At 35.1% G+C, this 461373-nt stretch carries 462 protein-coding genes, 13 tRNA genes, 2 other RNA genes and 1 pseudogene (1 of these 478 cut by a window edge); 196 read left to right on the forward strand and 282 right to left on the reverse strand.

The features are described 5' to 3' along the window. The 3 genes from ABMA70_RS07575 to ABMA70_RS07585 form a co-directional block, all read right to left on the reverse strand. Positions 1-455 carry the 5' portion of a hypothetical protein gene (locus ABMA70_RS07575; protein WP_146037899.1) on the reverse strand. It extends 292 nt beyond the left edge of the window, so only the first 455 of its 747 coding nucleotides appear in the window; it begins with the start codon at positions 453-455; the stop codon falls past the left edge of the window. Between the two features lie 177 nt (positions 456-632). After that, positions 633-1514, reverse strand: a complete 882-nt coding sequence (locus tag ABMA70_RS07580) for a ParB/RepB/Spo0J family partition protein (protein WP_103218828.1) — start codon at positions 1512-1514, stop codon at positions 633-635. Between the two features lie 107 nt (positions 1515-1621). Beyond that, positions 1622-2398, reverse strand: coding sequence for a ParA family protein (locus ABMA70_RS07585; RefSeq protein ID WP_158246927.1), 777 nt, complete (start codon positions 2396-2398; stop codon positions 1622-1624). A 209-nt stretch (positions 2399-2607) separates the two neighbouring features. On the opposite strand from ABMA70_RS07585, the gene ABMA70_RS07590 reads away from it, so the two are divergent. The 4 genes from ABMA70_RS07590 to ABMA70_RS07605 all read left to right on the forward strand — a co-directional run bounded on the left by ABMA70_RS07590 (position 2608) and on the right by ABMA70_RS07605 (position 6307). Next, positions 2608-2925: a rhodanese-like domain-containing protein gene (locus ABMA70_RS07590; RefSeq protein ID WP_103218826.1), complete on the forward strand. Its 318-nt coding sequence runs from the start codon at positions 2608-2610 to the stop codon at positions 2923-2925. Positions 2926-2953: 28 nt separating this feature from the next. Further along, entirely contained in the window at positions 2954-4060 is a 1107-nt protein-coding gene (nadA, locus tag ABMA70_RS07595) for a quinolinate synthase NadA (protein WP_103218825.1), read from the forward strand. Between the two features lie 36 nt (positions 4061-4096). Beyond that, positions 4097-5245 carry a cysteine desulfurase family protein gene (locus ABMA70_RS07600; RefSeq protein WP_103218824.1) on the forward strand — a complete coding sequence of 383 codons (1149 nt, stop codon included), beginning with the start codon at positions 4097-4099 and terminating at the stop codon, positions 5243-5245. A gap of 90 nt (positions 5246-5335) precedes the next feature. Further along, positions 5336-6307, forward strand: coding sequence for a hypothetical protein (locus ABMA70_RS07605; protein ID WP_392990677.1), 972 nt, complete (start codon positions 5336-5338; stop codon positions 6305-6307). Here ABMA70_RS07605 and ABMA70_RS07610 read toward each other — a convergent pair. Together ABMA70_RS07610 and ABMA70_RS07615 are read right to left on the reverse strand one after the other, a co-directional pair. Continuing rightward, positions 6302-7093 (reverse strand): hypothetical protein, encoded by a 792-nt coding sequence (locus ABMA70_RS07610; protein WP_392990675.1) that lies wholly within the window; start codon positions 7091-7093, stop codon positions 6302-6304. The genes ABMA70_RS07605 and ABMA70_RS07610 overlap by 6 nt on opposite strands. Beyond that, on the reverse strand, positions 7093-8262 hold the full coding sequence (locus ABMA70_RS07615; RefSeq protein ID WP_392990673.1) for a hypothetical protein: 1170 nt from the start codon (positions 8260-8262) through the stop codon (positions 7093-7095). Before ABMA70_RS07615 ends, ABMA70_RS07610 begins: the two co-directional genes overlap by 1 nt. An 81-nt stretch (positions 8263-8343) precedes the next feature. Here ABMA70_RS07615 and ABMA70_RS07620 point away from each other — a divergent pair, with 81 nt between their 5' ends. Both ABMA70_RS07620 and ABMA70_RS07625 read left to right on the forward strand, forming a co-directional pair. Beyond that, a complete protein-coding gene (locus ABMA70_RS07620) occupies positions 8344-10542 on the forward strand; it encodes a hypothetical protein (RefSeq protein ID WP_103218820.1) in 2199 nt (732 codons plus the stop codon). Positions 10543-10556: 14 nt separating this feature from the next. Next, positions 10557-11642 (forward strand): RluA family pseudouridine synthase, encoded by a 1086-nt coding sequence (locus ABMA70_RS07625; RefSeq protein ID WP_392990671.1) that lies wholly within the window; start codon positions 10557-10559, stop codon positions 11640-11642. On the opposite strand, the gene ABMA70_RS07630 is transcribed toward ABMA70_RS07625, so the two are convergent. After that, a complete protein-coding gene (locus ABMA70_RS07630; RefSeq protein ID WP_103218818.1) occupies positions 11605-12333 on the reverse strand; it encodes an HAD family hydrolase in 729 nt (242 codons plus the stop codon). The genes ABMA70_RS07625 and ABMA70_RS07630 overlap by 38 nt on opposite strands. A gap of 70 nt (positions 12334-12403) precedes the next feature. Continuing rightward, a complete protein-coding gene (locus ABMA70_RS07635) occupies positions 12404-13006 on the reverse strand; it encodes a hypothetical protein (protein ID WP_103218817.1) in 603 nt (200 codons plus the stop codon). Between the two features lie 162 nt (positions 13007-13168). Here ABMA70_RS07635 and ABMA70_RS07640 point away from each other — a divergent pair. Next, positions 13169-13244: transfer RNA gene (locus tag ABMA70_RS07640), tRNA-His, on the forward strand. Positions 13245-13573: 329 nt separating this feature from the next. Then, a complete protein-coding gene (locus ABMA70_RS07645) occupies positions 13574-14104 on the forward strand; it encodes a hypothetical protein (RefSeq protein WP_392990669.1) in 531 nt (176 codons plus the stop codon). A 335-nt stretch (positions 14105-14439) separates the two neighbouring features. Here ABMA70_RS07645 and ABMA70_RS07650 read toward each other — a convergent pair whose 3' ends face one another. From ABMA70_RS07650 to ABMA70_RS07700, 11 genes are all read right to left on the reverse strand, one after another. Beyond that, entirely contained in the window at positions 14440-15567 is a 1128-nt protein-coding gene (locus ABMA70_RS07650) for a hypothetical protein (RefSeq protein WP_392990667.1), read from the reverse strand. Between the two features lie 40 nt (positions 15568-15607). After that, complete coding sequence (locus ABMA70_RS07655; protein ID WP_392990665.1) at positions 15608-16075, reverse strand: ATP-binding protein; 468 nt, start codon at positions 16073-16075, stop codon at positions 15608-15610. Between the two features lie 31 nt (positions 16076-16106). Continuing rightward, complete coding sequence (locus ABMA70_RS07660) at positions 16107-16391, reverse strand: recombinase family protein (RefSeq protein WP_392990663.1); 285 nt, start codon at positions 16389-16391, stop codon at positions 16107-16109. Between the two features lie 334 nt (positions 16392-16725). After that, a complete protein-coding gene (locus ABMA70_RS07665) occupies positions 16726-18306 on the reverse strand; it encodes a hypothetical protein (protein ID WP_392990660.1) in 1581 nt (526 codons plus the stop codon). Continuing rightward, positions 18299-19045: a TIGR02147 family protein gene (locus tag ABMA70_RS07670; RefSeq protein WP_392990658.1), complete on the reverse strand. Its 747-nt coding sequence runs from the start codon at positions 19043-19045 to the stop codon at positions 18299-18301. The genes ABMA70_RS07665 and ABMA70_RS07670 overlap by 8 nt, the downstream gene beginning before the upstream one ends. Positions 19046-19430: 385 nt before the next feature. Continuing rightward, the gene (gene qatC, locus ABMA70_RS07675) at positions 19431-20714 is read right to left on the reverse strand and encodes a Qat anti-phage system QueC-like protein QatC (RefSeq protein WP_392990656.1); all 1284 of its coding nucleotides are present in this window, start codon (positions 20712-20714) and stop codon (positions 19431-19433) included. Further along, the gene (qatB, locus tag ABMA70_RS07680) at positions 20714-21583 is read right to left on the reverse strand and encodes a Qat anti-phage system associated protein QatB (protein ID WP_392990654.1); all 870 of its coding nucleotides are present in this window, start codon (positions 21581-21583) and stop codon (positions 20714-20716) included. Before qatB ends, qatC begins: the two co-directional genes overlap by 1 nt. 3 nt (positions 21584-21586) lie before the next feature. Further along, entirely contained in the window at positions 21587-23437 is a 1851-nt protein-coding gene (locus ABMA70_RS07685; RefSeq protein ID WP_392990652.1) for a P-loop NTPase fold protein, read from the reverse strand. A gap of 120 nt (positions 23438-23557) precedes the next feature. Further along, complete coding sequence (locus ABMA70_RS07690) at positions 23558-24019, reverse strand: hypothetical protein (protein WP_392990650.1); 462 nt, start codon at positions 24017-24019, stop codon at positions 23558-23560. Between the two features lie 45 nt (positions 24020-24064). Next, positions 24065-25645, reverse strand: a complete 1581-nt coding sequence (locus ABMA70_RS07695; protein ID WP_392990649.1) for a hypothetical protein — start codon at positions 25643-25645, stop codon at positions 24065-24067. A gap of 430 nt (positions 25646-26075) precedes the next feature. Beyond that, positions 26076-26468 carry a GFA family protein gene (locus ABMA70_RS07700; RefSeq protein WP_392990647.1) on the reverse strand — a complete coding sequence of 131 codons (393 nt, stop codon included), beginning with the start codon at positions 26466-26468 and terminating at the stop codon, positions 26076-26078. A gap of 65 nt (positions 26469-26533) precedes the next feature. Here ABMA70_RS07700 and ABMA70_RS07705 point away from each other — a divergent pair, with 65 nt between their 5' ends. The 3 genes from ABMA70_RS07705 (at position 26534) to ABMA70_RS07715 (ending at position 29327) form a co-directional block, all read left to right on the forward strand. Further along, positions 26534-26887, forward strand: a complete 354-nt coding sequence (locus ABMA70_RS07705) for a MerR family transcriptional regulator (RefSeq protein ID WP_392990645.1) — start codon at positions 26534-26536, stop codon at positions 26885-26887. Positions 26888-27175: 288 nt separating this feature from the next. Next, a complete protein-coding gene (locus ABMA70_RS07710; RefSeq protein ID WP_392990644.1) occupies positions 27176-27736 on the forward strand; it encodes a hypothetical protein in 561 nt (186 codons plus the stop codon). Positions 27737-27755: 19 nt separating this feature from the next. Then, positions 27756-29327 (forward strand): flotillin family protein, encoded by a 1572-nt coding sequence (locus ABMA70_RS07715; protein ID WP_392990642.1) that lies wholly within the window; start codon positions 27756-27758, stop codon positions 29325-29327. Positions 29328-29385: 58 nt separating this feature from the next. Here ABMA70_RS07715 and ABMA70_RS07720 read toward each other — a convergent pair whose 3' ends face one another. The 8 genes from ABMA70_RS07720 to ABMA70_RS07755 all read right to left on the reverse strand — a co-directional run bounded on the left by ABMA70_RS07720 (position 29386) and on the right by ABMA70_RS07755 (position 37861). Beyond that, a complete protein-coding gene (locus tag ABMA70_RS07720) occupies positions 29386-30318 on the reverse strand; it encodes a hypothetical protein (protein ID WP_392990640.1) in 933 nt (310 codons plus the stop codon). A gap of 160 nt (positions 30319-30478) precedes the next feature. Continuing rightward, positions 30479-32095, reverse strand: a complete 1617-nt coding sequence (locus tag ABMA70_RS07725; protein ID WP_392990638.1) for a methyl-accepting chemotaxis protein — start codon at positions 32093-32095, stop codon at positions 30479-30481. Between the two features lie 222 nt (positions 32096-32317). Continuing rightward, positions 32318-33277 carry an FAD:protein FMN transferase gene (locus ABMA70_RS07730; protein WP_392990636.1) on the reverse strand — a complete coding sequence of 320 codons (960 nt, stop codon included), beginning with the start codon at positions 33275-33277 and terminating at the stop codon, positions 32318-32320. After that, the gene (locus ABMA70_RS07735; RefSeq protein ID WP_393022166.1) at positions 33274-33717 is read right to left on the reverse strand and encodes a TlpA family protein disulfide reductase; all 444 of its coding nucleotides are present in this window, start codon (positions 33715-33717) and stop codon (positions 33274-33276) included. The genes ABMA70_RS07730 and ABMA70_RS07735 overlap by 4 nt, the downstream gene beginning before the upstream one ends. Before the next feature lie 10 nt (positions 33718-33727). After that, on the reverse strand, positions 33728-34891 hold the full coding sequence (locus ABMA70_RS07740) for a DUF3570 domain-containing protein (RefSeq protein ID WP_392990632.1): 1164 nt from the start codon (positions 34889-34891) through the stop codon (positions 33728-33730). Beyond that, positions 34878-35045, reverse strand: coding sequence for a DUF4266 domain-containing protein (locus tag ABMA70_RS07745; RefSeq protein ID WP_392990630.1), 168 nt, complete (start codon positions 35043-35045; stop codon positions 34878-34880). Before ABMA70_RS07745 ends, ABMA70_RS07740 begins: the two co-directional genes overlap by 14 nt. A gap of 68 nt (positions 35046-35113) precedes the next feature. Beyond that, positions 35114-36463, reverse strand: coding sequence for a hypothetical protein (locus ABMA70_RS07750; protein WP_392990628.1), 1350 nt, complete (start codon positions 36461-36463; stop codon positions 35114-35116). A gap of 3 nt (positions 36464-36466) precedes the next feature. After that, positions 36467-37861: a hypothetical protein gene (locus ABMA70_RS07755; RefSeq protein WP_392990627.1), complete on the reverse strand. Its 1395-nt coding sequence runs from the start codon at positions 37859-37861 to the stop codon at positions 36467-36469. A 131-nt stretch (positions 37862-37992) separates the two neighbouring features. Here ABMA70_RS07755 and ABMA70_RS07760 point away from each other — a divergent pair, with 131 nt between their 5' ends. The 3 genes from ABMA70_RS07760 (at position 37993) to ABMA70_RS07770 (ending at position 39610) form a co-directional block, all read left to right on the forward strand. Continuing rightward, on the forward strand, positions 37993-38367 hold the full coding sequence (locus ABMA70_RS07760) for a VOC family protein (protein ID WP_392990625.1): 375 nt from the start codon (positions 37993-37995) through the stop codon (positions 38365-38367). Between the two features lie 240 nt (positions 38368-38607). Beyond that, on the forward strand, positions 38608-39357 hold the full coding sequence (locus tag ABMA70_RS07765; protein WP_392990623.1) for a hypothetical protein: 750 nt from the start codon (positions 38608-38610) through the stop codon (positions 39355-39357). A gap of 10 nt (positions 39358-39367) precedes the next feature. Then, positions 39368-39610, forward strand: a complete 243-nt coding sequence (locus ABMA70_RS07770; protein ID WP_393022169.1) for a DUF6868 family protein — start codon at positions 39368-39370, stop codon at positions 39608-39610. A 5-nt stretch (positions 39611-39615) separates the two neighbouring features. On the opposite strand, the gene ABMA70_RS07775 is transcribed toward ABMA70_RS07770, so the two are convergent. From ABMA70_RS07775 to ABMA70_RS07805, 7 genes are all read right to left on the reverse strand, one after another. Next, positions 39616-40359: a hypothetical protein gene (locus tag ABMA70_RS07775; RefSeq protein WP_392990619.1), complete on the reverse strand. Its 744-nt coding sequence runs from the start codon at positions 40357-40359 to the stop codon at positions 39616-39618. A gap of 44 nt (positions 40360-40403) precedes the next feature. Continuing rightward, positions 40404-41321: a spore coat protein U domain-containing protein gene (locus ABMA70_RS07780; RefSeq protein WP_392990617.1), complete on the reverse strand. Its 918-nt coding sequence runs from the start codon at positions 41319-41321 to the stop codon at positions 40404-40406. Position 41322: 1 nt separating this feature from the next. Beyond that, positions 41323-43737: a fimbria/pilus outer membrane usher protein gene (locus ABMA70_RS07785; protein WP_392990615.1), complete on the reverse strand. Its 2415-nt coding sequence runs from the start codon at positions 43735-43737 to the stop codon at positions 41323-41325. Beyond that, a complete protein-coding gene (locus ABMA70_RS07790) occupies positions 43727-44416 on the reverse strand; it encodes a fimbria/pilus periplasmic chaperone (protein WP_392990613.1) in 690 nt (229 codons plus the stop codon). The genes ABMA70_RS07785 and ABMA70_RS07790 overlap by 11 nt, the downstream gene beginning before the upstream one ends. A gap of 59 nt (positions 44417-44475) precedes the next feature. Further along, positions 44476-44715 carry a hypothetical protein gene (locus ABMA70_RS07795; RefSeq protein WP_392990611.1) on the reverse strand — a complete coding sequence of 80 codons (240 nt, stop codon included), beginning with the start codon at positions 44713-44715 and terminating at the stop codon, positions 44476-44478. A gap of 39 nt (positions 44716-44754) precedes the next feature. After that, complete coding sequence (locus tag ABMA70_RS07800; protein ID WP_392909874.1) at positions 44755-45225, reverse strand: fimbrial protein; 471 nt, start codon at positions 45223-45225, stop codon at positions 44755-44757. A 241-nt stretch (positions 45226-45466) separates the two neighbouring features. Further along, complete coding sequence (locus ABMA70_RS07805) at positions 45467-45664, reverse strand: hypothetical protein (protein WP_392990609.1); 198 nt, start codon at positions 45662-45664, stop codon at positions 45467-45469. A 176-nt stretch (positions 45665-45840) separates the two neighbouring features. Between ABMA70_RS07805 and ABMA70_RS07810 the strand changes: the two genes are divergently transcribed. From ABMA70_RS07810 to ABMA70_RS07825, 4 genes are all read left to right on the forward strand, one after another. Further along, positions 45841-47430 (forward strand): cache domain-containing protein, encoded by a 1590-nt coding sequence (locus ABMA70_RS07810; protein ID WP_392990607.1) that lies wholly within the window; start codon positions 45841-45843, stop codon positions 47428-47430. A 340-nt stretch (positions 47431-47770) separates the two neighbouring features. Then, positions 47771-48115, forward strand: coding sequence for a hypothetical protein (locus ABMA70_RS07815; protein WP_392990605.1), 345 nt, complete (start codon positions 47771-47773; stop codon positions 48113-48115). Positions 48116-48188: 73 nt separating this feature from the next. Next, on the forward strand, positions 48189-48761 hold the full coding sequence (locus ABMA70_RS07820) for a hypothetical protein (protein WP_392990603.1): 573 nt from the start codon (positions 48189-48191) through the stop codon (positions 48759-48761). A gap of 7 nt (positions 48762-48768) precedes the next feature. Further along, a complete protein-coding gene (locus ABMA70_RS07825; protein ID WP_392990601.1) occupies positions 48769-49341 on the forward strand; it encodes a hypothetical protein in 573 nt (190 codons plus the stop codon). Here ABMA70_RS07825 and ABMA70_RS07830 read toward each other — a convergent pair. Both ABMA70_RS07830 and ABMA70_RS07835 read right to left on the reverse strand, forming a co-directional pair. Further along, positions 49338-49934, reverse strand: coding sequence for a hypothetical protein (locus tag ABMA70_RS07830; protein WP_392990599.1), 597 nt, complete (start codon positions 49932-49934; stop codon positions 49338-49340). The genes ABMA70_RS07825 and ABMA70_RS07830 overlap by 4 nt on opposite strands. Continuing rightward, the gene (locus ABMA70_RS07835) at positions 49924-50718 is read right to left on the reverse strand and encodes a transglycosylase domain-containing protein (protein WP_392990597.1); all 795 of its coding nucleotides are present in this window, start codon (positions 50716-50718) and stop codon (positions 49924-49926) included. Before ABMA70_RS07835 ends, ABMA70_RS07830 begins: the two co-directional genes overlap by 11 nt. 205 nt (positions 50719-50923) lie before the next feature. Here ABMA70_RS07835 and ABMA70_RS07840 point away from each other — a divergent pair, with 205 nt between their 5' ends. Next, on the forward strand, positions 50924-51766 hold the full coding sequence (locus tag ABMA70_RS07840) for a hypothetical protein (RefSeq protein WP_392990595.1): 843 nt from the start codon (positions 50924-50926) through the stop codon (positions 51764-51766). Between the two features lie 16 nt (positions 51767-51782). On the opposite strand, the gene ABMA70_RS07845 is transcribed toward ABMA70_RS07840, so the two are convergent. Genes ABMA70_RS07845 through dapF form a run of 4 tightly spaced genes read right to left on the reverse strand, consistent with a single transcriptional unit; the run spans position 51783 to position 54270 of the window. Continuing rightward, the gene (locus ABMA70_RS07845) at positions 51783-52313 is read right to left on the reverse strand and encodes a TIGR00730 family Rossman fold protein (RefSeq protein WP_103218793.1); all 531 of its coding nucleotides are present in this window, start codon (positions 52311-52313) and stop codon (positions 51783-51785) included. Position 52314: 1 nt separating this feature from the next. Next, positions 52315-53100 carry a TlyA family RNA methyltransferase gene (locus tag ABMA70_RS07850; protein ID WP_103218792.1) on the reverse strand — a complete coding sequence of 262 codons (786 nt, stop codon included), beginning with the start codon at positions 53098-53100 and terminating at the stop codon, positions 52315-52317. Further along, positions 53100-53489, reverse strand: a complete 390-nt coding sequence (locus ABMA70_RS07855) for a hypothetical protein (RefSeq protein ID WP_103218791.1) — start codon at positions 53487-53489, stop codon at positions 53100-53102. Before ABMA70_RS07855 ends, ABMA70_RS07850 begins: the two co-directional genes overlap by 1 nt. Beyond that, positions 53482-54270 (reverse strand): diaminopimelate epimerase, encoded by a 789-nt coding sequence (dapF, locus tag ABMA70_RS07860; protein ID WP_392990592.1) that lies wholly within the window; start codon positions 54268-54270, stop codon positions 53482-53484. Before dapF ends, ABMA70_RS07855 begins: the two co-directional genes overlap by 8 nt. 132 nt (positions 54271-54402) lie before the next feature. Here dapF and ABMA70_RS07865 point away from each other — a divergent pair. Then, positions 54403-54479 (forward strand) — tRNA-Ile (locus ABMA70_RS07865). Positions 54480-54818: 339 nt separating this feature from the next. On the opposite strand, the gene ABMA70_RS07870 is transcribed toward ABMA70_RS07865, so the two are convergent. Then, entirely contained in the window at positions 54819-55478 is a 660-nt protein-coding gene (locus tag ABMA70_RS07870; protein WP_392857761.1) for an FMN-dependent NADH-azoreductase, read from the reverse strand. 96 nt (positions 55479-55574) lie between these two features. Between ABMA70_RS07870 and ABMA70_RS07875 the strand changes: the two genes are divergently transcribed. Continuing rightward, complete coding sequence (locus ABMA70_RS07875; protein ID WP_392990590.1) at positions 55575-56402, forward strand: LysR family transcriptional regulator; 828 nt, start codon at positions 55575-55577, stop codon at positions 56400-56402. Positions 56403-56501: 99 nt separating this feature from the next. Here the strand turns inward: ABMA70_RS07875 and ABMA70_RS07880 are convergent, their stop codons facing one another. The 6 genes from ABMA70_RS07880 to ABMA70_RS07905 form a co-directional block, all read right to left on the reverse strand. Continuing rightward, positions 56502-56777 carry a DUF4242 domain-containing protein gene (locus tag ABMA70_RS07880; protein ID WP_392990588.1) on the reverse strand — a complete coding sequence of 92 codons (276 nt, stop codon included), beginning with the start codon at positions 56775-56777 and terminating at the stop codon, positions 56502-56504. Between the two features lie 124 nt (positions 56778-56901). Beyond that, positions 56902-57330 (reverse strand): hypothetical protein, encoded by a 429-nt coding sequence (locus ABMA70_RS07885; RefSeq protein WP_392990586.1) that lies wholly within the window; start codon positions 57328-57330, stop codon positions 56902-56904. Positions 57331-57364: 34 nt separating this feature from the next. Beyond that, complete coding sequence (locus ABMA70_RS07890) at positions 57365-58162, reverse strand: hypothetical protein (protein ID WP_392990585.1); 798 nt, start codon at positions 58160-58162, stop codon at positions 57365-57367. A 48-nt stretch (positions 58163-58210) separates the two neighbouring features. After that, on the reverse strand, positions 58211-58576 hold the full coding sequence (locus ABMA70_RS07895; RefSeq protein ID WP_103218786.1) for a cupin domain-containing protein: 366 nt from the start codon (positions 58574-58576) through the stop codon (positions 58211-58213). A gap of 40 nt (positions 58577-58616) precedes the next feature. After that, positions 58617-59315 (reverse strand): CPBP family intramembrane glutamic endopeptidase, encoded by a 699-nt coding sequence (locus ABMA70_RS07900; protein WP_103218785.1) that lies wholly within the window; start codon positions 59313-59315, stop codon positions 58617-58619. Positions 59316-59475: 160 nt separating this feature from the next. Further along, a complete protein-coding gene (locus ABMA70_RS07905) occupies positions 59476-59760 on the reverse strand; it encodes a hypothetical protein (protein WP_392990583.1) in 285 nt (94 codons plus the stop codon). A gap of 175 nt (positions 59761-59935) precedes the next feature. Here ABMA70_RS07905 and ABMA70_RS07910 point away from each other — a divergent pair, with 175 nt between their 5' ends. Next, positions 59936-61528, forward strand: coding sequence for a GMC oxidoreductase (locus ABMA70_RS07910; protein WP_392990581.1), 1593 nt, complete (start codon positions 59936-59938; stop codon positions 61526-61528). Between the two features lie 25 nt (positions 61529-61553). On the opposite strand, the gene ABMA70_RS07915 is transcribed toward ABMA70_RS07910, so the two are convergent. Beyond that, entirely contained in the window at positions 61554-63098 is a 1545-nt protein-coding gene (locus ABMA70_RS07915) for a GNAT family N-acetyltransferase (RefSeq protein WP_392990580.1), read from the reverse strand. 124 nt (positions 63099-63222) lie between these two features. Here ABMA70_RS07915 and ABMA70_RS07920 point away from each other — a divergent pair, with 124 nt between their 5' ends. Further along, positions 63223-63825, forward strand: coding sequence for a radical SAM protein (locus ABMA70_RS07920; RefSeq protein WP_103218781.1), 603 nt, complete (start codon positions 63223-63225; stop codon positions 63823-63825). On the opposite strand, the gene ABMA70_RS07925 is transcribed toward ABMA70_RS07920, so the two are convergent. Next, positions 63822-65012: a nucleotide sugar dehydrogenase gene (locus tag ABMA70_RS07925; protein WP_392990578.1), complete on the reverse strand. Its 1191-nt coding sequence runs from the start codon at positions 65010-65012 to the stop codon at positions 63822-63824. The two genes, ABMA70_RS07920 and ABMA70_RS07925, sit on opposite strands and share 4 nt — an antisense overlap. 4 nt (positions 65013-65016) lie before the next feature. Beyond that, positions 65017-66612, reverse strand: a complete 1596-nt coding sequence (locus tag ABMA70_RS07930) for a tail fiber domain-containing protein (RefSeq protein WP_392990576.1) — start codon at positions 66610-66612, stop codon at positions 65017-65019. A 117-nt stretch (positions 66613-66729) separates the two neighbouring features. On the opposite strand from ABMA70_RS07930, the gene ABMA70_RS07935 reads away from it, so the two are divergent. The 4 genes from ABMA70_RS07935 to ABMA70_RS07950 are packed head-to-tail and all read left to right on the forward strand — an operon-like array spanning position 66730 to position 69811. Beyond that, positions 66730-67689: an NAD-dependent epimerase/dehydratase family protein gene (locus ABMA70_RS07935; RefSeq protein WP_392990574.1), complete on the forward strand. Its 960-nt coding sequence runs from the start codon at positions 66730-66732 to the stop codon at positions 67687-67689. Beyond that, a complete protein-coding gene (locus ABMA70_RS07940; RefSeq protein ID WP_392990572.1) occupies positions 67679-68251 on the forward strand; it encodes a polysaccharide deacetylase family protein in 573 nt (190 codons plus the stop codon). The genes ABMA70_RS07935 and ABMA70_RS07940 overlap by 11 nt, the downstream gene beginning before the upstream one ends. Next, the gene (locus ABMA70_RS07945; protein ID WP_392990570.1) at positions 68241-69152 is read left to right on the forward strand and encodes a radical SAM protein; all 912 of its coding nucleotides are present in this window, start codon (positions 68241-68243) and stop codon (positions 69150-69152) included. Before ABMA70_RS07940 ends, ABMA70_RS07945 begins: the two co-directional genes overlap by 11 nt. Further along, positions 69149-69811, forward strand: coding sequence for a PIG-L deacetylase family protein (locus ABMA70_RS07950; protein WP_392990568.1), 663 nt, complete (start codon positions 69149-69151; stop codon positions 69809-69811). The genes ABMA70_RS07945 and ABMA70_RS07950 overlap by 4 nt, the downstream gene beginning before the upstream one ends. On the opposite strand, the gene ABMA70_RS07955 is transcribed toward ABMA70_RS07950, so the two are convergent. The 17 genes from ABMA70_RS07955 to ABMA70_RS08035 all read right to left on the reverse strand — a co-directional run bounded on the left by ABMA70_RS07955 (position 69804) and on the right by ABMA70_RS08035 (position 84214). Continuing rightward, complete coding sequence (locus tag ABMA70_RS07955; protein WP_392990565.1) at positions 69804-70877, reverse strand: DegT/DnrJ/EryC1/StrS family aminotransferase; 1074 nt, start codon at positions 70875-70877, stop codon at positions 69804-69806. The two genes, ABMA70_RS07950 and ABMA70_RS07955, sit on opposite strands and share 8 nt — an antisense overlap. Beyond that, complete coding sequence (locus tag ABMA70_RS07960) at positions 70877-71554, reverse strand: hypothetical protein (RefSeq protein ID WP_103218774.1); 678 nt, start codon at positions 71552-71554, stop codon at positions 70877-70879. Before ABMA70_RS07960 ends, ABMA70_RS07955 begins: the two co-directional genes overlap by 1 nt. Continuing rightward, positions 71555-72394 carry a hypothetical protein gene (locus ABMA70_RS07965; protein ID WP_392990563.1) on the reverse strand — a complete coding sequence of 280 codons (840 nt, stop codon included), beginning with the start codon at positions 72392-72394 and terminating at the stop codon, positions 71555-71557. Positions 72395-72399: 5 nt separating this feature from the next. Then, positions 72400-73494 carry a hypothetical protein gene (locus ABMA70_RS07970; protein ID WP_392990561.1) on the reverse strand — a complete coding sequence of 365 codons (1095 nt, stop codon included), beginning with the start codon at positions 73492-73494 and terminating at the stop codon, positions 72400-72402. Beyond that, positions 73491-74396 (reverse strand): radical SAM protein, encoded by a 906-nt coding sequence (locus tag ABMA70_RS07975; RefSeq protein ID WP_392990559.1) that lies wholly within the window; start codon positions 74394-74396, stop codon positions 73491-73493. The genes ABMA70_RS07970 and ABMA70_RS07975 overlap by 4 nt, the downstream gene beginning before the upstream one ends. Then, positions 74396-75325, reverse strand: coding sequence for a radical SAM protein (locus ABMA70_RS07980; protein WP_392990557.1), 930 nt, complete (start codon positions 75323-75325; stop codon positions 74396-74398). Before ABMA70_RS07980 ends, ABMA70_RS07975 begins: the two co-directional genes overlap by 1 nt. Further along, on the reverse strand, positions 75315-76253 hold the full coding sequence (locus ABMA70_RS07985) for a radical SAM protein (protein ID WP_103218769.1): 939 nt from the start codon (positions 76251-76253) through the stop codon (positions 75315-75317). Before ABMA70_RS07985 ends, ABMA70_RS07980 begins: the two co-directional genes overlap by 11 nt. Further along, on the reverse strand, positions 76253-77194 hold the full coding sequence (locus ABMA70_RS07990) for a radical SAM protein (RefSeq protein ID WP_392990554.1): 942 nt from the start codon (positions 77192-77194) through the stop codon (positions 76253-76255). Before ABMA70_RS07990 ends, ABMA70_RS07985 begins: the two co-directional genes overlap by 1 nt. Positions 77195-77201: 7 nt before the next feature. After that, positions 77202-78233 carry a radical SAM protein gene (locus ABMA70_RS07995; RefSeq protein WP_392990551.1) on the reverse strand — a complete coding sequence of 344 codons (1032 nt, stop codon included), beginning with the start codon at positions 78231-78233 and terminating at the stop codon, positions 77202-77204. Further along, positions 78223-79143: a hypothetical protein gene (locus tag ABMA70_RS08000; RefSeq protein WP_392990550.1), complete on the reverse strand. Its 921-nt coding sequence runs from the start codon at positions 79141-79143 to the stop codon at positions 78223-78225. Before ABMA70_RS08000 ends, ABMA70_RS07995 begins: the two co-directional genes overlap by 11 nt. Before the next feature lies 1 nt (position 79144). Further along, entirely contained in the window at positions 79145-79834 is a 690-nt protein-coding gene (locus tag ABMA70_RS08005; protein ID WP_103218765.1) for a hypothetical protein, read from the reverse strand. 97 nt (positions 79835-79931) lie between these two features. Then, a complete protein-coding gene (locus tag ABMA70_RS08010; protein WP_103218764.1) occupies positions 79932-80540 on the reverse strand; it encodes a hypothetical protein in 609 nt (202 codons plus the stop codon). Between the two features lie 18 nt (positions 80541-80558). After that, on the reverse strand, positions 80559-81122 hold the full coding sequence (locus tag ABMA70_RS08015; protein ID WP_392990547.1) for a hypothetical protein: 564 nt from the start codon (positions 81120-81122) through the stop codon (positions 80559-80561). Continuing rightward, entirely contained in the window at positions 81112-82332 is a 1221-nt protein-coding gene (locus ABMA70_RS08020) for a radical SAM protein (protein ID WP_103218762.1), read from the reverse strand. The genes ABMA70_RS08015 and ABMA70_RS08020 overlap by 11 nt, the downstream gene beginning before the upstream one ends. After that, on the reverse strand, positions 82332-82547 hold the full coding sequence (locus ABMA70_RS08025; RefSeq protein WP_103218761.1) for a hypothetical protein: 216 nt from the start codon (positions 82545-82547) through the stop codon (positions 82332-82334). Before ABMA70_RS08025 ends, ABMA70_RS08020 begins: the two co-directional genes overlap by 1 nt. Continuing rightward, positions 82537-83541 carry a radical SAM protein gene (locus tag ABMA70_RS08030; RefSeq protein ID WP_103218760.1) on the reverse strand — a complete coding sequence of 335 codons (1005 nt, stop codon included), beginning with the start codon at positions 83539-83541 and terminating at the stop codon, positions 82537-82539. The genes ABMA70_RS08025 and ABMA70_RS08030 overlap by 11 nt, the downstream gene beginning before the upstream one ends. 13 nt (positions 83542-83554) lie before the next feature. Continuing rightward, entirely contained in the window at positions 83555-84214 is a 660-nt protein-coding gene (locus ABMA70_RS08035; protein WP_392990544.1) for a hypothetical protein, read from the reverse strand. 60 nt (positions 84215-84274) lie between these two features. On the opposite strand from ABMA70_RS08035, the gene ABMA70_RS08040 reads away from it, so the two are divergent. Continuing rightward, positions 84275-84649, forward strand: a complete 375-nt coding sequence (locus ABMA70_RS08040; protein WP_392990542.1) for a hypothetical protein — start codon at positions 84275-84277, stop codon at positions 84647-84649. On the opposite strand, the gene ABMA70_RS08045 is transcribed toward ABMA70_RS08040, so the two are convergent. The 3 genes from ABMA70_RS08045 to aroC form a co-directional block, all read right to left on the reverse strand. Beyond that, positions 84615-85334: a hypothetical protein gene (locus ABMA70_RS08045; RefSeq protein WP_392990540.1), complete on the reverse strand. Its 720-nt coding sequence runs from the start codon at positions 85332-85334 to the stop codon at positions 84615-84617. The two genes, ABMA70_RS08040 and ABMA70_RS08045, sit on opposite strands and share 35 nt — an antisense overlap. A gap of 164 nt (positions 85335-85498) precedes the next feature. Further along, positions 85499-87685 carry a hypothetical protein gene (locus tag ABMA70_RS08050; RefSeq protein ID WP_392990538.1) on the reverse strand — a complete coding sequence of 729 codons (2187 nt, stop codon included), beginning with the start codon at positions 87683-87685 and terminating at the stop codon, positions 85499-85501. 1 nt (position 87686) lies between these two features. Then, positions 87687-88679, reverse strand: coding sequence for a chorismate synthase (gene aroC, locus ABMA70_RS08055; protein WP_103218755.1), 993 nt, complete (start codon positions 88677-88679; stop codon positions 87687-87689). Positions 88680-88762: 83 nt separating this feature from the next. Between aroC and ABMA70_RS08060 the strand changes: the two genes are divergently transcribed. Beyond that, positions 88763-89476 (forward strand): zinc ribbon domain-containing protein, encoded by a 714-nt coding sequence (locus tag ABMA70_RS08060; protein WP_392990536.1) that lies wholly within the window; start codon positions 88763-88765, stop codon positions 89474-89476. A gap of 4 nt (positions 89477-89480) precedes the next feature. Here ABMA70_RS08060 and ABMA70_RS08065 read toward each other — a convergent pair whose 3' ends face one another. Continuing rightward, positions 89481-90869, reverse strand: a complete 1389-nt coding sequence (locus ABMA70_RS08065; RefSeq protein ID WP_158246923.1) for a TolC family protein — start codon at positions 90867-90869, stop codon at positions 89481-89483. A gap of 134 nt (positions 90870-91003) precedes the next feature. Here ABMA70_RS08065 and rnpB point away from each other — a divergent pair. Both rnpB and ABMA70_RS08075 read left to right on the forward strand, forming a co-directional pair. Next, positions 91004-91366: RNase P RNA component class A (gene rnpB, locus ABMA70_RS08070), an RNA gene on the forward strand. A gap of 58 nt (positions 91367-91424) precedes the next feature. Further along, complete coding sequence (locus ABMA70_RS08075; RefSeq protein ID WP_392990534.1) at positions 91425-93443, forward strand: S9 family peptidase; 2019 nt, start codon at positions 91425-91427, stop codon at positions 93441-93443. Here ABMA70_RS08075 and ABMA70_RS08080 read toward each other — a convergent pair. From ABMA70_RS08080 to ABMA70_RS08095, 4 genes are read right to left on the reverse strand one after another with little or no spacing between them, the layout of a single operon-like run. Beyond that, on the reverse strand, positions 93435-93863 hold the full coding sequence (locus ABMA70_RS08080; RefSeq protein ID WP_392990532.1) for a hypothetical protein: 429 nt from the start codon (positions 93861-93863) through the stop codon (positions 93435-93437). The genes ABMA70_RS08075 and ABMA70_RS08080 overlap by 9 nt on opposite strands. After that, positions 93863-94888, reverse strand: coding sequence for a hypothetical protein (locus ABMA70_RS08085; RefSeq protein ID WP_392990530.1), 1026 nt, complete (start codon positions 94886-94888; stop codon positions 93863-93865). Before ABMA70_RS08085 ends, ABMA70_RS08080 begins: the two co-directional genes overlap by 1 nt. An 18-nt stretch (positions 94889-94906) precedes the next feature. Then, on the reverse strand, positions 94907-95680 hold the full coding sequence (locus ABMA70_RS08090) for a hypothetical protein (RefSeq protein ID WP_392990528.1): 774 nt from the start codon (positions 95678-95680) through the stop codon (positions 94907-94909). After that, complete coding sequence (locus ABMA70_RS08095) at positions 95680-96306, reverse strand: helix-turn-helix transcriptional regulator (RefSeq protein ID WP_103218748.1); 627 nt, start codon at positions 96304-96306, stop codon at positions 95680-95682. Before ABMA70_RS08095 ends, ABMA70_RS08090 begins: the two co-directional genes overlap by 1 nt. Before the next feature lie 221 nt (positions 96307-96527). Between ABMA70_RS08095 and ABMA70_RS08100 the strand changes: the two genes are divergently transcribed. Continuing rightward, a complete protein-coding gene (locus ABMA70_RS08100) occupies positions 96528-97055 on the forward strand; it encodes a pentapeptide repeat-containing protein (protein WP_158246922.1) in 528 nt (175 codons plus the stop codon). 183 nt (positions 97056-97238) lie between these two features. Here the strand turns inward: ABMA70_RS08100 and nadB are convergent, their stop codons facing one another. Further along, positions 97239-98804, reverse strand: a complete 1566-nt coding sequence (nadB, locus tag ABMA70_RS08105; protein ID WP_103218746.1) for an L-aspartate oxidase — start codon at positions 98802-98804, stop codon at positions 97239-97241. A 4-nt stretch (positions 98805-98808) separates the two neighbouring features. Next, positions 98809-99657 carry a carboxylating nicotinate-nucleotide diphosphorylase gene (gene nadC, locus ABMA70_RS08110; protein ID WP_158246921.1) on the reverse strand — a complete coding sequence of 283 codons (849 nt, stop codon included), beginning with the start codon at positions 99655-99657 and terminating at the stop codon, positions 98809-98811. 111 nt (positions 99658-99768) lie between these two features. On the opposite strand from nadC, the gene ABMA70_RS08115 reads away from it, so the two are divergent. Then, a complete protein-coding gene (locus ABMA70_RS08115) occupies positions 99769-100728 on the forward strand; it encodes a ComEC/Rec2 family competence protein (RefSeq protein WP_392990526.1) in 960 nt (319 codons plus the stop codon). Here the strand turns inward: ABMA70_RS08115 and ung are convergent. From ung to ABMA70_RS08135, 4 genes are all read right to left on the reverse strand, one after another. After that, positions 100663-101334, reverse strand: coding sequence for a uracil-DNA glycosylase (gene ung, locus ABMA70_RS08120; RefSeq protein ID WP_392990524.1), 672 nt, complete (start codon positions 101332-101334; stop codon positions 100663-100665). The genes ABMA70_RS08115 and ung overlap by 66 nt on opposite strands. Positions 101335-101351: 17 nt before the next feature. Next, the gene (locus ABMA70_RS08125; RefSeq protein ID WP_103218742.1) at positions 101352-103529 is read right to left on the reverse strand and encodes a thiamine pyrophosphate-dependent enzyme; all 2178 of its coding nucleotides are present in this window, start codon (positions 103527-103529) and stop codon (positions 101352-101354) included. A 116-nt stretch (positions 103530-103645) separates the two neighbouring features. Then, positions 103646-104737 (reverse strand): hypothetical protein, encoded by a 1092-nt coding sequence (locus ABMA70_RS08130; RefSeq protein WP_103218741.1) that lies wholly within the window; start codon positions 104735-104737, stop codon positions 103646-103648. Between the two features lie 112 nt (positions 104738-104849). After that, positions 104850-105956 carry a Glu/Leu/Phe/Val dehydrogenase dimerization domain-containing protein gene (locus ABMA70_RS08135; protein ID WP_021265862.1) on the reverse strand — a complete coding sequence of 369 codons (1107 nt, stop codon included), beginning with the start codon at positions 105954-105956 and terminating at the stop codon, positions 104850-104852. A 117-nt stretch (positions 105957-106073) separates the two neighbouring features. Here ABMA70_RS08135 and ABMA70_RS08140 point away from each other — a divergent pair, with 117 nt between their 5' ends. Beyond that, entirely contained in the window at positions 106074-106382 is a 309-nt protein-coding gene (locus ABMA70_RS08140) for a 2Fe-2S iron-sulfur cluster-binding protein (RefSeq protein WP_103218740.1), read from the forward strand. Here ABMA70_RS08140 and ABMA70_RS08145 read toward each other — a convergent pair. From ABMA70_RS08145 to ABMA70_RS08170, 6 genes are all read right to left on the reverse strand, one after another. Continuing rightward, positions 106360-107100, reverse strand: coding sequence for a hypothetical protein (locus ABMA70_RS08145; protein ID WP_103218739.1), 741 nt, complete (start codon positions 107098-107100; stop codon positions 106360-106362). The genes ABMA70_RS08140 and ABMA70_RS08145 overlap by 23 nt on opposite strands. Positions 107101-107282: 182 nt before the next feature. Then, on the reverse strand, positions 107283-108284 hold the full coding sequence (locus ABMA70_RS08150; RefSeq protein WP_392990522.1) for an NAD(P)/FAD-dependent oxidoreductase: 1002 nt from the start codon (positions 108282-108284) through the stop codon (positions 107283-107285). Positions 108285-108386: 102 nt separating this feature from the next. Beyond that, positions 108387-109733 (reverse strand): hemolysin family protein, encoded by a 1347-nt coding sequence (locus ABMA70_RS08155; RefSeq protein ID WP_103218737.1) that lies wholly within the window; start codon positions 109731-109733, stop codon positions 108387-108389. A 207-nt stretch (positions 109734-109940) separates the two neighbouring features. Continuing rightward, entirely contained in the window at positions 109941-110420 is a 480-nt protein-coding gene (locus ABMA70_RS08160; RefSeq protein ID WP_103218736.1) for a hypothetical protein, read from the reverse strand. Beyond that, on the reverse strand, positions 110417-111193 hold the full coding sequence (locus tag ABMA70_RS08165) for a hypothetical protein (protein ID WP_103218735.1): 777 nt from the start codon (positions 111191-111193) through the stop codon (positions 110417-110419). Before ABMA70_RS08165 ends, ABMA70_RS08160 begins: the two co-directional genes overlap by 4 nt. Continuing rightward, positions 111186-111599, reverse strand: coding sequence for an NUDIX domain-containing protein (locus tag ABMA70_RS08170; protein ID WP_392990519.1), 414 nt, complete (start codon positions 111597-111599; stop codon positions 111186-111188). Before ABMA70_RS08170 ends, ABMA70_RS08165 begins: the two co-directional genes overlap by 8 nt. Positions 111600-111679: 80 nt before the next feature. Here ABMA70_RS08170 and ABMA70_RS08175 point away from each other — a divergent pair, with 80 nt between their 5' ends. After that, positions 111680-112681, forward strand: coding sequence for a tRNA dihydrouridine synthase (locus ABMA70_RS08175; protein ID WP_392990516.1), 1002 nt, complete (start codon positions 111680-111682; stop codon positions 112679-112681). Here the strand turns inward: ABMA70_RS08175 and ABMA70_RS08180 are convergent. The 5 genes from ABMA70_RS08180 to ftsY form a co-directional block, all read right to left on the reverse strand. Beyond that, on the reverse strand, positions 112599-113063 hold the full coding sequence (locus ABMA70_RS08180; protein ID WP_146037893.1) for a hypothetical protein: 465 nt from the start codon (positions 113061-113063) through the stop codon (positions 112599-112601). The genes ABMA70_RS08175 and ABMA70_RS08180 overlap by 83 nt on opposite strands. 72 nt (positions 113064-113135) lie before the next feature. Beyond that, the gene (gene rny, locus ABMA70_RS08185) at positions 113136-114689 is read right to left on the reverse strand and encodes a ribonuclease Y (RefSeq protein WP_368667189.1); all 1554 of its coding nucleotides are present in this window, start codon (positions 114687-114689) and stop codon (positions 113136-113138) included. A gap of 15 nt (positions 114690-114704) precedes the next feature. Then, a complete protein-coding gene (locus tag ABMA70_RS08190) occupies positions 114705-115280 on the reverse strand; it encodes a 5-formyltetrahydrofolate cyclo-ligase (protein WP_392990514.1) in 576 nt (191 codons plus the stop codon). Between the two features lies 1 nt (position 115281). Continuing rightward, positions 115282-115587 carry a cell division protein ZapA gene (gene zapA, locus ABMA70_RS08195; RefSeq protein ID WP_103218729.1) on the reverse strand — a complete coding sequence of 102 codons (306 nt, stop codon included), beginning with the start codon at positions 115585-115587 and terminating at the stop codon, positions 115282-115284. Between the two features lie 42 nt (positions 115588-115629). After that, a complete protein-coding gene (gene ftsY, locus ABMA70_RS08200; RefSeq protein WP_392990511.1) occupies positions 115630-116850 on the reverse strand; it encodes a signal recognition particle-docking protein FtsY in 1221 nt (406 codons plus the stop codon). A 76-nt stretch (positions 116851-116926) separates the two neighbouring features. On the opposite strand from ftsY, the gene epmA reads away from it, so the two are divergent. Then, positions 116927-117895, forward strand: coding sequence for an EF-P lysine aminoacylase EpmA (gene epmA / locus ABMA70_RS08205; protein WP_392990509.1), 969 nt, complete (start codon positions 116927-116929; stop codon positions 117893-117895). Here the strand turns inward: epmA and ABMA70_RS08210 are convergent, their stop codons facing one another. Then, a complete protein-coding gene (locus ABMA70_RS08210; protein ID WP_103218726.1) occupies positions 117896-118672 on the reverse strand; it encodes a hypothetical protein in 777 nt (258 codons plus the stop codon). A 206-nt stretch (positions 118673-118878) separates the two neighbouring features. Between ABMA70_RS08210 and ABMA70_RS08215 the strand changes: the two genes are divergently transcribed. Beyond that, a complete protein-coding gene (locus ABMA70_RS08215; protein ID WP_392990507.1) occupies positions 118879-122721 on the forward strand; it encodes an Ig domain-containing protein in 3843 nt (1280 codons plus the stop codon). Positions 122722-122725: 4 nt separating this feature from the next. On the opposite strand, the gene rimO is transcribed toward ABMA70_RS08215, so the two are convergent. Continuing rightward, positions 122726-124111: a 30S ribosomal protein S12 methylthiotransferase RimO gene (gene rimO / locus ABMA70_RS08220; protein ID WP_158246919.1), complete on the reverse strand. Its 1386-nt coding sequence runs from the start codon at positions 124109-124111 to the stop codon at positions 122726-122728. A 143-nt stretch (positions 124112-124254) separates the two neighbouring features. On the opposite strand from rimO, the gene ABMA70_RS08225 reads away from it, so the two are divergent. Continuing rightward, complete coding sequence (locus tag ABMA70_RS08225) at positions 124255-126210, forward strand: lytic transglycosylase domain-containing protein (protein WP_103218723.1); 1956 nt, start codon at positions 124255-124257, stop codon at positions 126208-126210. On the opposite strand, the gene ABMA70_RS08230 is transcribed toward ABMA70_RS08225, so the two are convergent. Both ABMA70_RS08230 and smc read right to left on the reverse strand, forming a co-directional pair. Further along, positions 126191-126784, reverse strand: a complete 594-nt coding sequence (locus ABMA70_RS08230) for an outer membrane lipoprotein carrier protein LolA (RefSeq protein WP_103218722.1) — start codon at positions 126782-126784, stop codon at positions 126191-126193. The genes ABMA70_RS08225 and ABMA70_RS08230 overlap by 20 nt on opposite strands. Further along, on the reverse strand, positions 126784-130467 hold the full coding sequence (smc, locus tag ABMA70_RS08235) for a chromosome segregation protein SMC (protein WP_392990504.1): 3684 nt from the start codon (positions 130465-130467) through the stop codon (positions 126784-126786). Before smc ends, ABMA70_RS08230 begins: the two co-directional genes overlap by 1 nt. A gap of 229 nt (positions 130468-130696) precedes the next feature. Between smc and ABMA70_RS08240 the strand changes: the two genes are divergently transcribed. Then, a complete protein-coding gene (locus ABMA70_RS08240) occupies positions 130697-131830 on the forward strand; it encodes an HD-GYP domain-containing protein (protein WP_392990502.1) in 1134 nt (377 codons plus the stop codon). A gap of 34 nt (positions 131831-131864) precedes the next feature. Here the strand turns inward: ABMA70_RS08240 and ABMA70_RS08245 are convergent, their stop codons facing one another. Further along, complete coding sequence (locus ABMA70_RS08245) at positions 131865-132458, reverse strand: LysE family translocator (RefSeq protein WP_392990500.1); 594 nt, start codon at positions 132456-132458, stop codon at positions 131865-131867. Positions 132459-132532: 74 nt separating this feature from the next. Here ABMA70_RS08245 and ABMA70_RS08250 point away from each other — a divergent pair, with 74 nt between their 5' ends. Next, positions 132533-132985, forward strand: coding sequence for an Lrp/AsnC family transcriptional regulator (locus ABMA70_RS08250; protein ID WP_392990498.1), 453 nt, complete (start codon positions 132533-132535; stop codon positions 132983-132985). A 16-nt stretch (positions 132986-133001) separates the two neighbouring features. Here ABMA70_RS08250 and ABMA70_RS08255 read toward each other — a convergent pair. From ABMA70_RS08255 to rph, 3 genes are all read right to left on the reverse strand, one after another. Further along, positions 133002-133078: transfer RNA gene (locus ABMA70_RS08255), tRNA-Pro, on the reverse strand. Between the two features lie 70 nt (positions 133079-133148). After that, complete coding sequence (rdgB, locus tag ABMA70_RS08260) at positions 133149-133724, reverse strand: RdgB/HAM1 family non-canonical purine NTP pyrophosphatase (protein ID WP_392990496.1); 576 nt, start codon at positions 133722-133724, stop codon at positions 133149-133151. Further along, a complete protein-coding gene (gene rph, locus ABMA70_RS08265) occupies positions 133724-134431 on the reverse strand; it encodes a ribonuclease PH (RefSeq protein ID WP_103219299.1) in 708 nt (235 codons plus the stop codon). Before rph ends, rdgB begins: the two co-directional genes overlap by 1 nt. Positions 134432-134475: 44 nt before the next feature. Here rph and ABMA70_RS08270 point away from each other — a divergent pair, with 44 nt between their 5' ends. After that, a complete protein-coding gene (locus ABMA70_RS08270; protein WP_393022173.1) occupies positions 134476-135144 on the forward strand; it encodes a biotin--[acetyl-CoA-carboxylase] ligase in 669 nt (222 codons plus the stop codon). On the opposite strand, the gene ABMA70_RS08275 is transcribed toward ABMA70_RS08270, so the two are convergent. The 19 genes from ABMA70_RS08275 to ABMA70_RS08365 form a co-directional block, all read right to left on the reverse strand. Then, the gene (locus ABMA70_RS08275) at positions 135145-136377 is read right to left on the reverse strand and encodes a response regulator (RefSeq protein WP_392990491.1); all 1233 of its coding nucleotides are present in this window, start codon (positions 136375-136377) and stop codon (positions 135145-135147) included. Positions 136378-136450: 73 nt separating this feature from the next. Beyond that, positions 136451-137194 (reverse strand): PP2C family serine/threonine-protein phosphatase, encoded by a 744-nt coding sequence (locus tag ABMA70_RS08280; RefSeq protein WP_103219296.1) that lies wholly within the window; start codon positions 137192-137194, stop codon positions 136451-136453. Further along, positions 137191-139434 (reverse strand): FHA domain-containing protein, encoded by a 2244-nt coding sequence (locus ABMA70_RS08285; RefSeq protein WP_392990488.1) that lies wholly within the window; start codon positions 139432-139434, stop codon positions 137191-137193. The genes ABMA70_RS08280 and ABMA70_RS08285 overlap by 4 nt, the downstream gene beginning before the upstream one ends. Next, positions 139415-140419 (reverse strand): FHA domain-containing protein, encoded by a 1005-nt coding sequence (locus tag ABMA70_RS08290; RefSeq protein ID WP_392990486.1) that lies wholly within the window; start codon positions 140417-140419, stop codon positions 139415-139417. Before ABMA70_RS08290 ends, ABMA70_RS08285 begins: the two co-directional genes overlap by 20 nt. Positions 140420-140425: 6 nt before the next feature. Beyond that, on the reverse strand, positions 140426-141997 hold the full coding sequence (locus ABMA70_RS08295; protein WP_103219293.1) for an FHA domain-containing protein: 1572 nt from the start codon (positions 141995-141997) through the stop codon (positions 140426-140428). Continuing rightward, the gene (locus tag ABMA70_RS08300; protein WP_103219292.1) at positions 141985-142323 is read right to left on the reverse strand and encodes a DUF192 domain-containing protein; all 339 of its coding nucleotides are present in this window, start codon (positions 142321-142323) and stop codon (positions 141985-141987) included. The genes ABMA70_RS08295 and ABMA70_RS08300 overlap by 13 nt, the downstream gene beginning before the upstream one ends. Continuing rightward, positions 142323-143507 (reverse strand): type II secretion system F family protein, encoded by a 1185-nt coding sequence (locus ABMA70_RS08305; protein WP_158246955.1) that lies wholly within the window; start codon positions 143505-143507, stop codon positions 142323-142325. The genes ABMA70_RS08300 and ABMA70_RS08305 overlap by 1 nt, the downstream gene beginning before the upstream one ends. A gap of 97 nt (positions 143508-143604) precedes the next feature. Further along, on the reverse strand, positions 143605-144666 hold the full coding sequence (nagZ, locus tag ABMA70_RS08310) for a beta-N-acetylhexosaminidase (protein ID WP_103219290.1): 1062 nt from the start codon (positions 144664-144666) through the stop codon (positions 143605-143607). Next, positions 144667-145494 (reverse strand): ABC transporter permease, encoded by an 828-nt coding sequence (locus ABMA70_RS08315; protein WP_103219289.1) that lies wholly within the window; start codon positions 145492-145494, stop codon positions 144667-144669. Continuing rightward, positions 145494-146390 (reverse strand): ABC transporter permease, encoded by an 897-nt coding sequence (locus tag ABMA70_RS08320; protein WP_392990483.1) that lies wholly within the window; start codon positions 146388-146390, stop codon positions 145494-145496. Before ABMA70_RS08320 ends, ABMA70_RS08315 begins: the two co-directional genes overlap by 1 nt. Continuing rightward, positions 146387-147142 carry a hypothetical protein gene (locus ABMA70_RS08325; RefSeq protein WP_103219287.1) on the reverse strand — a complete coding sequence of 252 codons (756 nt, stop codon included), beginning with the start codon at positions 147140-147142 and terminating at the stop codon, positions 146387-146389. Before ABMA70_RS08325 ends, ABMA70_RS08320 begins: the two co-directional genes overlap by 4 nt. 3 nt (positions 147143-147145) lie before the next feature. Further along, positions 147146-147937, reverse strand: coding sequence for a hypothetical protein (locus tag ABMA70_RS08330; protein ID WP_103219286.1), 792 nt, complete (start codon positions 147935-147937; stop codon positions 147146-147148). Between the two features lie 19 nt (positions 147938-147956). Continuing rightward, positions 147957-148997, reverse strand: a complete 1041-nt coding sequence (locus tag ABMA70_RS08335; RefSeq protein WP_021266421.1) for a rod shape-determining protein — start codon at positions 148995-148997, stop codon at positions 147957-147959. 21 nt (positions 148998-149018) lie between these two features. Beyond that, positions 149019-150098 (reverse strand): AMP nucleosidase, encoded by a 1080-nt coding sequence (locus tag ABMA70_RS08340; RefSeq protein ID WP_392990480.1) that lies wholly within the window; start codon positions 150096-150098, stop codon positions 149019-149021. 318 nt (positions 150099-150416) lie between these two features. Continuing rightward, complete coding sequence (locus tag ABMA70_RS08345; protein WP_103219284.1) at positions 150417-152420, reverse strand: penicillin-binding protein activator; 2004 nt, start codon at positions 152418-152420, stop codon at positions 150417-150419. 127 nt (positions 152421-152547) lie between these two features. Beyond that, positions 152548-153693 carry a molecular chaperone DnaJ gene (dnaJ, locus tag ABMA70_RS08350; protein WP_103219283.1) on the reverse strand — a complete coding sequence of 382 codons (1146 nt, stop codon included), beginning with the start codon at positions 153691-153693 and terminating at the stop codon, positions 152548-152550. A gap of 63 nt (positions 153694-153756) precedes the next feature. Beyond that, entirely contained in the window at positions 153757-155673 is a 1917-nt protein-coding gene (gene dnaK, locus ABMA70_RS08355; RefSeq protein WP_103219282.1) for a molecular chaperone DnaK, read from the reverse strand. Positions 155674-155692: 19 nt separating this feature from the next. Then, positions 155693-156250, reverse strand: coding sequence for a nucleotide exchange factor GrpE (gene grpE / locus ABMA70_RS08360; RefSeq protein ID WP_103219281.1), 558 nt, complete (start codon positions 156248-156250; stop codon positions 155693-155695). A gap of 107 nt (positions 156251-156357) precedes the next feature. Next, positions 156358-157458 carry a coproporphyrinogen-III oxidase family protein gene (locus ABMA70_RS08365; protein ID WP_392990477.1) on the reverse strand — a complete coding sequence of 367 codons (1101 nt, stop codon included), beginning with the start codon at positions 157456-157458 and terminating at the stop codon, positions 156358-156360. 60 nt (positions 157459-157518) lie between these two features. On the opposite strand from ABMA70_RS08365, the gene ABMA70_RS08370 reads away from it, so the two are divergent. Further along, complete coding sequence (locus ABMA70_RS08370; RefSeq protein WP_103219279.1) at positions 157519-160104, forward strand: pitrilysin family protein; 2586 nt, start codon at positions 157519-157521, stop codon at positions 160102-160104. Here the strand turns inward: ABMA70_RS08370 and ABMA70_RS08375 are convergent. Further along, positions 160088-160618: a hypothetical protein gene (locus ABMA70_RS08375; RefSeq protein WP_103219278.1), complete on the reverse strand. Its 531-nt coding sequence runs from the start codon at positions 160616-160618 to the stop codon at positions 160088-160090. The two genes, ABMA70_RS08370 and ABMA70_RS08375, sit on opposite strands and share 17 nt — an antisense overlap. A gap of 91 nt (positions 160619-160709) precedes the next feature. Here ABMA70_RS08375 and ABMA70_RS08380 point away from each other — a divergent pair, with 91 nt between their 5' ends. From ABMA70_RS08380 to meaB, 3 genes are read left to right on the forward strand one after another with little or no spacing between them, the layout of a single operon-like run. Beyond that, positions 160710-161357 carry an HAD family hydrolase gene (locus ABMA70_RS08380; protein WP_392990475.1) on the forward strand — a complete coding sequence of 216 codons (648 nt, stop codon included), beginning with the start codon at positions 160710-160712 and terminating at the stop codon, positions 161355-161357. After that, entirely contained in the window at positions 161358-163496 is a 2139-nt protein-coding gene (gene scpA, locus ABMA70_RS08385) for a methylmalonyl-CoA mutase (protein WP_103219276.1), read from the forward strand. It begins immediately after the preceding gene. Then, the gene (gene meaB / locus ABMA70_RS08390; RefSeq protein ID WP_103219275.1) at positions 163496-164455 is read left to right on the forward strand and encodes a methylmalonyl Co-A mutase-associated GTPase MeaB; all 960 of its coding nucleotides are present in this window, start codon (positions 163496-163498) and stop codon (positions 164453-164455) included. The genes scpA and meaB overlap by 1 nt, the downstream gene beginning before the upstream one ends. Here the strand turns inward: meaB and ABMA70_RS08395 are convergent. From ABMA70_RS08395 to ABMA70_RS08650, 52 genes are all read right to left on the reverse strand, one after another. Next, on the reverse strand, positions 164441-164743 hold the full coding sequence (locus tag ABMA70_RS08395) for a hypothetical protein (RefSeq protein ID WP_103219274.1): 303 nt from the start codon (positions 164741-164743) through the stop codon (positions 164441-164443). The genes meaB and ABMA70_RS08395 overlap by 15 nt on opposite strands. Before the next feature lie 8 nt (positions 164744-164751). Continuing rightward, positions 164752-166191 (reverse strand): hypothetical protein, encoded by a 1440-nt coding sequence (locus ABMA70_RS08400; RefSeq protein ID WP_392990471.1) that lies wholly within the window; start codon positions 166189-166191, stop codon positions 164752-164754. 108 nt (positions 166192-166299) lie between these two features. Then, positions 166300-166923: an L-threonylcarbamoyladenylate synthase gene (locus ABMA70_RS08405; RefSeq protein WP_103219272.1), complete on the reverse strand. Its 624-nt coding sequence runs from the start codon at positions 166921-166923 to the stop codon at positions 166300-166302. A 3-nt stretch (positions 166924-166926) separates the two neighbouring features. Continuing rightward, positions 166927-167868, reverse strand: coding sequence for a protease modulator HflC (gene hflC / locus ABMA70_RS08410; RefSeq protein WP_392990469.1), 942 nt, complete (start codon positions 167866-167868; stop codon positions 166927-166929). Continuing rightward, a complete protein-coding gene (gene hflK / locus ABMA70_RS08415; RefSeq protein ID WP_103219270.1) occupies positions 167865-168857 on the reverse strand; it encodes an FtsH protease activity modulator HflK in 993 nt (330 codons plus the stop codon). Before hflK ends, hflC begins: the two co-directional genes overlap by 4 nt. Before the next feature lie 21 nt (positions 168858-168878). After that, a complete protein-coding gene (locus ABMA70_RS08420) occupies positions 168879-169385 on the reverse strand; it encodes an acetyl-CoA carboxylase biotin carboxyl carrier protein subunit (RefSeq protein ID WP_199177580.1) in 507 nt (168 codons plus the stop codon). A 1-nt stretch (position 169386) separates the two neighbouring features. Continuing rightward, positions 169387-170838: an acetyl/propionyl/methylcrotonyl-CoA carboxylase subunit alpha gene (locus ABMA70_RS08425; RefSeq protein ID WP_392990466.1), complete on the reverse strand. Its 1452-nt coding sequence runs from the start codon at positions 170836-170838 to the stop codon at positions 169387-169389. After that, positions 170835-172409: an acyl-CoA carboxylase subunit beta gene (locus ABMA70_RS08430; protein ID WP_392990464.1), complete on the reverse strand. Its 1575-nt coding sequence runs from the start codon at positions 172407-172409 to the stop codon at positions 170835-170837. The genes ABMA70_RS08425 and ABMA70_RS08430 overlap by 4 nt, the downstream gene beginning before the upstream one ends. Positions 172410-172607: 198 nt before the next feature. Then, positions 172608-174179 carry a sigma-54-dependent Fis family transcriptional regulator gene (locus ABMA70_RS08435; RefSeq protein ID WP_103219267.1) on the reverse strand — a complete coding sequence of 524 codons (1572 nt, stop codon included), beginning with the start codon at positions 174177-174179 and terminating at the stop codon, positions 172608-172610. 138 nt (positions 174180-174317) lie between these two features. Continuing rightward, positions 174318-174875 (reverse strand): redoxin family protein, encoded by a 558-nt coding sequence (locus ABMA70_RS08440; RefSeq protein ID WP_103219266.1) that lies wholly within the window; start codon positions 174873-174875, stop codon positions 174318-174320. An 81-nt stretch (positions 174876-174956) separates the two neighbouring features. Next, positions 174957-175313, reverse strand: coding sequence for a 50S ribosomal protein L17 (gene rplQ / locus ABMA70_RS08445; protein ID WP_021266273.1), 357 nt, complete (start codon positions 175311-175313; stop codon positions 174957-174959). Positions 175314-175339: 26 nt separating this feature from the next. Continuing rightward, on the reverse strand, positions 175340-176350 hold the full coding sequence (locus ABMA70_RS08450) for a DNA-directed RNA polymerase subunit alpha (RefSeq protein WP_103219265.1): 1011 nt from the start codon (positions 176348-176350) through the stop codon (positions 175340-175342). A gap of 29 nt (positions 176351-176379) precedes the next feature. Next, entirely contained in the window at positions 176380-176766 is a 387-nt protein-coding gene (rpsK, locus tag ABMA70_RS08455; RefSeq protein ID WP_021266246.1) for a 30S ribosomal protein S11, read from the reverse strand. A 16-nt stretch (positions 176767-176782) separates the two neighbouring features. Continuing rightward, entirely contained in the window at positions 176783-177166 is a 384-nt protein-coding gene (gene rpsM, locus ABMA70_RS08460) for a 30S ribosomal protein S13 (RefSeq protein ID WP_103219264.1), read from the reverse strand. Between the two features lie 21 nt (positions 177167-177187). After that, a complete protein-coding gene (rpmJ, locus tag ABMA70_RS08465) occupies positions 177188-177301 on the reverse strand; it encodes a 50S ribosomal protein L36 (protein WP_021266475.1) in 114 nt (37 codons plus the stop codon). A gap of 21 nt (positions 177302-177322) precedes the next feature. After that, positions 177323-177547: a translation initiation factor IF-1 gene (gene infA, locus ABMA70_RS08470; protein WP_021266177.1), complete on the reverse strand. Its 225-nt coding sequence runs from the start codon at positions 177545-177547 to the stop codon at positions 177323-177325. A gap of 75 nt (positions 177548-177622) precedes the next feature. Continuing rightward, positions 177623-178258, reverse strand: coding sequence for an adenylate kinase (locus tag ABMA70_RS08475; RefSeq protein ID WP_103219263.1), 636 nt, complete (start codon positions 178256-178258; stop codon positions 177623-177625). A gap of 3 nt (positions 178259-178261) precedes the next feature. Continuing rightward, complete coding sequence (secY, locus tag ABMA70_RS08480; protein ID WP_103219262.1) at positions 178262-179575, reverse strand: preprotein translocase subunit SecY; 1314 nt, start codon at positions 179573-179575, stop codon at positions 178262-178264. 16 nt (positions 179576-179591) lie between these two features. Further along, the gene (gene rplO / locus ABMA70_RS08485; RefSeq protein ID WP_103219261.1) at positions 179592-180047 is read right to left on the reverse strand and encodes a 50S ribosomal protein L15; all 456 of its coding nucleotides are present in this window, start codon (positions 180045-180047) and stop codon (positions 179592-179594) included. A gap of 27 nt (positions 180048-180074) precedes the next feature. Beyond that, complete coding sequence (rpmD, locus tag ABMA70_RS08490) at positions 180075-180257, reverse strand: 50S ribosomal protein L30 (protein WP_103219260.1); 183 nt, start codon at positions 180255-180257, stop codon at positions 180075-180077. 11 nt (positions 180258-180268) lie between these two features. Further along, on the reverse strand, positions 180269-180757 hold the full coding sequence (rpsE, locus tag ABMA70_RS08495; protein WP_233189739.1) for a 30S ribosomal protein S5: 489 nt from the start codon (positions 180755-180757) through the stop codon (positions 180269-180271). Positions 180758-180868: 111 nt separating this feature from the next. After that, complete coding sequence (gene rplR / locus ABMA70_RS08500; RefSeq protein ID WP_146037929.1) at positions 180869-181246, reverse strand: 50S ribosomal protein L18; 378 nt, start codon at positions 181244-181246, stop codon at positions 180869-180871. A gap of 54 nt (positions 181247-181300) precedes the next feature. Further along, complete coding sequence (rplF, locus tag ABMA70_RS08505; protein WP_103219258.1) at positions 181301-181837, reverse strand: 50S ribosomal protein L6; 537 nt, start codon at positions 181835-181837, stop codon at positions 181301-181303. A 13-nt stretch (positions 181838-181850) separates the two neighbouring features. After that, positions 181851-182231 (reverse strand): 30S ribosomal protein S8, encoded by a 381-nt coding sequence (rpsH, locus tag ABMA70_RS08510; RefSeq protein ID WP_040313878.1) that lies wholly within the window; start codon positions 182229-182231, stop codon positions 181851-181853. A 22-nt stretch (positions 182232-182253) separates the two neighbouring features. Further along, positions 182254-182559: a 30S ribosomal protein S14 gene (gene rpsN, locus ABMA70_RS08515; protein ID WP_103219257.1), complete on the reverse strand. Its 306-nt coding sequence runs from the start codon at positions 182557-182559 to the stop codon at positions 182254-182256. A 14-nt stretch (positions 182560-182573) separates the two neighbouring features. Then, positions 182574-183113, reverse strand: a complete 540-nt coding sequence (gene rplE, locus ABMA70_RS08520; RefSeq protein ID WP_103219256.1) for a 50S ribosomal protein L5 — start codon at positions 183111-183113, stop codon at positions 182574-182576. Between the two features lie 14 nt (positions 183114-183127). Beyond that, on the reverse strand, positions 183128-183439 hold the full coding sequence (gene rplX / locus ABMA70_RS08525) for a 50S ribosomal protein L24 (protein ID WP_103219255.1): 312 nt from the start codon (positions 183437-183439) through the stop codon (positions 183128-183130). Between the two features lie 21 nt (positions 183440-183460). Further along, a complete protein-coding gene (rplN, locus tag ABMA70_RS08530; RefSeq protein WP_103219254.1) occupies positions 183461-183829 on the reverse strand; it encodes a 50S ribosomal protein L14 in 369 nt (122 codons plus the stop codon). A 30-nt stretch (positions 183830-183859) separates the two neighbouring features. Beyond that, the gene (gene rpsQ, locus ABMA70_RS08535) at positions 183860-184108 is read right to left on the reverse strand and encodes a 30S ribosomal protein S17 (protein WP_021266428.1); all 249 of its coding nucleotides are present in this window, start codon (positions 184106-184108) and stop codon (positions 183860-183862) included. Positions 184109-184110: 2 nt separating this feature from the next. Continuing rightward, the gene (gene rpmC, locus ABMA70_RS08540; RefSeq protein ID WP_103219253.1) at positions 184111-184308 is read right to left on the reverse strand and encodes a 50S ribosomal protein L29; all 198 of its coding nucleotides are present in this window, start codon (positions 184306-184308) and stop codon (positions 184111-184113) included. Between the two features lie 17 nt (positions 184309-184325). After that, positions 184326-184745, reverse strand: a complete 420-nt coding sequence (gene rplP, locus ABMA70_RS08545; protein WP_021266311.1) for a 50S ribosomal protein L16 — start codon at positions 184743-184745, stop codon at positions 184326-184328. Positions 184746-184784: 39 nt separating this feature from the next. Further along, positions 184785-185414 (reverse strand): 30S ribosomal protein S3, encoded by a 630-nt coding sequence (rpsC, locus tag ABMA70_RS08550; protein WP_021265986.1) that lies wholly within the window; start codon positions 185412-185414, stop codon positions 184785-184787. 8 nt (positions 185415-185422) lie between these two features. After that, positions 185423-185758: a 50S ribosomal protein L22 gene (gene rplV, locus ABMA70_RS08555; protein WP_103219252.1), complete on the reverse strand. Its 336-nt coding sequence runs from the start codon at positions 185756-185758 to the stop codon at positions 185423-185425. Between the two features lie 30 nt (positions 185759-185788). Then, positions 185789-186073, reverse strand: coding sequence for a 30S ribosomal protein S19 (gene rpsS / locus ABMA70_RS08560; protein WP_021266332.1), 285 nt, complete (start codon positions 186071-186073; stop codon positions 185789-185791). 12 nt (positions 186074-186085) lie between these two features. Next, entirely contained in the window at positions 186086-186910 is an 825-nt protein-coding gene (rplB, locus tag ABMA70_RS08565; RefSeq protein ID WP_103219251.1) for a 50S ribosomal protein L2, read from the reverse strand. Positions 186911-186929: 19 nt separating this feature from the next. Further along, positions 186930-187220, reverse strand: coding sequence for a 50S ribosomal protein L23 (gene rplW, locus ABMA70_RS08570; protein ID WP_103219250.1), 291 nt, complete (start codon positions 187218-187220; stop codon positions 186930-186932). A gap of 3 nt (positions 187221-187223) precedes the next feature. Further along, positions 187224-187841, reverse strand: a complete 618-nt coding sequence (gene rplD / locus ABMA70_RS08575) for a 50S ribosomal protein L4 (protein ID WP_103219249.1) — start codon at positions 187839-187841, stop codon at positions 187224-187226. A gap of 22 nt (positions 187842-187863) precedes the next feature. Then, positions 187864-188538: a 50S ribosomal protein L3 gene (gene rplC, locus ABMA70_RS08580; RefSeq protein ID WP_021265983.1), complete on the reverse strand. Its 675-nt coding sequence runs from the start codon at positions 188536-188538 to the stop codon at positions 187864-187866. 72 nt (positions 188539-188610) lie between these two features. Beyond that, entirely contained in the window at positions 188611-188919 is a 309-nt protein-coding gene (gene rpsJ / locus ABMA70_RS08585; protein ID WP_021265868.1) for a 30S ribosomal protein S10, read from the reverse strand. Between the two features lie 166 nt (positions 188920-189085). After that, entirely contained in the window at positions 189086-190276 is a 1191-nt protein-coding gene (gene tuf / locus ABMA70_RS08590; protein WP_393022178.1) for an elongation factor Tu, read from the reverse strand. Between the two features lie 52 nt (positions 190277-190328). After that, positions 190329-192404, reverse strand: coding sequence for an elongation factor G (gene fusA / locus ABMA70_RS08595; RefSeq protein ID WP_103219303.1), 2076 nt, complete (start codon positions 192402-192404; stop codon positions 190329-190331). A gap of 163 nt (positions 192405-192567) precedes the next feature. After that, entirely contained in the window at positions 192568-193038 is a 471-nt protein-coding gene (gene rpsG, locus ABMA70_RS08600) for a 30S ribosomal protein S7 (RefSeq protein ID WP_103219304.1), read from the reverse strand. A 91-nt stretch (positions 193039-193129) separates the two neighbouring features. Next, entirely contained in the window at positions 193130-193504 is a 375-nt protein-coding gene (rpsL, locus tag ABMA70_RS08605) for a 30S ribosomal protein S12 (RefSeq protein ID WP_021266546.1), read from the reverse strand. A 108-nt stretch (positions 193505-193612) separates the two neighbouring features. Next, positions 193613-197731: a DNA-directed RNA polymerase subunit beta' gene (gene rpoC / locus ABMA70_RS08610; protein ID WP_103219305.1), complete on the reverse strand. Its 4119-nt coding sequence runs from the start codon at positions 197729-197731 to the stop codon at positions 193613-193615. A gap of 46 nt (positions 197732-197777) precedes the next feature. Next, complete coding sequence (gene rpoB, locus ABMA70_RS08615; protein ID WP_103219306.1) at positions 197778-201905, reverse strand: DNA-directed RNA polymerase subunit beta; 4128 nt, start codon at positions 201903-201905, stop codon at positions 197778-197780. 162 nt (positions 201906-202067) lie between these two features. Beyond that, complete coding sequence (gene rplL / locus ABMA70_RS08620; protein WP_103219307.1) at positions 202068-202436, reverse strand: 50S ribosomal protein L7/L12; 369 nt, start codon at positions 202434-202436, stop codon at positions 202068-202070. A 50-nt stretch (positions 202437-202486) separates the two neighbouring features. Next, positions 202487-203017, reverse strand: coding sequence for a 50S ribosomal protein L10 (rplJ, locus tag ABMA70_RS08625; RefSeq protein ID WP_103219308.1), 531 nt, complete (start codon positions 203015-203017; stop codon positions 202487-202489). Positions 203018-203112: 95 nt separating this feature from the next. Next, complete coding sequence (gene rplA, locus ABMA70_RS08630; RefSeq protein ID WP_103219309.1) at positions 203113-203820, reverse strand: 50S ribosomal protein L1; 708 nt, start codon at positions 203818-203820, stop codon at positions 203113-203115. 11 nt (positions 203821-203831) lie between these two features. Next, on the reverse strand, positions 203832-204257 hold the full coding sequence (rplK, locus tag ABMA70_RS08635) for a 50S ribosomal protein L11 (RefSeq protein ID WP_103219310.1): 426 nt from the start codon (positions 204255-204257) through the stop codon (positions 203832-203834). Positions 204258-204294: 37 nt separating this feature from the next. Further along, entirely contained in the window at positions 204295-204864 is a 570-nt protein-coding gene (gene nusG / locus ABMA70_RS08640) for a transcription termination/antitermination protein NusG (RefSeq protein ID WP_368667192.1), read from the reverse strand. Between the two features lie 77 nt (positions 204865-204941). Continuing rightward, complete coding sequence (gene secE / locus ABMA70_RS08645) at positions 204942-205328, reverse strand: preprotein translocase subunit SecE (protein ID WP_103219312.1); 387 nt, start codon at positions 205326-205328, stop codon at positions 204942-204944. 129 nt (positions 205329-205457) lie between these two features. Beyond that, positions 205458-205533: transfer RNA gene (locus ABMA70_RS08650), tRNA-Trp, on the reverse strand. Positions 205534-205684: 151 nt separating this feature from the next. Here ABMA70_RS08650 and ABMA70_RS08655 point away from each other — a divergent pair. Then, positions 205685-206215 carry a M35 family metallo-endopeptidase gene (locus tag ABMA70_RS08655; protein ID WP_392994157.1) on the forward strand — a complete coding sequence of 177 codons (531 nt, stop codon included), beginning with the start codon at positions 205685-205687 and terminating at the stop codon, positions 206213-206215. A gap of 70 nt (positions 206216-206285) precedes the next feature. Here ABMA70_RS08655 and tuf (ABMA70_RS08660) read toward each other — a convergent pair whose 3' ends face one another. The 8 genes from tuf (ABMA70_RS08660) to lpxC form a co-directional block, all read right to left on the reverse strand. Further along, positions 206286-207476, reverse strand: a complete 1191-nt coding sequence (gene tuf / locus ABMA70_RS08660) for an elongation factor Tu (protein ID WP_393022178.1) — start codon at positions 207474-207476, stop codon at positions 206286-206288. Between the two features lie 245 nt (positions 207477-207721). Next, positions 207722-207796, reverse strand: a tRNA-Thr gene (locus ABMA70_RS08665). An 80-nt stretch (positions 207797-207876) separates the two neighbouring features. Beyond that, a tRNA-Gly gene (locus ABMA70_RS08670) sits at positions 207877-207952 on the reverse strand. Positions 207953-208009: 57 nt separating this feature from the next. Then, positions 208010-208095 (reverse strand) — tRNA-Tyr (locus ABMA70_RS08675). Positions 208096-208113: 18 nt separating this feature from the next. Then, a tRNA-Thr gene (locus tag ABMA70_RS08680) sits at positions 208114-208190 on the reverse strand. A 64-nt stretch (positions 208191-208254) separates the two neighbouring features. Beyond that, positions 208255-209016, reverse strand: a complete 762-nt coding sequence (locus ABMA70_RS08685; protein ID WP_392994142.1) for a TrmH family RNA methyltransferase — start codon at positions 209014-209016, stop codon at positions 208255-208257. After that, entirely contained in the window at positions 209016-210734 is a 1719-nt protein-coding gene (locus tag ABMA70_RS08690; protein WP_103218705.1) for a proline--tRNA ligase, read from the reverse strand. The genes ABMA70_RS08685 and ABMA70_RS08690 overlap by 1 nt, the downstream gene beginning before the upstream one ends. Positions 210735-210827: 93 nt before the next feature. Next, positions 210828-211745, reverse strand: coding sequence for a UDP-3-O-acyl-N-acetylglucosamine deacetylase (gene lpxC, locus ABMA70_RS08695; protein WP_103218704.1), 918 nt, complete (start codon positions 211743-211745; stop codon positions 210828-210830). Positions 211746-211970: 225 nt separating this feature from the next. Between lpxC and ABMA70_RS08700 the strand changes: the two genes are divergently transcribed. After that, positions 211971-212393, forward strand: a complete 423-nt coding sequence (locus ABMA70_RS08700; RefSeq protein ID WP_103218703.1) for a hotdog fold thioesterase — start codon at positions 211971-211973, stop codon at positions 212391-212393. A gap of 4 nt (positions 212394-212397) precedes the next feature. Here the strand turns inward: ABMA70_RS08700 and ABMA70_RS08705 are convergent, their stop codons facing one another. From ABMA70_RS08705 to ABMA70_RS08730, 6 genes are read right to left on the reverse strand one after another with little or no spacing between them, the layout of a single operon-like run. Then, positions 212398-213621: an amidohydrolase family protein gene (locus tag ABMA70_RS08705; RefSeq protein ID WP_392994139.1), complete on the reverse strand. Its 1224-nt coding sequence runs from the start codon at positions 213619-213621 to the stop codon at positions 212398-212400. Further along, positions 213621-214370 carry a hypothetical protein gene (locus tag ABMA70_RS08710; RefSeq protein WP_103218701.1) on the reverse strand — a complete coding sequence of 250 codons (750 nt, stop codon included), beginning with the start codon at positions 214368-214370 and terminating at the stop codon, positions 213621-213623. Before ABMA70_RS08710 ends, ABMA70_RS08705 begins: the two co-directional genes overlap by 1 nt. Next, positions 214360-215352 carry a Holliday junction branch migration DNA helicase RuvB gene (gene ruvB, locus ABMA70_RS08715; RefSeq protein WP_103218700.1) on the reverse strand — a complete coding sequence of 331 codons (993 nt, stop codon included), beginning with the start codon at positions 215350-215352 and terminating at the stop codon, positions 214360-214362. Before ruvB ends, ABMA70_RS08710 begins: the two co-directional genes overlap by 11 nt. Continuing rightward, positions 215353-216006 carry a Holliday junction branch migration protein RuvA gene (gene ruvA / locus ABMA70_RS08720; RefSeq protein WP_392994136.1) on the reverse strand — a complete coding sequence of 218 codons (654 nt, stop codon included), beginning with the start codon at positions 216004-216006 and terminating at the stop codon, positions 215353-215355. It abuts the gene before it with no gap. Positions 216007-216011: 5 nt separating this feature from the next. Further along, positions 216012-216557 carry a crossover junction endodeoxyribonuclease RuvC gene (gene ruvC, locus ABMA70_RS08725; RefSeq protein ID WP_392994133.1) on the reverse strand — a complete coding sequence of 182 codons (546 nt, stop codon included), beginning with the start codon at positions 216555-216557 and terminating at the stop codon, positions 216012-216014. A gap of 28 nt (positions 216558-216585) precedes the next feature. Continuing rightward, on the reverse strand, positions 216586-216759 hold the full coding sequence (locus tag ABMA70_RS08730; protein WP_021267658.1) for a hypothetical protein: 174 nt from the start codon (positions 216757-216759) through the stop codon (positions 216586-216588). Positions 216760-216822: 63 nt separating this feature from the next. Here ABMA70_RS08730 and ABMA70_RS08735 point away from each other — a divergent pair, with 63 nt between their 5' ends. The 4 genes from ABMA70_RS08735 to ABMA70_RS08750 all read left to right on the forward strand — a co-directional run bounded on the left by ABMA70_RS08735 (position 216823) and on the right by ABMA70_RS08750 (position 219634). Further along, a complete protein-coding gene (locus ABMA70_RS08735) occupies positions 216823-217686 on the forward strand; it encodes a bifunctional 5,10-methylenetetrahydrofolate dehydrogenase/5,10-methenyltetrahydrofolate cyclohydrolase (RefSeq protein ID WP_392994130.1) in 864 nt (287 codons plus the stop codon). Between the two features lie 16 nt (positions 217687-217702). Beyond that, positions 217703-218773 (forward strand): glycine cleavage system aminomethyltransferase GcvT, encoded by a 1071-nt coding sequence (gcvT, locus tag ABMA70_RS08740; protein ID WP_392994128.1) that lies wholly within the window; start codon positions 217703-217705, stop codon positions 218771-218773. After that, entirely contained in the window at positions 218773-219153 is a 381-nt protein-coding gene (gene gcvH / locus ABMA70_RS08745) for a glycine cleavage system protein GcvH (RefSeq protein ID WP_103218695.1), read from the forward strand. Before gcvT ends, gcvH begins: the two co-directional genes overlap by 1 nt. A gap of 187 nt (positions 219154-219340) precedes the next feature. After that, positions 219341-219634, forward strand: a complete 294-nt coding sequence (locus ABMA70_RS08750; protein ID WP_021267699.1) for a hypothetical protein — start codon at positions 219341-219343, stop codon at positions 219632-219634. 3 nt (positions 219635-219637) lie between these two features. On the opposite strand, the gene ABMA70_RS08755 is transcribed toward ABMA70_RS08750, so the two are convergent. From ABMA70_RS08755 to xseB, 4 genes are all read right to left on the reverse strand, one after another. Continuing rightward, positions 219638-220528 (reverse strand): energy transducer TonB, encoded by an 891-nt coding sequence (locus tag ABMA70_RS08755; protein WP_103218694.1) that lies wholly within the window; start codon positions 220526-220528, stop codon positions 219638-219640. 72 nt (positions 220529-220600) lie between these two features. Further along, a complete protein-coding gene (locus ABMA70_RS08760; RefSeq protein WP_392994124.1) occupies positions 220601-223342 on the reverse strand; it encodes a penicillin-binding protein 1A in 2742 nt (913 codons plus the stop codon). After that, entirely contained in the window at positions 223339-224118 is a 780-nt protein-coding gene (locus ABMA70_RS08765) for a hypothetical protein (protein ID WP_392994121.1), read from the reverse strand. Before ABMA70_RS08765 ends, ABMA70_RS08760 begins: the two co-directional genes overlap by 4 nt. Continuing rightward, positions 224111-224320, reverse strand: a complete 210-nt coding sequence (xseB, locus tag ABMA70_RS08770; protein WP_199177562.1) for an exodeoxyribonuclease VII small subunit — start codon at positions 224318-224320, stop codon at positions 224111-224113. The genes ABMA70_RS08765 and xseB overlap by 8 nt, the downstream gene beginning before the upstream one ends. 182 nt (positions 224321-224502) lie before the next feature. Between xseB and flgF the strand changes: the two genes are divergently transcribed. The 12 genes from flgF to fliW all read left to right on the forward strand — a co-directional run bounded on the left by flgF (position 224503) and on the right by fliW (position 233669). After that, a complete protein-coding gene (flgF, locus tag ABMA70_RS08775) occupies positions 224503-225288 on the forward strand; it encodes a flagellar basal-body rod protein FlgF (protein WP_103218691.1) in 786 nt (261 codons plus the stop codon). A 6-nt stretch (positions 225289-225294) separates the two neighbouring features. Further along, entirely contained in the window at positions 225295-226140 is an 846-nt protein-coding gene (gene flgG, locus ABMA70_RS08780) for a flagellar basal-body rod protein FlgG (RefSeq protein WP_233189729.1), read from the forward strand. Positions 226141-226157: 17 nt separating this feature from the next. After that, the gene (gene flgA / locus ABMA70_RS08785) at positions 226158-227000 is read left to right on the forward strand and encodes a flagellar basal body P-ring formation chaperone FlgA (protein ID WP_103218690.1); all 843 of its coding nucleotides are present in this window, start codon (positions 226158-226160) and stop codon (positions 226998-227000) included. Next, complete coding sequence (locus ABMA70_RS08790) at positions 226997-227746, forward strand: flagellar basal body L-ring protein FlgH (RefSeq protein WP_103218689.1); 750 nt, start codon at positions 226997-226999, stop codon at positions 227744-227746. Before flgA ends, ABMA70_RS08790 begins: the two co-directional genes overlap by 4 nt. A gap of 3 nt (positions 227747-227749) precedes the next feature. Then, positions 227750-228754 carry a flagellar basal body P-ring protein FlgI gene (locus tag ABMA70_RS08795; protein WP_103218688.1) on the forward strand — a complete coding sequence of 335 codons (1005 nt, stop codon included), beginning with the start codon at positions 227750-227752 and terminating at the stop codon, positions 228752-228754. Positions 228755-228883: 129 nt separating this feature from the next. Then, positions 228884-229327: a hypothetical protein gene (locus ABMA70_RS08800; protein WP_103218687.1), complete on the forward strand. Its 444-nt coding sequence runs from the start codon at positions 228884-228886 to the stop codon at positions 229325-229327. After that, positions 229320-229652, forward strand: coding sequence for a flagellar biosynthesis anti-sigma factor FlgM (gene flgM, locus ABMA70_RS08805; RefSeq protein WP_103218686.1), 333 nt, complete (start codon positions 229320-229322; stop codon positions 229650-229652). The genes ABMA70_RS08800 and flgM overlap by 8 nt, the downstream gene beginning before the upstream one ends. Then, complete coding sequence (locus ABMA70_RS08810; protein WP_103218685.1) at positions 229652-230155, forward strand: flagellar protein FlgN; 504 nt, start codon at positions 229652-229654, stop codon at positions 230153-230155. The genes flgM and ABMA70_RS08810 overlap by 1 nt, the downstream gene beginning before the upstream one ends. A gap of 11 nt (positions 230156-230166) precedes the next feature. Further along, on the forward strand, positions 230167-231633 hold the full coding sequence (gene flgK, locus ABMA70_RS08815; RefSeq protein ID WP_158246917.1) for a flagellar hook-associated protein FlgK: 1467 nt from the start codon (positions 230167-230169) through the stop codon (positions 231631-231633). A gap of 16 nt (positions 231634-231649) precedes the next feature. After that, on the forward strand, positions 231650-232687 hold the full coding sequence (flgL, locus tag ABMA70_RS08820; protein WP_103218683.1) for a flagellar hook-associated protein FlgL: 1038 nt from the start codon (positions 231650-231652) through the stop codon (positions 232685-232687). Positions 232688-232803: 116 nt separating this feature from the next. Then, positions 232804-233037: a carbon storage regulator CsrA gene (gene csrA / locus ABMA70_RS08825; protein ID WP_021267493.1), complete on the forward strand. Its 234-nt coding sequence runs from the start codon at positions 232804-232806 to the stop codon at positions 233035-233037. Positions 233038-233114: 77 nt separating this feature from the next. Then, complete coding sequence (fliW, locus tag ABMA70_RS08830) at positions 233115-233669, forward strand: flagellar assembly protein FliW (protein WP_103218682.1); 555 nt, start codon at positions 233115-233117, stop codon at positions 233667-233669. Between the two features lie 79 nt (positions 233670-233748). Here the strand turns inward: fliW and ABMA70_RS08835 are convergent, their stop codons facing one another. Genes ABMA70_RS08835 through ABMA70_RS08855 form a run of 5 tightly spaced genes read right to left on the reverse strand, consistent with a single transcriptional unit; the run spans position 233749 to position 237562 of the window. Next, positions 233749-234480 carry a lipopolysaccharide assembly protein LapB gene (locus tag ABMA70_RS08835; protein WP_103218681.1) on the reverse strand — a complete coding sequence of 244 codons (732 nt, stop codon included), beginning with the start codon at positions 234478-234480 and terminating at the stop codon, positions 233749-233751. Positions 234481-234492: 12 nt separating this feature from the next. Further along, positions 234493-235230 carry an outer membrane protein assembly factor BamD gene (gene bamD / locus ABMA70_RS08840; RefSeq protein ID WP_103218680.1) on the reverse strand — a complete coding sequence of 246 codons (738 nt, stop codon included), beginning with the start codon at positions 235228-235230 and terminating at the stop codon, positions 234493-234495. A 51-nt stretch (positions 235231-235281) separates the two neighbouring features. Beyond that, the gene (locus tag ABMA70_RS08845) at positions 235282-236313 is read right to left on the reverse strand and encodes an AI-2E family transporter (protein ID WP_392994112.1); all 1032 of its coding nucleotides are present in this window, start codon (positions 236311-236313) and stop codon (positions 235282-235284) included. After that, on the reverse strand, positions 236306-236905 hold the full coding sequence (locus ABMA70_RS08850) for a cyclic nucleotide-binding domain-containing protein (protein WP_103218678.1): 600 nt from the start codon (positions 236903-236905) through the stop codon (positions 236306-236308). The genes ABMA70_RS08845 and ABMA70_RS08850 overlap by 8 nt, the downstream gene beginning before the upstream one ends. 9 nt (positions 236906-236914) lie before the next feature. After that, a complete protein-coding gene (locus ABMA70_RS08855; RefSeq protein WP_103218677.1) occupies positions 236915-237562 on the reverse strand; it encodes a tetratricopeptide repeat protein in 648 nt (215 codons plus the stop codon). Between the two features lie 72 nt (positions 237563-237634). On the opposite strand from ABMA70_RS08855, the gene ABMA70_RS08860 reads away from it, so the two are divergent. From ABMA70_RS08860 to ABMA70_RS08870, 3 genes are read left to right on the forward strand one after another with little or no spacing between them, the layout of a single operon-like run. Next, positions 237635-239002 carry an aminotransferase class III-fold pyridoxal phosphate-dependent enzyme gene (locus ABMA70_RS08860; protein WP_392994109.1) on the forward strand — a complete coding sequence of 456 codons (1368 nt, stop codon included), beginning with the start codon at positions 237635-237637 and terminating at the stop codon, positions 239000-239002. A 19-nt stretch (positions 239003-239021) separates the two neighbouring features. Next, a complete protein-coding gene (locus tag ABMA70_RS08865) occupies positions 239022-240023 on the forward strand; it encodes an arginine N-succinyltransferase (RefSeq protein ID WP_392994107.1) in 1002 nt (333 codons plus the stop codon). Positions 240024-240031: 8 nt separating this feature from the next. Then, entirely contained in the window at positions 240032-241543 is a 1512-nt protein-coding gene (locus ABMA70_RS08870) for an aldehyde dehydrogenase family protein (RefSeq protein ID WP_103218674.1), read from the forward strand. Here the strand turns inward: ABMA70_RS08870 and ABMA70_RS08875 are convergent. After that, a complete protein-coding gene (locus ABMA70_RS08875) occupies positions 241540-242058 on the reverse strand; it encodes a hypothetical protein (RefSeq protein ID WP_103218673.1) in 519 nt (172 codons plus the stop codon). The genes ABMA70_RS08870 and ABMA70_RS08875 overlap by 4 nt on opposite strands. A 179-nt stretch (positions 242059-242237) precedes the next feature. Between ABMA70_RS08875 and ABMA70_RS08880 the strand changes: the two genes are divergently transcribed. Together ABMA70_RS08880 and ABMA70_RS08885 are read left to right on the forward strand one after the other, a co-directional pair. Continuing rightward, positions 242238-242312 (forward strand) — tRNA-Asn (locus ABMA70_RS08880). Between the two features lie 120 nt (positions 242313-242432). Then, positions 242433-243737: an aKG-HExxH-type peptide beta-hydroxylase gene (locus ABMA70_RS08885; protein WP_392994105.1), complete on the forward strand. Its 1305-nt coding sequence runs from the start codon at positions 242433-242435 to the stop codon at positions 243735-243737. Here the strand turns inward: ABMA70_RS08885 and ABMA70_RS08890 are convergent, their stop codons facing one another. Both ABMA70_RS08890 and ABMA70_RS08895 read right to left on the reverse strand, forming a co-directional pair. After that, on the reverse strand, positions 243738-245246 hold the full coding sequence (locus ABMA70_RS08890; protein WP_392994102.1) for a CDC27 family protein: 1509 nt from the start codon (positions 245244-245246) through the stop codon (positions 243738-243740). Between the two features lie 3 nt (positions 245247-245249). Further along, the gene (locus ABMA70_RS08895; protein WP_392994099.1) at positions 245250-245585 is read right to left on the reverse strand and encodes a HesB/IscA family protein; all 336 of its coding nucleotides are present in this window, start codon (positions 245583-245585) and stop codon (positions 245250-245252) included. Positions 245586-245672: 87 nt separating this feature from the next. On the opposite strand from ABMA70_RS08895, the gene ABMA70_RS08900 reads away from it, so the two are divergent. Beyond that, complete coding sequence (locus ABMA70_RS08900; RefSeq protein WP_392994097.1) at positions 245673-246227, forward strand: FHA domain-containing protein; 555 nt, start codon at positions 245673-245675, stop codon at positions 246225-246227. Between the two features lie 6 nt (positions 246228-246233). Here the strand turns inward: ABMA70_RS08900 and ABMA70_RS08905 are convergent, their stop codons facing one another. Together ABMA70_RS08905 and icmF are read right to left on the reverse strand one after the other, a co-directional pair. Further along, positions 246234-246788, reverse strand: a complete 555-nt coding sequence (locus ABMA70_RS08905) for a cob(I)yrinic acid a,c-diamide adenosyltransferase (protein WP_103218668.1) — start codon at positions 246786-246788, stop codon at positions 246234-246236. Further along, the gene (icmF, locus tag ABMA70_RS08910) at positions 246788-249937 is read right to left on the reverse strand and encodes a fused isobutyryl-CoA mutase/GTPase IcmF (RefSeq protein WP_392994093.1); all 3150 of its coding nucleotides are present in this window, start codon (positions 249935-249937) and stop codon (positions 246788-246790) included. The genes ABMA70_RS08905 and icmF overlap by 1 nt, the downstream gene beginning before the upstream one ends. A gap of 171 nt (positions 249938-250108) precedes the next feature. Between icmF and ABMA70_RS08915 the strand changes: the two genes are divergently transcribed. Beyond that, complete coding sequence (locus ABMA70_RS08915; protein ID WP_392994091.1) at positions 250109-250549, forward strand: indolepyruvate ferredoxin oxidoreductase subunit alpha; 441 nt, start codon at positions 250109-250111, stop codon at positions 250547-250549. Positions 250550-250551: 2 nt separating this feature from the next. Here the strand turns inward: ABMA70_RS08915 and lspA are convergent, their stop codons facing one another. From lspA to ABMA70_RS08935, 4 genes are read right to left on the reverse strand one after another with little or no spacing between them, the layout of a single operon-like run. Continuing rightward, the gene (lspA, locus tag ABMA70_RS08920; RefSeq protein ID WP_103218666.1) at positions 250552-251052 is read right to left on the reverse strand and encodes a signal peptidase II; all 501 of its coding nucleotides are present in this window, start codon (positions 251050-251052) and stop codon (positions 250552-250554) included. Next, the gene (locus tag ABMA70_RS08925; RefSeq protein WP_103218665.1) at positions 251049-252551 is read right to left on the reverse strand and encodes a sigma-54 dependent transcriptional regulator; all 1503 of its coding nucleotides are present in this window, start codon (positions 252549-252551) and stop codon (positions 251049-251051) included. The genes lspA and ABMA70_RS08925 overlap by 4 nt, the downstream gene beginning before the upstream one ends. Positions 252552-252562: 11 nt before the next feature. Then, entirely contained in the window at positions 252563-254440 is a 1878-nt protein-coding gene (locus ABMA70_RS08930) for an ATP-binding protein (RefSeq protein ID WP_392994087.1), read from the reverse strand. Further along, positions 254437-254925 carry a hypothetical protein gene (locus ABMA70_RS08935; RefSeq protein WP_392994085.1) on the reverse strand — a complete coding sequence of 163 codons (489 nt, stop codon included), beginning with the start codon at positions 254923-254925 and terminating at the stop codon, positions 254437-254439. Before ABMA70_RS08935 ends, ABMA70_RS08930 begins: the two co-directional genes overlap by 4 nt. Before the next feature lie 478 nt (positions 254926-255403). On the opposite strand from ABMA70_RS08935, the gene ABMA70_RS08940 reads away from it, so the two are divergent. Continuing rightward, positions 255404-256237, forward strand: a complete 834-nt coding sequence (locus ABMA70_RS08940; RefSeq protein ID WP_103218662.1) for a TIM barrel protein — start codon at positions 255404-255406, stop codon at positions 256235-256237. Between the two features lie 13 nt (positions 256238-256250). Here ABMA70_RS08940 and ABMA70_RS08945 read toward each other — a convergent pair whose 3' ends face one another. From ABMA70_RS08945 to ABMA70_RS08955, 3 genes are read right to left on the reverse strand one after another with little or no spacing between them, the layout of a single operon-like run. Next, on the reverse strand, positions 256251-256595 hold the full coding sequence (locus ABMA70_RS08945; protein WP_392994082.1) for a hypothetical protein: 345 nt from the start codon (positions 256593-256595) through the stop codon (positions 256251-256253). 30 nt (positions 256596-256625) lie between these two features. Continuing rightward, positions 256626-257063, reverse strand: coding sequence for a hypothetical protein (locus ABMA70_RS08950; RefSeq protein ID WP_103218660.1), 438 nt, complete (start codon positions 257061-257063; stop codon positions 256626-256628). Positions 257064-257081: 18 nt separating this feature from the next. Further along, positions 257082-257738, reverse strand: a complete 657-nt coding sequence (locus tag ABMA70_RS08955; protein ID WP_392994079.1) for a hypothetical protein — start codon at positions 257736-257738, stop codon at positions 257082-257084. Between the two features lie 86 nt (positions 257739-257824). On the opposite strand from ABMA70_RS08955, the gene ABMA70_RS08960 reads away from it, so the two are divergent. Continuing rightward, positions 257825-258013 carry a DUF362 domain-containing protein gene (locus ABMA70_RS08960; RefSeq protein ID WP_103218658.1) on the forward strand — a complete coding sequence of 63 codons (189 nt, stop codon included), beginning with the start codon at positions 257825-257827 and terminating at the stop codon, positions 258011-258013. Here the strand turns inward: ABMA70_RS08960 and ABMA70_RS08965 are convergent. From ABMA70_RS08965 to ABMA70_RS08980, 4 genes are all read right to left on the reverse strand, one after another. Further along, entirely contained in the window at positions 258001-258828 is an 828-nt protein-coding gene (locus ABMA70_RS08965) for a sugar phosphate nucleotidyltransferase (protein WP_392994076.1), read from the reverse strand. The two genes, ABMA70_RS08960 and ABMA70_RS08965, sit on opposite strands and share 13 nt — an antisense overlap. Continuing rightward, a complete protein-coding gene (locus ABMA70_RS08970; RefSeq protein ID WP_392994073.1) occupies positions 258821-259762 on the reverse strand; it encodes a phosphotransferase in 942 nt (313 codons plus the stop codon). Before ABMA70_RS08970 ends, ABMA70_RS08965 begins: the two co-directional genes overlap by 8 nt. A gap of 12 nt (positions 259763-259774) precedes the next feature. Then, entirely contained in the window at positions 259775-260527 is a 753-nt protein-coding gene (locus ABMA70_RS08975) for a hypothetical protein (protein WP_103218655.1), read from the reverse strand. 70 nt (positions 260528-260597) lie between these two features. After that, entirely contained in the window at positions 260598-261257 is a 660-nt protein-coding gene (locus tag ABMA70_RS08980) for a LysM peptidoglycan-binding domain-containing protein (protein WP_103218654.1), read from the reverse strand. A 120-nt stretch (positions 261258-261377) separates the two neighbouring features. Between ABMA70_RS08980 and ABMA70_RS08985 the strand changes: the two genes are divergently transcribed. From ABMA70_RS08985 to ABMA70_RS09010, 6 genes are all read left to right on the forward strand, one after another. Further along, entirely contained in the window at positions 261378-262325 is a 948-nt protein-coding gene (locus tag ABMA70_RS08985) for a hypothetical protein (RefSeq protein ID WP_146037887.1), read from the forward strand. Further along, positions 262315-262512, forward strand: a complete 198-nt coding sequence (locus ABMA70_RS08990) for a hypothetical protein (protein WP_158246916.1) — start codon at positions 262315-262317, stop codon at positions 262510-262512. The genes ABMA70_RS08985 and ABMA70_RS08990 overlap by 11 nt, the downstream gene beginning before the upstream one ends. Further along, complete coding sequence (folK, locus tag ABMA70_RS08995; protein WP_103218651.1) at positions 262512-262979, forward strand: 2-amino-4-hydroxy-6-hydroxymethyldihydropteridine diphosphokinase; 468 nt, start codon at positions 262512-262514, stop codon at positions 262977-262979. Before ABMA70_RS08990 ends, folK begins: the two co-directional genes overlap by 1 nt. Positions 262980-263090: 111 nt before the next feature. Further along, positions 263091-264233 carry an acyl-CoA dehydrogenase family protein gene (locus tag ABMA70_RS09000; RefSeq protein WP_368667188.1) on the forward strand — a complete coding sequence of 381 codons (1143 nt, stop codon included), beginning with the start codon at positions 263091-263093 and terminating at the stop codon, positions 264231-264233. A 2-nt stretch (positions 264234-264235) separates the two neighbouring features. Next, positions 264236-265024 (forward strand): electron transfer flavoprotein subunit beta/FixA family protein, encoded by a 789-nt coding sequence (locus ABMA70_RS09005; RefSeq protein WP_103218649.1) that lies wholly within the window; start codon positions 264236-264238, stop codon positions 265022-265024. A 13-nt stretch (positions 265025-265037) separates the two neighbouring features. After that, positions 265038-265991, forward strand: a complete 954-nt coding sequence (locus tag ABMA70_RS09010) for an electron transfer flavoprotein subunit alpha/FixB family protein (protein WP_103218648.1) — start codon at positions 265038-265040, stop codon at positions 265989-265991. Between the two features lie 325 nt (positions 265992-266316). Here ABMA70_RS09010 and ABMA70_RS09015 read toward each other — a convergent pair whose 3' ends face one another. From ABMA70_RS09015 to ABMA70_RS09030, 4 genes are all read right to left on the reverse strand, one after another. Further along, positions 266317-267498 carry a hypothetical protein gene (locus ABMA70_RS09015; protein WP_392994066.1) on the reverse strand — a complete coding sequence of 394 codons (1182 nt, stop codon included), beginning with the start codon at positions 267496-267498 and terminating at the stop codon, positions 266317-266319. 204 nt (positions 267499-267702) lie between these two features. Continuing rightward, the gene (locus ABMA70_RS09020) at positions 267703-267894 is read right to left on the reverse strand and encodes a hypothetical protein (protein WP_021267727.1); all 192 of its coding nucleotides are present in this window, start codon (positions 267892-267894) and stop codon (positions 267703-267705) included. A 9-nt stretch (positions 267895-267903) separates the two neighbouring features. Next, on the reverse strand, positions 267904-268437 hold the full coding sequence (locus tag ABMA70_RS09025) for a hypothetical protein (protein WP_103218646.1): 534 nt from the start codon (positions 268435-268437) through the stop codon (positions 267904-267906). A 3-nt stretch (positions 268438-268440) separates the two neighbouring features. After that, positions 268441-269586 carry an Mrp/NBP35 family ATP-binding protein gene (locus tag ABMA70_RS09030; RefSeq protein ID WP_103218645.1) on the reverse strand — a complete coding sequence of 382 codons (1146 nt, stop codon included), beginning with the start codon at positions 269584-269586 and terminating at the stop codon, positions 268441-268443. Between the two features lie 149 nt (positions 269587-269735). Between ABMA70_RS09030 and ABMA70_RS09035 the strand changes: the two genes are divergently transcribed. Both ABMA70_RS09035 and ABMA70_RS09040 read left to right on the forward strand, forming a co-directional pair. Further along, a complete protein-coding gene (locus ABMA70_RS09035) occupies positions 269736-270299 on the forward strand; it encodes a hypothetical protein (protein WP_103218644.1) in 564 nt (187 codons plus the stop codon). Further along, positions 270283-272340 (forward strand): lytic transglycosylase domain-containing protein, encoded by a 2058-nt coding sequence (locus tag ABMA70_RS09040; RefSeq protein ID WP_103218643.1) that lies wholly within the window; start codon positions 270283-270285, stop codon positions 272338-272340. Before ABMA70_RS09035 ends, ABMA70_RS09040 begins: the two co-directional genes overlap by 17 nt. A 175-nt stretch (positions 272341-272515) precedes the next feature. Here ABMA70_RS09040 and ychF read toward each other — a convergent pair whose 3' ends face one another. From ychF to ABMA70_RS09065, 5 genes are all read right to left on the reverse strand, one after another. Continuing rightward, the gene (ychF, locus tag ABMA70_RS09045) at positions 272516-273625 is read right to left on the reverse strand and encodes a redox-regulated ATPase YchF (protein ID WP_392994062.1); all 1110 of its coding nucleotides are present in this window, start codon (positions 273623-273625) and stop codon (positions 272516-272518) included. A 16-nt stretch (positions 273626-273641) separates the two neighbouring features. Continuing rightward, positions 273642-274223 carry an aminoacyl-tRNA hydrolase gene (gene pth, locus ABMA70_RS09050; RefSeq protein WP_392994059.1) on the reverse strand — a complete coding sequence of 194 codons (582 nt, stop codon included), beginning with the start codon at positions 274221-274223 and terminating at the stop codon, positions 273642-273644. Between the two features lie 11 nt (positions 274224-274234). Beyond that, entirely contained in the window at positions 274235-275182 is a 948-nt protein-coding gene (locus tag ABMA70_RS09055; protein ID WP_368667187.1) for a ribose-phosphate diphosphokinase, read from the reverse strand. Between the two features lie 29 nt (positions 275183-275211). Then, positions 275212-275287: transfer RNA gene (locus tag ABMA70_RS09060), tRNA-Gln, on the reverse strand. Positions 275288-275358: 71 nt separating this feature from the next. After that, positions 275359-277161 (reverse strand): transglycosylase domain-containing protein, encoded by a 1803-nt coding sequence (locus ABMA70_RS09065; protein WP_392994057.1) that lies wholly within the window; start codon positions 277159-277161, stop codon positions 275359-275361. 127 nt (positions 277162-277288) lie between these two features. Here ABMA70_RS09065 and ABMA70_RS09070 point away from each other — a divergent pair, with 127 nt between their 5' ends. Beyond that, entirely contained in the window at positions 277289-278749 is a 1461-nt protein-coding gene (locus ABMA70_RS09070) for a hypothetical protein (protein ID WP_392994055.1), read from the forward strand. Positions 278750-278785: 36 nt separating this feature from the next. Here the strand turns inward: ABMA70_RS09070 and ABMA70_RS09075 are convergent, their stop codons facing one another. After that, the gene (locus tag ABMA70_RS09075) at positions 278786-280771 is read right to left on the reverse strand and encodes a hypothetical protein (protein WP_392994053.1); all 1986 of its coding nucleotides are present in this window, start codon (positions 280769-280771) and stop codon (positions 278786-278788) included. Positions 280772-280867: 96 nt separating this feature from the next. Then, a complete protein-coding gene (locus ABMA70_RS09080; protein WP_103218636.1) occupies positions 280868-281893 on the reverse strand; it encodes a hypothetical protein in 1026 nt (341 codons plus the stop codon). A gap of 140 nt (positions 281894-282033) precedes the next feature. Here ABMA70_RS09080 and ABMA70_RS09085 point away from each other — a divergent pair, with 140 nt between their 5' ends. From ABMA70_RS09085 to hutI, 8 genes are read left to right on the forward strand one after another with little or no spacing between them, the layout of a single operon-like run. Continuing rightward, the gene (locus tag ABMA70_RS09085) at positions 282034-282912 is read left to right on the forward strand and encodes a hypothetical protein (RefSeq protein WP_103218635.1); all 879 of its coding nucleotides are present in this window, start codon (positions 282034-282036) and stop codon (positions 282910-282912) included. Positions 282913-282922: 10 nt separating this feature from the next. Continuing rightward, a complete protein-coding gene (locus tag ABMA70_RS09090) occupies positions 282923-283630 on the forward strand; it encodes a hypothetical protein (RefSeq protein WP_392994050.1) in 708 nt (235 codons plus the stop codon). Continuing rightward, complete coding sequence (locus ABMA70_RS09095; RefSeq protein WP_103218633.1) at positions 283627-284733, forward strand: LptF/LptG family permease; 1107 nt, start codon at positions 283627-283629, stop codon at positions 284731-284733. Before ABMA70_RS09090 ends, ABMA70_RS09095 begins: the two co-directional genes overlap by 4 nt. 55 nt (positions 284734-284788) lie before the next feature. Beyond that, entirely contained in the window at positions 284789-285379 is a 591-nt protein-coding gene (gene def / locus ABMA70_RS09100; protein ID WP_103218632.1) for a peptide deformylase, read from the forward strand. Continuing rightward, positions 285379-286323: a methionyl-tRNA formyltransferase gene (gene fmt / locus ABMA70_RS09105; protein WP_392994046.1), complete on the forward strand. Its 945-nt coding sequence runs from the start codon at positions 285379-285381 to the stop codon at positions 286321-286323. The genes def and fmt overlap by 1 nt, the downstream gene beginning before the upstream one ends. Before the next feature lie 23 nt (positions 286324-286346). Then, positions 286347-287000 carry a ribulose-phosphate 3-epimerase gene (rpe, locus tag ABMA70_RS09110; RefSeq protein WP_392994044.1) on the forward strand — a complete coding sequence of 218 codons (654 nt, stop codon included), beginning with the start codon at positions 286347-286349 and terminating at the stop codon, positions 286998-287000. A 17-nt stretch (positions 287001-287017) separates the two neighbouring features. Continuing rightward, the gene (hutH, locus tag ABMA70_RS09115; RefSeq protein WP_103218629.1) at positions 287018-288556 is read left to right on the forward strand and encodes a histidine ammonia-lyase; all 1539 of its coding nucleotides are present in this window, start codon (positions 287018-287020) and stop codon (positions 288554-288556) included. Next, positions 288556-289782, forward strand: a complete 1227-nt coding sequence (gene hutI / locus ABMA70_RS09120) for an imidazolonepropionase (protein ID WP_392994042.1) — start codon at positions 288556-288558, stop codon at positions 289780-289782. Before hutH ends, hutI begins: the two co-directional genes overlap by 1 nt. On the opposite strand, the gene ABMA70_RS09125 is transcribed toward hutI, so the two are convergent. Next, a complete protein-coding gene (locus ABMA70_RS09125) occupies positions 289775-290338 on the reverse strand; it encodes a TlpA family protein disulfide reductase (RefSeq protein ID WP_392994039.1) in 564 nt (187 codons plus the stop codon). The genes hutI and ABMA70_RS09125 overlap by 8 nt on opposite strands. 53 nt (positions 290339-290391) lie before the next feature. Between ABMA70_RS09125 and ABMA70_RS09130 the strand changes: the two genes are divergently transcribed. Both ABMA70_RS09130 and glpK read left to right on the forward strand, forming a co-directional pair. After that, positions 290392-290610, forward strand: coding sequence for a hypothetical protein (locus ABMA70_RS09130; protein ID WP_103218626.1), 219 nt, complete (start codon positions 290392-290394; stop codon positions 290608-290610). 38 nt (positions 290611-290648) lie between these two features. Further along, positions 290649-292127, forward strand: a complete 1479-nt coding sequence (gene glpK, locus ABMA70_RS09135) for a glycerol kinase GlpK (protein ID WP_392994036.1) — start codon at positions 290649-290651, stop codon at positions 292125-292127. A gap of 11 nt (positions 292128-292138) precedes the next feature. Here glpK and radA read toward each other — a convergent pair whose 3' ends face one another. From radA to ABMA70_RS09155, 4 genes are read right to left on the reverse strand one after another with little or no spacing between them, the layout of a single operon-like run. Then, the gene (gene radA, locus ABMA70_RS09140; RefSeq protein WP_103218624.1) at positions 292139-293509 is read right to left on the reverse strand and encodes a DNA repair protein RadA; all 1371 of its coding nucleotides are present in this window, start codon (positions 293507-293509) and stop codon (positions 292139-292141) included. Further along, positions 293509-295386, reverse strand: coding sequence for an NAD-dependent DNA ligase LigA (gene ligA / locus ABMA70_RS09145; RefSeq protein WP_392994033.1), 1878 nt, complete (start codon positions 295384-295386; stop codon positions 293509-293511). The genes radA and ligA overlap by 1 nt, the downstream gene beginning before the upstream one ends. A 30-nt stretch (positions 295387-295416) precedes the next feature. Beyond that, on the reverse strand, positions 295417-296904 hold the full coding sequence (locus ABMA70_RS09150) for a hypothetical protein (protein WP_103218622.1): 1488 nt from the start codon (positions 296902-296904) through the stop codon (positions 295417-295419). Then, complete coding sequence (locus ABMA70_RS09155; RefSeq protein WP_146037886.1) at positions 296876-297190, reverse strand: hypothetical protein; 315 nt, start codon at positions 297188-297190, stop codon at positions 296876-296878. Before ABMA70_RS09155 ends, ABMA70_RS09150 begins: the two co-directional genes overlap by 29 nt. Before the next feature lie 78 nt (positions 297191-297268). Here ABMA70_RS09155 and ABMA70_RS09160 point away from each other — a divergent pair, with 78 nt between their 5' ends. Continuing rightward, a complete protein-coding gene (locus tag ABMA70_RS09160) occupies positions 297269-298447 on the forward strand; it encodes a patatin-like phospholipase family protein (protein ID WP_103218621.1) in 1179 nt (392 codons plus the stop codon). A gap of 62 nt (positions 298448-298509) precedes the next feature. Here the strand turns inward: ABMA70_RS09160 and ABMA70_RS09165 are convergent, their stop codons facing one another. The 18 genes from ABMA70_RS09165 to rpmH form a co-directional block, all read right to left on the reverse strand. Then, positions 298510-299013 carry an outer membrane beta-barrel protein gene (locus tag ABMA70_RS09165; RefSeq protein ID WP_392994029.1) on the reverse strand — a complete coding sequence of 168 codons (504 nt, stop codon included), beginning with the start codon at positions 299011-299013 and terminating at the stop codon, positions 298510-298512. Between the two features lie 41 nt (positions 299014-299054). Next, a complete protein-coding gene (locus ABMA70_RS09170) occupies positions 299055-300611 on the reverse strand; it encodes a hypothetical protein (protein WP_103218619.1) in 1557 nt (518 codons plus the stop codon). Positions 300612-300710: 99 nt separating this feature from the next. Beyond that, entirely contained in the window at positions 300711-301121 is a 411-nt protein-coding gene (gene atpC, locus ABMA70_RS09175; protein WP_158246914.1) for an ATP synthase F1 subunit epsilon, read from the reverse strand. Positions 301122-301173: 52 nt separating this feature from the next. Continuing rightward, positions 301174-302592 (reverse strand): F0F1 ATP synthase subunit beta, encoded by a 1419-nt coding sequence (gene atpD / locus ABMA70_RS09180; protein ID WP_103218617.1) that lies wholly within the window; start codon positions 302590-302592, stop codon positions 301174-301176. A 10-nt stretch (positions 302593-302602) separates the two neighbouring features. Further along, positions 302603-303475 (reverse strand): ATP synthase F1 subunit gamma, encoded by an 873-nt coding sequence (gene atpG / locus ABMA70_RS09185; protein WP_103218616.1) that lies wholly within the window; start codon positions 303473-303475, stop codon positions 302603-302605. A 17-nt stretch (positions 303476-303492) separates the two neighbouring features. Beyond that, positions 303493-305001 carry a F0F1 ATP synthase subunit alpha gene (gene atpA / locus ABMA70_RS09190; protein WP_103218615.1) on the reverse strand — a complete coding sequence of 503 codons (1509 nt, stop codon included), beginning with the start codon at positions 304999-305001 and terminating at the stop codon, positions 303493-303495. A 25-nt stretch (positions 305002-305026) separates the two neighbouring features. Beyond that, complete coding sequence (atpH, locus tag ABMA70_RS09195) at positions 305027-305566, reverse strand: ATP synthase F1 subunit delta (protein WP_103218614.1); 540 nt, start codon at positions 305564-305566, stop codon at positions 305027-305029. 16 nt (positions 305567-305582) lie between these two features. Next, positions 305583-306110 (reverse strand): ATP synthase F0 subunit B, encoded by a 528-nt coding sequence (locus ABMA70_RS09200; protein ID WP_103218613.1) that lies wholly within the window; start codon positions 306108-306110, stop codon positions 305583-305585. A 24-nt stretch (positions 306111-306134) separates the two neighbouring features. Further along, positions 306135-306578 carry a hypothetical protein gene (locus tag ABMA70_RS09205; protein WP_103218612.1) on the reverse strand — a complete coding sequence of 148 codons (444 nt, stop codon included), beginning with the start codon at positions 306576-306578 and terminating at the stop codon, positions 306135-306137. 144 nt (positions 306579-306722) lie between these two features. Next, on the reverse strand, positions 306723-307055 hold the full coding sequence (locus ABMA70_RS09210) for a polymer-forming cytoskeletal protein (protein ID WP_103218611.1): 333 nt from the start codon (positions 307053-307055) through the stop codon (positions 306723-306725). A 104-nt stretch (positions 307056-307159) separates the two neighbouring features. Then, positions 307160-308125, reverse strand: a complete 966-nt coding sequence (locus ABMA70_RS09215) for a ParB/RepB/Spo0J family partition protein (RefSeq protein ID WP_103218610.1) — start codon at positions 308123-308125, stop codon at positions 307160-307162. Between the two features lie 16 nt (positions 308126-308141). After that, the gene (locus ABMA70_RS09220; protein ID WP_103218609.1) at positions 308142-308993 is read right to left on the reverse strand and encodes a ParA family protein; all 852 of its coding nucleotides are present in this window, start codon (positions 308991-308993) and stop codon (positions 308142-308144) included. A 36-nt stretch (positions 308994-309029) separates the two neighbouring features. After that, positions 309030-309695 carry a 16S rRNA (guanine(527)-N(7))-methyltransferase RsmG gene (locus ABMA70_RS09225; RefSeq protein WP_103218608.1) on the reverse strand — a complete coding sequence of 222 codons (666 nt, stop codon included), beginning with the start codon at positions 309693-309695 and terminating at the stop codon, positions 309030-309032. Continuing rightward, positions 309692-311533 (reverse strand): tRNA uridine-5-carboxymethylaminomethyl(34) synthesis enzyme MnmG, encoded by a 1842-nt coding sequence (gene mnmG / locus ABMA70_RS09230; protein ID WP_392994019.1) that lies wholly within the window; start codon positions 311531-311533, stop codon positions 309692-309694. Before mnmG ends, ABMA70_RS09225 begins: the two co-directional genes overlap by 4 nt. A gap of 134 nt (positions 311534-311667) precedes the next feature. Then, complete coding sequence (locus tag ABMA70_RS09235; protein WP_392994016.1) at positions 311668-313191, reverse strand: tRNA modification GTPase; 1524 nt, start codon at positions 313189-313191, stop codon at positions 311668-311670. Between the two features lie 6 nt (positions 313192-313197). Continuing rightward, on the reverse strand, positions 313198-314658 hold the full coding sequence (gene yidC / locus ABMA70_RS09240) for a membrane protein insertase YidC (RefSeq protein WP_392994014.1): 1461 nt from the start codon (positions 314656-314658) through the stop codon (positions 313198-313200). Between the two features lie 81 nt (positions 314659-314739). After that, positions 314740-315099, reverse strand: coding sequence for a ribonuclease P protein component (rnpA, locus tag ABMA70_RS09245; RefSeq protein ID WP_103218604.1), 360 nt, complete (start codon positions 315097-315099; stop codon positions 314740-314742). Beyond that, entirely contained in the window at positions 315099-315251 is a 153-nt protein-coding gene (rpmH, locus tag ABMA70_RS09250) for a 50S ribosomal protein L34 (RefSeq protein WP_103218603.1), read from the reverse strand. Before rpmH ends, rnpA begins: the two co-directional genes overlap by 1 nt. 273 nt (positions 315252-315524) lie before the next feature. Here rpmH and dnaA point away from each other — a divergent pair, with 273 nt between their 5' ends. The 11 genes from dnaA to ABMA70_RS09305 all read left to right on the forward strand — a co-directional run bounded on the left by dnaA (position 315525) and on the right by ABMA70_RS09305 (position 328510). After that, positions 315525-317123 carry a chromosomal replication initiator protein DnaA gene (dnaA, locus tag ABMA70_RS09255; RefSeq protein WP_393022183.1) on the forward strand — a complete coding sequence of 533 codons (1599 nt, stop codon included), beginning with the start codon at positions 315525-315527 and terminating at the stop codon, positions 317121-317123. Positions 317124-317902: 779 nt separating this feature from the next. After that, the gene (gene dnaN / locus ABMA70_RS09260) at positions 317903-319015 is read left to right on the forward strand and encodes a DNA polymerase III subunit beta (protein WP_103218601.1); all 1113 of its coding nucleotides are present in this window, start codon (positions 317903-317905) and stop codon (positions 319013-319015) included. A gap of 12 nt (positions 319016-319027) precedes the next feature. Continuing rightward, the gene (gene recF / locus ABMA70_RS09265; protein ID WP_103218600.1) at positions 319028-320110 is read left to right on the forward strand and encodes a DNA replication/repair protein RecF; all 1083 of its coding nucleotides are present in this window, start codon (positions 319028-319030) and stop codon (positions 320108-320110) included. Positions 320111-320174: 64 nt separating this feature from the next. After that, the gene (gyrB, locus tag ABMA70_RS09270) at positions 320175-322637 is read left to right on the forward strand and encodes a DNA topoisomerase (ATP-hydrolyzing) subunit B (RefSeq protein ID WP_103218599.1); all 2463 of its coding nucleotides are present in this window, start codon (positions 320175-320177) and stop codon (positions 322635-322637) included. Between the two features lie 9 nt (positions 322638-322646). Next, positions 322647-325160 (forward strand): DNA gyrase subunit A, encoded by a 2514-nt coding sequence (gene gyrA, locus ABMA70_RS09275; RefSeq protein WP_233189727.1) that lies wholly within the window; start codon positions 322647-322649, stop codon positions 325158-325160. Continuing rightward, a complete protein-coding gene (locus ABMA70_RS09280) occupies positions 325108-325962 on the forward strand; it encodes a tetratricopeptide repeat protein (RefSeq protein ID WP_392994005.1) in 855 nt (284 codons plus the stop codon). Before gyrA ends, ABMA70_RS09280 begins: the two co-directional genes overlap by 53 nt. After that, positions 325963-326169, forward strand: a complete 207-nt coding sequence (locus ABMA70_RS09285) for a hypothetical protein (RefSeq protein ID WP_392994002.1) — start codon at positions 325963-325965, stop codon at positions 326167-326169. Then, positions 326144-327004, forward strand: coding sequence for a polysaccharide biosynthesis protein (locus ABMA70_RS09290; protein ID WP_392994001.1), 861 nt, complete (start codon positions 326144-326146; stop codon positions 327002-327004). The genes ABMA70_RS09285 and ABMA70_RS09290 overlap by 26 nt, the downstream gene beginning before the upstream one ends. 40 nt (positions 327005-327044) lie before the next feature. Then, positions 327045-327413, forward strand: a complete 369-nt coding sequence (locus ABMA70_RS09295; RefSeq protein ID WP_392993998.1) for a hypothetical protein — start codon at positions 327045-327047, stop codon at positions 327411-327413. A gap of 2 nt (positions 327414-327415) precedes the next feature. Beyond that, positions 327416-328219: a F0F1 ATP synthase subunit A gene (gene atpB, locus ABMA70_RS09300; RefSeq protein WP_103218594.1), complete on the forward strand. Its 804-nt coding sequence runs from the start codon at positions 327416-327418 to the stop codon at positions 328217-328219. A 66-nt stretch (positions 328220-328285) separates the two neighbouring features. After that, positions 328286-328510 carry an ATP synthase F0 subunit C gene (locus ABMA70_RS09305; RefSeq protein WP_103218593.1) on the forward strand — a complete coding sequence of 75 codons (225 nt, stop codon included), beginning with the start codon at positions 328286-328288 and terminating at the stop codon, positions 328508-328510. Positions 328511-328564: 54 nt separating this feature from the next. Here the strand turns inward: ABMA70_RS09305 and ABMA70_RS09310 are convergent, their stop codons facing one another. Further along, the gene (locus tag ABMA70_RS09310) at positions 328565-330514 is read right to left on the reverse strand and encodes an acyltransferase family protein (protein WP_392993993.1); all 1950 of its coding nucleotides are present in this window, start codon (positions 330512-330514) and stop codon (positions 328565-328567) included. 70 nt (positions 330515-330584) lie between these two features. On the opposite strand from ABMA70_RS09310, the gene ABMA70_RS09315 reads away from it, so the two are divergent. Next, positions 330585-331631 (forward strand): glycosyltransferase, encoded by a 1047-nt coding sequence (locus tag ABMA70_RS09315; protein WP_392993990.1) that lies wholly within the window; start codon positions 330585-330587, stop codon positions 331629-331631. Here ABMA70_RS09315 and asnB read toward each other — a convergent pair. The 4 genes from asnB to ABMA70_RS09335 are packed head-to-tail and all read right to left on the reverse strand — an operon-like array spanning position 331624 to position 336643. Then, a complete protein-coding gene (asnB, locus tag ABMA70_RS09320) occupies positions 331624-333483 on the reverse strand; it encodes an asparagine synthase (glutamine-hydrolyzing) (RefSeq protein WP_392993987.1) in 1860 nt (619 codons plus the stop codon). The two genes, ABMA70_RS09315 and asnB, sit on opposite strands and share 8 nt — an antisense overlap. A 7-nt stretch (positions 333484-333490) precedes the next feature. After that, positions 333491-334438, reverse strand: a complete 948-nt coding sequence (locus tag ABMA70_RS09325; RefSeq protein ID WP_392993984.1) for a glycosyltransferase — start codon at positions 334436-334438, stop codon at positions 333491-333493. Then, positions 334435-335829, reverse strand: coding sequence for an oligosaccharide flippase family protein (locus tag ABMA70_RS09330; protein WP_392993982.1), 1395 nt, complete (start codon positions 335827-335829; stop codon positions 334435-334437). Before ABMA70_RS09330 ends, ABMA70_RS09325 begins: the two co-directional genes overlap by 4 nt. A 4-nt stretch (positions 335830-335833) precedes the next feature. Beyond that, positions 335834-336643 carry a phytanoyl-CoA dioxygenase family protein gene (locus ABMA70_RS09335; protein ID WP_392993979.1) on the reverse strand — a complete coding sequence of 270 codons (810 nt, stop codon included), beginning with the start codon at positions 336641-336643 and terminating at the stop codon, positions 335834-335836. A gap of 78 nt (positions 336644-336721) precedes the next feature. Between ABMA70_RS09335 and ABMA70_RS09340 the strand changes: the two genes are divergently transcribed. From ABMA70_RS09340 to ABMA70_RS09360, 5 genes are read left to right on the forward strand one after another with little or no spacing between them, the layout of a single operon-like run. Beyond that, positions 336722-337381 carry an acetyltransferase gene (locus tag ABMA70_RS09340; RefSeq protein WP_392993976.1) on the forward strand — a complete coding sequence of 220 codons (660 nt, stop codon included), beginning with the start codon at positions 336722-336724 and terminating at the stop codon, positions 337379-337381. Continuing rightward, on the forward strand, positions 337374-338294 hold the full coding sequence (locus ABMA70_RS09345) for a hypothetical protein (RefSeq protein ID WP_392993974.1): 921 nt from the start codon (positions 337374-337376) through the stop codon (positions 338292-338294). The genes ABMA70_RS09340 and ABMA70_RS09345 overlap by 8 nt, the downstream gene beginning before the upstream one ends. Further along, positions 338287-339357, forward strand: a complete 1071-nt coding sequence (locus ABMA70_RS09350; RefSeq protein WP_392993971.1) for a DegT/DnrJ/EryC1/StrS family aminotransferase — start codon at positions 338287-338289, stop codon at positions 339355-339357. Before ABMA70_RS09345 ends, ABMA70_RS09350 begins: the two co-directional genes overlap by 8 nt. Before the next feature lie 17 nt (positions 339358-339374). Beyond that, positions 339375-340019: a WbqC family protein gene (locus tag ABMA70_RS09355; protein WP_392993968.1), complete on the forward strand. Its 645-nt coding sequence runs from the start codon at positions 339375-339377 to the stop codon at positions 340017-340019. Then, positions 340020-340724, forward strand: coding sequence for a class I SAM-dependent methyltransferase (locus tag ABMA70_RS09360; RefSeq protein WP_392993965.1), 705 nt, complete (start codon positions 340020-340022; stop codon positions 340722-340724). Between the two features lie 2 nt (positions 340725-340726). On the opposite strand, the gene rfbB is transcribed toward ABMA70_RS09360, so the two are convergent. The 4 genes from rfbB to ABMA70_RS09380 are packed head-to-tail and all read right to left on the reverse strand — an operon-like array spanning position 340727 to position 344844. Next, complete coding sequence (rfbB, locus tag ABMA70_RS09365) at positions 340727-341716, reverse strand: dTDP-glucose 4,6-dehydratase (RefSeq protein ID WP_392993962.1); 990 nt, start codon at positions 341714-341716, stop codon at positions 340727-340729. Next, entirely contained in the window at positions 341709-342578 is an 870-nt protein-coding gene (gene rfbA, locus ABMA70_RS09370) for a glucose-1-phosphate thymidylyltransferase RfbA (RefSeq protein ID WP_392993959.1), read from the reverse strand. The genes rfbB and rfbA overlap by 8 nt, the downstream gene beginning before the upstream one ends. Continuing rightward, positions 342575-343585: an NAD-dependent epimerase/dehydratase family protein gene (locus ABMA70_RS09375; RefSeq protein WP_393022186.1), complete on the reverse strand. Its 1011-nt coding sequence runs from the start codon at positions 343583-343585 to the stop codon at positions 342575-342577. Before ABMA70_RS09375 ends, rfbA begins: the two co-directional genes overlap by 4 nt. Further along, entirely contained in the window at positions 343585-344844 is a 1260-nt protein-coding gene (locus tag ABMA70_RS09380) for a nucleotide sugar dehydrogenase (protein WP_392993954.1), read from the reverse strand. The genes ABMA70_RS09375 and ABMA70_RS09380 overlap by 1 nt, the downstream gene beginning before the upstream one ends. 93 nt (positions 344845-344937) lie before the next feature. On the opposite strand from ABMA70_RS09380, the gene ABMA70_RS09385 reads away from it, so the two are divergent. Both ABMA70_RS09385 and ABMA70_RS09390 read left to right on the forward strand, forming a co-directional pair. Next, positions 344938-346113, forward strand: a complete 1176-nt coding sequence (locus ABMA70_RS09385; RefSeq protein WP_392993951.1) for a hypothetical protein — start codon at positions 344938-344940, stop codon at positions 346111-346113. Then, the gene (locus ABMA70_RS09390; RefSeq protein WP_392993948.1) at positions 346103-347206 is read left to right on the forward strand and encodes a glycosyltransferase family 4 protein; all 1104 of its coding nucleotides are present in this window, start codon (positions 346103-346105) and stop codon (positions 347204-347206) included. The genes ABMA70_RS09385 and ABMA70_RS09390 overlap by 11 nt, the downstream gene beginning before the upstream one ends. Here ABMA70_RS09390 and ABMA70_RS09395 read toward each other — a convergent pair. Together ABMA70_RS09395 and ABMA70_RS09400 are read right to left on the reverse strand one after the other, a co-directional pair. Beyond that, positions 347187-348248 carry a glycosyltransferase family 4 protein gene (locus tag ABMA70_RS09395; RefSeq protein ID WP_392993945.1) on the reverse strand — a complete coding sequence of 354 codons (1062 nt, stop codon included), beginning with the start codon at positions 348246-348248 and terminating at the stop codon, positions 347187-347189. The genes ABMA70_RS09390 and ABMA70_RS09395 overlap by 20 nt on opposite strands. Before the next feature lie 71 nt (positions 348249-348319). Continuing rightward, a complete protein-coding gene (locus ABMA70_RS09400) occupies positions 348320-349528 on the reverse strand; it encodes a UTP--glucose-1-phosphate uridylyltransferase (RefSeq protein ID WP_392993942.1) in 1209 nt (402 codons plus the stop codon). A gap of 93 nt (positions 349529-349621) precedes the next feature. On the opposite strand from ABMA70_RS09400, the gene ABMA70_RS09405 reads away from it, so the two are divergent. From ABMA70_RS09405 to ABMA70_RS09435, 7 genes are all read left to right on the forward strand, one after another. Further along, a complete protein-coding gene (locus tag ABMA70_RS09405; RefSeq protein ID WP_392993939.1) occupies positions 349622-350818 on the forward strand; it encodes an O-antigen ligase family protein in 1197 nt (398 codons plus the stop codon). Beyond that, entirely contained in the window at positions 350811-351839 is a 1029-nt protein-coding gene (locus tag ABMA70_RS09410) for a glycosyltransferase family 4 protein (protein ID WP_392993936.1), read from the forward strand. The genes ABMA70_RS09405 and ABMA70_RS09410 overlap by 8 nt, the downstream gene beginning before the upstream one ends. A 276-nt stretch (positions 351840-352115) precedes the next feature. Then, on the forward strand, positions 352116-352385 hold the full coding sequence (locus ABMA70_RS09415) for a helix-turn-helix domain-containing protein (protein ID WP_392993933.1): 270 nt from the start codon (positions 352116-352118) through the stop codon (positions 352383-352385). 46 nt (positions 352386-352431) lie between these two features. After that, positions 352432-353154 (forward strand): polyprenol monophosphomannose synthase, encoded by a 723-nt coding sequence (locus ABMA70_RS09420; RefSeq protein ID WP_392994144.1) that lies wholly within the window; start codon positions 352432-352434, stop codon positions 353152-353154. A 4-nt stretch (positions 353155-353158) separates the two neighbouring features. Then, positions 353159-354097, forward strand: coding sequence for a glycosyl transferase family 90 (locus tag ABMA70_RS09425; RefSeq protein WP_392993930.1), 939 nt, complete (start codon positions 353159-353161; stop codon positions 354095-354097). Between the two features lie 271 nt (positions 354098-354368). Then, complete coding sequence (locus ABMA70_RS09430; protein ID WP_392993927.1) at positions 354369-355130, forward strand: hypothetical protein; 762 nt, start codon at positions 354369-354371, stop codon at positions 355128-355130. A gap of 8 nt (positions 355131-355138) precedes the next feature. Next, on the forward strand, positions 355139-355582 hold the full coding sequence (locus ABMA70_RS09435) for a hypothetical protein (protein WP_392993925.1): 444 nt from the start codon (positions 355139-355141) through the stop codon (positions 355580-355582). A gap of 29 nt (positions 355583-355611) precedes the next feature. Here the strand turns inward: ABMA70_RS09435 and ABMA70_RS09440 are convergent, their stop codons facing one another. Next, positions 355612-356844 carry a hypothetical protein gene (locus ABMA70_RS09440; RefSeq protein WP_392993922.1) on the reverse strand — a complete coding sequence of 411 codons (1233 nt, stop codon included), beginning with the start codon at positions 356842-356844 and terminating at the stop codon, positions 355612-355614. Positions 356845-357045: 201 nt separating this feature from the next. Here ABMA70_RS09440 and ribD point away from each other — a divergent pair, with 201 nt between their 5' ends. From ribD to ribE, 4 genes and pseudogenes are all read left to right on the forward strand, one after another. Continuing rightward, positions 357046-358179: a bifunctional diaminohydroxyphosphoribosylaminopyrimidine deaminase/5-amino-6-(5-phosphoribosylamino)uracil reductase RibD gene (gene ribD / locus ABMA70_RS09445; RefSeq protein WP_392993919.1), complete on the forward strand. Its 1134-nt coding sequence runs from the start codon at positions 357046-357048 to the stop codon at positions 358177-358179. After that, entirely contained in the window at positions 358179-358829 is a 651-nt protein-coding gene (locus ABMA70_RS09450) for a riboflavin synthase (RefSeq protein ID WP_158246913.1), read from the forward strand. The genes ribD and ABMA70_RS09450 overlap by 1 nt, the downstream gene beginning before the upstream one ends. Beyond that, positions 358822-359421: pseudogene (ribB, locus tag ABMA70_RS09455) on the forward strand (3,4-dihydroxy-2-butanone-4-phosphate synthase); the annotation flags it as partial. The gene ABMA70_RS09450 and the pseudogene ribB, both read left to right, overlap by 8 nt. A gap of 40 nt (positions 359422-359461) precedes the next feature. Continuing rightward, positions 359462-359929: a 6,7-dimethyl-8-ribityllumazine synthase gene (gene ribE, locus ABMA70_RS09460; RefSeq protein WP_103218567.1), complete on the forward strand. Its 468-nt coding sequence runs from the start codon at positions 359462-359464 to the stop codon at positions 359927-359929. A gap of 168 nt (positions 359930-360097) precedes the next feature. Here the strand turns inward: ribE and ABMA70_RS09465 are convergent, their stop codons facing one another. The 6 genes from ABMA70_RS09465 to mfd all read right to left on the reverse strand — a co-directional run bounded on the left by ABMA70_RS09465 (position 360098) and on the right by mfd (position 369897). Further along, positions 360098-360841, reverse strand: a complete 744-nt coding sequence (locus ABMA70_RS09465; RefSeq protein ID WP_392993915.1) for a TrmH family RNA methyltransferase — start codon at positions 360839-360841, stop codon at positions 360098-360100. Next, positions 360838-363645, reverse strand: a complete 2808-nt coding sequence (gene uvrA / locus ABMA70_RS09470) for an excinuclease ABC subunit UvrA (protein ID WP_392993912.1) — start codon at positions 363643-363645, stop codon at positions 360838-360840. The genes ABMA70_RS09465 and uvrA overlap by 4 nt, the downstream gene beginning before the upstream one ends. Beyond that, positions 363642-364493 carry a PdxA family protein gene (locus ABMA70_RS09475; protein WP_392993910.1) on the reverse strand — a complete coding sequence of 284 codons (852 nt, stop codon included), beginning with the start codon at positions 364491-364493 and terminating at the stop codon, positions 363642-363644. Before ABMA70_RS09475 ends, uvrA begins: the two co-directional genes overlap by 4 nt. Positions 364494-364499: 6 nt before the next feature. Then, on the reverse strand, positions 364500-365420 hold the full coding sequence (locus tag ABMA70_RS09480) for a hypothetical protein (RefSeq protein ID WP_392993907.1): 921 nt from the start codon (positions 365418-365420) through the stop codon (positions 364500-364502). A 90-nt stretch (positions 365421-365510) separates the two neighbouring features. Next, the gene (locus tag ABMA70_RS09485; protein WP_103218562.1) at positions 365511-366317 is read right to left on the reverse strand and encodes a peptidylprolyl isomerase; all 807 of its coding nucleotides are present in this window, start codon (positions 366315-366317) and stop codon (positions 365511-365513) included. A gap of 85 nt (positions 366318-366402) precedes the next feature. Then, positions 366403-369897: a transcription-repair coupling factor gene (gene mfd, locus ABMA70_RS09490; protein WP_393022189.1), complete on the reverse strand. Its 3495-nt coding sequence runs from the start codon at positions 369895-369897 to the stop codon at positions 366403-366405. Positions 369898-370049: 152 nt separating this feature from the next. Between mfd and ABMA70_RS09495 the strand changes: the two genes are divergently transcribed. The 19 genes from ABMA70_RS09495 to ABMA70_RS09585 all read left to right on the forward strand — a co-directional run bounded on the left by ABMA70_RS09495 (position 370050) and on the right by ABMA70_RS09585 (position 387926). Next, complete coding sequence (locus tag ABMA70_RS09495; RefSeq protein WP_103218560.1) at positions 370050-370466, forward strand: NADH-quinone oxidoreductase subunit A; 417 nt, start codon at positions 370050-370052, stop codon at positions 370464-370466. After that, positions 370466-371674 carry an NADH-quinone oxidoreductase subunit NuoH gene (gene nuoH, locus ABMA70_RS09500; protein ID WP_392993901.1) on the forward strand — a complete coding sequence of 403 codons (1209 nt, stop codon included), beginning with the start codon at positions 370466-370468 and terminating at the stop codon, positions 371672-371674. The genes ABMA70_RS09495 and nuoH overlap by 1 nt, the downstream gene beginning before the upstream one ends. Positions 371675-371692: 18 nt before the next feature. Further along, positions 371693-372226 carry an NADH-quinone oxidoreductase subunit J gene (locus tag ABMA70_RS09505; protein WP_103218559.1) on the forward strand — a complete coding sequence of 178 codons (534 nt, stop codon included), beginning with the start codon at positions 371693-371695 and terminating at the stop codon, positions 372224-372226. Then, the gene (nuoK, locus tag ABMA70_RS09510) at positions 372223-372528 is read left to right on the forward strand and encodes an NADH-quinone oxidoreductase subunit NuoK (RefSeq protein ID WP_103218558.1); all 306 of its coding nucleotides are present in this window, start codon (positions 372223-372225) and stop codon (positions 372526-372528) included. The genes ABMA70_RS09505 and nuoK overlap by 4 nt, the downstream gene beginning before the upstream one ends. 21 nt (positions 372529-372549) lie before the next feature. Next, positions 372550-374733 carry an NADH-quinone oxidoreductase subunit L gene (locus tag ABMA70_RS09515; protein ID WP_103218557.1) on the forward strand — a complete coding sequence of 728 codons (2184 nt, stop codon included), beginning with the start codon at positions 372550-372552 and terminating at the stop codon, positions 374731-374733. Between the two features lie 18 nt (positions 374734-374751). Continuing rightward, positions 374752-376284, forward strand: coding sequence for a NuoM family protein (locus tag ABMA70_RS09520; protein ID WP_233189724.1), 1533 nt, complete (start codon positions 374752-374754; stop codon positions 376282-376284). Between the two features lie 18 nt (positions 376285-376302). Beyond that, the gene (locus ABMA70_RS09525) at positions 376303-377778 is read left to right on the forward strand and encodes an NADH-quinone oxidoreductase subunit N (protein ID WP_103218556.1); all 1476 of its coding nucleotides are present in this window, start codon (positions 376303-376305) and stop codon (positions 377776-377778) included. A 1-nt stretch (position 377779) separates the two neighbouring features. Further along, positions 377780-378079 (forward strand): hypothetical protein, encoded by a 300-nt coding sequence (locus ABMA70_RS09530; protein ID WP_103218555.1) that lies wholly within the window; start codon positions 377780-377782, stop codon positions 378077-378079. 26 nt (positions 378080-378105) lie between these two features. Next, positions 378106-378930: a hypothetical protein gene (locus ABMA70_RS09535; protein WP_103218554.1), complete on the forward strand. Its 825-nt coding sequence runs from the start codon at positions 378106-378108 to the stop codon at positions 378928-378930. Positions 378931-378985: 55 nt separating this feature from the next. Continuing rightward, on the forward strand, positions 378986-379366 hold the full coding sequence (locus tag ABMA70_RS09540; protein WP_146037882.1) for a hypothetical protein: 381 nt from the start codon (positions 378986-378988) through the stop codon (positions 379364-379366). Further along, entirely contained in the window at positions 379359-379619 is a 261-nt protein-coding gene (locus tag ABMA70_RS09545) for a hypothetical protein (RefSeq protein WP_103218552.1), read from the forward strand. The genes ABMA70_RS09540 and ABMA70_RS09545 overlap by 8 nt, the downstream gene beginning before the upstream one ends. After that, on the forward strand, positions 379616-380902 hold the full coding sequence (locus ABMA70_RS09550) for a hypothetical protein (RefSeq protein WP_103218551.1): 1287 nt from the start codon (positions 379616-379618) through the stop codon (positions 380900-380902). Before ABMA70_RS09545 ends, ABMA70_RS09550 begins: the two co-directional genes overlap by 4 nt. Continuing rightward, complete coding sequence (locus tag ABMA70_RS09555; protein WP_392993893.1) at positions 380899-381738, forward strand: hypothetical protein; 840 nt, start codon at positions 380899-380901, stop codon at positions 381736-381738. Before ABMA70_RS09550 ends, ABMA70_RS09555 begins: the two co-directional genes overlap by 4 nt. Next, the gene (locus tag ABMA70_RS09560) at positions 381728-382717 is read left to right on the forward strand and encodes a hypothetical protein (protein WP_103218549.1); all 990 of its coding nucleotides are present in this window, start codon (positions 381728-381730) and stop codon (positions 382715-382717) included. Before ABMA70_RS09555 ends, ABMA70_RS09560 begins: the two co-directional genes overlap by 11 nt. A gap of 31 nt (positions 382718-382748) precedes the next feature. After that, entirely contained in the window at positions 382749-385916 is a 3168-nt protein-coding gene (locus ABMA70_RS09565; protein ID WP_392993890.1) for a hypothetical protein, read from the forward strand. A 59-nt stretch (positions 385917-385975) separates the two neighbouring features. Further along, positions 385976-386061 (forward strand) — tRNA-Ser (locus ABMA70_RS09570). A gap of 14 nt (positions 386062-386075) precedes the next feature. Next, a tRNA-Ser gene (locus tag ABMA70_RS09575) sits at positions 386076-386163 on the forward strand. 120 nt (positions 386164-386283) lie between these two features. Then, entirely contained in the window at positions 386284-386847 is a 564-nt protein-coding gene (locus ABMA70_RS09580; protein ID WP_103218547.1) for an outer membrane beta-barrel protein, read from the forward strand. Positions 386848-386945: 98 nt separating this feature from the next. Further along, the gene (locus tag ABMA70_RS09585) at positions 386946-387926 is read left to right on the forward strand and encodes an alpha/beta fold hydrolase (protein WP_103218546.1); all 981 of its coding nucleotides are present in this window, start codon (positions 386946-386948) and stop codon (positions 387924-387926) included. 6 nt (positions 387927-387932) lie between these two features. Here ABMA70_RS09585 and ABMA70_RS09590 read toward each other — a convergent pair whose 3' ends face one another. From ABMA70_RS09590 to ABMA70_RS09600, 3 genes are all read right to left on the reverse strand, one after another. Further along, positions 387933-389429 (reverse strand): bacteriohemerythrin, encoded by a 1497-nt coding sequence (locus tag ABMA70_RS09590; protein WP_103218545.1) that lies wholly within the window; start codon positions 389427-389429, stop codon positions 387933-387935. Between the two features lie 137 nt (positions 389430-389566). Further along, the gene (locus tag ABMA70_RS09595; protein ID WP_392993886.1) at positions 389567-390853 is read right to left on the reverse strand and encodes a MipA/OmpV family protein; all 1287 of its coding nucleotides are present in this window, start codon (positions 390851-390853) and stop codon (positions 389567-389569) included. Beyond that, complete coding sequence (locus ABMA70_RS09600) at positions 390850-391725, reverse strand: phospholipase A (protein ID WP_392993883.1); 876 nt, start codon at positions 391723-391725, stop codon at positions 390850-390852. Before ABMA70_RS09600 ends, ABMA70_RS09595 begins: the two co-directional genes overlap by 4 nt. A gap of 134 nt (positions 391726-391859) precedes the next feature. Between ABMA70_RS09600 and ABMA70_RS09605 the strand changes: the two genes are divergently transcribed. From ABMA70_RS09605 to ABMA70_RS09675, 15 genes are all read left to right on the forward strand, one after another. Next, positions 391860-391936 (forward strand) — tRNA-Arg (locus ABMA70_RS09605). A gap of 29 nt (positions 391937-391965) precedes the next feature. After that, positions 391966-392721: a ThiF family adenylyltransferase gene (locus ABMA70_RS09610; RefSeq protein WP_158246911.1), complete on the forward strand. Its 756-nt coding sequence runs from the start codon at positions 391966-391968 to the stop codon at positions 392719-392721. An 82-nt stretch (positions 392722-392803) separates the two neighbouring features. Beyond that, positions 392804-393382, forward strand: a complete 579-nt coding sequence (locus ABMA70_RS09615; RefSeq protein ID WP_392993881.1) for a hypothetical protein — start codon at positions 392804-392806, stop codon at positions 393380-393382. Further along, entirely contained in the window at positions 393372-394217 is an 846-nt protein-coding gene (locus ABMA70_RS09620) for an LPP20 family lipoprotein (RefSeq protein ID WP_103218540.1), read from the forward strand. The genes ABMA70_RS09615 and ABMA70_RS09620 overlap by 11 nt, the downstream gene beginning before the upstream one ends. A 10-nt stretch (positions 394218-394227) precedes the next feature. After that, positions 394228-394833: a CsgG/HfaB family protein gene (locus ABMA70_RS09625; RefSeq protein WP_103218539.1), complete on the forward strand. Its 606-nt coding sequence runs from the start codon at positions 394228-394230 to the stop codon at positions 394831-394833. Positions 394834-394837: 4 nt separating this feature from the next. Further along, positions 394838-396301, forward strand: a complete 1464-nt coding sequence (locus tag ABMA70_RS09630) for a hypothetical protein (RefSeq protein ID WP_392993877.1) — start codon at positions 394838-394840, stop codon at positions 396299-396301. 23 nt (positions 396302-396324) lie between these two features. Beyond that, entirely contained in the window at positions 396325-397053 is a 729-nt protein-coding gene (locus ABMA70_RS09635; RefSeq protein WP_392993875.1) for a PilZ domain-containing protein, read from the forward strand. Positions 397054-397076: 23 nt separating this feature from the next. Next, a complete protein-coding gene (locus ABMA70_RS09640) occupies positions 397077-397532 on the forward strand; it encodes a nucleoside deaminase (protein ID WP_199177556.1) in 456 nt (151 codons plus the stop codon). 46 nt (positions 397533-397578) lie between these two features. Beyond that, positions 397579-398847: a hypothetical protein gene (locus tag ABMA70_RS09645; protein ID WP_146037880.1), complete on the forward strand. Its 1269-nt coding sequence runs from the start codon at positions 397579-397581 to the stop codon at positions 398845-398847. Positions 398848-398890: 43 nt separating this feature from the next. Then, positions 398891-398987: signal recognition particle sRNA small type (gene ffs / locus ABMA70_RS09650), an RNA gene on the forward strand. A gap of 71 nt (positions 398988-399058) precedes the next feature. Then, positions 399059-400870 (forward strand): DNA polymerase III subunit gamma/tau, encoded by a 1812-nt coding sequence (gene dnaX / locus ABMA70_RS09655; RefSeq protein ID WP_392993871.1) that lies wholly within the window; start codon positions 399059-399061, stop codon positions 400868-400870. A 14-nt stretch (positions 400871-400884) separates the two neighbouring features. Beyond that, positions 400885-401199 (forward strand): YbaB/EbfC family nucleoid-associated protein, encoded by a 315-nt coding sequence (locus ABMA70_RS09660; RefSeq protein WP_103218533.1) that lies wholly within the window; start codon positions 400885-400887, stop codon positions 401197-401199. Positions 401200-401211: 12 nt separating this feature from the next. Further along, positions 401212-401805, forward strand: coding sequence for a recombination mediator RecR (recR, locus tag ABMA70_RS09665; protein ID WP_392993869.1), 594 nt, complete (start codon positions 401212-401214; stop codon positions 401803-401805). Between the two features lie 9 nt (positions 401806-401814). Next, positions 401815-402306: a hypothetical protein gene (locus ABMA70_RS09670; protein ID WP_103218531.1), complete on the forward strand. Its 492-nt coding sequence runs from the start codon at positions 401815-401817 to the stop codon at positions 402304-402306. 10 nt (positions 402307-402316) lie between these two features. Next, positions 402317-402910: an ATP/GTP-binding protein gene (locus ABMA70_RS09675; RefSeq protein ID WP_103218530.1), complete on the forward strand. Its 594-nt coding sequence runs from the start codon at positions 402317-402319 to the stop codon at positions 402908-402910. Here the strand turns inward: ABMA70_RS09675 and ABMA70_RS09680 are convergent. Further along, on the reverse strand, positions 402899-404125 hold the full coding sequence (locus tag ABMA70_RS09680) for a triacylglycerol lipase (protein WP_103218529.1): 1227 nt from the start codon (positions 404123-404125) through the stop codon (positions 402899-402901). The two genes, ABMA70_RS09675 and ABMA70_RS09680, sit on opposite strands and share 12 nt — an antisense overlap. A gap of 145 nt (positions 404126-404270) precedes the next feature. On the opposite strand from ABMA70_RS09680, the gene rsmH reads away from it, so the two are divergent. The 14 genes from rsmH (at position 404271) to ftsZ (ending at position 420376) form a co-directional block, all read left to right on the forward strand. Then, a complete protein-coding gene (gene rsmH, locus ABMA70_RS09685) occupies positions 404271-405278 on the forward strand; it encodes a 16S rRNA (cytosine(1402)-N(4))-methyltransferase RsmH (RefSeq protein ID WP_103218528.1) in 1008 nt (335 codons plus the stop codon). A gap of 17 nt (positions 405279-405295) precedes the next feature. Then, positions 405296-405628 (forward strand): hypothetical protein, encoded by a 333-nt coding sequence (locus tag ABMA70_RS09690; protein ID WP_103218527.1) that lies wholly within the window; start codon positions 405296-405298, stop codon positions 405626-405628. A 5-nt stretch (positions 405629-405633) separates the two neighbouring features. After that, positions 405634-407556: a penicillin-binding protein gene (locus ABMA70_RS09695; protein WP_392993865.1), complete on the forward strand. Its 1923-nt coding sequence runs from the start codon at positions 405634-405636 to the stop codon at positions 407554-407556. Beyond that, the gene (locus tag ABMA70_RS09700) at positions 407549-408862 is read left to right on the forward strand and encodes a Mur ligase family protein (RefSeq protein ID WP_392993862.1); all 1314 of its coding nucleotides are present in this window, start codon (positions 407549-407551) and stop codon (positions 408860-408862) included. Before ABMA70_RS09695 ends, ABMA70_RS09700 begins: the two co-directional genes overlap by 8 nt. Next, positions 408859-410169, forward strand: a complete 1311-nt coding sequence (gene murF, locus ABMA70_RS09705) for a UDP-N-acetylmuramoyl-tripeptide--D-alanyl-D-alanine ligase (RefSeq protein ID WP_392993860.1) — start codon at positions 408859-408861, stop codon at positions 410167-410169. The genes ABMA70_RS09700 and murF overlap by 4 nt, the downstream gene beginning before the upstream one ends. Before the next feature lie 25 nt (positions 410170-410194). Continuing rightward, complete coding sequence (mraY, locus tag ABMA70_RS09710) at positions 410195-411271, forward strand: phospho-N-acetylmuramoyl-pentapeptide-transferase (RefSeq protein WP_103218523.1); 1077 nt, start codon at positions 410195-410197, stop codon at positions 411269-411271. Positions 411272-411274: 3 nt separating this feature from the next. Continuing rightward, positions 411275-412657: a UDP-N-acetylmuramoyl-L-alanine--D-glutamate ligase gene (gene murD, locus ABMA70_RS09715; RefSeq protein WP_103218522.1), complete on the forward strand. Its 1383-nt coding sequence runs from the start codon at positions 411275-411277 to the stop codon at positions 412655-412657. 93 nt (positions 412658-412750) lie between these two features. Then, the gene (locus ABMA70_RS09720; RefSeq protein ID WP_392993857.1) at positions 412751-413218 is read left to right on the forward strand and encodes a hypothetical protein; all 468 of its coding nucleotides are present in this window, start codon (positions 412751-412753) and stop codon (positions 413216-413218) included. 62 nt (positions 413219-413280) lie between these two features. After that, a complete protein-coding gene (gene ftsW, locus ABMA70_RS09725) occupies positions 413281-414411 on the forward strand; it encodes a putative lipid II flippase FtsW (protein WP_103218520.1) in 1131 nt (376 codons plus the stop codon). 51 nt (positions 414412-414462) lie between these two features. Next, positions 414463-415839 carry a UDP-N-acetylmuramate--L-alanine ligase gene (gene murC / locus ABMA70_RS09730; RefSeq protein WP_103218519.1) on the forward strand — a complete coding sequence of 459 codons (1377 nt, stop codon included), beginning with the start codon at positions 414463-414465 and terminating at the stop codon, positions 415837-415839. Further along, the gene (murB, locus tag ABMA70_RS09735; RefSeq protein WP_392993853.1) at positions 415832-416740 is read left to right on the forward strand and encodes a UDP-N-acetylmuramate dehydrogenase; all 909 of its coding nucleotides are present in this window, start codon (positions 415832-415834) and stop codon (positions 416738-416740) included. Before murC ends, murB begins: the two co-directional genes overlap by 8 nt. Continuing rightward, complete coding sequence (locus tag ABMA70_RS09740) at positions 416740-417477, forward strand: hypothetical protein (RefSeq protein WP_392993851.1); 738 nt, start codon at positions 416740-416742, stop codon at positions 417475-417477. The genes murB and ABMA70_RS09740 overlap by 1 nt, the downstream gene beginning before the upstream one ends. A 92-nt stretch (positions 417478-417569) precedes the next feature. Continuing rightward, positions 417570-418823, forward strand: a complete 1254-nt coding sequence (gene ftsA / locus ABMA70_RS09745; protein WP_103218516.1) for a cell division protein FtsA — start codon at positions 417570-417572, stop codon at positions 418821-418823. A 14-nt stretch (positions 418824-418837) separates the two neighbouring features. Then, positions 418838-420376: a cell division protein FtsZ gene (gene ftsZ, locus ABMA70_RS09750; protein ID WP_392993849.1), complete on the forward strand. Its 1539-nt coding sequence runs from the start codon at positions 418838-418840 to the stop codon at positions 420374-420376. Between the two features lie 62 nt (positions 420377-420438). Here ftsZ and ABMA70_RS09755 read toward each other — a convergent pair whose 3' ends face one another. Genes ABMA70_RS09755 through udk form a run of 4 tightly spaced genes read right to left on the reverse strand, consistent with a single transcriptional unit; the run spans position 420439 to position 423627 of the window. After that, entirely contained in the window at positions 420439-420825 is a 387-nt protein-coding gene (locus ABMA70_RS09755) for a hypothetical protein (protein ID WP_103218514.1), read from the reverse strand. 10 nt (positions 420826-420835) lie between these two features. After that, positions 420836-421351 (reverse strand): hypothetical protein, encoded by a 516-nt coding sequence (locus ABMA70_RS09760; RefSeq protein ID WP_103218513.1) that lies wholly within the window; start codon positions 421349-421351, stop codon positions 420836-420838. 18 nt (positions 421352-421369) lie between these two features. Further along, entirely contained in the window at positions 421370-422977 is a 1608-nt protein-coding gene (locus ABMA70_RS09765) for a ribonuclease J (protein WP_392993845.1), read from the reverse strand. Continuing rightward, on the reverse strand, positions 422977-423627 hold the full coding sequence (udk, locus tag ABMA70_RS09770; protein ID WP_103218511.1) for a uridine kinase: 651 nt from the start codon (positions 423625-423627) through the stop codon (positions 422977-422979). Before udk ends, ABMA70_RS09765 begins: the two co-directional genes overlap by 1 nt. A 114-nt stretch (positions 423628-423741) precedes the next feature. Here udk and ABMA70_RS09775 point away from each other — a divergent pair, with 114 nt between their 5' ends. The 10 genes from ABMA70_RS09775 (at position 423742) to ABMA70_RS09820 (ending at position 432335) form a co-directional block, all read left to right on the forward strand. Beyond that, a complete protein-coding gene (locus ABMA70_RS09775; protein ID WP_392993842.1) occupies positions 423742-425262 on the forward strand; it encodes an ABC transporter substrate-binding protein in 1521 nt (506 codons plus the stop codon). Then, positions 425246-426214 carry a 50S ribosomal protein L11 methyltransferase gene (locus ABMA70_RS09780; RefSeq protein ID WP_103218509.1) on the forward strand — a complete coding sequence of 323 codons (969 nt, stop codon included), beginning with the start codon at positions 425246-425248 and terminating at the stop codon, positions 426212-426214. The genes ABMA70_RS09775 and ABMA70_RS09780 overlap by 17 nt, the downstream gene beginning before the upstream one ends. 3 nt (positions 426215-426217) lie before the next feature. Beyond that, positions 426218-426940: a 16S rRNA (uracil(1498)-N(3))-methyltransferase gene (locus ABMA70_RS09785; protein WP_103218508.1), complete on the forward strand. Its 723-nt coding sequence runs from the start codon at positions 426218-426220 to the stop codon at positions 426938-426940. A 34-nt stretch (positions 426941-426974) separates the two neighbouring features. Next, a complete protein-coding gene (locus ABMA70_RS09790) occupies positions 426975-427688 on the forward strand; it encodes an RDD family protein (RefSeq protein WP_103218507.1) in 714 nt (237 codons plus the stop codon). After that, a complete protein-coding gene (gene rfaE2, locus ABMA70_RS09795) occupies positions 427688-428146 on the forward strand; it encodes a D-glycero-beta-D-manno-heptose 1-phosphate adenylyltransferase (RefSeq protein WP_392993838.1) in 459 nt (152 codons plus the stop codon). Before ABMA70_RS09790 ends, rfaE2 begins: the two co-directional genes overlap by 1 nt. Then, positions 428147-428452: a hypothetical protein gene (locus tag ABMA70_RS09800; protein ID WP_103218505.1), complete on the forward strand. Its 306-nt coding sequence runs from the start codon at positions 428147-428149 to the stop codon at positions 428450-428452. 239 nt (positions 428453-428691) lie between these two features. Next, positions 428692-429525: a flagellin gene (locus ABMA70_RS09805; RefSeq protein WP_103218504.1), complete on the forward strand. Its 834-nt coding sequence runs from the start codon at positions 428692-428694 to the stop codon at positions 429523-429525. A 442-nt stretch (positions 429526-429967) separates the two neighbouring features. Next, positions 429968-430798, forward strand: coding sequence for a flagellin (locus ABMA70_RS09810; protein WP_103218503.1), 831 nt, complete (start codon positions 429968-429970; stop codon positions 430796-430798). 112 nt (positions 430799-430910) lie between these two features. Beyond that, on the forward strand, positions 430911-431582 hold the full coding sequence (locus ABMA70_RS09815) for a PilZ domain-containing protein (RefSeq protein WP_103218502.1): 672 nt from the start codon (positions 430911-430913) through the stop codon (positions 431580-431582). A 30-nt stretch (positions 431583-431612) separates the two neighbouring features. Further along, the gene (locus tag ABMA70_RS09820) at positions 431613-432335 is read left to right on the forward strand and encodes a UDP-2,3-diacylglucosamine diphosphatase (protein ID WP_392993833.1); all 723 of its coding nucleotides are present in this window, start codon (positions 431613-431615) and stop codon (positions 432333-432335) included. A 2-nt stretch (positions 432336-432337) separates the two neighbouring features. On the opposite strand, the gene ABMA70_RS09825 is transcribed toward ABMA70_RS09820, so the two are convergent. The 11 genes from ABMA70_RS09825 to fliD all read right to left on the reverse strand — a co-directional run bounded on the left by ABMA70_RS09825 (position 432338) and on the right by fliD (position 442097). Then, positions 432338-433234, reverse strand: a complete 897-nt coding sequence (locus ABMA70_RS09825; RefSeq protein WP_103218500.1) for an NAD(+)/NADH kinase — start codon at positions 433232-433234, stop codon at positions 432338-432340. Beyond that, entirely contained in the window at positions 433235-433597 is a 363-nt protein-coding gene (locus ABMA70_RS09830) for a response regulator (RefSeq protein ID WP_392993830.1), read from the reverse strand. Further along, positions 433578-435008: a sensor histidine kinase gene (locus tag ABMA70_RS09835; protein ID WP_392993827.1), complete on the reverse strand. Its 1431-nt coding sequence runs from the start codon at positions 435006-435008 to the stop codon at positions 433578-433580. Before ABMA70_RS09835 ends, ABMA70_RS09830 begins: the two co-directional genes overlap by 20 nt. Before the next feature lie 23 nt (positions 435009-435031). Beyond that, complete coding sequence (locus tag ABMA70_RS09840) at positions 435032-435652, reverse strand: hypothetical protein (protein ID WP_103218497.1); 621 nt, start codon at positions 435650-435652, stop codon at positions 435032-435034. Beyond that, positions 435649-437322 carry a glycosyltransferase family 9 protein gene (locus ABMA70_RS09845; RefSeq protein WP_392993824.1) on the reverse strand — a complete coding sequence of 558 codons (1674 nt, stop codon included), beginning with the start codon at positions 437320-437322 and terminating at the stop codon, positions 435649-435651. Before ABMA70_RS09845 ends, ABMA70_RS09840 begins: the two co-directional genes overlap by 4 nt. A 9-nt stretch (positions 437323-437331) precedes the next feature. Further along, positions 437332-437472, reverse strand: a complete 141-nt coding sequence (locus ABMA70_RS09850; RefSeq protein WP_158246910.1) for a hypothetical protein — start codon at positions 437470-437472, stop codon at positions 437332-437334. Continuing rightward, positions 437456-439099, reverse strand: a complete 1644-nt coding sequence (locus ABMA70_RS09855; protein ID WP_392993822.1) for a glycosyltransferase family 9 protein — start codon at positions 439097-439099, stop codon at positions 437456-437458. The genes ABMA70_RS09850 and ABMA70_RS09855 overlap by 17 nt, the downstream gene beginning before the upstream one ends. A 9-nt stretch (positions 439100-439108) precedes the next feature. Beyond that, entirely contained in the window at positions 439109-439807 is a 699-nt protein-coding gene (locus ABMA70_RS09860; protein WP_103218494.1) for a hypothetical protein, read from the reverse strand. A 108-nt stretch (positions 439808-439915) separates the two neighbouring features. Beyond that, positions 439916-440326 (reverse strand): hypothetical protein, encoded by a 411-nt coding sequence (locus ABMA70_RS09865; RefSeq protein WP_103218493.1) that lies wholly within the window; start codon positions 440324-440326, stop codon positions 439916-439918. Beyond that, entirely contained in the window at positions 440326-440715 is a 390-nt protein-coding gene (gene fliS, locus ABMA70_RS09870; RefSeq protein WP_103218492.1) for a flagellar export chaperone FliS, read from the reverse strand. The genes ABMA70_RS09865 and fliS overlap by 1 nt, the downstream gene beginning before the upstream one ends. Positions 440716-440729: 14 nt before the next feature. Beyond that, entirely contained in the window at positions 440730-442097 is a 1368-nt protein-coding gene (gene fliD, locus ABMA70_RS09875) for a flagellar filament capping protein FliD (protein ID WP_392993819.1), read from the reverse strand. A 255-nt stretch (positions 442098-442352) separates the two neighbouring features. On the opposite strand from fliD, the gene ABMA70_RS09880 reads away from it, so the two are divergent. The 5 genes from ABMA70_RS09880 to lepB all read left to right on the forward strand — a co-directional run bounded on the left by ABMA70_RS09880 (position 442353) and on the right by lepB (position 447158). Next, positions 442353-443864, forward strand: a complete 1512-nt coding sequence (locus tag ABMA70_RS09880; RefSeq protein ID WP_103218490.1) for a hypothetical protein — start codon at positions 442353-442355, stop codon at positions 443862-443864. Between the two features lie 138 nt (positions 443865-444002). Further along, entirely contained in the window at positions 444003-444164 is a 162-nt protein-coding gene (locus tag ABMA70_RS09885; RefSeq protein ID WP_158246909.1) for a hypothetical protein, read from the forward strand. A 453-nt stretch (positions 444165-444617) separates the two neighbouring features. After that, positions 444618-445220 (forward strand): RlmE family RNA methyltransferase, encoded by a 603-nt coding sequence (locus ABMA70_RS09890; protein WP_103218488.1) that lies wholly within the window; start codon positions 444618-444620, stop codon positions 445218-445220. A gap of 4 nt (positions 445221-445224) precedes the next feature. Then, the gene (locus ABMA70_RS09895) at positions 445225-446436 is read left to right on the forward strand and encodes a penicillin-binding transpeptidase domain-containing protein (RefSeq protein ID WP_392993814.1); all 1212 of its coding nucleotides are present in this window, start codon (positions 445225-445227) and stop codon (positions 446434-446436) included. Continuing rightward, positions 446433-447158, forward strand: coding sequence for a signal peptidase I (lepB, locus tag ABMA70_RS09900; RefSeq protein WP_392993813.1), 726 nt, complete (start codon positions 446433-446435; stop codon positions 447156-447158). The genes ABMA70_RS09895 and lepB overlap by 4 nt, the downstream gene beginning before the upstream one ends. Here the strand turns inward: lepB and ABMA70_RS09905 are convergent. After that, positions 447142-449472: a Smr/MutS family protein gene (locus ABMA70_RS09905; RefSeq protein WP_392993810.1), complete on the reverse strand. Its 2331-nt coding sequence runs from the start codon at positions 449470-449472 to the stop codon at positions 447142-447144. The genes lepB and ABMA70_RS09905 overlap by 17 nt on opposite strands. Between ABMA70_RS09905 and ABMA70_RS09910 the strand changes: the two genes are divergently transcribed. The 11 genes from ABMA70_RS09910 to ABMA70_RS09960 all read left to right on the forward strand — a co-directional run bounded on the left by ABMA70_RS09910 (position 449471) and on the right by ABMA70_RS09960 (position 461359). Further along, a complete protein-coding gene (locus tag ABMA70_RS09910) occupies positions 449471-450772 on the forward strand; it encodes a hypothetical protein (RefSeq protein ID WP_392993807.1) in 1302 nt (433 codons plus the stop codon). The two genes, ABMA70_RS09905 and ABMA70_RS09910, sit on opposite strands and share 2 nt — an antisense overlap. A gap of 40 nt (positions 450773-450812) precedes the next feature. Next, positions 450813-451592, forward strand: coding sequence for a hypothetical protein (locus tag ABMA70_RS09915; protein WP_392993805.1), 780 nt, complete (start codon positions 450813-450815; stop codon positions 451590-451592). Next, positions 451593-452765, forward strand: coding sequence for a class I SAM-dependent rRNA methyltransferase (locus ABMA70_RS09920; protein ID WP_392993803.1), 1173 nt, complete (start codon positions 451593-451595; stop codon positions 452763-452765). Beyond that, on the forward strand, positions 452758-453705 hold the full coding sequence (locus tag ABMA70_RS09925) for a MoxR family ATPase (protein WP_103218481.1): 948 nt from the start codon (positions 452758-452760) through the stop codon (positions 453703-453705). The genes ABMA70_RS09920 and ABMA70_RS09925 overlap by 8 nt, the downstream gene beginning before the upstream one ends. 1 nt (position 453706) lies before the next feature. Then, the gene (locus tag ABMA70_RS09930; protein ID WP_103218480.1) at positions 453707-454552 is read left to right on the forward strand and encodes a DUF58 domain-containing protein; all 846 of its coding nucleotides are present in this window, start codon (positions 453707-453709) and stop codon (positions 454550-454552) included. Beyond that, positions 454552-455334 carry a hypothetical protein gene (locus tag ABMA70_RS09935; protein ID WP_103218479.1) on the forward strand — a complete coding sequence of 261 codons (783 nt, stop codon included), beginning with the start codon at positions 454552-454554 and terminating at the stop codon, positions 455332-455334. The genes ABMA70_RS09930 and ABMA70_RS09935 overlap by 1 nt, the downstream gene beginning before the upstream one ends. Positions 455335-455494: 160 nt before the next feature. After that, positions 455495-456313, forward strand: a complete 819-nt coding sequence (locus tag ABMA70_RS09940) for a VWA domain-containing protein (protein ID WP_158246908.1) — start codon at positions 455495-455497, stop codon at positions 456311-456313. A gap of 146 nt (positions 456314-456459) precedes the next feature. Further along, positions 456460-458121, forward strand: a complete 1662-nt coding sequence (locus ABMA70_RS09945) for a VWA domain-containing protein (RefSeq protein WP_392993798.1) — start codon at positions 456460-456462, stop codon at positions 458119-458121. Beyond that, positions 458121-459779, forward strand: coding sequence for a BatD family protein (locus tag ABMA70_RS09950; RefSeq protein WP_103218476.1), 1659 nt, complete (start codon positions 458121-458123; stop codon positions 459777-459779). Before ABMA70_RS09945 ends, ABMA70_RS09950 begins: the two co-directional genes overlap by 1 nt. After that, positions 459766-460686 (forward strand): bifunctional riboflavin kinase/FAD synthetase, encoded by a 921-nt coding sequence (locus ABMA70_RS09955; RefSeq protein ID WP_103218475.1) that lies wholly within the window; start codon positions 459766-459768, stop codon positions 460684-460686. The genes ABMA70_RS09950 and ABMA70_RS09955 overlap by 14 nt, the downstream gene beginning before the upstream one ends. Beyond that, positions 460679-461359: a hypothetical protein gene (locus ABMA70_RS09960; RefSeq protein ID WP_103218474.1), complete on the forward strand. Its 681-nt coding sequence runs from the start codon at positions 460679-460681 to the stop codon at positions 461357-461359. The genes ABMA70_RS09955 and ABMA70_RS09960 overlap by 8 nt, the downstream gene beginning before the upstream one ends. The last annotated feature ends 14 nt before the right edge of the window (positions 461360-461373 follow it).

The raw sequence follows: 461373 nt of genomic DNA on the forward strand, positions 1-461373 counted from the left end.
CTAAACTTCACTTTAAAATTTGGTAGAAGCTCAGCTTCAGAACTAGGTGAAAGAGTATCTTTCATATTTCCAACGGCTTCAAGAGTTGAGCCTTTCTTAGCAGATTTAACAGAGCCTGAAATTCTCTTATCAATATATCTTAGAAATTGCTTATTAAAGTAGCGCTTTCTCTCATCAAGAGTCGATAGTCGATAGATCGTCGTCGTAGAAAGATCCCAATTTTTTACGTATTCATCGCGTTCTTGTAGCTGATGGTAGTGATTAGACATACGCTGAAGGACGCCGGCCTTATCGTAAACAAAGACGTAATCAAGAAATGTTTTATACTCTTCAGGCTTTGGCGTGTAGTCAACATCTGCATAGAAGCTTTGCGGAGTACGATCTTGAATCTTCACTCTAGGGTTGAAGTTTTTAAACAAAGTTAGGTCAGAAGCAACTGTCTGAATAGTAAACACTACCAGAGTTAGCTGTATAAACCTTGAACAGTGTGTATAAAATTTCTCTCTCTTGTTTGCCTTGTTTAGCATCGTAAGCCCCTCAAATTACATAAGTAATATGTTTAATTACTAATATAATTTGCAAGGACGATGCCAAAGGTGAACTAGTTAAACTAGCTCACCTAAAAGCAGCGATTACATATCTACGATATTTTGTGTTTCTTTAAGAAGTTGATTTAGAAGCGCTTGCGTGTCTTTATCAAGCTTCTTTGATTTAGCTTGAGATTTAAGCGTCTTGATGAATGCATTAGCAGTAAGTCCCTTTGGAACTGTTGGAGTTTTCTTAACTTTACCAGCTTTTAGGACACCACCATCTTTAATGGCCTTCTTAAGCTCAGCTCTTTTAGTCAACTCACCTTTATAAAGCATTTTTGTAAGTTTAGTCTTAAGAACACCTTTTTCAAGAGCATCAAGTTCAAGAAGAACATACTTCTCAATATTAAATGCTTTTGCTGCTTCCTTAATTTTCTTGCCCATTTTAGCAATCATTAGTGAGCGGTGAACTTCAGACTTTGAGATACCAAGTGCAGCTTGGATCTTTCTTTCACTAGCTTTTGTCGCTTTTTGGTAATTAAGAATACCATCTGCTTTATCAATATAGTGAAGCGCTTCTCTTGAAGAGTTTTCAGAGAACTGAATTGCCATAAGCTCTTGTTCTGTCTTCTTATCAAGAATAAAACAAGGACACTTTTCTTTCTTAATAAGTGTCATGGCACGGTAGCGTCTTTCACCACAAATTAGAACTAGTCTGCCTAATTTATCTTTATGAAGAACAAGTGGTTGAATTAGACCGTTTTGCTTAATGTTTTCAGAAAGCTCTTTAAGAGAGCTATCATTAAACTTCGTTCTAACCTGTTCTTTAACTACGATTTCTTTTAAATAAACTTCATCAAGCTTAGCACCTTGAAGAAGGCGATCACCCGATAGTCTTTCAACTACTTTACTATCTAGACCTTCAGTTAGATCGATTGTCTTTCTTTGTCTTTTAGAAACTCTTGGAGCAAAGTCTTTTGCCATAAATTCCTCTTCCCTATGTTGAGACTGTTTTCCTTTAAAGAGGGCCAGTCACACACACATGGCCCCTTTAAAAGCGAAACACATCCGTGTGTCTCAAAAATTATAGATTATAGATTTAATGATTCCCAAAGTGCCGTGTAATCACCGTGACCACGAGACTTTTTCCCCATCTTACAGATAGGTCTTCTTAACGAAATTGATTCTTGCATTTGAACAAGATTTCTAATTGGTGGCGTAATATTGAAAGATTGAGCAAGTTCTTCAAGTCTCTGCCTTTCAATCTTTCTTCTAGTATTAACCATTGATGGAATAATTGAAAATTCAAGTGATGGATTTTCAGTTTCTTTAATAATTTCGAAAGTATCCATTAACTCTTCTAGACCATCAATTGAGTAGTCCTGTGCCTGAGTTGGGATAAGAATTCTATTTGAAGCAACTAGTGCCATAATAAGCTCATCTCCAAGCATTGGAGGAGTATCGATTACAACGTAATCAAACATTCCTTCAGGAACTTGCTCAAGTCTAAGTCTCATCAACCTTTCCTTACGACCTGCTTCTTTTCTAATCTCACCTTCTGAAAGGATGAGAAGTTTAGAAAGATTGGCCATATGACGGCTTGATGGAATAACTGTGATATTCTTATGAAATTTCCCCTTACCTTCTGATGGAACCATAACGTCTTCAATAGTAACGTCACCAATTAACCACTCAGGGATAAGAGTTCTGTGAATTTGTAAATTAAAAGTTGAACTTAGATTGGCCTGTGAATCTAGGTCAATAACAAGTACTTTGTTCCCTTTATTAGCTAAGTGTGTCGCTAATTGGTAGCACTGCATTGTTTTCCCAACACCACCCTTGTTATTTGCAACCGTAATAACTTCCATGTAAGCTCCCTCGGTCATCCCTTTGACCGTAATAAAAGACTATCTATATAAAATGTTAAGAAAACTATCACGCAACGTCAAATACCTGATAAAACATTTTTTTTAACTTAGCGCAACACGAACTGGAACCAATTTTAAGGATGTTCAGATGACAGCTCGTTTCAAATGTTCTATCTTCCAAAACGTCAATTATATAAGGAGATGACACAATGATTAACTTTATGGAAGTTGGTGAATTAAAAGATTTAATGGACAAGAATACAGACCTAGTTTTAGTTGATTGTCGCGAACAAGATGAGTGGGATGCTGGCCATATTGATGGTGCTATCTTTATTCCTCTTTCTGATTTTGCAAATCAATTTGGTAATCACCTAACTGACAAATCAAAGAAGATCGTTGTTCAATGCCGCAGTGGAAAGAGAAGCTTAACTGCTTGTCAATTTCTACTAGAAGAAGGATTTGAAGACCTTTACAACCTTGAAGGCGGAATTCTTGCTTGGGACGAAAGCGGTTACCCAATCAAATAATTAATCTTAAAATCGAGAAGGAAGAAAAATGTTAGATCTATTCGGTAAAGAAGAAGTTCACCGTCCGATAATTTCTCAAGAAGAGTTATCTGATGAAGAAGTACTAGTTGAGTTAAGAAAGATCAAAGAAGAACTTAAAGATCAAGTTGTGGTTCTTGGACATCACTATCAGCAAGACGACGTTATTGAATTTGCAGACTATAAAGGTGACTCACTAAAGCTAGCACAAGATGCAGCCGTTTTAGACAAGCCTTATATTATTTTCTGTGGTGTTCACTTCATGGCAGAAACAGCAGATATGCTAACGAATGAAGATCAACACGTAATCCTTCCCGACATGCAAGCTGGATGCTCGATGGCCGATATGGCAAATCGTGAAGAGATCGATAAAGCATGGGCATTCATGCAAAGATCAACTAATGATAAGATCATCCCAATTACTTATATCAACTGTGCAGCAACTCTTAAGTCATTTGTTGGCGAGAACGATGGAACAATTTGTACTTCATCAAATGCACACAACATTATCAAGTGGTCCTTTACTCAGGGACAAAAACTACTATTCTTCCCTGACCAACACTTAGGACGCAATACTTGTTTTGATCTAGGGATTCCACTAGAAGATATGGTTGTTTACAACCCAAATATGCTTAATGGTGGATTAACAGCAGAACAAATCGATAATGCAAAAGTAATTCTTTGGTACGGATTCTGCTCTGTTCACCAAGGCTTTACTGCAGCTCAAGTTGAACAAATTAAAAAAGATAAACCTGATACAACTGTTATCGTACACCCTGAGTGTAACTTTGATGTTGTACAAGCAGCTCATGACAATGGATCAACTGCATACATCATTAATAAGATTAAAGATGCACCAGCTGGTTCTAAATTTGCCGTTGGAACAGAAATCAACTTGGTTAACAGACTAGCAAATGATTTTCCAGACAAAGAAATCACTTCCCTGTCACCTTACCAGTGTTTGTGTACAACAATGTATCGAGTAAGACCTCGTTGGCTACTTGCCAGCTTTAGAGCAATTAAGGAAAATAAACCTATAAATATAATTAAAGTAGATGAAAAAACAAAAGAGTACTCATTAAAAGCACTTAATAAGATGCTTGAGCTGAGTAAGTAATAGGTTTAATACACAAGATTAAGGAAGAGGGACAACATGCAAGAAATTTACGCGGATTACAATGGTAGTGCTCCAATTTGTAATGAAGTTAAGGAGTATATTATCAACCGACTTAACAAGGGGCCATTTGCTAACCCAAATGCTACTCACCACGTCGGCGCTCGCGTAAAAGTTGCAATGGAGAATGCTCGTTCAGTATGCGCAAAGCTTTTAGGTGCGCATATGAGCCAACTAGTTTTTAACTCAGGCTCAACTGAAGGTATCTCAACTGTTTTCCAATCTGTTTTGTTAAATAACCCAAAAAAGAAAATCATCATCTCGGGTATTGAGCATTCAGCGGTAAGCAATAATGCTCAATTCTATGCAGATAACTTTGGTTGTGAAGTATACACACTTCAAACGAAACCAAATGGTATCGCAGATATTGAAGACCTCATTAATCATATCGATGACAATACTGCTCTTGTTGCAGTAATGGCCGCTAATAATGAAACTGGTGTTATCCAGCCATATAACGACATTGCAAAAATCTGCCAAGAACAAGGCGTACCTTACCTTTGTGATACAACTCAATTTGTAGGTAAAACTTGTTTTAACTTTGAAGAGTCAGGTATTGATTATGCAGTGATCGCTGGACACAAAATTGGCGGAATGACAGGCTCTGGTATTCTCGTAGCTAAAGATCCTACAACATTAAAGCCTCTTATCATTGGTGGTGGTCAAGAAAAAGGCCTACGTGGTGGAACACAAAACTACTTAGGTAACGAAACTCTTGCAGTAGCGCTTACATATTCAATGAATAACCTACAAAAACACGAAGCTATTAATAGCAAACGTGAAGAATTTGAAAAGAATATTAAAGCTAAGTTTCCACAAGTTGTTATCATTGGTGAAGAAGCTCCAAGACTTTCTTCAACAACATATCTTTCATATCCAGGTATCCACGGACAAGCAGTTCAAATGGAGCTTGAGTCGGAAGGTATTTATGTAACAACTTCATCAGCATGTTCTGACAATAATCCTCAGACATCTAAAGTTCTTAAGGCCATGGGAGTAGCTGACGATATTGGTCGCGGCGTAGTGAGAATTTCTTTAGGGCTATGTAACGATCCGGCCCTCTATGATAGAATTGAAAATGCACTTACAATTGCATATGAAAAACTATCTAAAATTAGAAGCTACTAGAACTTGAAAAAAAACAAATTACTAATACCTATATTGATACTTATCGGAGTTATCACTTCATGTAGTGATAACTCTCGAAAGTATAGTTATATGAAAGCCGACAAAAGCTTTCTCTCAAAAAAAGACTCAGACACAATCTACTTCGCTTACACTTCTAGCTTAAATTCAAAAGTTGAATCACACAGTGACGAGCTAATTGTTTCTTCTAAAATTGAATTTGGTGGGGATGCACTACTTTATAAGTTCATTTCTGCTTTAAAAGAAAAGCTTAGTAACCTTGTCCTAATTGATGGTGGACAGATTCTAGAAAAAGAGTATGACCTTGCTGGCGAATTGATCCTAAATCAATTGTCCAATTTCAATTATGATGCGATTCTCTTATCTGATCATGAATTAATTAATTTCAAAAATAACCTTCTTCCTCGTGAGCTTCCATTTGTAAATTCTAATCTTATTTCACTAGATACAAATTCAGCATTTAATCAATATGGAAATCAAGAGTATATCGTTAAAGAAGTTGGTGGAATTAAGGTTGGAATTATTGGATTGACGCCATATAAGCCAAAGTTAAAAAAAGAAGATGGCCTAGAAGGGATCCTTTTTGATGATGTTGTTGCTCGTGTAATTGAAATCAAAAAGGCACTAAAGGGTAAAACTGACCTTAATATTGCACTTCTTCACTCACATACAGAGTGTAGCGATAAGATCGATTATAAATTTAAGAATTGTTCACTTGATAAGCAAGCAACAGAGACTATTCTTAAACGCTTACCCCCAGATACATTTGACTTAATTTTCACTGGAAATAGTTTTGAACCATATATGCAAGTATCGGGCTATCCAATTATTTCAAATATAGGTCATGGTGAATTTATCACTCTTGTAAGCTTTAACAAAAAGACAAAAGAAGTGAAGGCTGAACAAATTAGGGTATGTTCTCATTTTTATCAAGCCGTAGATAGCTGCTATATTGACCCAGAAGATATTGATAGTATCAAGAAAGTAAGAAAATCTCGTATTAAGCTAAAACCTGCTACAGTTTTTGGTAAAGAGATCTTATAAGCAAATAAGAATCCCCTCATCATTACAGAATGTACTAAGTCCAGGAGAGCAAAAACCTGCCGGAGATCCATTAAAACAAAGAGAAGGAAACTTCGTATCTAAAACCTTATAACCACGAGGGCAAGCTGGTTGATTCTTTGTTCCACACTTATCCTTTCCACAAAATTTACTGCCACCTTGTGCACAATTAAAGTCGACGACTTCGTAACTGCCTTCCTCACAAAGATCACACTTATACTTCACCACATCCTTACACTCGATATTCACACCGTGACAAAGAGTTCCACTTTTTAAAGTTTTAGATTTTAAATAATCCAAACCACCATTTACAAATACATTATCAAAATATGATTTCTTAAGTTGATTGTTAAACGGAGAAAACTTTTTAGAAACAGTATGATTTAGAAGAGGATAGTTTACACTCTCTCCATCAATTATAAGATTAAGCTTTATCTTATCCTGTACATGAAGATTCATCTTAAAATCACTAATTCCTTCTTTAGAAAGAATTGCATCATCATTAAAGCTACATTTCCCCGAGGATCTCTTAGTCACTCGGTACTCTCCTAGAGATTTATTAAATGGTGTTTTATAAAAGTAGCAATAGTCATTAAAGGTAAATAGAAGAAGCCATGTATTCTTCGGTTCATAAACCCCTTTACTTCCCTGATAGAGTTCATTCATTTGAAAGTTATTAGTAAAGGCCAACTCTTCTTCCAAAATGAAATGCTTTTGGTTGCAAGAAATGAAATTTAATAGAAGTAATAAACCCATTATAAACTTCATTATAGTGTCCTCATACAACGAAAAGCGATTTTATAATCTGATCCTATCTCGTTAGAAACAAAAGGATCAAAAGCAATATTATTAATGCCAAATCCCTCTCCATCCCAATATCCACGCATTCCGGTCTGATGAGCTTTTTGATGCCAACTAAAATAAAATGAAGCCAATTTTATATTTTCACTTGGATGAATAATATTTCTTAAGTATTCAAGTGGGCCGCCAAAAATTTCATAAACACCGGCCCATGAAACATTGTGACTATTTTTTTGGATATAATTCTGATCCAGACACTCACTAGAATAATCTTTTTTACAAAGTTTAATTCTTTCTTCTTTAGTTATTTCGTCAATATGAAATTCTTTCATGCGCTGAATTTTATTAATTAGAGTTTTGGTATTCTTTCTTTCCCATGGGTAAAAAGGCGCTCTTAAGTACTTTGTTGTCGTATCATTTAGATCTTCTGGATGAATTGATATAGCATCAAAGACACGGGCACTTAAAATTGATTTCCCTTGAAAAGAACAATAAGCATCCATCTCATCAATTGAAAGCCCGTAAGCATAAGAGTACTTATTTCTATCCTGTATTTTCTTTGCCGCTTCTTGAGCAACTTTATCTTTAGAGATCTTTGCCCAATTTAGAACTTCCCAGTTTTGCACATGGTATTTATCAACAAAAATATTGCGATTGAAGTTATCCCACGAAATAGTTACATCTCTTTTATTGGCCAAGAACGGATAATATCTTTGAGGAACATAGACTTCCTGACAACTGTCGACAAAGCTAAGTTTAAGTTCTTCATCAAAGCCATCGGCCTTAACTGTATAATCATAGTAGCGGTAGCTAGGCATCTGATGGTAGCTGTAGTTACCCTTCAGCGTAATTGGTACTAATTTCTTATTAATATGGACATTGACAAGCTTCTTTTCCAGTAAACAGGCCATATACTCTGGAAAACATTGGTAATACTGGTCATCTACATAGCTAAGCTTCTTACACATTCCCTCTTTATCGAGGTGTGCGTTCTCCCATTCAAACTTTAATGTTTTAACAATTTCGATAATTTCTTCATTTGAAAGCTTAGGGCCAGAGCTTTTCTTCGTGAAAAGCCAATACCCGAGTCCAACACTCAGAATAAGAATGGAAGTAAAGATTATTTTTTTAAACATTTCTCACTTATATGTAACACCCAATCAATGGTAAAATTATAACTAGAAATCCCCTATGTTAAAAGGTTTCAAAGGAAGATTATGGATTGGTTAGATAGTTTAAATGATTTAGAAGTTAACGGAAATGAGACAATGTCATTTTTTGACTACTACGAACTCTTCAAAAAATTTCCAGACCGGGAATTAAGACCAACTTCGGCCTATCTTCAAGACATGGTGGACTATTTTGGACGCGATGATCACGGACACCTCAATGTTTTTCAAAAAGATGATCAAGATGCTCCTGCAGTTTTTGGTCAATATAAAATTGAAGAAAAAATAATTGAGCAGTTAAGAAATTTTGCTGAAGAAGGTTTCAATAATAAATTTATTTTACTAGTAGGGCCAAATGGTTCATCTAAGAGCTCACTTGTAAAACGCCTTATGAAAGGTGCTGAAGATTACTCTAAAACTGATGAAGGCGCTCTTTACACTTTTAGCTGGATATTCCCAATCAATACTGTCATTAAGGGTAACCTTGGACTTAACCAAACTCATTCTTCGGTAAATTTAAATTCTTATGCTTTATTAGAAGATAAAGATATCTCAGCAATTCTCGCTTCGGAGCTTAAGGATCATCCACTTCTTCTCATTCCAAAAGAAGTAAGAAAAGATATTATTCACTCAGCTTTTAACGACCAACCAGAAAAATTAGAAGAAATTGAAAAATCGTACCTTGTGCGCGGTGATCTTTCGAAAAGAAATCGTATGATCTACGATGCACTCTTAAAAAACTACAAGGGTAAACACGAAGAAGTATTAAAACATATCCGTGTTGAGCGCTATACAGTTTCTCGTCGCTATTCTCGTAGTGCCGTTACAATTGAGCCTCAATTACATGTTGATGCAAAGATGCAACAGATTACAATGGATCAAAGACTTGCATCACTGCCACCTTCTCTACAATCACTGAACCTATTTCAAATGTCAGGTGAAACAATTCATGCAAATCGTGGAATCCTAGAATACTCAGATCTTTTAAAGAGACCACTTGATACTTTTAAGTATCTACTTATGACAATGGAATCTGGTTCAATTAATCTTGGTGGAATTCTAACTGAGCTTGATATTTTCTTTATTGGAACATCTAACGAAGTTCATTTAACAGCATTTAAACAACATCCAGATTTTAATTCATTTAAAGGACGTTTTACATTTATTCGCGTTCCTTACCTACTGGACTATAAGTGTGAGATGGATATTTATAAGAAGCAAATTGATAGCATTAAGGATCGTACTCGATTTGAACCTGGCTCACTTTCTGCCATTGCAAAATTCTCAGTTATGACGAGAATTCGCTCTTGTATGAGTAAACACTACGAAGACAACAAAAAATTATCTGCAATTGTGACAACTCTTAATCCACTTGAGAAATGCGCGCTTTACTCAAGTGACCGCCAGCTTCCGGCCCACCTTAATGTTGAAGAAGCACAGCTTCTAAAACACAATATTGGAAAGGTTGAATCTGAGTTTGAATTCGATAATCTCTATGAAGGTAAGTTTGGTATATCTCCTCGTGATATCAAGAATATGATTTATCGCCTTGCGGACTTAAATAAAGATATTACTTTCATTGAAGTCCTTGAGTATTTCAGAAGAATTATCAACAAAAAGTCTGAGTATGACTTCTTAAACATGTCTGCCCATGGTGACTACCATAATCCAGAAAAGTTCATCCAACTTATAAATGAAGACTGTCTAGATCAATTTGATCGTCAGCTAAGAGGATGTCTTGGACTTGTCGATGATCGTTCATACGAAGAGTACCTAAAGAAGTATATTCAAAATATCAACGCACTTATTAAGGGTGAAAAGATAAAGAATGAAGTGACTGGAAAATATGAGGAAGGCGATGCTTACCAAATTAAAGAATTTGAAAACAATATTTCTTTAAAAGAAGACCCTTCAACTTTCCGTTCACACTTAATCTCTAAACTTGGGGCATGGTCGTTAGATAACCCAGGACAGAAAGTTGATTATATAAAGATCTTCCCTGAGGTTGTTGATCGTCTTAAAGAATCTTTTAGACAAGAGCAAGAGAAGGTCATTAAGAATATTTCTAAGAACTTAGTCTTCTTTGAAGCTGAAAAAAGTGGCAAGGATGTTCAAGGCCACATTCCTTTAAAGGAAGATATTAAGAAAGAAATTCAACAAATTATTGATAATCTTAATACAACTTATGGTTATTCACAGAACGGATCATTTGCGCTAATAAAGTATCTAATTAAAGAAAGATATTAGTACTTTATTAGATTATGGCCATTCTCAATAAGAAATTTACAACACAAGTATATGAAGTCACTTACTATGTTGAGGAAACTCAGCATGGTATGAGACTTGATCAATATATGCAAATCTATCTTGAGACTTGGTCACGTCAAGAAGTAAAGAAACGTATCAAGGCAGGCGATGTTCAAATCATTGGCCGCCCTGGAAAACATCGTCCTTCAACAACTCTCCACTACAAAGAAAGAATCTTCTTTAGAATCGAAAGAACAACTCAAGAAGATGAGTACTGGCGTGGTGAATTAATTGAGTTAGACGAGAAACCAGAGATTATCTTTGAAGACAAAGAGCTTATTGTTATGAATAAGCCTCCTTATATGGCCTGCCACCCTACTGGCCGCCACCTCTTCTACTGTGCAACTGTTATGTTTGAAGAGAAGTATGAAAAAACCATTCACTCTATTCACAGGCTTGATCGTGAAACATCAGGGGTCATGATGTTAGGAAAAGAGCCCCAGATAGCCAACTTAATGGGTGAAGAGTTTATCCACGATCGCGTAAAGAAGTGTTACTTCTTTATCGCCAAGGCAAATGAAGACTACAACGGCGAAATCGAGTTCTATTCAGATGAGCGACTTGGCGCTGGTGAAGAAGGTTTAAAGCGTGTCTATATCGACTCTTACCCTGTTGATTCCCATGAAGGTAAACACGCCTACACAGACTTTAAGGTTTTATTTAAGGAAGGCGACTATGTTATTGGCTTGGCCTTCCCTCAAACAGGACGCCAACATCAGATTAGAGTTCACGCTATGCTTAGAGGACTTCCACTAGTTGGCGATAAGCTCTACCTTGGCTCATTTGAAATGTTTCAAAGATTTAAGGACAATTTAGCGAGCCCAGAAGAATATGATCAAATGGAGCACAATCGCCACTGTCTTCATGCCATAGGACTCAAGCTTCACTATAAGGGTGAAGATCGCATGTATATTTCTTCACTGCCAAAAGATTTCATTCCACTTATTAGTGAGAGATTTACAACTCCAGTTGGAGAAATTGAATCAACAGTAAAAGACGCTGCTAGAGATTATTTTTCAGGTAGTTTAAAACCCCGCTAGGCCCTGCATTCTCGCTTCCTTCAAGAATTACGTGAGGCTTAACTGCAAGCTTATCGAGAACTGATTTAATATTTGAAACACCAATTGATGTTTTTACTTTATCAAACATTGATTGATCATTAAGGCTATCTCCAAAATAGATAGCATCTTCGGCCATATTTAAATTTGGATAGAACTTATTAAAGAGTACTTTCGTTGCATTTGCTTTTGAAAGATTTCCACACCAAAAGTTTAAGTGCACATTAGACGTTGAGTAGTTAATCCCCTCTTCATCCATAAGGTGGCAGATTTCATTTTTAAACTTCTCATCTTCAAGATCACAAAGCTCAATTGCACGATCAGCAACTCGTCCTAGAGAGTCACTTGTTAAATAAAGGTTAGGATATTTTTCTTTAAGCTTTATACAAAAGGCTTCAAGTTTTGCTAACTCACTTTCAGGAACAAGAAATTCATTTTGAATAAGTCCTGCTTTATCACGCCAGCTAATTGCTCCCCCACCCTCAGAGATAACAATTGGAAGTGAAGTAAAGTGAGTGATTAAAAAGTGTGCCCAAGAAATTGAGCGGCCAGTAACAATGACAAAAGGGACTTTCTTCTCATCTGCTAATTTTAAAATATCGAAAAGCTCACTACTCATTTCAGTGTGATGAGTAAGTGTTCCGTCGAAATCTGAGAGAATAATTTTTGTCATTGGATAGTCCTCTTAATTAAAAAGGCGGCACTAGGCCGCCTTCTTAGTTATATATAATTTCTGGAAGATATTATAGTGGAAACGATACACCAGCAAGGAATGCTGTGAATGAATCTTTAAGTCCAACTTGAACTTCCATTGTTCCATTAAGGTGTTTAAAACCTTCGATTGGAAGTTGTCCGTTGATACCAGTGTTAAGACTGATTGTTGTATCGTAAGTTTTAGTGTCACCATTTAGTGAAAGCCCTACTGGTAGTGAAGCATATGGATAAGCTTCTTTACCCCAGAAAGAGAATCCCTTAGTGATAGTTGGTGCCATCGAGATTTTTGTAATCCCTTGGTCAAACTCAGTTGAACGCTCTAAAATCCCTTTCACAGAAACTCTTGGTTGTTGCATATAATCTGGATAGATTTCATAGTCAGCACCAACAAATAGTCTTTGTGAACGCTCACCACCTGAGATACCAATCCCACCGTCTACAATTAATTTTTCATCTAGTTTTTGAGTGTAACGAACTTGCATACCCATTCCGCCCTTATCAGACGTAATTCCAGTAAGTTCCGTTGCAATTTGCTTGCTTCCGCTAAGCATTGGCATCGTTGATTGACCAATCCCATAAGCAAAAATTGAAGCTTGTGAAAGCATCATTAATGATAGAAATACCTTTTTCATATATCCTTCCTAGTTTTTTGGTAACTTCACTAATCATTTTAATGCCTTGGAGCATTTATATGCAAGATATTCCTAGGACGCTTCGCACAAACCTTACACATTATGCAATTAACTGTTGACTCATAAGGCCCAAGCATTTATAAATAATTCCACATTCTTATGGTGACCGTAGTTCAGTTGGTAGAGCGCCAGATTGTGATTCTGGTTGTCGTGGGTTCGAGCCCCATCGGTCACCCCATTTAAAAAAGCCTTCCTTTGCGAAGGCTTTTTTTATTCCTGAAATCAAAAGCTATGAAAACGATGGGGCGAGAAGCGAACGAGCGCGCGATAGCGAAGAGCTGGCCCGGACGGCCAGCGGAAGCGAGTGAGTCGGCGACGATTGCTTGAGCGTGATGCGAAAGCATGAGGAGGAGCCCCTCCGCATACAACATCACTTTGCCACGATGGCCGCAAAGCGGGCTCACCAACTCTACAAACCCACCATACATTCAATAACTCTAAAACTAGCTTCACATAGAATATTATTCATTCATTGAAGTAAAACCAGAACCATTACATAATTTATACATGAATGAGAAAACTATCATATTCAATAGAAAGACTATCTATTTTGGCACATTTGTATTTTTTCTAAACATCATCACATTCAGTTTGGTATTAACTGAAGATGGGATAGATCAATCTGTTATTGTATTACCTGTTCTCACACTTTTATTTTTATACATGCTTAAGAAAGCAATAAATGAAAAGCTAATTATGACAGAAGACAAGGTCTACTATACAGACGGAAGCAATGAACAAGAAGTTTTTATCAAGAGGATAAAAAAGATAGAAGTCTCGCACGAGCTTCGCTATCGAAGGCTGGATATTATTTTAAAGGGAAGTGAAGAACCATTTAACTTCAAAATACATGCACTAGAAGATCATTTTTTTGAAATACCAAGATGGATTCATAGAGTATCAAATGGACAGATCGAGATAGATCATCGCCTATTGGATAATACTTCGTTTCTATATTTTACTCGAATTCGTTATAACTTTTTCTCAAATTTATTTTTAATTATTGCGTTGCTAATTCTTTATCAAAGATATCTTTAGAAGTTTCTCAGAGTTGTTTTATTATGCGCAGTCAATGAAAAAGCACCTGGAACCGATGTTGCAAAATCATATCATGCTTTCAAAATGACAAAAGGATATTGATATAGTGACAATTTTTTCACATCACTATAGATGATTGCTGTTTCATAAGTTAACTTTTATACAATCGCTTGCATGAGCCTCTGAAGTGTTCACTCAGGCTCCCATTTTCTACAACTATGGATATTATATAAATACTTTAAATCAATATTTATAACCTATTCTATAGCTTCTCATAGGAATAAATATAAAACTGGACGTAGAAATATTGAATCTCTTTCTAAATCTGAATGTATTTATTTGTAAACAGGCTTTAACCCCTTAATTGAAATACACTCTTTACGAACAAGCCAATCTTCCATAAGCTTATTACTTTCATTTTTATAAACTCTTGCAACAGCGTGCCTCATTCCTATATAAAAGACATCATCAAGAACAACTAGACTATTAGGATAAAGGTCTAGGTAGTTTGATTCCCATACTTTTTCTACAGAACCTTTTCTAAATACAGAAATCCCTTTGTTAGTAACAATATAAACCTTATCTTCAATCACTGTATAAGAATTAGGCTTACTACCTAGCTTATGTTTTTTTACAACTTTCCAGCTATCACCGATCTTTACAACTTCTATTAAAATACCCGAATCCATTCTTAAATGAGCTAAACCACCAAGGGCCAATACCTTTTCACCATATTCAAATACAAATGAAATATTATTATCATACAGTTCCATTTTTTTGACTTTACTTACAAACTTTAGTCCTCCACCCCACTCACCGTGATTTTCTGCTCTAAATTCCCCATTAGAAACCAATAAAGACGAGCTTCGACTAACTTTTCCTTGATATTCATTAATATGTAATTTGTTTGAGTTTATATCAACAGCTAAGGACTTAGAGTAATTAGCACATCTTCTTTGAGAGGAATTTACAAGATAAGGCTTAATAACTTTATAGTCAGAAGGAGCTACCAGAGAAGTTACTTGAACAGCTTTTTCAACTTTCATTTCTGAAGCTTTTGAAAAATAGAACCATTTATTGTTTTGCCCACACTGCCCATAACCTTCTGTCACGACATTAGTTTCAGGTAACTCCTTTAAGGACAATATTAATACTTCATCTTTCTTAAAAACTTTTGTACCGGGTAATCTATTCCAAATCCAAGGGTATTTATAATGTAACTCTTCATACTTCAAATTACCTTTATATACTTTTTCAACTTTAACCTTCATTTCAAAATATGAAGGGAATGATTGCTTATCTCTCAAGGTATAGACATCAGCCATACCCTTATCAGAGTTTGAAGAAATAACCTTTCCCTTAAAGTAGGTTGAGCGCTCACTCTTTACATTATCAATATTTCTAATTACGCACTTAGAGTAAACAGTATTGGCAAACAGTATGCTTATTATAAGTAGTTTCATATAAGTATCTTAACTCATAAATATTATTTACGAAATATAGTCAAATAGACCTAGAAGTTAATTCAATCTTCTTGGTTTCTACACTCTCAAAAAGAAAGTTAGTAATTCTCTGAGAAGTAGCGAGAACCCTGCTTTTTTTATTCTTAGATAATTGCTCCTCAATAGATACTAAAAGACCTTTCTGACTCGTCATTGTCAAATCCGATATATCCTCAATAATAAATAGAATCTCACCTTCAATATTTTTCTCATCCTTGAACTTAGAAATTCTCTTAAATTGACCATAATCCAAATCTAAGCCATCATCCCAGTCATAAACATATACTGAGTCATAGCTTTTAAGAACTTCAACTTCATTTATGACTTTTCTCAGAAGTTCAGTTTTACCAGTACCAGTTGCTCCATATATAGTAATAATCTGATATGAAGCTTCCTTATCAACTAAAAGATTCAGTGTAGTTTCAACGGATTTGTTCCAATTTTCGGACACACTAGATTTAGTATCCATACATATTCCTTTCTTATAAGCAGTTAACAAGTTAAGAGACATTCCTTTTCGCTATAATTTGATAAACGGTCTTCCCATGCCACCCACCTTTTCCTGTCTTTGTAGGAACCTTCATCGTATTCAAAATCTCAGCAATCTTTCGATAGCTATATCCCTTATCTCTTAGTTCAATCATTTTCCTTATGGCCTCTGATTCTCTCTTATGTTCAATGACATTTCGCTTCTCAACCCTTTCACCATATCCAAGGCCTCTCTTTCTTTTTTGATTTGACCCCACTGGTCGTAACTCAATGTCGCATTCTTTTAAACGCTTCATAATAGTGGTTCGAGAGGACGCCACAGACCTCGAAATTTCCGCACAACTAAGGCCTTCTACGACATATTTTTGATAGAGGAAATCCCTTGTTAAGACTTCAGGTTCATGAAAAAAGTCAATGATATTAGACATTTCAGAAGGTGGACGATATTCTTGATTAACGGGATGTTGATGACCCCATTAAAAAAAGCCCCCGTATGAATACGGGGGCTTTTTTTATTTGTGGATGAATGATTGGGTTTTGTAGCTACGGCAATGTCGTGGGTGGCCCTCACGATGAGGGTCCCCCGCGAGGCCACGATGGCCGCAAAGCGGGGTCACCAACTCTACATACCTAGTAACAACCTTCAATAAAATTCTCATTCTCATTAAGACAAAATCTGTAATATGGTTTCCAATTGATTGTTCGGCCATCCACCATCTTGAAGTTAAATGAACCAAAGTTTTCATGGATAGCTGACGCTATTTTACCATTATCATGAAACTTAATTTCACCACTTAAAATAATATCCTTCCCTTGTAGAACAGTTTCCATGCTATCAATGCGTCCACTTATTAAATCACCTAGATCATTGAACTCTATTTGCCCGGTAAACTCAAACGATCTATCTGCTAAACCTACATTTACAGAGGACTCCGTTTTCACTAACTTTGCAATCTCATCCTCGTGAAAAATAACTTCGCTTAAGGTTTCAAATGAAATGCCATTAAGCTCAAGATCTCTAGCTTCTCCAAAATTTATTTTTTTAAAACCAAGGTTTGTCTTTAAGCTAAATGAGTTAACGGGGTTCCATTTGTTTTGAAAAAATAAGAGCCCGCCGGCCCAGTCAGAAGAAGATGAGCAAGTGAAATCAACGACGTTCCCCATAGAGAATTCCAGCTTTATTTTTCTTTTTCCAGAACATATTAGATTCGTTGAGGATAAATTTAAATTTACTTCACCATCTGTATCAATATTTTTTAAGTTACCATTTTCATTAAATACAACTCTCAAAATGTCTCCATTCAGTATTACCAAACCAAGATCATTTAATTTAAACTTCAATGGGTTATTTACAGAAAAGTCTCCCACTTCCTTTATCTGTGAGTTCTTGTAGAATGAGATCGTCTGAGCAGGAAAGTCTATCTCATTACTCCCAATCTTTATTTTTTGATTTTCTTTGTAAGACTCTGCATACCCACTTTTTAACTTGGAATCATTATAAAATGTAAAACCATTTTCTCTTCTAGTACCGTTCCTCCATGAAAAGAGCGAGAAAGTTACCCCATGTGCATCGAAGTGACGAAAGTCAATTGACTTAATTAACTCAACGTAATCTCGCAGTGATTGGGATGAGATACTATTCGTACTCAAACGAGCGTTTAAATACCTCGCAGAAATTGAGTTTGTGTGACCAGAAATGTTTACAGCTTCTCGAAGAATTAGCTCGTGCAAGATTGCTGAAGCCTTAGAGGTATTATCCATTAAGTCCCATAATTTTTTATCTATGGTATACCTTTTTTGTCCTGGAAACCTTGGAGTCCTCTGAACAATAACTTGCTCCAAAGAACAAGAGGGAGGTATTCGGCCATCAATAGTATCTGGAACATCAATTAAGTTATCTGAAGTAAATTCGGTTTCAGAAAAAAATAAATCAAACCAATTTTGATACAACTTTTTTCGACTCGGATTAATATCATTAAGTCGATTTAATGCTAGCTCAACTTTTTTATCAACACTTAATGTCTCGGCTCCAAGATCAATATCTAATCCATAAACAGCTTTAGCTTCATATAGGTCATAGAATTGCACATAGGTCTTTCCATCTGTCTTAGTGCACAGTATTCCATCTCCACCATTTCCTGTCTCATGCCCTGCATACACCGCTCTTGATGTGATAATAGACAAAAATAATAATAAAATCTTTCTATTCATTTTCGATCTCCTTACGCTTCCTACTTAAAGGGAATAATTGAACTGACAATTTATAAACTTCTTTTTTACTTCCAGTTTCGAGTTTCTTAGACAATCGCTTTCTAAACGACTTAATCATCTTTTTTGCTTCATCGATTTTAGAGGGGTCGATGGCCATTGTAACAGTTGAAAAATCCCTCTCTTCAATTGGATCATTGAGAACGGAATTCATAGCGAGTTCTAGAGTTTGAACTGTATGATTCTTTAATGAAACATTTAAGATATCTGTAGGTGTTTTATATTGGATGCCTGATGCTTCAAAGCTTCCATCTTTGTTTTCCACTAACATTTCAAGTTTTATAAGCCTATCTAGAGCGAACTTTGCTTCTCTCCGTGAAATATTTAATCTCTTGGATATCCATTCAGGCTGTGCTTTAAAATTTGGAATTTCGGCCAAAGATAGAATCGCAAAGTAATACCAATCAGAAATGGCCTTAAAATAGTCCAATGATAAATTAGATTCTTCTTTAGCTTTCGAACCTGATAATATTTTCTCCGACTCGATAGGATTAACTCCAAGACCAGACAAAATTTTTTGTCCCATCTTTTTTGTAATGGCTCTTTTTCCATTCAATATCTCAGATAAAGCTGAAACTTGAATGCCTAACCTATTAGCATAAGCCCTCAGCGAATAAGATGGATTCTTTGCCCTTGCATTAGCAAATTCATTTGAAAGTCTTTCTATTATCTCGTTTTGCATAAGAAGATTTTTGCAGATAAAAACTAGAACAACAACAAATTTTAGAACAAAGTGTTCTGTTTTGTTTTTAGAACACAGAAATATTGTTCAATCATTTTCCATTACACATTATTCCTTGCCACAGCCGGATGTGACGCTACGCTCGGGAAGGTTTTGGCCGTAAACGACAAAGTAGTTTAGGTTCCAGGTGTTTTTTCATTGACTACGTGTCGTGAAAAACCACCTGGAACATATTTTAAAAAAAATAATCCACGACTATCAAACAAGGAATACGTAAATCTTCTCTCTTCTTTTATTGCTATAATCTTTAAATTTATCGAATCTACATATTTATAAAACATAGTTTAGTTTATCATCGCTTACATAGAAAGAGAGTTCAATATCTTTAAAGTATCTTATAATATTTCATTAGAAGTTCTAGCTCCTTTATACCTCTTTGTATGATCGATATGTATTTCTTCTTATCTTCTCTAAAAACAGAGTTACTTAGTATAGGTCCAATCCATTTCTCTACGCTTTCAGATGTAACCTTAGATACTGCGATAGAGGCAGACCTGACATCATCAAAACCAGAGTGGTATTTATCTTTCTTTCCTAACTTTTTAAAAAAGTAAGTACTCCTATCAACCTGCCCCCATTTTTTAAAGGAAGATCTTCTAATTAAACAAGGGAAGCATCTTCCACACTGCGTAAATCCATACCTACCGAATCGCCCACAACTTGTAGATAAACGTGCTAACTTTTTTAACTTTACTTGATCTCTACAATCAACGCACATTTCACCTTTTGTCTTAAATTGATAAGGATTAACAACTTCAACGTTTAATCCCAACTCCTCTAACAATTGATTTAAGTAGCTCATATATACAGGATTTGTTGTTCTTGTACTTAAGCTTCCTACTCGAGTTGAGGTTAATGGTGGATTCAGTGAGATTAATCCATTTTCACATATAAACATTTTAACCTTTTTTTCAGATTTAAAATTTTCTAAACATGTTGCCGCCATAATTCCATAAGCTAAAAAGATTATAGACCTTGATCTAGTTGAATTTTCCTTACTTGCTGTAACATTATGATTAAACTGAAGATGTTCTAACCCAGCATTAACCTCTTCGACGAAAAACTGCTGTTTCTCACTGTCCCCTTTAACTATTTGGCTTACAACAATAGGTTTTTTCTTAGAACTTACTAAGTCAATTAAGCCAATTAAGCTATCCATGCCCCCTGATAGTAACGTAACACAGTTGCCATCTAAGCTACGACAGCTTTCGCCTTCATCAAAATCAAAGTTAGCTTGATATTCATAGAAACTGAGATTCCATATATCGGTTGTTAAAAAACGGAGCATTTTTTCAATCGTTATCCGAGAGCTATTCCATTTCTCTAAATTCATTACTGGTACAGATAAATTTATGATTCGTGTCCAACCATCAGGTGATGAATTCCTTGAAACTAATTTATCTGCAGAAAGTACCGAAAGAGCGATTCCCAAGAAATCAATAGAAAGTGGATCTGGATTAACTCTTAACTTCTTTATTTTTTCTATTACTGCAGCTCCACATGAGTTAATACCATCTTCGACAGATCTTCCGAATAATAATATTTTTTCTAAATCTTCTGATTCTTGTAATAAAACTTCTTCTGAAGTTGAAACCAATATATTAGCCATTAACTCTCCTCGAATCCTTCACAAGTTATAATATATGCTTCATTTATAACTTCTGTTACATTATCTGTTGTTAGAGTCTTTCCGCTTTCCCTTAGTTCTTCAAAGCTATTATGCGCAACTGTTCTAATAAAGCTTTTAGCATCTTTACTTCGTTTAACCCCTTCCATATTCGAAGGAGCATTATCAATAATAGTTTGCTCTAAATCCAGTTCAAAACGTCTAATCAATTCCTCAACAGCAAAACATTCTACAGTATGATCAATCTGTTCTACTGTTAAATTTTCAATATCAGCATTAGGGTAAGTTTTATATAGATCTGACAACGCATTATTCATTGACCATTGTCTAGTCTCTGCATCCTGAGTCCCATCTAAAGGAGCAAGAGTGTCCACAATGTAATCTATTATTTCTGCTGGGGACTTTGAAGACAATGCCTCTCTACTTAATAAATCATTTTCATTAAAATCATTAGCCCCTGAAAGACTCGATAAGGCGTGATATAAAGAGCCAGCAGACTTAGTCGCTCCACCTAGCCTTTGTGCAGCCTTACGACTTCCACCGAGACTCTTTTTTACATAATTCTTCATGCCCCTCTGGAGACTATCTCTTGATCCAGTACGAGCATAATCCGAAATCCCTTTCCTTGCTCCCAAGTGCCTACGAGGAGGAGCCTTGTCAAATTCTATGCTCTCTGGTGAGACCGGAAAATCATTTTCAGAAAAAAAGTCTGGCCCTCCTACTGGTGTTCCTGTGTTATGAGGAGCATAAGTAACATTATTCTGACCTCCCCCTTCTAAGGGGTCTGGAGTCCAAGAGGGTGTTGACGGAACGTTAGATGGAGACCCTTTACTTGATTTTGAAGTACCCATATCTTACTTCCCTTTTCTTTTATGTAACACTGAAAGGGGCTTCCTTAAGTGCTCTTCTTCTTTCCAAGAATCTAATAAATCCTCTACGAACTTTACTCTTGTTAACTTTGCAGCAAATGCAGGAGTAATTAAGCTAGGACTTAAACTCTCTAGAAAGTAGTAAATCATATCTTGAATTTGCTTTTTAAAACCTGCTACAACAATAAGGTCTTCCAATACATCCAAATTGTTCCAGTCTGTAATCTTTTTGGCTTTATTTATTAGCTTTTGCGCCAATACAACTTGCTCAGACAAAGGTAGCTTTTGTAACTTTGCTTTATTTGATTTTGCAGACCCTGAAATATTTATTAATGTCTCTAGTAATGCAATCGCTTCTGGAGACAATTGGTCCTCTGGCGTAACAATTGGTGCAAACTCTCTTGCAAGATAAACAATTCCTCTTAAATCAGAGGATGCTAATGAAGGCTCCAGTGTTAACCACTCTAACTCAAAGTCCTTACCCCACTTATTATCCTTCTCACCACTCAACTCTCCTTTTTTAGCATCAACTTCTAAAGTACCTAAAAATTCAGCTTTCCCATCATCTGAATGTATCACAGCTTTCAAGATTTCATCGTAACATTGAGAGTCTCCACATCTTTCAAATAATAACATTTTAATCAACTCTTCTTCGTTAACTTCAATGTTATTTGCTTTTGCAATACTAAGCCTTATGGATAGAGCGTTTAGAAATCTTTTGATTAATCTAGGATTACCATTAATTTTTGAAGCTTTTGTTAAAAGAGGCGACAATCTTTCAGCTAGAACAAACTTACTTGTCAACCCTTTATCACAACCTATTTCATCTATCGAAGATGCAAAGGTACTATCGACTTTCTCCCCTTTCCATGTTGATCTAAGCTTTTCGTTTATCTTTTCAACAAACACGAGCTTATTTTCGTCACTTAAGATATTACTTTGCTCAACAAAAAGAGACATTAAATAAGCACGCACCTCTTGCGTACCTAAATATGGGACTTCAATCGGAACCTGAATTAGCTTGTCAAAATAGTTAGTTACAAGATCATCATCTATATCAGAAAAATGTTTTTTCACGGCATGCTTAATCATTTTTTTATCAGCAGCAACTACAAAAGCTGTATTTGGTAGAAACAGAAAAAGTCTAATCGCCTCTAGGGTTGAAACTGTTGTATCTGGTAAACATCTATCTAAGTCATCGATTAATACAATTAAGGTCTTATCGAGACCCTTTAAAGTCTCTTCAAATTCATTCCTTATTTCTTGTATCTCCTTAGGTGGAGACCTCTCATCTACTGGATTTAAAAAACCTTGTGCTACTTTTACTGATTTTGAAACATTCTCAATAGCACCATCTAAATCTTTCTGAGTCGCATTATCACCAACTAACTTGCTTGCACTATCCAGAACACTTCCTATTAATCCTGTTGGGGGTAAGCCAAATGCAAGTGGAAGAGCATTTTTTAGTGCAAACTGCGAAACTCTTAACCAATTTACTCTTTTTAATAAGCCCTTAGCTTTATCAAGTACATCTGCATTCCCTTCTGCCTCTTCGATTAACTTATTAGCAATGGTATCCATCAACGAAGCTCTCGCATCATCGTAACCTTGATACAACCACGCATTAAACTCAACAAAAATATACTTATCTGAATCAGATTTCGCTTTTAAGGACTTATTAATTAATTTAATTAGGGTAGACTTTCCTATCCCCCAAGACCCATTTACACCAATAGAAATTGGTTTGTTATTAGCTTGTACAATAATCTCTGCTACGGTTTTCGAAATCGTTTCGAAGTTTAAATAATCAACTTCTGCTTCATTATCAGTCCACATACCTACTGACTCCTTTAATCAAAAATATGTTCTAAAATTCTGTTCCATTTCCTTTTTCTTTACGCAAAGTCAAAAACAAACGACCTGAGAATATAATTAAGTTCACTGCTTCAAATACATTTAAAAACAATCCAAATTATTCACAGACATAAACTTGAATCCATAGACTTTCCAGATCTCCGATTCTTGCTTCAAATTTACGTATATATTTGCCTTGCAGGTTTCATAATCTGCAACGTATTTATAACTCGCAGTAACACTTTTTCCTTTATCAAAAATATAATTTACTTTAGCTTCACCAATACCTTCAGTTATACTTGTGGCATCACCAAGGGTAGAAAGCCTTGTCCAAAACTTTTTTAGATCTTCCTCGGACATGGATTCTTTAAACTCGAGACTTAATTGATCATATGGAATGGGTGCCTTCCACCCCTTTACATTGTTCTCTATTATACTATCTGCATATTTTTGAGAGCTGTCATCTAAGCCTGATCCTGTTGAAAACAAATAAACAAGACCAACGGTGACTAATGTGAACATTATTAACGATACGATTCCTACAAATTTTAAAAACTTCCCCATATTATTCCCTCACAGTTTTACTGACTTCACATAATCACAAATATATTACTCATCACCACCACGAAACTTCGGACACTCTTTAAGGATTCGAGACTTCGCAATGGCCCTCTCTTCTTTCTTAAACTCTTTTATATGGAAGTAGTTATAACAAGCTCTAAAGTCTCCATTCTCACAACCAAGTGAGATGAGTTCCTTCTGCTCCAGATATTTATTATTAACGTATGAAATATAAGAAGCTAAACGACAGTAACTAGTATCTTCATTCAAACATGTGTTTTTCCATTTTTGAAAATAAGTATCTAATACAGATTTTTCGTAGAGATTACTAAAAGAGATAATATCAACACTTTTTAAATCTTGGGGCTTAGCGAGGCTTGCAATTAGATCATCAATAGAACGATATTTTAAAATTTCAACTTGTCCAATCCAAGGAGAGCCTAGAGCGCCTTCTTTTAGGGAGAAAGATACTTCATCTCCCTCTTTGATTCTTGGGTAGGTATAAGTACAATATGTAGAACTACCAATTCCGAGGCTCTCACCTGTCTCCCAGTCTGCAATGTAATAACACTTGTGATTTTTATTCTTATGCGGAACAAACATACCAGTTAAATAAGAGTGTTTTTTTACTCCTTCGGTATCATCCATATTAATATTCAAAGCCAATAGTGTTCCAGTGACTACAAAAACGGATAAAATCCCAGACATGGCTATCGTAGCTTTTTTCTCGGTTGGAGATATTGATCCTTTGTCATCAGGAATAAAGTTCAAGTAAATATAGTAGAAAACAAATGTAATAGTGAGAGCGTAGCTAAATAATGGAATAAAATCGATTACCCCATCAATTTGTACATTTACTAGTGCAACCATACCAAAGATAGAAAATACCGTGGGTATATTAACAATTAACGTCCACTTTCTCTTAGCTTTTTTCATTTCGGGCCTAGAAAGTGATTCTCTATTTTCTTTTGCATGCTTGGATGAAGATTTTGCTATTTTACTTTGTATATAGCCACCAAAGTAAATAATAGCGATAAGAGTTAGTACAAGAGACCAATCACCAATCGTTTTTAATTCATCGTTGTAAAGCCTTGGGGCAATAATAAGGAATGGTACAATTGCAGCAATTACGAAGTTGAAAATCTTCTGCTTCGACTTCTTTTTTTCAATAACATCAGGTGTGACATATTCCTTTGGTCTTATTTGAAGTAATCCTTCAAGATAAACTAGGAGGTCATAAAACTCTTTTTCTTTCATTACTGTAGATGGAATTTCAACATTCTTTCCATTGCTAAGGTCTATTCTAATTGACGGAATTCCACTTCCTGTTATCTGAGTAACATTAACAATTTCATTTATTAAAACGACGTGAACCTTTTTAGAAAAGAGAAGTTTTGGGATGATCATCTTGTCTTCGTAGACTTCAATCTTCTTCTTTACCCTAGAACCTATGAATGCAATTAAGACAAATCCAAAAAATACTAAGGATACAAAAATAAGTGAAATATTTGCTTCCGTTGCAGCCCTATATAAAGCAAAGAGTGCAAGTCCTCCAAAAATTAAAACACTAATTACAAGCATGGACTTTTGAATGCCATACTCATAAGTCTTGAGTAACTTTTCTTCCATTACCTCTCTATCCCCATATAAACATCTGATATTAGAGAACTTATCGACATATTAAGTAGAAAATTGGAAAGAAAATTTAAAGTCTTACTTTCAGTGACTTAGTAGAACTAACTTTATATTATCTAAAGATTATTTAAATTAACATCAGGAAGCGGAAAAACCACTTTAGCAAAAAAAGCGAACTAAGAAATTAGATATCTACACTTTCAACTCAAAGGATCGAATATCGAGAAAGTTTACGACAACTTTTCTCCAAAGAAAGTGTGACTTTGTGGGCGATGAAAACTTATAAATCGAATCGTAAGCGCTATATCGATAGGATGCGAGATCAAGAGTATAAGCATCTAATATTTCATCACTTAAAAAGTCGAAAAGAAATAAAAAGTTTTTTGATTGAAAAAAAGTGAACAAATATAGTTATAAAATAAAACTACCGAGGATGCTTAAAAAATTGCTTAGCTTCATCGCAAATTTTAATCCAATCAGGCTTTTCTGAGACAAATTCATGAAAGCTATTTTCGAGATCCATATCATCATCTATAAGGTTTGCAGGAATTGGAAAGGAAGTCTCATAAGAAGTAATTTCACCTAATGCCGACCCACAATTAGCACAGAAGTCCCTTTTGTACTTAAAGCCTTCTTCAGGATGATAGGTCTTAATGAACTCATTACCCTTTGTTACTTCAAGAGAGTCTTTTTTAATAAAGACCATCACACTGGCCCCAAGTTTTCGACATCTCGAACAGTGGCAAGTTCCCATCAACGATGGCGCTTCCTTTAGAGTGAATTTAATTTTTTTACAACAACAACTACCAGTTAACATTAATCCTCCAATACGATATGCTAGACATCATAAACTATGACATTGTGTTAAGGTAAAGGGTTACGATGAAAATTAATGAAATTGTTGAGAAAACGAATGTTTCGGCACGCTCAATTAGATATTATGAAAAGATGGGTTTAATTAAACCTGATAGAGGTACTAATAACTATAGGGAATACACTAAAGAACATGTAAAGATCATTGAAAGGATCAAGCTCTTTATTTCTGCGGGTGTTTCTCTAAGTAAGATTCAGTACATAGTCCCATGTACACTTCACACTGATCGCGTGCCAATGTGTAGGGATCTTGAAGAATTATTCTTTGATGAAGTAAAAGCCATTGAACAAAGAATTAAAGATTTAAATAAAAGTAAGAAGGTACTTCTCAAAATAATTGAGAATCGTGTCGTCGTTGAATAAAAATAGATAAGAGAAATTATTTTTAATATACTTGCTCTCTATTTTTTTAAAAAAAATTTAATCAAAGAAAGTGATAAAAAACAAAAATGATCACTTTTAGTGCTCCAAAACAACTGAAACCTCCACAATATAAAATCGAATACTTACAAAACAAACCTATATTTAAAATAAAGAACAAAAATCACCAATTCCCTCTCCCAGAGCCACTCTAGACATTTTTACCCCCTAACTACTAATTCTTTTTTCCATATACTTAAAAATGAACAATATTTAATTTTTGGAGATTGGATGAAAGAGATATTTTCTCAAAACCCAGTTTATGCAGTCATGGCATTTGCGGGAACACTGCTATTTGTTTTAAAAATGCTTCTTCTTTTTGTAACGGGTGATGGAGACACGGACTTCGATGGTGACGTTGACATTGAACATACAGATGGTGGCGAAGCTTTCACTCTTGTTTCGACTCAATCAATACTTGCTTTCTTTATGGGCGCTGGGTGGATTGGACTTGCAGCAAAACAAGAATGGGAAATGTCAGATATGTATGGAGTAATTGCGGCCGGTGTTTTTGGTTTTGTGATGATGCTTTTCAGTTCTTTTATAACTTTTCAAATTAAAAAATTTAATAATATTCCAAAAGTAAATATCAAAGAAGCAATTGGAAGAACAGGACGTGCATATACAAACATACCTGCAAAAGGTGAAGGTATTGGCCAAGTTGAAATAACAATTGGAAATAAACAACAGATTCTACAAGCAAGTAGCAAGGGTGAAGCGATTAATGCATTTGAGAGCATCAAAGTTCACTATGTTGATGACTCAGGAAACTTAATCGTTAAGAAAGCATAATATTTAAGGGAGATTACTCATGCTATTTAGTACTTTTGGAATTATGGGGATAATTGTTGTTCCTGTTTTAATCCTTCTTTTTGCGGCAATCTTTTTATCAAAACAATACAAGAGATGTCCCTCAAACCAAATCTTAGTTATCTACGGTAGTGTTGGAACAGGACAATCGGCGAAGTGTATTCACGGTGGAGGCTCGTTTGTTATTCCTCTTTTACAAGATTATACATATCTATCACTTGAGCCACTTACAATTGAAATCGATTTAAGAAGTGCACTTTCTAAAAAGAATATTAGAGTAAATGTTCCGTCAACATTTACAGTTGGTATTTCAACGACTTCAAACATCATGACGAATGCAGCAGAACGTCTTCTAGGTCTTTCGACGGGTGAGATATCAAATCAGGCCCAAGATATTATTCTAGGGCAAATGCGTCTTGTTATTGCAACTCTTGCTATTGAAGAGATCAACCAAGATAGAGAGAAATTCTTAGATCTAGTTAATAAGAACGTAAACCTTGAGCTTAATAAAATTGGTCTTGATGTAATTAACGTTAATATTAGAGATATTACAGATGAATCTGGATATATTGAAGCCATTGGTAAGAAAGCTGCCGCAGAAGCAATTAATAAAGCGAAAGTAGAAGTTGCTGAGCAAGATAAAGATGGTGCTATTGGTGAAGCAAACGCTAACAAAGAAAAAGAAGTTCAAGTCGCCAATCAAGTTGCTGAATCAGAAGCAGGACAAAAAGAAGCTGAGAGAAATAAGAGAATTCGTATCGCAAAATATGAAGCAGAAGGTGTTACTGGAGAAGCAGCAGCACTAAGAGAGCAGGAAGTTGCACAAGCAAAGCAAAGAGCGATTACGGAGCAAGGAAAGAAAGAAGCTTTAAAAGAGCAAAGAGTCTTCGTTGCAATCCAAGAAGCAGAGTCTGTAAAGGGTGAGAATGAGTCAAAAGCAAATATTGCAGAATACGATGCTACCCTAAAAGAAAAGCAAGCCGATGCGGCCAAGCGTGGTGAAGTTGCACTCGCTCAAGCACAGAAAGCAGTACTAGAAGCTCAGAAACTAGAAGAGATTGCAAGACTTGAAAAAACAGAACTTGCACAAGAAGAGATTAATAAGAGAAAAGTTGAAATTACAGCAGAAGCAGAAGCCGAAAGACAAAGAAGAATTGCAAAAGGTGAAGCGGATGCAATTTTAGCGAAATATGAAGCTGAAGCTCAAGGTATTCAAAAAGTACTTGAGGCCAAGGCCCAAGGTTACCATAAACTAGTTGAAATTGTTGGTGATGATAAGAGGCTTGTCCCTACCCTACTTATGGTAGAACAACTTCCAGAAATCATCGCACAACAAGTTAAGGCCGTACAAGATCTTAAGATCGATAAAGTTACTGTTTGGGACGGTGGCGGAAATAGTCACAATGGTAAAAGTGCAACATCAAACTTCTTAAGTGGATTGATAAACTCACTTCCAGCAGTACATGAACTTGCAAAACAAGCAGGTGTTGATCTTCCTGAATTTCTCGGACAATTAACACCACCAGAAAATAATGCCATTGAGAGTGTCCCTCCAACAAGTCACAATCAATAAAATATGGGCCCTCTTAAATAAACTAAGAGGGCCATTTTTCAGATATTGATTTTTAAAATTAATTTATACAGACAAAATTCTCATAGCGAACAGGTTTGCGTCCGTTAGACAATGCCGTCCTAAATGAACTTAAATTTGAGTGATCAATTGTTCCCCAAACAAAATCAGTGTCATTTGTATTTTCTACAACAAATTTTCTCTGAATTGCTTTAGCAAGTCCCCTGCCCTTCCAATTTTTATCAATGAAAATTTCATGAAAATAGATACCTTCATGACCTAAGAATGGAGAGCGTTCAGCAGATATTAAACCAATTTGTTCATCTCCTAAGAAGACTAATTGTAGGAGCCCTTGCTTCATAGACACCTCCATCGACTCATGAGTGTTTACACACACTTTCTTAGAAAGCTCTGGAGCATCACGATTAAACTCTTCGTAACCACTTTTATACCAGTTGTAATAAGAGTCATCATTAATAACCTTAAAACTCAACTCTTCCTCTAATGGCCAAGACTTAAGAGATTTCATTTCTCTAGTTGTCGTAACTAAATAAGTTGCAGCGATCATATCTACATCTCTTAACTTCAACGATGAATGAAAACAGATATAAAGTGGTTTAAATTTAACAAACTCATGTTTAACATTCTCGTATAAACTGAGTGCTTCATTTGTCGTTAAATTGAAATTAGCAAGAAATTGGATAAATGGAATATCAACATTACCACCCATATGACGAATTCCATAGATTAGCTTTCTATCATCATCGAACTGAATAACTCTTTCTCTATATTCCTCTGCAAAAACTCCATCAATTGAAAAATAAGAATGCCGTTCTTGCATTACTTCATAAGAATTTAGCTCTTCAAATTCTTCTTTGATTTCAGCGCTAATATGACCAAGTGCTAAACCAGTATCAATTTTAAATTCACTTAGATTAAATGTGTCTAATTGCGCCTGTGCAAAAGAATGCACATCATTTTTATTTAAATTCATTTATTTACCCTTTGTATAATTTGATCATTAAAAGGGCATATTTGAAATCTATTTTTGACTGACTCGCAGAGACAAAACGGTGAGAAATTAATGTCAAGATAGATATATCTCTAAAATACACTTAAGCTTAAATCATAAGCTTAAGTGCATTTGGGGTTATTTAAGCGGCCATCTTGTTAGGAGATGACTCCGAGGAATTTTCTTCACCAAGAATAAGTTTTTGGATATTTACGATTGATCCATTTACAGATCCGACCTGTTGTTGCAATTGTTGTGCAATTCCAGACGTTTCTCTAGCAATACCTGTATTCGACTTAGAAAGTACATCAACTCTAGAAATTGAACTTTGTAGTTGAGAAATACCACTAGACTGTTCTTGAGTCGCTGATGAGATTTCAGCGATAGAAGATGAAACACCTGCAACACTTGTAACAATATTTTCAAGAATATCTTCACACTCTTTTGCGATATTTGTACCACTTGTTACATTGCTTCTTGCTGATTCAACGACACTTGTAATCCTTTCCTGTGATTCACTTACAATATGATTTACTTGATCAACACTTGAAGAGAGCATATCAGTGATCTCAACTGCAGCTACACCACTCATCTGTGCAAGTTTCCCAACTTCCTCAGCTACAACTGCAAATCCTTTACCGGCTTCTCCTGCTCTTGCCGCTTCTACTGAAGCATTAAAAGATAGAAGTTTAGTTTGAAAAACAATGTCATTAATAATTTGAGTCTTTTCATCAATGCTGTTTATTAGTGTAGCAATCTCTTTCATTTTATCATTGTTGATATCGAGTTCTTTAACAATAGTATCAATACTTCCATTAATTGAGTCCATTGAGATATTCATATCTCCTACAATGTCCTTCCCCTTAGAAGCTTTATCTAAACTCTCTGTCGCTAGCTCATTTGATCTCTTTGCATTTTCTGCTGTCATTCTAACCATTGAGCTTATCTCTTCTAGTGAAGCACTAGATTCATGTAATGAAGAGTCTTGATTTTCACTTGAAGCTGAAAGTTTTTGAGATGAAGATGAGATATTATCTGCACTGGCAGTGAGAAAGTTAGAGCTATTTGATAGTATATCTAAAGTATTTCTAATTGATGTTGAGATCTTATTAGCAAAGATAATTCCGATAACAAGACAACTTGAAATACCTGATATTGTTAAGATGATTAGTAGTTTATTAATAAATGCGATTGTTTTAGAAGTTTCTTCAGATAATTTAGCGGCTTTAGTAATTTCATCTCGAATACTCTGATTATATTGATCTAGTGCATATTGAAAGTCTGCTGCTGCTTTTGGGCAATGAACTAAAAATATATCTAATAGTTTTGCACGAGACTGAACATCATATACTTTTGCTAGATTGATTGCTTCAACACCAACTTTCTTAAAGCTGGCCCATTGTGCACCTAACTTATTATATAACTCAAGTTCTTCTTTTGTTTTAATCATAGTTTTAAGTTCAGATGCAGCTTCCTCATATTGGCCGACAACTTTTAGAGCTCCTTCAATGGCCGCAAAACGATCCTCTTTACTCAAATTATCTAATCCAAGAGTTCTAACTTGAATTCTCGTTTTTTGATAATTTACATCCATCCTATTTAATAATGTTGTTCTAGGAATAACACTTTGATTAACTTCATCTGAAACTTCAATAAACTTTTTGAAGCCAAATAAAGCAACACCACCAATAATCAAACTTACTGATGACATGAAAAAACACAATAATAATAATTTCTTTTTAAAACTTGCTCTAAACATTTTTTTACTCTCCGATGAATGCTTAACGCCCCACTCTTTACTCTAGATTCTACACACAGTATTTACGAAGATAATTTATTGAATTCCCTAAATACTTAAGAACACTTCGTCACCTCTTGTATTTTTATTTAGAAAATAAACAAAAAAACTTTCAATCACGCCAAATAAACAAGGCATATTGATCAAGTAAATTACAAATTCAGCTACTTGGGATTTATTGATTTATAGTCCAAAAGAAGAAAGTGCTCTAACCGAAAGATGAGTTTTGCCATTTCTATCAATCACAAAGCCAATAAGTTTCTTATTATCTAAATATCTAATTGCTTCAATGACATCTAAATTCATTAGAATAGTGGCCGTAGTATCGGCCTCAACTGTATTTTCTGCAATAACAGTACAAGCTATTATTTCATCATTACTAAAACCACTTCTTGGATTCACAATATGATGATCACTCATCCCCTCACTGTTAGGATTGAAGTGAATATAACCGCCAGAAGAAGCAATACTTCCTGTCGAAACTTGTAATACTCCGATAGACTTTGATGAATCTGCTGAAAAAGGATTTTTAATACCGATACGCCAGGCTCTTGGTGCGTTTGGTAGTGAGTGTACACGAATATCACCTGAACCATTTATATAGAAGTTTGAAATACCTTCTTTTAATAATAGTTCATAAACCATATCAATCGCATAACCTTTACCAATACCACCAAGCCCAATTCGCATTTGTTTGAAAGGAAGAAAAATGCATTTAGAAAAATAATTCATCTGAATATTGCGATAATCAATAAAAGCTTTCATCTGTGTTCGCTCAGGTAGACTTAGTGTTCTACCATTCTCTTTAGCTTCACGCCATAAATGGCCGATTGTTGCAAATGAAATATCAAAAACACCATTAGATTCTCTTGATATCCTATTTGCGATCTTAATAATATTCCAAATCTCGTCATCAACCTTAACTGGTCTAATTCCTGCATACTTATTTATTTCATTAAATGGACTATCTTCAAAGTCTGTAAATTTTGACTGAATACGAAGGACTTCGTTTTCTGCTTTATGAAAAATTTTTAATACATCCTCACGAGATAGAAAGCTTTGTGGAAAGCAAAGAAGTTGAAATTCCCCGCCCATGGCAGAAAACCTATATTCACAAGTTAGTTGATTTTCGTTATGAATCAAAACGATATTTCCTTTGGTGGCCGATCTGAGCTGTATAAAATATTTCGATTTTTATCGATAATAATAGAGCGTGGCAGCTCAGTTACTCCTAGTTGTTTTGAAACTCTTCGGTCACTATCTTCAAGGATAAGGTAAGAGAATATATTCTTTGTTAAAAATCTTTTTATCTTTTTTCTTTTCTCTCCAGCATTGATTGCAATGAAAAGTATTTTTTTATCTACATATTTAGACTTTAGACCTTCTAGCTCATCGATTTCCTGGATACATGCGCTACACCAAGATGCCCAAAAGTTTAAATAAACTCTTTCATAGTTTTTAGAATAATGAGCTAGATTAAATTCTTCTTTTGTGTCGTAAATAGGAAGTGTAAAATTATCAATTTTGTTCGCAAAAATATTCATTTTTATGAAAAAACATATAATTAAAAGTATGAACTTCATCATTGCCTCCTTAGAATAGAAATCCAACAGAGGATTGAATATATGCATATATTAGGCCATTTGAGCGTTTGGCAAATGTGACCCCATTATTCCAGATAATATCTTCAAATTCGGTACCATAAATATTTTTAGAATCGTATTTACTAGAGAGAAAAGCACTTAGCTCATAGGATGAAAAGTCCGCGAGATCGGAGTCACTTGTCATAAAATCCTTAGCAGTCACGAATGAGTCTTGGTAGTACTTAACACTTGTTTGATTATGATAACGAAGCGCAAGCTCGATAAAATCTTCATCATCATTAATTTCTTTAAGCAAAGCAAGTCTTAAAGTGTGTGCCCTCAAATCCCATTGATCAAAGTAATAACGATATGAGATATTTGTAGCGACTTCATCACTATAACCATGAACCCATTTAGAAGAGATTGCGTAGCGACTTCGAGTTTCAGGTAATTTCTCTACTTGCCTTATACCACCAACAGAGACTGAACTGGCAGTTGACTCTAAATTCTTACTGGCATGTACAAATGTAAAGTCCATTTGCATAATGTCTTGTCTTGTTAATATTTGCGACGCTGTCAAACTCGCTGCAAAGATATCACGTGGCAGGAAATCTGAGATTTTGGCCGTAGGAGGAGAGCTTAAGTCCTCAAATAACATTACCTCATCATTATAGTATTGAAGATTTAACCCTAATGTAAAATTGTCCTTGGCCATTGACCTCTGAACGCCTAAACTTGCATTAAAGGATCGATAGTCGTACTCAGAAGAGAATCCAATTGATGCACTTGTTTCCCAATCACTAACTTCTTTGCGCACACCAATATTACCTGAGAATCGAGATTGCTCTTTACGACCTGCTCCACTGGCCCCTGTCGCTCCATCAAGCTTTGTATCAGAAGCAGCAGTCCAAAAATCAAAAACAAAATGTGCATTAATAGCAGTACTTTCTGTTATTTGATGTTCTATAAAGATCATAGGCTCAATAACATTTGCTTCTTCCTTTCCGGAGTCATCATAAACTTGATTACCTTCATCACCATTTTGATGATAAATATTAAAAAGTAATTTAAATTTGGTTTTTCCACTTTCCATCATTTCAGCAAATGTATTTTTTGTTGCAAGAAATAACAAGATACTTCCAAACAATACTTTGTTGAGATTAGTTACATCCACATCCACCCCCAACAGCATTTGTACCGCCAACAGCACCTTCTCTAAAAGCACGTACTTCATTTTGAAAAATACTTTCTTCAGGATGGGGATCTAGTTGCATAATTTGTTTTGATAATAGTCCACGATCAATTTGATCGACATTAGCGCAAGACATAAATATTAGTAAAAATATAAATATATAGATTTTCATGGGCATCCTTTTTCACACTAACATCACCAAAGCTATTTTGGAGTCAAAGGACAAAGTGCATCTAGAACTAACGATGGTGACTTAGTAAAGCCATCAAACCATTTACACTCTGACAGATCTCTATAATGATTTGAAAGAAATATTTGACCATTTAATTTTTTATTACAGAGTGAAACAGAATTCTCCTCACCACTTTGTAAATTTGATAATTTATCTTTTAAACTCTTTAAAGCTTCTTCTGTAAGAATTTGATAGATAGTTGCAAGTGCAATTCCTGCTCCGTCAGAATCGAGATGATTTACAAATAATTTCTTCTCATTACCACGAAGGGGCCAATCCCTTAGCATTTGATTGCGACAAACTTCAAAACGTTCTACGATACTTGCTTCATATGCAATTGCATCACTCATTAGTCGTGCGACTTCCATATTTTGATAGAAGTTAAACCAATGTGCACGAGATGGCTCAACAGGCATGGGCTGCTTTGAACTACGTACTAGATAATTGTAAAATGAAGTTTGAAATTGATCGTTATAACCCCAAGGAGTGTATTCCATCGCCATATAAAGACCAGCATCTGACGAAAGCATTGTAGATTTTATTTTTGATATGAGAATTCTAAATTCTTCAATATCTCGAAGGTTTTGAATTGGCACAGAAAGTGGATTAACCCCACGAAACTCTGCATAGAGAATAACTGCACGATTAGCTAATTCTCTGTTTAATTGAGCTCTTAGCTTTGGCTCGGCCGTTGAATCAAATAAACGAATATAGGCTTCAAACAAATTTGTAAAGACTGTGTCATCACCATCTGCACTTCGATTGAATACAATTGTGAACCAAGCACCTGCATATTTATTAAAAGAATTCACATAGCCACTACTACATAACTCACTAAAGCCAAAAAAATCACCATTCACAATTAATTGATTATATCGTGTATTTATGTCGACATAATCAGTATCACGCTCCCGTGCATATGTAGTTTTATGTAGTGCGATTTGGAATGCATTCGTTATTTTTTGATCTTGTGCCTTAAGTATTTTATCAACATGACTACTATAAATATTATTATAATATTTACTGAAGAATGGATTAAATAGGTTTGTTCCAATCACTTTTTGATGAAAATCAAGTTGAATGTTAGATTGCTGTGTGCCTTTAAAGTTCTCGAGATTGAAACATGTATTTGATTGTTTAAATAGTTTTCTTGAAAAACCATCCAGTAACTTAAGATGACCATTAATTTGTGTCACGCGAGGATCATCAATGTAGATTGATGAGTGAAAGTTTTCTTCATTTATTGTATTTTGTAGAGGAAGGGCCATTGAACTGGCCCCGCCTAGGAAAATCACTAAAAATATTTCTAATATTCTTTTCATATATTATGCATCATCAGGAATTATCACTCTGGCCAACTCTGGCATACAGTAGTTATCTAAAAGTGGTGAAACAGGAACCCCCGTAAGTCTTGCTTCAACACACGCAGGTATATTTCTAAAATGTACTTGATCAATACCCTGCTCATGGATTGCCTTAATACAGGCCAAGGCTCCAGTTTCTGGCTCAGGTGTAGGCTCAGCTTGACCATAATTGAAAATATAATTTGCGATTAAGTATTCCTCCACCTTATCAGTTGAAAGAACAGCATCAAACGCCTCTAATGAAATTTCGGAACTCTGACTATTCGGTTGAGAAAGATTTGAGAAGAATGTGTTCTCTGGTTCGTACCCTCCTCCAAAGTCGTCATCAATATTCAAATACTCATCTTCTAAAATTCGTCGACAATTACTTGCTTTAAAATATTGATCTACTTGAGCTCTATCAATACGATCTAGCTCGCTTATAATTTCAGCATTTGCTTCTAAATTCTTCTTTTTCTCAAATAGTAACTTATCTTCTTCATCTTCAAGTTCTAAGAGATCTTGAAATTGAGTATTTTCAATCCAAGGTGCTACTTCCATTGTCGTTATACGACCAGCGTTTGGATCTTGCATTGTTTTTACAACATCACGTACAGAATCTTTAAAGCTGTCTATGTCAGTAGGAATAATATCCGCTAGTTCGCCTTTACCAAGCCCATATGCCCAAATATTGATTTCAAGTCGTTTTGTTTGAGTTTCAGTTCTAAACTCAGTTGATATCGTTGTATCAGTGGATCCACCAGAGAAGAACCCTCGCATTTTAGACTTTAACTCTAACTCAAAATTGACATCTCTTTCAACTGAAGTCGTACGGTAGCGTAGAAGACCAAGAAAGCTAGAGTGTCTCCCAATCGAGCGAACATAATATGGCCCACAGGAATCAAAGAAACCAACCACATCCCCTTTAGTTAAGAGACTTGCAGCACTCTCGCTTAAATCACTATTTCCTTCTGATAAAGAATGGTAGTAACTATCAACATCAATGTCTGCAAATATATAGTGGTAGTGATAGGTAGTATTGCCTTCTACTTCTGAAAAGACATTTACGTTATTTTTAAGGAATAAAAATTTAAATGTATTCTTCGTTTCAAATGAACGGCGATATTGTGTTTCCCAATCTTGTTCAATTTCAATGTATCGATATTTTAAGTCATAAGATGGTTGTGTGGTTTCGATCTTACTCAAACAAGTACTTTGATATGTATTTGTAGCTATTGAATATCCCCTGCCAAGTACTGGCGCAATTCCTAAATCTTTTAAACGGTTGTCACGAATTACTCTCGATGAAGCAGAAACAGACGTTGCGACCGTTGAGATAACGGCCAAGGCAACTGCCATATTTGTTAACTTTTTCACATATCCTCCTATGATATTGTTCAGTCCCGAAAAAAATTTGTATATTAAATAAATGCCAGTGAGTAAATCATGTCAAATTAAGCTAAGGTTAAAACAAGACAATTAAAACTAACTCAAAACACGGAGTCTTTATGAGCATGAAAGCAATAGGTATTGCATGTAAAAAAATTGAAAACTCTCTCAGGTTTTACGAACTTCTTGGATTAAAATTTGAAAAGTTTGGTGAAGGACACTATGAAGCGAAAACACAGCAAGGAATTAGAATTATGCTCGATTCGCATGAATTATTAAAAGAAATAAATAACGAATGGAAAGAACCTGTTACTCCAGGAATCACTCTTTGCTTTGAACAAGAGTCATCGAATGATGTTGATCAAATTTTTGATAAAATCATCAAAGCTGGATATCAGAAAGAGAAGAAACCCTGGGATGCTTTCTGGGGTCAAAGATATGCATCAGTAAGAGATCCAGATGGTAATCAAATTGACATATTTGCTCAACTTTAAACAAAAACAAAAAAAAAGGCCCTCGCATAAATGCGAGGACCTCTTTCGTTGCCCACAGACAGTAGCTGCGAGCTGAGCAGTCATCCAGAAAGGATTCCTACCATCTTTATAATAGCAGAAAAACAGGTTCATACATTTAATTTCATCTTAATTTTTCCAAATCATAAGCACGTAAAAACTAACCTATTGTTAAGTATGCTTTGGTCTAATAAAATAGACTTATTTAAATTGGAGGCTTAAATGTTAAAATTCCTAGTACTTTTAAGTACGCTACTGATTACTTCTTGTGCAACTAAGGTACATGGACTTAGAAAAACCGCAGATTTTACATATTCAAATGTACAAAATGGACGCCTCACTATTGCTGGAATAGTTCATACAAGTGAGAATTGGGATTATAAAAAACAGATAACAACAGCAAATCAATTTCGAGTTGAATTACAAGAAAAAAGAAGAGATCTAGTTGTCGATAACGCTGGACCTTTAATTAAAAAGATTGGCCGAGGGTTATATCGAGAACTACTAAGAGAAGTAGAAGAAGATGGAATCCTTAGTGAAAACTCACTTACAATACTTTCTCAAAATGTAACAAATCGTCGCTATATAGTATTTGGAAGAGTAGAAAGTGATATTGTTGAAAATGATAGAACAGAAACGGCACTAACGAATTCAGAGGGAAAAGAAACCGGTGATAAAAGTCTTACGACAACAACAAAAAGAAGCATGGATATCAATTTCTCTGTTTACGATATTAGGAATAAATATCTTGCCTGGAATGGTGTTATAAAAAAAACAGATCGTAATGATTTAGAATATACTATTAGAAAAAGAAACGGTGTTGATCAGATCATTGATCTTGTTGAAGCATTTTCATCAAAAAATGCTGAGAGTATGAATAAGAAGTATCCGTTCCCTAAAGCACCTGTTGATCGAGATATTTTATCTTATGCATTCAAAGGATTTGCTGAAAATCTTCCTCAAAAAGACTAAGGTTATAACAATGAATTTCGAAACATTCACATCATTCCTAGGGTATTGTTCTATTATAAATATGAGCTTCTTACTACTATCAACCTTTATGATTTTAGTATTAAAAAAACAAGTCATTCAGATACATTCAAGTATGTTTGGTATTAAAGAAAAGAAGCTCCCTAAGATGTATTTTAAATATTTAGCAAATTTCAAATTACTAGTGATTGTTTTTAATATTACACCATATCTAGTTCTAAAGTTTATTTTATAAAGCTATTACTGGAAAACTAATTCAATCTCTTCGAGAGGAATTTGCACAACTTCTGTTGCGTCATGAACACTTGTGAGTTCTGCAAATTTCCTATCCTCAGATAGCACGATTACACCATCTTCAACTTCACCATTGTTAAGTCGTACAGATACAAATTCACCTTCATAGGTTTGTACTTCTTTTCTCGCAGCAGCAGAAGGATCAAATGAAGAGAAATGATAAACCTCTTCTAAAGGAATCTGATATTTCACTCCTTGTAAATTTTGAAAACTAATTGTCTCACCATCTGTTTTAAAATTTTGACCTTTTATATCATCAAACTCTAAATTATTTAGAACTCGAACTATTATATGATCTGCACTTGTTTTATTAATTTCTGCAGCAAGAAGTAAACGATATATTTCAACTGAGTTAAGCTCTTTTCCGTTAATTGTTGATATTTCATCATATGAAATTAACTGGTGGCTACCGTAACCTCTAATTTCGATACCACCACGTGCATAAGCAACAATTTTCCCGTTAACCTTTCTTTCATTATCTTTAAGCACAAGATTAACTTTCGCATAAGGCTCAATAACTTTAGGACCTAGGAAAGAGCTAATTGCGCTCATACAATTTTTAACAAGCCCTTCACTTGCGATTGAACGCTGGATTGTTCTTGATTGTTCAATAAAGTTTTCAGTAAAGTAAAAAGTAGATGCACCAATTGCTAGTACGGCCACCCCATACTTTAAGTCTTTTATATTCATAGGGTTCTTATCGACAACCTGAGCATTTTACTTAAGTAATATTTTTACCAAGCTTTAACTGTGACTGTAATGACATCCTCATAATCACCAGTCGATGCATTTATTGGAACATTCCCTAATTTCACATAGATAGGATAGCTCTCAGCATTGATTGAAGTGGCATTATTACGCTGAAACATGAAGGTCTCTTGTCCAGCATTTGAAAGAGATGCGTAATTGTTTGGTCCCACCTTAACTTGATAAGGAACACTACTTGCTGCATTCTTTAACAGAGAGCCATTCTGTGAAGTCATATAAACACCGAAGCCTACATTACCCTTCACATTCAGAGTTGCACTCTTTACATCCTGACTCGTTAAATTTCCAAAATTCATTATATATTGAGTAGAGTTAGGGTCATGAGGAGAACCCAAAGGAACTAAGCTTAGCTCAGCATATCTTGGAACAACTAACTGCAGATAAAAATACGCAGTCGTTTCATACTCAAGCTGGCCGTTGTTTTTAATACTATAGAAACTAATTTGAATATTATCGCCAAAGTAACCAGAGCCACTTGAAAAGACAGTATCGAGATCAACCTGCTTAATATAAAAATTAGACTGATAAGAGTTGTATCTCACTGGTAAATTAATCACACTATACTCACCAGCTTGAGTTGCATCCGACACATCTTTAAGAACTGTAGCCATATTACTGTCACTATATAAGTTATAAGGAATCGAATTATTAGAAGTCGATGCCATACGATTATAGTTCCCAGCTCCACCAGTACTATAGAAGGCTCTAATGACTTCACATTGAGCTGCGTTTCTAGAACGTGAAATTGTAATAGAGTGGGAAACAGCTTGAACGCTTGAAGATATTGTCCCAACAAAATTATTTACGCTAACATTTAAGTCGCATTTTGCCGCTAAAACAGATGAGACACAGAATGTAGCTACTAAAGCTTTAAACAATGTCATATTAATTCCCCTCTATCTCAATCGTACCAATATCAATGATCCCACGGGATTCTTGATTTATCGAAATATTTTTAACTTCCTTACCACTTATTTTAAGTAAACTTGTTTCATTATCAACACCATCCACAAAGAAGTAACCTTCTCGATCAGTGAAGAAGACCTTCTCCCCTAACTGACAGATCTCCAGTGAAACCGGTCTTCCATTACGTGTAATTTTCCCCTTAAGACTTAAAAGGCCATTGTCACTAATATTGATAAGATGTCCTGATTGATAAGTCGGATAAAGAACAAACTTTTCTTTCTCCAGTGTTGTTCCATAATCAAGAGCAGTTGGGTCTAATTGTACTTCACGGTATTGATATGGAACCATATCAGTTATTGCAAGCTCCCCAAAGAGCGGAGTTTGAGTGTCTGCATGAACTGATGTTGATTTAATAATAAGCTTTTGATCTTTTAAAGATTCTTTAGTTTTAAAGAGGGCAAAACTATTTGTATTAGAACGAGATTGAGCGTAAGCAAGGCCATTATCATACGCGAATAATGAAGTCGTCGATATCCCGAATCCTATCTGATTATAATCTTCACCATTCTTTTCATGAGCATAAGATGCCTTGAAAAAGTAATCGGCCATAGGCGTTGGCATACTAGCACTTAAATTTAAGCGACTATTAACTTCATCGTCATCTGCGGAAACTGTATATCTCGGCTTATATAGCTCATTACTATTATCTTTTGTGTAAGATATTCGACTTGATTTATTATCAAAATCTCTAAACATTGAAATATAGCTATTATGAGAAGGAAAAGACCATGTTAAAAAAGCAGAAACAGAGTGATCAGTCGGATTATTTAAATCTTTTGTGCTAGCAGCATAAAGATTTATATTTAGGTTATTAATTGGATTAATATTCAACGAGGTACGGATGAAATTTCGAGAACCATTTCCAGAATCACGATATTCTTCATGGCCGGCCCCTAGATTTATCGAGCTATGAGAGAAAATAGGAAATGATAAATTAAGTTGATAGTTATTTTTAATCGAAGGCCCATTATAGTCGGCCGTAGCCCTAAAGTCTCCACCGAAAACTTCATAGCGCGTTGTAAATGATAGGTTTTTAAGCAAGTATCCTGCGATATCCTGAAATTGCCAAGTCAAAGAAGTTGCATAGCCACTTACATTAAAATTCTTATAATCAGAATAAGCATTCCCCAGAAAGAAATTTCCAAACTCTGTAGCAATACCATTATAAAGACCAGTTAATTGAAATTTGTCATCTTTTTGATAATAGGCACCTGTTGAAAATAGGTCAGTGAATCCATATTGAACAAGGCCACTATAAAACTCATTATTATCGACATAACTACGGGTTCTTCCAGAATCATCAGACTTTCTTCCTGCACTTAATGAATAATCAAACTCACCTCTTTTTAAAATCGATAATGATGTTGGGATATTAAATTCTAATAACTGCTTAACACCACTTCCATCATCAATTTCTACACGTACATTATTAATGCCATTAACAAGTGGAAGATTTGATAAACGATAATTACCAGCAGGTAGGATTTCTTTTTTTACAAGAGTCCCGTTAACATATGTACTAACATTAGATCGTCTAACAATTTGAAACTCTTTCTCACCTTGCGTATAAGGTGTCTCATAAGGATTAATTGAAAACTGTTTCCTTAAATTAAAACCACCTATTGCTTTTGATTGCATAAAGCCTAAGCGGCCCGTTGTAGTATCCCCTAACCTCGTTCGAAGGCGTGAGGATTCAAAATCCTTTGTTAAACTAAAGTCTCTTCGTGTCCAATAAGGATCGTTACTATCTTCATCATCAACATAGAACCCATTCAACTGCAGAACATAGGTTTTTATATTCAAGAAGGAGTTGATATTCAAAGTTAGAGAATCACCACCGAGATACGAATCACCGAAATTCTTATCAAGAAGATAATTAATCGAACCAGCAAATGGGGCAGCCTCAATAGTTTGACCAGCATATTTAATTCTTGGATTTTCTTCTAACGAATAGAAAACAGATTTTAGACTCTCTACAGGTATATCTAATACCACCTGTAATGCCTTAGAGTCATAACTTAGAGTATAAGGAATTGTTGAAGTAGCAAGCCATTTCTTAGAAGTGTCGATTAATTTATATTTTTCATCCTTAACAATGTTTCTAATCTTTTCATTTAGTATGACACTATCAACATACTTTAACTGGCTTCCTTGAAGTTTTACTGGAATATCCCCAAGAGATTTCCCATGAAGAATAAGCTCTAATTGTGCTTCATAATTAACTTCACCAAAGACACTACGAAATAGCTCGGTTTCAGACTGAGCATAAGCAGTTAAAGGACTCAATTGAGACAGGAGTGCAATAAATAGAATTGGCCGATAATTATTTATCAAAAGACGCTCTTAACTCATATCCGTTTTTTAGATTAATTGTATTATGAAACTCAAAGTATCGTGTCGTATTAGCTAAAATATTTTGACCATTAAGCTTAGCAAGCTCTTTAGTAGGGATTGATAACTTCTGATTACCTTTTACAAAATCGAACTTTACGTTCTTTAGGTATTGATGAGAACTTCCTTTATTAGCAATATAAATTCGAATCATTTTCCCAGCGTTATAATGACTCGCTTCGAGCTTAGGTTTAAATTCCTTCTTAGTTACATATAAGACATTCATATATTTGAGCAGCATCTTGATACCACCTCGATTTTTACTATTAGTATTTCCACGTTTCAAAGGAACTTGCTCAGCGACAATACGATAAACTTTTTCAGAAGAGATACTTGCATCCCCCTTCCAATCAACACGAATAGTTTTTCGATCCCCTGGAGAGATTATTAACTGAGGAGGAAAAACACTCACATCATTTGTCTTAGGAAGAGACTCACTTCCATCTTCTTTTTGTATTCGTCCAAAGACATTTACCGTTACGGGAATCATTTCAGATGACGTATTTTCGATTTGAAATTGAGTGGCCTTTTGCCCATTACTTAGATCAATTGTTTGGCTAGTTGGCCTGAAAGTAAAAGACATTAAAAGTGGGAAAAGTGCTAATAAAATAAGTAACTTCAAGCTTCCTCCATGACAGCTTAGACCCTATTTATTATACACAAATTTTACTTGAAGATGAATTAATGAAAGGAAATTTCAATCATTGGATGGCCATTCTTCTCAGACTTTTTAACATCATAAGAATTCTTATCAAGATTAGACTTAATAGCATAATTTGGCTCTTTAGTATCGACCTCATCAACGACTACAACAGATGCTGGAACTCTTCCTCTCAAGTGTAATTCTTTGGCTTCACTCGCGTAAACACTGAGTGAAAGAAGGGAGGTGACAAATAAAAAAGGCAGAGTAACGTATTTCATCACTCTGCCTATCGGATATCTGACTAAAAAACTTAAGTATTAATTAGCTGCAATTGTTAAAGTAACCGTATCAGCGTATTCACCTTGAATAAGGTTTTGGTGATCGACACCAGTATAAGAAATTGCTAAATCCTTATCGACATTCACACTTGCCGCAGACGGGAATGTGAATACATCAGTAGTTGATAAATCAACAGCATTTCCATCATAGCTTAATGCATAGTCGATTGACGAAGAAGCAACTGAATTGTGAACTAGCTTTCCTTGGTTTGCTGAACTAAAAGAAACAGTATAACCACTATTTGAGTTTGAAACCTCGTTTACAGTAGCAACTTTAGAGTCCACTTGAGTAGTGTCTAGAGGAAGAGCAGATGCAACGGCCTCTGGTGTAACACTAATTGACAATAGAGCAGGAACTTGCCCTTTTAAAACAAGAGTTCCAGTTGTTGCCGCGTAAGCAGTTGAAACCATAACGAGTGAAGAGATGAATAAACCTTTAACAATTTTCATAATTTGCTCCTATATATTAATTAGAGATTAACTCTTAAACATACTGAAATTACTGCAACAATCATGCCACCAGTAGTCACAAGATTTCGATTAGATACATCTCCATTATCTGCCTATAAATTAATCAACTGTCATTTTTTGATCAATTTTAGGTACAAAAGTGTAAAGATCTTTGTCTAATTACAAAGATGTTCACATTATAATTTTACCTTTAATTTAAATGATCGAGAAACTAAGAAAATTACTCACTTTCATTTTTTGCGCGAAGTATCTTTAAACAAGATAGGAACAGAATCACGGCACCCGCTTCATCGAGGTTACCGATATAGGGAATATTGTCTGGAATTAATTCAATAATTCCAGCGGTTGGATTTAGAAGATAAATTCCAGAGACAACGAGACCTATGAAAGGAAATATTTTGTTTGAAAGTAACTTCATTTATTTTCTCACTAATATTAGTTTTACTCAGATAAATTGTAACAAATTTAATTTCAAACTTACAAAATTGTTAGCTCTTCGAGCATAAAAACTGATTAACATCACTAACAAATACATTTCTTTTACCGAAGTTATAACAAGAATCTTTAGAAATTGTATAGAAAATCAGGAGTATTATGAAAACGTTTGTGAAAAGTCTAAGTTTAAATACTAAGATAATTTTAATGGCCCTCATACCATTCTTTATCTTTACCTCAATCTTCATTGCCTATTCTTATAGCTCAACAAAAGCTGCTCTCTTACAAGAGAAGAAGAATCAAATTGAAGACGTTACTAAGACTGCTTATCATTTTCTTGAATCAATGGATGAGAAAGTTAAGGCCGGAGAATATTCGCTAAAGGAAGCCCAAGAAATTACTAAGCATTACATAGCATCAATTCGTTATGGACGAGATATGGATGATTATGTTTGGATTAACGACCTTGAGCCAAGAATGATCGTTCACCCGAGTGATGGCCTAAGAGGAAAAAGCGTAAAGACATTTGTTGATAAAGCAGGAAAGCCACTTTTTAATGATGTTGTTGCACTTGTAAAAAAACAAGATAAAGGTTTCGTTAACTATATCTGGAATAGTAAAACAGATAGTAATAAGTATGTTGAAAAGTATTCTTACGTTGAGTTATATAAGCCTTGGGGCTGGGTACTTGGTACAGGAATTTATGTTGATGATGTAAATGATTATATCTTTAGTGTATTTCTCAATCAGGCCATGTTTGGTTTTGTAGGACTACTAATCATCGGTGCACTTTTTACTTACGTATTAAAAACAAGTGTTTCTAACCCTCTTCTTACGATGGCAAATCAACTTAAAGAAACATCTCTTCAAGTTGCTAATGGTTCTAAAATTACTTACAACACTTCAACACAATTATCAGCTGCAACAAATGAACAAGCAGCTTCACTTCAAGAAACTGTTGCCTCAGTTGATGAAATTTCATCAATGATTCGTCGAAACACCGAGTTTGCAGAGGATTCAAAAAAATCGGGTGAGCTTTCAGAAATGGAAGTACAAAATGGTAAACGCACGATTGATGAAATGCTTTATGCAATTGAGAATATTTCTAAAAGTAATACTGATGCTATGAAGAAAATGGAAAGCAGTAACGGACAAGTACAAGAGATATTGAATATCATTAAAGAAATTGAAGATAAAACAAAAGTAATTAATGATATTGTTTTTCAAACAAAGCTACTCTCTTTCAACGCTTCTGTTGAAGCTGCAAGATCGGGAGAAAGTGGAAAAGGATTTGCAGTTGTTGCAGAAGAAATTGGCTCACTCGCTTCAATGTCGGGAGCAGCATCAGATGAAATAAAAGTTTTAATTGATGAATCAATCAAGAATGTAGAAGCAATTGTTTCTGGTACAACAACAATGGTGAATGAAGTTATTCAAAGTAGCTCAAAGACAGTCGAAGCTGGTCGCCAGAAAGCAGGACAATGCAAGGAAGTACTAGATAAGATTGTATTCAATGTACAAAACGTAAATGGAAAAATCACAGAGATTGCAAGTGCATGTAACGAACAAACACAAGGTGTAAATGAAATTACAAATGCAATCAGATTAATTGATGAAACAACAATACAAAACAACAATTCTGCACAAGAAGCCTCACGCTCAGCGGCCAACCTTAAAGGCCAAGCAGACAATCTAGACGACATTGTAAGGCTAGTAATAGATCTCGTCGGTGGTGATAAGGCCGCCTAACCATAAATAACCTAGTGAGTAGGGCCCCTCCCTACTCACTCCCTATTTTCAAGTATTTATAATTTCCAATCCAGCCTGTTTTATATATCAAACTTTTATTTGACATTAACTACCAAGATGTTATTATAGTTACAGATTTAGGATTTATATCGGTTAGATGATGTGTTTCAGTATACTTTAATCACTTCTACTTTCTTTTTTATAGCAATTCATTCTTATATATCTTTTTGAACATTCCCAAATACACATCTGACCGTATAAATTTCCTAATATGATTCTTAACTCAAATATCCCAGTCGTTTTCTTTACTCTTTAGTATTTTCCAACGTAAAATATTTATATGGAAAAAAAATTTGAAACATTATTCTATTTTATGAATGAGAATGTATCGATTATCGAAGTAAAAAAGTTGGGATTAGCTGATGACGCTCCAAAGTCAGAAATCTATCACTGGTTTTTTATTTTGAACGAAGAACTCTCTTTAGATAAACTTAAGTTTGAATCTTCATTTGTAGATCAGGTCAATGGCAATGAAATTAATGTGCGTACTTTTGAAAATGCGGAATTTCGTTTTGATGATAGTTTTGGTAAATTTCAAAACAAAGAAGGTGGCCATATTATTATGAAAGTACCTAACAATATCCTTCCAAAACCGCTCTCAGAGCTTATTTCAAACAACATATAAAGAACTTTTTTCTCTCTTAAATAAATTTTAATAATACTTAACAATGAGTTTAATATTTATTTAAGGGAGAGATATGAAAGTTTTATTTCCAATTTTAATTCTATTCTTATTAACTTCATGTGCAGCAAAATATGGAATAGTTGCTGGTGCACAAATGCCATCATATGAAGAAGAAACAACAATCAACGATATCATGAGTGGAACAAGTACAACTCTTCCTCGTTTTAAAAATAGTGGGTTTGGTTATCATATTGGTATCTCAGAAGAAACAGATATTCTACTTACTAAAATTACTTATTTTGCTAATAGCTATGACAAGAAGTCATATACATATGAAAGCGTAACTGAAGATTATTCAATTGAAGAAAGTGGAATCGAAATTAGTACAGCATTTAAACTTTGGTGGTTTCAACCACTTTTCGGTGTGAAATTTTATAATTCAGAGTATACAGGCGAAACAAATAGCAATGAAGGAACATATGCTTCATTTATTTTTGGACTCGACTTTGAAGTGCCTATCTCTGATCGCTTCTATGTTTATACAGGTTATCATTACGAAAAAGGCTATAAGACTAACATCAAAACAGAAGTTGATTACTATCACTACAATTATGTTGTTGGCCTAAGATACAATTTTTCAAAGTAAGTAATTAATGAAACTAGTATTAATTTCACTTTTATTTATTTTAACATCTTGTGCTGAAAAGTATGGAATTATCGGTGGTGCCCAAAAGTCGACAGTATATTATGAAACGACATCTTGGGATTACTCGATGGGATTTGAATCTTATGAAATTGATTATAAGAATAAATCAGATACATACTTTATCGGCATGTCTTTTGAAAACGATATTTTCATTGGAAAATTTAGTTACTTTAAAAGCTCATATAAAGACAAGTTAATTGACGAAAATGGCACTGACCAGATTGCGAAATACAATGAGAATGGCTTTGAACTCACATATAGCTTTCCTTATAAATGGCTTCAACCACTTGCAGGAGTAAGACTTATAAAAAATGATTTTGAAAGTAGTAATCAAAGTTCATTTGAAAGAACCTTATTCTTTGTTATAGGCCTTGATGTTGAATATAAATTCAACGAACGATTTGCTCTCTATGCTGGATATCATTATGATATAGAAATGATGTTTTTATATTCGAGTGCCAATGATGAAAAAAAATATCATTCAAATATTGTAGCTGGTTTTCGCTTTATCGTATTTTAAGACTTAAACTTATCCCACAACTCTAGGAGCTTTATTGGAATAGGCTCCTTAAGTTGTGATATCTTATATTGCTCATAAAGATACTTATTAGCTCTATCCTCTGCGCTTTCATACAAATCATTGCGTTCTTCTTGAATTGATAGATCACTTTGACAGTTCCCACCATCCTCTTGATTCGCTTCACATGGATTAAATGCAATACATCCGTAAGGTTTATGATCAACACCTAGTCCACAACCAAAACTTGGATAAAAATAGAAAGGGCATGTATATGACTTTCTAAAAAACTCTCCAGGGCCTATTTGAATATACTTATCTAGGCGAAACTCTGAAATACAATCTTCAAGCCTTTTCTTAGTTTCATCATTAAGAAGATTCTTCTCTTCAAGAACGGCCATAGCCTCTAGAGCCTCAATTGAAGTCATTTGCATCGAATTTGCTTCATACGTACAACATCGGCCAGTACACTTAAGACAATCAAGACCAGAAGCTTCATTAGCAAACATTTGCTCGACAAGAAGCTCTCGACGCTTCTTTGCTGGTTTCAATGATGTATTTGAATATACTTGCTCCAAGGCACTTTTAAAGCTCAAAGAATTCCTCTTCTAGTATTTGCTTACTTCCACTTTCTTTAACAGTTACCTGCTCAAATGAAAGGGCTTCCTTTTGATAGGCTAACATCTCTTCTTCCGATATGGCCTTAGTAACTTTCATTTTTCGAAGGATTGAGTTAACTGTTGTCGTTGCATACTCAGTTAGCTTCTTGTCTCTAAACGATTGTGAATAAATTTTTGGATTAGGAAGTAACATTGCTAAAAAAGCAGATTCTTTTGGATTCAAATCAGCAGGGCGCTTTTTAAAATAGTACCAACTTGCGTCTTTTATTCCATACAAGCCTTTTCCAAATTCAATGACATTCAAATAGGTTTCAAGAATTCGATTCTTTGATAACTTTTCTTCTAAATACATTGTCGTAAAAAGTTCAAAGACTTTTCGTTCAAGACTTCTTTCACTCTTAGTATAAAGATTCTTTGCAAGCTGCTGAGAAATTGTACTTGCACCTCTCAACTTCTCACCTTTTAAGTGATCAGTAACAGCATGATAGATTTGTCTAAAATCGACACCTTGGTGTTCATAAAATGACCAATCTTCACTAACAATGAAGGCATAGTAAACATGCTTCGGCATAGTATTGATATAGGCCCAATTGCGAGGTCTCTTACTTGTTACAAGATAAGACACATCTTCATTCTTTACAGTCGTTTTAACATAACCACTGGCCAGTCTATTAATGTTTAGAACGGGCACACGTGATAATACATAGCCTGCTAAGACAAATAGAAAGATGATAAATAGGAACGTAATTTTCTTGAACATTTCTCGCACTTTAACACAAAAACTCGATTCTTGAATAGTCTATCAAAGTGAACAACTACTGTATCAACGAATGTAAATTTAACAACTTAGACTCAACTAAAGCGGCATTATTTACCCTTTTTTCTAAGAGCTCATCAAATTCTACGTAAAGCATGAATTTATCCCGATTTTGTTTGTAACCACACACAATCAAACGGAGTTGTTTATGTTGAAGAAGTCATGTCAAATGATAGCGGCATCCTATTGCCTAATTTTCACCAATATTTCCACGGCCTATGCTAATGATCTTAATGAGAAACCAGCATTTCCTATTGGAAAAATCAACCAGCTGAATGCTAATTATACAAGTCCTAAAGGGACGGGAACAAGTAAAGAAATTTCAATTAAGGGCTTTGGAGACTTTATCAATCCAAATCTAGAAGTTGAAAACTATGGTGGAACATTAATCTTTTCTATTGATAACGAATCTTTTGAGTTAGACCTTTCATCACTTCAAATCAACGATGCCGATAAAATTGGAATCTCAAATATTAATTACAATAACGGCGACACTAATATTGGATTGAACTTAAACCAAGTACAAGCTAGTGGAGAAGGATTTTCAACTCGTCTATCCGGAACAAGCTTAGAGTGTCAAAAGCAAAGCCGTGAAGGTAATGAATACGAGCAGCTTCTACAAAACTGTTTTAATTATCTTAGTCTAAATGTTGGTAGTGCATTTTTTCAAAGTAGCGAGAGAAGTTTCTACAATCTAACAAATGAATATGAAACTCTTGGAAGTGCTGTCGAAATTGATGACTTAAAGCTTAATATTCGTGGTGGAAAGTTTGATGGCCACCTTAAAGGAAATGTTTCTAAAGGTGTAAAAGTTAAGTTTGAAGGACGTGCATCTTACGACCTTGGAAATAAAATTGTTAATATTAGAATTGATAAGGCAAAAGCTGGACTATTTAATGTTCGTCGTACAATTTTCAAAGAATTAGAAAGATTTGAAAATGATAAAATCGAAATCGACGAGCCAAATATTTATATTATTCTACAAGAATAAAATATATGAGAGGATCTTAATTGATCCTCTCCATTAATTCTTCATTTGAATTTAAAATCGTAATCAACTCAAAGTGCTCTTTCGAGATAAATCCCTCAGCAACTGAATTTTCAATATGTTTAATTAAATGATCAAAGTAGCCGTTTACATTAACTAAATAGATTGGCTTCTTGTGATATTGAAGCTGTGCCCATGTTGTAATTTCAAATAATTCATCAAGTGTTCCAAACCCACCAGGATAAGTCACGAAGACATCTGAAAGCTCATACATTCTTTCTTTACGAGTATGCATTGTATCCACTTCTATAAACTCAGTTAGACCTTGATGCCCTACTTCCCAATCAATAAGAGACTTTGGCATAACACCAATAACGTGTCCGTCTTTAGCCAGCATTGTATCTGCAATCTTCCCCATTACACCAATAGAGGCACCACCATAAACGAGGTAGTGGCCGTTACCGACAAGTTTCTCACCTAAGTCCTTGGCATAATTTAGATACGTTTCACCCTTTCCACTTGATGATCCACAAAATACACATACTCTCATTTTATTCTCCAACTTCTTTATTCAAATCTTCTAGCGAAAGAAGAGATTTAGCGTTCTTCTTTAAATATAAAAAGTATTCTTGATTTCCACTCTTACGTCCTTTAATTACACAAGGCTTAAATCCAAGAATCCCAAGTCCCATGGCCTCACATTGAATCTTCATTTCTTCAACGGCCCTTAGAACATAACTATTATCTTTTACAATTCCCTTCTTACCAATACCATCTCTTCCAACTTCAAATTGAGGTTTAAAAAGAACGATCATTTCAGCATCGTCATTACTGATATCAACTAAATTTTTCCAAATCAAGTTCAGGGAAATAAATGAAAGGTCAACAACACAAAGATCAACAGCTTTGTCTAACTTATGAAGCTCCCTTATATTTGTTCCTTCGAGGTTTACCACTCTAGCATCACTAACAAGACTTGGTGCAAGTTGTCCATGCCCAACGTCAATGGCAAAGACTTTAGAGGCTCCATGATTTAGGCAAAATTGCGTAAAACCACCAGTGCTGGCACCAACATCTGCGACTAATTTATTCTCAATAATAACATCAAATGCTTCGAGGGCACCGGCAATTTTATGAAAGCCACGGCCAACTTCTTCGCTACTTTCATTAAGTTGAACGTCATCGCTACTTGAAACTTTATATGACGTTTTAGTGACAACTTTACCCGCAACAGTAACTTTACCATCACCTATTACCTGTTGGGCACGACTGCGAGTAGCAACAAGGCCAAGCTCGACGAGTTTCTTATCTAATCTTTCAAAATTTTCTTCAGACATTAATGAACTACTGGTTTGATTTTAATTTTTGTTTTTTGTCCAAGCTCAGGTTCACTGAAAACAACATCACCTTCAGTTCCTAAATTAAGACTCAGTTCAAAACTCTTTGAGAGCGTTTTGGAAAGAACTCTCCCTTCTATTCTAACCATAGCACCTGGGCCATAGATTTCACCGCTATCAACAAATTGACCACTTAAGAGAAGATCGATCTTACTCTTCATCACAAATCGACTCATCTTTTCTGGCTGAATATTTTCTATGAAGTGAAGTTCACTCATGAGAATCGTTTGCCCTTCGAAGTCCTTTTCATGAGTCATCACAACTTCCACAAAAATTGTGGCATATGTGTTTAGACATAGAAGGAGAAGTAATAAAAACTTTTTAATCATTAAATTCACCAGTATAGACAAGTTTTGTCTGGCCCCCTAGATAGATGAAGCCATCGACTCTTTTAACAAATAGTATACCACCATTTGTGAGAAATTCTATTTCGTCTCTATGTTCATATTCCTTATCCCACAGCATACATGCCGCTGCGACATTCCCCGTCCCACAAGCAAAGGTCTCGGCCTCGACCCCACGTTCATATGTTCGAATACGCCACTCACCTTCATCAATTTGATTAATGAAGTTAGCATTTGAGCCTCGAGGGAAATCTTCATCAAAGCGAATGCGTCTGCCAACAGAATCAACATCAACTTCTTGCGCGTCATAGACCATAAATACACTGTGTTCAACACCAGTATTAATATAGTACGAATCCTGAGCATCTTCATATTTGCTAGAGAGATCGTATAGGTCAGCATCTTTAATGACGGCCATGTGAACCCAGATCACATCACCTTCAATACCCGAAGAGTAGAGCCCACTTCCCGTGGTAAATTTAAAGTCAGTATTCTTTGTTTGCGTCGTACGGCGATAGAAGTCAGTAATGGCGCGAGTTGCATTTCCACACATACTCTCTTCATTGCCATCGGCATTGAGGTAGCGCATATGAAAGTCATACTTGTCACTACTTTCCAGAAAAACCACACCATCGGCACCAATGCCAAAGCAGCGCTGACATAGTTGCTGCCATTTTTGTGTGTTGCCAACGTCTTGCTTCCCATCGCGATTATCAATGAGAATGAAGTCATTTCCATTAGAGCTATACTTACTAAACTTTGTCATAAATTAATCATTTCATTATTTTGCGTATTTGACTACTCCCGCCAATTACACATCGCACCACTGCCACATAGCAAAATTTTGTAGCCAGATTACCAAAACTTGGATAAATTTAAGTTTCAAAATTCCAATTGAGGGCCATTAGCTCAGTTGGTTAGAGCCCCCGGCTCATAACCGGGTGGTCGCAAGTTCAAGTCTTGCATGGCCCACCAAATATAAAAACCACCCTTGCGGTGGTTTTTTTATTTTCCACCAGCGGTACGCGCCACCTTTTGAAGATTACAACGACTTACAAATTTAAAATGACTTTTTTAGCTTCTATTAATGGATTATTTAACATTTTATAAATATCGCTAATACAGCATGACATCAAACATAAGAACGAACTTATACTCCAATCAAATTTTGGGAAAAACAAAAATAATTAACTGCTAAAGAATTGAAATACTCAAAAGGTGGCGCGTACTGATCAGGGAAGAGTTCTCAATCCATTGAAAACTCATAAATTAAAGAAATCAGCAATTTTCTGATTACTAAAAAGAAATAAATATTTATATAGTCTTACCTAATTGAGTAGCATACTCTAAGGCAGACTCAAGAGATTTTTTATGGCGTTTATCGCCAAACTCTTGATACTCAGACTTGATTTCAAAGAAGTAATCAACACCTAAATACTTACTCATTGTTTTCACGTGAGGCCCCAGATGGTTCATCATTTCTCTCATTCCGCCTGGCTCAAATCCAAATTCTCCACTTGAAGTACAAAGAATTAGCTTCTTTCCAGAAAGAATAGGTTCTAAAGGAAAGTCTCCTCTAGAGAGGTCAAAAGTGAAAGTCTCGTTAATTCTAATAATCTGATCAAACCATGCTTTTAGTATGGCCGGTAGCCCATAATTGTACATTGGTGAAGACAGAACAATAATATCGGCATCTCGAACTTCTTTAATATACAAATCAGATTCAGCAAGTAAGTCAATTTGAGATTGAGAGCGTTTATCATTTGGTGTAAATACCGCTGCTATCCAATCATTAGTAATAAAACTCGGTGGGCAATCTGCCAAGTTCCTATAAATGAATATAAACTCATCATCAACTCGTTCTTTAATACTGTCGACAATATTTCTTGCGAGTCTTCTTGAGATAGAGTTCCAACCTGAATTTTCATTATCTAACCGTCTCGGGCTAGAGTCTACATGTAATACTGTCTTCATAAACACTCCTTTATTTGTATTATGAAGAATAAGACTATTTTTACAAATGAAAGTTTATAAGCTATGAATGAATCTAATTCATCCATAAGGTGTAAAATGATTAACAATCTAAATAGTATAAAAGTTTTCTACCACGTTGCTAAAAACTTAAGTTTCAAGGATGCAGCTAACGAGCTATCACTAACACCAACGGCGGTATCTCACCAAATCAAAAACCTAGAAAATGATCTTGGGATAAAACTATTTATTAGAAAAACAAGAATGATAGAACTTACAAAGGAAGGAGAAATTCTTTTTAAAGGAGCGAACAAATCTCTCCAAGCAATCGATCAATCTCTAGGAGAAATAAATAAGAGAAAAAATGTCATTTCAATTTCAACAACAATGGCATTTGCAAGTCACTGCTTAATCCCCTATCTCGACAGTTTTGAAATAGAGAATCCTCAATATGAGATCGAAATTTACTCATCAAATAAATTAGAAAATTTAAATATGAGAGGTGATATTGATCTCTTTATTCGCTTTGGTCCAATTCCAAACAAAGACGTCATTATCCTAAAAAAAGAGAAATTAAGATTTTTCATTTCAAATCACGCATATGAAAAAGCTTTAAAAAGTAAATGTATCTTGCAAGTGGAGTGGGAAAATAAAAGCTTAGAAGTACAACAGACACCATCACTAAAAGGCTTTCATAAAGTTAAGAAGTTTCGCAGCGAGGAACATGCGCTCAAGGCAGCTATTAATGGACAGGGTGTCTTATTTTGTAGTGAAACAATTTGTCAAAATGACTTAGAAAACAACATTTTAAAGTATTTCAATACAAAGAAACATCTCGAAACCGATTATTATTACTATCTCACCACTAAGAAAGAGGGTAAAAAAATTGAAGACTTTAAAGGGTGGATCTCAGGTATATTGAACTAAATTTAGGTTAAGGTACGCGATACAAATCACAAAGTGAAATCAATTCCTCACCATAATAAAAGCCTTCTATTAAGAAGGCCCTTATTTTTAAAAATAAATTTAAGACTCAGCTGTGGTGGGATCAATAATAGTTCCAACCTTAGCAATACTAGTAATAGGAAAATCACCCTTATGTGCGTGTTCCCTAATAAGATCTTCATTAGGAGCAATGTACTCACAATAGATCTTATCATTTGTTACATAGCTTTGTACCCACTGAATACTTGGTCCCATTTCCTCTAAAACATCACAAGATTTCTGAGAGAGACCTTGTAGATCCTTTTGCGATAATTTACCAGCACCAGCAAGCTCCCTTTCAATGATGTATTTTGGCATGATAACTCCTTAGTTTAGATTATGTACGATGACTCTACACCTAAAGTGTTAACCAACTATCAAAATTAATAGTAGAAAGTATAATAGTGTTCAATCCATTTAGATCAACAACACTGAGGAAAAGTTATTTTGAAAAAATACTAATTATTCTCAATTCTGATTTTTTATTGAAATTATTCACCCAAATTTCCCCTCTTCCATACATAAGCCCCGTTGACTTACAGAAAAAGGAATCTTGATCTTGTTTTAGAATTATTCTTTTAATTTTTTTATTAATAATAGAATCGTAATTTTGTATAAATTCACTTTTGCTTTTCACAACTTTTTTCTCAGAAAGCCTCAGAGGATAGTTAATCATACTGGCAAGTTCTGTTTTTTTATCTTCTTTAATATGGCCAACTAACTTGTTGTGAAATTTCAAAAAGTCTTTTTTATCTGCAAGTCCGAGAGAATGCTTAACATTACAACCAGAACTTTCCTTTGTAACTGGAGTCAAAACTGGATCATTTGCAAAAGCACTCATGCTTATTAAAGTTATAATTAAATTTTTCATACATTTATCATCTCTTATTTTAAACAATATTCCCTTACTTAATTTCAGATATTTTCTTATAAGAGGTCTCAAAAGATGAAAATAGTTCTTCGCATCTATCAATAGCGTCATTTTCAGAAATAGTTGTCTCTGAACACTCTTTTCGAACAACATTATAAGAGTCTAAACTTCGAGCAGCAGATCGTCGTAGTTCTTTAAACTCATCACTTGTCGTTCTCTCAAAGAAAGGCTTTAGAGAGAGCATCTCTTTTTGAATCTTAAGTGAAGCAGAAATATTATCGAGTATGCCTCTTTCATGGTCATGAGCAACTTCGATTACAATATCCATAAGCCTAGGAGGCAACATATTTGAAAAGAGAGCTAATCCTAGGACCTTCTCAATTCCAATGGAATCATTTAAGACACTGCTTGGATTTGTATTAAGATATTGTGCAAATAATGTTGGTGAAATTTTCTTATAATTACTTTGAGAGCAAATATTAGAACAGAAAGACTTTATCGAGTTAGCTTTTAAAAGATCATCGACAATAATTCGTGCGCTAGTAGCGGCATTTGTCATCTCTCGCATTTTCTCTACTCGCGAGACCTCTTTATTATCCTTCTCATTATTTTTATCGTTTGATTCTTCAATAGCAGCATTAGGGATCACATTCTCTTCATCAGAATTATGTACTTCTTTATTATCATGCTTATTAGATTTTTTATTATTAACTTTAATTACTTGGGGGTCTGCGACTTTAATGCCCTTAACAACATAGACTGTCGTTCCTAAGAAAATCATATAGCTTACGATGACAATAGCTATGATTGCGATAATAAAAACCTTTATCAATTTTTTGAATAATTTAATAACTCTCTCCACGAATTAGTCTGTCTTTAGTTAATGGTGTGAATCTTCAGGTACCCAATAGGGTGCTGTAATAATCAAATAAATAAATTCGTCATTACCATCATTTATAAAGGCATGCTTTTCATTCGGTTTCGTATAGACCAAACTTCCGGCCTTAATATGATTTTCGACTCCATCAATAATTGCCCTTCCTGTACCGCTAATAACAAAGTATGACTCTTCTCTTTCTTTATGGTAATGCTCGTCTGATTTTGTACCTGCAGGAAGCTTTACAATTGCAACTGTATGGTGCTCGCTTGCACCTGTTGAGTCATGCCTTCCAACAAGTACGCTGAACATATCTCCACCTGGAAAAGTTTTAAAATTAACATCTTTTACTGAGTCGATAATTTTCATCAAATCTCCAATAATTTATAAGGTGGCGCGTACCTTTTTTTTAAACTTTTAGAATCGTATCTAAGACGATATCTGATACTTGATGTGATGACCAAGATGAAACTAAATTAGATGTTCTGATATAGACATAGCTAAAAAAACAAGACCCTAAGAACACAAGACATTTAAACTCAAATGGATATTGAGTATGTGTACTAACCATAATCAATGATGGAATAACTATCGCAATCCATTTATTGCGAAATAGAGCTAGAGTAACACCAACAAGTAGGGCCCTATAACTTATTTCTTCATAATAATTAGAGAAAATATTCCCAAGAATACTTTGAGAGTTAATTAGAAATTGAAAATCATATCCGCGGATTAACCAATAAATAATAAAAAGCACAGATAAAGCAAGAGCACTTACTATACCATATAAGAGGGCCGCCTTTATATTAACTAAATACTTTGGGAGTCTTATTACGCCTAATTTGTAAGCAATAAAAATCATAACATATGAGCAAATCGCGCTAAATATTGATCCATAAATAAGTAAGTGACTAAAAAAAAGCTTTGGTTTTAAAACACCGTTTTTAATATAACCATAGAAAAGATTCATTAAAATATCTTTCCCATAGTACCAACTTACATAATAAATAGTTATGGCCATGATAAATATGGCAACTCTTTTTAATAGTTCGCAATCTTCATAGTATAATTTTTCATTTAAATTAGAATTCATAACCTCTACTTTCATTTATTCTCATATAATCGTCTATTTCACTGGTGCATATATCATTTTCAATATAATGACAGAATTAATAGAATTGAGGTCATAATTGGAATCATTACAGAATACTGTCTGAAAAACATACAAGTCTAACTAAACTATACGGTACGCGCCATAAAAACGATGATTAGCTACAAGTAGGATCGATATCCACGTCGCAAATTCCGCACATCTCTTTCTTATCAGCATACTGTGTGTTTTCACAGTAGCCAGCATAGTCACCGTGGTCTAAGTGATCTTGAACTGCGTTCTTATTGATTGTGATTTCCTTGGCTTTATCTGGATTTCCTGGAGGCACGTGACAGATAATAATCTTGTTACCTTGCTTTGGGCATCTAAGAAGTGGTCTTCCTTTGGCGAAGATAGAAGACGTTGCCATGGCCAATACTAAAAATGTGATTGTTGCTTTCATAATTCCTCCAAAATCTCCTTTATTATAACATCAAATAAGGAAGCTCCTGCTTTTGTTAAACCATTAAAAATACGAGATTTTTCAAGATTACTTTAATCAATAATTAATATTCAAACACTCAACATATTGAAATCCTTATGTATAATTATGAGTGATCGAAAATTTTGAGGGATATATGCCAAATACAAAAATCAGAGAAAGTTACGACTATATTATTATTGGATCAGGTTTCGGCGGTTCGGTTTCAGCACTAAGACTTGCTGAAAAAGGATACAGCGTCTTAGTCGTTGAAAAAGGGAAAGACTTCTCTGATACAACGAAGTTTCCAAAAACTAATTGGAATCTTCCAAGGTGGATGTGGCTTCCTCAGTTGAAGTTCTTTGGTATTCAGCAACTGACCTTCTTTAAGCATATCTCAGTTCTAAGTGGTGTTGGAGTTGGCGGCGGCTCACTTGTCTACGCTAATACTCTACCAAAGCCCAAATCACAGTTCTTTAATCATGGCCCTTGGAAGAATTTGAATAATTGGGAAGAAGAACTATCACCTTACTACGATCTTGCATGGAAGATGCTTGGAGCAGAAAAGACAAGACACTATGGTGATGCAGATCATACGATGCTTGAGCTTGCTAAAAATATTGGACGTGAAGAATATTTTGATTCAACAAAAGTCTCCGTCTATTTTGGAGAAGAAGGTAAAGAAGGTGTTGAAGTAGCAGATCCATACTTTAATGGGAAAGGCCCAAGCCGCTCTGGCTGTATCTCATGCGGTGCCTGCATGACAGGTTGTCGTCATAATGCAAAGAATACTCTTGATAAGAATTACCTCTATCTCGCACGACAGCTTGGTGTTGATATTCTTGCTGAAAATAAAGCAGTAAAAGTTTCACCTCTCGATGGTGCAAGTGGAAAGACTGGCTACGAAGTTGTTTTAAAAGAATCGACAAAGTACTTTGGAAAAAAAAGAAACCTGAAGGCCAATGGGGTTATCTTTAGTGCAGGTGTTCTAGGAACTATTAACTTACTACTTGATTTAAAAAAGACAACGCTTCCAAAATTATCACCAGCTCTCGGTGATACTATCAGAACAAATAATGAAGCGCTTATTCTCAATACGACCTATAGGAAAGATATTGATATGACCAAGGGAGTTGCTATTGGTTCAATTATCGACATTGATGAGCACTCTCATCTTGAGCCAACTCGTTACGGCAAAGGATCGGGATTCTGGCGTGTGCTTATGGTTCCAATGATTTCAGAGCCTAATTTCTTTTTAAGAATGATTAAGCTTGCGATAGAGACATTAAGAGATCCTATTAAGTGGTTTAAAGTTTTAACAGTAAAAGATTTCGCAAAACAAACAAATATCCATCTATTTATGCAGCACCTTGATAGTACTCTAAAATTCACAAAGGGTATTTTTGGAATGAAGTCAGTTCTCTCAAAAGGAGAGGCCCCTACTGCGTTTATTAAAACAGCACATCAAATGGCCAAAGAGTACTGTAAAATCATTGATGGAAAGCCAATGGTTATGTTTACTGAAACCTTAACAGGGATTCCTTCGACGGCACATATTCTGGGAGGAGCATGTATGGGAGAAAGTGAAAAAGAAGGTGTTATCGACAAAGACAATAAAGTATTCAATTACGAAAATATGTATGTCTTTGACGGATCAATGATCTCAGCGAATCCTGGAGTTAATCCTTCATTATCGATTACTGCAATTACTGAATATGGAATGAGTAAAATACCAGCGAAGAGCAATTAAGATACTGGTGGCCACTTAAGGCCACCTACTTCCCATGCCAAACGACAGAATATAAATCATGTCTGCGATCTTTTAAATTTTTCACAGCTCCATTTTGTCTTGCTTCTAAAAGTGTATCAATTCTTAAGTCTGCAATTGCGACCATCTCAACATTTGGCGTTGTATCTGCAGCAATTCCATCTTTTGCAAAAGGAAAGTCACATGGAGTTAGAATACAACTTTGAGCGTATTGGATATCGACATTGTTTACACGAGGAAGGTTTCCAACATTTCCGGCCATGGCCACATAGATTTGATTTTCAATGGCACGGGCCTGACAACAAAACTTCACACGACAATAGGCTTGTCGGTTATCAGTTAAGAATGGAACAAAGAGAATGTTTATCCCTTGATTGGCGAGGTGTCTTGTGAGCTCTGGAAACTCACTATCGTAACAGATTAAAACACCAATCGGGCCACAGTCAGTATCAATAACCTTAACCTCATCTCCCCCTTCAATATTCCACCAATATTGTTCATCAGGCGTTGGGTGGATTTTTGCTTGTTCGTGAATCTGTCCATCACGAAGGCAAATATAGCTAATATTATGGACACGATCCCCGACTTTAGTCGGATGAGAACCAGCGATAATATTGACGTTATACTTTACAGCGAGGCGCTGAAAGAGCGCTTTTACATCTTCTGTGTAAGCAGTCATATGCTCAATTGCAACATTGGCCTCAACTTCTTCATTTTTGATTGAAAGCAGCTGCATCGTAAACAATTCTGGAAATAGAACGAAGTCAGCACGATAGTCTGCCGTTACATCTACATAGTATTCAACAAGATCTTCAAACTCCTTGAAGCTAGAAATACCTCGTTGTTGATACTGAACACTTACGACTCGAACTGAATTTTGCTGAACAGGGCGATCTTTCTTACTCTCTTGCGCTTGATATTCAGGGTTCTCCCAAATCAAGTGAACTCCATATCCCATCGACTCTTTATCAGTAGGAAGATATTTTTCAAGAACACCTAAAACTTCAAAACCATTTCGAAGTTGGAAGCCAAGAGTTGTATCTCTAATTTTTTTCTCTTTTACTTTTTCAATATAATCTTCAACACTTTCAACTTGTTTGATACGTCGATGTAAACTTGGAATACGACCGACAAATACGATACCTTTTAATCGCTCATACTTAACAAGTCTTTTTCTAGCATTATATAATCTTTGACCTATTCGATGACCACGAATTGATGGGTCGACACAAGTTTCATAACCATAGAGATAATCACCATCTTCGTCATGAGTCGAGCCATATCCCCTTCCTGTAATACTGGCCCATGTGTGTTTTTTAAATACTGTTTTTTCAGGAAGTAGAATACTTGCCGAGTAACCAACAATTTTACCATTTAGTGTAGCAACAAAGTTTCCTTCTGGATAATTTGTAATCTGACCGCGAATCATTCCCTTTGTATAATCATCAGGAAACCCAGTATAAGAACGGGCCACTAAATCATGAATTCCATCAATATCTTTTAAATTAGAAAGCCTTACTTCAAGCTTCACATCTTTTGCTTTTATCGTCATTTCATCATCCTTGATAAATCTATTTTATCAATAAAATCGCTGCTTTCAAGGCTCACTTAAGTATTTAAAATCTTTAGAGAAAATAAAGCTTTTTTACAATTTTGGACCATGTTACAATTAACATATGACAGCAAAGCGTGATGAATTCACTATCATTACTACATTCAACTGCAATTGGGATTGTACTTACTGCATTATTGATACTCATGAGCGCAATAAAAAGAATCCAATTAGCAAGGAGATGCTGCTCGACAAAGTTTACTCTGTTACAGAAGGTGCACAAGTAAGCTTAAGCGGGGGTGAGCCTGGCCTTATCGATCCCAAAACAATGGAAAAGGTTTTTGATCATTTAGTAAAACTGAATTGTACTATTGATGTTTTTACAAATGGTCTTTTTATCAAAAGATACGGTGATAAGTATTTAAAACATATTGATGAAGTCCTTTATCACTGTGTTGAGTATCTAGATCACGAAATCGAATTTCCTGACTTAGATGAAGAACAAGTCACCTACGTAATTATTGTAACAAATGATAATCATCATCAAGTTGATGACTTCCTTGATCGCTACCCTCATATTTCATTCAAACTGGCCTGTAACTCGAAACATGGCCAAACCCTGAACCGTGGTGATGCCTTTAAGCTATTTATGAGAAATAAGCATAGAATTAGCGAAGATAGTTTTGAAACTCTCTTCCGCTATCACTGTGATTGTAACCTTATCTAATAATAGACCTTGATCGAACTACTTAACTCGTCTCTTAGAACTTGAGCAAAGTCTAAAATAGCACCGTTTTGATTAACAAGATTTAACCAATCATTCGCAGTCATTTCGACAAATTCATTATGAGCAACGAGTGTTAGAACAAAATCAAAGCCGCTGTTTTTATCTTTTTTATGATCACGATAAGGATCATAAGCTTCGACAACTCGATCACTTATATTCTTGAGTTCTTCATAGACTTGCATCGCTCTAGAGTCTCTAAAGTCATTACAATTCTTTTTATACGTAAGACCTAGTACGAGAATTTTATCATTATTCTTAGTTAAGGAAATAACCCTACTTACAATAGACTCAACCATGGAATCATTTATACGGCGTGAGTGAAGTATTATAGAATCTGAAGAGTTATCTAGGAACTTAGAAAGGTAGTGCGGATCAACACTAATACAGTGTCCACCGACAAGGCCCTTATTAACATTTGGGAAATTCCACTTTGTTCGTGCAAGCCTTAGGGCCTCATTGAAATCGATACCTTTGCTTATTGCACCAAGATAGAATTCATTCATCATAGCGATATTGATATCTCTAGACGTATTTTCTAGAAGCTTAGCAAATTCACTTGCAATGATGTCATAGCTTCTCTCAACTTGCTTAAATATCTTATTATAAATTCCAACAAGTTCTTCAAGCTTCTCACTAGACTCACAGGCTACAACCTTAACAATGTCTTCAAACGCTACAGTATTATCACTGGGACTAATTCTTTCAGGAGAAAAAGCAAAGTTCACATCATCCCTACCAAGATACTCTTTAAGCGCGTTTGTTGTACCAGGTACGACAGTTGATTCGATAACTATCGTATCTCCAGGGTACAGGTAATCTCTAAGCCCCTCTATGGCCTTAATAACAAGATCCTGGTTTGGTTGTTGATTAGAGTCTATAGGAGTTGGAACCGTAATTAGATAGAAATTAACGGCCTTTAAAGCAGATACATCCGAGCTGAAATCACAGCCACATTCAAGGATGTCACTTTTAGAGAATTGATTAGACGGATCGACACCTTCCTTTAGAAGGTTGATCTTTTCTTCATCAATATCATAGGCAATTGTTTCAAAGAATTGTGGGAATCTAACAGCTAAGTTGATTCCCACATATCCGACACCGATAATGGCGATTTTTGTCTTATTCATTTTTTTATTCTAAAGGTGCTATAGGAATAGAGCAAACCTCTTCATACTTATGTGCATCTTCACCATTACAAAGAGCATTCATTAGTAGATTTACTCTAAACTTGAGTTCATCATTTTCACGCTTAAGCTCTTTAATGGCGGCAGTGTTTACTGCTGGCATTTTTGTATATTGAACACTCTTCATTCCCTTCTCATCAGTAGAAACAACTTCAGGAAATACTTTCTCAATCTCTTGAGCGATATATCCTATATCGCGTCTATTATTAGAGTTCCAAACAAATTCGACACCTCTAATCTCACTGATTTTTTCTAAAACGTTTTCAAGCTCAACGATATCGTGCTTAGACCTTCTATCAGATTTGAAGTCAATATAAGAACCATCATACATCTGTAGAACTCTTGTTGCAGTAGTTCCGGAATCATCACCCATAATTACATCTCCATAAATTCTTAAATTTGTAGTACCTGTTGAACGTCCAACATTAACAGTACCTCCTCTTGGGTTAAGATTTAGCTCTCTAGTAATTAGAGTATTTGCAGGAGCAGGGTTTTTGAAAGTTGCTTGTAGTGTATTATCATCTATTGATAAAAATGCCCTTGATTCTCTTTGAATCTTTAAAGGAGCAGTTTCTGTCAAACCATTGAAAACATCACTTGAACCATCAGGGCCACCAACTACAGTTGAACCAAACGGGTTGATGTTTAAAACTGGATTAAGCATTGAGCTTGGATCAGTACTGGCACTGTTTGCTGCCTGAATAGTGTCATCATCAATAACAATCGAATTCACACCACCATTATGAATTCTTAGAGGAGCGTTTGCAATGTTATTAACACTAATTTGTCCTGCTGTAACACTTCCCACTTGAGCAGAGTAATCTAATGGTACTTGAGCTTCTGGAGTACCTGCAGAGCGTGACTTTAAAGTTACTTGTACACACTCCCCATTTGAATCAATCTCACCACCCAGAGCATCACAGACTGCATCTGTATACTGACTAGCACTTCCATAACATGATAGAACTGCACCAGTAGCGGAATTCAGAACAAAACTTAAAGGAAAGTCTCTAGAAACTTCAGTCATACCTACAGAACCTCTTCTAACCGCTTCAATATCTGCATCAAAACGCCCTTTCTGAAAAGTAATTCTAACGCTAGCATCTACCTTTGTTACGTTTACACCATTTTCAAGATAAATTGGTCCTGGTGCAGAAGTTGTTGTTGCAGACATTGCTTCAATATGTACAACACCGTCTGTCCCACCTAGCTCCTGATCTAAAGTATAAATCGTTTCAAAGTCTCCAGCGGCAGGTCCTGTTGAGCGCCTTATTTCGTTGAAGTTTAACGAAGAACCATTGGCCGTTGAACCAAATGATCTTCCATCGAAAGTTTTAAAACAAGAATCTTCATCAGCCAAAATTCCAGAAATTCTTTGGATCTCTTGTTGAATATTAAAAACTTGAGATGCACGCTTAGAAGTACGATTAATATTTCCAATCATATTAACAACTGCCAGAGAAAGGACACCGATAAGACCGGCCGCAACCATTACTTCAGCGAGAGTAAAACCAAATTGATTTGAGTTATTTTTCTTCTTCATTGAGACACCCCAGAAACATGCAATATGCTATAATTATAAATGTAATTAAAATTTGATGCATTATTATTAACTAAATAATTTTACCAATAGATAAAATTACTGCAAGTGGCTGAATTTATGACCAGACGTAAAATGATAGTAAGTGGTGGCCTTGGCTTCCTTGGTAGCGAAATCGCCAAGAATTTCTTTCAAGAATTCGACATCACGATAATCGACAATTTATCGACAAACGTCCTTACAATAGACGATTTAGCACGTATATGTGGTGAAATCTCGTACAAAAATATGGACTTGGCCAATATGTCTGAAGAGGATAAAATCTGGCTTAATACTGAACTAAAAGACACCACAATTTTTTGTCACTTTGCTGCCGCTGTAGGAGTAAAAAAAATTGATCAATCACCCAGAGATGCAATCATTAATGAGAACAAGATAAATCACGATCTACTACCACTTTTGGCCAAATTCAAAACAAGGTTGATCTTTGCATCAAGTTCTGAGGTTTACGGTAACCAAGAGGATTGTAAAGAAGAGCAAAGTCTACAAATAGGCTCTCCCGATACACTTAGATGGGGATATGCCTGCAACAAGCTTATGACAGAGTTCTTAATCAAGAGTCACGAAATTCCACATATTATTTTAAGACTATTTAATGTAACAGGACCAGGACAATCACCTGAGTATGGCATGGTTATTCCTAAAATGGTTAGGGATGCTAAAAGAGATGGAAGAATACAAATATTTGGAGACGGAAAACAAACGAGGGCGTTTTGCCACGTTAAGGACCTTATCAGCGCAATGAAATATCTTATCAACGAAGATCGATTTGATAATCAGACAATTAATATTGGAAATGATAAAAATCGAGTCACGATCGAAGAATTAGCAACTCAAATCAAGCTAACATTAGATAAAAGTATAAAAATAGAAAAGATACCTTTTAACCATGAGTATAGTAAGAATTCAAAAGATATTTTGAAGAGATCTCCAAATATTGAAAAACTAAAAAGCTTCTATACTCCTAAAGTTACACTTCAAGAAATAATTAAAGACATAGTGCAAGGTTATGATGAATAAATTAGATAAACCTATATTAATGATTCATGAAGTATATGAATGGATGCTTAATTTGGATCTTTCAGAATATATCATTACATTTGATGATGGTCTTTATTCTCAGTACAAATACTTAGAGCATTTCTTAAAATTTGACACACCAAAAATCTTTTTTATTTCTACAAATATAATTTCTCCAGAAGACGAAATTCAAAATAAAGAGACAATTCCATGTGCAAAGGCACATGAGCTTTTCTTTAAGAATAAAGTAACAAATAATTATATGAAATGGAGCCAAATTAAAGAAATAGCAAATACAGCAAATTGCTATATAGGTGGCCACTCTCATAAACATAAAGATCTAAGAAAAAATATAAGTTTAAAAGAACTACATAGTCACTTAAAAAATGATACCGACACGATGATAAGTGAATTCGAGAAGAAAGGAATCCAAATCAAAGACTTTTGTTTTCCATATAATTACGAAACGCCATTATATAAAGAAGTCCTAAAACAAAAAGGTATTACTAATATATACGGGAGCGGACGAATCGCAATTGAGGAACTTAAAAATGCAATATAACAATCAAGACATTATTGCTATTGGAGAAGGATCCCCTCTAAACATAAATTGGGAGATGGTATCTCATTGTCAATTTGACTGTAGTTATTGCTATTACAGACCATTTACAAGTGACACTAATTATTCAACATTAAGTAAAATCGTTTTAAAGAAACTCAAAGCAATAGAAGAAGACTTCATCATTAATTTAATTGGTGGTGAACCCACACTACACCCAAATTTCCTAGAAATAATTGAAGAATTAGTTAAGATTGAAAAATTAAGAGAAATTAGAATAGTTACAAATTTTGTAAAACCTGAGAATTTTTGGTCTAAAATACCTAAGAATAACAAAATCAAAATCACTGCAAGTTTTCACCCTGAATACCCAAACAAAGGTTTTGTAAAAAAAGCGGATATTCTATCTGGCCAGTATAAAATTGATATTGCCTTTCTATTCACTAATAAAATAGATGAGTATAATCAATATAAGAATATATTTGATGATTTATACCGACTAGCTTCAAATAAAAAATTAACTTTAAATTGCATAAGACTACACAATGAGACACAACAACAAGTTTCGTATGAAGCATATCAAGAAGTAATCGAATCCTTTATAAAAGAATGTGAAGCTAAAATAACTCTACTAGAAAATAAAGAAACAACCTTAATAAAATTAAAAAACTCGATTCATCACCTTTCTAAATCAGATTTTTTAAATCATGGTTATAACAGACTTAAAGGTTGGAGGTGTGACATTAGGGCATTTATCATTCATTATGATGCTCAAGTATCCTATGCTTGTAAAAACACGAAAAAACACATTCTAACCTGTGACTTTAAAACGACAGCAATCACATGCCCTTTTGAAGTCTGCCAGTGTGATGATTATTGGAGTTTTGAAAAGGTAGCGCCATGAAAAACAAAGTATTAGTAGTAGTTGCCCATGCAGATGATGAAGTACTAGGTTGTGGAGCAACAATTAATAAACATATTAATTGTGGTGATGAAGTATTCATACTAGTTCTAACGGACAGTACTTCTGCACAAGGGAAAGATGTAGAAAACCGTCATCAAGAATTTCTAAAGGCCATGAATATCCTGGGAGTAGAAAGATTTAAAAAGTTAGATTTTAAAGACAATCGCCTAGATGGCCATGAGCTCATCGACATAATACAGAAGATAGAATCTGTTAAAAAAGAATTTTGTCCCAATATTGTCTACACACACTCATCTAATGATTTGAATATTGATCATCAAATCACCAATAAAGCAGTACTAACTGCTTTTAGAGCACTACCAGAGAATTTAACCACCCATATTTTTTCTTTTGATATACCTTCAAGTATTGAATTTCAATCTTCGCAATATCAACAAACAAGAAAAAACTATTTTAATTCAATAGATAGTGAGGACTTGAAAATAAAGATTAAGGCCATGTGCGCTTACGAAAGTGAATTGCATGCCTTCCCTCATCCTCGTTCGATTGAAAATTTAGAAATTCTCGCAAAAACAGAAGGCACAAAGTGCGGGAAATTATTAGCTGAGTCCTTCTACATTGAGCGTATTATTAATTAGAATAAAATTTAGCTATAAGCTCCACGATGTAACTTATTTCATTATCTTCGAGAGTTTCGTAAAAAGGTAAGCTTAAAGATGTAGAGTAATAGCTTTCAGCACCTGAAAACACTAACTCATCTTTTTTCCAATATGAATGTAAATGAAGAGGTTTAAAGTGTATAGATGTTTGGACTCCATTATCAGCCAAATGAATTTGAAGCTCTTTTCTATTTTCAGCATGTATGACAAAAAGAGAGGAAATAATATTTTCACTATGATATAAACAAGAGATTTGTGGAATATCCTTCAGAAGATTCTGATATCGAACAACTCTTGATTGTCGACGTTTTATTTTTTCATCAAGTGCATATATCTGATCTTTCAAAATAACTGCACTAAGATCAGTCATATTTGCTTTTCGGCCAAGACATTCAATATCATATTCTATCGGAGAAATACGCTTAATTCCATGCAAGCGAACCTTACGTAAATCTTCTAATTTACTCTCATCAGATAGAACAAAACCACCTCCATCAGGCGATGATAGTATTTTATTAGGATAAAAACTAAAGAATGCTGCATCAACAAAATGATCGAAACAATCTTTATAAATAAGTTGAGCTAAATCTTCAATAATATCAAATCCATAGCTTTGTTTTAATTCTTTAAGCTTCTCTCTGTCATAAAGATGCCCACCAATTGATACGGGAATAACACAATCAACTTTATGAGAATTTAATATCAATTTTAGAGACGCTATATCAATCATTCCTGTTTTTACATCTACATCACAGAAAATAACCTTATGCCCTAATCTACGAGGTACTTCTGCAGTAGCTGCGAATGTATTCACTGGAACAACGATATTGACCTTTGAATCAGGATAAAATGTATCTATTAAAATTTCAAAGGCTGAAGTAGCGCTACTTGTACAAGTAAAATTGGGAAAATTAAATGTTTCAGCTAATATATTCTCAACCTCGCTAACTTCACGTCCACCAGTCCAGTGACCTGATTCAATCACCCTTTTAATTTCCATTGGTAATGAGCTACTAGAATATGGACGAAAAAGAGGTATTTTCATTATTTATATAGAATTTTCTCTTGGGCTTCATACACAGGGTACTCTCGCGACAAGATATCCTTTAAGTCGTAGAATGGATTGAGATTTTTTTCAAAATAAAATATTGTATTTATATTATAATCGCAGATATACATAAAAATTGGTCGACGTTTTTGAATTTCAACATATTTTAGATCGACAATTTTAATTTCACCGCTGTCTAAATGCTTATACACTTTAGAATAGAGTTGATTATAGAAAGGGAAAAGCACATTTCGATCACTTCCCCATAAATTTCTTGTTAAGGTTACAACTGTTTCACAATCGCTTTTTTTAAGATCATCCATCTTGAACCAACCATCTTCTTCGCGATAATATTCAAAAACAAGAAAACTCTCAGATTCTTCTAGAAGCGTAGGTAGAATTGTTTTTTTATTCATTACTTTACGATATTTATTCAAGAGATCATCAAAAGTAAAATTCAGTTTACGATCGATATCTGGAGCATCAGTAACAAGATACTTAAGCGCCGGCTTAAAAACATATTTACGATTACCTACAGGTATAAAATAAAAGCTTTTACTCTTACCAAATCCTGTACCGACTGGTACATCGATATCAAATTCTTCTTTTAGCTTTTTTTGAGCTGCATAAAGAAATTCAATCTTTTTTTCTCGCATGATATGTTCAATATCCATCTAGATTTCCTTCATCCTTTTGAAGTAGGCAATACGCTCTCTAACTTTATCATACTTTGAGCTAGGATAAAGATGCTCATGCCAAAAGTAGATATTCTTCAATTTTTCTTTAGGGAAAGTAGAAATAGATGCATATCCTTCACCTACTTGATAATACTGAATTGGAAAAACATCTAGTCGGCCTTCATTATAAGCCTTCTCTATTACATACTCTTCCAAGAAGTACTTCTCTACATTTTGACAATTTTTTTGCCAACGTTCATCACCATTAGTTTCATAAAGCTTCATAAGTTCTTCAAAGAAAAATTTATAAAATCCACTTTCGCGGCGAGAAATGATAAATCCAGTATCGAGAGGATTATCCCAATCTTCTCCGATAAAACGCTGGTCTTTCTTAGAAATATCATCGTACTGCCCTACAACAATCTTATTTTCATTGTAAACGACATCAAATAAATTTGGATCAATTGGTTTAATTAAATTCATATCGAGATCAATATGAATTAGAATATCTTCCTCTAATTCCTGTTCAAGAAGCATTCCACAAAAAGGAACATTCACAAAACCTGATTCAAAATGCTTTGTTTCTTCGTGATACTTTTCTATATAGGTAACATCTAGTTCCTTGAATTTCTCTTTAGTCTTTTGCGAAACAGTATTGTGAGTTGGGCAATAAGTATATATTGGAATATCCTTCAATTCACCAGCGTTAGTTCGCCAATTCTCAAAACAAAGAATCGCCTCATCTTCATAATGTCTTTGGTTTTCAAAAGTAATCCCCTTCTCATCGTTAGTGCTTTGGCCATTACTTTCAATCATTGTTATAAGTGCAATCTTCATATGTACTACTTTGTATAATCGATATATTCATCGTCTCTATTTATATCTAGGGTAGAGCAATGTATTCCACCACCAAATATTTCACAATTCTCTAATCTAACAGGATGAGGTTTAAAACCATGCTTATCTAAAAGTTCAATGACATTTACAGCACTTTCACTTACTAAAACATTTTCTTCATCAACACTTACTATATTGATATCCATCCCACGTGTACTTGCAAGTTGAATATCGATATCCGTTTTACCGGATTCAATAACTGGCTCTGCCTTATAGTCATCAGGAAATAAACAATCCCAATTTTTAAATTTATCAGGCAAGAAATCTTTTATATTTCGATACTTAGGATTTACTAAAAATGTACCAGGCTTAAGGCAAACGAGAACTCCATCAATATGATTATCCGCTACATTAACAATATGGAAATCACTCTCGGGAAAAAATGACTTCACCCACTCAAGTCCTAGATAGTGATTATAAGAATTAACATTCACAATGACATCTTTCCCAATACGTAGAAATTGTGCTCCATCAATGGCCATTGTATATTTAGAACGATCAAAATTTTCATAATCTCTTACTGAATCCCAAGGACTTAAATCCATAGTTTCTTCAATTAACTTATTGTGTGGTGAGCGAATCCATTTTCCACCGCGTCCCCCATCAAATAATCCGTTGTACACATTATACAAGAGGGTATTTTCAAAAAATCTATTTCTTACATAAGTTGGAGTTTCAATAATATAGTCACGATATACCAAAGATACATCACGTACATTACTGGCACTTGAAAGCTCTGTTTTATAATCAGGCGTCTTAATTGTTACGACCTGCCCCAATCGCTCAGGACGATATACTTCAATACCAAGTCTTTCAAAAGTGTTTGCCAAATCATCGAGCTGTTCGTTTCGTTTTAATAGAAGATCATGATTCACATAGTATTCTTGACCAGCATGTTCTAGCCTGTCATATACTGCATGTGTTAAATTTTCTCCGTAGAAGTGCTGGAAAGTAAAATCAGCGATACGCTTACTAATCTCAAGTTCTCGTCCAACAATTATAGAGTTTAACTTACCAAATGAGGTATTACTTTTAATCACGAAATATCCTTAATACTTTCTAAATCATCATATTCAAAATCATTCATATAAAAATCACAATTAAGTTTACACTGCGTGGTATTTCCTAGAGCTTGATAGCAGTTACAAAATTCTTTTGAAAATTTTATAAAATCAGAAAAAAACTCAAAAGTACTCTCATATGAATAGATATTTACTGGCTTTACTTCTGTACTTGTATAAATAAAAGAAACGCACGGATAACAACTTCCATCAGAGTTGATATAAATTCTTTTAAACCAGGGCACAACAGGCTTTGAATACTTCTTATCATAAAGAAAATCCATATTCCCTTTAACACTTCTCTTTCTTGGAGGCTTAATTTTTCTCGTAACTAATGTAGTATCTCTAAATAATAAATCCAGGCCAAATTTTTTATTTATTAATTCCGCAGTTTCAATTGCATATTCTTCGTTAAGTTCATGCCTAGAAAAAATTGGTTCAATATTTAAAAAGTTTTTTGTTTGTTCAATATTACTTAAAACTTTAGTAAAACTACTTCCACAACGTGTTAGTTCATGTATCTCTTGTCTTGGTCCGTCAATGGCAACCTGAAAGACCATGTTTTTATATTTTTTTAGTTTATCCACATCGAGACTGAGTAGGTTTTCCCCATTAGTTGCAATAAGGATATCTTGTGAGAAATTTTCCCCCAATGAAATGAGGATATTATTAATATCACTATGCTCTAATGGTTCACCATCATTACCACAGACAAAAACTTCTTTAGGGTTAAATTTTTTGATTATAGGCAGGACTTTTGAAAAATCGAGCTCTCTTCTATTTTTATGACCAGGATTAAGGCTTGGACAACCCTGGCACTGTAAATTACAGCTATTATTTAAACTAAGTTCTATGAATTCAACAAACTTATTATATTGCATTATAGAATCTCAAGCTCCCACATATCCATTAGTCGCTTGCAGTTCTTTTCACAAATTTGACAACATTCATATTCAAAATTCTGTATCTTTTTATAATCAAGATCCCACTTTTCTAAGCGACTTTCTTCAAGCCATACATAACATGGAAAGACTGTACCATGCTGATCAATATGAATACTTTTATTGTGAAATGAGCGACAATCGATATCATAATCTTTACTACCACTAACTTTCTCGCCCCATTTCTTCTTGGCCGAGTTTATAATGACATCATACTTTCTCTTAAGTTCAGGCGTAATGAGCATTTTATCGAGATTAAAAGGGTTCTTATATACCTCTGTTTCTCGGCGATACAGTGTTTGCGTCAAATTGATATTACTAAACTCATTTAAAAGTTCATCCATACTTCCATTTTCAAGATCTTCAGCATTGTAATCGAATAAGATATGTTGGATATAATCAATTCCATAGGGATTTGTTTCACGAAAGGCCTTCGCATTGGCCCTAATATTAGCAAGACTAGTATTAACTCGATAGATTTCGTGAAGCTCTTGTGTTGAACCACAAACTGTAAAGTAGACACTATCATCAGGACCTAATATCGTACCTAACTCGGCCCACCATTCAGGATTGTGAGTGTCACCATTTGTACATATTTCAATTGCGATATCTCTTTTTCTTAAATAACGACAAAGATCAAAAATAGAGCGATATAATGTTGGTTCAGAGAAAGCACCTACCAAATGTACATACTTTGCATTTGGAAACTGATCTAATTGATTAGTAATCTCATTCAAGTGTCTCTCATTATATTTAACTTCAATATGCTTATAGTTACGTGCACACAAAGGACACTTTGCATTACAAGTACCAGTGAGATCAATTTCAATTCTCTCACTACGAATAAGGGCATCATTACTAGCAGACAAAGTCTAACTCCATTACATCAATTAATTTTTGAATTCTTCTTTCACATTTAAAACAGTCTTTAAATTTAAAGCTTAATACTTCACCATAATCAAATACTTCTCCAGAAAAATGTCCTGGTCCCTCGTATTCAGCATGGCCATAACAAGGTGATATTTGTCCAAATTGATCAATATAAATTTTACGATCTCTAAGACTCATGCATTTTATTTCAATATCCTCACTCTCACCTGGTGATGGTTTTATATTAAATAAAGCATCAATCGCTCTTTTTCTTTCATCTTCAGGACGTATTAAATCCTTATCAAAGGATTTTACATACTCATTAAATGTTCGCTGTCCTTCAGTGTCGACATTGAAAGTTTTACTAAAGCGGGCAATTATGTTCTTCATCGCCTCACTTTCATAATCTTCACGATTATATTTGAACATAATATGCTGTATATGATCGATCCCTTCTTTATTTGTCGAAATAAATCCTTGATGGTTATCCAAGATATCTTGAAGCTTACTACCAACACGATATTTTTCGTGTAGCTCTTGTGTTGAGCCACAAATAGTAAAATATATGCGATCATTAGATGAAAGTATCTCTCCTAGTTCGGCCCACCATTCAGGATTATGAGTACTACCATTTGTAAATAGTTCGATAGCAACACCACGTTCGACTAGGTATCGACAAATATCTTTAACTTCAGGATGAAGTGTTGGCTCAGATATATTTCCGGCCATGTAAAAAACTTCAAGATTAGTGAAGGTATCTAATTGTTCTTTTATTTGCTCATAGCTTCGTACATTACGTTTTAATAAATGACCCGCATGTGCGTAGTTTCTTGTACACAGAGGACAGCGTAGATTACAAGTACCCGTTAGATCCATTTCAAGCTCTAGGATTTCACTACGATGTAATGTCGTCTGTTTACAGCTCATTACCCCATCCTCTCTAAACCTATATCTTCTAGCATTTTTGTCGTCATGGCTTCACACTCATAGCAGAAGTCATATTTAAATTGATTAATTTTTGAATAATCTAAATTAAATTTCTCACCAACATTATAGATACGATAGAGAAAGCATGGAAAGATTTCACCCCATTGATCAATGGCCACAAATTTTTCTTCAAGACTTTTACAACGCATCTGACATTTAATTTCACCAGATTTATTTCGTTCGTAACGTCTCTTAGCATGACGAGAAATTAGGTTATAACTTTTTGCCAAATCTGCGGTTAATGCAATGTCATTTTTTTCATCTTTAATGAAACCAAATCTTTCATTGTATGGAAGAGTATTAATATTATACTCACGACTAAAGCGAGAGCGAATCTCTTTCATCGCATCACTTTCAAAATCTTTAGCATTATATTCAAACATGATATGCTGTAGATAATCGATATCGTACTTACATCCTTCTTTAAAAGCTTCATGATTGTCTAACACTTGTTGAAGATTAGAACGAACACGATACTTTTCATGTAGTTCTTGAGTTGATCCACAAATTGTAAAGAAAACGTGATCTCTAGGACTCATCATCGAACCAAGCTTTCGCCACCAATCTGTCGTATGTAGAGAAGCATTCGAATAAAGCTCGACTTCAATTTCACGGCCAATTAAATATTCCATAATCGTGAAAAATTCTTTATGGAGTGTTGGCTCAGAAATCATTCCGGCCATACAGCACATCTTAATATTTGGGTATTCATCAAGTTGAGCAATAATCTCACTTGCTGGTCTTTCATTATATTTAACTAAATGCTTAGCATTTGAATAACTTCGTGAACAAAGTGGACAGTCGAGATTACATGTTCCTGTCAACTCGAGTTCTATTTCAAGAATATCTTCTTTTGCTAATGAATTTGGTAATTTTTCCATAACTTACCTACTTATAGTCACACTCTGGATAATGGCCACGACGATAATGTTGTACATCATCAATTTTATCACCATCAACAGGATAGACCTTTTGTACATTTGAAATTTTCTTTTCTACGCCATCACATACAAAGAAGTACATACAATTAAAACACTCCTTACCTTTTGTGTACGTGTGCTTTCTCTTTTGAGCGGCAACTTCGAAATATTCTTTTGTATCGAGTACCTTCTCTTCAATTTTCTCCACATCGTAAGCATAAATATTCCAGTCATTACGATCATAAATATGCTGATAAACACCAACGACATATTTCTCATACCCCTGCATAAAACAAAATGGGATATAGCGGACATTAATTTGAATACTATTGTTGAGACTATCAATGGCCTTTTTAATATATTTACTTAGATGTTCATAACTTTGTGACTCAAGTCGATCAGCATCTTCCCAATAATTAAGAGGAAGGAAGTTTAATTGATAAGGCATGATCTTATTGATTAATTCGACATATTCATTGAGTAGTTCTGCATTCTTATCAGTTACAGTACAGTTTATACGAACCCTAATGCCTATTTCTTGGCAATTTGAAATGGCCTTTAGCATTTTTCGAAAGGCACCCTTTCTTCCAACAATTGAATCATGATTTTCTTCATTAACTCCGTGAAGACTAAAAAGTAATTCCGTTAACCCATGTTCTTGCGATTTTTTACAGAATTCTAAGTTTGCAAACTTCGCACCATTTGTCAGAGCAGAAATATTTGTAAAACCTACTTCCTTGCAATAGTCGAGAATAGCAAACCAATCACGGTGGACTGAACTTTCTCCACCACTAAGATCAATTTCTCGCATTCCACAGTTATAGATCTTTTGTGCTCTTTTTTTAATAGTTTCTAATGGAGTCACTTTATCGAGATCATCAAGGTAATAGCAGAAGTAACATTCATAATTACAGAATGTACCTGTGTCGAGCTTCGCTCTTTTATTGAATTTATCATTTATTAGCTTCAATCCTGAGTGGCTAAAAATATTATAATCCAATATGTTCTCCCAAGATTTCTAGTATGGGATCTCCCTCTTTTAAGAATATCGATTCAAAGTCATTGTCGATATCCCACTTTCTCCAGTAGAGGCCTTTATCTTCATCCCAGTAGTCTATATTATAATACACAACCTCTTTTTCAAAAAATTTACATTCCGCAATCATTCGAGGACTACAATCAAACTTACGAGGAACGGGTGTATAGATATATCTATCAAACTTTTCAAATAAGTCAGGTACTGGCATCTCTGGAAAAACAAAGCGATCAGAGAGCCCATCTAGACGCTCTACAGGTCGGTTTTCCCTATTGGTTAAGCACATGAATTTTCCATCATATTGATTTAAAAGGTCTAGATACATCTGATCAGGGATATTTCGACAATTTTTTGTGCCATACAACAAGTTACAACGATTTGATTTTGTAGGCTTTTTAAGACGATCAAAATTGATACGTTTTTTGTAATCAATAGCATTCTTACAATCACGATAAATACGGGCATCTTGTAAGATATAAACATTATCTTTATCGTTATCTTGAAGTTCTTTATCACCACAGGCGAAGTGAAAGATCTTCTGTGCAAGAATATGTTTTCCCATAAGTGATTTAGCACCACCATCAGTAAAGAGAATATTATTAGCGTGTACTAAATTAGGACGATTAACAAATATTGTATCTTTTTCAAGTTGCAACAGCTCTTCATTTGAAATGATGTATTTACCAACAACAGAATCTCTAAATGTAGGCCAATCAATATCTTCACAAAGAAGAATTCCAACTCGCATATAATCTTTCAAAAAAAGATAGTAATCAATAACCTCGTATGTATGTCCACATAGGCCATGATTATTTGCACTCCAGCTATATGTTAACCAGAGATCATAATTTTCTTTATCTAATCTAAGAATCATATTAATCCAAAAAGTCTTGAATTAACTTATCTTCATCCGTTAAGTGATAAGCTTCAAATCCATTTAATAAGATATCATTATATCGCATATTTACGGAGTCTTGAATAACACTCTTAAAGATTTCGACCTTCTTCTTATAATAAAGGCTTTCGGGAACAAGACGATTATTTGTATCAACTTTACCAGATTGATAATACAACATTGTATCAAATTTCTCGTGTAAATTTTCGTGATGCTTATTAGCGATTTTATAAATTAGTTTTCGATCCCTGTAGAGCTCAGGTATCACAACATTCGTATAGTCTAGAGATGGCGTATTAACAAAGACATAGTTATCAACTGTATTGAGATCTTTATAATTTCCAAACGAGAATTTTAAAAGTTCTTGCTCATCAAAATTTTGATATTCATAGAATCCGTAATACTTGACCTTTTTCATCCCATAACGTCGCATTTCATGGCCTTCATTTGAAAAAACCACCAGGTCACATGGAATTGTTTCTCCAAGAAGTTTAAGCGTATGAATATCAAGAATCATACAACGCTTAGGCTTTAATTTAAAAATATCATAAACACTATTAGTAACGAGAAAGTCAGAAATATATTCATCCGGAAAATGGTATCTTTCTTTGAAAACACTAATCCAGTTGATTCTTTCTTCTTGGGTGCAGTTATAGAGGACAAATTTCACATCACTGCTTCGAGCTCTTGAGAATAAGAAATACTCGAAGCAGTAAAATAATGTTCCATTTACTTTACGGTGATCTTTTTGCGAATAGAGAATAATTCTAGAAGAATGTTGAATAATAATCCTCTAAGAACTTATTTGTAAGCTCGTCGATTTTATCAGTACACTCTTCTTCGTTAACGATTTTTCTAAAGTGATCAAATTTCTTATTAAGAGCACTGATTCTTTCAATCTGATCGCGCATATTCAGGTAATCTTCTAATTTTTGAATAAGTTCTTCATTACCTGTTTCTAAGATTTCTAAATATTTTGACTCGCGGTTTTCAGCAGTAATAAAGTAGCCCTTATCGCAAAGCTCATTATTTAAACACATATAGCTATAAAAAGTATAACCACTTACAGAAGCAAGATCCTGCGTTACGACCATACGGGCCTTTTTAATTGCGGACTCTCTTGCAAAATTATAATCGTTAGCATCACCTTCGATAATTTTGATTTCATGAGGCATTACTTCATTAAATTCAATTGGCTTTGCAATTCTTACTTCATAGCCTTCTTCTAAGGCCCTTTTGATAAGAGAAGCAGATACTGCTGAAAGATTTAATAACTTCTCATGTCTTTCAATAGGATCAAGGGTATGAGGATAAACATTCGTTACATACCAGTGTGATCCACGATCCTCTACAGAAGCTACATCATATAACATCATAATTAATTCCTTTTAAATCTAATAGTGACATCCACAATTATTGTGACATGAACATACAGCATTACAATTACAATCAGAGTTACAAATACAATCTGCTCTAATTGTATTATAGTAATTCAATAATTCTTGTACATGTGATCTAACAATTTTTTGACCAGATTTATTCCATGTTCTTGTACCAGAAGTTCCTCCTGCACTAGGATCATCTGGAACACGAGGTCTATTATCTGCAGGTGAAACCCCATAAGGTGCAGGGGTATAATTCACAGCTAAGTCATTATTAGAAGAAAGATCATTAATCTCATTATTCATTGATGCTGCTGCGGCATTTGTAATTCTAGCACCTACACCAAATGACGAGGAAGGCGTTCCCGGATTATAATAAGGGTGAGCACGATAACGTGCTAACTGTGTTGCTATATTATTCCTCAATGTAGTTATGTGAGAACTTAATATTTTACTACCTGCTGCAACACCTGAACTTAAAGTAACGCCTAGGTTTGATGTACAAACACCTCGGTGCCCTGAACAAGTAGCTGTTCCTGTATTGTGAAAGGTACAGTGTCCACCACTACATGCCATTTGTGACCTCCTTTTCAATATACTCTTCTGTAGTCATTACACCAACAGAGTATATATGCTTCTGTACAGCTCGATCAATCTCACCAAAAGTTTTAAAGAAACCACATAATTCGTTAACCCAATTATCAGTCCATTTTTCAAAGAAGTCTGTTTTTTCACTCTTCTCGTGACTTGCCACAGGACAAATCATACAAGTAGTTGCAACACAATCCTGACAATCTTTGTGAATCTTCTTAAGTGGTTCTTCAAATTTTTGCGTATATGCACTTATTTTTTCAACAAATGCATCATCATTGATATCGCTATAAGCTAACTCTTCTTTATGTTTTGAATAAATTGCTCCGTGACAAGCATAGAGATTTCCACGTTGATCAATGGCGGCCATATTATAACCTGCAGAACAATGCTTGCGGTTATCTTCACCACCAAACCAAGAACATAGGTAGCGACCATTTTCTTTATAGAACTCGATTTCTCTTTTTGCTATTTTTAAAAACTCTGCCCTAAAAACCTTGATGGCATCTTTTTTCTCATCAAGAGAAAATTTTGTAATATAGTCAATCGTTGGTGAATAACTAATATTAATATCTTTTGATACCTTCCAAAGAAGCTTTTGAATGTCGTGATAATCTTCCCAACATGAATAAAGATTCTCCATACTATCAATAGGAAGAGTTGCCTTCATACTTACGTTAATCCCAAGATTAGCAAGTTCATAAAGGTTATTGATAACATGATTACTCGAAGGCTTTTTATTCTTCATTAAACGATAGCTGTCATTAACGGCACGGCCATCATACGAAACCTGTACATGAAGTTTGCTTGTATCAACATTTTCAATAATCTTTCTCATATTGTGAATATTGAAAGCATTAGTATAAAGGTGAAAGTCAACATTATCGTGGTCACGATAATTGTTCATCAACTCAATAATGAAATTAGGGTTAAGAGTTGGCTCTCCACCCCAAAGAGATATGTTTAAACCATCATATTTTTCTTGGAACCAATTTTTATCCGCAAGGATACTATCAATTCTTTTAAAGATAACAGGAAGCTCATTATCAAGACGAGCCTTATCGACTTTTTCACCTTCGAAACAATAAGTACAATTTAAGTCACAAAGTGCCGACGTTGTAATTTCTAAAGTAAAGAAATTCTTTGCATATCTTTTTTTAGCTTTTGCTGGATTTTCAAAATTATAAGCGACCATTATTCTATCTCCACGTTAAGGATTTCATCTAGAATTCCGTCCAACTTTTCATCTGATACTTTCTCAACTTCTGGCTTTATCATTGAAAGAATTTCATCTGCTTCGAGCATTAGCCTTTCACCATATTCTGGTGAAATTGGCATCAAATGTTTACCCGCTTCAAATAAATGTTCAGCCGCCAAAAACATACTGCGATTTAGAGCTTTAAGATTCATACACTTCTCTTTTCAAGATTCTAGTAAAATATTCATTAGACCTAATTTCAGAAATCATGCGTTGTATTTCCTTATAAAAATGGCGATACATTATGCAAATATTTTCAATAGGTCCTTCGTTCTTAATGTTCTCATATAAACAACCTTTTCTACAGAATTTTTTTACACTACAGCTCTCACAAGCGGCCATATTCTTATATTCTGGGATTTTTAAATAAAGGTCGTCATCTTTGAAGCGATTACAGGCAATTAGCTTATCTTCTGAAAAAGATAAATGAGTGTCTCCTGCTCCGCAATAATCAATCGTTATATCTTTGGCCGTATAGCGAAGAATGTGTCTTAAGTAAGTGAGAATTATTTGTGGCATCTCGACATCATCAACATTTTCAATATACCAATCAACAAGCTCACTAAATCCTTTGTTTACATCATTTGCACTCTCATAGGTCCAAACATCAACATCTCTAATGAGAGTAAGATCAGGATTTAGATTTAAAACTTTTTTGATAAAGAGATGATTCTCAAGAAGATTACTATTTCCTGCATAAATCATGGTGTGACAGCTTAAATCATTAAGTTGTTTAATAAGCGGAAGCTTCTTTTCATATAAGTAACTTGTTGCGCGATTATCATGCTGTTTACGATTGATATCTTGCCATAGTCCATCATATGAAAGAGAAACTCGAATGTTATTTTCATTTAAAAAATCGACTTTCTCTTGATCTAATAGCAGACCGTTCGTTGGCATATAGAATTGAATATTATCTTCATTTTTTAATTCTTCAGTTACTCGAACAATCTTATCCCAATGAAGAAGAGGTTCGCCACCGTAGAAATCAACCTGAATTAACTCATCAGGATTTTCAGCGCGAACCTTCTTATATGATTCAAAAAATAAATCTGTATTGATTGATTTCTTGGAAAGCTTATCAACATTGCAGTAACTACAACTTAAGTTACAAGCTTCCGAAAAAGCAATTGATAAGACTATCATAGTAGACCTTTTATTACTTAACTTTTACCCAATGACGGCCATCAACTTGAATCTCAATATTACCATCACCGAATGTATCTTTGTGTTCTTTTTTCTTATAAATAGCAACTAATCTTTCAGGATAATCACGTTTCTCTTCAAGAGACATTTCCGTTAAGTTTCCATTTTCATCATTTGTTAATGGTGTTCCACACGGGTACTCATCGTCAACATAAGCAAGAACCCAACCACCAATGGCTATAGGGACTTCAAGACCTGCATTACCTTTTCCAACACCAAAACCAAAAGTATCTGACGCAATACCAATAACACTTAATTGGCATCTTTCAGAGCATATACGTGCACCTTCAATAGTATCGTAATAACACTTTCCAGGGATTAATTCATCATTAAGAAGCTGATAATCTGCAACATCATTCCAAACAGCATTCCATACTCTGGCACCTCTTACATCACCTGTTGCTGTAATAGAGCCACCATTTGTGATATTTCCACCTGCATTAATATTTGAACCTACACTTAAGTTACGAGCAGCACGAATATCCAATCTTGCAACTAAGTGATTGTAAGCAACAAAACTTCCACCTGAATAGAAAAGGTCTGGTCCAGCTAAATTAGCTGTCGAAAATGTCGCCGTATTAAAATTTGTTAACGTACCATTTCTTAAAGTCATAACCGTATCCTCTAATAAATAATTTTCTGTATTTTTATAAATCTATTATATAATAGTATCATGAAACGAAGAAATTTTATTTTATCTACAATTTTCTCGCTATTTACCTACAAATCAATTGTACACGCATTTTCGCGTTCTAAAGTAATTGACTCAGGTAACATCCTAATTTCCAATGGTTTTGGTACATGTGTAACTTTAAAATCAGGAATGAATTATAAACTTCCTGAAAATCCAACAAGCGTAAAATCTTGTATTCACTTTAAAGTAGTAAAAAGCAAACTATCGCAAACACCAACTGTAACTAGTAATAAACATATGATTGCCAATAATACGGGCCAATTTGTTATTGATAAGAATGTAGATCTTGATAAGTCACGTTTTTTTACACTTCAGTATATTAACGAGAAGATTGGCTGGATTCTTTTTTCTTAGGAAAGCAAAAAATTAAGCCTAGAAGAATTATATTTGATACAAACTCAATCTTCATAACTGCAACAGTCAGTAAATGAAAGGCAATTATTAACAGCGCCCAAATGTATAAAGCCGACTTTTTCCTAAAGTATAAGATTAGACCACTCAGTTCTAAGGAAACGATAAGTAATCCAAAAATAAAGAATATAAACGTTGGTACTTGATCTAAAACTGGCCAGCTATAACCAATACTAGAATTATAATTATATATAATTTTATGTAAGCCATTTAAATGAAGATAGCCTTGTCCTTCGGAAAAGAAACTTGTTAGAGAATAAAAAACCTTCCAAAATCCAGACATAAAATATACTAGAACAGTTAGAAGTTTAGATAAATTTAGAACATCATAACTTGGATCTTTATTATTATTTTCAAAAATCAGAATTATCGAAATATAAAGCCATAAGAATAAATCGTGGTCGATATCAGCACCATTTGTCATTCCTATTATTAAAAAGAGTAATATTGAATAGAGAATACGAAAATATTTTCGACAACAATCACTTATGGCCCCAAATGTAGAGATAGTCCATAAGCATAAAATTGGAAAAAGAAAACTTACTGGAAGAAATGAAGATATCCAATTTGTTTGTTTTTGAGATGGAAAACTCTCATATAAAAACATGCTGATAATTGAAAATGTCATTAAGTAGAATATCTGAGAGAAACTACTAATCATTTAATTAGTCCTCGACACACTAAAGAGATTCCAACTAAAAAATGGATAAATATTTCCACGATAACCAAATATTTCGCAAATGATTGAAATCGAAATAAAGGCCGAAACAATTATGACTTCAATCTTTTTCACTAGGCGATTACCTCAAAGAAATCAGGAAACGACTTCTCGACACAATCCTTATTTTCAAGATTTCCACCGCCGTTAACCAATTGGTAGAGGTAAGAAACCATAACCATACGATGATCACGAGGTGGTACAATATCAACAATTCGTCCATCTGGCTTGGTTCCTATAATCTCTAGAAAATCTTCTGCTTCATTATAGTGATGTTCGATATCGTAAAGTTCCATTAAGTCCATTACAGCACTTAAGCGATCTGATTCTTTATGAATTAAGACTTCAACACTTCTAATAATTGTTGCTCCATTAGCATATGAAGCAAGGAAACATAATGTCGGTATAAGATCCGGACAATCACGACAATCGATCTCAAATCCATTTAGATTATCCATTCCATTAAAGAGTAAACCATTTGATGTGAAGTCAAATTGACCTCCAAGCTCCTCAAGTAAACCAATAAACTTACTATCTGCTTGAAAACGGTCGATACCTTTACAATTTTCAACGAGCACAGGGCCAGTTAAACACCCATAAGCTAATGGATAACCAAGAGAACTAAAGTCCACAGGAACCTCAAAGACTTGCTCACCATTTTTAAATCGTTCAATTAAATTTAGAGTCATGTCCCAATATGGGCGACTCGTTGTTAAGTTAACTGGCTCAACATCAATATCACGTGGAGATAAGGCCATAGCAAGACCTGTAGCAAACTGCGTTGATCGACTACAGTCAACTTCATAGACTCCTCTAGAAATACTTATTGGACCTTGGATTTGAAACCATGTTTTTTCATCACGTGTTACAACTGCATCAAGATCATCTAAGACACTTACTAATTCATCCATGGGTCTTTCAAACATTTTTTCACTTGGAATAAGGCTATACTTATTTTTTCCAAGTGCAAGAAGTGGAATAATAAAACGATTTGTCGTTCCACCATCACCGGAGTAAAGTTCGACCACATCTTCCGTCTCGATCTCACACTCTGGAAATGATCCACGAATAATAATTCCATCTTCTGCTTTTTCAATTGTAAGGCCAATACTTTCTAGGCAGCTTAGCATATTAACAACGTCTGTTGATTCAGGCATGTTAATGAGTTGAATGTCTTGCGAATATATTGCTGCAAGCACAAGAGCTCTATTGGCAAAAGATTTTGACGAAGGTACTTTTATTTTCTTTATATAACTCTTAGATGAGCCTGCACCGTTTGCATAGGCCAATAAGTGTTGTCTAATATCATCTAAAGATACCGTTTGAATTGATGGAGAACCAATACCATTTGGTAGTATCACCTCAATTGTATTACGACTTATTATCTTTTTATCTTTTGCGATGAATTCCATCATTTCATCAACTGGAAGTGAATCCTCCCAGGGACACATCAAGGCATCCAGCCCAAAAATACTTGAGAATTGATTTAAGAATTGGCTTTCTTCATCTCTGTGAAAAATATTAAAAATTAACTTAAGGCCCCAATAAACAGCTACACCATGTGGAAGTTCATAAACCTTTTCAATTGCATGACCTAAAGTGTGACCTAAGTTTAATACTTTTCTTATTCCACCTTCTTTGAAATCTTGCTCAACAATTTCTTGCTTATACTTTGCACAACGAAGTGTGATTTCATCAAAGCTTGCTTCATTATTAATCAAATTAAAAACTTGCTCATCAAGAAAGTAGTATTTTGCCAATTCTCCCAGACCCGAAATAAAGTCGTCTTCCGCAAGTGTTTCCAAAAATTTTGCACAGATATAAACTTTCTCTGGAAGATGGAAAGCACCAATTAGGTTTTTTCCGTATTTTGAATTAACTGCAACTTTTCCACCGATACTTGCATCAATCATTGATAGAAGTGTCGTTGGAATAACACTCCACTTAATTCCACGAAGCAATAATGAAGCAACTAGGCCCGCAAAATCAGAACATGCGCCACCGCCAATAGCAACAAGATGAGCTCCACGATGTACACCCTTTTCAATAAAGAACTCACATGCCCTTTCTACTTCAGAGACATTCTTGCAATCTTCACCAGCAGGTGCAATATAGATTTCAATCCCCTCTCGAACATCGATGAGATCAAGATATAGACTATTAATATTAGAATCGAGCACAACGAGAATTCGATCAGAGTCAATCTCATTTAGGATTTTATTAACATCATTAATTTCATCAAATAACTTTATTTCTGACAAATTATACCTCGTACGCCTTCTGTCTTAGAAAATGATCGGCCAATACTACCCTAACCATTGACTCTACGACAACAACAGCTCTTGGTAGAATACAAGGATCATGACGTCCCTCTTTAGCATTTGCTCCAACAGTCGATGTTGGCTTGAAAGTTAAATCAAGATTGATCATTTCACCATTACTAATTCCGCCCTCGATTCCACCAAAGTTAGCACTATTAGAGCTTACTTCTTGTCCACTCATATCGGCCATCTTAGAACCTGCACCAAAAGAGAATGCGACACAAGCTCCAATTGAAAGAACAGCTTTTGCAAGATCAGCTTTTAATTTATCAAAAGCTGGCTCACCTAGACCAACTGGACAATTTTCAATATTTACTGAAATTCGACCACCAATTGAGTCTCCTTTCGCCTTTAAATCTATTAAATACTTTTCAATTTCAGCATCTTTCGATGGATCACCAAAGTTATATGTTCCAAGATTCTGTGGAAAACTTTTAATTATATTTTCACATTCAAATGGACCTAATTTTGAAATAAAAGTATTAACCTTAACCTGTGGTAGAACTAGACTTGCAAAATACCCTGCAACAACACGGGCAACAGTTTCGCGTCCACTACTACGTCCTCCACCGCGGTGATCGCGAATACCATACTTTAAATCGTAAGTGCGATCAGCATGACCTGGGCGGTAGTTATCCTTTAATTTTTCGTAATCTTTACTTCTTTGATTTGTATTGCGAATAATAACGGCGATTGGAGTCCCTAAAGTTTTTCCCTCAAACACTCCAGAAAGAACTTCCGCTTGATCAGGCTCTTTTCTTGCAGTCACACCCTTTGAGCGTCCTGGTGCCCTCTTATCTAACATTTTTTGTAGATCTTCTAAATTAAAATCAAGTCCACTTGGAACACCATCTAAAACGACTCCAAGGGCCGGGCCATGTGACTCACCAAACGTGGTCATAGAAAACATTTTTCCGAATATACTTCCGCGCATTACAACTCCTGTTTCCCTATTATCGCCTCAAATAAACAAATATTCCAATCGCGACTGCTAGGTAAATATGTTATTAATTACAAATGGAAAACTTAAAATATCTAAAAGATGTCATGGATTTAGAAAAAGTCATTGAGGGCCTAGAGTCCGCGACAGACGAAGAGTTGAAAAGAATTGATTTTTTAAATAAACAACTAGACAACAAAACAGAGTTAAATGATCAACTTAGTGTGCAACTTACTGAAACAAAAGCAAGTTTAAGTTCTCTTGAGAAAGAACTCTTTGATACAGACAAGAAGCTAGATCAGGCAAAACAGAATTTAAGTTCTGTTACTAGCTCTCAACAAGAAGAGGCCATCCAAAAAACTATATCTTCCCTAGAAGAAGATTCAAATCAAAAGCAAGATACTATTTTAGAGCTACTTGAGAAAATTGAGGAAATTGAAACTGAAATTTCTAATACACAAGAGTTTATTAAAGGTGTTAACGAGACCATTTCAGAAATTAACGAAGAAGTTACACAAATAAAATTAAGAAATGACTCTAAAGTAAATGATCTCAATAAACAAATCGATGGCCTCCTAGACGAGGTAGGTATTCGTGCAAAAGACCTATACCTTAAAGCAAAAGTTAAAAATCATCACAGTGCTGCGACATTTCTTCAGGGAAACAGCTGTGGAAGTTGTCGTTTAACTTATTCTGCAGGTGAATGTAGTGAGTTTAATAGTGGAAAAGATTTAATTCTATGCCGAGGGTGTGGAAGATTGATTCTCCCTAGCACCCTGCGAACATTATAATTTTTTATTGAAAGTAATTACCAAGCTTTCCATAGATATCAAGTAAGCTAAAATATAACTTTTGGCGACGGCTGATATACTCAACAAATTTATTCTCTGTACTAATAAGTCTTTCTTCAGCTGAGATGACATTATCAAAGTCAGCACGCCCTCTTGAATAGAGCTTATTATACTCCTTAACTGATAGAGTCGCTAACTTGTGTCTCTTTAGAACTAAATCAATTGTCTTATCAATAAGACGAATCGTATTTTTAAGAGCTTCTAGCTGATTCTTTGTTCGAATTTTAGCTAGTCTATGTTGATACTCTGTATTTAGCTTATTAATTTTCGCTTCTTTTAAATTATTCTTTTCAACAGTCATACCAAGTGGGATCACAATCTGTAGACCAACTTCGGTAGCGTCATTATCAGAACCAAATGTACCATCACTAAATACATTCCCACTACCTGCTACAGTATAACTATTTGTCTTATATGCACCACTAAGCTCGATTGTTGGAAATACTGAGTTATCGTACTTTTCAATTGCACTTTCCAAAGCCTCTAGCTTCTTATTCAATGCTTGAATTGTCAGGTTAGAATCAATCTCTCCATCAGTAATTGGCTCCATTTTGATTTTTTCGATTTTATATAAATCTATATCTCTAAATGAATGGGCCCTCTCTAGTTTACTTTCTAATGACTTCTTGTAAGTTTCAAGTTGTGACTCAAGCTCTGCATGTTCCTCTCCAACAGAGTTCACAGAAGCTTGTGCAGAATAAAGATCTACTCTTTCCTTAAGTCCATCTCTAACTTGCTTTTGAACAAACTTGAGTCTCTTTTCAGCACGTTTCATCGCTTCATCTTTAAGCTGAATTAAAGTCTTTGTTTTCTTATAGTCATAATATGTTTCAATTAAGCCAAGAACATTTTGAGAAACTTCGGCATCGAATGCATACTTAGAAGAATAAACATTTTTTTCGGCAATTTTGATATCAGCATCGTCATTACGTCCAAAGAAGTTCTTTCCTAGATCCTGAGTATATGAAACTTCTTGGTTATAACCTTCATATTCAGTCCCACCACTAAAATCAATATAAGATCCAGTAATAGAAAACTTTCCACCCCAAACATTTTCTTTCGATAGTTCAACTCCAGAGTTGAATGCTTTGTATGTGTTAACAAGATTCGGATTATTCGGGTTTGATATCAGTCCAACATCATCATGTTGAGCAAGAACACCTAAAGTCCATGGCCTCTTATCACCAGACTCAAGTTCTAGAGTAAGTTTTGAGAGTTCAAAGTTATAGCTAGCTTCTTTTACTTCTGTTGAATCTTTTAAATATTCACGTACATAATTTTTTAGATTTGCACTTGCTGAAAATGACACAAGAGCCAATAAAATATATTTCATCAATTCTCCAAGGCGATTGGCTATATAACTTATACGAATATAATTAAAAAAAGTTTTACCATACTCCCTTAGTCCATGACCAGAGGTGTAACAAGACTTTGACATTTGATGTGACATAGGGCATAAATTCGCAAAGAGTTAAGGAGACTATCGCTGGTTTATTATACTTCGGTGTAATAAACGGGAGGAAAGTCCGGGCACCATATGGCAGCTTAGCGGGTAACGCCCGTCGGTCGTGAGACTAGGACAAGTGCAACAGAAAGGAAGTACAGGGGTTTGAACTCGATTGGGGTAGCTTAGGCCGGCCAATCAGTGAGAGATTCGTCTCACCTGCTGTAGTGAAAACAGGTAAACTCTAGGCGGTGCAAGCTTGAATAGGTCGACTCATGGGGTAGCCAGCCCTTGTTGACGGGTTAAGCGCTCGAGCCAGTGGGTAACTGCTGGCCTAGACGAATGATAGTCCAATACAGGACCCGGCTTATACCTTAACTCTTTATGGGAGTGTATTGCTAACGCAATTCACTCCCTTCCTTACATTTCAAACACGGAGGCAGAATGAATTATCCTCAACCCAAAAAAATCCCACACGAAACAAAAATTCACGATCAGGTTTTAACTGACGACTACTTCTGGATGAGAAATCGCGAAGAAGATAGTGACGTTATGAAATTTCTCAATGAAGAAAATGAACTCTTCAAAAACTATCTTAGTGACTCTGAAGAACTAAAAAATACAATTTTTGAAGAATTAAAATCTCGTGAACTTCAAACATATGAAACATGTCCATATCCTCATGATGAGTACGAGTATTTTGAAAGATATGAAGAAGGTAAAGACTACCCAATTCACTTTCGTCGCCATATAGGAACAGATGAAAGACAAGTGTGCTTAGATGAGAATGAATTAGCTAAGGGACGTGACTTCCTTGATGTTGGTGCATTTGAAATTTCTCCATGCCATCGTTACTTAATCTACACGATTGATGACAATGGTGATGAGTTATACGATCTATATATTAAAGACTTATCAACAAATGAAATCATTAAAGAAGGTCCTAAGAAAATTAACAGCGGCCCTGTGTGGTTTAACGATTCAAAGCACTACGCCTATATTGAAATGGATGAAAATATGCGTCCATTTAAAGTTCACGTTACTGATATAAATAATTCATTTGATAAAGTTATTTATACTGAAGAGTCTGGTGAATACTTCCTTACTGTTGAAGAAACAATGGATCACAGGTTCTTACTAATCAATGCGGGTGGATCTTCAAATAATTCAATCTCATATTTGAAAGCTGATGCGAGTGATCTAAACCCTATTGAAATCTTCCCTAAAGAAGACAAGATTGAATATACAGTTGAAGCAGATGGGAACGATTTCTTAGTTCTAACAAATAAGTTTAGCGAAAACTTCTCAGTTCTAAGAACTCCAATTACAAACCCTGATTACGCGACTGCTTCCGTTGAAGTTGAAGGAAGTCCTGAGAGATATCTTACAAATATTAATGTATTTAAAGATTTCAAAGTTGTAAGCTTTCGCGAAAAAGGACTAAATCACTTTCTTGTTATCGATGGAGATGAGAGAAGAGAAATTACTTTTCCAGAAGATGCTTATCATGCAGGCGGTGGTAATAACGCAAATTTTGATACAAATGTATATCGTTACAACTACAGCTCACCAACGACTCCGAGTACCACTTTTGACTACAATGTAGAAACAGGTGAATCAACGCATATTCATCAAGTTGAAGTTCCTGGCTTTGATCATGAAAATTATGTTGTCGAGAGAAAATTTATCCCTTCTCACGATGGAGTCCTCGTTCCAATGACAATCATTAGAGCAAAGACAACTAAGATTGGTGATCCTAACAAGTGTCTTCTTTACGGATATGGATCATATTCAATTTCAATTCATCCATGGTTTAACCGCAATAATATCTCACTCCTTGATCGTGGCTTCGTTTACGCTATTGGGCATATTCGTGGGAGTTCTACAATGGGACGTGCATGGTATGAGAATGGAAAATTTCTAAAGAAGCAAAACACATTTAAAGATTTTTACTCTTGTGTAAAGTATCTGATTAACGAGGGATATACTGCAAAAGGTAAAATCGGAATTATGGGGGGAAGTGCTGGCGGAATGCTTGTTGGTGCAACAATTAACCTCGACACAGAAAACCTCATTGGTGCAGCTTGCGCAGATGTTCCATTTGTCGACGTTCTAAACACAATGCTTGATGATAGTCTTCCCCTAACTCAGCTTGAGTATGAAGAGTGGGGAAATCCAAATGATAAGGAATACTTTGATTATATCAAGTCATATTGTCCGTATTCAAATGTACAAAATAGAGACTACCCAGCAGTACTTGCAATTGCTGGCCTAAATGACCCTCGCGTTACTTATTGGGAACCAATGAAGTGGACTTATAAACTACGTGATAATGCAACAGATTCGCGAGTTAAGCTTCTTTGGACAAATATGGATGCGGGACATGCCGGTGCTTCAGGAAGGTTTGAATCTTTCAAAGAATTTGCCGATATTTACACTTTTTTCATTAAAGAATTAGAATAATTTTTTAAGGTCTTGGGGAGAAATCCCCAGGACTTTTGTCATCTTGGTCTTCTTGATTTCTTTTGACCAAATAAATCCTAGTATTTCATCATCGTCTAAAATTAACTTCATCTCCCCTTCTCCAAGTCCAGGTCGAGTACACACTTCATTTGAATGAGGCTGTTTTGAATAATCATAAACTCTGATCCAACCATCAGTTAGAATTTCTCTAATAATTGCAATGTGACCAGTATCACCACTAAATGGAATGGTATTCTTTCGCCAAAGAATTAAGTCACCAACAGCTAGTTCACTTAGGCGATGTTTTACAAAAGACTTGTCTTCAACAGAATCAAAGAACTCATAAACTCGTTCATATGGAATCTTTATTCCATCCGCAAGAAGAATTTCTTTAATGGCCGTGAAACAATTTACTTTCATTACAGCTTAGCAAGGGCCTTCGTTGTTGCCGTCGAAATATTTAACTTCTCATTTAGCTTATACTTTCTAAATGATCCGGAATAACTCTTCTTAAATTCGGCATGAGAAATTTCAAGAATATAATTAGTAATCTTATACTTTGTAATGGCCGTTTTATACTTCTTTAACTTCTTATAGGATAACTTTGAATCAAGCTCTGGATATTGCTTAAGTTTCTTATCTTCACTATTTAGAATAAAAGTCGGACATTCAATTTGACCAGAAAGCCACTCATCATCGGCCTTACGATATCCAAGAATAGAGTCATTTTCTTTGACAATTATTCTTAGTAAATCAAGCTCATAAGTTTTAGCAATCTTCTTCACAGGAATCTCAGGATATTCAAGTGCATCTTTTGAATTACCAGCAACACAATCTTTATGAACAGGACAACCAACACAATTTGCACTTCTTGCCTGACAATAGATTCGACCAAGATCCATTAGGGCCTCGTTGATTTCACGTCCCTTGCACTTTGCAATTTCTGGAAACTCGCCTGCTTCAAATTTTTGCTTAATAAGCTTTTGAAGCTTAGGGCCTTTGGCACCTTTTAATCCATAGATACGGCTAACAACTCTTTCAATATTTGCATCAATTGAAAGTGCGCTCTTATTTTGTCCAATACTTAAAATAGCATTGGCCGTGTACTCTCCAATTCCAGTAATAGAGATCAGGTCTTCGTACTTTGTTGGAATTTTACCATTGAAGTTTTCAACGATATCAATTGCGGCCTTTCTAAGGTTTCGTGCACGTCGATAGTAGCCAAGACCTTTCCAAGCAACGCAAATTTCTTCCTCAGTTGAAGAAGCAAGTGTTTCAATATCTGGATAAATTGAAAGGAATCTATCAAAGTGATTTTGAACTGTACCTACAGTTGTTTGTTGCAACATTATTTCAGAGACAAGTGTCTTGTACACAGTTCTATTTCTTCGCCAAGGAAGCTCTGTATAAGTATCTTTCGACCATTTAAGAAGTTTTTTAAACATGATTATTTGTAGCGATTTCTACTTTTTTTGACAAGATGCTTTTAAAGTATCGGCCAATTTCAATAGATCTTCTGGATAAAAACCCTTACTTCCGACACCATGGATCGTCGCACCAATATTACTAAGGAAGTCCATTAACTCTCCTTTGGCTTCATCAATATCAGTCAGAACAAAAAGATGCTTTGCATCTGAGTTCTTTACCCAACGAATAATTTTTTGTGTGTTATTGCCACCTTTCGTTTGGCAAAGATAGAGGTCATTTTTAATTTCTCTAATTGATGAGTCAAAAGCCTTGATTGTGACAGGACAGCCATAAGTTAAACGGCTTACAAAACTTCTGCGGTAACAAGTGTCTCCAGATTTAGACCAATCTGAATTACGAAGTGACGCACTTGTATCAATCCAAACCTCATACTTAGGTGCTTTCTTCTTTTCAACTTTCTTGGCCTTTCCACAGAAAATATCGAAATATGCACCTGTACATCTAATCATATCGGAATCTATCGTATTCTCGACAGTAACATCTTTATCAGGTGTGCCATACTCTTGATCAACATAGTCTTTGCCTGACTTACCAACCATATAACCTGTTTGCGGATCAAAGCATCCGTCACCCATCTCTATACAGTGATCGTCATTTTGGGCAATTTTACGTGAGATATTTTTGAATAGAATTTGTTCTAAAAGTGTTTGTTTAGGAGCCGCTGATAAAAAGACAAATTCCACCGTTTGCGGAAGTGCTACTACCGCAGATGAAAATATGAATGCAAGGAGTGTCTTTTTAAAATGCATTAAGCAATCATTCCCCTTTGTCTAAAATATCTAAATAAGTCATTTCCAAGATCGACAATTAAATCTCTAGCGTCGATATCAAGACTTAAAAAATCAGCAACGTAAGCTTTTTGCCTTGGTGTTAATTGGGCCATACGCTCTTTTAACAATTCTTCATTACTCGTATCTGTAACAAATGGCATCGTTCTCGTTTTTCCACCAATCTTCATTGTTGGATTAGCATTGATTTGAGCATTGCCAGTTGTTCCACTTTTAATTGTGTCAACGAGGGCCTCTTCAAATCCACCACCGGCTGGTTTCTGTTGAGGTTGCGCTTGTTGTTGTGTAGGCTGCTCTTTCTTTTCATCACCTTTATAGAATTTAACTAATCTTATAAAGTGATCCGTAAAGTGCTCTTCGACAAAATCGATCATTTCATGAAGAGGAATATCCAATTCGGCCGTAATTTTAGCGACTACCTGAGGATTAATCTCAGTTGTCTTCATCGAAAGAAAGCGAGAAACAGTAGAAACACCAAGACCAGTTGATTCAGCGAGATCTTTTTGTGTCATCGGCCCTCTAACCTGCATGTACTTCCTAATAATTCCTAAATAATCGTCTAATTTCTCTTTGTTAAATTCAGACATATACTTCTCCTTGCATATTGAAACACCTGCAACTAGCTGATATTTCGTTCAGGTGCAATTGCGGCCTGAAATTTTATGCCTCAAAAGTCCCTAATATCATTATCGGTTTTAATTTTTATTTCTTGATGCAATTTTATTGCTTGACGCAACTAGTCAAGAATGGTTATTATTGCAGTGTGGATGAACTAATCCACAAATTAAGCAAGGCTTGGGGGGATCACATGGCCACTTTAACAAACTTCATTATGACTGAGACATTATCTGACTTCACAAATGGACAGTATGAAGTAATTGAAAAAGAGCTAGTAAGATCAAGTGATTTAAGTAACTTAACCATATCTGGTTCTCTCTTCTCTCAAACCACTTTCATCGCTGTAAACTTCAAGTCTTGCATTTTCTTTGGCTCGAAGATGAAAGAGTGTAAATTTATCAACTGTTCGTTTGAAAATTGCAGCTTCGAATTTTCACATATTGAAGCTTGCAATTTTGATGGATGCAAGATCGTTGGGAATACATGGAAGTATTCCACTTTAAAGAATTCAATCATTGAAGATTGTGAACTGGATCTTGAAGTATATAAGGTTATCAAAGATGGTGACCAGAATAAAATTGATATTTACGAGGAAACTCAAGATATCGAAGAAATTAAGGAAGAAGTTGAAGAAGTTCTAAGTTTTGAAGCAGCATTGATTGCTTCACCTAACCAATGGGGAACTAGCTTACTAAACTTTATTAAATCTGCAGCTTAAATTTGAAACACCTGGCAATCGTGTTTACGTCACCAGTCTCAAGGATAATACGGCCAGATACAAATCTTTATTAGAGACGATATATCATACCTAGTCTTCTTCTACTGGATGTAGATAAGCAGGAAATCTCGCAACTGATACTTGCTCTCGGGCCAGCTCTCTCAAGGGTGTTGGCCTTCTTTTTTACATTTTACGATAGAAACAACCAATCGATTCTTTATTTCTCATGGACGACTTAACTATCATCGTTGAAACTTCAATAGCATTTCTTAAACCAATTAAGCTGTCATCAAGTTTACAGCTTCGATAGAAGCGAGAAACTTCATCATTGATTTCATTAAACATTGCTAGTGCTCGTTTAAGACGATTTGTCGTTCTTGAAAGACCAACATAGTTCCACATTGTAAGCTTTAGAGTCATCCAGTCTTGCTGAACAAGGGCCTTATCAATTGAAGCGTACTCTTCTTGCCAATTCTTAATTTGCAGATGCGAATAAAGAGTTTCCTCTCCAATATTTTCTGAAATATCAATAGCCGCAAGATAACCCCAAGTTAAACCTTCAAGAAGTGAAGTTGAAGCAAGTCGGTTTGCGCCATGAAGTCCTGAACAAGACACTTCACCTACAGCGTAGAGATTCTTAATTGAGGTTTGTCCCTTCATATCAATCTTAACACCACCACAAGTATAGTGAGCAGCAGGAACAACAGGAATAGGCTCCTTTGTCATGTCCACACCGTGTTCTAGACAGTGCTTGTAGATCGTTGGAAAGCGCTCTTTAATCCACTCTCCATCTTTATGTGAAATATCGAGATAAACACACTCGTGTCTCGTCTCAATAGTTTCTTCCATTATTGAACGAGCAACAACATCACGTGGAGCAAGTTCCATCTCTGGATGGTATTTGCCCATAAATCTTTCACCATTACAGTTAACAAGAACTCCACCTTCTCCGCGCACAGCTTCTGAAACTAAGAAGCGTCCATGTGAAGATGAATCATAGAATGTTGTTGGATGAAATTGAATAAATTCCATATCAATAATATCTGCACCAGCTCTCTTTGCCATTGCAATCCCATCACCACGACTTGCTCCAGAGTTTGAATGATGAAGATAAAGTGCACCGACTCCACCTGTGGCCAAAACAGTCTTCTTTGCCATGGCCTTAACAACATTACCCTTTTCTTGATTTAATAGATAAGCACCAAGAATTTTTCTTTCCTCATAACGCTGAGAAATTGAAATACCATGATGGGAAGCTGTAATTAAATCAATTGCAGTATGTGCTTCTAAGAAGTGTACTGTTGGATAGCGTTTTTGATCTTTTAGTAAATTTAAAAGACTAATTTGAATTTCCTTACCAGTGTAATCACCACGATAAAGAATTCTCTCAATTGAGTGGGCGGCTTCTTTTGTATATTTTAATGAGTTATTCTCATCTCTTTCAAAATTAGCATTTGCTTTCTCTAATAAGAGTTCATCAATCGCTAACTTTCCAAAATTTCTTAATGTTTCAATCGCTTGCGGATTAGAAGTATTAGAAGATGCTACTTGAATATCTTTTCCTAGAGCATCATCACTTGCATTTGGATAAATGATTCCGCCTTGTGCCCAGTATGTATTCGATACCTGAGGATCCTTTGCACGAGTCACAATTCCTACTTTTAAATTACTCTCTGCAAGCTTTGCAGCAGTAGCAAGACCTGCAATTCCACAACCTAAAATAAGAACATCGAAGTCGTAACTATTCACTTCTCTAACCTCTCGCGTACTTTAGCGATAAATCCACAGCAGGAGCATCGTAAGTAAGAGCACCTATACTGATAGCGTCGACACCTTTTATCAGATAGCTTTCTAATGTATTTAAACGAACACCACCAGAAACTTCAAAAGTAACACCTTCTGGCTTCTCTTTTACAGCTTCTTTAATCTCTTCAGGAGAGAAGTTATCAAGCATGATATGTCTTACACCTTCACCAAGTGCAATCTGTAGTTCATTAAGATCATGAATCTCAACTTCGATTGGCGTATAAAATGAGTTCTTAGATTTGAAGAAATCAATCGCCTCTTTTACACCACCAAAGAATGACTTGTGATTATCTTTAACCATCCACATATCACTTTGACCGAAGCGGTGGTTATATCCTCCACCAGTTACTACTGCGTACTTCTCAAGTGCACGGTATCCAGGAAGAGTCTTTCTTGTATCGAGAATTCTTACGCCACTATCATGTGCAAGAGTTGTAAATTTATTTGTGTATGTTGCAATTGAAGATGCTCTTTGAATTAAGTTAAGAGCAATTCGCTCTCCTGTTAGAGCAATTGAGAAAGGAAGTTTAAATTCAATTTCGGCCATTTCATCCTTTGTGAATTTTTGACCTTCAAACTTTTTAAAGTTTTCATAATTTAAATTAGCACCTAGGTAGTTAAAGGCTTCAATAAAATAAGGCAGGCCACAAAGAACCATATCATCCTTAATCTTTAACTTACATTGAACTTCATCATTTGGAAGTGATTGAATATAGTTCAGGTTACGACTTAGATCATCCTCTTTGAAATAGATCTCTATCGAATCTTGTAGTGCTTTATTTACTAATAAATTCATTTCTTTCTTACTCCGTTTAGATGTTTTTTCTACCATTTTCAAATGAGAAAAAAAACTCCCGAAACCCCCAAAAATCCTGATAATTGCTCAATTTTGACTTATATAGCTGCAATGCGTTTCAATATTATCTTTCTCTTTGCATTTCTACTCATTAATCCACTTTTCTCAAAAGATGACAACAAGCAATATAATCGTCCCCCAAAAATAAAGCTTCCAATTAAAACGAAGGCAGCTTTTCACAAAAAGTCTGAGTTTTACTTCTACCGTTCAGTTTTAACAGGTCAAAAATGGGGACTAGATAAAGAATTCAGAAGAAAGCTATCTCACCTAAATTTGCTTCATCTCATGACTCCCTCAGGACTCCACTTAAGCTCCTTCTTTCTCATTTTTTATCTACTAAGAAGAAAGTATCCAAAGGTATCCAATTTTATTGAACTTGTCCTATGCTTAGGATTCTACTTCCTTCTTCCAGGTTATTATTCATTTAGACGAGTGGCACTAATTCGAAGCTTCTTTATTTTAAATAGGATGAGAGAAACAAACTATTCTAAGTTACAAATTTTTATCTTCTTTCTTATAACGGATTTCTTTTTTGGAACTTATCGATACTCTCCACTATCATTTTACTTAAGTACACTATTTCTTGCTCTCATCTTTTCAATTAAAGAGTTTCGTCTTTATAAAATGTATCTACTCTTCTTTGTGGCCCAACTTTTTATAGCTCATAAATTTACGGGTATAATCTATCCAGCAACAATCGTTCTCTCACCGTTACTAACAAGTATTTTCACACTCATTTATCCAATTCTCTTTCTTAATTTATTCTTTATTGATTATTTTAATTACGCACAATGGTTCATTTCAGCATATACGGGATTAATAGAGATAAGTTACGATTTAGCGCAAGCACTCGGCTTTATTCATGTAAATTTTCTCATTTTAATTGGAGTAATTATTTACTCTCAAAGAACAAAGAAGCATGCCTTAGCACTAGTAACAATTGGCCTAATTGCGAACTTCCCAAGAGATAGTCTCGCGATTCTTTTGAGCGAGATAGGCATTGGCCTGTGAAAAAGGCTTAGAGCCAAAGAAACCACGATATGAAGATAATGGTGATGGATGAACTGTCTTAATTACTAAGTGTTTTGATTCATCAATATTCTTTCCCTTCTTTTGAGCAGGAGAGCCCCACAGAATAAAGACAACATTTTCACAGTGATCATTTACGACTTCGATAATCTTTGCTGTAAACTTCTCCCAACCTTTCTTTTGGTGAGAGCCTGCTTGTGCCTTACGGACACTAAGACAATTGTTAAGAAGTAGAACTCCTTCTTTTGCCCAGTCTTCTAGAAAGCCATGCTGGGGAATTTCAATTCCTAGATCTTCATTTAATTCTTTATAGATATTTCTAAGAGAAGGTGGAATTTTAACTCCCTTCTTTACAGAAAAACTTAGCCCGTGGGCCTGTCCTTCACCGTGATATGGGTCTTGCCCAAGAATCACAACTTTTACCTTATCGAGTGGAGTAAGATTGAGAGCTGCAAAGAATTCATCCTGGGAAGGATAAACGTCACCCTCTTCTGAATCTAAAAATTCAGCGAGCTCTACCATATAATCTTTTTGGAATTCGTTTTCTAAGTGAGAAAGCCAGCTCTTATCATTTAAATAATCAATCATAAGAGCTGGCCTCGGTATTAGTAATTTAAAAGTTTGTTAAGTTGTTCGTATACGTCTGCAACTTGTGGAAGAATGAAATCCTCTGAAGTTGGGCAGTATGCAACGTGAGAGTCTTTTGCAGCAACACGAAGGATTGGAGCATCAAGGGCCTCAAAACATTCTTCGTTAACACATGCAGCGATCTCACCAGCAAAACCAGAAGTCTTAGTTTCTTCGTGACAAATAAGAAGACGATTTGTTTTCTCAAGTGACTTCTTAATTGCATCCATATCAAATGGAGCAAGAGTTCTAAGGTCGATAACTTCAACAGTCTTACCTGTTTCTGCTTCGATTTTCTTAGCAGCATCAATTGATTTTTGAACAAGAGCTCCCCAAGCAACCACAGTTGCATCAGCACCTTGTTTTGCGATACGAGCTTTTCCAAATGGAATCATATACTCTTCACCTGGATCTGCAGTACGGTTATAACCTTGGTAGTAAAGGTGCTTGTGCTCTAGGAACATAACAGGATCATCTGATCTAATTGCAGTTCTTAAAAGCCCAGCAGCGTCCGCCGCATTTGAAGGGAAGACAACTCTAATACCTGGAACGTGAGTGAATAGAGACTCTCCACACTGAGAGTGATAAATCGATCCACCTCTTAGGTATCCACCGATAGGAACACGTACAACCATTGGACACTTGAAGTCTCCACCTGAACGGTAGCGAGTCGTCGCCATCTCGTTCTTAAGTTGCATATATGCAGTCCAGATATAGTCAAAGAATTGAATTTCAACAACTGGCTTAAGTCCTCTCATCGCCATACCGATTGCACGACCGATGATATTTGCCTCAGCTAGTGGTGAGTTAAACACTTGTCCTTCTAAAGATGCTCTTTGAACACCTGAAGAAACTTTAAAAACACCACCCTTACCTTTAAGGTCTGGGTTATTAAGTCTTTCAAGATCAGAGAAGTCTGCAACGTCTTCACCAAACATTCTTAGTAATGGGTTCTTAGAGAACTCAGAACGTAGAACAGCATTGATAGCTGACGCCATTGGAACATCATCTTTTCCTTCAAAAGTACCTTGAGTTTCAAAGTCTGAAGAAGTTGGATCAATATCGTGTGAGTATAAGTGATCAAGTGAAGTTTCTGGCGCTGGCCATTCAGTATCAACTGCTTCTTTCATTGCACGTCTAACTTCTAGAGAAACTTCTTCAAGAAGATCATTAACTTCTTTCTCAGTCATCACACCAAGTGCGATAAGAGTTTTTGGATATGAGTTAAATACATCAACTTGTTTTTCCTGCGCTAACTCGTCTTTCGTACGATACATTGATTGATCATCAGAAAGAGAGTGAGAGTATGGACGAGTTACATGAGAATGAAGAAGAACTGGCCCCTTCCCTTCTCTAATATGTTTAGCTGCTTTTTCAGCTGCTTTGTATGATTCAATTGGACAATTACCATCACATTCAATGATTTTTAAACCTGGGAATTCATCAAGTGCTTTTGAAATTGATCCACCTGGTGTTTGCATTGAAGTAATTGTTGAAATGGCATAACCATTATCTTCAACGTGGAAAAGAACTGGAAGCTTATTAGCACAAGCAGTTGTAAGTCCTTCCCAGAACTCACCTTGAGCAATTGTTCCATCACCACATGAAGTATAAACAACTTCAGCATCTTCAACTAAGAATTTTGAAGTATCAAATTTGTGTTTTTCTTTTAGGTCTTTAAGTGCAAGTCCTGCTTCAGCAACACCACATGCTTGAAGGAACTGAGTTCCAGTACATGAAGACTTTTGAACGATATTTAGTTTTACGTTACCCCAGTGAGCAGGCATCTGACGCCCGTGAGTTGCCGTGTCTCCGATATTTCCGTTAGCTTGGCAAAGCATTTCATATGGAGTTACACCAAGACCAGTACAAAGTGCTCTATCACGGTAGTATGGGATAAACCAGTCATGCGCAGGCTTTAGAACTTTTGCAAGAGCAGATAAAACACCTTCGTGTCCTGCACCAGAAATTTGAAAGAACGCAGTCGACTGCTTCTTCATTGTGATCTCTGCATCGTCTAGTTTTCTTGAAACGAAAACGTTACGAAGCATCCAAATAAGATCTTCTTTCGAAAGATTGTATTTTTTAATAATCTCTTTTTTCTTATCTAAGTTGGTAGAACCCACATTTGATCCTTTTGCAGTTTTATCAAGCATTTAACGCCCCTTTTTAAGTGGAGCTAGATTACCAATTTTAGTGCAAAAGGTGCACATGCTGTGCATTAAATTTTAAAATAATATTTGACGGATTTCAGCTATTTAGAGGTATTTGGCTAGAAGCCACTAGAAATTCCTAAAACATATCGACGATCGACCTTACCTCTGAAGTCAGAATCTGTTGTATCAACAGCATAAGTTGAGAGATCGAACTCCATTTTCTTAGTGCGAATACCAATTCCACCAGAACCGAAGCCATCGCCGTAGCCCATTCTCAAGAAGAAGATACGACGTAGATCAAACTCAAGACCAAGCCCAAGCTTTCTTTTGAAGTCCACTGTATCATGAGCATTTAAAAAATCTTTATAATCTACTTCTAAGTGAACGCGTACAGTTCTACCAAGTTGTGGCGTAATAGAAAGCCCAAGGTCATAACTTTGTTTAACTTTATCAGGGGCTCCAGCACCATTCATTTTTTTAAAACTATCACCTGTTGTATTGTGGCTAACAACAGCAAGCGTAGGGATAAAGGCCGTTGGAAGAGTTATTCTCATTCCAGTTGTTAGATATAGCATTCTTCCGCGATTATAATCATCATCCGCCAATGCTAGTGGAGTATTTGGATCCGATTGTCCAACAGCTTCTTTACGAAATAAATAAGTAGCAGAAGCACCAAATTTAAAAATTCCTCCAAAGAGAGAAAAGTTAAAAGCTGCATACGGACCAGTATCTGTTCTTTGGGCGTATTCAAATTGGTCACCAACCTGATCACCGATAAATGTTCTTTGCTGAACTGAATACATATAACCAATCGTGAAATATCTAGTCGCAAAATTTGGCATCATTTGAAAACGGCTGTGAGCAACTGTTCCCTTGTTTTGATTAAGTAATTTTCTAGCACCTTCAAGTGATAGGGCCTCAAATAAATCACCAGCATTACCAGTTACATCTCCACCAAAAAGCGTTTCCATCCAACCTTTATTCGTCTCAAATTGGAAGTTAGAAAGATGGAAATGACGGCCTCGATAAGTACCAAGTCCAGCAGGGTTATAGAATGCCGCTGAAGCATCATCGACTTTACCAATAAAGGCATTTCCCATGGCAAGTGCACGAGAAGACGTAATGAGTTCTGGAAAAACTGCATCCTCAAACTGTATTGCAAAAATACTTGAGTGAATTAATAGGCAAAATAAAATCAACTTCTTCACAGGCTAATTTTACCTTAAGAAGCGACTGATTTTAACTCGTGGCACAAAGTGCCTCTAGGCATAAAAAAGGCCCGTAAAAACGGGCCCTTATATCGTAAAATCTTGATTGAAATTAACGCTTTTTTCTACCTGGGAATCTATGTCCAACGTGACCTAGGAATTTCCCTTGGATATTCTTGATTGACTCAATTCTAGATTCAGCAAGGATATCTGTCGCTTGGTAAACTGGAATATCTTGTTCTTCAGAAATATTGAAAACTTCTAGAGTTGTATCATAGATTGAATCAACCATTCTGATTGCTTTATCTTCTGACCAACCTTCAAATTCGATTGAAACGTTCATAACACCACCAGCATTGATTAGATAATCTGGAGCGTATAGAACACCTCTTTCCTTAAGAATTTTACCGTGACGGTTTTCTGCAAGTTGGTTATTTGCAGCACCAGCTACGATTTTACACTGTAGACGATCGATTGTGTCATCGTTGATTGTTGCACCAAGTGCACATGGAGCATAGATATCCATTTTAACGTCATAGATTTCATCGATCCCAACAACTTTTGCATTTGGAACTTTTTCCTTGAAAAGCTCAAGGTTCTTTTCATTGATATCACATACGTAAACTTCTGCACCTTCATTGTATAGGTACTCACCAAGGTAGCGTCCAACAGAACCTGCACCTTGAAGTGCTACTACTTTACCTTTTGGTGAACGGTTTCCATAAACTTTCATACATGCTGCTTCAATACCTCTGAAAACACCACGTGCTGTCCATGGAGATGGGTTACCTGAACCACCGTGGATTTCAGCAACACCAGCTACGTTATTAGTTTCAGTAAATACGTGCTCAATATCATCAACACTAATATTTACGTCTTCTGCAGTAATATAACGACCGTTTAATGACTCCATGAAACGTCCGTAAGAACGGAATAGAGCTTCTGACTTATCTTTTTCTGGATCACCGATGATAACAGCTTTACCACCACCAAGGTTTAATCCAGCAACAGCATTCTTATATGTCATACCTCTCGAAAGTCTTAGAACATCGTTAAGTGCTTCTTCTTCTGATTCATATGGCCACATTCTTGTTCCACCTAAAGCTGGTCCAAGTACAGTGTTGTGAATCGCTACGATTGCCTTAAGGTTACAACTTGGATCACTAAAAAAGATAACTTCTTCGTGTCCGTCTTTGTATAATCTCTCAAAACTAGGCATTGTTTTTTCTCCTTAGAAAGTTTGCAATAATTACCTGAATTTACGCAGGAATTAATGATGCTAAAATAGTGCTATTAGAGCTGAAAAGAACAATAAACTTTCAAGGATGAAAACTGTATGCACAGAGTGTCACTAATTGGAAATGATGAGCAAGTAACTGAATTTACAATCGAAGAAGGTCAGACAATTTTTGACGCAATACAAGATCAAGGTCTCACTCTACCCCATGGATGTCTAAGTGGGTCATGCGGCTCATGTCGTATTCAAATTATCGAAGGTAGTTGCAATCTACAAAAGCCAGGAATTATCGAAGAAAATACAATTGAGGCCATCGCTCCCGAGCACACTGAAGTTGCAGAAGGTAATATCCGTCTAGCTTGTCGTGCAAAAGTCACAGGTGATATTAAAATTTCGATTCTAAAATAAGTTGAAGAATTGCACGAAAGTGTTGCTTGCGATCAAATCTCCAAGATTCATTTTCACCTTTTAGAAAGTCCATATTTTTTTGATCTAGCACTGTTGTTAAGTGATCCACGTCGTTAATGATTACATGGCGATAAGGTTTTAGTAATGAAGATCTTAAATCAACCATTCCATCGTTGCGCCCAACTCTTTCAAAAATAAAGTTACGACTAATCTCTAGTGATGTCTCTCTTCCTTCTTGCTCGTTGATGAATGTAATAAATTGAAGAAGGTTAATATTTTCAAGTGCCGCTTCAATTTTAGCAGCATTGGCCTGCATATAATCAGAACGAATTTTTGTTCCAACTGATTCCATTCCGCTAACATCACCACCAAGCAGCGCAAATAGCCACCCCATAACAGTTTTCTTAAACGAGCTCTGAATAAAATAATCCGCTAAGACCGAACCATGATAAGGCGATTGCATTGAAACCCAACCAATAACTCTTTTAGAAACCTGCGGATTATTAATAAGTACATCCAAGAACTCGAGTCCACCTTTAGAATGACTGACGACGAGTATTGGGCCATTTATCTTATCAATCTCATTTTTTATAAATTTTGAATTCTTACTAACTGGATCTTCTGATTCAACGACTATTCTTTTGAATTTTACTTTATGTTCTTTTAATAGATCCATATAGTCGCGAAAGTAATCACCTGTGAAATACGAAAGATTCACGATCTGACCTGAACCCTCTATTGCTGATTGCGAGAGAATTCCAGGAAGGAAAACAACAGTTAGATTTGAAAGATTCTTTAGTTCGGCTTCTGTTAAGCCTTGTTTTGATTGATAAAGACTTCGGTATTGAGTTGTCTTATTTTGTGCCCTGACTACTACTGTAGTCAGGACAATTAATATAATTAAGCTAAACCTTGTGAAGTTAATAACGCTGCCCTTTTCTTTCTTCTGATTTTGGCGTTGATATCATCAAGTGAGTCAACGGCCATATCCCAAGCTGTGTAGATTTGCTTCTTACGGTTGGCCCTTAAATCACCTGCAACATAAAAGTTTTCAATATTTGTTTCACCTTTATCATTAGCTAGAACATAGCCTCTACCGTCAATTTCAGCACCAATAGCTTTGGCAAGTTCATTATAAACGATTGTTCCAAGCGAAACAAAAGAAAAGGCAGACTCTAGCGTTCTTCCGCTAGCAAACTTATAACCCTCGATTATTCCGCTCTTGCGATCACCAAGAATATCAACAATGGCTTCAGTGAACACTTCAATCTTATAGGCTTTGATTAATTTTTGAGTCTCTTCATCAAATTGTGGAGTCTCACCATTTGTTAAGATCGACATTGAAGGCGTGTTGTAGCGTTCTTTAAGCATCACTGCAACCCAGGCTGCACCAGAAGTGTGACCAATAATTGAAGTATGCTTGTCATAAACATGGTGGCCATCACAACGCAGGCAATAGTCAACAGTTTGAGCGTTTGCAAAAGGTAGAATTGGTTTGATGCTATCGTTAAAATGAGGCTGAACATCCATAATTCCAGTACAAAGCACAACATACTCTGCTTGATACTTTTCACCTGCACTATCGATTAACTCAAAACTTCCGTCACTTAACTTTGTTACTTCAGTAACACCCTTTCCCTTAACGAAAGTCAGATTATCTTTAAATTCAGATTGTTCAATCCACTCAAGAGTTTCTTTGTTAGGCTCTTCAATACCTTTTTTATATTTATGAGTACCAGGCATATTTTCAACTTTATATACCCATTTCTCACGAGAACGTTTCTTATCCTTAGGTGTTCCAGGAAAAAGAACAACTGAATCATTATTTAAAACACCGCGTAGAGTGGCCATCATTCCGGCCGCGCCACCACCGATTACTGCAATTTGAAATTTATTAGACATAACTACTCCATGACTAGTTCATATTTAGTATAGTCTATCAGAAAGAGGGAATCTAATAGATTCCCTCTATGTAAGCTTTAGCTAAATTTATGTTAATTTGGATTATTTAACAGGAATTTCTAACAGATCGTCAGTATTCTCAGTGGCCTCTTTGGCCTCTTTCTTAGAGAAGAAGTGTTTCTCCCCATCAACATCTTTAATCTTAACTTGCTTGATTTCATAGTCAAAGACTTCAGTTAATTCAAAGCTATAGCCTTCCCATATAATAATCTGACCTGCTTCAGGAAAGTTATTTCCAAGCATATCAAGTAAAAAGCCAGCAAGAGTCGAATAATTATCATTAAGTGGTATCTTAATATCGTAATCGTGATCAAGATCTCTTAAATTGGTTGCACCATCGATATCAACACCTTCAATAAGATCACTCTCTTGATAGTCCTTTGTAATTTCATCAATATCATCATCGTGTTCATCTTGAATCTCGCCAAGAATTTCCTCGATAATATCCTCTAGTGTAATGATACCAACAATTAAACCGTTCTCATCTTTTACCAGGGCCATGTGAACTTTCTTACGGTTCATATGGTCGAAAACTGCTTGAATTTTCATGTGCTCATAAACAAAGAATGGGTCTCTTAAGTGGTTAACTAGAGTAAAGTTGTCACGCTCAGACCTCTTTAAAAAAGCAAGCTCTTTGACGTGAAGGAAACCTTCTATATTATCAATCTCACCATCAACAACTGGATAACGTGAGTGAATTGATTCTTCAATTTCACTAATTACATCTTTATATGAGCTATTAACTTGAATACTCTTGATTTCCTTACGAGGAATCATAATGTCTTTTACTTTGATCTTTGGAAATTCAAGGATTGAGTTAAAAAGATCAATTTGCTTATGATCAATCGTATTTTCTTTCTCTGCTTTTTGAATCATAAACTCAAGGTCATCCTTCGTTACAATTCTTCCTGTTAGCTGAGCATTCTCACCAAGAACAGTGTGGATAAGCCAAACCATAATTTTAATAACAGGATAAAGTAGATAATAAAAAATTTGTAGAACACGGATAACAAAAAGAGATAAGCTTTCAGCGTGCGTTCGTGCAAATGTCTTTGGAATAATTTCACCAAAAATTAGAATGACAAAAGTTGTCGCCCCGACTGCAATACCAATGGCATCATCCGCAAATAAACGGGTGGCAAGAACTGTCGTTAATGATGAGGCAAAAATATTGACGACGTTATTTCCAACGAGAATTGTCGTCAGGATCTCACTTGGGCGATCAATCATAAATGCAATTGCTCTTCCCTTTGCACCACCTTCTTGAATAAGCTGGCTAGCACGATCGTGAGGAATCGAAAGTAGGACTGCTTCTGAACCAGAAAAGAAACCTGAGCCAATAAAGCAGATTATTAATAGGACAATCTCAAGGCTGCTTACATCAGTCATTGCCTTGTCCTTGTTTAGTAAATTTCGTTGAGATTTTTTTTAAGAAGTAACAACAATAAAGCGGAGGTTCTATAAGGAGTTTCCTTGTTACGGGTAGGAATCTATATTGAGCTACCCCTTCGTTTAGATATAAATATTTTATCAGTAATTCTGATATGATTCAATACATCATAAACCAACAAATTTCAAGGATTTGAGCCACAAACCCTAGTGATGATCGAGTTGTTCGCCCTTGAAGTCATGATCCGAGTAAACAATACGATCATTCATTTCATGGTTAAAATCATATATCTCATTGATATTACTGACCTTCCTGAAGATTGTATGACACTTATAACAAATAACAACAGGAGGAAGTCTCTTAAATAGTGCAAAATCAAATACATATAAAATAATAAAAGGTGCCACAGAATATGGGGCATATTGAGTTGTTGCCACATATAAAGTCGCTAAGGCTGCAATTACAAAGAGCATTACCCCAATTTTTCGATTAAAGTCTTTTTGTTTGTAAAAATCCTTTCTTTCGCAACATGGGCAATCCTTAAGAATACCCTGTTCGTGCTCTTCATTCATCTTCACAGGAGCTTTGGTATGACAAATTTGACACTCAACTTCTGTCACCTCTTTATTAGGGTGAAAAGAAACAGCTGAACCACATTCTTCACAAGTTAAAGTAATTTCCATCATAGTAGTAACCCATATGTATAAAATAAATAAATCGCAATCATTTCACCAATAAAGACAAAGATTGTCATGGCATAGAAAATCCCTGTCGCACTTTGAATACTTCGCATACTAACAAGCTTCCATCCAAAGACGCTCATTCCAAAAATAACCAAGTATCCCCAAACATCACGCATGATAACCATTAGCCAATTGAAAGCATAACCGCCACCAAGTTCAGTTCCAGTAACTAAGTAAGGCCCAAGTTTAGTATGCTCAAATCCAGACCAAACAAGCTTAACAGCAAGTAGTACCCACATAGCGAGAGTAGCCTTTTTAAGAGGAACTTCCGAAAGCTTTGGTGTAACAAGATACCAGTGACCTAAGATCATGGCATAAGTAATAGCACCAAGATAGTAAACAGAAGAGCCAATATATAGGTAATTCACTAAGTTCTTATCTTGAAAAAGATAGAGAGCGTAAAAGCCAATTAAAGTTGGGATCGCATATAAAATCCAAAGAGCAGTATTCTTCTCATCATAGTGATTATGCAACTGATGATGAAAAAGGATGCATATTGTACTGATATAAAGAAGGATTGCTTCTAAGTCTGTTGCACTATTTCCAGTTACAATATGAGCAATGGCCGCAAAGAATAAACTCACAAGACAAGTCGTTGATAAAAGCTTTTGAAAGCCTCCACCTGTCATTTTAGAATTTGCTACTGGTGCGAAAGTAAAAACTCCAAAGCCCAGGGCCAAGAAGAAGTACTTTGCCATTTCAAATGTATTACTCATTCAAATTACTCTCTCGTATAAAATGCTCAACTAAGCGCATGATAATGATTTTATTTGCTGCTGGAATATTAAGGTTTTCTACAACATTTTGAGCGTTTTCAAAAGGTATCTTTTGACTGATCAGACTCATTTCTTTTGTATATTCAGTAACATAGACATATAAGAAAACACTTCGGTCTGAATATTCATGTTTGAGCTGAGTGAAGAGATTAATTTTATTTAATCCAAAACCAACTTCTTCCATAAACTCACGACGAGCGGCTTCTTCAACACTCTCGCTAGACTCGATCTTTCCCCCTGGGAATTCGATCATGCCATCGAGTGGGCCATCTTCTTTTCTAACTTGTCCCCAAAGAACAAGCCCATCACTTTCAATTGAATATGGGATTACAATTGCGATTTCCATAAATAAACTTTTACCCTAAAAATTTTGAAATGTTAAAAAGCAACGTAGCTTTTTGCGCCTTTATTGTTTATAAACCAAGGGTGAGTACATTACCCTTTAAACAAAATTCAATCATATTCGCTCCGATGGAAGGTGTGACGGATGGCCCATATCGTGAGGTCATTCAAAGAATATTTGGCGACTGGGATTATTACTATACTGATTTTTATCGAATACCATCTGTTGGTAATGTTCACGCAAAAACATTAATCAAACACTTTGGTGAGTCTTATCTACAAAAAAAGGCCCATACTAATCAAACGGCTTACCAATTTCTCACTTCTGAAATTGCACAAACTGAGCAGGCCATCTCACTTATCAGCGAAATGAACTATCACCATATCGATTTGAATCTTGGCTGTCCTTCAAAAAAGGTGAATTCAAATAAAGGTGGTGCCTATCTTTTGTCTGACCTTAAGGCCCTTGAAAAAATTATTAAGCAAATTAGAGAAGGTTTTAAAAATACTTTTACAGTTAAAATTAGAATTGGATATCGCGATGATAGTCTCTATCTTGATCTCTTAAAACTTTTTGAAGATTGTGGCGTTGATGGAATCACAATTCATGCTCGTACAAGAGACCAGCTATATAAAGGCGTAGCTGACTGGAGCTATATCGAAAAGGCCGTCAAACTTTCCAATCTTCCCATCATTGCCAATGGAGATATTTGGACTATTGAAGATATCAATCGAATCTTCGATCAATGCAATCCATATGCTGTCATGTGTGGTCGAAGCGCACTTAAGACACCATGGCTTGCTTCAATCTATAAAGAGTATCAAGGCAATTTAGATTTCATCAGTGACGAATTTCTATTAAAGGTACGCGCTCAAAATCTAGACCTCTACTTTTATGAGTTAGAAAAAGAATATCGAAAGTATGGTTTTGTCGATTCAACTATTCTTAAAAGATTTAAGGCATTTTGCCGCTATCTATTTGATGACTATGAAAATTTTGAAACTATTCGTGGCCGTTTTCTTCGTGCTCAGAACATTCATGAGTTTCGTGCTCATCTAGATCAATTTGTGGCGAGTTATTCTTAATAAAGAAATAAAATGTTATTTCAAAAAGAAGCACACCAACGACGTAAACAATTCGCGCCTGAGTTGAAATCCCAACAAGACCAACTAGCAAGAAAAATAAGAAACCTGGTAGATGTCTAAGGACGACATTCCCCCAAGTGTTATCAGGAATACGGTCTTCTAAGATCGTATAAAAGTTCATAACCGCATTGGCAAAGTTGAAGCGACTTGTACGTCCTTCAAAGTATTCGTCACGGTTTGGATGGCAGTAAAGACCTGCAAATGAAATGGCCGTAAAGAAACATATATATTCTTCAGTTGAAAAACTAAAAATAGCGGATGCAATAAAGAAAATTATCAATGCCGGAAGAAAATATAAATAATAACGAATTCCAATTTTCATCTCATCTCCAGAAGTTCCAAAAAAGAAAGGCACCATATCGGTGCCTTACTTATATTATAAATGGAAGTTATTTTACTTAGCAACTCCAACTGCTTTTGTCTCACGAACAACTGTGATTTTAATTGTTCCAGGGTAAGACATTTGCTCCTCGATTTGCTTAGCAATATTACGAGATAGCATAACAGTTTCCTCATCCGTAACCTTGTCATTTTCAACAAAGACACGAACTTCACGTCCACCTGAGATTGCGTAAGACTTGCTAACACCTTCAAAAGAATTAACAATTTCTTCAATATCAGTAAGACGAGATACATAAGACTCAGTAAGTGCTTTACGAGCACCTGGTCTTGCTCCAGAAATGGCATCTGCTGCTGCTACAATGTGAGCAAGGATTGATTCTGGTTTTTCGTCATCGTGGTGAGCACGGATTGCGTGAACAACGTCCGCAGACTCTCCATACTTTCTAGCGAAGTCAGCACCGATAACAGCATGTGAACCTTCAGCAGATGCATCAAGTACTTTACCGATATCGTGTAGTAGACCTGCACGGCGAGCTTGTTTAATATTCAGCCCCATCTCAGCTGCCATTGAACCACAGATAAACGCTGCTTCAATTGCATGTTGGTATTGGTTTTGAGTATATGAAGTTCTAAAGTTTAGAGCACCAACAAGCTTAAGGATTTCAGGGTGGATACCATGAACACCAATCTCCATTTGTGCTTTTTCACCTAGAGAAAGAAGCTTCTTCTCAAATTCAGCTTTTGATTTATCGTGGAATTCTTCAATCTTTGCAGGGTGAATACGACCGTCAGCAATTAGCTTCTCAATTGTATCTTTAGCAATCTCACGTCTAACAACGTTGAATGAGGAGATAACAACAATTTCAGGAGTATCATCGATAATTAAGTCAACACCACAGATTTGCTCGAATGCACGGATGTTACGACCTTCACGACCAATTAGTCGACCTTTAACATCATCAGATGGTAGGTCTACAGTTGAGATCGTCTTTTCACCAACGTGCTCACCTGCGTATCTTTGAATTGCAATTCCAACAATTCTCTTCGCACGAGTCTCAGCTTCTTCTTTAGCTTCTTCTTCCATACGAGTGATCATTTTAGAAAAATCTACTTGAGCTTCTTCTTTCATCGTATCAAGTAGTTCATCTTTTGCTTGCTCTTTTGTCATAGCAGCAACTTCAGATAATTTAGTTGCATACTCTTCTTGGCGAACAACAAATTTTTCTTTTTCTTTAAGAGCATCAAGCTCTTTTTCTTTTACGTCTTCTTCACGCTTCTCGACTTTCTTAGTCTTCTCATCAAGTTCATCCATTTTCGATTCAAGCTTTGCTTGTCTCTTATTTAGATCTTTTTCCTGATCGTTAAGTTCGCGCTTCACACGCTCGGCATACTTGTCAGCTTCCTTCTTTTCTTCTTGAGCTGCCTCTTTTGCCTCTTTTCTTGCTTTATAGCTAATGTCTTTTGCCTGTGCCTTGGCCTTTTCAATTATTTCGTCACCCTTCGCTTCTCTTTCAAGCACTTCTTTTTTAGCTTGAAGATTACGGATAACAAAACCAACTGCTAGTCCAACGACAAGGAAAAGAAGTGAAGCTAAGATTAAATCCATACTCATTTCTCTCTCCTATTTATTAACTTTAATCACTTCCCGATCAGTTACGATAAAATCCATTGCTTGATCATGTTCCTCAAAGACAACTTCATCACTTAACTGTTGATTAAAGCAAACTCCTATTTTTATAACTTTCTTCTTATCAATATTAATCAATCTATTAAGGTAAATGTCGTAATAACCTTTACCTCTTCCCAAACGATGGCCTTCATTATCAAAGGCAACCCCTGGAACTAAAATAACTTCAGGAAAAATTATTGAATCACTATCTCTAGGAACTCTAAATTCTTTTCCAAAAGCTTGAACTATTTCAAGTTCATTTATTGGTGTATTTCGAAAACACATCTGTGTTGATTCTTCACCAAACGAAGGGAAACTAAGTATTGCTTTCGCCTTCAAATTTAAACAATTAACTTCACCAGGAATTGGAAAGAAAACCCCTAGGTGCTTAGGATTTAAGTTTTCGGATTTTAAAAGAGAATCGATATTGGAACAGATTTTCTCAGACAGCAGTCTTTGATCATCTAAGCTTAAATTAGCTAATATTTCTAATACCTTTTTTCGAAGCTGTTTCTTTTCAAGACTCATCTTAATGAGTTTTTGGAAGTGCTTCTTCAATCAACTTTAGTGCATTATCAGAAAGAGACTTAACTTCGTTAATCTCACTTCTGTATTCCCTTTCTAAGGATAGCTTTTCTTTTGCCAACTCAAGTGCAACTAGAGCTGCTAGTTGTGAGTTAGAAATTGAAGGCGCCTTTTGGCGAATATTGCTTGCGATTGATTCAACATACTCAACAATTTCAGTTGCTGAAACAACCTCATCTTCATTAGACTCTTTGAGTCTAAAGTTATGACCTAAAATTTGATATTCTTTTACTTCCGTACTTATATCCATAGTTATTTAATTGTAGTCCTACAAAGGATTTCAGTCAATCAATCAATTACCTACTAGTGCGTCAAGATACTCATCTAAATTAAACACACTCAGGTCTTCGACATTTTCTCCAACACCAATATAGGTAATTGGAATTTGTAGACTATCAACAATGGAAATTGCACTTCCGGCTTTTGATGAACCATCACATTTCGTAAATACCAGACCAGTTAAATCAAGTGCCTTATGAAATTCCTCTGCTTGGCGAATTGCGTTTTGACCAGTGATCGCATCAATTACTAAGAGAGTATGGTGTGGCGCATCTGCCATTAGCTTCTTTAGAACATTCTTACTCTTTGTTAACTCTTCCATCAGGTTACCTGCAGTATGAAGACGTCCCGCAGTATCAAGAATACAGTAATCAGCTTTTTCATTAATCGCTGTTTGCAGTGCATCGTATCCAACACCACTTGGATTTGCCCCTTCTTTTGCACGAATCATTGTTGCACCTGCTCTCTCACACCAAACTTGAAGCTGATCAACAGCTGCTGCTCTGAATGTATCGCATGCACCAACAACAACTTTTGCACCCTGCTGAGTAAGTTTTGTTGCTAATTTTCCAATTGTTGTAGTTTTACCTGCACCGTTTACACCTACGATCATAATAACCTTAGGCATTCCCGTTGCATTTCCTTTAAATTCAAAAAGATCACCTTCGTTTCTTGATTGAACGTCGGCCATTTTATTCTTTAAGAATTCTTTAATATATATTTTAAATTGAGCTTCATCGAAGTCAGCGCTCTTTGCTTTCTCTTCAAGAGATTCGATCAGCTCACTTGTTGCCTTTGGCCCAAGATCTGCACCATAAAGAAGTTCTTCAACCTCCTCAAGCGCGTCTTCATCGAGACCACCAGCACCAAATAGACTTCCAATTTTTCCCCAAACACCATTACGTGAACTACTTAAACCCTTTGTTAGTCTTTCTTTCCAAGACTTCTCAGGAACAGGAGTTGGTACTGGTTGCGCCTTCGCTACCTCTTCAGCAACAGCAACTTCTTCGACCGCTTCAACTTCTTTAGTTTCAGAAGTAATCTCTTCTTTGACCTCTCGACTTGGAAGCTTTGATTGTGCCTTTGGCTTAAGAAGATAGAAAATACCAGTAAATCCACTGATACCTAGTGCTGAACATAGCGCGATAAATGCATACGCCATTTCAATAGTTATCGTCATATTTAGCTGGGCCTGATCTGCCCAAGACTGTAAAAGAGCAACGAGTTGCAACATAATATATTCTCCATTTTGTGTGTTTAAGAGATATGATATGTAAGCATAAAAATCAATATTTAAGGCGTAAATTGGCATGAAAATGACAAATAAGATCAAACTATTTCATCTACAACAAGCAATTCGAAACTTTTTCAATAAAGATGGTTTTATGGATGTGCTAACGCCGCCAATTGTTGAAAATCCAGGAATGGAAGTTCATATTCATCCCTTTGCAATTCACTCTGTGCATCAAAATAAAACTCATGACCTCTTTCTACATACTTCTCCAGAATTTCATATGAAGGAGCTACTTCAAGAGGGCCTAGAAAAAGTTTTTACAATGAGCTACTGCTTTCGTGATGAGCCAAATAGCTCAACTCACAGAAAACAATTCATCATGCTCGAATGGTATCGTGCCAATGAGAATTATAAAAAAATCATGGAAGATACAATAGACCTATATCGATTTTGCCACGACTACCTAAAGTCTAAAGGTGTTAGAGTTATCGAGTTAAATGACAAGATAAAGAAAGCAACTGTTCAAGAAATATTTTTAGAAGTTCTTAACATTGATATTTTAGAACTTATGGATCGCGATGAACTTTATCATTTAATTGATAAGAAATTTTCAAAAATAAGCTTATCAGGAAATAAAGATGATTACGCATGGGACGACCTCTTTTTTCTCCTTATGTATAATTATATTGAGCCTGAAATGGAAAAGTATGAATTTCTTATGCTCTATGAATTTCCTGCTCCACTTAGAGCACTCTCTACCATTAAAGAGGATGACTCAAGAGTATGTGAAAGATTTGAAGTTTACTGTCGTGGAATAGAGATTTGCAATTGCTTCAATGAGCTTACTGACTTAAATGAGCAAACTTTACGTTTTGAGAAAGATGCAGCATTAAAACAGGATCTTTATAAATACAATCTTCCTTGGCCTAAGAGATTTTTAAAGCAATTAGAAAACGGTTTACCAAGAAGTGCTGGCATAGCACTAGGAGTAGAGCGCCTTCTAATGTCCTTAACAGGAATGGAAGAAGACGCATTCTTTGATTAACTATTGTTTCTTTTGAAGTCGATTAAATAATAAGTGAGTCTTTAAGATAAATTCTGATTTTACAATATCAGGAGTCATCTTCATAGCCCAACGGTAGTGAACACCACTTTCCTTTGCCGAGCGTAACTTACTATTCCACATTGGAAATTCATTTGCTAACTCAGCAGAATAAACAGCATACCAGCGTGCAAACTCATCTTGCGAACGGGCCAATAATGCATCTTGTACCTCAATTGCATTTTCAACCAAGATTCTTTTCACTGAGTAAATATTTAAAGGATCAAGTTTTTTAATATCTAAATCCTTATTCAAATATTTTTTAAATATTGTAACTGTAATTTCCTTAGCAACTCTTGAAGTTTGTTGGTTATAATTTTCTAAGCGTTGGTAGTATTGCGATAGCACAAGTGAGCGATAAACTCCTTCACGAGTTCCCCCCTGCTCTAGAGTTGCATACCATTTTGATAACTCATCTCTATTTGCATCAAGTTCGCGCGTGGCCTTAATTAACTCATTAATAAATGATAAGTTATATTGAGACATCTGCTCTTTAGTGAAAGGTGATTTGTATTCCTTTTTAGAGTAAACACTTAGATCTTTAGCATCCTTTTTAACAATAGGAATCTCAGGAAGTTCGACTTCATCTCTTTCCCCCCAAATTTTATCGGCCAACGATGTCGATATATTCTTTTCTACAAATGGCCTTAAATTTTGCAAGAATGTTATCTGTGCAAAAGCAGAAGTTGAAATTAAACAAATTAGAATGAATCTCTTCACAAGTCTCCCCTGAAAATTCGAGTATTTATCAATATAAACACCATTATAATGGCGCTTCGAATTTTTAGGAAGTTAGCAAATTTTAGCCAACAAAATTTGTCAATTTTGTGTCTAGGTTCTAGGCAATTAATACCTCTAACTTCCGATAAACACTGACTAAATGAATTTTGGTAAAGATTGTTTAAGAATCATTCGATAATGAAGTTATGAAAACGTTAAAAGGTAAACCGTCTCTACATTTAATATTAATCCTTCTGCTCATCGCAACTTCATGTGTGCCTGATAGCTTAACGAAGTTCAAAGAAGATGGCGCAAGCAGTGATGATGCATCAAGTGCAGTTGGAGAGGTTGTTGATCCTCCAAGTGAGTTTGTTGATGATAATGGCTTTCCTATTGATCCGGACACCATTACTGCCCCAAGCTCTATTAGTTACGATACTTCTAAAATGTACATATTTGTAACGGGTGATGAATCTTTAATAAATAAGCCTTCCGTTACACCGACTACAGTAATTGATCCAATTGGTAATTTTGGTGATTATATAATTCAAGGAGAAGAAGGAGCAAAAGTTATTTCTTCTGCAACTCAGAATAACTTCCTTGATCCAATCTCAAATCCAGGTTTTAACTTTGGTACTGATATTACGACAACATATGCCTCAAGCTTTTCTGCAGATTCAAAAACAGGAACAATCAAGGCGCTGAACAATTCGATTGATCCTATTAGAGCTTTTACTCTTGCATTTGCTAACTTTAATTACTACAACCCAAGCGCTGCTACAGCTGAGACTCTAACGATATTGTCAATGCCTAAAGTAACAGTACAAGCCCCTATTCCAGAATCTATAACATTTACTAATGATCAATCATTTAATTGTACAGGAGCAGGAATTGGAACACTTCCTCCCGCAAGTCCTTCAATTGGAGATGTATATCTAAGTAGTGGTACTTGTTATTATAATTATGATGGAACAAATACAAACACTGTAGCATTCCCATTTACAGGACCTGTCTATATTGGACTAGAACTGGCGTCAAACAGCGGATTCCTTACAAATGATGCAATACCTACAGAGTCTTTCATGACGGGAAGTGGAGCACAAGGAACAATCATTTATAAAGATACTTCAAATACTATTTACGGAACGCTAAGTAGTGGGGACCTTTATCCAAATGATACAATTGATAATGCTATTCCATTTTCAAATACAGAATCTATCATTCAGAAAGTTAAATACTTTTTTCAACCTGATTCAAATATTGTACTAAAACTAATTAATGATACTTCAAGTAGTCCGGCTTCGCATATTAGCTATGACAATAGTACGAAAATTGAAATTAGTCCTGACTTACCTTCAACTCTTAGACTAGTTAAAGATGTTGATAGCCCGTTATTTGGCTATATTATCGATACTTCAGGTGGAGCAGCTCATGCTCTCCAAGAAGCGAAAGAATATACTGTTACAGTCTCAAATGATCTAACAATGAGAACTTTTAAATTTGATATTGGTGTTATTAACCCTCCTGAAAATTTATCTTATTCACAAATGGTAGCGTTTAAAGTTAAAAATCTTGTTCAAAGTACTTCTAACTTTACTGTTGGCCAAAGAGTAGCGAGCTCTGTCGCACCACCATTGAATGATGGAACAGAAGGGATTATAAAAAGAATTCTTGATATTGATGGAAATGAAAAGTACCTGATTGTGCAAGTTATTTCAGGAGCATTTCAGAAAGATGCATCTATTGATAATTATAAAACTTTTCTAGACGAAGAAGCTGTTATTCTGACAACTCCAATTTCACTTACACATGTAATGGAACTTAATTCTACTGCAGCATTTACTCCTAATTACATAGAAACGATGCCTGCGATTTGCATGGAATTTGCAGCAGCACCATCTAATGAATTCGCTAGAGCTATCGTTACAGGGAACCCTACAGAAGCAGGCTTAGCTAATTATATTTTTGTAAATCAAATCAAGAATCCAAATGATATTAATTCAAACAGAAATTTTGTAGCATCTAACACTGCTATTACAGATTGTTCGCTAGGAACAAATTATGTACTGCAAGAGATTTGGTCACCAGTTTTAAAAGGAACATTCTCTAGCGTTGGCTCACTTGTAAGCGGTATGGATATACTTACAACTTCTAATAGAGCAAGCTTATCTCTATCGGGAATCAACTCTTCTGACAATACTGCACTACTCCAAAGTGCCGATGGACTACCTGTTACACTTACTCTTCCAGAAAGTTTTTCATCAGTCAGACCATATAGTGTAAATGCTGCATCACTAATAGATTACGAAACTCTATCCACATTTGAATTACAACGTGGTATTGATGCAAATATAATTGCGACTTTACCAAAAGGTGAATCTGTAGATTATTCGATCACACCAGACCTTCCACCGGGCCTTAATCTTAATCCGGAAACAGGTATTATCTCGGGTAAGCCAGAGGTAGCAGCAGCATCAAAAACTTATACTGTTTCAGCGACAAACATTCTAGGAACAAGTTCAACATCTTTTGATATTTTAGTAGAAGACTACTTTGAAGTTGATTTAGAAATTGATAGAACACCAATTTTTCATGCTCATAAAGATGGCGAAGGTAATCTATTCAATAAATGTCGAATTAAGAAAAGAGATATTATGAGTAACCCAGGTAACTTGGCATCAGAGGTAGAAGATATTGTCGATATTGACTGCTTCTTCGATGTTGGAGAGGGGGACATTTACAAAAGAGAAATGAACTTAGCTGTTAATGTTGGTCCTGGTATTTGCCATACAATGGAATATGTACCATTTTCTTATTTCAAAAGAAGACCAAATAAAACAACTGAAGATAAACTTACGTATAATGGAGCGACTTCTGATTACATCGTACAAGTTGTAAGAGATGCATCCCCGGAATGTATCAATGCTAACACTGTTAACTTCTCAGCTGGAGATGGTAATGGTAACCCATTTGGCGGAGGTGATGCTTCTGTATCGACATATGTTTCAGATGGTAATTATGTAAATGGAGTCTATTACGATGCAGAACTAACAACTCTGTGTACTGGAAAATATTCTGACGAATTCAACTGTGATACTGGTGAAATTCAATATGCAGAGATTCTATTCATTTATACACCAGCTGTACTCGATGATATGGGTGCAGTAGTAACACCTGATAGTTGTACAAATACTGTTGTTAAAAAGAGTGTTTCATGTGGCGGAAACCCAAGACGCTGCCTTGATGGACCAGTTGTACATCATTTCTCAAGAGACAACGTCATTAATAAAGGTACTTATGCTGAATCAGTAGAAGCATTTGATGGAATGAGTAAAAGCTATATTCCAGGTGATCCTATCCTAAAAGGTGGAGATACTAATGTTACTGTAACAAACTATTTTTCAAAAATGGCATGTCACGACGGGAACACAAATTACTATGCTGATGCAATTAAGATGCACGCTGACTCTGCAGATATGTACAACTCGCCAAATAGTATTGTTGACCCATTAATGGGAGCTCAACCATTTTATACATTTAACTGCCTAGACCAAGCAGATGATATTCTTGCTAGAATTAATGTTCATATCAGAGACTGGGATACTGGGTTTGAACTTGCTAATTTAGATAAAACTTATCTTGCTGGTAACTGGGGTATGGATAATGCTCTTAATGATGTGTATGGAAGGCCTGTTAACTCAATAACTGACTGGGATGATTTAAACAGAGGTTCTAATTACTCAGCATGTGGACTTTCTACGGCACCAACGATTGGGAATACGCTTACAGCACTTCCACTAACAATGGCAGAAGCTACTCGATCTTCGAGTGGTTTAATAATTACTTCAGGAGTTCCAGCAGATCACGTTTACGTTGGAATGGAACTTACTATTGGTGGTGAAAGTTATCAAGTTAAAGGGTTTGATAGTGACGAGATTTCTCTAACCTTACCTATTAAACAAGCTTCTATTCCTGCCGGTACAACTATTTTTGGTAGATACTTATACGAGTTTCCGGCTGGAAAATATAATGACCGCGATGAAGAATAAACTTCTAAATTACACGTCCAACTAAATCAAAATCTAATACATCGGTGATCTCAACTTTAACGAGGTCACCGATTTTTAAATCTCTCTCATTTAAGTCATTGATAATAACCTTACCATCGATATCAGGTGCCTGACCAAAATGGCGACCAACAATTAGAAGATCAGTATCTTCGTGAGTTCCTTCAACAAGAACTTCAACAGTTTCACCTAGGAATTCTTGATTTAATTCTCTAGCGATTTCTTTTTGAACTTCATAAAGACGATCAAAACGATCATCAATTACTTCTTGCGAATTTTTATCTTTTAAACGGTAAGCAGGTGTTCCTTCTTCATCTGAGTATCTAAAGATACCAAGGTGGTTGAAACGTGCTTGCTTGATACCTTCAAGTAATTTTTCAAAGTCCTCTTCAGATTCACCAGGGAATCCAACGATGATTGAAGTTCTAAGAACAATTCCAGGGATTCTTTCACGAAGCTTAGTGATACGCTCCATGATTTTCTCACCAGTAATCTTTCTATTCATACGCTTAAGAACATAATCTGAGAAATGTTGAACCGGCATATCAAGGTATTTACATACTTTCGAAGAAGTTGCCATTTTTTCAATAACTTCATCAGTAAGTTCATCTGGGTAAAAGTAGAATAAACGTACCCAATCTACTCCATCAACAGTCTCAAGACCTGATAGAAGTTCGAATAGATTATTTTCATCACTCAGATCGACTCCATAATCAGAAAGATCTTGAGAAATAAGATTTAGCTCTCTAACACCAGTTGAAGACAATTGCTTTGCTTCCTCAACAAGAGATTCAACAGTACGAGACCTTAGACGTCCACGAAGAGTTGGAATAATACAGAAAGTACAATTTCTATTACAACCTTCAGAGATCTTTAACCATGCCGTATAGAACGGAGAAGTATTAAGTCTTGGATCAAATTCAGTATGAATAAATCTAGGAACTTCAACAAATGACTTCTTCTCTAATTTATTATTTTCAAGAGCAGTTAAAAGTGGAACGATTTTATTGTATTCACCAGTTCCAATGAACATATCAACTTCAGGCAAGCTCTTTTCAAGTTCATCTGAATATCTCTGGGCCATACAACCAGAAACAACAAGTGCCTTACAATTACCAACTTCCTCATCTTTATAGTCTGCAAGATCAAGAATCATCTCAATAGATTCTTGCTTAGCTGCTTCAATGAATGAGCATGTATTTACAACAATTACCTCAGAATCTTGAGGCTCTGTTACAACTTTAAAACCATTTAGTCCCATATGCCCGAGCATAACCTGTGCATCAACGAGGTTCTTTGAACACCCTAGTGAAGTAAAATAAACCGTACGGTCATTAAATTTTTGGTTAACTTGAGATGAAATCTCAGACATATAATTCTCCATGTATAGCTAAAGTAGCTACTTATAGTGTTAAACCGACGTTTTTTCAATGCCTTATGTAATTTTTTTAGGAACAGAAATGCCTGTTTTCACATACTTGAAGGAAGTTACTTAAAGGCCTATCCTAGTAGTTAATGAGATTTACCTTACTAACTATATTTATTTTGGCCTTGTCTTGTACGAATTTATCAAGACCTCCTAAAACGAAACCACAAGATGGTGCTCTAACAAACTTACTTTCTAAAATTAGTAAGAATAATTCTGTTAGTTGTAACGAGTACCAAAAATTCTTGCATACACAATTTCCATTGTCCCCATGGTTAAGGGCCAATTATCACAAGAATTGTACTAAGAGCATTCAAGAATTAAGTGAAGAGTATAAAAATACTGAAGCGTATCCGTATTGGGCAAGAGAAGAACTAATTGATGCAATTATTTCAAAAACTTACTACACAGATGTCTATGCTAGTGCTGTCTTAAATAAGGTGGATTACCTCAATACTAAAGGTGAAGTTGAAAGGCTCTTACTTGATGCCATGAAGAAATTCGAAGATGGTAGTCAACAACAAGAACGAATCTATCAAAAATTAATTGATGTCTCTCCTCGCTTCATAAAAGAGCCGGAGCGAGAAAATTATCTAGATGTAGCCAAAAGCTTTGAACAAGATCGACAGTTTGTTAAGGCCCGTGAATATTACAAAAAAATAATTCGCGACAAAGATACTGTAAAAGAAGAAAAAGTTGAAGCTTGGTTTAGACTTGCAAACTCATATAAAAGGGAAAGAAAAAACGATAGCTTTAGAGACAATATTAGAAGCCTAGTTCTTTACCTTCAAAAAAACAGAGAAAGCCAAGAGCTAAAAGAAAAACATGCTGAATACACTATTAGGCTTGCTCGAATCTATTGGACAGAAGACAAATTACAAAGGGCGGTAAGAGTTCTAAGGAACCTCCTTCTCTTTAAGGAAGTCCCAACGGAGTATGTCGTTACAACTTACTACACGATTGGTGGTATTTTTGAGGATCTTAGAAAGTATGATCGCTCCATAAAATTCTATAAGAAGGCTTATGCTGCTGTTGAAGGAAAGCATGAACACCTTGAAAGTATTGTGTGGAATGTTGCCTGGACAAACTACAAGGCGGGCAACTATGAAGAAATGATTCAATGGTTTGATCGTTTTGAAGAAAAAAATGATGAGCCAAACTACCGATTTCTTTATTGGAAATTTGTTGGCCTAAAGAAGCTTAACCGCTTCGATGAAGCACAAAAACTTTTACTTAGAATTCAAAAAGAAGATCAATTTGGATACTATGGCCAAATTGCTCACATGAATCACACAAAACTTAAGCATATTGATTACAGAGAAAAGTTTGATATCTCGATTGATGAGCTTGCTTGGGCCGTTTATCTTGGTAACACAGACCTTGCGAAAAAAATTATTGATAGTAATGATAAGGTTAGCTTTAGTGACCTTTACGCTGCAAAATACTACAATATTATGATCTTTAAATTCTTCAGAGAAGATTCTAAGACGCAAGAAAAAATCTTAAAAGAAGATCCACAATTTGCCTTTCCTCTAGCGTTTAAAAAAGAGTTTCTTGAAAATAATAGATCTAAAACAGTAACGACACCACTACTGATGAGCATCGCTCGTCAAGAGTCTGCTTTTAATCAGTATGCGCGCTCACCTGCCGATGCTTTTGGACTACTTCAATTAATTCCAGAGCAAGGAAAGAGACTTTCTCGTCGCTACAAAATTCCATATGAAGGATATGAAGACTTATATAATCCTAATATTAATATTACTTTTTCAAGTCTCTTGTTAAATGAGCTTATGAAGAGAAGGGATAATAACTTTATCGACTTTGTTGCGAGCTATAATGCTGGAGGTACTCCTATTAAAAGATGGAGAAGTCGAATCATCCTTCCGGACTTAGAGTTTATTGAAGAAATTCCGTATAAAGAAACAAGAAAGTACGTAAAGTTAGTCGCACGAAACTACTTGATCTACTCTCGTCTTCTGAGCAATGAACCATTAACGCTAAAAGAAAATTTCTTTCGTGGTGGCTTTATTGATATGACACATTAGCATTCTTTGGAACGTTAAGGATGAAGTGCTTTGCTTGAAAGCTTTCGTTCTTAACGTTGCTAAGCTCAAGCTTAACAACTTTTCCATCAGCATAATTAATGTCAATTGAAGTAATATTAGAGAACTCTTTTTTCCCTTTCTTAAAAGTCAGCTTTGTTTCGACAACGCCTGTCGACTTAACTGAAGTCTCAGAAAAAACAAGTACACTATAATTATCACCGTCTTTAACTTTATAATTCTTATTTGATTTAAGGCCATTCTTTAGTAAATCAAAGAAGTTTGAAAGACCTTTATCACTACCCTTGTGAATAATAATTTCTGCTGGATCACCAGGCATGAAGCCATCTCGACTAATCCAAGTTGTTTTCTCATTTGTCACATAGACAAGAGCATCTGAACCCTTTTGTTCAAGCCTAAGCTTACCAGGGTATTCATAATCAAATCTTCCTGTTGACTCTTTTGGAGTACCAGTAAGCTGATTTTTTACAATTTGCTTATATTGAGTAGAAAAAGACCTTGGGACAAATCCCAAGGCCATATTTGAAATCATTAAAATAGGTAGTAGCTTTTTCATTACTGTAATTGTACCGAAACTGCCTTTGAAACACCAGGCTCCTGCATTGTTACACCATAAAGTGTATCATTTAGCTCCATTGTTTTCTTATTGTGTGTAATAAGAATGAACTGTGATTCAGCACTCATTTCACGAAGAAGTTCATTAAAACGACCAACGTTTGCATCATCAAGTGGAGCATCAACCTCATCCAGTAGACAGAAAGGAGATGGCTTAACTAGGAAGATCGAGAAGATTAGAGAAACCGCAGTCATGGCCTTTTCACCACCAGACATTAGGTTAATATTCTGCATTTTCTTTCCTGGTGGCTTAGCAATAATATCAACACCACATTCAGCATCATCAATATCACCAACGATTTCTAGACGTGCTTCCCCTCCACCAAAGATAATTGGGAATACTTTTCTAAATCTCGTATCAACTTCTTCAAAAGCGATTTTAAATCTTTCTTTCGATTTTTCATCGATATGATCAATTGCATTTTGAAGGTCTTCAAGAGACTTTCTAAGTTCAACTTCTTGAACTTTTAAGAAGTCATAACGAAGTTTTTGTCTATCGTAGTCTTCAATTGCTTGCCAGTTGATTTCACCTAGGCGACCAAATTCAGACTTGTAGTTCTTAAGTTTAAATCCTTGATCTTTAAGATCTTGGCCATACTTACGAACAAATTCATATGATTCTTTTTCAATTTCTTTTGGACCATTTTCTGTTTCCATAAAGTACATTGTTGAAACATCATTAAGTTTTTCAAAATCAGTTTCAGTATACTCAAGGTAGCGTCCAAGAGATTCGCGTAGATCAACACGGTATTTTTCGAAGATATTACGAACATTCTCTTCTTCTTCATTAAGACATCTTTCAAGGCGTACTTCTTTTTCAGCAACCTCTTTATCGGCCTTATTGATATTTTTAGAAAGTTCTTTAACCTGATCTTCTCTTTCTTGCATTGCAAGTAGAAGTTCAGAGAACTCATCTTTCATAATACTAAGAACTTCATCTTTGCTTGCAAGGATATCGGCTTTTTCGTTATTTGAAATTTCAAGTTCTTCGATTTCAACCTGCATATTTTCAAGCTCACCCTCTAGCTTAGTGATAAGCTCAGAGTTTGATTCTTTACGAAGGTTTTGTTTTTCGATTTGCTTTTCAATATCTTCTGATTGAGAACGTAGCGAATTCACACGTTGCTCAAAAGTTTTAGCTTCAACTTGCTTAGAAACATAAACCTCACGGTCTGCTTCATAAACTTCATTCATTTCATTATAACTATCGCGAAGGTCTTGAACTCTTTCACTAATATCAGCAATTGCCTCTTCAACCTCAGACTTATCTTTATTAAAAGATTCTTCTTTTTCTAGAATAGCTAGTCTTAGCTTTGAAGTTTCATCTTTACGATTCTTTAGAATTTCAAGTCTCGTGTTACCAGATTCCATAGATGCTAGCTTAGACTCAAGAGCTGAGTTTTTAGCAGCGAAATCGGCACGAGCTTCACTTAGTGTAAGACGAGCATTCTCTAGCTCATCTACTTTATTTCTTAGTAATTCATTTGAAGCTGTAACGGCTTCTTCAAGGTTTGCAACTTTTTCATTAAGACTTACTAATTCGTTTTCAAGTGCTTCAATTGTGTTATTTCTTTCAATTGCACTTTGCCCTTGTTCACAAGATCCTTTTACATGAAGAACTGTTGCATTTTGGCGATTACGTACTTGAATATTTCCACTGATATCAGAGATTCCACCAAAAGAGATTGAACTCTCTAGTGAAACAACTTTATCAAGATCAAGGCTTTCAACAATAAATAGGCTTGATAAATATGGAGTTAGTTTAGCTTTATATTCTTCTGGAAGTTCAATGATATCACTTAGAGTCGTTAATTCTACCCCAAGCTTTACTTGAATTCTTTCACGTGCCTCAGCAGAAATTACATCTGCAGACTTATCTGCAAGTAAGATCTCAAGTGCATTCTCATCATTTTCAGTTACCCAATTTTTAAGAAGTGAAAGATCACTCTCAGAAGTAACTAGAGACTCTAAGAACTCTCCAAGAAGTGCTGTTACGGCCTTAGTGTACTTATCGTCACATTTAATAATATTACCAAGTACAGTGTATTTATCAGAATCTACTTCACTTAAAAATTTAGAAACACCCTCTTTAGCTCCTTCAAGTGAAGAGCGAATTTCTTTTAATGAAGATAGTCTTGATTGCTTAGTAATTTGTTCTTTTGTTAAATTCTTAAGTTCTGATTCAAGATCACGATCTTTTTGCGTCAGCTCGTTTACCGTTTCCTTAAGTGTAACTTCTGATTCAGTTAACTCTTCCACTAAATTCTTAGCGGCCATAACATCATCTCTTTCCTTCGCAAGTTCACTTGAAACACCTGAATATTGTTTTTCAATTGCTTCAATTTCAGTCGCAAGGTCTTGAAGAGTTGCAGCATATTCTTCAAGTTTTGAATTATTTTGGAAAGCTTGTTGATCCATTTTAACAAGCTCTTCTTTCTTAATTGATAGCTCTTCTTCAAGCTCACTAATTTGCGCTTGTCTATCTTCTAGCTCAGACTTTAAAGTTTCAAGCTTCTCGCTTGCTGCTTCATAATCGTAATCTTCTTTTGAAGAAGTGATAACATCGTTGATTTCAGTTTCAATTTCTTCTTTTTTAAGAAGTCTTTCTTCGATCTCTTGAGCTAGTTCATCAATCTCTTTTTGTCTTTGCTCTAGTTGCTCTTCTTTATCAGTTAAAGACTTACAAAGTGCATTCAGTCTTTCTTCAGCAGCAGCTAATTTATTTGAAACTTCATTTCTTTCTTTTTGAGACTCATCAATTCTTGCAGTCTTTTCTTCTCTTTCAAAACGCTCTTCTTCAAGAGAGATCTCAAGAGAATCTTTTTTCATGCTCCAAGCTTCAAGATTTGCTTTCTTCTCAAGAAGCTCATTACCTCCATCGCGAAGCTCACGAAGATCTTCGAATACTTTATGTGCAACAACAGAGATTTCAGTACGTTTAATTTTATCCTTAAGCGTACGCGCTCTTTCAGCTTTTTCAGCTTGTTTTTGAAGAGACTTTAAGTTCTTTTCAATTTCAATTGTTAGATCGTTTAGACGGTTAAGGTTTTGCTCAGTTGCCTCAATCTTTCTCATTGATTCTTTCTTACGAACTTTAAATTTCGTAATACCGGCAACCTCTTCAATCATTGTACGACGCTCAACAGGTTTTGCTTGTACAAGTCTATTGATTTCCCCTTGGGCAATAATTGAGTATGACTTTGCACCAGCACCTGTATCCATAAATACTTCTTGGATATCTTTCAAACGAGCCGGCTCACCGTTGATACGATATTCAGTATCACCGTTTCTATAAAGCTTTCTTGTTAATTGAATCTCTGAAGGATTTGCAACTTTCCCACCGATGTGGATATGCTTTCCATGAGTATTCTCAAGGACAAGTGTTGCCTCGGCCCATGCAGCAGGATTATATTTTGAAGAACCAGCAAAAATAAGGTCCTTCATTGAATTCCCTCTTAGGTGTTTAGCTGATTGCTCACCCATAATCCAAAATAAGGCGTCAACAATATTCGATTTACCACATCCGTTTGGCCCAACGATCCCTGTAATACCATCGTCAAAGTTAATAATTGTACGATCTTTAAAGGATTTAAAGCCCTGGATAATTAGTCTTTTCAGTTGCACTTTGATTCACTCCGTCAATTTATCTCTATAATGTGTGTTGTGTAGGCCTTAATGTACCATTTCAAGCACCTAATCGTACACTTTTAAAATTTCAGTTCCGCTAAATAAGAAATGCAATTTCAGTAACTTAGACAAAGCAAATCCTAACAAGAACTAACACAATATTTTTACTTGTACGTATTTCGTACTAGGACTTTATCTGAACGGAGATTATGCCGATAAAAGTGCAATGGATAGCAACTCAAAAACAGTTTATTTTACGATCGACTTTCACCTCGTTGTTCGAGAAAAGCCGCTTCTATACAATATCTACATCAACTCTTCTACGATCAAAGGCAAGGATCACTATGTTAAAATAGTGCGGCCTGGAGAAGTTCTCACCGATGATGATGTAGAAGGTTTTAAAAAGTATCAAAGGATACATGTTCTTGAATCTGAGCGTGGGCTCTACCTTCAGTCTCTAGCAGAAGATGAGAACATAGAATCGATTGATAAGGTTTCCGTTATCAAAGATTCAGCCGTGAAGCACCTTGATGATATTTTCAATCCAGGGAAAGAATTCAATACAGAAATTCTTGGTGAAGCACTCGATGGTTGTCATGATTCAATGAAGGCCATGGTCGATGTTATCAAAGACTATGATATTAATAGCCTAAAAAAACTAATTGGTGATTTATCATTCCATGATTTTTACACTTACGACCATTCTATTAATGTAAGTATGTACAGTGTTTTAATTTATAAACAATTAAAACCTAAGGCAAGTGAAGCTGATCTTGTTGCAATTGGACTTGGTGGCCTTTTACATGATCTAGGCAAAACAAAAATTTCGACAGAAATATTAAATAAAACAGGCAATCTTACTGATGAAGAATTTGCACAAATAAAAAAGCATCCTGAGCTTGGTGTTGAACTATTTAGAGAGGCAAACCCTGAGTTTCCTGGACTTAAAAAAGAGTCTATTGAAAAAGTAATTATTGAACATCATGAGAATATTGATGGCTCTGGTTACCCAAAAGGAATCAAGGGAGAAGATCATCATATCTTCTCAAAAGTCGTTTCTATCGCCGATTTCTTTGATGCCATCACGACGAAACGATCTTATTCACAGGCACTTCCAATAGAAGATGCTCTAGAAATTATGAAACGAACTGTTGGGAAAAAAATTGATTCAGAAATATTTGATTTCTTCGTTAAGAAAGTTTCTAAGGTCATCCTAACAGGAAAGACAATGATCGAACTACCGGTCGATTTTAATACAGAGATTGCACACGCAGAGCTTCCAATTCAAAAAGTTCAGCCTAAAAAACTTGGTGAGAATTTTACGAAAGCAGATGATAACCCAAATAAAATAACAAAATAAAAAGTAGAGGAAGTTCTTCCTCTACTTTTTAATATTACTTCAAAACTAAAACTGGAAATAAAGAACCAAAAAGTAGCACGGCCAAAATAATATTAAAAATGGCAAGGCGATACCCTTTCTCAAGAAAAGACTTAAGCTTTAAACCTGCAAAGACCCAAACAGAAATTGCCGGAATATCAACAAGACTATAAGCAAGAATAACTGCAACAACACCTAATGTATTACCATTTGTATAAATGGCAACAGCTGAAAGTGCCATTGTCCAAGCCTTTGGATTAATCCACTGAAACATCGCCGCTTCAATGAACGACATTGGTTTTTTAATCTGTGCTTCTTCCTTTGCAAAACTACTAAATGCAATTTTAAATGCAAGTAATGCTAAATAAGTACCACATGCCATCTGCATAATTTTTTGAATGCCAGGATAAGTTTTAAAAATATCCGAAACTCCAAAACCAATTACCGCAATCATGAAGATAAAACCAAAGTAAACCCCAAGCATATGAGGGACGGTTCTCTTAAAACCATGATTGGCCCCAGAGGCCATTAGAAGAATATTATTTGGTCCCGGCGTTATGGCGGAAACAAAGGCAAAAGCTAAAAGTGCGTATAGATTTGTCGTGCTCATGTGGCACAGTTTACTCGATTTTAAGAATAAATTTATTGCAAAGAATCATGCATTTGAGAGATAATTTGCAACATATGAAGAAAATAGACACTATTGACGAAAGAATATTGCAAGAATTAGAAAATGACGGAAGAATCAGTAATTCTGATTTAGCCTCCATCGTAGGACTTTCACCTTCTGCATGTCTTAGAAGAGTACAAGAGTTAGAGAAATCTAAGGTCATCACTGGCTACCGCGCGCGAATCAATCGAGCAAAATTAGGAACAAGATTTACTGCTTATATTACAGTTGGATTATCTGTTCACACAAAGAAGTCACAAAAAGATTTTGAAATGGCGATTGCTGAATCACCTGAAGTAATCGAGTGTCACAACGTTACGGGAAGCTTTGAATACATTCTAAGAATTGAAACGACTGATCTTGTTTCATATAAAACATTTCACACAGAAGTTCTTGGAACACTTCCACAGGTAAATTCAATATCAACATACGTAGTGCTTGAGTCACCGAAAGATAAAAGAAAATAGAAAGGGATTTTAAAAATGGTCGGAGTAGCAGGATTTGAACCTGCGACCCCTTGCTCCCAAAGCAAGTGCGCTACCAAACTGCGCTATACTCCGACATTGAAATTTTGGGTAGGCTATTTATAAGTGATCTGAACCTTTTTGGCAACCCAGAAATTAAACCTTTTTAAAGTTCTTGAAAAAACTTTATAGCGGAACCAACGGCCTTGGCCCTATGGGAGTTCTCGTTTTTCCACTCTTCTAATTGCGCTACAGTCTGATCTGGAAAGGCTTTTGGGCAAAATACAGGATCATAACCAAAGCCTCCTTCACCAGTGTAACTATCTGAAATCTCACCTTCCATTCTCCCCTCAAAAAAATATATTTCCTCTGGTGATAAATAAAAGCATAAGACACAAGTAAAGTAAGCATTTCGATTTTGCTCACCATTTAACTTATCTAATAATAGCTCGGCCCTTTGGCGATCTGTTAAACCTTCACCACCAAAACGCGCAGAGTATATTCCTAACTCTTGAGGAAGTGCTTCAACAGTAATTCCTGAATCATCTGCGACGACAGGAGTTTTAAACTCTTCAAAATAAGCTTGAGCTTTCTTAAGAGCATTCTCTTGAAAAGTATTTCCATCTTCTACAACATCTAATTTTGCAGAAGCTGCATTAATTGAAATATTCGTCTCTTTGAATAAAACTGCAAATTCTTCGGCTTTATGAGCATTTCCAGTAGCTAGAATAAATTTTTTCATTACTTTCCTAGTGCTTCTTTTTGTTTTGAGAAAACAACCTTAAGAGATTCAGCAGCACAATCCATTAGCGCATCCATTTGCTCTCTTGAGAATGCTTGCCCTTCAGCAGTTCCCTGTACTTCAATAAATTTTCCAGACTCAGTCATAACAATATTCATATCTGTATCGCAGCTCGAATCCTCTTCATAATTTAAGTCAGCAATGATTTTACCTTCGCCGTTAATTCCACAACTAATTGCTGCAAGAGGCTCTATAATTGGGTTCTCAGAAAGCTCACCACTTGCGATTAAACTTTGAATAGCAAGTTCAAGTGCAATAAAACTCCCAGAGATTGAAGTCGTTCTTGTTCCACCGTCTGCAACCATAACGTCACAATCAAGAGTAATCATACGCTCACCTAATTTTTTAAGATCGATAATTGCTCTTAAGCTTCGGCCAATTAAGCGCTGAATTTCTTGAGTACGGCCACCAATTTTTGAACGCTCTCTTCTTGATCTTGTGTGAGTAGAGCTTGGAAGCATTGAATATTCTGCTGTCACCCAACCTTTTCCACTACCTTTCATCCAACCAGGAACACTTGATTCTATCGAAGCAGTGATATGAACCTTTGTATTACCAAATTCTGCAAGAACTGATCCTGCTGCATATGGGTTGATATTAATAGAAAATTTAACTTCTCTTGGAGTAGAACGTTCGATAAGTGACATATTGAATACCTCTGAATTTATTAGTATTGTTCGATAATAACATAATGAGAAAATCTATGAAACACCTACATTTTAAAGAAATTCCATCGACTCAAACAATTGCCATTGAAGAGGCACGTAATTATGACCAATTACTTATTAGTGCAACTGTACAAACTGAGGCAAGGGGCCGAAGACATAATAAGTGGGAAGATTTACAAGATAGTCTTTGTTTCTCTTGTAAATTAGAGGCAGGCCAAAAGCCAACTCTACTGGCTTTAGAAGTAGCAGTTATACTTAGTAATTATTTTAAAGCGCACAAACTCCTCCTTAAGTGGCCCAACGATATCTTTAATGAGAATAGTCAAAAAATTATGGGGATCTTAGTTAATAAAGATGATGATAACTATATCGTCGGAATAGGTATTAACTATGGAGGTGTTCCACATGAGACATATGGTGTGCTTAAAGAAGGTACGAAATTAAGTGAGAATGATTTTGAAAGTATTCCGCTAGATATTTACAACTACTTACTAGGCAATCGTCTTACAGAAGAAGAAATTATAAAACAGTGGAATGACAGATGTTATCACCTAAATAAAGAAGTCGAAATCATCGACGAAGATTCTATTATAAAAGGTATTTTCAGAGGAATTGGAAACTTTGGAGAGGCCCTTATTGAGACTCAGGATAAAATAGAGAAAGCCTATACAGGCTCTCTCGTTATTAAATAATTATTCTGAAATTGATGTTAGAACTTGCTTGCTGATATTTTTAAGCTCTTTCTTAATTAAGTTCTCGGCCAGATCAGGAACGATTTCCCAAATAATCTTTTCAATATTTTGCTCACAGTACTCGCGTGCAAATTTTTCAATAATTGGTGCAACTTCATTCTTTAGTTCGGCCTTAAGCTCTTCAATATTTACAGCCGGGGCCGTAGTAGCTGGAGCTGTAGAAGTTGCAGTATTAATCGATGCTGTCGTTGATGTACCAAATGAAAAGTCATCATTCATTTGAGTTACTGAAGAAAGATTTATCTCATGCTCATCTTCTTCTGGAGAAGAGAACATTTCACTAGACTCCTCATCAGCGTCCCATAAGTTCTCATCAGAAATCTCTTCAAAGTCATCTGAAAAGTCAGATTCAAAACCACTTTCCTCTGATTCAGTAAACACAGGCTCTACTTCTTCACTTTCTGAGTCCTCAAAATTTTCTTCTATTTCTTCTTCTTGACTAGGAAGCTCAAAGTCATCACCCAGCTCTTCATCAAGATTTCCAAAGTAGTTACTAACATCGAGTATTGTCGAGCTAGGTTGCTCTTCTTTTGGAGGTAAATTTTCTATAACAGGAGGTAGAGTATCAAATTCTTTTGTTACATCACTTCCCTTTAAATTAGTAGGGTCAAATCCCCAACCATCCAATTCTGACTCAAGATTATTATCTGAATCATCTTCATCAGTGAATGAATCGTGTTGACTCAAATCAAATTCTTGAGTCTTATCTTCTTCAGTTTGGGCAATTGAGCTATCAACATCCCAACCAGAGAAATTATCATCTTCAAGCTCATCTTGATTATCATCTGAAAAATCTTGTGTCGTATCTGTTGTTGAAACTTCACTTTCAATCAATTCATTACAAAGTGAAATAAATTTCTCTGTTTCAAATGGCTTAACAACTTTGTCAGAATATCCGCTACTACGTAGCTTATTTTCATCAACGATATCAAATGTTCCTAGCATCGCCAGAACTGGAGTTGTAGGGAACTTCTTACGCGTTTCTTCACCTAATTTATATCCATCATCTGAAAGACCAAAGTCTAATAAGATTAGATCAAAATCGTCATTTTTAGAAAATAATTCAGACTCATCAAGAGCTGAAACAATTTCAAAATCTTGATTTGCGAATGTAATACTAATTACTTTTTGGATTGTCTGACTGTCGTCAGCAACTAATACCTTTTTACTCATATAAAACCTCAATATATTGTTACGCAAAAAATCCAGCTAAGCAAGAGACAGTTTTAATGATTACGGTATGTTTCTATACGATTGAATAGATAATAGCTGACTGATTATCTAGATTACCTCGACGATTTGCACCGTCAAAAAGATTATCAATCTGAATAACTTCATCTTGAGTTGATTCTTGAATAATTCTTTTAATATCATGAAGGCTTAAACTTCCGTAGACACCATCACTTAAGACAATAATACGATCATTTGGTTCTACGTTTAACTCCCAAATTTTAGGGGATAAGTCTTCATAAAGGCCCAAAGCAACGAGAGGAAATGTACTTTTTTGGTGCGAGTTATCAGAAATTGAAATCTGTTTAACACAATCAGGTGTATTAATTAGAGATAAATCCCCATCTCGGTACATAAGAACCAAGCAATTACCACATGAAACGATTGATAAAATATTTTCAGAAAGCATCGTTAAAGCAGCAGAAACCCCACCTTTATCATTAAGAGGTTTACTCTTGTTGATATTTAGTAAGTTTTTATGAGCAATAAACATCGCATTCACTAGAGCATTAGTTTCTAGTACATACTGAGGTGAATAAAAGTAAGGCATTGTAGCATTCGGATCTCCAGACAACTTTGAGAAATAAAGATCAATTGACTGCTTAGCACTCTCTAGATTTCTATCAGAAATTCCAGAACCTCCAAATCCATCAAATATACCAAAAATTTTCTGTTTAAGATTAATGAAGGTATTATCCTCATTTAGATTAAGATATGGCCCTTGATGTGTTCTAGCAAAGAAGCTTTGAATTTCTCTCATAGATTTTTTAGCCTTTCACTCGCTTTAATATAATATTCATTATCCATAGGTGAGATTTGTTGCACCTCTTGAAACTTTTCTCGGGCATCCTCAAATGAACCTAACGATTCAGAGATTAAACCTTGACGATATACCTTACGGGCTCTTCTCGTTAACGTATCATTGATATCATCGAGTTCACTTTGTGCATCTAATTCATTAGGATTATAGCGTAAGACTTCCTTAAAAACTTCATAAGATGCCTTAAGATCTTCTGCTTCTTTAAGTGAACGGGCCTTACCTAAAAGTGGGCCAGTTATATTCTTAAGATTCTGACGTGACTTTTTAAGCATATCAATTGCTTTCTTCATTAGATCTTCATCCATTGATTTTTCACTAATGAATAACTCAAGAGCTCCAATTGCCTTATACCATTCTTCTTGAAGAAATAAAGTTTCACCCGGTTTAAGAGCATCTACCATACGCTGGCGTTCAGCTTTCTTCTGAGCTTCTTCAAGTTCTTTTCGATTTTTTTCCTTAATATAGGAATCCAGTTCTAACTCAAGGTTAGCAACATCATAATTATTAGGATCAAGTTCTTTAATCTGTTGAAATAGTCCACGAGACAAAGTGACATTACGCTCTTTTACCGCTTCAGTAGCTTTATCAAGAAGCGTCTTAACTTTTGCCTGAATTAATTTTCTCTTTTCTTCTGCACGTCTTTCAAGCTCTGCTTTTTCGAGCTCAGCATATTTATCCTTAGCCAACTGATAGAAAGTTTGGGCTTGTTTATAATCTTTTGTGATCATAAATAACCTTTCAAACTCAGTAATTGCTTCCGCAACATTACCCTCATTAGCATAACGTGTTGCTAACTGATATAAAGCTTCCGCTTTTTCTTGTTGCTCTTTTGTTAGCTTCTTATCAACCGAGGTAACAACCTGTTTCTTTTTTTGTTCCTTGGCCTGCTTATCTTTAGCCGTTGGTTTTGGTTTCTCGCCACTATCTGGAAATAAAAACATATAAAGACCCAATAATACAACAGTATAGATTAGGACTTTCTTACGCTTTTCAGGGTCATTAAGAATTCTCTTAATAATAGATTTTTCTTCACTAGCTGAAGGAGCATCAGATAATTCAAGGCCATCAAAATCTTCGTCATCATCAGAAACTTCAACAATTTCCTCGACTTCAATTACCTGGTTATCTTCTACAGGCATCAGCATATCTTGCTGACTCTTTATAAAGTCACTAGCGATCTTAACTGTAAAAGTAGTTGAGCCAATAATAAATTCATCACCATTTGTGATCTCTTTTTGGTTTATTCGCTTACCATTTAAAATCGTGCCATTGGCCGATTGTAAATCTTCTAATACACAAGTGATCTTATTCTTTTTAATTACCGCATGTACTGAGGAGACTTCAGGATCAGATAAGACAATCTGACATTTACTTGGATCACGACCAATATATGTTTCAGGCAGGTCTAAATTAAAATGATCATAAGGAACATCTTCACCAAATAACTCTAGAACAAAATTTGCAAAGCCAGAGAATACTTGAGTTTTATCCCCAATATCATCGTCTAATGTATCAATGTCGTAAGATTCATCACCATAGTTGTCATCATAACCATCATCATAATTTTCTTCATAGTTTTCATCGAAGCCTTCTGAGAATCCTTCTTCCTGCTGTCCAAATTCTTCAAAACCACCTTCTTGAGAATCAAGAGGTTCTTCAGTATTAAACTCATTCTCGTTATCAGATGATTCCTCTTCAGTAGGTGCATCAAAAGCTTGAGTTTCTTCTTCAAATTCAGATCCACCATCTATGATAGATGTTTCTTCTTCAATATCATCTTGTTCAGCGGCTTCAAAATCATCTTCAGGTAACTCTGGCTCAACGTTAACGATTTCTTCAACAGGATCATCACCAACTGGACTTTCAACTTCTAGACTTTCAAAAAGAACTTTAAATTCATTACAAACGAGGTAATAGCCACTCGATACTGGTATTTCCTCTAAAAACATTGGAGCGTTATTAACAAGAACAGTGTCATATGTTGATAACTTATTTAAAGTCCAACTGACACCATTAAAATTAAGGCTTGCTAATCGCCTTGAAATTTGTGGATCATCTAAGTGAACATGAGCTTCATCAGATCGACCAATAAGAAAGCTAGAGCTCTGCCCCATGATCACCTGATCATTAATCTCAATACGATTAAGAATTGTTCCATTTTTAGAAACAGTAATTATCACTCTTTTTCATCCCTAATTTTTCGGCCATATCTTCAACGTTCTTTTTAGCTTCGATAAAGCGCTCATCTGTCTTGTATTCAATTAAAAGTTTATAAATTGAGCAATATGTACCTAAAGCTCTATTATATTTTAAAGAATCTTTATTCTTTGTTGCTTGATTGAACATATCTTTAATTTTTTCATCAAGTCTCTGTTTTGCAATATTTAAGTGATAAGCAGCGTTACCATCATTTGGATCAAGTGTTAGAGCTAGATTAAATTCCTGCATTGCTCTAAAGTAGTTTCCTTCACGTGCTTCTCGTCTACCACGGTGAATATAAGCTTCAACTTTCTCACGAGTTTCAAGATCTTCAACATATTTACGGCCAGTATTACTATTTGAGGAATCAATAATTGAACTTCCTTCTTTTTTTACTGTTGCCTTCTTTGTTTTTGTATCACCACCATCCATAAAAAAGAACAGGCCCATAACTACTACTGCAATATAGATAAGTTTCTTTCTCTTTTCCTCAGGTGTTGCAGGACCTTTCTTTTTCTTAGCTTTGGCTTTCTTCTTTACCTCTTCCTCTTCTTCCTCATCTTCATCATCTTCGTCTTCTTCAGGGTCCTCATATTCCACGAGGGCCTTCTCCTCTTTTACTTCGATGAATGAGTACTTAAAAACTGTAGAGCCAACAATAATCTTATCACCAGACTTAAGTTTATGTTGAGTCACTTTCAAGTCATTTACCATGACACCATTTTGAGACTTAAGATCGGTAAGAGTATATTCATTATTAACACGAGTTAATTCAATGTGTTCTCTTGAAGCTTGAGTATCAAGAATTTGAATATCATTAGAACTTAGACGACCAAGAACTACTCGATTACCGTTTAAGTAATAACAAATACCTTTATTCTTACCAGTCATACAAATAATACGATGGTACTGCCCAGATGATTCTGGGGAAGATAAATTCTTTGTCATTCTAATTGCGGCAACCATTTATACTTAGTCCTCTTTAATTAGTGTAACATAGAACGCCTTTGCAAAATTATCTCGCCCTATTAAACTCGTAACAAAAATATTATAGAAATGCCCAGAAAGCTCATATTCACCTTTCTGAGACGTTCCTCCATTATCCGCAGAGGCATCACATAACTCAATTATTGTCGCTGCGAATCCCTTTTCACGTGCCACATCTAAGAGGCTCATCCCTTCAGAAGAGCTACCTCTAATCGCCGTGATATCTTCTGCTAGCGTATTAATATGAGAAAGATTCTTTTGTGAATCTAGAACAAGGACAGCTCCCTGTGCCCCTTGCATAAATTCATATAAGCTTGAAACATAGGACTCATCACTTTCCATTTCATCAAAACTCATATCATCGTCAGTTTTCTGCAGCTCTCTAATTCTTTGAATCATGGAATTTATAGATGAACGTAATGGATCAATCTCAGACCATAAATATTCACTATCAACACTTTTTCGATTTCCTCTTAAGGCCTCTTCAATCTGAAACTTCATTTCATCTAGATGTCTAATCGTCATATAATAAACAATGGCAAAGAAGATGATTGAAGCAATAAATGACGTAATTAGTGCCTCTAGGTAAGCAACCCTACTTTTAGATGCCTCATCCGCAATTGATGCTGGTTTAAAACGAATGGCGATTACACCAACAACATCAAGGTTACCTGTCTTAACATTTGTTGCCTTAATCTTTTGACCGATTCCAATTTCACCGTTTGACAATCGACTTACCATAGGAAGGTCACTAGAGTTCTTCATTGTCTTTTCGGCCCACTCTCTTACTTGAACAGAGAAAGGATCATCAATGTACATATTTAGCTTTGTTAGCGGTCTAACAATTCGTCCGTCAATATCAAATAGATCATAAGAAACAACACCGTTATTTCCTTGTTCCATAAACTTTGTATCAACACGATCAAGATCTTTTCTAGCTAATGCACCTCTATTTTGTCTTTTAATTTCATCCGCATAATGTGCACCACGCTTAGCAACTTCTAGAAGAAGTAGACTCTGAGACGTTTTCATTACTGGAAAAATAGTTAGAGTTACCGTCACAACAACGAAGATAGAAAGTAAGATACCAGTAAGAACACGCCATTCATATTCTTCATTAATTCCATGAATTAGTGGCATTAATCGATATTTAAAAAGCCAGATGATCTTTCCAAAGATATTCTCTGGCATTTCACCACCAGTGATATATGTTGGTTCATCATCTTCTTCAACAGTTTCAATTCTTTTTTTAATAATCTTCTTTTTCTCTTTTACAAAAACGACTTGAAGAATTGAATCAGGAAGAGCTATCTTGTCTCCATTTTTAACAGTGGCCCTTTTGACTGCTTTACCATTAACAAATGTACCATTTGAACTTCCAAGATCTTTAACAAAAGCTACATCTTGAGTAACAGTAACGGATAAGTGCTTCTTTGAAACACCATTTACAGGAAAGTGAACGCTACAATCCTCTGAGCGCCCTAGGGTATTTTCCCCTTCCTCTAAAATATATTCCTGTCCACGCAGTTTACCTGCAACAACAACTAATTTATACATAACTCTAGAGTATCCCCTTCCTTAATCTCTTGAGGCAATTGTCCATCTGCCAACTCTAGTACACGACTTGCACTAAAAACAATTTGCGTATGTCTCCATGGTTTAAGTCCACGGTATATTTTCTTAATTTCATTCTTACTATTAAAGAAGACAACATCGATTTTATAATTCATAAAACAGGTATGAATTGCATTTGTTCCATAAAAAATCATGCCATCAAAGCCATCCATGCTCTGAGAAAACATCAGCCCCTTTAGTTTCTTATAAAAAGAATCTGCAACAATGGCCTGCTTACATATTTCAATACCATTACAAGAAATCTTCATTAATTCCCTCCAACTAGCTCAACAACGAGTGGAGCAAAGATCATAAGAAGAACTGAAGGTACAATAAAGGCCATCATTGGAAAAAGAATCTTTGTTGCAGCAGTTGCACCTTCTTTTTCAATCTGCGCTGATTTCTTTTGTCTAATCTCAATTGAGAGTGCTTTTAGAATTGGTCCAATTGAAGCACCAACAGAGTCTGCAGCAATTAGAGTTGCACAAAATGAAGAAATCTGAATTAAGTCCACTCGCCATGCCATATTTCTTAGAGCTTCTGCACGACTGGCCCCAATTTTAATTTCTTTAAGAAGAATTTCAAATTCTTGTGTAAGTGGACCAGGTTTAGCTTTATCTACAACCTTAGTCATCGCAGCAATAAAGTCTAGTCCTGCTTCAACAGATAGTGCTAGCATATCAACTGAAAAAGGCATTCCGTTGATAATATCTTTTTGGCGTTGTTCAATTTTTCCTTTAATCCAAATGTCCGGATATAAGAATCCAACAATTGCCATTACAGGAATAAGAGAAAGTTTCCAGTCTGCTTCAGTAAATTCTCTGACAGCTAAGAACATAATTGGGAAACCAATAATAAGAAATAACTTAAATGCGAAGAAATCCTCAGGAGTCATATCTTCAGTTAAACCAGCACTTGCTAGCTTTCTTTTATACTTCTCTTTAATCTTCTTCTTATTTTTCATAGAAGAAACAATTGGTGAAATATAGCGTTTAAAAAATGGTCTCGAATATTGAAGAATAAAGCCGTGCTTTTTTACATTCTCAGCTTTCTTAGAACCACCTTCTTCTAATTTTTGCGCAGCTTGGAAAGATTCATTATCTTGAAACATCATCTGCGTGACAATATAAACAGCAATACCAATAAGAATAATTCCGGCCCACATTAGAAGCTGTGAACTTTCAAATAACTCCGCACCTTTTCGATAATCACAAGCGTTCTGCTCACCATTTTGACAGGCACTAATAATTAGCTTCTTACCTTCGGCAGGATAGTTAATTCCATCTTGCTTAAAGCTTTTATCAGTAAATGTTTGGTAAAGAAGTCCTTGCTCAAAACAACTCGATTGATTTCCTTTTTTACAAGAGACATCAAGTAAATTTGCATGATCGCGCTTTGAATAATTTCCGTAGCTCTGCGCATTTGCATCGAATGCAACGAGCAACGTAAACATATAAAACAATAAGGAAGTTATGAGACCTTTAGTCATAACATAAGAATATCAAAAATAATTGATTTCAAGCAGTTAGAGGCAATATTGGCCCTATGTGCTAACCTTGATTAACCTGCTCAACAATAGATAAATTCTCACGAGTACCAACCTTACCAGCAACATCTGGAATATAAGTAGGTGAGTAATTTGATAGGTATTTTTTCTTAAGCTCTAAGACACGTTCATATTTTTGAGAGATATCAACTTTATCAATATCACCAGCTTCAAAAGCTTGCTTCACATATGTATAGGCTTCGCGACAAGCTTCAAAAGAACGATATTCCACTACATCTGCTCCAGCTGTTAGAGCTTTAAGAGCTGCTTCGCCGATTGTAATTTCATCTGAAATGGCCTTCATTTCCATATCATCAGTTATGATAACTTTTTTAAAGCGCAGTTCCTCACGGATTAGTTCATATGCTTTTTTTGAAAATGTACAAATATTTTCTGGATCAATTGCGTCGACTTTTAAGTGGGCCATCATGACAAAGTCCACTCTTGCCTTTACTGCTTTTACAAATGGAATAAATTCACTTTCTCTCAGTTCTTCTAGCGACTTATTAACAACAGGTAATTTAAAGTGCGAATCCTCTAAAGTATCACCATGGCCCGGAAAGTGCTTAGCGCATGACATAATCCCACTTGTTTGCTGACCGCGAATTATGGCCGAAACAAACTTAGTGACTTCGTCGGCGTTATCACCAAATGAGCGATCACCAATAACAGTATTTTTTGGATTCGTGAAAATATCACAAACTGGACCCAGATTAAGATTAACACCACAACTTAGTAACTCATTAGACATTAGCTGAGAGATTTCAAAACATAATTTTGGTGAATCTGTTCTTGCAACATCTAGCATTGGTGGAATTACAGTGAAGCCTTCACGAAATCTCTGTACTCTTCCACCTTCGTGGTCTGTTGCGATAAAGAGTGGATAATTATCCCTTAATGATTGAATATTATTAATTAATTCTGCCAATTGAGCTGGTGACTCATAGTTTTGTTTAAAAAGAATAACTCCACCAATATTTTCTTTTTGAATGAAATTTTCTTCCTCAGTCGTTAACTGTGTACCACTTATACCAGTAATAAATAATTGACCTAATATATTATTCATCTATTTGCCTTTACCTTTAAGTTTTGGATCTAAGTAATCTCTAAGGCCATCGCCAAAAAGATTTAACGAAATAATTAAACCAGTCATTAGTAAGCTCGTCACGATAACAACATGAGGTGCTTCTAATAAAACTAACTTCGCCATAGCAAGGATTGCTCCCCACGAGTATTCACTTGCCCCTAATCCAAGGAATCCTAAACTAGCTTCACTAATTATAACTCCACTTATTCCAAGAACAAAGTGAATGGAAATAACTGGCACAATACTTGGTAAAATTGACTTATAAAATAAACGAAATTCACTTACACCAATTGCTCTAGCACTTTCTACATATCCTAAATTTAAAACACGCATTGTCTCACCGCGAGCAATACGAGCGTAACCAGGCCATGAAGTAAAAATTAAACAAAGTACCAATCCTGTAAATGATTGCCCAGAAAAAGACATAACAAGAATGGCGAGTAAAATACTAGGAAAAATAAAAATTAAATTAGTAAACATATCCATTATTTCGGACACAAACTTTATTTTTATCGCAGAAAGATATCCAATAATTATACCGATTAAACATGCACTTGAACTAATAAGTAATGAAATACCTACTGTATAGATAAGACCGACACTTAGTACTTTAAATAAACTTCTACCATTAATATCAGTACCTAAAAAATAGTCATGTGAAAAAGGCTTAAATAATTCATGAGATATAATACTTGATGGAGTATAATCAAATCCATTCATTAGTAGCCACAAGACTGCCCACATAATATAAATTGATAGAATAAAGCCACCGAAGATCATTTCATTATTTATTTTCTTCTTTCTCATTAACCTATCCTTGGATCAATCTTTTCATTTAAGTAATCAACTAATACATAAACGAGCATATAGATAACTGTAGAGTATGCAATAATTCCCTGAACAAGTGGATAGTCACGATTATTTATTGCTTCAAATAAAAGAGAGCCTAAACCCGGAATATCAAAAATAGTTTCTGTAATAACCGTACCAGCAAGAACAACGGATAACTGAATCGCAACTACATTTAAAATCGTTGGCATACAAATTTTCACAAGACGATAGACTATTGCTGAATTAGATAAGCCTTTAGCATTTAAAACTAAGACCCATAGTTGTGACTCTTCTTCAAGATACTTATTCCTCATAACCCTTACAATTACAGATGACAGCGGTAATACTAAAGTTGTAACTGGAATAATCATATGCTTTATAGAAGTCCATTGCGAAACTGGGAATATACCGAGTTTGATAGAAAAAACTAAAACCAGTAGTGGCGCAAGTGAGAAGATTGGAAATGAAAGTAGAGTTAGTGTGATAACTCGAATAGCTGTATCAGGTAATTGAGATTTTTTTATCGCAGAGATAACTCCTATGCCAATTCCTATAGGAGTCGATATTAATATCGATACTAGTGCCAAAATAACTGTTGGAGGCAAGTTATCTTTTATTAATTTCACAACAGGATCTTTCTTAAAGAATGATTTACCTAAATCTAAAGTAATAATACCTTTTGCAAAATCAACGTATTGCTCAACTAAACCTTTATCTAAGCCAAGTTCAGCACGGTACTTTTGAATTTCTTCTACTTTTGCCTCAGGGCCAAGAAGTCTTTCGACTGGATCCCCGGGAGTTAATCTCAACGCGAAGAAAATTGTCGTGATAGCAAAGAATAATGTCAAAAATGACTTTAAGAATAATTTCATTTTACCAACTCTTTTGATAGACCTTGAGATGCCCAGTAGTGACCAACAACATCTAAACTCTTATTTAATATATATACTTGTTCTTGTCCGCCAGCTGATAAAAGAAAACGATAATTTCCATTCTTATCGAAATCATCAAAACTCAATCTTGCTTCAGATAAAATCTCTTTTGGTATATTTAAATATTGTTCTTGGAAATATGGAAAGCTTTCCCAAAGAATATGAAAATTCATGTCTCCATTCTTTTTATCAATGGCCTTCTTAATAAAGCCCGAAACCTTTGCACACTCAACAATAGATGCATAGAAACATATGGCCTTAACATTTTTAGGAACATCATACTCACGCTGTCCAAGCCACTTATATTCAGGAGAATTCAGATTATAAAAAATCTTTCTACTTTTTAAATCAATCTGACCACTCACGGTGTAAATATCATTATTCAAGAAAAAAGTGGATTCGTATTTAATTGGAACTAAAAAGAATACATCCTTAGCAATCTTCTTTTGCTTAGAGATTACAATAGTCTTTTCATAAACTTTGGATTTATTTACAGGTGAAATGATTTGAGTTTTTCGTACATATTCACGATTCTTATTGAATCCTGACATTGTATCAACAAGATATTCACCACTGACTTCCAATTGCTTATACTGATTAGCACTGGCCGATAGCTGATCATTAATATCTTCTTTCAGTATACTACATGAAGTAATTAAAAATAAAAAAAGCACACCAAGAGGTCGCAACATAAACTACTCCTCTATTTGTTGATTAATATACTTATTAAATTCCTCATCAAGTGAAGTTAAAATTATAGATTTATCATCAAGCTCTTTTAAGTATGAATCTAAATCTCCATTACTTTCAAACTTAATCCCAATTTTCTTCATCGGAATATTATCAAGTCTGAAATTTACATAATCAATATCGTAAACTTTTTGAATATTTGAAATATCATATGAGTTTTTCTCTAAAACTAGAGTTCCCATTGAAAACTTTTTGTTAGAGAAATTTTTAAAGTCTTGAAGAGACATTACAAAAGAAGCACCATTACTTGAGATATCAATTAATTTTGCACCTCTTAGCTCTGGAAAATCATTCATCGAATAAGAAAAGTCTTTAATGAATGAGTCCTCTTTATTTTTAGATTTATTGAATTGAAGTACATTATCTGCAGACGGTGTATCTTCTTCGACTGCATCAAAATATAGATATGAAGATGTCATATATGAGACATTAAATCTCATATCCCCTCTTCTTTCACTTCGATATACTTTCCCTTCGATTTTTAGATTACCACCTTCAATGACACCTTTAAAAAAGTAGCTCATATAACGAAGGCTAAAGTTCGCCATCACGACTCCATCAAGAGCGTGATTATCATCTACAATAAGAGTATCTTCTTCAATCGCAAAAATCTCAACAGAAGCTACCTGCTGTGAGTTAGTCCAAATTTTTAATTTACTCTTTGTGGCAATGAGCTCCCTGATTTTTAGTTTTATATCAGAGAGCTCTAATTCGATAAAAAGATTTTGAGAATTCAATTGTAAACCTATTTTCTACTTATGATAGAGTCGCTACTTGTTTTAAAAGATCGATTGACTCTAGTGCCTTACCACATCCACGAACAACACATGTTAATGGATCTTCAGCAAGAGCAACTGGAAGACCAGTTCTTTCTTTAATTAAAACATCTAGGTTTGCAAGAAGAGAACCACCACCAGCTAGAATGATTCCGTTATCAACGATATCGGCAGCTAGTTCTGGAGGAGTTTTTTCTAATGAAGTCTTAATTGCTTCAACTACTTCAGCGATAGGATCAGAAAGTGCATCTCTGATTTCGTCAGAAGTAACTTCGATAATTTTAGGAGCACCAGCAACTAGGTCACGGCCCTTAACTTCATATGTTCTTACTTCATCATCAAATGGGTATGCATTACCAATCGACATTTTGATTTGTTCTGCAGTTCTTTCACCAATTAATAATGAGTATTTTTTCTTGATGTAAGAAGCAATTGCTTCATCAAACTTATCACCTGCAACTCTTTCAGATTGAGAGTAAACGATACCACCAAGTGAAATGACTGCAACTTCAGTTGTCCCACCACCAATATCAACAATCATATTTCCTGAAGGTTCAGTAATTGGTAGTCCTGCACCAATTGCAGCGGCCATTGGCTCTTCAATTAAGTAAACTTCACGAGCACCTGCTTGTTCAGCAGATTCCTTTACTGCACGTTTTTCAACTTGAGTAATACCGAAAGGAATACAAATAATGATTCTTGGCTTTACTAGCTTTGAACCTGATAGTGATTTTTGGATGAAGTACTTAAGCATGGCACCAGTTACTTCAAAGTCTGCGATTACTCCATCTCTCATAGGACGAATCGCTTGGATAGACCCTGGTGTACGACCAAGCATTTGCTTAGCTTCCGCACCAACAGCTAGAACCTTTGATCCAGTACCCTTATATCCTTGGTGTACCGCAACTACAGATGGTTCATTCACGATGATCCCTCTGTCCTTAGCGTATACAAGAATATTCGCTGTACCTAAATCGATCGCGAGATCGTTTGAGAAGAAATTAAAAAATTGCTTTAACATTTCATATTCCTTTATAAAATTTTACCAATGATAGTGTCTGATATTCTCACCACGCTCAGCAATGTCTGCCATAGCTTCAATCCCTAATTCGATGTGAATATCTGTATATTTCTTGAAGACAGACTTTGCAGACTTCTTCGTTTTAATACCATCCTTAGTCATTGGACAATCAGAGATTAAAAGTAATGCTCCGATATTTACCTTACTCACAAAGCAAGAAACAAAAAGTGCCGCTGTTTCCATTTCAACTGCAAGTACCCTTTGTTCGATTAAACGCTCTTTAAAACGATCATCAAATTCCCAGAATCGGTAATCTGTAGAGTGGATCGTTCCAGTACGGTAATCATGCCCATGCTCTAATAATATTTGAGAAACAAATTTTTGTACTTTAAATGTTGGAAGGGCAGGAACTTCCCTAGGAAGAAAGTGCTCAGTAACACCTTCTGCTCTAATTGAAGCGATAGGAAGAACGAAGTCACCCACTTTTAACGATGGATGAACAGCACCTGCAAGTCCTAAGAATAGTACTGCTTTAGGATGAATTACTGAAATTAGCTCACCGATAAGCGCGGCCATGGCAGCACCAACACCAAACTCAATAATCGTTACTTTTGCTTTCTTAGAACTTGAAGCTTTAAAAGCTGAACCTTGAGTATAAACATGGTCATCTAATAATGCGTTGAATCTCTCAACATAGTAATGGAAGTTAGTAAGAATAATTTGTTGTTGGAAGTCCCTAAAGTCGTGACCCGTGTAGCGCTCAATCATATCAATTGCAATCTTGCGCTTATCTTCATTCCAGTGAATACGGCGTGCTCTTAAAGCAGCCTTTTTCATTTCAAGGTTAGCACCTAGCACTGGAGATTTAGATTTATTATTTAGTGAAAGTTCATCAACAAATGCAGTTGATAAGCTTGCATGAGAAGCCGAGCTTGTCTTACGTAAAGAATTTTTCTTTGTCGCTTTCTTTGCAACTTTCTTCACTGACTGCTTTGCAGCTTTCTTGCTGGCCTTCTTTTTAGTTACTTTTTTTGTAATTTTTTTCGTCGTTTTGCTCGCAGCTTTCTTCTTAGCTGCTACTTTTTTCTTTGCAGCGCACATTCCATTATACCTTTTGATTAGCAATCCGTTTGCTTATATATGTAAAATGTACCATTTAGCTCATTTTATTGACAACCATTAATAACAGATTAAACACCGCGCATACCTATAAATATGACTTGGCCCTTGTCAAATTCGATATTTTTTTCTAGTATAACGAGACTATTTTCTAACACTACGCAAAAGGAAAGATTATGGGTGCAGGTAGAAAGAAAACTATTGCTAAAATGAGTAAGAGAAAAGCTCAACTTAAGAAAAAAGCAAGAATTTTACGCAGAATCAACGCTGCTAAGAAGTAATATAACTGGCGCTTAAGCGTCAGTTACTTACTTCCTCTTCAACTGATTTTTCATTCGGTTTTTCACTAGTCAAATTCACTTTATTTAAGCGACCACGGTATAAGCTCATGAGATTCATGTCCTTCATCCACACGTCGTCTTCTAATCTCCAAGAACCAGTAATACCAGCAACTTTCTTAGCATCAACTAACGTTTTCTCCAGTTCATCGCGGCTTGTAAAATCACCTAACGATAGAACATTCGCTGCTAGTGCCATACCTTCAAAACCAAGAATTTCAACAACACCTGGACGTTGGCCATAGCGTGACTGATAACTTGATACAAATCCAGAATCACCTTTTGGTACTTCTGAGTCGACAAAGAATAGTTTTCCAAGCTTAGAAGTTTCTCTAGAGATTCTTCTAGAGCGCCAATTAGGTCCACCAACTAAAGTTACATTAAACGCATCATAGTAATTAAAAGATGGGATTAACTGTAAAGCATCATTTGGTGCCGCTGGAAGTAGAACCCAATCGAAGTCCACAATTGGACCAAGTGTTTGTACTCGTCTAATTGATGTATTCCCTTCTAATTTATGAACAGACTTTAGAAGTTCAAACTCCTCTTGTCTTTCACGTGTAAAGTATAGACCAAGAATTTTTGCTACTGTTGATCTGTGGTCAGTCTGATTAGTATCAAATGATTGAATACTAACAATTTCAGCACCTGCTTTTTCGGCCATCTTCCATGCCGAATCAACATATGAATAACCAGTATCTGTATTTGGATAAATGATAGATACTTTGTTACCAAATTTTGATAAGTACTTTTCAGAGAATAATAAAGAAACTTGTGATTCTACAGAACCAGGAACTTCAATTAGAAGGTGGCCTTTATCATCTTTACTCGCATAGATTTGAGAAAGAGAAATAAAGAATGCACCATACTTTCTCGCAGCTTCATATTCTGCTTTAGCTTCATCTTTTAAAAGTCCACCGATAATAATTGAAGAGTTCTCTCTTTCAATCATCTCACGAACCTTTTCCTTACCTACAATTGCACTTCCCATACTATCAAAGATTTTAATTTGAATAGGTTGAAAATTTGGTTTCTTAGCATTCTGTTCGTTATACTTTCTAACAGCGTGATCGATACCTGCTAGTGCTCTTTTACCAAATTTACTTTTATCTCCAGTAAGAGGAAGAACAACACCAATTGAGCGAAGGTTAATTTTGCTATATTTCTTAAGGTTTTCAAAACGTGCCATTACAAGAGCAATGACTTCAGGAAACATATTGTAGTTAGACTTAACCCAGTCTCCAACTTCTTGTGCCTTTCCCTTATTTCCTTGATTGATAAGTTGCTCAATTTCTAAATAAGAAAGATAAGCACAAACAAAATCTTTTCCTTGTTTAAAGTCCTGAACTAAACGCACTCGCTCAGCTTGATCCACGATGAAGTATTGTGTAACAAGTTGACCATAGAATTTTTTCTCTTTTAATTCATCCACAGTATTGGCACCAGAATTTAGCCAAAGTAGAGAATCGAGTGCTACTGCTTGAAAATCAAGCTCCTTTGAAACGCGATAACGTAATTTATGAAAATTTTCTAAATCACGATTAAGAAGCCATCTTGAGTCAGTCCCATCAAGAGTTTTGAATGTATTTTCTAGATCTCCTAATTTATAGTAACTGCTTGCTAGATTTAACTTAATTTGAGCATTAAGTTGCCCATCTTCTCCTGAACTATTTAAAGCAAGATTAAATTGAAATATAGCTTGTTCATAGTTTTGATTTGAATAATTAATTACACCAATCAGATTTGTTTTTGTTGCAAGTTCCGCCGGCCTTAACTTTGCATCTTGAATTGCATTAAGTTGTCCTAGCGCTAATTCCTTATTCCCATCAACGAAACTCTTCTTTGCAACATCAAAATCTTTTAAAAACTTTTCTGTATAAAGATGTGATGTGTCTCGGTTGATCATTTGGATACCACCGCAACTCACAAGTAGTGTGATTAAAATTAGAGAAATATACTTAAACATAGTCGACCTTTTTTAATTTTGTATGGTCTATTTTATTTGAAATATAGATAGATGAAAACAGGAGAAATATTAGGATTTTATAAACATGGGAGACTAATTCACTCAGTCTCCCCTGTATATATTAGAATTAGCTAAATAATTCTTTAACTTTATCGATGAAACCAGTACTCATTGGATGACACTGCTTACCTTCTAGCTTAGCAAGTTGCTCAAGTAATTCCTTGTGCTCTTTCGAAAGCTTAGTTGGTGTCTCAACATGTACAGTAAGAATTGCATCTCCTTGGCCATAACCACCAAGTTTTTGAATTCCCTTACCTTTTAGTCGCATCTTCTTACCAGATTGAGTTCCAGCAGGAAGATCAACAACAACTTTTCCATCAAGTGTTGGTACTTCAACTTCAGCACCTAAAGCTGCTTGAGAGAAGCTGATTGGTACAGTGTAGTGAACATTAAAACCTTCACGTTTAAAGATTTCATGTTCTTTTACATCAACAACTATATAAAGATCACCATTTGGTCCACCTTGAGCACCAGCATCACCTTCCCCAGAAAGCTTTAGACGCTGACCATGGTCGATACCAGCAGGGATTGTAACCTCTAGTTCAACTTTCTTCTTCTTACGTCCTTGTCCGTGACAAGTTCCACAAGGATCTTTGATCATTGTTCCAGAACCCTGACATTTTGGACAAGTCGAAGCAACAGTGAAGAATCCTTGTTGACGACGAACTTCACCTGCCCCGTGACACATATCACATGTAGTCGGTTCAGATCCTGCTTTTGCACCTGAGCCTGAACAAGTTTCACAAGTAGTTTCTTTATTGATAGAGACTTTCTTTTTGGCGCCAAATGCTGCTTCCTCGAATGTCACACTTACCGTCATTTGAAGGTCATTTCCAGGAATTCCAGAACGACGTCTTCCACCACGACGGCCGCGTCCTCCGCCACCCATCATGTCACCGAAAATATCACCAAAGATATCTCCTAGATCGCCAAAGTCACCGAATCCACCTTGGAAACCACCACCGCCAAAGCCACCAGCTTGACCATTTACCCCAGCATGTCCAAATTGGTCATAACGTTGACGTTTTCCATCATCTAGTAAAACCTCTGCAGCTTCAGAAGCTTCTTTAAATTTTGCTTCCGCTTCTTTGTTATCAGGGTTGCGGTCAGGGTGATATTTCATGGCCATCTTACGATAAGCTTTTTTAATTTCAGCCTTATCAGCACCTTTTGCTACGCCTAGAATATCGTAATAATCTCTTTTATCACTCATATTTAAAATTCTCTATTAACGAACAAAGGGAGCACAGGGCTCCCTTCAATTCTATATTTCTAATTAAACTTCTTTAAAGTCAGCATCAACAACATCGTCGTCTTGCTTATTCGCACCAGCGTTTGCTCCTGCATCACCTTCTGGTCCAGCTTGCTGTGCACCTGCTTCAGCACCTGGCTGTTGATACATTTGTTGAGCAATTGCATGAGAAGCATTAGTTAGAGCTTCCTGAGCTGCTTTTAACTCATCAAGATTCTCAGACTGAAGCTTGCCTTTAGCTTCATTAATTGCTGCTTCTAACTTAGACTTATCGTCTTCAGAGATTTTATCAGCACTGTCTTTGATCATTTTTTCACAGCTTAAGATAAGTGCATCTAGATTGTTTCTTGTATCAACGATCTCACGTGCTTTCTTATCAGCTTCTTTATTAGCTTCAGCTTCTTGTACCATTCTTTCAATTTCTTCATCTGAAAGACCTGAACCAGCAGTAATCTTAATCTCTTGAGATTTACCAGTAGCTTTGTCTACAGCAGAAACGTGAACAATACCGTTAGCATCAATATCAAAAGTAACTTCGATCTGTGGAACACCTCTTGGAGCTGGTGCAATTCCACTTAGGTCAAAACGTCCTAGTGACTTATTATCTTTAGCAAATTCACGCTCACCTTGGCATACGTGAATTGTAACAGCTGGTTGGTTGTCTACAGCAGTTGAGAAAGTTTGTGACTTCTTCGAAGGAATAGTCGTGTTCTTCTCAATAAGTGGAGTCATTACACCACCCAGAGTCTCAATCCCTAGAGTTAGTGGAGTTACGTCTAGTAGTAGTACGTCTTTTACGTCACCAGCTAGTACACCACCTTGGATAGCAGCACCTGCAGCTACAACTTCATCAGGGTTAACACCTTTTGAAGCTTCTTTACCAAAGATTTCTTTTACTCTTTCTTGAACAGCTGGAATACGAGTCGAACCACCAACAAGGATTACCTCATCAATTTCACTCTTCTCAAGACCAGAGTCTTCAAGACAAGTTAAACATGGCTTAGCAAGAGCAGTTAAGTGGTCAGCAATTAAAGCCTCAAACTTAGCTCTTGATAAGTTTACGTTTAAGTGTTTTGGACCAGAAGCATCTGCAGTGATAAATGGAAGGTTAACATCTGTTGAGTTAACGTTCGATAGCTCATGCTTAGCTTTTTCAGCAGCTTCTTTTAATCTTTGAAGTGCCATTTGGTCTTTTCTTAAATCAATTCCGTCTGACTTTAAAAATTCATCAGCTAGAAAGTTAATGATATTTTCATCAAAGTTTTCACCACCAAGGAATGTATCACCATTAGTTGCTTTTACTTCGAATACACCGTCTGAAGTAATCTCTAGAATTGAGATATCGAAAGTACCACCACCAAGGTCAAATACTGCAATGTTTTTATCTTGCTTAGATTCTAGTCCGTAAGCAAGTGCTGCAGCAGTTGGCTCGTTGATAATTCTTTTTACTTCAAGCCCAGCAATTTTACCTGCATCTTTAGTTGCTTGTCTTTGAGAGTCGTTAAAATATGCTGGAACTGTAATTACAGCTTCAGTCACTGTCTCACCTAAGTAATCTTCCGCCGCTTTCTTCAGTTTTTGAAGAACCTTCGCAGAAATTTCTTGAGGAGACATTGCTTTACCGTCTACTTTTACCCACGCATCACCATTATCATTTGCATAAATTTCAAATGGAGCTACGTCAGCGAATGACTTTGCTTCTGGAGTATCAAATTTACGACCAATAAGTCTTTTGATCCCGTAAAGTGTCTTTGAAGGGTTAGTTACAGCTTGTCTTTTTGCAACTTGGCCAACCAGAGTTTCACCGTTGTTTGCAAAACCAATAACAGATGGAGTTGTATTGTGTCCTTCTGCGTTTGCTACGATTTTGTATTTTCCGTTCTCAAGAACAGAAACACATGAGTTAGTTGTACCTAAGTCGATTCCAATAATTTTTCCCATTATAATCTCCTTTATATAATTAGTTTTTTGCTACTACTACTTTTGCTGCTCTAATCACTCTACCATTTAGTGAGTAACCATTTTGATATGTTTGTACGATCTCTTGATCTTCTTTTCCTTCTGCTGGCATTTGTGCCATTGCTTCGTGAAAGTGTGGATCGAAAATCTTACCTTCTGTTTCAATCTTTTCTAAGCCATTCGTCTTAAGTGTTTCAAGGAATTGGTTTTTAACCATATCTACACCTGTGTAAATATTTTTAACCTTTTCATCTTCGTCACTTGAAATCGCTTGAAGGGTTCTTTCTAGGTTATCAACAACATCTAAAAGACCCATCATTACTTTCTCAGTTCCAAATTTAATTTGATCCTGTAGTTGTTTCTCGTGGCGTCTTTTTAGATTTTCCATCTCAGCCGCTACGTAATAAAATTTATCCTTAAATTCCATTAGCTCTTTCATTTCTTCAGAAACTTCATTTTCAGTTTCAATTTCTTCAACTTGAGAAGCTTCCTGAGTTTCTTCATTAGTCTCAGGTCCTAATTCTTTTTCATTTTCTTCATTAACGTGAGTTTCAGACATTACAACTACCTCTTTAAATTTATCTCTAACCTAAAGATGGTAGCCTTTGGCCCAGTGTCAACGTTGAGCAATAATTTTTTTTCGAATTGTTTTATAAGTACCTGAAACTACTTAGAAATTTTAAAGATTTCATCTATTATTGTATCTAAGATAAGAAAGCCGCGGGACGTTAAATAAAAGTGATCACGTCCGGCCATCGCTAATCCACGTGATTTCAAAGATTGAACCAGCTCGCTCAAGTCACCCCAATAAGAATCTTTAATCGGAAATCCAACGCTAGATCGAAGATTCATATAGAGTCTCTCAATTTGAAACTCATCTTCACTTAAATTTTCTTCAACAACATCGGCACCCTTGGTCTTCCACTTGTAGCGATAGCGATTGTTTTTAAGATAACCAGTGGCAGAAGGGCCTATTGCTGCAACGGACTCCATTCTCCAGTAATTAAGATTATGAATTGAAGCCTTGTTCTCTTTAGCAAAATTTGAAACTTCATAGTGCTTGAAACCATTTATAGCAAGGAAGTTAGCAACTTTAATATATTCATCACTTATCCACTCTTCATCCGGTAACTCATCGTAGTGCTTATAATGTTTTGGAACAGTTAGGATATAAAGACTAATATGACTCGGATTATAAGTAAGAATCTCAGTTAGCTCAGCAATAATATCACGATTATACTTCTGAGAAAAAGGTAGACCAATCATAAAGTCTACAGAGAAATTATAATTACCTTTATTAAAATACTTTAATGTTTCATGGACATCATCAATATTGTGGACGCGATCAATGATCTTAAGAAAATTTGGGTTTAATGATTGGACACCTAAAGAGTAGCGATTCGCTCCGATACTTCTCCAACTACTTAATGTCTCTTCAGTCCAGGCCCCTGGATTTACTTCAAGAGTAAACTCACAATCCTCTTTCAAAGAAATATTATTGTCTCTTAACCAATCCCTTAAGAAATATGCACCTCGACTGCCCCATAAACTCGGTGTTCCTCCACCAATATAGAGAGTCTCTAGCTCCTTAAGAGTGGCCCTATGGCTATCTAGAATAGTACTGTGCTTTGCAGACATATCTGCAAAGAGCCTTTCGAAATCATCGAGCTGTCCGTCGTTTTCTTTAATTGACTTAAAAAAGTCACAATAGTTACAAAGATGACGACAGAACGGGAAATGGATATATAACGACTTTATTTCTTCCATATTATTTTTTTGTAACCCAGACTATAATTAACAAATACCTAAAATTAAAAGGCAATGTAAATGAAATATGAAATAGAAAAGTTAAATAATGGTTTGGAAGTCATTTTTGTTGATGTTCCAGGAAATACAAGTGCATCTGTACAGATATGGTTCAGAGCAGGCTCAACTCTAGAAGATGAGTCTAACTTTGGAATTGCACACTTTCTTGAGCACATGTTTTTTAAAGGAACACAAAAAAGACCAGGGGCCAAGATTGCTCACGATGTAGAGTCATTTGGAGGCGAAGTAAACGCATTCACTTCTTTTGATTACACTTGCTATTATATAAATTCACCAATCGCCTACTTTAATACATCAATCGATATCATTATGGATATGGTATCTAACCCAATGTTTAAACAAGAAGATCTAGTGCCTGAAAGAGAAGTAGTTTTTGAAGAATATCGTAGAAGCCAAGATAACCCAGGCCAATACTCATTTCAAAGAATTCAAGAAATGTCTTTTAACGGTGGTTACGCTCACCCGATCCTTGGAAATGAAAAAACAATTAAAAACTTCACACGTAATCAGTTAATTGATTTTAGAAACAATCACTATAATAATGCTAACGCATTCTTAGTTGTTGCAGGTGACTTAAAAGAAAAAAAGAAATACATAAAGACAATTGAAGGTTATGAACTACCAAAAGGTAAACGATCTGAAAGACCTTCATTTTCTCTTCACAAAAAATCAACGATTGAGATTCATAAAAAAGACGTACGTATGTGCCAATTAACAATGGCCATCGAATGTCCACCGATGAAATCAGACAGTGCAGCAGGTGAAGACCTCGCCTACAATGCTCTAGGTTATGGAGAGACGTCACCTCTTTATAAAAATCTTGTTTTAAATAATACGATAGCAAATAATTGTACATCTTCTTCAATGTTCTTTGCTGACGGTGGTATTCACTTTTTAAGAATCAACTTCCCAAAAGAGAATTATCAAAAAGTCATGCATGAGCTAGAAAAAACGATAACAGAAGCTACTACTGTTGGACTTAAAGAAAATGATATTAAAAAGATCAAAAACCAATATGTAGCAGCTAAAATCTATGAAAAAGAATCTCTTGAATCTTATGCTTTTTCTCTAGGTAGTAGTTACGCTGGAGCAAAGGATCTTGAGATCGAGCAAGAATTTATCAACAAGATTAAAAAGACTAGTCTGAAAGAAGTAAATAAGAAGTACTCTGATATTTTTGGACGCTCACTTCATCTAAGTCTTCAAATTCCAAATGAATTAAAGCCGCAAGAGTTCAAACCAAAACTTGTGGAGTTTAAGAATAAAATTGCGAAACTTAAAAAGAATACGAAAGAGCAAGCCATTAAGGCCACTAAGTCTAAGCATGATCCAGCAACTCAAATTGTTGAAATCAAGCCAGGAATTAAACTTCTTTATCGCTATAATGCAATTACACCTACGTTTGTCATGCATGCTTACCTCAAAGGTGGCCTAGTTGATGAAACAATAAAGACAAACGGATTATACAGCCTAATGAGTTCACAACTTACAAAAGGCTATAAAGGTCTAAGCTACGAAAAGCTAAAATTAGATCTTGATAATAAATCAACGATGTTTAACAGCTTCTCTGGAAAGAATGCATACGGAATGACGATGCATGGTCAAAGTGAATACTTTTCAGACCTATCTAAGCACTTTTTCAAGTCACTAATTCACCCTACTTTTCAAGCAAAGTTTATTGCGCATGAAAAGAAGTTAATCTTTAGAACTATTGAAGCCAATAAAGCGGACCCGACAAGGCACTGCTTTAATGAAGCTACTAACTTACTATTTAAAGGACATTCATATGCCCTTTCAACTATTGGAACAGAAAAGTCTGTTAAAGCGCTAAAGAAAGAAGATCTAGCGAAAGTTCATGAGAAAAACTTAAGAACAAAAGAAATGCTTATCACTTTTTGTGGTGATCTTTCTTTAGATGAAGTTAAAGAGAAAGTTGAATTCTACTTTAAAGATTTAAAACCTAGAAAAGATAAGAAGAAAGAAGCAAAAAAAGTTGTTCCTATTAAAACAGTTGAAACACATATCGATTTTGATCGCGAACAAACACAAATTCTAATTGCTACTCAAACAAAGAAACTTACCGCCAAAGAAAATGTTGTTTTCAAAATGTTAACAACTCATTTATCAGGTCAATCTTCTGAGTTATTTGTTGATGTTAGAGATCGCAAAGGATTATGTTACGTTGCTCAACCAATTCATATGAATGCTCTAGAAGCAGGATATTGGGGAATTTATATGGCCAGTGGCCATGATAAAACAGTTGAAGCAATTAACGCTATCAATGCTATTTTATCTAAGTTACAAAAAGAAGGTCTCTCTAAATCTGATTTTGATCGCATTAAAATGATGATTGATGGTCAAAATCAACTTAACCTTCAAGTAAATGACGACTATGCAAATGTTTACTCTGTTCCTGCATTACACGGCCTTGGTGTTGATTACTTCTATAAATCAAATGAAGAAATTAGAAATTTTAAATATGAAGATTTCCAAAAAATCATCAAAAAAGTATTAAAACAAAATTGGATCACAATTACAGTTGGGAAATCACTTAATAATGGTATCCCAACTACGATACATCCTTAGTAAAGAGTAGATACTGCTCTTCATTTAAGTTGCAATCGCTTTGCAGTAAACTCATCAGATTAATGATGTCATAAAACTGCGAAGCGAGATTCTTAAAGAAGCCACTAGAATCATAGAATGTATGTTGATAGTGATCTAGTTTTTGATATGCAGTTTTACCAACCTCACAATAGTAGCCCAAATCAATAATTTTCTCGTTAACCGAATTTGAGAAATAACCACATAAAAATAAAGCTGTGTCAGCGATATCTCTTAATTCTCTTTTCTTTTCTCGCTCATTAAGATGTTCAGCTTGAAGTAGTTTCAACCCAAGAGTTTTCTCTCTTAATCTTCCATCTTTCTGCTCTTCAAAATAGTGCTGGGAAAGACCAAACTTATCCATAACTAATGATGAATAGAAAATAGATAGTTGCGGTAAAGGGTTTTGCCTTCTTAGGTTTATGCGATGCAGTTCATCATAGAAATATGCCTGCAGTGAAGGTTCAAGAGAAATGTTGGTCGTATGCTTTTTCACAATCTCCTCCGTATCTATAAATTATAACTTAATCTCATGACGCAAAACAACAACGAAACAAATTCCTAGGTTTTTATGGTATAAAGTTGGAATGAATATGATCGGAAAAAAGCTCAGTGATTTCAGTGTTTTAAACGAAGCTGTTATTGAAGAGATCTTGGCCATTGCAAAAACAAGACCTTATATCTTCTTTGATATGGATGGAACAATATTAAATAGTGAGCCTCTTCACTACGAAGTCGTAAAATCTTTATGCCAAGGAAAGAAAATTCCATCAATGGAGGAAACTTATGGCATGTCCGATGGTGAAGTTTTTCCAATGATCCAAGAGGCATTAGGCCTCAACCACTTAGACGAGTATTTGACTAAAAAAAATGAAGCCTTAGTTAAGCTTATTGGCCAGTCTGATGCAAATAATATAAGACATAGAAATATTCATTCACTGCTTAAACGCTTAAAAGACAGTGATATCCGACTTGCACTAGTAACAGCAAGTCAATACGAAGTAACTCATCCAATTTTAAAACATTGTGAACTAGACTGTTACTTTGAAAAAATAATTACAGAAAGAGAAGTAGATAAAACGAAGCCTGATCCTGCACCATATCTATTGGCACAGGATTTTTTTAAAGCTCAAACACACGAATGTCTAATTTTTGAAGACTCACCGACTGGAATTGAAGCCGCTCAAAGAGCAGGAATTGATCACGTAGTTGTAAAGTGGTTTGAAGGAGAATAAATGCCAAATAATTCAAAAGATAACTTAAACACTTGGAAAGAATTAGCTGACAAAGAAACAAGAGGTAAAGGCCCTAAGGTTACTCAAACTCCAGAGGGGATTGAACTTAAATCTCTTTATACAAAAGCTGATCTAGAAAATAATAACCTCGTTGATACAATGCCAGGAATGGATCCGTTTATCAGAGGACCAAGAGCTACGATGTATACAGGACGTCCATGGACGATTCGCCAGTATGCTGGTTTTTCTACAGCAAAAGAATCAAATGATTTTTATAAGAAGGCACTAGCGGCAGGTGGACAGGGTGTTTCAGTTGCATTCGATCTTGCTACTCACAGAGGTTACGATTCAGACCATCCTCGTGTAAAAGGTGATGTTGGTAAAGCTGGTGTTGCAATCGATACAGTTGAAGATATGAAAGTACTCTTTGATGGAATCCCATTAGATAAAGTATCTGTTTCGATGACAATGAATGGTGCTGTATTACCTGTTCTAGCAGGATATATTGTTGCAGCAAAAGAGCAAGGTGTATCTCTTGATCAACTTTCAGGAACAATTCAAAATGATATCTTAAAAGAGTTCATGGTAAGAAATACTTATATATTCCCTCCAGCTCCTTCAATGAAAGTTATCGCAGATATTTTTGAATACACTTCAACTAATATGCCGAAGTTCAACTCTATCTCGATTTCTGGTTACCATATTCAAGAAGCAGGTGCAGATGCTGCCTTAGAGCTAGCTTACACTCTTGCAGATGGAAAAGAATATATCGACACTGCAATTAAAGCAGGTATGCAGATTGATCAATTCGCGCCAAGACTCTCATTCTTCTTTGGTATTGGAATGAACTTTTACATGGAAATTGCAAAGCTTCGCGCGGCAAGACTTCTATGGTCTGAAATTGTTGAAAGATATGAGCCGAAAAATATTAAATCGAAAATGCTACGTACCCACTGCCAGACTTCTGGTTGGTCATTAACGGAACAGGATCCATATAACAATATTATTCGTACTACAATTGAAGCAATGGCAGCGGTATTCGGTGGTACACAATCTCTTCACACGAACTCTTTTGATGAAGCGATTGCACTTCCAACTGAATTCTCTGCTCGTATTGCAAGAAATACTCAAATCATCCTTCAGGAAGAAACAGGAATTACAAACACTGTTGATCCATGGGGTGGTTCATACATGATGGAAACTCTGACGAAAGAGATTGCAGACAAAGCTCGAAGCTTAATCAAAGAAATTGAGGAAGCTGGTGGCATGGCAAAAGCAATTGAGACAGGTCTTCCAAAACTTAAGATTGAAGAAGCCGCGGCACTTAAGCAAGCACGTATTGATCGCGGTGAAGATGTAATCGTAGGTGTAAACAAGTATAAGCCAACAAAAGAAGATCACGTTGAAGTTCTTGAAATCGATAACGTTCAAGTTCTTAATGAACAAATCAAAAGACTTGAAGAAATTCGTGAATCACGTGATGAAGCGAAAGTTAGTGAATGTATGGCAAAGCTTGAATATTACGCTAAAACTGGAAACGGCAATGGTTTAGAACTTGCTGTTGAGGCAATGGAAGCGCGTTGTAGTGTTGGTGAAATCACTTATGCACTAGAGAAGGAATGGGGACGCTACAATGCAAATACAAAAACTGTTTCAGGTGTTTATGGTAAATCATTTGAAAGCGATGAGGAATGGATGAGCATTAAAAACGAAATTGACCAATTTGAAAGAGACTTTGGACGTCGTCCGAGAATTCTCGTTGCAAAGATGGGGCAAGATGGACATGACCGTGGAGCCAAAGTTGTAGCAACAGCATATGCAGATGTTGGTTTTGACGTTGACCTTTCTCCGCTTTTCTCAACTCCGGAAGAAGTTGCGAAGCAAGCTGTAGAAAACGATGTTCACGTCGTTGGTGCATCTTCACTTGCAGCGGGACACAAAACATTGATTCCAGAACTAATTGCTGAGCTTAAAAAACTTGATGCAGAAGATATCATCGTTGTTGCAGGTGGAGTAATTCCTAGAAAAGACTATGACTTCCTTTATGAAGCTGGTGTTAAGGGAATCTATGGACCAGGAACAACAATTGCTGAAGCCGCAAAAGATGTAATTACAAAAATCAAAGAGGCACAAAAGTAATGCAAATTGATATCCAGAAATTAAAAAGTGGAAATATTAGATCACTTTCTAAATTCATCACTTTAATCGAAAGTAAGAAAGCTGAGCATCAAAAAGAAGCTCAGGAGCTCTTAAACGAAATTCTTCCTCTAACTGGAAAATCAATTCGTATCGGTATTTCTGGAACGCCTGGGGTTGGTAAATCTACATTTATTGAATCCCTGGGACTTCTCTTAATTAACAAGGGACTAAAAGTCGCAGTCTTAGCAATTGATCCAAGCTCACCACTAAGTGGTGGAAGTTTACTTGGTGACAAAACTAGAATGGAGAAACTCGCCCAAGAGAAAAACGCTTTCATTCGCCCTACACCATCATCAGGTAATCTTGGCGGTGTCGCACTAAAGACTAGAGAGGTCATGCTTGCATGTGAAGCTGCTGGCTATGATGTTGTTCTAATCGAAACTGTTGGTGTTGGTCAGTCGGAATACGATGTTGCAAATATTGTGGACTTATTCACAGTACTTCTGCTACCAGGCGGAGGCGATGAACTTCAAGGAATTAAAAAAGGAATTATTGAATTATGTGACAATATTGTCATCAACAAAGCAGATGGCGATAACAAGCAAAAAGCTCACGATACAATGGTTCAGTATAAGTCTGCCCTTGGAGTAATCAAAACAGATCGAAAGATTGGTGCCAATGTTATGATGGCCTCGGCCCTAGAGAATAAAGGCGTAACTGAGTATTGGGACTTGATTGAAAAGATTTATCAGGAAAATCAGGAAAAGATTCAACTAAAACGTAAAAGACAAAATCAAGATTGGCTTAAGAAACTATTTAATGAACTACTTGAAAACAGAGTTAGAGCTAATCCATCACTTCAATCTGAATGGACTAAGCTCAACGATAATATCTTAAATGAAGTTGAAACACCTCTAAGTGCTGCAAATAAATTAATTCATATTTTATTTAATAATTGAACACTTCATTTTCTTCGTTACACTTTTAGGGCCAACAAGTTTTAACTCTCCTTCCTTACCCTTTAAAATGAATCGAAAACCAAGATAACCTTCAGCCTTAAGCACACCAGTATAGTTTGCCCCAGATTGCTTTACTGAAACATCATAAGTAGATTCTAAAGTTTTAATGACGGCCTTATTTTCATGAACACTAAAAGAATAGCCTTCACCCTGGCAGCTTATATTTGTCGAATTTGCAAAAGCAAAAGATGTAATAAGAGAAATAATAAACAATTTAACTAACTTCATTCAATCTCCTAGATCGAAATATAGAACTTACCATCTTCAAAAGTAACATTACTTCCAACAATAGCATTCTTAATAATTTTTTCAATTAACCAGATCCATTTAACCTTGATAAAGCCAAACGGAACAACTACATCTGTTACATCCATAATAATTTGAGATTCTTTTTCATTAAATGAAACACTTGCCGTCAGATCAACATCAAAATTCTTCTTAAGAAGAACATTCTTATATGCATGGGCCTTAACCTTAGCGACACCATTAGTAATTTTAATTGAAATATCTGAAAGGTTAGATTTATCTAAGCTTAGATTTTCTAGTGGCCTATAAGAATCAATTTCCAAGTTCTTATATCGACTCGAAACTGTTTGTCTTGAGATCACACGTCCACGAGGGTCTGTAATTGTTTTAATATCTTCATTTGTTTTTAACTTAGCAATGTCTATAGATCCATCAATTAAACATTCTTTGATCATTGAAGGAATATCTAATAAGTCAGATTGAATAAGCTTTTGGCATTTAACGTTCAGATCCTTAACTGTTACTGATTTTTTAGAATCAATAAATTGAAAGATATCTGAATGAAAGTTAAGCCTCTCATTTTTCACATTTAACGTATCAATATCAAAATAAAATTTTGTTTTCTCTTTAGAGTTTGAAACTAAGATCTTTGGAACATTTAAGGCCGCAGTATTTTCACAACCACTCATAAGAGAGTCCGAATCGATCTCAATCAGATCCTCATCCTTCTCACACTTGAGATCTACAGATTTTGCCTGAACATCATATTGTTTATAGTCCATAACAAGTAAAGGTGAAGCAATTTGTAAGAATCTCGCAGCTTGTAACTGCATTGTTCCAATGTCTCCTCTTGCTGTAAATATAGCACCATCTTGTAATTTCTTTTTTAAAGCAAAGTTAACAGGCTCTTTGTACGATTTAGGAGTAATATTAAGCTCGGTCATACAACCCTTAACAATTCCATCTCCACTTGCCATATCATAATCTGGATCATTCGTTGTACAGAAAACAAAAAAGTTATTTGCCTCGAGCTCTAAACCTTCTCTATCCATAAAGAAACTTGAACCATTTATATTAAAGTAAGTAGCATTAATGGCAGTTTCAGCATTATTCATTTTTAATTTATCGAGGGTATTTAAAAAAGTATTTCCACTCATATCAAATTGAGCAGTCATCGAACCATTATCAAGCTTCAATTGATTATTCTTAAAATAAACTTCAGCACTTGATTTATTCTTATCTCGATCAGAAATATTAAAAGAAAGAGTGTCACGCGAGATTATTGCACTTTCATATTCCATGTAGCCCATTCGACCAAATATATCATCCTGCTTAGAAACATTAAGGTCATGAACTTTAACTTCAATAAAGCTATTAGCAATTGCCAGAAATGGTGTAAGTGATAAAAGGATTAATTTCTTCTTTAACATAGAACTGAATATAGAAGAAAAAGATGCCAAGATACTGAAAGTTGAAAAAATTCAGTACCTTGTCTATTTAATAAACATTAGAATTCATAGCCTAAACCACTGGAATTACTACAAAATCCCAGCGCCTTGCCTAATGACATCGGCTTCACCATTAGTGAAGTCAACAATAGTTGATGAGCCTACAAATTCGTGTTCACCTGGATCGACAATCAAAGTAACAACACCTGCAAGCGACTCTTCAATCATATAAGAATAGAGTTCACCATAAGAAGATAGAGCCGGAGTAAATTTATCTAAATCAATATTACTTGATAAGACCGGTTCACCATGGATTTCTAGTAAGCGACTAATCAATGTCGAAGGTACAAATCGAATTCCCACTTCATGATCAGTTTTATTTGCGGCCACAGCCTTAGTAATCTTCTTATTGGCATTAAAAATAAATGTATAGTGACCTGGGATAATTCTCTTTATATAGCGAAATACACCATCATCAATATTAGCAACATCAGAGGCCATTGAAATCGAATCACATAGAAGAGAGAAAGCCTTTAGCTTTGGAGCATTCTTATACTTGTAGATTCTCTCAATCCCCTTCTTGCTAAAGGGAGAAGCAATTACAACCCAACTAGTATCAGTCGGTAAGCACACAAGCTCTCCATTATTAAGAGCTTGTGAAACTTTTTGTAATACGCGATCATCTGGATTTTCTGCAATTACATATTCAATCAATGCTTACCTCAAGTATTTTAAGAATTCATTATCGTTAGAGATTATAAACTTAGTTTTACCTTTAATCGATGTTTTATATGCTTCTAGAGAACGTACGAACTCAAAAAAGCTTGGGTCCTGAGAAAATGTCTTAGCATAGACTGCAGAAGCCTTTGCTTCAGCACGGCCCTTAATCAATTGAGACTTCTTATAACCTTCTGATTGAATTGTTTGTAAATCTTTTACCAAACGTCCTTCAATCTTGGCCTTTTCACCTTCACCAATTGATCTGATCTTCTGTGCAATTCTTTGACGTTCAGAGATCATTCTTTCGTAAACTTTACGCTCAACTGATTTCTCGTATGAAATACGTCTTAATTGTACATCAATTAATTGAATACCAAATTGTTCTAACTCTCCATCGGCTTTGCTTACGATTAATTGAGATAATTTTTCTCTACCAACGCTTACATCTTCAATGTCACCAGTTATTTCTTCTTCAATTTCGTTAACATCTACTTTAGTAGCATTTAACTTTTCAATAATTGCATTTGAATTACGTACGGCCTCAACAAGATCGTGAGATGAAATCACATTTCTCGTCGCAGAGTCTAAAATTGTATCGATTCTCTTTTTAGCACCTTCAGTATTTCGAACGGTCTGAATAAACTTAAGTGCATCAATTATTTTAAATCTCGCAGTTGTATCTACTTTAATAAATTTCTTATCCTTTGTAGGGATTTGATTTGGAAAACCATCCCAACTAAGAATTCTCTTATCAACGAAACGTACATCTTGAACGAAAGGCTTTTTAAAATGAAGGCCAGCATCAGTAATTGGATTACCAACAGGTTTACCAAATTCAGTGATAATTGCTTGTCTTCCTTCACTTACGATAAAGAGTGACTGTTTTCCTAAAACTAAACCTATAAATAGAATAACAATTAGAATTAATGCTTTATTCATTTCTTAGCTCCTTGGTCATAAATAGGAAGTAATCCCTTAACCTTTGGATCAATAATTGTAAGATTGTCGTACTTCTTATAAAGCCCTTCCATTGCTTCAATATAAAGACGCTTCTTTGTAATCTTAGGGGCACGACGATACTCTTTTAGGATTTCTTGAAACTTTGCAACATCCCCTTCTGCACGGTTTACAAGAGCAGCTGCATAACCTTCAGCTTCAGATACCATTTTCTCCGCCTTACCACGTGCCTCTGGAATAACTTTGTTATAAGCACCTTCTGCTTCGTTAATGGCCTTTTCTTGTTCTTGCTTTGCTTCGTTAACTTCGTTAAATGAAGCTTTAACGACTTGTGGAGGATTAACATCCTGAAGCTTTACAGAGATGATCGAAACACCCATGTCATACTTATCAATTACTTCTTGCATAAGTAGCTTAGCATCAGCTTCAATTTCTACTTTACCAACAGTTAAGACATCAGTAACTGATCTATCCCCAACAACTCGTCTCATAATTGATTCTGAGATATCGCGGATATTTCTTACTGGCTCACTTGTTTGAAAGATAAACTTGAAAGGGTCACGGACTTGGTATTGAACGGCCCACTCAACTGAGGCAACATTTAAGTCACCTGTAAGCATAAGTGACTCGTGATCAAAGTTATCACCAGAATAAGAAGAACGTCGTGATCTCGAACTCTTTGTTCTAAATCCAAACTCTTCTTGAAGAACAGTTTTAACTTTAACCTTAATTACTTCATCAACCCCAAATGGAATCTTAAAATGAAGGCCTGGAGTATTAGTATTAATATACTTACCCAGACGAATTACGACGGCCTCTTCATCAGGCTCGACAGTGTAAAAAGATGTGTATCCGAAAATAACTAAAACAATGAATATAAAAAAGGGCCCAAGTAACTTGAGCCCCTTATCTAAATCTTGTTTCATTTTTTCGAAGTCATTTCTTGGTGCTTGTCCATTATTAAAAGACATTTGCTCTCCTTGACTTGCGTCCTATGCTTCTACTTCTAACATGAGGACGTTTTCTTCTAAGGCGTCCCCTTCCTTTACGTGAATTGCTTTAACAACACCATCGATACCACTCTTAATTTCGTTTTCCATTTTCATGGCCTCAAGAATGATTAGTGTTTCACCAGCAGCAACTGTCTGACCAACTTCAACATTGATCTTAACAACTTTACCTGGCATTTTAGTAAGAAGTTCACCAGCGTCAGCTCCACCTAAACCAGAAGGCTTGTAACCTCTGAATAGTGAGTAAACTTTATCAACGTTAACAACTCTTGATGGAAGATCCTGTCTTGGGATCTTTTTCCAAGTTTTCTTATCTTTAGAGATAAAGTATTGGCCACAAAGCTTTCTTAACCACATTGTTTCATGAAGACTTCTTTCTCCATCTTTTAATGTAGAAAAATCAAACTCAACTAAGCTGTGATCGTGAACTTTAGTTCTTGTTAAATCAACAATTACTTCTTCATTATCATTAATTAAATATGTTCTCATCTTAGATACCCATCCTACGTGCTTCAGAACCAGCGATGATCGTATAAAGCTTAATATGATCTAGGTCTGTCTTCACGTTATTCTGAGGTGCTACTTCACCAATGTAAGCTGTTGAGTAGTGACCATCAACAAAGTTCTTCTCAGTCATAATTTCTTTTAGAAGAGGAAGATTTGTTTTAAGTCCTTCAATGAATAGTCCATCAAGTGCTGCATTCATTTTTCTAACAGCAACGTCACGAACGATCCCTTTACAAACTAGCTTACCAACCATTGGATCGAAGTCTGGAGTTACTTCTAACCCTTTATATAGACAGTGATCAAAACGAGTTCCTTGTGGGAAGTTTGTTTCAAATCCTGTTACAAGTCCTGGAGCAGGAAGCATTGTAATTGGATCTTCAGCACAAATACGACACTCAATCGCATGTCCTGATCTTCCAATAAATTCTTGAGAAGGAATACCTAACTCATCACCAAAAGCTGCTTGGATCATACATACGATAAGATCCATTCCAGTAATTTCCTCAGTAATCGGGTGCTCTACCTGAATACGAGTATTCATTTCTAGGAAATAGAATTGCTTATCTTCACCCATGATGAATTCAACTGTACCAGCAGAATCATAATCGACAGCTTTTGCAAGCTTTACAGCTGTTTCACAAACGCTTTGACGTAACTGCTCATCATTTCCAATAAATGGAGACGGTGCTTCTTCAATAATTTTCTGGTGTCTTCTTTGAACTGAACACTCTCTTTCAAAGAAGTGGAAAGTATTACCTTTCTTATCTGCAAGAATCTGAACTTCAATGTGACGAGGATTAACAATTAGTTTTTCAACTAATAGATCCCCATTATTGAAAGCTGCCATCGACTCACGTCCAACAGCTTCAAATTGAGCACGAACTTCTGTTTCGTCTTTACAGGCACGCATACCACGTCCACCACCACCGGCAACAGCTTTAAGAAGAACTGGGTAACCAATTCTATTTGCAATTTCAACTGCTTCATCAACAGTTGGAACAGCGTGATCTGTACCAGGAACAGTAGGAACACCAGCATCATTCGCTAGCTTCTTAGATGTTGCCTTGTCACCCATAACTCTGATGGCCTCAACGTGTGGACCAATAAAAGTAATACCTGCATCTGAAAGAGCATTTGCAAAATCTCTATTCTCAGAAAGGAAACCATAACCAGGGTGTACACCATCAGCATTAACTTCCTTTGCAAGGGCAACTAGCTTCTCAACATTAAGGTATGTCTCAGCATTTGTTTTACCTTGTAGGTAAACCCATTCGTCACAAAATTGTAAGTGAGTTCCTTGAGGTTCGTTATCAGTATAAATACCAATTGCAGTATGCCCAAGCTCACGACAAGCTTTTGCAACACGTGAAGCAATCTCTCCACGGTTAGCAATTAATACTCTTCTTTCCATGTTCTTTGGCTGTCTGATCATCATAATTGAATATTCCCGTGTTTACGTTTTGGACGGTCAACGTTCTTATCTTTTAGAACAACTAGATATTCATATAAACGCTTTCTTGTTTCTTCTGGAAGAATTACTGCGTCGATATATCCTCTTTCAGCTGCAACGTATGGGTTAGCAAAGTTATTCTCATAGTTAGCAACTAGCTCAGCTTTCTTCTGATCAAAAGCTTCACCTTCAAGACCTTGAAGTTCTTTTCTAAATACAATATTTACTGCACCTTCAGCACCCATAACTGCAATTTCTCCAGTTGGGTAGGCAAGGTTTACGTCTGAACGAATGTGCTTAGATGCCATAACGTCATAAGCTCCACCGTAAGACTTTCTTGTAATAAGAGTGATTAATGGAACAGTCGCTTCTGCGTACGCATATAGAAGCTTAGAACCGTGCTTAATGATCCCACCGTACTCTTGTACTGTACCTGGTAAGAAACCTGGAACGTCTACAAGTGAAACAATTGGAATATCGAAAGCATCACAGAATCTAATGAAACGAGCTGCTTTACATGAAGAATCGATATCTAGAACACCAGCTAGTACTTCTGGTTGATTTGCTACGATACCAATTTTAATTCCACCAATTGATGCGAAACCAACGATGATATTTCTTGCATAATCTTTATGTACTTCTAAGAAGTGTCCATCATCAACAATATCAAGAATTACTTCTTTCATATCATATGGCTTCTTAGGATTACCTGGAACTACTTCTTTTAGTTTAGAGTTATCTCTATAAACAGGATCTGAAGTATACTTAGGCGCTTGCTTCTTGAAATTAGAAGCAGGGATATAGCTCATTAGCTCTCTTACTCTTTCAAATGTCTCGTCTTCGTCTTTACACTTAAACTGACATACACCTGATTTTTCTGAGTGTGCTGTTGCACCACCAAGGTCTTCTTTTGTTACTTCTTCGTGAGTTACAGTCTTGATAACATCTGGACCTGTAACAAACATATAAGATGACTTATCAACCATGAAGATAAAGTCAGTTACAGCTGGAGAATAAACAGCTCCACCTGCTGAAGGTCCCATGATTAATGAAATTTGAGGAATTACACCAGAAGCCTTTACGTTTCTGTAGAAAATTTCCGCGTATCCACCAAGTGCATCAACACCTTCTTGAATACGAGCTCCACCTGAATCTTGAATACCAATAACTGGAATTCTGTTATCAAGAGCGAAGTCCATGATCTTACAGATCTTTCTTGCGTGAGCTTCACCAAGTGCTCCACCCCAACAAGTAAAGTCTTGAGAATAAACAGCAATCTTCTGTCCGTTAATCTCTGCAATACCTGTAACTACACCATCTCCGTAAAACTTCTTCTTTTCCATTCCGAAGTTTACACAACGATGTGTAACAAATTTATCAAACTCAATGAAAGTACCCGGATCAACAAGTCTCTCAATTCTTTCTCTTGCAGTATACTTACCTTGCTCGTGTTGCTTTGCGATTCTCGCTTCACCACCACCAAGCTCGGCCTGCATTCTTCTGTCGATTAAAAGAGCTCTTTTTTGCTCTAATATATTTTCGCTGGTTGTTGACATACATCCCCTCCACCAATTTCTCTTTCGAGATTCTATGTAATTAAATTATCCGAGCATATTACACCCTTAAAAGACAATTTGCCCAATCACATTGCGTTATTTTCGAGGGGTTAAATCATTGAAATTATAGAAATATAAATAAAAAGGCCCTCGGAGAGGGCCTAAAAGTGTCTATCTTTTTATTTTGATGTGTTTTATCTATTCATTACCTGCTTTCGCACGCTTATCTAGCCCATACTTATCAACTTTCATAATAAGGCTGGCCCTAGACATCCCAAGCTCTTTTGCAAGCTTAGACTTATTAAAATTACATCTCTTAAGTCCTTCACGAATCATAATAATTTCTAATTCTTGAAGAGCATCTTTTAGCTTACCTGCAGTGTTTACACCTCTAGTTGACTCAACAGGAGCAGCACCATGATCAAGAAGTTGTGGACTTAGATTATCTGGAGTAATCGATTTTTCGTCTCCAGCAAGTACAACTAATCTTTCAACTTCATTTTCAAGCTGACGTACGTTACCTGGCCATGGGTAATCTAGCATCTTCTCCATACACTTCTTAGAGTATGACTTCATCGGCATTCCCGACTCATCACACTTCTTCTTAAGAAAGTGCTCCATTAGTACTGGGATATCTTCTTTCCTATCCCTTAATGGAGGAAGGTTTACGTTAAGAACGTTAATTCTATAATAAAGGTCTTCTCTGAACTCACCTTTGGCCATCATTGTTTTAAGATCTTTGTTTGTTGCTGCAATAATACGAACATCAGTTCTTCTAGGTGAATCAGCACCAACAGGCAGGTACGTTCCTTCTTGAAGAACTCGAAGTAACTTTACCTGCATAGACAGTGAAGTATCCCCAATCTCATCAAGAAATAGTGTTCCACCATTTGCTAATTCGAAAAGACCTGATTTTTCTTTATGAGCACCTGTAAATGATCCTTTTACGTGACCAAATAATTCTGAATCTAGAAGGTTTTCGTTGAATGCAGAGCAGTTAACAGCTAAGAACTGAGCATCCTTACGAGGAGAAGCAAAGTGTACGGCCTTAGCAACGAGTTCCTTACCTGTACCATTTTCACCTTGAATAAGAACAGATGATTCACTTGTTGAGATTCTCTCTAATAGTGAATAAATCTTCTGCATTTGTTTCGATTTACCAATCATATTATGGTAGCGAAACTTTTCACCAAGCTCTGAGTTAAGCATATGAATTCTTTCTTCACGCTTAGAAATCTCATAGTGAAATGTAGAAATTTCACCAGCGACTAGCTCAACTAACTCTTTTAAATATTCAATTTCTCTCGGGAATAATCTTCTTGTTTCATTAACACATTCTTGTGCTGCCTCTGGAGATGCACCATGCTCAATTAGTGCTGCCACAAGCTCTTTTTCTTCAGTTTCAGTGAATGTACTTTTTAGAAATGGGAAAGCGAAAACCGTACCATGATACTCACCTTCAATTTCAATTTTTGTTCCCATCATCTTTACACCTGGAAAATAAGAGTCAAAGATCATGACAACTTCACCAGACTGACTTAATTCATCACTAAATCTTTCAACATCAGCAGTAACAAAATCATAACCATGTGGAAGGGACATTTGCGTCTCAAAGAAAAGATTCTTAAAGTTATAGTCCTTATCTGTATGCGAACTTCTAATCTTAAAATGAGTATCAGCATAGAAAACCTCTACACCAAACCACTTATGAATTACTTCTTCGAGCTTAGAAATAACATGAAGTCCTTTTAGTTCATTCCAGTTGATCATTTTTATTCTCCGATGTTTAATTCTTTGGCACAAAAAACGATTGGCCAAAGCAAAGTCTGTAAAACTTTTCGGCAGAATTTAATAAAACTTAACTATGAATGATAAAAAAATAGACGAATTTAAAGAAATATTATTAATTTACTTCACGCCTAAGTAACTAAGAACACGAACAAAATATGAATCCATTTTCCAATCTTGCGGACCTTTAAACATAATTCTGTGCTCAAGTTTTGAATCGAAAACGAAAGTCTCCGGTACCTTAACAACACCTAATTTACTCATAGAAATTCCTGCTTGATCATGAATAACTATTGAATTAGACGGTAAGTCATTGAATCTTTTAAGAAATTTTTTAATTTTCATATCGTCATCTTTAACGGCCATGAAAACAACTTTTACATTTTTTTCTTCTAATTTGCGTGCAAAATCTACAAATTCAGGAAATTCAGCCTCGCAAGGAGCACACCAAGTTCCCCAAAAATGAACTACTAAACCATTTGAATTACGTGCTAAATCCTGTAGCTCAACCTCAGAATTATCAGCAAAATTATCCAGTTTTACACTTGGAAGTGACTTAAGAATATAGTCTCGACTCTTATCTACATAAGAATCAATCTTACCTTTATGGTAAATAGAATATCCCAGTGTGATAGCAACAATAATAAAAATAATAGAAACTTTAGAAGATGTAGTCATAGATTTTAGAAAAAAGTTTTAAATAAAAAAACCCATCATACGTTAATATGATGGGTCTATCTATCTCATTCGAATTAAAAATTAATCAACAAATGCGATGTATGCCATTTTAGAGTTATCTCCAACTCTATTCTCAGAAAGTCTCATGATTCTAGTGTAACCACCATTTCTCTCTTTGAATTTTGGCCCAAGCTCAGTAAATAGCTTGTTTACAGCATTCTTATCATTAAGTTTTTTGAATGCAAGTCTTCTGTTAGCAACAGTATCATTTTTTGAAAGAGTTACTAATTTCTCAACTACTGGCTTGATTGCTTTAGCTCTTGTAAGAGTAGTTTTAATCATACCGTGGTCGATAACTTCAGAAGCAAGGTTTTTAACCATTGCAACTCTGTGTGAAGGACTTACACCTAGTTTATACTTATGTTTTTGATGTCTCATATCTCTACCTCAACTTATAACAACTTTTATTCTTCTTTTAGATCTTGCATGATGCTATCAACTTTCATACCTAGACCTAGTCCCATTTGAGAAAGTACTTCTTTAATCTCATTTAGTGACTTACGCCCAAAGTTCTTAGTTCTTAGCATCTCACCTTCAGTCTTAGAAACTAGCTCATAGATATACTTAATATCTGCGTTCTGCAAGCAGTTTGCAGATCTTACAGACAGCTCAAGCTCAGAAACTGGCTTTAATAGAGCTGCATTAGCAGTATTTTGTTGCTTCTTAGGCTTAGTTTCCATTCTTGTGATTTCTTCTTCATCTTCGAAGCTTAGGAATACAGCAAGTTGGTCTCTTAGGATCTTCGCTGAATAAGCTACTGCATCCGAAGGTTCAACACCTGCGTTAGTCCAAACTTCTAGAGTAAGCTTATCAAAATCTGTTCTCTTACCAACACGTGAGTTTGTAACTGTATAGTTAACACGTGCAACTGGTGAGAAAAGAGAATCAAGATAAATCCAACCGATTGGAAGATCAAAAGATTCTTTATTATCTAGAGCTGTTACGTATCCTTTCCCTCTTGCAACAAGTAGTTCCATCTTAATAGATCCACCAGTTGAAAGGTTACAGATTGCGTGCTCTGGATTTAAAATTTCAACATTTGCAGACTCAGAAATGTCACCAGCAGTAACGATACCCTCTACCGATTTCTCAAGAGTAAGAGTTACCTGCTCTTTATCTTTAATCTTAAAGTGAACTTCTTTAAGGTTAAGAATAATCTCAGAAACTTCTTCTTTTACGTTGTTGATTGTACCAAACTCATGCTCAACACCATCAATTCTGATTGCAACAATAGCTGCACCCTGAAGTGAAGAAAGTAGTACACGACGTAAAGAGTTTCCAAGAGTTTGTCCATAACCTCTTTCTAGTGGCTTAGCAACGAACTTACCATAAGTATTAGTTAGCTTATCGTTATCCATTTCCAAAGCTACTGGTCTTATCATTCCTGTCCAATTTTTTGCTGTAAATGTGTCCACAGACAACTCCTTAATATAAATCTATAAAATTATACTCTTCTTCTTTTCGGTGCACGACATCCATTGTGTGGAATTGGTGACCTGTCAGCAACAGAAGTGATTTTAAGGCCTGCAGCGATAAATGCTCTAACAGCATTTTCTCTACCTGCACCCGGACCCTTAACTCTTACTTCAACAGTAGATAGTCCGTGCTCCATAGCCTTTTTAGCTGCTTCCATAGAAGCCATCTGTGCTGCGAATGGAGTCGATTTCTTAGACCCTCTGAATCCTAATTGACCAGCAGAAGCCCATGAAATAGCGTTACCGTTCATATCTGTGAACGTAACGATTGTATTATTGAAAGAGCATTGAATGTGCGCAATACCTCTCGAAATATTCTTTTTAACTTTTTTCTTTGAAGCTGTTTTCTTAACCATCATTAACTCCTAACAATTACTTCATTGACTTAATAGACTTCTTACCTGCGATTGCAACAGCTGGCCCCTTACGAGTACGAGCATTTGTAGAAGTTCTTTGACCTCTTACAGGAAGACCTTTTCTATGTCTGATCCCTCTGTAACAACCTAAGTCTTTTAGTCGTTTAATGTTAAGACCAACTTCTCTACGTAAGTCACCTTCTACAGTGTACTCACTTTCAAGAAGAAGTCTGATTTCGTTTGCTTCTTCTTCAGTTAGTTCGTTTGAATTTTTGTTTGAATCGATGTTTGTTTTTTCTAATACTTCCTGAGCCACTTTCGGTCCTACACCGTAAATTGACTGAAGGGCAATTTTCATTACCTTATTTCTAGGAATATCAACACCAAGAATTCTCGCCATAGCTACACTCCTTTCCTATGATTAACCTTGTCTTTGTTTGTGCTTAGGTTGCTTACATACAACTCTAAGTACGCCTCTTCTTTTAATAACTTTACAATCTTTGCACATCGGCTTTACAGATGCTCTAACTTTCATAACAACCTCGTAAATTCTACACTAGCGTTTTTTACTTCTATATGTAATTCGGCCCTTCGTTAAGTCATACTTGCTAATCTCAACAAGTACCTTATCTCCAGGTAAAATCTTTATAAAGTGCATTCTCATCTTTCCACTAATGTGGGCAATAACAGAATGTCCATTCGGTAATTTAACCTTAAATTTAGTGTTAGGAAGAAGTTCAGTAACTTCACCTTCAACTTCAATCGTTTCCTGATTACTCATATAATACAAAACCTAAAGTAATTGCTTATATATGACTCAGGGCCATATTGCAAGACGAATTACTTATATAATAAATTATTTAACAATTTTTTTAATTTCTTCAAAAATCTCATCAAGCCCTTTTGTAGCGTCTACTCTAACAAGGCGTCCCTGAGACTCATAGTACTCAAGAACTGGCTCGATGTTGTCAGTAAAAACCTTCATTCTAGTCCTTACTGTATCCTCGTTATCATCTTTACGATGCACAAGGTCCTCTCCAGAAACATCACACTTACCTTCAACTTTTGGTGGCTTTGTTTTTAGATTGTAAATCTCACCACTAACAGGAGCTACACGTCTATTAACAATTCTCTCCACTAAAGTATCTAGTGCAATGTCAAAGTAAATTGCTTTAGACTGTACTCCACCAAGTAGGGCACTATCTAAATCCTTTGCTTGAACAAGGTTTCTTGGATAACCATCAAAAATATATGTTGATTTCTCAACAGCACAATTAGCCTTTAGAAGATCTAATACTAATTCATCACTTACTAATTCACCTGAATCCATGACCGCTTTAATTTTACGACCAAGGTCAGACTCTTTAGCAACTTCTGCTCTTAATAAATCGCCAGTAGAAACATGTGTGTACCCAAGCTCTGAAACTATATTCTTAGCTTGAGTACCTTTTCCTGATCCAGGAGCTCCAATTAAAATTAGTTGTGGTGCCATGGATTAGAACCTTCTATTGTTACCGTTATATTTACCTTTAGATTTGTATGACATCTCATACTTATCAGCAAACATAAACGATTGAACATTCATCATAACTCTAACAGATACAGATACTAAGATTAGCATTGATGTACCACCAAATCTTGTCTGAGCCCCAGTGATTAGTGAAGGAACAATACAAACAACGATTAAGAATAGAGCGCCAAAAAATGATAAACGATTTAATAACGTGTCTAAATATTCTTTTGTTTTATCACCTGGTCTAATACCTGGGATAAAAGCATTATTCTTTTGTAACATTTCTGAAATCTTCTTCGTTTTGAATTGGATTGGTGCATAGAAATAAGTCATATACACAATCAGAGTTGCAAAAAGAATATTAAATAAAATTTGCCCTGGTGCCAAACTTTGTTGAATTGTATCAAAGTATGGTTTGAACACACTGTCTGCAGGGATAAAAGTAGCAAAAGTTGCAGGCGCTGCTAGCAGAGAAGAAGCTAAGATCGGAGGCATAACTCCACCTGTATCAACTCTCATCGGAAGTGTCTGATTTCCACCATACACTCTATTATTAACAACACGCTTAGCATATTGAACCGGAACGGCTCTGAAAGCCCTTTCGATAAATGCAACAACAAAGAATGCAACGACAATTACGGCCACGAAAGTAAGTAGTTCTAGTCCACCCATTTCACCGTTTCTAAATAGTGTAATCTTTTGAATAACTTCAGAAGGTAGCTCAACTGCAATACCTGCGAAGATAATAAGAGAAACACCATTTTCTAAACCAAATTCTGTAATACGCTCACCAAGCCAAAGTAAGAACATTGTTCCTGCAGCCAGAGTGATCATTGTTACAATTCTGAAAAGCATACCTGGTTCAGGGATAACTCTAGCACCGCCAGGAGATACAAATGTCTCGAACACAGCAGCCATTGAGTAACCTTGTATGCAACAGAGAATTACTGTTGCATACCTAGTCCACTTTTGAATTTTTTTGTTACCTTCTGAGTCTTCTTGTAGCTCTTGGATTTGAGGTATAACCTCACCTAAAAGAGAAAAGATGATTGAAGTAGTAATATACGGCATAATCCCCAGTGCTAAAACTGAGAAACGCTTGAAGGCACCACCACTAAAAGTGTTGATAAGGTCAAAAAGACTTCCCCCACCAGCTTCCGCAAAATAAGAAGAGATCGCCTGCGCATCAACTCCTGGTACAGGAATTTGCGCAACCAATCTATATACTACTAATAATAAAAAAGTAAAAAAGACTTTTTTCTTAAGCTCTTCAAGTTTTCCTTGAGCGTTTGACATCAGACGATCCTTTTATCTATTTTGTTGCTATTTTTCCGCCAGCTTTCTCGATTGCTTCTTGAGCACCTTTAGAAAACTTTTCAATATTAACAAAATTTAACGATTTTGAAAGCTCTCCGTTAGCAAGAATTTTCACTGGACGTCTTTTATCTGCACCCTTAAGGATACCTTTCTCAATTAGAGCTTCTTTTGTAACGTCTCCGCCATCAAATTTAGCTTCTAATGTAGCAAGAGATACCTCAGCATACTCAGTTTTAAATGGTGCGTTAGAGAAACCTCTTTTTGGTAGACGCATGTAAAGTGGCATTGCTCCACCTTCGAAACCAGTTCTTACACCGCCACCAGCACGAGCCTTTTGACCCTTGTGCCCTTTACCAGCTTGAGTACCTTGACCTGAACCTTGTCCACGACCAATTCTCTTAATGTTTTTATGTGCACCTTTTGGACTTTTTAAGTTATTTAAAGTTAACATATTTACCTCTTAATCAACTAATACCGCTTATTCTTGAATGTCTAAAAGGTGAATTACCTTCTTGATCATCCCTCTAACAGCAGAAGTGTTTTCTAAAGTTCTTGAAGTTCCAGTTTTTCTTAGACCTAGGCCTCTTACTGTAGCTTTCTGCTTTTCAGTACATTTAATAGTACTTTTCTTTAATGTTACTGTAATTGTTTTCGCTGTCATATCAACCTCAATTAACCTTTAATTCTTAAGCCTTTAGCTTCTTTACCACGTGCCTTAGCTACTTCTTCTACAGATCTTAATTGCTTAAGAGCGTCAAAAGTTGCCTTAACGATATTATGTGGGTTGTTACCTCTTAAAGACTTCGTTAGAACGTCTTTAACACCAGCAAGTTCAAGGATTGAACGACATGCACCAGCAGCCTTAACCCCTGTACCTTCTGCAGCAGGTTTGAATAGAATCTTACCAGCATCAAATTCACCTAGTACTGAGTGAGGAATAGTTCCTGCATCTACTGGTACTGAAATCATGCTTTTTTGTGCAGCTTGAGTAGCTTTTCTGATTGCTTCAGGAACTTCCTTAGCTTTACCAAGACCGTAACCTACGCGACCATTTTTATCACCAACGATCATTAGAGCACTGAAAGAAAATCTTCTACCACCCTTCATAACCTTTGCAACTCTATTTACAGCAACAACTCTTTCTTCAAGTTCAACGTCCATTGAGCTAGCTTGACGCTTTTTCGCTGGAGCTTTTTTAGAAGCTTGTCTTTTCTTTGGTTCTGCTTTTACTGTTTTTTCAACGCTTTTATTTTCTTCAGTCATCACTTACTCCTAAATTTGAATTCCATTTTCTCTAGCAGCTTCAACAACAGCCTTGATTACACCGTGGTATCTAAGTCCGTTTCTGTCGAATACAGCAGTTGAAATATTGTTAGACTTTAGGTTTTCAGCAAGTTTTGCACCAACAAGCGTTGCACCAGCAATATTGCTTTTTCCTTCAACAGCATTTTTACCATAAGTTTGAACACTGAAAAGTGTCTTGTTAGCAACATCGTCAATTACTTGAACTGTGATGTGCTTGTTTGTACGGTTAACTGATAGACGTGGTCTCTCAGATGTTCCGTTTACTTTCTTACGGATAGCAAGTTTTCTTCTAATTTTTCTAGCTGTACTTGCTTTACCAGCTTTACCATAAGGCTTTCTAATCATTTTAAACTCCTCACCCTAGGCCCTCACTGCGGGCCATTCTCAGGCTACTTTTTATTACTTACCGCCAGATTTACCAGCTTTTCTTACGATTGTTTCTTCAGCGTATTTAACACCTTTACCTTTATATGGCTCTGGTGGTCTGAATGAACGGATCTTTGCAGCAGCAAATCCAACTAGTTCTTTGTTGCTACCAGTTAGTTCGATTTCTTTACCAGCAACTTTCGCTGCTACACCTTCTGGAAGAACATATTCAATTGGATGTGAGTATCCAAGGTTAAGAGTTAATGTATCACCACTAACAGCTGCCTTATAACCAACACCGTTGAATTCTAGCTTTCTAACAAATCCATCAGTAACACCAGTTACCATGTTGAAAACGATTTGTCTTGCTGTACCCCACATTGCACGAGACTTTTTAGACTCATCAACAGGAGTTACTTTAATTTCATTACCTTCTTGTGCAAAAGTCACTCTATCATTGAAAGTGTACTCTAGCTCACCTTTAGGTCCTTTAACTGATACATTTGTACCATTTATTGTAACCTGAACTTTCTCAGGAACTACTACCGGGTTTTTTCCTACACGTGACATTACTCGCTCCCTACTACCAAATATTACAGATTACTTCACCACCAACTTTAGTCGCTCTCGCTTCTCTATCAGAAATAATTCCTTTAGAAGTTGATAGGATTGAAGTACCTAGACCACTAATAACTCTAGAGATGTCCTTGTAACCACGGTACTGTCTAAGACCTGGTTTAGAAACTCTCTCAAGACCTACGATAGCGTCGTCTTTAAGTAATACTTTGATTCTAATATCTGATTGGCTCTTTGCAATAATTTTGAATGAACGAATATAACCTTCGTCTTTCATAACTTTACAAACACCTGCTTTCATTTTCGAAGCTGGAAATTCCACTCTATCGTGTCCAGCATTAATTGCATTTCTAATTCTTGTTAACATATCTGCAATAGGATCAGTCATCATAATTTCGTCTCCTCAACCATTACCAGCTTGACTTAGTTACACCAGGGATCATTCCTCTAAGCGCTAACTCTCTAAATTGAATTCTTGATAGTTTGAACTTTCTATAGAAAGCACGTGGACGACCAGTTAATTCACATCTATTTCTTACTCTAATTGCAGCTGAATTTCTTGGTAGTTTCTGTAGCTTGATCATCGCTTCGAATCTTTCTTCGTCAGAAAGATTTTCATTGATAATAGCAGCTTTAAGTTCTTTTCTTAAAGTACCGTATTTTTCAGCAAGCTTAGCTCTTTTTTTGTTACTTTCAATTTTCGCTTTTCTAGCCATTACATTATCCTCAATTACTTGTTAAAAGGCATACCAAAAAGGTTTAGAAGCTCTCTACCTTCTTCGTTGTTTCCAGCAGTAGTTACGATTGAGATTCCTAGACCTCTTACTTTATCAATTTGATCGTAAGAAATTTCTGGGAAAATAATCTGCTCTTTTAAACCTAAAGTGTAGTTACCTTTTCCATCAAAACCTTTAGAAGAAACACCTCTAAAGTCACGAACTCTTGGAAGAGTGATGTTAACAAGTCTATCAAGGAATTCGTACATTCTATCACCACGAAGAGTAACGTTTGCACCTAAGGCCATACCTTCTCTGATTTTGAAACCAGCAACTGATTTTCTAGCCTTAGCTACAACTGGCTTTTGACCAGTAATAGTACCAAGATCGTTAACAATCGACTGAACAACTTTAGAGTTAGTTACTGCGTCTCTTGTACAACAGTTAACTACTATCTTTTCTAGCTTAGGAATTTGGTTAACATTCTTATAACCAAACTTCTCAGTCATTTTATTTTTAATTTCGTCATTATATAGTTTTCTGAATCTGCTCATTTTTGCCTCTATCCTTAACTCAGTACTGATCCACAAGACACAGCGACTCTAACCTTCTTACCATCTTTTTCTTCAATTTTTACTCTAGTAGCCTTATTTGTTTTTGGGCTAACTACAGCAACATTTGAGATGTGAAGTGGTGCTTCAATGTCTACGATACCACCAGCTGGGTTCTCTTGAGTTGGTTTAATTGCTTTCTTTACTAGATTAACACCACCAACATAAACAACTTTGGTCTTGAAGTTGATTTTCTTAACTTCACCAGTTTTGCCTCTGTCTTTACCTGTTAAAACTACAACATTATCATTAACTTTTAGCTTTTGCATAACTTCCTCACTGAACCTTGATTAAAGAACTTCTGGCGCTAAAGAACAGATCTTCGTAAAGCTCTTGTTTCTTAACTCTCTCGCAACAGGACCAAAAATACGTGTCCCTACTGGTTCATTGTTATTATTTAGTATTACAACGCTGTTCTTATCAAATCTGATGTATGAACCGTCTTCTCTTCTAATTGGGTACTTAGTTCTAACGATAACCGCTTTCTTAACATCACCCTTTTTAATTTTTCCACCTGGTAGTGCTTGCTGAACTGCTACAACAATAATGTCACCAAGATTTGCGTTCATTCTTTTTGAACCACCAAGAACCTTGATACACTTTACTTCTTTAGCTCCAGAGTTATCAGCAACTTCTAACTTAGTTTGCATTTGGATCATTACTAACTCCTAAAATAGGCTTATTAAGCCCTACTTATTTACCTTTAACAGTTCCCACTTTTTGAGTTTTGAATAAGGTTTACTTTCAATAATTGTTACATTGTCACCTAGATTCGCTTCTAAACTTACGTTATGAGCGTGGTACTTTTTAGTTTTTGTAACGAATTTGCTGTAAACAGGGTGCTTGAAACGTCTAGCAACATTCACAACAACTGTATTTTCATTCTTTACAGAAACAACTACACCATCTAGCTTTCTCTTAAACGTATTTGTACTCATGGTTACTCACCTTTAGCATTTTTTGCTGTTAATAATTTAGCAATATTCTTTTTTGCAAGTTTTAGCTCATGAGGTTTTTCGATACCACTTGTCGTTTTAGACATGTTGATATCAAAAATCGCTCTTCTCATTTCAGCTACTTTTGCATCAATTTCTTTACCGCTTAAACCGCTTATATCTTTGTATTCTAACTTTTGCATAACTTCCTCTTAACGATTTAAAGTTCCTGCTGCTCTCTAGAAATAATTCTAGTCTTTACAGGTAGTTTATACATTGCAAGCTTAAGTGCTTGTTTACTTAGCTCAGGATCGATGTGCTTGATTTCAAACATTACTCTTCCTGGTTTTACAACTGCAACCCAAGAATCTGGAGAACCTTTACCTTTCCCCATACGAACTTCAGCTGGCTTCTTAGTAAGGACCTTATCTGGGAAGATCTTGATCCAAACGTTACCACCTCTTTTGATCTTTCTTGTCATTGCAATACGGGCAGCTTCAATTTGACGGTTAGTTATATACCCACATGATAGGGCTTGTATAGCAAATTCACCGAACGTGATAGTATTTCCACGGTTCGCCTTACCCTTCATTCTTCCTTTCTGCTGCTTACGCCACTTTACTTTCTTTGGACTTAACATATTTACCTCAATAAAATAAATTCACTAACGAATTTCCTACTACTTATAGATCTCACCTTTGTAAACCCAAACTTTTACACCGATAACACCGTATGTAGTGTGAGCTTCAGCAGTATTGTAATCAATGTCTGCTCTAAGAGTATGTAGTGGAACTTTTCTTTCTGTATAACCTTCAGCTCTTGCCATCTCAGCTCCGCCAAGACGTCCTGCTGTTCTAACACGGATACCTTTTACACCAGCTCTGAATGCTGACTGCATAACTTTCTTCATTGCTCTTCTGAAAGCTACACGTTTTTCAAGCTGACCTGCAATGTTTTCCGCGATTAACTTAGCTTCCGCATCTGGTCTCTTAACTTCTGCAATATTGAAGATTAGTGTACCTTTAGTAAGTTTCTTAAGGTCGTTTCTAATTTTCTCAATTCCTGCACCTTTTTTACCAATAGCAACACCTGGCTTAGCTGTATAAACAGTTACTTTAACCTGGTTTGAAGTTCTTGATAATTCGATATTAGCTACAGAAGCATTTTTCATGTTTTTTTCAATGTAGTTTCTAATCGCTAGATCTTCGTGAAGTGTTTCACCGTATTCTCTATCGTTAGCAAACCAGTTTGAATGCCATGACTTAATATAACCTAATCTAAAACCGTATGGATGTACTTTTTGTCCCATAATTTATCCTATGCTTCTTTTAGTTCAACTGTTATGTGACTAGTTCTTTTTCTAATTCTGAACGCACGACCTTGAGCTCTTGGCTGAATACGCTTTAAAGTTGGACCTTCGTCCGCTTTAATTGTACCGATAACTAGGTTATCTAGATCATACTTCTCAGAATCAGCTGCGATAGCTAATCCACTATTAATTAATTTTGTTAAAACAAGTGCAATTTCTTTCTTCTCTTGGAAGCGTAAGATTTTTAGCGCTTCAGAAGCTTTCTTCTTTCTAATTAGATCGCAAACCTGTCTTACTTTTCTTGGTGCGATACCAACTCTACTGTTTCTAACTGTAATGGCCATCTGACCTCTCCTTATTCAACTCTAACTTTACTATCTCTTCTTAGCTTTCTTATCTGCACCGTGACCGAAGTATGTTCTAGTTAGTGCAAATTCACCTAATTTATGTCCAATCATGTTATCTGTTACATAAACCGGTATGAATTTTTTTCCGTTGTGAACGGCAAAAGTAAGTCCGATGAACTCAGGAACAATAGTTGATCTTCTAGACCAAGTCTTGATCACTTTGTTACCTTTGTTACCTTCTTCTTGCATTTGTAGAGCTTTTTTCATTAAGCTAATATCAACAAATGGACCTTTTTTTAATGAACGGGCCATATTAATCTCCTACTACTTTCTTCTCTTAACGATGAACTTATCAGTTCTCTTATTAGTTCTGGTCTTGTAACCCTTAGTTGGTGTTCCCCATGGTGATACTGGATGACGTCCACCTGAAGTTCTACCTTCACCACCACCGTGTGGGTGATCAACTGGGTTCATAGCAACACCACGTACAGTTGGTCTGAAACCAAGCTTTCTCTTACGTCCAGCTTTACCAATATTACGTTTTTCATGATCAAGATTACCAACTTGACCGATTGTTGCTACACAATCAACTTCAACTTTTCTAAGCTCACCTGATGGCATTCTAAGAAGAGCAAAACGACCTTCTTTAGCCATAATTTGAACGTAAGAACCAGCAGAACGTGCTAGCTGACCACCAGCTCCTGGGTACATTTCTACGTTGTGTACAAGAGTACCAACTGGAATGTCCTTAAGCTTCTTAGCATTTCCTACTTTAATATCTGCATCTGCAGAAGCGATTACCTTATCACCAACTTTTAGACCAAGTGGAGCTAGGATGTAGCTTTTTTCACCGTCTAAGTAAGCGATAAGTGCAATATTACAAGTTCTGTTCGGATCGTAAGAGATCGCTTGAACAGTTGCAGGGATATCTGTTTTATTTCTTTTGAAATCAATAATTCTGTATCTTCTCTTAACTCCACCACCTCTGTGTCTAACAGTGATACGTCCAGAGTTATTTCTACCTGCAAAATTTTTCTTAACAGCTGTAAGGCCTTTAACTGGCTTTACACCTTTTGTTAACTCATCACTATTTACGACTTGCATCTTTCTTAGTGAAGGAGTTGTTGGTTTAAATCTTTTAATACCCATAATTTCCTCAGCTAACTAGTTAAACACCTTTAAAAAATTCAATCTTTTGACCTTCCGCTAATTGAACGAAAGCCTTCTTGAATTTACTAGTCTTTTTTACACCTTTACCAGCTCTTTTAACTTTACCTGGAGTGATGTTTGTCTTTACATTTAAAACTTTCACATCATATAGAGCTTCAACAGCATTCTTGATTTGATGCTTGTTTGCTTTAAGATCAACTACAAAACCAAAACGGTTCTGGCTGTCTGTAGCAACAGAAGTCTTTTCAGTGATAAGTGGTTTCTTTAATACATTTTCTAACGTCGCCATAATCTACACCAACTTATTTAATAGGGTTTCTAATGCACTCTTTTCGATAACTAGGTTTTCAAATTTTACTGCTTCGTATACAGAGAAACCTTCTACGGCCATCCCTTTACCCCACTGTAAGTTCTTCACTGCTCTAAGAGCTGGTGAGTTTTTATCAGCAGTTACTACTAAAGCAGGAAGTAAACCCTTACCATTTAATAGAGTGTACATTTCTTTAGTTTTACCAGTTGATTCAATTGTATCTACTACTGTCAACTTTCCAGCTTGGAGTTTGTCAGCAAGTACAGATTGAATTGCAACCTTTGCCATTTTCTTGTTAACTTTTTGAACATAGCTTCTTGGGCTTGGACCGTGAACAGTTCCACCGCCTACCATAAGAGACGATCTAATTGAACCTTGTCTAGCTCTACCTGTACCTTTTTGCTTGAATGGTTTTGCACCACCACCGCTAACATCTGAACGACCTTTAACACAAGCATTACCTTGTCTTCTTCCCGCTAGAGTAGCTTTAACAACCTGGTGAACAGCCGCTACATTAATATCTTCAGCAGTTAAGCTTACTGGAGCAGTAAGTGTTCCTGCATTTTCAAATTTCGAATTTAATACTGTTACATCACTCATAACTTCTTACCTCAGCCTACAATTACTTCTTAAGTGCTTTTGCAATTCTTACAAAACCATTTTTAGAACCAGGTACTGATCCCTTAAGTAGCATGTATCCTTTATCTTGATTAACTTCAACAACCTTGATGTTTTGGATTGTTTTTGTGTCACAACCCATGTGACCAGGCATTCTTTTGTTCTTCCAAACCTTACCAGGAGTCGCTCTGTTACCGATCGAACCACCACGTCTGTGAAACTTAGAACCGTGAGTAGCAGGTCCACCTTTGAAGTTGTGACGCTTCATTTGACCTTGGAACCCTTTACCTTTTGATGTACCTGTTACATCAACATATGTAGAAGCTTCAAATGACTCTAGAGATAGATCTTTACCTAAGTTAGCAGCATCTACGCCTTCTGTTCTAACTTCTGCAAATTTTACAAAGTTATTTTCAACATTAGCAGCTTTAAGGTGACCTTGAGTTGGCTTGTTTACAAGCTTTTCTCTTTTTTCGTAGTAACCTACTTGGTAAGCCTCGTAACCATCTTTGTCTAAAGTTTTAACTTGTGTAACTTTGTTAGGAATTAACTTGATAACTGTAACTGGAACGTGATTCCCAGCTTCATCAAAGATTCTTGTCATACCAGCTTTAACACCATAGATAGTATTAAGCGATACAGTAGCAGTAGTCTCAACTGCTTGAGTTTCTTCTGTCATTTTGCCTCCACAGCATCACTCTTCTCCAAGAGATGCATGCATGGTTAATAATAAAAATTTTTTTCGTTTATACTAGTACTTGATCTCTACGTCAACACCAGCTGATAGATCTAACTTCATTAGGCTATCAACAGTTTGTTGAGTTGGATCAACGATATCAATTAGTCTCTTGTGCGTTCTCATTTCGAATTGCTCACGAGATTTTTTATCTTTGTGAGGTCCTCTAAGAACTGTAAACTTGTTAATTTCTGTTGGTAATGGGATTGGACCCGCTACTCTTGCGCCTGTCTCTTTAGCTGTTTGTACGATCTCATCAACTGAGCTATCTAGAAGCTTGTGATCATATGCGCGTAATTTAATTCTTAACTTAGAAGCTTTCATACTCATCCTATTATCAATTTTAAAAGTTGAACCTGACTTTTACTGTTTTTTTGGGCCTATTGTCAAATTATTTTTACGCTAGGCCATATATTTTTTACGCGTCAATTCAAAATATTGAGCATAAAAAAGGGGTGATTTAAAAATCACCCCAATATTTAACTAAAAATTAGTCTAGAATTTCAGATACTGTACCAGCACCGATTGTTCTACCACCCTCACGGATTGCGAACTTAAGACCTTTTTCCATCGCGATTGGAGTAATTAGCTCTACTGCGAAAGAAGTGTTGTCACCTGGCATAACCATTTCAACACCGTCTGCAAGTGTAATATCACCTGTTACGTCTGTTGTTCTGAAGTAGAACTGTGGTCTATAACCTTTGAAGATTGGAGTGTGACGTCCACCTTCATCTTTTGAAAGGATATATACTTCACAGTTAAATTTCGCGTGTGGCTTTACTGAACCTGGCTTGATTAGACACTGACCACGCTCTACTTCTTCACGCTTAACACCACGTAGAAGAAGACCAACGTTATCACCTGCTCTACCTTCGTCAAGAAGCTTTCTAAACATCTCAACACCAGTTACAGTTGTTTTAGTTGTTTCTTTAATACCAACGATTTCGATTTCTTCGTTAACTTTGATAATCCCTCTTTCAACACGTCCTGTACAAACTGTACCACGTCCTGAAATTGAGAATACGTCTTCTACTGGCATTAGGAAGTCAAGGTCTGTTGCTCTAGCTGGAGTTGGGATGTACTCATCAACTTGTGCCATAAGCTCTAGAACTTTATCTTTACCAATTGCATCGTCTCTCATTTCAAGAGCTGCAAGTGCAGAACCAGCTACGATAGGAATATCGTCACCTGGGAAGTCGTATGAAGATAGAAGTTCTCTTACTTCCATCTCTACTAGCTCAAGTAGTTCTTCGTCATCTACTTGGTCTACTTTATTTAAGAATACTACGATCGCTGGTACACCTACCTGACGTGCAAGAAGGATGTGCTCTCTAGTTTGTGGCATTGGCCCATCAGCCGCTGAACATACTAGGATCGCTCCGTCCATTTGTGCTGCACCTGTAATCATGTTCTTTACATAGTCAGCGTGACCTGGACAGTCTACGTGTGCGTAGTGTCTGTTAGCTGTTTCGTATTCAATGTGTGAAGTATTGATTGTAATACCTCTAGCTTTTTCTTCTGGTGCTGAATCGATTTCGTCGAATTTTCTTACGGCACCACCAAGTGCGTTAGCTAATGTGATTGAAATTGCCGCTGTAAGAGTTGTCTTACCGTGGTCAACGTGCCCGATCGTACCAATGTTTACGTGGGGCTTACTTCTGTCAAAAGATTCTTTTGCCATCTTTTACTCCTGCGTTATTACTTAGTTTAGTAGTTAAAAAATCTAAAGTGTTTTAGATGTATATTCCTCGTTTTTCAAGTATTTCTTTGGCCATATTCATAGGAATCTCTTCATATCTATCAAAATTCATCGTGAAGCTAGCACGACCCTGAGATTTTGAACGTATATCTGTTGAGTATCCAAACATTTCCGATAGCGGAACTTCTGCATCGATAACTTCTTTATCTTGCTTTACACCCATCGAATGGATCTTTCCGCGTTTCATATTAATGTCTGAAATAATATCACCTGTGTAATCAGAAGGTGTTACGATTTCAAGACTCATTTTAGGCTCTAGTAATGATAGGCCAGCTTTTCGGCATGCAGCTCTAAAAGCATTAGAAGCAGCAATAGCATAAGCTACTTCTGAACCTTCATCATCATTAAATTCAGCGGCAACAAGTTTCGCTTTAATATTAATAAATGGATAACCCGCAAGAGCACCACCCATCGATGTATCCTTAATACTCTTTTCAATAGCATCAATAAATTCTTGTGGTAAATCTCTTTTAGTTAATTCAGTTTCAAATAAGACACCAGCTTGCGAATCAGCTTGCTCAACTTCAATAACAGCGTTTCCAAATACCATTTTACCAGCTTGTTCGCGGTGAAATGTATCTGATTCTTTAGCTGTTGACGTGATACTTTCACGGTATGAAACTTGAGGATCACCAACACGGATACCTACTTTGAACTCTCTTTCTAAACGATCACAAATAATTTCAAGGTGAAGTTCACCCATACCAAAAATTAGAAGTTGACCTGTTTCTTTATTATGTTGAAAAGAGAATGATGGATCTTCTAGCTTAAGTTGACCTAGGGAACTCATTAGCTTCTTTTCATCATTTGCTGTTTTTGGCTCAATCGCTACTGAAATAACCGATTCTGGAAAATCCATTAGATCATAAATTATAGTACGATTTTCGGCACAAAGTGTTTCACCAGTAACAGTTTCTTTTAAACCAGAAATTGCAATGATATCTCCGGCCTTAGCTTCTTGTAATTCAGTTCTTTTGTCAGCATGCATTTGAAGAATTTTATTAACTCTCTCACGCTTACCCTTATGTGGATTATAAACCTGTGCACCAGACTTAATTGTTCCTGAATAAATTCTGAAAAATGTTAAAGATCCAACAAACGGGTCCGTTGCAATCTTGAAAGCAATTCCAGAAAATGCTTCTTCAGTATCAGGTTTTCTAATTTCTTCTTTATCGTGATTCTTACCGTTAACACCTTTGACTTCCCCACGATCAACTGGAGAAGGAAGGTATGCGCAAACCGCATCTAGTAGAGGCTGAACACCTTTGTTCTTGAAAGCTGACCCACAAAGAACAGCAACGAACTCGTGATTAATAACAGCTTCTCTAATTGCTGTAACAATTCTTTCTTCAGTAATTTCTTCACCCGAAAGATAGTCTTCAGCAAGCTGATCATCATAATCGGCTAATGTTTCAATAAGCTCTTCACGTGCTAACTGAGCATCATCTTCAAGCTCAGAAGGAATATCTTCGATTTGCACAGTTGAACCTAGGTCTTCGTCCTTAAAAAGCACGGCCTTCATTGCAACTAAATCAACAACACCTCTAAATGTATCCTCTGCACCAATTGGTAATTGAATAGCAGCCGCTGTTTTTCCAAGTTTTTCTCTGATCTCATCAAGACACATTTGAAAGTTTGCCCCAACGCGATCCATTTTATTAACAAAAGCAATTCGAGGAACCTTATACTTATCAGCTTGGCCCCATACAGTCTCAGATTGAGGCTCTACACCAGCTACAGCGTCGAATACACCAACTGCACCATCTAGAACTCTAAGAGCTCTCTCAACCTCAATTGTGAAGTCTACGTGACCTGGTGTATCGATGATATTGATATTAGTTTTGTTCCAAGTACAAGTCGTCGCAGCAGAAGTAATAGTAATCCCACGTTCCTGCTCTTGAACCATCCAGTCCATAGTAGCAGCACCATCATGAACCTCACCAATCTTGTGGCTTTTTCCCGTGTAGTAGAGAATACGTTCAGTTGTCGTCGTTTTACCCGCATCAATATGCGCCATAATTCCGATATTACGAATATTTTCTAAACTCATACAAAGTCCTTAAAAATTTAATTTTTGCAGACATATAATTAACATAAATATGGAATTTTAGATAGGAATAAAACTTTGGAGAATAAATGGTTTTAGAAATAAAAAGGCTCCCATTAGGGAGCCTTCTATTAGTTTATTATGGACTTTATTGCTTATTTTCGAACTACCACTTAAGGTGAGCAAAAGCTTTGTTAGCTTCTGCCATTTTGTAAGTGTCTTCACGCTTCTTAACAGCGCCACCTCTACCTTGAGAAGCATCGATGATTTCATCAGATAGTTTCTCAACCATAGTTCTACCACCACGTGATCTAGCATAGTCTCTCAACCATCTTAGAGCTAGTGATTGTCTTCTGTTATTTCTAACTTCAACTGGAATTTGGTAAGTTGCACCACCAATACGACGAGACTTAACCTCTACCGCTGGCTTAATGTTAGAAAGGGCTTTCTTAAATACCTTTAACGGCTCTTCACCAGTTTTTGATTCAACTCTTTGAAGTGCACCATAAAAGATTTTTTCAGCAACAGATTTTTTTCCGTCTTTCATAAGTGCGTTTACACACTTAGCAACTACAACGTCTTGAAAGATCGGATCTGGAAGTACTTCTCTCGTCTGTGCTCTATGTTTTCTACTCATATTTTTTCTCCTTCACCGGAAACAGTTAAAACTGATCGATTACTCACCTCATGCCATGTTGCAATCGGTGTCACAATTAGTTAACTAAAAATTATTTCTTTGGTCTCTTACAACCGTACTTAGATCTTCTCTGTCCTCTTTTATCAACACCTTGGCAGTCTAGTGTACCTCTAATAGTGTGATAACGAACCCCTGGAAGGTCTTTTACTCTACCACCACGAATCATAACGATCGAGTGCTCTTGTAGATTGTGTCCTTCACCACCAATGTATGAAGTAACTTCAAATCCACTTGTTAGTTTTACCCTACAAACCTTTCTCATAGCTGAGTTTGGTTTCTTAGGAGTAGTTGTATATACTCTTGTACATACACCGCGTCTTTGAGGACACGCTTTTAAGGCAGGTGACTTAGTTTTTTCAACTTTATCAGTTCTACCTTTTCTAATTAATTGGTTAATCGTAGGCATTTCCGCTCCTTAACTACAACAATATTTCCACAATAAAAATAGGCTTTTAAGCCCATAATAAACTATAGAGGGATGGTGTAACACACCACCCCTCAATTAAGCAAGTTTTTATAGCATAAGTGTAGAAGTTTCTTCTAGAGAATCATCTTCTTCAACAAATGCTTCGTAATCACGGTACTTCGAGATACCAGAACCAGCTGGAATCAGGCGCCCCATAAGTACGTTCTCCTTAAGACCACGTAATAAATCTTTTTTACCTTCAAGCGATGCTTGAGTTAAGATCTTAGTTGTCTCTTGGAAAGATGCAGCTGATAAGAATGAATCAGTAGAAAGAGCTGCTTTAGTAATACCAAGTAGAACTGGTCTTGCTTGAGCTGGCTCATATCCATCAGCAACTAGTTGCTCATTTGTTTCAAGTAATTCTGCTTTAGTTACAGAGTCACCAACAACAAATGTAGAGTCACCTGGATCAGTTACTTCAACTTTTTTAAGCATTTGAGAAACGATTACCTCAATGTGCTTATCATCGATATCTACACCTTGTAGACGGTATACAGCTTGAATCTCATCAACGATGTATCCTGCAAGTTCTTTAATACCAAGTACTCTTAGGATATCGTGTGGGTTAGCTGGACCATCCATAATAGCTTCACCTGAACGGATATAGTCACCTTCGTTTACAGTTACATAGCGTCCCTTAGGAATTGTGTAAACTACTGGATCAGATCCATCTTCAGGTCTAATAAGAATTCTTCTAGAACCTCTTACTTCAGCACCAAACTCGATTGTACCAGTTACGTCAGCAATCTGAGATGCTTGAGCAGGTTTTCTAGCTTCGAAAAGCTCGGCTACTCTTGGAAGACCCCCAGTAATATCTTTTGTTTTCGTCGTTTCACGAGAAACTTTAGATACTACGCTACCAACTTCAACTTCATCACCTTCAGTTACAGTTAGAGTTGCACCAACTTGTAGACGGTAAGAAGCTTGTCTGTTTGTTCCAGGAACAATAATTGGGTTTCCATCAGCATCAAGAATCGTAATTCTTGGTTGAAGTGAAGGATCCTTAGTTTCTGTTACAGTTCTTTGAGTTAGACCTGTTACTGCATCTGTTTGCTCAGCAAGAGTTGCACCAACTACTAAGTCTTCAAACTTAACAAAACCAGCTACTTCTGTAAGAAGTGGAATCGAGAACGGGTCCCATTCAATCAGAGTATCCCCTACGTTTACTTCACTACCTTCAGAGAAGTGTAGCTTTGAACCGTAGATTGCTGGATATTTTTCTTTTTCAACACCACGAGCATCTTTAATGATAAGCTCACCAGTCTTGTTCATAACAAGAAGACCAGTTGGTGTTTCAACAGTTACAACATTGTTGTATACAACTTTACCAGATGTACGAACAGTTGTTTTATTTACTTGTGCACCAGCTGTTGCTGTACCACCAACGTGGAATGTACGCATTGTAAGCTGTGTACCAGGTTCACCAATTGACTGAGCAGCGATAACACCAACAGCTTCACCAACTGAAACCATTGTACCTCTTGCAAGGTCGCGTCCGAAACAAGCCGCACAGAAACCGTGTCTTTCGTTACAAGTAAGAACAGATCTAACCTTGATTTGGTCAACTTCTTTCTCTTCTAGTAACACAAGGTCTTTTTCTGTAAGTAGGTGACCTGTTTGAAGAACCTCATTACCTTCTGCAGAGATAACTGGAGCTGCTGTTACACGGCCCATTGCTCTAGAGGCAACGTGCTCTACAACTTCACCAGACTCAATACGAGAAGTTAGTGTAATACCATCAGTTGTTCCACAATCTTCAGCTCTAATGATACCGTCTTGAGCAACGTCTACTAGACGTCTCGTTAGGTAACCAGAGTTTGCAGTCTTCAGGGCAGTATCGGCTAGACCTTTACGAGCACCGTGTGTAGACGTGAAGTATTGTAGTGCCGATAGACCTTCACGGAAGTTTGAAGTAATTGGCGTTTCAATAATCTCACCAGATGGCTTGGCCATTAGACCCCTCATCGCAGCAAGCTGTCTCATCTGCTGTGCAGAACCCCTTGCTCCTGAGTTTGCCATCATATAAAGAGCGTTGAATGAAGGAGCGTAAATTGGCTCTTCACCTTCTTTATCTGAAGTAAATTCATCAGTAGAAATTTTCTCAAGCATAACCTTAACAAGTTTCTCTGTAGTTTGTGACCAAACGTCAACAACCTTGTTATATCTCTCACCATTAGTGATCGAACCTTCGTTATACTCTTCTGTAATTCCGTGAACTTCATCATGAGCTTCTTTAAGAATTCCTTCTTTTTCAGAAGGGATTTCCATATCAACAACGTTAATAGAAATACCAGCTTTTGTAGCATTGCTATAACCAAGTTGCATAAGACCATCAGCAAGTAGAACAGTATCTTTTTCAGATCCTCTTCTGTAAGCAAGGTCAAGAAGCTTAACTAGTTCTTTCTTACCAAGAATGATGTTTACGTCTTCGAAGTTTAGACATGAAGGAACGATATCGAATACGAATGTACGTCCAACAGTAGTCTCATGTACTTCACCACCAATACGTACTTTAATTGGTGCTTGTAGGTGTAGGTTACCTGAGTGGTAAGCAAACTGAGCTTCTTCTTTAGAAGAGAAAGTTTTCCCGTATCCACGAGCATATGGTCTAACACGAGTCATGTAGTAAAGACCAAGTACGATATCCTGAGATGGAGTAATAATTGGTGAACCATCTTTTGGAGAAAGAATATTATTTGTCGACATTGCAAGAACACGACACTCAATTTGAGCTTCAAGTGATAGAGGAACGTGAACGGCCATCTGGTCACCGTCGAAGTCGGCGTTGAATGCAGTACAAACAAGAGGGTGAAGACGGATAGCCTTACCTTCAATAAGTACAGGTTCGAAACCTTGGATACCAAGTCTGTGAAGAGTTGGTGCACGGTTAAGAAGTACTGGGTGCTCTTGTACAACTTCTTCAAGGATATTCCATACTTCTTCTTTTTGTTGCTCAACCATACGCTTAGCAACTTTAATAGTAGTACAGTGTCCTTTTTCAATTAGCTTGTTGTAGATAAATGGCTTGAAAAGTTCAAGTGCCATAAGCTTAGGAAGACCACACTGGTGAAGTCTTAAGCTTGGACCAACAACGATTACAGAACGTCCTGAGTAGTCAACACGCTTACCAAGTAGGTTTTGACGGAAACGTCCTTGCTTACCCTTAAGCATATCAGAAAGTGATCTTAGTGGACGCTTGTTAGCACCAGTAAATACCTTACCACGACGACCATTATCAAATAGAGCATCTACTGCTTCTTGAAGCATTCTCTTTTCGTTTCTAATGATGATTTCAGGAGCATTAAGTTCTTTAAGTCTTCTAAGACGGTTGTTTCTGTTAATAACACGTCTGTATAGATCGTTAAGATCTGAAGTTGCAAAACGTCCTGCTTCAAGTGGAACAAGAGGTCTTAAGTCTGGTGGAAGGATAGGAATAACATCCATCATGAACCACTCAGGCTTGTTTTCAGACTTCATAAGAGATTCAACAACTCTTAATCTTTTAACAAACTTAGTTCTTGCCATCTCTGTAGTTGCGTTAGCAAGACCACGTCTTAGGTTTTTATTTTCAAGATCGATATCAAGCTTAGAAAGTAGCTCTTGAACAATTTCTCCACCCATACCAGCTTCGAAATCAATACCTTGATCTTTAAGTTCATAATATTGTTGCTCAGAAATTACGCGACCTACATCTAGACCACCTTCAACACCATCAGTTGCTGAAGCAGTTACGATATATGCTTCATAATATAGAACTTTTTCAAGTTCTTTAAGAGAAAGGTTAAGAAGAGCTGCCATTCTTGATGGAAGTGAACGTAGGAACCAAATGTGAGCAACTGGAGTTGCTAGTTCAATGTGTCCACATCTTTCACGACGTACTTTTGAAAGTGTAACTTCAACACCACACTTCTCACATACAACACCTCTGTGCTTCATTCTCTTGTACTTACCACAGATACATTCGTAATCTTTTACTGGTCCGAAAATCTTTGCACAGAATAAACCGTCTCTTTCTGGCTTATAAGTTCTATAGTTAATAGTTTCTGGTTTTTTTACTTCACCAAATGACCACTCTCTGATTGTATCAGGAGAAGCAAGCTTGATAGATACACCTTCAACGCTTACTGGATCTTTTGGCTTATCAAAAAAGTTTAAAAGGTCTTTCATTTTTTTATGCCCTCTTAATATACGGCAGGACTAAGCCTGCCATAAATTAACGAATAGATTCTTCAATTCTGTCTTCTTCAAGTTTAACGTCTAGACAAAGTGCTTGAAGCTCTCTGATTAGAACGTTGAACGATTCAGGAAGACCTGGTTCTAGTACTTGCTCACCTTTAACGATTGACTCATACATTCTTGTTCTACCGATAACGTCATCTGACTTAACAGTTAAGAACTCTTGAAGAGTATAAGCTGCACCGTATGCTTCAAGTGCCCAAACTTCCATTTCCCCAAGTCTCTGACCACCGAACTGAGCCTTACCACCAAGTGGCTGCTGAGTTACAAGTGAGTAAGGACCTGTAGAACGTGCGTGAAGTTTTTCGTCTACAAGGTGGTGTAGCTTAAGCATGTACATAACACCAACAGTAACGTCCTCTGCGAAAGCATCACCAGTCTTACCATCAAATAGAGTTGTTTTACCATTTGACTCAAGATCAGCTAACTCAAGCATTTCTCTGATATCTGCTTCTGAAGCACCATCAAATACTTTAGTAGAGAAACGAACACCGCTTGTAAGTTTCTTAGCAAGGGCCATAACAACATCATCTGCTGCAGACTTTAACCAAGCTTCAACTTCTGGCGTCTTATAAATTTTGTAAATGAAATCCTTAATCTCGTGAACTTTCATTTGCTCTTCAAGCATAACCTTGATTTTTTCACCAAGACCACGTCCGGCCCATCCAAGGTGAAGCTCAAGAAGCTGTCCGATGTTCATACGAGAAGGTACCCCTAGTGGGTTAAGTACGATTTCAACAGGTGTACCATCAGCAAGATAAGGCATATCTTCACGTGGAACTACGTTAGAAATAACACCTTTGTTACCGTGACGACCGGCCATCTTATCACCTGGCTGAAGCTTACGCTTAATCGCAACGTATACAGTAATCTTTTTGATTACACCTGGAGGAAGTTCATCACCTCTATGAAGTTTTGCAATCTCATCAGTTGTCTTAGCTCTAACTCTGTTGATCTTGTTTCTAACATCTGCGAAATACTCAGATAGTTTTTCTTCAAGCTCAGCTTGTAGTGGTAAGTAACCAATTAGCTCAAATGGAATTGATGCAAGAATTTCACCTGTAATCTCTGTTCCTTTAGAAAGTAGTTCAGCTGAACCATCTTCAGAAACAAGTACATCAGTAACTTTTGCACCTTTAAGCATATCTGCAATCTTAAGAATTGCTGAAGTTTGGATTGCCTTAATCTCAATTCTTTCATCTCTTCTTAGAAGAGTTGTCTCTTGCTCGATAATATCCTTAGATCTTGAACAAAGCTCAACACCTTCACGAGTATAAACTCTAGCATCAATTACTGTACCGTAAACAGATGAAGGAACTCTTAGTGAAGTATCTTTTACGTCACCAGCTTTATCACCGAAGATAGCTTTAAGAAGTTTTTCTTCTGGAGAAAGTTGAGTTTCACCTTTTGGTGTAATTTTACCAACTAGGATGTCTCCTGGCTTAATGATAGCACCAACTCTAACGATACCAGCTTCATCAAGATCTTTTAAAGACTCTTCTGAAACGTTTGGAATATCGCGAGTGATTTCTTCTTTACCAAGTTTAGTATCACGAGCTTCAACTTCGAATGCTTCGATGTGAATTGAAGTAAACACGTCTTTTGCAAGAAGGTCTTCAGAAATCAGGATCGAGTCTTCGTAGTTATAACCACCCCATGGCATGAATGCTACAAGTGGGTTTTGCCCTAGTGCTAGGTCACCGTTATCAGTACCAGGTCCGTCAGCAAGAACGTCACCTTTCTTAACGATATCACCTTCTTTTACAAGAGCTTTTTGGTTATTACATGTGTTCTGGTTAGTTCTTTGATATTTTACTAGTTTGTAAATATCTACACCAGACTCACCGTCTTTGAAGCTATCTCTTTGAATAACAATTCTGTTTGAATCAACAAAGATAACTCTTCCGTTGTCGTTTGCTACAAGAACTGCACCAGAATCTCTAGCTACAATTCTTTCAGTACCAGTACCAACGATAGGAGCTTCAGTTTTAACAACAGGCACGGCCTGTCTCATCATGTTCGATCCCATTAGGGCACGGTTGGCATCATCGTGCTCAAGGAAAGGAATTAGTGATGTTGCAACTGAGATCATCTGAGTTGGAGAAACGTCCATCAGGTTAACTTCTGATGCATCAACAAGTGTGAATTCACCAGAAGCACGTGCTGCAACTTGAGCACCAACTAGCTGACCTTCTTTAATGTTATTAGCATCGATCTGAGCGATAACTTTACCTTCCTCTTGGAAAGCAGTGAAATACTCTACATCACCAATCTTTTGATCTTCACCAATAGTTAGGTATGGAGTTTCAATGAAACCGTATTCAGATACTTTTGCAAATGTTGCAAGAGAAGTAATTAGACCAATGTTTGGTCCTTCAGGAGTCTCAACCGGACACATTCTTCCGTAGTGAGTTACGTGAACATCACGAACTTCGAAAGATGCTCTTTCTCTCGTTAGACCACCTGGCCCAAGAGCTGAAAGACGACGCTTGTGAGTTACTTCTGAAAGTGGGTTCGTTTGATCCATAAACTGTGAAAGTTGTGATGAACCAAAGAATTCCTTAACGGCAGCAGCAACTGGCTTTTGGTTAACAAGATCGTATGGCATCATTGTATCAATTTCTTGAATTGCCATTCTTTCTTTAACCGCTCTTTCCATACGAACTAGACCAACTCTAAATTGGTTTTCAAGTAGTTCACCTACAGGTCTAACACGTCTGTTACCTAAGTGGTCGATATCATCAACACGTCCCTTACCGTTGTTAAGTTCAACAAGGTACTGGATAGTTGTAATAATATCTTCTTTAGTTAAAACAGTGTTCTCAACAGGAACATCAGTCTTAAACTTATAATTGATTTTCATACGACCAACACGAGATAGGTCATATCTTTCTTCATCAAAGAAAAGTCCTTGGAAAAGAACTTCAGCAGCTTCAACCGCTGGAGGTTCACCTGGTCTTAATCTTTCGAAGATTTTTAGAAGTGCATCTTCTTTAGCATCTGTTTTATCTAGAAGAAGAGTGTTTCTGATCTGATCACCAAAGTTGATCATATCAATGTAAAGACATTCTACTTCAGATACACCAGCAGCAATTAGTTCCTGAATCTTAGCTTCAGAAAGCGCTTCGTTAGCAAGACAGATTACTTCACCAGTAGTTTCATTGAAGATATCTTTAGCTGCAACTTTACCTACAACTTCTTCAAGCTGAGCAGGAATTTCAGTTACACCAGCATCCGCTAATCTCTTAATAGATGCTTTAGAGAATTTCTTCCCTTTTCTAACAATTGCTTTACCAGTTTTTGGATCAAGAACATCATTTGTTGCACGAGTTCCAGTCATTAGAGATAGGTCTAATGATCTTACAAACTCACCATTCTTAGCAAACTTGATTGTTTCAATATTGTAGAACATATCAAGAATTTCTTCAGTACTGAAACCAAGCGCTTTAAGAACTACAGTTGCATGTAATTTTCTTTTTCTATCAATTCTAGCAAATAGAATATTCTTATGATCGAATTCGAAGTCTAGCCAAGAACCTCTGTGAGGAATAATTCTTGCAGAGTAAAGAAGCTTACCACTTGAGTGCTTCTTCCCACCGTCGTGTTCAAAAACGATACCAGGAGATCTGTGAAGCTGAGAAACAATAACTCTCTCAGTTCCGTTATATACAAAAGAACCAGTCTCTGCCATCAGAGGAATGTTTCCTAAGTAAACTTCCTGTTCTTTAATTGAAGAAACAGTTCTTTGTTCATTACCATCTTTGTCAACAGCTACATCATAGAATACTAGACGAACAACTACCTTAAGTGGCGCTTCATATGAAAGGCCCCTTTGACGACACTCTTTTACAGTGTACTTAGGTTGTTCTAGTGAGTAGCTTACGAACTCTAACGATACAGTTTTGTTAAAGTCGTGGATTGGAAATACAGAGTTGAATACAGCCTGTAATCCCATTTCTTCTCTTTGAGAAGGAGGTACGTCCTTTTGAAGGAAATCATCATAGGACTTCTTTTGTAGAAGCATGAGTGGAGGCGTCTCTAACACAGATGGTGTTGAGGCAAAGTTCTTACGAAACCACTCGTTTGGTCTAAAAACCTCAGTCATTATGGTTCTCCCGGGTTTTAATTGTTTTAACGTGCACGTATATTTTTTAGTTACTTAATAACTTTTTTTTTCGGTTTTTACAAACGCAAAAAAGGTGTGAAGATCGCTAAATCTCCACACCTGTATTTTTTAATTTTTTATGCAATGAGCAAGGGGCTTAAATTACTTAAGCTCAACCTTTGCACCAGCAGCTTCAAGTTTTTTCTTGATTTCTTCTGCTTCTTCTTTAGATACTGCTTCTTTAACAGTCTTTGGAGCACCTTCAACCATTTCTTTTGCTTCCTTAAGACCTAGACCAGTGATTCCTCTAACTTCTTTAATAACGTTGATTTTCTTAGCACCTGCGTCAGCAAGAACAACGTCAAATTCAGTTTTTTCTTCAGCAGCAGCACCACCAGCAGCAGCACCAGCAACAGCTACAGGAGCAGCTGATACACCAAATTTTTCTTCAAGTTCTTTAACTAGCTCAGCTACTTCAAGAACAGTCATGTTTGAGATTTTTTCAATTAATTGATCATTTGTAATAGACATATATAACTCCTAAAAATTTAAAATAACTTTAACTCTAACTTTGTTAATTACTATTCTGCAGATTCTTCAGCTGCAACTGGCGCAGCTTCAACGCCTGCTTCTTTTTGCTCTTTAATTGCATTAAGAACTCTAGCAAATGCTGAGATCGGTGCATTAAATGTTGCAAGAAGAGTACCAAGCATCTCATCACGAGATGGTAGGTCTGCAATTGCATTTACTTCTGCTGGTGTTAGTGCTTTACCATCAAGTAAACCACCTCTAAGTTCTACTAGTTCAAACGCTTTTCCACATTCTTTTAGTGCCTTAGCAACAGCTGGTGCTTCTTCAAATGCGAAAGCAACAGCTTGCGTACCTTTAAGACCAGAAAGTAATCCTTCTGCATCTGTTCCGGCCGCTGCCTTAGAAAAAAGTGTGTTACGAGTAACAACTAGCGATCCACCCGCTTCACGGATAGATTTTCTTAGAGCTGTGGCGTCATTAGATGGTAGTCCAATAACGTTTGTTAGAAAGATAGCGTTGGCATCAGTGATCTTCTTTTTTAGACCATCGATGATAACGTCTTTCTCTGCTCTAGTTAACATCGTTTACCTCCTAAACTACTGGAGGGAGATTTCATGCAGGCTTTATGTAGCTTCAAACTTAATCAGCAGCTACACCGACAATCATCAACCCCTTATTATTTTGCTGCGATAGTTGCAGCTTCTAAAGTATCAATTTTAAGACCTGGCCCCATAGTCGTACTTAAAGTAAGTGACTTAAGGTAAGTACCTTTTGCAGAAACAGGCTTAGCTTTAATAATTGCTGTAATCATTGTGTCAATGTTCTTTCTTAAATCTTCATTTGTGAAAGATGACTTACCGATTGGAACGTGAATAATACCGTTCTTCTCAGTTCTATATTCAACCTTACCAGCTTTTTGCTCTTTAACTGCGTTTTCAACATTAGGAGTAACTGTTCCTAATTTTGGGTTAGGCATTAGACCTCTAGGTCCTAGGATTCTAGCAACACGTCCAAGTTTACCCATCATATCTGGAGATGCGATAACTCTATCAAAGTCAAGCCATCCACCTGCGATCTTAGCAACGATATCGTCACCACCAACGTAATCTGCACCAGCTGCTTCAGCTTTAGCTACGTTGTCACCAGATGTAATAACACAAATCTTTACTGTTTTACCTGTACCAGCTGGAAGTGCTAGTGCACCTCTGATCATTTGGTCTGCGTGTCTTGGGTCAACACCAAGTCTGAACGCTAGATCTACAGTTTCATCAAAGTTTGCGAACTTAACTTCTTTAGCAAGGTTAATTGCTTCATCGATAGTGTAAGTCTTAGTTGTATCTACTTTTGCAAGTGCTTCTGTATATTTTTTCGATTTCTTAGCCATTGTAACACCTCTTAGTAATCTAGTTTGATACCAGCTGAACGACATGAACCTTCGATGATTCTTTCCGCTGCTTCTTGAGTAGCTGCTGTTAAGTCTGGTCTTTTCGCTTCAACAATTTCTTCAATAATTTTCTTAGATACTGTTGTTACAACTTCTGTTCCTGGCTTCTGTGCCCCTCTCTTAAGCTTTAGCTTATCTTTAAGAAGGTATGAAGCTGGAGGTGTCTTAGTAATGAAAGAAAAAGAACGATCTGAGTATACTGTAATGATTGTTGGAAGCATTACACCTGCATCTTTCTGAGTCTTTGCATTGAAAGCCTTACAAAATTCCATAATGTTTACACCTTTTTGACCTAGTGCCGGTCCAACTGGTGGTGATGGGTTTGCTTTCCCACCTGGAATTTGTAGCTTAATGAAACCTGTGATTTTCTTAGCCATAAATTTCTCCTGCGAACTTTTGTTCTACCAACTATTATTAATTTTTTTCAACCTGAGAAGCATCTAATTCTACCGGTGTTGGTCGACCAAAGATAGAAACGTTTACTTTCAGTTTTCCATTTTCATTTACAGATTCAATCGTACCGATGAATGAAGCGAAAGGTCCTTCAATAACCTTAACCTCTTCTCCTTCAGAGAAGTCCACAGTAGTACGTGACTTTTTGAAGCCACCAGTAGATTTACCTGTCATATATGCAGCCTCTTCATCTGATAAAGGCGCTGGTTTGTCAACAGTACCGCCAACAAAACCTGTAATTTTATCTGTATCTTTTACTAGGTGCCAAGTGTTCTCATTCATAAGCATTTGAATTAAGACGTAACCTGGGAAAAGCTTCTTTGTGATAGTTCTTTTTCTTCCACCCGCATGAGAAGTAACTTTTTCTTCAGGAACTACAATTTCACCAAATGAATCAGTTAGCTTATAGTTAACAATTCTTTCACGAAGAGTTTTTTGAACTTTGTTTTCTTGACCAGTAAGAGTCTTTGCAATGTACCAACGAAAATTAGGATTAACTGTAGCTTCACCTTCAGATGATTCTACGGCCATTTCTTCGTTAGTTAGTTCTTTTTCTGTTTCGTTGTTATCAACCATTTCTATCTCACTTAATCAATTAAAGGTATAAATTAAAGAATAATGTCTAGTAGCTGTCTAAATGTATAGTCTACTAATACAAAAATTCCACTTACAATGCTTAGTGCGATTACTAAACCAATTGTTGTCTTTAAAACGTCATCTTTGTTAGGCCAAACAACTTTTACAAGTTCAGCATAAACATCCTCAAGCATAGTAGAAGCATTCTTGTTTTTAGCAATTACTAGGAAGACAATCAGACCTACAACAATTCCAGCAACTTGTACCGTAATAGGAAAGTTTGGAACCTTTGCTTCAAGATCGAACCACTCACTTAATTGTTCGAGGAATCTAATAGTAATAAAACCACAAATCGCACTTACGGCAGCAACAAATGCATTAATCCATTTTTTGCTGTCTTCACTCTTAATGAGGGACATCTCAAATCCTTTTTTACCTAAATTAAACGTATAAGTACCAGATTATATCCCTTAATTAACATGGTTTGGCAAGAGCTAACGCAAAAATAGGATAAATTTGCAGTCAAAATAAATAATATTTGGAAAAAGTGGCGGGCGCATGAGGACTCGAACCTCAAACCTACTGATTTGGAATCAGCCGCTCTACCATTGGAGCTATACACCCGTTTGACTTGGAAACATAAATTACCGAAAAAGGCCTACCTCGTCAATCTCTTATTACTATAAATATTTCCATAATCTTGAATACGGTTCAATCTGAGGGTAGTGTAGCGAATCGCTAACGCGACATTTATTTATTTTGGAGAGAAAACAACATGAAGTATTTAGTACTATTAATGCTTACACTAAACATCAATGCGGCCATCTTTGTATCAGATTCATGTTCTGAAGATCAGAGAGACATGCTTATCAAAGATACTCAGAAATCTCGTGCAGACATGAAAAGCATCATTAAGGATCTTAGAGAGTACAAAAAACAGAACCCGTACATGAGCAAGAATGTTGAAAAGAAAATCAACAAGGCCATCGTAGTAATGAAATGTTCACTGGCAAGAACTTACTGGACTAAACATAAATGTGTTGAGCCATATGGTGGCGCAATCGCTTATACATATGCCGTTATCGGTAAAACTGTATATATCACACCAAGCTACTGGGAATATGATATTGAAGGCCGTCAAGGGATTGTACTTCACGAACTAACTCACAAGTGTGGAACTGGAGATGCTGATTACTTTTGGACACGTAAACCAAAAGATACTAATGATACACCTTGGTCTGATATTGCTGATACATATAGATATTGGCAACAAAATGGAACTTGTATTCCAGAGATCGATTGTTAAAAAACTAAAATTTAGGCATAAAAAAAGGGGAGCATAGCTCCCCTTCCTTATATCTTGAATATATCAAATATTAGTCAAGAATTTCAGATACTGTACCAGCACCGATTGTTCTACCACCCTCACGGATTGCGAACTTAAGACCTTTTTCCATCGCGATTGGAGTAATTAGCTCTACTGCGAAAGAAGTGTTGTCACCTGGCATAACCATTTCAACACCGTCTGCAAGTGTAATATCACCTGTTACGTCTGTTGTTCTGAAGTAGAACTGTGGTCTATAACCTTTGAAGATTGGAGTGTGACGTCCACCTTCATCTTTTGAAAGGATATATACTTCACAGTTAAATTTCGCGTGTGGCTTTACTGAACCTGGCTTGATTAGACACTGACCACGCTCTACTTCTTCACGCTTAACACCACGTAGAAGAAGACCTACGTTATCACCTGCTCTACCTTCGTCAAGAAGCTTTCTGAACATCTCAACACCAGTTACAGTTGTTTTAGTTGTTTCTTTAATACCAACGATTTCGATTTCTTCGTTAACTTTGATAATCCCTCTTTCAACACGTCCTGTACAAACTGTACCACGTCCTGAAATTGAGAATACGTCTTCTACTGGCATTAGGAAGTCAAGGTCTGTTGCTCTAGCTGGAGTTGGGATGTACTCATCAACTTGTGCCATAAGCTCTAGAACTTTATCTTTACCAATTGCATCGTCTCTCATTTCAAGAGCTGCAAGTGCAGAACCAGCTACGATAGGAATATCGTCACCTGGGAAGTCGTATGAAGATAGAAGTTCTCTTACTTCCATCTCTACTAGCTCAAGTAGTTCTTCGTCATCTACCTGGTCTACTTTATTTAAGAATACTACGATCGCTGGTACACCTACCTGACGTGCAAGAAGGATGTGCTCTCTAGTTTGTGGCATTGGCCCATCAGCCGCTGAACATACTAGGATCGCTCCGTCCATTTGTGCTGCACCTGTAATCATGTTCTTTACATAGTCAGCGTGACCTGGACAGTCTACGTGTGCGTAGTGTCTGTTAGCTGTTTCGTATTCAATGTGTGAAGTATTGATTGTAATACCTCTAGCTTTTTCTTCTGGTGCTGAATCGATTTCGTCGAATTTTCTTACGGCACCACCAAGTGCGTTAGCTAATGTGATTGAAATTGCCGCTGTAAGAGTTGTCTTACCGTGGTCAACGTGCCCGATCGTACCAATGTTTACGTGGGGCTTACTTCTGTCAAAAGATTCTTTTGCCATGACTTAAGTCTCCTTAAAAAAGTTAAACAAAACATTATGTTTGTCTTAATAACTATATACCTAAAAGCTAATTTGAGTTGTAAGTATCGACTATATTCATCTTAGATTCAACATAAAAAAAATGCCATCCAAGCTAAAATCTAACCCACAAATTACATAGTGCCATTTTGATAACATAAAAAACTTGAATTGCCAGTAAAATCTATACTTAAGGGCACAAAAAAGTTTATTAATAGAAAACAAAATGGAGCTCACGACGGGATTTGAACCCGTGACCTCTTCCTTACCAAGGAAGTACTCTACCCCTGAGCCACGCGAGCAAAAAAATAAGATTAGTGTATTTTAATAATGAGTTTGGATTTTTGGCAAAAAAAAAGATCCTCTAGGAGGATCTTTTTAATGGAGCGGGCGACAAGGTTCGAACTTGCGACATTCAGCTTGGAAGGCTGACACTCTACCAACTGAGTTACGCCCGCATAAGATTTAATTTTTATAACCTTTCAAAAACAATCTGTAAAGATTTATTTTTAAAATGGTGGCGAGAGATGGATTCGAACCATCGAAGGGATACCCCGACAGATTTACAGTCTGTTGCCTTTGGCCACTCGGCAACCTCGCCACAACCGCTGTAAAAAAATGGAGCTGGCAATAGGACTCGAACCTACGACCTGCGGTTTACAAAACCGCTGCTCTAGCCAACTGAGCTATGCCAGCAAACATTCTTGCGATGGAAATAAGTTATAAAGTAGAATTAAAAACCTGGCAAGCTTTTTTTAACTTATTTTTTAGAAAAAACTTTTTCCATTGCAATTGCCGCAGCAACCGATACATTCAGAGACTCAATTTTGCCCATTGGCTCTAAACGGATTTTCTTTTCCAGTAGACGAACTGTTGCATGTGACAGTCCTCTATCTTCTGCCCCAAGTACAAGGCACTTAATTCCATTAATTTCACCAAGCTCATTATCATCAGTATGCTCTGTAAGCCCTATAGGAGTTACATTACGCTTAATTAGTGCAGATAAAAACTTAGGTAAAGAATTGCATTTAACGATGTCAATATACTCAAGAGCACCAGAAGCAATACGGGCCATCGAAGGTCCAATATTGAAATTATTTTTTACTGCAAAAACAATATGAGTAACATTGTAAAACGCTGCTGTACGCATGATTGCACCAGCGTTGTGGACATCTGTTACTCCATCTAGACATAAGATTTTAACTTCTTCACCATTATCAATAGAATCAAATAATGGCTTTGTTTCTAAAATTTCTTTTTGACTTGTTAACAAGAAAACACCTGACGGAACTCTTGAGTATTGAAATTCCTGTTCAGTATAAAGTTCCTTAGCAAGCTCTTGAACTTTGTGAGAAGAAACTAATTTAACTTTGATTCCATCAAGTTCTTGTTTCTTAATCCCACCCATCTTGTATAGCTTATCAATTCCCTCTTCACAGGCAACAAGCTCAATTGTTTTACGTTTAGGATTACGAATTGCATGTACAATCGAATGTACTCCTACAATGATATCTTGTTCCATTACAGGTCCTTTAAAAGCTCATTAACTTTCGAAATAAGTTGGTCTTGAGATACTTTTATTTTTTCACCAGTACGTCTAACTCTGATTTCTAGAAGGCCATCTTCTTTGTGATCTCTTTCTCCAAGAACAACTTGAAGAGGTAACCCTAGAAGATCTGCATCCTTAAATTTGAATCCAGGTCCAGCCTTTCTATCATCATAAATAACTTCTAACCCTGCTGATATAAGCTCTTTATGAAGTTCATCAGCTTTGGCTTTGTATTCATCAGACTTAGTAATTGCAACGAAAGATAAATTATAAGGAGCAATTGCTGCTGGCCATATGATTCCATTTTCATCATGGTTTTGCTCAATCGCTGCTGCAACTAAACGAGTTACACCAATACCGTAACAACCCATTAAAGGTGTCGCAGCTTTTCCATTTTGATCGAGAATAGTTACCCCCATTCCCTTCGTATACTTGTCACCAAGTTGGAAAATGTGCCCTACTTCAATTCCTCTTTTAAGCTCAACTTGGTGTTTTCCATCAAGAGTATAATCACCAGAACAGGCAAGTCTAAGATCAGCAATCTTAATATCTTTAAGCTGCTCATTTGCGACAAAATTCTCTAAGTGCATATCAACTTTATTTGCACCTACGATGTAAGCCGCGTCTAAATCGATCTGTGCATCAAATACAATTTCTAAGTTATCGATCCCAACTGGACCAATGAAACCTTTCTCAAGACCTAATGTCTTTAGTTCATTATCAGTAGCAGCGATTAAGTCACGACCTGGATAAACTTTTTCTAGTTTTAGTTCGTTTAACTCATCATCACCTAATAGAAGTGCTAGTACAAAAATTTCATCTTCTTCATTCTTTGCTTTATAAACTAGAGACTTAATTGAATGAAATTCTTTCTTTCCTAAGAAATCACAAACGTCTTTTATCGTTGCTTTACCAGGTGTTGCAACTTCGGCCATATCACCTGTTCTAGCTGCACTTTCGACTTTTCTTAAAGTTTTTGCCGTTTCAATATTTGCTGCATATCCTGCTTCATTTGAATAAATAATTGCATCTTCACCTGCATCTGCGATCACTTGAAACTCGTGTGTTTTCGCTTCACCATCGGCCATGGCCCCACCATCTGCAACAACAGCGGAGAATTCAAGACCTAAACGATTGAAAACATTTTCATATGCTCGATAAAGGTTGTCATAGACTTCATCAAGACACTCTTTTGTCGCATGAAATGAATATGCATCCTTCATGATAAATTCGCGTCCACGCATCAGTCCAAAGCGAGGTCTAATCTCATCACGAAATTTTGTATTTATCTGATATACCGTTAAAGGTAGATCTTTGTATGATTTGATTGTTTTTCTAAAAACATCAGTGATGGCCTCTTCATTTGTCGGCGAAATACAAAGATCACGATCTGCCTTATCCTTAAACTTAAGCATCTCGCCACCCATCTTGTCCCAGCGCCCAGTTTCTTGCCAAAGCTCTCCTGGAGTTACAACAGACATTAGCATTTCATAACATCCGGCCTTATCCATTTCTTCGCGAACAATTTGTTCTACTTTGCGAATTGAACGATAACCCATTGGTAGATAATTATATAGTCCAGCTGCTGACTTATGAATTAAACCTGCTCTCATCATTAGCTGGTGTGATGCAATTGTTGCATCCGCTGGCACTTCTTTATAAGTTTGCCAAAATCCCTTTGATAGAATCATAGTATTCTCTCTCTTTTATAACGCGTGAAAATCCATACCATTGTACACGCTGTAATTCACACAATAAATGTTAAATATTTTTATATCGACTGATTAAAATGACGGCGCAAGGGCCATGGGCAGATCAAACGCTTGAACTGCTTCTTTCTCAAGTGATGTTGCCGATACAATTTCATATGCATCAGGTGTCTCAAGAAGCTTGCGGCAAAGAACGTTGTGAACGTGGTGTCCAGACATGTAAGTTGTGATTTTTCCAGCAATTTCATAACCTAGAAGGCTGATATCACCTACAGTATCAAGAATCTTATGTCTTACGAATTCATCATCAAAACGTAATCCATCTGGATTCATAACTTTAAAATCATCTAGAACAATTGCATTATCAAGAGATCCACCCTTAATTAGGCCTTTTCTCTTTAACATATCAACATCTCTTAATAGACCAAACGTACGCGCTCGACCAATTTCAGCGATGTAATTCTCGCAAGTAAATTCAAATACTTTACGTTGAGTTTTAATAATAGGGTGCTTAAAAACGATAGTAGAATCGATCACTAGCTTTTCACAAGGTTCAATTCTCGCCCATTTTTCGCCAACTTTTACTTCTACAGCTTTAGTAACTACTAGAAATTTCTTAGTTTTATGAAGTTGTTGGATTCCGGTCTCTTTAATAACATAAAGAAATGAAGCGCCTGAACCGTCCATAATTGGAACCTCTGGCCCATCAATTTCAATATAACAATTATTAATTCCGAAACCATAAAGAACTGATAGAAGGTGTTCAACAGTATGAACTGCACCTGGACCTGAGCCAATTGCTGTATTGTTCTCAGTAGCTCCTACAGTATCTGCAGTAGCCTTTAGCACTTGTGAATCTTTAATGTCAGTTCTCTTAAACTGGATACCAGAGTCTGCTTCTGAAGGATGTAGAGTCATTGTCACCTTCTTTCCAGAATGGATCCCAATTCCTGTAATCATCACTTTTTTCGCTATAGTTCTTTGGTTTAACATTAAAAATCACCTAATTTTAAGTACTTTCTGTAATTTTAAACTGAGCAGCAATATATAGCAAGTATCGTCATACATGAGCAAAATATTACTGAATTTCCTGTCCTAGAGGCTTTTGTAACAAAATTTAACCAACCCTTCCACTCTTTTAATAATAACCGTAAAATAAATGCAGATGTTAAAACAACGTTAATTTAAATTCATGAATACGTTAAAGAAGGTTTATTGATGGAAAATTTATTTAATAATCTCGATCTAAATGAGGTGAATAAGTTCAATGCTGGCTGCTGTGTTGAGCACCTTGATATAAAAATTACTGAAGCAGGAAACGACTACTTAGTTGCGACGATGCCTGTAGATGAAAGAACAAGACAGCCATACGGCGTTCTTCATGGAGGAGCAAGTTGTGTCCTTGCGGAATCAGTTGGATCAATCGCTTCAAATATTATTTTAGATTCTTCAAAATTCTATGCTGCTGGTTTGGAGATAAATGCAAATCATGTGCGTCCAGTTCAATCAGGAATTGTTACTGCAAAAGCAACGGCCATCCATCTTGGAAAATCGACACACATCTGGGATATCCGCATCACAGACGAGAAAGACAAATTAGTTTGTATCTCTCGCCTGACGATGGCAGTTATTAAGAAATAATTTTTTATTTTTTAAGAAGTCGAGCTGGCATCTCAAAGGCTTCGTTAGTGAGTTTCTCACCAGTCTTTGGGTGCCTAACAGTTCTCAGTGCTACGAAGTGAAAAAGAAGTGGATTGATTGAGTAGATCTCATTTAAGATCTCTCTTTCTTCCTCTGTAATAAATCCTTTCTCTACAAGATCAGTCGTACGGTAAATCCAGTTAATTGCAGGAAGAGGATAATCTGATCCATACATTACACGTGAGTGAAATTGTTTATTTTCAATCATTTCAATTAGAGGCTCACTAAGTCTTTCATAAATGATAAGTGCCGATAGATCTGTGAAGAGGTTTTTCTCATATTTCTTTTCTTTGAAAAGTCTCCAAAACAAATCAGAACACTCTGCTTGTACTCCACCATTATCTAGATCCTCACATTTTCCACGTGAAGCGGCGTGAGAGATAATTACATCAACACCAAGATCAAGTGCATGACGTAGGCGAAGTGGATTTCCTAACTCTTGAAACTTATCACCCTCTACAGCTTTCTCTTCACCGGCATGTGTAATAAGAGTCATATTATATTTCTTAAGCGCTTTATAAAATGGAATAACTTTTTTATTTGCAGGATCGATACCCATTGCATTTGGTAACCATTTTACAAACTTCACACCACGAGCGGCCCATTTTTCTAATTCTTGAATTGCATCTTTACGGTAAGGATGTACTGAAGCAACCATTTTAAAATTCACAGGATGTTCTTGTGATAACTTCCAAATATATTCATTAGGCACATGAAATTCTGAATGCGTAAGATCTTTTGAACCATCTAACTTATAATGATAATCAAAAGCAAGTGCATAGGCTGGAATAAAGTGTGGCTGGTAAGTCATCAGTTCAACGAGACGGGCCACATATTGCTCATCTGCTTGTGACTTATCATCAACTCCAGAAGCGGAAATATAAACATTAAAACGATTATATTTTGATAAGTGATTATACCAATCTTGCATATCTGGGTTTACCCAAATACCACTTCCACTATTCCCAAGACCCACGATATGTAAGTGAGTATCTCTTAATTTCTTTAGATCAATTCCATCGTAAGATTTTTCAACAAAGTCTTTTACATGTTTCGGAAGTTTTTCATATTCATTTGGTTTGTAATCAAAATCGCCACCAAGTTTTCCATAGAGGAGAGAACACGATGACAATAGCATTGCGAGAGTAATAAATAATAAATTTTTCATTAAAATAACCTTAGACCTTTTTTATAGTCGTATTTAACTTGTAGAAGCACACTGAAGTGATCATGATCATCACGGTCGTGATTTACTCCTAAGATAGTATCGTAAGTCCACTTATCTTTTTTAAATTGATTTAACATTCCAACATAAGCAGTATCTTGCTTACTTTTTTCAGACCAAGAACGAAAGTGAAGAACTCCAAATGTATATGTATCGCTATACTGGTAAGCGATGATATTTCTCATAACATTCACAATATCATTCGTATCTATTTCCATTGAATGAAGAGCATTTACAACAAGTCCTGAGTAGCCGCTGTACTTAAAAAACTCTCTCTGATAATCGTTTATTGTGACAAACTTTTTATAAGCTAGAACATTTTCTATTCTTAAATATGAACGTGTACCGTCTGCATCACATATCTGTGTTTCACAATCAAAAGTTGAAAGCTCCTTCGATGAACGCCAAACTTGTTCAGTTCCGGCAGTGAAGCCTAAAATTGAAACTGGAAAAAAATCGATACGGCCACCAACGGAATTGATCGAACCACTTGTATTGAAATAAGCAGACTCACGAATGAAGCCATAAATTTGTTCGTTATATCGCCACATCTCCTGGCTGATTCCAGCATCAACTCTCGCCGCTGCTCCTAGGATATAAGAACGATACCCAGCTGATGCGGATAAATCATATGTTGCTTGAATGTTAAACGTAATCAGACATAAACACAGAAATAAAAACTTATTCTTCATTAATCAACTCTTTTGCAATTTGTGAGATCTCACGACCTCTTGGCGTACGTATTAAAAAACCTTCTTTTAAAAGAAAGGGTTCATAAACATCTTCAATCGTAGAGCGGTCTTCAGCAAGAGTTGCACAAAGTGCTTCTATACCTACAGGACCTCCCCCATAATACTGTTGAATAACAGAAAGGATGCGTCTATCCATACGATCCAACCCGTGTTCATCAATTTCCATCATTTCTAGAGATTTTTTCACATCATTAATATTAACGTGAGAAGAATCACGAACAATAGCGAAGTCACGCACGCGACGAAGAACACGATTAGCGATTCTTGGAGTACCTCGAGCACATCTTGCCATTAAGTGCTCTGCATCTTCGTCTATTTGAATTCCGATTTTCTTAGCGTTATTAGAAATAATTTTTGCTAGTTCATCAGCTTTATAAAAATCAAAATGAAAATGTGCCATAAAACGATCACGAAGAGGATTTGACAATAACCCTGATCTTGTCGTGGCCCCAATTAATGTAAATGGAGCAATTTCAATTTGCATAGTTCTTGCAGCGGCACCATCACCAATAACAATATCGAGGCGATAATCTTCCATTGCTGAATAAAGAATTTCTTCAACAGAAATATGCATGCGATGAATTTCATCGATAAAAAGAACATCACGAGGCTCTAAATTCGTAAGAATCGCCGCAAGATCACCCTTCTTCTCAATGGCCGGTCCCGATATAACATGAAGCTGGCTTCCAAGCGCATTAGCAATAATCATGGCAAGAGATGTCTTTCCTAGTCCAGGAGGACCTGAAAGAAGTGCATGGTCCATAGACTGTTTTCTTTTAACAGCGGAAGTAACCATCACATCAATATTTTGTACGATTTTTTTCTGACCTATATATTCAGAAAAATCTTTCGGCCTTAAAACAATTTCTTTTCTTGTTTCTTCTTCATCAAGTGTTGGATCAAAAAAACGTCCTTCAGACATTTACACCTCTTTTAAAACAAGGTGAACTAATTGTTCCGCCCTTGTAATTTGGTTTTCATCTAAAATTCTTTTTGCAAGTGGCATCACTTTATCTTCAGTAAAACCAAGTTCTTTACAGGCCATGATTGCATCATTCATTAGTGCTGAATCATGATTAACAACTTCTGATACACTTTCTTCAAATAGCTCAAGATTTAGAGGTGCTTGAGAGATTGATTGTGCTGTCTGATTCGCAGAAGCAGAAGCTTTAGAATACATTTTTATTTTTTGTGCTTTTCCACTTAAATCAAGAATGATCTGTGAAGCAGCTTTCGCTCCTACACCAGGTGCCTTTTGTAGTGTTTTCTTATTATCAAAAGTAATGGCATCAATTATGTTATCCACACCAATACTTGTCACAAGAGCAAATGCTCCTTTAGGACCAACACCTTTTACACTTAAAAGTAATTCAAATGTTTTCTTCTCTCTCAAAGATCGGAAACCAAAAAGTTCTTCACTTGCCTCTTTCACAATATGTGAGATGAAGATTGCAGCAACTGAGCCCTCTGGTAAAACATGTTGAAAATAAATTTGGTGACCTACCCCAGAAGGAGTAAAAAGAATTAATTCGTTTCCATCGCTGAAAACAACTTCGCCTTGTAATAGACCAATCATATAACCTACTTAGAAAATACTTCTTTTAATGTACGTGCTTTTGTACGAGTATGAGACGATTTTCCCTTTATTTTTGCCCTTTGTCCACGATTCAACGCGTGACAAAGCGCTATAGCAAGGGCATCCGACTCATCATGTGACTTGAAATCTAGCTTACCAAAAATCATATTTAGAGATCGATCAACACTTTCTTTTGAAGCAAGACCATGTCCAGTAACACTAGATTTTATTAAGTTCGGTGAATACTCTGTGATTTTACCTTGATACTTATCAGATAAACCTGCAATTAGTGCTCCCCTCGCTTGAGCAAGCTTTGATAATGCGGGAATACTTTTTACGTAAATCAAAGCCTCAACTGAAATCTCATCAGGTTTATACATTGAGACTATATCTTTAATTGAAGAAGAAATCGTTGCTAAACGATCAAGAAACTCCGGTATCTTATCAAATTTTAAAACACCCGAATCGACATATTTAAATTTTCGACCTTCAACTTCGATAACCGCCCAACCAGTGGTACGAGATCCCGGGTCAATTCCTAGAATATACATAGATTTAGTATAAACGAAAAATTCGAATTTACGAGCGATCTACGCCTTTTATCATGTGGCCAATATAAAAAACTGCAGATCCACCAATAAATTGATAGAGCTCAAGCATTTCATAGTCACCTTTTTGTAAACCTACAAAAAGACAAAGCCCAACTGACGCGAAACCGATTAATTGTAATGCAAGTCCTAACCAAAAAAACATATCAATTGAATACGACTTAATTCTGAAATTGCCAATACCAAGCTATAAAGATAATATGTGATAATGCAAAATGAGACAAAATTACTATATGCGCAACCCGTCATAGAAAGGCAGGTTGAACTTCTTAAAGAAGAGTGTGGCTCCCTAAAAAGTATGGGTACGACACCTTGTTTAAAAGTAATTCTTGTAGGTAATAATCCCGCAAGTGTTATTTATACAAATAGTAAGAAGAAGTTTGCAGAAAAAATTGGTGCAAGTTGCGAAATCGTTAATCTAGAAGATTCGATTAGTGAGGAAGAATTCCTCAAAATCGTAAACCAATTTAATAAAGATCCATCAGTTCACGGGATCCTTATACAACTTCCACTACCAAAATCGCTCTCTCAAGTAGATACAACAGACCTTGTTGTTCCTCATAAAGATGTTGATGGTTTTCACTACGAAAATGTTGCTAAGCTTTACCGTGGGCAACTTGGTGAAACATCAATGATTCCTTGTACGCCAAAAGGTATTGTTACAATGGCCAAGTACTACGGAATTGATTTTACAGGAAAGAATGTTGTCATCGTTGGAAGAAGTCTTATCGTTGGGAAACCACTTTCACTTCTCCTAACAAATTTAAATGCAACTGTTACACTTGCACACTCTAAAACTCAAAACTTAAAAGAGCTAACTCAATCAGCCGATATTATTGTGACAGCAATTGGTTCACCAAAGCTCTTTACTAAAGAATATTTCAGAAATGATCAGACACAAGTTGTCTTCGATGTCGGTATTAATCGAAGTATTGATGGCAAACTTTGCGGTGACTGCGACTTTGACAATATAAAAGATCAACTTGCGGCAATTACTCCAGTTCCTAAAGGAATTGGCCCAATGACAATCTTCAGTGTCTCTCAAAATTTAATTAGCGCAGCTAAAAAATAAAAACCTAAGGAAATTTATGAAACAAACATCACTTACACAGGCGCATCGCGACCTTAAGGCAAAAATGGCAGACTTTGCAGGATATGAAATGCCTATTCAGTACGCTGGAGTAAAAGCAGAAGTTGAAGCGGTAAGAAGCAACATCGGTGTTTTCGATGTTTCACATATGGGTGAATTCTTTGTAACTGGTCCAGATGCTGTAGCCTTCGTTGACTATGTTATCACTAACGATTTTACTAATGCGGAAACAGGAAAAGCTGTTTACTCGCCACTATGCCGTGAGAATGGAACAGTAATTGATGACCTTATTGCATATAAACTTGAAGAACAAAAAGTTTTAATTTGTGTAAATGCGGCCAATATTGAAAAAGATTGGAATTGGATATCTTCGAAAACTGAAGGTTTTGATATTGAACTAACAAATCAGTCTGATGACTATTCTCTTCTTGCGATTCAAGGTCCTAAAACTGAAGAAGTACTTTCTAAACTAGGTTTTGATTCAGTTAAAAATGCTGCTTACTACTCTGCTTATGAAAGTAATTGGAATGGTGCTGCAGTAATCATGGCAAGAACAGGATACACAGGTGAAGATGGATTCGAAGTATTTGGTTCACATGAAACAATACAGAAACTATGGTCGGATCTTTTAAGTGCACAAGTTACACCTTGTGGCCTAGCATCACGTGATGTTCTTAGACTTGAAGTTTGTTATCCACTATATGGCCATGAGCTTAATGACGAATTAACTCCACTCGATGCTGCCCTAAAGTGGACTGTTAAACTAAATAAAGAAAAATTTATTGGAAAGGAAGCGCTATTAGAAGCCGCTGCAAACTATAGACTAGTTAAACTTTCTATTGATAAAGGTATTCCAAGAGAAGGTTACGAGATTCTAAATGACCAAGATCAAGTTATCGGTAAAGTAACAAGTGGTACGATGTCAGTAACTAACTCTCAAGGGATTTGCCTAGGGCTAGTTAAGCGTGATTTATTTCCTGAAAATAAGAAATTTAGAATACAAATTCGAAAGAATGTAATAGATTCAAACTATCATACAAAACCATTTGTTACCGGAGGGCACAAATAATGACTAATATTCCAACTGATCTTAAATATACAAAAGAGCACGAATGGGCAAAGATTGAAGGTGATATCGTAACTGTAGGTATTACAGATTTCGCTCAAAACTCTTTAGGTGATATTGTTTTTGTTGAGCTACCAGAAGTAGGTCAAGAGTTCTCAAAAGACGACACTTTTGGTGTTGTTGAATCAATTAAATCGGCAAGTGATCTTTATATTCCGGTTTCAGGTGTTATCACTGAAATCAATGAAGAACTACCAGATTCACCAGATAATTTAAACTCTGAACCATATGAATCTTGGATGATAAAAGTTAAAATTACAGATCAAGAAGAGCTTTCTGAGTTACTTTCTAACGAAGAATACGAAAGCCTTTGTCAAGAATAAACAAAATAAAATCTATTTCAAATTCTTACATATGCCCTCGAAATGAGGGCATTTTTTTATTTCAGTAACTTACAAATTTATATCTTAAAAATATTTTCAATTGACCAACTTTTTCCTTTACGAAGTCCTACGAAGGCTTCATACTCGCAATCTCCAATGTTCATCATTAAATAGAGACAGGTATTAAATGCATAATCAAGAATCTATTCAGCTAATCAATACTGCAATCATCAAGGGTAAAGAGAAAAAGATCGATACTACTTATGAGGATAGATTAAACCAAGCTTGTAATTCGTCTGCTATTGCTGCAATCTCAAATGCCATTCAACAACTAGCAGAGACAGATCGTATCTCATACGATCAAGCCGCTATTAAAATCGTTGAAACGATTAAAGAATTAGATCAGGTTTGGACTGACTACGTTCTCATGGAAGGTATTAACAACATTAAGAAGATGCTTAAAGGAAATACAAAGCACTAAGACTTAGTTCTTTGTAACTGCAAAACCCCAATCAATATTTGCGTGACCATTTTTAACTAAACCAGATGGTGGGTTAGGAAATGGCCCGGCTTTATTGAAAGCTTCTACAGCGGCGTCATCTAATTCTTTAACTCCAGAAGTACCATTTACAATAACGTTAATAATCTTACCGTCATTATCTAAAACGACACGTACATTTGTGAGAAATTTTTCACCAGCTGGTCCACGACGATTTTGACGATATAAGGACTCCATCTTTTCTCGCAGAGTAGCGCCCCAATGTTGCTCTAACTGTTGCTTAATTCTGAAGTAGAAACCGTAGTATTTATATTCAACTGTATTTAGTTTAGTAAAATCACCTAATTTAACATCTTCAAGGTGATCATTTGAACTAGCAATACCTCTGTGGTTCTTGCTACCTGTCTTAGTACCTTTAACTAGGTTTTGATCCTTTTGGAGGGGAGAATTTTGTGCGACTGCAAAGTCTTCAAAACTGATTCGACCAGATTTTGACTTTGTCATTTTACGTTGCTCTTTCTTCTTTGTCTTTGAACCCTGTTTCTTTTGATCAATTTTTGAGTTACCGACACCACCGATGTTAAATGCAGCAACTTCCTTGGCCTTCGTTTCACGATCGACTTTATTATTTGTTTCACTCAAGTATTTTGCATCATCTGCGAGTTCTTGATTTGTCTTGGCGGCTGTCACGATCTGACGAGGCTTATCTCTATTAAGTCTTAGACGGATTCGCTCAGGTTCTTTTTCTTCTTGTGGTTTAGTTAATGACAAAGAAATTGAAGTTAGCTTTGAAGGCATCAAAGAGATATGTACAACTAGCGATAGAGCTATTGCTAGATATATATATGTCTTGTGATTTTTATGAACTAATTCCAAAGTGTCTCCGAGAAACTAAGTATTCTTTAGCCTTCTCGGAGAAAATATCGAAAAATTTACTACATATTTTGATTAATTGTTAAAGAAATCGTCATCTTCAAGAATTGCACCTGTTTCTTGACTATTTTCCTCTTTTTTAAAGAAGTTATTCTTAGAATTAGAGCCAGGTTCAGTTCCTTCAACAAAACTTTCCAAAAACTTTGATCCAGAGCCATTTGCTAACTCACCTGTCTTCTTATCGATCGAAACATTCACAATTCCTGGAGGCATTTGGAAGTCTCTTTCACCGTAGATCTGAATAGAACGTTGCATATATGATTTCCAAATTGGCATCGAAGCTCTTGTTCCTGTTTCCGGCCAACCCATAGTTTGGTTATCATCCATCCCCGTCCAAACACCTGTTACGATATTTTGAGAAAATCCTAAGAACCAAGCATCCACATAACTACTTGTTGTACCTGTTTTACCACCTAAGAATTGACTTACACTTAGAGCGCCTCGTCCTGTACCATTATGGACAACACCCTTTAAAAGGTTAGTCATAATAAATGCTAATCTTGGATCGTATACCTGTTCTTCATCTAAATTTAATAAATACGGATTGACTGCTTCTTTTTCAAACTCATTATGAGAATCACCTTCTTTCTCACGTACATTGTCAGTTTGATTTAGATTCTTTGACTCTTTAGCTAATTTTTCTAGCTCAAGTTTTGACTGAGTCGCAAAGTCATCTTGGAAGTAATACTCTTTTCCATTTCTATCTGTAATTGAAATAATTGATTTCGGCAGAACCTTCTTTCCTCCATTAGGGAAGATAGAGTATGCACGAATCATTTCTAGTAACGTTACACCAAAAGAGCCAAGAGAAATCGACATATCATTTGGCATATCTGCATGAAAATTGATTCGATCTAGATAGTTGAAAATTTTATCCATTCCAAGATCGAGAGCAATCTTAATTGTTGGAATATTTCGACTGTATTCAAGTGACTCTCTAAAAGTCATTGGACCTTTAAATTTACCATCATAATTTCTTGGTTTCCAATTAAGAGCCTGATTAGCTCCTCCAAGAGCTTCTGGAGTATCAAGAATGATTGTATTGGGTTGATAACCATTTTCTAAAGCAGCGGCAAACAGAAGCGGTTTAAAGGCAGAACCTGGTTGACGCTTAGATTGTAGTGCACGGTTAAATTCACTTTTATCGAAATCAACACCACCAACCATTGAAATCACTTCACCAGTAAATGGGTTCAAACTCATTAAAGCTGCTTGAACTTTAGGTTCTTGCTCAAGCGTACACTCTAAATACATTTGCTCTTCTAATGTTTTATAATCTTTTAGCTTTTTATAAGTATTGGCATATTGTGAATAGACATGTTCTGAAAACTTCGTGCTGAAATCTTTAATCTTCACATGAATAATATCCCCTTTCTTTAAAATATCATTAGGGTTCTTTATATATGGGAAATACTTACGTGCATCCGTATATTTTCTTTCGTGTGCCCAACGAAATGATTCATAAGGGATAACTCCAGTAATACCACCTACAGAAATAATAATATTTCTCATACGGCCATCAAGACGAAGCACTACTGCTTTATATAACTTATCCTTTTCAAGTTGACCTAATAACTGATCATCAGCATTATAACCAGGATAGAATCTCGAAGAGTAGAGCTTTGACATATGCTCTTGTGTGAACTCCTTAAGTACTGCGAGCTCATCTTCTTTTAATTGCAGTTCATATTCCCTTTCATTATTTTCAGAAAGTGTAAAATAATTAGACTTATCTTTGTAAAGCTCAACTCGAAACTCTTCAATATACTTATCAAGTTCTTCTAGTTCGATATGACCGATTGGTCCTTGGAAACCTTGGCGTTTATCAATTTCTTCTGCACCGATCTTGATATTTTCTTCAGCAGTCTTTTGAAGGTCATAATTAAGAGTTGTCTGAACAGTGAAGCCTTCAGTTAAAAACTTCTCTTCTCCAACAATATCAATTGCCTGTCTACGTACCCAGTCAGTGAAATATCCCGCAAGGAATGGACTATTCTTTCTAAGCTGATACTTGATTTTTTCTTTTAGGGCAGCCTGATATTCTTCTTTAGTAATTTTCTTATTCGCAAACATACGGCCAAGAACATATGCCTGTCTCGTTTTTGCATGTTGTGGATTACGATAAGGAGAATACTTACCAGGAGCAACAAGTAGCCCTGCAATTAGTGCAGACTCAGCAACGGTTGCTTCATTTAATTCCTTATTAAAGTAGCCACGAAATGCAGACTTTACTCCATAGTATCCACCACCAAGATAAACTTGGTTTAGATAAAGAAATAAAATCTCTTCCTTATTAAATCTCTTTTCAATTTTTTGAGCTAAAAGAAAGTCTTTAATCTTTCTTGTAATTGATCTTTCTGATGAAAGTAAAAGTGACTTAGCTACCTGTTGCGTAATTGTTGAACCACCCTGAACAACACGCCCCGCTTTCAAGTTAGCGACTAGAGCCCTTAGTACTCCAAAGTAATCAACACCATCATGATTGTAGAAATTTGAATCTTCTGCAGATAAGAAGGAATCAACAATTCGTGGAGGTATCTCATTAAACTCAACGACTTCTCTATTCTCTTTTCCAATGTCATATAAAACAACACCATCTTTTGAAAGAATTTTCGATTTAATTGGTGGATTATAATCTGCAAGACTACTAATTTTTGGTAACGTAAAAGAAAAGTATACTAGTATCGAAAAAACAAATAATCCTCCAAATAAAACCAAGAAGGACATTAATACTAATAATCTTTTTAAATGTTTCATAAATTCTCTTTTATAATTTCACACTTCTTCATTAAGCTAAAATTTTGCTTAGGCATATTGATTTGAATCATTTTACCATTTATCTGATTTTTCGAAACCGATAAGTTTTTCTCATATGAAAACACGAACACTCTCTGGGCAATTAAACGAGCGATATCTTCATTTGTTATTTCAATTTGAGCGGCCAGTATTTTCTTATTATTTTCAATATTATTTTTTAAGCCTTCGACAATATTACCCTTCGTCATAAATGTGATATTACCGTTCACTCCTACTGTTGTTAAGTAGTAGGCGATACTAGACTTCTTTATTGTCCTAGCATCTAGCTCTAAATTTTCTACAATTTCTTGTGCATTCGTACGTTCTTTCAATCTAAAGAACTTCCACTTAACAAGTTCAGGCTTCTTTGTTTGAGCTAACATTGCTGCTATTGCCGAAGAACTACCAATACCAGCAACAAAATTAATTTTCACATCATTTTTAAGCAGGCATGAAACATAGTCCATAACATCAGTATCAAAATCTGAACTTGCACCAATAATGATTCCTACTGTATTGATTTTTTCAGAAGTTTGTAACGCTTGTGTATTTGGATTGACCTGACCAGGCCCATACTCAGTATAAGATGACTGCTCATCGACAGAAGGAATAATATTTGTTTCCTCTGCATCGAGTGAAATTGTGACCACTCTTTGTTCTTCTTCAGGTTGTTTTTGGCAAGTATTACTTAAGAAGACAAAAACAAAAAATATAAGAATGAAATTTAGCTTATTCAATTTCTTTTTCTTCTAACTTATCTGTTAATTCTAGAACTTTCTTTTCAACTTTTTCTAAGTAGCCCTTACTATCAGTATATAGCTTAACCCCTTCTTCAAAGTTTTTTAAACTATCGTCTAGAGTAAGTTCTCCCGACTCAAGTCCGTGAACTAGTTCTTCTAATCTCTTTAAATTTTGTTCAATATCAATTTTCTTGGCCATATCTCACCGTGTCATAAATTCAACATTAATAATTCCAATGTGAACTAATATTCCCATACTTTGCATATTCTTTAAATAAAAAGGTGTGATAATCACTACTTACATCATGGGTCATTTTTACCTATGTAGGTAATTTGGCACCCCGATTGGTATAGTTAAAGAAGAATTTGCCAGGAGGGCAGATGAAAGAATTATGGGTACCGCTATCCGGTGCAATCGCACAACAACAGAAAGTTGATACAATTGCCAATAATGTTGCAAACGCAAACACGCCTGGATTTAAAAAAGATCAACTCGCTTTCAAAGAATACTTAACAGCACTAGATAAAGGTGTTGAAGATATTGATTTACCTAATAAGGAATGGGCCCCTGAAGACTTCTATCGAAGCTATGGAGCAGAGCATGCCATGGTTAAGGTAGATGGATCATTCACAAATTTTACGCAAGGTACATTATCTCCTACTAGCAATCCGTTAGATATTGGACTTCGTGGAAATGGATTTCTCGCCATAGAAACACCTAAAGGTGTGCGCTACACAAGGCGCGGAACTCTTTCACTACGTCAAGATGGTGTTATCACAACACAGCAAGGCTATCCTGTTTTAAACAGAGAAGATAACCAACCAATATCAGTTCCACCTGGAACGAGAAATATTACATTTGCTCTAGATGGTGCAGTCTACGCTAATAACAATCAAGTTGGTTCACTAAATATTGCTGAATTCAATGATATGCATGCACTAAGAAAAGAAGGCAATTCACTTTATATCAATAATAATGAAGGTAATCTGAAAGAACAGATTAATACATCAGTCCACCAAGGCTTTATTGAACAATCAAATGTAAATGCCGTGTCTGAGATGTCTGAGCTAATTAAAGCTCACCGTCATTTTGAATCAATACAAAAAGCAATTAAAACTTATGATCAAATTAGCTCTAAGTCAGTTAATGAAATGATCAAATTTTGAGGTAGTATGAAAAATATTGTTCTTTTTATTACATTCTTACTCATGGCCCGTTATTCATTTGGAATGATGAAGGCCCTTAATATTGCAGCAACAGGGATGGCCACTCAGGAGATGCACGTTAACACAATCTCTAACAACGTCGCTAACTTAAATACAATTGGGTACAAGAAGCAAAGAGCTGAATCTGAAGATCTTATGTATGAAACAATTACAGAAGCTGGATCACGTTCGGATGCAAACTCAAATTACACAGTAGGTGTACAAGTAGGTTCAGGATCGAAAATTAGTGGTGTCAGAAAAGTATTTTCGGCCGGAGCACCAAAAATCACAAATAACCCATTTGATCTAATGATCAATGGTGATGGCTTCTTTGGAATCATTAAACCAAATGGACAAATTGTTTATACAAGAGATGGTGCATTCAATGTAAATGCACAAGGACAACTTGTTTCTAAACAGGGTTACCAAGTATTTCCAGGAATTACATTTCCACCAGGTGTAGCATCTGTGAGTATCGGAAACGATGGAAACGTTGAAGCATACTTCAATGGTCAAGTTGAACCACAAGTTGTTGGTCAAATTCCAGTATTCACATTTGTAAATAACCCAGGCCTACACAATGATGGTGGGAACTTCTATCGTCAAACAACAGCAAGTGGACAACCAATTCAAGGAATTGCAGGAACAAATAATGCAGGTTCAATGCAACAGGGTGCACTTGAAATGGCAAATGTTAGTCTTATGAATGAAATGACAGATCTTATCAAGGCCCAAAGGGCATATGAAATGAACTCAAAAGTAATGGGAGTAGCAGACCAAATGCTACAAACAGTAAACAATATTACAAGATAATAGGAAGTTGAGAGAGAGTGTTTAAACTAATTCTTCTAACATTTATAACAAGCTTTTCTTATGCGAACTCTTGCGAGATTTCTCTGGCACAAAAGAATTATCGTGTCGAAAACTCTGAGATTCCATATGAATCACAAAATTGTAACCGTTCTCAACTAGAGATCTTAAACGAAATGCTTATCTCTGCACGTGGAAACTTCTATTTGAATCACAGCAGAGACCTAAAGCAGAATGACATAAATCTACTGACAAAAGATTCCGTCATTATCGATTTGGAAGATATTGTAAAAACTCAGTTTACAATTCAAGACGATTGGAAAGTTAATTTCAAATCACGATCTCCTATTAAAACTCTTCAAACAGATAACCTTACAACAATTGAGCTCATGTGCAATGAGTGTAACAAGCTTGGTCATAATAAACTTAAAGTATCTGTTGATGGCGTAGCTAAGTGGTTTGAAATAATTGTTCAAAAGCCTATTAAAGCTATTGTTGCAAAAAATGAAATTGGTCTTAACTTTAAATCAATCAACACAAATAATGTTGAAGAGAAGACAATTTATACAACAGATGAAAAAGCTGTATTCAAAAACTTAGAAGAGATAGCATTTTATAAATCTAATAAAATTATCTCTCCGGGTGAAACTATTAATAAGAGAGACTTATCCCCTATTAACCTAGTCTCTTTTGGCGTTCCAGTGAAAGTCATACTTAACACCAATGGTATCAAACTGACAGGACAAGCTCTTCCAATGTCAACAGGCAAGCTACAAGATTTTATCAAAGTGAAAAACATTAAAACAAATAAAGTATTCACAGCGAAAGTAATTGGACTCAATGAAGTGAAGGTAGATTTATGAGAAAAATTTTATTTTTAACATTAGCACTATTAACAACATCTTGTGCTAACTACATTAACAAAATGTACAACGAGCTTGACGGGGTTAACCAAAGAGAGCTTGAACAAAAAAGAGCAAATGTTGATAATACATTTGACCAATATCGAAACTCTTACCCTGACAGAAGGAAGACTTCTTCAAATACGCCAAATATGACACCTCAGGTGCAAAGAAAGTACAACAACAATCAAATAGCAGCACAACCAAAAAGAGTAACCGCTAATAGCTTCCATGATCAAGGAAACACCGGTAGCCTTTGGGCCGGAAACGGAAATGAGAACTATCTATTTACTAAAAACAAGTGGAAGAGAAATGGTGATATTATTTTAGTAAATGTGCAAACTCGTCTTAAAAATGACATCACGATGGAACTAAAAAGAGCTTTCCCTCCAGTACCTTCTCTTGGTGGACAAACTCCAGAAAGTACAACACAGACTACAACACCAGGTCAGGCCCAAGCTAACACAACTGCTGAAGAGGGCGAAGACATGAGTGCATCTAACAAAGTTCACGACAAAATCTCAGGAGTAATTGTCGAAGAGATTAGCCGTGACCACTTACTTGTTCGCGGTCAAAAAAATGTTTTATTTAAAAATCGTAAACACCTTGTTGAGTTACAAGCATTAATATCGCGTAAAGATATTAATGAAGACGACACAATTGATTCAACAAAATTCTTAGAAAGCTCTGTAACGGTATTGAGGTAATTGATGTTTAAAAAGTTAATCTTTGGTCTTATTCTTCTATCTTTTGGAACACATATTGAAGCCAAAATGAGCCGTTTAAAAGATCTTGTCGATGTTAAAGGCGTCCGAAACAATCCGATCGTTGGTTACGGTTTAGTCGTAGGATTAAATGGAACCGGTGATGGTGGTGGTGAAGTAACTAATACATCTCTAAAGCGTATGTTTCAAAAGCTTGGACTTAACCCACAAAATGAAATTAGTTCAAAGAATGTAGCTGCCGTAATTGTTACAGCTGAACTTCCGTCTTTTAGTAGAGTTGGTCAAAAAATGGATGTTAAAGTTTCATCTATTGGTGATGCTTCTTCATTAGCAGGTGGAACACTTCTTATCACTCCTCTTAAAGGTGGTGATGGAAACGTATATGCTGTAGCAAATGGATCAATTTCAATTGGTGGTTTAGAAAACGGTAAAAAATTTGCTACGACAGGACTTATTCCTCAAGGAGCAATTGTTGAACGCGAGCTACAATTAGATTTTGATAAGAAGAAATCACTGCGATTAGCACTGAAAAGTCCAGACTTCACAACAGCTGCTAGAATTGAGAAAACAATTAATCAAGAGCTAGGTGGAAAATATGCCATAGCAAAGGACTCAAATACTGTTGATATTATTGTACCAATACAGTACCAAAGAAAAATTGTACAACTTCTAGCAATCATCGAAAACTTTAAAGTTCATACGGATCGCATTGCGAAGATTATCATCAACGAGAGAACTGGTACAATTGTAGCTGGTGGAGATATTGCAGTTAAAGCTGTTGCAATTTCTCATGGTGGTTTAAATATTCAAGTAAATGACAAAAAGAAAGATACGAGTGAAGGAAATGTACGACTAGTTGACAAGACTACTACACTAAATGATCTCGTTAAAAGCTTGAATGCATTGGGGGCCACACCTGAAGATCTAATTTCGATTTTTCAAGCACTTAAGAGAAATGGTGCTCTAGTTGGAGAAATTGAGCTAATTTAACTTTCAATGTCAAATAGCATTTTTTACCATTTTTTTAGGCTAGGTATAAAAAAACTAAAAAAAATGTTAAAATATTAATGATAATGGGCTTTTCAAGGATTGAGCGGCCAGAAACTCAGGATGAGTATTATGAATGAAATCAAAATTCATAGACCACAAATTCAAAACAGAAATGCACAAAATTCTGTTCGTCCTGTAAATTCTGAAAACTATATTCCTGAAGAGATCAAAGGTGCTGCCCAAGGGCTTGAAGCACAATTTAACGAGTTAATGGTTAAAGAAATGACTAAGTCACTTAACAGTGGCGTACAAAGTACAGCAGGTAATTTCTATAACGGTCTAATAACAAGTGAACGTGCTAAAGCACTTGTTAAAGAAGACAGCCAAATACAGAAGATGATTTTGAATGAGATTTATCCAAAGCATATGAGGAATGAACAGAATTATCAGAATTATTTGGACAATAAAAATAAGTATGCACAGAACCAAATTCGCATTGAAGAGGGACCAACTCAACCTTCTCAAGGAATAGCAATGAAGCAGGCAAAACAAATTGGAGTAAAGTATGAGTAGTGTAACAAATACGAGATCAAGTTTCTTTCCAAATGCTAAGACTACGGCCGATAGATCGCAAGAGATCCAAAAGCAAGCTCCAGTTCAAAGAAATACGATCGCTCAAAAAGCTTACATCGATAACCAAACAAGAAATGATGCCAGAGTTTCTATTCCAGATGCTGTAAAAGACTTTGCTCACATCAAGAAAGCTGTTGATGCAGCTCCCGAGATTGATAACTCTGCAAAAATTGCTGCACTTAAAGCGCAAATCCAAGGTGGTAACTACAAAATGGATTACGACAAAATGGCAGACAAAATTCTTGGGGAAGAGTTCGGAGTATAATGAAAACGCAACTAGCTACATATTACTTTCAAATCACAGATATCTGGAAGTCACAGTGTGAACTTCACTACAAGCTATTTGACTTAACTTGTGATGAATACGCTCTCCTACTTGATAGCAAGATAGATGAACTAGAAGAAAAGGTTGCTGAAAAGTCAGGAATCATTTCAAAAATAGAAGTAAATGAAAAAGCAAGAAATCAAATTCTTGCAAATATTCAAAGGGATTATAAAGAATTAAAAATTAATTCGATTACAGATCTTATTGATTTTTTCTCAAAGTTTGAAGCTGAAAAAGAAGGAAAACATCTTTTTCGATTCAATGGTCTTTTGGTTGATATCATTGAAAAAATTCAAACTCAAAACAAGAAGAACCAATTATTTATTAACAAAGCGCTAAACTCTCTTCGCGAGATTAGAGAAAGTGCAATGGGTACTAAGACAGTATCTACATATAATGCCAAGGGTATCACTCAGCAAAGATCGCTTGAGCGAAATCCTTAATTGGAGCTTATTTGTCTACACGTCTGTTAAACATTGCGAATACAGGACTTAACGCCTCTAAAAAATCACTAGAGGTGACGTCGCATAATATTTCCAATGCAAATACAGAAGGCTACTCTCGTCAACGTGTTCACCAACAATCAAATATGCCACTGATCAAAGATGGTTTAATTACTGGTAGTGGTACAAGAATTAAAAGTATTAATCGTGTTCACGATAAATTCGTTGAAAGAAAATTACGAGATAGTCAAAGTAGTGAATCGTACTACAATAACAGAGCTGAACAAATGAGTCGCGTTGAAGATATCTTTAACGAAATCGATAATGAAGGATTAAATCAAATCCTTAACAATTTCTTCAACTCTTTTCGTGATCTTGCGAATCAACCAGAAAACGAAACAGTACGTTCCGTTGTACGTGACAAAGCTCAACTAATCGTAAAAGACTTTAGAAGAATTGCTGAGACTCTAGATGAAATCTCTAAGAGTATTGATGATAAAATTGCAATCTCTGTTAAGGATGCAAATCAACATATTGATTCGATTGCACTTCTAAACAGAAAAATTAGAGAACTTGAAGCAACGGGTGACGAAACTGGAGATCTTCGAGATCAGCGAGATGTATCTGTAAAAGAACTATCGAAAATTATTAAAATTCATACTTATCAAGATGAGCGTGGAAATTATAACGTACAATCTCCAGGGGTTGGTACACTTGTTACTGCTGCCCAAGCACAAAAACTTGGAACATATGTATTTGGTAAAGATGAGTCGACAAATGGCCAAGATGGTTCAATGGAAATCTTCTGGGAAAGCCGCTCAGGTCAACAGATCACAGAAAAGTTCCAAGGTGGATCTCTAGGTGCAGTTATTAAAGTTCGTAATAACGACATCAAGCAATTAAAAGAAAAACTAGATCAGACAGCTTATGATTTCATGAATTATGTTAACGCTATCCATAGAAGAGGATATGTGAATCGTGAAATTCAAACTGATGCTAATGGAAACCCAGCTGCAATGGATAATAAAGGTCCAACAACTGGTAATAACTTTTTCTCTACACCAATGAAAATAGAAGGTGCTGCACTTAACATTGATTTAAGTGATGCTATTAAATCAGATATATCTAATATCGCAACGGCACTATCACCAAATAGCCCCGGGGATAACCGTGTTGCCATCGCAATTTCTAAGCTACAACACGAAAGATTAATGGCCGGTGGAACAGCAACATTAGAAGAAGATTATCTTAAAACTGTTGGTAGTGTCGGACTTGAAACTGGTAAGGCAAAACTCGATGCTGAACAATCTGAGGGACTTCTTGCACAAGCGAATTCTATTCGCGAAAGAATTAGTGGTGTTTCAATCGATGAAGAAGCGGCAAATATGATTAAGTACCAGCACGCGTACGAAGCTGCTGCTAAAGTAATGAAAACTGCAAATGAAATGTTTGATACTGTTTTATCAATTAAGCAGTAATTAGGATTATTGAAAAATGACTAGAGTGTCAGAAAATTCAACGACTCTTTCAATTAGGCATACGCTTAACAAGCACAAGTCTAAGATGGAAGACCTGCAAATGAAGGGAACGACTCTTAAGAGTATGCGTAAACCTTCAGATAATCCTGCAGCAAATATTGAAGCACTTCAAATCTCAAGTGTTACTAAAGATAATTCTCAATTTAAGCGAAATGCAGACTTTGCACTTCTTCAATTAAATATCACAGAGAAAGCTCTCGAAAATTTAACAGATATTCTTGGTAAGGCCAAAGAGATTGCAATTGCACAGTCTTCAGATATTTATAATGAAGATGTGAGAAATAACGTTGCAAACGAAGTTCACCAACTTCGAAACCTTGCCCTATCGATTGCTAACAAACGAGTAGGACAGCGCTATATTTTCTCTGGCTTTAAAACTCTCGATACTCCATTTAATGAAAATGGTGAGTACAAGGGAGATAATGGTCATATCACTCTTGAGGTGGGTAAAGACTTCTTCGTTCAGGTTAACCTGCACGGCAAGGAAGTTTTTATGGCCGAATCAGAAACAGATTCACAAGTTAAGCATCCTCTGGAGAAATTTCCCGAGATGGCAGATTCACGAGAAAAAAGTAAAAATCGTGAAATTATGTCCGATGAAAATAACCGAGAGATTGCATCAGCACCAATCAGTGAAGATGCTGGAAAATATAAAGAATCGGCCAATATTTTTGGACTACTCGATTCTCTAGCTATCTCTCTAGAAAATAATGACCCTGATCAAATTCAAAATCTTTTAGAAAAATTTGATACAGCGGTAACACGTCTCGTTACATTGCGAACACGTGTAGGTTCAGTTGCAAGTTCAGTTATGGCCAACGTGAACTCGATTGAAGCAAATAATATCGACAATATGGAAAGAAAGAGCAAGCTCGTCGATGCAGATGTAACTGAGTTATTCTCAGACATTACGCGTCAACAAGAGATCTTAAAAACAGCGTACAAAACTTCCGAGGGGCTCTTAAACAAGAACCTATTGGACTTTCTACGCTAACACGCTGCTGCTACTTTTTTTTTATTTAGTTGATTTTTTACTTGATTTTTAAAGTTATGAATAATATATGAACCATTACCTGATGAATCAGGACGGTTCAAAATTGAGGATGTGAAATGCTGGTTTTAACAAGGAAGCTAGGGGAAAGTATAGCGATCGACGATCATATTAAGATTGTCGTTGTGCAAATTAAAGGCAAACAAGTTCGTCTTGGTATAAAGGCCCCAAAAGAAACGAAAATTCACCGCGAAGAAGTCTATAAAGCTATCCAGGAACAAAATTACGAAGCTTCCCAAGCTGGCCCAGAAAGTCTGAGTGACTTAACGGATGCGTTGCGCAACAAGAAATAAATTCCGCTTGCTCTTTTGCCCCTACGGCTGCTAAAATCTGTTATCAAGTTCTTTAACTTGAATTCGGAGGAACGACAGTGAAAGTAAGCACAACACGATTTGGGGAATTAGAAGTAAACAATAAAGATATCATCAAGTTCGAAGAAGGTATTCTTGGTTTTGAAAACCTTAAGGATTTCTTTGTTGTTGATCCAGGCGATCAAACTCTAATCCTATGGCTACAATCAACTGATGACGGTGCAACAGCATTCCCAATCATTGAGCCAAAAATTTTTAAAGATGATTATTCAATAAGCCTACTACCGGCTGAGCTAAATAGCCTAAAACTAGAAAACCTTTCTAATGCAAGCGTTTATACAATCCTAACGATTCCTACGGATGTAACTCAAATGTCTGCAAACCTTAAGGCACCAATCATTATTAACAATGATTCACATAAAGCTCGTCAAATTGTTCTTCAAGACAACAAGCTTGAAGTTAAATTTGAAATGTACAATGCATTAAAAAAGTCGATCATGAATTTCCACTCTGATGATTCAGTTCGTACAAATGTAAGTGTTGCTACTGAGCCAACTGTTGTTGAGCAATCTTCTTCAACAGAAACTTCAGTTGATCACTCAGCAGAAGCTTAATTCAATTTCCCAAAAAGAAATCATATAAAAGAAAAGCACCAGTAATGGTGCTTTTTTTATTTTTAAATTTTAGATAATTTTAAAGAGTTGTTTCAGTTGCGTTCTTTGCAAAGTTTAAATACATTTGCGCTTCACTATTAAGAGGATCAACAGAAATTACTTTTTCCCATTCACTTGTCGCACTTAGGATATCCCCTTTACCATAGTGTAGAACACCTAGAGCAATTCTACCTGGAAGATAGTCAGGTCTTTCATTCTTTAGATTTGATAGCTCTTCAAAAGATTTATTAACGAAGCCTTTCTTCGCATAAACCTTGGCCATCTTTACTCTAGCTTCTAGATTTGAAGGATCGAGCTTAAGAACCTTTCCATATTCAAATAATGCTTCATCGTAGCGATTATAAGTTAAATATAGATCAGCAAGTTCATAGTGCTTAATAGCAAATTTCCTATCGATATGATTATCGTTAAGTTCAGCACTCTTCGAGTTTACTTTAACTTTCTGAGAAGCAATCTGAAAAATCTTACTCGCCTCTTCATATTGACCAATATCATTGTAGAGAACTGATAAACTTACTGCCGCATCTGTATGATCCGGTCTTACTTCTAAAACCTTTTTAAAAGCTTTAATTGCTTTTGATATCTCACCTGTTAAGTGAAAAATATTAGCGATATTAAAAAGTGCATCAGCATCTTTAGCATCAATTTCTAAAAGCTCGTTATAGATTGAAATCGCTTTATTATATTCACGATTTTCAAAAGCGACTTTTGCCTTCTTTGATAATTTTTCTTGTTCAAAAGATTTCATCATGGTGAAAGTCCCCTATTCTAAACACTTTTTAACATCTTTCTTTAAATTAGAAAGATCTTTGTCTTTGTATAAGTAGCGATAATTTTTAAAAACTAATTCACATAGGTCTGGTCTAATACCTTTTAGACCAATAGTGACAAGGCGATCACTCGCAAGTCTTTTCACTTCATCATCGTTAAACTGTGCTAGTAATTGTTCATATCGGAAAGAAGCCGATTGCCAGTCTTTAGTTTTGTAATAAAAATTAGCAATATATAACTCTTTGTCCTTAATCATTTTATAACATTCATCAATCTTTTCTCTGGCATCTTTTAGATATTCGGATTGTGGATATAGGCTTCTTAATTCATTGAAGTACTTAATTGCTTGTTTCGCTGGAGTTAGGTCACGATCAAAAGTTGATGGCTTTTGCTTATAATATGCTTCGGCAATTTTGAAAGTCACATAATCCATTTTAGGGTGCTTAGGATGGAAATCCTTAAACAATAAGTAAGCGGCTGCAGCTTCTTCATAATTTTCTTGTTTATAAAGAATATCTGCCTGCATTAGTTCTGCAGAAGTTGCATAGTAACTATATGGGTATTGAGATTTGATTTTATTAAGTTTTTCTAGCGCCATGATATAACGTTCAGATTTTACTAATCTCTCTGCTTCTTTGTAGAGAACCTCTGCTTCAGTACTTCCTTGCGGACGATTAACTGCGCATGATGTCATCAGTAGAATAAATATGATTGAAATGAGTTTGTGCACATTGCCCCCTATAGAGGCAATTCTAGCACTTTCTAGCAAGGCCCGTCAAAGCTAATAACGCTCTTCGTATACGTCCTTAAGCATCTGATTTATAAGTAATTTTACTGCTGCCGCAAGAGGTATTGAAATGATCATTCCTGTGATCCCTAATAACTGTGAACCAAGGATAACACTAACAACAACAAGTACTGGGTGTAGGTCTACAATCTTCGATACTAGAAGTGGAAATACAATCGCAATATCAATAACGTTAGCGACTAAATAAAGGATAAGGGCTCCACCAAAGTGAGTTCCCATTCCATATTCAGCTGCGATGAAAATAAATGCAGGAATAGCACCAAATACTGGCCCTAAATAAGGAATAATATTTGTTACCGCAGCCAGTAAGCCGAATAAAAGAGAAAATCTAATATCGAGAAAAAATAAGCCCGTAAAAATTATTATTCCAAGAATACTGGCCTCAATTACTTTTGCTAAAATATAATCACCAATTTGGCGATTAAATTGAAACGATAGGTGATAAAGTTTTTCAAAGTACTTGTTTGGCAAGAGCCTTGTTATACGCTCTCTAAAATTTCTCATATCCTTCAATGTGAAAAATAAAAATAAAGGAACGATGAAAATCAACTCTAAAGCCGAGCCTAGATACTTTGGAACAAGTAGAACAAAAGCACTGAATTCATCTTTTATAAAATTCATTGATTGAAGAAGATATCCACTACTTAAGTGGTAGCCTGTTCGCTCCGCTACAAATGCCTGTAGTTGCGAATAGAGTGACTTAAGAAAGCTTTCTACTTTTGGAATATATACTTCTAGATTATTAACTTCGCTAACCATTAAAGGTGTTACTTTTACAATTGGATAGATTGTTAAAAAAAGAAGTAAAATAACAACAAGCGCTGACGATGCAGTTCGATTAATTCCAAATCTTTCAAAAAACAACAGAAGTGGATTTAGAATTAAGGTAAGTACATAACAAACTAAAAGCGGCGTCGCGACTCGCGGAAATACAAAGAAAAGTATCATCGAAAAGATGACAAATAATCCAAAAATAATGGCCCTTAGGCGATCATTACTAGTCATTCTTCGCGATCTCTTCTTTTAAATTAACAACTTCATCTTTAAGATGAGAATTTTCAACTTTAAGTTTTCTAATCTCACGGGCCAGGATATGAAGCTTCTTAACAACAAGCTCACTCATTGCTTGTAAAAATTTTGAAGACAATGCAGGTCTCTCAGAAATCATTAATTGAACATCAGGTTTAAAAATTCCTAGTAGCTCTAATGGTTCTACCGCAGTGGCCGTAACAGATCTCTTATGGCCATCTTCAAGTAGGCCAATCTCACCCATGTAATCTTTACGATCAAGATTCGTTACATGAAATTTCTTTCCGTTTCTCTCAGTTGATAGCTCAACTCGCCCTGAAACAATAATATAAAAACCTATACCGAAGTCACCTTCCTTAAAGATAACTTCACCTTTTTCATATGTTCTTCTGTGAAAATATTTAGCCAACTGGAATAATTCAAACTCCCCTAAACTTCTTAGGATAACAGTATCTCTTAATAAGTAAGGTATCGTTACCTTGTTACTTTTGATGAGAGGATTGATTGACCACAAAAACTTAATGAGATTAATATCGATGCGATCTTCTTTTGAATACTTTTCAGTCATATGCGGCCTTTAATAGAATTCAATATTTTCAGCTTTCACCCAGCCCTTAGCTTCGCTCGGCCAATAGATAAAAAACCAACTGTCATTTTTCTTTGAAGTGATGACTCTAAGTCCTTCCTTTGCAATTTGATTATGTTCAAATATTGAAGATGGCCCTTCATAGACATCAGTGTTCTTCATTACAATGGCATTTTTATAACTACCTTTCAAATACACATTGTTAAAAATTATTGGAGTTAATGCGATAAGAAAGCAGATAAAAATAATGGCCTTATGCAGCTTTGTCTTAAGATTCATTATCAAAGTAACAATCAAAAGAACCAACGATAAACTTACAAAATAAGTGCCAGGAATATCCATTGCTTTAGCAATGAAGTTACTATCCTGACTCACAAGGTCATATTGCGATTTAATATAATTGATATTATTAGTGACTAGTTTGTCTTGTTGACCTAGTTGATATGATTTTTCCAAATTTAAACGGGCCGCGCCAATATCTTCTAACTTGAGATATGCAGTGCCCAAATTATAGAAATATTGTGCGTCGACAAATAAATCTTTGTTCTTAATCAACAAATTCTTATAGCCCTCATAATCTTTATTTTTATAAAGGTCTTCTAATTCTTTTAGTGGATTTCCTGTGCTAGTATCTGACATAAACTTATTATCTAATTGGCTTGTAGCGTTTGCAAGTGAGTGATAATTCTACCACATAAAAAGAGGTTGGATATGGAATACGGCGTAAGAAATAACGAAATAAATGATCAGTTTGATAAACTATTTTCTTCAATTCTTAAAGAACAAAAAAACTTCATGGAAGTTCGTGGACCAGAAGAAGGTAAAAAGCACTTAGTTGAAGATACTTTAAAAATATATAATCAAGAAAGAGGGAAAGGTATTTACTTTAATTACGTTTCATCTGGACGTGGACATGGCCCTTTCTCAGAACTTATTGATGGTTCAGTTAAATATGATTTAATTGGTGGAATTGGACCAAATCTTCTTGGTCACTCTCACCCTATTTATATTAAAGCTCACCTAGAAGCAGCTCTTGGTGACACGGTAATGTGTGGAAACCTACAACCATATCCACAGGCCATTGAGTTAACAAGTAATCTACTTAAAGCCGTAGAAGGTAGTAAGTTAAAGCATTTTTGGTTTACTGGTTCTGGAAGTTTTGCAAACGATCTTGCTCTTAAACTAGTTTGGCAAAAGAAAGACCCTGCTTACAGAGTAATTGCTTTTACTAAAGCATTTGCAGGACGTTCTGTAGCAACGCAAGATATCACTCATAATGCTAGTTACCGCCAAGGTATGCCAAAATCTCTTGATGTTGATCATGTTCCACACTTTGATCAAAACAACCCAGAAGAATCATTAAAAAATACTTTAGCTGCACTTGAAGAAGTAACAACAAAATACCCAAATCAACACTGTGCACTTATGTTAGAGATTATTCAGGGTGAAGGTGGATTTATCTTCGGTCCTAAAGAATATTATGAAGAGATTTTTAAATGGGCCAAAAAGAAAGGTATTTATATTTGGGTCGACGAAGTTCAAACTTTTGGGCGTACTCACGAGCTATTTGCTTTCCAAACAATGGGACTAGATCAATATGTTGATATTGTTTCTGTTGGTAAGGCCCTACAAGTATGTGGAGTACTTTTCAGTGAAGAACTAAACCCTAAACCAGGATTAATTGCTGGAACGTTTAACGGATCGGTTTCAGCGCTTTCAACTGGAAATCGATTGATTAAATATTTAACTGAAGGAAATTTCTACGGTGAAAATGGAAGAATTAAAGAGCTTGAACATAAATTCATTTCTAAGCTTACTCACCTAATGAAAAATTCGTGCCAAGATAAAATTACTTATGTTGGTGGTATTGGAACAATGATCGCATTTGAAGTTGGTGATTCATCAACTGAAACAGTATCAAACTTCGTTAAAAAATTATTTGATAACGGAATAATTGCATTTATGGCAGGAAAAGAGCCAACTAGAGTTCGTTTACTACTGCCTCTAGCAATGACTGATGAACATATTGATGACATTATTACAATTATTGAATCAACCATACTTGAACAAATTAAATAGAAATAAATAGGAAGACTAGATGTTTAAGATTAGACCCGTAAGAGCAGATGACTTAGAAGACTTGTATGACCTTTCAGGTCTCTACACATTTATTAACCTTCCCCCAGACAAAGAAATTATCAGTTCAAAAATTGATAGTTCACTAAGATCTTTCAAACAAAAAAGCGATAATCTTTCTAAAGATCATTATATTTTTGTTCTGGAAGATCTTGAATCACAACGTGTCATTGGATGTTCTATGATTCACGCAAGACACGGTGATGAAGAAGAGCCACACTTCTACTTAAAAGTGGGACAAGAAAATAAGTTTTCAGAATCAATCAATACTGGCTTTATTCACGGTACCTTAAAGCTTGGATATGATACAGATGGGCCGACTGAAATTGGAGGCTTAATCCTAGATCCAACTTATCGTGGAAATCCTTTTAAACTAGGTAAAGTTCTTTCTTTCTGTCGCTTTCTTTATATGGGTCTTAATAGAGATCGATTTAAAGAAACAATACATTCGGAACTAATGCCACCGTTTGACGCTGACGGCAAGTCACCACTTTGGGAAGCGATTGGAAGACGCTTTCTAAACATGGAGTATCATGACGCTGATGTTCTTAGTAGAAAGAACAAAGAGTTTATTCTAAGCCTATTTCCTTCTGGAACAATCTACGAAACACTCTTACCTATTGAAGCAAGAGATGCTGTAGGTAAAGTTGGTGCAGACACTGAACCTGTTAAAAGAATGCTTGAATCAATAGGATTTAAATACACTCATGAAGTCGATCCATTCGATGGGGGCCCTCACTATCGTTGTCAACTCGACGACATCAAACCAGTAAGAACAATTCAACAAGCGCAAATCAAGAAAGGTAAAACAAGTTCACCTAAGTTTTACTTAGTCCTTTTGGACAATGAAGAATTTGAAGTTGTTTGTCTAAAAGGTAGTTTAAATAATGATATACTAACTGTAGAAGAACCATCTTCATTTGGATTAGATGATGGTGCAGTTAAAACAATAATGGCGATCTAGGAGAAAAAATGTTTCAACTAAAAGGATCTTTTTATAATAACGAATTTGTTAAGTTTGATGACTCGGCAAATTTGAGAAATGACAGAACTATTTCACGTGAATGTCCAAGTGATACAACGAAAACACTTTGGAACTTAAACGTAAATTATGCACATATTGATGAGCTTATCGATTCTGCTCACAAAGGATTTCAAACTTGGAGAAATACTTCAATTGAAGAAAGGATTGAAGCTCTAAGAAGATATCAGGAAGTTCTTAAAACGAAACAAGAACAAATTGCGACAGCAATTGCACTTGAAGTAGGCAAGCCACTCTGGGAAGCAAGAACTGAAGCTGCTGCTTTAATTGCAAAAGTAGATGTTACGATATCAGCATCTCTTCCTAGAATCGAAACTAAAAATATGGAAGGAATTGCACCTGGTACAAATGCACATATTTACTTCAAGCCAGTTGGACCAAGCTTCATCATTGGTCCTTTTAACTTTCCATGTCACTTAGCAAACGGACAAATTACAGCAAACTTAATCTCTGGTAACTCAATTATTTTTAAGCCAAGTGAGAAGACATGCTACTCAGCACAATTAATGTTTGAGTGTCTTGCTGAAGCGAAGTTTCCAATGGGTGTCGTAAACCTTGTACAAGGTGACGGAGAAGTAGCCAGAAGAATTATCAAAGATAAAAGAATTAAGGGTATCTTCTTTACTGGTTCAAAAGAAGTTGGTCAAAAGATTCTTGAAACAACTCATACTGATCTTTCTAAGTTAGTGTCACTTGAGCTCGGTGGAAAAAATACATCTATTATAGATGAAACAGCTGACCTTGATTATGCTATTGAAGAGCTACTTACAGGATCATACTTAACAGCTGGACAGCGTTGTACTTCAACTGGACTAGTTGCAATTCATGATTCAATCAAAGATGAATTCATCTCTCGCTTTCATGATCTAGCAAAGAGAATTATTGTCGACCACCCAATTGACCACAAGGTTGAACCATTTATGGGCCCTCTAATCGATCAAGCTTCACTAGATCAGTATCTACTATTTATGGGCATGGCAAAAAGAGAAGGCTTACAAGAAGTAATGCGTGGAAAGCAATTAGAGAGAGAAACTCCAGGTTACTATGTTTCTCCGTCAATACACTATGCTGATAAGTTAATTCCAAAGAGTCACTTCCTTGCAAATGAGATCTTTGGTCCTAACGTTACATTTGTTGGTTATAGTGATTTTGATGAAGCGATTAATATTGCAAACTCAACAGAGTATGGACTGGCCGCTTCAGTATTCACGAAAGATCATGCACGTTTTAAACACGCTGTTAATAATATTGATGCTGGTTTAGTAAACCTTAATCGCGCAACAGTTGGAGCACACTCTAAACTTCCATTTGGTGGTGTAAAAAACTCTGGAAACTATCGTCCAGCAGCAGTTGCTACTGTTGATCACTGTGTATACCAACTTGCTACACTCGAGATTGATTCTCCAAGTGCAAGCGGGAATATTAAAGGCCTAGCTGATTAATAATGTTTCTTATTAACGAGGACGCCTGTCGAAGAATTCTTTGACAGGTCTCTTCGGTTCTTTCTTTCTTGCTCAAGATCGACTACCGAATTCTTTGCATATAAATCTAAAACTTCACGACTCTTTAATCTCGTATATACGGCCTTAAATTTCTCTTTCTGATCAAGAATAAAAGTACTCGTTTCAACAGGCTTAGCACCAGGATGCACTTTTCCTGCTTCAAATTTAACCTTAGTCACAAATTGATTAATAAACTGATCAACACGAGGACCAGTAACAATCTCTTCATCAGCTTGAATTGAAGGGGTATCAGAAGCTTCAAAGCGCTCAGGAAAGGGAATAACCTTAGCAAGGCCATGTGGTGAATAAGAAATTTTATCACCGCGATTATGACCTAGTAATAAATCCGTAAGTGCATCTTTTGCAGACGCATCACCAAGAGTCGTTAAATCAGAGACCTCCTCTGGTGTTAACACTCTTAATAAATTACGAATAAGGTTATTTTGAGTCATCATAGTCGTTATTTTACCTCAATATCTGAGTATGCTTGTCGGTTTTTGAAAAAAAAAATTTAGTAATTTTAATTGAGATTCAATAAATTCAAGCACTTACTAAAAACTAAATATTTTTCCCATAAAAGAAAATATTTACAATTTGAAAAAACGAGTTTATAAAATTAACTACTTAAGATTGCTGGGATGTGGCGCAGCGGTAGCGCAGTAGACTGTTAATCTATTGGTCGCGAGTTCGAATCTCGCCATCCCAGCCATTCTTTTGTATCCGCTTTAAATCCCCCAAATATTCATATTAAACGAATTAACATCATAAGAATTTATCTTATCTTGATATAGTGTTATATCTGTAATGAATTTTTACTTACGGATTTCTTATGAACACTTTTAATCATTTCATTGAAAACAACAATGCCTTTAAAGAATCATACCTAGAAGGTTTAGCACTATATCGTGAAGATGCTTCTGCGAACGAAGATGAAAATGAGCTTCTCTCACAAAGGTTTCAAAGCTTTTATAAAGAGGCCATCTTTTCGGATAAGCTTAATGACTACTCCAACCTTAATTTCTATTGGTTCAATCTAATAGAGGCACTTATTGAGATCATTTCTTATCATAACGAATTTGAAGTTGGTGGTGAATTCGAAATGAGTGAATCTGAAGATGCAATTTTTAACTTCTGGCATGACAGTAACTTGGCCAAAGTTTTTTTAAATTCATTAAATGATTCAAAAGACCTGTTAGCTGAGTCCAAAAAACTAGTAACAATTTTAGAAGAGAATATTATTGCTTTCTTCAAGATTCACATTGATGAGAATATTGACAGCGAATTAACTTATTTGAATGTACCTGAACTAGGTGATGATAATTTATCAGCTTATCAAAATGGTCAAAGAATTATCTTTGATAATTTAGAAGATAAGGTTTTGGCAAAGCTGAATAGCTCATCACAAAAGAAGCCAGCAGTTATTTCTAAAATAGATGATTTAAATTTAATTTTCTATTCCGAATTAGAAGAAACAGCTCAGGAGATGACGATAAAAATTGAAAAAGCTTATCGTCGCCTTCAAAAATACACACCAGAACTTTTTGAAGTATTTAAAGAGTTTACACAAAACATTATTCCAATTCGAGAAAAAGGAATAGTAAGCTACTCAATGCAAACTCTTCCTGGATACTCGTCAATTAACACATATGATCGTGATGATATGGACTTAATGGATGATCTACTTCATGAAAATGGTCACCACGTTTTAAACAGCTATCTTAATCAAGAGGAGCTTTTAGAAGAGCTTGAAGAAAAAATATACTACAGTCCATGGAGACGCGCCCTAAGGCCTATTAGGGGCATTTATCACGCTTATATGACGTTTTATTGGGCCCTTGAACTATTCTCATCACTTTCACGACTTGAAGAACATGATTTCTCTAATGCTGAGTTTAGCAAGATTCAAGAACGTGCTATTGAAGAATACTATATGCTTCAATTCTGTGAACTAGATCTAGAGAAAGCCTACAGAGAAGAGATCATCTCTCCTGAAGGATATGAAGTATATTTACAATTCAAATCGATGGTTGATTCTCATAGGGATCATATATTTGCTCTACAGAAGAACTTAAATTCTAGTGCTGTAGAAGAACTTAAAAATGAACTTCTAACAGCACGAAATGAATATTATTAATTATAATTTTGAAATTTTTGATTTTAGTGCCTGCATCTCATTTGCGGGCATTAACTCACCTTGAGAAGTTGCTATTGGCATCCCCTTCTCAATAACACTTAAACAATCATCATATTTTTTTTGTTTAAATAAAATCTTTGATTTAAGAAGATACGCAACTGAGTACTTAGGATTTTCATTTAAGACAATCTCAATATGCCCCATGGCCTTATCAAACTTATCATTACTAAAATGAATATCGGCTAGGCCATAGTTGGCAACGACATCATTTTCGTCAATGGCCAATACTTTATTAAACATATCAAAACGTCGAGCTCTGTCTTCTTTTTCCGCACGCTCACGCTCTTCCTGTTCTTTCTTAAATTTAGCCTCATCACCAAATCGCTTGAATGAAGCAACTGTCGCAAGAGACTTCTCCTCTTCAGCTTCTTCAATCTTACCTAACTTCATCAGATAGAGAGACTTGTTTGTGTGGGCCATAACAGAATTTTCATCAACTTTTAGGAGTTGATCCATTACATCAATGGCCTTCTGATGATCACCACTATTACCTAAAATAACACCCTTTGATTCATAAGCATCAGCATAATGAGGATTGAAGCTTATTACCATATCAAGTAATTCGATAGCTTTTTCGACTTCTTTCTTATGATATAGACTTACCGCCTTATTAAAAAACACTTCACTTAAACCATCCGCAGATAAATTCTCTATCGGATATGTTTTGATCTTCATGTTAGAATCGATATCAAGATCATTGATTAAGAAATCACGAGGTGCTTTAACACTATAAAAGAACATACCTTGCTCTTCATATGAACTAAGAATTTTTAACTTCTTTCCTTCTGCGCTTAACTCATCACCCTCAAGTTTGATTCTTGATTCAACTAAAACAGGAAAGCGAGCAGCTCCACGACGAGATTCTATTTTAGCAGCAGTTTCCTGTCCTAAAAAACAACCTTTCTTATAGCTTAAAGCGTACTCATTCAATCTCGTTTCATTCACGAGATCCTTTTGAGTAATATTTAAGTTAAAAGTTGGCCAAGCTGATAATGTAATAAGCTTATCTAATATTTCTTTAGAAATAGTTGATTCAACTGCCTTATCAGTTAAACCAATATAAGCCTGTCCATCAAATATAGTTATTGGGACAAAGTCGTCTTTCTTATGTGTTGAAATAGTTGCGACTTTGTTTACTTCTTTAATTTCGATGTCTTCCATAATGATGAACTTCTCAAGCTCTTCTATCGTGGCCTGAGCAAGATCATTATTAACAACAAGGTAGTATCTATCTGCATTATTAATTAAGTAGAAAAAAGAATAAACTCGACCTGTACGATCTAAGCGACAGGCCAGAGAGGCCCTATTTACAACTTCATTTAAGTCAACAGTTAACTGACGCTGAAGATAGTCCTTCGTCTCGTTACCAATAAATGCATAGACCTTATGATCTTCAAAAGAAAATTGATTATCATAAAAAAAGAAATTACTTAAAACTTGAGCGGTCATTAACTAAACACTAAAGCTTTCACCACAACCACAAGTATTCTTTGCATTTGGGTTTTCAAAAACAAAACCTTTACCATTAAGGCCGTCTTTAAAATCTAAAGTAATACCACTTAAGTAGATCGATGACTTTGGATCCACGAGAATCTTTACACCATCTAGTTCAATAATATTGTCTGACTCTTTAGGAGCATCAAAATCAATATTATAAGAAAGACCTGAACAACCTCCACCAATAACTCCAAGGCGTAAGCCGAAGTCTTGAGTCGATCGATCCTCACTTTTGAAAATATTTTTTATTTGCGCAACTGCTTTTGGCGTCACATTTAATAACTCGTTCATATAAACCTCTAATATTACGTAGGTAATAATGACCAATAACTGAATTATATCACATTGATGATATACTTTATATAGGAGCAAGAAACAATGTCTATCTCATTGATTATTAAGAGCGGTGAAAATAAAGCAAAGGTTCTTATTAAACCTAAATTAAGCTTTGGACGCTCTAAGTCGTCTGTTGATATTTCAATCGATGACTCTAAAATTTCATCAAAACATCTAGAAATTACTTATCAAAATAAGGAAATAATTGTTAAGGATCTAGGATCGACAAACGGTACCTATATTAACAATAAAAAATTAATAGATGAGCAGCGTCTCTATATTTATGAAACGGTACGTATTGGGAATTGCATCATCTGTATTGATCTAAACGACTTAACTGATATTGAGTATAAATTTCTAACAAAGCCAGTAGACGCTAATGAGATCTCTCATGATAGTACTCAAACATCTACTGTGCTATCTGATCAAACCGGATTTTTGGCCCTAAACCAATTATCTCTTGAAAAACAGAAGTTAAGGGCCGAAATTAATAAGAAACAGCCTATTCAAAAGATTAGAAAGAAAGTCGCAAAAAAGAAAAAACCTGAGCCAGAAGACAAAACTGTCATGACTAAGATTTTAAAATTCTTTAAGTAAACCTTCTTAATCTTTTTTTGGTACCCAAGGAATATCTTGAATATTTTCATGCTTGTTTAAAAATCTAGCAACGATAAAGAAATAATCCGATAGTCGATTTAGATACTCTAAATCTATTGGATCTACATCCCCAAGCTCCACGGCCTCTCTTTCAACTTGGCGTGTTTTTGTGCGACAAATATGAACATTAGAGGCAGCAACACTTCCACCAGGAAGTATGAAATATTTTAAAGGATCTACTACAGAATCAAAGTAATCGATTTCTCCTTCTAAATGAAGGATATCTTCAATACTTAATTTCGGTAATTTAAAATTATCTCGGTCCTCTCTAAGCGTTGCGAAGTTAGAACCGAGAACAAAAAGATTTTCTTGAATTGATTTAAAAGTATTTTTTACTCTCGAAACATCGATGTAACAGAGCGATAGACCTACATAGCTATTAAGCTCATCAAGATTTCCATAAAGATTTATACGAGCACTTGCTTTAGATACTCGTTGGCCTCCAACAAGACTAGTCTCACCTTTATCACCTGTACGAGTGTAGATCTTCGACTTCTTCATTACATATTCCTTCTGTACTTCCCACCAATTTCATAAAGAAGATTAGTGATTTGTCCAAGAGAACAATAATTAACTGTTTCAATAAGTTCAGCAAAAATATTTCCACCAGATAAAGCAACTGCTCTTAGTTTATTTAGTGCTTCATCAGATTTGTCAGCATTTCTAGATTTAAAATCATTTAAACGTGAAATCTGACCTTTCTTTTCTTCGTCACTACAACGTGAAAGTTCAATTTCTTGGTTTAACTGCTCATCAATATTGTCTGCAATATAAGTATTAACACCAATGATTGGAAGTTCACCAGTATCTTTTAGTGTCTCATAGTATAGAGACTCTTCTTGAATTTTTGATCTTTGATACATACTTTCCATTGCACCAAGAACACCACCCTTATCAGAAATTCTCTCAAATTCTGCTAAGATAGCTTCTTCAACAAGATCGGCTAACTCTTCAATTACGTAAGCTCCCTGCATAGGGTTGTCAGATTTATTTAAACCAAACTCGCGGTTAATAATCATCTGAATTGCCATTGCACGTCTTACAGACTCTTCAGTTGGTGTCGTAATCGCTTCATCATAAGCATTTGTATGTAGAGAGTTACAATTATCAGAAAGTGCAAGGTAAGCTTGTAGAGTCGTTCTAATATCATTGAAATCAATTTCTTGAGCGTGTAAAGAACGCCCTGAAGTTTGAATGTGATATTTAAATTTTTGAGACTTGTCATTTGCACCATATTTATCGCGCATTGTGATCGCCCAAATCTTTCTAGCAACACGTCCGATCACTGAGTATTCAGGATCAAGACCATTAGAGAAGAAGAAAGATAAGTTTTGAGAGAACTCATCAATATTTAATCCACGAGCTAAGTAGTACTCAACAAAAGTGAAACCGTTAGCAAGAGTGAAAGCAACTTGAGTAATTGGGTTCGCGCCAGCTTCTGCAATATGGTATCCCGAAATTGAAACCGTATAGTAATTTTTAATTTTCTGCTGACAGAAATACTCTTGAACATCTCCCATCATCTTAAGTGCAAACTCAAGAGAGAAGATACATGTGTTCTGTGCCTGATCTTCTTTTAGGATATCTGCTTGTACAGTACCTCTAATTTGTTGAAGAATTGCTAGGCGTTTTTCATTATCGTAATAATCCTCACCTTTTAACTTTTGTCTTAAAGCAGTGTTTAAGTAGAAAGCTAACATAACTGGTGCAGGACCATTAATTGTCATTGATACAGATGTATATGGATCAGATAGATCAAAGCCATCAAATAGTAATTCCATATCTTCAACTGTCGCAATCGAAACGCCGGCTTCACCAATTTTACCAAAGATATCTGGACGAAGATCTGGATCTTCTCCGTAAAGAGTTACAGAGTCAAAAGCAGTTGAAAGACGTTTCGCTTTGTCATCTTTTGAAAGGTAGTGAAAACGCTTATTCGTTCTCGCTGGGCCACCTTCTCCTGCAAACATTCTCTTTGGATCTTCATCAGTACGCTTAAATGGAAAAATCCCTGCGCCGAATGGAAAGAAGCCTGGCATATTTACATCTCTAATGAAACGGTACTGATCAACTTTAGAAGAGAATCTTGGAGTTCCTACTTTTTGAATTTCTAATCCAGAAAGTGAAGTATATTTAGTTGCAACTTTAAACTCTCGATCACGTACGTGATAAGTGAAAGTTCCGTCTTGGTATTGCTTTAAAACTGATTGAAATTGTTCAATCTCTTTTTCAACATCTTCACCAAGCTCTGCTTTAAGCTCAGCAAGCTTTGCATCAACTTCGTTACTTGGAACAATTTTACTTGTGATCTCAAGTGCTTCGATGTCACGAAGTTTTTCCATTCTAATTTCAGTTTCGTTATTATAGTCACGAGAAGCCTTAGCAATCTCTCTTAGGTATAATGATCTCTCTGCAGGAATAATTCTCGTCTTATCATTACTTGCTCGATTTGCGATGATTCCTTCTAGAGGTGCTTGGTCAAAGTCAAATGTTTGAGCAATGGCCTGAAATAAAGCATTTACACCAACATCATTAAACTTAGATGCCATTGTTCCAAAAATTGGAAGCTCTTCATCCGTCGGAGAACCTGGATGACCAGCAAACAGTTGATGATTGCGGCGATATTGCTTTCTAATATCTCTCATTGAATCTTCTGAACGAGGCTTTTCAAACTTGTTTAGAACTACAAAGTCAGCCTGTTCAAGCATCTCAATTTTTTCAAGTTGAGTTGCAGCACCATACTCAGGAGTCATTACATATACACACTTATCTGAGATCTTTGTAATCTCATCAGAAGCCTGACCAATACCTGAAGTTTCAACGATAATTAAATCGAAATCTTGTTCCTTTAAAAAGTTAACAGTCTTTTTAATTTGAGGAGAAAGCTCTGTACCAGAGTCACGAGTTGCCAGTGATCTAATATAGAAGTTTTCAAAATTAGCAGAACCAAGTCTAATACGGTCACCTAAAAGAGCACCTTGAGTTTTCTTCTTAGTTGGGTCAACTGAAATAAGTGCAACTTTCTTTTCTGGATAAAAGCGGTGAAATCTTAAAAGTGTTTCATCAATTAAAGATGACTTACCAGCACCACCTGTCCCCGTGATACCAAGAACTGGAATATTTTTATTTGAAGAAGGAATTTCAATATCGGCCCCATCTTCAATAGCAGTAATTACTTTTGCTAATTGAGTCTTTGGTAGATCCTTTGCTTTTGCATCAAGAGTGAAGCCATCAAGTGTTGAGTGAGTAGCTCTCTCGATCATATCGTCAATAATTCCCTCAAGACCTAATTTCATCCCGTCTTCAGGAGAATAGATTCTTGTGATACCTTTTTCGTGCAGGGCCTTAATTTCTTTTGGAGTGATTACACCACCACCGCCGCCAAAAATACGAACGTTAGTTGCCCCAGCTTCATCTAAAAGCTCACGTACATAAGCAAAGTATTCATTATGCCCACCTTGATAAGAACTCAAGGCAACAGCATTTGCGTCTTCGTGTAAAACAGCATCAACAACCTCTTGTGCAGAACGGTTGTGTCCAAGGTGAATAACTTCCACACCTTTTGACTGAAGAAGCCTTCTCATAATATTTATTGATACATCATGGCCATCAAATAAACTGGCCGCTGTGACAAATCTTAATTTTCTCACTCTAAACCTCTGAAATCACGTCAGGTAAAAACAATTATTTACCCAAGCTTTTTATCATTCAATATTGCTAAAGGACTATACCTAATGTATTTTAATCAGGCAAAAATCCCTTTTATGATGCGTTGAAATACGTTAAAATACTGCTAATTAACTTAGTATTAGGAATTGCTAATGAGCGAAGATGTTAAATTTTTAGTGGAGAATCCTTACCACTCGGCACGCTTTAAGCCAGCGAGAAAAGGTAAGAAGGGCCCTAAGCTACTAGCTGTTGTTCACCAGTCAGGATGTACAGGATGTGAAATCTGTATCCAAGGTTGTCCAGTAGACTCAATTGAACTAGTACCTGGTCCAAATCCAAATAACCCACAATTCAATCAAACAGTTGAGATCGACCTAGCTAGATGTATTGGTTGTCAAAACTGCTCTCAAGACTGTCCTTGGGAAACGATTACAATGTATGAGCACAATGATGCTTTTGCAATTTGGGGACGTGAAACTCTTAAGTCAGAACTCTATGTTTCAGAAGAGTCTCTTAACGAGCTACACAGCGAATTTGGAATTATAAAAGAAAAACCAAGTGAAGAAACAAATACAGAAGAAGAGAGTGCTTAAGCCTAGGCTTTAGCACTCTTTTTATTTCCACGAACTTCAGTTAAAAAATAATCAACAATATATATACCTGCTGCTACAGATATTGAAGCATCTGCCACGTTGAAAGCAGCAAAGTGCCATCCCTTATAATAGAAATCAAACATATCGACGACGTAATCTAATGAGATACGATCAATAAGATTTCCAACAGCTCCAGCGAAGATCATTGAATAAGCTAAACAAAGCATATAACTTTTCTTTCTTGAGTCCCAGATTAAATAGACAAACCAAAGACATGCAATTACCGGCAGGATTTTAAAAAGAATCATTCTAACTACGTCAGGAAACTCACTTCCCATTCCAAAAGCTACACCAGGATTCTTCACATAAGTAAGATTAAAGAAGCCAGGAATAACTGTTAATGTTTCCCCAAGCTTAAAACTAGATTGAATTGCTCCCTTAGAAAATTGATCCAAGAAAAGAATTCCAACAATAAGTAATGTCATTTGCCAAATTCGATTCATTTATAAAATTCCTTAGGGTTAATCTCGTACTTTTCAATCTTTCTAAGAAGTGTCTTCTTAGGAATATTTGCTTTCAATGCTGTTTGATTAATCTTTCCATTATTAATTTTTAAAGCCTGGATGATAAATTCTTTTTCAAAAATATCTTTAGCTTGTGAAAAATTAAGCCTTAGCTCACCGTCAACTTCATTAGTTGCAAAAACAAATTGATAACCTTGTGCACTTGCAATTAATTGTTCATCTTGTCCCGCATCTGTAAGAACAGAGTCCTTAATTTCATCGTAATCAATAATAGCTTGAGATTCTTCGACAAGATTTTCAACTGTAACTGATTTTCTTATCTTATCTGGTAAAGAGCTGGCTTTGATAATATCACCACTTTCAATAATGAAAGCATGCTCGATAACATTTCTAAGCTCACGAATATTACCTGGCCAATCATGACCTTGCATAATCTTCATTGCTTCTTCATCAAGTCCACTAATTTCTAGATTATGAACATTATTAAAATACTTAACGTAGTATTCAACAAGATGAGGAATATCTGAGTTTCTCTCTCTTAACGGAGGAAGATATACAGGAAGAACATTTAAACGGTAGAATAAGTCTTCTCTAAATGTTCCTTCTTCAATCATCTTTTCAAATGGTTTGTGTGAAGCTGCAATTACACGAACATCAGCTTTAATCTCTCTATTTGAACCGACAGGAGTGAAGGTACCTTCTTGAAGAACGCGAAGTAGTTTAACTTGCATCGTTGGTGAAACATCACCGATCTCATCTAAGAAAAGAGTTCCACCATCAGCAAATTGAAACTTACCGATTTTTCTTTCGTTAGCACCAGTAAACGCACCTTTTTCGTGACCAAATAATTCTGACTCTATTAAGTTTTCAGGAATAGCTGCCAAGTTAATCGTTACAAATTTTTCATCTTTTCTTGGACCATTATAGTGAATTGCACGAGCAACAAGCTCTTTACCTGTACCAGACTCACCTCGAATTAAAACCGGAGTGTTTACTTGCGCAAGCTTTCCAATAACATTGAAAACCTTCTGCATAACATCTGATTCACCAACAAATTTATTTTTTGTATCACCAAGTGATAAAACTGGAGCCGAGAAACCAACTGTTTCAACAAGTGATCTTGCTTTAAGGGCACGCTTAATCAATGAAACAAGATTGTCTGAGCTGATCGGCTTTTCAAGGTAATTATAAGCGCCTTCTTTTACGACCTTTACCGCATCAGTAACATTTGAATACGCAGTTAAGATAATAACAATTACTGAAGGATCATGTTTCTTAATCTCTGTTAACGCTTCAATACCATCCATTTCAGGCATGTTCACGTCCATAACAACTAGATCATACTTAGTCTTATAAACAGCACTTAACGCCTCTTTCCCGTTGTCGGCAACATCAACTGCAAAGTGATGAAATTCCAACGCCTCTCTTACTGAGGTTTGTAAAACTTTATCATCATCGACAACTAAAACCTTATGCATATGCACTCCATTTATTTATTCAAAAATTTAATTAGAAAACTTGTTCCTTCTCCAAGTGATGAAGTTACAGAAATCTCACCACCATGAAGTTCTACGAAATATTTTACCAGATAAAGACCTAGACCGCTCCCCTTAATAATATGGGACGCATCATTTTTAACCCGATAAAACTTCTCAAATATATTATCGACATCGTCTTGGCCCATACCAACACCATTGTCTGAAATTTCAATATAGACCCAAGTATCATCGTCCCAAGTCTTTATATTAATTGTCTTACCTTCACCAGCATATTTAATCGAGTTTTCAACAATATTAGAAACAATACGATTAACGAGACTAACATCAATCTCAATTGGAAATAGTGGTCCGAGCTCTGTCTCAATTGACATCTCTTTTGAACGCGCCAGGTACATTAAGCTATTTACGCAATCTTCAATAATTTTATTAACATCCTTACTTTGAAGATTAAGAGAAATATTTCGAGACTCAACTTTTGTAAGGTCTAAAATTGAAGTGATAAAATTATTAAGTTCTTTTGTTGAATCAATAATAGTTTTTAGTCCATCGTGCATGTAGGTTTCACCACCACGATTTCTTTGCAGCATATTATCAGCAACACCTGCAATTTTGGCCACCGGTGTCTTCAGGTCATGACTCATTAACGAGATAAAGTTTTGCTTTAAGTTTTCAACTCTCTTAAGTAGCTTTGTTTCTTCTTGAATCTTATAACGACGTTGATACTCACCAATCGCCCTAAATGGTACCCAAATATAGTAAACGACAAACACTGTTAATAAGATATGCGTAATATAAAGCCAAAGTCCAAAGATTAAAAAGATTAAATATGAAAAGAGAACTGTTCCAACAATAATCCCAAACGTAATAAGAAGTCCTTTAGCTGGCTGAATTCTAGATATAACAATTGAAAGAATGACACCAATTAACATCGAAAGAATTTTAGTCACCCAAAGAGGTATTGAATAAATTAATTGATTCTCCATTAATGCTTTTGTCATATTGGCATGGATTTCTAATTTCGACGTTCTCTTCTGATCTTTATCAAATGGAGTCTTTGCATAATGTCTCAAATTCGAAATATAGGCAGGACCAATTAAAACAACTTTTCCATTAAAGTAGCCACTTGGAATATTTCCAACAACAACTCTGTGCACAGGTAGTTTTTCTAAGTGCTCTAGTGTTCGTAATGGATAACGAAATAAGCTGAAGCTAGCATCAGCTTCTGGCATATAATAAGCACTTTTTAGCTTATTTAAAACGAGAGGTTCTTCATTATTAATTATTCGCCATTCATTAGCAGTCCAAAAATCAAGAGTCTCTTCACCTGAAATATTGAGAACCATTCTTCTTACGACATCATCTTTAGCAAATAGCTTACTATCAATATTCACAACTGCTGGAGAATATCCCAAGTCTCTTAATTCTTGTGGAGGAAGACGCTCTCCCCAAGAATCTAATTCTGTCCCATAACGATAAAGTCCACCTTGCTTCATATAATCTTTAATTTCATCATGAAGCAATTGAAGAGACGCTGCTTCTCTTTCGTTTAATGGAGCAGAGAGATCTCCAAAGAAATTTATAATTGCTGGTTTATCCTTTAAGACTTTCCTGAAAAGCTTTAGATAAGTTGTATAGGTATAAGGATAACTTTCGCCAAGAAACTCATCACTCTCTTCATCAATCTTAATGAGAACGATATTATCATCGTGAACTAGAGTCATATCTAGCTTTAGTCTAAGATCATAAAAGATTGCTTCAATAGATTGAAACTTATACTGAAATAAAACAGACAAGAAGACGACTGTAAAAAGCGCTGGGTAATATTTTGTAAAATCTAATTCTCTGAAGTACTTAAAAAAGTTCTTCATAGTAACTCACTTTGATGAAATCGCTCATCCATAGCATCTGGAGTACGTAGAATTGACCACATTGTTGTTGAAGCGACATTAAAATGCACAACATTAATCATCGCATTCTCAAGGTAAATTACCTTCTGAGCAACTCCTCTCATATCGACACTCTCATTCTTTTTAAAGTGATATTCTTTAAAACTATTTGAAAGGCGATTAAATAATCTTCGAGGTACGACAAACATATAACGGAAAACGGCTTCAGCTCTTGCCAACTTGAACACCCAATTAAAAATCGTACGCCAAAATAAAAGAACCACTAAGATGTGAGTTAGTATCTTTGCATTAATTGTCTCATTGAAACTAAGTTCAGCCTCAAGGTACTTATCCATTTCAGATGGCGATAAATTCTTTATGATAGCTGAGTTGATGATCACATAACCAGAACCAAGCAAGCTTCCCATCATAAAGAAAGGAGCATTTTTACTCTCAAAAAACTTCAATCTTCCCTTATTGCCCCTAAAGTGAAGTCCATTTATTTTATTAAAAATGGCCACATGTTCTTTGTTATCTAATCTTATTGGGTTTAGCTTAGACAGCACAATGGAAGGTATGATGTAAGTAAACGAAATTACATAGATTAATGTCGCCAATGCTACCGAACTCGATATGTGGAGATTTGTACTGAAGACAATGAATCCACCGGCCAGGAAAAATACCTGAATAAAGACGATAAAAAGACTTAATAAATATGAAATTAATACACTAAACAAAATTTTGTCCCTATTTTTTTTACAAGATATTCTCTAATTATAGACCCAAATCCAAAATACGGCTATAAGTCATCTGAATCACAGATAGACAAAAGCAGATATATATGAAGCGATTGATATATAATTTCGCAGCGCACCTATTGTGGATTCCGTAATTGTGATACACAAGGCATTAACGTTTTAAATATAAGCAGAAGGGGTATTTTGAATGCATACTAAGCTACTTTTTGGTACAGCAGGTGTTCCTAATTCTACAGTTAAAAAGAACAATCCAGTAGAAGGTGTTAAAAGAATTCACGAACTTGGACTTGATTGTATGCAACTCGAGTTTGCACACGGCGTAAGAATGAAGGAAGAAGTTTCTTCAAATCTAAGAAAAGTATCATATGAGCTAGGCGTTCCATTAACTTCTCACGGCCCATACTATATCAACCTAAATGCTAGAGAGCAGGATAAAATTGATTCTTCTGTTGAAAGAATCATCCAAACAGCTAAGATTTCTGACCTTTGTGGTGCAGAATCAATGACTTTCCACGCAGCTTTCTACATGAAAGATTCTCCATATGATGTTTTCGACCTAGTTGAAAAGTCGATGAATGTAATCGAAGAAAGATTAAGCAGACTTGATATTGAGATTGAGCTTCGTCCAGAGCTTACAGGAAAGACTTCACAGTTTGGTTCTTTAGAAGAGCTTATCAGCCTAACTAAGAACGTAGACTCTTGTCGCCCATGTATGGACTTCTCTCACTTATATGCACGTACTAACCAGTACAACTCAGAAGAAGAGTTTGATGAAGTAATCAACAAACTTAAAGAAGAACTTGGTGAAGATTCAGTTAAAAATATGCACATCCATATTTCAGGTATTAGCACTAACTCTAAAGGTGATCTTAAACACCTTAACCTAGAGAAATCTGACTTTAACTGGAAAGATCTTCTAAAGTCTCTTAAGAAGAATGGTTGTGGTGGATACATGATCTGTAACTCACCAAACCTAGAAGACGATGCATTAATGCTTAAAAATTACTACAATTCACTATAAAAAAAAGCGGCTTTTAAGCCGCTTTTTTTATCTCTTCAAAATCTTTAGTTTCGATATAAATATTTTCATCCATCATATAAACAACTAAGTCATTATGTGTTTGAAGAACTTCTTTTAGGCCATCATTAAGAGCCTTATCATAAAGTTTAAGTTCAAGAAAACTGCTTATTTTCAAGTCATTAATAAATGAAAGTCCTTGTGGAAAATCTATGAAAGTACCACCGATCCAGAGACGATAAGACTTTATTTCTGAAATATAATTTAGTTGATGAGCATTAGAGTTGGCACTTTCAGTTAAGTTGAAAGTTTCACCAACCAGTTTATCTAAAGAAAGATCTAATATTTTGCTACTTTTCACGACTTACTTATCGGTAAGTTCGAAGATATCTTAACGAGCGTCTGTTTCTTTAAACTCGTAAAAAGACTTCACATCACTGATATCTGAAATCAACCACTTATCATCCTTCTTAATAATAAGAGCAATCTTCTTAACAGAGATCGAAACATCTTGTTTTGTCTTACCATCAGTGGCCTCATCATCATAGGCCACTGAATAAGTGATTGAACACTCATCGCCCGAGCAGTTCTTATAGACAATCGAAAGTCTAGATTTCTTGAAATTAGACATTTCATTGAGCTTCTTCGCGTCCTCAGTTAGTGCCTGAGTATATTCTTCAAGTAATGTACCAGTAAGGTAATCTTTAAGCTCATCAACTTTAATTTCATCATTCAGTCTTTTCTCGATAAATGCAGTTAGCACTCCTTCAGGAGACTTATTTGAGTTACATGAAATAAAAAGTAATGCAATGATTAGATACTTAAACATTTAGAGTTCCTTCCTAGATTATAATGAAACAATTCCTCTTCGTTTCAGAATATTATAAAGTGTAATCCAGTTGTAATTATTATTTTCTGACTTTGATAATAATTTTAATCCATAGCCGTTAGGGTAAACGAGCTCAACACAAAAGTTATCAACAAATTTTCTACCTTCATATTCTAACTCAAATTCTAACTTTTCACCCTTAGATATTTTTTCACTTGTGTAGATTACAATTCCTTTATCATCACAGTTAGAAATTTTAACAGGTAAACAAGAGCCTGACGAAAGATATACATTTCCTTCAAGAGAACAAAAGCCGTCGAAATTAAAATTTTCTTTTGTAAAAATTGGTTTGAAGATTGCTTGTCCAAGCTCTTCCTTCAAAAGAAGAATCATATTATATGAAACTAATAAAAAGATTACCGCCATCAAAAGAATAATCTTGTCGTACTCCACTAGGAATAATGAAAATACCTTATAAAAGATATTTAAAACAAAGACCGACAAAACCACTATAGTAAGTTCTCCCATGTAGAGAATCTTAAAAATTAAAAATATAGCTAAGGCAGTTGTAATTTTATAGGTCGTAACAATTCCGATAAAACGATTCAAGTCAATTGCTGAAACATCTGCATCAAGTGAATAACACGTATGTAGGAAAAACAGCGAAAATACCACAAACAGAATATTTAGCAATTTGAATGTCAGAGTGTCAGAATTGTGCACTTATTACCTTAAATTTTAAAATTTGTTATAATTAATATATGGATTATTATCTCGAAATTTCTTCACGTTGTATAGAGTGTGATAACTGCAGGCTTATCTGTCCAGAAAAGGCAATTTTTATGGATAAAGGTAAGTACACAATAGAACCTTGGGCCTGTACGTTGTGTAACGCATGTATACTTGTTTGCCCTGTCGACTGTATAAAAGAAGTTACTCAGAAAGAATAATCTTTTTCCTTATAAGTAATAATTCTCGAATCGAAATCAAATCGAACACCAAGCCAATCCATTATTGATGTCGATCTAAAATCAGTTCCTTCAAGTTCCTCGATAGAGGCAACAAATTTTTTAACCACAGCTGGAAGCTTTTCAAGGTCTGAAATTACATCAATATACTTGTCCAGTGTACCCAAGTCGAGAAACACTGGGTTTTTAGGAAGGCTCATATGGACTGTTTTATTATTATAGTCCGCTACCGTTTTGAAGAAAGATGATTCACCTTCAACCAGTGGAATCTTTCTTAAATCTAATATACCAACACCTGAGTAAGTTAAATAATTACTATCAGCATCATGAGGTGAAATACTTGTAAGCTTTCCATCAATAACTTTAGTCTCGTTGTAAGAAGCATCTTTATCAACTTCAATTGCATATAAGTGAGCAATCGCATTAGCAGATAACATTCGTTCAACATCATTTTGAATCTGCTCAAAATCAAAAAAATAAAATTGATCAGAATTAATAATGAATATAACCTCATCATCAATATGCTTCTTCAAGTTATGAATACAGCCACCGCTACCTAAGATATCTGGTTCATGTAGTAAGACAACATCCTTATCTTTTGCCCAAACCAGCATTTCGTCATGACAATGGTGAGAATTTATATAGATTTTATTACAACCTAACATTTTTGCATAAGCTACTTGTAAATCCAGCAAACGTAGATTGAAAAATGGCCATAAAGGTTTAGGTATTATATTTCCTAGATTTCCCATGCGTGTGCCAAAACCAGCACTAGCAATAAAGCAAGTTTTAATCATTCAAACCTCGCTCTAAAATTTTTGCGAAATCATTAAACTTTTCAATTGTACTCGTTTTACAAGTATTAATGAGCTTCTCTAAGTTTACAGGGATGAATTGTAGGTAATTATCTTTCTTTTTATCGATATTTAAATAGGCGAAACTTCCAAGGGCCTTAAAAGTTCTTTGAATTTGCACAATATGATAATCATTTTTGTACTTATTATAAAAGTCATTATCATAACTTAATAATAACTTCTCTTTCTCGGCGTCAGAGAAATTAATATAACAGTCGTCTACAAGTGAAACTAAATCATACATTTTTGGGCCAACCCTCATGTCTTGATAGTCAATATGGAATAGAACACCATCCTTAACATAAAGATTATTTGAATGATAATCGCGATGACAAACAACTTCCTTATGAGATTCATAATAGTTAATGATGTATTCTCTCACTTCTTTTAGAAGTAAACTTTCATCATTATTTAGTTCAACTCCTAAATGTTGCTGTAGAAAATAATTGCATGCTAAATCAAATTCAAAACCAATTTTTTCACGATCAAAGTCTCTTCCCATGCAAAACTCAAGTGGCATATTTTGATATTTTTTAATATCGCCTACAGCTTCTACATGCTTAGAAAGTCCTGAAGAAAGATAAAAATCCTTTAACGAAATACTTCCAATATCTTCTAGAATAAGGATTGAAAACTCTGGATCGTAGAATAGAATCTTAGGTGTATTAATATCACTTAAAATATTATTTGTGACAGTGTTGAAGTCACAACTTTGTTGGCCATTTGAAATCTCAACACACACTACATATGTATTATTCTCGTGATTTAAACGATAGTATTCACGGCTAGAAGCATCACCTGACAATTTCTGCAGATTGCTATCTTTAGTATAATAACCAACATTTTCTAGCTTATTTACAATTGATTCTTTATTCATCCTATTTACTCTTTAGATACTTTCTTTGAAATAATAGAATAGACGAGATGAGTTTTTTTCAAAAATTAAATTCTCATCCTCTCCACTATTCACCATATAATTTTTAAGTAAAAATTCTTCTTTCGAAAGCTCATGTGAGTGTACACCTTGCACACTAAAACTAATCGATTGACGGTTTAGAGTCTGGAGCCAAAGAAGTCGTGCCTCTGGATCGTATCCAGATTTGATTAATACTTCGTAGACCAAGTTATTTAAGTCTCTTTTAGCATTTAAGTCTAAATTATTAATACGAATCATATCATCGATAGTGTAAGAATTTAGTGGAATCAGTTTTTTCTTCTCATAGATGCCAATTTTACTTCTTATCAATTCTCCTAAGAGAACGGCCACGAAAATATTCTCACTATTCATATAATTTTTAAGTAAACCACGAGACATAAAAACGTTATTTTTTGGAAGGGAGAAGTAGAAATTCCTATTGTCATCAACAATATAAAAATTGATACCAAAATCGTCTTTTTGAAAGAGCCCTTGATTATTTAAATAAAGTTCTTTTGCAATTGTATTCAAGTAACGCAGAGATCTTCTATTTGGTTTTCTTACCTTATTATTTTTGATGAAAAGTTCTGCTATTCCTTCAAGGTGCGTCAGATAATCTTGAGATGTAAACGTATCCTGATAGTTGTATGGATAATCATTATCTTTTTTATAAAGATAAGTACAAGACGTGAAGCTAAATAGTGTTAGTAGAATTAAAATTTTCATCTTCTATTAGGTAAAAAATAAAAAAGCTCTCGTTATGAGAGCTTTATATAATTAAACTATTATACATGAATTACATAGACTCGGAAGCAACATCTCTTTCCTCAGGAACATAATAAAGAGTAAAACCTGCAAAGATTAGATTTGGGTCTTTAATCATATCTCTATTATTATCCCAGATTGATCTCCACTTGGCCGGTGTTCCATACTTATCTTGAGAAATAACACCAAGTGTTTCTCCTCTTCTAATTAAGTGAGGTAGTCCAACTGGGTTCCAGTTAAATTGTCCACTTTGATATTTGATTTTATCTCCTGCTTGAAGACCATCGGCCAAAGCTTCTTGATTCATCGCTTGGATATCACGCCACTTTCTATAGTCACCATATAGCTTAAAAGCAATCCACATTAGTGTTTCACCTTTTTGAACTTCATAGTAATCAGATGCAGTTACAATAACGTCTTTTTCTAAAGCTACATTTTCTTCAAGAAGAATTTCATCTGTTGGTGATGGTGCTTCACTTCCAAGAACAGCAACTGATTCATCAGTCGGTTGCATTGTTGCTTCTTCTAGTTGATTTAGATCTTCATTCGCATCAACAACGAAGTCAGAATCATCAATTGAAATCTCTTCAGATTGTTCAGCCGCTGCTACTTCCCCTTCTTTCTTTTCATTGTTTGAACATGAAGTGAAAGTTAGTGCCGAAACTAATAATAATAAGAATATCTTCTTCATGGTATATTACCCCTTTTAAATAGTAACAATTATATGTAATTCCCTTCGGTTACTTTTAAATAGATATTTAAATTTTAACCGCCTAGACTAATTTCTTCATGCGATGTACAATTTTTCCGTATGAAGAATATAATGATCCTATTCTTACTATTTTTATCAACTACTGCTCTTTCTCAAAGTGCGGTTAATGATTTCTCAAATGCAGCTAATTTTGAACTAGCTAATGAAAAGCTATTGAAAATTTCTGGAACTAAAAGAATTATTCTCGTCAGTAATAGTCAAGATAGCTTCGCAAAAGGTGACTACATTACTATCTTAATAAATAAGGTACCTGTTGCACGTGGAGTTGTTCCAAAACAAGAAGAGAATCAAGCAGCCGTTAAAGTCACAAAAGTGTACGATGAAGAATTATTTAAAAATTTCTTTGTAAACCAAGATGTTCAAATCTTGCGTGGCGATGACTCAGCTTACGGTAAGCCCGCTGACAATCAAGATGATCAATTTAAAATCACTGATTCAGAATCTCTTTATGATGATACGACATTACTAGAGGAAGACTTGTATGGTGATGAAAGTCAACAAACAGGTGTCATTAAAAATGATAATATCGCCTCTGTTGGTATCGGTCTTGTGGATGGGTTTAACACTGCCGGAAAGCAAGATACAAATACTCAATATAATGCCGCATGGTCTTTTCAAGTTGAAAAAAATATTTGGATCGAAGGCTTTATTGGTCGTCATCTTATTCGTGCTTTCCCTGCAGATGATATAGATACAGCAGTAAATCAGTATATCTTCAGAGCAAAGTACTCATTTGAAGGTCCTTTATACACCGTATTTATGCCATATGTTGGATATAAATTTGCAACTGCTGATAGTCCTGGTGCTGGTGACGTTTCTAAAGTTGGTTCAGACCAAGCCCAAAGAGAACTTGACCTCGTTGCAAGTGTTGAGCAAGATGAGTTTGTTTTTGGTGCAACAGGATTTAAAAGATTAGTACCTGGATGGTTTTTAAGGGTTGATATTGGAACAGATGTAATGGGAGTAGGTCTTGCACTTGAGTTCTAAGTTTTTATTATTTTTTACTACTTTTGCACTAACTTCTTGTGGTGTAAAAACTGCTCCCAAGCCAAAGAATGATAACTTTCCTTCATTCATTGAGCAAAATAAAAAAGTACTAAGACCTAAGTCACAGCTTAAATCTAAAAGCTCAGATGAAGATTCAAAAAAAGAATCTAAAAAGTCTTCGAACTAATGAAAATAATCTTCAGTCTCGGCTCAAATTTAAATAATAAAGAAGAGATTCTTCTTAGCGCAACTAAAGAAATCGAATTGGCCCTAGATGCCAAATCATTTATTAGTAGGATTTTCGAAACCCCACCATACGGGCCACAAGATCAGCCAAATTTTTATAATATTGCTCTTGAAATTGAGACATCCCAAAACATAGAGCCAGAAGCTCTTTTGCACATAGCAAAAGAAATCGAAAATAAACTTGGTCGCAAACGACGCTATCACTGGGGCCCTAGAGAGATTGATATCGATATTATTTTTATTGATAAATTAAAATATGAATCAAAGAACTTAATTATACCCCATAAAGAATTTAGAAATAGAAGCTTTGTGCTCGAGCCCTTGAAGGATTTACCGAGCTATAGCGAATACAAATCATATTTTGAAATTGCTGAATTGAAGCATAATGATGCAACACCACTCAAATAGTACCAAGGTGTTTTATTACACTATCTTAAGCCTTTATTACCTATTTACTAAATACTGAAAAACTATCTATAATAATGTCACATTATCTTTAGAACAATAGGTTCCATCATGATCAACTTTGAATTAACTTCCGAGCAAAAAGAAATTCGTGAACTTGCAATGAAATTTGCAAAAAATGAGATGATGCCTAAAGCTGGCGAATATGATGAAAAGGCACAGATGCCTTTGGACATTCTTCGCAAAGCTTGGGAGCTTGGTTTAGTTAATACTTGTATTCCAGCTGAATATGGTGGAGCAGGTTTTTCTACTATTGATTCAATGATCATTACTGAAGCTCTTGCCTATGGTTGCCTAGGAATGAATACCGCAATCATGGCAAATGATCTTGCACTTCTACCAATTGTTATTGGTGGGAATGAAGAACAAAAAAAGAGATTTTTAACTCCTTTTACTGAAGATTATAAAATTGCAGCTTTCTGCTTAACAGAACCAGGCTATGGATCAGATGCAGCGGGTATCAAAACAACTATAAAAGAAAGTGGAGATCACTACTTATTAAATGGAAATAAGATGTGGATCACAAATGCAGGATATGCAGATCTTTTTGTTGTCTATGCAACAACTGATACAACACTTAAGCACAAAGGTATTACGGCACTTGTTATTGATGGAAAGTCCGAGGGAATTGAGCTTGGTGAAAAAGAAAATAAAATGGGACATCGTTGTTCTGATACTAGAGCAGTGACTTTTACAAACGTAAAAGTTCCAAAAGAGAATATTTTAGGTGGTCTTGGTCAAGGTTGGCCAATTGCAATGGCAACATTAAATCACTCTAGACCTATGGTTGCGAGTTCCGCAGTAGGTGGAGCTCAATGTGCTATGGATCATGCGGTTAAGTATGCTGGGGAGAGAGTACAATTTGGTGTTCCACTATCTCGTCATCAGGCCATTCAAATGATGATCGCCGACATGGGAATTGAAATTGAAGCAGCTCGACTACTTGTTCAAAAGGCTGCGTGGTCAATTGATAATGGAAAACCAAATCCAGAACTTTCATCATACTCAAAAGCTAAAGCCGCTGATATGTTTATGAAAGTAGCAACTGATGCTGTACAAGTATTTGGTGGCTACGGTTATAGTAAAGAATATCCAGTTGAAAAAATAATGAGAGACGCCAAACTCATTCAAATATATGAAGGCACTTCACAAATACAAAGATTAGTTATTGCTAAAGAAATTTTTACAAGGAGCTAAAATTGAACATTTTTGTATGTATTAAACAAGTTCCAGACACGGAAACTAAAATTACTCCAAATGGTGATGGATCTTATATCGAAACAAGTTCTATCAAGTGGATCATGAATCCATATGATGAATTTGCAGTAGAGCAAGCTCTATTAACTAAAGCTGCAAACAGTGGTTCTACTGTTACTGTAGTAAGAGTTGGTGGTGTTAAAGACACTGAAGCTCTAAGAACTGCCCTAGCAATGGGTGCTGACGATGCAATCCTAGTTGAAGCTGATGACAACTTAGATTCATATATGACAGCTAAAGCACTTAAAGGTGCTATTGAAAAATCTGGGAAAACTCCAGATGTTATCTTCACTGGAAAACAAGCAATTGATGACGACTGTCTTCAAGTTCCACAACTTCTAGCTCAAATGCTAGGAATGCCTTCAGTAACTGTTGTAGACGGTTGTGAAGAAGCAGGTGGTTCATATACTCTTAAAAGAGAAGTTGAAGGTGGAGCACTAGAAGTTTACGAAGTAACTGCCCCAGTATTAATTGCGGCCAACAAAGGTCTAAACAGCCCACGTTATGCTTCTCTTCCAGGGATTATGAAAGCTAAGAGAAAGCCTCTTGCTCAACATTCACTTTCAGATGTAGGTGTATCTGCTGACGATCGTCGTGTTAAGTATTCTGGTTTCCAACTTCCACCAGAAAAACCAGCTGGGAAGAAGTTTGATGCAATGGACGAAGCTGCTCAAGCAGGTGTTGTAGCTGAAGTTGTTAAGCTTTTAAGAGAAGAAGCTAAAGTTATCTAAGGAGATTATTAAAATGGCAAAGATATTAGTATTTTCTGAAACAAGTGGTGAAACAGTTAAGTCTGTTACATTTGAAATCTTAGGAAAACTTGCTGGTCACACTGTTGACGTAGCAATCGTTGGTGACATGGGTGCTAATGCAACTGCAGATCTTGCAAAGTATGGTGCTGCTAATGTTCACAACCTAAAAGGTGCAAACCTAGATAAGTATTCTCCAGAAGGATACGCTAATGCACTTAAAGAATTTATCGGTTCAAACTACGATTACGTATTTGCTGGTGCAACTTCTTTAGCAAAAGACCTTATGCCAAGACTAGCTGGTATGTTTGATGCAGGTATGGCATCAGAAGTTACAAATTTTGTAATGGAAGGTGACAACTTTGCAGGAACAAGACCACTATTTGCTGGTAAAGTTCTAGCTAAAGTAGAACTAGACGGACCTAAGCCAGGTTTCGTAACTGTAAGACCTAACGCTCTTGGTATGCCAGAAGCTCCAACTGCTGGTGCAGGTGCTGCAAATGAAGTTGCTGCTAACGCTGGTGACATCAAAGCTGCAATCAAAGAAATCGTTAAGGGTGCTTCTGAGAAGCTAGACCTGACAGAAGCAAATGTCATCGTATCTGGTGGACGTGCTATGAAATCTGCAGAAAACTTCAAGATCCTTGAAGAACTAGCAGAAGTTCTTGGTGCAACAGTTGGTGCTTCACGTGCTGCTGTAGACTCAGGATATGCTCCACACGCAATGCAAGTTGGTCAAACTGGTAAAACAGTTGCTCCATCTCTTTACATCGCTTGTGGTATTTCAGGTGCTATTCAGCACTTAGCTGGGATGAGAACATCTAAGGTTATCGTTGCAATCAACACTGACCCAGATGCGCCAATCTTTACTAAAGCTGACTACGGAATTGTTGGAGATCTTTTCCAAATCGTTCCAATTCTTAAAGAAGAACTTAAAAAAGTTCTTTAAGCATCCGCAGCATTGTTTGCCCAAAGGCAAACTATTGGCTGCGGTGCTAGGCCTCACTGCAATGAAATGAATTACATATTCAACAAGCCGGGTTCAAGCCCGGCTTTGTTGTCTCTAGGCCAATGGGAAAGTTTGTGCAATAATCAATCTACTCCCTGCGGTGCTAGCTCCCCATGCAAGGAGCACATTCTGATCGAGAGCGAGGGTTCAAGCCCGAGCGGTTCGCCTCAGGAGCAAAAAATCTGTGCATAAATATTGATAATAAAAAAGGCCCTCAATTTAGAGGGCCTTTATTTTTCTTCTCTTCTCTCTTTATATTTTTGGATTAGAATCCGTAACCTTGTCTGTCTAATTCTTCTTGTCTTTCGTACTCAAGTTCTTTTTGCTCTTCAAATCTTGCAGCTGGATCATCTACAAGATTATCTTCTTCATACTGCTCTTCTTCGTATTTTTCTTCGTAGCTTTCCTCTTCAACTTGCTCTTTCGCTTGCTTATCAAAAGCTACAGGATTTGAATTACCTTGTGCTAGGTTAATATCATTTTCAAAAGAACCTGCTTCAGTTAATGATCTTTCAAAGCTTGATTCTTCTTTTGCTCTTTCCATACTTTCAAATTCTGCATTAACTCTTTCTAGTTCATCGTAAGTAACAAAGTTAATTAACCCACCAGCATATGGACCAGTTGTAAATCTTAGACGGTATCCATTCTCACCATTTCTAGCAAATACACCATGTGAAAGTTGTCCTTGAAGTTCTACTTCAAAAGCACTTCCATCTTTTAGCTTAATATCACCAAGTACTTCATTAATATCTTTATCGAATACGTTGAAGTAAAGACCTTGAACACCATTTGGTCCAACTGTAACACTTCCTTCAATCTTATCTTCACCACGAATTAGCTCGTTATTTAATTGAGGAAGAACTACTCTTTCGATAATAAATTCTTTTCTCTCATTTTCATTAATGATTGCTGCATCTTCTAAAGCTTCATCAACGATAACTTCTTGAGTAGCTACTTCATTATTTGTTTCAACAACTCTTCTTGCTTCAATTAATTCAAATCCATCTTCATAAGCTCTAAAGATTGAGATATTTTTATTATTCTCGTGTAGGAAAGAAACATCAAAAGTGTACTCATTATTATCGTTAAGTTGAACTAGACCAGTTCCAATTAACTTCATATCAACTACTCTTTTAGAGTTTGCTTTCTTCTCATTAAAAATTTCATTTCCTTCGTGATTTTCTACTCTTACAATTTCCCATTTACCGTCGATAATTTGTGCATACTCTGCAACAGGTAAGTATTGAACAGATACTTTTTCACGATCAGATGAAGCTACGATACGATCAACGCTCTCATCAACTCTCTTTTCAAAAGAAATATCTTTCTGTTGCATAAATGAGTTATCAGTTACTGAAATCCCTTGATAGATACCACCGAATACAAGGAATGATCCTGATAGTACTGATGCGATAATGAATTTCTTGTAAATAGCTGTTGCTTTCATACAGTGCTCCTAAAACCTATATGCATATATAGAAGCAACACTCATGCCAAATTGAACAAATACGTATATTTGCTAACTTACTGAAAACGCGTTCGTATTTAATGGAATTTATTGAATTGTTTAGGTATTAGACTGTTAAATTTTTAACACTGTAGAAAAAGTAAACACACCCCAGGGGTGTGCCTACTCTAATATGAATAAGAATTAATCAACTTGGAAAGTCTTCTTCTCATAGTCACTATGAGAAGCTCTAAAGCGCTTTAGAGCGACTACAATAAGCTCTTCAAGCTCAATCCCAGTATTCTGAGACATTAACTCAAAAGAGGTAACAACGTTTTCTTCGATCATAACTTTAAGCTCTTTAAGGTTGCCTTGGTTATGCGTTTGATCTTTCATTTAAAACTCCTACTTTACGACCTTCAAGGCGCCCATTTTTCTTAGATTTACTAATGCTTGGGTGACTTCAAAATCAAATAATTCGCAATTGCTATAAATATCTTTAACCTTGCTGTATTCAGCTATAGTTTTTAATAGTAAAAATTCATTTGCACCAGTCTTTTTTCCATTTTTTATGAACACAGGATTGATCAAAATGTGAATATTTTCTGGTGGACGAAGGGACTTAGCCTTTAAATGCTGAGAATAAGCATTTTCAATATTCGACTTTAACTCACTAAATTTTAGTTTGAATTCGTAGTCACTCTCAGAAACAACTTCTGGCTCGGCCACAAGAGTGAACTCCTCGATATGATCCATTTCAAAAATTACTAATGAGTATAAGGCCTTAAGGCCTGTCTTCTTAGAGAACTGGGCCGCAACAACGATTCCCTCGCTAATATATATAACGCCTAGGAACTGACGATCGGCCCTTTTAAGAATATTGATTCTGCCTGTGAAATTAAAAGAGCATTGCTCCTCTATTTTCTGTATGATGGACATTTTCTACCTTTTGAAAATTTTTGAGAAAAAACCTTTCCCCTCACCATCATTATTTTCTATTTCAATGATCTTTTTTGCAATACCGGAATATGCTTTCCATACTGGTCTACTTTCGTATGAATTATTAGACATGTAAGGCACACCATTATCGCAAGATTCACGTAAAGCTATTTCAATAGGGATTTCACCTAAGAATGGATAACCAAGCTCATTTGCGATATCTGCTCCACCCTTTTCACCGAAAATATAGTATTTCTTCTCAGGCATATCATCTGGTGCGAAGTAGCTCATATTTTCAATAAGTCCTAAAACAGGAATATTGACCTGTTCAAACATATTGAAGCCTTTTCTAGAATCAAGTAGAGCAACATCCTGTGGTGTTGATACACCAACAATCCCACTTAGATTTAAAGTTTGAGCAATTGATAACTGAACATCACCAGTTCCTGGAGGCAGATCTAATACTAGGTAATCAAGCTCACCCCAATCAACATCAAAAAGAAATTGATTTAGAACCCCACCAAGCATAGGCCCACGCCAGATTACAGCGTCTTTTTCTTCAATGAATAAACCGAAGCTAATGAATTTAATTCCATGTGCTTCTATAGGGGCAATTTTCTTATCATCAGTTGCAAGAGGCTTCGCATCTCTTTGACCCAGAAGCATCGGAATAGATGGCCCATAAATATCGGCATCTAGTAGACCTACTTTCTTTCCTTGGTTTTTAAGAGATAGAGCTAAGTTTACAGAAACTGTACTTTTCCCAACACCACCCTTTCCAGATGAAACAGCGATAATCTTCTTCACGCCCGGAATATCACGTTTTTGAGGTGCAGCCTTAGCGTGACCGACTTCTAACTTCGCACCTTGTTGTTGAGGCTTTTGCTGTTGCTGAGCTGGCATTTCTTGAGTAGAAATAGTTTTAATGAAGAGATCATCTTCACTAACAATAGCTGAAAGAGAATTAACAATTGAATCCTCAATATCTCGTTTTTGTGCAGGAGTAATGCCATCACGATTATAAACAATCGTAAGCTTCTTATCTTCGATTGCAATATCCTTGAAACGATTCTCATCTAATAGGGATTTTCCAGTGTTTGGGTTATTAACCTCAACTAATTTACTTTTAACTATTTCAATATTTAGCATACTAATTCTCTCAGTTTTTTATCGTTTTATGCGTGAATTCTATTAAATATTGGGCACTTATTCAATGAGTAAAGCAAATTTTTGCCCTACAACAAAATTCATAAGATGTTATAATTACTAAAGAAACTAAATTAAAGTTTGGAGAAATTGTGTCTAAGCCATATAAGCGTTCCATAATCATAGTCGACTCTAAATTTCAGCTGAGATTCAGTGCATTAATTTGTATTGTAATTCTAGTACTAAGTGCATTCTATCCACTTGTTATTTACCAAGTGCTAACTAATATTTCAGAAAAATTTCCACAATCTGCTGAGCATATTGCAACAATGAAGAGTGATCTTTTAAACTTTCTCATTTTATGCCAAGCATTTTTTGGGATCCTCATCTTTGTAGTTTGTATTTTCTTTACTCACAAAGTTGCAGGCCCACTTTATAAATTAAAACAATATCTTGCTGGACTAAGACACACAGGGTTTGAAAGAAAGCTTTCATTTAGAGAAGGTGATTACTTTCAAGATGTCGCAGATGAAGTTAATTTAACAGTTGAGTACTTCCAAACTCATTTTAAGGAAGACACTGTTTATATTGATGAAATCTGTAACTATTTAAAGAACCTACAACAAGTTGTACCTGACGATAAAAAATTAATCTTAAGTGATGTAGTCACTAAGTTAAAAAGTATGGAAGGTCGTTTCAATGAGTTTATTGGGTAAGAAGTTTATTCTTTTATCGTTAACGGCAAGCTTGTCATTTACAAGCTTTGCGAAAGATTCTCGTTCTCTTAAAGACAAAGAGCTTACAGCTGCACGTCACATCTCAGAAATTGAACGCATTTTAAAAAGAAAGAAATTACCTAATCATAAAATCAATAATGCAATTAAGGCCATTAAAGATGGTGGTATCTTTAAAAATTATCTTACTCACTTGGAGTTTTTAAGTGATCTAAAAACATCACTAAAAAAAGATAAGTATTTTTCATGTAATATTAAAAGTCACAGAACAAATCGCGTTGAGGATGAATTTGTTTCAAATATTAGAAATTACTGTTTTCACACTGTTAATTATTTAATTAACGATAAGTATTACAATGATATTATTGCTGATGATGAAAACTTCTCTAAGGCCATTCAATATCTTGCAACATCTCGAAACTCACTTTTCATTAGTAAACTAGAAGAAGTTGATAAAGAATCTAAAATTTATCAGCATATTAAAAAACAGCTTATCGAAATAACTTTGATCAATGGGCTAAAGATTGATTCTAAGCTTTATTCACATATAGATTTTGATAAAGATATCACTCTTTTATTCCAAAATAATCTACATAGAATTAAGAAGAACAAATTAACCATTACGAACGAATTTATAAAACAATATCGCCAATTAAAAAATCTAGTTAAAAATAATGAGAAAAAGAAAGCAAATATCAATGAACAACTTTCAAAATTTTTAACTTTTGAAAAGGCCAATGAAGACTATATTTATAAAAAGTCTTCATGGAAACGTGTTCGCTATATTGGAAAACTTCTTTTAAATAATGATGATATTGCCAATGCCAATCGTTACTTTGCTCGCTCATATGAGATTAGTTATGATGATGAATCAAAAAATGAATCACTCTTCCTTCTACTTTGGAATTCAATAAAAAATGAAAACTATAAGGAAAGTATCGTAACAGTACAAAACTATAAATTAATAGATGAGTTTTCCAATCTATACACTAAGACAAAATTTTGGATTGCTTATAGTTATATGAAAGATGGGAATGAATCCCTTGCAAAACACTTATTCAAATTAATGATTAATGGAAACCCATTAAGCTTCTATTCAATTATTGCCCAGGACTATCTTCCTGAGTTTGATAAGAATTATGTTAAATCACTTTATTTCCATAAGAATACAGTTAATCTTCCCAAACTAGAATTAGCGGACTTCACCCAGGCCAAACAAAGAAATATTAAGGAATCAAATATTTGGCATGAGTTAAAATTTGTCGGAAAGGTTGATAAATTAATTTATGAATTTATCCGTTTCAATCCTGAAACAGATATTATCAATAGGGCCAAGTTAGACTCTCTTCCATTAGAAGAACAACGTGTGGCTATATTTAATTACTTTCTTCATCATTTCAAAGAAAGTGGTGATTTTTTATCGAGTTTCAAACTCGTCTCAAGGACAATTGACTTAAATCTCATAAGGCCTTCAAAAATTGATATTACGACTCTCTTTCCGGTTCTACATCTTGATAAGATTAAAGATGTAAATGCTGAAATTGACCCGCTTCTAGTTTTATCGATTATCAGACAAGAAAGCGCATTCAATCCTAACGCACGTTCAGCAGTAGGCGCACTAGGACTAATGCAACTTATGCCAGCTACGGCAAGACAGATGACTAATTTTAGAAAAACAGACGAGATCTTAATTCCACATAGAAATATCGATGCTGGTGTACGCTACTTTAAGTCTCTACTTAATAAGTTTGATGGAAATATAATCTATGCATTATCTTCATATAATGCAGGTCCACACAAGGTAACAAAGTGGGCAAAGAATCTTATGGATGTAGAAGATCCTATTTTTCAAATTGAACAAATTCCATATAAAGAAACTCGTTTATACGTAAAGCTTATTTACCGAAATTTCTTTTTCTATAATCTAATGAAGGATAATTATATTTTAGAAAAGAGTGTAGCTTCTACTTTTAATGCCTTTCCTAAGAAGGAAGCGAAACGTGAAATATCATCTCAATTATAGAAATAAAAAAGGCTTCCTATTGGAAGCCTTTTTTGTAAATTATTCTCAAATAAGTTTACGCTGAGGAAACATAAATAAGCTAAAGCTCATTTAGTTTATTACAGTCATCATTACAAGCGACTGCGCTAGCACCGCAGCCAATAGATTGCCTTTGGGCAATCAATGCTGCGGATGCTTAAACATTAAAACGGAAGTGAATAATATCACCGTCTTTTACGATGTACTCTTTACCTTCCATACGAAGCTTTCCGGCTTCCTTAACCTTCGCCTCTGATCCATTAGCAATTAAGTCATCATAGTGATAAATCTCTGCCTTAATGAATCCTCTTTCAAAGTCTGAGTGAATTACACCTGCAGCTTCAGGAGCTTTAGCTCCTTCTTTGAAAGTCCAAGCACGAACTTCTTTAACACCGGCCGTAAAATATGTACGAAGACCAAGCATATTATATGCTTCATGAGTAAGCGTTTCTAAACCAGAAATTTCAATTCCAGCAGCTTCCATAAAGTCTTTCTTATCTGCTTCATCTTCTAGTGCCGCAATTTCAGATTCTAGCTTTCCACAAATTTTAATTGCACGAGAACCTTCTTTCTCTGCAAATTCTTTTACTGCTTTTACATAGTCATTATCTTCATCAACACTCTCTTCATCTACGTTACATAGGTAAAGAGTTGGCTTAAGAGTAATTAGGTTAAGGTCACGAGTTAACTCGATATCTTCCTTATTCATCTCAAGAGTACGTGCAGCAAAACCTTGCTCTAAATGAGCAGTAAGTTTTTCTAGAACAGGTACAAGCATCTTTGCTTTTGATGCAATTTCTTTATTTTGGTTTTTCATTAACTTAGGAAGGTTTGCTTGCTTTCTTTGAACAACTTCAAGGTCAGCTAGAGCAAGTTCCATATTAATTGTTTCAATATCATCAACTGGATTAACTTCACCGTGAACGTGGATAACATTAGTGTCATCAAAACAACGTACAACGTGAACAATTGCATTTACTTGACGAATATTTCCAAGGAATTGGTTACCAAGACCTTCACCTTTTGAAGCACCCTTTACAAGACCTGCAATATCAACAAATTCAACAATAGTTGGAATAACTTTTTGTGGCCCAATGATTTCCGCAATTTTTTGCATACGAATATCACCAACGTTTACAATCCCAATATTTGGTTCGATTGTACAAAATGGAAAGTTAGCTGCTTCAGCTGGAGCCGAAGTTAGAGCCTGAAAAATCGTTGATTTACCAACGTTTGGAAGTCCTACAATCCCACAATTTAGGGCCATTATTTTCTCCTGATATCTATTTACTTAAATCTAGTAATTGTTTCTTTTTATATCTTTGAATCGCTGTTTTAAAGCCACTTTTTACATAACATTCAACGGCTTTTGAAGCTTTTTCTAAGTAATCGTCAATAAAGTCAGCCTCCGAACCAAAATAGCGGCCCAAAACCCAATCAGATACACTTCCATGTTGTGGACGTCCAATCCCCATACGTAAGCGCTTAAAATTGTTATGACCTAATTGTCCTGCAATTGACTTAAGACCATTGTGACCCGCAAGGCCACCACCATCCTTAAAGGCAATAGTTCCCCACGGTAAATCTAATTCATCGTGAATAACTAAAATATTTTCTGGTTCGATTTTGAAGTATTGAGCAAAAGGAATAACACTCTCACCACTTAGATTCATATAAGTTTGAGGCATTAACACGTAGAACTTATCTTCATCCGTTTCAAACGAAGACCAAATTCCTTTAAATTTCTCTTTGAAAGGCAAGTCCTTGATTGGCTTGATAAAATTCATTACGTCCCAGCCAATATTATGTCTGGTACCTTTATATTCTGAACCTGGATTTCCAAGTCCAACAATTAAATAATTCATAGGTTACCCGTTTATAAAAATAATGAACTAACTGAGTCGTTATTAAACGTGCGATGAATCGACTTGGCCAATATTTCAGCGGCCGAGACAGAAATTATTTTTCCACTCTCACGCGCCTCTTTACTCAGAGGAATTGTATTTGTCACAAGAACCTTATTTAAAGATTCTGCTTTATTGATGCGCTCAATAGCAGGCCCAGAAAATACAGGGTGCGTAGCACATGCCACAACACTTCTTGCACCATTATCTTTTAGAGCATTACAAGCTTCGATAAGTGTTCCTGCAGTATCAATCATATCATCTAAGATGATACAGTCCTTACCGTTTACATCACCCACAATATTCATGGCCTTTGCAACGTTCTTTCCCGTACGACGCTTATCGATCATAGCGATATCGCACTTACACTTTTTAGCGTAATGGCGAGCACGCTCAACTCCACCAGCATCTGGTGAAACGAAGATCGTATTTTCTGTCACAAGTTCTCTTTTAATATGACTAAGAAGAACAGGAGAAGCAAAAATATTATCGAATGGAATATTAAAGAAACCTTGAACCTGTCCAGAGTGAAGGTCCATTGTGATAACACGACTAGCGCCTGCAACTGTAATAAGATCGGCAACCAGCTTTGCTGAAATAGGTGTTCTCGGCGATGCCTTTCTATCCTGACGACAGTATCCGTAATGAGGAATAACTGCTGTAATCGAAGACGCTGACGCTCTCTTAAGAGCATCGATCATAATCAGAAGCTCCATTAAATTATCATTTACCGGCGCACATGTTGATTGAATAATGAAGACATCAGCACCACGAACGTTTTGTTCGATTTCACAAAATGTTTCACCATTGGCAAATTTAATAACTTGGGGGTCAACTAACGGAACATCTAAGATTTTCGAGATATCGGAAGAAAGCTTTGGATTTGACGTGCCTGATACGAGAACGATCCTTTTCATGATCTTATTCCTTTCTCTGATCCGTGAGAAAATGGCTGGGGTAGAAGGACTCGAACCTTCGAATGGCAGAATCAAAATCTGCTGACTTAGCCACTTGTCGATACCCCAGCAATGTAGATTTGTATGTAATATATAAGCTAGTTTCTTATTTTTGACAAGAAATTTTTAAATTTGCCTACTTATTCGCATGCCAAAGACGCAATTCGTTGGCCTGAATACAGAATAATCTCCTGATAAAGCCTGAAAGCTGTCGTACTTCCGTATAATCTTAAACCTTTCTTATTTGTACGAACACCTTCATAACCGACCCAGATCGTAAAAAGATCATGTCCATCATAACCGACAAAGAGATTATCAAAACCATTATTAGATGTTCCTGTTTTCCCGAAGAAATGTTGTTGCTTAAGCGCTGGCTTTACCATTCTTCTAATTGTCGTTTGATTTGGATCTGCAAGAGACTCGTACACTCCGGCCCCTACTCGACATTGCGCAAGCATAAAGTCTTCATATAATTGATAGAGCTCATCAACTGATAATTCAATGGCACCAAGAAGCTGGGCAGGATATTGGGCCAACGGTGTTTTAAGATGTTTAATCTTATCCTTCAATATAACTTCAACTTTTTCAAAACCAATATCATGGGCCAGTCTAACAACTGGATTGTTTAAGGACTCTTGTAAAGCTTGAGAAATAGGATACTCACTCGCAGAAGGTGTATGAGATTCCGAGGGTGTCCACTTTCCACTAACAAGATCTAAAGTTATCGGCTCCGTTGAAACTAAATCATCTATTTTATGGCCCTGCTCAAGGTATATTTGAAACAGGATTGGCTTTAGTGTTGAACCTACACCATGACGTTCCTCTTTGAAGGCCTTATCAACATTTCTTTCAAATTTAGAATAGTAGAAACTTTTATGTTTTGGATTTCCAAAAGCAATTTTAACCGCCAAGTTCTCTTCGATCCCTTTCAGATCTCTTAAAAGATTTTTAGAAGCTAAGACTGTTTTAAAAAATCGAAATTCACTAAGCATTGGATCTTTATTAACTCGAGTCGATGTCAAATATATCGCTTCATAAAATGAGTCATCTTGAAAAACAGATAATTGTTTTTTCCAATTTTCCCACTTCTCATCAGACCACTGATAATCTGTGTTTTGATCAAAAAGATCTAAACTTTGTAATTTATTAAAAATAAAATCAGCACGCCCTCTAAGACGATCTGTACGATAGATAGGATGATAATAACTTGGCCCTTTTAACATTGAGACCAATATAGCTGATTCATAAGGATCTAACTCAGAAATAGGTTTATTAAAATATAAAACAGCTGCTGTGTTCACACCTTTTATTCTAATTCCACCAAGACTTCCCCAATACACTTCGTTGAAATAAGCTTCTAGTATTGCTGACTTATCGAATTTAAAATCAATATAAACGGCCAGGATAGCTTCTTTAATCTTTCTGCTAAATGACTTCTCATTTGTAAAATAGATATTCTTTACTAGTTGTTGTGTCAGTGTTGATCCACCTTGTACAAGAGCACCAGCTTTAATATCTGCAATTATCGCACGAATGATTGAAATATAATCAATACCTATGTGATCAAGAAAACGAAAATCTTCAATACCAATAAGACCTTTAGATAAGATAATAGGAATATTATAAAAGTTAATTTTATATTGAAGACAGCGGTTATAATTACAATCATTACTTCTAACAGAATTTAACTCGAAGCTTTCTTTCACACTTAGAATTGACTTCTTTTCATCGTCAAACTTCTCAAAAAAGACTGAGTTAAATCTCTCATCACGTGAATTGGCCTTAAAAAATAAGAAGTCACGTTTCTTAACAAAACTTCCCTCTTCAAAAAGAATGGTTTTCGAATTCGTATCAGGTGTTTTAGGAGTAATAATTCGAGTTAAGTCTGCGTCATTGATTGTATTTATGGAATAAATGACACACAAGCCAAATAATCCAACCATCAAGAATAATAATATCTTTATTCGTTTATTAAGCACCTTTGAATACACCTATTTTTTTGACGTTATATAAAGTCATCTTATATTATTTCAGTACAATTTTGTTAAATTATAAAAGGAATAACAACTTATGTTAAACAACTTAAATAAGGCCGCAATTCTTGCCACTTTAGCTACTTCTACTCTGGCACTACCAATTGACTGGCATGGTGAACTACAAACAGACCTACATTCTTTAGGTGATTATAATCGTTCAGTTCAGCAAGGTGCTGGGCCACTTGATAATGGTGACCAAGCATTTGATATGACAGATGCTGATCCTGATTCATCAAACTTTCAAACTTATATTTTTAAGCTTCAGCCAACAATCATTGTAAATGACTCAACAACGATTAATGCTGAACTAACTTCAGGTTATGGATACGGTGGAAATTTTGGTGACTCTTCAAATGATGGAAGAACAAAGACTCAAGATCCATCAAACTCATATGCAAATGCTCGCTACTCTTTCAATACAGTAACAAGTAATCCTGTGAACATAACTCAGGCCAATGCAGTATTTTATTCTGATACAGCAACTTATACAGTTGGTCGCCAAAAGTTTAACTGGGGTATGGGTGCAATTTATAATGATGGAAATGCTCCAGGATCAAGATTTGCTTCAATGAGAGATGGGATTACAATTGATTTCAAGATCGGTAACTTCAAGTTCTCTCCATACTACTCAAAAATTAAAGCAAATAATCTTACTAAGACAGGTCGTGTAAAAGAGATGGGGATTTCATTACTATATGAAAACCTAGATAAAGAATTCACTTTCGGAGCTCTTTACAACAAGAATACTTCTGGAGCTGCATCTGGAATTGAAACTGATGTAGATGGTGACACTATTGCTACAAACCTTGGTGCAACTAGTGTGACAATGATCGACCTTTACCTTAAGAAGACTTTCGGCAAATACACTGTTGAAGCAGAAATTCCATTAATGACTGGTGATATGGGTGAAATCTACCCTGGTGTTACTGATACTGAAGTTGATGCAAAAGCATTCCTACTTAATAACACTTATAAGTTAAACACAAATCACTCATTTCATCTTGATTTTGGTATGGTTTCAGGTTCAGATGCAGATAACCAAACTTATGGAGCAATGTATCTTAACCCTAACTTTCAAATTGCAAATATCATGTTTCGCTATAACTTAGCGGCCATTGCAAATACTGATCTAAACGTATTTAATTCGGGTATTGCAAATACTTCTTATGCAAAATTTGCTCACAGATATGATTCAGGAACTTGGTCTTGGACTAACTCTGTTGTTTGGGCAAAGGCCGATAAAGTTGCTGAAGCTGGTTCAGATGCAATTAACCATGAGAAGAACAAGAGATTTACTGCGGCAGCAGATCAAGCAGATGATCTAGGATTTGAAATTGATTCAAACTTCTCTTACAAGTGGAATACTTCAGTAACACTAAATGCAAACCTAGGTTATTTCTTCGTTGGCGACTACTACGCATTCTCAAATACTGCGACTCCTAACGAAACAAATGATACTTACCTAATTTATCTTGGTGCAGATATTAAGTTTTAAGAAATAAAAAAGGCTTCCGATTGGAAGCCTTTTTTTTTATCGATATGGATTAGTCCATGTAGAACTGCTAGGTGTTCTTTGTTGTGGTTGCATTAAGTTAAAATTATTATTCCAACCATTATTATTGTTAAAGTTTCCACCAGCGGCCCCATTGAAATCAAAATTCAATCCAGGAATACCAGAAGAATAAGAAGTGTCAGCTCCTGTCCATAAATCAAACGGACTACTCGCTGTTGCTCCTGCTAATTGGTTTTGCATAGCATTTAACTTGTAATTACTATAAAGACCATTAAAGCGACTTAGTATACTTTTCTGCTCATTATAGGCAGCTCCGTATTTTGCATTATAAGATTGGTTATAATCTTGATAAGAGTTTTGCTTCCATGAACTATACTGGTTATAGATGTATGGAAGATAAGTACTTCTAACAGTCATACAATCTTCATAGCTACCACCTGATGTACAATAACTACTTGCAAGATCTTGAGCATACTGTTGGATGTAATCATCATAAGCATTTAGCTTAGTCATATAATTTTGACGATCTTTAGAAGCTCTTTGTTGAATACCTTTAAGAATTTGCTGACGTCTCTTAATTGGAGAATTGTCACCGGCCCTGATTAGAGCTTCATCACCCCAATCAGCAAGCGTACCTTGCTTAAGACGAGCAATACTTCTCTCACTATTATTTTCAGCTTCTTCAACATTTCTTTTATTAGTCCCTTCAAGTTTTACATGTGAAAACTCTTGAGCAAGAATAATTCCAGATAAAATCTTTCTACCTGAAGTTTGCATATTGCCTTCACGAAGTGCTTCAACAACTTTCTTATATTCAGCACCATTTTCATTTTGACGGTTAAACTTAGCAATAACGTCATTAATCTTTTCAATTGATTCATTAATTTGATCTTTACGTCTTTCATCTGCTTCGCTATCACCTAGCTCTGCATATTCTTCCATTAAATGCTTTAATTCTTCTTTCATAGCTGGAAGTAATTCTTTAGAAAACTTATTCATGTGATTTGCGTATTCCTGAAGAAGCTTCTTTCTCGCTTCTTTGCTTACACCAAACTTATCACCTTCTTTAACATCTTCAACAGAAGGAGAAATATCACTTTCAATTTGCTCCATTCTTGAAACCATTTGTTCAACTTCTTCATTGATAAGTTGATGTTGAATACCAGAAAGAATTCTAGTTAGATCATCATAGTTTCCACCTGAGTCACTTCTAAGCTTCTTAAGACTTTTCGCAATATCAGTAAGATTTTTTCCGTTACAAGCAGCAATAGCCTCTTCACGAAGTTCATATTCATTAGTTTTATTTGCCATTACTTTTTGTTCAGCAGGCTTTGCGTAATCCATACAATTAAAAGACGGATCACTAAAAGATGTATGTTGCGCAACATTTGCTAATCCAAACGGCATATCATTTTTATAATCGAAATCTTTATTCGTAGAGGCGATAACTAATTCAGAATTTCTATTAGTATCAATATCAGGAAGATCTGTATCAAGTGTTACAGGTGATGCAAGATAACCTTTTTCTCTTAGTTTATCGACAGTATAAAATGAAGAGTCTCCACCAGCTAAGTGGGCCATACATTTTTCATATTCTTTTTCGATTGATTGAGTACCAGCAGGATATTGGCTAGAATCAATTTTCACATTGAACTTCAAGTAAACATTATTATCAACAGGGTTTGTAATAGCTTGCGCACTTATGTCTTTAATACACGCTGAAACTCTAGTTGGTAGATTTACCAATATTTTTCCATTTGCAATTGTATAACTTGGAGTATCTCCTAAAAGGAGTGTTTTCATAAACCCATATGAAACCGCATCATCTCTACGACATTCAATCGTTGTCGACTGACTCGATGATGAAACTGTAACTGTTCCGGCCGTTGATTGATTTGTACTACGAGTTCCACTTGAACCCATTCCTGAAAATACTACCTTGGCCTGTGTAGAAGCCAGAGCTAGTGTACAAATTAAAAACTTTAATTGATTTGCCTTTTTCATATATTACCCTACTTAAAGTATCGCTTAAGTCATATCGGATAATTTTATAAATACTTAAAGGCTATTAGTTACTTGTCTGTAATTACAGATACTTAACTAGAATAATAAATTAATATTTTCCTGAATTTCTTGTCCCTCGATATTAACTTGAGTACCTTGTCTTTGTTGATTTCGCTCAAGATACTTTACGTATTCACGATTTCGATCGGCAATCGTCTTATTTGTCGAGTTTAGAAGATAGTATGTTGGTATTTCTATTTCGTAACGGTAATCAGATGTCGTAACTTCAATGTACTTTGGTAAAGTATACTGACCATTGTAAGTAACAAAACTTTTTGGAACAATTGAATAACTTCCATTATCTGTATTTAGATCTAAATAAATTAATTGATGGTTTTCATTTTTAAACTCACCTTTGATATTATCAAGCTGAATCGCCCAAACAAATTCTCTATTGCGTTTAACAAGTTTTAAATTATTACTTCCCTTATATAAAGAAGAGTTCATGATACTTTTTAACTGTGCTTGTTTTTGATCATTATCTGACTCAAGTGGTGACACCGGGGCTTCGCCAACAGACTCTTCATATTCTTTGGCTTTTTTCTCATAGTCTTTCTTTTTAACAAGAAACGTTTTGTAATCTTCAATTAAAGAAGCCTTTTCCTTATTAATCAAATCAGAGTTAGATTTATAACTTGGCTCTATTGCCTTAAAAACTTTATTAAAACCAAATGAACTATTGAATGTGTAGCTAAGGATTGAACTTTGAAGAATATCTTTTGTAGTGTCTTTACCAAACAGACTATCAAGATTTTCATATGCAGTTACATTAGAAACCCCCGATACTTGATAAGAAGAATCATCATATCTAATAACTAATGATTTCTTATAATCTTTTTCGTTTTCTGCAGTAATAAACATGTATTTAAAATAATTCGTAACCACATTTTCACTCGTTGCAAATTCTTCATCTGCTGCGACTCGTTTTACAACAACGTGAGCAACAACTAGTTCTTTATCTAATTCCTTATTTGAAGAGTTTCTCATTAATCCTTCTAAAGATGGAATTGCTGCGAAAACATTTAAACTTAAAACAGTTGCCAATATAGTTATTACTTTCATAAATCTCCTAAATTACCACCTTATAATACCAAAAAATATTCTCGTCGTAACAACTAAAACATTGAGTATTTTAGTCAATCACTAATAAATGACGAATTTCGAAAATATGATTATAATTAGACTATAAATAAGGATATTACATGACTAAAATACTTTCATTAATTGTAACTTTATTAGTAATTCAATTTAATACATCTGCAAAAATAATGGACTATAAAACAACACGATTAAAGTCCACAGGTGGAGCCGGTGTTGCTTCTTTATTAATGGATGAAGCTACAGTTTTAAATCCTGCACCAATAGCCTTTTTCAATATGTCTTCATTATATCTTGAACAAACAAAAGCAGATAATACCGATATGAACGACTCACCTCTAGGAGACTCAACTAATTACGCGGTTATTGCTTCTGATAGTTCAAAAGCTCTAAAGGGCTCAATCTCTTATGTAAAAGCAAAGAGTGGAGATGAAAACTATAAACAACTCTCGACTTCTTTCGCCTCTACTATCGGTCGTAAGTCTGCTCTAGGTTTCACATACCAGGATATGAAACGTGAAGATGTATATCTAGGAGTGAAGGAAAAGATTGAGTATCAACAATTAAATATTGGTGTTTTCCACGCTATTACACAAAACTTTTCACTTGGACTTGTAGCAATGGATCCATTTGAAAAATCTCCAAATAACACAAAAGCAGTGCTTGGTATGCAATACCAGTTTCAACAATACATCTCACTTATGCTTGATGCTGGTGCAAACTATAATGAGGAGATCTCAGAGCACTCTCTTTGGCGCGCGGCAATTCAATTCAAAGTACTTAGTGACTTTTACTTACGCGCAGGAATGTATGACGATAAAATTGCAATGGAGTCTGGATCAGGTTTTGGCTTAAGCTGGATTCAACCAAAACTTACACTAAATTTCGCGATTAGAAATATTAGTTTAGAAGATTCAATTGAGCTAAAACAAGTAGCACAAGACATCAAAGAAACATCTTTTTCCGTATCATATCGCTTCTAGGGGTAAAATAATGGCAACAAAGAAGCCCCAAAACAAACCTAAAGATGGTGATGAAGAGCTTAATGAAGGTGTTAAGAATGCTTATACTGAGCGTTTGAAAACTTTAAAGCAAGCACTCGACTTTGTTGCAAAGAATGATATTCCACACAGTGTAGAGAAATTTAATCATTACCTAGGGATCTTAGCAGCATATAATCGAACAACTGAAAGGCATCTAACTCCAAAGATGTTTGATCCTCAAAAAGATATTTCTGAACTACTTTTGATAAGCCAAGCTTATTGGAATCTTGCTAAGTCATATGATAAAAGCCCGAAACTTCGCGGTGAATCTCTTCGATGTCTACAGCAATTTATTGCATTTTCTATTGGATACAAATATCAACATGCAAATGCTCAAATCGTTAGGAAATTTTTAAGATCAGGACAGGCCCATAATAAGAAGGCCTTTCAGCAGGCATATGATAAGATTAATGTACGTTCAAAAAATTGTTATTTAGCTACTCATGCATATCCACATAATGAAGATCTACTTGATACACTTAGAGGATTGAAGCCAGGATTAGCAAGTTATAAACTTGGACAAGTCTTCATTAATCGTTACTATGAAATATCACCACATATAGTTAGCTTATTTCAAAAGAATAAAACTTTAGATTTCACTTTTAATAAGTTATTAATTAAACCTCTAATTTATTTAATTTATAAAATCGTAAAATGAGCGTAGTAAGAAACTTAATTACAAGAGAATGGCTAAAATTTTTTGCTGCTTCGGCAGTTGTTCTTCTCCTATTGCTTTCTTTGGGAAATTTAATTACAGGATTTTTACGCGAAAATATTACAGCTAAAGAAGTACTACTAAGTTATTTCATCCAACTTCCTAGTTTTCTCATAAAGGTAATTCCTATTTCATGTCTGATAGGAAGTTTATTTTCAATCAATAAACTGAAAAGTAGAAATGAACTGGTTGCAATTTTTGCTGGTGGATACTCTCGTCAGAATTACTTGAAAGATATACTGCTAACATCGATCTATATTGCAATTTTTCAATTTATTCTAAGTGCTTACATTAGTCCTTATATTAACTCGAGAAGATTTAGTATCTTAGACAGTCCAGATGAAAAATTTAGAGTTTTCAAAAAGAAAGGACTTTCATCATCAACAATTAAATCAGGAAAGATTTGGTACAAGTCACCTAAATACTACTTTGCATTTTCAAGCTTTGATAAGAAAACCAATACTTTAAACGAGGTAACGATTTATCACTATAGTGAAAATCGTGAACTTACGAAAATTGATACTTATAAAATGTTAAGTTATGACTCTCGAACTGAGAGATGGTGGCCAACAAATGGAACTAGTTTTGACGAGCTTGAAACGCCATCATTTCCAAAAATTGGAATCGAAGAATTACCAATCACCTTGAATGAAAGTATTGAAGAGTTCGCTAAAATTGAAGCAGATATCTCAACACTCACATTTTTAAGACTTTATGATTATATTTCTCAGCTAAATAATAATGGAATCAATGTAAACGAATATCTTGTTATGTTCTACATGCATATTTCGGAAGGACTAATTTGCATTATCTTTGCCTTAATTGCGGCCACGAGTATATTCAATCCAAATAGACGTAATAGTTCGTTTGGTCGAAGCGTTGCATTTATTTTTGCGTTCACAATTATGTATTGGCTAGTACAATCATATTTTATTGAGCTAGGTAAAAACTTGAAAATTAGTCCGTTCTTAGCAACATTCTCTGTTCCCTTTATATTCACCTTAGTCATCGGACTTATCTTCTTTAAAAACAGACGTTTAACGTAAATGAAAAATAGAGGAAAGCTGGACTTGTGCGCCGCACACATGCTATAAGAATTCCATGAATAAATCAGAAGAATTTTTAAAAGATTACACTCTAGAAGGTGAAAAACTAGAGATTTATACTTACCCTGCGCCTGTTCTTAAGAAGGTGGCATCTCCAGTTGAAAAGTTTGACGACGAGCTAAAGAAGCTTTGTAAGGATATGCTTTTTACAATGTACCATGCCCCTGGAATTGGTTTAGCTGCACCACAAATTGGTGTTTCAGATCGCATCTTTGTCATGGATATTGATTTTCATAGCAAAGAGATTACTCGTGCTGATGGTACAAAAGATCAAGAATTATCAAACTTCAATCCGAGAATTTTTATCAATCCTAAAATTGAAAAACTTCAGGGTGAAATTCTTTATGAAGAAGGATGCCTTTCAGTTCCTGGAATTTATGAAGAAGTAAAACGTTCAGAACAAATTCGAGTAACTTATCAAGATATCGAAGGTAATGAACAAGTACTAGAAGTTGATGGACTGCTATCAGTATGTATTCAACACGAAAATGATCACCTCGATGGAATTGTTTTTCTTGAAAGGCTTTCAACTCTTAAAAGAAACTTCTTAACGAAGAGATATATGAAAAGGGTTAAGGGTAGATAGTGAAAAAACTTAAGGCAGTTTTCTTTGGTACACCAGACTTCTCATGCCCAAGTTTAGAACTTCTGGCCAATCATCCACAAATTGATCTGAAACTTGTCATTAGTATGCCAGATAGACCTGCAGGAAGAGGACAAAAACTTCAATCCCCTCCTGTTATTACTTATTGCAAAGAAAATAGAATCAATTTCTATCAAACAGAAAATATAAACAAGGATGAAGAGCTTCTTAAACTTTTAGATGAAGTTGATGCAGACTTTTATCTCGTATTAGCTTTTGCCCAATTCCTTGGATCAAAAGTTTTAAATAAACCTAAAATTGGTTGTTTCAATATCCATACTTCTCTCCTACCAAAATATAGAGGAGCAGCTCCTATTCAATATGCGCTTTTAAACGGTGATACTGAAACAGGTGTTTCAATTCAAAGAATGGTTAAGAAAATGGATGCAGGCGATATTGTCAAAGAATCAAAAATCAATATTGCTTTTGAAGAGACTGGTGGACAACTTTATACTCGTCTAAAGTTTGCAGCATCATTAACACTTAACGACTTCATCGTAGATATGTTAGATGACAAAGTGACTTCATATGAGCAAGATGAAGCAAAAGTAAGCTTTGCACCTACTCTAAAAAAAGAAGACGGCCATATTAAATTTAATGAATGTGACTTTAATACAATTCACAATCAAGTAAGAGCACTTAAACCTTGGCCAGGTACTTACTGCTTCTTGAATGAAAAACGTCTAAAAGTCCTTGAAATTTCTAAATATGATAATTTGGGACTTCAAGCTGGTGAAGTTAAAGTTGCAGACAACAAGATCTTAGTTGGATGTAAAGACGCAACAATCAGACTAGATGTAATTCAACTTGAAGGTAAGAAAGCATGCCGTGATACAGATGCTGTCAACGGACTTACTAACAAATACGATAGTTTCAAAATTTCTTAACGATATTTGCTAAGGAGATTTAGATGCAAACAATCATCTCACCAAGCATTTTAGCAGCTGATTTTACAAACCTAATATCTGATATCTCAGTAATAGAAGATGTTAAGGATCTTTGGCTGCATTTAGATGTAATGGATGGTCACTTTGTACCAAATTTAACATTTGGAATTCCAGTGATTAAACAAATTAAGAAAATTACAAATATCCCGCTCGATGTACATTTAATGGTAACAAATCCAGCTTTTCATTTTGAAGCGTTAAAAGATTCAGGCATTGAGAATATAACTTATCACTACGAAATCGAATGTGATCATTTTGAAATAATCAAAAAATATCGCGATAACTACAAGAGTATTGGTCTTTCCCTAAAACCAGCAACAGATATTGAGTCAATACCTTTAGAACTGCTGAAGGAAATTGATTTATTACTTGTTATGTCAGTAGAGCCAGGATTTGGTGGCCAAAGCTTTATGCCAAACTCACTTGATAAAATTGCGTACCTTAAAAGAATGAAAGAAGAACATAACCTGAAATTACAAATCCAAGTCGATGGTGGAATCAACCAAGACACTGCAAAGCTTTGTCTTGATAAAGGTGCCCACAACCTCGTTGCTGGATCATATATTTTTGGCAAAGAAAAAAACCAATATCAAACACAAATAGAATCATTAAGATAAGAGACAGGAATAAAAAGATGAAAGAAATTATTATTGATGGACACAGCTTAAGCGTAGACGATATTTACGAAGTATCATTTGCAAAAAAAGATACTGTTAAAGTTAAACTAAGTGATATAGCTCGTGAAAATATGGTTAAGTCAAAAGCCTACGTACAAAATATTGTCGATAAAGCAAAACCTGTTTATGGAATTAACACTGGTTTTGGTGCTTTATCAGATAAGTATATTGAAAAGGAAGACCTAGCTCAACTTCAAGTAAACTTAATTCGCTCACACTGCACTGGTGTAGGAAAACCTTTTTCAAAAGAAATCACAAAAGCAATCATGCTTCTTAGAGCAAATTGTCTTGCATCAGGTTTTTCTGGTGTCTCAATTGAAGCTGTCGATATGTTAATCGCATTTTTAAATAATGATATTATTCCAGTTGTTCCAGAAAAAGGTTCAGTTGGTGCATCAGGTGACCTTGCTCCATTATCACATATTGCACTTGCATTAATTGGAGAAGGAGAAGTTATATACGGTGGCAAAGAAGTTCGCTCAGACTTTGCTATTAGAGATATTGGGAAAGAGCCTGTAGTTCTTGGACCAAAAGATGGTCTTGCTCTTATAAATGGTACAGCTGTTATGGCGGCACTTGGTGCGCTAGCAATTAAGAAAACTGAAAACCTTGTTCGTATTGCTGATATTTGTGCAGCAACAACTCTTGATGGTGTTCGTGGAACACTTAGAGCATATGACCATAAAATTCATGGTTTAAAACCACACCCAGGTCAGCTTGCAAGTGCCATTAACGTAAATAATATTATCGCTGGAAGTGAAATTCTAGATTCACACGTTGATTGTGGAAAGGTTCAAGATCCATATTCTCTAAGATGTGTACCTCAGGTGCACGGTGCTTCTAGACAAACTCTTTCTCATGCAAAAGAAGTTTTAGGAATTGAACTTAATGCTGTTACAGATAATCCACTTATCTTTCTAGGTGAAGATGAAGTTATTTCAGGTGGAAACTTTCATGGTGAAGCAATCGCAATGGCCATGGATTATCTAGCAATTGGTGTAGCAGAACTTTGTAATATCAGTGAAAGACGTGTTGAGAAGATGATGAACCCAACTTTCTCTGATCTACCAGCTTTCTTAACTCCTGAATCAGGACTTAATAGTGGGTTAATGATTGCTCACGTTACAGCAGCAGCATTAACATCAGAAAATAAATACCTATGTCATCCTGCAAGTGTGGACTCTGTTCCAACTTCAACAGATAAAGAAGATCATGTTTCAATGGGTGTAACTTCAGGACGTAAGCTTCATGAAGTTATTGAGAATGCTACGAAATGTTTAGCAATTGAACTACTTTGTAACTCACAAGCTATTGAATTTCATCGCCCTCTTAAATCTTCACCTGCAATTGAAGAGTTAATTTCACATATCAGAAAGTCTGTTGATAAAATTGTAGAAGATAGAGTTTTCTATCGCGATATCAATAATATCGAAGCGCTTATTGCAAATGGTGAATTACTACGTGCAGTTGAGAAGCATACAGGAAAATTACAATAATGATCATCTACAAGAATATTAACGAAATCCTAACTCTTGAAGCGGCCCAAAAAAAAGACGGCCGCAATCTTCTTGCTGAAGATATCTCAATACTTCAGCATGGTGCAATTGTATTTGAAGAAGATGAAATCGTATGGGTTGGAGATAGCGAAAATATTCCTGTAGAGTATCTAAAGAAAGCGAAGACAGTTAAAGACCTTGAAGGTTATGTTGTTACTCCCGAGTTAGTCGATTCACATACTCATTTAATTTTTGGTGGTAATCGTGCCAATGAATACCAAATGAGACTTAATGGTGCAGACTACGAAGAAATTGCTAAGGCCGGTGGTGGTATTGTTGCGACTTCAAATGGGACAAATAATACAAGTGATGAGGAACTTCTTGATAGTTGTCGAGAAAGAATCAAACGAATCGCTAGTTACGGTGTGGGTACAATTGAAGTAAAATCTGGTTATTCACTTTCATTTGAAGGTGAATTAAGAATGACTAAGTTAATTGCAAAACTAAAAGAAGAATTTGCACCTGATATACAAATCTTTAATACATTCATGCCTGCACATGCTCTTCCTAAGAGTTACGATTCTACACAAAAATACATGGATGAAATCGTAATTCCTTTACTTCATGAAGTAGCACCTCTTAATATTATTGATTGTGTTGATATCTTTCATGAGCAAGGCTATTTCGATTCTGAAGATGTGAAAAAACTTGCACTTGTTGCACAAGAGTACGGAATACCATTAAAGACTCATGCCGATGAATTTAATGATAATAAAGGGGCCATACTTGCTTGCGAACTAGGTGCACTGAGTACGGATCACCTTCTATGTACAACCGAAGATGGAATTAAAAAGTTAGCTGAATCAAAAACAGTTGCAACAGTACTTCCTGGAACAGGAATTTTCTTAGGAAAACCTAAAGCTGATGCAAAGCAATTAGCAGATGGTGGGTGTAAGTTGGCAATTGCTTCTGATTATAATCCAGGATCTTGCCATTGCGATAACCTACTACTATTAGCTTCAATTTGTGCACCAATGTACAAAATTAACATGACTCAAATGTGGGCCGGAATTACTTTAAATGCTGCTGCTGCAGTTGGAAAATATGATCAAGGTGCAATCATAAAAAGATTTAAGCCTCGTTTTAGTATATTTAAAACAAATACGATTTCTGAAATTACTTATAATTGGGGACGAAATCTAGCGGTAGATAAGAATTCTATTTAAGCCATTCGCGAATTTTTTCTTTGAATTCTTCCGAATTGAAGTCTTTAGAACCCTTTGTAACTTCAACAACACGGCCATCTTTGTAAACAATAGAAACAGGGATGGCAGATACCATAAATGCATCTGTTAACTTACCTTGACCGTCTTTTACAACATCAAAATTAACTTTATACTTTTTAACGACATCTTTAATTTTCTTAAGCTGCTTTTGACCTTCGTCTGAATTAATTGCAATGATCTTTAGCTTAGGATCTTTGATCTCAGAACGTAGACTAACTATACTTGGAAATTCTTCAAGACATGGAGTACACCAACTTGCCCAAAAGTTCAGGATAACAACACCTTTAGAAAGTTCTTCTTTCTTAAAAGTTTTGCCTTCAGTTGATTTTAGATCTGGTCGAACGAGCATCGATTCATAATGTTGAATCTTTTTAACATCCACACCTGCAACTTTAGCAGTCGTAAAACTGTCATCAGTTACAAATAACGATCCTAAAACCAGTACACAAGCTACCAGAATGATCTTATATGGAAATTTTTTTCTTTGTATACTCAACTCTTAACCCCAGTTAGAATGGTATTATACACTTAATTAGGTAAGATTGCACTATGCAAAAAACACAAGACAAAGAGCTAGAGAAAAATATTCTTAATCAAGCTGGGCAAACCTTTGTCGAGTTCATCTTTTTACTTGTTATCTTAATCGGTCTATCGGTTTCACTTCTAAAGGGTAGTAACTCATTTTTAGCAAAACAATGGGAAATTGCTGTTAACAGCATCGTGCGTAATTACCCAGGCCACAACCCCGGTGTAAAATTAACTGAATAGCTTTTTACTATTATTTAACTCTTTATACTGGAGTAAAAATGTATATTTTATCATTAGACCAAGGTACTACTGGTACCACTGCTACTATTATCGACGCCAAAACTTTCAAATTTGTTGATAAAGAAAATCAAGAATTTAAACAGTACTTTCCTAACACTGGTTGGGTTGAACACGATCTTGATGAAATCTGGAAGAGCGTTAAGAGTACAGTTCAAACTGTTCTTAAAAGAAATAATATTGATCCAAATAACATTTCTTCTATTGGAATTACAAATCAACGTGAAACAACATGTGCATTCAATCGAAAAGGTGAAGCACTTGCAAAGGCCATTGTCTGGCAAGATCGTCGTACCGCAGATTTTTGCGATTCTATGAAGACACACGAAGACAGTTTTAAGAAAATCACAGGCCTGCCTCTCGACCCATATTTTTCTGGAACTAAGATACATTGGTTATTAAATAATAATCAGTACGTAAAAGAAGCACATAAGAATCACGACCTTCGTTTTGGGACTATTGATACTTTCTTACTTTACCGTTTAACTAATGGTGACTCATTTAAAACAGATGTATCTAACGCTTCTAGAACTCTTCTGATGTCTTTAGATACATGTGACTGGGATATTAACCTTTGTGAAATTTTAGGCGTTGATAAAAATGACTTACCAGAAATATGTGAATCAATATGTGATTTTGGAACAACAAAAGGTTTAGATTTTCTGCCAGATGGTATTTCAATAAATGGAATATTAGGTGATCAACAAGCCGCTTTATTTGGACAAGCATGTTTCACAAAAGGAACAGGAAAATGTACATATGGTACAGGTGCCTTCATGCTAGTTAACACTGGGGAAGAAAAGAAGTACTCTGAACATGGTCTATTAACTACTGTTGCCTATAAGTATCAAGGGAAGATATATTACGCTCTTGAAGGTTCATGTTATATAGCTGGAGCCTGCGTACAATGGTTACGTGACAATCTCCAAATTATCGATAATGCAGCTCAGACAGAAGATAAGGCGAATGCAGTCAAAGACTTAAATCAAATCAGAGATCTCATTCTTCTTCCATTTTTCACAGGAATTGGATCTCCATACTGGAAACCACATGCAAAAGCTGCATTAATTGGAATGACTCGTGCAACTGACACTAACGATATCTGTCGAGCGGCCCTTGAAGGAATCGCTTTAAGTATCAATGATCTTATCAAAGCAATGAAAAGCGACATGGGTAGTAACCTCGAAGAATTTAAGGTTGATGGCGGTGCCGTAGCAAATAATCTTCTAATGCAAATCCAAGCCGATATTTCAGGAGTAAATGTTACAAGACCAAAAGTTATTGAAACAACTTCTTACGGAGCGGCCCTCGCGGCTGCAATTGGTGCAGGTCTTATGACAATCGATGATGTTAGTAAACAATGGGAAAAAGAATCATTCTTCGAATCTTCTTCAGCTAACAGCGAATACTTCGACTACAAGAAGAAACTTTGGGATAAATATATTCAAATTAATTTTTAAAATACTAGGGGCTAGTCCCCTAGTACTTTAAATATATCTGTAACTTTTCTTACGGGAATAATTTTCAATTTTGATTTTTGAGCAAAGTCTTTTGCTACTTTCGGTGAAGCAACCAACGTTTTATAATTAAGTTGTTCCATTTCTTTAATTCGCATTTCCATATGAGGAACAGTCCTAACTTCACCAGTAAGACCAACCTCCCCTAAAAAGACAGTATCTTTTGGAATTGGTTTTGATTTATAAGAACTTAGTAATGCTGCGATAATACTTAAGTCTGACTCACGTGTTGTAAGCTTCATGCTACCGACAACATTCACATAGATATCATTCATTCCCATTGGAATATTTGCATATTTTTCAATAATTGCAACCATCATTGCTACTCGATTATTATCTAGTCCCTGTGTCGTACGACGGCCACTACCAAATTTATTTTCTGCAACTAAGGCTTGAACTTCTACAAATAAAGGTCTTGTTCCTTCTTTGATACAAGTTAAACTTTTTCCAAAACTATCCTCAAGATCATCATCCAAGAAAAACTGTGATGGATTTTTTACTTCATTAAGCCCATCTTCTTGCATTTCAAAAATACCTACTTCATTTGTATTTCCAAAACGATTCTTGATTGCTCTAAGCATTCTATAATGACCAAATTGATCACCTTCAAAATAGATAACTGTATCCACCATATGCTCAAGAATCTTTGGCCCCGCAATAGCACCGTCTTTAGTAATATGACCTACGATAAAACAAGTAATCCCTGTAGCTTTGACGTGATTCATTAATTCATATGTAACTTCTCGAATTTGTGAAACAGTACCTGGAGGCGATTGTAGCTCACTAGAAGTAGTCGTTTGGATTGAATCAAGAACCATAAAACGTGGTTTAATTTTTTTAATTTGATTTAAAATATTTTGCCAGTTTGTTTCATTATAAATATAAAACGAATCATTTTTAAGGCCCATGCGTTTAGCACGTCCAGCAACCTGTCCTTCACTTTCTTCACCACTCACATAAAGAAAGCTCTGATCACTTTGTTGTCCTGAAAGCTTAGATAACATTTCAGTCAGTAAAGTCGATTTCCCAATACCAGGCTCTCCTCCAATGAGAATAAGTGATCCTGGAACAAGTCCTCCACCGACAACTCTATCAAATTCACCAATACCAGTACTAACTCGATTATAAGTTTCAACTTCAATTTCTTTGAGTTTCTTTGGTGCTGTTTCACCTACGGCCTTTACTTTTATACTCTCTTGTACTGGAGTAAATGTTTCTTCGACAAAACTATTCCACTCACCACAGTCAGTACAACGACCCATCCACTTTGCAGTTTGAAATCCACAATTCGAACATTCAAAAACTTTTTTACTTTTCTTGGCCATTAGCTAATCATTCCCATTACTTCATCTTCAGTTTTAATTGAAATACCTAAATCTAATGCCTTCTTATACTTAGAAGATTTAGCTTCTGTTTCATTTGTAAGAAGAATATCTGTATTCTTACTAACTGAACCAACTGGTGTACCACCAGCTGCTTTAATATCTTTTTCGATATCGCTACGTTTACGTGATAGAGAACCAGTAATACAAATTTTTAAACCAGCCAATCCTGTACCAACTTCTTCTTCAATTACTTCAAATGTGAAACCTAATTCTTGCAAATTATTAATTAAATCTCTCTTCTCTTGTAGTGAGTTTACAAAAGTTGTTGCAGATTTTTCTGCAAATCCTTCTAAAGTTGCAAGTTCATCTGCATTCATATTTAAAAGTTTTTCAATTGAATCAAACCCACCATGTACAACTTTTTCACACTTATTATAGGCTCCGCCAGTAATACCGAGAGCTGATATAAATGTAATCAAATCAGCTTTTTTTGATCCTTCAATACTTGTTAGAAGTTTAGTTGCTAACTTATCTTTTACTTTATCTAGCATAAGCAGTTGATCCATTTCTAACTTATAGAGATCTTCGATTGTCATAACTAATTTCTTACGAATCATCTCTTCAAGACGCTTTGAGCTTAAATCATCGATTCCAATTTTTTGAATAAAATTTAAGATCGCTTCTTTAACTTGAGCGGGACATGCAGGATTCTTACAAAACAAGCGAATATCTTCGATAATTACTTTTGACTCACAGCTTGGACAACATTCTGGAATAGTGAAATCATTTTCAGATTCTTCGATAGTTTGTAAAAACTTTGGAATTACCTCTCCACTCCTAATAATTTCAATTTTATCTCCGGCTTTTAAATTATGTTGTTTTACCATTCCATAATTATGTAATGTCACACGGGATACAACCGCCCCACTAATTGAAACAGGTTCAACTTCACCAACAGGTGTTAAGATTCCATTTCTAGAAACTTGCCACGTTATCGACTTAAGAATTGTTTGTACTGTTTCCCCTTCAAATTTAAATGCCATTTTATAGCGAGGGTGATGAGCAGTTTCTCCAAGTTCATCATGAAGTTTAATTTCATTATATACAAAGACGAGTCCATCAATAAGATATTCACCATTGGCCATGAAATCTTTTGCGTCTTCAATTGCAGACTCGTAATCTTTCTTTGTGTGCATCAGTGTATATTCTAGAATATCGAAATCTTCTTTTTTAAGGGTCTCGTACTTTTGACTTTCTTTAGCGAAATCTAGGCCGATTAAATCAAATGCTTTAAAATTTATAAAAGAACAAAGACTAATATTTTCTTTACGTCCAACAAGCCCAGCTACGATATTGCGTTGAGAGGAAGGCCTTTCTAATCCCTGAGCAACCATCGTTTCAGAAAGGTGAAAGAATGATTCTTCATCACAATACATCTCACCTCTAATTTCTATTCTTTCTTTAATAGAGATAGATCCAGGAACACCCTTCATCCATTGAACTTTTTGAGTGATATTCTCGCCATAAGTTCCATCACCTCTAGTCTTTGCTAAAACTAGATGACCATCTTCATAGATAAGCGAACAAGAAACACCATCAACCTTATAGATTCCTAAAACTTCGTATTCCTTTGCCCAAGAAATAAGTTCTTCCATCTTATAAGTCTTACCAAGTGATAACATTTTCTTATCATGTTTCACTTTATCAAGTGACGTTATAGTTGAGCCTACTAAATTAAGTACAGAGTTCTCGGGATCAAGTTCTCTTAACTCATCTTCTAATTTGTCATATTCACTATCAGAAATTTCTGGTTTACCAGCATAGTATAATGCCTTATGGATCTTTATTTGATCTGCTAATTCTTTTATACGCTTCATTTTATTCTCGTCTAATTTTAGAAAGTCTTTTTAGAACGCAAACTTCACTCCGCCCTTTAAGGCCGTGTTTTTAACAGTTACTTTCGTACCATCGCTTGCAAATTCAGCTTTATCACTTAGGTAGTCAATTCCACCATAGAGATTAATATTTGGTCCGTACTTATACTCGACACCTGCAGCTACGTGAAAGTTACTCGTATCTTTTGCACTACCAAAGATCGAAACATCTTCTTCGTATCCAGGATCAAGCATGAAGTCGAATTGGAAATATACACGTACACCGCGAATAAGAGGCATACTTGCTCTTGCACCAACTAATAGGCCACTAAAATTAATTTCTGTGAAACCATCTGCAACTTGATTATCAAAACCATGAGTATATGATCCATAACCAAAAAAGACATCGACTTGTGGCCCATAGAAAAATCCCATCGGAAGGTATTTATATCCAAATAGAAGTCTAAAACGAGAAGAATCCATTGAATTAGAATCTGAAACAAGATTTCCAGCATCCTTAGAATACTTTCCAAAACCTTTTTCTAACTCTAAGCCCACCCAGTAATTTCTCGTTACCCAAAGTTCACCGTCAAAGGCAATTGCAAAGTCCACACCATTAATTGATTTTGTACCATTTGAAATTGATGAGTTATTATTTGAGCCTGTCCCAATTTTTAGAGCAAGACCAAATTCCCCTAATCTTCCAAAAGAAGAAGTACGATCATTTCCTTCGACTGGATCATACTTTAAGTCTCTTTTTTCAGAATCTTTTGTATTCTTAGAAATTAATACCCAATCTTCAGCTTGAATTAAGCTTTTATCTTCATAACGTAAAACTTTTACTTGTGATAAAGATTCACCTACGTGAATAATTCTTCCAGTTGCTATTGTTTTCGTTTCCCAATCAACAACCTCTTGTAAAAGAGGGTGCTTGCGACGGCGCATTGGACGAACAACTTTTACTTCATAATCAGTAAAAATTCCTGCATCTTTACCGAGATCAATTGAAAATTGCTGACCTAAAACACCTAAGACTCGGGCATCATATGGGATTTGTTTTTCATATTGATCAAGCCAATTATTTGCAGTTTGTGCAATTAGTCCTGGATCATCACTATTAAGCTCAATCTTTTCATTGAAGTAGATATCTTTTCCATTGGCCCCAAAGATTTGCATATTTACTGCAACACCTTTTGGAAGACTTTCTATTTTAACCTTGATTAATGAACCTGCATTTGTTTTTTCAGAAACAAGTTTTAAAACCTTTGGGTTCTCTAAAGCTGCATCAAGATTTTTTTTATAATTTGATAAGATATTTATAATTTCAGAGTTGTACTGGTAGTAACACCAACGAGAAGATTTCAAATAACCTTCTATTTTAGCAAAGACTTCATAACCAAGAGCGCCACCGACAGAATCTCTAACAGGTAGGATCATACAACGACGAGCACTTGGAGCAGCTAAAGTATCAACTGCTAAAATGAGAAGTAAACTAGTTATAAGTAATTTGATTGTTTTCATTGAGACGACCTTCGTAGAGATCTACGAGCATTTTATATTCATTATTTTCTTGCTTGGTTTTAATTAATTCTTTTTTAAGAAGTTCATGTTCTTCTTGTAAACGCTTTAGGTATACGATGGCGTTCGATGCACTTAGTGAATCGTTATATTCCCACTCGTTCATTTGAATCAGATATTTACCCTGATCAAATTTCCAAATTAATTTATCTCTTTTTATGTAGCGACGAATTGTTGATATTGAGATTCCCTTCAACAATGAATAGTCATTTATGTCCATCCAAATCATTTCTTAATTTTAACCAACTTGACGTGCTTTGCCAAAAATTATCAATACATAAATTCGTATTTCGAGTATAATTTTTTTATGAACAGAGTTGATATAGAAAACTTCAGGAATAAAAAGACTGCCTTAGTTCTCTCTGGCGGTGTCGTAAAGGCTGCCGCATGGCACCTTGGAGTAAGCTGGGCCCTTCACGATCTTGGTTTCACATTTAAGCACAATCATTCGGATGTAAATCCAGATTACGAAATATCAACATATGTTGGCTCAAGTGCAGGTGCTCTAATTAGTCTCTTCTTAGCCTCGGGTCACTCACCACTTGAAGTTATTGAAGCTTTTATTCAAAAAAACAAAACAGGTTTGAAACCAATTACATATAAGGACATGCTCTCTTTAAAGAGACCTAGTCTAAAGCCTCACCATCCGAATCTCTACGATCCATTGGATGGCTTTCCACTTGTTATCAAAAGTCTTTTGAAACCAATCATGACAGTCTCAGGACTATTTTCCACAACAGGACTGCACGACTACATAATTGAAAACGTAATAAAATCGAACAATTTCGATGACTATGATGCGGATCTTTTTATCATTGCAACACAATTAGATAATTCGCGAAAGACTATCTTTTCTCGCTATAATTACCCTAATCCTAGCCATGATCCGACGGCACACTACTATACTGATATTCCAATTGCTGAGGCTGCAACTGCTTCAATGAGTGTACCGCCATTCTATACACCTTATCCAATTCATAACACTGTTACAGATACGACAGATTTCTATATTGATGGTGAAATTCGTGAAACACTTTCAACTCACGTTGCCGTTGATAATAGTTGTGAATATATCATTTCAAGCTGGACCCATACGCCTTATCACTATCAAGATGAAATTGGCTCCCTTGCTAACTATGGCCTTCCTGCCATTTGTACGCAGGCTATTTACTTAATGATTCAAAAGAAAATTGTTGATTCAAGAGCAAGACGTATTGCCGCACAGGATATTATTGATACTGTAAATCAGTATATGCTCAATGAAAAATTTAGTAATGAACAACGTCGTCATATAACATCAATTATTGAGCGAAAACTAAACTTTAATCCTGATGTAAAACTCATCGATATCTTTCCTAAGCATGATGACTACAACCTCTTCTTCGCTGATATCTTCAGCTTAAATCCAAAGAAGATGACTAAGATGCTTGAAGCTGGCTACAAGCGAACGATGGAAATATTTAATAATAAAGAATACGAATCTTAAAAATTTAATGAAATAAAAAAGGCCCACTTATGTGGGCCTTCATATTTAAAATCTTTTATTGATTAAAGATCAAGTGGTAGAGAAACACCAACTAAGATTTCTTTTGTATCAAAGTCAGCGAAACCACCAGCACCATCATAGCTCAATGCACGGTACTCTAAGTTAAGTGAAACAAATGGAAGCATTGTAAAACCAACACCAACAGCAACTCCAGAACCATCAAAAGTTACAGCTCCAGCATCAATTTCTGATGATAGGTAATAACTTGCATATCCTCTAAGTAGGATAGGAAGATCAACAGCTACGAATAGTCCAAAGTTTGTTGTATCAAAATCAGTGTCACCTGTATTATCTTCAGACGTATATGAACCCATATTGTAATCAAGTCCAAAACTTACCAGCATAGGAAGTGAATAACCTAGGCGGCCACCAATATTTGTACCAGTTGTATCATCACCATCAGTATCACCTAGAATATTATACGCTAGGTACGGCTCAACATAAATTCCAGCTTGCGCTTGGAAACCAGCAATCATAATCATCATTGCAACTAAAATCTTTTTCATACAATCTCCTCATAAGATAAATCTAGTAATATTCTCTCAAACTAGATATTTTCAATAATATATAAACCTTCAGTACAGAAACTTTGCGTGTATTGAATACTTCCTTCCCCAGAATCTATTTTCGTATTCAAAATTCCATAATCATGAGAAATAATAAAAACCTTCTCCGTTAAGCCTGTAATTTCAGCACTAACTGTTCCATCTTTATCCATATAATAAAAATCATATGATCCTGATGGACTTATCGAAGAAATATAAGCTTCAAAACTGACGAGTGGCTTATTCAAATTAACTTGAATAACACAAGCTCCATTATCCGCCCGGTTTTGAAATAGCTCCTTCAAATAATCGATATATTCAATAGAAGGTATCACCACCTTCTTAATGTCATTAAAGCCAACAAAGACCGAAGTTTCTTTGCCAACTTCAATATAGTGTTTAAAACTAGCGTCCCGCAATGGGGTAAGAATTTTATAGCGATTTAGTCCTACCTTAGAAGCAGTGATCTCACGATTAAAATAGCGAATATCGCTATCGTTCAAGTTCATTGATTGTAAGGTCTTGGCCGCCAAATTTTCTTCATAAACAGAAAAATTAATGGCCTTTGCATCTAATAAATATGGCGCTTCGTAAGTAATTTCATCTTGAACAAGATGAATAATTTTTTGCGCAACTTTGCCTTTGAAATCCATATACTTAATTAAGTGATTACCCAATTCAACATCAAGATAGAGTTCATAAACAAATGAATCCCCAGGATCAACTTCTTTGAAATTTCGATCGAGATATACTTTTTTCTTAAAGGATCCCATAAAGGTGGAAGTATCTATTTTATCACCTAAATCAACTAGAATATGTGCACCACTATGCTCTTTTACTTTGTTTCTCTCTAAGATCTTACGTAGATAATCAGAATTGATTACAGGGATATCGAAGGTCGTTTCGCTTCGAGCACTAAGTTCAAAATTTGTTCTAATTATATCTCTGGCGGCAATAGAGCCCCTAAATGTAGAAAAACTATCGTCACTAGATATCGGAATTAGAACTTCTCCAGTTCCAGAATCAGTAAATAATTCATTTAAATTATATGTAGGTACTAAATCAAAATCTGTAAGATTATTTTTCGAAATACCCTTCTCGCCAAACTCACGCAACTTAACTTTAAAATTAGAAACCGCTTTCTTTTTACGAGCAGCTGACTGAATAAAGCTTGAGAAATCAATTACAGGCTTATAATTCTTTGGCCCTAAAGCCTGTTTAGATACACCTTTAACTATTGGTGCTTTAAACTGTGGAGTTTTTGCAGTTGCATCTTTCTTAGCGTCTTGAGCACCATAGGAAAAAAAGACGAGATCATCACTCTCTTTAATATTGCCACTTACCTTAGCGCCTTTTTGTACTCCTGAGCTTGCTAATACAATCTCATCTGTTTCCACCTCACCCTGATAAGCAATAGGAGGAACAAATTTTTTGTGAAGTTCAAATGTTTCTCTAAGGTCAAATTTCTTTGGCTTAAGAGTAACTATATCTCCGCCTGTTAATGCATAAGCATTAGCTACTAATAAAGAAATAAAGATACAAATAAACCTAATAATCATTAGCTCTATTTTCGCATCATTAGGTTATTTAGAACTTAGGTGGCAGATTTTGCCGAGTGAAGTAGAAAAAGAAAGGCCCTGTTTCCAGGGCCTAATCTATTATTTCGAAATTTGCTTAACTAGTTGTAACCTAAGTTGCGCTCTATCAAGCTTACGACGGAATTTAACTAGATCTTCATCAGTTAAAGTACCTTTCAGCTTCTCACGAGCGTAAATTAGTGCATTTGTAGCTCTTTCCTCATCAATTTGACAATCTTCTTCAGAAGTCATTGATAGGATAGTAATTTGGTCGTTTAAAACCTTTACGATACCGTTAGTAACAGTGAAAAATCTTTCCGAATCATCACCATGTACAGCAACGCTACCAGTAGCTAGCTTCTCAACAATGTGAGTGTGACCTGCAAGAACTTCGATTTCACCCTTTAGAGTAGGAACGAAAACAGAGTCTGCTGGTACGTTCTTCGCAACAACTGAGCTAGGCGTTAGAATATTTACAACAAAGTTACTCATCATTTAATCCTTTGCGTAGTTCCATGGGTTACCCCATGGAACTTGCTACTTATTAAGCATCCTTCTTAAGTTGTTCCCACTTTTCATATACCATGTTTAGGTTACCAACAAGGTAGAAAGCTTGCTCAGGAACTTCATCACACTCACCAGCTAGGATAGCTTTGAATGCTTTGATCGTATCGTTGATATCAACGAATTGACCTGGGATACCTGTAAACTGCTCAGCAACGAAGAATGGTTGAGAAAGGAATTTCTCAATCTTTCTTGCACGACCAACTAGAATTTTATCTTCTTCAGAAAGTTCGTCCATACCAAGAATCGCGATGATATCTTGAAGCTCTTTATATCTTTGAAGGATCTGTTGAACTGAACGAGCAGTATCATAGTGATCGTCACCAAGGATAGCTGGAGATAGAATTGTTGAAGATGATGTTAGTGGGTCTACCGCTGGGTAGATACCTTTTTCAGCAATTGAACGTGAAAGTTCAGTAGTCGCATCTAAGTGAGCGAATGTAGTTGCTGGAGCCGGGTCAGTATAGTCATCGGCAGGTACGTATACAGCTTGGATAGAAGTAATCGAACCATCTTTAGTTGAAGTAATACGCTCCTGCATAGCACCCATCTCAGTACCAAGAGTTGGTTGGTAACCTACGGCAGATGGAATACGTCCAAGTAGTGCAGATACCTCTGAACCAGCTTGAGTAAAACGGAAGATATTATCAACGAAGAATAGTACGTCTTGTTTTTCTTCATCACGGAAGTATTCCGCTAGAGAAAGACCAGTAAGAGCAACACGAGCACGTGCACCTGGTGGCTCGTTCATCTGACCGTATACCAGTGCAGTTTTATCGATAACCCCAGACTCTTTCATTTCTTCGTAAAGGTCGTTTCCTTCACGAGTTCTTTCACCAACACCAGCGAATACAGAGAAACCACCGTGTTGAGTAGCAATGTTGTTGATAAGTTCCATAATAAGAACTGTTTTACCAACACCAGCACCACCGAATAGACCAATCTTTCCACCTTTTAAGTATGGAGCAAGAAGGTCAATAACTTTAATACCAGTAAAGAATGGCTCAAGTTTTGTTGATTGATTTTCAAATGATGGAGCTTCTCTGTGGATTGAGTAAGATTTTTTATTACCTAATTCACCAGCTTCATCAATCGCTTCACCAACTACGTTGATGATACGACCAAGACATTCACGACCTACAGGTGCTTGAATTGGAGCACCAGTGTCAGATACAACTAAACCTCTTGATAGACCTTCAGTTTGGTCCATAGCGATCGTTCTAACAACGTTATCACCTAGGTGAGTTGCAACTTCAAGAACAAGGTTATTTTCTTTGTCGTTGATTGTTGAGTTTGTAACTAAAAGGGCGTTATAGATTTCCGGTAAATTTCCATCAGCAAATTCAACGTCTACAACAGGACCCATAACTTGACGAATAACACCTTTTGCTTGTGACATTCTACGCTCCTTAACCATTGAGGGACTCAGCACCAGATACAACTTCAATAAGTTCAGTTGTAATCGCCGCTTGTCTCAATTTATTCATTTTAATAGTTAGTGTTCTAATTGCATCTTTACAGTTTCCAACGGCACTATCCATTGCTGACATACGTGATCCGTGCTCTGCTGCTGTAGCATCTAATACTGCAGTCCACATTGCACTCGTGTACGCCTCTGGGATTAGGCCATCTAAAATACTTTCCGCACCAGGGTTGTATCTGAAATCAAACGGATACTTTTCCTTTAGCTCATCTCTTTCAGATGAATCAAGAGTCATTGGAAGTACTTGTTTAACTGTTGGCTCGATTTGAATTGCAGAATGGAAAATGTTGTAAGCAACACTTACCTTTCCTACTTCACCAGTTGCAAAAAGTTCTGAAAGCTTATTAGCAATCGTTTGAACTTCATGAAATTGTGGTTCAGTTCTTTCAAAACCGTATGATTCACCAGCGTTAACAAGTTTCACAACAAGTTCTTTTACCTTAGTACCAATAAAGTGCACTTCAAGGTTGTTTGTATCTTCATGGTTTGCAATATAAGCCTTAACAGCTTTTGCAAGACCAGAGTTATAACCACCACAAAGACCTTTATTCGAAGAGATTACAAGAAGTACTTCTTTCTTAGATTCGTTATTATTTAAGAAAGAGTGATTGTAACCTTCTACTAAAGCAGAAATTGTTTTAATTGAATCTTCTAATTCATTTGCATAAGGACGCGCATTCAGAATAGCATTCTGAGCCTTGTTTAGCTTTGCAGCTGAAACAAGTTTCATAGCTTCCGTAATCTTTAAAGTACCCTTAGTACTTTTGATTTTCTTTTTAAGATCCTTAATATTTGCCATTATGGCTCCTCAATTAATTAGTAGTTCTTACTTGCAATAAATTCTTTAATTGCAGTTGCTAATTTACCATCATTCTCACCAGAGATTTGTTTCTCTGATCTTAGTGAACTCATAAGATCTGAGTGAGAAGTATTTAGGTGATCTAGAAGATCTTTTTCAGCATCTCTTACTCTATCAACAGGTACTGAATCGAACATACCTTTTGTACCAGCGTATACAGATACAGTTTGGTCGATTACATCAAATGGAGAATATTGTGCTTGCTTAAGTAGCTCAACAAGTCTCTCACCTTTTGAAAGTTGTTTTTGAGTAGCTTCGTCTAGATCTGAACCGAAAGCCGCGAAAGCTTGAAGTTCACGGTACTGAGCAAGATCAAGTCTTAATGTACCAGCAACTTTTTTCATTGCTTTAATCTGAGCAGAACCACCAACACGTGATACCGAAATACCAACGTTAACAGCTGGACGGATACCTGAGTTGAAAAGGTCACCTTCTAGGAAGATCTGACCATCTGTAATCGAGATTACGTTTGTTGGAATATATGCAGAAACGTCACCTTCTTGAGTTTCAATAACTGGAAGTGCAGTTAGTGAACCAGCTCCTAGGTCATCAGATAGTTTCGCCGCACGCTCAAGTAGTCTTGAGTGACAGTAGAAAACGTCCCCTGGGAATGCTTCACGTCCTGGTGGACGTCTAAGAAGTAGTGAAAGCTGACGATATGCTTGTGCTTGCTTTGTTAAATCATCATAAACGATTAGTGCGTGCTTACCGCTATCTCTGTAGTACTCACCCATTGTACAACCAGTATATGGTGCTAGGTACTGAAGAGGTGCAGAGTTAGAAGCAGTAGCAGATACGATGATTGTATAATCAAGAGCACCAGCTTCTTTTAGTTTTTGTTGTACTTGACGTACTGTTGAGTTCTTTTGACCAATAGCTACGTAGATACATACAACATCTTTACCTTTTTGGTTGATGATTGTATCGATTGCAACAGCAGTTTTACCTGTCTTTCTGTCACCAATGATAAGCTCACGTTGACCACGTCCGATTGGGATCATAGCGTCGATAGCTTTAATACCTGTTTGAAGTGGCTCATGTACAGATTTTCTACCTAGAATACCTGGAGCTTTAATTTCAACACGTCTTGAGTGTTCAGAAACGATTTCACCTTGTCCGTCGATTGGATTACCAATAGCATCAACAACACGACCTAAAAGAGCGTCACCTACTGGTACTTCAACGATCTTTTGAGTTCTTTTAACTGTTGAACCTTCTGTGATTTTTGGATCATCACCAAGAATAGCAACACCAACGTTGTTAGTTTCTAGGTTTAGAACCATACCTTTTGTACCTGTAGCAAATTCTACAAGCTCTCCGGCCATTACGTTTTTAAGACCGAAAACTCTAGCAACACCATCACCAACAGTAAGAACTGTACCTACTTCGTCTACTTGAAGTTTAGTTTCGAAGTTAGCAATTCTGTCTTTGATAATGCTCGTAATTTCTTCTGGATTCATTGACATCATTTACCTCTACAATAATTGGCCATTAGCCATTTATAATTGATTCTTTTAAAGTATTAAGTTGTTTATCTACAGATGCATCGATTTGATAGTCTTCAACTGTCACACGAACACCTGCTGTAATTTTTTCGTTTTTTGTATAAGTTAACTCAGGCTCTGATCCAAGTTGTGACTTAATAAAAGATTTAATCTTATTAAGTGACTCTGTATCAATTGAATCTGCATTACCTTCAATTGTTCCTCTCATGAAACCTCTTTCATGATCATCCATAACGATTACTTCTTTAAAGATGAGTGGAAGAATTCCAATTCTCTTTTCTTGAAGTAGGAAATTAATAAATGATTTTACAACTTGAGAAAGCCCTAACTTTGTTAATACGTCACTTATAACAGAAGCTTTTTCCTCAACAGTAAATACATCTAAAAACATTACGTTTTCTAGATCATTACTTGCATTGATTACTTCTGTAAGAGCAGTAAGCTCTTGTGCTGTATTAATATTAGACTCTTTACCTAGGCTGAAAATCGCTTTTGCATACGCTTTGGCTACATTCTTTTCTTTCATCTTACTAACCCTAGAACTATAGTCTTGAAATTAAATTGCTTGTTGCTTTATTTGATAATGAACTATCAGAATGAATTTTAGTTTTCGTTTTAGAAATAACTTCATCTAATAGCGATTCATTAAGTTGTTTAAGCATCATCTTCTTTTCAGATTCTAACTTGTGTGCAGAATCTACTTCCATTTTTTCCATTGATGCTTTGATTTCTTGAACATAAGTTTCTTCGAACTTTTCACCATCTTTTTTTGCATTAGTGATGATTTGTTCTTTCTCACCTTCAATATTATCTAGCTTAGCTTTTGAAGCTGATAATACTTTTTCTGCTTTTGCATCTTTTTCAGCTGCATACTCAACAAGATCCTTAATAGAATCTGCTTTTTCTACAAATGAATTTTTCATGAATGGAATAATCTTCCATGCCATAAAACCAAATACAATTGTGAAGTTAATTGCAGGAACAAGTAGGTCAGATAAGTGACCACCGTGGTATTCACCACCAGCTGCAAATACGATATTACTAAAAACTAGAGCTAATAATAATTTCATTTATTATCCTTATAATTTTAATGACTACTGTACAATTTTATCAACTAGAAGTGATGAAAGTTCATCAGCATCTTTCATGATTGCAACTTTCTTCTCTTCTAACTCTTGAGAGTATTTTGCCTTTTCAGAATTAGCTTCAGCTTCAAGCTTATTAGCAAGTTCTTTAACTTTAACAGCTTCACGCTTAGTAACTTCTTCTTTTCTATTTTGAATTAAATTAAAAGCTTCAGATTGTGCGCCTTCAATTTTAGACTTGTATTCTTTCTCTAATTCAGTTGCAAGACGAGTTTTTTCATCAGCACCTGATTCCATTTTAGTAGTTTTTGCTTCACGGTTTTCAAGAACTTCTTGAAGTTTAGACCAGATTAAGTTTCTTGTTACAAAATAAAGAACTGTAACGATGGCCAATTGAATGAAAAATGTAGAGTTGATACCTAGAGAGTTTAATACTGTATTGATAGTATCCATTAGTGACTACCCCAAATTGTGTAATAAGATTGGTTAAAAGTTCACTAATAATTAAACTTTATCTGGCCTATCGTCAAGCTAAACAGCTTTTTTCTGAATGTTTGTTAACATTTAATTAAGTTGTAAATAATCAAATTTATTTAATTATTTCTCGTCATGCATCTTCGTTGTACCATGGAAAATAACGCCGTCTTCCACAATAAGCGAAGGTGTAGTGATAGTCCCCTCGAAGCGAGCAGGCTTAATAATTTCGACGCGAGAAGTCGCTTTGATGTCGCCCTTAACGATTCCACTAATCATAATTACATCAGCAATAATGTCTGCATTAATTACAGCGGCCTCGGAAATAATTACCGTGTCATTTGAAAAAATAGTTCCGTTCACAATTCCCGCAATACGCCCTACACCGTTTAGTGTAATATTTCCTTCGAGCTTACAACCATCTTCGATAATCGCTGCCATTGTTCCTTGTGTCATAAATCTACCCTTTCCGTGGCTGGTTCTATAGGACCATATTTGATTTGAAAAATGGTTCTATAGGACCGGCCATAAAGACTGGTCCCATAGGACCAATAAAAACATTATCTATTTAAAAGTAAGTATTCAAAAATATCATTAAATTCGGCTTCATTAGAGAATTTCAGTACAACTTCTCCACCACCGTTTTTATTTGTTTTAATCCCGAAATGATAACCAGTTTTTTGTTCTAATTTTTCTCTATATTGAGACATTTTTCCATTAAAAAAGTCGAAGTTATCATCTTCTTTGCCAACTTTTGTTGGTCTCTTAGCTGCTTTAATTAATTTTTCAGTTTCACGAACAGATAGATTATCAAGAGCTGCTTTATTTGCAATACGAATACAATCTTCTCTCTCTTTGATACTAGCAAGAATTTTTGCATGCCCAAATGAAAGCTGATCCTTTTGAATTAATTCTACTACATCACGTGGAAGCTTAAGAATACGTAGGAAGTTAGCAATTGTAGATCTTTCCTTACCAACTTTTTTTGCAACTTCTTCTTGAGTTAAGTTGAAGTCTTCCATTAGTGCAAAGTAAGCAAGAGCTTCTTCTACACAGTTAAGATCTGATCTTTGAACGTTTTCAATGATCGACATAACCATTTTTTCACGATCAGTTGCTCTCTTTATTACGACAGGAACTTGAGTAAGACCTGCTAGTTTAGAAGCACGAAGTCTTCTTTCACCTGCAACAAGTTCATATCCATTATCGGCCTTAACAACGATTAGTGGTTGAATAACGCCATTTTCTTTAATTGAGTTTGAAAGCTCATGAAGCTCTTCTTCTTTAAAGATTTTTCTTGGTTGGTTTGGGTTTGCATGAATTACAGTAATATCAAGCATTGAAGGATTCGTTTCTACTTGTACAGCAGGAGTTGTATTAAGTGCTGGTTTAGCTGCTGCCGGATTATCTGCTGCAACTTTTTGTAGATCAGAAAAAGCTGCTTGAGCTTTTGATACTTGTGAAGAATTTTGTGTTCCTCCAAGTAAAGATCCCATTCCTTTTCCTAATGCCATTTTCTTAGCCATTCTCTCTTCCCCTTACCTATTGAATGTTACCAGCTAAAGTATTATCGATTTCATTAACCGATGGAACTTGTGGTAGCTCATTTTGAATTTCTACTGATTGTGCACGATCTTTAATAATAAGTTCCTTAGCTAGTGATAAGTAAGCTTCAGAACCTTTTGATTCAATATCGTAAAGGATAATTGGTTTACCAAAAGATGGACACTCGGCGAGTTTTACATTTCTAGGTATTACCGATTGAAATACTTTTTCGCCAAAGTGCCTTCTAATCTCTTCTGCAACTTGCTTGTGAAGAGACGCTCTTCCATCAAACATAGTAAGGACGATTCCGTCCATTTCTAATGTAGGATTTAAATTCGCTTTAATTAATTTTACAGTGTTTACTAGTTGGGCCAGACCTTCCATTGCAAGGTATTCAGTTTGCATCGGTACGATAAAGCTATGAGCAGCATTTAATGCGTTCACAGTTAAAAGACCAAGAGAAGGTGGACAATCAATTAGAATATAATCGTAAGCGTCCATAACAGGCATGAATGCAGTCTTTAATTTCGACTCTCTTGCAAATTCACTTACTAGTTCAATCTCTGCTCCCGATAAATTGTTATCAGAAGGACAGATATGTAGATTAGGTAATTCTGTTTCGTAAATACATTCACGAATATCTGTTTTACCAATCATTGCATGATAGATATTGCTTCCATTATGCTGCGCTGAATCAAGCCCTAAACTCACACTACCATTACCCTGAGGGTCTAAGTCAATTACCAGAGTTTTTTTCTCGGCTACTGCAAGGCAGGCAGCAAGGTTAATTGTAGTTGTTGTTTTACCAACACCACCCTTCTGATTCATGAGTGCAATAATTTTAGCCATTTATGTCTCCCAAAAGATATAGTTGTTACTATATTTTTAAAGAAATGAAGACAAAGTGACAAGTTGTTTATTTTTATTTTTTCTAAAACTAGTGATTTCTGTTCCACGTAGAACATTCTTATTACGAAGAGCAATCATCATACGCCCCTCAGTATTAGGAATATCGATCAATGTTTCTTCTACTATCTCCCACTTGTTACCAAGCCAGTCCAGGTCTTCTAATTCGTAGAAGTTTGGACCCTTATAAAAGATCACATTTACAGTCTTATCTGTAATAATAAGAGGAAGAAGGTTTTGTATTGTTGAAACAGCTTTGAATGTTATCGTACAGTCACGATCAAAATATACATGCTCAAATCTTTGGTGGTATGTCTTTACATTATCAAGACCAATTGCTTCTGCAATTTGATTAACAACTTTGGACTTCTTACCTCTTGCTTCAAAACCAATATATTTCTTATCAGGATTCAAGCTTGCTAATGGTAATAAAGGAAATCCTCCACCGAAACCAATATCTACATGTATCTTAGTTTGATCATAGATCTTCTTCAAAGAAGGAATGTCTTCAATAGGTTTAACACTGTCTACATATTGCTTATCGAAGAACTCTTCTGCTGTATTAATTCTTGTAAGGTTAATTCCAGCAAACGGCCCATTGATTTGCTCAAGGTAGCGTTCACAAAATACTGTATCTTTCATCATAATATATTTCCTGCTACATATGCTAAGGTAGCTGGCCTAATTCCTACTATTCTTTGTAACTGCCCAAAACTTTCAGGCTTTATTTCTGTAATACGTTGTCTGCACTCAAATGAGATATTCTCACTAGCAACTAGTTTCTGCCAATCCACAGGCTTCTTACTAAGTCTGTTGATTTTAGCATTTTCAACTAGAGCACGATCAATATAGCCTTCGTACTTTAGTGAGATAGCTACTGTACGAATAACATTTAAATCAAACTGAAGATTATTCTCAGCCAACTCTGCCACCAAGACATCCACCGGATTCAAGTGTGCTCTCTTAGACAATTCGGCCAAGGTAATATTTGAACTCAGTGGTCCATAGCCCTTCGACTCAAAGTATTCCTTATTCTTTGGATTAGCTTTATATGTATAATTCTTAGCGATATGCCAGATAATGTTAAAGCCCTGCTCATAGCTGTCTTGATAGCGATCTATATCTGCATACAAACCTAATTCTTGGCGATATTTCTTCATACGTAGAATAGTATTATCCTCACGTACATAAAGACGGTTTTCGTTACGTGCAGTAAATAATCGATAAGGCTCATCTCTCTTATTCGAAACAAGATCTTCTACCATTACACCAATATATGAATCATCGCGATCCAATATAAACTTATCTGCGCCAATAGCAGATCGAGCTGCATTAATACCAGCTATTAAACCTTGTCCTGCAGCTTCTTCATAACCTGAAGTACCGTTTACCTGACCAGCAAAATATAATCCAGGCATTTCCTTCGATTGTAATGTTCTATCCAAGCATGTTGTATCGACAACATCGTATTCAACAGCGTAACCATATACTGCAATCTCTGCCTTTTCTAATCCTTCAATAGTGCGGATAAAGTCTAGCTGTATCTCACGTGGAAGTGATGTAGAGATACCATTTGGATAAAATGTATCCAGCTCCAGTGATTCTGGTTCAACAAATACGTGGTGCACGTCCTTATCTTCATAGCGATAAGCTTTATCTTCAATAGATGGACAATATCTAGGCCCAACACCCTTAATCTGTCCGTTAAATATAGGGCTTCTCTCTTTATTGTCGCGAATAATTCCAAGAGTCTTTTCATTGGTCTTAGTAAGGTGACATGAAACCTGATCCACAAATCGTTCAGTTAATCCGTGATTAAAATGAAAGTTTACTGCTGTAGGATCACTTTCTTGCTCCACCATTTTAGAAAAATCGATGGTATCTCTCTTTAAACGAGCAGGAGTTCCTGTTTTAAATCTAGTTTTAAGTGCTGTTACACCTACAAAGATATTCTCAAGAGAATCAGCTTTAAGACAATCTACACGACCACCGTCAGATTGTTCTTCTCCAGTGTGCATTTTACCTGCTAAAAAAGTACCAGTAGTAACTACAATCTTCTTTGAGAGATACTCGCCTTCAGTTGTCTTAATGAGAAAAGAGTCCTGATCTTTACTTACTCTCTCCACCATTTCACGAATAACAGTAATATTATCGTTAGCAGCTACTTCCGCCTCTGCATTTCTAGCATATACTTCTTTATCAATCTGTACACGAGTTGACTGTACAGCATAACCTTTAGATTCATTAAGAGTTCGATATTGAATAGCGCTTCTGTCAGCAAGCTTCCCCATGATGCCACCTAAGGCATCTATCTCTCTTACAACCTGACCCTTACCCACTCCACCAACTGCTGGATTACATGGAGCTGATGCTATACTTACACCAGGCATAGTAACGATTGCTACTTTTAGGTCAAACTGAGCGGCGGCCCAAGCAGCTTCTAGTCCAGCATGTCCCCCACCAATAATTGTTACATCAAACATATGTTTCTCATTTTGTTCCACGTGGAACTTTCTGCTATTAATGTTCCATGTGGAACAATTGTGCGCAATTGTAATAATAATGTTCTACGTGGAACATTTAAGCTAATTTTTCAGAAAAATCAATGGTTTATATATTATTTACCTATGCAGAAGTTGGTAAAGATATGTGTAAGTGTATCGTCAGGGCTAATGATTCCGATTAGTTCTGCAGTTTTCTTTTCTAGGATAGAAACTTCGGATGAAATGATAGCTATATCATCTAAGTGCTTGATATTATTGGAAAAATCAGTAAATTTCCCATAAATATCATTGATTACGACACGATGTCTTTCAATAGAAATGGGGTCACTGTTACGTAATTTCATATACTTAGATAAAATATCCTGAGTAATTAAGTCAGTTATATGAACTGGTTCTATAGGACCAGTTTTTATTTGTGGTTCTATAGGACCATTTTCTAGACTTGCCCCCATAGGACCAAGTTTTGATTCTTGTGGTTCTATAGAACCACTTTCTGAATCTGGTCCGATAGGACCACTTATTTCAACAAGACTTCCCTCACCTTTTGAAGTGTCTGCACTATAGTATTTAATAGCTTTTGGAAGATTCTCTTGTAAATCTTTTAAGTTAATCTCACCATTAAATTCATCAAAATGAGTAAAGATTAAAGCATCAAAAAGTGTCTCTTTAATATCGTGGTATTGGTATTTTTCAACTTCATTAATATTGATCAGAAGAATTTTATAGAATGCTCCTTCTATTAAATTGCGACTTCTTTTGATCCCTTCTTCTTCAATTACATCTGTCGTATTACGTAGACCTGCTGTATCAACGAGTTTGAAGGTTTCATTACCTAGACTAATATATTCTGAGATATAATCGCGAGTTGTTCCTGCTATGTCTGAAACTATTGAGCGTGATTCATTTAAGAATAAATTAAAGAGAGAACTCTTACCTGCATTAGGTTCACCACAAAGAACAATATCTGGAGACATTAAGCTCTTAGCATTAACACTTGCACTTTTATGAAGTGAAGTTATATGGCCACTGATATCTGCAACAGCATCATCAAGTAATTTCTGAGATTGCTCCTCCCCTACGTCTTCTGCAAAATCAATATTGATTTCAACAGCAGCTTTTAGTTTTAAAAACTTGTCGTAGAGATCAGTGTATTTTTGATAAAGGCTACCATTTAATAGTTTAAGTCCTTCATCAAGCATTAGAGAAGAAGAAGCATTTAAAAGTGCATCAAGTCCTTCGACCTGTGCAAGGGAAAGCTTCTTATTCTTTAGTGCTCGATAAGTGAATTCACCATTCTTTGCTAAACGAAACATACCGGAGTTAATGAATGCATTCATTATACGCTTTAAATTAAGCGTATTACCGTGTGCCGCAATCTCTAGTATATTTTCACCATTATAACTATGCGGGCCCTTAAAATAAGTAATAACGACCTCATCAAGAAAGTTTTCATCCTGGTCGTATAACTTTATAAAAGTGGCCTTGCGAATTTCGAGATTTGATAAATCTTTTTTGAAAAATGGTCCTATAGAACCAATGTCGGAAAAACCAGATAAACGGATAACCCCTATGGCCGTATTCTCATTTAGGCCAGTCGAGCAAGCGACAATAGGAAGGTCATCCGTTTCGTATATCATGGTTTATTAAGCTTCTGCTGTTTTATAAACGTAAAGTTGTTGTGCAATTCCCAGGATGTTTGAAACTGTAAAATACAGATTTAAACCTGCTGGAAGATCTTTCATAATAAAAATGAAAACGATCGGCATAATATACATAATCTTCTGTTGATTAGGATCAGCAGATGTCGAAGGATTTAGCTTAGTTTGCACTAGCATTGTAATCCCCATAATTGCTGGAAGAATGTAATATGGATCTTTTGCACTAAGGTCAGTTAACCAAAAGTAAAATGGAGAACCAACTAACTCAACAGAGTTTGAAATAGCTTGGTAGAAAGCAATAAAGATTGGAATTTGAAGAACCATTGGAAGACATCCACCTAAAGGTGAAGCACCTGATCTTTTAAATAATTCCATTGTTTCTTTTTGTTGCTTCATTGGATCGTCAGCATACTTTTCTTTTAGCTTTGCAATCTCTGGTTGAAGAACTTGCATCTTCTTCATTGATCTAAAAGACTTAGCTTGTAATGGATAAGTTGCAAGACGAATTACAATTGTTAAAAGAATAATTGCAACACCGTAGTTACCTACATATGTGTAGAGAACTTGCATTGCTTTTAGAATTGGAACTGCAAAAATTCCAAAGATACCAAAGTCGATTGATAGATCTAATTGATTATCAAATCCTAATAGGTAATCATAATTTTTAAGAGCATAAAGAATATAACCATTATAGTTTTTCTTTCCATTAACAGCTTGAAAGAAGATCTCTCCGCCTTCAGTGGCCATATAATTGATTGTTTGCTTATCATTAAAAACGTTGAAGAAAACGTGATGATTGAAATCAAGAGCAACCCATTTTAAGTTCCCCTCACCTTTCTCATCTGATTCTAAGTTGTAACGATCAGTATCCATACCTTGAACAACATACTGACGATAAGTTCTGTTATCAGATTGCTTTTCAGTAGCTGCCATATTGTATGAAAGTCTAAAATCCTGAGCTCCATTTAATTCATAAGTTAAACGGCCATCATTTTCTAATTTTAAACGAATCGAAATTTGCTTATTAAGATCATTACCTACTACTTCGTTTTCAACTGTTTGTTCATCGAATACAAAGTTAAAGTTTTGTAGATTATTATTAGTATCGATTAACTTGAAATTAAAAAAGTTATCCTTGTCTGAAAGCTCTTTTAAAGTCATTGAAGTTTTATTACCAGCTGCTTCACTAAAAGAAAGATCACTATTAACTGTATAGAAAAATGATCCTGATTTAAGAGTAACAGACGTCAGGTTTGTTGCTTTATTCGAGTGTGTTGCAATTGGCTTCGTTTCAGATGAATTAGAAGATGCGTTTTGTGTTTGTACTTGTTCTTGTTTTACTGGTTGTTGTACAGGTTGGTTTGAACTGAAAAGTGCTTGCCATGTGAAAACAATAACACCAGTAAGAACAAACGCTAAAACAGTGCGTTTTTGATCATTATTCATTCTTTAATACTCCTAAAGTGTATTTTCTTAAGTCTTTAAGTATGGAGATTTTTAACACGCTATAAAGGAGTTGTTAATCTTTTATTGAATTTTTGCAAAGGCGTTCACAAGGGAATTTCGAAGATCTTCTTTTGGATTTTGTGAACTTTTAAAAAGTCGATTAGAAACCACAATCATAAAATCCTTACCGTTGTTACGGTACGAACTTGTACGAAAGAATTCTCTAATAATTCTCTTACAAAGATTACGCTTATTAGCTTTACCGACTTTTTTAGTTACAGAAAAACCTACTCTTGAAACTTCAGAGTTAAGACGTGATGGCTTGTAATAAATACGAAGCCAACGATCAGTGATTACTTGAGAATTTTTTCTTAAATAAGAAAAATCTTCAGTTGATAGCAGTCTTGAACTTTTATCAAAAGTGCTATCAACTGATGTCATTATTTCTTACCGTGAGAAACTGTAAGTTGCTTACGTCCCTTAGCTCTACGAGCTTTGATAACGTTGCGACCACCAGCTGTTTCCATTCTTTTAAGGAAACCGTGTACTCTCATTCTTTTCTTTCTTTTTGGCTGCCAAGTTCTTTTAGACATCTTCAACCTACCTAACTATAACTGTTTAACTAAAAATTAATATTGTAAGGGCTAGTATTATACCATTTCGCATCACTGGTCAATGGCCCTGTACATAGTGCAGGCCAAAATATTTGATTTATTTGGCCATGCGTAAAAAACCCATTTTTTTATTGGCCTAGGATTTTGGGCCATGATACAAATTCTCCCCACAACACGTAATTAAAGAAAAATTGACGAGTAAACCACTCAAGGGAATGGATCATGCAGGGAAATTTTCCTTTTAATGAATTTTTGAAGAATTCTAACCCAACAACAAATAAAATCAACAATATAGAAGATCTTGCCAATAAGAATATCATTGAAGATCCATTTAATATTAAACAAAGCCTAAACCAGTCTTATAATACATCTAGCCTATCTGATGATTTCTTCAGCGCAGATGAATTAGATATGATGAATAATGAGATTCATAACTCATTAAAATCATTAGTAAATCCACAAAAATATGCTTCTTTTTTCCAAGGAGACTTTTTTCGTCTTAAGAATATTGACGGTGAAAGAGCGATATTTTCGACAACGACTAACTTTATTAAGTCATTTATCGAGAAGAATTTAAACCAAATCAGCCAAAGTATTGTAAATACGTTAGGTAAATCGTATCAAATCGAGATTATTGCTAATAATAACAATAACTTATCTCAACCTAGCCTATCTCAACACTTAAATAATGGTCCTATAGAACCAAGTCATGCGAAACCTAGGTCTGCAAATGAAATCTCATTTTCGCTCGATCTAGAGCCTGTACAAGAAGACCTACTTTCACAAGTTGAGTCTAAGTATATTGATCACGTAAGTGATGACTACAATAATATCGTCATTGATAAGTCTAAAACGTTTAAAAATTATGTTATTGGACCATCAAATAATATGGCCTACGCTGCTTCAGTAGCGATTGCTAAAAGTCCTGGTAAAGCTGGTAAATATCCGTCGCTTTATATTCATTCTAATTCAGGACTTGGTAAGACTCACCTCTTACATGCGATGGCCAATGGTATTCACAATCAATACCCTCACTATGTTATCTGCTTAATTACAGCACGTGATTTCATGAAGGAAATGATTGAATCAATTCGCAATAAACAGCTTCCAGAGTTTCGTCAAAAATATTCTGATAAAGTTGATGTTCTAATGATTGATGATGTTCATGAACTTAAAGGTAAAGAAGGAACGCAAAGAGAATTCTTCCATATCTTTAATGAGCTATATCAAAAAGGAAAACAGCTAATCTTCACTTCTGATAAAACTCCACAAGAGATCAATGGACTTGAAGAAAGAATTAAGACTCGCCTTCAATGGGGTCTTGTCGTTGATATTCAAAAACCAGATATTGAAACTCGTGTTGCAATCATTAATGCTAAGGCTGATGATCTCGACCTATTCCTTTCTGAAGACATTGTGAACCTGATTGCATGTAATGTTAAAAACTCGATTAGAGAGCTTGAGGGTGCTCTAATTAAGCTTTCAGCCTACTCTGATATCATGAAGGTTGATATCGAATTAGAAATGGTTAAAGAGGTTCTAGGACTTAGAGATTACGAAGACGAAAAGAAAATTACAATTGAAGGAATTGCTAAGCAGACTTCACAATACTTTAAAATTCCAGTTGCTGATCTTAAGTCTAAATCACGTGTAAAAGATATCGCTAATGCACGCTTTGTTGCCATGTACTTATGTCGTAAACTTGCAAGCTTAACACATGAAGAAATTGGACAGTTCTTTGGTGGACGTGATCACAGCTCTGTTGTTCACGCTGAACAAAAGATTTCAAAACAATTGTCTCAAGATCCAATGCTTTCTAAGACAATTATGACGATTGAAAATTCGTTATAATCCCCTACTAAATTACTGACTAGTCAACTGACTAACCAATACATAGGCCGTGTTATTCACGGCCTTTCTTATATATTTTCACATCCTCAATATTGGCCGGCCATTTGGCCAGTCGGCCGTGGATTATTGAGTGGCCAATCCCCTAGACTATTCACTAAAAATTTGTGGAATGTTAATAATCTGACTAGTCATTAGGCCGACAAATTCACACCAGTATTTGACTAGTCACTTTTGGTCCTACGAAATGTTAGTTATTCACGGCCAACGACGGCCAATCCACGGCCAAGAAAATTAATTGTGAATTAATAAATACTGCAATAATAGATACTTATATATTATTTCTAAACTTATTCACGGCCGTTAATAATATTATCGACACAAATTAAGGCCGTGGATAAAAAAGTTATCAACATGTTTGTAAATTGTGAGTAAATGACTGGCCAATTTAACAAAATTTAAAGAAATTTTCTTGGCCAAAAAATTATCCACAATAGGCCGTGAGCAAAAAACTAATAACACCACATATTTGTTACGTTTTAAGTAATATACGAATAAATGCAAGGCACAAAAAAAAGTAGTCAACGATTGCTAACAATGGCCAAATTGAGAAAAGACGCTGTTAAAAGGGGAGTTGCCACTTATGAACTTATCCACAGGATTATATATAATATATATATAAATATATATAATAAGAAGAACACTTAAATGCTCTAGACAGCCTTGCTAACTAGTGTTTTCCATTATACAACAATACAAATAATTTTCTGATAGGAATAAAGATGAAGCTTAGGGTTGATACAGATAACTTAAGAGATGCATTAAATAAAATTTTAACTGTAATTGATAAGAAGAATTCAAGACCAATATTAACATATACGTTACTAACTGTTAGCAATGATAAAATATATCTTTCAGCAACAGATCTTGAGGTATCAGCAAAGTATTCAATTAATGCATCAACTGAAGGAACAGCTTCATTTTGTATAAACGCTAAGAATCTATTTGATATATTAAAAGAACTTCCTAACACAGATATCAACATCGAGTTAGAAGATGGTGAAAATCTACTAAAAATAAATTGTGAAGAAATTCATTATTCACTTTTAATTTACGAAGCAGATGAATTTCCAAAGCTTCACTTTGGAAGCGAAAATACTTTCACACTAAATTCAGATGATCTTTTAAATCTAATTACTAAAACTTCATATGCAATCTCAAATGATGAAACAAGACTTCACTTTAACGGAATCTATTTCCAAGAAGTAGAAGGGAAGCTAAGAGCTGTTTCAACTGATGGACATCGTTTATCTCTAATCGAAAATGATATTGCTGAACAAAATAATGAAGCTCTAATTAATGGAATTATTATTCCTAAGAAGGGTGTAGCAGAACTTAGAAAAATCGCTGAAACATATCCAGGTGCAAATCTGTTTATTTCTGTTGATGACTCATATTTATATGTAACAGCTAATGAGCAATACCAATTAGGTATTCGTTTAATTGCTAGAGAGTATCCTAAGTATCAAGCTGTAATTCCAGCTAAGACTACTTACTCACTAACAGCTGATAAAGAAGTAATTCAAAACGCTATTAGACGTATTAAAATTATGTCTAATGAGAAATCAAATGCAGTAAAGCTTAAGCTAACTGAAAACCATATGACGATCTCTGCAAACCATCCTTCACTTGGTGATGCTAAAGAGACGATTCCAGTTGATTACGAAGGTAAGGAAATTGAAATTGGTTTTAACGCTCGTTTCTTATTAGATTCAATTGCAATTTTAAATACTGAAAATGTAACTTTCGAATTTAACAATGAATTTTCAGCGGTAATCGTTAGATCAAATGATATCCAAAATTATCTTGGAATTATCATGCCACTTAGAATCTAGTACTGAGACGCTTTGAAACTTGTAAAACTTCAGGTAACAAATTTTCGAAATCTAGAACCAGATATAATTTCTTTCAATGGAAATATTAATTGTATCCTAGGTGAAAACGGAAATGGAAAAACAAATATATTAGAAGCTCTACACGTTCTAGTGACGAGAAAATCTTTTCGTAAAAATACAACTTTTCCACAGCTATTAAGTATTGATGGGGATAACCCTGAGATATTATTTTCATCTCTATTTCTCGATGATGGTGATAACGTAACTTTTAGTGGAAAGATGAATCCTCAAGGATCTACCTGGGCACTTAATGGGAAGAATACGAAAAAGAAGCTAGATGCAAAGTTAGTTTTTATCAATCCATTTGATTCTTATTCATTTTCAAATATTCCAAGTTTTAGAAGAAAGTGGTTTGATGATCATTTATCAATGCTTAGTCGCGATTATAAGAAAGTATTAAATCAGTACAATTCCGCGCTTAAGTTTAGAAATATTCTTCTATCTAAGAAACCATCACAATTTCGTGAGCAGTTAAATGTAATTGATCGCCAAATGGCCGATTATGCTTATGAGCTAGTTGCCATGAGAAATCAATTCGTAACTGAACTAATTCCGTTTTGTGAAAATACATATCGTGACATCTTTTCAGAAGATCATTCACTTAAAATTGAAGTTGATTCTCGTTTTCATGGATTTTCGCCAGAGATGATCTTTGATTATATGCAACAAAGGCTAGAAAAGGACCTAATTGTAGGTCATACGACTTATCAAGTTCACAAAGATGACTACGTGCTTCTTTTTGATGGGATGAATGCTTACGAATTTTGTTCTTTAGGCCAACAAAAAATGTCTTATTTGAGCCTCTTATTTGCCTATATAGAGCTATTTAGGTATAACTTTAACACCTATCCAATTGTACTTATCGACGACGTCTCAGGGGAATTAGACAAGGCGAGATGGGGTAGGCTGGTTAAATTTTTGGAACAACGAGAGTTCCAAGTTTTAATCACGACGGCAAATGAAAAATTTAAGGAAGAATTAGAAAAAATTAATGGCGCAAATAAGATCTATATTTCGAACGGTTCCGTTAACTAGTCTTCCAAAAAATTATATTTTTAAAACAACACACTGACACAAGAAATTGGAAGAGAGGTTCCTTTTGGAAAATCAAGAAAATCAAGCAGGAAGTATTGGTAAGGTCGGACAGGAATATGGTGCAAGCCAGATTAGTGTTCTTGAAGGACTAGAGGCCGTAAGAAAAAGACCAGGGATGTATATTGGTGATACTGCCAATCGTGGTCTACATCACTGTGTATATGAAATTGTAGATAACGCAGTCGATGAAGCACTTGCAGGTTATTGTAGCGAAATTAAAGTTATTATTCACGTTGATAACTCTGTAACAGTTATTGATGATGGGCGAGGGATCCCAGTTGATATTCACCCGAAAGAAGGTGTATCGGCCGCGGAACTTGTATATACAAAACTTCACGCAGGTGGAAAGTTTAACGAAGAAGGTGGAGCTTATAAAGTTTCAGGTGGTCTACACGGTGTAGGTGCTTCTGTTGTAAACGCACTATCTAAGTGGGTTAAAGTTGAAATTAAAAAGCATGGAAAGATTCACCAAGTTGAATTTAACCATGGTGTTACTAAAGAGCCACTTAAAGTTGTTGGTGAATTAGAAGATAAAAGTCAAACAGGTACTTCTGTTACTTTCAAACCAGATAATGAAATTTTTGAAGTTCACGAATTTAATTACGATACATTAACAAATCGTTTTAGAGAGATGGCCTTCCTTAACAAAGGTCTTAAGATCGTTGTTAAAGATGAGAGAACAGATAAGAATGAAACTTTCCACTACGAGGGTGGTCTTATTCAGTTCGTAGAATATCTAAACAGAGCTAAAACAGTAGTACATAAAGATCCAATCTATATTGCAGAATCAAGAGAAGATTACGAAGTCGAAATCTCAATGCAATGGACTGATTCATACTCAGAAGTTCTTTCTGGTTATGCCAACGCAATTACAACTCCAGGTGGGGGGACTCACATTTCTGGTTTTAAAACTGCACTAACTCGTGTTCTAAATGCATATGCAAAAGATAATAACCTGCTTAAAGGAATTAAAACGAATTTAACAGGTGATGATATGAGAGAAGGTTTAACAGCGATTATTTCTGTTAAGCTTCCTGAGCTTCAATTCGAAGGTCAAACAAAAGATAAGCTAGGTAACTCTGAAGTAGAAGGTATCGTTAACTCTCTAGTAGGGGATGCACTTAAGAGATATTTAGAAGAAAATCCACAAACTGCAAAAACAATTATTAGAAAGTCTGTTGATGCAGCTGCAGCTCGTGAAGCCGCAAGACGTGCTCGTGAATTAACTAGAAGAAAGTCAGTTCTAGATATGGGTGGTCTTCCAGGTAAAATGGCAGACTGTCAGGAAAAAGATCCAGCTCTTTCTGAAATCTACATCGTAGAGGGTGACTCTGCCGGTGGTTCTGCAAAGCAGGGACGTGATCGTAAGTATCAAGCAGTTCTTCCTCTTAAAGGTAAGATCCTTAACGTTGAAAAAGCTCGTTATGATAAAATGCTTGGTAACGCCGAAATTAAGATGATCGTTCAAGCGATGGGTACAGGTATTGGTAAAGGTAACTTTGATATTTCAAAACTTCGTTACCACAAACTAGTTATCATGACAGATGCCGACGTCGATGGTTCTCACATTAGAACACTTATTTTAACTCTTCTTTATCGTCAGTTCCCTGAGCTGATTGAGCAAGGTTATGTTTATATCGCTCAACCACCTTTATATAAATACAAGAAAGGTAAGAAAGAGATTTATCTAAAAGACGAAAAAGCACTTGAGACATTCCTTGTTGCAAACGCAATTGAAGGAACTTCAATTAACTTCAATGGTGAAATGATTGAAGAAGAGACAGCTAAAGGTCTTATTAATAAATTCACTCAATACGACAAAACTCTTAAGTCTTACGATATTCACTTCGATACGTTCTTATTAAGACACCTTATTGAAGAAATTGGTATCACTGCAGCTGATCTTAAAGATCGCTCAAAACTTGATGGTATTGTTTCTAAACTTGATGAACACTTTAAAACTCAAGAGTCTGAAACATTAAGAAATTACTCATTCTCAATTGAAGAAGACAAAGAGCATGCATCAAATCTTATTCGTATCAATGTTAAAACAACAGCACGTACGAAGAAATTTAAACTTAGCTCATACTTCCTAGAGTCTTCAGAATACGCAGATCTTATGAACCTTTACGATGGTATCAATAAATTTAAAATTGGTAAGTTCATTGTTAAAGGTGAAAAAGGTGATGCAAAAGAATTCGAATCACTAAGAGGTTTTGCTTCTTATATTATCGATGATGCTAAACAAGGCGCGTACATCCAACGTTATAAGGGTCTTGGAGAAATGAACCCTGAACAACTTTGGGAAACAACAATGAATCCAGAAAATAGAACTCTTCTTCAAGTAAAGATTGAAGATACTATTGAAGCAGATTCAGTATTCTCTGTTCTAATGGGTGACCAAGTAGAACCAAGAAGACAATTTGTTGAAGAAAACGCACTTAATGTAAGAAATCTGGACGTATAGGACTAATTTATGACTGATGAAACAAATATCACAAATGAAAATGATAATGGTGATGGTGGAAACCATAACCACGGGAATATTCAACAAATTGGTATTCGCGATGAAATGAAAAACTGTTACCTCGATTACGCAATGTCGGTAATCGTAGGTCGTGCACTTCCAGATGTACGTGATGGGATGAAACCTGTTCACCGTCGTTGTCTGTATGCAATGCACTCTCTAGGTAACTACCATAATAAACCATTCCTAAAGTCTGCCCGTGTTGTTGGTGACGTTATTGGTAAGTATCACCCACACGGTGACTCTGCGGTTTATAATACAATCGTACGTATGGCCCAAGATTTCTCAATGAGATATCCAATGGTTCAAGGTCAAGGTAACTTCGGTTCAATTGACGGTGATAACGCTGCGGCCATGAGGTATACAGAGATCAGAATGCAAAAGCTTTCTGAAGAGATGCTAAAAGACTTAGATAAAGAAACAGTTGATTGGCAACCTAACTACGACGACTCACTTAAAGAGCCAACAGTTCTTCCAACAAAAATCCCTAACTTATTAGTTAATGGTTCAGCTGGTATTGCTGTAGGTATGGCAACAAATATTCCTCCACATAACTTAACAGAAGTTATGACGGCTCTTACTGAGCTTGTAGATAATCGTGAAATGTCGATTGAAGACATTATGAAGATTATCCCAGGTCCAGACTTTCCAACTGCTGGAACAATTCACGGAACTGAAGGTATTCGCTCTGCTTATAAAACAGGTAAGGGTGTTATCCAGATGCGTGCAAAGATGGATGTGGAAATTCACGGTAAGAAACAAGATCGTGAAAGAATTGTTATTACTGAACTTCCATACCAAGTTAACAAAGCTAAGCTAATTGAAAAGATTGCTGAACTTGTAAACTCTAAATCACTTGTTGGTATTTCAGACCTTCGTGATGAATCATCTCGTGAAGGGATTCGTGTTGTAATCGACCTTAAAAAAGGTGAGATCGCAACTGTAATCATGAATAAGCTTTATAAGCAAACTGCACTACAATCATCATTTGGTATTATTTTCTTATCAATTGTTAACTCATCTCCAAAAGTTCTAAACATCAAAGAACAGCTTGAGTGTTTCATTGATCACAGAAGAGAAATCATTATTCGTCGTACAGTATACGAACTTAAGAAAGCACGTGAGCGCGCGCATATCTTAGAAGGTTTAAAAGTAGCTGTTGAAAATATTGATGAAGTAGTTGAGATGATCAAGAAATCTGACGGGCCAACTGATGCTCGTGAGAAATTAATGAGTACATTCTCATTAAGTGAGATTCAAGCTCAAGCAATTCTAGACATGAGACTACAACGTCTAACAGGTCTAGAAAGAGATAAGATTATTGCTGACTACGAAGCAATCATGAAAGAGATTGATCGCTTAGAAGGAATCCTTGGTTCTGAAGATAAAATCAAAGCAATCATTAAAGAAGAATTCACTGAAGTAATTGAAAAATACGGTGATGAGAGAAGAACAGAAATCGTTGCTAAAGCAGACGAAATTCAAATTGAAGATCTTGTTGCAAGTGAAGAGATGATTGTAACAATCACTCACAAAGGTTACGTTAAGCGTATGCCACTTGACACTTACAAAGCGCAAAAGCGTGGTGGTAAAGGTGTTAAGGGTGCTGCAAACGATGACGACTTCTTCACAAATATCTTTACGGCAAATACTCACGATAAGCTTCTATTCTTTACAAGCCGTGGACAAGTATTCTCAAAGAAAGTTTACGAAATTCCTGAAGGAACTAGAACTTCTAAGGGACGCAATATTGCAAACCTTATCCAAATCCCAAGTGGTGATCGTGTAACAGAAATTATCTGTGTTCCACACGATATGGATCTTAATGAGAAGTACTTAATCTTTGCAACTAACAAAGGTCTAGTTAAGAAGACAGCTCTTGAAGAATATTCAAACGTTAAGCAATCGGGACTAATTGCAATTAAACTGCAAGACGGTGACCATATTGTTAACGTAAGAATTAATGATGGATCAAAAGATATCCTTCTATGTTCTTCAGCTGGTAAGATTATCCGTTTCGATACTAACGATGCAAGGCCAATGGGACGTGTATCTCAAGGTGTTAAGGGTATCAACATCAATACAGATGAAGAAAAAATCATCGGTATGGAATTAATTGATGACCAAATGGAAATCTTATCTGTAACTGAACATGGGTACGGTAAACGTACTGAATCTTCACAATACCGTAAGCAAACTCGTGGTGGGAAAGGTATTCTTGCAATGAGACTTACAGATAAGAATGGTGAGATTGTTCAAATTAAACCTGTTACTGACAAAGATGATCTAATGATCATTACTGACCGCGGGCAAGTTGTTCGTACGAAAGTAAGTGGTGTTTCTCTAATGGGTCGCGCGACTCAAGGTGTACGTCTAATTAAGCCTAAAGAAGGTGAGAAGGTTGTTTCAATTGCAAAAATTATTGAAGCAGATGATGAAGATGGATCAACTTCTGAAGAATAAACAAAATATTAAAAGGGCCGGCCATGCGCTGGCCTTTTTAGTCTTAGGACTTTTCATGTCTTCTTGTGATTTCACGCCAAGAATTCACAAAGATATCCTAATTGCGCAAAATCATATCTCTAATCAAGAGTACGCTCAGGCAGTGAAGCAGTATCATAAGATTTTAGAGATGGCGCCAAATGATGAAATTAAAATCAAAATCAATTATCAGATTGCTGAACTCTACGCAGTCTCTCTTGGACAATATAATCGTGGAATTGCCTTTTACGAGAAGATTCCAAAACTTACGACAGATCCAGTTTGGCTTGTAAAAACACAAGAACGAATTGGTGAGATCGCTTTTCTTTATATTAATGATTATGCGAAGGCTGCTGAAGTTTATAACAAGCTTTCTGCCTTTAGACCTAAACTTTCAAATCACGATCTATATGAATTTCGTCTTGCTCGTTCATATATCAAACTTAAGGAATATGATAAGGCGACTGAGCACTTAGTTTCTATGCATAATAATGGAAACCATAAGTACTTCGTTGATAGCTTCTTTCAATCTGGAATCATGTATTTTGAATCGCAAGATTGGAACCGCGCTGTTCAATACTTTCGTGAATACATCAAACGTGAAGATCGTCGTGACCTAAAAGTTCGCGCCATCTTTCTTATGGCCAATTGCTATGAGACATTGGAGCGTCTTCAAACAGCCTACGATCTCTACTATTCAATCTTAGGTGAGTATCCAAATAACAAGGTTATCCAAGATCGACTAAACTCTGTATATGAGCGTCGTGTAGCAAGGAAGCGTTAGATGGCCCTTTATGACCCAAAATGGATAAAGCCAATGGCACTTGCCATGTCACTCCCTTCAACGGCCTTAGTTACGGCTTGGGGACTTTGGGAGCTCGTAAAAAAGGGTATCATTACTCAAGGCTGGGCCGTGGGAATTTTTCTAGCGGTAATTGGAAATATTTTAATTTCGATGGTTGTCTATGCTCTCAAAAAAAATAAGAACTGATCTAGAGAATTTGTTATTAGAAAGGGATCGTTTTTCTTTCGATCTTAATAAGGAATTTAATTATTTAAAAAATAAGAAAATTCTTATAACTGGTGTTGCTGGCACAATTGGTTCAAATTTATTAGAAATACTTTCAGATTATGATGTCATAGGTATTGATAATAATGAGTATGGAGTCTTCCAATTGAATCAAAATTTTTGTGATATAAATTATAAAGAAGACTTAGAATATATATTTAAAAAATACCATTTTGATATCATCTTTCATACAGCGGCGTTAAAGCATGTTCCTTTGCTTGAAATTCTTGAAAAACAAGCATGGCGAACAAATGTAGAGGGAACTCGTAATTTGCTAGATTTAGCAAAGAAATATGGATGTAATGATTTCATATTTTGCTCTACAGATAAAGCTTGTGAACCTGTAAGTGTGATGGGAAAAACCAAACTTGCTGCAGAAGAGCTATGTTTCGAGTATGGATCTGATTTTTCTATCAAAGTTCTTCGCTTTGGTAATATTGTAGGCTCCTCTGGAAGTGTAATTGAAACTTTTTATAATCAAGCATGTGAAAATATAGACCTTACTATTACTAGTGAAGAAATGGAGAGATTTTTTATTACTTGTGATGAAGCATGCCATTTCATTTTAAAATCATTAGGACTTGAAAATGGACGTTACTTTTTAAAACAGGATTCTTCTTTAAAAATTTTGGATATAGCCAATAAAATAGTTAATTTTACGAAGTCAAAATCAAAAATCAAAATTGGTGACATTAGAATTGGTGAGAAATTACGAGAGAAATTTTTGGGAGATAATGAGTATGGCCAGAGCCTATAAAAATATCGACGGACGCACTCAAATTAAGTAAATAATCATCATGTTTAAAGATCTATTTAATAAAATTAGTTTCACTCGCTTTTTTATGTTGTCACTTCCTATGGCTGCAGCGTGTCTTTATTTATTGACTCCAGGCATGGAATGGACAGCGTTCGCTGTTTGTTACGTAGCAACTGTCTTATATTTAGTGATGTTTTGGATGGCCGTAGATGAGCTGATAAAGCCACATCGCATCGATGGTTACAAGGCCAATGGAAAGTATCTAGCGTTTTTATTTATAGGGAAGCTTGTTATTTTAATCGGTGCTCTATTATTTGGTGTACAAATTCTTCAAAGTAAGATAATTATACCGGTAATAAATTATTTCTTAAATATATTTGTGCTGGGCGCCAGCATCAAAAAGGACTAATAATGAAAAAAATAGCCCTTCTTTTAACTACTTTATTAGCGACAAATACATACGCAGCAGGTGGATTTCTGTGGCTTGGTGAACTTTCTCATGTTTTTCACCTAGGTTACGTTGATCACATCTTCACTAAGTCTTTTGTTGCAATCATCATTTTACTTGTAGCTCTTCTTTATAGAATGCGCGTTTCTAAAATGACTCTTGAAGAGACAGTAGTTCCAGATAGAGGAATTTCACTAAGAAACATCGTTGAGATGTACGGATCTTTTATCATGACTCAATGTCGTGCCGTAATCGGTGAAGAAGATGCACCAAAATATTTCAAGTTCATTTCGTTCCTATTTATTACAATTTTCCTAGCGAACGTAATTGGTCTTGTTCCAGGTTTCTTACCTCCAACTGAATACATCAACACAACTCTTGCTCTTGGTGTACTTTCATTTGTTTACTACAACATCAAAGGTTGTAAAGAACTTGGTACGATGAACTACCTTGCACACTTTGCAGGTCCACTTTGGTACATGGCAATCTTAATTTTCCCAATTGAGATTCTTTCAAACTTTATTCGTCCTCTATCTCTAGCACTACGTCTTAGAGGTAACATGATGGGTGACCACCACGTATTAACAACTTTCCTTAACCTTGAAATTCTTGGTGTGAACGTTGGTATGTTTGGTGCTGCAATTCCATTCTACTTACTTGGACTTCTAGTTTGTTTTATCCAAGCTTACGTATTTACAATGTTATCAATGGTTTATATTAGTCTTGCAACTGCTCACCACGATCATGATGAGCACCACGCACACTAATTAAAACTTAAACTTAATAATTTAACTGTTACTTGATCAAAGTAACTAACGTTTTAGGAGACTATTATGGAAAACACTCAAGCAATTAAGTACATCGCGTATTTCTTAGCAATGGCTATCGCTGCATACGGTGGTACTGCTGCACAATCAAAAGCTGCTTCTGTAGCTCTAGAAGGTATCGCAAGAAACCCATCTGCTGCTGACAAGATTCAAACTCCAATGATTCTAGGTCTTGCACTTATGGAATCACTTGTAATTTTCGTACTTATCTCAGTATTCCTTGCTGGTTAATTCGAAAATCTAAAATTGATTTTAAAAGGAAGGCAGTCGTAAGACTGCCTTTTTTTATTTTTTAAGAATCTCTTTTACCATCAATTCGGACCCGTATAGGCTTAGGTGATTAGGATCTGAATAAATTAATCTCTTTTCTGTATCTAGATTGTGACACTCAATATTGTTACATAGTATTTTAAATGGATTTACGTAAGTTACATTTTTTATGTTTGTAACTATCTTTTCAAAATTGATATTAAGTTCTATGACTTCCTTAAGGTCTTCAGTTTTTGTTTTTAGTAGATTTCTAGTATTAATATTTAAAAGTGGAGATGTTAGTTTATCATATAGATTCACATTATTAGTTGTTGGTACATTACCGATTATAATAATTTTTGTATCTCTTGGGACTTCATCTAGTAATGTGACAATGCCCTGTTTTATATGATGTAAATCTTCTGTTGTTGTTCCTTTGTATTTTGCATGCTTCAATTGAAATAACCAAAAGTGACTTATAATAATATAATTGGGTTTTTCCTTATTTATTCTTACAATTGCTTGTTTGTAAGCATTTTTACAATGTTCATCCCAATTTGATTCATTGGTAGATCTACTGAAGTATTTTAGATTAATGCAACTGGTGCCTGCATTTGTGAATACGTTACAATTATTTCTAGCACAGTATTTAGTAAATCCATAGTAGTATTGTTTTCCATGACTATCGCCCAGTAAGTAGTATGAAACATTTGCATTTTCTGAATTTTCAAATTCAGAATATTTTTTACCACCATAGAATGATTTGTGATATTCATCGCTATTTTCTAACAATGGTAAGTTTACAATATTTGAATCGAGTTTTTTTCTAAATGGAAAGCCATTGTTTATAGGAACAATAATTATAAAACATGAGATAAGGGTGATTGCTGTTAGGTAGCTCCATTTTACTTCTTTCACTTTTTTATATCTGAAGTAATTTTCTACATATTTAAAATTTAAATATGAAAGTATGAAAGTAGCAATAATTATAACAATATCTATAAAAGTACTATGTTCTTCTATTACGTAATAAGTAAAAACGATCATTGGCCAGTGAAATAAGTATAGTGAATAGCTTAGCTTTCCTGTAAATGTAAAAGGATGACTTTTTAAAAAAGAAAAAAGCTTAGAATGTTCTGCTGTACCAATGATAATACAAGTAGCAATACAAGGAATAAGTGCATTAAAACTTGGGAATAGAATTTGTTCAGTATATGTATAAGTGCAATAGGCTAGTGCTGTAAAGGCTGTTATATTAAATATCTCTATTAAGTAGTTGTGTTTAACAATTCTTTTAAAATCTATATTAATAAGTAATGCACCAAGTACGAATTCAAAAACTCTGAAGGGTAGTAAATAGAATAAACCTGAATTTATATTCCGACCTTTATATGATAGGAATTCTTTTATATATGTAGATACTGGTGTTAATATTTCTTGTGTAACTTCTATATTTAAATAGAAGCTAATAAAACCAATTGAAAAAAGCATTGTTTTAAAATGTTTGCGACTTATTTTGAGTAGACATAGAATTAAAAAAGGCCAAAATAGATAAAATTGCTCTTCAATACTAAGAGACCATGTATGCAAAAGCGGCTTCAGTTTTGAAGAGGTGTCAAAGTAATTGGCTTCTTTCCAAAAATGTATATTTGATAAACTTATGAGTGCATATTTAACAGATTTAGCAAATTTTATTAAAGATGTAGGTGATAAAATAAAAAGAGCAGTTATAGAAGATAGTGTAAGTGTAATTAAAAGTGATGGTAGTAATCTTCTAAACCTTTTTTGAAAGAAATTTATGACTTTAATTGTTCCTGTATCTGAATACTGTTTATATAGTATAGAAGTTATAAGATAACCACTTATTACAAGAAATATATCGACTCCTATAAAACCACCATTAAATAGTGACCATTCTAAATGGTAGAATATTACTGCAATTACCGCGATAGCTCTAAGTCCATCAATATGGGGTTTGTAAGTCATTAGCCTTTCCTGATAAAATTATTTAAAATATAAATATATTATAACATTAAGCATAAGGGTGTTAATAGTTATGAATCATATTTTGATAGGAAGTCTTGATCAAGGTGGTGCTGAAAGACAAGTATCATATTTATCTCAAAAGGATTTCATTGACACTGTATTCTCTTTTACTAATATAAATTTTTATCAAGTTGATAAGCATAGGTCAATTTTAAGTATTTTTAATATGAATAAGATTGCATTGCTATTATTTGCTCCATTTGCTTTAGCTATACGTATAAGTAGCCGTGATACAGTAATTTCTTTCATGGAATTAAGTAATGTGATTAATATATTAACAAAACTGATAAAACGACATAATGCTATTGTAAGTGTTAGAACAAATTTGAATAGATTTAAAAGTAGTTTTATTAAATATACATTTTTGAAATTAATTATATTGTTATATAAATTTTCAAATCTTATAATTATAAATTCAGAAGAAGGTAAGAGTATTTTAGTCCAATTAGGACTTCCTCAGGATAAGATAAAAGTAGTTGTTAATGCTCTAGATCTAGATTCAATTAAAAAACTTCAAACAAGCAAAAAAGCTTATAAAAGTATATTGTATTGTGGCCGTTTTAATAGTGTAAAAAATATTCATGGTCTATTGAATGTATTTAAAGAATTAAATAGTAGAGACCCTGAATATAGATTGTGTTTGATTGGAGATGGTCCTCTAAGAAATGAGATTGAAGAATATTTAATTAATAATAATCTTACTGAAAAGGTAGACTTAGTTGGTTTACAGAAAAATCCTTTTAATTATTTTTATCCTGGTTCTATTCTATTACTAACTTCATTTAATGAAGGATTACCAAATGTCTTGATAGAGGCGATGGCTTGTGGCCTCCCTATCATTTCTAGTGATTGTAAAACAGGACCTAGTGAAATAATAAAAGATAAGTATGGTGTTCTATTACCGATACCCATAAATACAACGGATTACAAACTCTGGGTAAACAGTATTCTGAACGTAAATGAAAACTATGATTATTATAAAAAACTCTCTATAGAAAGAGCAAATATGTTTGAGTTAAATACCATAATGAATACATGGAAATCATATATTAGTTAAAATCTATATATTCTGAGTACCATTCATTAAAAATTATTACATCCCAAAGAGGTCTTGACCAGTTTCGGATACCTTTCATATGTTCATCATATATTTTGTAAATAATGGATTTATTTAAATATGGATTTTCTCTAAGAATAATTGGAGTTGCCCAATCTTTTAATTCATTACGCAGCCAATTCTCAATTGGTACAGAAAACCCTTTTTTTGGTCTTTCAATTAGTTTTCTGTCTACGTACTTAAAAAGAAGTTCTTTTAATATGTACTTTCCATGATTATTTTGAACTTTATAATCTATTGGTAAGCGCATTGAAAACTCTATAATACGTTTATCAACTAATGGAGCACGAGTTTCTAGGCCAGTACTCATTGATGCTCTATCAACCTTAACGAAAATATCACTAGGAAGATAGGTTTTCATATCTAATAAGCACATTTTATCAAATAAGTTATCGCCAATATTAAAATTAAATTTTGCTGTTTGGTTATTTCCAAATATGAGTGGATTAATATTACCCCAGTGTTGTATGAAGTAATTGTATACTTCGATGTCAGATTTACTTTTAAATAGATCATTAAGTTTTTGTAACTTATGATATGAAATCGGTGAAATTTTATTAATAAATGGAATTCTTAACGACGGACTTAGTAAAGTAAGAGCCATTTTTACGAAAGATGGAATATTATTATTGTATTTAGCTAATTTAGTTGTCATCAAATAACGTTCGTATCCACAGAAGATCTCGTCACCACCATCTCCACTTAAGCATACTGTAACATGTTTTTTTGTTAGTCTTGATAATAGTAATGTTGGTAATTGAGAAGAATCAGCAAATGGTTCATCATAAATCTTCTTAATGTCACTTACTAGTGATATACAGTCTTCCGGTGTAGTATACAGTTCTGTATGATTTGTTTTAAGAAATTCAGCAACTTCTTTCGCATAAATTGCTTCATTATAAATTGAATCATGAAATCCAATACTAAATGTATTAATTGGTTTATTTGAAATAGTTTGTGCAATAGCAGAAACAAGTGAAGAGTCTACACCTCCTGATAAGAAACATCCAATAGGGACATCAGAATCAAGTTGTTCATTGATTACTTCTTTTAGTATTTTATCTAAGTCGCTTAATGCAGAATCGAACGATTTCTTATATGTGTTTTTATTTTTTTTATATTCATTATCGATTGACCAGTATTTATAACTAACTTCCTCGAAATTAATTGTATTAATTTCGACTATTTCTCCAGGTTGAACTTTTGAAACATTTTTAAAAATTGACTGCTGTTCTCCAATATAACTATGAGAAAAATAATTTTCTAGTGCCTTATTATCTAATTCTTTTTCTATAAATGGTGAGATTGATTTAAGTTCGGAAGAGAAAAAAATATTCTGTTTGTCTTTATATTTATATAATGGCTTCTCGCCAATTCGGTCACGACATAAATACAGTAAGTCTTTCTCGGTATCTAGAGCAGCAAATGCGTACATACCAATGAGTTCTTCGCATGCTTTCTTTATACCAATTTTTTCAATAAGCTCTATAAGTACTTCAGTATCGCTACTTGAAGTTGTTTCTATTTTATATTTCTCTTTGAGTTTTAAATAATTATAAATTTCACCATTAAATACAATCACATATTTTTTTCTTTTCGAGTACATTGGCTGTGAGCCATTATTAGACAAGTCGTGAATGGATAATCTTGTATGACCTAAGTATATATTTCTGACATTTGTAAAATTATTTGAATTTGGACCTCGATGCGAAATAGATTGATTCATTTTTTTTATAATATCAGTACTATTTATATCATTGTATTTAGTAATGTATCCGTTAATTCCACACATTCAAGACTCATTTTTTAAAGTTTAATATAAATTTTAATATTTTTTTAGGTGTATAATAAAGCATTAATGTTAAATAAAAGTATTCGTGTTGGAAAAGTATCTTTTTCTTTAGTAGTTTATTTTTTGTGAATACTTTAAATTTGTTAAATTGCTTATTTTTTAAATATACTAATGCGTTAAGTGATTCTAGCCTAGATATTCCGTAGTTTAGCGATTTTTTATGGTTTATGTATGAGCTAAGTGAGTTTAAGATTTCAATACTAAGCTTGTATTTTTTATACTGTAAAACTGGATTCGAAGTGAATGAACTTGAATGTTTTCTATATTGTGAAAAGGTTTGATTCTTGTAATACGCATCACCTGTTCTTGTTGATAAAATATGTAATATGTAGTCACCAACATATCCATTATGTTTTTTTATAAATAGATCAAAATCAAGTGAGTTTAGTCTGTACATTACTGAAGTGTTAAGTACAAATGTGCCGTGTTTTACAAATTGTTCTTGTTTGAAAAAGAAGCTTTTATTAGGCTGTTTAATGTTCGAAATTTTGTTTCCTTTAGAATCAATACATTCTACTCTATGATAGCATGCATTTACATTCAAAAATTTTTCCATGATATTTAGTTGTGCATTGATTTTTCCCGGGAGCATAATATCATCTCCATCAAAAGGTATTAAGTACTTCCCTTCTGCTGCCCTATAAAGCCTCAGGTTATTAGATATGCCATTGTCTCCCATGTTTTTATCATGAGTTAAAACTGTTATAATTTCTGGATATTCTTTTTTATATATATTGACAATCTTTAAGGTATCATCGCTTGAGCAATCATCGCCAATGATTATCTTGTAGGGAACTTTAATCTTTTGCCTTAGGATTGATTCGATACATTTTTTAATATATTTTTCATGGTTGTAAGTAACAACAGTAATAGTTAATAGAGTTTCATTTTTCATTTTTTTATTCTTGTTAAAAGTTTTCTAATTAGAGTTTTAAAAGATAATAGAATATATGAGTACGCTAAACTAATGAAAATAAATATACAAAAGTACATGTTTAATTCAAAGCAATTGAATATAGTATAGAAGAGTGTAGCAATTATAAGCAGCACTAATGGTCTTGTATAGACCTTAGTTATTTCACATAGTGTTACATTGATTTTTTTTAGACAAATGTAGGAGATTAATGTCACGATTGTAAATGCTCTTAAGCACTCTAGATAGATAAATGTTTCAATATCTGTAAAGAACAATGACGAAATTGTTAAGAGTTTAGTTGTTCTCTCAATAATGTTTACATAAAATATTAGTTTTGTTTGATTTGTTGCGATTAAAAAGCTTTCATTTAAAATACCAAATAAACCTGGTAGCAACGTTAATGCTCCATACTTTAGGAAGAAAGCTATGTTGTGCCAGTCTTTATTCATGAACGAAGCAAGTTCATTATTAAAAATTAGTAGTACAATGTAAAAAGGTGCGAGCAGACTTGTAAGAACTGTTATTATGCTAAGATGTTCTTTTTTTATTGAGGTTAAATCACTTTTACTATAATGAGGTAGCAGTACCCTGTTGAATGCATTGGTAGAAAATTGAATTGGTAGGTTATTAATTCTAATTGACGTATTGTATATACCTAAAGTGGAAATGTTATTTACTCTAGGTATTATTACTTTTTCAATATTTGAGATGACTAGAAAGCTGACTCTAGTAAACATTAGATATCTGATTTCAAAAATAATTCTCTTTAATAATTCACTGTCAAATTTTCGAAAATTTAATGAGGTTTTTATCGATAAATAAAACACAGTAGTTATTATTGTTTGTGAAACTAGATTTAGCGAAATAAGTGCTTCAAGATCATATTTGAAATAAGTAAGTATAAAAGAACAAGAGAGTGAAATAATGTACGAGCTCGCTTCAATAAATGCAATTCTTTTAAATTGTCCGTTTTTCTCTAAGCTAGCCTTTGAAGGTGTTTGAAATGCTATGGTAAAATAATAAATAATAATTAAGTAATATGCGTTATTAAATGCTTTAAATGACTCAGAAGGTATGATGTACGGAGCTATGTAATATGTCGCAATACTAAATATTAGTGCATTAAATAAGGATAAGTAAAGTGCTGTAGTAAAAAGTTGCTCTCTTGAATCACGGCTCCTAACTAGGATTTGAGATATGCCAGGGTCAATTATTATTGATCCAAGATTTGTGAAAACCTGTATAAGAGTAAATAAACCAAATATCTCTGGAGAAATGAAACGGGTTAATAAAAGGTATCCTATTGAGTTAGTAGCTCTTGCTATAAATACGGAGAGCGAATTATAGAATAAGTTTTTAATAATTAACATAGGGTTACTTGAAGCAGTTTGCGACTTGCTCCCTTGTTGGGAAATTATCAGGAATTTCTCGACGAATAATTTTTTTCTCTTGAGTGAAGGGGTAGTTTCTTGTAATAAACTCTGTTTCAGTGTAATCTTCATACCTATGGCTAATCGCTAGCCTGACATCCTGATTTCCTGTAAGACAACTTTTATGTACTAAAAATGATGACATTAGTACTAGGTCGCCTGGGTTTGCTTCAATATCTACAAATTTCATTCCAGTTAAATTGTCGTCAAACGGGCTGTATACGTGATTATGTTGAATACCTCTAAGTAGCCCTTTGAGGTGTGAGCCAGGTGCAACTTTGATAGTGAAATTTTGACTATTAACCTTTGTTAGTGGGGCCCATGCTATTATAGTGTTTAAGCTACTTTGTAAGGAGGTCCAGTCTTGATGTTCAGTAATTCCAAAATATCCATTCTCAAATTTTAAATAATTAGACATAATATGAAACACTGGGGTAGTTTGAAGTGTTAAGCCTTTAATTCCAAGGTTAGAAATTATTCTTGTGATGTTTTCGTTCGTAAAAAATTTAAAGCTCGAGAGTGTCTTAGGTAATAACTTAAGTGTAGATAGATATATTTCTTTATCGTGATTATAGAGGGTTTTAAAATTCTCATGTATGCAATTACTCGTTGAAAGCTTGTGAACACTTATAGTATTTAGAAGAATTTTATTATATTCATTAAGTAGTGCAACCGATTCAGACGTAGTAAGATTTCTTAGAACTAAGTAGCCTTCTTTATTATATTTTTCTTTCAAGTTGTTCAATGTTTCCATCTGTTATACCTAGTGTTTTTCTGTTTAATTTTTCTATAATGTGATATTATATTATCCTAAATTTAGGAGAATTTATACATGATTAAAAACAAAATAATTATATTTGGATTGAGGGATATAGCCGAACTTGCACATTATTATCTTAGTGCTGAGAGTGATGTTGAGGTAGTTGCTTTCACTGTTCATGGAAAGTTTTTAGATAGAAGTAATTGGAAGGGATTGCCAGTTATCCCATATGAAGAAATTGAAAATACTTACCCTGTGGATGAGTATAAATTATTTGTACCGATGACTGGGAGCAGGATGAATAGAGATCGGAAAGATGTCTATCTTCAAGGAAAGGAAAAAGGGTATGGATTTTATAGTTATATAAGCCCTTTTGCTACAGTATTAACTAATAGAATTGGTGAGAATTGTTTTATATTGGAAGATAATACTATACAGCCTTTTGTTGAAATTGGAGATAATGTAGTAATGTGGAGTGGAAATCATATTGGACATCATAGTAGAATTGGCGATCATGTGTTTTTCACATCGCATGTTGTTCTTTCTGGTCATTGTAATGTTCATGATTTTAGTTGGTTCGGTGTTAATTCTACAATTTCTAATGATGTCTCCATAGGGGCTGGAACTCTAGTAGCTATGGGGTCTTTAGTAACAAAGGGGACTGAAGAGTGGGGATTGTATATGGGCAGTCCTGCAAAATATATAAAATCTTCAGAAGACATAAATGTTTAATAATTTAAAAGCAAAAAAAATTGGAAGAGTATTCAATCCTAGTGATTATTCACTCGTTTCACATGCTCAAGTGCCCGTTCCACTTATTATAAATAATAAGCTTAGAGTGTTTTTTTCTTCACGATCGATCGATAATATAAGCCATATCTACTCTGCTGACTTTTTTTTAGATAATAATTTTTCTCTGAGTCATTTTGAAAATAAACCAATCCTCAAACCTGGAAAAATGGGGGATTTTGATGATTCCGGAGTGATGCCATCGTCAATAATTAGGCACGGCGAAGAAATTTGGCTTTATTATACTGCTTGGAATAAAAGAGCAACTGTGCCTTATCACAATAGCACGGGCTTGGCATGCAGTAGTAATGGAGTAGAATTTATCAGAAAATTCAATGGCCCTATTTTAGATAGAACTAGAGAAGAACCGTACTTGGCGGTTATGCCTGATGTCGTTAGAGGTAGAATTTGGGAGATGTGGTATTGTTCAGGTACTGGCTGGGAATATCATCAAGATAGATTTGAATCCAAATATGTAATAAAATATGCTTTTTCTGAAAATGGTATTGATTGGAATAGGCCTTCAAAAACTTGTTTAAAAGATGATTATGTTTATGCATCTCCAAGTGTTTTTACTATAGAGGATACAACTTTTATGCTTTTTTGCTATAGAGCTGTAACTGACTTTAGAAGTAATAAGGATTCGGCATATAAGATTGGACTCGCAAAGAAGTTTCAAAATTCTTGGCGAGTTATTGATGATAATTTTATAGAATATGGTGAAAAAGGTGAGTGGGATGATGCTATGATTTGTTATCCAAAGTACTTTTATAATAATGGGAAACATTATGTTTTATATAATGGTAATGATTTTGGAAAAACTGGGTTTGGTTTGGTGGAATTAGTATATGAATAATAAGATAAATGTAGTCAAACCATATTTACCTAATAAAAAATCATTTTTAAATAGAGTAGAAAAAATTCTTGAAAATTCCGTCTATACGAATAATGGGCCGTATGTCAATGAACTTGAGGAAAAGCTATGTGATTATCTTAATGTAAAGAATGTAGTTTTAGTTAATAATGGGACATCTGCTTTGTCTTTACTATATAAAGCACTTAATTTGAAAGGAAATGTCCTTACAACACCCTTTAGTTTTGTTGCTACAACAAGTAGTCTACTTTGGGAGGGGCTAACTCCATACTTTCTTGATATTTCACCTAGAGATTTTAATATGGATTTTTCAAGTATATATACACAAGATATTCCAGATATAAGTTGCATACTTCCTGTGCATGTATTTGGACATCCTTGTGATGTATTTAAAATTGATAAGTTTGCTAAAGAGAAGAATGCAAAAGTCATCTATGATGCTGCTCACTGTTTTGGAGTTAAAAAAAGTGATAATAGTATTCTTAATTATGGTGATGCTTCAATATTAAGTTTTCATGCAACAAAGCTTTTTCAATGTATTGAAGGGGGGGCAATTGTAACGAATGATGACTCTTTGGCAGAAGAAATAAGGAGCTTAAGAAGCTTCTCGATTAATAGGAAAGGTGAGATTACAGGTGTAGGTATAAATGCTAAGATGAATGAATTCAGTGCTGCAATGGGACTAAGTCAATTGGAAGTAGTCGATCAAGCTATCAAAGAAAGAGCTATTATATATGATCATTATTATGATTGTCTTTCTTCTAAATATTATTTTCCAGAACTTGATAGTGATGTAGAGTGGAATTATTCTTATACTGTTATTTTATTTGAGGATGAAGAAATCCTTTTAAGTAAATTAAAAGAGTTAAATGAACAGAATATTTATCCTCGTAGATATTTTTACCCAAGCCTTGATACCTTATTTAAAGGTGATGTTTTGTGCGATGTTTCTGGTTCAATTTCAAAAAGAGTCTTGTCTTTACCAAATTATCCGGGTTTAGAAATGTGTATTGTTGATACCATAATTCAAATATTATTGAGGTAGTTATTAAAGTAGCAGTTATGCAACCATATTTTTTACCATATATTGGTTATTTCAGATTAATTTCTAAAGTAGATTATTTTGTTATCTTTGATGATGTTAATTATATTAAAAGAGGCTGGATTAATAGAAATTATTTTTCAATAAATGGAGAGGCAAAGCTGTTAACACTAAAGGTTAAGAAGGCAAGTATAAATAAGAAGATTAACGAGTTATTTTTACTTGATGACTCTGTCGAAGAAGTGAAAAAAACTTTACAACAATCTTATAATAAGAATCCTTTTTCAAATGAAGTTATAGATAGGCTTTTGAAGCCTTCCTCTTTGTTTGATAATAAACTGTCTCACTATCTTAGTTGGCAGTTGCAAGAGATTTCAAGCTATTTAAGCTTGGATGCAAAATTTATTTGTTCAAGTAGTCTAAATATACTTGATGAACTCAGGGGTCAAGATAGGGTTATTGAAATTTGTAAAGTATTGGGTGCAACAGAATATTTCAATTTACCTGGTGGTAGGTCTTTGTATGAAGTTGAAAAATTTAAAGAATCAAGAATTGAGTTAACTTTTTTACCTGAGTTAGGGGATTTAGATAGTAAACTTTCCTTCTTTGACACAATGACAAAATATTCAGTAAATGATTTAACAAAAATGATAGGTGTGATGTAAATGACCAATCTTAAATATGGTGCGAATAGATTTAAAGAATTTCCTAAAAAATTTAAAGAAGATGATTTTTGGAAGCAAGTTAGTTGGACTGTCAATGGAGATGATATATCTGAACAAGATATTTTATATATTACAGAATCAGCTATAAAGCATTTATCACTAGATTCTAACTCACATCTCCTAGATTTAGGATGTGGTAACTCTGCTTTATCGAGCAGATTTATTGGGAAGCTTGGAACTTACTTAGGAGTGGATTATTCAAAATATTTAATCTCTATAGCAAGAAAGTACTTTCAATATCAGAATGCTAATTTTTTGGTGTCTAATATATTAGATATTTTTGATAAAGATATTAACTTCACACATTTTAATAAAATATTTTCATATGGTGTTTTGTCGTATTTGGATGATGCAAGTGTTATAAAGATATTCGAAAATATAAGTACTAAATTGATAAATGTAGATAGTATATATATTGGTAATATTCCCGATATAAGTAGAGCAGAAAACTTTTTCTATTCTAAGGATGACATGGATAGGATGTTGCATGATACAAAGTCTGGTATAGGTGCATGGAGAAGCGTAGACTTTTTTTCAAAAAGTCTTTCAGAGTTAGGTTGGATGGTAGAAGTAATACTAATGCCTAGTGACTTTTTTGCTTCCCACTATCGTTTTGATATTATAGCAAAGAGGGATATCCCTTAATGTTACCTTATGTAACTTAAAATAGTTTTGGATATACCTTCTTCAAATGTATACTTAGAAGACCAGCCTAGTTCTTTTGATATCTTGGTTGTGTCGATTGCATATCGGTAATCGTGTCCTAGCCTATCCTTTACATGTGTAATTAGTGGTTTGAAATAATCTTTCTCTTTTTTAAGTGTTAGGGACATTTTTTCACAAATAATGTTAGTTAGTTCAAGGTTGGTAATTTCATGATCACCCCCTATATTGTATACTTCACCAACTTCTCCCTTATTAAAAGTAGTGAAAATGGCAGAACAATGATCTTCAACAAAAAGCCAGTCTCTAATATTATTACCATCACCATATATAGGAATAATTTTATTATTTAATATGTTATTTATAATTTTTGGAATTAGTTTTTCACTATGTTGATTTGGGCCATAATTATTAGAACAGTTTGTGATAACAGTATTAAGGTTATAAGTTTTGTGGTAGCTTCTGACTAGCATATCTGAAGAAGCTTTCGAGGCAGAGTAGGGGCTGTTTGGTTGATATTGACTTTTCTCTGTGAAGTACCCTTTTTCCCCGAGGGATCCATAAACTTCATCAGTTGAAATGTGATGAAATCTAGAGGTCTTTAATGTATTGTTGTTCTGCCATTGTTCTAATGCTATTTGTAGAAGAGTGTGTGTGCCCAAGATATTTGTCTTAATGAATGCATCAGGTCCATTGATTGAGTTATCTACATGTGATTCAGCTGCAAAGTGAATAATGTCAGATATTTTATACTTTTTAAAAACTTTTAAAAGATTTTCTGAGTTGCAGATATCTCCTTTTTCAAAGTTGTACCTCGGATTATTTTGAAAAGACTCTGTATTATTTAGGCTACCTGCATATGTTAGTAAATCATAATTAACGATTTTGTCTTTTTTGTTGTTTTTTAGGTGATATTCAATATAGTTTGAACCGATGAATCCAGCACCACCTGTGATAAGTATTGTTCTATTCATTTTTAACTACTCTTTTTAGGTATTCAGAATATGAATTATTTTTAAGTATTGAAATTGTTTTGTTAATATCTTCTTTGGTGATCCATTTTTTTATATAGGCTATCTCTTCGAGGCATGCAATTTGTAAGCCTTGTCTTTTTTCTAGTGCGTAGACAAAGTTACCAGCCTCTAAAAATGATTCATGTGTCCCAGTATCAAGCCAGGCTATTCCACGTCCTAGAATTTCCATTTTGATCTTGTTTTCGTTTAAATAGGCATTGTTAATGCTTGTAATCTCTAATTCGCCACGTTCAGAAGGGATTACGTTTTTTGCTTTTTCAATCACAGAATTATCATAGAAATATAATCCCGTTACCGCATATTTTGACTTCGGTTTTTGGGGTTTTTCTTCTATGGATAAAACATTCTTGGAATCATCTATTTCTGCAACACCATAGCGTTCAGGATCATTAACATAATATCCAAATATAGTAGCGCCTTCAATTAGTTTTGCGTTGTTTTCTAACTTCTCTCTTATACCTTGTCCGTAGAAAATGTTATCACCTAAAATTAGGCAAACAGATGAAGAACCGATAAAGTTTTCTCCGATTAGAAAGGCTTCAGCTAGACCATTTGGTTTGTCCTGTACTGCATATTCCAAATTAATTCCATATTGTGAACCATCACCCAGTAAATCTTTGAATAAAGGCAAATCTCTTTGGGTTGATATTATTAATATATCCCTAATGTTCGCAAGCATCAAAATGCTTAATGGATAATAGATCATTGGTTTATTGTAAATTGGTAATAATTGTTTTGATACTGAGTATGTTGCTGGGTAAAGTCTGGTCCCAGAACCACCTGCTAGGATAATACCTTTCATTGCTTGTTCCTGTATTCATTAAAAAAGTGTTTAACTGTTTGATTAAGTCCTTCTTTCACAAGTACTTTAGGAGTGTAGCTTAAGAGAGTTTTGGCTTTGCTAATATTTGCAAGTGAATGTTTAATGTCACCTTTTCTAAAACCTAAATACACAGGATCTTGGATAGATATTTGTGGATCTAATTCATGTAGTGAATTATTAATTATTTTGTAAAGATCGTTTAAGCTTGTTTGTTGTTCACAGGCAACGTTGAAAACTTCACCGAAGGCACTATTGTTATTAGTAGTTGAAGCTAAAATATTTGCATAAACAGCATTGTCTACATAGCAGAAGTCACGAGAAGTTGTTCCGTCACCATTTATATTAGGTATGTTTCCTTCTAAAAATTGGCCTATCCATTTAGGAATTACAGCAGCATAGGCTCCATTGGGGTTTTGCCTCGGTCCAAAAATATTAAAATATCTCAATCCAATTAACTCCATTCCGTATGCATTTGTATACGCATCTGCATAGACTTCATTGATTGCTTTAGTTGCAGCATATGGAGATAATACTTTCCCAGTATCTTCTTCAGTCTTTGGAAGTTTAGGGCTATTTCCATATACAGAACTACTTGATGCATAAACAACTCGTTTGATATTGTTTGCTCTTGCAGCTTCAAGTATTGAGATAAAACCGTTTACATTGTTATGGTGAGAGTCAACTGGATGGTTTATACTTCTCGGGACAGAGCCTAGTGCTGCTTGATGAATTATTTTGTCGCAACTATTTGAGAGCTCTTTCATTTTTTCGGTATTGCAAATATCTGCATTGTAAAACTTAAAAGAAGCTTGAGGATTTTCTATTGCAAGAGATTCTAGATAGTCAATGTTTGACTGTAGTCCAGTAGTGAAATTATCGATTGCTATGACGTTTTGATCGTTTTTAATCAGAAAATCACAGATATGAGAAGCTACAAAACCTGCTGCTCCAGTAACAAACCAATTGTATTTTTGATCAAGTTTCATTATAGACTCCAATAAATACCTTTATGCATTCCATTTAAAAAGTTTTTAATATCTAGGATAATAGTATCGTCTGTGATTAGTTTATCTAGGTATTCTTTAGTATATGTCTTATGTGAAACAGCACCTATTACAACATTAGAATTTTGTAGATCTTCTATGTTTCTTACTATCTCTAGACCATATTCATGAAGAGCTTCGTCTTTAGATGCTTCTGGTTCGTGAATTTGAACCTTGATTCCGAAAGACTTTAGTTCATTTATAATATCGACAACTTTTGAATTTCTAAGATCTGGGCAGTTTTCTTTGAATGTTAAACCAAGAATAGTAACAATTTCTGAAGAAATATCAATTTTATTTTTTATCATTAACTTTATTGCTTTTTCAGCAATAAACTTTGGAATATAGTCGTTAATTTTTCGACCACTTAAAATAACATTTGGATGGTAGTTTAATTGTTCGGCTTTGTGTGTTAGGTAGTAGGGGTCAACACCAATACAGTGACCTCCGACTAAGCCTGGTCTAAAGTTTAAAAAGTTCCACTTTGTTCCTGCTGCTTCTAAAACTTCTAGTGTGTTAATATTCATTCGATCAAAGATTAGTGCTAATTCATTGATAAGGGCAATATTTACATCCCTTTGTGTGTTTTCAATTACTTTTGCTGCTTCAGCAACTTTGATACTTGATGCCTCATATACACCAGCAGTTACTACACTTTTATATACTTCTGAAATAATTTTTAAAGATTCCTTGCAACAGCCGGACACTACTTTTGTAATTTTAGTGAACGTGTGTTCCTTATCTCCTGGATTAATTCTTTCTGGTGAGTAACCAACCCAGAAATCTTGACCATGTTTTAATCCTGAAGTTTCCTCTAGAATTGGAACACAGATTTCTTCTGTTACACCAGGATATACAGTTGACTCATAAACTACAATATCACCTTTTTTGAGAGCTCTTCCGACAGTATTACTTGCTCCTTTTATTGGCCTAAGATCGGGTTGTTTTGAGTCATCAATAGGAGTGGGAACTGCAACAATATGAAAATCAGCTTCTTTCAATAGGGAGATACTATCTGTAAAAACAAGCTCAATATCTGGAAAGTCGTTAAAGTCGATTTCGTTAGTAGAGTCATTTTTTTTATTGAGTTCATCAATTCTGGATTTATTAATATCAAAACCAATTACTTTTGAGATTTTTGCTAGATTTACAGCTACAGGAAGACCTACATAACCAAGGCCAATTACAGATATTTTTCTCATTTTTTACCTTTAAATAAGTGTATTTATTTGTATATGATATTAAATAAATTTAAGTACTGTGTCTAATTTTCTTGCTTTATAGAAGGTTTTTGTTTGAAGAATATAAAATTATTTTATTTCATTTTTGTTTATCTTGTTGTTTTGTGGTGTGTTAATTTTTTCTTGTTGCCGATTTTGTTTCCAGGATTTTATATAGGTGGCGTACCTGAGTTTGCACAAGATACTTTAAAGTTTCATGAGTTAGCATGTGGAGCAACTAATAGCTATGTAGTTAATACTAATATTGTAATTTTTATTATTCATCACTTTAATAATTTATTTAACTTATGCAATGTTTATATAAGTGGAATATTTGGGATTCTTTTAGTTTGGTTCTCAAGTGTTTTACTGTTAACGCCACTTTCTAGATCAGTACGAAAGAGATATGTAATTGCATTTTTATTGATTATCAGTTTGCCATCAACAATAAATTGGTACATGTTTATAAATAAAGAAGTCTTTATTCTGTTAGGGTTTTCTTTTCTATTTAATTTCTTTTTTGGATTTACAAAACGTAGTGCAATTTACCAGGGTAGTCTTTTGATTATAGGTGTTGGATTGGTTTTGATTACTAAGTTTTATTATTTTCATTATCTCTTTTTCTTTTTAGGTATCACAAGTTTTTTGGCACTAGTAGAAGGAAATTCATTGTTATTAAAAAAATCCTTGATTGCTTTATTGGTTGTTATTCTTGGTTCGGCTTATGGTAGAGAAGTTGGTGTATATGATCGAGGTGATATTGTAACAAATAAAAGTTATGAATATGAATTAGTCTATAATGAAAGTAACTTTAATACTTTCACAAGTAAGCCATTAAGAGCTAGGAGCTATTATTTAGCAAATCAAAATGGAACAAGTGATATTGATCGGGATGTATTTTTTTCATCATATTTAGATGTTGTATCTTATTTGCCTAGATTGTTTTACTTGTCTTTTTTTTATCCATTACCAACGTTAAGTGGCTCAATTAAAGATCTGATTATTGGTATTCAGACATTTATTGTAGGCTTAGGGGTTTACGGTTCGTTTATTTTTTGTTTAAAAAGAAAACGCTTTTCTCAATATCTGTATCCTTTGTACGTAATAATTGGTGTGATTTGTATAAGTATTCCCAATATTGGATCTTATTATAGATATCGAGATCCATTTCTTTTTTTTATTCTCTTATTTGGATTTACTGAGATACAGTTGCTTTTCAGCAAATTGAAGGGGGATCATTATGAAAAATGAAAAAGTGATATTGGCTGCCTCTGACACATGGTACTTAGCAAACTTTAGATTTGATTTAATTGTAAACTTAATGAGTCTTTATGATGAAGTTATACTTGTTACAGGTTTTGACGGCTACGAAAAAAAACTACTTAAAAAATTTAATAATCTAAAATTAATTAATTCAAACCTAGACAGAAAATCTACGGGGATTTTAAAGAATCTATTTCTTATATTCACCTATATTAAAATATATATTAAAGAGAAGCCAGATGTAGTTATTAACTTTACTATTAAGCCTAATGTCTTTTCTGCGCTAGTCTGTATTTTATTAAGAATTCCTTTTGTGAATAATGTTACAGGCCTCGGAACAGTATTTATAAAAGGTGGTGTTCTTCAAAAATTTGTTGTTATTTTATATAGATTTCTTTTTCCATTTGCGAAGAAGGTTATCTTTCAAAATCAAGATGATTTGAACTTAATTAGAAGCCTTAATGTCCCTTATCAAAACTTTATGCTGATAGAAGGGAGTGGCGTAAATACAGAAGTTTTTAAACCGAGTATCAATATAGAAGATAGGATTTATGACTTTGTATTTATAGGAAGAATTCTTAAAGATAAGGGGGTTGTTGAATATATAGATGCTATGAAAAAGCTTCTGACAATTAACTCACAATTGAAAGTATTAATTATTGGTGATTTAGATTCTAGTAACAAGACTGGACTTAGCGAAGAAGAGTTAAAAATTTTGTTAGATAAATCGGAGATTCAATATTTAGGTAAGAGTAATGATATTCCAGATGTTTTAAATAATACAAAATTTATGGTTTTGCCTTCGTATCGTGAAGGGCTTTCAAAAGTTTTAATTGAAGCGGCAAGTATGGGATGTGTTATTTTAACAAGTGATGTACCGGGCTGCAGGCAGGTAGTTGATTCAAATGGGTTTTTGTTTCGCGAAAGAGATAGTAGTTCTTTATACGATATAGCTTTAAGGGCAATGAAAATTGAAAACTCAGAATTGATTGAGCTATCACAAAACAGCCGCTTATTAGCGACTAATCGATTTTCAACAGATATTATTAATCAAAAAATAATTAGCTTATTGCAAAATTAATTGTCTTTTTTTTTACCCTTGAAAATACAATAAGATTGATTATAGAAAAAGTTAATACGAATAATAACGGTACAGTTATCTTACCTGTATATCTATTAAGTACTAGTGATATTATTATACAAATTGAGTTAATTACAAATAAACAAAGAGCTGCTTGTATATGGCTAAAGTTAGCATCAAGTAAGATATGATGAAGGTGATTCTTATCAGGACTAAGAGGGCTTCTTTTTTCTTTTATTCTTATAAAGAATACTCTTAAGGTATCTAAAATTGGTATAAAGAAAATACTAACTGCCATTGCAGGTGCAGAACGCAATTGAAATTGGAGTTCTTTTGTCGTGTGATTTAAGTTAATAAACTTAATGATAAGAAAAGTTAAAGTTAATCCCAGTAAGAGTGAACCTGTGTCACCCATAAATATTTTTGCAGGAGTTTTGTTGTAAATTAAAAATGCAATTACTGAGCCGATGATGGCCAGTGATAATCCTGCATAAATTGTAAAGCCATTTATTATGAACCAAGTAGATAGGAATAGCGCAGAGGATATTGAAATCAATCCTGCCAGCCAGTTAATACCATCGATAAGATTAAATGCATTAACAAGACCTACTATCGTGATGATTGAAAAAATATATGATTGTGGCTCAGTAAGCTCGTAAACACCTAGGGTTCCATAGAAATTAGTAATTCTTGCACCTGAAAGACTTATTAAGATTAAGGCACATGCAATCTGAATAATTAACTTGTTCTTCGCAGAGAGAACAAAAATATCATCTTTTAACCCTAGGAAAAAAATTATTAATTGAGTTACGAGAATATACTGTAAGCCAGCAAAAAGATTATTAGGTGTTAGCAAGAGTATACTAAACACGATACCAAGAAATATTCCGATACCGCCTAGGTTAGGGATACTCCTGTCATGAGAAGATCTTTCACAAGGATTAGCATATATTGTTGCATGATTTGCAAACTTTATTAATATGGGCATCGTCATGTATGAGACAATGAAAGATATAAAGAAAACTAAAATGTAATAAATCATTATATTCCTAGATTTTTTGTACTAGTTTAAATCATAAAATATATTTAATCTATGATGAAATGAGTTTAATATTAGTTGTAGTGAAATGTAGTATTATTAAGTTTTGAATTCTTAATTAAGTATAGATAATCATTGATATTTTTAATAGGGCTGAAAAACTTAGTTCGATTCTCTTTGTTCACATTAAGTATATGAACTAGCTTTCGATTAGACTTTCTAGCTAATCGATCCGAGTTCAAGAGCACCGAACCCATCGCACCCTCTAGTTGTACAAACTCACCCTTCTGATTCTTAATCAAATCAGGAAGTGCTATTTTATAATCTTTAACCGCATTAAAATTAATGAGTACTAAATTTGTATTAAAAAAAGCGTCATCATCTTCTTCGCGAAGACCCAGTTTTTCAAAGTAATCTAATTGCCCAGCTTGTTCAGCTTGGGCCTTTTCAATAATTGTAAGATAGGTTTTATCGCCCTCTGTCTTAAGCGCAATTTGACCACCCTTCATATCTCTTTCTGTTTTAGTCGTTGTAACCATAACAACTGGAATATTTTCTGTGAGCATCCAATTAACGATGGCACGATCTGGAGTAGAACTAAGATCTTCTCCATTTCCAATGCAGGCAACAATATTTTCGCCTTCAGGACGAGGACCTTTAAAGACTTCATAACCAAAAATACCGTGGCCAGCAGGGGCAAGGCGTTCAATTGAAAGCTTGCCATCTTTAATTGTTGGAAGCTTTTGTTGAATGACTGAGTCTAGACGTGAGAATTTATCATTTAGAAGATGTTCATACTTCTTCCACATTTCATCCAGGATTGGTTTTACTTCATTATTAACAAGGTCCTGAAGAACCACTTTTCTAAATGAACTTGTTTTCTTTGATGCTTGAATAATTTGAGCTTCTGCTAAGCTAATTGCTCCAAACTCTTCAGTCTCAATATAGAGGTCAGTAGATTTTGAACCAGGTGTTGAACGGCCATACTTTTTTAAGTAGTCCGAACGATCAAGGCTTGAGCCAAGCCCACCATGCATCTTTCTTAGCCAAAGGGTACAGTCAACGACTTCCTTTGTAGAATAGCGTTGTTTGATGTCTTCATATGAATGAAATGGAAGTTCTTCTCGAAGAAGTTTTCTTGGAGCTATCGCAGTAGGGTAGACTCCTGTGTCATTTTCTGGGGTAGCAATTATAAGCTGTTCAGCTTTCGCGTTTAATTGAGAAAGCAAACCTTCGAAATACTCAAGTTCAATTGGATTTTTGATAAATTCTTTTAAATTCATAGGACCAAATAATAACAGAAGCTAGTTAAGAAATGAAATAAATATAGTTAATATACCTTTACTAATTTTGTGCACAAGATTTAACATCAATATATGAACTATCTTATATTTAGCAGTATTATCTTTACGACATTAGGAATTTTCTTTTCACCATCAGTACTGGGAATTGGGGATATCTTATTATTAATCCCCCTTGTTTTTTCAATTTTTTGGGCAAGAAAGAATAAAGTAAAATTACCTTTGCCTAATATTTTCTTATTAGTGACATTTGCTATTGCTGTAATAATCGCTTTCATTGTTATTGATGATAAGATTATAGCACTAAAGTCGATTAAAAAAGCACGCTACTTCTTGATAGGAGGCTTAAGTTACCTTCCATTTATGTACTTTTTTAAGGAAGGTAAAGGCTTACTTGAGAAGGCCAGAAAATATTATTTACCATTTGTATTAGTCTGCTTCACGTTGTCAATTGGATATGGAATATATCAAGCTATAATTCAACACGGCTTTGTGATCTCCAAATTATTAAGTATAAGATTGGCTGCGGCTGTCGATATTACTAAATTTGCATATATAAGTTCATTTTTAACTAGCTTACTTACTTCTCTTTTATTAATAGGAAACTTGGATAAGCGTAATAGATTTTGTGGTATTTTAGTTGCTTGTCTAGGTGTATTTGGCGTGTTGGCAGCAAAAACGCGAGGTGCACTCCTATCACTTCTTATAAGTTTAAGCTCAACGATATATTTCAAAAGTAAGAAGCTGGCTCTAGTTCTCTTTTGCTCTTTCTTTGTCTTAATCGGAATTATGTTCGCTCTTCAAGGCTCTAAGTATGAAAAGTCATTTCGTATGGTGACTCTAATGAATAAGTCTACACAGCATCGAATTGCACTATATGAAGCAGGACTTGCAGTATTTAAAGAGCGACCACTAACTGGCTTTGGCTATGGACAATCAATTAATGAAATTGGAAGAGTTGCAAAAGAAAATAAGATAGAAAATCTTTTCTATGTATTAAGAACACATCATACCTTTTTAGATGTAGCTGCAGATATTGGAGTATTTGGCTTACTTGCGTTCTCTGGTTGGTTCTTTTCATGGACATATATAACTTTAACAAGTACATCAGTTTTTACAAAGTCAACACTAGCTCTTGTTGTAAATGCTTTTATTTGTGCTCAGTTCGATGTTTTTAATCAGACGAACTTATTTGCTTTTATACTATTAGTTTTTAACTTAAGTATTGTGACTCATAATTTAGAAAAAGAAAAAGCGAGTAAAAATGCATAACATAATCATCGATTTAGAAAGACTTAAGGATTTTCACTCTGGCCTTGGGCAATTCTCGCATCATTTATATAAGAATATTTCTTCTATGACTAAAGCGAGCTATCTGATTGATCGCTCTAGCGCTGATTTGTTTTCAAAGGATGACACTCTTTTTTATACAAACCCGTTACAAAAACTTGGGTTGTTTCTGCCGAAAGCTAAGGTGTGGCATTCGACTCATCAGGATTCCTCATATTTTCCTTATAGTAAGAAACAGAAGACGATCTTAACTGTTCATGATTTAAATTACATTCATCAAAGAGCTCACCGAAAAAATAAGGTAGAGTCTTACATTAAGTATATTGAAAAAAAATTGAAGTATACGGACGTTCTGACTTTTATTTCTGAAAGTACTAAGAAAGATTTTGAAAAGTATTTTGATATATCGAATATTGAAAATCATATAATTTACAATGGGCTTACACTTGATTTAAGTTCTGAGCCGAAGAAGCCTGATTTCAATTTTGAAGGTGATTTTTTATTCACGATTTCTAAGCTTCTCCCTAAGAAGAATATTCACGCTATCTATCCACTAATCGAAGCTAATCCAGATTTAAAACTTATTATCGCAGGTGATAATTCAACTGGGTACGCTAGTGAGTTAGTTGAAAGAGCAAAAGAGCTAGGTATCTCTGATCGTGTATTTCTAATCGGAAAGGTTTCAGAAGGTGAAAAATGTTGGTTATATGAGAATTGCAAGGCCTTTTTTATGACAAGCCTTCTTGAGGGATTTGGCCTTCCTGTTCTTGAAGCTCAGTATTTTAATAAACCAGTTTTTATAAGTAATAAGACTTCTCTTCCAGAAATTGGTGGTGATGCAGCTATTGCTTTTGAATCATTCGATGCTGATTCGATGCAGAATTTATACAAGTCTACAATGGAGACGTTTGACGCTAGTACTTGGGAAGCCAAGTGTAGAGAGAACTTGAATAGATTTTCTTGGGAATTAAGCGCACAAAAGTATATCGAATTATATAAGTAAGAAAAAATATTCAGTTTAATGCATAATTTTTATTCCTTGGAGTGCATATACAAACTTCATATTTAAGTTTTATGCACACAAGTGAATATTTTGTGGATAATGCTTAGATATATGCACTTAAGTACATATTAGATTGAAGGCCGTGATTTATATTCACTAGAGTGAATACTTGAGTGCTTCGATATGCATTGTAAGGAATAGTCGCACAAAATTTGATTCATGTTATAATTATAAGAAATCAATATCTGTTTTACGGATGAAACAGGGAGAAACTTAATGAGTTATGACAACTTAAACCTCGAGTTTTTTGAGTATGCCAAGACGGCCATCAAACAAAACGATTACTATGACATTGACCTAAAGGCCTTAAGAAAATCACTCGGTTTGAAACAAACTGATCTTATTGGTATTGATCAGCCGGATGTTTCAAAAATTGAAAGTCGTCTTGATTTAAAATTATCGACTTTAAATAAGTATGCCAAGGCGTGTGGGCTTGAGATGGAGATCGTATTTAAGGCTAAAAACTCTGGAAAATTGGTGCAATAAACGATATCTTGAATCCTCATAAATTATGGAGAAATCAGTGAATCAACTGCCTTGGAACAAGTCGTTAATTATCATTCCTACTTATAATGAAATCATGAATATCGAGCGCATGATCGATACTATCTTTGAAAAATACCCAGAGGTATCTCTACTTATTATTGAAGATGGCTCACCAGATGGAACGGCCGATATCGTGAAGAAGAAAATGGAAACAAATTCAAATCTTCACATCATTGAAAGAAAAGGAAAGCTTGGTCTAGGAACTGCATATATCACAGGGTTTAAGTGGGCCCTTGAAAGAGAGTACGATTTTGTCTTTGAAATGGACTGTGATTTTTCTCATGATCCAGATTCAGTAAAAGATCTTTTAGCTGCTGCTCAAGAAAATGATCTTGTCATCGGTTCACGCTATATTGATGGAATTAGAATTATCAATTGGCCGTTTAGAAGACTATTACTATCATACTGTGCTTCAATTTATACGAGATTCATGACAGGTATTCCTGTTCAAGATACGACTGGTGGATTTAAGTGTTTTACACGAAAAGCTCTATCATCTCTGAATCTAGATGGAATAATTTCTAATGGATATATCTTTCAACTAGAGCTTAATTATAAGGTTTGGGCAAAAGGTCTTTCAGTAAAAGAAGTTCCAATCATTTTCTATGAACGTCGTGATGGACAATCAAAGATGGGTGGCGGAATTATTTTTGAAGCTTTCTTTAACGTTATTAATTTAAGACTTAGAAAGATTTTTGGTATTTTATAATTAAATGAAACACTTCTATTATATAAAAAATGCTTTTAAATTTCTGATTCCAAAATGCTGGTATCAAAGCAAAGCACGTAAAATCTTAAGTGCTTATGAGCAAACGCCAGATCAATATATTGAAGATCGAGTCAGCTATTATAATAAGTTAAAAGATCCATTTAAGTTAGAACTCGAAAATGAAAATACAAATAGAAGACATATTCCTCACGCATTAAAAATTAAAGATTTTAAAAAAGTAGATGGAACAACATACTACTTTGATATTCTTGAGATCATTAGAAACTTCTCTGGCAATTATATGTTTCGTTATGAAGCAGGTGATGTCATTGAAGCACCAACAATTCCAACTATCGTAAAGAGTAGGCCTGTTGTCGACAATGAGAACTCTGTTGTTTTAAAACTTAATAAAGTGAGGCACTTTAATTTCATACAAGACAAAATCTCATTTGAAGAGAAGCTTGATAAAGTTGTATGGCGTGGAACTAATACAATGCCACATCGAGATATTGTCATTAAGCAGTTCTACGATCATCCACTATGCGATATCGGACAAACAGCACCTAAAAAAGATGTTGCTTGGCTTAAAGATTTTCTAAGTATTGAAGATCAACTTCATTATAAATTCATACTATGTATGGAAGGTAATGATGTTGCTACAAATTTAAAGTGGGCCATGTCTTCTAACTCTCTTTGCATTATGTCGAAACCTAAATATGAAACTTGGTTCATGGAAGGTAGATTAGTGGCCGGCAAGCACTATGTTGAAGTGAAAGATGACTACTCTGATCTACCAGAGAAAATCGAATATTATTTAGCACATCCAGAAGAAGCAAAGCTAATCACTAAAAATGCAAATGAGTGGGTAGAGCAGTTTAAGGATGAGGATAGAGAATTTCTAATCTCACTTTTAGTTGCAAAAAAATACTTCTCATTACAGTAAATTCAGTAAGATACTCCATTATTAGTAATTATTTTATAGTTGTCCTATCATAATTACAGCTACTTACAGTATCAGTTATTCCAATTTGAAATAAATCATTCCACTTTCGAAAAAATCGAGAAATTTCACTTATGAAATTTTATTTATGTCCCATCAAATACTTAACAATAAGTTTTATTAATAGTTTTTACAGTGTTCATAAATTCTATTGGATTCTGTTGTATGAAGAACTACTAAACAACATTGGGATTAATAGAGAGAGGAGAGCAGAATGGACAAGGTTTTTTTAGAAAGACCTTCGGTTAACGAAGTTTTGCGGGACAAGATCAGAAAATACAAAAAAGAGCACTCCCGCTTAAGTAGCAATCAAATTGCTAGAAGGCTTGGACTTCCACCTTCAACATTTCATCGACTAGAAATGGGTGATGTTAAAAACCCTGGACTCGATATTTGTGTCACAGTCCTTAACGGCCTGTGCTCAAAGAAAGAGACAGCTGAGTTTGTACGTGAGTACTTCCCGGAAGTGCATGAAAGTTTGTATGGGCATTTTTATGAAGTTCAAACTCAGAACACAATTACTGGTAATGAAATACAATATTTCAAAGATGAATCTACTTATAAGATGATGATTAAAGCATCAACTTATTATGGGTTAAGCGAGAATGAGGTGCTTCAAGAGTATGGTAGACATGGTCATAAAATATTTATGAAGTTAGCAGCTGATGGCGTTTTGAAAAACAGAGATGGTAGATTTTATCATTCAGACGAACTTCAACGTATAGATACTGAAGCTACATTATCTTTAACTAACTTAGTTTATAGTGAAATGCTAACGGAAGTTAGAGTACACGGTGACCCTCTAGCTAGTAAAGCAGACATCTGTTATCAGTCTGTTGACGCTAGTAAAGTAAAAGACGAGCTAAAACAGCTTGCATCTGAGTTTTCCTACAACGTTAGAAAAATTATGTTATCACCGGACAATCGTGGCGAAGATGTATTCTTTGTCAGTAGTTTAGTCAGAAAGATAAATTAGGAGTAAATATGAAATATATAATTATAATTTTCGCAATGTTTTCAGTATATGCAAGTGGTGGAGTTATTGGTGGTACCGATACCTTGGCTCCTGCTGGTAAATCTGGCGTAATAGGTGATGTTGATACATTGAGGATATTACCTAGTGTTATTGATATTCAAGATACTAATTCTTTTAGTAAGGATAAATTAATTAGTACTTTAATGAAGACTGGTGACTTTGATTTTGACTCTGTAAATGATCGATGGATATTGAAAACGAGAGATCGAATTCTAAGTGTAAATAGTATTGAGTTAATAGAAAAGTATAATATTAAGCAAGATGAAGTTACAATTACAAAGGATAATATTTTAAATAACTACAAAAGAAGTATTCCAAAGAGGCTTTTAGAAAGACAGCTAAAGAGAAATGTTAAATTTAAGAACTATATAATTAATGATTTTGAATATTAAATTGAAAGGGAGCTTGAAAGCTCCCTTTATTATTTGCATCTAATATTTTTATCTACTGCAAAAAAGTTATTAGTATCACCTATATATAAATATTTTGATACTATGTTAATCTGACCAGGTAAGATATTAACATTTCTCGTAGTCGAAATATTTTGTTCAATAGTTGTTAGCTTATCGATATCACCTAAAGCTATATAATATTCACGATCTAAATAAACTCTGTCTTCACTTAAATCAAGATTAAGTAAGTGTACTTTGTCTTTAGGAATATATGTTTGAAAATCTTCTATACTTAAAGTTGTTTCTTCATTTAATTCTAAAATATTGTTATTCAAATTTAACTTTGATATTGAATCTGGCAGTATCTTATTTATACCTTTTTTAATACAAATAGTTTCTAGTTTAAATGTTAATGGATTATTATTATCGAAATGTATTTCCTGTATTGTTTCATCAGTTTCGAATAATGGATATTCGAATAAGATCATTGAAAAAATTGAAACACTTGAATCCAGAGGCAGCTCTAGTGATATTTGGTCAATTTTAGATAAGATATCAATCTCTTTCAGCTCACCCTCAAGACTAATTCCTTCATACAACGCAATCTCTTCATGTTTCTTAGTTAAAAAACCAATGATATTTCCATCTTGAGAAATTAGTGAACCGTCTTTTACACCATCACAGTTTTTGATATTTAAGAGTTGTGATTCATTATCTAATGAATTGGCATAGGCGAGTGAAGCGTAAGTGATTTCACAGCTTTGTTTTGTGAGAGCTCCATACTTATCAAAAGCTAGAACTTCTACAAAGTTGTTATCTGAGTTTGGAATAGATATAGATGCCGAGTTTTTAATTTCTTTGGCCGTCGTAAGTTTAAGAACCTTGTCATTGAATTCGTTTGAAAGCTCTTCTTCTACTGATTCAACTTTTACTATATCGCCATCAGTTGTTTGTATGTGAAAAGTCTCATTTGTGTCGGCACAGTTTTGAGAGATCAATACTTCTGTTTCTGACTTTATAATTCCTGGGCAAGTTACTGATTTATCAAGTGTTTTAACCGCTACAATGCCTTCTGGACAATCCTGTCCTTCACAGAAATTGTTAAGCTTTGCATTTAAAATGACCTTATCTGAATCATTAACAACTGGCCCAACTGGAGATTGAGTTGGAGTGTTGGACTTGATAATTTTTTGCGTATCTTTCGAACACGAGGCCATAGAGAAGGCAAAAATTAAGATTAGTGGTGCGATTAACTTGTTCATAAAACTAATTTATCTAATATTTGAGAATTAGTGTTTGTTAGTGAAATTTATTTATAGGGTGTAAAGAAGTAGAACACGTAGTAAGTACCCGATTTTATGAGTATTTGTGTGTCGTTCGGGCCTATAGGTCCATTAGTGTCAAAAGTACCAACGTGCTGAATTTATGAGTGCGACTTATGGCCAGATATGTTATGAAAAGGCATGGAAAATCAGGCTTCTAGAGATATTGCTTATATGCAAATGGCGCTTAATCTTGCGAAATTGGGTGAAGGAACAACTTCTCCAAATCCAATGGTAGGTGCTGTCATTGTTAAAGACGGAATTGTACTTGGAAAGGGTTGGCATAAAAAGGCCGGGCTTCCACATGCAGAGCCTGAAGCAATTGCTGATGTAGCCGAAGAACAAAAGGGCGAACTTAAGGGTGCCACAATTTATGTAACTCTTGAGCCTTGTTGCCATACAAATAAAAGAACACCTCCATGTGCACACGAACTTTTAAAGCATGGATTTGCTCGTGTTGTGGTTGCTTGTCTTGATCCAAATCCTCAGGTTGCAGGAAATGGAATCAAGATTTTGGAAGCTGCGGGGATTGAATGTGAAGTAGGCGTTCTTGAACAAGAGTCGATGGAGCTTAATCGCGTTTTCTTTAAATCAATGAAAAGTAATCTTCCTTTTGTTCACCTTAAACTTGCACAAACTCTTGATGGAAAGCTTTCTACAATGACCGGGGACTCAAAATGGATTACTGATGAGTCTGCACGAAAGATGGTGCATTCTTTTAGAAAAAGATACGACGGGGTTATGGTTGGACGTAAAACTCTTAATAACGATGATCCAAGTTTAAATATTCGTTTTGGTTTAGATGATAGTGGAAAGATTCCTTATCGAATTGTGATGGGTTCAATTTCTAAAATGGATCCTCTTTCAAAAGTATTCAATGATCAATACACAAAGAAGACTATCATTGTAACAACTGGAGCAGATTACCAATCAGCACCAGATGATGTTGTTAAATTCTTTACTGAAAAACAGATTCGAATTGTTTTTGCGAAATGTGAAAGAAATGAAATTGTTATTGAAGATGCACTGGCACAACTAAAAGCAATTGGTGTTCATTCGATTCTTGTTGAAGGTGGTGGGATGCTCGCTTCGACTATTTTGAAGAAGCAACTTGCAGATAAGATGACAATTTTTGTAGCGCCTAAAATTTTAGGAAATGGCATAGGTTATTACGATGAACAACTTGATTCGATGGCCGATGCTTTAAATTTTAAAAACGTTGAAGTTAAAAATATAGGATCTCAAGCAATGTTTGAGATTGATACGAGGTCATAGTGTTTACTGGACTAGTTAAAGAAATTGGAAAAGTTGTAAGTGTACGCTCAAATGCTGAGGGGAAACTTATAGAAGTTAGCTGTAAAGAGCTTCTTCCAGAAATTGAAATTGATGATTCAGTTGCAATTAATGGCGCCTGCCAAACTGCTGTTAAAGTTACTGATTCTACATTTGTTGTGCAAACAGTACATACTAGTTTGGAGAAAACGACACTTGGAAATTTAAGATCTGGTGATGAAGTAAATCTCGAGCTTGCGCTACGTGCAAGTGATCGACTAGGTGGACACATTGTTCAAGGTCACGTTAATGACGTTGGTCAAATTGTTCAAATTCAAAGTCGCGGTAACAACTATCTGGTGACAATTAAAGTTAACTCAAAGCAAATGAAATATATTGTGAAAGAAGGTTCAATAACAATTGATGGAATTTCACTGACTGTAGCGGATGTATTTAAGGCCGACTCGTCATTTCAACTATCAATCATTCCACATACTTGGCAGAACACAGTTCTAAGAAACCGCAGTGTTCAGAGTTTGGTGAATATTGAAGTGGATATCCTGGGAAAATATATAGAAAACTTGCTTTTTAACGGTGCTAGACGTAGTAATGGGGCAAGCACACAAAATTTGGAGTCATTTCTAAATGATTAAATTTGATAAAATTGAAGAGGCCATTGAAGATATTCGTCTTGGGAAGATGGTAATTGTAATTGATGATGAAGACCGTGAAAATGAAGGAGACTTTGTTATGGCGGCTGACCGAATTACTCCTGAGGCCATTAATTTTATGGCGACAGTTGGTCGCGGATTAATTTGTGCTCCAATTACAAAAGAGCGTGCAGATGAATTAGATCTTCCACTAATGGTGAAAGAAAACGACTCTGTTCATCACACAGCATTCACTGTTTCAATTGATGCTGCAAATGGTGGTACTGGTATTTCATGCCAAGATCGTGCATTAACGATTTCACTACTTGCTAATAAAAATTCGACGGCCGATAGTTTTATGAGACCAGGTCACATCTTTCCACTTATTGCAAAATCTGGTGGTGTTTTAGAAAGAGATGGTCACACTGAAGCTGCTGTAGATATGGCCAGAATTGCTGGTTGTTACCCTGCAGGTGTGATTTGTGAAATCATGAGTGCTGATGGAACTATGGCAAAAGCTCCTGAGCTTTCTAAGATTGCTGAGGAACATGGTTTAAAATTTGTAACAATTAAAGACTTAATTAAATATAGAAAAGAAGCACTTGGTGAAAGTGCCGATAATTTGGGAGAAACACATGCCTAGAAATCTAGAAGGTAACTTAAATGCATCTGGAAAGAAATTTGCTGTAGTAGCAGGACGTTTTAACGAACTAATTACAAGCAAACTATTAGGTGGTGCAATTGATTGCATTAAAAGACATGATGGAAACATTGATGAAATGGATATTGCTTGGGTACCAGGTGCCTTTGAAATTCCTTTAATTGCTCAAAAACTTGCTGCTTCGAAAAAATACGATGCTGTAATCACACTTGGTGCAGTTATTCGTGGATCAACTCCACACTTTGATTTTGTTTCTAATGAAGTTGCTAAAGGTATTTCAAAAGTATCTCTTGAAACAGGTGTTCCAGTTACATTTGGTGTTTTAACTGTTGATACAATTGAGCAAGCAATTGAAAGAGCAGGAACTAAAGCTGGAAATAAAGGTTGGGAAGCTGCAATGTCTGCAATTGAGATGGCGACACTTCTTAAATCAATCGACTAATTAAATTTGAAAATATAGTAAAAGAAAAGGCCACTCGACAGTGGCCTTTTTTATTGGAAAAAAACGAAAAAGATACAAACTCTATCGGTGTGTGGTGATGAGCTTATGGGCCTAAGTTATAGACTATCATCACCAATGTCAGGTTAATAAATATAAATAAAAATCTAATTAAAAGATCGAATGATAAAGAAAAATTGAAGCTGCACTTGCTGCATTTAAGTGTGCAACGTAATTTGTTATCGGAATAAATAGCTTCTTATCACAAGCGTCAATTACTTCACGATCCATACCATTGCCCTCATTTCCAATAATTAAAGCAACTTTTTGTGGATACTTATAGTCAGTAATCGATAAGGCACCTTCTTCGTTGGCCGTAGCACAAACTGCATAGCCAAGTTTTTGAAGTAAAGAAATGTCATCAATTAAGTTAAGTGACTTACATATATTAGCTTCAAATGCATTTCCCATTGAAACTCTGATACAACGTCTTAGATAAGGAGATGCACTTTTTGCATCATAGATAATGTTATCAAAACCAAAGGCCATCGCTGCCCTCGTCATCGTTCCTACATTTTCTGGAGAAGTTACTCCATTGAAGATGAGTATACGATCACCAAGCTCATTAATTTTTTTAAGTCCATTTGTTTTAACTTTAGCAAGAATTCCATGATGAAGTTTAAAGCCTGTAATCTCCTCTAAATCATTCTTGTCTTTTATTAGAACGTGCTTGCAGTTGTTATCAATCAACACCTTATTTGAATCATAAAATTCTTGAGTTGCTATAATTTTTTCAACTTCATGATTTGATCGTAGTGCTTTACACACAACTTTTTCTGTTTCAGCGATACAATAATCTTCTTTAATTAGATTCTTATCTTTTAAATTATAGAATTCTTCAAAACCATTTATCACTTCAGAATTTCCTTTAAAAATTTACCCGTATGAGAAGCTTTAATTTTTGCAATCTCTTCTGGTGTTCCTGTTCCAACAATTGTTCCACCTCGATGACCACCTTCAGGTCCTAGATCAATTATTTGATCTGCTACTTTTAGTACATCTAAGTTATGTTCAATGATAAGAACAGAATTATCACTTTCTACAAGTTCATTGATTGCTTTCATTAATACTTTAATATCTTCAAAGTGAAGACCAGTAGTAGGCTCATCAAGAACATAAAGCGTGTGGCCTTTTGTCGATTTTGCTAATTCTCTAGCTAACTTAAGCCTTTGTGCTTCTCCACCTGAAAGTGTGGTTGCTGGTTGACCTAATGTCATATAACCAAGACCTACATCATTCATCGTCTTTAGAATTTTTCCAAGCCTACGATGATTTTTGAAGAATTCATATCCTTCTTCAATCGTCATCTCTAGAATATCGGCGATAGACTTACCTTTATAAAGAACTGAAAGTGTTTCATTATTATAACGACGTCCATTACATTCATTACAAGTTACATAGACATCAGGAAGAAAGTGCATTTCAATTTTCTGTGTTCCATTTCCTTCACATTCTTCACAACGGCCACCTTTAACATTAAAACTAAAACGTCCTTGCTTATAACCGCGGATTTGCGACTCGTTTGTTGCTGCAAATAGCTTTCTTACATCATCAAAGAGACCTGAATATGTAGCCGGATTTGAGTGAGGAGTACGCCCAATAGGTGATTGATCTAATTCAATTACAGATTTAATTTTATCGAGTCCTGTAATTGATTTATAGTTTGCTTTCTCATAAATTGAGCGATTGATTCGAGTTAGTTTACTCTTAACTGCTGGAATTAAAACTTCGTGCACAAGAGTTGATTTACCTGAACCAGAAACTCCGCTGATACAAACAAGTCCACCTAGAGGGAAGTCGACATCAACCTTTTTGAGGTTATTGTGTTCAGCTCCGCGAAGTTTAATAAACTCGTTAAGTTTGCGACGCTCTTTTGGAACTTCAATTTTTACTTTATGATTTAAATAGTCTGCAGTCAGAGATTTCTTCTTTAAGAAGTCCTTAGTTGTTGCATGTGCAACAATTTCTCCACCGTGAACACCTGCACCTGGTCCCATATCAATAATATAATCACTAGCTTTCATTGTATCTTCATCATGTTCAACGACAAGAACAGTATTACCGAGATCACGTAGCTCTTTAAGTGTATGAATAAGCCTTACGTTGTCTCTTTGGTGAAGACCAATGCTTGGCTCATCTAGAACATAGAGAACGCCAGAAAGAGCTGAACCAATCTGAGTAGCTAGGCGAATACGTTGTGATTCTCCACCACTTAGTGTTCCTGCCGAGCGATTAAGTGTTAAATAGTCCAGGCCAACATCATTAAGAAATTTTAAGCGTGATGTGATTTCAACGAGAAGCTTAGCACCAATTTTTTCTTTAATGCCTTCTAGTTTTAAATTATCGAAATATTGATAAGTTTCACTTAAAGGTACTTCACATAATTCAATAATATTCTTTTCCCCAACTTTAGTACTTAGAGCAATAGTGTTAAGGCGGCGACCTTTACACTCTGAACATTTTTGAACACGCATGCTTTTTTCAAGCTCTGAGCGTACTCGCTCAGAAGTAGACTCTTGATACTTCTTATCTAGCCAGTTGATAAGACCAGGGAATGGTTTGGAAAATTCAAAAACTGAATTTTCTGACTTAAATTTATATGTATAAACCTTATTAGTACCTTCAGTAAGAATTTTAAAAATCTTCTTTGGCATTTTTGACAGAGGAAGCTTTAAATCAAAACCTTCTTCTTTAAGCATGCACTCTACCATTTTATGAAGAAAATTATTCTTCTTCGTAAGAAGAGGGATCGCCCCCTTTAAAACCGGGAGTGAGTCATCAAAGATAATTTCACTTAGAACAAATTCTTTTGATTCACCTAGGCCATTACATTTTCCACAAGCTCCAACAGGTGAGTTGAAAGAGAATAGCCTTGGCTCTAGATCAGGAAATACTTCTCCGGTTACATGAGACATATTGATTTCAGAGTATGTGTGGTATTCATCATCAATCATGACGTGAATAATTCCATTTCCTAGCTTTAGTCCTAACTCAACTGAATCAGTTAAGCGTTTTTCTATATCTGCTTTAACTAAGATTCGATCAATAACGACAAGAATTTCATCAGATGCTTTTAATGATTTGATTTCACTACTATCAAGTAACATGATTTCATCATTTACAATAAATCGTGAAAATCCCATTGAAAGATACTTGGCCATTTGCTGCTCAAGTGCTTTTTTGGTTTCATCTGTTATTTCAACTGTAATATGTAATTTTGTCTTTTCAGGTAAATCCATTAGGTCTCTAGTAATCTGACCCGGCGTATAGCTAATAACTTTTTCACCATTGTTTGGATCGTAAAGATCACCTACTCTCGCAAAGAGTACTCTCATATAATCGTAAACTTCAGTAATTGTTCCAACAGTTGATCTTGGGTTTTTACTTGTGGTCTTTTGGTCAATGGCAATGGCCGGTGAGAGACCAGTTATTGATTCAACATCCGGAGCTTGTTGTTGACCTAAAAATTGTCTGGCATACGAAGAGAGTGATTCAATATAGCGTCTTTGTCCCTCAGCATAGATTGTATCAAAGGCCAGTGAACTCTTTCCTGAACCAGAAGGACCTGTAATGACAGTTAATTGATTTTTAGGAATATTGATAGTGACGTCTTTCAAATTGTGAACACGTGCTTTTACAACTTTAATTTCATTATTCATTTTTTAATAACCTTTAATGCTAACTTTAAAACATAATAGCAGCCCATATAATTGGCGCTATCCTTTCCAAAGAGATCAAATGCCGTACCGTGATCAACACTTAGGCGAAGGTAGGGCATTCCCAGAGTGATATTTGCTCCCTTAGATTTAAACATCGTTTTAAATGGCGCTAATCCCTGGTCATGGTACATGTAGACGTAAAGCTTATCGCTTGCAAAACTATCATTTAGAAAGAGTCCATCAGCAGGAAGTGGGCCAATAATTCTCTCACTCAGATCAAGATCTTTAATAGCTTTAACAATTTCTTTTTCTTCTGTTCCTAGTATCCCACCTTCACCAGCATGTGGATTAATACCAGAAATAATGACATCGTTTAAATGTCCGAAATATTTTTTGTAATTATCAACACAGATTTTAATTTTACTGTGAATAAGCTCATGATTTATTTTTGTTGCGACTTCTCTAAGCGGTATATGATCCGTAATTAATAAAACATTTGCATCATATGACTTAAAGAACATCACGAGATTTTCGTTTTGATATCTTTTACGAAAGTATTCTGTATGTCCTGAAACAGGTTTGCCATCAAAGAAAAGTTCATTCTTAGTTGTAGGCATTGTTACGAGAATGTCATTTGGTCCACATCGGTCACAAGCCTGTTCTAGTGCGTTGTGAGAATAGGGTTTTTGAACAAGTGTATATTTTAATTCGGATGGTAGATCGTTTTTGAATTCATCACCAACAAAGAGGTGAAATTCTTCCTGCTGACTTGATGAAAGAAGGCTCCAAGCTTTTAAAAAAACTTCAAGTCCTATTCCTCTTTCATGGCCAGCAGTAACATAGATCATTTTCTTTTATAATGTTTTTACGTAGTGATTAGCTTTTTCACGCTCAAACCACATTTGTGTAACTTCTTTCGCTTTTGATTCATATAGAAGCGCTCTAATTCTATTCTTTGCATTTTGAAATAGAGAAGATTCAACAACGTCGCGTGTTTTTACATAGAAAATATGTGTTTCACCCATCATATTGATTGGTTGTGTGAATTGCCCTTCTTGTGTCTTATTAAGAAGCTTTTGTAAGTCTGCAGTTAAACCATCTGCTGTGATATCTCCAAGTGTTGAAGTCTCAATAGATCCATACTTGCTAGGTAGTGGCCCACCTTTTTGAAAAGATTCCATTGTCTTCTTAAAAATTGCATAGTCTTTCTTTGTTACGATTGATTCATCAATAGAGAAGTCAACTAATGTGTATCGGTATGAAACAGTTTTATTGTTTACATTTTCTTTAAAGAATTCATTTTTAATTTCTTGTTCACTTACAGAAATTAATGGAATGATAACAACTGAATTAAAGTGATTGAATTCAATGGCCTCTTTGTTTAGTTCGAAGAACTCTTCAAAATTCGTATTAGACTTTTTTAGAAATGCGATTAGATCGTTACGACTAAGACCTAGTCTTTGCTCTTTTCTTTTAATTTCTTTCTCTACTGTTGCATCTGAAATTACATAACCTTGTTCTGCGAGAGTAGAGCGAATAATAAATTTTCTAATGATAAGATCAGCAACTTCCTTGTCTGTATACTTCATTTCTTTCTTATAAATGAAAGGAGAAATATTCTGACGAATTGGAAGCGATTTCTTAACACGTTCGATCATCGACTTTGTGATGACATGTTCATCAACAACGGCCGTAATTTTATCTAATAATTTTGTATTTTTTGCTTGTAGATTTAATGTTGAAAAAAGTAGGGCCAAAAAAAGAAAAAGCCTCATGAACACCTCTTATTACTGTTCTTATATGTGCGATATATAGAACAATAATTTATCGTGCCCATGAGGCTTGTGCAAATTATTTAATCTTATTTACTTTAGATTTTTGTCTAAAATTTTAATATTGGCTTTTTTACGTAAGCCTGCGAAATAATCTTCGATAATTTTATCGCGCTTCCTGTCATAAACAAACTTTTTGTAAGCGCCAAGATTGATATCTTCATACTTTTTCACACCAAGTACCTTGATTACATGATAACCAAGTTGTGTGCGTACTGGACGAGTGATAAATCCGTCTTTCTTACCCTTGATGGCCGCAAAATACTCAGGTGCCATAAAGAAAGCTGGTTGATATCCTACATCTCCACCAGTGTGAGCATTTGGTGATTGTGAGAATTTGTTTGCAAGTTCAGCAAATTTAGATGGCTCTTGAGTAACTTGTTCATGAATTTCGAAAATCTTCTTTTGAGCAGCATTAATCTCATTTTCTGAAGGAGCAACTCTAACTCTTAGTAAGATATGAGCTGTACGGTACTCTGGGAATTCACTATAGAATCTCTTTACATCTGCATCAGTTACCTTAATTTTCTGGAATTCTCCTTCCAGATCTTTTGAAACTTGTGCATTGAATATTACTTCTTCAAGCTTTCTTACAACAATTGGATCTTGATCTAACTTTGCTTTCTTTGCTTTTTCCACACCTAATTTTTTATTAATAAGGTCTGTAAGCACTTTCTTCATTGTTACAGGATCATCAGAAACAACATACTTATTTAATAAGTAAGCTTGATCTAACTCTTCTTTTGTAATTTTCTGACCATTAACTTCTGCTACAACTTTTTTTGGTGCAGCTTCTAGTCCTAGTGCAAGTAGTAAAACTAAAATGATTTTACCGTACATATAGATATCCTTTTCAAATTATCGAAATCAAATTCTTAAACTATATCTAATTGTACCAAAAATTCTTAAAAACTTATAAATTTCACTAAGATGGAACTATTTTTTCCGCAATTTCCTGACAGAACTCGACTAATCCACTCGGAGATATTGTCGTTTTATTCGTAAAAATTAGCTTGAAGTCCGGTGTGAAACGATATTTTCGAGGCATTGCTAAGAAGTTATTTAAAATATTATTTCGAAGCTGTTCATTGGCTTCAACCATATTCTGATCAAATTGAAATACGATAGTATTGTCTATTAATTGTGCTGACTTTACACCACAAGGCATAAGGTGAGAGCGTGCCTCAAGAATAGCAATGAGCTGATTAAATTCCTCAGGGCCTGGCCCATAGATATCAAAGATTGTTTCTTTCAATGCAGTAATTTCATCGATCGATTTTGAGTTAGATAGTTGCTTGTAATATTTTAAGCGCTCACTCGATTCACTAATAAAGTGAGCAGGGATGAATGCTGCAAACGGTGTATTGATTTCGATATCCTTCGTGATAACTTTCTTTTCACCGCGAAGTTCTTGAATTGCTTCTGTAAGAAGTTCCATATAAAGCTCAAGACCAATGGCCTCGATATGTCCTGATTGGTGAGCACCGAGAATATCTCCTGCACCACGAATTTCAAGGTCACAATTTGCAATTTGAAAGCCACTTCCCATGTCAGCATAAGTTTGTAGTGCCTTTAGTCTTTTGGCCGCTACTTCAGTTATATTGCGATTATTTGGAACGACAAAGTAACAGTAAGCCTTCTTGTCTGATCGACCAATTCTTCCACGAAGTTGATGAAGCTGCGCTAGTCCATAGCGATCTGCACGATCAACAATCATTGTGTTTGCATTTGGTATATCAATTCCAGATTCGATAATAGTCGTTGAAATAAGGATTTGGTAAGCACCACTATAGAAAGCAGAGATTCGAGACTCGAGTTCTTTTTCGGCCATCTGTCCGTGAGCAAAAACAATCTTTGCATCAGGAACTAGCTCCCTAATATATGCAGTGTAATTTTCTATATCTTGAACGCGATTGTGTACGATAAAGACCTGGCCACCACGCTTTAATTCACGATTAATGGCCGATTGAATCGTATGATCGTCTTCTTTAATAACATAAGTTTTAATAGACTGCCTTCTTGGAGGAGCCGTCTTAATTAGTGCAAGATCCTTAAGTCCTAAGAAAGATAATTGTAACGTTCTAGGAATTGGAGTTGCTGTTAACGTTAAGAAATCAACTGATGACTTAAGCAGTTTAAGTTGGTTTTTATGGCCAACACCAAAGCGTTGTTCTTCATCGACAATAACAAGACCTAAATCTTTATAACGAATAGTTTTACCAAGAAGTTTATGAGTACCAACGATAATATCAATTTCGCCTTTTTCTAATTTTTCCTTTGTTTCTTTCTCATCCTTTCCAGTTTTAAAACGTGAAAGATAATCAATTCGAACTGGAAACTTTTCAAAGCGTTTAACAAAAGAATTATAATGTTGAAGGGCAAGAACCGTTGTTGGAACTAATACTGCTACTTGTTTTCCATCAAGTACTGCTTTAAAAGCCGCTCGCATGGCCACTTCTGTTTTACCAAAACCAACGTCTCCACATACAAGAAAATCCATCGCTGTACTTGCTTGCATTTTATCAATTACTGAATCGATGGCATTTTTCTGGTCTGGCGTTTCATTGAATGGGAATGAAAGCTCAAACTCTTTATAGTCATGATCTGGAGGAGAAAATTGAAAAGCCTTAGCGGAAGCTCTTTCTGCTTGAAGCTTTAAAAGATCAAAAGCTAACTTTTTAATCGATTCACGTGCTCTAGAAGTTAGGGCAGAGAACTTATTAGTTCTTAAGCTATCGACATTAACATTAAGTTCGCCGCCAGCATGCTTTTGAATTAGATTCATCTTATAAATTGGTACGAATACTTTATCATTACCTTTATAAAGAAGAACCAAATAGTCTGTTTTAGAACCACCAATGTCCATTGCTTCTAAACCTAAATACTTTCCAATACCATGCTTAGAGTGGATGACGTAGTCACCTTCTTTTAGTGAAGCAAGTTGTTCTGCAAAGAGATCGTAGTCGTGAATTTTTGAAACCTTAGCCTTATCTCTTCTAATTGAAAATAGATCACTATCTGAAATAGTAAGTAATTTATCACTAGGGTAGAAGAAGCCTTCACTTAATTTAAATGGTACAAACTCAATTCGTTTTTTAATTTCACCATCAACTTCAAATGTTTCAATTAAGTGTTCAATTTCTTTGCGTGAATTTTCATTTTGAATAGTGAAAATGATTTTTCCAGAATATTTAAATTCACTTTTAATATGCTTAAAAAGACCTGTTAAAAATTCCTTTTTAACTAAGTAATTAATATCGTGGTAAGAGATATAAGATTTAAAAGGTCTAAATCCTAGATCGACAATATTACTGTCATTATCAAGGTTAACAGTAATATTTAAATGGTTGAGATTTAGACAAGCAATATCTCTCAGTCGCTCAATTGTTGATAAGTCATAAAAATATTTTGGTTCAGGAAGTAATTCTTCACAGTCTTCAAAATCTTTAGCTAGCTCATCACAATAATTAGAATAGAAGTCTTCTACATTATCGCGATCAAAAATTGAAACTAGCCAATTATCATCTATATAATCGAGTAGTGTGCGAGTTTCTTCTGTATTAAAAAAGAGTGGTGTATAAATCGGATGATTTTCAAAAAGCATTCCGCTTGAAAGCTTACTGAAGATATCATTTCTTTTTTCTAATAACTCTCTTTGATTTGCTCTAGGTCGCGGAATATTATTTCTTAGATTATTTGAATACTGAGATTCACAAAAAATAGTTGGCCCAGGTGCTATAATAATTGAATCAAGTTTTTTATCTTTAATAGTCTTTAATGTTTCTTTATCAATTTCATAAATTTCTTCAATCATTTCATCGAAGTAATGAATTCGAATTGGATGATGACCAACTGGATAAATATCAAAGATTTCACCTTTCTTAGAAAATGTCCCTTGTTCCTCAACAGTGAAAGAAGAACTGTAGCCAAGTTGAACTAATTTTCCTGCTAACTCGTCAGGAGAAATTATATCAGATTCATTAATTTCAATTTTTGTATCGCTAAAGAAATTAGCTGGTGGAACTTTTAGTCCAAGAGATTCTATTGAAGTGATAACTATTAATTCTTTATTTTCTGAACGGATTATTTTTTCTAATGCTGAGTGTCGGGCAAGTTGTGCACTTTCTGACGCAAACATTCCGGAATATGGTGACGCGTCTAGTCCTGGGTAGAAAACAAGTTTTGTTTTAGAAAAGCTTGTTTTGACTAGCTCATAGAATTGTTCTGCATCATCATAATCTTCAAAAATAAATAAATTCGATGGATTAATTTTACCATTTTTTTCTTGTAACAAGAACTTAGCAAATGCCCAGTGCTCCCTGTTAATACCGTCAATGGTAAGGTCGTGTTGCCTAGTGTCTAACCAGCTTTCTAGTTTTGTGCGTAGTGGTGCAAATAAATCCATGTCGTTTTTTAACATAAAATATAGTGAGAACAAAGAATTTATGCATTGGCCCATGCGTTACTAAATAGAAGATATTACTCAAAAAAAGAGGGGCCAATTTATTTCCAAAGTGCTAGTAATCGTGTAATATTTGGGAACTTACTTTACTTATACATGGAGATAAATCGATGTCGCAAAACTTTGACGTCTATATGCCGGTGTTAATTTTAGCCGCTGTAGCAGTAGTCGCTTTCTTTGGAACATTACTTGTCGGTCGTCTTGTAAGGCCAAATAATCCAACAGAATTGAAACTTACGCCATATGAATGTGGTGAGGAACCAACTGGTACTGCGTGGTCTAACTTTAACGTACGTTTCTATGTTATCGCTCTAGTATTCTTAATCTTTGATGTTGAAGGAGCTTTAATGTTCCCTGTTGCAACAGTTTATAAAAACTTTGTCGACATCGGACAGGGTGGTGCAGTTCTTGGATCACTTCTTCTATTCATTGTTATTTTAAGTTTAGGTTTAGTTTATTGCTGGAAGAAAGGTGACCTTGATTGGGTAAAATCTTTCCAAGCAAATATTAATGGAAAGGATAAATAATGAATTCAACGATTGTATCGTATTTATCACAAGCACCAGGCTACTCAATGGCCGTGGATGCACTATCAAAACTTTTAGGAACTGATGCAACTGGAATCGTAACGTTTTTACTTTTCTTAGTTTTCTCATTAATCATCGTTGGTGCTCTTGCAACAGTTGGTGGTCTTGGTACTTATGCTGAAAGAAAGATTTCTGCTGACCTTCAAATGAGACAGGGTCCTAACCGTGTTGGTCCTTTTGGTATTCTTCAGTTTTTAGCTGATGGTGTGAAGATGATTCTTAAAGAGGACGTTGTTCCACGTGATGCGGACAAGTTCTTATTTAACATTGCACCTCTACTAGCGTTAGTAGGTGTTTTCATGTCACTTGCTGTTGTACCATTCTCAAGTGGATTTACTCTAACTCACCTTAATGTTGGTGTTTTCTACTTACTAGGTGTTTCATCATTAGTAGGTGTAGGTATTTTCCTTGGTGGTTATGCATCTAACTCTAAATGGTCAATGCTTGGTGGTATGAGGGGTGCTTCACAAATCATCTCTTACGAAGTTCCAGTAACTCTTTCAATTCTAGCAATTGTTATCATGACTGGTTCACTATCATTTAAAACAATTACAGAAGCTCAGGGTGGATTACCACACCAATGGTTTGTTCTTCATAACCCATTTACTTTTATTGGGTTCTTCGTACTTTTTATTGGTGCACTTGCTGAAACAAACAGAGCTCCTTTTGATCTTCCTGAAGCGGAATCAGAACTTGTATCTGGTTACCACACTGAATTTACAGGTATGAAGTTTGCATTCTTTGCACTTGCAGAATACATCGAAGTTTTCGTTGTTTGTGGTGTTTGTGCTGCTTTATTCCTAGGTGGTTATCAAGTTCCTTTCGGTCTTGGTTCAGGTGAATTCGTAAATAAACTTATTCCTTCAGCTCACCCTATGATCGGTAAGCAAATTGGAAACTTTTTACAACTTGGATCTTTCGTAACTAAGACTCTTGCTCTTTATTACGTTGTAATTTGGATCAGATGGACACTACCAAGAATGAGAGTTGACTCTCTAATGGTACTTTGTTGGAAATATCTAACTCCAATTGCACTATTTAATATGATTGGTTGTGCTGTATGGCTTTACCTATTTAACGGTAAGTCTATGTGGGCAATTCTTGGAAAAGTAATCGCATCTGCATCTGCTGGTGCGGGCGGACACTAATATTTAAGGATATTTGAAATGTTTATTAACTCAATGTTTTTAATTTCAGCAGCGGCTACAGTTATAGGAGCATTCCTTGTCGCCGTTTCAAAAAATTTAATGCATGCATGTATCTACCTACTACTTACTCTTTTTGGAGTAGCTGGTCTTTATGCAACTTTAGGAGCTGACTTCTTAGCTGCTACTCAATTAGTTGTATATGCAGGTGGTGTTGTAATTCTCATGCTATTTGCCATCATGTTAACTGGTGGGATCGAACAAGCTTACAATAAGCTAGGGATCAAGAAAGTAGCAGCAATGGGAACAACTAAAACATACACTATTGCAGCAATCATGATGCTTGTAATCAGTTTTGTATTAATGAAAATCCTAGCACCTGTACTTAAAATTCAAAAACATGTGCAACTGGAAGATATGCAATCAACAGTAGAAGAGATCGGAACTAAGCTAATTACAGATCACGTACTAGCTTTCGAAATTTCTTCAATCCTTCTTTTAGGTGCACTTGTTGGTGCTGCAGTAATTTCTAGACCAAGGAGATTAAAAAAATGATGACTTTATCTTCTTACTTACTAATTTCTTTCTTCTTATTCCTTGCAGGTATTGCAGTAATGGTAGCGAGAAAGAATATTATCGCGATCCTTCTTGGTGTTGAGCTAATTTTAAACGCAGCTGCTCTTAACTTTGCTGCGTACACAAGATACGCAAACCAGAATATTGACGGAAATATCATGTCACTATTCATTATTATTGTTGCTGCTGCTGAAGCGGCCGTTGGTTTAGCAATCGTGATTCGTTTCTTCCAAGTTAAAGATTCGATTCATATTGATGATGCAACTGAACTAAAAAGTTAATTAGAGATATAAGGGAAAAAAATGGATTATACGATTTCAAGTATTGCTCCAATTGTTCTACTACCGTTCTTTGCTTTCGTGATAAATGCGTTTATCGCTTCACGTTTTACTAGAACAGCTGTAGCAATCAGTTGTGCAGCAATCGCAGGTTCGACAATTTATGCGTGGAGAATTTTTAGCGACTTCGTTTTCGGAACGTACTCTGCTAATTATCACATTCACAAAGTATTCACTTGGTTTGACCTAACTGGTGGTGGGCAAGAGTTCGTAGTAAACATGGGTATCTATATTGATAACATGACTGCTGTACTTCTTATGATGGTTACGGCCGTTGCTACACTTATCCACGTTTTCTCAACTTGGTATATGAAAGATGACATGAACTACGGTAGAAACGGTCGTTTCTTCACTTATATGTCACTCTTTACTTCTGCAATGCTTGGTCTTGCACTTTCAGATAACTTATTTTCAGTATTTATCTTTTGGGAGCTTATGGGATTCTGTTCATACTCTCTAATTGGTCACTACTACGAGAAAGAAGTTGCTGGTGCTGCTAACGTTAAGGCCTTCATGACAACAAGAGTAGGGGATGTTTTCTTCCTTCTAGGTATTGTTGCTCTTTGGACTGTTGTTGGTTCAGTAAGTTTTGTAGACCTATATAAAGCAATCGATGCTGGTGGATTAGCTGGTCAGGCGGTACTTGGTATCCCTCTAGCAACATTTGCAGGTTTCTGTATCTTTATGGGAACAATTGGTAAGTCAGCGCAATTCCCTTTAAACGTTTGGCTACCAGATGCGATGAATGGTCCAACTCCATGTTCTGCACTTATCCACGCTGCGACAATGGTTGCTGCTGGTGTTTATCTTTCATTAAGAATTTACCCGCTTCTTGATGCTGGAGGACTATTAACTCTTGTTGCTTATATCGGTGGTATTACTGCTTTCGGTGCTGCAACAATTGCACTAGTTCAAACAGACTTTAAAGCGGTACTAGCTTTCTCAACAATCTCTCAACTAGGTTACATGGTACTTGGTATTGGTGTTGGGTCATATAATGCTGCATTCATGCACCTGATTACACACGCTGTTTTCAAGGCATGTTTATTCCTAGCTGCTGGTTCTGTAATTCACTCACTTCACGATCACCACACGCATGCTCACGTACAAGAGATGCCAAGAATGGGTGGTCTAAGACATAAAATGAAATTTACTTGGATTGCAATGTGGTGTTGTACTCTTGCAATTGCAGGTATTCCTTTCTTCTCAGGTTTCGTATCGAAAGATAGAATTCTAGGAGATGCTTTAATTGAGGCACTTCACTCACCAGTAATGATTGCTCCGGCAGTTCTTGGTTTCATGGGTGCACTTCTTACAGCTTTCTATATGTGTCGTATGATGTTCCTTGCTTTCCACGGTAAGCCAAGAGACAAAGAAGTTTACGATCACTGTCATGAAGAAAAGCTTACTTGGAACAGAAACGTACCTCTACTTATCCTAGCGGTATTTACTCTTGGTGTTTGGTTCTCTGGTTCATTAACAGGACAAGGTTTTGTTAAAGTTGCAGATAAAGCAAACGGAAAATATGAGTGGTTCCAAACTTTAATTCAAAAACCTAAAAAAGGTCAGTTTGAAAATTATAAGCGTGAGCAACTTGGACAAATTGATGTACGTGAAAAAGGTACATTTACAACTTCTAAGTACGACTCAACTTACGGACTTTCTGAGGAAGAAGCTCACCACATTCACCAGGTTCACTATATTGGTGCTGGTATGTCGATTGTGATTGCTTTTTCTGGTGTGTTCATCGCGATGATGATGTACCTATGGGGTAAATGGAATCCAGGATTCTGGGTTAATTCGTTTAACCGTTATTACAGAACTCTACAGAATAAATACTTTATGGATGATCTTTATATTGGTGGTTTCATCAAGAAGGGACTACTTCCATTTAACAACCTATTAGCTAAGTTTGACATGGGATTCTATGACAGATACGCCGTTGATGGTTGGGCTTCAGTTACGAAGTTTATTATGAGAGTTTCTGCGTGGTTCGATAACTTATTTGTCGACACAATGATGGTAGATGGTACTGGTGCAAGTGTACGTTTATTTAACGTTATCTTAAGAACTTTCCAAAACGGGAAAATCCAGTTCTACATCGCAATGATTATTTTAGTACTATTTGGTTATATTTTAGCTTTATAAGAGAATTAAGGAGTTACAGTGAACGCACATTCTAATCTATTAAGTTGGATTCTGTGGATGCCTATGATCGGTGTTCTTGGGGTACTTTTATTACCTAAGACGAAAGAGACGGCAATTAGAGTATGGTCTTTGATTAATACTGTGATCACGCTGGTTTTATCAGGTTGTCTATACATGAAATTCGACAACACTGTGCCAGGTATGCAAGAAATGTTTACAATTAAACATTCTTGGATTTCACAGTTTAACATTTTTTATCACCTAGGAATTGATGGTATTTCATTACCAATGGTTCTTTTAACTTCGCTACTTTTTGCGATCTGTATCCTTTCTTCATGGACAGTTAAAAAGCAAGTTAAGGGATACTTTGCATTACTACTAATGCTTCAATCAACTGTTTACGGTGTATTCTTATCAATGGATTTCTTCCTGTTCTATGTTTACTGGGAAGTAATGCTAATCCCAATGTTCTTCCTTATCGGTATTTGGGGTGGTGAGAACAGAGAATATGCAGCTGTTAAATTCTTCTTATATACATTCTTTGGTTCAATCCTAATGCTTGTTGGTATGGTTGCACTATACTTCGTAACAGGACAAGGTGTTGATTCATTCAATATTCTAGCGCTTTCAGGCGGTAAATTTGTAAACGAAACTGTAAATATCTTTGGTATGGCACTTCCATTTGCAAAAGTATTCTTCGTAGCACTTTTCATCGGTTTTGCAATCAAGGTTCCAGTTTTCCCATTCCATACTTGGCTACCACACGCTCACGTACAGGCACCAACAGCGATCTCAGTTATCCTTGCCGGTGTACTACTCAAGATGGGTACTTATGGTTTCCTAAGAATTGCATTCCCAATCTTCCCATCAGCTTCTGTTTACTTTGCAGATGCTATCGCATGGCTAGGTTTAATTAACGTTATTTACGGTGCGTTCTGTGCAATGGCACAAACAGATGTTAAGAAACTTGTTGCATACTCTTCAGTTTCTCACATGGGATTCGTAATGCTAGGTCTTGCTGCTATGACAGTTCAAGGTATGAACGGTGCTGTTCTTCAGATGTTCAACCACGGTACTTCAACAGCTATGATGTTCCTTCTTATTGGTATTCTTTATGAAAGATCTCACCACAGATGGATCGTTAGACCAGACGGAACTAAAGGTTTTGGTGGTCTTTATACACAATTACCAAAATTCTCGATTGTTTTCATCATTGCGATGTTCGCATCAATGGGTCTTCCAGGACTTTCAGGTTTCATCTCTGAAGCTCTAATTTTCCTAGGGATCTACAATAGATTTACAACAATTACTGTTCTTGCAGTTATTGGTCTTCTTCTTGGTGCTGCTTACCTTCTATGGATGTTCAAGAGAATGTTCTTTGGTGAAGTTATTGAAGAAAACAAATCTTATACAGATATGAATGCTAGAGAAATCTTCTACATGGTTCCACTATGTATCGCAGTAATCCTATTTGGTATTTGGCCATCTCCATTACTAGATATGATGAAGGCTTCTGTAGGTAAACTAGTTTCATTATTAGCGACTTTTTAATAGTCAATAGGTGAAGTGATGGCTTTAAATTATTTAGCGAGTATCTCACATTATATTCCGGAGCTTTTAGTATGCTTCACGATGGGGGCCTTAATCCTCATCGAAGCTACTTACGGAAATGATGAAAAAGGTAGCTCAAAGAACATGTTTTACTGGGGTTCAATGCTTGGACTACTTTGTGCGCTTATTTATCAAGTCAAAGGACTTGGTATTGAGCCAACACAAATTTTTACTAAGTCTTTAGTTATTGATCACTTCTCAGGTTTTGCAAAGATCGTAATGATCCTAAGTACAGCTGGTGTTATTTATCTTTCTAAGATTTCAAAAGATCTTTATGAAGGAACTAAAGCTGAATACACAATCCTTGCAATGGGAGTTTTAGTCGGTGGGATGCTTCTAGCTTCTGCAAACAATATGCTTCTATTCTACTTAGGTATTGAAACACTTTCACTACTTTCATATGCAATGGCCGCTCTTAAGAAGAACGATGAACGTTCAACTGAAGCAGGTCTTAAGTATGTTCTATATGGTGGTGTAACAGCTGGTATGATGTTATTTGGTATGAGTCACATCTTTGGTGTACTTGGAACGATTAACTTCTCTGAACTTATGCCAATGCTAACAACTCTTTCAACTGAGCAAACAGCAATTCTTATTCCTTCATTTCTACTTTTCTTTGTAGGGATTGGTTATAAGATTTCTTGTGTTCCTTTTCACATGTGGTCTCCAGATGTTTACGAAGGTTCACCTCTGCCAGTTACAGCATTCTTCTCACTAGTTCCTAAGTTTGCAGGTATCGTAGCATTTGCTCGTCTTACTCAAGTATTCTTTGGTGGTGATGTTGGTGTTCTTAAGGACTCTTGGTTAGTTCTTCTAAGTATTGTAGCTGCTCTTACAATGACAGTTGGTAACGTATCAGCAATCGGTCAGCGCTCAATTAAGAGAATGCTAGCTTTCTCTTCAATCTCACACGCTGGTGTAATGATGCTTGGTGCGATCGTACTTGGTAAATCAGGATGGACTGCAATTCTTTTCTATTCTGTAACTTACTTATTTATGACACTTGTAGCTTTCTATGTTGCTTCATTTATTCAAGATCACTACGGTAATGATCACATCGATCGTTTCTCTGGTCTTATTAAAAAGCATCCGGCTATGGCAATTGCTATGGCTATTACAATGTTCTCTTTAGCAGGTCTTCCTCCTTTATCTGGATTCGTTGCTAAGTTCAACATTCTAGCTGCAATTATTGATAAGAAATTCTACGTACTAGCGGTAATCACAGCTCTTAACTCTGTAATCTCTCTTTACTACTACATGAAAGTTGTTCGTGTAATGGTTCTTAAAGATGCTGAGTCTGATGAGCAAATTGGTGGCCTAGGATTCGTAAACCAACTAGTAATCGGTGCTTACACGCTTCCTGTTGTACTTCTTGGTATTTTCTGGCAAAAGCTTATCGCTCTTGCTAACGGAGCATTGCTCCTAATTAAGTAGTATGGAATTAGTACTACTAACATCTTTAATTTTCTTTTTAATTCTTGGGGTAGTCTTAGGCTACCCCTTGTTTTTCAAACCTAAAGTGGCCCAGGCTCCATTTAAGAAACTTAATCGCGAGTCTCATCTGGCCAAATCTAATTTAAAATCACTTAAAGCTACTTTTAAACTTCTTATTGTCTTTCAAGTTGTGGCCATGATTACAGTAGTGATTCTAGGTGCTCAAACCCTAGATTTTTACAAAGAAGCGTATTCAATATTGATTGGTCTTGCTACAATTTTAATACTACTAATTTTGTAATTATCTAAAATTAAAGAGGATAGTTCTTGGAACTAATTATTACTTTGCCACTATGGCTTATCGTTATTCAATTAATGGGTTCTCTTCTTAATTCAAAAGAGATACTACCGATCTTAAGTTTAAAGAGGTACTTAGCTTCAACTCACAATATTGAAAGAGTTGATGCTCTAAGTTTTAATTCTTTTATAGTTATTTTGTTTTTAGCTATTTTTGGACAAACACTTAGTGCATATTTCTTATTAACTAATGAAATACGCTACATCTTGCCTTTTTATGCTCTAATTATTGCAACTACAGTTTTTGTAGGTATTTTCAGATTTAGGCTATCACTTATTCGTTCAGAAATAATTGAAAAAACACAAATTGTACTTACTCAGGCAATTATCCTAAGCATATTATTATTAGTTTATTCCCTGATTCAATCAAATATCTTTCTCTTAAAACTCTGTTTCAGCTTACCGTTATTAATTCTTTTTTATACTACTGAAGTTGAAGTTATTAAGGCCGGCACTATTTATTCAGATAAGAAGTATATAAGCATACAGTGTTCTTACGTTAGACTCTTATATCAGTGTTTAGTTACTTTATTCTTTATCAATTTAACTTTTACTAATAGTGATTGGTCACATTTATTTAAAGCTAAGTTTGATTCAGTACCACTATATTATTTTGTCTTAACGTTATTTGTACTCTTTTTTCAGGCAGTGTTAATTATTTTAAGTAATACATATTTAAAATTTCAGCCTTTGAAAGATTACTCGACAATACTTCTTAGTGCGAGAAGTAGAACTGTCTATAGCTTAGTGGTTGTTATGATTCTATGTATAACAAAGGTATTCAATGTATTTTAATATCTTAATTATAATATTTTTCTTATTAGCGGCATTCTCTAGAAAGAGATATACAATGATTATCTATCCAATATCTCTTACGATGTTACTTCTAAATTTTCTAGGAGTATCTTCAACGGTATTATTGTATTTCTTATTTATTTTCTTATCACTTTTTATATTAATCTTAAGTGTTATTGAATATTGCTTTCCAACCTCAGAAGTACGCTTTAAGCGTTTTGAATACTTACCGTACTTTTTATTTACGACAATTATACTAGGTGTGTTTTCTGTTAATATTTATCACCTTAAAAGTTCAGGTGGTTTAATTGGGGCCATTAATAACTTTAATGTCGATACACATGTTGATTGGACAATATTACTGAAATTTAGTGTTTTGCTTGTGTTTATAGCATTTTTATCAATTGTAAATTTAGATGGAGATAAGAATGCATAATATCGATCCATTTTCACTTCTTTCAATTTTATTTGTTATAAATATTGGCGTTTATCTTTTTACGAAGAGATTTACTAAGAAGCTGTTTTCTCTTTTTACTATTATCACAATTTTTCTACTACTGATCGATTTAAGAGTACAAGAGTCGATTAGCTTAGGAGATGGTGTGATGATCTTTATTTATTCTGCACCAATCTTCTTAATCATTAATTCTATTTTTAAAGAGTTTAAAGTAAGGCAGGGGTTAAAATGATTTATATAAATATCTCATTATTTATCCTTTCTCTAATAGGATTACACTTTAGTAATCGTATAAATAATTATGGAAAAGCATTTATTAGTATTTTTCCTATTTTATTGAACTTTATTTATTTCTTCTCCGGTGTCGAGTTTGATTTTTTCAATACAATTATACCTTTCGTTCTCTCATATCTAGTTATTGATCAGGGGCAACGTAAGGTTTATGAAGTACTTCCATTTGCAGTTTTACTTCTGCCAGTTGATATAAATCTAAAGATAATTGGTTTTAGTGCATGTAGTTTATTTAATTTTGCCAAGCCTGATTTAAAATATCGCTCTTTGGATATTTTGAAGATTGCAATTATTTGCTTTTTAACTTTGGTTGATAAATCTACATCTTTTAAGTATTTATTTACAGTATATTTACTTTTAAGTTTTATGCATTCAAGCGATGAAGATTTTGCAATTACTGACGGTGTGATCATGTCAGTGTTATTGCTTTCTAATATTCAGCATATATCTCCAACGCTTAATGTTTTTCTGATTTCATTGTCGATTTTACTATTTATAACTGTAATCAGTAAGGCAACTATATTTAAAACAGTTTTCTTACTTTCTTCAATCATAGCGGTACTATTGAATTTAGAAACCTTACTTATGTCGATTATAGTTTTTTATTACGTAAGTAAGTCACTTATTACAACAAAGAATCTATTAGTTTTAGAGTCAGAAGTACTAAAAAAGTACTTTTCTTATGAGCTTTTTGATCAGATCTGGATAGTTGGTTTACTCACATTAGCTTTCTCTATTCAAAATTTAACAATTATTATTTTGAGTTTTGTTATTGCCATCATAATCTTATTACTGAATACGGATTCAACAATACACAATAAGTTCGGATTACAATGGTTTGAGTTTCTTTATAGTTTGATAACAATGAGCCTAATTTCATTCGGTTTAATTTTATTTCAAGGGGCCATCGGTGAGGTTGATAAGACTTCTATTTATTATGCGATTAGCTCTTATCTTATATTGAGTCTTATAGTGTTTGGGTTTGTATCGAAATTACCGGTTAGTGTTTCTTTAATCGGAACAAAAATTAATTTAGGTAACTTAAAGCGATTTGCATTTTTAGATGGAGTATTTGCTCTTAAGGATAGCTCTAAGCAGCAGTTTAATATTCAAAAATCGCATTTGGGCGTATTTGCTCTATCATATCGTAGTGTACGAGCATTAAGCATGATAATTATGGCCACTTATTTTCTAGTATTAATTATTCAGGTGGTAACTAAATGAGAATAAATAGAGATCATCTAACATTTGCGACTTCGATCATCCTTTCTACACTTCTGTGCTTCTTCTTAAGTGGCGTAATGTATTACACTGGTTTTTCAGGATTAAGTTTAGGGATAAACTTTGGTTTTCTTCCTGTGGTTGGGGCGCTTTTTACTCTATATTTAATGAGAAAGTCAGATTCATTAAGTTTAACACTGATGGCACCGTTGTCCTTTGTCACATTTGGTGCAGCAAACTTGGCAACATTTGTACTGGCATCAATGTCGCTACTATCAATTGCTAAGTTACATAACTTTAAGTTCTTAGCTTATTTATTTATAAATTTATTAGGACTGTTAATTTTTAAAGATAAGTTTTATTACCTTTTTTACGCGCTTGTCATATCATCTTTGATTTTCATATTTTTCTCTAAAGACGATAGTGTTTTTTTATCACTTTTCATCTTAAAATATTTAACTTTAATTAATTATTCTGATTATGTTGTAAGTACGTCTTTGTTAGTAATACCACTAATTGTAATTTTATTAGTTTTTCTTCACTTCAGAGAAGGCGTTACTAATTCAATTAATATCCTTGCGATATCTATTTTATTATTAAATGAAGTTCATGGCCTACCGTTATTATTAACGGCTTTAAGTTTACTCGGCCTATCTGAATTTATTAAGGGATATAAGGATCGCTTACAATTTATCATTACATCGAATATAGCGATGCTAACGATTATTTTATCCCTTTCATTTCTTACTGGACTAGCGAAGCTAATACCGTTAGTTGTTCTACTCTCAATTTTTGTCGAGTTCTGTAATAAGAGTGTGGAGTTAAACCATGCAAGCTAGTTTTTATTCATTACTACTTTTTTATCCTGTAACATATTTTTTAAATTCAATTTTAGAAAAGTATTCTGGTATTAATGAGAAGCAGAGAACTTCAATACTATCAGTAATATTTCTGGGTGTTTTCTATTTCTTATTTAAAGACTATGTTTTTTCTTCAACAGAAAGAAGCTACTTCGCTGTAATGGCCGTAACTTTCTCTTTTTTCTTTTTTAATAGTAAGGGAGATCTTCGATCTTTATTCAAAGGTTTTACGCTCCTTTGGTTCTCACTTTTTAATATTTGGAATTTTACAGGTGTTACGGATATTGTTCTTCTCTTAGGGGCTTTATGTTTCTTCGATACAGATAAAAAAAGCGAGCATAGTTTATTTTATATACTTGCTTGGATTGTAATTGCTGTTGTTTATTTCTTTGTGAAAGAATTTCAAGGCGTAGAGTTGGGTAACTTCTTTTACGAAATTTTGATTGTCGTAACAACGGCACTACTAATGCCTAAAGAGAAGAATCGTCCTTATCTATCGATTCTACAGTATATTTTCTGTCTTTCAGTATTAGAGAGATTTATTGGTTTAAATATTGAGCTTAGTCCTTATTTCTATCTTCTATTTCTAAGTCTGCAAGTTATCTTTTCTTTTATTAAAGTAGATACTCGCTTTCAAGCGATTCAATTGATGTCGATTTGTTTAGCAAGTGCAATCATCTATTTACCGACTTTTGGTCTTGATAGTTTTTATCAGTTATTTCTAGTCGTATATTTGTTAGTTTTTGCAAATAAAGTTGATTATTCACCACTAGTTTCTAAGCTCATGAGCATTATTCATGTAGCTTATCTATTTCTTATTGGGCATATCGTTTATTTGCATATTGATTATTTAACGAATTTACAGTTACTTTCAACGATATTCCTGATTATTTCGCTAGCTTACAGGCAAAATATTTTTGGTATTGTGAAAAATAGTCCACGCAAAGCCTATATTTGATTTAATTTCATATACTTAGGATAATAAAGGCATGATAAAGTTTCGTGTCAAAACCAAAGCAAATAAGGTTTTGGGCCCCTTTGTATTTTCCGAATTAATTGAGCTGGGTCATAAAGATGCAATCGATGATTCGTGTCTATTCCAAAAATTTCCAACAGGGGATTGGGCCCCTGTAAATGCTATTCCAGAACTTAGTGATCTTTTCAGAAAAATAGAAGAGCCTACACAAGTTAAAGATAAGACAGAAAAAGAAGTGAAATATGCTCAAACAGATAGTGAGCAAAAACATCATACGTTAATAGGCGAAGATAAAACCGCATTTAATGAATTCAAGTTTTCGAAAGATAAAGATATTGATATCGACTATCAGGAAATTGAAGAAAAATTTAAAGCGAAAAAAGAGCTTGAAGATGAAGCACGAGACGAAGTCGAATTAGAGGAAGAGCCTCCTGCAATTGATAAAACAGTACTTGTTAATATTTCAAGTCTCAAAAAACAAAAGCAGCAAGCAGATGACGATGAGGATATCGCAAAGACGGTTGTCATCAATAATTTCAAAGATGAATTTGATCTTGATGACGAAGATGATGATAATGGTGAATCAGGTGAATCCAAAGAAAAAGAGCCGGAGCCAGAACCTGAAGAAATCGTAGATGCAGATGCTGCAACACAGATGTTTAATCTTGCAGAACTTAAGAGGGAAGAGCTTCCTACAAAAACTGAAGATTATAGTGATATTGAACTTCAGATTATGCAAGAAGAGCGTAGACTCAAAAAGAAGCCTAAAAAGAAAATTATCGAGAAGAAGGCCGAGAAAAAAACAGTAACAAGTAATAAGAAAAGAAACCTTACTGTTGCACTCTTTTTGGTCGTGGCCATTATATTTTTAATGCCGGAAGAAAAGAAGGAAATTGAGACAGTAGTTGTTCCAAAAATCTCCTTTCCTGTTGCAACTGAAATCGCACAGCCTCAAAAGGCTCAGATTGCTTATACAGAAGGTTTGGCTTTTTTTAAAAAAGATGGATTCGTAAACAGAATCAGTGCTGCAAACAAATTTAATCTTTCACTTCGATATAAGTTCTCAGGTAATCCGGCGATAAGCAAACTAATACATTCGTATAGTGATTTACTAATTGATACTCAAAATAAGTTTGAAGCGGGACAAGTATTATCGAAGTTGATTAGAATCGAAGACTCGAAGCTCTTATCTGATATTGACGTTGTAATTGGTGCAGCTCAATTCTATGCTTACTTTCAAAAGTATGAAACTGCCATATTTACAATAGAAAGATATAATTATTTAAAATCAAATAAACCATCGATTAAGCTATTTTCAATTTATCTAAATTATCTACTTAAGGCGGGAGAGCTTGAAAAGGCAAAGATTGTCTATGATAAGCTTTTTAACGCAAAAATTAGAACCGTCGAATCTATCGATGCGATGGTTAATTATTTGCTTTTAAATGAAAATAGTACCCAGGCCTTAAAGCTTATTACAGAGAATCAGTCTAAATTTCAAAGTGATTATCGATTTCTAATCATCTATGGTGATTTACTTTTAGAGTTAGAAAAGATGGGGGAGCTTAATAAGATTGCATCAATTTTGATTGCAAAATACGGTGGTGGATCTCCTTATAATTTTGCTCAGGGTTTAAAATTTATGGGCTTTGTTAAAGCTTATAATAAAGACATCCAGGGTGCGACTAAGCTTTTTCAACAATCATTAAAAATATATGATGACGAATCTCTACGCGATACACTAGCAACTTTGGATGTTGCAGGTAGTGATCTTACACAGAAGGTTATTTCAACGAGTAAGATTAAAGTCTTAATTAGACAATCTAAGGACGAAGTCGCTCTTCTAAACTGGGATAGAGCATTTGAGTTGGCCCTTAGAGCTGTTTCATTAGATGAAACAAGTATTGATGCAAAACTCTACTTAGCAGAGTTGCAAGTTAAAAGAGGGTATTTTGACTTTGCTATCACGACGCTTACAAAGCTAAGAGCATTACATCCAGTTAACCCACGTATCAACTACGCACTTATTAAGGCCAATATAATGTCTTATAAGAAGGATGAGGCCAAACGCTTATTATCGGCACTTTCAACAAGTGAGAAGTTTAGAGAGACCTTTGAATTTCATATGTTACTTGGTCTTTACTACAATCTTATTTCAAATGATAAAATGGCATTTGATAAATTTAAAGCAGCCATAAGAGTTAACCCATTAAGTGATGTTGCTCAATTTGAAATGGCCAAAATTGCTTTTAAGAATAAGAGATTCAAACAAACTAAGATTTTCCTTAATGAAGCGATGGGACTGAATCCCTCTAATATTGATTATAAGATTTTAAATAGTAAGGTCCTTTATGAAACAGACGGTGTTACAACTGCTATTGGATATCTACGCCAAGAATTATTAGAGCATAGAGATAATCCAAAGTTATATGGTCAAATTGCTGTCTTCTACTATCGTGATCAAAACTATGAAGCTTATCGTGAAATGAAAGAAGTGCTAGATCGTCTTAATAAGAAAGATGGTGCACTTTATTCTTACTTAGTAGAAGTTTCAGAAATTGAAAGAAATTATAAAGAACTTGTAGAGAATGCTATTAAGTTACTTGTCTATGAGCCTGGAAATCTTCTTGTAAGAGAGAAGTTGATTATTACTTATATTCATATGAATAATTTTGGCCTTGCTAATCAACATATCGATATTTTAGAAAAGAGATTACCTACATATCCTAGAATAAATTATTATCGTTCTAAAATTTTATTCAGCCAGAGAAAGTTTAAAGAAGCAGAGAAAGCAGCACTTGTTGAAATTGAAAAGCATCCTAATTCTGAATTTGGTTACTATGTACTAGGAGAAATTTATTTAATAGGCAAAAAAGTTCAGGAGGCCAAAAAGAATTTATCTAAGGCAATCCAGATTAATAAGAACTACTTTGATGCGATCTTTTCAATGGGTAAGCTAACGTTTCAAACACGAGAGTTTGTACCCTCGCTACAGTTCTTTCAGCGCGCTAACAGGCTTAATCCGAACGATGCGGACTTAAATAAGATGATGGGATTTCTCTATAAAGAGCTAGGTCAACCTAACCTTGCGATTGATAAATTTCAGAGATATTTGACGCTTAGCCCAGCTGCAAGAGACAGGGAAAATATTCTTGCATTAATAAATGCATTAAAGCGTTGACAAATGTGTGTAAGAATCTTAATAATATATCTCACGAATGCAAAATATTTGTATTTTGCGGAGGATTGGCTGAGTGGTCGAAAGCGGCGGTTTTGAAAACCGTTGAGCGCGAGCTCCGCAGGTTCGAATCCTGTGTCCTCCGCCACTTTTTTTCTTAATGGAGAAGTGGGAGAGTGGCCGAATCCAGCACCTTGCTAAGGTGTCGTACCTCCGGGTACCGCGAGTTCAAATCTCGCCTTCTCCGCCATTTTAAAATTCCCAATTATTATCAGATCGCAAAAGCGATCTTTTTTTGTGCCTAAATTTAAGGTTAGGCCAAATTTACCCCTTCGATACGTTGCCCCTATAGACATGCGATAATAAGCTCATGAAGACTCAACTATTATTAGCAGTACTGACAATTATTATTTCTCTTTCTACTTTTGCTCAAGGGCGAAGTTTTGGTGGCTTTAAAAGTGGCAATCTAGAAATTGAACCAGTTGTAGGATATGAGCGTGTACAAAAAATTCTTCCTACTCCTCATACGTCTAGTCGTCTGTTTTATGGCCTTAGAGCTAATTATGGACCAAAGTACCTATCACTTGAAGCAGAGGTAACTCAGGCCAAGGAAGATGAGTCATTTGATTCAGGTATTGATATTAGTGATTCATCGACAAATTATATGCTTGGGCTTAGAAGTTCATTTAATCTTGGACGTGCACTTAATTGGTATTTGAGAGCTGGTGCTCATGCTAGAGATAGTAAGTACGAAAGAACAGAAGCCGGTGTAACGACGATTGTAGAGCCTGCTACCTATGTTAATCCATACGCTGGTACAGGTCTTGCGATAAATCTAATGAATGTATTTACACTAAATGCAGGTGTAAATGTTATCTTCACTGATGATAAAGAAGAGCTCCAGTCATCATTAGGATTTGGTATCCGAATCTAATATCCGAGTTAAACATTTGATTTGTTAACTCTTTGTTAGATGGGTTTACATCCTTGTTAGTCATTTTTAAAATTTAGAAAGCTAACAAAGGATGTAAAATGAAAATTATAACTACGCTAATTCTAGCGGTGTTTCTTGTATCTTGTTCCACTAATACAAAAAATGAATTGAGCTTTGACGCTGAATTAACTGAATTTAGCTATCCATTTCCTGTAAAGACTTTTGAACTTTCGTCACAAAGGCAAAAGCTAAAAATGCGTTATATGGATATAGGAAGTTCGAAACATAAAGTAGCAGTACTTCTGCACGGTAAAAATTTTGCAGGATTTTATTGGGAGAGAGTCGCAAATGATCTTGTGAAGAAAGGTTACCGAGTTATCATTCCTGATCAAATTGGCTTTGGGAAAAGCTCTAAACCAAAGAGCTATAGCTACAGCTTTCCTCAGTTGGCAAAGAACACTCATGATCTACTAAAATCGATAGGCGTAAAAAAATATACTCTTGTTGGTCACTCTATGGGAGGGATGCTTGCAGTAAATATGGGTTCAATGTATCGAGACATTAAAAAAATTATTCTAGTAAATCCAATCGGTCTTGAAGCCTATCTGGATTATGCTGAATATAAAGATCCTGACTTCTTTTATAATATTGAAAAAAATAAAACAGTTGATGGTGCGAGAAACTATCAAAAGAAAAACTACTATGATGGCACTTGGGCCGATTCTTATGAAGAGCTTCTGACTCCTTTTAAAGGATGGCTAAATGGTCCTGATTATGATGTTGTTGCCTGGAATGCCGCTTTAACTTACGGGCCAATATTCAATGATAATATTGTTGTTAAATTTCCAAAAATTAAAGCAAAAACAGTTTTAATTTTAGGAACTCGTGACCGAACTGGTCCAGGTCGAGGGTGGAAGAAAAAAGGTGTGAAGAGAAAACTTGGTCAATATCAAAAACTTGGTAAAGACATAAAGAAAAATAACCCTAAGCTAAAATTGATTGAATTAGATGGCCTAGGGCATATGCCTCAATTTGAAAACTATTCTCGATTCGCGAAAGTTTTTTATCCCGAATTCTAATTTTGCTTAGGCAGCGAACTTTGTCGTTCGCTGCTTTTTCGCATGATCTGCATATTTAGTATCAATACCCATAATATGTGTAAATAACCAGTTCTTTAAGAAACTTGCTAGCTTATCTTTTTCTAGCGTTCCATTGTGTAGCTGTTGTTCAAAACGTGCTACGGCAGATAGAAGTTTCTCGTGTACCCTTTTATGTGATTCATAAGAAGGGTAGTTAATGCTTAACATGTATTCTTCTTCTTCATCAAAATGGAACACAGTGTATTCTTTAAGCGTCTGGAAAGCTTCTTTCATACCTCTACCAGTATTCATTGAATTAATAAGGCCATTAATTTTACGTAGTAATTCTTGGTGTTCACCATCTACTTTTGAAATTCCAATATTGTACTTATCTTCCCAAGGGATTAATTCAATGTTTTCGTTAATTGTAATATTTTGTGTTTTCTTAGTGTTATTAATAGATCCCGAAAGTTCACCTAGGTACTGACTAATTGTATTTGCTAGATTTAGTGTTTGCGATACAACAAGTGCACTTCTTTGAGTCGAGTTATTAATTGCGTGAATTGCATCACGAAGTTCGATAACACCATTCTCCTGTTCCTTCGCCGCAATTGTTACTTCTTGAATTTGCTCGTTCATCTTCATTGTTTCATCATTAGTTTGATTAAAACTGTGTCTAAATTCTTGAAGTGTGTTGTCACAAGAGTCAGCTGTTTGATCAAGCCTTTCGTTAAGGCTTTTGCTGTTCTCTTGAATATTTGAAATTAGAGTATTAAGTTTTAATTGTGCTTCATGAAGAGTCGCATTGATCGCCTCAGCACTTTCTCCACTAGTTGATGCAAGCTTACCGATTTCTTCCGCTACAACTGAAAACCCTTTTCCGTGCTCGCCAGCACGTGCGGCTTCAACCGAAGCATTGAATGAAAGTAGTTTTGTTTGGAAAACAATATCATTAATAAGCATTGCTTTTGATTCAACGTCAGTAAATGTTGATAGGAATCCATTTAGATTCACAACGATATCACTAAGAGAATTAGTAATATCACGACTTGTTGTTAAACTTGATTGGATATTCTTTTCAAGTTTAGATAGAGAGTGATCACTTCTACTGATTAGTCCATTGATCTCTTTTATATTTGCTTCAAATGAGTCAATTGATCCTGTCGTTTTAGTAATCATGGCACTGATTTCATCACTCGTTGCACTTGTTTGAATAACGGCACTTGCTTGCTCTTCTGTACTTTCGTCTAGTTGCTCACATGATTCAAAAAACTGTGCATTCGTTCCAACGATATTTCGTTGTAAGTAATCTAGCTTTTGTACAAATGATTGAAGATTAATTCGATGCTTTCTTCTTTCTTTAACTGCAAAGATTGTGAAAGGAATAAGTGCACTAAAGAAAGCAAGTCCTTGAGTTAGACTAATCTGACTGTAGTAAACGCTAAGCCCTGTGATAGTGGTCGATAAAAATAATGGAGTGAATACATAGTTTATATTTTTCATGCACTCATTATCGGATGAATATCATGTTTCTAGAGCGAAATTTTACTGATAATAGTCAGGAAAGAAGAATTTTCCACTATAGAGATTATTGAAATCATTGAGTTTTTCAACTTTTTTAATTTAAACCTTCGGGGATTCTATAGATCTTGTTGAATATAAGTTCCAATGTAATTACTGCCACCTTTAATTCTTCCAAACATAGATGATGATTCAAAAATTGCTGAGCGATGATGAATCATAAGTCCTAGCCAAGTATGTTTAAGGCCGGCCTTTTCTAAGCTAAAATCGATTGAAAAATCTAAGTAATTCATGAACTTACTACTACGATATCCCTTTCCTGAAATATCGAATTCTTCGATATAGGTAATTTGATCAGCATATGAAATACCTTCGGCCAAACCAAGACGCCAGTTAATCGGCCAGTGAAATGGAATAAAGATCTTTACTGCTAATGCAAATTCATTACTTCTTTCTTGAACTTCACTTTTAAGGTGACCAACATATTGTGGCAGTAGATAAACGGGAATATCTGATCCAAGAAACTTATCGGCCATTGGAATACCATAGGCAAAAGAAACCATGTCATTATTATATTTATCAGTAGCCGTATGAAAAGAAAGGATATCGCTTAGGTTTGATGGAGTGGCCATTGCATAAGCAGCTCTAACAAAAGTTTTAGATTTTAGCTTAGTGCGCTTTGAAATATCATGACCATTCATATGAATTAAGTGAGGGTCCATGAAGCCAATGCCTAAAAAGGTTTCAGTATTTACTTGGTTGCGAATAGTTGGAGCATCTGCTGTTTCATTATCCAAAGTACTTACTTTTACATGAGTAAGAATGTTGAAGTCTTTGTGTACTCTAATGGCGGCTTTTACACCTGTCCCAATTTCATAACCTGTCCCAGGTCTTGATACATCTAGTCCATAATACTTATTATTAAATTCAGCACTTCTTAATGTTAGAAAAGCATATGGGCGAAAGAATACATTTTTCCATACATAATCCGCTTCAGTTTTTAACGTTAAGTAACTTCTTGTTGAATGATCTGCTAGAAGTTGAGCACTTGTTCTCCACATTTTTGAGTGTTCATATTGCGCTTCGAGACCATAGTCAAAACCGGCATTTCTAATCGTATTTTGACTATCTTTTGGTATGTCAAAAAAGCGATATTGGGACATTAAATTAATATTGAGATTTTTTAATGGCCTATAGAAAGTGAAGTGCGCAGATAACCCGTCAAGATGAAAGTCACCACGCTTGTAAAAGAATAGTGGAATAATATCAGATACTTTTTTATCTTTTACTTTAAATGGTATGTCCGCATTTCTGTAACCGAAACCTATACCCCAGTACTGTGGCTTATAGTTGCTCGCAAGAGTAAAAGTAGAGAATAAAATTGTAACTAAGATTTTTTTCATCATAACCAATCTGTAAATGCGACCCCAAGTCCAATGCGAGTCATATTGTAATCATAATCAATTAGTGTCTCACCATAACCAGTAAAAAATTGTACATAACCTTTAAGACGAGTTTCAGGTAATGGAAAAGACCAATCGATTTCTAAGGCACCTTTATTATCTTTTTTTAAGTTATTTCTAACCATCCAAGAAAGTGTATGCCCATCTATTTTATGAATACCTGTAAGCTCAAAGTAGCCAAGATAATCAGTAATGTCTGGATTGTCATCACCTGTATAATCGGTTGGCCCTGATTTTGGCTCTTCATTTATGCGATACCACACCTTAAGCATAAAAAGAGTTTTTTGCCATTCGAAGAATGTTGTAGCAAAGACTCTGTTCCAGCTTCTAGATAGTGGTAAGTCTTTACCATTTGATTGATGAACAAAACCAAAGTGGTAGTAATTTTTAAAAATACGCCAATCTTCTTTAAATGGTTCAAACGATATAAATAGTTCAGGCTCATAATTAGTATCTCTAAAAGCTGCCGAATTTTTCTTATTATAAAGTTGCCAGAAAGATTTTTGAGTATAGGCAAAATCTAAATCAGTTTTCGAACCAAAAATTTGCGAGAGGACCGTAAATTTAAAACTTAGTTGAAACTTTGTTTCAATATTTTTTAATTCATCATCTACAGGATAAGGAGCCTCATTTGGATCGTGCATATAGGTGATTGGTAAAATGTAATTTGGCCTATGTGCTGTAACTAGGGAAGACGTATGATTTGAATGCTCATCTTCCTTTATTCTTTTCTCGAGTGATTGTTGAAGTTCACTACTTTCTTGTGCGAATGAAAAAAGTGGAAGTATTAATAATATAATTAGAAATTTGTTCATGTAAAATAGCTGTAAATAATTAATAAATTGAGGCTATTGTCCAATGATTTGGCCCTCTCTGACAAATTATTTCCCTGAATGCAAGAACGCATTGACAATATGAGCAGTTAGGGGCTATAAATACTTCTACATGCGCACTCGTAGCTCAGCTGGATAGAGTGTCTGACTACGGATCAGAAGGTCGCAGGTTCGACTCCTGCCGAGTGCGCCATGTTCTTAAGCACCTGTTTTTACAAGCCTATGTCAAATCACGAACAAAGATTTAATGGAATAGCCGCCCTACTGGGAACGGAAGCTTTTTCTGTTATTAAAGATTCACACTTTATGATTATTGGCCTTGGCGGAGTGGGGACTTGGTGTGTGGAATCTATCGCACGTCTCGGTGTTAATAAAATCACTTTAGTGGATCTTGATGATATCTGTGTTTCAAATACAAATCGTCAACTACATGCTCATGATGGAAATTATGGAAAGATGAAAGCTGATGCTCTTAAGGAGAGGATCGCTACTATTAATCCAGACTGTGAAGTCGTCTGCCATTATTGCTTTTTCAATGAAAAGAATATGGAAAAGATTTTTGCAGAATCACCATCAATTATTATTGATACAATTGATGCCCCTCGTGAGAAAGCAATTCTTATTAACGAATGCTATAAGCGTGAAGTCAAAATTGTAAGTTCTGGGGCCATTGGTGGCAAAGTTGATCCTACAATGATTACAGTCGCTGAGTTATCTAAAACAAAACAAGACATGCTTTATCGTAAAGTAAGGCAAGAGCTAAAAAAGAAACATCTTTATCCACTAGGCCGCTCAAAAGCAAAAGTTCAATGTGTATATTCACCAGAGCCTTCTAAGAAGATTAAAAAGTGCGAATTAGATAATACTTCAGCTGCACTAAAGCTTGATTGTGATGGTGGTCTAGGTACTGCAACATACATGACAGGAACAGTAGGCTTCTTACTCAGTCACATCGCCGTTAAGGAATTATTAAAATAATTTTTCATTGATTATATCTCAACGTAAAGTAAAATTAGTTGACTTAGAAAAGTCTACTAAGGCTATTTTTTCGGGAGATACCATGACAAAAATTTTATCATTCTTTTTAATATCAATTACTTTATTTTCTTGTTCCTCTGGTAAGAAGGCAAGAGAGTTTGAAATTGATTATAAAATCTTAAATGCTTCAAACAAAATTGAACCTGATTGGTTAGAAAGTACTGACAATTACAAAGGTGATAAAGACTATCATTACTTCTTATCTCAATCAGAAAATAGAAATAGAAGACTTTGTGTTAAGTCAGCAACAGCAAGATCGACAGCAGTAATTGCTTCTGAAATTTCTCAAGAAATTGCAAACGATTATACTGAAGTAACAAATCTTGATGAAGACTCTCAAGAGGTGAAAACATTTTCTGAAACTCTTACTCAATCAATTAGAACTAAAGTATCTGGTGTTAGAGTTAAGGAACAGTATTGGGAAAAGAGACAGAAAATGAAAGATGATAAGTTAATTGGTGATCCATACTATGCTTGTTATTCTTTAGTTGGCATTAAGGAAGAAACGCTACAAAGAGCGATTCGTTATGCTCAAGAAAAAGCTATTGCTGTTGCAAAAGATTCACACAAAGAAGAGCTGAGACAGAAATTTGAAGAATAAAATTTTATTACTATCACTTGTAAGTCTATATTCATTTGGACAAATAAAGTCTTGTCCAAAGGATTTTCTATGTGCGAAGACATGTGGCCTTAGTGAAAAAGAAGCTACGGAAGATGCACGAGTTGAAATAGCAAAAAATTTTCAAGTTAAAGTAAAAGCTAAGTTTACCTCAATAGAAAGTTCTAATGGCAAATTAGATGAAGGTGAATATTCTGATTTTGTAAGTGAAGAAGTTTCAGAGAATCTTTTTGGCGTTGAAATGATAGAATCCTTTGTCGATGAGGATTCATATTATTGTGTCCTGATGGGGTTGAACACGAAGAAGTTTATCTCTAAATTGAGAAGTGATATTTCAGATCTTAAGAAAGAAAATGAAGAGCTATATAATAGTGGTAATAATTTAGTTTTTTCTAAGATTAGGGCCAATAATAGCGTCATTAAAAAATTAGAATTATATATGATGACTTTAGTGGATAAATATAAATCTAATATTAAAAAATATGACTCTCGATCTAAGAAAGACATTACATTACATATTTATTCACAACCTAAGTTTGAAATAGTTGATAAATTGTTAATAAGTGAATTGAATAAGAATAATGTATTTTCTGGAAAAAGTGAGACACGTTTAAATATTGCGATAGCTCTTATCGACGAGTTTTTAAACGTTGATGGTTTCGTAAAGAAAACATTAGAAATTAATTTCAGAAAAGGAAAATTGAATATTACAAAAAGGTATACACAGACAGGCCGTTCTGAAAATGCAATTATCAAACAGGTTGTTGATGAACTTGCAGATGATATACCTGATATTTTTGTAGATTTAAAAATTTAATGGAGGATATATGAAAAAGATTTTAACGCTAACAATGCTTTTCGCACTAGCTTCTTGTGGGGGATTTCAAGCAGAACGTGTTTCAGGTGATACTTCAGATGAGAAGTCATTAGAAATTACAGATGCATGGGTTACTCGAGACACTGAAAACTCAGTTGAAACAGTAATTCAAAAAATGAAACAACATAAAGGTTTTAAAAATTATTTATTAAAGCTAGGTCGTCGTCCAAAGGTGTTTGTTGCTGAATTTAGTAATCAAACTGCTGAGCCATACTTTCCTTCAGATGACATTTCAGATGAATTCTTAACTCAGTTAAGTGAGTCAGGTGAGTATATTTTAATTGATGCGTCTGCGCGTGAAGCTCTTTTAAAAGAAATTCAATATCAAAATGACGGTATGGTAAGTCCTGCAGAAGCTAAAAAAATTGGTAATGCAGCTGGTGCTGATATTATGATTTTTGGTAATGTAAGAATGCAACCACGCTCTAGAAGTGGAAAAACTCTAAAAGAGTATACGATGAATATTCGAATGACTGATATCTCAAGAGGTGTTGAAGTTATGAGAACAAGAACCCGTGTAAATAAATACTCTGAGAAATCTAAAGTAGGTTGGTAATTAGTTGAAGCAAGCCTATTTTAATAGAATTCTTATTCTTTCATTCCTTATTTTATTTGTCTCATGTGCAGCCAGAAAAGTAAGGAATGAAGGAGATTTAATTTCTTCTTTATATTCTAAGAATGACTACAAGTCAGTTGTTGAAAAAATCAATAAAGGTGAAGTCTATAAAAGAGATGAGGATCGTTTTTTAAAACAGGCCGAGCTTGGAATTGCTTTCTTTAATTTAAAAGATTATGACAATGCTCTTATTCATCTGAACAATGCTAAAGAAATTGCAAATGATCTCTATAAAATTAGTATCTCTAATAAAGTAGAATCTCTATTCATTGGTGAAGCTACAGATATTTATTACCCAAATCAATTTGAGCAAGCCAATATTAGATTTTATGAAATCCTTGCTCACTATATGAAAAGCAAAGAAGTTGATTCTGATAATAAAAGAAGGTTTCATCAACAGGCAATGGTTTCAACGTTAAGAGATTGGAGTGCCTATATTGAAAATTTCAAAGCCCAAAATAGAGGTCGTGCAGTCTATAAAGGATCAACCTTTATCGATCTCATGGGTATTGTTGTTCATGATACTTATGATAGAGCAAAGGATCGATCAATTGTTAACAATTTCAAAATGATTGGAAAAAAAGATTTAGTACAACAGATGGGTCTTTATCCAAGTTTTAATTCCTCTTATAAGAAATATCAGGAAGACTACAAGAAACTTCACTTAGTTTCTCAAGATGAATTATCGAAATATATAACTGAGACGCAAACTTATAAGCGTACACAAGATTTTTTCAATAGTAAGAAATCGTTTAATACTTATCTTATCATTATGAATGGACATGTAATTAAAAAGACTGCCAAGGTATATGATTTTCCTCTTGGTTTGCCTGTAGGAGTTTATATTTCTAATAATGAAGGAATGGACGATTTTGTCTCTTTCTCTTTAAAAATGCTTGCTCTTACAAGAGGAGCAGAACCAAAAATTTACTTTGAACTTCCTAAAATAGATTCAAAAGATATATCTACGCCTAAAAAGATTAATATTAAAAACTCAAAGGGTGAAGAACTAGATAATGGTGAATTGATCCTCATGGCAAATACGTCGGAAGTCTTAAGTAGTTCTCTTAAGAATGATGTCGCATTATTAGAAGCCAAGGTTGGTGCAAGGCTTGCCGCCAAACATATTGCGCTTCTTACTTCTGCTTATCAAACATATCGTAGTCTCTATAACAACGGTAGCTTGATTGCTTACTTATCAGCTAGTGCAGCATATGCAGCCGGAAATCGAGCAATACAAGAATCTGAATTGGCAGACCTACGATCTTGGTATGGTATTTATGATCATATTTACATGTATCCTTTGAATTTGGCCCCTGGTGAATATGAACTTCAGATTGATGGCAAAGGCTATAAATTTACTCGTGAAAAAGGAGCTAAGCAAATAGTTCCACTAATTATCAAATAATCCTATTTTGTTAAAATAGAACAATGTTAATAAGTATAAGTAAGCTATCGATCAAAAGTGATTTTAATAAAGTTCAGGCGTTATTTTCGCTACACATGTTTTTATTCTTCTTAGCGAAAGGATATGAATTCTTCAAATTCCAATTTAACTTTATTGCCTTATTTGGAATAATTTTTTCTGTAATTTTATATAGACTCTATTATCGCATGCAAAAAAATGTTCACTATTCTTTTTGGACATTAAGTGTCGTCGTAGGACTATTTATTATTTTTTATATTTTAAGATCCCTATACTACTACAATGATTTTTCACTATTCTTTCTTTATACAATGTCATTGATGCTATTAGGTGTGCTCTGCTTTTCTTTATATACACCTGTTTTCTATCCTGTCATTGGTTGGTGGGAATACGATTTTAGATACCGTAATGACTTAAAGACTAAAGTATATTGCGATGACTTAGATGGGATTGAAGGAAGGTTAGTAGACTTACGACGTAAAGCAGGTGGATTAACTTTATTTGATGATTTGAAAATTGGTCAAAAGCTTGAAATCGAGCCATTCACAACAAGCATTGATGGACGCTTAAGTGTTGAGGTGGTATCTAAGAGACAACATTCAATTGGTAGGCCATATACTTACGGGGTAAGGTTCCACAATACCGATGAAGATTCTCGTCGTCGATACGGCGAATTAGAGAAGTACTGGAACTTTGAGCGAAAAGCTAAGAAAGACAAAAAATTTAAATCATGAATATTAAATCTCACATATGGAATATGAATTTGGCACTTGAAGAAGCGGAAATAGCTTTCAAGGCCGGAGAAGTGCCTGTTGGAGCAATTATTGTTGATGAAAATGATAATGTCATTGCCAGGGCCCATAATCTAAAAGAGCAGCAAAAAGATACAACAGCGCATGCTGAAATAATTGCCATTAAAGAAGCAAGTGAAAAAATGGGGGATTGGAGATTACTTAATTGTACTATCTATATAACTCTTGAACCTTGTCCGATGTGTCTCTATGCGATTTTACAGGCACGTTTCAAAAATGTTGTCTTCGGTGCTTATGATCAAAAAGCTGGTTCTGTATCACTTGGCTATAGCTTTCAAAAAGATAAAAGATTTAATCATAAATTTTCTATCATCGGTGGTGTCGAGCACTTTAAATGCTCGAAAGTATTATCGGATTTCTTTAAATTACGTCGAAAAACTTATCGAAAGCGTCAAAGTTAAATCTCTAGTATTTACATTCTGACGTTATTTATCGAACATATAACATATGTTTAAATTTTTCTTACCTGCAACATTCGCACTTTCGTGCATGGCAAATTCAATGTATTTTGAGGTTGATTCAATCAATCTTAATAGAGCAATTGGAAGTGATTTTCTTGGTGGAAAGGCCCATGCTAGAGATGTTTATATTAAGTATGATGCAGTGGAATTTGATTTAGCTGAAAATGGGGAATTATTTTTAGTTGATACTTTCTTATTTAATAACAGAATCAATTTCAAAAAAGATAATTTGAACCTAACAACACATCTACCTCAGTTTACAGAAATTGATTTTCTTAACATGATCTATGCAAAGGAAGCGAAAATTGAATTTGCGCAGTCTGGATTCTTTGCTAATGGACCTCAGTTAAGCATTGGTGCTGATCAATTCCTTTTTGATATCAAAGATGTTGATATTAAATGTCAGAGTGATGAGTTTACATTTAAGCTTGATGAGATTTGCTTGAAAGATATGCATATCAAACCTCTTGAAGGTAAGGAATTTGCAATTGTCGAAATTAAGCAAAATAGTACGAGTCAATCGAATGTAAACATTAGAGGAAAAGAAGTTGCCTTTACTGAAGATAGCATAGTCATTGACGCTCAAAGCGCTACGGGTAATTTATTAAATAGCTCGATCAACTTTAAGAATATTAATATTAACTGTTATAAAGATCCTAATATTAATGCTTTTAATATTGATTTAATTTTTGCTGGCTGCCTAGAAGAGTCACGAATTGCCGGGAAAGAGATTAAGTTATTAAGAGAAGGAATGCCGTTTAATGTTTTTGATGGCCAAGTATATTTTGAGAGAGAACACCTTGGTCTAATTGCTAACCAGCTAGAGGCAAGAACAAAGAAAGGTGAGTTCACTTTCACAAAAATAGAAGCTCGATGTGTGAAGATTGAGCCAACAGATAAAGAAGTTGATGCAGTCTCTATTTATGAAGGCTGTCTGAGAAGATCTGATTTCAGTATTCAAAAGATTAGTGAAGATAAGGCCGAGTCAGATAAGAATCGTATCCGTGATTTGAAAATCACTGTTGCAAATGGTCATTTTAGTATGAAGGCCAAGTTGAAATCTGTTTTCACATTTAATTTTAAGGCCGCTGGTAAATTGGATGTCCATCCTGATCAACGAGAAGTACGTATTAAAGTTGATAGGGCCCGTGTTGCTGGTATGACAGCAACAAAATTCGTTTTAAAATTTGTTATGAAGTTCATTAATTCCGACTCAGTGAGTCTGAAAGGTGAGACGATTATCATTAAATACTAGCTTTCATTGACATCGTGCTAAGATAAATATTATATTCAAGGACGGTAGCCGGTCAGACAAATGCAGCGGGGCTAACTCCGCCAGGTCGGGAACGAAGCAACGGTAACCTTTGTTGCATTGTGTTTGTATCGGCTGCCCCTTTCCAATACCTATAATTTTTCCTATAGTTAACAAGTAAAATTTTTAAAATCATATAAAGTGATGGTGCTCAATGTCATATCAGGTCTTGGCCAGAAAATATCGTCCTGCAAAATTTCAAGATTTTGTTGGGCAAGAACATATTGTTAAAACTTTAGTTAATTCTTTAAGAGAAGATCGACTTGGTCATGCGTATATTTTTTCTGGTACTCGTGGAATTGGTAAGACAACAATAGCAAGAATTTTTGCAAAAGCATTAAGATGTGAAGCTCGTGATGAAAACCAAAATCCATGTGGTGAATGTAATGCATGTCATGATTTTGATTCTGCAGCTTCGATGAATGTAATTGAAATCGATGGTGCATCTAATAATAGTGTTGATGATGTTAGAGAGTTAATTAGTAATATTTCTTATCTTCCTTCTAGTGGAAAATATAAAGTTTATATTATTGATGAAGTTCACATGCTTTCTAATAGTGCTTTCAATGCACTTTTAAAAACATTAGAAGAACCACCAGAACATGCCATATTTTTAATGGCAACGACAGAGCCTGAAAAGTTACTTGGAACTGTTCTTTCAAGATGTCAGCGCTTTGATTTTGTTAATGCAACAGTTGAGGAATTAAAGTCTCACATTGTTAATATTGCAAAACTTGAAAATATTACTTTTGCTAATTCAGAGTTAATTGAAACACTTGCAAAATTAGGGAACGGATCTTTTAGAGATACTCTTTCTCTATTTGATCAAGTTTTAAGTTTCTCTTACGGCCAAGATATTAATGAAGATATTTTTGCTCAAGCCTTAGGGATAGCAAAACTTAGCTCAATTAAAACACTAATTGATTCAACTCTTTCTGGTAATGTAGAAGAGTTAACAAATATGTTTAGTGCATTGATTTCACAGAATATCTCACTTCAAAATATTGTGAAATCAATTCTTGAAAACCTTTTTTCAATCGTTATTGCTAAAGATTTCAATGATAGATCACGAGTTTTATCAAAAGTTGATGGTGAAATTTTTGATAAAACGACACGAGCAGAGCTTTACTGGGTTTATGAGACACTTGCTAAAGATTTTACTTGGACGCTTGAATCAATCATCCCAACAGATGCAACTCTGCTTGCGATGAGAAAAGTAGCATTAAGACATCAAATTATTGCAGATACCCAAGTGGAGGATACTGCGGGAAAGCCTAAGGCCCAAGTTGTGGCCCAAGCTGATGAAGTAAATACTAGTGAAGTTCAAACACAGCCACAACCACAACCAGAAAAAATTGAAGTTATAGAATCTGAGGCTGAAATAATAGTTGAAGAGCCTAAAGTTGAAGAAGTTACAAAACCTCATAAGATTATTTTTGATGATCCTATAGAACCAGTAGAACAATCAACTGAAGAAGTCGTTGAAGCCGAAGAAATTAATGAAGTTTCGGCCGTTGAGGAAGTTGTTATTGAAGGTCCAAGAACATGGGATGGATTTCTTGCTTACTTGGCAAAGACATCACCAGTAATGGGTGCCAACATGGAACAAGGTAACTTAATTGGCGATCTTGTTGTTCAGCTCGAAAAGGTATCACTTCTTATTGGTTATCCTATTGGCGCAAAAGTTTTTTACGATCATATGAATAATCAGGAAACACTTGAAAAAGTAAGAGAGCATCTTAGAAGTTATTTTCAAGTTCAGGATATCGATCTTTCTATTGAATTAGTTGAAAAGAAAAAAGCAGAAGAGACAGACTTTAAATCAAAGTTTGAAATTAATATAGAAAATGAAAATATTGAAAAGCAAAATCAAAGAAAGGAAATTGAAGGTGATGAAATGCTTCAATTGGCCAGTTCAATATTTAATTCTAAAATTGATAAAATTATCTTAAATGAAGATGAATAAAATCGGAGAATAAAATGGCAAAGGGAATGCAAGGCCTAATGAAACAGGCTCAACAAATGCAGCAAAAAATTAGTACACTTCAAAAAGAACTTGAAAAGCGTGAGCTTGAAGTATCTTCAGGTGGTGGAGCTATTAAAATTACAATTACTGGTAAGCAAGAAATTCAAGCTATCAAAATTGATCCTGAAGCAGTAGATCCGAATGATGTTGAAACTCTTGAAGATCTTGTTTTAACTGCTGTTAACCAGGCTATTAAAGAGTCTCAAGATATGGTTTCGAATGCAATGAGTAAGGTAACTGGCGGTCTAAACATTCCAGGACTTTTCTAAGGCTATAACTTAATGAAACTACCTGAAAGAATTAATAATCTTGTTGATTCATTTTCTAAAGTACCTGGTATCGGTGAGAAGAGTGCTCTAAGACATGTTCTCAGCCTAGCTAAGTGGACTAAAGAAGAGTTAGGCGACTTTGCAATCGCACTAAATGAATTAGCAGAATTAAAAAAATGTAATCAATGTGGCGTTTTTGCGGATGAAGATATCTGTGCAGTTTGTAGTGATATTCATCGTAAAGAATCAACAGAGATTTGTGTTGTTGAGTCTATTACAGATTATATGGCCATTGAAAGAAGTGGCCAATACCGCGGATTGTATCATGTTCTAGGTGGAGTACTTAATCCTCTGCTTGGAGTTGGTCCAGCGGAACTGAATATTGATAAGCTTAAAAAGCGTGTTGATGAGTTAAAAATCAAATCAGTGGTTCTTGCTATTGGTCCTTCTGTTGAAGGGGACGCTACTTGTAGTTACATAAAATCAGTACTTTCAGACGAAGTTAATGTTGATAGAATTGGCTTCGGGATTCCTATGGGAGGGAATCTCGACTACTTAGATACAATGACTATATCTAAGGCATTAGAAAATAAAACCAAAATGTAAGGAAGGTTTATGGATAACATTGAAGTCGTTATTCAAGAGTTTTTTAGAGAATATAGTGGACTAGATTCTCTTGTAAATAGTGGATTGATTGTCTGTCGACAAGATGGAATACCACTTTATTCATTTAAAAGCGTTGAAACTGATTTCGATAGTGATACTGCTGGTGCACTAATTGCTGGTGTATGGCAGGCAAGTTCAGTTCTTTCTCAATTTATCCCTGAAGAAACACAAGATGAATTTAGATTTAATTATGCGACTTCATCAAAAGGGATTTATATAACAAAGCTCTCAGGACTTTTCGATGATATTTATCTAAGCCTTATCTATTTTGATGTCGATAATCCGGCCAAGTTAAAATCAAGAATTAGAAGTATTGAATCGAAGCTTCCAGAATTTATTGAAGCACACTTATCAGGGGATAGTGATCCAAATGAGGTTTTTCTATTTGATGATATTAGTGATAACGAAGTCGATGACCTCTTTGCAGGCGTTTTAGGATAACGGGGGCCAGATGTCTTTTGTAAATTACAATACGAAGGAAATTAATTGTAAGATCGTTTATTACGGGCCAGGTCTTGGCGGTAAGACAACGAATATCCAATACATATATCAGAAAACTGCTGGTGGAAATAAAGGTGAGATGGTTTCTCTCGATTCTGAAAATGAGAGAACAATCTTCTTTGATTTCCTACCACTTGATTTAGGTGAAATAAGAGGATTTAAAACTCGTTTTCACTTATATACAGTTCCTGGTCAAGTTTTCTATGAATCTTCACGTAAGTTAATTCTTCGTGGCGTTGATGGTGTGATCTTTGTAGCAGATTCTCAACTAGAGAGAATGGAAGCTAATATTGAATCATTAAAAAGTCTTGAAGCGAATCTAACTGAACAGGGTTACGATATTGATCAAATTCCAATTGTTTTTCAATGGAATAAGAGAGATCTACCAAACGTAACACCAGTAGAAGATATGAATCAAACACTTAATGCCGATGAGAGGCCAGCATTTGATGCTGTTGCAGTTAAGGGTGTGGGTGTTTTCGAAACCCTAAAAGTAATGTCAAAATTAGTACTAATGAATTTAAAGGGCGGCTTAAAAGAGTAGCCCTTTATATTTTAAAAAGTGAATATGAGCTTCGATTAGTGCCTCTTGGCAGTAGAAAGATGATCTTCTCCCAATGAGGTGGTGGCCATCAAGGATACCTAGCTTAATTCCTCGTTCAAAGTAGTAGGGAAATAAAGAACTTTCCGTATCAACAACTCCGTCATTGTCATTTTTACTTCTAATGAACATTTTCATTAACATCATCCATAGATGACTCTCGTACCACTTTGAAGAAAATCCAATCGATGTATAAAATAAATTTGGATTTAGTTTTTCGTGATTATTTCTCATCCATGGCCTTCGAAAAGTTGAAGAGAGAGATTTTTGCATTTCTTTTGCTAAAATATCTTTTTTACCATCAATGAGTTGATAGAGTTTTGAATCAGAGAAATTATGAATAAGATTCAGCGTTTTAATAAATTTCTTATTAAATGAATTTGATCCCAAGATAGGAGAAGCAATTGTAGAAAGTCCTATAATCGAGTCTTGTTCTTTACTATATTCTGTTAAGTAATGAAGAGAGTCTAGTCCACCTTTAGAAAATGCCACTAACCACAACTTTTCATCTGGATGTTCACTTACATATTGAGAGATTTGATCACGCAGTGACTTAGAGTTTTTTAAGCAATTATCAAAACCGTTAACTTCTGGAGTATAATACTTAATATTATAATTCATTTTCAGGTGCTGACATGCTCTCTCGAATGAAGGAGTAGAGAATAACTCATTGAATACTCCTGGAACTAGAACAATAGTAATATCCGTCTTTGGCTCGTCTAGGTTAGAAATATATGTCGGATGATACTTTGCATATTCTACTTCGTTGTAGATTATTTTAAAGATTTCTTCATCTGTAAGTTCTATTGGTTTACGTGCCTTTAAATCGTTGAAGAAACGATAATTGACCTTATCAAAATCAAATTTATTATCAAAGCTTTTGAAGTTAGTCAGTGAATGAATATAACGAGCAGTTGAAAAGCTAATCCAAGCACTTGAGGTAACAAGATTTCGCATAAGCTTAAGTGCTTCATTAGGTGAGAGATTATTCTTAACTAAATTAAATCTTTCAAGTAGATCTGATTTAGTTAATTCTTTTGCAGAGTTTAAGAAGCTTTTAGAATAATTTTTTCTAGCGTTATATGCGTTAACACGATTCTTAAAATCTAAAACTTTTGATTCAATATATTTATTTAAAATTAAATCAGTATCTCTCATAGTTCTTTTAAATTCCTTGCGCTAGATGTAAAATTTTGGCATTGGTAGTGTATACAAGTCAAATAAATGAAAGATAATAAAAGTTTGTTCACTTTTTTTTCGTGTAAATTGTAACTGCTAACTAGTTGTAAAATAAGGTTATTTAATGGTTGATGAATATAAAGAGCACTATTCGGTCTTAAAAAAAGAATGTCTCGACTATCTTTATTTAGATAGTGAAGAACATGATCAATTACTTTTTGCTGATTGCACATTTGGGGCCGGAGGCCACTCACTAGCAATTGTAAAAAGAGATATTAAGGCCAAGTTAATTTCTTTCGACCAAGATCCTGATGCGTTAAAAAATGGACGTGAATTAATTAAGAAAAACGGTGTTGAGGACAGACTCTTCTTACACGATTCAAACTTTTGTCATTTTGAAAATATTGTCATGGGCAACCATGCTGATCTCGTAAAAGAAAATGGCGGACTCAATGGTGTCCTTCTTGATTTAGGTGTTTCTTCTCACCATTTTGATGAAGGCTCACGTGGTTTTTCTTTTCGTGTTGATGCGCCGCTTGATATGCGAATGGATTACGATAACGACAGTATTCAAACCGCTAAAGATATTATCAATCGATACTCTGCCCAAGACTTAGCAAATCTTTTTAGAGATTATGGTGAGGAAAAATACGCTTGGAGAATCGCTGAACGAATTGTCCTTGAAAGGGACAAGAATGGCCCGATTAATACAACATTTCAGTTAGCAGAATTGATTAAAGATTGTTATCCGAAGAAATTACAATTTGGTCGTATCCATCCAGCAACAAAATGTTTTCAAGCGTTAAGAATCGAAGTTAATCGCGAGCTTGATGTAATAACCGATGTAATTAATCAGGTGCTACCATTATTAAAGATTGGTGGTAGAATATTAATTATAAGTTTTCATTCATTAGAAGATAGAATAGTGAAGAAACTTTTTAAAGATTATGAAAAAAATGGACTTGGAGAAATGCTTTTTGAAAATGAAGTTAAAAAGCCAATTATCCCAAGTGATGAAGAGATTGCTGAAAACTCTCGATCAAGAAGTGCTAAGCTTAGAATTCTTAAAAGAGTCGTGAGTAAGAAATCGAAGAATAAATACGAAAAGTTTTCAAAGATTGAAAATGAGTAACAATAGGAGATTGTTAAATGGCCTCAAGGATGAGTCGAACAAAATCTAAGAGTGATGGTATTGGATCAAAGCTAAAAGGAATAGTTTTAAGTTCACAAGGTTTACCAATTGTTCTTAGTTTAGTTGTGATTACAGTTTTATTTGTTCTTTTTAGAATGAAAGGGATAGAGCTGAACTATGAAATCGCAACAGTTAAAAAAGAAGTAGAGAGAATTAAAGTTGAGGGCAAAGAGTTGAAAGCTAAAAAAGCTAGACTTCTATCTGTATCGAATTTAAGAAAGATGGCCCGTAACTATAACTTAGCACAGCCGAAGCAGCATCAAATTATTGTTGTTCCAGCTAAGAAGTAAATATAGTGAGTGATAATAATTTAAAGAACAGATTAAAAGTTATATACGTAATTTTCACAATTGCATTTGTTGCTATACTTGTGAAAGCATTTCGTATTCAAGTAGTCGATCGCGGACATTTATTATCACAATCTAAGAAGCAGTTCTTTAGAGAGAGAAAAGTCTTTCCTAGACGTGGCCATATTTATGATCGTAATGGAAATCCTCTTGCTATCAATATTAGAACATATTCTATCTTCACAATTCCTAAGAATATTTCAGATAAGAAAGTTTATGAAAAATTGAAGGCCATTCTACCTGAAATGGAATTAGAGGGCATAGCTGAGAAAGCTCTTGAGAGAAATCGTTTTACTTGGATTACTAGAAAATCTAAGTTAACAGAAGAGCAGGTTGCCGCGATTAAAAAACTTAAGGGTATTTATATTGAAGAGATACCAAAGAGGATTTATCCAAACCATGAGTTAGCTGCTCAAACACTAGGTTTTGTTGGATTAGACAATAATGGGCTTGCTGGTATTGAGCACAGATTTGATAAAGAACTTAGAGGTGAGCCACAAATTATTAAATACTTTAAGGATAATAAAGGTCGTCCAGTAAGATATGTAAGTCAAAATATCCCAACGGAAAGAGCAAACGATGTTTATCTTTCGATCGATAAAGAAGTTCAAGCGGTTGCTGAAAAGGCCATTAAAGAAGCCGTAGAGAATGTTGATGCGAAACGTGGCGGTGTTGGTGTAATGGATGCCGAAACAGGTGAAATCATTGCAATGGCCAATTATCCTACATTTGATCCTAATGATGTTGGTGACTCAAAAAGTAGTGATCGTAAATTGGCGTTTATTAGTGATCCGTTTGAACCTGGTTCAACACTTAAAGTACTAACATTAGCTTCTGCCTTAGAAAATAAGGTTGTTCGTCCCGATACTAATTACTACTGCGAACAAGGCCGTTTAAAAGTTGAAGATCATATTATTAAAGAAGCTGAATCAAGAAAGAAATTTGAATGGCTTTCTGTCGAAGAAATTCTTATGTATTCATCTAATATTGGAACAACTAAAATTGCCTTTGATTTAACATTTCCAAAATTAAAGAAAACTCTAAATGAATTCAAAATAGGTGAGAAGACAGGAATTGAACTTCCTGCTGAGTCACGTGGAATTTTTACAGACGATAAAAATGTATCGCCTCTATCATTAAGTAATATCAGTTTCGGACAAGGCGTTGCTACAACTGGAATTCAAATGCTTGCAGCCTTTGCAGCAATTTCAAATGATGGTGTTTATGTTCAACCTACAATTTTAAAAGTTGATGACCCGAAGAAAGTTAAGTCAAAAAGAGTTCTACCACCAGAGATTGCAAAATCCATAACAGATATGATGGTAAATACTGTTGAGAGAGGAACTGCGAGAAAAGGAAAAATTCCTTATTTTAAAATTGCTGCAAAAACATCAACAGCACAAAGAGCTGATAATAACGGCCGTTATACTGGTTATATTCCTGGATTTCTAGGCTTTCCAGTAGGAGTTAAGAAGAAGTTTGTCGTTTACTCATATGTTGATAAACCAGCGCGTGGTAAATCATATTATGGAAACTCTGTCGCAGGACCGGTCTTTAGAAAAGTAACTGAATACCTACTTTACAAAAATAAAGAATTTGAAGGTCTAGCTGAGAATGAAGCTTATAAGAACGATATTGCATTCGACTCTGTAAAGAGGGTTCAATCAGCTAAGCGCTATACTGGACGTGGCACAGTTCCAAATTTTGTGGGCCTTGATAAAAAGTCTGCAATGGCACTGGCGCAAAAGTTAGAAATCGACTTAAGTCATATCGGAGTTGGTGTTGTTAGGGAACAATCACCTGAAGCCGGAAGTACTCGCGATGGAGAAGTCATTGTAAAGCTTAAGTACGCACCACCAACATATGAATAAATTAATCTCAAAATATAAAATAATATTAAAAGGTCTAAGCGACTTAACTGCCAATCTTGATCAAGCAAAACCTTGTGATATTGCTTTTTATCGTATTCATGACAATGAAAAGGCTATGGCCCTTTTTCGTGAGCGTTATCAAAAAGGAAGTGCAGGACTTGTTATAACAAATAGAGAAGTCTCAGATATTACAACTCTCGTAGTAGATGATAATGATTTTTATAAATTACAAGAAGAGCTTGTAGAAGAGCTATATCCTATAAATCGTGAAGTGAAGTTAATTGGTATTACTGGGACGAATGGAAAATCTTCGGTTGCTCATTTGTGCCAGTTAATTTTGAATGCAAATAATTTAGATGCTTGTTGTATTGGTACTGTAGGTGTCGTTAAAAATGAAAGTGAAATCATGGAGAGCTTATCAGCTACTACACCTTCTTTCATTGACCTACGAAGAATAATTTTCAAGTTAAAAAATATTACTTACTTTTGTTTAGAAGTTAGTTCTCACGCATTAGAGCAAGAGCGTGTTAAGAAAATGAAGTTTGATTCGATAGGTTGGACTAATTTTACTCAAGATCACCTCGACTATCATGGAACAATGGAATCTTACTTTAATGCCAAAGCAAAACTTGCTAAGTATTGTGATACAAGCTTTATCATACCGCGCTCACAAAAAAATGAGTTCCAAGATAAGTTAGATTTTGATTTAGCCCCAGAGACTAAGAATTTATATGGTGAGGAATTTAACCTCAGCTATAACATAGATAACTTAGAGCTTGCCTTTGCTCTATGTGAAAGAGCTTGCGGTATTAAGTTAAATAAAAATATAAAGCTATCTTTACCAAAAGGAAGATTTAATCTTTTTAGAAAAGGCGATAGTGTATTTATTGTCGATTACGCACATACTCCAGATGCTATTGTAAATATTTGTCGTGAAACAAAAAAGCATTTTGCCTCTTATGACATTATTACTCTTTTTGGTTGTGGTGGCGATCGCGATCGTACAAAACGTCCAAAGATGCTTGCAGCAGCACTTGAGTTTAGTGACAAGGTTGTCGTTACAAGTGATAACCCAAGAACTGAAGAACCTGCAGATATTATTAATGATATTCTTGAGGGCAATGAAAGCGAAGTCGATGTTGTTGTTGATCGAAAAGAAGCAATTCATAAATATGTAAGAGAATATAAACGTCCTACTGCAGTGATTATTGCAGGTAAGGGACATGAAGAGTATCAGGACATTAAGGGTGTAAAACACCACTTTAGTGATATAGAAGAAGTAAAGAGTGCATTAGGTGAATTATGATAATTTCAGATTTTAATAAAATCACTGGTCTAGTGAAAAAGATTGGTAAGGATTTAGATAGTGAAATTCTTCTATCAACTGACTCGCGTATGCCTAATGGAAAAAATACATTTGTAGCTCTAAAAGGTGAGCGCTTTGATGCATATGACTTTATAGAGGATGCCATTAAAAATGGCGCGAAATCGATTGTTCTAACTTATTCGCTTGAGAGAGAAGAACAAATTAAAACTCTTTCAAATAAATACACTGAGACATGTTTCTTTCTTGTTAATGACAGCCTTTCATTTCTCCAAGAAGCTGCAAAATATAGAATTACTGAATGGAAGAGTAATGGAGGTTTTGTTTTTGGACTAACTGGTTCAAATGGAAAGACAACGACAAAGGAATTATTGTTTTCCTTAACAAAATCTATTCTTCATGATGCAGTTATTTGTACTCAGGGAAATTTAAATAATCATATAGGAGTGCCACTCACAATATTCTCAATTAAAGATGATCACAAATTTGCGATTGTTGAGATGGGAACAAATCATTTTGGTGAGATTGAAGTTCTTTGTGAAATAGCTCAACCTGATTATGGTTATATAACAAATGTTGGCCATGCCCACACAGAATTCCTTATTGATCTTGATGGAGTATTGAAAGAGAAGTCTGCTCTTTATCGTTGGGTAAAAGATCATGGGAAGAAATTCTTCTTAAATATGGAAGATGAAAAACTAGCAACACTTGCAATTACTGATAAGATTATTCCTGTTTCTTCAGATAATGTATGTGAGTTTGAAAGTGAGTTTATTAAGGAATCATACAATCGCTGGAATGTTCAAGCTGCCTGTTTTATTTTAGAAAATATTTTTTCATTAAGTTTATTTCATGAACTTAAAAAACTGAGGCTGCCAGAAAATAAAAGAGCACAGTGGATTAATGTTAATGATTCAAAAATATATTTAGATGCATACAATGCAAATCCAACTTCTATGAAGTTAGCGATCACAGAGTTTGCAAAACAAGTTCCATCTCAAAAAAATGTTATCTTTGTAATTGGTGACATGAATGAGTTGGGGGATAAGACCCAAGAGCATCATGAAGAAATAGCAGAGCTCTTAAATGATTTAAAGATTAAGGATGCTATCTTTATTGGACGATTTTCAGAATTTTATGCAAATAGATATAGCGGCGAGTCTAAAACGTTTAAAAATCTTGATGATTTCATCCCAAATTGGCCATCAGTATTAAATTCGTACGATTATATTTTTTTAAAAGCTTCTCGTTCTTTACAACTAGAGAGGCTAATAGATATAACTATGTAATATAATTTAAAAACCAGGTGATTACATGCTGTATCATTTCCTCTATCCCTTAAGGGATGAATTCTTCGCATTTAATATTTTTAAATACATCACATTTAGAACAGTTGTGGCCTTCTTGCTCGCGACAGTTATCTCAGTTATTTGGGGTAAGTACTTTATCGGCTTCATGCAACGAAAGCAGTTTGGACAAGTGATTCGTGATGATGGACCAGAGTCTCACTTAAAAAAGGCCGGAACTCCAACAATGGGTGGTGTTTTTATCTTGGGTACGATTCTGTTGACTCTGTTAATAACTGGTAATTTTAATTCTCTTCCAGTTCTTATCACTTGTGGTGTTACAGCATCATATTTTGTTCTTGGCTTTATTGATGATTATGCAAAGATCTCTAAAGGAAATACAAAAGGTGTTTCGGCCAGAGGTAAGCTTATATGGCAATTTGCAACAGCGCTTATTGCAGTATTTGCAATGGTCCATTTTAATGTCATTGATACACAACTATTCGTTCCTTTTGTTAAGGGGCCAGTTTTTAATTTGATGAGTTTCTTTGTTATCTTTGGTGCCATCGTTATTGTTGGCTCGAGTAACGCCGTTAATTTAACGGATGGTCTAGATGGTTTGGCCATCGGTCCAATTATCACATCTGCAGCAACTCTTGGCTTTATTGCTTATGCAACAGGTCACAGAGAGATCGCATCATACCTTTTTGTGCCGTACGTTGAAAATGTTGGTGAATTAGCTGTCATTGGTGCTGCAATCGTCGGTGCAGGCGTTGGATTTTTATGGTATAACACATACCCAGCTCAGATTTTTATGGGTGACGTGGGGTCCCTTGCCTTAGGTGGTACACTAGGGACAATGGCCGTACTGACAAGAAGTGAATTACTTTTTGTTATTATTGGTGGTGTTTTTGTTGCCGAAGCAGTTTCGGTAATTTTACAGGTTGCTTCTTATAAAACTCGCAAGAAGAGAATTTTTAAGATGGCGCCGATACATCATCACTTTGAGCTGCTCGGTTGGGCCGAGCCAAAAGTAATTGTTAGATTTTGGATTATAAGTATATTTTTAGCGATTCTAGCAATCGCAACTTTGAAGATGAGGTAATTAATGGATAGATTTAGAAACAAGAATATTCTAATCGTAGGTATTGGAAAAACTGGTTTCAGACTCATAAACTTCTTTAATCGTCTTGAATGTAATATTCGAGTAACAGATATTAAACCTATCTTCGATCTCAATAAAGCAGTTAAGAAACTTCGTAAGATTAAGCCAGCAGTTGAAATGACTTTTGGTGAACACCTTGACGATGACTTTATTAATGCAGACGTTGTTGTGTACTCTGGATCGGTTGATCCGAATATGCCACAACTTGAGCTTGCAAGACGTGAAGGTAAAGAGGTTTACTCAGAATTCGCTCTTGGTAATAAGCTTTGCCGTAAGCCAATCATCGCTGTTTGTGGATCTCATGGTCGTACAACTGTAGCACACATGATTGGATTTACTCTAAGACAAGATGGAAAGAATGTATTCGTTGGTGGAACAAGTGAAAGTCCATTCATTGAGTATTCAATGCTTCCAAACAAAGATGAAATCGATTACGTAGTTGTTGAAGTTTCAGCAGTACAAATGAGACGTCTAACAGACTTCCACCCTAAGATGGTTGTCTTTACTGATATCGCAGATACTTACCCACAAGGACAATTCACGTCGATGGGTGAGTACATGGAAACAAAACTAAGTATCATTAAGACTTTATCTCCTGATGACACTTTAATTGTTAACTTCGATAAGCTTGCAAATAATAGCTTCTTTAGAAATGCAAATTGCCAAACTTATTGGTACTCGAGAAGGTCATTCGTTAAGCTTGGTGTAATGGAAGAGATTCAAGGAACGCACTTCCACGATCGTCGTATCCATTCAAATATCAATTACCACTCAGAATTTGTTGTTAAGAAAATGAGAATCATTGGTCAAAACAACCGTGAAAACTTACTAGCTGCTATCACTGCATGTAAGGCACTAGACCTTTCTGATGAAGCAATTCAAACATGTGTAACAAAATTCCCAGGAATTCCACACAGAATTGAATTCTTAATGGAAAAGAACGGTGTATCTTTCTATAACGATTCAAAAGCTACTGATATGAGAACACTAGTTGAGACAACTAAGGCGTTTAAAACTCCTGTTATCTTAATTGCTGGTGGGAAAGACATTGAAGAACTTGAGTATGAAGCATTCACTGATGAGCTAATCCAAACGACAAGAATCATTGTTCTAGTTGGTGAGGCAAAAGAAAGAATGAACCGTGCTCTTGGTGAGCACCCACAAACTTTCATTGTTGGATCTTTTGAAGAGTCTGTTCTATTTGCTTATCAAAAGTCGAGAACTGGTGACACGATTATTCTTTCACCAGGTAACCCTGCTACGGATTTCTTTAGAGATTACGAAGAGCGTGGGAACTACTTCAAAAAACTTGTTTATCAATTGTAATTTTTTGAAATAATAATTATAGAAATGCCTGCTTTATGCAGGCATTTTTTTTATGCCTAATACAGAACAAGTTTTAAGTCATATGATCTCGTCATGAAGGTTCTGTTATTTTTTATTTTTGTTTCTATTTTTACTACTCAAATCAAAGCTAATCCAAATTATGTAAAAGTTTGTGAAAATCTAGTTGATAAGCGCTTAACAAAGTACAATCAATTTCGTTTTAAAAAACAATGCTCGCAAATTACAACAAAGTATCAGTACCAATGCTTAACAGATATTTTAGACAATCGAAGGGCCTTAAGCCTAGTTGAGTTTAATGCTTGTACATATGTGAAGAGCGCAGAGACTTATGCAAGTATTCGTGAAGTGGCCAAGTATTACCACAGTAGTGTGAATAGTTTTCACGTAACAGTAGCGGCATTAGTTAAAAATAAAAAAGAAAGAGAGTGCGTTTTAAGTATCATTCAAAGAGAAGGTCTGGATCCATTCAACGCCTATACTTGTTTTGATGAGCGTGGATTTGATTCAATAAGACAATTTGCTCAGATGTACATCAAGTAATCTAACGCACGGTTTCTTATATTTATACTGCATCGAATTCAAAATTCATATATTATGAATATATGAACACTCTTGAAAACACGGATCGTTTTGGAAAACTCTTTTTAATTATCACATCAATTATCGTTGGTGTTGGTATTGTCATGGTTTACTCTTCATCTTATATGTTTTCAAAAGAAGTTTACGGTACAAGTCTTCACTTCTTTTCAAGACAAATACTTTTTGCACTAGTAGGCGTAGCAATGGCCTATGTTGTCGCAAAGACGAAGTATCAATTTTGGATTAAGTTTTCATTTCACTTAAATCTTGTGGTCGCTTTTCTATTAGTTCTAACTTTTATTCCTGGATTAGGGGTTGTTGCAAAAGGTGCCAACCGATGGATCAATTTAGGATTTGGATCTCTTCAGCCTGGAGAGCTTGCAAAGTACACAATCCTTATGATGTCTCTTTTCTTTTTTGAAAATTATGAAAAGCTAAATTTAAAGAATCGACTAAAGTACGTTGCAAATATAGGCTTAGTCTTATTACTACTTCTTTTACAACCAGATTTTGGTACATTTTTTATTTGTGCTTTAGGAATGGGTTTTTCTTGTTTCATTTCAAACTTCAATAGAAAGTACTTTTATATCATGGGCGTAACAGGCACGATTCTCTCGGCGCTAATTCTCGTTGCTCAGCCTTATCGTGTTAAGCGTTTAATGGCATTTCTTGATCCTTGGGCCAATCCAAGAGGAAGTGGTTTTCAGGTAATTCAATCATGGATTGGGTTTGCTAATGGTGGCTTTTTTGGAAAGGGAATTGGCAATAGTTTGGAGAAATTATTTTTTCTTCCAGAAGCACATAACGACTTTATTTTCTCAGTTATTGGTGAAGAATTTGGTTTCTTAGGGGTTCTAGGTTTTGTCGTACTTTTCATTGCCTTTACTCATATTGGTTTTAAGCTTGCCTTAACTTTAAAAGACGACATCGCTAAGAAAATGGTCATGTCCATTATTTTTATCATTGGTGTTCAAGCATGTTTAAATATGGGTGTGGTTTTAGGACTTCTTCCAACTAAAGGCTTAAACCTTCCTTTTGTTAGTTATGGAGGCTCATCTCTAATGAGTAATCTAATTGCAATCGGTGTAATCTTCTCTTGTGTGTCACGTCAACGATCGATATCAAATGAGAAGCCGTTTTTTTCTCAACAATAGCCAATATATGCGCTAAATTTAGAAGAAGTAATCTTGTGAAAAGGAACAAGTATGAATATTAATATTCAAAATATTAGCGTGCATTTTATTGGAATTGGTGGAATTGGTATGAGCGGTATCGCTGAAATTCTACTAAGCCTTGGCTATAAAGTAACAGGTTCAGATATTAGTGAATCAGCAAATGTTGCAAGACTTAGAAGTCTAGGAGCTGAAGTATTTATCGGACACAAGCGTGAGAATATCACACCGGATACTACTGTGGTGGTTTACTCATCTGCTGTTAACGAAACAAATCCAGAAATGCAGATGGCGCGTGAAAAACAAATTCCTATTATGAGAAGAGCTGAGATGTTAGCTGAACTTATGAGACTTAAAAGAGGAATCGCAATTGCTGGTACTCATGGCAAGACGACGACAACAAGTTTTTTAGCGACGATCTTACAGGCCAGTAACTATGAGCCAACATATATAATTGGTGGTATTGTTTCCAATCTTGCTGGTCATGCAAAAGTTGGTACTGGTGAGTATCTTGTTGCAGAAGCGGACGAATCAGATGGATCATTTCTTATGCTAAATCCAATTATGTCTGTCGTAACAAACATCGATCTTGATCACATGGATCACTATGGAAGTGAAGATGTATTAATGGATAGCTTTGAAGAATTTATTAATAAAGTTCCATTCTATGGCCTTTCTTCTTTAAATGCAGATGACAAGAGACTAATGAGTCTCGTGCCAAAGGTTAAAAAACCTATTGTTACTTTTGGAATTGAAAAAGAAGCAGATTACAGGGCCGTCGATATTAAAATGTCTGACCTTTGCTCTGAGTTTGATCTTATTGTTGAGTCGCAAAATCTTGGACGTTTCACAATTAATCTTCCAGGTAAGCACAATGTTCAAAATGCTCTAGGGGCTATCTCTATTGCACATAAAATGGGAGTTCCTGTCGACATGATTAGAAGCTCAATTCGAAGCTTTGAAAATGTAGGGCGTCGTTTCCAGTTATTATATAAAACAGATGAAGTGGAAATCTTAGATGATTATGGTCATCATCCAACAGAAATTGCTAACACTCTAAATACTTTAAAAGAAATTAGATCACATAAGAAGATTGCGATCTTTGAACCGCACCGTTTTTCAAGAACTAAAGACTGTTGGAATGAATTCCTACATTGCTTTAATGATGTTGATGAATTGTATATGTGTCCAATATATCCGGCCAGTGAAAGTCCTATCCCAGGAATTACTTCAGAAAGATTAGTTGAAGATATTAATCGTCTTCACCCTGGACTTGCAAAGAATATTGAGCTTAAAGATTTAGATACAATTATTAAGTCTAATAAGAATTCGACAATTATGACTTTGGGAGCTGGTTCTATTGGCCGTGTGATTAGAGAATGGGTTTTAGATAACGATCGCAATGAATAAGATTGAAGATATCCTAAGTAATATTCAAAATATTGAAGTTGAGATAGATAAAGATCTATCAAAATATTCAACGATGAGACTTCAGTCTAAAGGTGACCTAATTACTGTAAAGGATTTGGTTGCCCTTAAAGAAGTTGTAAGAACACTTACATCTAAAAATATAACTTATATGCTTTTAGGTCTTGGTGCTAACCAACTTTTAAATGAGAGAATTGTAAATCCAATAATTAATTTAGACTTTGATTATGATCGTGCGATTTTTAATCAATATAGAGAAAGTTATATTCTTCCTGCGTCAGTGAAGTTATCAAGCTTAACTTCTCATGCCTCAAAATTTGGTAACAAAGGATGGGAGGTTATAACAGGGATACCTGCAACTCTTGGTGGGGCCGTATTTATGAATGCTGGCACAGGCCTTGGCTGGATTAGTGAAATCATCGCCTGCGTTTGGTATATTGATAAAGAGGGGAATGAGTATCTTCATGAGGTAACGAAAGATAGTTTTTCTTATCGTCAAAACAACTTTCTAAAGCCAGGTGATGTTGTTTATAAAGTCGAGCTAGTTGCTAATGGGCAAGATAAATACCTTGGAGAAAAGATTCGTAACTACTTACTAATGAGAAATAAGTCACAGCCATTAAAGGAAAAAACTTGTGGAAGTGTCTTTAAAAATATCGTTGGAGATAAGCGAACTTGCACTGCAGGACAATTTATTGATATACTTAATTTGAAAGGATTACAGGTTGGTGACGTACGAGTAAGTAATCTCCATGGGAATTTTATGGAGAATTTCGATAAAGCCACGGCCAGCGATGTAAAAGAACTTATTAAAATTGTTCAGGATGAGCTTTACCTCAATTACGGTTTAAAGTTTGAGCCTGAAGTCAGGATAGATGTTTAATGAAAAAAGCTATTTCAATTATTTCTTTTCTTCTTTTGAGTGGATCTGCATTAGCAGTCTCTCAACCTATGGAGAAGATTAAATATAAGACAGCTTTTGGTAAATGTCCTTCACGTGCTGCTGGAACACTTACACTGAAACTAGTGAAAGACTTTGAAAAGAATCGTTCTTTAAGAAGTATGAAGAATCTTATTGCAGCAGATAAATTGAAAGAAAAACATTTCTTATCAGATTACGCTATTAAGTATGATCCAATGGAAGGAATGCTAAACTTTATCTACGAATGTCCATCCCCATTAATGAAAGTTCAAATCTATAAAGAAAATGGGATGGAGTCTTATGAAGCAATTCTTGTTGAAAATGGTCAACTATTTGATCCTACTTATGAGATACTTCTAAGAACTGAAAAAAAATTAAATTATGCTCTACCATACCTTGCTATCCCAGTAGGGGAAATGGATAAGACTGTTCAGAAAAATATCACTCGTATTATTGCAGATCTTGATCTTGTTTTTAGAAAGTTAATTTCTGAAGTTATCATTAGTGATGATAAAGAGTTAACGATGATTCTTTCAATTAAAGGAAAGCCTTCGAGCGTCTTTATGGGTAAAGATGAATGGCCTCTTAAAGTTGAAAAGTTGACTCAAATCATTGGTTATATGAACAAGAAAAAGAAAATTCCATCTGTGATAAATATTACAAATTCCAAAAAAGTTGTTGTCAAGTTCAACGACTAATTCTAAAATTTCATTATATGCGGTAAAAATTGCCGTTAGATTTCTTTATTAACAGAATGATTCTGTAAGAAAAACTAGAGAAAGGATTCTCAATGAAAGAAAAAAACATCGTTGTCGGTTTAGACGTTGGTACAACTAAAGTCTGCACAATCGTAGGTATCCAAAACATTTCTAATCAAAACACTGGTAAAGCTGAGCTTGAAATCATTGGTATTGGTACACATCCAAGTCATGGTTTAAAGAAAGGCAGTGTTGTAAATATCGATAAAACAGTACGCTCAATTCATAACTCGCTTGAAGAAGCTAGGCTAATGGCAGGAGTTGATATCCATAGCGCAACTATTGGAATCGCTGGTAGTCATATCTACAGCTTCAATAGTTCTGGTGTTGTTGCTGTTAAAGGAAATGAAATTTCTCAAGATGATGTTGATCGCGTACTTGAAGCAGCAAAGGCTGTTGTAATGCCAAGTGATCGCGAAATCATTCACGTAATTGCACAAGAGTATAAAGTTGATAATACAACTGGTATTAAAAATCCAATTGGTATGTGTGGAACTCGTCTAGAGGCACACGTTCATATTGTTACTGGATCAATCTCTTTGATTCAAAATTTAGTAAAGTGTGTTGAGCATACAGGTGTTAAAGTTGAAAACGTTACACTTCAACCAATTGCTTCTTCTGAATCAGTTCTTTCTCCTGAAGAAAAAGAAATGGGGACATTACTAGTTGATATCGGTGGTGGAACAACAGATCTTGCACTATGGAAAGATGGTGCTCTTGTTCATACACAGGTAATTCCAGTTGGTGGAAATCATTTCACAAATGATCTAGCTGTAGCACTTAAGATTCCTCATGCAGAAGCTGAAAGAATTAAAATTAACCACGGATCTGTTCTTCCAGAACAAGTTAATCAATCAGCTCACATTACAGTTCAAGGGATTTCTGGAACTAAGCCAAGAGAAGTACAACTGCACACAGTCGCAAACGTACTTGGTGCAAGAGCGGAAGAATTATTTGATCTAATAAAAAATATTATTAAAGAAAAAAATCTTGGTGATGAAATCAGTGGGGGAGTTGTTCTTACTGGTGGTGGTGCCATGATTAAGGGAATGCCTGAGATTGGTGAGTATCTTCTAGAGAGACCACTAAAAATAGGTTTCCCAATAGCTTTTGGTGGCATGACAAATATTATGCAAAATCCAAAATTTTCAACTGTATTAGGTCTTCTACTTGAAGCCTCAAAAGGCAGAGAAGTTGAAGTAGAAGAGGAAGAAGATATTAATCAAATAGATATTGTAAGTAAGTTATCAGGATCTATTAAATCAGTATTCAGAGAAATTTTTTAAATAAGGGGGAACTTATGTTCGAAATTTCTGACAACAACGAATTAAAACTAACTGAAGGCGCGAAGATTCGCGTTGTTGGTGTTGGTGGCGGTGGCTGTAATGCCGTAAACACAATGATTAAGGCCGGTCTAACTGGTGTTGAATATATTGTTGCTAACACTGACTCACAAGCACTTGCTGTAAACTTAGCACCAACAAAAGTACAACTAGGTGTTGAGCTAACTAAAGGTCTTGGCGCTGGGGCCAACCCAGAAGTAGGTCGTAAAGCAGCTCTAGATGAGTATGAAATGCTAAGCCAGGTTCTAGAGGGATCTGACATGGTATTTATCACTGCCGGTATGGGTGGTGGAACAGGGACTGGTGCAGCTCCTGTAATTGCAAAACTTGCACGTGAGCTTGGTGCTCTTACTGTTGGTGTTGTTACAAAACCATTTATCTTCGAAGGTAAGAAGAGAATGAGACAAGCATCAACTGGTATCCAAACTCTAGAGGAAAATGTTGATTCACTAATTACAATTCCTAACCAAAGACTTCTTCAATTAGCAGGTGAAAGCTTATCTTTAGTAGAAACTTTCATGAAAGCTGATGAAGTACTTTTAAATGCAGTTAGAGGTATCTCTGACCTTATCAATACTACTGGTCATATCAATGCTGACTTTGCAGACGTTTCAACTGTTATGTCTAATAAAGGACTTGCTCTAATGGGTACAGGTCTTTGTGCAGGTCCAGATAGAGCTATTAAAGCAGCTAATGAAGCTATCTCTTCACCACTACTGGAAGATATTTCAATTGATGGTGCAACTGGTATCATCATTAACATCACTGGTGGTTCTTCAATGACTATGCATGAAGTAAATGAAGCAGCTACTTTAATTATGGAAGCAGCTGATGAAGATGCAGAAGTAATCTTTGGTTCTGTAGTTGATGATGAGCTTGAAGATAATATCAAAGTAACAGTAATCGCTACTGGTCTTGGTGGTCGTGAAGCAGCTGTTAATGTAGCTCCTCAACAAGAACTTAGAAGACCAGTTGTTCAAGAGTCTAAGCCAGTATATGTAGCACCTGTAGCTCCAGCTGCTCCAGTTGTTGAAGAAAAGCCAGTTTATGAGCAACCAGTTGCTCAACCTGCTATGCAACAAGCTGCTTACCATGAAGCTCCTGTTCAATCTAACCCACAGGTAGATGCAATGAGAGAGATTCAAATGGAAGCTCAACGTGAACAACTTGTACAAGATACAGTAGTTGAAAGTTCAAGAGCTCACTCATTTGATGGTGATAACTTAGAAACGACTCAAAGACCAAGTCTTACTGATTCAATTAGAGAAGCTGCATCTCAATATGAAGCTTCAAAGTCTGAAGTAGACCCATGGGCCAATGAGAAAGTATTAACTGGGAACAATACTGCTGAGAAATCAGATCGTCCAAAATCAATTGCGGAAAAACTAGGTTTTATCAATTTTGATGAAGATGAATTAGATACTCCTTCATACTTAAGAAAAGAAGAAACACAACAACCTTCTGGAACTGAAACTTTTCGCCAAGTAGAGCGATAGGATTCCCCCCAAAGTATATTTGATGGAAACATCAAAAAAGAGGGCCCGTAAGGGCCCTTTTTTTATAATGAATTTGATTTTAAAATATTTGATTTGAATGATTCTAACAGCTCTGCTGTATCGGCCTTAAAATCTTCTGGAAGCTTAATTAAGAGTTTTGAATTATTATGCGGAATATTTCTTAAGACAAGTCTGTAGTTTCCTTCCCATTCTTGCCAGCTCAATTCATATTGCCAACGACTAAATTGACCACCACCAAATTTCACATCTCTTTTTTCAGGCATTAAAGCATCAATAGTATAAGATACTTTTTGTTTTAAACCAGCTGATGTTAAATCCTTTTCACATTCTCTAATTAAGCGGTCATGTTTAGAATCAAAGACAATATTTGGTTTATTCTCTTTCATGATCTGATTAATTTGGCCTTTTAGTATTTCAAGATCGTTCACTTTTACTTCCTTACTTTTCTATTTTCAATCTCTCCCTCATTTCATCTTCAATTTCTTTTTGAACGTGCAATTGTACATAAGTTTCAATTAAGTCACTTTCAACATCAATTTTGTACTCGCATAAGATGAAAGTTGGGATTTTATGTTTATTCCAAGTATTCTTTTTAAAATTATAAATATAAACACCCTTTTCTGGTGTTTCACTAGTTGTTCTTTCGTTTGTGATAGATACCCACTCGTGTTTTGAGTACAAGTTGAAGTGTTCACGGCATAGGTGAAGAGCATCAACATTGAAGTAATCATTTTCAACAAGTTCTTTTTCACAAATACTACAAAGACCAAGAATTTTTTCTTGAGGCTTGTTTTTTTCTAAGAGATTATTAATTTTATCAGTTAGCTTTCCGTCTTGAGTTTCTTCTTTCTTTATTTCTTTGCGAAAAGCAATGAATGCAAATACCCCAATGAGCATAAATAGCGCAATAGCAATGATTACAAGTAATGCAATGATGATAACTGAATTGTCCATGTTATTAGTTTAATGGACTTAGCAAATATGAACAATGGCCAGAGGCCTATATCCTAGTATATTTTGAAAATATCTTCTTACCGCTACTCTGATGCGTTCTGTTCTCTGATCGATCGTTCCATTTTCGTTAAAGTAATCAAAGCAAATTTCTTGTAGTTGACTAATTTGATCTGAATCCTCAGGTATCCCCATTGTTGTTACGTGAACTCTATGTTTTGAACGTTTTAGACTATTATTTGAAATAGAGACAAAGACTGTACCGAGGGTGGCCATTTTTCTTCTTTCTGAAATCTTTTCGCGCTCAATAACAATTCTATTGCCGTGGATTAAAATTGGAGGAATCTCCTGTGAACGATTAACTTTTAATTTACCATCTTGTGTAAATGAAATGCAGTCGTGATTTTTAATCTCAATAGCTTGTGTATTAGGAAGGATTGATTTTATAAATTCGCAATGCTTTCTTAGAAAATATGTTTCCCCATGAATTGGAATAGCAATCGTTGGTTTATAGTGATCGTATACATCTTTAAGATCTGCTTTACCAGGATGGCCAGATGCGTGAATCATTCCATTGTAATGTGTTATGACTTCACAACCCTTATCTGTAATTTCATTATAAAGAAGAGCTAATTTTTTTTCATTTCCCGGTATAGCTTTTGAACTAAAGATGAAAGTATCGGTTTCATTAAGTTTATAATACTTATCACTTGTACTTGTAATTCTTTTTACTGTTCCTCTGAACTCGCCTTGGCTACCTGAGCAAAGAATAATATGTTTTTTCTTTAAGTCTGCTACTGACTCAACTTCACGCACTAGTCCATGATCATTGAAGATTTCACATTCTCTAGCAATTTGTGTGTACTTAAGTAATGAACGACCATAGGGAACGACTTTCAATTTGAGTTCTTGAGCAATATTGAAAATAGTTTGTAGGCGATGAATGTTAGAAGCAAAGCAAGTTATAAATACTCGTCCCTTAGCATCTGAAATAAAAGTGGATAAGTCTTTTTTTAGTTCTGACTCTGATGTCGTTCTATCATTGCTGCTTGTAATATTTGTAGAATCTAGCATTGCAATTCTATTACTAAATTTCTTAGACAGAAGATTGATCTTTTCTAATTCAATCGGTTCCTCGTATTCCGAATTAAAATCACACTTGAAATCGGAAATAAAAAGCACTCCAGTATCGATTTCTTTGATACCAAGATGAATCCCTTTAGTATTTGGAATAGAGTGATTAACATGGACGATGTCTATTTGAATTTCATTGAGAATTAATTGACTCTCTAAGCGATTTATTTTTTTTGAAAGATTCAAATACGATAATTTATCTTCAATTAGTTCTTTTGCGAAAGTTGGAGCATATACTTCTGCTTCAGGAAATCTTTCAATATAGTGAGAGATCGCACCAATATGATCTTCGTGGCCGTGAGTAATAATTAAAGCATCAATCTCAACTTCAACATTTTTTAAATCTGGAATCAAGTAGTTGATATCAAAACAGTCTTCGTAAGGAAATAGAATTCCACTATCGATAATCAGGTTTGTATTTTTATATGATACTAAAGTCGCGTTAGAACCAATCTGTCCAACTCCGCCGAGAGGTGAAATATTTAAGTTAGACATTAAGATCCTTTTGTCGAATTCAGCAATAATTCGAATTCTTTATTGTGTTCAACTAATTGTAGTAATCTTGCAGCTAATATCTCAGATGCAACATCAGTTTCTTCTCCAACGATGAAGTCTGCATATTGTCTTTGAGGTGCTAAAAACTTTTCATACATTGGACGTACGCTATCGTAGTATTGATTGATAACACTTTCTAAACTTCTACCTCTTTCTGCAACATCTCGATTAAGTCTTCTTGTGAAGCGAATATCTGCTTCAACATGGAGAAAACAACGTATATCTAATTTCTCTCTGATTTCTTGATCAAAAAGTGTGAAGATTCCTTCAAAGAGAACAACTGGTGTAGGTTTTAAAGTCGTTGTTGTAGCGGTACGATTACTCGTTTTGAAATCGTAATTTGGAACTTCAATCGACTCGTCATTCTTCAGTGCTGTAATATGTTGTTGAAGAAGAGGCCAGTCAAATGCTTGGGGATGATCGTAATTTGGTCGTCCTGATTTCGTATAATGCTCTTTTGGTTGCTCTGGTAGATAGTAAGAGTCCATTGATAGAACTGACACTTTCTCTTTTGGTAGTTTAGAAATTACCTTTGATGCAAAAGTAGTTTTTCCTGAACCTGAACCACCAGTGATTCCAATTAGCTTCATAGATGACCTTTGTTTGAATGTTTTCAGTAACTTATCACAGATTGAGTTCACATCAAATAAAAGAGGTGATAATCTTATAATAATTACATTTGTGTCATTCGTCAGGGATATTCGATGTCTAGAATTTTATCTATTTTGCTAATTTCTTTCCTAAGTTCAATGGTTTACGGAGCGAGTCTTAATGTCGCAATCTCATCATCACCTAATAGCTTAAGCCCATTTTTTTCAACTGATGCAAATTCGCAAAATATCAATCGTCTTATTAATGCATCACTAATCGACTTTGACAGTAATATGCAACCTATTTGTCAGTTGTGTGAATCATTCAAGGAATTTCGCACAAAGGATAATTATAAGATTCGCTTTAAACTTAAGCCTGGTCTCAAATTTTCTAATGGTGAAGAATTAACTTCTAAAGATGTTCAAAAGTCTCATTTTTATTTCACAGAAACGGCTAAGATCAAATCAATTTTTAGATTCGCATTTGGAAATATAACAGAAGTTAAGATTATAGATAAATTAACATTCGAATTAATTTATAAAAGTTTTGGCCTTGATCATCTTCCCAACTTAGTTCTATTTAAAATTATTCAAATTCCTAATTACGACGTTATCGATAAGGTTGAAATGGTCGATATTGTAGGAGCAGGTGATTATAAGATTACTAAAATTGCTCCACTACAAATCGACTTGAAGTCACTTAAGAAAGGTCATTATGATTTAAATTTTGTTGTCGTTAAAGATGAAACAACCCTTTCTTTGAAGCTTATTAAAGGTGAGATTGATCTTTCTGTCGCTAATATTTCACCTCGTAAGGTTAACTACTTAGAAAAGAATAGTGATGTGAATGTTCAAAAGGTTTTGGGAACAGATTATAATTTTATAGGACTAAATCAAAAGAAGGGTGTTCTACAAAATGTGAATATTAGAAAGGCGTTAAGCCATCTCGTTCCACGTAACAAAATTATAGAGTATAAATTTAAAAATAATGCTGTTGCATCTAATGGACTGTTCGCAAAATCATTTAAGAGTTTCTATATAGACATGCCCGTCGATGAGTTTGATCCTAAACTCGCTTATGATCTTTTTTTAAAAGCGGGCTTTGTAAGGAAGAATGGTGTTTGGTACGACCCAGAAGGTAAGACATTCTCTCTAACTTGGAAGACTAGTAGTAATAAGTTTCAACAAGAACTTGTTACAATTATCAAGAATGAATTCGAAAAATTTGGTCTCGTTGTTAATGTTGTCCCTCAGGAGTGGGGAACATTTCTTAGGGGAGTCAAAAGAGGGGAATATGATCTTTATTTAGGGCGTTGGATCGGCTTTACTGGTCAAGATATGCTTAAGTTCGCTTTTTACTCTGAAAATATGGCCCCAAAAGGTGCAAATCGTGTCTTTTTTGATAATAAAGAATTCGATAATTTAATTGTAAAGGCAGAGCAAACTATTGATAAGAAGAAGGAAGTTGCTCTTTATAAAAAAGCCAATATTGTAGTAAACGAACAATACCCATATATTAGTTTATGGCACCCGCATGTTATTTGGGTGATGAGTAAATGTGTAAAACTGAAAGAGATTTATCCAAATGGAAACTTTCTAGTTTTAAAGGAAATTGAGAATGTCTGTAAAAACTGAAATCTTTAAAATTGTTACGATCGAGTTTCAAAGTAGCTCACAATGTGAAGAAGTAAATAAAATCGCCCTTAATGACTTTGAAGTTGATGGGATTGAAGAATTCTCAATGGAAGAAGCTCGTGTTGATGAAATTTTAGGAGAAAGAGCCTATTCTGGTGGAGATGTTCCAGAATCTGTTATTGATGAAGTCGTTGATATATCAGATGACCAAGATGTGAAAAAGTTTAATTACTTTTTCTTCCAAGGTGACATTAATAGGGCCCATGATTTTGTTAAAGCGATTGAAGGTATGGACTTATCTATTGAAGTTAAGGATGAGGAATACTCAGATTGGAATGAAGTTTGGAAAAAGCACTATGCACCTATTGAAGTAACTCCAGAGCTAAGTGTAATTCCTGAATGGTTTAAAGAAGAAGATTACAAATCAAATAATAACAATATCTATATTATTCCTGGAATGGGCTTCGGTACAGGTGAGCATGAAACAACTTATTTATGCTTGAAACATTTTATGGCCGTTAAGGATTCATTTAAGGATAAAGATCTGTGTCTAGACTTTGGATGTGGATCTGGAATTCTAGGTATTGGTGCAATCAAAAAGAGTAATATGCTCGTAGACTTTGTTGATATTGATCCAGCAGCACTTGATAATTGTCATGAAAACTTAAAACTTAATTTAGATGAAGATCGCTTAAATGGACATCGACTAGTTGCTCGTAAACGCTTTAATCTTGATGATAAGTACAAGTTAGTTTTTGCAAATATACTTATGCATGTTCTTGTTTCAGAAAAGGAAGTACTCCTAGATTCCCTAGATGATAATGGTTATTTAGTTTTATCTGGAATCTTAAATGAACAAGTTAATGATGTAATTGAAGAGTATAAGTCTTTGAAGAAAATTGATGTATTATCTAAAGGTGATTGGTCTGCAATTCTTTTAAGAAAGGAGTAGTTCATGCGTGCTATTTATACTCGAGATGATCTTTCTCCATCGATTGATGGAATACTAAGCTTTTCAGATGATCGAAGCCACCACTTAATTAAAGTCGTAAGAGTTAAAAAAGGCGATGAAGTACTACTACTTGATGGTCAAGGTGGTCGTTATACAAGTGAAGTTATAAATTGCACCAAGAGAGAAGTTTCTCTTAAAATAAAATCCTTTGAGAAAGTAGATAAGTTTTCAAATATCGACTTAGCAATAGGTCTTCCAAAAAGAGAGGCTTTTGAAAACGCACTTAAGAATGCAACTCAAGTCGGTATCTCTGAAGTATTTCCGTTTCAAGCAGATTATTCTAACTGGTCAATAAAGAACTTTGATCGTGTTAGCTCTGTAATTGAAAGCTCGTTAATTCAATCTAATAATCCTTATATGCCGATTGTGCATCATGAAACTGCTAGTTTAGATGCTCTTTTTGAGATCTTCCATCAGTATGATTATATATTCCTAACGACATTATCCCGTGCAAATGGTAATGATATCGAAGACATTAAAAGCATCAAAGATAAACGTATTTTAATTATCATTGGACCGGAGGGTGGTCTCTCTAACCGTGAAGAAGAACTTATGTTTAAAGAGAATAATGTAATTGGCCTTAGGTTAGCGACACCTATTCTCAAAACGGAAAGTGCAGTACTGACAATTGTGGGCTATGTACTTGGAAAATTTGATGTTAAATAAAAAATGTGTCATCCTATTATAAGAGGGCTCAGGGATGAATTTAGATACACAACATAATAAGAAACCAATAAATTTAAATGACTTCGAAGAATTTGAAGACTTTGAAATTGAAGATATACCATTTAAGCCAATTAATGAAGGTCTAGGCTTTCACCATGGAAGAGCAAGTAAAGAAGTATTGAAAAGTGCCAGAGTTGAAGTTACACCAACTCAGTCACATGTTAATAACTTTAATAAAGTTCTTGGCCGTGAAAAAGAAATGAGTGTTCCATCAGAACTTGAAGCTTTCTATCGTAAAGGAACTGAGTCTGAGATTCCTAAAGTAAATCGTGAAATTGAAATTAAGAGTAAAGCTCAAGATGTTTCAATTGCAAGGCGTTTTGCTTCTTACATAATTGATATGAGTGTGTCTTTAGTTGTTTTTGCTGTCACATTAGCTGCAATGTTTTTAGTAAGTGGCCTACCTCAAGAGTCATTTATTGAAATCACACTTCAAAATTCAAATTATAGATTTTTGATTGCTTTATTTGTACTGATTCATATTATCTATCGTATAACATCAGTTTATAGACCTACTTTTGGTCAATACATCTGTGGATTAAAACCAAAGCTTTCTAATGAAGCAGCATTTAATACTATTATTGAAAGAACTTTATTTGAATTCATTTCAATTCCACTTTTAGGTCTTCCATATATTCTAGGACTTGATAAGAAGTTCTTTGGAAATAGTTTAAAAAAGAGTAAGTAATGAAATATCAAGAAGCAAAGGATTATGTTGAAGCTAACTTTAGTGGGCAAAAAATTGTTTTTACTAATGGCTGCTTTGATATTCTCCATCGTGGACATTTAATGTACTTAAATGAAGCGAAGAAGCTCGGTGATGTACTTATCATTGGACTTAATTCAGATAGCAGCGTTAAGCGTTTGAAAGGTGAAGATAGACCTGTTAATCCAGAGAATGATCGCCAATTTATGCTTGAAAATTTAAAAGCCGTTGATAAGGTTTTTATTTTTGATGAAGATACGCCGTATGAATTGATTAATGCTGTTTTACCAAATACTCTAGTTAAAGGTGGTGACTGGGCCATTGAGCAAATTGTTGGACATGATATTGTAACGGCCAATGGTGGACAAGTGCTAAGTCTAAACTTTGAAGACGGCTATTCTACGACGAATTTAATCGAAAAGATTCAAGGTAGATCGTAAGTGTATATACATTTACATCAAGATTACGCTGTTATTTCTAACGAAGAATCTAGTATTGAAATTCCTTTTTCGCAAATTTTAAAAACAATTAAAGCTACTCTCAAATCTGGATTAGTAGTTGTTGTAAAATTTCAAGATTGTAATTTTAAATTATCAAATTTAAGAAGTAAGCACTATGTTGCTAATAATGATTTTGCATTTATTAATACTTCATTAAAAAATAGATTTCCTATTGATTATAAAATTAAATCACCGAGTGAAATGCTCCAGTATATGCTTGATTTGAACGATTTGTTTCTTAAGTAATTGATTCTCCTGAGCTCCTTTAGTAGTCGGTCGGAGTTGTTCGGTATCATATTGTCATCGTAGCAAATACTGCGTCCAAAAAAGTAAAAAAACTTCCACTTTTCTCTCAAGAATATTTCCGAGTAACCGTTATGGGTATTGCAACCAGATGGGTCTGGTTGTTTGGGATTTAAAATTGTTGAGACAAGGAGTTTCAACGCAAATTACACAAGGAGGTTGCTTATTCGAGGAGAATAGTAATGGGATTAAGAATTAACACGAACACACAGTCAATTTCAGCACAAAGAAGTCTAGGTCAAGTTAAGAGAACACAAGATGAGTCTTTAAACAAGCTTTCATCAGGTTCAAGAATTAACAAGGCAAGTGACGATGCTGCAGGACTTGCGATATCTGAAAAGTTAAGAGCGAATATCAGAGGTACTCAACAAGCGGCAAGAAACGCGGGTGATGGTATCTCAATGATTCAGATCGCTGAAGGTGGGATGAACGAAGTATCAAATATTTTAGTTCGTCTAAGAGAGCTTTCAGTACAATCTGCATCAGATACAATTGGTGATACTGAACGTGAATTTACTGATAAAGAATTCCAACAACTAACTAAAGAAGTTGATAGAATTGCAGAGTCAGTACAGTTTAACGGAACATCACTAATTAATGGTGAAGGTGACGATAAGGAATTCCAAATTGGTTTATATAATGATGAAACTAATGACAGAATTGCTTACAAGCCATCAGCAGTATCAGTTAAGACAGAAGACCTAGGTATTGGTGGGCTTTCTGTTGCTACAAAAGGTGACGCTCAGACTAACCTTGAGGCTATTGATAAGGCGATGACATCAGTGTCTGGTGGACGTGCGGAGCTAGGGGCTTTACAAAATAGACTACAGTCTACAATTAATAACCTAGAAATCTCTAATGAAAATATGAGTGCCGCAAATTCACGAATCAGAGATACAGATGTAGCAGCAGAGTCTGCAAACTTAGCTAAGGCGAATATCCTTACTAACTCTGCAACTTCGGTACTTTCGCAAGCAAACGCTTCGAGCCAATCTGCACTGAGACTGATCGGTTAAGTAAAAATCTAAATCGAAAGCAACATCTAAAAGTAAGGGCCTTCTTCGGAAGGCCCTTATTCATTTATCTTATAGTTTCATTTTGAAAAATTGAGCTTAAATAAATAGACCACGTTTTCACGTGGCCCACTAGAATCTTGAAAGAGCAGAAACTCAGGAGAGAGAATCGCTCATTTCTAATTATATTCATAAATCTTATTTCAAAATATGATCCTAATCATTTATTAGTGGCAAAAAATAATGTCGATTTTCATCCACTTTTTAAGTACTTATTATTGATACCTTAACTTCTAACCTATTGAATTTATGTTAATTTATATACTTTTTTCCAAATATTTGAGGGATTAACTAAAGTATTTAACCGAGTGTAACGAACAGGTATTTGTGAACACTAATTTTGTCTGAAAGCTATTTAAGTAGGACGTGAGGAAAGGAGAAAAAAATGGGTTTACGTATTGCAACTAATACCGCTGCGCAAATGGTGCAGAAAAACATTAAACAAACAGGTAAAGCTTCCGGGGAGGCCTTGGAGAAGTTATCGAGTGGTAAGAGGATTAATAAGTCCGCAGATGATGCTGCCGGTTTAGCGATTGCTAAGAATATGGAAGCACAAGTTAAGGGTTTACGTCAGGCTTCTCGAAACGCAAATGATGGTATTTCAATGGTTCAGACTGCTGAAGGTGCCATGAATGAAACGAGTAATATTTTAGTAAGATTGAGAGAGCTATCAGTTCAGGCCGCATCGGATACGATTGGTGATACTGAACGTGGCTTCCTTGATAAAGAATATCAGCAATTGGTTAAAGAAGTTGATCGTATTGCTGAGTCGACAAAGTATGGATCGATTGAATTATTAAATGGATCAGGTTCCGAGATGGATATTCAGGTTGGTACTTTTGCTGGCGATAGTGGGCAAATCCAATATGACCCTTCTCAAACAAATGCAACTTCATCCGCACTGAATATTTCAGGTTTAAGCGTTTCTTCTAAAGATGATGCAAGATCGTCAATGGAGAACGTGGATGAGGCCATTACGAGTTTATCAGAGCAACGAGCGAATCTCGGTGCGATTCAGTCAAGGCTGCAATCTTCGGTTAATAACCTTGAGATTCAAGCGACTAACTTAGACTCGTCTAGATCTGTAATTGAGGATGCTGACGTGGCCTTCGAGTCATCTCAATTAGCTTCTTCTAATATTGCTAAGCAAGCAGGTATCTCATCGTTAGCACAGGCTAATAATCTGAACTCTGCAGCACTTAGATTAGTAGGTTAATAAATATGGGGGTCCTGCCCCCACTCCTTTCTTAAATAATTAAGCGGCCTTGTGTAGGAGAGACCAAGGCCGCCTTTTTAGGAGAAAGAAGTATGTTAAGGTTGAGAGACAAATGAGCACAAAGAAGTTTGAACAAGATATTATTGAATCAATAAATGAAAACAGTGAAGTTATTGTCTGGGACGTTATTGATCATAATATTGTTAGACTTCCGGCCAAAATAAAAAGTCTTAATGCCTTTGCCAAACAAATCTTTTTAACAATCGAAGATGGTTTAAGAGATAGCTTGGCCCACTTTGTTCGAGGGCCAGGACTATTAAAGTTCTATATTCCAGATTTACAATTAATATTCATTAGCGAGTTAAATGCATCACATGGTAATAGCTTAGAGATCTCGTATCCAGTAAAGGAGAAGAGACTCGAGAGACGTGAACATGAACGCTTTGAGCCTTTGATTCCACTTTATAGTTGTTTTCAAAATATAAAATATGAAATCTTCGATATAAGTGAAGGAGGGATTTCTTTTGTCTTGGGTGCATCTCAATATGAACAGCTCTTTAGTAATAAGAATGAGGTATTAAATTTTGAGGTAGGATTTGCGAAAGAAAAAATTCATGTGAAAGGCCATGTTGTAAATAAAAAGAAGATTAGACCTTATCAGATTTCAAGATTTCCATACGGTGCTTATCGAATTGCAGTTGCAATTGATAATAACCCCGAATATCGAAAGCATGTGAAAAAGCTTCAAGCGGGTTGTGATAATCTTATTAAAGATCTACTTTGATTATCTGCGCTAATCCTATATGATTACTTTATGAGTTGTTATGTGATTTCTGATGTCCACGTGAAATGGGATCAAAAAAATTCTGAATTTCTTAAAAAATTTCTATCTATTGATTTCAATGAAAATGATCGTATTTATTTACTAGGTGATATTTTTGACTTAATGGTTGGAAGCTACCAAGAGTATGAAAAGCAATACGATTGGTTCTTTAAACGTATCAAGGAAATTAAAGATATAGGTGCGACAATTTTCTATATACAAGGAAATCACGATTTTCATATTGAAGACTTACTAACTGATAATGGAATTATTGTAAAAACTAAACCATTTGTAGAAATTGTGAATGAAAGAAAAGTTTTATTCTGCCATGGTGATGAGATAGAAATTGAAAATTTCAATTACCGAGTATGGCGTGGCTTTATTAGGAGTTACCCTTTAGCGCTTATTTCAAAATATATATTCAATTATAAGATCGTAAAGGCCATTGGGGATTACCTTTCTCATAAAAGTAGACAAAGAAATGAAAAACGATATGGTCAAACACAATTGAATGATGGAATTCGCGATAAGTTTAGAAAGAGCGCTGAAATTGCTTCAAGAGAATACAATGTCGATATAATTATCTGTGGCCATAGTCATTATCAAGATGAATTCGTTTCTGAGAATTTTTCATACTATAACTGTGGATACGTACCAGCTTCAAATAAGTTTTTAATTATCAATGATGATTATAGTTTTGAAGAATTAATTTAATCTTATCTTCTTCCGTATTTAAACTTCTCTTTTAACGTTCTAAAGTAATTTCTTTCTTCGTTAATATAGAAGTTAACATGACTACTTCTAGATTTTTTTATTTGAATCTCGTCTTTAGGCTCTAGCTTAAATTCTTTTTGTCCATCAATAGTAAGATAAATGTCTTCTTGCCCACGTGGAATAATAATACTTAATGTTTCGTTATCTGGTAGAACCATCGGTCTATGGGTTAGGGCATGTGGACAAATTGGAGTGAGGACAACTCCTTTAACACTAGGGTGTAGAATTGGTCCATTCGCAGCTAGTGAGTATGCTGTTGATCCAATCGGTGTACTCACGATTAATCCATCTCCTGCTAGGTTGTATATACTCTCGCCATTTGCCTCTAGTTCAAGATTAAACATTCTTGAAATACCAGATTTAGTAATAACAGCATCATTCATAAAGTTAAGTTTAATTTTCTTGTGTCCAGGGCGTGTAATCTCAGCTTGGTATATCTGAACTTTGCGAGTTTTTAATTTTCCCTTCAGTGCCATTTCAAGACCTTCATAGAAATCGTGCTTCGCAAACTCAGCGATAAATCCAAGATTACCCATGTTTATTCCAAAGATATTCACCTTTTTAATATCTTTACTTCTTACTGCACCAATTAAGGTCCCATCACCACCAAGCGTAATTAATATTTTGCATTTTTTAGCAATATCATCTCGATTGATGAAATTAAAATTTTCAGGTTGGCTGTTTTTGAATATTTTTAAGATGCGTGATTCTTGAGATTTTTCAAAGTAGACATCGACCTTTCTTCTTATTAGCCAATTTGTTAAGTTTGGTAGAACAGTTGAAAATTCTGTCACTACTTTTGGCTTTAAGATTATTGCTACTTTGTTTGTTATTGCCATTTATTCCTCAATTATAACTTCATTTAAAAAGTTATTTATATCATCAAAAGGTTTCTGTATTACTTTACAACCATAACTTGCAGCCCTTTGAACAATTTGCTCAGAACTGTATGCAGTAATAATATAAAAAATCTTTGATATTTCTGATTCATTATATTTAGTTTTGGATTCTTCTATTATATCAAAACCAGTAATATCTTGAAGCATTAAATCACAAATAATACGCTCATAATTGTGTTCTTTGATAAGTTCTATTGCTTCTTTTCCACTGGCCGTAGACATAACATCTACCCCTTTTCGTTTAAGTAGAGTTACAATAGTTTTCTGTATCAGAAGCTCATCTTCAATAACTAGTATTTTCATGATTTACCTTGGGAATATTTATTTGGAAGTGGGCGCCTTCTTCGGATTCAATGAGATAAATATCACCATTAATCTTTTTAGTTAAATTTTTACAAATTGCTAAGCCTAGTCCTGTTCCAGTGTCTTTTGTTGTAAAAAACGGATTGAATATATTGTTTTCTATATCTTTAGATATTCCAGGCCCATTATCAATTATATCGATCAAAATCTTATTATTAACTTCACTAACGTTAATATCGATTCTTGAGTTTGCAATATTGTTAACATTAAGTGATTGTGAGCTGTTAATAAGTAAATTAAATATAACCTGACTTAATAATGTTCCGTTAGTCATTATTTCAATATCATTGCTCATGTCAAAATTAACTTTGTGGGATCTAGATTCCGATTTTGTTAAAATGATTGTTTCAGCAATTAAGTTTTTTAATGATGTTGAAGTGAACTCTTCATCATCCTTATATAAATTTGAAAACTCTTGAATAATAGCTTGTGATCTTTTTACGCTGTTTGATATATGCGAAAGTGTATCTTTTACATCGAAGTCTTCAGTTTGTTCTATTAGAAGATTGTGAGAAAGATCAATTCCAAAAAGTGGGTTACTGAGTTCATGCCTTAGCGTGTTTAAGAGTTCTCCCATTAGTAGAATTCTTTCATGATGAAGTGAGCTTGTGTCTTGTTGATGATCTTCAATACCGATTTGATTGATCTTAACTCCGTCATCTTCAATAACAAAAGAATTGATAGGGAAATTAGAGAGAATTTTATCTCTTTCGATTTTTGATTGCCTGCTACTTTCTACAGTTATTATATTAAATAACTTAGGAATAGATTTAATGATCAACTTGTCGAAGTTTGTTCTGTCTATATCTGCAACAGGGAATAGGTCATTACGTGATAGGAGAATAATTAAGTTAAAGTCACGAAACGATAATTCTTTTGCTAAGAAATGTCCGTCTAATTGTATATCCTTATTAAGTAACTCTTTTTGATCAAAAGACTTATTTTTACTCTTTCTAACTTTTGCGAATAAAGTGTTAAAAAAAGTAGGTTCTTGATAAGTCTCATAATATTCATCATTTTTGTAGGTGATAGAGTATATATTAGTAGTACCTTTTTGATGAATGAGCATTTGAGAGGAGCTAAATCCATTTAACTCATCTGCATTTGTAAGTGCCTTTAGGAATGATCGAATACTATCTTTCTTTTTAAATTGAAATTCTTTGCTTGGTAGTAGAGTTAGCTCTTTTGCATCACATATTTTATCAGAAAGAAAATCTGTCGAATTTATTAGAACGAATTTCTTACTATTGATTTTTAATTCAATTTCATCTTTATTATATTTAACGATCTGTAGTTGAGAATTTTTTTTTGAGGTAGTTAAAAAATTGCTGTCTTGAAATAATGAATCCAAGACAGCTTTATCTGCATAAATATTTAAAAATTTATCTTTGACTCTTGAATGAGTGGTATTGCTCTGATTTTCCACTGTTTAAGATTATCTATTAGTTCATATTCTAGCAAGTCAGAAAGCATCACAATATCATTGTTTTCACGTGCTGGGATAAGTGCTTTAATAACAGAAAATAGGTGAATCTCAAGATTCTTAATTACTTCTTTATCTGAGAAGAAATTCTTGTTTGCTTTTCTTGCCGTAGCATGAATTCTCGTAATTAAGTGAACATATAGATCGAGTAACTCAATTAAATCTGCAAAAAATAAGTTCCCTTGATCAATATTTCCTTTATTGAACTCATCTGTAGTAATTAAGATTTTATCAACTAATTCATCAATATATCTTTTACAATCTTCCAATGCTTCAAAAGCCAACTCATAAGAGTTCTTAATTTGTAGACTAGGGTAGCCAAGCTCTTCTAGCGTGTAGTCTAATAATTCTCCAACTTCATCAATTGAAAAAGATTTGCCTTCAATGACAACTGCTGTGATTGATTCATTATCTGATATACCATCTGTTTCAATTGCTGTTATGGCCTGTCTAAGGGAAATCGAATTTCCATCTAAAGAAAAGCTATCGTTTCCTAGTTCTAATGTGATCATATATTTTCCCTTGCCTCTGGTTTGGACTTGTTAATGAGTGAGCATTTTTCGAAAAATTCATAAAGGACACTACACATAAGAGATATCTCGTTATACGTGTAGAATGCAGCTTCGGATAATTTTACAAGATTATTTCCTTGTAGATTGTTTTTAGCAACTTTCGCAAAGTCTATGACTGGTGCTAATAGTGGATAAGAAGTCGATACAAGATCACTAAGACGATCGATTTCATCTAGTTTTGCTGAAAACTTCTTTATCTCTTCTAAGCTTGGTGTATTCTTACTAATTTCTTCGATTATGTATCGCGAGTACTTTTTACCAAATTCTGACAGCTCATATAATGTTTCAATACCTTTTGACTGTGAACTTAGTTGTGCTTTAGTTTGAATATTAAAAGAAGGGATATCCATGCTAGTGTTAATTTCAGTAAAAATGCTAGTCCACGCAATGTGATAGAAATTTCGCATAACTTCTTTTGCATCTTGATCCTTATGTAGTGATTCTCTAATATATAAGTCTCCATTATCAAGCATGTCAGAATGATAAAGCTTTACTCTACTTAAAGAGAGAGACGAACATGAGCTATTTAATTCCTCGATATTAATTTTGTTATTATTTAATAACTGTCCAATACATTGATGAGTAATGTTGTATGGAACATCGTTGTGACATTTGAACTCAGTGCACTCATCCTTTGGGAAACAAGGAGCACACTCTGTTTTAGGCGCTAGGTTGTAGTTGTCTAGAGCATAAGGAGTTGTTTCATGTGGCCTAACAGTACCTAGGGATATTGTTAAAGTTTTTATGTTTTTGAAACTTAGAAGATTCCCAATCATTGAATCATGGCCCACGAATAAAAAAGAACTATCGACTTTTGAATATAGTTCTTTTAGATCTAAACCAATCCATAGATTAACACGATCCTTAAATGGCCTAATTAGCTCGGAATTTAAAATTTCATCTGCTGATTTTTGATCTTGATTAGAGCCGCAAATATATACTTTTACATTCTCATTCTTTTTTAATGTTTGGTAAATAACTTCAACCCATCGGTTCGCTTTCCACATCTTTTTTTCATTTGATGCAAATGGGTGAATTAATAAATTTGTTTTCTTTTCACTTGAATAATCTTTATTACTTAAATGAGTGAGCTTCTTTGTTGTCCCAATGATTGAAGAGAATAGGTCAACTAGATTAAATGGGTTAAGATCACCTCTCATTACTGTTGAGTAAAGGTATTGTGACCATCTGTCTGTGATCACTCTCTCATGTAAGTCATTGAAGTATGGACCTACTTTATTACTTGATTCAATTAGCGAATGTAGATATGTCGCAGATTTAGAAAAAGCGAGGTTGATTGATACATCGATATTTTGTTCATTAATTTCTTTAAGTTGTTTCTTTAATTTAGAGAGGGCCTCTCTCACATTGTCAGCTCCAAACATTGCTGTTTTGTGCTCAATTGTTACAACTTTATCAAATACCTTTTCTAATAAGAACATGATCGGTGTAGCAAATTTTTTACGCGCTACTAGGACAACTCTATATTCGGGATGATTTTCTTTTAGTAGCTTAACGGCATGAGATGTTTGCAGAAGATCACCAATTCTTGTTGTTTGAATTATTGCAATGGTCTTTTTATTATCTGCTTCGTTTTTTAAGGCGTTCATTGACTTCTCCTATTCTTCTTCTAGGACAGAACATAGATATAAAAAGGCCATGTCGTCTTCGCTCAAGTTTTCTCTTTTGACTTGTTTCTCTTGAATTCTTTCAAGTTCTTTGAAGAATTCAGTCCTTAAATTGTTATGATCTTGATTCATTTAATAATTCCTTTGTAGATTCTTCTCGTAATCTACTACGACTCTCTCTTACTAAATTTGATACTTCTTTAATTTGTTCAAATTGTATTTGTAGATCATTTTTTAAAGCGATTAAAATATGCTCTACTTCTGATAGAGTCGGTGTTTCGATATTATTAATTTTTGCTCTGTAGAATAAAAATGGAAGTGCGCAGTAATCAGATGTATGACCTATATATAAATTAATATCCGCTAACTTTGCTTGTAGTTTTTGCGTGTCTTGTGCAAGTGTTGCCTTAATTGCTGCTAACACATGACGTGAGGATTTAATTAATTCCCCCTGAGCTTGCTCTAGCCAGTTGGACGTAAAGTTTAAGTCACTTTCGACAATACCGTGTCCAGAAAGTGTTTTTCGTTCTATTTTTCGATATAAGAAATCTCTTGATAGATACCTTTCAAGCTCTATTTCTGTATCGATACGTCCTTCTATATTTTTATAAAAACCACCTAATTCGTCGTGTTTGATTTGATAGATCGATATGTCAGTGTTTTGTAGATATTGTTCTTCTTTATTTAGGAAATACTTATTAAGTACATAAATAATATCTTCAGCTTTAATGATCTCATTATTTCTAACTTGTTTTTCCGTGTGTGCACTTGGGCCATAAGCAAAGTCGCGATCTTTAATTCGTGGAGTGATAATCATACTTTCTAAATTTGTTGTTCCTTGTTTAAGAAATGGTGAAGGACCCATTGAAAGCTCAATTGTTGGAACATCTAATATATCTGCCATATGCTTTATTGCTGTATCTGGTGTAATTAAAAGATCACAGTTGATTAACACTGATGGAAGAGCACTGAACTGTGCTTCAATTGTTACAGCTTTCTTGTCTAGTTCGGAATTGATTTTATTAGCATAAGATCTTTCGTCTGATGACGGAGCGATCACTAGCAATGGGATCGTATCTTCTTGTGCATTAAGTTTGTTAATAAGATTGATAAGTTCTTGCCTTTCAATCATTTTATTAATATTTGATGCTGTTAGTTGAATAGCTATCAGCTTAGGATCGATTTTTCCTTCGGCCTTTCTCATTTTTAAGAAATTTTGATGGCATACCTTATTGTATTCATTTGAAACGTGTAGGGCATTGAATGAGTTGTTTTCTTCAATTCCAACCATCTTATGATAGCAATCATTGAAATTTAGTGGAGCATATTTTTGTTGTGTAAGTACGTCATTAAATACAACTGCCCATTCATTTGAGTATTTAACATTACAGTTAAGGTCAAATTGAATACCTTTAAATTCTTTGTTTATATATGATGCTAAACTCGTTGAGATTCTATCGTTAGAGTAGTTTATTACTAAATTCCAACTTTTATTTATTTCTTTTATCGTTTTACCAAATTCATCGAGAGCAAAGCCGTTTGAATAGATCTTATTTTTTTTGTAGCTAACAATCTTTTTTCTATCAAGTGTGATGATATTTTTAACACCATTTAGTAACTCAGCAGACTTTTCAAATTCTTTGTTAATTAAAATCGTTATATTTGCTTCAGGGTGTTTGTTCTTTAGTGATGAGACAAGTCGTCCCATTTGAAAAATGTCACCATGTCTTTTGAAGTTGATAATTAGTATATCTTTCATCTATTCCTCTTAACCTTGCTTGATTACGGCATCAAAAGCCAGGAGTAAAAAATCATTTTTATTTTTAAATTGATTTGTTTGATATATTGCTCTGTCGATATGTTGATCAATTGTTAAGTCTTGATCAGCATTATAGAGTAGGGACTTAAGTTCGCTTGATTTAATATGCTCGATACAGTCACCGATTTTGCTACTCGCTTCAAAATCTAAAAAGTCTTTGTAGAACTTATTGTAAAGAGAGAATGAAGGAGCATGAGTAAGTATAGTTGGTTTTTGAGAAAGAAATGATGCGACATTCTTTTCTTTATAGATACTCGCCACATCATCAGTGGCATATACTTCGATGTTTTTATTTGGAAATAAATTGTTCTTTATACATTCTGTGTATGTTTGCTCATTAGGTTCAATGACAATAACTTTATAATCTTGACCATGGTATATTTCAAGAAGCTTACATGCTTCATAGACGTGGTAGGCAAAACCTAAACCTAAAATTAATAAATTCTTATTCTCTTTAAGTTGATGCTCGATATTGGCGATTAGCTTTTTAGCTTCCTTTGCAGGATGGTAATTCGAATGTAGGTGTACGCCGTTAATAACAGGTACCTTTAAATTACTTCGTGATTGTTTAATTTCGTACGAATGTATATCTAAGAAAGAAAGTGATTTTGCAGGAATTGCTTGTACTAATTCTTTTGCTAGTTCCATAATTTCCTCGTCCTAAGGCCCAATGGTCTTTATATAAAGTGAAGCTCTTTCCTAGAGCTCCACCATATTATACTATAATTTCGATTAAGGGGGCAAACTGGTCTAGTATTACCTGTTTTTTACATTGTTCAGGTTGTAGCCCTGAAATTGTTGACGTTTTTTGAAGACAGTTGAGATCTCTTTAGTAGTTGACTCTTTTGCTTGTGATAGTAGGTTTAAGCACTCATCATCAAGCTTTTGATTTTCATGAACAAGTTCCGTGACATCTTGTATCCAAGATTTAAAGATTTCGATATCTTCTTGTGGATAAATCACTTTATTATTCTGAATTTCAGCTTCAATATCATCTTGGAGTAGGCGAATGATATTAATCAGTCGCTCTCTATTTTCAGAGATATTATCAACGAGGTCAAATCTTCCATTGTTACATGAAGTGATCATAGACTTTGTAGAGTTAACGAGAAGTCCCAGTAAATCTAAATGTCTAGTGATCTTATTAAAGATCTCTATTGTGTTCATTATTTAGCCTTTTGCTCAACTCTAAGTTGCTTAACAGCTTCTTGCCAACCTTCATATAGCGTCGTTAAAACTTCAAGGACTCCTTTTAATGGTTCCTTGTCAATTTTGATATTTGCCTGTGTACTTGAAAAAAGCATAAAGTCATATAAAGATGAAAGTTCTTTGGCCACATCTCCACCAACTTCAAAGTCTAAACTACTGTTAAGCTCGATTATAATATCTTGTAGCTTTCCAATAAATTGTCCTTTCGCAGATAAGTCCTTCTTTTCAATTGCTTCAATTGCTTTTTTACAATTTTTAATAGCAGCTTGATAAAGCATAAGTAGGATTTGCTCCTTACTTGCTGTTTTTACAGATGTTTGTTTGTAGGCACCTAAACCGTAACTCATTTACTTCTCCTTAATTATCCCATCGGCTGAGGTCCGCCAAGGCCTGCACCTTGTGAACGAATCCTAGACATGGTTCCTTCTAAGCGTGAAAATTTATCTTTTAAGTTCTTTTCTTTTTGTTGAAGCATGTTCTCTCTTTGAGCAATCCTTCTATCAATTGTTTCAATATTATTTTCTAGTGATCTCTTTCTTGAAGAGAGTAGACCATTTGGAAACTGAAGAAGCTGGCCTACAGTTTCTTTGAGGTTATCGATGAATCCATTAGTTTTTGTACCGTCTTCGTAGCGACCAGTTAGAACTTCAGCAATATGATCGTAATCTTTCTCCATTACTGTTTGAAATTTCTTCTGATCAAACTCAAGTAAACCTTCCCTTGAAAATTGGATACCTAGTTCTCCGATACGAGAAGTCCCTCCGTCTTTAAGAGGAATATCTTTAAAGATTGCACTTCTTAATCGAGATTCGATTGATTGTAGAAGAATATCTCCACCTAGAGTTCGAGAGGTATCAGTCGTTTCATCCATTGTGTTTTGTTGTTTAATGAATGAGAATACACCGTTAATTTGATCAATTAGAGATTTTACTTTCTCTCCAATTTTTCCAGCATCTTCACTAATATTGATAGTGAACTCATCACCAGGCTTTGCCTTTTTAAGATCAAGAGTTACACCAGGTATTAGTTCTGCCGCTTTGTTTTCAGGTAATTCGATTTCAAAACCATCAAGTGCAACGACAGCGTCTTGGGCCTCTCTTTCAAATTCAATATAAAAATCTTGTTCACCATCTACGAAATAGAAGTGTGGAAATTCTGCCTTGTTAATATCACCAGTATCTTTTAGCGATAGGATTAGACGCCAAGGTGTATCTGATTCCGAACCGTCATTGATAACACTGGCCCTTAGTCCTGATTCTTCATCTTTGTTAATTAGTTTTGCTACTGACTTTAATGAAGCGTTGTCAGCATCTACGTATATTTCTTTTGTATCGCCACTTGGTAGTGAGTATTGAATAAACCCAACACCAATATAACTTTCATCTGGATCAGCAAAACCAGATGTCATGGCCGAAGACTTCTGTGCAAGTTGTTTAACTTCGAATTGATATGTTGCTGGTTCCGCAACGTTCTTATCCGCAGTAATTCCTACGATATCATCATTTCCAATAACACTTAATTCTCTTAGAGATCTGGCACTACCGTTTTGGAGGAGGGTTCCACGCATACCTTCAACTAGGGACGTAAGCTCTTGGACAAGTGCTTTCTTGTCAGAGATCTTACCTTTACGCATTTCCATATTTTGAATAGGAATTCGTTCAGCTTTCATAATTTGCTGAACAATATCCTTTGGAAGTCCCGTGTTAATGGAGCCCATTGCTATCGACAAAAATCCTCCTGATTTTAGATGTGAAAATCCTTTTCACACTTGTCTCCAACTCTGATTTTATCACACTTGAGCTTTTTTTTCCGTCGCATCATTAGTGGAAGAATTTTCTAGGCAAGGCCTCTTCGTCATTTGATGTTTTAGGGGCTATAATAGATAAATCCCTGAAAATAAAAAACCCGCCTTGTGGGCGGGTACTTTTCGAGAAAGTAATTTTTTTGGGATTGGGATTTTGTACTAAATTTATCGGGTATTACTGTGAAAACTTTAGAGAAAAAGTCGGATATTTACATTGAAAAGACAAAATTCTTGTTATTTCGACTAGTTACATATTTTACATTCTTATTATTGCCAATCTATTTGCAAAAAGAAGTTAATCTCGAGCCAATTTGGCAAATTATCGCAATGATTTTCTTTTCAATGTTTATTGTTTCTCAGTGGTTCTTACTGGGAAAGGAAATTGACCACCGATTAAAGATATATTTCAAAGTGAACTCATCCATCGATAGAGTCGTTTATCGACTTTTTATGGGGATGTTCTTTATGGCCATTTATTTCAACTTGCTAAGCCTTTTGCCTCACAAGTGGAGTTACAATATTTTTTGGCTTACGTGGATTGTGATGGGGCTATTTTATTCATGGCCTACGCGAGGAAAGATCATTAAGGAGTCGGTTTCGACTAACTTCCATGAGTATCGCTATCTTGATAAGTTTGAAAAGACAGTACTATTTTTAACAGTAGTTATGTTCTTTACTTCGCTACCTCAGTTGCCGAATTTATTTTCGACAAGTTCTCTAAGGCTGTTCTTTGATCCAAGTGAACGAGTCTCAGGAGCATTCTGGAACTTTATATCAATTAACTATATTCCATTTAGTAAGTATCCAAAGCTTTTAAATCTATCATGGTCGATTCATTTTTACTTTGTAACGATGTCTCTATTTTTGATGACCTTCTACGCTCTTCTTCGAAATTTTGTTTCAAGGAGACTATCTCTTCTTGGAGTATTCGCGTTAGTTTCTTCTTGGTCATTTTCAAAGATACTTGCAAATAACTACGGATTTACCCTTTTAACGACTTTTTCTGTTGTGTGGGTATGGTCTACACTCTGGTCGACAAAGAGTTCTACGTACCGTTCAGGGCTGTTTATAGGACTGCTAGGTGCTTGGGGAACAGTTATTGATAAGTCGAATATAATCTTATTAATAGTTCAACTCCTATTAATCCATTTTGTTTTCTTCAAAGAGGAAACTGCATGGTATAAGAGACAATTTTTCAAATATACATTGTTGGGAGTCTTTCTCTCTATTTCTCTGTTCTTTTTATCAACGAGCACCGTTTCAATCGAAATGATTGAAAGTGTAAACATAATTTCTGCAGAGATAATGAGGCTCGTGTCTCGTAAATCATTCTTTATTCTCTCAATTTTTGGCCTAATAGTTTTTATGTATAAAATTTTAGGGCAAACGCGAAGTGAGAAGCACAAAATACTAAATATCTCGCATGATTCTTCCATTAAGGTTGCTATCTCTATTCTGTGCCTCCTTCTAATTGACGTTCTCTTTAGCTCGCGAACATTTCAGGACTTTTCTATACTGTGGTTATTGGCATTTTTTAGTGTCTTACTTATCGAAGTTATCTTCCAGAAAATCAGAGGGCTTAGAAGCTCTAGGAATATGATATACGCGGTTTATATTATTATCTGTCTACTGGACTCACACTTTGAAGGACGAGTTAAAATCCTATTAAGAACGATCGGAGCAATTGACTAAAATCCTAGGACTTAAAATTATTTATTTATATGAGAATTAATTTATAATTTAATTAACGTTAACGATGAAAGGGAGTTTCATCTGTTTAAGTCTCATATAACAAGACAATTGTTTGAAGAGTTTTCTGATTCCTACAAAATGCGTAAAGACGCGGCCACTTCACATCCATTTGTATTTGTCGACCCAGCTGATAGTAGTATCAAGCTGATAGCTAGTTCATTTACTTATGATGATGGTGAAGAGTATGGAGCGATCCTAGCAGGTAGTGAAGAATTAGAATTCATGGTTACTTCCGAGTAACTGCCTCTACCTTACTGAAATAACTATTATTGTGCCTTGAGCATAAGGGAAATCCATCCCTCAAAATCTTACTTCAGATATTCGAAAAATATTATTGACAAGCTTTAAAAGCACTTTGAAATGTGCATATGTGGATAAGTTAGCTTTTTTTGTTGGTAAGTTTACTTGCGACCTGTCAAAACCTGTCATCACATCGCAACATCTAAGGTAAAGTGTTGAAAATAAGGCATTTCATTAGTAAAAGTTAAATTAATGAAAAATAACCAAGCATTATGGTCAAGTGTGGATAACTCTGTTAATAATGTTAGTAAAAAACCTGAGTCAATAAGTTTTTTCACAAAAGAAATTTTTTTTTCGCGCTCAGATGTAAGAAAAATGTCGTGGACTTACAAAAAGCGACTTTTTCAGTTTTTTGAATAATGTTGGTCTAATATCAGATATAAGGTTTAGTTAATGACGTTTAAAGTAAAAGATTATTATTACAACAAGGCTAAGAAAGAAAACTTTTTGGCCCGCTCTATTTATAAGCTAGAAGAAATTGATAAGAAGTATAAGGTTATCGAAAAGGGTAATAATGTACTCGACTTAGGTTATTTTCCAGGCTCTTGGATGCAGTATACGAGCAAGAAGATTGGGCCAGAAGGCTTTGCAGTGGGTATTGATATCAAGCCAGTAAATAAGAAACTTTTAGGAGTTAAGAATGTCAGGCTTTTTGAAAAGTCGATTTTTGATGTAACAACTGTGGAGGAGCTTGATTTTGATCGCAAATTTGATGTTGTGATTTCTGATATGGCCCCAAACACTACTGGTGTACGCTCTGTAGACCAGTTAAGAAGTTTAAATTTAATTGAACAAGTTTTTGCACATCTTGATGTCTTTTTAAAAAAAGATGGAAACTTTGTAATTAAAGTATTTGATGGCCATGAGGCCCAAGTCTTTTTAAAATCACAAAGAAGTATTTTTAAAGAATTCCATTTCCTAAAGCCGAAATCTACACGTTCGGTTAGTAAGGAGTTCTTTGTGATTGGTAAGGGCTATAAAGGTGTTCAAATATAGGTTTTTGTATAAGTATTTATTAGTTTTAGCTCCGCTCGCTTTAATAGGATATTTTTTAGTAGGAAAAGACGAGCAAAAGAAAATAGAAGTTAAGCCAAAGGCGAGTGAAATTGATAATCATCAATTGAAGCACTACCTCTCAAGCCAACTTTTAGATCCTAAAACTCCATTTAAACAAACAATTTCACATAATTCGAAATCTTACAAAGTGAACTATTCAACAGATCCTGAATTAGAGAGCTTTGTAAGAAAACGACTTCGTTATTATCGTCCTGATAAAGCAGCTATTGTTGTTATGGATAATAACAACGGTAATCTATTAGTCAGTATTGGATTTACAAGAGAAGGAAAGGTTTTTGATTACCTTCTTCCTTTTACTGGGACACATCCGGCAGCAAGTGTTTTTAAGATTGTTACAAGTGCAGATCTTATTAATAATGAAGATTTTAATATTCATGATAAGTTTAAATATCGTGGTCGCGGAACGACTCTTTATAAATATCAGTTAAAGAATAAAAAATCGCGTTGGCAGCGAACAACATCTTTTGATAAGGCTTTTGCATATTCTAATAATGTAATTTTTGGAAAGGCTGCAATTAATAATACAACTCCTGAAGAGTTAGAGGAGATGGCAAAGCGCCTTGGCTTTAATGACGAGTTAATGAAAGAAATTGACTTGGCCAAGTCGACATTTGAAATTCCTCAAACAGACTATGCAATGGCCGAAATAGCGTCGGGCTTTAATAAACGTACGCAAATCTCTCCGGTTCATTGTGCTGTACTATCAAGTGTTGTTGCTAATGATGGGATTTTACAATATCCACGACTGGCAACTGACTTAGTTGATGAACAGAATCAAAAGGTTTGGCAAAACGAAATTCGTAAAGATCAGGTTATTGGCCAGGATACTGCTAAAGAACTATCTGAACTAATGCAAGGAACGATTAAACGCGGTACTGCAAGAAGAACTTTTCGAAGATACATGAGTAGACGTATTGCTAATAAACTCGAGATAGGCGGTAAAACTGGTTCAATTACAGGTGGTTTTCCGTTTGGGAAAAGAGATTGGTTTACATCTTATGCTAAACCGAAAAATAATTTAGACGATAAGGGTATCTCTGTTTGTGTCATGATTATTAACTATAAGAAATGGTATGTGAAATCGACTAAGTTGGCGCAAGAAATTATTTCAAAGTATTATCGAGGAATTAAGTGAGTGATATTTTAGACGAGAAAATTGCTAGTCGTAAGAAAAGTTTTCTAAGGATGAGTCGAGACTCATTTCTAATAATATTATTTCTTTTGGTTTTTAGATCTTCTTTTTATGAGCCATATCGAATTCCCTCTGGTTCAATGATCCCGACACTAGAAATAGGTGATTTTATTTTAGTTGAGAAATTCAGCTATGGCATAAAGCTACCCTTTTCTGATATTGCCCTAGGTGGGGTTAATTCAAACCCTGTATATCTACTTAGAACTAATGATGTTCAACGTGGAGACATCATTGTTTTTAAATATCCAAACGATCCAAAAATTAATTATATTAAAAGAGTCGTTGGACTACCTGGTGAAACTATTGAGATTAAAAACAAGAAGATTTATATCAATGGTAAACCAATAAACGAAAAATTAATTGCAACAAGATTCAACGATAATTACGATTATCTTGAAACTAAGATGAATGAGAAAACATTTGTTGTTAAAAAAGATATGGATAATATCTATAAGCTAAACTATCCCGCAACAAAAATACCAAAAGGCCATTATTTCGTAATGGGAGATAATCGCGACAACTCTTCTGATTCTAGAGCATGGGGATTCGTACCATTTGAAAATATTAGAGGACGCGCCTTCTTCGTTTGGTTCTCAATGATGCAAGATAGCTATACTGGTCAAATGAATATAAAATCAGAGCGTATTTTTAAGTCGATTGAGTAAGATCGATTCTTGTTGCACCATCATTTCCTTCATCTGGTGACCAATTTAGATCTCTCTGTCTTCTAAGCTCATTTCTCAGCCATTTCTTTAATGTACCATCGCCATGGCCATGTACAATGATTAAATAGGGAATATGTCCCATTCTTAGATCATCAATGCATGAAAAAACTTTCTGCTGGAATTCGCTTAAACGCATCCCACGACAATTAACCTCTGTAGTGTAGTTAATGGTCTTAAAGACATTAATTTCAACTTTTTTTGCTTTTTGTGGCTTCTTATTGTTGATACCTTGTTGATCAAAAAGGGAAGCCTTTGGAACAGAAATTTTCTTTCCATTAACCTCAACAACACAATTCTTACCTTTTATTTCAGAAACAATACATGTCGAATTCAGACGGTCGCAAAAATAGCGAGAACCAACTTTTATCTCAGTTGCAATTTGTCTTTCTTCTTTTGGCCTTTCATTTCTATTTGGTTTAAGTCTTTCATATTGCTTGTTTAAGGTAGAAATTTCATTACTTAAGCTTTTAGTCTTAACATCATTAAGACCTTTTATGATCTTTTTAATTTCTTTTTCATATTGATCATAAGCTCTCTGTTTCTCTAAGAAGAGAATACCTTCTTGAGATTTTTTTTGATTCTTAAGTTCATGATTAAGCTGAATATTTTCTTTAAGTGTTTTGCTGATTTTTTCTTGTTTCTTAGATAGATCTTGAAGAAGCCTTTCATAAGTAACGTATTTAGTATCAAGCATTTTTTTAGCATCATCTAAAATAAATTCAGGAATATTGTGTTTCTTACTAAGTCGCTTAAATATCTCTAGTGCCATTGATGAACCAGGTGTTCCAATGATTAGTTTGTATGTAGGAGTATTATTATCAAAATCATAACCTACATGGGCCGAGATAAATTCTTCACTTTCTTGGATTTTGGTTTTAAGTAATTGGTGGTGTGTCGAAATAAGAACATCACATCCAAGTTCTTTTGTAACATAATTAATAATTGAATAAGCAAGTGATGATGCCTCATCTGAAGATGTCGAATTAAAAATCTCATCTGCAGCAATAAGTGAATCATTTTGAATATTTTCTAGCATTGATAAGATTACCTGAACTTCTCCCGCAAATGAGCTTAGTCCCATTTCTAAATCTTGGTAATCGCTGTCAAAGTAGAATACATCACTTTTATATTGTAGCTTTGCTTTTTGCGCAGGAATGAATAACCCAAGTTTTAGGAATAAATGGGCAATAACAATACTTTTGATGGATACTGTCTTACCACCTGTATTGGGACCAGAGATAATAATACCTCTTTTCTCACTATCAACTTCGATTGTGTTTCTGACACAATTATCAATTAGTGGATGATAAAAATCGACCAAGTTTGTTGAACCATCAATACTAACTTCTGGATAACAAAAACTTTTCGCGTGTGAATAACTAGCTAATGTATATGTATAATCTAATTCTATAAAAAATGAATACACATCATGCATTGTTGAAAGATCGTTATTCACTAGGTCACAAAAATTTTTACATATTTGTGATATGGCATAGTCAATTTTAGAGTTTATTTCGATAAGATCATTAGACATCTTTCTCGTTGCAACTGGTTCAACAAAAAGTGTGTTACCTGTTGAAGACCTTGCAACGATACTACCTAGATCACTTCTATAAGAGTCACTTCTGATTGGAATGACAAATCTTTCATTAATAATATCAAAAGTATCCATTTGAAGACGCTTGGAAATGTCTTCATCCTTAAGAATAAAATTGATTGTTTCTCGAATTCTTTTTTCTAATCCTAATTGTTCTTGGATAAGTGGTGCGATAATAGGGTGTCTTTCAAGATGAACACTGCCGTCTGCATCGACAAACTTTCTAAATGGATTGATAAATTTCTGCTTTAGCCTTTGAGTTTTATTCACTAACTCATCTAGATAAATTCGATAGTGGCTAAAATTAAGGACTCTTTTGGTTGAAAAAAGGTTTTCAATTGTATTTGCCAGAAAGTTAAGCTGATCTAATGTCGCAACGCCACCTTTAGAGATGTAATTTAGGGCATTGTGATTTTCTTCACTATCTCTCAAATTACTAAAAAAATAGTCTCCTAAACTACCTGACTCATCAATTTTCTTAATAATCTCATTTAAGTCAAAAAAATGCTCACTTAATTGTTCAGATTCGAATATCTTTGGATTATGTTCTATAATATTTTTATTAACTTGAAATCTTGCGTGGGTGATTATTTCAGAAGCTATCTTGCTCCAGTCAATATTACTCAGTGTTTGTGACAAAATTGTTGGATTATTCATGAATTTAAATTTCTCAGAGCTAGGGCGAAATGTCGATAGAATTAATGATCAATTAATTGAAAATGGCGCTTCAACAAATCCTCGAATACAAAAAATCTTCTCATCGGGAAAGCTCGTATTATTACAGCTTAGACTTAGAGGAAAGAATCTTTGCATTACAATTGGAAGAGGAGGAGAGCATTGTGGTATTTGGGACTCAATTCAATCGATTCCTTCAGAATATCGAATTACACGTGATCAGTTTCTAGAATTTCTAAGATCTAATATTCGAAATAGTCGACTTATTGAAATTGAAACTGATACCAAAGATAAGTGCTTAAATTTCAAGTTTTACGATAAGAGTAACCTTTTGCTTTTCTGGAAAGGACGACAACTATTCTTTAGTTATGTTTATATAAACGAGGGGAAGAAGTTTCACTTTTCTCCATGGCAATCGAATAAGAAGCAAGTTTTTGATTTTGAAAATTATTTCGACATCTTCAATGAATTAGGAAGAAAACAACTTGATACAAAAGATGTTAAGAAAAAAAAGCTTATTCTAGCTGAAGAAGATGTTTTTAATAAAAAAGCAGAGACAACTTATAATAAAAAATTGTTGCGTAAGAAAAATTTTATTCAAAAAGACCTTGAAAACTGTAAGGTTAGACATGAGCTTGAGAAGAAATTAATTAACGATGAATTAGATTTAAATGAACACGTTTTCAAATATAAATCACTCAAAGCTAAGTTTGATTTTGGCCTTAGTTACTATCAAAAGAAGAATATTCTTTTCACGAAGATTAAGAAATTGCGAAAAGGTGAGGAATTTCTTGAAAAACGTCTTGCTGATGTTATTAAAGAAATTGAGTCCAAGAAGGAAGTATTTGTTCGAGAAAAAGTGAATGTACCAGTTTGGAAGAAAGTAGCACCCAAAAATACGGAAGTTAATAAGTCGGATGATCATTCAATTTTTAAATGGAATGAGATATCAATTGCTGTTGGACTAAATACTAAGGGAAATGATTATATCCGAAGTAAATGGTCTAGTAAGGGTGATATTTGGTTTCATATAGATGGAGATAAGAGTGCTCACGTTATTGTTAAGAATTTAGAAGGCTTTGATTTTGATAAATATAGTGTAGTTGCTTCAATTCTAGCTGATTACAGTGAGTTTAGTGCTGATCAAATACCTGTTATATTTACTCAGGTAGAGAATTTAAAAGGTGTTAAGGGCTCTGCAGGTAAAGTTATTTATAAGAAGGAAAAGCATTTGATTTTACCTAAAGTCAATTGGAAGGAAATAATTTCAACTAGTTGGTAAAGGTCTGTGTCCCTTTTAAAATAAGTTAAAAGGACATATTATGCTAAAATTTAACTTATCCCTAATTGTTGTTTTATTACTTTCTGTCACATCTGTATTTTCTAACAATAGTAGTATTTTTAATGATCACAAATTAAGAACCTACACTCCATTAGAAGGGGAGATTCAAGATTTATTTTTCGATATTCGAGAACCTAATCTTGAAAAGTATGTAAGAGCAAATACGGCCCTTGAGCCTGATGATGTTTACTATCGTGTTTATTGGGTATATCCAAACAATATTAGAATTAGAGTTGAAGGGTTACCTGAAAAAGGTTTTGATTTATTAAAGCAGACTTTGATTGCAAAAGTTAAACCTTACGTAGAATTAGTTTTAGCGAAAAATCTAACGACTCCTTTAGAAATGAGTGCATTTAAGAAGGATCCTAAAAATAATAGTCGATTCATACGAGTGAAGGATCAAGCAGAATTATTAGATTTGAGTATTGAATTGTATTCAAGTGGACAAATTAAAGAGATTGAATCAAGTAGTCCACAGTTGCATACAAAGACTTCTTTTTCATATTCAAAAAAATCATGGGCAAAAGGGAAAAGTGTTATTTCACAGATATCAATTTCTGAAGGAAGAGGTGCTTCTTCAATTCTCAAAGAAATTGAAATTGAATATGAAAAATTTGGTACTTTCGGATTACCTAGTAATATCGAAGCAGTATCGTATGCCATAACTGGCGATAAAAAGGTTGAGCTAGGTAAGTTAGATTTGAAGATTCAAAATTATCAAATTAATACTGGGCAAGCCAAAAAGATTATAGGCCTATAAATGAGACAAATAGAAATTAATAAAAAAGTTAGACTTTACTTTGAAAGTAAAGTTATCCATTTATCTGAAATTGATATTGAGGATTCTCTACGCTCTTTTCGTCCGGGGGAATGGTGTAGTTTCAATCATTTGAAAAATAAGTATATTGGCTTTGTGAATCCAAACTCGACAAGAAAAAAGAATGTCGTTGTCTTGAATTCAACTTTAGGGCCATGGGATTACATCTCTAAAACAATTGAAAAGGCGATTCGTTATCGAAATGAAATTGGTTATGGTAAAAATGCTAGGTTAATTTATGGAGATGAGGATGGACTGCCTGGACTTATTCTCGATGGATATCAGAACTGTGCAATTCTACAAATCAATACAGCTGGAATGGATGGCTTTCGTAACGAGATAAAATCACATATCCAAAGCTTAGTAGATAAAGAAGTGATCCTTCTTGATAATAAGAAATATAGAGATATAGAAGAGCTTCCTGTTTTTGAAAGTGATGAATTACCAGATGTTATAAAAATTGAAGAAACAGAATTTCAATATCAAATCAAGAAAGATCTAATGCAGAAGGTTGGTTATTATTACGACCACCGAGAAAATAGAAGAAAATTTGAAGATCTAATTAAAAGAACAGGACAGAATTATAAGACTGGTTTAGACCTCTTTACCTATGTGGGATCATGGGGATTACACCTTCTCAGAGCTGGTGTTGAAAATGTTGAGTTTGTTGACCAAGCTAATATGAGTGAAGTTGTACATAATCATCTTGAAATTAATAATTTCAGTGGCAGAGGAAACTTTACTCGTAATGATGTATTTAAGTTCTTAGATGAAAAAGTGAGTGAAGGGAAAAGTTACGATGTAATTGTCTGTGACCCTCCTGCTTTTAGTAAGAGTTATAAAGACAAAAAGGCTGCTATAAGTGGCTATGAAAAATTATATACAAAAATATTCAAAATGATAAACAAGGGTGGAATTCTTGCTGCTGCATCTTGTACTCAAAATATTTCAATGAATGAACTAGATCAATGTGTAGCTCGTAGTGCGCAGAAGAATAATTTATCAATCCGCTTAATTGACACAGGAATACAAGGACTAGATCATCCAATTAGCAAATTAGAATCAAAATCAAATTACATAAAATATTTAGCATATAAGGTGGAAAGAAATGACTGATAGTTCAAGACAGAAGGTTAATAGTGTTTTAGATAGGGCCAAACGTATTGTTTATGGTCAAGATGAAATGCTTGATAGTATCATTGCGGCTTTAGTCTGCGAAGGACATCTCTTAATTGAGGGGATGCCTGGACTGGGTAAAACTTTATCTGTTTCTACAATGAGTAAGCTATGTGACTTAACTTTCAAAAGAGTTCAGTTTACGCCTGACCTACTTCCCTCTGACTTAGTTGGAACGATGGTCTACTCTCAACAAAAGGAAGAGTTTTCTACAAAGTTTGGTCCAATCTTTACACAACTTTTACTTGCGGATGAGATCAATCGATCTCCTGCCAAGGTACAATCAGCTTTACTTGAGGCCATGGCCGAAAAACAAGTTACAATTGGTGACTCTACTCATAAGTTATCGAGCCCATTTGTTGTACTAGCAACACAAAACCCAATTGAGCAGGAAGGAACTTATCCGCTTCCAGAAGCGCAGTTAGACCGTTTTATGATGAAAGTTAGTGTAAATTATCCTGACTTCGAAGCGGAAAAATCTATTTTAGATTTAGAAAATGTAAAGCAAGACCTAGGCTCTTTTCTTTCAACCGACGATATCCTATCGATTCGCCAAGAGATCGATAAAGTATACGTCGATGATAAGATGAAAGATTTAATTATTAAAATTGTAAGAGCAACCAGACCTGGAGATAAGCATTTTTCTCCTGATTTTAAAGGACTTGTACAAGCAGGAGCTTCTCCACGTGCAGCAATCTGGCTACAGAAACTAGGTCGTTTTAATGCCTTTATGGCCCAACGTGATTTCGTTACACCAGATGATGTAATGAAAGTCGTTGCCTCAGTGCTTGGGCATAGAATTATTTTAACTTATGAAGCATCCATTGATGGAATTAATCCGAGAGACTTAGCAGTTAAGATTGCTCAGAAAATGATTTAATATGAAGACACTTGAAGTACATCAAATTGTTCAAAATATGAAAAATAGTTTGTTCAAACGATCAAACTCATTTTCTATTGGTATGCTTAAATCTCACTTCAGAGGAACGGGATTAAAGTTTAAGGAACATCAGGTGTATGTTCATGGTGATGATGTTCGTTTTATTGACTGGAAGATGGTCGCAAAAACAAATACTCCATATATTAAGACTTTTGAAGAAGAGAGAAATGTTGAGATTACAATTCTTTTAGATTGTAGTCCCGGTATGGTTATCGGACACAACGGAAAGTCTAAGCTTGCAGCAGCTTTTGAAATTATATCGTTACTTTATTTACTCTCAGAAAAAACACATGACTATATAGAGACAATTATTTGTTTGAATGATCGAGTCTTAAGAGTTCAAAAAAAGAGAGGAGAGGCAGGTCTCGTTGCGTTTGTTGACGCCTTGAGGAAAACGAATGTTATTAATCAAGCCGGAGAGATTGATGTTGAATATCTGGTTTCTCAAAAAGAAAGAAATTTCGCTAAATTTGATGCCGAACTAGTTCGTGAATTTTATAAGAAAAGAGAAGTCGTTATTCTAAGTGACTTTTATGAATTCTTATCTCCAGAAACCCTGAAGAGACTAACTGCACGTAAACATGTTCATGCTTTTCGTTTGCTCTGTCCCCTCGATACTTCTAATGAGTTTCGATTCTCTATTGTTGGACGTATCGCTGGTAAAGGTAGTGGTAAGGTTGATACTAGATTAAAAGGAAAGGCGGAAGTTTTAGATTTTGGATTTCGTTTAAAAGATATAAATGTAGGGGATCGCTATTTAGAAGACTTTGTTAAGGAGATGTTGTAGTGAAAGCACGTTTCTTTTATGCATTCTTTTCAATTTTATTAATTTGTATGTCATTTAGCTCCTTAGCTTTAGACACCAAAATTGAGATAAGTATTGATAGTGAGAATAATGTTTGGAGTGTTGGTGAAATTAAAGACTTTAAGCTAACTATTTATCCAATAAATGACATAGTAGATGAAGATATAAAGGCTCATTTATTATCACGTGATTTTGCTGATATTATTAAAATATCAAAAGTTAATAAACAGTATTTCCTAGCTGCTAATCCAGAATATTATATTATTGAAGCCAGTGGTGTACTTATTGCTACACCAAAAGATTCGTTTCCAAAAATCTGGGATTATCGAGGAATGGCCCTAGGGGTTACATTTTCAGACATTAGTTTTCAAGATACTACAATTAAACAACAGGATTTTTTTGTATTTAACAAAAAGCTAAACGAAAATAAATCGATTTTAGATTATTCAATTTATCTTCTTATCGTTCTTATGGTTCTTGGATTGGCCATATATGGTTATCTACAATTTTCAAAAAAAAGAAGAGAGCATCAAAATTGGCAAAAAAGAGTTTTAACTTTTAAAAGTGCTGATACACGTGAAAAGCATGAACTTATATATAGTGAGAAGGATTCTTTTTTTGAATTATTTGAAAACCGCGAAGCCTTTAAAAATTATTTGAATAAAGTAAATGAAGTTCAATATAAAAGAGCTTGGACACCTGAAGATGATGTAGCAATTGTAGCTCTCCATGAAAAAGCAAAGGAGAATATCGTTGTTAAGTAACTATATCTTTCATAATAAGTACTTATTCATCTTTGGAGTTATTGGCTTTCTCTTTTGGTGCGCTGATTTTTTTGCCATTTTTAAAAAAGGTGAACTTATCTTACCTCCTAAATATAGCTTAAAGAAAAAGCCGTCATTTCTAAGAGGGTTGCTGTTTCTAATGGCCATTGGTGCTTGGGCATTAATAAGCTTTTCATTAATGGGCCCAAAAACTCCAATGGGTAAAAGCAATGTGAAGAAAGAGATTAATGACATTTATTTTGTAGTCGACGTCTCTAGATCTATGTTGGCAGAGGACTTCCCGCCAAATCGCTTGGAAGCGGCAAAAGGGCAAATAAGAAAGTTCATTGAACTATCTCCTGTTGATCGCATCGGTATTATTATGTTTGGAGATAAAGTTTTTACACTAATTCCTGTGACTACTGATTTGAAATTAGTCGAACAATCGGTAGAACAAATTAATATTGGTTTTCTAGGCTCAGGCACAAATATTGGGGATGCCTTAGGGCTTGCACTAGCACGATCTGAAACTAGTGTTGCTGAAAACAAATCTATAATTTTACTGACTGATGGTAGTGCCAATGCCGGATTAATGTCACCGATGCAGGCAGCAGAAAAAGCTAAAGAGCTTGGCATTAAAATATACACAATTGGTATTGGTGGTGATCCTGATGCTAAACTACCAGTTGGTCGTGATGCATTTGGTAGAATGAGATATCAAAATATGCCTGGTCAAAGTATGGACTTTGAAACTTTGCAAAAAATAGCTGAGATGTCTGGTGGAAAAGATTTTGTTGCCTCTGATAATGAATCTTTGAATGAGGTACTTTCTGAAATTAATAAATTGGAAAGAAAGGGCCTTGAAATTAAAGGGCGAATTATTTATCAAGAGGACTATTACAAGTTCTTACTTGCTGGCGTTTTACTTTTGATATTAATTGAAAGTACTCGTAGATTATATTTAAGGGAAGTAGCATAATGGATTTTGTTAATACAAAGCTATTGATTATATCTATTATAGTAGTCGCTATATTTATATTTTTTCTTACCTTATTAAGAAAGAAATTTTTCAAGATTGTTAAACAAGTATGGAATTTTGATTCGCGTTTTATTTCTAAGCTATCTATGTTCTTATATGCGTTAGCATTTTTAGGTTTTGCCTTATCTTTAGGTGACTTAAGAGGGCCGGAGGAACTTGTTGAATCTAATATACCTAATCAACGTACACTTATTCTAATTGATAACTCGCAAAGTATGTTAGTTGAAGATATCAGACCTAATCGTATAGCTAAAGCTGCAATTATTGCTAAACATCTTGTGAAAAATGCATATGGGCACCAGATTGCATTAAGTGTCTTTTCTGACATACAAAGAAAAATTGTACCCTTTACTGATGATGTTGATATTTTAGAGTCACGTTTAGGAAGTATGCTGAGCGCAACACCAGAAGGTGGATCTAATGTGAGTCTTGCTCTTAAAGAAGCTTTTCAGTTTTTTAAAACGAGTGAAGGTTTTTCTAAAGGAAATATCCTCTTAATCACTGATGGTGAAGAGCATGGAAGTGTTGATGTTGAAATACCAGACGAAATCAGCCTTGCTATTATTGGCGTAGGAACTGAAGAAGGTGGAAAAATTCCAATGCGTGGAAAACGTGGAAACTTCTTCGGATATAAAAAGTTTAATGGTGTTGAAATTATATCAAAAATGAATAAACAATTTTTTGAAGATTTAGTCGGTAAGTCAAAATATGCAAAAGTATGGTTTGTTGAATCATATAGTTTACCGACGCAAGAAATATTGGCTTTCTTTAAGGATGTACATTTAAATTCTTTTACAAAAGGAACTTTGAGGTCTAGGCCGGTTTTAGGATATTGGCTTATTGTTTCAAGTATCTTGTTGTATGTGTTTTCTGTATTACTTGGGCGCTTTAGAACTTTTAAACCAGCTGTCTTAGTTTTACTTATGTGTCTTTTTATTTTGCCTGAAGTTAATACTTTTGCTCAGGACGATGAAGAAACTCCAGTTGATCCCTTACAGCAGGAACTTGTAGATAAAATGAGGGCCGGTAATATTTCTAAAGAAGAGAAGTTGAAACTGGCCGAGCTTTTTCTTAGGCAAAAAGAGGGGCAAAAGCAAGCTGCAGAAATTTATAATGAAACATTAAAGAATTATGAAGATGAAGCACCGGCAGATCTATTTAATTATGCAACTGCACTTTTGAAAGATAATCAATTCGTAGACTCTATTAATTTGTATAAGTACATATTGGAGAAGAACTCAAACAATAAAGAATTAGAGCAAGTCATTAAGGAGCAAATTAAGTTTGCCCTACAAAAGCAAAAACAAGACAAGCAGAAGAAGAAAGAAGAAGAAAAAAAGAAGCAACAAGAAAAGAAAGATAAAGAAAATAAGGATAATCAGGAAAATAACGAGAATAAAGATAATAATGATGACCAACAGAAAAAAGAAGGTCAACAAGACAATAAAGATCAAAAAGACAAGGGTCAAAAAGGAAAGGACTCTAAAAATAATAAGGACAATAAGAAATCAGACTCTTCAGATAAAAATAAAGATAAACAACAGTCTGAAGGTGATCAAAATAAAAATGAGAAGAAGAAACAAAAAACTCAGCAGCAACAATGGAAAGAACTTGAAGATCAAGCTAAGAAAAAGAAGCGTATGAGAAAGGCAAATGGTGTCTTCAAACAAATCATGAATGATGACTCTCAGTTGCAAAAGAAACTTTTTGATTCAACCTCAGATGGTAATAATCGTAAGGATTGGTAATGTTTAAGTATATAGTTTTATTTTTGTTAACATTTTCTTCGCTAGCACAAACGATAACAGCTAAGGTAAGTTCATCAGAAGTATCGTTAGAAGACTCTTTTAAGTTGATAATAAATTTTGAATATCAAGGAGAGACTGAACCATATGTTAATTTTAAATTGAATAATGCTGAAATCGTATCTGATAATACGAACGATGCAAGCCGTCTTATGATAAAGGGTTACTTTGCTGGCGGTAAGATGGTTCAAAAGAAAGTTTATAACTATGTTTATGAGCTGAGGGCCATTAAAACAGGTTCTGCAGTTATTAGAGATATTAAAGTTGATTTTGGTGCCCAAGTTGTGAAACACAGATCATTAACTGTTAGAGTTCTTAGTCAAAGAGCAAGATTGCAAGATTATTTTGTACGTGCTGAAGTTGATAAGACACAGGCATATGTAGGTGAAAAGATCGACTTGGTTTATTACATTTACTTTAAAGGGCAGATTTCAAATCCTGAATTTGTAAAATTCCCTGTTCAAAAGAACTTTTTAAAAAGATTTGAATTACCAAGATCTTCGGTTGAAAGTGTAAGTATTCAGGGAGAAATTTATAAACGAGCCGCTTTGTATAAAAGTGTACTATATCCTGAAAAAGCAGGTGACTTATCGATAGATCCAGTTGAAATACGTTTTCAACATCCCGATTATACAAGTAGACGTGGGAATGCCTTTGGGATGTCCTTTACCTTTAGTACTGGTTCCGAAAAAACTAAAGTGTTAAGGAGTGATCGAGTTAAGATTAAGGCATTGCCTATACCTGTTGAAAATATGCCTAAATCATTTACTGGTCTAGTTGGTAAACATACTTTCAACCTAAGCCTGAATAAAAGTAAGATTGTCGTAAATGACGTACTTGAGGCACGTTTAGAAATTCGTGGTGATGGCGCTTTAGAGAAGTTTGATGCTCCTCGCTTGATAACATCAGATGCGTTTGAAGTTTTCGAAACAAGAGCAGAAATGATTGAACAAACAGCTTTAGTTAAAAATAAAGTTTTTGATTATACGTTTCTAGCGAAGAGGGCAGAGTTCGTATCGGAAAGGAAAATAGAACTATCTACATTTAACCCACTAACAGGGAATTTTGAAACGACAGAATTAACAATTGATCCATTGATTATCATAGGTTCCGGTTCTGCGGCTTCAAATATAGCTTCTGATGAGACTAATGACGTTGTTAAGAAAGTTCAGCAGACAGCTCCTGCCGAAGTGAAGACTGTTGTTTCTGGAAATATTATGGCCCCTGTTTTTACGAATTCTAAGAAAAGGAATTTGTGGGACATTATTAATTACTCTTTAATCGGGATCGCCGCTTTTGTAATTGCACTAACAGCATTTCCTTACATTCGCTTCTTTGATAGAGACCCATTTAAGAATCTTAAAAGAGAATTTAACTATTCTAATATTTTTCACCATATCACGACATTTACACCAGATGTGCATGGTGATAGTTTAAATGATCGTATTAAGGGGATGAGAGTCTCTCCTGAGGCACGAAAGTACTTTAATGACTTGGTTGATAATGCTGGAAAAAATGAATACAAGGGAGCCAAGTTACCTCTTAAGTATAAAAAAGAATATTGGCAAGAATTAGCTAGAGCAAATAATGAAAATAATTAAAAGTTTAAAAGATATTGAATGTGATAACTTTGCTATAACCATAGGAAACTTTGATGGTGTACATCGAGGACATCAAAGAATTATTAAGCAAATTTATAGTGAGTGTAGCGAAGCTAATTTAAAGCTCGTTGTTATCACTTTCACTCCACATCCTGTAGAAATTCTTAACCCTAAAGAACACTATCTTATCAATAGTTATGAGGAAAGAAGAGAACTTCTATCTGAATTAAGTATTGATTATCTTCTTGAAATTGAATTTAATCGAGATCTTTCAATGAAAGAACCAGATGATTTTTTAAACGAATATATTTTCAATCACGTTGAACCACAAAGAATATACTTAGGACATGATTTTGCCTTTGGTGCTCAGAAAAAAGGGAACCATGAGTTTGTTAAGAAATTTTGTGCTGATAAAGTAACAGATGTTAATGTTCTATGCTCTTACGATGTTGAAGGGGATAAAGTATCAAGTACGATCGTACGAGATGCACTATCTGTCGGTGATGTTGAAAGCGTTGCTAAATATTTAGGGCGCGAATACTTTATTCGCGGACGAGTAATCAAAGGAGCAGGTCGAGGTCGTCAGATTGGAATTCCAACTGCAAATTTAGCACTTGATCGCTATCGTCGCTACCCTAAAAATGGTGTTTATATAACTAAAACGAAATTTGGTGAATCAACTTGGTTTTCTGTGACAAATATTGGCCACAATCCTACATTTACTAACGGTAATAACGTTTTTGTGGAAACACATATTTTAGATTTCGATAATGATATCTATGGAAATGAATTAGAAGTTTCTTTTGTAAAGAGGCTAAGAGATGAAAAAAAATTCTCTTCAGTTAATGAGCTTATTGAACAAATAAAGCTTGATGTAGAAAAGACTCGAGAATATTTTAATGCTTAAGCTTGGTTTACTGGGAAAAGATATTCAACACTCAAAGTCACCACAAATCTATGATGAATTATACAGTGGTCAGGTAGAATATAGTCTTTTAGATGTCTCTTCTGAAGATAAGATTCCTTGCCTTAAAGATATATTTAAAACGTTACAAGGCCTTTCGATTACAGCGCCATACAAGAAACACTTTTTAAATGATGTAATTCTAGAAGAGAGTGTTCGAAAAATAGGGGCGATAAATTGTATTAAATTTGATGGTACACAATTTTATGGCACAAATACGGACTTCTTAGCGGCCAAGGAGATCATATTAAATAATTCATATCATAAGAAAGATATCGTCATGCTTGGTGATGGCGCAATGACGGATATGTTTAAGGTCTTATTTGAAGAGCTAAATATTAGCTATCATCAATTTTCTAGGCGAAAAGATGGTGACCTTAATGCAGTTAAATACGAACAATATGTAGAACTAGATAATCTATTGATTATCAACTGTTGTGCTCGTCAATTTCAATTTAATTTATCGTTATCAACTAAGTCTATTTTCTGGGATATGAACTATTCCCATCCATTTCATCACTCTTTTCTGAGCAATAAACTCACTTATATAGATGGAAGTGAACTTCTTTACCTACAAGCCGTAGCAGCAAAAAAATTTTGGAACTTTACGTTATAATAGTAAATAAATAG

The sequence above is a fragment of the Halobacteriovorax sp. XZX-3 genome (assembly GCF_043196495.1).
Taxonomy (GTDB): Bacteria; Bdellovibrionota; Bacteriovoracia; order Bacteriovoracales; family Bacteriovoracaceae; genus Halobacteriovorax_A.

What these genes read in the sequence shown, in the direction of transcription:
- ABMA70_RS07580 (WP_103218828.1), bottom strand. Translation starts at nt 1,514, where the DNA reads ATGGCAAAAGACTTTGCTCCAAGAGTTTCTAAAAGACAAAGAAAGACA.
- ABMA70_RS07585 (WP_158246927.1), bottom strand. Translation starts at nt 2,398, where the DNA reads ATGGAAGTTATTACGGTTGCAAATAACAAGGGTGGTGTTGGGAAAACA.
- ABMA70_RS07590 (WP_103218826.1), top strand. Translation starts at nt 2,608, where the DNA reads ATGATTAACTTTATGGAAGTTGGTGAATTAAAAGATTTAATGGACAAG.
- nadA (WP_103218825.1), top strand. Translation starts at nt 2,954, where the DNA reads ATGTTAGATCTATTCGGTAAAGAAGAAGTTCACCGTCCGATAATTTCT.
- ABMA70_RS07600 (WP_103218824.1), top strand. Translation starts at nt 4,097, where the DNA reads ATGCAAGAAATTTACGCGGATTACAATGGTAGTGCTCCAATTTGTAAT.
- ABMA70_RS07605 (WP_392990677.1), top strand. Translation starts at nt 5,336, where the DNA reads ATGAAAGCCGACAAAAGCTTTCTCTCAAAAAAAGACTCAGACACAATC.
- ABMA70_RS07610 (WP_392990675.1), bottom strand. Translation starts at nt 7,093, where the DNA reads ATGAAGTTTATAATGGGTTTATTACTTCTATTAAATTTCATTTCTTGC.
- ABMA70_RS07615 (WP_392990673.1), bottom strand. Translation starts at nt 8,262, where the DNA reads ATGTTTAAAAAAATAATCTTTACTTCCATTCTTATTCTGAGTGTTGGA.
- ABMA70_RS07620 (WP_103218820.1), top strand. Translation starts at nt 8,344, where the DNA reads ATGGATTGGTTAGATAGTTTAAATGATTTAGAAGTTAACGGAAATGAG.
- ABMA70_RS07625 (WP_392990671.1), top strand. Translation starts at nt 10,557, where the DNA reads ATGGCCATTCTCAATAAGAAATTTACAACACAAGTATATGAAGTCACT.
- ABMA70_RS07630 (WP_103218818.1), bottom strand. Translation starts at nt 12,333, where the DNA reads ATGACAAAAATTATTCTCTCAGATTTCGACGGAACACTTACTCATCAC.
- ABMA70_RS07635 (WP_103218817.1), bottom strand. Translation starts at nt 13,006, where the DNA reads ATGAAAAAGGTATTTCTATCATTAATGATGCTTTCACAAGCTTCAATT.
- ABMA70_RS07645 (WP_392990669.1), top strand. Translation starts at nt 13,574, where the DNA reads ATGAATGAGAAAACTATCATATTCAATAGAAAGACTATCTATTTTGGC.
- ABMA70_RS07650 (WP_392990667.1), bottom strand. Translation starts at nt 15,567, where the DNA reads ATGAAACTACTTATAATAAGCATACTGTTTGCCAATACTGTTTACTCT.
- ABMA70_RS07655 (WP_392990665.1), bottom strand. Translation starts at nt 16,075, where the DNA reads ATGGATACTAAATCTAGTGTGTCCGAAAATTGGAACAAATCCGTTGAA.
- ABMA70_RS07660 (WP_392990663.1), bottom strand. Translation starts at nt 16,391, where the DNA reads ATGAAGCGTTTAAAAGAATGCGACATTGAGTTACGACCAGTGGGGTCA.
- ABMA70_RS07665 (WP_392990660.1), bottom strand. Translation starts at nt 18,306, where the DNA reads ATGAATAGAAAGATTTTATTATTATTTTTGTCTATTATCACATCAAGA.
- ABMA70_RS07670 (WP_392990658.1), bottom strand. Translation starts at nt 19,045, where the DNA reads ATGCAAAACGAGATAATAGAAAGACTTTCAAATGAATTTGCTAATGCA.
- qatC (WP_392990656.1), bottom strand. Translation starts at nt 20,714, where the DNA reads ATGGCTAATATATTGGTTTCAACTTCAGAAGAAGTTTTATTACAAGAA.
- qatB (WP_392990654.1), bottom strand. Translation starts at nt 21,583, where the DNA reads ATGGGTACTTCAAAATCAAGTAAAGGGTCTCCATCTAACGTTCCGTCA.
- ABMA70_RS07685 (WP_392990652.1), bottom strand. Translation starts at nt 23,437, where the DNA reads ATGTGGACTGATAATGAAGCAGAAGTTGATTATTTAAACTTCGAAACG.
- ABMA70_RS07690 (WP_392990650.1), bottom strand. Translation starts at nt 24,019, where the DNA reads ATGGGGAAGTTTTTAAAATTTGTAGGAATCGTATCGTTAATAATGTTC.
- ABMA70_RS07695 (WP_392990649.1), bottom strand. Translation starts at nt 25,645, where the DNA reads ATGGAAGAAAAGTTACTCAAGACTTATGAGTATGGCATTCAAAAGTCC.
- ABMA70_RS07700 (WP_392990647.1), bottom strand. Translation starts at nt 26,468, where the DNA reads ATGTTAACTGGTAGTTGTTGTTGTAAAAAAATTAAATTCACTCTAAAG.
- ABMA70_RS07705 (WP_392990645.1), top strand. Translation starts at nt 26,534, where the DNA reads ATGAAAATTAATGAAATTGTTGAGAAAACGAATGTTTCGGCACGCTCA.
- ABMA70_RS07710 (WP_392990644.1), top strand. Translation starts at nt 27,176, where the DNA reads ATGAAAGAGATATTTTCTCAAAACCCAGTTTATGCAGTCATGGCATTT.
- ABMA70_RS07715 (WP_392990642.1), top strand. Translation starts at nt 27,756, where the DNA reads ATGCTATTTAGTACTTTTGGAATTATGGGGATAATTGTTGTTCCTGTT.
- ABMA70_RS07720 (WP_392990640.1), bottom strand. Translation starts at nt 30,318, where the DNA reads ATGAATTTAAATAAAAATGATGTGCATTCTTTTGCACAGGCGCAATTA.
- ABMA70_RS07725 (WP_392990638.1), bottom strand. Translation starts at nt 32,095, where the DNA reads ATGTTTAGAGCAAGTTTTAAAAAGAAATTATTATTATTGTGTTTTTTC.
- ABMA70_RS07735 (WP_393022166.1), bottom strand. Translation starts at nt 33,717, where the DNA reads ATGAAGTTCATACTTTTAATTATATGTTTTTTCATAAAAATGAATATT.
- ABMA70_RS07745 (WP_392990630.1), bottom strand. Translation starts at nt 35,045, where the DNA reads ATGTCTTGCGCTAATGTCGATCAAATTGATCGTGGACTATTATCAAAA.
- ABMA70_RS07750 (WP_392990628.1), bottom strand. Translation starts at nt 36,463, where the DNA reads ATGAAAAGAATATTAGAAATATTTTTAGTGATTTTCCTAGGCGGGGCC.
- ABMA70_RS07760 (WP_392990625.1), top strand. Translation starts at nt 37,993, where the DNA reads ATGAGCATGAAAGCAATAGGTATTGCATGTAAAAAAATTGAAAACTCT.
- ABMA70_RS07765 (WP_392990623.1), top strand. Translation starts at nt 38,608, where the DNA reads ATGTTAAAATTCCTAGTACTTTTAAGTACGCTACTGATTACTTCTTGT.
- ABMA70_RS07770 (WP_393022169.1), top strand. Translation starts at nt 39,368, where the DNA reads ATGAATTTCGAAACATTCACATCATTCCTAGGGTATTGTTCTATTATA.
- ABMA70_RS07775 (WP_392990619.1), bottom strand. Translation starts at nt 40,359, where the DNA reads ATGAATATAAAAGACTTAAAGTATGGGGTGGCCGTACTAGCAATTGGT.
- ABMA70_RS07780 (WP_392990617.1), bottom strand. Translation starts at nt 41,321, where the DNA reads ATGACATTGTTTAAAGCTTTAGTAGCTACATTCTGTGTCTCATCTGTT.
- ABMA70_RS07795 (WP_392990611.1), bottom strand. Translation starts at nt 44,715, where the DNA reads ATGAAATACGTTACTCTGCCTTTTTTATTTGTCACCTCCCTTCTTTCA.
- ABMA70_RS07800 (WP_392909874.1), bottom strand. Translation starts at nt 45,225, where the DNA reads ATGAAAATTGTTAAAGGTTTATTCATCTCTTCACTCGTTATGGTTTCA.
- ABMA70_RS07805 (WP_392990609.1), bottom strand. Translation starts at nt 45,664, where the DNA reads ATGAAGTTACTTTCAAACAAAATATTTCCTTTCATAGGTCTCGTTGTC.
- ABMA70_RS07810 (WP_392990607.1), top strand. Translation starts at nt 45,841, where the DNA reads ATGAAAACGTTTGTGAAAAGTCTAAGTTTAAATACTAAGATAATTTTA.
- ABMA70_RS07815 (WP_392990605.1), top strand. Translation starts at nt 47,771, where the DNA reads ATGGAAAAAAAATTTGAAACATTATTCTATTTTATGAATGAGAATGTA.
- ABMA70_RS07820 (WP_392990603.1), top strand. Translation starts at nt 48,189, where the DNA reads ATGAAAGTTTTATTTCCAATTTTAATTCTATTCTTATTAACTTCATGT.
- ABMA70_RS07825 (WP_392990601.1), top strand. Translation starts at nt 48,769, where the DNA reads ATGAAACTAGTATTAATTTCACTTTTATTTATTTTAACATCTTGTGCT.
- ABMA70_RS07835 (WP_392990597.1), bottom strand. Translation starts at nt 50,718, where the DNA reads ATGTTCAAGAAAATTACGTTCCTATTTATCATCTTTCTATTTGTCTTA.
- ABMA70_RS07840 (WP_392990595.1), top strand. Translation starts at nt 50,924, where the DNA reads ATGTTGAAGAAGTCATGTCAAATGATAGCGGCATCCTATTGCCTAATT.
- ABMA70_RS07845 (WP_103218793.1), bottom strand. Translation starts at nt 52,313, where the DNA reads ATGAGAGTATGTGTATTTTGTGGATCATCAAGTGGAAAGGGTGAAACG.
- ABMA70_RS07850 (WP_103218792.1), bottom strand. Translation starts at nt 53,100, where the DNA reads ATGTCTGAAGAAAATTTTGAAAGATTAGATAAGAAACTCGTCGAGCTT.
- ABMA70_RS07855 (WP_103218791.1), bottom strand. Translation starts at nt 53,489, where the DNA reads ATGATTAAAAAGTTTTTATTACTTCTCCTTCTATGTCTAAACACATAT.
- dapF (WP_392990592.1), bottom strand. Translation starts at nt 54,270, where the DNA reads ATGACAAAGTTTAGTAAGTATAGCTCTAATGGAAATGACTTCATTCTC.
- ABMA70_RS07870 (WP_392857761.1), bottom strand. Translation starts at nt 55,478, where the DNA reads ATGAAGACAGTATTACATGTAGACTCTAGCCCGAGACGGTTAGATAAT.
- ABMA70_RS07875 (WP_392990590.1), top strand. Translation starts at nt 55,575, where the DNA reads ATGATTAACAATCTAAATAGTATAAAAGTTTTCTACCACGTTGCTAAA.
- ABMA70_RS07880 (WP_392990588.1), bottom strand. Translation starts at nt 56,777, where the DNA reads ATGCCAAAATACATCATTGAAAGGGAGCTTGCTGGTGCTGGTAAATTA.
- ABMA70_RS07885 (WP_392990586.1), bottom strand. Translation starts at nt 57,330, where the DNA reads ATGAAAAATTTAATTATAACTTTAATAAGCATGAGTGCTTTTGCAAAT.
- ABMA70_RS07895 (WP_103218786.1), bottom strand. Translation starts at nt 58,576, where the DNA reads ATGAAAATTATCGACTCAGTAAAAGATGTTAATTTTAAAACTTTTCCA.
- ABMA70_RS07900 (WP_103218785.1), bottom strand. Translation starts at nt 59,315, where the DNA reads ATGAAAGTAGAGGTTATGAATTCTAATTTAAATGAAAAATTATACTAT.
- ABMA70_RS07905 (WP_392990583.1), bottom strand. Translation starts at nt 59,760, where the DNA reads ATGAAAGCAACAATCACATTTTTAGTATTGGCCATGGCAACGTCTTCT.
- ABMA70_RS07910 (WP_392990581.1), top strand. Translation starts at nt 59,936, where the DNA reads ATGCCAAATACAAAAATCAGAGAAAGTTACGACTATATTATTATTGGA.
- ABMA70_RS07915 (WP_392990580.1), bottom strand. Translation starts at nt 63,098, where the DNA reads ATGACGATAAAAGCAAAAGATGTGAAGCTTGAAGTAAGGCTTTCTAAT.
- ABMA70_RS07920 (WP_103218781.1), top strand. Translation starts at nt 63,223, where the DNA reads ATGACAGCAAAGCGTGATGAATTCACTATCATTACTACATTCAACTGC.
- ABMA70_RS07925 (WP_392990578.1), bottom strand. Translation starts at nt 65,012, where the DNA reads ATGAATAAGACAAAAATCGCCATTATCGGTGTCGGATATGTGGGAATC.
- ABMA70_RS07930 (WP_392990576.1), bottom strand. Translation starts at nt 66,612, where the DNA reads ATGAAGAAGAAAAATAACTCAAATCAATTTGGTTTTACTCTCGCTGAA.
- ABMA70_RS07935 (WP_392990574.1), top strand. Translation starts at nt 66,730, where the DNA reads ATGACCAGACGTAAAATGATAGTAAGTGGTGGCCTTGGCTTCCTTGGT.
- ABMA70_RS07940 (WP_392990572.1), top strand. Translation starts at nt 67,679, where the DNA reads ATGATGAATAAATTAGATAAACCTATATTAATGATTCATGAAGTATAT.
- ABMA70_RS07945 (WP_392990570.1), top strand. Translation starts at nt 68,241, where the DNA reads ATGCAATATAACAATCAAGACATTATTGCTATTGGAGAAGGATCCCCT.
- ABMA70_RS07950 (WP_392990568.1), top strand. Translation starts at nt 69,149, where the DNA reads ATGAAAAACAAAGTATTAGTAGTAGTTGCCCATGCAGATGATGAAGTA.
- ABMA70_RS07955 (WP_392990565.1), bottom strand. Translation starts at nt 70,877, where the DNA reads ATGAAAATACCTCTTTTTCGTCCATATTCTAGTAGCTCATTACCAATG.
- ABMA70_RS07960 (WP_103218774.1), bottom strand. Translation starts at nt 71,554, where the DNA reads ATGGATATTGAACATATCATGCGAGAAAAAAAGATTGAATTTCTTTAT.
- ABMA70_RS07965 (WP_392990563.1), bottom strand. Translation starts at nt 72,394, where the DNA reads ATGAAGATTGCACTTATAACAATGATTGAAAGTAATGGCCAAAGCACT.
- ABMA70_RS07975 (WP_392990559.1), bottom strand. Translation starts at nt 74,396, where the DNA reads ATGCAATATAATAAGTTTGTTGAATTCATAGAACTTAGTTTAAATAAT.
- ABMA70_RS07985 (WP_103218769.1), bottom strand. Translation starts at nt 76,253, where the DNA reads ATGAGCTGTAAACAGACGACATTACATCGTAGTGAAATCCTAGAGCTT.
- ABMA70_RS07990 (WP_392990554.1), bottom strand. Translation starts at nt 77,194, where the DNA reads ATGGAAAAATTACCAAATTCATTAGCAAAAGAAGATATTCTTGAAATA.
- ABMA70_RS08000 (WP_392990550.1), bottom strand. Translation starts at nt 79,143, where the DNA reads ATGATTCTTAGATTAGATAAAGAAAATTATGATCTCTGGTTAACATAT.
- ABMA70_RS08010 (WP_103218764.1), bottom strand. Translation starts at nt 80,540, where the DNA reads ATGATGTTATATGATGTAGCTTCTGTAGAGGATCGTGGATCACACTGG.
- ABMA70_RS08015 (WP_392990547.1), bottom strand. Translation starts at nt 81,122, where the DNA reads ATGGCATGTAGTGGTGGACACTGTACCTTTCACAATACAGGAACAGCT.
- ABMA70_RS08020 (WP_103218762.1), bottom strand. Translation starts at nt 82,332, where the DNA reads ATGGTCGCTTATAATTTTGAAAATCCAGCAAAAGCTAAAAAAAGATAT.
- ABMA70_RS08025 (WP_103218761.1), bottom strand. Translation starts at nt 82,547, where the DNA reads ATGAATCTTAAAGCTCTAAATCGCAGTATGTTTTTGGCGGCTGAACAT.
- ABMA70_RS08030 (WP_103218760.1), bottom strand. Translation starts at nt 83,541, where the DNA reads ATGATAGTCTTATCAATTGCTTTTTCGGAAGCTTGTAACTTAAGTTGT.
- ABMA70_RS08035 (WP_392990544.1), bottom strand. Translation starts at nt 84,214, where the DNA reads ATGACTTTAAGAAATGGTACGTTAACAAATTTTAATACGGCGACATTT.
- ABMA70_RS08040 (WP_392990542.1), top strand. Translation starts at nt 84,275, where the DNA reads ATGAAACGAAGAAATTTTATTTTATCTACAATTTTCTCGCTATTTACC.
- ABMA70_RS08045 (WP_392990540.1), bottom strand. Translation starts at nt 85,334, where the DNA reads ATGACATTTTCAATTATCAGCATGTTTTTATATGAGAGTTTTCCATCT.
- aroC (WP_103218755.1), bottom strand. Translation starts at nt 88,679, where the DNA reads ATGCGCGGAAGTATATTCGGAAAAATGTTTTCTATGACCACGTTTGGT.
- ABMA70_RS08060 (WP_392990536.1), top strand. Translation starts at nt 88,763, where the DNA reads ATGGAAAACTTAAAATATCTAAAAGATGTCATGGATTTAGAAAAAGTC.
- ABMA70_RS08065 (WP_158246923.1), bottom strand. Translation starts at nt 90,869, where the DNA reads ATGAAATATATTTTATTGGCTCTTGTGTCATTTTCAGCAAGTGCAAAT.
- ABMA70_RS08075 (WP_392990534.1), top strand. Translation starts at nt 91,425, where the DNA reads ATGAATTATCCTCAACCCAAAAAAATCCCACACGAAACAAAAATTCAC.
- ABMA70_RS08080 (WP_392990532.1), bottom strand. Translation starts at nt 93,863, where the DNA reads ATGAAAGTAAATTGTTTCACGGCCATTAAAGAAATTCTTCTTGCGGAT.
- ABMA70_RS08085 (WP_392990530.1), bottom strand. Translation starts at nt 94,888, where the DNA reads ATGTTTAAAAAACTTCTTAAATGGTCGAAAGATACTTATACAGAGCTT.
- ABMA70_RS08090 (WP_392990528.1), bottom strand. Translation starts at nt 95,680, where the DNA reads ATGCATTTTAAAAAGACACTCCTTGCATTCATATTTTCATCTGCGGTA.
- ABMA70_RS08095 (WP_103218748.1), bottom strand. Translation starts at nt 96,306, where the DNA reads ATGTCTGAATTTAACAAAGAGAAATTAGACGATTATTTAGGAATTATT.
- ABMA70_RS08100 (WP_158246922.1), top strand. Translation starts at nt 96,528, where the DNA reads ATGGCCACTTTAACAAACTTCATTATGACTGAGACATTATCTGACTTC.
- nadC (WP_158246921.1), bottom strand. Translation starts at nt 99,657, where the DNA reads ATGAATTTATTAGTAAATAAAGCACTACAAGATTCGATAGAGATCTAT.
- ABMA70_RS08115 (WP_392990526.1), top strand. Translation starts at nt 99,769, where the DNA reads ATGCGTTTCAATATTATCTTTCTCTTTGCATTTCTACTCATTAATCCA.
- ung (WP_392990524.1), bottom strand. Translation starts at nt 101,334, where the DNA reads ATGATTGATTATTTAAATGATAAGAGCTGGCTTTCTCACTTAGAAAAC.
- ABMA70_RS08125 (WP_103218742.1), bottom strand. Translation starts at nt 103,529, where the DNA reads ATGCTTGATAAAACTGCAAAAGGATCAAATGTGGGTTCTACCAACTTA.
- ABMA70_RS08135 (WP_021265862.1), bottom strand. Translation starts at nt 105,956, where the DNA reads ATGCCTAGTTTTGAGAGATTATACAAAGACGGACACGAAGAAGTTATC.
- ABMA70_RS08140 (WP_103218740.1), top strand. Translation starts at nt 106,074, where the DNA reads ATGCACAGAGTGTCACTAATTGGAAATGATGAGCAAGTAACTGAATTT.
- ABMA70_RS08150 (WP_392990522.1), bottom strand. Translation starts at nt 108,284, where the DNA reads ATGTCTAATAAATTTCAAATTGCAGTAATCGGTGGTGGCGCGGCCGGA.
- ABMA70_RS08155 (WP_103218737.1), bottom strand. Translation starts at nt 109,733, where the DNA reads ATGACTGATGTAAGCAGCCTTGAGATTGTCCTATTAATAATCTGCTTT.
- ABMA70_RS08160 (WP_103218736.1), bottom strand. Translation starts at nt 110,420, where the DNA reads ATGATGGAAATTACTTTAACTTGTGAAGAATGTGGTTCAGCTGTTTCT.
- ABMA70_RS08165 (WP_103218735.1), bottom strand. Translation starts at nt 111,193, where the DNA reads ATGAGTAATACATTTGAAATGGCAAAGTACTTCTTCTTGGCCCTGGGC.
- ABMA70_RS08170 (WP_392990519.1), bottom strand. Translation starts at nt 111,599, where the DNA reads ATGGAAATCGCAATTGTAATCCCATATTCAATTGAAAGTGATGGGCTT.
- ABMA70_RS08180 (WP_146037893.1), bottom strand. Translation starts at nt 113,063, where the DNA reads ATGAAAATTGGAATTCGTTATTATTTATATTTTCTTCCGGCATTGATA.
- rny (WP_368667189.1), bottom strand. Translation starts at nt 114,689, where the DNA reads ATGGATTTAATCTTAGCTTCACTTCTTTTCCTTGTCGTTGGACTAGCA.
- ABMA70_RS08190 (WP_392990514.1), bottom strand. Translation starts at nt 115,280, where the DNA reads ATGAGTCTTGAAAAGAAACAGCTTCGAAAAAAGGTATTAGAAATATTA.
- zapA (WP_103218729.1), bottom strand. Translation starts at nt 115,587, where the DNA reads ATGGATATAAGTACGGAAGTAAAAGAATATCAAATTTTAGGTCATAAC.
- ftsY (WP_392990511.1), bottom strand. Translation starts at nt 116,850, where the DNA reads ATGTTGCAACTCGTTGCTCTTTTACAGTCTTGGGCAGATCAGGCCCAG.
- epmA (WP_392990509.1), top strand. Translation starts at nt 116,927, where the DNA reads ATGAAAATGACAAATAAGATCAAACTATTTCATCTACAACAAGCAATT.
- ABMA70_RS08215 (WP_392990507.1), top strand. Translation starts at nt 118,879, where the DNA reads ATGAAAACGTTAAAAGGTAAACCGTCTCTACATTTAATATTAATCCTT.
- rimO (WP_158246919.1), bottom strand. Translation starts at nt 124,111, where the DNA reads ATGTCTGAGATTTCATCTCAAGTTAACCAAAAATTTAATGACCGTACG.
- ABMA70_RS08225 (WP_103218723.1), top strand. Translation starts at nt 124,255, where the DNA reads ATGAGATTTACCTTACTAACTATATTTATTTTGGCCTTGTCTTGTACG.
- ABMA70_RS08230 (WP_103218722.1), bottom strand. Translation starts at nt 126,784, where the DNA reads ATGAAAAAGCTACTACCTATTTTAATGATTTCAAATATGGCCTTGGGA.
- ABMA70_RS08240 (WP_392990502.1), top strand. Translation starts at nt 130,697, where the DNA reads ATGGATAGCAACTCAAAAACAGTTTATTTTACGATCGACTTTCACCTC.
- ABMA70_RS08245 (WP_392990500.1), bottom strand. Translation starts at nt 132,458, where the DNA reads ATGAGCACGACAAATCTATACGCACTTTTAGCTTTTGCCTTTGTTTCC.
- ABMA70_RS08250 (WP_392990498.1), top strand. Translation starts at nt 132,533, where the DNA reads ATGAAGAAAATAGACACTATTGACGAAAGAATATTGCAAGAATTAGAA.
- rdgB (WP_392990496.1), bottom strand. Translation starts at nt 133,724, where the DNA reads ATGAAAAAATTTATTCTAGCTACTGGAAATGCTCATAAAGCCGAAGAA.
- rph (WP_103219299.1), bottom strand. Translation starts at nt 134,431, where the DNA reads ATGTCACTTATCGAACGTTCTACTCCAAGAGAAGTTAAATTTTCTATT.
- ABMA70_RS08270 (WP_393022173.1), top strand. Translation starts at nt 134,476, where the DNA reads ATGAGAAAATCTATGAAACACCTACATTTTAAAGAAATTCCATCGACT.
- ABMA70_RS08275 (WP_392990491.1), bottom strand. Translation starts at nt 136,377, where the DNA reads ATGAGTAAAAAGGTATTAGTTGCTGACGACAGTCAGACAATCCAAAAA.
- ABMA70_RS08280 (WP_103219296.1), bottom strand. Translation starts at nt 137,194, where the DNA reads ATGAGAGAAATTCAAAGCTTCTTTGCTAGAACACATCAAGGGCCATAT.
- ABMA70_RS08290 (WP_392990486.1), bottom strand. Translation starts at nt 140,419, where the DNA reads ATGGTTGCCGCAATTAGAATGACAAAGAATTTATCTTCCCCAGAATCA.
- ABMA70_RS08295 (WP_103219293.1), bottom strand. Translation starts at nt 141,997, where the DNA reads ATGTATAAATTAGTTGTTGTTGCAGGTAAACTGCGTGGACAGGAATAT.
- ABMA70_RS08300 (WP_103219292.1), bottom strand. Translation starts at nt 142,323, where the DNA reads ATGAAGATTTCTTGTAATGGTATTGAAATATGTAAGCAGGCCATTGTT.
- ABMA70_RS08305 (WP_158246955.1), bottom strand. Translation starts at nt 143,507, where the DNA reads ATGTTTACGTTGCTCGTTGCATTCGATGCAAATGCGCAGAGCTACGGA.
- nagZ (WP_103219290.1), bottom strand. Translation starts at nt 144,666, where the DNA reads ATGAATAATATATTAGGTCAATTATTTATTACTGGTATAAGTGGTACA.
- ABMA70_RS08315 (WP_103219289.1), bottom strand. Translation starts at nt 145,494, where the DNA reads ATGAGAAAGAAGAAAATAAATAATGAAATGATCTTCGGTGGCTTTATT.
- ABMA70_RS08320 (WP_392990483.1), bottom strand. Translation starts at nt 146,390, where the DNA reads ATGAAATTATTCTTAAAGTCATTTTTGACATTATTCTTTGCTATCACG.
- ABMA70_RS08325 (WP_103219287.1), bottom strand. Translation starts at nt 147,142, where the DNA reads ATGTTGCGACCTCTTGGTGTGCTTTTTTTATTTTTAATTACTTCATGT.
- ABMA70_RS08335 (WP_021266421.1), bottom strand. Translation starts at nt 148,997, where the DNA reads ATGTTAAAGCAATTTTTTAATTTCTTCTCAAACGATCTCGCGATCGAT.
- ABMA70_RS08340 (WP_392990480.1), bottom strand. Translation starts at nt 150,098, where the DNA reads ATGTGCGCTGCAAAGAAAAAAGTAGCAGCTAAGAAGAAAGCTGCGAGC.
- ABMA70_RS08345 (WP_103219284.1), bottom strand. Translation starts at nt 152,420, where the DNA reads ATGTTTAAGTATATTTCTCTAATTTTAATCACACTACTTGTGAGTTGC.
- dnaJ (WP_103219283.1), bottom strand. Translation starts at nt 153,693, where the DNA reads ATGAGTGATAAAAGAGATTATTACGATATTCTAGGCGTAGCAAAAGGT.
- dnaK (WP_103219282.1), bottom strand. Translation starts at nt 155,673, where the DNA reads ATGGGAAAAATTATTGGAATCGACTTAGGTACAACTAACTCATGTGTT.
- grpE (WP_103219281.1), bottom strand. Translation starts at nt 156,250, where the DNA reads ATGTCTGAAACTCACGTTAATGAAGAAAATGAAAAAGAATTAGGACCT.
- ABMA70_RS08365 (WP_392990477.1), bottom strand. Translation starts at nt 157,458, where the DNA reads ATGGAAGAAATAAAGTCGTTATATATCCATTTCCCGTTCTGTCGTCAT.
- ABMA70_RS08370 (WP_103219279.1), top strand. Translation starts at nt 157,519, where the DNA reads ATGAAATATGAAATAGAAAAGTTAAATAATGGTTTGGAAGTCATTTTT.
- ABMA70_RS08380 (WP_392990475.1), top strand. Translation starts at nt 160,710, where the DNA reads ATGAATATGATCGGAAAAAAGCTCAGTGATTTCAGTGTTTTAAACGAA.
- scpA (WP_103219276.1), top strand. Translation starts at nt 161,358, where the DNA reads ATGCCAAATAATTCAAAAGATAACTTAAACACTTGGAAAGAATTAGCT.
- meaB (WP_103219275.1), top strand. Translation starts at nt 163,496, where the DNA reads ATGCAAATTGATATCCAGAAATTAAAAAGTGGAAATATTAGATCACTT.
- ABMA70_RS08395 (WP_103219274.1), bottom strand. Translation starts at nt 164,743, where the DNA reads ATGAAGTTAGTTAAATTGTTTATTATTTCTCTTATTACATCTTTTGCT.
- ABMA70_RS08400 (WP_392990471.1), bottom strand. Translation starts at nt 166,191, where the DNA reads ATGTTAAAGAAGAAATTAATCCTTTTATCACTTACACCATTTCTGGCA.
- hflC (WP_392990469.1), bottom strand. Translation starts at nt 167,868, where the DNA reads ATGAATAAAGCATTAATTCTAATTGTTATTCTATTTATAGGTTTAGTT.
- hflK (WP_103219270.1), bottom strand. Translation starts at nt 168,857, where the DNA reads ATGTCTTTTAATAATGGACAAGCACCAAGAAATGACTTCGAAAAAATG.
- ABMA70_RS08420 (WP_199177580.1), bottom strand. Translation starts at nt 169,385, where the DNA reads ATGAGAACATATTTAATTAATGATAATGAAGAAGTAATTGTTGATTTA.
- ABMA70_RS08425 (WP_392990466.1), bottom strand. Translation starts at nt 170,838, where the DNA reads ATGATGATCAGACAGCCAAAGAACATGGAAAGAAGAGTATTAATTGCT.
- ABMA70_RS08430 (WP_392990464.1), bottom strand. Translation starts at nt 172,409, where the DNA reads ATGTCAACAACCAGCGAAAATATATTAGAGCAAAAAAGAGCTCTTTTA.
- ABMA70_RS08435 (WP_103219267.1), bottom strand. Translation starts at nt 174,179, where the DNA reads ATGATCAACTGGAATGAACTAAAAGGACTTCATGTTATTTCTAAGCTC.
- ABMA70_RS08440 (WP_103219266.1), bottom strand. Translation starts at nt 174,875, where the DNA reads ATGACTACATCTTCTAAAGTTTCTATTATTTTTATTATTGTTGCTATC.
- rplQ (WP_021266273.1), bottom strand. Translation starts at nt 175,313, where the DNA reads ATGAGACATCAAAAACATAAGTATAAACTAGGTGTAAGTCCTTCACAC.
- rpsK (WP_021266246.1), bottom strand. Translation starts at nt 176,766, where the DNA reads ATGGTTAAGAAAACAGCTTCAAAGAAAAAAGTTAAAAAGAATATTTCG.
- rpsM (WP_103219264.1), bottom strand. Translation starts at nt 177,166, where the DNA reads ATGGCGAGAATTCTTGGTGTTGATATTCCTAGAAATAAGGTAATGAAA.
- rpmJ (WP_021266475.1), bottom strand. Translation starts at nt 177,301, where the DNA reads ATGAAAGTTAGAGCATCTGTAAAGCCGATGTGCAAAGATTGTAAAGTT.
- infA (WP_021266177.1), bottom strand. Translation starts at nt 177,547, where the DNA reads ATGAGTAATCAGGAAACGATTGAAGTTGAAGGTGAAGTTACTGAACTT.
- ABMA70_RS08475 (WP_103219263.1), bottom strand. Translation starts at nt 178,258, where the DNA reads ATGGCACCACAACTAATTTTAATTGGAGCTCCTGGATCAGGAAAAGGT.
- secY (WP_103219262.1), bottom strand. Translation starts at nt 179,575, where the DNA reads ATGTCAAACGCTCAAGGAAAACTTGAAGAGCTTAAGAAAAAAGTCTTT.
- rplO (WP_103219261.1), bottom strand. Translation starts at nt 180,047, where the DNA reads ATGTTAACTTTAAATAACTTAAAAAGTCCAAAAGGTGCACATAAAAAC.
- rpmD (WP_103219260.1), bottom strand. Translation starts at nt 180,257, where the DNA reads ATGACAGCGAAAACAATTACAGTAACATTAAAGAAAAGTACTATTAAA.
- rpsE (WP_233189739.1), bottom strand. Translation starts at nt 180,757, where the DNA reads ATGGACGTTGAACTTGAAGAAAGAGTTGTTGCTGTAAATAGAGTTGCA.
- rplR (WP_146037929.1), bottom strand. Translation starts at nt 181,246, where the DNA reads ATGATTAGAAAGCCTTATGGTAAAGCTGGTAAAGCAAGTACAGCTAGA.
- rplF (WP_103219258.1), bottom strand. Translation starts at nt 181,837, where the DNA reads ATGTCACGTGTAGGAAAAAACCCGGTAGTAGTTCCTGAGAAAGTTCAG.
- rpsH (WP_040313878.1), bottom strand. Translation starts at nt 182,231, where the DNA reads ATGACTGATCCTATTGCAGATATGTTAACAAGAATTAGAAATGCAATT.
- rpsN (WP_103219257.1), bottom strand. Translation starts at nt 182,559, where the DNA reads ATGGCTAGAAAAGCGAAAATTGAAAGTAACAAAAAAAGAGCTAAGCTT.
- rplE (WP_103219256.1), bottom strand. Translation starts at nt 183,113, where the DNA reads ATGAGCAGATTCAGAAAACTATATAATGACGAAATTAAAAATAAAATG.
- rplX (WP_103219255.1), bottom strand. Translation starts at nt 183,439, where the DNA reads ATGCAAAAGCTAAAAGTTAATGATAATGTTGTAGTTTTAACAGGTAAA.
- rplN (WP_103219254.1), bottom strand. Translation starts at nt 183,829, where the DNA reads ATGATCCAAATGCAAACTAAGTTAGAAGTTGCTGATAACTCTGGAGCT.
- rpsQ (WP_021266428.1), bottom strand. Translation starts at nt 184,108, where the DNA reads ATGAGTACAAATACGTTTAAGAGAAAGCTAGATGGTGTAGTTGTTTCT.
- rpmC (WP_103219253.1), bottom strand. Translation starts at nt 184,308, where the DNA reads ATGCAAAAGTTAGAATACAAAGATATAAGCGGTTTAAGCGGTAAAGAA.
- rplP (WP_021266311.1), bottom strand. Translation starts at nt 184,745, where the DNA reads ATGTTAAGTCCAAAGAAAGTAAAGTGGCGTAAGCAGCAGAAAGGAAGA.
- rpsC (WP_021265986.1), bottom strand. Translation starts at nt 185,414, where the DNA reads ATGGGACAAAAAGTACATCCATACGGTTTTAGATTAGGTTATATTAAG.
- rplV (WP_103219252.1), bottom strand. Translation starts at nt 185,758, where the DNA reads ATGGCCATTACAGTTAGAAACAGTAGAGTTGGTATCGCACCAAGAAAA.
- rpsS (WP_021266332.1), bottom strand. Translation starts at nt 186,073, where the DNA reads ATGGCCCGTTCATTAAAAAAAGGTCCATTTGTTGATATTAGCTTAATG.
- rplB (WP_103219251.1), bottom strand. Translation starts at nt 186,910, where the DNA reads ATGGGTATTAAAAGATTTAAACCAACAACTCCTTCACTAAGAAAGATG.
- rplW (WP_103219250.1), bottom strand. Translation starts at nt 187,220, where the DNA reads ATGGCGACGTTAGAAAATGTATTAAAGAAACCACTTATCACTGAAAAG.
- rplD (WP_103219249.1), bottom strand. Translation starts at nt 187,841, where the DNA reads ATGAGTGATGTAACAGTATTAAATTCGAAATTTGAAAATGCAGGAACA.
- rplC (WP_021265983.1), bottom strand. Translation starts at nt 188,538, where the DNA reads ATGACAGAAGAAACTCAAGCAGTTGAGACTACTGCTACTGTATCGCTT.
- rpsJ (WP_021265868.1), bottom strand. Translation starts at nt 188,919, where the DNA reads ATGAAAGCTTCTAAGTTAAGAATTAAATTACGCGCATATGATCACAAG.
- tuf (WP_393022178.1), bottom strand. Translation starts at nt 190,276, where the DNA reads ATGGCAAAAGAATCTTTTGACAGAAGTAAGCCCCACGTAAACATTGGT.
- fusA (WP_103219303.1), bottom strand. Translation starts at nt 192,404, where the DNA reads ATGAGTTTAGAAAATATTCGTAATATCGGAATTATGGCGCATATTGAT.
- rpsG (WP_103219304.1), bottom strand. Translation starts at nt 193,038, where the DNA reads ATGAGTAGAAAACATAGAGCACAGACGAGAGAAGTACTTCCAGATCCG.
- rpsL (WP_021266546.1), bottom strand. Translation starts at nt 193,504, where the DNA reads ATGCCTACGATTAACCAATTAATTAGAAAAGGTAGAACTGATAAAGTT.
- rpoC (WP_103219305.1), bottom strand. Translation starts at nt 197,731, where the DNA reads ATGAAAGACCTTTTAAACTTTTTTGATAAGCCAAAAGATCCAGTAAGC.
- rpoB (WP_103219306.1), bottom strand. Translation starts at nt 201,905, where the DNA reads ATGACTGAGGTTTTTAGACCAAACGAGTGGTTTCGTAAGAACTTTGCC.
- rplL (WP_103219307.1), bottom strand. Translation starts at nt 202,436, where the DNA reads ATGTCTATTACAAATGATCAATTAATTGAAAAAATCTCAAACATGACT.
- rplJ (WP_103219308.1), bottom strand. Translation starts at nt 203,017, where the DNA reads ATGTTAACTAGAGCAGAGAAAGACGTTATCATCGATGGTCTAAAAAAG.
- rplA (WP_103219309.1), bottom strand. Translation starts at nt 203,820, where the DNA reads ATGGCTAAGAAATCGAAAAAATATACAGAAGCACTTGCAAAAGTAGAT.
- rplK (WP_103219310.1), bottom strand. Translation starts at nt 204,257, where the DNA reads ATGGCTAAGAAAATCACAGGTTTCATTAAGCTACAAATTCCAGGTGGG.
- nusG (WP_368667192.1), bottom strand. Translation starts at nt 204,864, where the DNA reads ATGGCCGTAGAATCATCTGAAGGTGAAGCTACAGTTAATCCTAATTTT.
- secE (WP_103219312.1), bottom strand. Translation starts at nt 205,328, where the DNA reads ATGTCCCTCATTAAGAGTGAAGACAGCAAAAAATGGATTAATGCATTT.
- ABMA70_RS08655 (WP_392994157.1), top strand. Translation starts at nt 205,685, where the DNA reads ATGAAGTATTTAGTACTATTAATGCTTACACTAAACATCAATGCGGCC.
- tuf (WP_393022178.1), bottom strand. Translation starts at nt 207,476, where the DNA reads ATGGCAAAAGAATCTTTTGACAGAAGTAAGCCCCACGTAAACATTGGT.
- ABMA70_RS08685 (WP_392994142.1), bottom strand. Translation starts at nt 209,016, where the DNA reads ATGGAACAAGATATCATTGTAGGAGTACATTCGATTGTACATGCAATT.
- ABMA70_RS08690 (WP_103218705.1), bottom strand. Translation starts at nt 210,734, where the DNA reads ATGATTCTATCAAAGGGATTTTGGCAAACTTATAAAGAAGTGCCAGCG.
- lpxC (WP_103218704.1), bottom strand. Translation starts at nt 211,745, where the DNA reads ATGTTAAACCAAAGAACTATAGCGAAAAAAGTGATGATTACAGGAATT.
- ABMA70_RS08700 (WP_103218703.1), top strand. Translation starts at nt 211,971, where the DNA reads ATGGAAAATTTATTTAATAATCTCGATCTAAATGAGGTGAATAAGTTC.
- ABMA70_RS08705 (WP_392994139.1), bottom strand. Translation starts at nt 213,621, where the DNA reads ATGAAAAATTTATTATTTATTACTCTCGCAATGCTATTGTCATCGTGT.
- ABMA70_RS08710 (WP_103218701.1), bottom strand. Translation starts at nt 214,370, where the DNA reads ATGAAGAATAAGTTTTTATTTCTGTGTTTATGTCTGATTACGTTTAAC.
- ruvB (WP_103218700.1), bottom strand. Translation starts at nt 215,352, where the DNA reads ATGTCTGAAGGACGTTTTTTTGATCCAACACTTGATGAAGAAGAAACA.
- ruvA (WP_392994136.1), bottom strand. Translation starts at nt 216,006, where the DNA reads ATGATTGGTCTATTACAAGGCGAAGTTGTTTTCAGCGATGGAAACGAA.
- ruvC (WP_392994133.1), bottom strand. Translation starts at nt 216,557, where the DNA reads ATGTATATTCTAGGAATTGACCCGGGATCTCGTACCACTGGTTGGGCG.
- ABMA70_RS08730 (WP_021267658.1), bottom strand. Translation starts at nt 216,759, where the DNA reads ATGTTTTTTTGGTTAGGACTTGCATTACAATTAATCGGTTTCGCGTCA.
- ABMA70_RS08735 (WP_392994130.1), top strand. Translation starts at nt 216,823, where the DNA reads ATGCAAAATGAGACAAAATTACTATATGCGCAACCCGTCATAGAAAGG.
- gcvT (WP_392994128.1), top strand. Translation starts at nt 217,703, where the DNA reads ATGAAACAAACATCACTTACACAGGCGCATCGCGACCTTAAGGCAAAA.
- gcvH (WP_103218695.1), top strand. Translation starts at nt 218,773, where the DNA reads ATGACTAATATTCCAACTGATCTTAAATATACAAAAGAGCACGAATGG.
- ABMA70_RS08750 (WP_021267699.1), top strand. Translation starts at nt 219,341, where the DNA reads ATGCATAATCAAGAATCTATTCAGCTAATCAATACTGCAATCATCAAG.
- ABMA70_RS08760 (WP_392994124.1), bottom strand. Translation starts at nt 223,342, where the DNA reads ATGAAACATTTAAAAAGATTATTAGTATTAATGTCCTTCTTGGTTTTA.
- xseB (WP_199177562.1), bottom strand. Translation starts at nt 224,320, where the DNA reads ATGGCCAAGAAAATTGATATTGAACAAAATTTAAAGAGATTAGAAGAA.
- flgF (WP_103218691.1), top strand. Translation starts at nt 224,503, where the DNA reads ATGAAAGAATTATGGGTACCGCTATCCGGTGCAATCGCACAACAACAG.
- flgG (WP_233189729.1), top strand. Translation starts at nt 225,295, where the DNA reads ATGAAAAATATTGTTCTTTTTATTACATTCTTACTCATGGCCCGTTAT.
- ABMA70_RS08790 (WP_103218689.1), top strand. Translation starts at nt 226,997, where the DNA reads ATGAGAAAAATTTTATTTTTAACATTAGCACTATTAACAACATCTTGT.
- ABMA70_RS08795 (WP_103218688.1), top strand. Translation starts at nt 227,750, where the DNA reads ATGTTTAAAAAGTTAATCTTTGGTCTTATTCTTCTATCTTTTGGAACA.
- ABMA70_RS08800 (WP_103218687.1), top strand. Translation starts at nt 228,884, where the DNA reads ATGAATGAAATCAAAATTCATAGACCACAAATTCAAAACAGAAATGCA.
- flgM (WP_103218686.1), top strand. Translation starts at nt 229,320, where the DNA reads ATGAGTAGTGTAACAAATACGAGATCAAGTTTCTTTCCAAATGCTAAG.
- ABMA70_RS08810 (WP_103218685.1), top strand. Translation starts at nt 229,652, where the DNA reads ATGAAAACGCAACTAGCTACATATTACTTTCAAATCACAGATATCTGG.
- flgL (WP_103218683.1), top strand. Translation starts at nt 231,650, where the DNA reads ATGACTAGAGTGTCAGAAAATTCAACGACTCTTTCAATTAGGCATACG.
- csrA (WP_021267493.1), top strand. Translation starts at nt 232,804, where the DNA reads ATGCTGGTTTTAACAAGGAAGCTAGGGGAAAGTATAGCGATCGACGAT.
- ABMA70_RS08835 (WP_103218681.1), bottom strand. Translation starts at nt 234,480, where the DNA reads ATGATGAAATCTTTTGAACAAGAAAAATTATCAAAGAAGGCAAAAGTC.
- ABMA70_RS08845 (WP_392994112.1), bottom strand. Translation starts at nt 236,313, where the DNA reads ATGACTAGTAATGATCGCCTAAGGGCCATTATTTTTGGATTATTTGTC.
- ABMA70_RS08850 (WP_103218678.1), bottom strand. Translation starts at nt 236,905, where the DNA reads ATGACTGAAAAGTATTCAAAAGAAGATCGCATCGATATTAATCTCATT.
- ABMA70_RS08855 (WP_103218677.1), bottom strand. Translation starts at nt 237,562, where the DNA reads ATGTCAGATACTAGCACAGGAAATCCACTAAAAGAATTAGAAGACCTT.
- ABMA70_RS08860 (WP_392994109.1), top strand. Translation starts at nt 237,635, where the DNA reads ATGGAATACGGCGTAAGAAATAACGAAATAAATGATCAGTTTGATAAA.
- ABMA70_RS08865 (WP_392994107.1), top strand. Translation starts at nt 239,022, where the DNA reads ATGTTTAAGATTAGACCCGTAAGAGCAGATGACTTAGAAGACTTGTAT.
- ABMA70_RS08870 (WP_103218674.1), top strand. Translation starts at nt 240,032, where the DNA reads ATGTTTCAACTAAAAGGATCTTTTTATAATAACGAATTTGTTAAGTTT.
- ABMA70_RS08875 (WP_103218673.1), bottom strand. Translation starts at nt 242,058, where the DNA reads ATGATGACTCAAAATAACCTTATTCGTAATTTATTAAGAGTGTTAACA.
- ABMA70_RS08885 (WP_392994105.1), top strand. Translation starts at nt 242,433, where the DNA reads ATGAACACTTTTAATCATTTCATTGAAAACAACAATGCCTTTAAAGAA.
- ABMA70_RS08890 (WP_392994102.1), bottom strand. Translation starts at nt 245,246, where the DNA reads ATGACCGCTCAAGTTTTAAGTAATTTCTTTTTTTATGATAATCAATTT.
- ABMA70_RS08895 (WP_392994099.1), bottom strand. Translation starts at nt 245,585, where the DNA reads ATGAACGAGTTATTAAATGTGACGCCAAAAGCAGTTGCGCAAATAAAA.
- ABMA70_RS08900 (WP_392994097.1), top strand. Translation starts at nt 245,673, where the DNA reads ATGTCTATCTCATTGATTATTAAGAGCGGTGAAAATAAAGCAAAGGTT.
- ABMA70_RS08905 (WP_103218668.1), bottom strand. Translation starts at nt 246,788, where the DNA reads ATGAAGAAGTCGAAGATCTACACTCGTACAGGTGATAAAGGTGAGACT.
- ABMA70_RS08915 (WP_392994091.1), top strand. Translation starts at nt 250,109, where the DNA reads ATGAGCGAAGATGTTAAATTTTTAGTGGAGAATCCTTACCACTCGGCA.
- lspA (WP_103218666.1), bottom strand. Translation starts at nt 251,052, where the DNA reads ATGAATCGAATTTGGCAAATGACATTACTTATTGTTGGAATTCTTTTC.
- ABMA70_RS08925 (WP_103218665.1), bottom strand. Translation starts at nt 252,551, where the DNA reads ATGCATAAGGTTTTAGTTGTCGATGATGATAAAGTTTTACAAACCTCA.
- ABMA70_RS08930 (WP_392994087.1), bottom strand. Translation starts at nt 254,440, where the DNA reads ATGAAGAACTTTTTTAAGTACTTCAGAGAATTAGATTTTACAAAATAT.
- ABMA70_RS08940 (WP_103218662.1), top strand. Translation starts at nt 255,404, where the DNA reads ATGCATACTAAGCTACTTTTTGGTACAGCAGGTGTTCCTAATTCTACA.
- ABMA70_RS08950 (WP_103218660.1), bottom strand. Translation starts at nt 257,063, where the DNA reads ATGTTTAAGTATCTAATCATTGCATTACTTTTTATTTCATGTAACTCA.
- ABMA70_RS08960 (WP_103218658.1), top strand. Translation starts at nt 257,825, where the DNA reads ATGGATTATTATCTCGAAATTTCTTCACGTTGTATAGAGTGTGATAAC.
- ABMA70_RS08965 (WP_392994076.1), bottom strand. Translation starts at nt 258,828, where the DNA reads ATGATTAAAACTTGCTTTATTGCTAGTGCTGGTTTTGGCACACGCATG.
- ABMA70_RS08970 (WP_392994073.1), bottom strand. Translation starts at nt 259,762, where the DNA reads ATGAATAAAGAATCAATTGTAAATAAGCTAGAAAATGTTGGTTATTAT.
- ABMA70_RS08975 (WP_103218655.1), bottom strand. Translation starts at nt 260,527, where the DNA reads ATGAAAATTTTAATTCTACTAACACTATTTAGCTTCACGTCTTGTACT.
- ABMA70_RS08980 (WP_103218654.1), bottom strand. Translation starts at nt 261,257, where the DNA reads ATGAAGAAGATATTCTTATTATTATTAGTTTCGGCACTAACTTTCACT.
- ABMA70_RS08985 (WP_146037887.1), top strand. Translation starts at nt 261,378, where the DNA reads ATGAAGAATATAATGATCCTATTCTTACTATTTTTATCAACTACTGCT.
- folK (WP_103218651.1), top strand. Translation starts at nt 262,512, where the DNA reads ATGAAAATAATCTTCAGTCTCGGCTCAAATTTAAATAATAAAGAAGAG.
- ABMA70_RS09010 (WP_103218648.1), top strand. Translation starts at nt 265,038, where the DNA reads ATGGCAAAGATATTAGTATTTTCTGAAACAAGTGGTGAAACAGTTAAG.
- ABMA70_RS09015 (WP_392994066.1), bottom strand. Translation starts at nt 267,498, where the DNA reads ATGAAAGCAACAGCTATTTACAAGAAATTCATTATCGCATCAGTACTA.
- ABMA70_RS09020 (WP_021267727.1), bottom strand. Translation starts at nt 267,894, where the DNA reads ATGAAAGATCAAACGCATAACCAAGGCAACCTTAAAGAGCTTAAAGTT.
- ABMA70_RS09025 (WP_103218646.1), bottom strand. Translation starts at nt 268,437, where the DNA reads ATGTCCATCATACAGAAAATAGAGGAGCAATGCTCTTTTAATTTCACA.
- ABMA70_RS09030 (WP_103218645.1), bottom strand. Translation starts at nt 269,586, where the DNA reads ATGCTAAATATTGAAATAGTTAAAAGTAAATTAGTTGAGGTTAATAAC.
- ABMA70_RS09040 (WP_103218643.1), top strand. Translation starts at nt 270,283, where the DNA reads ATGAGTTTATTGGGTAAGAAGTTTATTCTTTTATCGTTAACGGCAAGC.
- ychF (WP_392994062.1), bottom strand. Translation starts at nt 273,625, where the DNA reads ATGGCCCTAAATTGTGGGATTGTAGGACTTCCAAACGTTGGTAAATCA.
- pth (WP_392994059.1), bottom strand. Translation starts at nt 274,223, where the DNA reads ATGAATTATTTAATTGTTGGACTTGGAAATCCAGGTTCAGAATATAAA.
- ABMA70_RS09065 (WP_392994057.1), bottom strand. Translation starts at nt 277,161, where the DNA reads ATGGTTGGATTATTTGGCTTGTGTGTCATTTATTCCATAAATACAATC.
- ABMA70_RS09070 (WP_392994055.1), top strand. Translation starts at nt 277,289, where the DNA reads ATGTTAAACAACTTAAATAAGGCCGCAATTCTTGCCACTTTAGCTACT.
- ABMA70_RS09075 (WP_392994053.1), bottom strand. Translation starts at nt 280,771, where the DNA reads ATGAAAAAGGCAAATCAATTAAAGTTTTTAATTTGTACACTAGCTCTG.
- ABMA70_RS09080 (WP_103218636.1), bottom strand. Translation starts at nt 281,893, where the DNA reads ATGAAAGTAATAACTATATTGGCAACTGTTTTAAGTTTAAATGTTTTC.
- ABMA70_RS09085 (WP_103218635.1), top strand. Translation starts at nt 282,034, where the DNA reads ATGACTAAAATACTTTCATTAATTGTAACTTTATTAGTAATTCAATTT.
- ABMA70_RS09090 (WP_392994050.1), top strand. Translation starts at nt 282,923, where the DNA reads ATGGCAACAAAGAAGCCCCAAAACAAACCTAAAGATGGTGATGAAGAG.
- ABMA70_RS09095 (WP_103218633.1), top strand. Translation starts at nt 283,627, where the DNA reads ATGAGCGTAGTAAGAAACTTAATTACAAGAGAATGGCTAAAATTTTTT.
- def (WP_103218632.1), top strand. Translation starts at nt 284,789, where the DNA reads ATGAATAAATCAGAAGAATTTTTAAAAGATTACACTCTAGAAGGTGAA.
- rpe (WP_392994044.1), top strand. Translation starts at nt 286,347, where the DNA reads ATGCAAACAATCATCTCACCAAGCATTTTAGCAGCTGATTTTACAAAC.
- hutH (WP_103218629.1), top strand. Translation starts at nt 287,018, where the DNA reads ATGAAAGAAATTATTATTGATGGACACAGCTTAAGCGTAGACGATATT.
- hutI (WP_392994042.1), top strand. Translation starts at nt 288,556, where the DNA reads ATGATCATCTACAAGAATATTAACGAAATCCTAACTCTTGAAGCGGCC.
- ABMA70_RS09130 (WP_103218626.1), top strand. Translation starts at nt 290,392, where the DNA reads ATGCAAAAAACACAAGACAAAGAGCTAGAGAAAAATATTCTTAATCAA.
- glpK (WP_392994036.1), top strand. Translation starts at nt 290,649, where the DNA reads ATGTATATTTTATCATTAGACCAAGGTACTACTGGTACCACTGCTACT.
- radA (WP_103218624.1), bottom strand. Translation starts at nt 293,509, where the DNA reads ATGGCCAAGAAAAGTAAAAAAGTTTTTGAATGTTCGAATTGTGGATTT.
- ligA (WP_392994033.1), bottom strand. Translation starts at nt 295,386, where the DNA reads ATGAAGCGTATAAAAGAATTAGCAGATCAAATAAAGATCCATAAGGCA.
- ABMA70_RS09150 (WP_103218622.1), bottom strand. Translation starts at nt 296,904, where the DNA reads ATGAAAACAATCAAATTACTTATAACTAGTTTACTTCTCATTTTAGCA.
- ABMA70_RS09155 (WP_146037886.1), bottom strand. Translation starts at nt 297,190, where the DNA reads ATGATTTGGATGGACATAAATGACTATTCATTGTTGAAGGGAATCTCA.
- ABMA70_RS09160 (WP_103218621.1), top strand. Translation starts at nt 297,269, where the DNA reads ATGAACAGAGTTGATATAGAAAACTTCAGGAATAAAAAGACTGCCTTA.
- ABMA70_RS09165 (WP_392994029.1), bottom strand. Translation starts at nt 299,013, where the DNA reads ATGAAAAAGATTTTAGTTGCAATGATGATTATGATTGCTGGTTTCCAA.
- ABMA70_RS09170 (WP_103218619.1), bottom strand. Translation starts at nt 300,611, where the DNA reads ATGATTATTAGGTTTATTTGTATCTTTATTTCTTTATTAGTAGCTAAT.
- atpC (WP_158246914.1), bottom strand. Translation starts at nt 301,121, where the DNA reads ATGAGTAACTTTGTTGTAAATATTCTAACGCCTAGCTCAGTTGTTGCG.
- atpD (WP_103218617.1), bottom strand. Translation starts at nt 302,592, where the DNA reads ATGTCACAAGCAAAAGGTGTTATTCGTCAAGTTATGGGTCCTGTTGTA.
- atpG (WP_103218616.1), bottom strand. Translation starts at nt 303,475, where the DNA reads ATGGCAAATATTAAGGATCTTAAAAAGAAAATCAAAAGTACTAAGGGT.
- atpA (WP_103218615.1), bottom strand. Translation starts at nt 305,001, where the DNA reads ATGTCAATGAATCCAGAAGAAATTACGAGCATTATCAAAGACAGAATT.
- atpH (WP_103218614.1), bottom strand. Translation starts at nt 305,566, where the DNA reads ATGAAAGAAAAGAATGTAGCCAAAGCGTATGCAAAAGCGATTTTCAGC.
- ABMA70_RS09200 (WP_103218613.1), bottom strand. Translation starts at nt 306,110, where the DNA reads ATGAAATTATTATTAGCTCTAGTTTTTAGTAATATCGTATTTGCAGCT.
- ABMA70_RS09205 (WP_103218612.1), bottom strand. Translation starts at nt 306,578, where the DNA reads ATGGATACTATCAATACAGTATTAAACTCTCTAGGTATCAACTCTACA.
- ABMA70_RS09210 (WP_103218611.1), bottom strand. Translation starts at nt 307,055, where the DNA reads ATGACACAAGGAACAATGGCAGCGATTATCGAAGATGGTTGTAAGCTC.
- ABMA70_RS09215 (WP_103218610.1), bottom strand. Translation starts at nt 308,125, where the DNA reads ATGGCTAAGAAAATGGCATTAGGAAAAGGAATGGGATCTTTACTTGGA.
- ABMA70_RS09220 (WP_103218609.1), bottom strand. Translation starts at nt 308,993, where the DNA reads ATGGCTAAAATTATTGCACTCATGAATCAGAAGGGTGGTGTTGGTAAA.
- ABMA70_RS09225 (WP_103218608.1), bottom strand. Translation starts at nt 309,695, where the DNA reads ATGATGAAAGATACAGTATTTTGTGAACGCTACCTTGAGCAAATCAAT.
- mnmG (WP_392994019.1), bottom strand. Translation starts at nt 311,533, where the DNA reads ATGTTTGATGTAACAATTATTGGTGGGGGACATGCTGGACTAGAAGCT.
- ABMA70_RS09235 (WP_392994016.1), bottom strand. Translation starts at nt 313,191, where the DNA reads ATGATATACGAAACGGATGACCTTCCTATTGTCGCTTGCTCGACTGGC.
- yidC (WP_392994014.1), bottom strand. Translation starts at nt 314,658, where the DNA reads ATGAATAATGATCAAAAACGCACTGTTTTAGCGTTTGTTCTTACTGGT.
- rnpA (WP_103218604.1), bottom strand. Translation starts at nt 315,099, where the DNA reads ATGACATCAGTTGATAGCACTTTTGATAAAAGTTCAAGACTGCTATCA.
- rpmH (WP_103218603.1), bottom strand. Translation starts at nt 315,251, where the DNA reads ATGTCTAAAAGAACTTGGCAGCCAAAAAGAAAGAAAAGAATGAGAGTA.
- dnaN (WP_103218601.1), top strand. Translation starts at nt 317,903, where the DNA reads ATGAAGCTTAGGGTTGATACAGATAACTTAAGAGATGCATTAAATAAA.
- gyrA (WP_233189727.1), top strand. Translation starts at nt 322,647, where the DNA reads ATGACTGATGAAACAAATATCACAAATGAAAATGATAATGGTGATGGT.
- ABMA70_RS09285 (WP_392994002.1), top strand. Translation starts at nt 325,963, where the DNA reads ATGGCCCTTTATGACCCAAAATGGATAAAGCCAATGGCACTTGCCATG.
- ABMA70_RS09290 (WP_392994001.1), top strand. Translation starts at nt 326,144, where the DNA reads ATGCTCTCAAAAAAAATAAGAACTGATCTAGAGAATTTGTTATTAGAA.
- ABMA70_RS09295 (WP_392993998.1), top strand. Translation starts at nt 327,045, where the DNA reads ATGTTTAAAGATCTATTTAATAAAATTAGTTTCACTCGCTTTTTTATG.
- atpB (WP_103218594.1), top strand. Translation starts at nt 327,416, where the DNA reads ATGAAAAAAATAGCCCTTCTTTTAACTACTTTATTAGCGACAAATACA.
- ABMA70_RS09305 (WP_103218593.1), top strand. Translation starts at nt 328,286, where the DNA reads ATGGAAAACACTCAAGCAATTAAGTACATCGCGTATTTCTTAGCAATG.
- ABMA70_RS09310 (WP_392993993.1), bottom strand. Translation starts at nt 330,514, where the DNA reads ATGACTTACAAACCCCATATTGATGGACTTAGAGCTATCGCGGTAATT.
- ABMA70_RS09315 (WP_392993990.1), top strand. Translation starts at nt 330,585, where the DNA reads ATGAATCATATTTTGATAGGAAGTCTTGATCAAGGTGGTGCTGAAAGA.
- asnB (WP_392993987.1), bottom strand. Translation starts at nt 333,483, where the DNA reads ATGTGTGGAATTAACGGATACATTACTAAATACAATGATATAAATAGT.
- ABMA70_RS09325 (WP_392993984.1), bottom strand. Translation starts at nt 334,438, where the DNA reads ATGAAAAATGAAACTCTATTAACTATTACTGTTGTTACTTACAACCAT.
- ABMA70_RS09330 (WP_392993982.1), bottom strand. Translation starts at nt 335,829, where the DNA reads ATGTTAATTATTAAAAACTTATTCTATAATTCGCTCTCCGTATTTATA.
- ABMA70_RS09335 (WP_392993979.1), bottom strand. Translation starts at nt 336,643, where the DNA reads ATGGAAACATTGAACAACTTGAAAGAAAAATATAATAAAGAAGGCTAC.
- ABMA70_RS09340 (WP_392993976.1), top strand. Translation starts at nt 336,722, where the DNA reads ATGATTAAAAACAAAATAATTATATTTGGATTGAGGGATATAGCCGAA.
- ABMA70_RS09345 (WP_392993974.1), top strand. Translation starts at nt 337,374, where the DNA reads ATGTTTAATAATTTAAAAGCAAAAAAAATTGGAAGAGTATTCAATCCT.
- ABMA70_RS09350 (WP_392993971.1), top strand. Translation starts at nt 338,287, where the DNA reads ATGAATAATAAGATAAATGTAGTCAAACCATATTTACCTAATAAAAAA.
- ABMA70_RS09355 (WP_392993968.1), top strand. Translation starts at nt 339,375, where the DNA reads ATGCAACCATATTTTTTACCATATATTGGTTATTTCAGATTAATTTCT.
- ABMA70_RS09360 (WP_392993965.1), top strand. Translation starts at nt 340,020, where the DNA reads ATGACCAATCTTAAATATGGTGCGAATAGATTTAAAGAATTTCCTAAA.
- rfbB (WP_392993962.1), bottom strand. Translation starts at nt 341,716, where the DNA reads ATGAATAGAACAATACTTATCACAGGTGGTGCTGGATTCATCGGTTCA.
- rfbA (WP_392993959.1), bottom strand. Translation starts at nt 342,578, where the DNA reads ATGAAAGGTATTATCCTAGCAGGTGGTTCTGGGACCAGACTTTACCCA.
- ABMA70_RS09375 (WP_393022186.1), bottom strand. Translation starts at nt 343,585, where the DNA reads ATGAAACTTGATCAAAAATACAATTGGTTTGTTACTGGAGCAGCAGGT.
- ABMA70_RS09380 (WP_392993954.1), bottom strand. Translation starts at nt 344,844, where the DNA reads ATGAGAAAAATATCTGTAATTGGCCTTGGTTATGTAGGTCTTCCTGTA.
- ABMA70_RS09390 (WP_392993948.1), top strand. Translation starts at nt 346,103, where the DNA reads ATGAAAAATGAAAAAGTGATATTGGCTGCCTCTGACACATGGTACTTA.
- ABMA70_RS09395 (WP_392993945.1), bottom strand. Translation starts at nt 348,248, where the DNA reads ATGATTTATTACATTTTAGTTTTCTTTATATCTTTCATTGTCTCATAC.
- ABMA70_RS09400 (WP_392993942.1), bottom strand. Translation starts at nt 349,528, where the DNA reads ATGAATTTAAAAGAATTTATCAAAAATCCAATTGAACTTGAGTATTTC.
- ABMA70_RS09405 (WP_392993939.1), top strand. Translation starts at nt 349,622, where the DNA reads ATGAACTATCTTATATTTAGCAGTATTATCTTTACGACATTAGGAATT.
- ABMA70_RS09410 (WP_392993936.1), top strand. Translation starts at nt 350,811, where the DNA reads ATGCATAACATAATCATCGATTTAGAAAGACTTAAGGATTTTCACTCT.
- ABMA70_RS09415 (WP_392993933.1), top strand. Translation starts at nt 352,116, where the DNA reads ATGAGTTATGACAACTTAAACCTCGAGTTTTTTGAGTATGCCAAGACG.
- ABMA70_RS09425 (WP_392993930.1), top strand. Translation starts at nt 353,159, where the DNA reads ATGAAACACTTCTATTATATAAAAAATGCTTTTAAATTTCTGATTCCA.
- ABMA70_RS09430 (WP_392993927.1), top strand. Translation starts at nt 354,369, where the DNA reads ATGGACAAGGTTTTTTTAGAAAGACCTTCGGTTAACGAAGTTTTGCGG.
- ABMA70_RS09435 (WP_392993925.1), top strand. Translation starts at nt 355,139, where the DNA reads ATGAAATATATAATTATAATTTTCGCAATGTTTTCAGTATATGCAAGT.
- ABMA70_RS09440 (WP_392993922.1), bottom strand. Translation starts at nt 356,844, where the DNA reads ATGAACAAGTTAATCGCACCACTAATCTTAATTTTTGCCTTCTCTATG.
- ribD (WP_392993919.1), top strand. Translation starts at nt 357,046, where the DNA reads ATGGAAAATCAGGCTTCTAGAGATATTGCTTATATGCAAATGGCGCTT.
- ribE (WP_103218567.1), top strand. Translation starts at nt 359,462, where the DNA reads ATGCCTAGAAATCTAGAAGGTAACTTAAATGCATCTGGAAAGAAATTT.
- uvrA (WP_392993912.1), bottom strand. Translation starts at nt 363,645, where the DNA reads ATGAATAATGAAATTAAAGTTGTAAAAGCACGTGTTCACAATTTGAAA.
- ABMA70_RS09475 (WP_392993910.1), bottom strand. Translation starts at nt 364,493, where the DNA reads ATGATCTATGTTACTGCTGGCCATGAAAGAGGAATAGGACTTGAAGTT.
- ABMA70_RS09480 (WP_392993907.1), bottom strand. Translation starts at nt 365,420, where the DNA reads ATGAGGCTTTTTCTTTTTTTGGCCCTACTTTTTTCAACATTAAATCTA.
- ABMA70_RS09485 (WP_103218562.1), bottom strand. Translation starts at nt 366,317, where the DNA reads ATGTACGGTAAAATCATTTTAGTTTTACTACTTGCACTAGGACTAGAA.
- mfd (WP_393022189.1), bottom strand. Translation starts at nt 369,897, where the DNA reads ATGTTAAAAAACGACATGGATTTATTTGCACCACTACGCACAAAACTA.
- ABMA70_RS09495 (WP_103218560.1), top strand. Translation starts at nt 370,050, where the DNA reads ATGTCGCAAAACTTTGACGTCTATATGCCGGTGTTAATTTTAGCCGCT.
- nuoH (WP_392993901.1), top strand. Translation starts at nt 370,466, where the DNA reads ATGAATTCAACGATTGTATCGTATTTATCACAAGCACCAGGCTACTCA.
- ABMA70_RS09505 (WP_103218559.1), top strand. Translation starts at nt 371,693, where the DNA reads ATGTTTATTAACTCAATGTTTTTAATTTCAGCAGCGGCTACAGTTATA.
- nuoK (WP_103218558.1), top strand. Translation starts at nt 372,223, where the DNA reads ATGATGACTTTATCTTCTTACTTACTAATTTCTTTCTTCTTATTCCTT.
- ABMA70_RS09515 (WP_103218557.1), top strand. Translation starts at nt 372,550, where the DNA reads ATGGATTATACGATTTCAAGTATTGCTCCAATTGTTCTACTACCGTTC.
- ABMA70_RS09525 (WP_103218556.1), top strand. Translation starts at nt 376,303, where the DNA reads ATGGCTTTAAATTATTTAGCGAGTATCTCACATTATATTCCGGAGCTT.
- ABMA70_RS09530 (WP_103218555.1), top strand. Translation starts at nt 377,780, where the DNA reads ATGGAATTAGTACTACTAACATCTTTAATTTTCTTTTTAATTCTTGGG.
- ABMA70_RS09540 (WP_146037882.1), top strand. Translation starts at nt 378,986, where the DNA reads ATGATTATCTATCCAATATCTCTTACGATGTTACTTCTAAATTTTCTA.
- ABMA70_RS09545 (WP_103218552.1), top strand. Translation starts at nt 379,359, where the DNA reads ATGCATAATATCGATCCATTTTCACTTCTTTCAATTTTATTTGTTATA.
- ABMA70_RS09550 (WP_103218551.1), top strand. Translation starts at nt 379,616, where the DNA reads ATGATTTATATAAATATCTCATTATTTATCCTTTCTCTAATAGGATTA.
- ABMA70_RS09555 (WP_392993893.1), top strand. Translation starts at nt 380,899, where the DNA reads ATGAGAATAAATAGAGATCATCTAACATTTGCGACTTCGATCATCCTT.
- ABMA70_RS09560 (WP_103218549.1), top strand. Translation starts at nt 381,728, where the DNA reads ATGCAAGCTAGTTTTTATTCATTACTACTTTTTTATCCTGTAACATAT.
- ABMA70_RS09565 (WP_392993890.1), top strand. Translation starts at nt 382,749, where the DNA reads ATGATAAAGTTTCGTGTCAAAACCAAAGCAAATAAGGTTTTGGGCCCC.
- ABMA70_RS09580 (WP_103218547.1), top strand. Translation starts at nt 386,284, where the DNA reads ATGAAGACTCAACTATTATTAGCAGTACTGACAATTATTATTTCTCTT.
- ABMA70_RS09585 (WP_103218546.1), top strand. Translation starts at nt 386,946, where the DNA reads ATGAAAATTATAACTACGCTAATTCTAGCGGTGTTTCTTGTATCTTGT.
- ABMA70_RS09590 (WP_103218545.1), bottom strand. Translation starts at nt 389,429, where the DNA reads ATGAAAAATATAAACTATGTATTCACTCCATTATTTTTATCGACCACT.
- ABMA70_RS09595 (WP_392993886.1), bottom strand. Translation starts at nt 390,853, where the DNA reads ATGATGAAAAAAATCTTAGTTACAATTTTATTCTCTACTTTTACTCTT.
- ABMA70_RS09600 (WP_392993883.1), bottom strand. Translation starts at nt 391,725, where the DNA reads ATGAACAAATTTCTAATTATATTATTAATACTTCCACTTTTTTCATTC.
- ABMA70_RS09610 (WP_158246911.1), top strand. Translation starts at nt 391,966, where the DNA reads ATGTCAAATCACGAACAAAGATTTAATGGAATAGCCGCCCTACTGGGA.
- ABMA70_RS09615 (WP_392993881.1), top strand. Translation starts at nt 392,804, where the DNA reads ATGACAAAAATTTTATCATTCTTTTTAATATCAATTACTTTATTTTCT.
- ABMA70_RS09625 (WP_103218539.1), top strand. Translation starts at nt 394,228, where the DNA reads ATGAAAAAGATTTTAACGCTAACAATGCTTTTCGCACTAGCTTCTTGT.
- ABMA70_RS09635 (WP_392993875.1), top strand. Translation starts at nt 396,325, where the DNA reads ATGTTAATAAGTATAAGTAAGCTATCGATCAAAAGTGATTTTAATAAA.
- ABMA70_RS09640 (WP_199177556.1), top strand. Translation starts at nt 397,077, where the DNA reads ATGAATTTGGCACTTGAAGAAGCGGAAATAGCTTTCAAGGCCGGAGAA.
- ABMA70_RS09645 (WP_146037880.1), top strand. Translation starts at nt 397,579, where the DNA reads ATGTTTAAATTTTTCTTACCTGCAACATTCGCACTTTCGTGCATGGCA.
- dnaX (WP_392993871.1), top strand. Translation starts at nt 399,059, where the DNA reads ATGTCATATCAGGTCTTGGCCAGAAAATATCGTCCTGCAAAATTTCAA.
- ABMA70_RS09660 (WP_103218533.1), top strand. Translation starts at nt 400,885, where the DNA reads ATGGCAAAGGGAATGCAAGGCCTAATGAAACAGGCTCAACAAATGCAG.
- recR (WP_392993869.1), top strand. Translation starts at nt 401,212, where the DNA reads ATGAAACTACCTGAAAGAATTAATAATCTTGTTGATTCATTTTCTAAA.
- ABMA70_RS09670 (WP_103218531.1), top strand. Translation starts at nt 401,815, where the DNA reads ATGGATAACATTGAAGTCGTTATTCAAGAGTTTTTTAGAGAATATAGT.
- ABMA70_RS09675 (WP_103218530.1), top strand. Translation starts at nt 402,317, where the DNA reads ATGTCTTTTGTAAATTACAATACGAAGGAAATTAATTGTAAGATCGTT.
- ABMA70_RS09680 (WP_103218529.1), bottom strand. Translation starts at nt 404,125, where the DNA reads ATGAGAGATACTGATTTAATTTTAAATAAATATATTGAATCAAAAGTT.
- rsmH (WP_103218528.1), top strand. Translation starts at nt 404,271, where the DNA reads ATGGTTGATGAATATAAAGAGCACTATTCGGTCTTAAAAAAAGAATGT.
- ABMA70_RS09690 (WP_103218527.1), top strand. Translation starts at nt 405,296, where the DNA reads ATGGCCTCAAGGATGAGTCGAACAAAATCTAAGAGTGATGGTATTGGA.
- ABMA70_RS09700 (WP_392993862.1), top strand. Translation starts at nt 407,549, where the DNA reads ATGAATAAATTAATCTCAAAATATAAAATAATATTAAAAGGTCTAAGC.
- murF (WP_392993860.1), top strand. Translation starts at nt 408,859, where the DNA reads ATGATAATTTCAGATTTTAATAAAATCACTGGTCTAGTGAAAAAGATT.
- mraY (WP_103218523.1), top strand. Translation starts at nt 410,195, where the DNA reads ATGCTGTATCATTTCCTCTATCCCTTAAGGGATGAATTCTTCGCATTT.
- murD (WP_103218522.1), top strand. Translation starts at nt 411,275, where the DNA reads ATGGATAGATTTAGAAACAAGAATATTCTAATCGTAGGTATTGGAAAA.
- ABMA70_RS09720 (WP_392993857.1), top strand. Translation starts at nt 412,751, where the DNA reads ATGAAGGTTCTGTTATTTTTTATTTTTGTTTCTATTTTTACTACTCAA.
- ftsW (WP_103218520.1), top strand. Translation starts at nt 413,281, where the DNA reads ATGAACACTCTTGAAAACACGGATCGTTTTGGAAAACTCTTTTTAATT.
- murC (WP_103218519.1), top strand. Translation starts at nt 414,463, where the DNA reads ATGAATATTAATATTCAAAATATTAGCGTGCATTTTATTGGAATTGGT.
- murB (WP_392993853.1), top strand. Translation starts at nt 415,832, where the DNA reads ATGAATAAGATTGAAGATATCCTAAGTAATATTCAAAATATTGAAGTT.
- ABMA70_RS09740 (WP_392993851.1), top strand. Translation starts at nt 416,740, where the DNA reads ATGAAAAAAGCTATTTCAATTATTTCTTTTCTTCTTTTGAGTGGATCT.
- ftsA (WP_103218516.1), top strand. Translation starts at nt 417,570, where the DNA reads ATGAAAGAAAAAAACATCGTTGTCGGTTTAGACGTTGGTACAACTAAA.
- ftsZ (WP_392993849.1), top strand. Translation starts at nt 418,838, where the DNA reads ATGTTCGAAATTTCTGACAACAACGAATTAAAACTAACTGAAGGCGCG.
- ABMA70_RS09760 (WP_103218513.1), bottom strand. Translation starts at nt 421,351, where the DNA reads ATGGACAATTCAGTTATCATCATTGCATTACTTGTAATCATTGCTATT.
- ABMA70_RS09765 (WP_392993845.1), bottom strand. Translation starts at nt 422,977, where the DNA reads ATGTCTAACTTAAATATTTCACCTCTCGGCGGAGTTGGACAGATTGGT.
- udk (WP_103218511.1), bottom strand. Translation starts at nt 423,627, where the DNA reads ATGAAGCTAATTGGAATCACTGGTGGTTCAGGTTCAGGAAAAACTACT.
- ABMA70_RS09775 (WP_392993842.1), top strand. Translation starts at nt 423,742, where the DNA reads ATGTCTAGAATTTTATCTATTTTGCTAATTTCTTTCCTAAGTTCAATG.
- ABMA70_RS09780 (WP_103218509.1), top strand. Translation starts at nt 425,246, where the DNA reads ATGTCTGTAAAAACTGAAATCTTTAAAATTGTTACGATCGAGTTTCAA.
- ABMA70_RS09785 (WP_103218508.1), top strand. Translation starts at nt 426,218, where the DNA reads ATGCGTGCTATTTATACTCGAGATGATCTTTCTCCATCGATTGATGGA.
- ABMA70_RS09790 (WP_103218507.1), top strand. Translation starts at nt 426,975, where the DNA reads ATGAATTTAGATACACAACATAATAAGAAACCAATAAATTTAAATGAC.
- rfaE2 (WP_392993838.1), top strand. Translation starts at nt 427,688, where the DNA reads ATGAAATATCAAGAAGCAAAGGATTATGTTGAAGCTAACTTTAGTGGG.
- ABMA70_RS09805 (WP_103218504.1), top strand. Translation starts at nt 428,692, where the DNA reads ATGGGATTAAGAATTAACACGAACACACAGTCAATTTCAGCACAAAGA.
- ABMA70_RS09810 (WP_103218503.1), top strand. Translation starts at nt 429,968, where the DNA reads ATGGGTTTACGTATTGCAACTAATACCGCTGCGCAAATGGTGCAGAAA.
- ABMA70_RS09815 (WP_103218502.1), top strand. Translation starts at nt 430,911, where the DNA reads ATGAGCACAAAGAAGTTTGAACAAGATATTATTGAATCAATAAATGAA.
- ABMA70_RS09820 (WP_392993833.1), top strand. Translation starts at nt 431,613, where the DNA reads ATGAGTTGTTATGTGATTTCTGATGTCCACGTGAAATGGGATCAAAAA.
- ABMA70_RS09825 (WP_103218500.1), bottom strand. Translation starts at nt 433,234, where the DNA reads ATGGCAATAACAAACAAAGTAGCAATAATCTTAAAGCCAAAAGTAGTG.
- ABMA70_RS09830 (WP_392993830.1), bottom strand. Translation starts at nt 433,597, where the DNA reads ATGAAAATACTAGTTATTGAAGATGAGCTTCTGATACAGAAAACTATT.
- ABMA70_RS09840 (WP_103218497.1), bottom strand. Translation starts at nt 435,652, where the DNA reads ATGATCACATTAGAACTAGGAAACGATAGCTTTTCTTTAGATGGAAAT.
- ABMA70_RS09845 (WP_392993824.1), bottom strand. Translation starts at nt 437,322, where the DNA reads ATGAACGCCTTAAAAAACGAAGCAGATAATAAAAAGACCATTGCAATA.
- ABMA70_RS09850 (WP_158246910.1), bottom strand. Translation starts at nt 437,472, where the DNA reads ATGAATCAAGATCATAACAATTTAAGGACTGAATTCTTCAAAGAACTT.
- ABMA70_RS09855 (WP_392993822.1), bottom strand. Translation starts at nt 439,099, where the DNA reads ATGAAAGATATACTAATTATCAACTTCAAAAGACATGGTGACATTTTT.
- ABMA70_RS09860 (WP_103218494.1), bottom strand. Translation starts at nt 439,807, where the DNA reads ATGGAACTAGCAAAAGAATTAGTACAAGCAATTCCTGCAAAATCACTT.
- ABMA70_RS09865 (WP_103218493.1), bottom strand. Translation starts at nt 440,326, where the DNA reads ATGAACACAATAGAGATCTTTAATAAGATCACTAGACATTTAGATTTA.
- fliS (WP_103218492.1), bottom strand. Translation starts at nt 440,715, where the DNA reads ATGAGTTACGGTTTAGGTGCCTACAAACAAACATCTGTAAAAACAGCA.
- ABMA70_RS09885 (WP_158246909.1), top strand. Translation starts at nt 444,003, where the DNA reads ATGCGTAAAGACGCGGCCACTTCACATCCATTTGTATTTGTCGACCCA.
- ABMA70_RS09890 (WP_103218488.1), top strand. Translation starts at nt 444,618, where the DNA reads ATGACGTTTAAAGTAAAAGATTATTATTACAACAAGGCTAAGAAAGAA.
- ABMA70_RS09910 (WP_392993807.1), top strand. Translation starts at nt 449,471, where the DNA reads ATGAATTTAAATTTCTCAGAGCTAGGGCGAAATGTCGATAGAATTAAT.
- ABMA70_RS09905 (WP_392993810.1), bottom strand. Translation starts at nt 449,472, where the DNA reads ATGAATAATCCAACAATTTTGTCACAAACACTGAGTAATATTGACTGG.
- ABMA70_RS09915 (WP_392993805.1), top strand. Translation starts at nt 450,813, where the DNA reads ATGCTAAAATTTAACTTATCCCTAATTGTTGTTTTATTACTTTCTGTC.
- ABMA70_RS09920 (WP_392993803.1), top strand. Translation starts at nt 451,593, where the DNA reads ATGAGACAAATAGAAATTAATAAAAAAGTTAGACTTTACTTTGAAAGT.
- ABMA70_RS09925 (WP_103218481.1), top strand. Translation starts at nt 452,758, where the DNA reads ATGACTGATAGTTCAAGACAGAAGGTTAATAGTGTTTTAGATAGGGCC.
- ABMA70_RS09930 (WP_103218480.1), top strand. Translation starts at nt 453,707, where the DNA reads ATGAAGACACTTGAAGTACATCAAATTGTTCAAAATATGAAAAATAGT.
- ABMA70_RS09940 (WP_158246908.1), top strand. Translation starts at nt 455,495, where the DNA reads ATGGCCATTGGTGCTTGGGCATTAATAAGCTTTTCATTAATGGGCCCA.
- ABMA70_RS09945 (WP_392993798.1), top strand. Translation starts at nt 456,460, where the DNA reads ATGTTCTTATATGCGTTAGCATTTTTAGGTTTTGCCTTATCTTTAGGT.
- ABMA70_RS09950 (WP_103218476.1), top strand. Translation starts at nt 458,121, where the DNA reads ATGTTTAAGTATATAGTTTTATTTTTGTTAACATTTTCTTCGCTAGCA.
- ABMA70_RS09955 (WP_103218475.1), top strand. Translation starts at nt 459,766, where the DNA reads ATGAAAATAATTAAAAGTTTAAAAGATATTGAATGTGATAACTTTGCT.
- ABMA70_RS09960 (WP_103218474.1), top strand. Translation starts at nt 460,679, where the DNA reads ATGCTTAAGCTTGGTTTACTGGGAAAAGATATTCAACACTCAAAGTCA.